The following is a 461373-nucleotide window of genomic DNA, read 5'->3' on the forward strand; positions in this document are numbered from 1 at the left end:
TCAATAGTATACAATTCGATACGTTAATTGATTTTTCCGGTTACTCATATAACGGTTCTAAGTTATTTGCAGTGATGGCTCGTAATCAATTGGTCGTTTACCAACACAATGATTTATATGCTGATTCACAGAAAGTGATTAACGGTAAACAAGTCCATGCCCAAAAACTTGGGGCATTATTCACGTTATATCCGGTCTTTGATAAAATCGTATCGGTTTCTGAAACGTTGAAGCAAATTAATCAAAAGAAATTAGCCAAATATGTTCGCCCAGAACAAATGGTAGCTGTTCCAAATTCATTACCATTACTTAATAAACATCAAAATGATGATGAAGAACAGGACGTGCTAATTGAAGACTATCAAGCCCCAGCAACAGCTAATAAAAGTGATGTTAAGATGTACCACACATTGGTTGCTATTGATGACCAAGGCTTTACAACTATTGCATTGAACGAGACTGATAACATTCGTGTTATTGGTCGGGCACAACTTACAGGGCATTATTTTTATAAATTGGCTATTAATGACTTACCACGTGGTTGGGTAAGTGCGCAAGATATTGACGTTCAAGAAACTAATGAGTTGTTAGATGAACAAAAGCAACCACAAATTGGTTGGGTTTATAACAATAAGCGTCGTTTGTTTAAAACGCCATATCTAAAGGGTAACAATACAACCGATGTAATTGGTCAGGCAAAATGGTTGAATCATACGTTTGTACATATTGTTGCCCAAGCCGATACGGCAGATGGCCGTTACTATCAAGTTAAGTTACCACAACGTGATCAATTAGCTTGGTTAAAAGCTTCAAGTATTTTGCCAATGCAAGCAAATGAGCACATGGCTTTGTATCAGTGGGGTTGGAATCAGTTATCACATAAGGTACCTGAACAAAATTACGATACGGGTATTCAAAAATTATTTACGATTGAAAAACCAGTCACATTAACGAATCAACCATTAGGCTTGAGTAAGCGTGGCCTTAAGCAACGTACATTAAGTGATACGCACAAGTTTTATGTGGCAACTGCATTAGCTCAAACAGATATGGGAACTTATTACCGTGTTAAGGTAGGCAAAAAGCAATGGTGGGTTAATGTCAAGTTGGTGACATTTCAGCAAGTTAGGGTGCCATTAACAAACGAACGGTCAGTATTATTAGAAGAGTATGTTTCACAGCCATTAATTTTAAGTGATGATGCCCAAGATGCCATTCGTCAAAAATTTGGCGTTGTGCCTGATGATTTGAAAATTATTAATGGTTATGCAGATGCAAAGTTTGTTAAACAAGAACAAGTTTATGAGTTAGCGACAGAGTCATTAGGTGAACAGATTACATTGGCAGTTGATTTAGTTTGGGTATTAGATACAAGTCATGCTAACTATTATTATGAAGTGACTGAACCATTTGATACACATTATGCAATTGCATTGGCGGAGAAACCAAATCAAGACATTACCATTATTAGTGACATTATTGAACTAGCAAGAGTTTGGCAGTGGCAGCGTAACAGTTATATGATTTTTGCTGTTACAGGTGATCAGTATGTTTGGTTACCTCAGCAAGTCTTTGAGCAACCACAGGTGAAACAAACGACATTTGATGAAACAGTACTAGTTGAAGAACAATCTGCAGTTGAATTACAAGCAGACACGTTACCAGTTGATGAGGTGCAACCGGTTGTTAACTTAGACCATCCATGGATTACACGTAAAATTGATGCGCAAGCGGATAATTTGCATTTTACAAGTCTACAAAGACAGAATGGTAAAGTATTTCTAATAACTGATATTAATGAAAAGTATGCGCTTGAGGATATTAATAATTTAGTATCAAATCAATTAATTTATGCTGATGGTCACAATTGGGCTACTTTTAATCATTTTGTGTTTGTGGCTGTTGGAAGATTGTCACCAGAAAAAAATCAAACAATGTTATTAGATGCATTTGCGGAAGTTTATCATAGTCATCCAGAATCAGAGTTAATTATTGTTGGAAATGGTGTTATTCGCAATGATTTGGAAAAACAAGCAGTTCAATTAGGTATTCGTGATGTTGTATTGTTTACTGGTCAAGTGGATAATCCAGCTGACTATCTAGCAGTAGCGGATGTCTTTGTCCATCCATCATTGTATGAAGGACAACCAATGGTGTTGTTGGAGGCCATGATGCAAAATCGACTAATTGTAGCTACTAATATTGCTGCCAATGTCGGTGTGTTAGGTAATCAAGAATATGGGTTGTTGACACAAGATGTCACCACAGCGAATTTTGTCAAAAAAATGCTATTTACGATGGAACAACAGGCAGGTGTTGCCAAATTTGATGTTAAAAAGTATCAAAAACAGGCACAACAAGCATTCTATGATTTAATTAAATAGAGAAGGGGAAAAAGGAGATAAGAATTATGAAACGAGTTATTACTTATGGGACATTTGACATGTTGCACTATGGACACATCAACTTATTGCGTCGGGCAAAGCAGATGGGTGATTATTTAATTGTTGTTCTATCATCAGATGAATTTAACTGGGATTCAAAGCAAAAGAAGACGTACTTTTCATATGAAAAGCGTAAGCAATTATTAGAGGCAATTCGCTATGTTGATTTGGTTATTCCTGAAAACAGCTGGGATCAAAAAGTTTCAGATATGAAAGAATACCATATTGATACGATGGTTATGGGGGATGACTGGGCTGGTAAGTTCGACTTTATTGAAGACGAAACAGATGCAAATGTTGTTTATTTACCACGTACACCTGAAATTTCAACTTCACAAATTAAGAACGATTTAAATAAGAAAAAGTTGGCAACTAGTGTTGATACGTCAAAAATTGATGTATCAGGAAAGTAATTGTTTTATTGGAAAGATGGAGCCATTAACAGTATGACAATTAAAGATAAAGTAAAAAATGCTTTAAATCATTTTCGACGTTATGGTGTGACGTATAATGATTGGACGGGGCAAGATATCATTGTTTTTGGTGATAGTATTGTGGCTGGCCAAGAGTTGGTTAAGGAAGAAACGCCTTATCGTGATGCAGTTTATGCCAAATTGGCTTCTTATTACTTGCATGCTCGTAAATTAGAAAACTTTGCTGAAACAGGCACCGGTCAATTTAAAGGACAACATAATTTGGATAAATTAACCGGTTGGACGCATAGCTTTGAAGGTAGTATTAAACATTATGCTAAAGAAATAAGGCGCGCTCATGTAGGATTAATTGCATTTGGTAATAATGATTGGAAGCAACCTAACCCTGATGGCTCATTGCATACGTTGGCTGAAGTAAAAGACAAATTACGTGACAACATTCGTAATATTCGCCAATATAATCATAAAATAAAATTAATTGGTGTTATTGAAACGTTAGCATTTCGCAAGCACCAACCAGCTTGGCAACTAGTCGGACCAAACGGTTTCACTTATGCTGATATGGTAAGTGCCTATATTGAAGTTTATCAAGAACAGCGAGTGGCTATCTTTGATATTCGCGATTACCATTTAGGTAATCATATTGATGAATATGTTGATGATCGTGACCATTTTACGTTACCCATTCATAAACAAGTTGCTAAAAGTTTGGCTGATTTTGTGCGCCATGACTATCAATCCCCAGCACAGCGCTTTGGAGAGACTGAGAAGTATGTTTTTCCTGGTGATTTATTTGAAGATTCTGAAATGCGTGATCAATTATTTAAAAAAATTAAAGAGCGTACACAACAAGGCAAACGTGCTGAAATTTTGTGGTTTAAATTACAAAATAACGAAATAAAGAATATTAACAAGTGGCTGGTTATTAACCAATTACCAATAGATACTAAAGTTACTAATATGTATCAATATTACGCAGCACCATTACGTTATGATAATAGTCAAGATAAATTAGTATTTAAAGATGGTCAATTATTTAATGAACATCATGTATCATTTATGAAATTCGAAAATGAAATGATTTCACATTCATTTGATGGCGAGACTTGGTCTAGTTTTATTTCAAAAGAAGTATTTGATGAATTGTGGCTAAAACATTATGTTTCATTAAAAGACAACTTGTTGATATTTAAAAATAATCAGTATGAATTAAAAAAATAATGTTGAACTTGCTTTAAAACTGGAGGAAAATATGAAATTTTTAAACGCCCAAAATGAAGAGGTGAATTTAGTGCAATCTGATGTGATGCCTGGATATGAAGTTACCTTAAATAAAGACGTTTTGTTAGAATCGCCAATTAATAATTCTTTTTTCAAGGGATTAAAAGGTGTAAATATTTTACAGTTACCTAAAAAAATGAAAGGATTTAGAGATAATCCTGATATTGAACATTTGTTAGAACCAACATTAGTTAATATAGATCTTAAAATTGAAGTAGAAAAGAATCAAGTAATTATTTTTCAGCCTAACATGGAAGTTTTACGATCAAACAAGCTTCATGCTGAAACACAACTATTTGGCAGTATGGCAAGTATTGTTCCTTCAATTTTTAATTATGGATTGCATAATGTTAAGTTAGAAAAAGATACGGTTATTGGTAACATAATCGTATTAAATAGTATTCTTTAATAAGAATAGGGGGTTGAATAGTTGAATAAAGCAATTGGGAAAACATTCTTTATAACGAGCACTTTACCCAAAATACATGGTGGACGAACAAAATCATTATTACAACGGGCACGTTTGTTAAATAGGGCAGGTGTTGATATTACGCTTGTTTCTACTAATTACAATCCTGAATATCAATCTGTGTATGATTTTTTTAGAGAAACAGATAAAGTTTTAGATAATACTAGCTTTCTAAATATATATGATTATTATAAAGATTTAAAGACAGTAGAAGGGAATGAACGTAGCTGGCAGCATACTTTAAATGAAATGGTGGGTGATATCAGTGATTACGTTGTAGTTAAAAGGTCTTCTAAAAATGGTCGGATTTATTATTATCAAAATGGCATACCACGATTTGTTATTAAAAAATTTGATGATGGAGAGTTGGAATTTTTTGCCATATATAGAGATTGGAACTTTGAGCCTTATAAATATTTTTATGTTAACAAATCGGGATTTGTGCATAGAATAGATACTTATAACGAACTTGGTAAGTTAATTAAGCAAGACTACTTAACTAATGATGGTAATAGATATTTAGCAAAAAATGTTGATAATAATAGAATTCATTTATATTTAGAAGGTGATGAACTAGAGTTCAATAACGAAAAAAAATTTATGGCTTACTTTTTTAACCAAATTTTTTCACAAGACGATATTGTAGTAAATGATGCTCGTTTATTGGATAAGCCATTACTTGAAAGTCATGTAGGCAAAAGAATTTTCCAATTACACAACTCGCACTTATCTAATCCTGTCGACACAAATTCTGGTATAAAAAATTCATTTAAAACTATCTTAAATAATAATTTTCCGAAGGATGATGTGATTATTACTTTGACAGATAAACAAAAAATGGATATTATTTCCGAATTACCTGCTTTACGGGATAATATTGTTGTGATTCCTCATTCTACTAAACCTGTCAAATTAACACCTTTAAAGAATAACAATCATTTTGGTGCCATTTGTCGTCTACATCCGCAAAAAAATTTGCAAGATACAATTCAAGCATTTTATTTATTTAATAAGGATAAACCTGGATACTATTTAGATATTTTTGGGGATGGTGAGAGCCGTCATGAATTAGAGTCAATGGTAAAAAAACTAAAGTTGGTTGATAAGGTAATTTTTCATGGTAATGTGCAGAACGTGAACCAAGCCTATCAATCTATTTTTGCTTTATTAATTACGTCTAAATATGAAGGATTTGCTCTTAATGCTATGGAAGCATTAGCTAATGGAACGCCAGTGATTACATATGAAGTTAATTATGGGCCAACGGATATTATAGACAATACAAGTGGTTGGGTAGTAGCTGATCGTACACCAGAAGCACTAAAAAATAAAATGTTAACGGCTGTTAATAATCCAAAAGATAGATTAATAGTTCAAAAAAGAGTTAATATTTTTTCAGAAGAAAATTTTACGTCAAAATGGCTAGGAGTTATAGCAAATGGTCAAGATTAGTGAATTAAAAGAATTAGAAAATCATTTTAAGCAAACTTTAACTGTACCAAATGAGGGTTACGATAGATTTTTAGATATGTTGTATCCTGAATGGCGTAATTACAAGGTTCAAACTATAAAAGATAATGAATGTTATTTTGATGATAATCAATTGAAATTTAGCTTACGTATTCGTGATAATTCAAATTATTATGCACATATAGATATATATTTGAATGCTAATATCAGACCTTATCGAAGAATTTTTTTAACTAAAAATCGGGTATTTAAGTATCGTTATTATGAATATAATTCTTGGCAACGAAATTATGATGTCATGGTTGGAAATGACTTTATTGTAAAATATACGATTGAATATTTTGATGGAAAGCAACGTTTTATTGATAATTATTACCAACCTGGCAAGCTTTTTTATAGCGAAAGTGATTTTTTGAATTATATGTCTGACGAAATAATAACGGAAAGGAACGTTATTAATTAATGATAGTAAATGAATTTGTTTATACAACCAACGGTGGACTGAGTTTTTTTGATAATTCAGGTTTAAATATTACTAATGATATTACATTTGTCTTTGAAAATGGCAATAACCTAGATTCTATGGGGAAGGGATACATAGATGTTCCTGAGAGACTTTGGGGAAAACATAACATTTATCTGTTAGATCTTGAAAATAAGGTTGTAGAATTTAGTGAGCGTTTACAAGGGACGTATTTTACTCATGAAACTTCTGGAAGTTTGTCCTATGTTTTATTGCATAATAATTATTTGTGGATGGGGATTTATCCTAATAATGGTTATGTTTACCAATCTGATATATTTAATGCTGACTTAGCTTTTCATGGTAATCAGTTAAGTATGACGTTTAATTTTAAAACAGAATTACCATACTTTTTCAAAATTGAAGTTGAGAATAAACAAAAGCTAATTAATTTTAAAAAAGTTGAAAATAATCAATATATGCTTGATTTAAATGGCGTTGATTTAGAACGTATTAATAAAATTTATTTAGTAGATTATAGGTTTCAACATCAACAAATGAACTGTTTGTATGATAATGATGGCTCGAATAAATTGATTTCAAATAAAACTTCTCAAATTCATTTTAAGAATACTGGCGAATTATTAAACCCAGAAAACCTAAATTTGATTGGTCAATTAGGTCAACAGCATTTTTCAATAGATAAAAATTTTGCAATTACAAATTCGTTATTGAAAGATTATAGAAAGCAAGAAGATCAATTATTAAATGTATTTACTGTTGAGAACGGGCATATTGTTAAGTTAGATTATACAGTTGATGAGAATTTATTATCTAATAAGCAAGTGTATTTGTTTAAAGAAGATATTATTAATTTAGGGTTTAGAAAAAATCTTGGAGATATTAAAAAAGATATTCGAACAGCTATACCAATGGATGTGAATGTTGAGAACGTATCAACAAATGGTTTTAATGTTATTTTTGATAAGAATGTTTTGACCCTTCAATTGATAGTTTCTACAAATAATAATTCTGGTCCATTTAAAGAAATCGAAGCAAGTTTTAATAATAATATTGTAACTATCTCCTATAGTAATTTGTTTAATCAATTTGAGGATTTAGGGACTCAAAATCACACTAAACAAATGAACATTTTTGCTAATGTCAGTTTTGTTGGTGAACAAAAGTCGCAACTTTATAGGGTAAAAGTCGGTGAAGCCTTTGGTTTGGATAATAAATATCTATTTAATCAACGTATTCCATTGGATGGCGGTATTGGGAAATATCAGCAATTTTTGCAGGTGTTTCAAAAAGAGAATCGTGACCTAATTATACTTAAAAGTGCGTTACATAATCTAGTTAAAAAATCATATCAATGGTCAGCAGATATAAAAAACATCGTACGTCAAAATCAAATGTATAAATTAGAGATTAAGATGAATGGTGTTCTTCCCGGTGAATATACAGTTAAGGCTATGAGATTAATTCATAGAAATGTGTTAAACCCACGAGAAAATGATTATTCTGTTGAAATTCAAGAAGTGACTGATGAAACAGTGTCGTTCACAACTTATATTGATTTAACACATGAATATGCGCCTTATTATTGGGATACTTTTATTGTTTTAGGCAATAATAACATAGCATTACCAATTCAAATAGATAAATTATCTGAGGGGATTAAAAAATTAGTTGATTTTGATGTGTTTGAAAAAGAAATAAGATCAGAGCAAAACACTATTCTATACCCTTATGTTACAGCTGGTGGTTCATTAGCATTTACATATCGTGCGGTTGAATCATACGAAAACGAAACTAATTTTAAACGTGAAATTAAAGCTAATGATTTATATAATCGCTTTAAAAAGCATTTGGATAATAAAAATATTTGGATAGTTTTTGAAAAAAATAGTTTCGGAGCTCATGATAATGCTTTTCACTTTTTTAAGTATATGTATGAGAATGAGAAGCACCCAAATACGTATTATGTTATTAGAAAAGATTCACCAGAATACCATAATTTAGATGGTATGCATGATCGCGTTTTAGATTATATGAGTTTTAAATATTTCGTGTACATGTTTGCCGCACGAGTATTTATCTCTTCTGATACGAAGTTTCACGCGTATAATTTACAGCGCCGTGATTCATTATTAGCAAAATCAATGATGACAAAGAAAAACGTCTTTTTGCAGCACGGTATGAATGGTATTAAAAAGGTACCAGTATTTCACAAAAAGAGGGGTTTGTTAGACTTAATTATAGCTCCTAGTAATTTTGAGAGAGAAAAAATTAATATACCTAAATGGGGATACAGCGAAGATGAAGTTGTAGCGACTGGATATGCAAGATGGGATTCATATTTTGATAAAACAGCCGAATTACCATATCATCAAATATTTATGATGCCAACTTGGCGTAAATCAATGGAAGGTATGACTAAGCAGCAATTTATTAATACTAGCTTTTATAAGGAGTATCAAGCATTCTTGAAGTCACCTAAATTGAAGGAAACTTTGATAAAAAATAATACACGTCTTGCATTCTTTTTACATCCTTATTTTAAAGATTATGTTGATTTATTCGATATTGATGAAAGTTTTACTGATAAATATGGATACTTAGATGTTGATATGGGTGAAGAAATTATGAAAAGTTCAATAATGATTTCTGATTATTCTAGTGTTGTTTGGGACATGTTTTATTTAGAAAAGCCAGTGATTTTTTATCAATTTGATCAGGCAGATTATTTGAAAAGCGAAGGTTCTTATCTAAATTATGATAAGGATTTATTTGGAGATGTTGTATTTAATTCTCAGCAAGCGGTTGATACATTAATTAAATATGTTGAAAATGGTTTTACAGAAGAACCACGTTATGCTAAATTACGTAATAAATATATGAATTTTCATGATCATAATAATTCTGAAAGAATTTATAGGGCAATTTTGAAAAAGAAAAATCTATTACATATTGAGAATCATTGGACATTAGGGCGAAGAATATCACGTAAATTGTGGAAAATAAAAAAGAAAATAAGACATTATAATTCCAATAGTAATTAGTTTTAGGAGGAGTACAGGGTAGCATGATTAGTATTGAAAGGTTTATTTTATTACGAGAAAGTTTATATTTGCAATTTACAGAAGACATTTTAATAAAGACCGTATATGCGGTTAATAAAGCAGGAAATAAATATTATATTCCTTTAATAAAAACTGCGTATGGTCAGGTAACAGTTTTTCCTTTTGACAAAGTTCCTGATTATGGAATGTATCGTATTTTACTAGTTGATGAAAATGATAAAGAACATCAAGTTCAACTGGAAGATGATGTTGAATGTGTGATTGATAGTTATCAGAAAAATAAATGGAAAATTTCTGGTGATGAAACCTTTTTTATTCAGAGCAAGCGACAATCAATTTCCAAAAAATTACGTGACATTGTTGTTTTAGATAAAAAGTTTGAGAATGGAATTCTAAATATTAGAATTCCTAAGAAGGTTACTATTGAGAATCCTGAATTATATATCAGAAAGCAAAATTTTGATCAAGAATCTGAAAGAAATTATTGTAATCTACCAGTTATTGCTCGGGATAATCATGTTTTAATAGATGTTCGTAATCTTACTTTAGATAAGGATGTTAAATATTACATATTTTTAAAGCAACATGGTGTCATGTATCGGTTATATGAACCTAAAATGAAGGTTGAATTGAATAAATCAAATCGCTATATTGAAATAAGTGAAAATTTTGGTTATGCAAATTATTTCTACTATACAGTACAAAATAGACTTGCCTTAATTTCAATGCCAATTAAGGCGGCTCATGCGCTTGACTTAAAGAAGATGAATTATCATAATAATTCAGATGCCTGGAACTATTTACCACAAATGAATGGTGATATTTCTACAACAGAAGTTAATGATTTGAATCAAATTGATGGTTATAATTATAAATTGCAGTTACAGAGTGATTCATTAACCATTAACAAATTATTTTTGGTAGATGTAGAAAAAAGTCAGTTTGTAAGAGTACCTTTTGAACAAAATGAGAAAAGCGTGTGGCTTCAATTGGAAACAGTTATAGATCACTTTGAAGATTATGATTCTAAATTAAAGTTATTAGGTATATATGCAAATTCAAAATCTCTATTTAATATGACGTATTTCTATTTACCTTCTTTGATGAGCAAGGCAAGATATTTAAGATATTATAATGCTGTTGACTTTAACCAAACAGAAAGCAATATGGCTAGTCGTTTCTTTGTTAACGACAATGGTATTGTGTCTGTCCACAACAAAGCAAAATTTGCTACAGATAATAAAGAAAGAAAATTACCATTATCATTTAAAATTAGTAGTGTTCAAAAGAAGCAGGATAAATTATTAGTTAAATTATCTTTTAATGTTCAAATAGCAAGTTGGATGAGTAAAATTCAAGTATTGGGTATTTATTTATATAAGACTGCTTTTATTAATGAACACCACGATTTTAATATTGAGGACATTGATTTTTCAAGTAAAAGCATTTACTTAAGTGCTCGTATTGCAAATTTAATTACACACGATGAGTATGGTTATTATCGAATTGCAATTAAGATTAAAATTAATGACAAAGTTTTTGATATTAGGATTAATAATCCTGAAGTTGAGTTAAAAGAACAATTAGCTCAGGGAAGAATAATGTATAGTTATTCAGGAAGAGTGATTTTTCCTTCTGTTGAAGGTAATACATTGAGTTTTATTGCTGATGATATGGTGGATATAGATAGTTGGCGTAATATTTATTGGGAAAAGAAATATACTCAGTTATTCAAACAGAAAAAAATACAACTAGAACCAAATATATTTATCATTTTTGAAAAAGAAACTAATTTTGCACAAGACAATGCTTTTGCATTATTTGAATGGGTTCAGAAAAGTGTGCCAAATAATAAAATGTATTATGTAATTCGCAAGAGTAGTCCACAAGCTGAGAAATTAGCTAAATATCCAGATAGGGTTCTATTTACTGGAACTAAAAAATACTATCAAATGGTAACAGCAGCTCATATGTTGATTTCAAGTGATAGTCCATTACACTTAGTTGGTAATGTAAATAGACGTAATGCATCATCTTTCTATAAAGAAGTTATCATGAAAAAGCCATTTGTTATGTTGCAGCATGGTGTAACAGCAATGAAGAGTCATGCTAGTAACAAGCCTTGGAATGCAGCTTCGGGTATGATAGATTATTTTGTTGTAACGAATACATTGGAACAAGAAGTTGTTCATCAAAGTATGGGTTATTCATATAGTCAGTTACCAATATTAGGATTTTCTCGTTGGAATTTGTTTGGGCAAAATAAACCTGTGGAACAACAATTTAATAATAAAATCATTTATGTTCCAACTTGGCGACAGTGGTTAAACAAAGCTACTGATGAAGAATTTATACAGAGCGATTATTATGCAAAGATTAATAAACTGTTGGATAATAAAAAGTTGAGTAAATTATTAGCACAATATGATACGGATTTTTATGTATATTTGCATCCGTTTATGCAACGATTAACACATAATTTGAATTCTGATAATGATCGGATGCATATACTTTCAAGTGATGATTATGATTTAGGTGACTTGTTAAGAGGCGGTTCATTATTGATTTCTGATTATTCGTCGGTAGTATGGGTCTTCGCTGTTCAACGAAAACCAGTAATTTTTTATCAATTTGACAAGACTCGTTATTTAAAGAAGGTTGGTTCATTGGTTGATTTGGATAATTTACCAATTGGTCGTTCATTTGAGAATGATGATCAAGTAGTGGATCAAATTGCTTACTATCTAGAACGCGATTTCAAAATTGACGACGATATTTCAGTAAATATTGATGGAATATTTGGTTCAGAAAAACAAAACTATTCGCAGAATATATATGATTTTATCAATCGTGTGTCTAAAGAATATATGCATACTATGTGGAGTAAGAAGTAATGAAAATAATGACGCTGGGTTCACCAGCTACTACTTATGTTTTTAATCAAAAATTTAATAATACGTATGATGATAATTATGAAATTACAAAAATCAAAGAATTTTATACAATTGGTCATTTAGTATCAAATTTTGATAATATAAAAAAATTTTTTAATACTCATGATCTTCCAGAAAAATATAAAAAATTTTTAGATTGGAATCATACAAATAATGGTTTTTGGGGGAGAGTTAAAGAAGTTCAACCAGATATATTGTTATTTGATTTGTTTTCTGATATTTATTTTGGAGACTTAGTGTTAGAAGATGGAACGTATGTGACTAGGAATATACGTTTTAATAAAAATCAACCTGAAGGAACAAAAAGAAGTACTTTTAATGATGATGGCTTCTTTGAGTCATTACTAAATAATGTACGTCTATTTATTGATAAAATACAAAAATTATCTCCTAATACAAAAGTTGTTTTTAACAGTATAAGATTCCCTAAAAAAATGTCTATAAATGGGGTACCTCAAGAGAGTTATGATACTAATGTGTATAAACTTTCGCCCGAAAAAATAAAAAATTATAATGATGCATTTAAAAAGCTTGACGATTTAATTACTAAAAAAATTGGACTTAATAAAATAAATTTTGATATGGCTAATGATTTTTCCGAATTGAATTTTGTCAATAAAAAAAATTGGTATTATTTTTATAATCAAAATTATTATACAGATGTACAATCACAACTTGAAAAGTTGGCTCAACAGTGGCAACTTGGCCCAACAATTGTAACTGTAAATCAAAAAGATGATTTACCTGAAAATTTGACTTCTAATGTTGTCTTGTTAGATATGACACCTAATAATGCAGACTTAAGCCATTTATCTCGTAATAATATTGCCTATAGTAAGGTTAAGCAACTACTTAAAGCTGATTATATTTTGCATGGCGCGGCTGGCCAAGCTTTTCGATTTGTTAAAAGGAAGCAATTAAAAGGTGTTTATCCAAAGTTCAAAGATTTACATTACCGTCTTATTCTTCCAAAAGATAAAAAAGAGTATGGCCCTCATAGATTACTAGTTCGGATGCTTAGTTATGCTAAACAAAATGCTTTATCAACATTTGATAGAAATTTTCAAGAGGATTTCCAAACTTTGAAAGGAAGTGTTGTAAAAAATACTTACATACTGGAGATTGGTGATATAAACTTAATCGCTGGTTCATTTTATACCAATACGGTAAATTTTCCGGATTATCAAGAGCAGATTGGTGAATTAATACACTATATCGCAGAACAATACAATATTAGTTCAAATAGAATTGTGACATATGGTGCTTCACGAGGTGCTGCTGGAGCTTTACTTACAGCTGCGAACAATGATTATAAAGTAGTTGCTACTGATCCAGTTATTGATGGTTCATTTTGGTTTAACTTGAACGATAGACACTTTACAGCAGGACTTCGTAAAGTTAACTTGATGGATGATTTTGTTAATGCCTTAGAAGACTATAATTTGACAAAAGAAGATGCATTAATAATTGGTGATTCTAAAATTGGCGTTACTTTTTTAGCTAATATGCATCTTCCGTCTGATAAGGTATCTAAAATCGATGTTAATATGGATGTTTTTGAGCATTCAATGTTAAATTCTAAAAGTGTACCAATTCAATTGGCCTTAATTAATTATTTATTAATTAAAGAAGACACTAGTGTTAGAGATACATTAGCTGATGTACCTCATGGTGCCGTGGTGGAAGTTAGGCATTTGATTGATAAATCTGTAACTTTAGAGGAAGTGCAGAATTTTAGACTCCGTCAAGATGATTTGGCTAAACATAAAAAATTCAATACTGAAAGCATTGAAGACTTTGTTTTAAGTAAGGAGGATGATTTTTATCAGTACTGGGTTAGAAAATAAGAGGTTGAACAAATTCGGATTTATTAGATGGAATAAATATACCTATTTTTGGTTAAATAACTTTGATAAGAAAAATAATAGTTTAGGCAAATAAATGTGTACTTTTGATTTAAAAAGTATAACGGCAATGTAAAAGCCTCGTAGGTTTTGGAATATTGGCTCAATTGCAAATAGCGTGAAAATCATGAAAATTGTCTAATTGAGTTTGTGAAATTGGATCGTAAATTTGATGTTAACTACATCGAGTTTATAGGCTTTTTGCTTATTAATAAGCAATTAAAAGTATTTTGTAATGCATGGTGATTAAATAGTTCAAAGCGAATTCTTAAAGCGTAAGCTTTAAAACTATGAAAGCCATAAGATGTACGATTAATTTACTTAATACGACGATTGATGCCTTCCATACGACCATTTGAGTAGTTGTTTGAGGCTTCAGACTTTTGGAACGCGTTTATGCTATAAAAATTATAGGCTTATAATTCAAATAATTTTAGCAAAAAGAGGTTGGAACATTTTCTTTTGTCCCAACCTCAAACTGAAGTACCACAAAAAAGTTAGACATTTAAATAAATTTTAATTACCTAAGACCTGTTTCCGATATGCAACCGGAGACAGGCCTTTTGTTTTCAATGAAATACGCTCATGGTTAAACCAGTGAACATATTTATCGACAATAACGCTCAATTCAGCAATGTTTTTAATATGTCGTTGGTTAAGACTTTCTCGTTTTAACAGGTTAAAAAAGCTTTCAATGGGCGCATGCATTGTCTAAACAATTTCCTTTATGTGACATGCTGGGAATACAATGCATAGTCTTTAGCTTTGCTTGATAATCTTTCTGTTGATAATGCCAGCCTTGATTAGGATGAATAATTGCCTCTGTACCAGTTGGTAAATTAACACACAATTGGTCAACCGTTCGCATAATTAATTGCTTATCTGGGTGCGCACTAATCTGTAACGCCAACACTTCCTTGGTTGCTTCATCTGTCATCGCTGAAATATAGGTCCAATGTTGGTTGGCTAACCGTACTTGGGTCACATCTGTATGAATGACGGTATAAGGCTGAGTGGCATTAAAAGTTTGTTTTAAAAAATTAGGTGCTTTTATACCAACGCTTCCCTTGTATGAACTATATGAACTAGCATGTCGACGGTATGTATATGTGATTTTTTATGCCTAGTTCATGCATCAATTTTAGTACAGTATTAGCGGAAATTTTAATTCCTTGATTTAAAAGTCGACAATAAATACGTCGACAACCGTAGGTTTCGTGACTAGATATAAAAATATTTTGAATCATATTTTTAATTCGTAAATACTTGTCAGCCTTTAATAATCGTTTTCTTTCATCATAATAAGTCGTACGTTTCAAATTAAAAAATGTTAGTAAATCATTAACTGTGCATCTATTCTTACGATTTCTCCGGACAGAATCAACTGCTAGTGTTTTGGCTTTGTCTGAGAGAGATTCGACCGGGGTGGCAATGTTTTTAATATATCTAGTTCCATTTCTGTTTGAAACAATTGTGCCTTTAGACGTAATATTTCTTCTTCATAAGCTTGTTTTTCACTTAGTGGCAGTGTAGACTTGACTGGTTTCTTTTTTATTAAGCTAGGCCTTCCTGGTTGACGAGGAATTAATGCAGCTAATCCACCTAGTTTAAAAGTGCTATCCCAACTATAGACTTGTGAAGCAAATATGTTAAAAACAGCGGCAACCTTGCTAATTCCCATATCATGAGTTTGATAGTATTCTACCACTTTTAACTTGAATTCTAAGTTATAACTATTTTTATGATGCTTGACTGCTAATGCGCTAATACCTTGTTTCTGAGCAGTAATTACCCATCTTCTAAGTACAGACTCATCTGACATGTGTAGTTCTGTTGCAAGTGCATTTAATGAAAGGTTTTCATCAAAATAGCGTTGCACGGCACTAATTTTAAAATCAGTTGAATATTTAGTCATAAAAAATACCTCATAATTGTTAGATTTGTATGTCTGACAATTATGGGGCACTTCAAACAACTATTCAAATGGGCGTATTAAGCAAATTAATCGTACATCGGATTTCATAGTTTTAAAGCTTACGCTTTAAGAATTCGCTTTGAACTATTTAATCATCATGTATTACAAAATACTTTTAATTGCTTATTAATAAGCAAAAGGCCCATAAATTCGATGTAGTTAACATCAAATTTACGAGCCAATTTCACAAATTCAATTAGACAATTTTCATGATTTTCACGCTATTTGCAATTGAGCCCGTAAGTTTTGGATTATATTCCAACTTACGGGGCTTCAATTTAACTCAACTTTTAAATCACTTATTCAGCTTTCTCTTCGCTATCCAAATTTTCATTTTCTTCTTTAATTAAAATCTGATCATACTTTTTGGCAAATGGCCAGTAAATGAAAACAGATAGTACAATAACAACTAATTGTAGGATAGCCATACGCCAACCACCCATTAGGAATCCTTGGATAATAGGTGGTACGGTAAATGGTACAGCCAATCCATTCATTGGTGGCACTAATCCGGAATAAATGCCGAAATAAGTGACAACAGCAGCCATCATTGGACTGATAATGAATGGGATAGCTAATACCGGGTTCATCACAATTGGAATACCAAAGATAATTGGTTCGTTAATGTTAAACAAACTTGGAATTAATCCTAATTTTCCGATTGTCTTCATTTGTTTTGACTTTGCGGCAAATAACATGAAGACTAATAATCCCATGGTAATACCTGAACCAGTTAATTGAATCCAGTTACCAAAGAATTCATTGGTAACAATGTGAGCACCATTGGCTAAACTTAGTTTTCCGGCTCCAGCCAAAGCAGCATTATCAAAGGTGTTTGGTAGTAAAATACCTTGCATAATACCACTAACGATAACACCACCATGGACACCGAATACCCAGAATAATGGGGTAAGTAATCCCATAAGTAGGGCACCACCAAGGGAATCAGATATACCTTGTAATGGTGTTTGAAGAGAATTGTAGATAATCTCTAAGAAACCAGAATCAAAGAAGGTGGTTGTTGCTGCATAAACTAGCATTGCCACAATAATGATGACACCAGCTGGAATCATAGCTGTAAATTGGCTAGCAACATTTGCTGGTACTTGTGCGGGTAGCGTAATTTTCCAACCTTTTTTGATCATCTTTGAGTATGCCCAACCGACTAACAGACTGATAATAATTGCAGCAATCATTCCTTGGCCACCTAACCATGCTAAGTCGATAACACCAGTGATTGGTGATGAAATATAATTTTGCAACATATCAGGTAATTTATCAATATTTGCTGAAACAGCATCCGCAGACATTTTAACTTTACCTGTGTCACCTACAATACCGTCACGTAGGGCAACAGAAACAGGATTATCTCGCTGTAGAATTTGCACCATAATAAACACTGAAAGTGCAGTTAATGCAGGTGGTAGTGGTTCAACTCCTTCGTTTTTGACATATACATATGTAATACCAACGACTGCCCAAATAGCCATTAAGCCGAAAGTAGAATTATATGCTTGATTAAAGAAGGTTGACCAGCCCGTTTTCTCAAAGAAATCAGCTAGTGCCGGAATTGGAATATTTGATAAAATCGAAAAAATAGATCCAATGATGACGAATGGTAATACATAAACCATTCCATCGCGTAAAGCGTTGATTGGCTTTGTGCCGACAAATTTCATAATAGGTGGAATGATTTTGTCGTTCATAAAGCTACTAAATTTATTCTCACTCATGACAAGTCCTCCCCATTAGACTTGATAACTTTTTGCAACCAATAGAAAGATTTTTTAGGTACACGTCGTAAATCTTTTAAATCATGATTAGTACGGTTGATGTAAACGACCCCATATCGTTTACGCATATCACCTTGTGAACTTGGAATATCAATTAGGCCCCAACCTAAATAACCAATAACGTCAGCACCATGAGCTACTGCCTTTTTAAGCGCTTGTATGTGATCACGGTGATATGAGATACGATAATCATCATTAATAGGTGATTCACCATCCCATTCTTCTTTTACTCCAATACCATTTTCAATTGGGAAAATTGGCAAGTGATATTGGTTGTTTAAATTCATAATGACGGTTTCAAAACCAGTTGCATCAATTTGCCAGCCCCATTCGTTACTTGAAAGGTAAGGATTCTTTTTTTCTCCCTTAGATAAATAATAGCTAGGGGTGGTTGTACTATCATTAAAAAGACTGCTATCAAGTGTTGAAGTTGCATAATAACTGAAAGCTAAGTAATCAGATTTTGTTTGTGCCAATACTGCTAAGTCATTTGCATTAAGAATGTCGCTCATATCATGATTTATCATATATGCTTTAACTTCGTCAGAATACTTACCCTCAGTGAACAAACGAAGAACATTGTTATTAACGAATTCATTAAATTCACGTGTTAATGCGATATCTTTTGGATTTGGTGAAGCAGGATATGCTTCAGAGTAAGCAACCATACCACCAATTTTTAGATGTTCGTCATTTTTACTATGGATGTAATTCGCCACACTAGTATGTGCTAATGCAATATTATGGAATATTTGGAACAATTCATGCTCAGTTTTATCACCAGATAAGTAACCGCTAAGTGTATAAGCTTCTGGTAGTATATACAGATTTTGCTCGTTAAAAGTCAACCAATATTCAACACGGTCTCCAAATTCGTCAACCATTCTTTTACCATATTTAACAAAAGCATTAACAACTTCTTTGCTAACAAAACCATTATATTTTTGAGCTAAATTTAAAGGCATATCAAAATGATAAAGGGCAACCATTGGTTTAATACCAGCTGCTAATAGTTGGTCGATTAAGTTTGAATAAAAATCAATTCCCGCTTGATTAAATTCACCTTCACCATCAGGTTGCACACGACTCCAAGAAATCTGGAAACGATAGCAATTCATGCCCATTTGCTTCATTAATTCAATGTCTTCAGCATATCGGTGATACTCATCGATAGCTACATGCCAATCAGAACTTGTTTCAGTTGCTTCACGGATATCATAAACGGATTTCCCTTTACCGTCTTCATTCCATGCGCCCTCAGTTTGCATACTTGAAACAGAGTTTCCCCAAAGAAAATCACTATTTAATTTCATAATATAACCCTCCATACGGCAAATATACAGCGCTTTCATAAATTTGTAAACACAAATGTTTTACATGTATATGATTATTTTTAAAGAAGTATAGGTGAGTTTTTAAGTGTATAATAGTAAGTAATCAAATATGTATATAAAATTCTAAACATGGTGAATAATTAAATGAAAAAATATATTGAAATTGCAACACGGTTAAGTGACATGATCAGGAATAACGAATATAAAGAAGGTGAAGAACTACCAAACCAAGAAGTATTAGCCAATGAATTTCATACGAGCCGGGTCACAATTAGAAAGGCACTTGATGTATTAGATGCGGAAAATTTAACTTACAGTGTTCAAGGATCAGGAACTTATGTCAAGAACAATGCGCAAGCTGTTGCACAATGGGATGTACGAAGTGATCTTTACGAAGGTGCTAGTTCCGCCGTTGGTGATAAGAAAACTTTGAAAAGTAAGATTATTAAATTTAATGTTGTTTTTCCTAATGAGGAACAGCAATTACAATTAAAAATCAGTAAATCAGAACCAATTTATGATATTATTCGAGTGCGATTGTTAGATGGTGATGCGATATCAATTGAATATACTATCATGCCAGTCAGCATCATTCCGGGTATTAGTGAAGAAGTATTGCATAAGAGTGTTTATTCATATATTCGCAATGATCTTAATAAAAAAATTGGTACTGCTTATCGTATGATTAGTGCTGAAAAGCCGGATGAATATGATATGGAATATATTGATTGCGATACCACAACACCAGTGATGCAAATTGAACAGACTGTTTATTTAGAAAACGGCACAATCTTTGAACATTCAAGGACAAGAAAACGTTATGATAAAGGAAAGTATGTGGCTTTAGAGACACCAAAATGATTAGTCAAAGCACTATTTGTTGGCTATATAAGCATGAAGGAAATTGTAGTTAACAATTTTGTGATAATTAAATTACTAGCTAAGAGAAAACATGATTTTTATAGCTTTAAAAATTGTACAGACGTATAATAAAGAAAAAATTGAGGTGTTTCTTATGAATAGTTTACTGGATCAGTTGTTTGATAAATTATAAAAGTTATCTAAATTAATTGTTAGTGATAAAATTAGCGATTTTAATAATGTTATACATTCGAATGTTAATATTTCTGAAAATTTAACATAGGGAGGAGGTTAACATGGATAACTCGACAGAGCTGTTTTTAAGTGATTATATAAATTGGCTAAAAAATAATTATAAAATTAAACATCTTGATACTTCAAATCAAATTATTACCCCTTTTATGAATGCTATCAATGATAATATTAATATTTATGTAGATAAAGTTAATGACACGGAATTTTTATTAAGTGATGATGGCGAAACTTTAAACGACTTATCTTTAAATGGTATTGATTTAACAGCAACTAGAATGGAAATGTTGAATCGGATATTGATTGGTTCCGGTGTAACATTGACTGAGGATGAACTGACTATTAAAGGTAATAATTCACAATTTGCTGCAAAGAAACATATTTTATTGCAAACAATTTTGCGAGTGAATGATTTGATGATAACTCGTAAGAACAACATTATTAATTTATTTTCAGAGGAAGTAAGTACATTTTTAAATGAAAATAATATTTTTGGAACAAGTGGTGCTAAATTCACGGGAATTTCAGGACTTGATTACAAAATTGATTACACCATTCCAGCACATGAGGACAAGCCGGAAATTTTTGTACAATTTTATAATCATTTGACATTTAATGAGATAACAAATTGTGCCTTTATTTTTAAAGATATTCAAGAACAAAGGCAATTAGAAATACTTGGTAGACCTTCACAAAGTAAAATTATTGCTGATGATTATGAGTATAAAATATCTAGCAAAGCATACAAAGTTGCAGAATCAAAAAATATTGAGATTTTGCCATACTCACATAAAGAAGAGATAATCACTTCTCTAACATAAATGATGACTTTAAAAAGAGTAAAACAGCGAATAAAGCCGTTTTGCTCTTTTTTATTTTTATACGTACGACAACGCAAAATTAATAAAAAAATATTGATTTGAATAAAAAATCATATCCACCAATTTTAGTCCGCTAAATAAATAGATAAATCATATCCACTATATTCAATGGTATTTTAAAGATACAAAGCAGCGTTTTTAGAGTGCTACATCTGGGACGATAAAGCGTTTACATTCCTGAACATAAGAACTAAAATATTAATTGAGCCATAATAGAACATTATGGAAATAATAAAATTTAATGGAGATATGAATCATGAAAATTAAGTCAGCGGTTATTAATGGTGTAGATGAAGATTTCAAGTTAACAGATATGATTTTGGATGATCCACAAGCTGGTGAAGTTTTGGTGAAGATGGTTGCTTCAGGTATTTGCCATACTGATGCAACAGTTAAAGATGGTACAATTCCAATGCCATTCCCAGCAATTCTAGGTCATGAAGGATCAGGAATTGTTGAGAGCGTTGGTGAAGGTGTTACAAACTTTAAGAAGGGTGACCACGTTGTTGTTGGTTTCGCTTCATGTGGTGAGTGTCAATTCTGTCGTGCTGGTATGCCAGGTGCTTGTGAGCGTTTCAATGAATTGAACATGGGTGGTGCCATGCGTGATGGTTCACACCGTATTCACACTGAAGATGGTCAAGATGCCAGTGTATTCTTTGGTCAATCATCATTCTCAACATATTCTGTTGTGCAAGAAAGTAACTTAGTTAAGGTTGATGACAACATGGACCTACGTCTACTTGGACCTTTGGGTTGTGGTTTCATGACTGGTAGTGGTACTGTTTTGAACGCCTTGAGCCCAGAACCAGGTTCATCATTGGTTGTCTTTGGTACTGGTGCTGTTGGATTAGCTGGTATGATGGCTGGTGTTATTTCTAACGCTACGCACATTATCGCAGTTGATATCAACCCTGAACGTTTGGAGATTGCTAAGAGTTTAGGTGCTACTGAAACAATCAACAGTGCTGAAGTAGATCCAGTTGAAGAAATTATGTCAATTACTGGTGGTCAGGGTGCCCAATATGCACTTGATACAACAGGTGTACCTGCTGTTATTAATAGTGCTATTAAGAGCTTGGCAATCAAGGGTGAGTTGGCAACGGTTGCTGTTGGTAAGAAGCCGGTTGAAGTTGACTTCACAAACGATGTTGTAACATTCTCACGTACGATCAAGGGTGTTATTGAAGGAGATGCTATTCCACAAGAATTGATTCCAAAGTTGGTTGAATTCTACAACAAGGGTCAATTTAAGATTGATGAAATTAGTAAGCTATACTCATTCAGTGATATTAACCAAGCCTTTGAGGATTCAAAGAAGGGTGTTACAGTTAAGCCAGTTGTTGTGATTGATGAATCATACGCTGTTTAATAAATAATAAAAATCTAGCTGATTAGAAATTATTTCTGGTCAGCTTTTTTTGTGCTCTGACGGAATTGACTATGTGAGACATGATATGATTAAGGTATGTGAAACATTAATATAGGGGGAAATATTATGACAAGTGAATGGTGGCAACAAGCAGTTGTTTATCAAGTGTATCCACGTAGTTTTCAAGATACCGATGGGGACGGTATGGGGGATATTCCTGGTATTATTAAGCGACTACCTTATTTAAAGAAGTTAGGGATTGATGTGATTTGGTTGAGCCCTGTTTATCAATCACCAAATGCGGATAATGGCTATGATATTAGTGATTACCAAGCTATTCAACCAGCGTTTGGTACGATGGACGATATGCAGGAATTGTTCAAAAAAGCGCATGAATTAGGGTTAAAGATTATGATGGATTTGGTGGTTAATCATACTTCTGATGAGCATGCTTGGTTTAAGCAAAGTCGACTATCAAAAGATAATCCATATCGTGATTTTTATATTTGGCGTGATCCAGTTGATGGTCATGAACCTAATAATTGGGCATCCGATTTTGGTGGCCCAGCTTGGGAGTTTGATAAACAAACCGGTCAATATTATTTGCACATTTTTTCTAAGAAGCAACCAGATTTAAACTGGGAGAATCCCAAGTTGCGGCAAGCCATTTATGACATGATGAACTGGTGGTTGTCTCAAGGCGTTGATGGTTTCCGGATGGATGTCATCAATTTAATTTCCAAAGATATGCGGTTCCCAGATGACCCGAATGTTGTTGCTGGACAGCATAGTTCATCGATGGAAATGGTCGCCAATGGTCCTCGCGTGCATGAATTTTTGCGTGAGATGAATGAGCAGGTATTATCAAAGTCAGATATTATTACAGTTGGTGAAACGCCAGGGGTCACACCGGCAGATGCCATTAAGTATACCGGTTTTGACGCCCATGAGTTACAAATGGTCTTCCAGTTTGAGCATACTGTTATTGATGATAGTAAAGAAGGCCTGGGTAAATGGAGTAACGAACGTTTCGCATTAGTTGATTTGAAACGCGTGTTATCAAAGTGGCAACGTGAGTTAGATGGCAAAGCTTGGAATAGCTTGTATTGGAATAACCATGATCGACCACGTGTCGTGTCACGCTTTGGTGATGACCGACCAGCATATCGTGAATTGTCTGCAAAAATGCTAGGAACAGTATTACATTTTATGCAGGGAACGCCGTATATTTATCAAGGTGAAGAAATTGGCATGACGAATATCAAATATGATGATATTAATGATTACCAAGATATTGATACATTGAATGCATACCAAGATTTAGTAGTTGATCAACATCGTGTTTCACCTGAGCAAATGATGAAGTATGTTTATCATTCATCTCGTGATAATGCACGGACACCTATGCAGTGGGATGATAGTGTAGCTGCTGGTTTTACGACTGGTACACCTTGGTTGAAAGTAAACGAGAATTACTCAGAAATTAATGTGGATCAAGCTTTAGCGGATAAAAATTCGATTTTCTATTATTATCAAGATTTGATTAAGTTACGCCATGAATTGTCAATTATTACCACCGGTCATTATGAATTATTGGCACCGGATGATGAAGAAGTGTATATGTACAAGCGCACTGCTGAAGATGAAGAGTTGTTAGTTGTGGCTAACTTCACGGATCATGAAGTGACTCGTGATTTGGTAGTGCCTGATAATGCTAATAAGATTGTTGGTAATTATGTAGATGATACTGGTAATTTGTTGCGTCCATATGAGGCGAAGGTTTATCGTTATTTGAAGTAAAAGGTGAGGTGGCGGTGGTATGAAGTCGCTATCGCTTTATATGTATGTCAGATTAATTGGTTCGAACATAATTTGGCACTCGGTACTTAAAGGGGGGGAGTGCTTTAGACGTATGTCAGATCAAGTAATTCGAAATAACTATGAATTTAACAAAAATTCTTTTGGATTCTATTATCACAAAAATACTGATAATAGAATTTTTTATATTGGTTGATAAATTCCTACTACTAAGAATCATTAAACCTTAATATGCTAAAATAACACAAAGGGAGGATTAGTTATGGCAATTAATCACATCGAATTTTTTTCTAAAAAACTAAAAATGAATACCCAAATCAATGTTATATTACCAGAATTTCCGGATGGCAATGAAAAAATATTGCTATTATTACATGGTTTAACTAATGATGAAAATTCATGGTTAACCCAGACTAGATTAGCAGGATATGCTATGAAGAAGCACATCGCCATTATTATGCCACGAGCTGATCTTAGTTATTACACAAACATAGCAGGTAGTAGTCAGTACTTTGATTACATTGCGGATGAAGTGTTAGAACGTTGTCGACAGTGGTTTAATTTGCCAACTGATCCAGATAAATGTTATGTTGCTGGTGTATCGATGGGTGGTTTTGGTGCTTTAAAAGTTGGTTTAACGCATCCAAATCAGTTTAAGCAAATTTTTGCCCTATCAGCGATGCCTGACATCGTGAAAAGTTGGCAAAATAAGCCAGAACGTGATGGTTGGTATCGTAGTTTATTTGGGTCACCTGAACAGGTAATTGAATCAGATAATGATATTGCCTATTTAATTTCGCAACAAACCACGGATGCACCGGCAATTTGGCAACTGTGCGGAGTAGATGATCCATTCTATGCCATGAATCAGACGCTAGACCAACAAATTAAGCAACAAGGACTTACCCACGAATTTTTGGAAGTACCTGGTGGCCATGAGTGGGGTGTCTGGGATCCAGCAATTCAACAAATTTTACAAATTATTGACCCAGCATAATGAAGGGGGGAATCGTTTTATATGGTTAAGAAAAACGTGATTATTACCGGCGCTTCAGATGGTATCGGTGCTGCAGCAGCTAAGCAATTAGCTAATAATAACAATTTTAATTTATATCTAGTCGGACGTAATCGTGATAAGACCGCAGCGGTTGCGAAGGAAGTACAGGCACCGTATTTTATTGCTGATTTTGCAAAGTTATCGCAGGTGCGTCATTTAGCTGACATGTTAAAAAATACTTTAGGTGATGAACCAATTGATATTTTAGTTAACAATGCGGGTGGTTTGTTTGATGACTTTGCATTAACTGAAGACGGTTTCGAACGTACGATTCAAATCAATTATTTAGCACAGTTTTTGCTAACGAATTTATTGTTGCCACAATTTAACAAACAGCAAGCGGTCGTCATTAATACGTCAAGTATTGCGCATAAGTTGTATGGACACATTGATTTGGATAACTTAAACAATAACGATGGTAAATACAATGCTAGTAAAGCATATGGTGACTCGAAATTAGCCGATTTATTATTCACGAAAGAATTAAATAGGCGTTATCATGATCAGGGCATTGCCTCAGTTGCTTTCCATCCAGGTATTATTCGGACAAACTTTTCAAATGGTCAGCGTAATTGGCGCCAAATTTATCAATCAGCCATAGGGAAAATGGTTTTACCAGATGCGAATGCTGGTGGTAAGACGTTGCGCTTCTTTATTGAAGGAACGCCAGATGTTACTTGGCAATCAGGTGAATATTATAGTAAGAAACATTTAACTCATAAAGTTAATCCACAGGTTAATGACTCACTCTTACAAAAAGAATTGTGGGACAAGACCGCAGCTTTGCTAGGATTAAATAAATAACTAAGCATAAAAATAACGACCATATCCCGTTACTGGGGTATGGTCGTTTTTAAGTTCATACTAGAACGAACGAACAATTTGGTTAATACCAAATAGAATTAGATAAAGGCCTAATAATGAAATGGCAACTGATACGGCATAGGCCGGCTTGAATAATAGGATGATTCCTAAGACAAGACCAATGACAGCGATTATAAGTGCTAGCCAATGGTATGACTTGCGGTTGTTGCGCAAGAAACGGGTTAACCAAAGCTCAAACAATGAATCAATGATGAACCAAGCGGCAATTGAAATCCAAATGATTGTGCTGCCAACACTTGGTATGAAGAAAATTAGGATTCCAAACAAAATGTCGATAACACCACTAACTGTCCACCAAGTACTATTGAAGTTTAAACTTCGGGCAACATTACGTAATTCAAATATTTTGAAAATCCCCTCAATGATGGCAGAAATTGCCATGAAGCTCACAATTGTTGCTAATGAAAAGATTGGATTACGAAGTGCTAGTACACCGACGATAATAGTTAAGATACCAATAATAAATGAAAACGGATCAAAACGATTCTGCTCATACATAAGATGTAATCCCTCCTAGGTTTGAATAAATATGTTCATAATAGTCTCATAACACACCTAATGTAACATATAAAAACAGTTTTGTAATATTTGCTGACGAGATTATATAAATCCTTAACATGCGGGTGGTTTGTGTTTCTTTGTGTAAACGTTTACAATTATTTTTGTGGGGAATTAATAGACAATATATCAGACAAAATAGGAGGCATTATTTTCATGGGTAGTAATATTATTCAAGGTGAAAATTATCGATTTACGTTGTTAACGGATCGGTTAATCCGTTTGGAATATGCACAAAACGGTGAATTTGAAGACCAAGCAACCCAACTAGTGCAGAATCGTGAATTTGGTCCAGTTGAATACACAACAAAAGAAAACAATGATGGCCATTTACTAGAAATCGAAACGAAGTATTATCATCTTTATTATGATGGTGGTGAATTTGCGGCAAGTAACTTATGGATTGATGCGAAATATCAATATACGTTGCATGATAGTCGTTGGTATTTTGGTGAAGCGGATAATGGTAATTTAGGCGGTACGTATGCAACGCTTGATCTTGCTGATGGTGAAATTCCAGTTGATAATGGGATTATGAGTCGTAATGGCTATGCTTATTTAGATGATACGGATTCATTTGCGATTGCTGATAATGAATTTACACCGCGCGTACCTGAAGAAGTGGATGGGTACTTTTTCGCGTATGGTCGTCAATATCAAGAAGCGTTGACTGATTTTTATAAGTTAAGTGGTCAGACACCCATTTTGCCAAGATTTGCATTAGGAAATTGGTGGAGTCGTTATTATAAGTACACGCAAGATGAATACTTACAGTTAATGGCCGATTTTGATCAAGAACGCGTGCCAATTAGTGTGTCGGTCATTGATATGGATTGGCACCGTACAACGGATGTACCTGCACGCTTCGGTAGTACATGGACTGGTTATTCATGGGATAGGAACTTGTTCCCTGACCCAGTTGCTTTTTTGACTGAGTTAAAAAGGCAACATCGTCATGTGACAGTTAATACCCATCCGGCTGGTGGTATTCGTGCCTTTGAGGACAGTTATCCAGCAGTTGCTAAGCGATTAGGGTTGGATGTAGAGCATGAAGAACCCGCACCATTTGATTTAGACAATCGAAAATTTAGGGAAGCATATTTTGAAGATGTCCATCATCCATTAGAAAAGCAAGGAATTGATTTCTGGTGGATGGATTGGCAACAAGGTACCAGTCGTAACAAGGAGAAGGTTGAACCATTATGGAATTTGAATCATTATCATTATCTAGATAATGCCAAGTCACATGATGGTGAAGGCTTGATTTTGTCACGTTATGCCGGTCCTGGTTCACATCGTTATCCAATTGGTTTTTCGGGTGATACGTTTATTACATGGGCATCGTTGAATTTCCAGCCTTACTTTACTAGTATGGCAACAAATATTGGTTATACATGGTGGAGTCATGATATTGGTGGTCATATGAAGGGTAGTTTTGATCCTGAATTGGCGTTGCGTTGGGTCCAATATGGTGTCTTTAGTCCGATTAATCGTCTACACAGTTCAGATAATCCATTTTCTGGTAAGGAACCTTGGAAGTTCCGAGCAGATGTCCGCCAATATATGGACAATTATTTGCGCTTGCGTAATCAATTAGTCCCTTATTTGGATAGTGCCAATATTTTAACTAATTTGCAGAGTAAAGCTTTGGTTGAACCAATGTATTATCAATACCCAGATAATGAAGAAAGCTATCTATATAAGAATCAATATTTCTTTGGTAGTCAGTTAATGGTTGCACCGATTACGACACCACAAGATCAAACAACCAACACTGGAACAGTTGAAGTTTGGTTGCCAGCAGGTCAATGGATGGACATCTTTAGTGATGTTGTTTATCAAGGTGATGCAGATGAAGACCAACCGATTGTTTCAAGTACGATTTTAGAGGGTCAGTATAAGACGGGCGCAACCACAGTTAAGCTTTCACGTACATTGGCCAACATTCCGGTATTGGCCAAATTAGGAGCCATCGTGCCAATGGTTGCTGATCCAATGCAAGATATTACCGTATTGCCTGAGGTGGTTGATGTCCAAGTCTACGGAAATGCTGCTAATACGTATACGATGTATGAACATGTCGGTCATGCAATCGCTAAGACAATAATTACCATTAGTGATGGTCATTTTAAGACAGTGATTGATGATCCAGATGGTATTGTACCAGTAGATAGGATGTATCGTTTCAAGTTGCATGCCTTCACACTTGATGGTCAACAAACATTTGATGTGAATGGTGATGGTGAAGTGACTGGTCAAGTGCAAGATGATCACCAACAAAAGCAACGTGCCCGTCAACAATTAATTAATCAATTGCAAGGGGCTGAGATTCCTTATGAAGAGAAACGTGAAATTTTAAAGAAAATTGATAATCAAGATATCACATCAATGAAATTAGCTACTTATGCGCAAACATTAAGTGATGCTAACTTACAAGCTATGATTGTTGAGTATGCAACAGTCATCCAATAATGCATTTGATGATGAAAGGGTAAGAAATATAAATTCTTATCCTTTTTGTTATGCATGATAGTGTTCATTTATGGTATATTAATTATATATAGTTTAATATTTTAGCTGTTCCGTGAATTTTATATATGGAACGTATTATAAATTAAACCATTTTGATAGAAATTTTTACTAGAGCTAAAAGGGGAAGGCTTTTAATGAAGAAAAGCAATCGACGTATCGTTATCAAAGAATCATCACAATTACAACAATCAGCGAATTTTGCCGTGACCGTCTGGCTAGTTAGTTTTATCAGTCGGCATTTTATTAATCATCAACAATCCAAAAGATTAATGTTGCTTGATATTTTTACGGTTAATGAAACAATTACTTTATCTAATGGTAAAGTATTGCCAACTTATATGAATTATTTGGTGTGTGGTGTGACACCGACTGTTGTAACGATTATGCCACTTGATAGTGTTGATAATGAACCTTTTAAAGTGGCACGTAAAGTACTTAAGCGTAAAATCAGTAAAGATATGTAGAAAGTTAAATAATACACGAAATTATGGATGCCATGCTAAAATGAAGTCCATAATTTTTTTATTAAATAAAGTGAGGAGGTTACCAATGACATTAATAAAAAGAAGTTGGTTAGTGTTGATTATAATTTTTATGAGCCAGTTTTTCTTGGTAACCGCCATTCATGCCCAAGATCGTGATAATCAAATGCATGTTGATTTAAAACAGGATGTGCAGTTAAAGCAAGGTGATGACACAATCTCTGGTAAGATAATTGCACCAAATTCAAATGATATGAGGCCCTATCAATTAGTAATCAAAAATAATCGTGAAACTTTATTAAAGAAGACTATTCAGTTAAATCGTTCATTTTCTGCAGAATTAAAACGACATATTCAATCACGTGATCAGTTAACCATGCAATTGCAAAGTCAAACTGGTCAGATTGTGGTGGGCGCGACAAGTATTAAGCTGTCCAATTGGCGTGTTTTAAATAAACCGAAAACAAAAATACAAACGACTAATTGGGGGAACGTCTTTCAAAATAGTCGGTCAGCTATCAAGAAATATCGGGTGACGTCAGCACCAGATACAGGTTTGTCTTATTTAAAAAAGCCAAACTATATTAAGAGTCACCGCAATGTGACAACCTTTAAAGAGAATGATCGTTCAGTAAACAATGAGGTGAAACAGTATCAAACGGCCTTATTATTACCAACAATATCGACAAAGCTCGTTAACTGGCAGTTGCCACAAGGAAGTGCGCTTAATGGCCGTTACTTGTATGTCATGTATGAATCGCAACAACATAAAAATCGTGGTCGGATTGTGCGTTATGATATTGAACAGCTTAAGGCATTGGACATTTGGCAAAATGGTGGTGATGATTTACGCCAATTAGAAAAGAAAGTGAATGATCATCATATTGCAACGACTGCTGATGAACGGTTATTGCAGACAATTACTGTTGGACCGGAATTCAAAATGGGTCATGGACAGGCGGTTTCATTTAATGCACAAGATAATAAATTGTGGTTTGTGTCATTAAAGAAGCATTCTCGTCAACAAAGGCTTATGCAGGTTGATTTGCAAACATTGTATCCAAGCAATCGGTATAAATTTGTTTTTAAAGATAAGCAAACACAGCAATCATTTCATGGTGAGCAAAATTTGAGTATCGATAAGGTTGGGAACATTGGGATTGTGGGGATGATTTCTGATAAAACAAAGCAGAATTTGAAAGCTAAAAATGTTCATGCTGGTGATTTAATGATGTATCACGGTCATATGGTGAATGGTAAGCTACAAATGAAAGTATCAAATACTGTTGTACGGCAAAAGCCAGGCTATTTTGGTCAATTTTTGTCGATTAATAATCAGAATCAACAACTAGCGTATCTAACCGATGGTGCCTATTATGGTATACCAGCAGCTAAATGGGCGAATGGTACTTTAAAAAATGAAGATATTAGTAGCGCTGTATATACTAAGAGTTACAATACACGTGAATTTGAATCACAGGTTTGGGATGAACAAGGGCATAGTTATCTAATTATTAATCGTGGTGCAGAAATAATGCAAGGTGTTAAGTAACAAGTTGTCAAATTACGACATAAAAACACATATTTTTGCTATAATAAAACCATTAAACTTCAAGGGTATATGGTAATAAAATGGGTCGAGCACAAAAAATAAAGAATCGAATTAAAAATTCGTCGTTCTTTGGAATGAGCTATCTCATGGGCACGTTGGTACTTGTTAAATTTTTACAATTATTTATTAGACCAAATGAAAAGCAGATATTATTCATTTCATATAGTGGACGACAATATTCAGATACACCAAAAGAGGCATATAATATGTTGCGCACGGATCCAGAATTTGCGGATTATGAATTAGTGTGGGCATTTAACAAGCCTAAAATATATAAGCAACCAGAACTTGGTCGAAAAGTGTCATCCAATTCACCGACATTTTTCTATCATTTATTAAAGTCAAAGTATTGGATTGCCAACTCGAGTATTGATCGGTTAATTCCTTTTGAACATAAGCGACATGTGTACATTCAGTTTTGGCACGGCATTCCGCTTAAATCGTTAGGACATTCTGAAGTTGGCTTGTCAAAATTAGTTCAATATTGGTATGACCACGTTCAGTTTGATTTTATGTTTACGTATAGCGATTATGACCTAGAGAAATTTAAAGAAGTTTTTCCACGAACGAAACGGTTTGTGCGGTCTGGGCAACTGCGCAAAAACATTGTGAAACGGTATGAGCGCAACATTACACCAGAACGGATTAAATATCAGTTAGGTATTGAGTCAGATAAACCCGTATTGCTGTACTTGCCAACGTTTAGAGGGTATGAACCGAAAGAACAAACAAGTTTGACGGCAGCTACATTAGCTAAGCTGTCTAAAAGATATACTGTAATTTATCGTGGTCACTACTTTACAGAAGATGCTGCGCCAGGACAAATTATTACAGCGCAAAATTATTCATTATATAAACTGTTTATGATTGCTGACACATTGATTACCGACTTTTCGAGTGTGTTCTTTGATTTTTCAGTTTATGGTAAAAAAGTTTATCTATTTCAACCAGATGTGAATGAATATCGTGTTCGTCGTGGCATGTATTTAGATGCTGAGCAAGATTTGCACTTGCCAGTTGCGTATTCGGAAGTTGAGTTAATGCAACTGTTGCAACGTGATGATTATGATTATCAAGTTTTGGTTGACATTAGCGAAAAGTATAATCCACATGATGGGGATGAAGCTGCAGCTTCGTTAAAGAATATTTTGACGCACTTAGATTAATAAAAGTCGGCTGAGTGAAATTCAGTCAGCAAAGCAAGTAAGGAATTAAAGATTTCCTTGCTTGCTTTTTATTTGAATTAATTTTTTCTATTATAACAATTTTTGAACCATATTTTGGACATGATTATGTTATATTTAAGGTATTAATAGAATTGGGGTAAGTAAATCATGAAGGGGAATCGTATTATAAATAGTGCATTGGTCTTAGGGCTTGGCTTGTTTGCCGGATCAGCACTAACAACACAAACAGTTAATGCTGATGATACACAAAGCACAGCTAACAGCGCTGTTATGACGCAAAGTGAATCTGCTGATGAAACAACGGCAAATATTCAAAGCAGTGACGTTACGCCAAGTACACCAGCAGCTAGTTCAAGTTCTGTAGTTAGTGCGGAAACTAGTAGTGTGGTTGCACCTTCAGAAAGTAGTGAAGACACACAGAATAGTTTAACGCGTAATGTGACACCACGTGCTAATGTTAGTAATAAGACTGGTTATATCAACGTACCCGGTGTTGGTTGGCGCTGGTTAGAAAAGGGGCAAAATTATACCGGTTTCCGTAAGTACATGGGAACGTATTATTGGTTCCAAAATGGTGTGCGCCAAGAAAACCAATGGGAGACAGCCTGGGGTAATAAATATTACGTTGGTGCAGATGGCCGTGCCGTACAAGGTATCGTGACAATTGATGGTGAACGTTATAACTTTGGTAATAATGGCACATTCTACTTACGTGGTAAAGTGGCTAAGCCATCATCAACAGCTAATAAAACGGGTTACATCAATGTGCCTGGTGTTGGTTGGCGTTGGCTAGAAAACGGTCAGAATTATACCGGTTTCCGTAAGTACATGGGTTCATATTACTGGTTCCAAAATGGTGTACGCCAAGAAAACCAATGGGAAACAGCTTGGGGTAATAAGTACTATGTCGGTGCTAACGGTCGTGCAGTGCAAGGAATTGTAACTATCGGTGGTGAGCGTTATAACTTTGGAAACAATGGCACATTCTACTTGCGTGGTAAAGTGGCTAAGCCTTCTCCAACTGCACATAAGACAGGTTATATCAATGTACCCGGTGTTGGTTGGCGCTGGTTAGAAAATGGCCAAAATTATACTGGCTTCCGTAAGTATATGGGCTCATATTACTGGTTCCAAAATGGTGTACGTCAAGACAATCAATGGGAGACAGCTTGGGGTAACAAATATTACGTTGGATCAGATGGTCGTGCAGTGCAAGGAATCGTAACCATTGCTGGTAAAAAGCACAATTTTGGTACGAACGGTACTTTCTATGAGCGTCCTATGCCAACTCGTGTAAATCGACCAACTTACTTTTCACAATGGGACAAGCGTTGGGCGAATACTTGGTTAAGTGGTGGTACTTTTGGTGCAACTGGTTGTGTGCCAACTAGTGCAGCAATGGTTCTTAAGGGATCATATGGTGTCAATGTCACACCACGTCAAGTTGGTAATCAAGTGTCACATTTCCACGAAGCGTATGGTGCTTCAGGTCTTGATTTGCAAACAATGCTTCATGCATATGGTCACTCAGCACAAAGTCTATCAACACCAAATGCTGTTAAGAATGCGCTAAAGCAAGGAAAGCCAGTTATTTTTTTTGTTAACGTAGGTATTGGTCACGCAGTTGTGGGTTATGGTTACAGCCAAGGTAAAACAGAAATTTTGGATCCATACAATCAACAATTCTATAAAGGTTGGAACAGTGTCGATGGCGTCCTAGGTCGTCTATCACAAGATCCACAAGATTGGGATGCTGGAACGCCTGCCTTTGCAATTAATTAAGGTGAGACAGAATGAAAAATAAACGAAATCTTTGGTGGTTACTACTAATTGTTGTAGTCATTGTTGCTGGTATTTATCTAGCACAGAGTTCATTTTCTAATTCAAAAAGTCAGCACAATCAAGATACACAACAGCAATCAAGTAAATCTAGTCAAAAAAAGCAAGCAACTTCTAAGCAAAGGAGTCAGTCTGAAATGACTAGTTCTTCAGATCAAGCAACATCATTATCAGGTGATCAAGAATTAACATTGGATTCATCACAGAGCAATTCAGCGGCAGGAACAAATGATACATCAAATTCAGATGTTGATATTCAAGCAGCACGCATTCAGTTGTATCAAGCCGGTATTGATTCATCATCAATTAATGATGCAACGATAGCAGAATACTGGCAGCAAGCTAAAACACAAAACATGGATTTTGCTGAGTATGTAAAATCACAAATGCAATAAAGTAATTGACTAAATTTTTGTTAATTAAAAAATAGTTATTCATTTATGCTTAGCTTAGTATAGTATTCTTAGAAAGCACTTGTGCACAGTGCCAAGATTTACTATATCTGAGAAAGCAGACAATTAATTACGTGATGTAATTAAGGTATTTAAAATGAATTACTTTAAAAAGTTAATGTTCATCTTTATGGTAGGTATTGGTAGTTTTGTTGCGTTTGTTGAACATGCATCAGCTGATGGCGTACCTAACGTTACAGCAGGAGAACCCAATAAACCGCGAATGGATTTGGTTGATGTTTCTTCTTGGAATAAAGTTATTTCAATAGCTGATTTTCAAAAGATGAAATCGTATGGTGTGCGAGGCGTGATTGTTAAGGTAACGGAAGGTACTTACTATATAAGTCCAGTTGCACAAGCACAAATTGACAATGCACGTGCTGCGGGGATGATCATTTCGGTATATCATTATGCGAAATATCAATCGGTACAAGAAGCTAATCAGGAAGCTGATTATTTTGCCGCACAAGTTAAAAAACTTGGGTTACCGGCTTCGACAGTTTTAGCAGATGATTTGGAAGATGCTCAGACGCAGGTTGGGGATGTGACCGCACATGCGCAAGCATTTCGCCATCGTTTACAAGCGTTAGGTTATCAGCGTCAAATGTTGTATACAGCGCCGTATTATATTTCACAAACTAAACTAGATATTAATTCATTTGGTAATCGTGATATTTGGATGGCATCGTATCCATATACGCCTTCAAGTGATCATCTTTGGCATCAACAATATGGTGCATGGCAGTGGAATTCTAATACTAATTTCCCAGGTGTTACCGGTGTCTTTGATGTGTCGATTGATTATGGCTCAAAATTTTTAGAAAATCCTTCATCATCGGTGGTGCCGGTTGATACAAATTTAAATCATGATCAATCAGTCCAAAAGCCTAAGCCTACGAAATATCAAGGATATGTAAACGATGGTACTGGTTGGTATTGGTATGAAAACGGCCAGCGGTTTACTGGCTTCAGGTACTATATGGGAACATATTACTGGTTTACTAACGGTGTTCGTCAAGAAAATCAATGGCAAACGGCCTGGGGTCATAAGTACTACGTTGGTGGTGATGGACGTGCTGTGCAAGGATTACAAATTATCAACAATAAACAATATTACTTTGGTAAGAATGGCACTTATTATTTACGGACAAATCAAACACTAAAAATTGCCGGGCAAATTTACCTGGCTGACACAAATGGTGTTTTGACGTTAGGAAAGCAACCACGACAAGGTTACTTAGCGACGTCTAACGGTTGGCGTTGGTTTGAAAAGGATAAGTTATTTACTGGTTTTAGGTTCCATATGGGAGCATATTACTGGTTTACTAACGGTGTTCGTCAAGAAAATCAATGGCAAACGGCCTGGGGTCATAAGTACTACGTTGGTGGTGATGGACGTGCTGTGCAAGGTAAACATAAAATTAACGGTCGCATATATAATTTTGGAAATGATGGTACTTATTATTTACGCTAACTATAAGGTATAGCTGATAAATTTACTTAAGGTTCACTTATGTATGCTTGAAAGATTGAGACATATTTGTTCTCAATCTTTTTTTAATTAAAATTAAAATTTACCAAGAATTACGTAATTAAGCGTATAATGTGAGTAGCTAAACTGAGTTAAGAAAAGTAGGTTGAAAATAAATGATTACAATAAAATCACAACGAGAAATTGAAGGCATGAAAAAGTCAGGTGCCATTATTGCAGGTATGCATAAAGGCCTTCGTGACTTAATTAAGCCAGGAATTTCAACGTGGGAGATTGAAAAATTTTGTCGTCAATATATTGAAAGTCATGGTGGCCGAGCTGCTCAAATCGGTTTTGAGGGGTATGAGTATGCAACAACTGTATCTGTGAATGATGAAGTTGCACATGCATTTCCACGTAAACATCTGTACTTAAAAGAAGGTGACATCGTCAAAGTTGACACAGTTGTTGACTTAGATGGTTACTTTTCTGATTCAGCATGGTCATATGCTGTTGGTCAAGTTTCTGATGAAGTACAGAAATTGATGGATGTTACTAAGAAGGCCTTATATATTGGGATTGACCAAGCCCAAGTAGGTAACCGAATTGGTGATATTGGTGCAGCAATTGACCAGTATGTAAGCAAAGAAAATGGCTATGGTAACGTACGTGAATATGTCGGCCATGGTATTCAACCAACAATGCATGAAGAACCGGCTATTCCACATTACGGTGTTGCTGGTCATGGGTTACGATTGAAGCCTGGTATGACAATAACGATTGAACCAATGGTTAATCTTGGTGGTTGGAAAGTGCATACTTCAACAGAAGATGGCTGGACAGTTACAACAGAAGATGGTTCTTGGTCAGCACAATATGAACATGTAGTTGCAATTACAAATGATGGTCCAAAAATTTTGACATCACAAGATTCAGAGTACGATGCAAAGTATTTATAATGCTTTGTTGATTGAAAAGGAGTTTTTGATTTGTCAGAGAAGAGTTATAAATTTGCAAAACGCTTTCTAGATATTTCGGTATCATTATTTGCTTTAATTATTTTATCGCCAGTATTTTTGATCGTATCGCTATTTTATTTATTTGGTGATAATAAGGGACCAGTTTTTTATCAACAAAGGCGTATTGGTATGAATCACAAAGAATTTGGTATTTATAAATTCCGTTCGATGGTGGTTGGTGCTGAAGAAAAGTTATATGCAAACAAAGAATTGTATGCGAAGTTTGTCGAGAATGGTTATAAATTACCAACTGAAGAAGATCCACGCATTACGAAGTTTGGTGCTTTTTTGCGTAAGACATCAATTGATGAATTGCCACAATTTATCAATATTTTAAATGGTGAGATGAGTATTGTTGGCCCACGACCAGTAGTGGAAAAAGAACTTGTTGAATATGGTGATAATGTTGATAAATTTTTATCAGTTAAGCCGGGTGCAATGGGTCTATGGCAAGCTAGTGGACGTAGTGAAATACAATATCCTGAGCGTGCCGAATTAGAAATTGGATATGTAGACCAAGCTGATTTATGGTTTGACTTTAAAATTTTGTTTATGACAGTCATTGCTGTTTTCAAAGGTGATGGCGCTATGTAGCATATAAAACTATAAAACTCGCTTTTTCTCATGTATAATTGTGATTAGCGAGTTTTATTTTTTGAACTGATTAAAAGTTAATCAGAAATTTTTAGTTTAAAAAGGAATTATTAAAATGGAAAATCAATTTACGGTTACTGATTTATTTAAGCATTTGTTACGCAATGCTTGGTGGATTATTATTTTGGGAATTATTGGCGCTGTAAGTATGTACTTTGTTAATAAACAACCTTCATCAATTAATGTAAGTGCTACACGAACGATGTATGTTGGAAAAATTAAGAGTGATGCAAAAGATCCAAATTCTCAAGTAACAGGAAATTCATGGATGTTGAAAACATATCGTGAAATTGGAAAAGATCGGACTATTATTGATCCAGCAGTTAAAACTTTGAAGCAACAACACGTGAAGGTGACAGGTAACGAATTACGTCAAATGTTGACGTTGTCATCACCTGATAGCACATTGTTAATTAAAGCTAAAGTTTCTGGTGTTGATAAGGGTAAAAAGGCCGTTAAAATGGTTAACGCTTATACAGATTCATATGCTAAGAATGCACCAAAGTTAGTATCTGATATGCCACAACCCCAACTAATGTCTACAGCTAAAACTGCGCAAACTGCAACAATTGTTTCAGGTGGTTCACCAAAGAAGGCAGCTCTATTTGGCTTAGTTGTTGGTGTAGCAGTAGGAATTGTTTTGGCATTCTTTACCGGCATTTATAAAAATATGAAATCATCAAAGAATTAAAAGGAGTAATATATGATGTCTTGGTTAATGCCATTTGCGATACTTCCAAAGACTTATACCTATTTCTTCTTTGACTCATTTGCCCAAATTGCGGTTGTTATTTTTGGAATGTATATATTAGGTAAACTATATGTACAACCACAATTGCTAAATACAGTGTTGCCTAAAACAAATACGCTACGTATTTGGGGAACATTTGTTGTTGTACAACTAGGTCTGATGGCATATCAGTCGGTGAAACTAGGTAACAGCCAGCAAACATATGGATTGTTGCATAGTTTGGTATCATTTATCCAAATGATTTTGGTTATTTGGATTGCTTATACAGTCCAAAAGATGGCTATTCAATCATATGATGATGCAAAAAAGTTTGCTAAAGGCACTATTTGGACAGTTGTTGGTTATTCAATTATCGTACTTTTGCCACAAATTTTGTTTATACTAGGGCAGACCTATTTTAAGCCAGTTGTAAACCTTATTGCTAAGTTATTTGAACGTCATTGGTTAGATCGTGATTTTTATAATAATGGTAGTTATGTAGCGACGCTGTTCCGCTTGAATGGTTTAGAACCAGAAGCTTCGTTTTTGGCACTATTACTAGGATTAGCATTCGCACCGTTGTTGTTGATGATTATTCAAGAACCAATCAAATCTTTTAAAACACATCGCAAATTATATGTGTTGTCATGGGTCATGATAATTTTTATGGCTGGTGTATTAATGTTGGCTAAGACGACAACTGGCTTTTTGATTATTTTTATTTTGGCACTATTATATTGGCTTATGGCGCCAAAAAAGCAAAAGGCCTGGTTGTTTGGTTTAGGTGTGCTAGCCATATTGGCCGTAGCGTTGGCTTATGTTGCAATACCATCTGTAAATGAGTTGCTTAATCGTTGGTTATTCGAAAAAGAAGGAACTGATAATCGATTAGGTGGAACGATTGGTCTAATCGGGGCATGGTTAAAGCACCCGTTGCTTGGTGTTGGTTACGGTTATGAAGGACCTTATATTGTCCAAAACTTGCCTGAATGGTCAAAGAATAATTATGAATATATGGCAGTCTATAAGCACCAATCTTATCCAATCCTAAATGATGTGTTTGGCTGGTTAGCACGCTATGGTTTGGTATTTATGGCAATGGGTGCATGGCTATTAATTGGTTTGATTAAGCGTGCCTTTAGGGTGTTGAAGTCATTAGGAAATCTTGATAACGACGAACATATTGTCTTTTATCGTGTTGTTATTAAAGCATTTCTGGTAACAGTTATCGCTACTTTGCTAGTTGCTGCAGTAACACCAGCTAATGCAACGTCGTGGCCAATTTTGCTAATGTTGTTCTTCTACTGGCGTGTTATTCATTTGGCTGAAGATGAAGTTAATGATAGGTGAGGGAATTTAATTATATGAAAATTTTGATTGCAACGCACAAACCATATCAAATGCCTGATGAACCTGGTTATCAACCAGTTATGGTGGGTGCTGATTTACGCGAAACAATTCCTGACGGTTATTTAAAAGATAATGTTGGTCAAAATATTTCAAAGATGAATCCATTTTTTAATGAATTAACAGCACTTTACTGGGCAAAATATAATTTAAAAGATGAAGATATTATTGGGTTAGTGCATTATCGACGTTATCTAGGTAATCAAGGTGGCCATGATTTAAGTAAGATTTTATCAGAAACACAGATTCGGCAAGCATTAACAAAAGTTGATGTTTTGTTGCCTAAGCAACGTAATTACTATATTGAAAATCAACAAGATCATTATTTAAATGCACATAAAAATGAACCTTATTTTGTGATGCGAGATGTGATTAAGGAAAAGTTTCCAGACTATTATGATGCATTTGAAAAAATGGGTCAGTCAAAAACGGCTCACTTATTTAATATGAGTATCATGAATCAGGAATCATTCCAGTCATATACATCTTTCATGTTTGATGTGTTACATGAAGTTGAACAACGTATTCCGTATCGTGATTACGAGGGTCAGGAACAACGCGTCTTCGGTTTTTTGTCAGAACGATTGATGGATACATGGTTATACACAGAACATAAAACATTTAAGGAGTATCCAGTTATTACAACTGAAAAAACGAATTGGGTTGATAAGGGTACACAATTCTTGAAGCGTAAGTTTTTAAAAAATGCTAGTAAAAAAGTTCATTTTTAAGGTTGTATAATCTTAATTTATGATAGAGTATATTTGATGTATTTTGTATAAGGATATAGGGGATAATAATAAAAATGACTTTAAACGATAAAAATTATGACTATCTAGTAGTAGGAGCTGGTCCATTTGGTGCAATTTTTGCCTATGAGGCTGCTAAGCGTGGTAAGCGTTCATTGATTGTTGAGAAACGTGCCCACATTGCTGGAAATACGTATACACACACTGACCATGGTATTACAGTGCATGATTTTGGTGCTCACATTTTCCATACAGATAACAAGGAAGTTTGGGATTACATTAATCAATTTGCTGAATTTAATGGTTACCAAAACCAAGTTGTTGCTAACTACAAGGGTGAGCTATACAACCTACCATTCAATATGAACACCTTCTATGAGATGTGGGGAACCAAGACACCTGCTGAAGCACAAGCTAAGATTGAAGAGCAAAAGAAGGCTGCATTAGCTGAATTAGGTGATCGTGAGCCACGTAACTTGGAAGAACAAGCGATCTCATTGATTGGTACTGACATTTATCAAAAGTTGGTTAAGGGTTATACGGAAAAGCAATGGGGACGTAAAGCAACTGAGCTACCAGCTTTCATTATTAAACGTCTACCAGTTCGTTTCATTTATGATAACAATTACTTTAACCACCGTTACCAAGGTATCCCAGTAGGTGGTTATACACAAATCTTCGAAAAGATGTTGGACAACGATTTGATTGATGTTCGTGTTAATGAAGATTTCTTTGATCACAAAGATGAATACATTGCTGAATTCCCACGTATTGTGTATACCGGAATGATTGATCAATTCTTCGATTACAAATTTGGTGAACTAGAATATCGTTCAGTTCGCTTTGAATCAGAATTGAAGCATGTGGATAATTACCAAGGTAACTCAGTTATTAACTATACTGATGCAGAAACACCTTACACACGTGTCATGGAATGGAAGCATTTCGATGGTTTGTCAGATGATGGCGTTACCATCGTGACGAAGGAATACCCACAAGAATGGGATCGTTCAAAGGAAGCTTACTATCCAGTTAATGACGAAAAGAACACAAACTTATACAAACAATACGCAAAGGAAGCTCGTAAGCATAAGGACCAATTTATTTTTGGTGGTCGCTTAGGTCAATACCGCTACTACGATATGGATCAAGTGTTCAATGCAGCATTTAATACTGTTAAAAAGGAATTTGATATACCTGCAGATTTCAACTTTGCGCACGACGAAAAGCACTAAAGTATTTAGACTCAGTCATTTAAAGTTGATTGAGTCTTTCTTTTTGGAGACTATGGAGTAATGAACAAGAATTTCAAGCAAGTTAGTATTGCCTATGTTATTTTTTTACTATTATCAGTTGGTTCGATAGTTATTTTTTGGCGTAAGGGGCTACTTTATGGATCAGGTGATTTGTTATTTCACTTAAATCGAATCGTTGGTCTTGCAGATGGCCTTAATCATCATATTTTGCCTTACCGCTTCTTTGATGTTTTAACAAATATTGGTAGTGCGGCAAACTTTTTTTACCCGTTTGTTTTTTTCATTGGATGGGCACAATTATTTAATGTTTTTAGTAACCCAGTGCATGCTTTTTATTTTGGTGAATTATTAATTCAATTAGCAACTTTGATTATCGCTTATCATTCAGTTCGCTTGATTAAAAAAGATGGTCATTATCAAGGCATTGTTTTTGCGATACTATATGGCTTTTCAACTTATCGCTTTTATCTTGGTTATGATCAATTTGTGTTAGGTGAATTGTTAGCCTATACTTTTCTACCATTGGCTTTTGCGGGTTTCTATAACGTTGTCTTTGGCGATTATAAAAAATGGTTAGCACTACCAATAGGCTTATCATTAGTTTTGTATAGTCATATGGTAAGTATCTTCTTGACGTTGATTTTATTTGCAGTTATTTTTATCGGTTCCTTAGTTTATAAAAATAAAAATTTTGAAATCGCAAGAATTGTTGCACTTGGTAAATCTGTCATACTGGCATTACTTTTAACAGCAATTGTTTATTTGCCATTCTTGTACCAATTTAGATTTAGAGCTATTCAAACAACACAAACGCCGAATATTATTAGAGAGGCTACTTTAAGTCAATCAATTAATAATGCTTTGGATATGAATTTCGTTAATATTGGTCTGTTAGGATTAGTAGCATGCATTTTAGTGCTGGTAGCGTTATTCAAGAAACACTATACTATGTCAACTTTTGTTGGTAGCATCGGTGTTGTTTTGTTTATTATTTCAACAGCAGCCTTTCCATGGGCTTTAGTGCCTAAGTCGTTTATAGCAATCATCCAGTTTCCGTATAGATTATTAGATATAACAACGCTTTTGTTGATGTTTTTCTTATCAGATGTCTTAGTAACAACGTTTAAAAGTAAGCGTGAAATAACTGTCATGATTTCGATTATCACAGTTATGGTATTTGGATTATTTATCACGAAGACAGTTAATGTTATCAATGCTCGCTCAAATCAACCGGATTTAGCATTAAATAATTTATTTTATGATAATGAGGTTCATTTTGAGACTAAATTTAAAGCAAACGGGAAGCAATTAAATGAGTTAAAGGATTCCCGGCATGATTATATTGGTGTGATGGATTATGCACCAACTGTTTCTTGGCCAATAAAAAATTATTATTCTATTATGACGCATGATGTTTTGATAAATAACCAAGTAAAGCATCCTCATTTTTCATATCATATTGATCATGTAAAAGGGGTGATGCACTTAAATAAGCGTGCAAAGGTAGACTTACCATTTTTGTTTTATGGTAATGAAACTGTTAAAGTTAATAATAAATTAGTGAAGGCCAATAGTACTGATCGTGGTACAGTTGGCATTAAATTACCGGCTGGGAAATCTACTATTTATGTTGGATACCAGACGCCGGATTGGATATATCTATTATGGATTTTTACAGTTGTATCATGGATAATTGTTGTCATTATAAATATAGGTATTAAACTTAAAAAGACTGGCAACACACTTAGAAGTTAAAATGGGAGATAACATGGGTAAATCGACATTGATGAATGGTCAAAAAAGCCATTATTATTATATGGACATTTTAAATATTATGGCGACGATGGCTGTTTTATGGTTGCATACTTCAGAGTACGCTTTTCAGTATGAACCAGGTCATATTAATTGGTATATCAGTTTAGTGATTCAAATTGCTTTCATTTGGGCAGTACCAATTTTCTTCATGATTTCAGGTGCTAATTTATTAAATTATCGTGATCGATACGATACCAAAACGTTTTTTAAGAAAAGATTTTTCCGCGTATTTGTACCATTTCTATTTTGGTCATTTGTCTGGTATATGTGGAATCACTTTGCGCTACAGCATGATGATTGGTCAATTAAGGGTTTTATTAATGGATTGGAATATGACTCGATTCAACCAATTTTTTGGTTCTTTTACTTTGTAATCCCGATTTATATTGCAATGCCATTTTTATCTATTTTAGCTACTAAACAAAATAAGAAAGTGGTGCAATACATTATTGCGCTATATGTTATTGGAACAGGAATCATTAATTACGGGTATATGTTGTTACAACGAACACCTGACCAAATGGTTAATAATATTCCATTAGCATTGTCAACAGGTGTTGGTATTTTCTTTGTTGGTTGGTATTTACATCATTATGAAGTAACGTCAAAGCAACGCCACTGGTTATATGTAGGGACAATCCTAAGTATTATTTTTATGTTTGTAACGACGATTGTTTTATCAGCATACCGTGGTGAAACGGTCCGTGATGTATATAGTGTCTTCTCAATCGGTGGATTTTTTATACCATTAGGTATTTGGGCTTGGGCACAACATCACTTTGATATATCATGGCAACCTTCAGCAAAGGTAGCTAAATGGTTACGAAAGTTATCAGGCGTTTCATTAGGGGTGTACGTAATTCATGAATTTATTATCATAATTGCTGAAAAAGTATTTAATTTATCAGCTTCATCATTAGTACATTTATTTATTTTGCCATTACTTGTTTGGTTGGTAAGTGTTGTGATTATCCTGATTTTACAAAAAATACCAGTAGTTAAAAAATTATTACCATAGTGATAATGATATGAAGTAGGTCATTTATTTACCTGAATAGAGGAAAATATGCAAGTTGTTAAAAATTATTTATATAATGTGTTTTACCAATTACTAACAGTCTTAGCTCCGTTGATAACAATGACCTATTTGTCACACGTGCTTGGTGCTGCCGGAATGGGTGTTCAGGCTTGGACAAATTCCATTGTTAGTTATTTCTTGTTATTCGCAACATTGGGAGTAACGCTTTATGGTCAACGAGAAATTGCTTATGTGCGTGATGATATTGATTTGCGTAATAGGCGGTTTTGGGAAATTCAATTACTACACACTGTGGTGAGTTTAATTGCTATAGCAATCTATATTTTATTTGTTTATAGTATGCGAAATGTACCAGGTGAATTTAGCCAGAATAACCATCAATTATATTTACAAACATGGGTAATTGTTTCTGGATTATTGGATATTTCTTGGTACTTTATGGGCTTAGAAGATTTTAAAAAGACGGTTATTCGTAATTCATTAGTTAAAATTGCGATGGTTATTTTAATCTTCTTGGTCGTTAAGTCTCCAGCTGACGTTGATCGTTATATTTTGTTACTCGCTTTGACACAAGTTGTTGGTAATATCACGATGTGGTTTTATATTCCTGGAACTGTTAAGTTACCAAAACTACGAACTTTGAATTTGTGGCAACATTTGATGCCAACAATTGGATTGTTTATTCCAACAATTGCAACACAAGTATATTTGCAATTGAATAAAACAATGTTACCTTTGTTCCAAAATAGTTCGATTGACGCATCGGCCTTTTATGAAAATGCGGATAAAATTGTTAAGGTGTCATTGGCATTAGTGACCGCTATGGGAACAGTTATGTTGCCACGTGTTGCTAATTACTTTGCTCGGGGCAATATGAAAGCCGTTAATAAAGCAATTTATTTATCAATGGACTTTGTCACAGCGTTAGCGATTCCATTGATGTTTGGTATGATGGCACTTGGACCAAAGACAGCTATTTGGTACATGGGTGCTAACTTCTTGCCATCAGGTTGGACAATTTCTTTGCTTTCACCAATTGTATTATTTATTGCTTGGAGTAATGTTATCGGTACCCAGTACTTGATGCCAATTAATCGAACAAAAGATTACACAATTTCAGTAACGGTTGGTGCCGTTGTCAATATTTTGCTAAACTTTATTACAATTCCATTATGGGGATTGTATGGTGCTGCTATCGCAACAGTACTATCAGAAGCAGCTGTAACGTTCTATCAGTTTTGGGTCGTTCGTTATGACTTATCATTTAAAAAATTATTTAATGGTGTTTGGAAATATGCGTTATCAGGAATTATTATGTTTGTCATCTTAGTGATGATGACAACGCATATGGCTGCAACGCCGGCTAGATCAGTTATTCAAATTGTTGTTGGCGTGGTCGTTTACTTTACTTTGATTATATTGTTACGTGCTAATTTCATCACTAATGTGAAGAATTTTGTCAGTGAACATTTTAAAAGATAAATGATAAAAAAGTGCCAATTAATCGGCACTTTTTTTGTTATACTTATATCTAGTAGAGTTAGTGAGGAAGAAAAAATTTTATGTCTAAATTATCATTAGTAGTTCCTGTTTTTAACGAACAAGATACTGTCGCATTGTTTTATAACGCATTAGAAGCAGAACATCAAAATTTTATAGACTATGATCTAGAGTATTGGTACATTGATGATGGCTCTACAGATAATACTTTAGCTGAAGTCGAAAAATTAGCCGATGCAGATGAAAATGTGCACTATGTTTCTTTTTCAAGAAACTTTGGAAAAGAATCTGCATTATATGCAGGGTTAGAACATGCAACTGGCGAATATGTTGCTGTGATGGATGTTGATTTACAAGATCCACCAGAAATGCTACCAGAAATGTTAGCTGGCGTTTCATCAGGTGAATGGGATGCTGTCGGAGCTCGTCGGACAAGCCGTGCAGGTGAACCTGTGATTCGCTCATGGTTTTCAAAATTATTTTATAAGTTAATTAATGCTATGTCTGATACGCATATTGTTGAGGGAGCTCGCGATTTTAGAGTAATGTCTCGGCAAATGGTAGATGCTATTTTAAGCATGCCCGAGTATAATCGTTTCTCAAAAGGAATTTTTTCGTGGGTTGGCTTTAAGCAAAAATATTTAGAGTATGAGAATAAAGATCGGGTTGCTGGTAACACTTCTTGGTCATTTTGGGGGTTGTTAAGCTATTCGATTGAAGGCTTTATCGATTTCTCACGAGCTCCTTTGGTATTAGTTTCTTTCTTAGGTGTAGTGTCATTTATTTTAGCCGTTATTGGTGCAATTATTGTCTTTATCCGAGCACTTATTTATCCAAATTCTTCCGTGCTTGGTTGGGCATCGATTGTGGTCATTGTCTTAGCAATTGGCAGTGTGCAATTGTTGAGTATTGGCATTTTGGGTCGCTATATTTCTAATATTTATTTAGAATCAAAGCGTCGTCCAATTTATGTCGTTCGCAAAGAAAAATAATACACGTTGATTAAATAGAAATTTTAAAAATTAGTTTGGAGAAGAATAACATGACAGTGAGTGCTGTGGTAGTGACGTATAATCGACTACCTATGTTGAAAGAAGTTATTGCGGCATTGCAAAATTCTGAAACAAAAGTGGATAACATTATTATTGTGGATAATAATAGTGAAAAGGATACAGAAGACTATTTAACGAGTTTGGGAGATCAAATTCGTTATGTACGTTTACCTGAAAATATTGGTGGTGCTGGTGGTTTTAACAAAGGTGTTCGATACTTTATGGAAGAAACCACTGATGACTATGTGTGGTTAATGGATGACGATACAGTGCCAACGCCTTCAGCTCTAACTGAGTTGTTAAAGGCGGCACAAAAGGTTAATGATCAATTTGGCTTTTTGGCTTCAGACGTACGTTGGACAGATAATACACGTGCTAAAATGAATTTGCCATTTCCAATTAATCGTTTTAAGAAGATTCCGTTGGATGCTACAGAGATGGAACAGTTACGTAATGCGACCTTTGTTTCAGTAATGTTTACACGTGATGTTGTTGATAAGATTGGTTTGCCTGTTAAAGAGTTCTTTATTTGGGGAGACGATATCGAATATACAGAACGCGCTGCGCGTCAGTTGCCAGGTTATATGGTACCAACGTCACGTATTATTCATAAGATGGCACAAAATGTTGAATCAAATGTTTCTTTAGATTCCATTGATCGTGTACCAAGATATTTTTATGCATTTAGGAATCGCATGTACTTTAGCCGTAATCGTGGCTTTATTCGTTTTTTGAGAGCACATATTCGAATTGCTTACGAAATGTTAATGATCTTCTTCAATGGTCAACCGAAGAAATGGTTACGTGTCAGAATGGTTATTAAGGGTGTTACACATGGGTGGTTCTTCCATCCATCAGTTGAATTTGCGAAAAACAAGGTAAAGGAGTAGTGACATGGGAAAAGTAAGTGCAGTTATTGTTACCTATAATCGTTTACCAATGTTAAAAGAAGCAATTGCAGCTTTAGAAGCCGTTGAACCTGCATTGTCTCATTTAATTGTAGTTGATAATAATTCTGACAATGATACAAAAGAATACTTAGAATCATTAGGCAATCGCATTGAATATGTCCGTTTGGCTGAAAATGTTGGCGGTGCAGGTGGATTTAATGCCGGTATTCGTTATTTTTATGAGCATACTGATGATGACTATGTTTGGGTTATGGATGATGATACAATCGTTCACCCAGATTCATTGCAGCCATTATTAGCATTTGCAGATGAGAATACTAACTTCAGTTTTTTGTCATCAAATGTGTTATTTACAGATGGCAAACCATCCGTAAGAAATGTTTTACGTCAATATGGTACGTTCAATACGACCTTGACAAAGAACTTTACAAAGCCAACGTTGATTGAAAACGGTACGTTTGTGTCAGTATTATTCCCACGTTATATCGTGCGTAAAATTGGTTTGCCAATCACCGATTTCTTTATTTGGATTGATGATTTGGAATATACGGAACGTGCCTTAAGAGTTGCACCTGGATACTTAATACCAGATTCTACAGTAACGCATAAGATGCGTTCTAATACTGAAGATGATATTACAAATGATATTCCAGAACGTGTACCACGTTACTTCAACATGTATCGTAATCGTGTTTATACAATGAAGAAACGTAATTTCTATCGACGCGTTCGTGGTGAAACTAAAATCAAACTAGATTATTTACGTTTGAAGACAGGTCATATGCCTGATAAAGAAAATCGAATAAAAATTATGCGTGAAGGTATTGAAGCGGGCAAGAAATTTGATCCAATCATTGAATTTCCAAATGAAAATAAGGATAAGTAGTCTTGATTGAGATAGACACTTTAAGGAAATGGGAGCATGAAAAAATTAAGGTTTGGGTTAGTAATTGAAACTATTTTAGCAGTTATGTTTGGTGCAGCATTGACAATCAATGCTGACGAGGTCCATCAGGCCAATGAGGATACAACAACAACTGCAAATATTAATGGTGTAATTCCTACAGACGATAATTCAGTACCGCAAAAAGTTCCTGAAAAATCTGAAGATAGTAATGATTTTTATAAAGATAAAAACATTTGGGTTATTGGTGATTCATTAGCTGTTGGTTGGGATGGCCAGCGGGTTGTTAAAAAGAATTATCCAACTTTAATTAATGAACAATTACATCCTAAATCTTTACATGCGGAGTTTGCTTCAAGTGGTTCACAAATTTCAGGTAACCAAAATAGTGCGCCTATGGATTTGTCGAACAATGTGCGCCGAGTTATTGCCAGTCCAGCCTATAAATCAGCTGATGTTTTATTGATTGAATTGGGAGTTAATGATTTAAATTATAGTTCTAATAATTTAGGTTACGTACAACAACGGTTACAAACTAATATTAAGCGTTTGCGTCAGGCAAATCCCAATGTCACGATTTACGGTGTACTACCATTAGCTTCATATCAAACAAATAAACCAAGTGATTATTCAATAGATGAATTGAGAAGTGCACTGAGTGATGTTTATCAAAGCTTTGGTATTCCGGTTTTGGATTGGAAAAATTCAGGTGTTGTAAATTCTCCTAATGATTTAGGTGATCATTTGATTCATCCAAATCAAGCCACTTACGATAAGATGGCAACTAAGATTTCTGACTGGTTATTAGCAAATGATTCAAGTTCAGTCAAGGAGTACGATAGCCATCAACAGTTTGTGTCAAATGGATGGCAAAATAGTGAAGAAGGTTATCGTCAATATGCTAAGCATAATGTATTGGCATCTGGTTTAACGCAAATTAATGGTAAACAGTTTTATTTTGATCCTAATACCAAGCAATTAGTTCGAAATCAAGTTGTAAGTGTAAATGGTCGACAAATATATGTTGGTAAAGATGGTGTTGTGCAAAAGGGTAATCCTAACGCGTTGTATTTGATGGATAAACAAGCATATACGATTGATAAAGCTGGTTCATTGAAACACAGTACCAAAACGGGGTATCTAAATACGAATCAGGGTTGGCGTTGGTTAGAACATGGTAAAGTGTATACAGGCTTTAGATTCTATATGGGTACATACTATTGGTTTGTAGATGGTGTTCGTCAGGATTCTGGTTGGCGCCACGCATGGAGCTACACGTACTATACAAACCAAGATGGTCGTGCAGTATCTGGTGTTCAAAATATAGGTGGTAAGTTGTATTTCTTCGGAAATAATGGCACATATTATTTGCGAACTAATCAAAATGTCGCTTATAAAGGACACAAATATTATGCCAATAGTGATGGTGTGCTAATGGCTGGATCAGGTTACCAAAATATTGGTGAAGGTTGGCGTTGGTATGAGAAGGGTAAGCCATATACTGGCTTCCGATTCTATATGGGGACGTATTATTGGTTCGAAAATGGTTATCGTATCAATAATCAATGGCGTTCAGCCTGGAACTATAAGTACTATGTGGATGGTGTTGGTCGTGCTGTACAAGGTAAAGCATATAATGTGAATGGTACATACTATGATTTTGGTAATAATGGTACTTTCTATTTACGTGGCTTAGCTAAAAATGGCTATGTTAACACTAATCAAGGCTGGTGTTGGCTTGAACACGGAAAAGCTTATACCGGCTTTAGAATGTATAAAGGTGCTTACTATTACTTCTTAAATGGTGTTCGCCAAGAAAATCAATGGGTAACTGAATGGGGTAACAAATACTATGTTGGCTCAGACGGTCGTTCTGTAGAAGGCAAAAATGTTAAAATTGGTGGCCAAACCTATGATTTTGGAACTAATCATACATTTTACTTAAGACAATAATATGTAATTAAGGGGCAGTAAATTCAATTTTAGAGTTTACTGTCTTTTTATGTGAACTATTATAATTGAGAATAATGGCTAATTTTTTCTCGTACGTTTAATTTTATTTTCTTTAGCAATTTTATTTCATAGTAGTATGAAACAATAAATAAAATTAATGAGGTATTTGGCATGTTATTTATCCGAATTATTTGGTCAATTTGGTTGGGAATAATTATTGTAAATTTAGAACAAAAAATCGTTACGGCACATGAATTGCACCACTCAATCGTGCAATCGTCACACAAACCAATATTAAATGAGACCATTAAGATAAAGTTAACGATACCAGAATTATTATATTTTCATGATCAAAATATTTGGGTTATTGGGGACTCATTAATGGTAGGTTGGGATGGCCATAAAGTTGTTCATGATTCGTGTCCGAAGATAGTAGAACAATTATTACAACCTAAAAACGTTAATGATAATTACTCATATTCAGGGGCACAAATTAGCGGTAATCGTAACGTGATGCCGATAGATTTAACGAACAATGTTACTAATATTATTAATGATTCAAGCTTTAAAAAAGCAGATTATCTATTAATAGCGTTAGGTGTAAATGATCTTAATTATAGTGATAATAATTTAGGTTATGTACAACAAAGATTACAGTCTAATATTATTCGGTTAAAAAATGTTCATCCTAGTTTAAAAATTATCGGTGCGGTGCCTTTTGCATCGTATTTAAAAAACAAAAAAAGCGATTATAGTTTACAAGAGTTGCAACAAGCTTTACAAAGTGTGTTTTATAGTTTTGGCATTCCGGTTTTAAATTGGCAACAAACTGATTTTTATTATAATCGCTTATCTTTAGGAGATAATGTTCATCCCAAAGCAAGTACGTATCGTCAGATGAGTTATACCATTGCTGATTTTATGATTGCGAATCGAAATATAAGTATAAGTGATTGGGAACAAAATAAAAAACTCTTTCTATCAAATGGCTGGCAAACTGATGAGTTAGGCAATAAGCAGTACGCAATTAATAATACATTGTTATCTGATTGGCACTTCATTGATGATAAATTATATTATTTTGATCCGCTTACTAAGTCACTCAAAAAGGAGTAGCTTGTTTGGATCTATTAATCCAAAGGACGACCTTGATTTTATCTATTATGAATCTCGTTAAAAGTATCTATAAAATAAACATCAATAAATTCGTCGTAAATTTATTTACAATTTTCGATGGTATTTATTGGTGTTTTTAACATGTAGAAAAAAGTAAAAGTCTACGCTAGTGATAAAAAATTTCAATTTAGAAAGTAGCTCGTAATGCTGGTTTCATAGCATTTTTTAGTAAATTTCAAAATTTAAATTAGCACTTATAAATAAAGAGTGCTAAAAGTGTTGACAATTAGCTATGAGGCGTGTACTATAATAATTGTTAGCACGAAGGAGTTGAGAGTGCTAAGGAGGTGGCGCGTATGTTAACGGAAAGACAGCGGCTAATATTAGCCACAATAATTCGCGATTACGCAAAAACCGGCAGAGCTGTTGGATCTAAGACGTTATTGAACGAATTGGATTTGACAGTAAGTTCAGCGACTGTTCGCAATGAGATGGCACTACTAGAAGATTTGGGCTTGCTACAAAAGGAGCACACTTCATCAGGTCGCGTGCCTTCACAACGGGGCTATCGTTATTATGTTGACGAATTAATGCATCAACAACATTTATCAAAAGTTGTTCAAAAATCTTTGGAACATGTTTTCAATCGAAATTTTCAAGAAATTGATGATTTGATGCAAACAATGGTAAATGAATTAGCGAGTCTAACAGGTTATACGGTTGTTGCTCTAAAACCGGAGTCAGCTGATATTCGGTTATCAGGATTTCGTTTAGTACCAATTAATGGTCAACAGATTATGGCCATAATTGTTACGAATGACGGTCAAGTTACAAGTCAAAGTTTTCGTTTACCAATTGGAATGTCAATTGATAACCTTGATGATATGGTGGCTTATATTAATAAAACATTAGTTAATCAACCTATTATTGAAGTATTAAAGACATTAAATGGTGACTTACCGCGACAAATGGAAAGAACAATTCGAACCCCAGTTGCATTCTTGCAATTGTTTGGCGACGTCTTAACACGTTCGATTCACGATAAAGTATTTATTGGCGGTTATTTAAATGTTCTTGACTTTACGACAGATTCTAGTTTGCAAGATATCAAACAGTTATATCAATTACTTGATTCAGCAATAGATATGCGTCAAGTTGTCGGAACAGCGAATGATGGAGTTATCGTACAGATTGGTGATGAAAATGGTAATAGTTTATTATCACCGTATAGCTTAGTATCAGCCACATATCGTGTTGCACAGTATGGTGTTGGTGCAATAGCCATATTAGGACCGACGTCCATGCGATATGCTGACATGGTAAGCTTGGTTGATGCGTTCCGTAGTGCTTTAACGCAACAGTTATTAGAATATTATCGTTAGAAAAGAGGTGTTGACATGTCAAAGGAAAAGCAAAAGCCTGAAGAAGAGGCTGAGGTTACTGACGAAGAAACTACTGAGGTTACCGGTGAAGAAACTACTGTTGACACCGAAGCTGAAAAAGTACCTTCTTCAGAAGAAAAAATTGCTGATTTAGAGGCACAAGTTTCTGAGGCTGAAGACAAGTATTTACGTGCACATGCTGAAATGCAAAACATGCAAGCTCGATATGCAAAAGAGCAAGCACAAGCAATTAAATTCGCTAATCAAAAATTGGCTAATTCAATTTTGCCAGCCGTAGATAACTTAGAGCGTGCTTTGCAAGTGGAAGCTGATAATGATTCAGCTGAACAAATAAAAAAGGGTGTTGAAATGGTCTACAAGACTTTAGTTTCAGCGCTTGAAGAGCATGATGTTAAAGCAGTCGGTGAGGCTGGTGAAACATTTGACCCTAACTTCCACCAAGCAATTCAATCAGTACCAGCGGATGATGATCATCCAGCCGATACAATTGCGACGGTTCTTCAAAAAGGGTATGTCTTAGCTGATCGGGTTATTCGACCAGCAATGGTATCTGTTTATAATTAAAACAGATTTCATGATTAATTAATAAATAACAAAAATCTGATCAATAAGAGGTAAATTATATTATGTCAAAGATTATTGGAATTGATTTAGGAACTACAAATTCAGCTGTTGCCGTTATGGAAGGTGGCTCACCAAAGATTATTACTAATCCTAATGGTGGACGTACAACTCCTTCAGTTGTTTCATTTAAGAATGGTGAAACACAAGTTGGTGATACAGCAAAGCGTCAAGCAATTACTAACCCTAACACTGTTTTGTCAATTAAGTCACACATGGGTGAGTCTGGTTACAAAGTAACGATTGAGGGTAAAGATTACACACCACAAGAAATTTCAGCTATGATTTTGCAATACATCAAGAAGTATGCTGAAGATTACTTAGGTGAAAAAGTTGAAAAGGCTGTTATTACTGTACCAGCATACTTTAATGACGCACAACGTCAAGCTACCAAGGATGCTGGTAAGATTGCCGGACTAGAAGTTGAGCGTATTGTTAACGAGCCAACGGCTTCATCATTAGCATATGGTTTGGATAAGCTAGAAGAAGACCAAAAGATTTTGGTTTACGATTTGGGTGGTGGAACATTTGATGTTTCTGTCCTTGAATTAGGTGATGGTGTGTTCGAAGTTTTGTCAACTAATGGTGATACTCACCTTGGTGGTGATGACTTTGACCAAAAGATCATCGACTGGTTAGCTGATGGCTTCAAGCAAGAGCACGGTGTTGACTTGAAGAATGACAAGCTTGCTCTACAACGTTTGAAGGATGCTGCTGAAACTGCAAAGAAGACTTTGTCATCAGCTACAGAAGCACAAATTGATTTGCCATTTATTACAGCAACTGATGAAGGTCCATTGCACTTGCAAACAACTTTGTCACGTGCACAATTCAATCAATTAACAGCTGAATTGGTAAAGCGTGCTGAAGGACCAGTTCGTAGCGCTTTGAAGGATGCTGATCTTTCAATGAACGATATTGATAAGGTTATCTTAAATGGTGGTTCAACTCGTATCCCAGCCGTTCAAGATTCTGTTAAGGAATTGACTGGTAAGGAACCTGATCACTCAATCAACCCTGATGAAGCTGTTGCCCTTGGAGCTGCTGTTCAAGGTGGTGTTATTACTGGTGATGTTAAGGATGTTGTTTTGCTTGATGTTACACCATTATCATTGGGTATCGAAACAATGGGTGGTGTCTTCACGAAGTTGATTGATCGTAACACGACTATTCCAACTTCAAAGTCACAAACATTCTCAACTGCTGCTGATAACCAACCAGCCGTTGATATCCATGTTTTGCAAGGTGAGCGTTCAATGGCCGCTGATAACAAGACATTGGGTAACTTCCAATTAGCAGATATTCCAGCTGCACCACGTGGTGTACCTCAAATTGAAGTTAAGTTTGACATTGACCGTAATGGTATTGTTTCTGTATCTGCTAAGGATTTGGGAACAAACAAGGAGCAAAAGATTACTATCAAGAGCTCAAGTTCATTGTCAGATGAGGAAATTGAGCGTATGATGAATGACGCTAAGGCTAATGAAGAAGCTGATAAGGCTCGTAAGGAAGAAGCTGATTTGCGTAACGAAGTTGACCAATTAATCTTCCAATCAGAGAAGACTTTGGAAGAAGTTGGCGACAAGTTGCCTGAAGATGAAAAGAAGCCAGTTGAAGATGGTGTTGCTGATTTGAAGGCTGCCAAGGAAGCTGACAACTTGGATGACATGAAGGCTAAGAAGGAAGCTTTGGAGAAGGTTTCACAGGAATTAGCTGTTAAGTTATACCAACAAACACAATCAGCTGAAGGTCAAGATGGCGCTGCACAAGACGGTAAATCAGATGATGGAACCGTTGACGGTGACTTCGAAGATGTATCAGATGATGATAAGAAGTAAACTAATTTAACGATCTGAACAACCCCTACGTTACAGACCGTACGCAGCTGTGAGAATAGCAGCTCTCAGCTGCGATACATATTTAATTTTTAGGAGGATTTGCCTCATGAATAATACTGAATTATATGAGCGTTTAGGTGTTGATAAGAATGCCTCACAAGATGAAATTAAGAAGGCTTATCGTAAGTTATCTAAGAAGTATCACCCCGATATTAATCATGAGGAAGGTGCTGAAGAGAAGTACAAGAAAGTACAGGAAGCTTATGAGACCTTAGGTGATGAGAAGAAGCGTGCCATGTACGATCAATATGGCTCAACTGATGGTCAGCCAGGCGGTCAAGGTGGCTTCGGCGGCTTTGGTGGTTTCGGTGGCGGTGCCCAATATGGTGACTTCTCTGACCTTGGTGATATCTTTAGCCAAATGTTCGGTGGTGGCTTTCAAGATCCAAATCGTCCACGTAAAGGACAAGATTTACAATACCGTATGAGCTTAACTTTCGAAGAAGCTGTTTTTGGTAAGGAAACAACTATTTCATATACTCGTTCAACTGATGACGGTAAACAAGAGAGTAAAGAACTAAAGGTTACAGTGCCTGCTGGTGTTGAAAATGGTCAACAAATGCGTTTGTCTGGTCAAGGTGAAGCCGGCTTTAACGGTGGACCTTATGGTGATTTGTTCGTTGTCTTCCGTGTTTCACCTTCAAAGGATGGTTTTGAACGCGATGGTGCAACGGTTTATTCACGAATGGGTATCGACTTTACGACAGCTGCTCTTGGTGGTGAAATCGAAGTTAAAACTGTTCATGGTGACGTTAAGTTGAAGGTACCAGCTGGTACAGCAACTGAAACGAATTTCCGTCTACGTGGTAAGGGTGCTCCTCATATGCGTAGTAATAATAATGGTGATCACATTGTGACATTGTATGTTGATGTTCCAAAGAAATTGAATAAGGAACAGAAAAAGGCACTTGAGGCTTTTAAAGAGACAATGACTGGTGAGCACAAAAAAGGATTTTTCGGTTAAAAATTGAAAGCAAGTGACTTTGTTTAAGGTTACTTGCTTTTTTGTGTGGCATAATTGATAGATGATTAGGGGGTTACTGGATGGTGCTAGGAGATTTAAAAATTTCATTAACTGGTATGCCATCAAATCGACCGCTAGCAACTGGATTATTTGTATCAGAATATGTCTTTATAAGAATTGTGGGCAAAGATAGTGATAAGTTAGTGCTAGAGTTAGATGAAAATCAAGTGACCACTATTAAAGACTTAGAAAAATATGATGAAGATAATTTAGAAATAATGATTCGTGATAGTGAGCAATTATTGCATAAAATATATGGTTATCGGGTTATTGATGATATTATCGTGTTAGCCTAATCAAAGGAAGGGTAATATGCAAAAACGAACGGGCTGGCTCTTAACAGCAATCATTGGTATTGTAGCTATCATTATAGTTTTAGTATTGTATCGTAATAGTGGCGAACCGACTCGTGTGCGAACAATGGCTGAAGAAACTTTAAACTATAATAAACATCCTTTTGCAAAAAAAGGAAAAGAAAGTTATCAAGAATATGAGCCAACTAAAAAAGATTTACAAAATAAAGACTTTGTTAAACGAGGTGAAATTAAAAAAATAGGTCAGTATCAAATAACTGAGACCGGCCTTGCACAAAAGTGGGTTGGTAGTAAAAAGGTTAATAGTACCATTACAAATGGTCATATGATTTACGATATTAAACAGGTTGATATTTTTAAAAATACGGCCCGAACACAAAATAGTTTGCTTTCAGCTCGTCGTGCACTGAATGATCGTAAAATTGGTGAAAACTTTTATAGTGTCGTTATTTCCTATGATGTGACAAATAATAATAATGTTACCGCAATAACACCAGGTGTGACTGCTGTTAAGTATCCTAAAGGAACGACGATGTCTGCACTAAGTGGTATTTATAACGACGGCCGGCTAAATACGGCTGGTATTGTGCCATATGATACCGTTGCCACAACAGCAACGATTTTAGTGCCAGAAAGTATGGGAAAACATTTAACATCACTTGATATGCAATTTGCAACGGTTAAAGATTCAGCAGGGAATGAAATTGTTAAACCGTCAGATACTAGGACAATTACCTTTTAGCGTAATGAAACTGCTGTATAAACCTTGTAAAAAATGCTAAAATTGAAGATAGTATGAACCGTCATTTCAGGCGGTTTTCTTTTTGAAAAAAATTTCAACAAGAAATGAGCACAAATAACTTAAATAGATAAGGAGTTCCTAATTATGCAAATCGAGTTTCTAGGAACTGGCGCTGGGTCTCCAGCACGTTTTCGTAATGTAACCGGGATTGCGTTACGATTACTTGAAGAAATTAATGAGGTCTGGTTGTTTGACGTTGGTGAGGGGACACAACGTCAAATGTTGCAATCAACGATTCGTCCACGTAAAGTGACTAAAATATTTATCACCCATTTACACGGTGATCACATTTATGGCTTGCCTGGATTACTATCATCACGTTCGTTTCAAGGCGGGGATGATACTTTAACGATATACGGACCTAAAGGCATTCGCCAATTTGTTGAGGTAAGTTTGCAAATCGCACAAACGCATTTGACGTATCCAATTCAATATGTTGAATTGCCAGAAACGGGTGGTGAGGTACTAAAAACTGATAAGTTTACAGTAACTGCTTTACCTTTGGATCATCGGATTACCTCATTTGGCTATCGCATTGTTGAGCATCCCCATCCCGGAGAATTGCTGGTTGATCGGTTGCGTGAGTTAAACGTACCGGCAGGACCATTATATGGACAATTAAAGAAGGGTAAGGACGTAACGCTACCAGACGGTCGTACAATTCATGGTAAAGATGTCATTGGTGAAGCCAAACCCGGCCGTTGTGTTGCCATTATTGGTGACACACGTAAAACAGATAATACTGTGGTGCTTGCCAAAGGCGCAGATGTCATGGTTCATGAAGCAACTTATGGTAAGGGTGAAGGTAAACAAGCACGTAATCATTACCATACGACCAGTATTCAAGCTGCTACAATGGCCCAAAAAGCCGATGTTGGGCGTCTATTGTTGACACATATTTCAGCGCGCTATGCTGGTAAGGCAGCTAATGAATTAGCCTATCAAGCACGGTCTACATTTGAAAACACACGTGTTGTGAATGATTTTGATGTCTATGATGTACCATTTGGACAGCAATCAAATTCAAAACCAATCACTTTACCAACACCAGATGATAACTAATTAACAGGGAGGCATTTTATGATTAATTCACGCTATCAATGGGAATATCCAACTGTTGAAAATGAAAAAGCGATTAATGAACTTAGTGACGCTTTTGGAATTTCTAAATTAATTGCTAAAATTTTGGTAAATCGCGGCTACGATACCCTTGAGACAGCAAATGCCTTTTTAAGACCTGAAATATCAGATCTATATGATCCTTTCTTACTACATGACATGGACAAAGCTGTTAATCGCTTAATGCAAGCAATTGATAATGAAGAGAAAATTGTTGTTTATGGTGATTACGATGTTGATGGTATGACCAGTACAGCCATCATGACTTGGGCATTGGAATTAATGGGTGCCAATGTGACCTATTTTGTGCCAAGTCGATTTAATGATGGTTACGGTCCTAATCTAGCTAATTATCAAAAATTGGCTGCTGAAGGTATGCAGTTATTGGTTACAGTAGATAACGGTGTTTCGGGTAAAGATGAAGTTGCTTGGTTAATGGCACAAGGCATTGATGTTGTGATTACTGATCATCACGAATTGCCAACTGAATTACCAGTTGCAACAGCGATTGTACATCCTCGTCATCCAGAAGGTGAATATCCATTTGGGGGACTTTCAGGAGCTGGTGTTGCTTTTAAGGTTGTATCAGCCTTACTCGAAGAACCCGCCGATGAGGTGATGGATTTAGCAGCTTTGGGAATCGTTGCAGATGTGATGTCCTTAACTGATGAAAATCGAATTATTGTTAAACAGGGACTCGAAAATTTAAAGACTGATCCGCGACCAGGGTTAGCAGCGTTATTGTCAATCGCTGGTACACAACCATCAGATATTGATTCTTCAACAATTGGGTTTACTATTGGTCCACGTTTGAATTCATTGGGACGCTTAGAAGATGCAACGGTTGGTGTCCAATTATTATTGATGGATGATTATGAGAGTGCCAAAACAGTTGCTGAACATGTTAATGATTTAAACCAACAGCGTCAGCAATTAGTGACAGATATTACTGAAGTCGCTCAAAACCAAGCGAAAGAGTTAGCTGAAGATCCAGTATTAGTGGTTGCTGGTGAGAATTGGCATGAAGGTGTTTTGGGTATTGTTGCTAGTAAGTTGGTTGAACAAACTGGTAAGCCAACCATTGTTTTAAATATCAATGGTGATGAAATGAAGGGTTCAGGACGTTCAATTCCGGCCTTTGACTTATTTGCATCTTTAGATGGTCACCGTGATTTAATGACGGCTTTTGGTGGACATGCAAGCGCTGCTGGTATGACAATTCCAACCAGTAATTTGCAAGCAATTAGGGATGTATTACGACAAGAAGCTCATAATCAAGAGCTAACATCTGCCCAAAAACCACAATTACAAATAGCAGCTGAAGTTACAGCAACAGATTTTACTCAGCAGAATTTTGACAATTTACAAGTGTTGGCCCCCTTTGGTGAGGGAAATCCGGAACCGTTATTTATGCTTAATATAAGTAATGTTGATAAAATAAAGACAATGACTGATGGTAAACATCTGCGCTTTATGGCACAAACAGGGAATGGTTCATTACCAGTTGTTGCCTTTGGCTGGGGACAACAAGCTGATGCCTTGGCTGGTCATTTTTCATCATTACAAATAATGGGAACGATGAGCGAAAATACGTATCGTGGTAATACAACTTATCAATTGATGTTAAAAGATATGCATGCAACTGGTGCAGCTATTCTAGACTGGCGTACAAGCCGTTTAACAAAACAAACATTTGTCAAGAATGCAACTTATGTATTTTTTGATGAAAATCATTATCGACAATTATCAACTTATATTAATGAACCAGCACGAGCTTTGATGTGGCAAGATGCGGTACAAGAATCTGATATTCAGACTATGGCATTGGTTGATTTGCCAGCATCATTATCACAGCTGAAACAATTATTGCAGGCAATTGTGCCTGGCCGTTTAGCACCGATGTTTTATGTTAAAAATCCTCTGTATTTACAAAAGGTACCTGACAAACGCGTTTTCGCAAATGTATTTAAGTTTGTTAACTCGTTTAAAGATATTAACTTAAAAACCCAACTTGATGCAGCGGCAAATCATTTAAAAATTAATAAGGTTGTCTTGCAATTGATAATAAAAGTGTTTTTAGAGGCAAAATTTGTTATAATCGAAAATGGTATTCTAAATGCTGTGCCAAATCCAACGCCAAAAAATCTAAGTGAAACACAGACTTTTCAAAGATTTTTGGCTCAGCGTGATCTTGAGCAGCAACTAATCTACAGCACAACAGCTGAATTAGAAATGTTATTAATGAATTTAAGTAAGCAGGAGAGCTAAATAATGTTGGATTTGAACAACTACATTAAAAATATTCCAGATTTTCCAGAAAAAGGCATTATGTTCCGTGACTTGACCCCATTATGGGGTGATGCTGAAGCATATGCCGAAGCTACATATCGCATTACACATTTCGCAAAGATGCGTGATGTTAATGTGGTGGTTGGTCCTGAATCACGTGGCTTTTTAGTTGGTGCGCCTGTTGCCAACGAATTGGGAACTGGAATCGTTTTGGCACGTAAGCCTGGTAAATTACCAAGAGAGACAGTTAGCGAAAAATATACTTTAGAATATGGTGAAGCAGCATTGGAAATGCACAAAGATGCCATCAAGCCTGGTGAAAAAGTATTAATTACTGATGATTTACTAGCTACTGGTGGCACAATTGCTGCAACAATTAAGTTAGTAGAATCATTAGGTGGTATTGTTGCTGGCTTAGCTTTTATGATCGAATTAAAAGATTTAAAGGGTCGTGAAAAGCTTGAGGGTTATGAAATCTTATCATTGATGAGTTACTAACGATATATTTAAAGAGGCTCAGACAATTGTTTGGGCCTCTTATTCTTTACAATGAATTAAGTGGAGGAACTATGGCTAATCAAAGAGAGCGTGTGCAGTCATTAACCGGGCTGGCATTGATTGTCTTAATTGTGCAGCAATTAATCAATCCTGAACAACATATACATGTTTATCAAATGTTCACCATTGTTAGTGTACCGACAATATTTTTTGCTATTGGTTATTTTTTAGAAAACGAAAAATCTTTTATGCAAGATTTGCTAACCTATGCTAAAAAGTATTTATTGCCGTATGCGTTAACAGCGGTATTGATGATTGTTGTCAATTTGTTGGCTGGTCATCTAAATTGGTTAAAACAACCATTTCCAGATATTAAAACGGCTATTAAAACGGCTATTAAAACATTAGGCTATGGTATTGGTTGGCCAACGGATACCATAGTTGGTCAAAGTAGTTTTGGGGTTGGTTTAATTTGGCTTTTATTGGCAGCATTTTTTGCACTTTTAATATTTAAATTAATCATGAAACTACCGAAGCGCTGGTTGATTGTGGTAACTATTATGATTATTACTGCACTAGGATTTTGGTTGCGAACGATTGTGCAATTACCATGGTCTCTGGAAGCAGCCATGATTGCACAACCGTTTATATACTTCGGTGATATCGTAAAACAACGAGGTAGCATGCCAATGAGTGTGGCTGGTTTCTTTGTTGGCCTTATTCTGTGGTTTATTAGTGGCATTAGTGGTGCATTTGATTTTACAGTTGCTTACAATCCACATGCTGTCTTTGGTACGATTGCTAGTTTATTTGCGGTTAATGTTTTGTACATCATTAATGATAAGGTTTTGTCACCATTGAAGCCGGTGCAAAGCTTACTTGCATTTTTCGGTAATCGTTTTATTTTGAATATCATAATGACTACTGTGATTTTAGCTTTTATACCGCTAAATGGTCTGTATAGTTTAATAATAATATTGATCTTAATTGGCGTAGTAAATTTTGGCTTGGATAAAATGGTTGTGTCTTCTAAAAATGGTATTAAGTAGGTATTAATATGAATGAAATCAAAAAAAGAGGTAAGCAATGGTTTAAACCACTAAATTATATGGGTATATTGCGCGTGACTTTGACAGGATTAATTTTGTCGATTGCAACGACTGTTATGTTGCAGTTTGCCATGTATTTCCAAGATTGGGGTCGCTATAATCAAACTACTGATTCCGTGAAAGCTTTTGGTGAATCATTGCAATTTATGTTGGCACCACGTGCTTGGTACTCAGTGTTTGTGTGCTTCGTATTCTTTATTTTAATTTACGCCATTGTGAATCGTTTCTTCATCACACTAGCAATTTATTTATTAACCGCAATTGTCATTTTTGTGGCGGAGTTCATGAAGGTTAAGGCTCGTAATGAACCAATTATGTTCAGTGATATGTTTGAAGCAACAGCGGTTGGTGGCTTAACAGGTATGGTTGATCGAAAGCTACTAATCGGCGCAGTTAGTTTGGCACTCATCATTATTGTTGTTGCTATCATATTAGAATATTTAACTCACAAGCAAAAATTAGGTCGTTTTAATGACTTCTTAAAGCAGATGCGATTTAGAAATATGTGGTTCCGGTTGAGCATGATTATTGTCACGATTGGATCGCTATCTGTGTCGTTTGTGGTTGATGCTGATCATAATCAAGCATGGTTACAGAGATTTGGCTATGAGCGAGTGGTTTATAGTTCAGGGGATGATTCATTGTGGAATGGACCAATCTCGACCTTTATGTCTAATATATCAACGGTTATTATGCGTGAACCAGATAATTACTCGAAAAAAGAGATGCAACATATTGCGGATAAATATACAAATGAAGCCAAGCAGATCAATAAGACGAGAACAGATAATATATCTGGACAAACAGTTGCCTATATATTAAGTGAGTCACTGGCTAATCCCAATGACATTAAAGGATTTGATTATAAGGGTGAGAATGTTTCGAAGAATCTAGAGCAGGTTAAGCAATCCGCTACTATTTCAGGTAAAATGCTATCTTCAGGTTATGGTGGTGGTACAGCTAATATCGAGTATATGACGTTAGCTGGCTTCCCGTTGGCAACTTATGCGCAAGAAATGACAGTACCATATGTGCAATTAGTACCATTTGCTAATACAGTACCGAATATCTCACAAGTATTTAATAAAAAAGAAGTCTTACATCCGTTTGTTGGTAGTTTATATAATCGTAAAGCTGCATATAAGAAGATGGGGATTAATCATTTCTATACGACGGATAATCAAGAAGATACGTATCCTAAAAAATATGAAGGTGGGGCATCCGAAAATGCTTATCCAACTGATGATAATGCATTTAAATTCTTAGAAAAGAAAATTGCTAAACCACAAGATAAGCAATCTCAGTTTGTGCAGTTAATGACGATGCAAAATCATATGCCATATTATAAGGGAGAGTATCCTAATAATCATTATCAAATGACTAAGCCGGTTGCTTCAGGTAATACCAAAACTCAGATTGAAAGTTATTTGGCAGGAGTTCATGAGTCTGATTTAGCTTTGGCTAAGTTGATTAAACATGTTGATAATTCTAAGCGGCCAATCACATTAGTATTTTATGGTGATCATTGGCCAGGAATTTTTACTTTCGTGGATCCACAAAATCAAGCGAAAGAAGCGCATGAAACTGACTACTTCATCTATCAAAATGATGCTGCTAAAAAGAAAAGCAATCATCAAACACAGACAAAACGGGCATATGCATCACCTAGTGACTTCCCAGCCTTAACGTTAGATGCGATGAATGCAAAGGTTTCACCATTTTATGCGTTGCAAACGGCAGTTAGTCAACAGCTCCCAGCATTCGCAAATTATACTCGTGGCCAATTTGTTGACGAACAGGGACATACGATTAAGGCACGTGATTTAACTGATAAACAGAAAAAATTATTATCAGACTTTAAATTAGTACAATATGATTTGAGTGCTGGTGATCATTATTTATCAAATAAGTTTACAAAAAATGTCAAATAGGATAATTTGTCAGTTGAATATTAAAAATGGTACTATATAAAGGTCATTAAAGGAATAAGTGTTATTGTATGTTTCATAACACAAGAACGATTTTTCAATGTCTTCTAAAATATAGTGAAGTAAATGAAAGAGCTAGTGTATTGTGACCTAGCTCTTTTTCTTTAATTAGTTATCGTAAAAAGGGGAAGTATTTTGCAATTATTTGATAAAAATAGAATTGTTAATATTTTGGCCAGTCTCGTGATGATGATGTTAGTGCTAATCCAAATGATTAAATCAGCTGATCATCCATTTGTGTATAGCTTTTTTACTTGGTTAACTTGGCCAACTTTATTTTTTGTAGTTGGTCATTATATGGCAAATCAGGAACTGAGGGCAACCATTGTTAACGGGGTTAAGTATTATCTATTACCATATGGGATAGTTGGCCTAATCATTATTATTTTAAATAAGCTGATACGGGGTCTGGACTTGACTAAGTGGCTTAATACACCTTTTCCATCAATGAAGTTAGGCGCTGTCACAATGCTTTATGGTAATGGTTGGCCGACTGATACTTTAATTGGTCATATTGATTTTGGAATCGGATTACTATGGTTATTGCTGGCTTTGTTTTTTGGTACCATTTTGCATGCCTTAATTATAAAGCTTAAGCCTACTGCTATTCGTGTCATAGTCAGTTTACTAGTTATGATTTTGGGCTATTACTTAGGGACATTTATTCAATTACCATGGTCATTAGATGCCGCAATGGTTATGCAACCTTATTTATTATTAGGACATTATTTTAAAGATATTAAACTTGAAAGCATCAACAAACCTGTTACGATTAGTGTCGGATTACTCAGCATCTGGGTGATGGCGATTACCAGTGGTCCTTTCGAATTAACATTGGCTTCAATTCGTTATTGGATTTTTGGTACCATAACGGCTCTGCTTGGTGTCATCATGATGTTTATTGGCGCATCTTATCTTGATCGTTGGTTACCAAAAAATTGGTATCAATGGTTTACTAAAATTGGGTCAGGTCAGTCCATTAATATAACTTTGCTAGCTTTTATTAGTTTGATGATACCAATTAGTAAATATGTTGATCACGTGCTTAGTGTACCGTATGTTAATTTTATAATTGTTTGGTTAATAGTGTTTACAATTGTGGTTCTTTTAAAATTAGTAATCCGACGGTTTTGGCATTATTTAATTGCTAGATTCCAAAAGGAAAGGACTTAGTTAAATGAAAAAAATGTTACATAAATTTAAATTAACTAGTCCATCGTTTAATGGTTGGATGAAGTTGATCTTAATTGGTTTAATTTTGAGTATTGTGACAACTATTATGTTGCAATTTGCCATGTATTTCCAAACATGGGGACGTTTTGATCAAACTGATAATGCATTACAAGCTTTACATGCAGCATTTCGCTTTATGGAAAAACCACAGGCTTATTTTTCTGTATTAGTTTGTTTATTGCTATTTATTTTTGTCATTGTTTTAACGAATCATTTATTTGTTGGTATTGCCACATATTTGGTTTTTGTGATTGTTTCGTTTGTCGCTGAATATATGAAAATGAAAGCTCGTAATGAGCCAATCTTATTCAGTGATTTATCTGAGGTTACTGCCGTAGGCGGGTTAACCCAAATGGTTGATAGAAATCTATTAATAGGGGCAATCGCGGCCGTGCTAATTTTAATTGTGCTCGTTGTTGGTTTGGAAACTTGGTTACGTAAAAAGCGCACTACTAAATTTGCTGAGTCTGTCTATGGGATGATGTTCCAAAAAATGGGTGAACGCTTATTAATTTTATGTTTGTCAGTTCTGATGTTGGGAACGCCGTTTGTTGCCAGTGCTGATAGTAACCGTGCATTATTAGAACATTTTGGCTACGAATGGCAGAGCGTTAATACTGGAGATGACACGATGGTTAATGGTCCCATCATGACGTTTGTGTCTAATATTGCAACGGTAATTATGCGTCAACCATCTGATTATTCAGCTAAAACAATGCATCAGTTGGAAAATAAGTATCAAGGGTATGCAGATAAGCTTAATAAAACACGTACTAATGATTTATCTGGTCAAACGGTCATTACGGTATTAAGTGAATCACTGACTGATCCAAATAAAGTTAAGAACTTAAAATATCAAGGTGATGATGTTTATAAGAATATTTCTCAACTGAAAGATGATGCAGTTATGTCTGGAACGATGTTGTCTTCAGGTTATGGTGGTGGAACTGCCAATATTGAATATATGACGTTGGCTGGTTTCCCACTCAATACTTACGCTGCTGAAATGGTTGTGCCATATACGCAATTGGTACCGTTCGCAAATAAGGTACCATCATTGCCTAGTTTGTTTAGTGATCGTGAAGTACTTCATCCATATGTTGGTACATTTTATAATCGTCGTGATGCTTACAAGAAGATGGGCATTCAAAAATTCTATACGACAGATGGTCAGAAGTATAAGTATCCATCATCATATGCAGGTAGTTTAGGCGATTCGGAATATGCTGCTGATAAAAATTCATATCGATATTTGTTAAAGAAAATTTCGGAGTCTGATAATAAGAATTCACAATTCTTACAGTTAATGACGATGCAAAACCATATGCCATACGATCCAGGTAAGTATGGTAAGAGTGACTATAAAGTTACTTCACCAACATCATTATCAGATACAGCTCGTAAACAAGTTGAAACGTATATCACTGGTGTGCATTATACGGATATTGCAACTAAGAAATTGGTTGATAAATTGGATCAATTAAAGCGACCAGTTACGATGATTTTTTATGGTGATCACTGGCCAGGTGTCTTTACTTTTGTTGATCCAAATAAACAAATGGAACGTTCTCACGAAACTGATTACTTTATTTATCAGAATAAAGCTGCTCGTGAGCAAGGTAAGCAAAACTTGAATCAACATGAACGTGCGTATGCATCACCAAGTGATTTTCCTGCGTTAACATTGCAAGCAACTAATAGTAAAGTGTCACCAATGTTTGCTTTGCAAACTAAGGTGGTTAAGGATTTGCCAGCATTTGCTAATTATCAAAGAGGACGTTTTGTTGATAATCAAGGCCATCAACTATCAACAAAAGATTTGACTAAGAAACAGAAGAAAATTATACATGAATTAAAGTTAGTTCAGTATGATTTGAGTTCTGGTAAGAATTATTTGTCAAACAAGTTCATTAAGTAGTTTAATGGCGGGACCAATTTATTTTGGTCCTTTTTTTGTGAGAAATAAGGATTATTTTTCGTGCTATAATAATAGAAGTGCTGTATTATAGGCACTTTTTTATTTTGGAAAAACGATTAATAAAATGTTTAAGGAGTTTCAATAGTGATCACGGCATTTAAAAAATGGTCCTATTATCTAATACCTGGTTTATTTTTTGCACTGGTGTTAGCATACGTAGGGCGATTTGGCTTTTTATATTCTGGAGCTGATTTACAATTTCATGCTAATCGAATATATGAGTATTATAATCATTTAAAAAATGGTAACTTAATCCCTGTTATTTCAACTTTTTCATCAAATCAAATTGGTAGCATTGTGCCAACAATGTATCCGTCTTTGCCGATTTATCTTGGGGCGTTACTCCAATTTATTTTTCCACCAGTAGCAGCAATTTATGTGCTGATGTGGCTACAATTGATGACACAATTTAGTGTGGCGAAATGGGTTGGAAAAGAATTATCATTATCAAGTTTAGAGAGTACTGTAGCTGCGTTTATTTATACTATTACGACGCCGATAATATCGCAAATTATTCAACAATGGTTGTTTGGTGAAGTTTGGGCAATGTCATTTATGCCGCTAATCGTACTAGCATTGGTGCGTTTAACTAAAACGACAACGGATACGGTTGTGAAACTGGATAGAAAAACAATTTTGCTACTGATTAGTGGATTTGCGTTAATTTTGCTTTCGCACGTGTTATCCTTTGCAATTGTTGTTGCGTACACGGCAATATTCACAATTTTTCTATTAATTTTCAGAAAAAATAGATTGAATATCTTAGCTAATTTAAGTGTTGCTGCAATTATTACGATACTGCTAACATTAGCATTCCTGTTACCATTTGTGATTGCAATGTTAGGTAATGATTTAGCAACCCCAGGAGCTACGGAATTAACCCCTTGGGCAGCCCCTGATTTGCGTGAATTATGGGATGCACTATTTTCTTTTAAGACTGACAGTATTGGGATTGTGGCATTTTTGGCAATCTTTGCAATTATATTTACTTGGTGGAAACAAGATAAATTTACAAAATATGCAACGATTGCATCGATTTTGATTATTTTTAGTGGTACGAGTTACATATGGCGTCATTTGTATGAAACACCATTGGGCACAATTCAATTTCCACATCGTGTGTTTATTATCGCGATTTTCTTAATGAGTATAGCGGCTATTTTGATGATTCGTAATACGTTTTCGTCAAATCTTATGAGAAACACACTCTATGGTCTATTAATAGTCTTGTCTGTGGGCGTCACAATGTATAACTTAAAGTTTGAGTTTGTTGATCGTGTGAATGCAGTGGCAGTACAAACAAACTACCAGCCAACTACTAAGCAACCTGTGAGCTATGAACCATTTGCAAACTTTAAATTAAAGAATGATGATTTCAAGAAAATTATGGGCTACTGGACGACCTATGGTGCATTTGATTATATGCCTGCTAATTTCCAGTTTAATAAAGCATTGCAAGATAAAAAAATTAGCCAAGATGGTCAATTGTTAAATACCAAGGCACGTTCAATACCTAATGGAATGGTATATACGAGCAATGTCGATAAAAATAAGATGACAACTCTACCCATGGTTGGGTATAAAAGTTTGAATTATCAGGTAACAGATAATCATCAACATCAATATGCTTACCAAATTAATAAAAGCAAACAGTTGGCTATAAAAACACAGAATAATAATATTAAGCAAATAAAGGTACAAGTAAAAACACCTAAATCAACTTATTTTGCTTGGCTAGTTAGTTTTATAACGTTAGTGTTCTTATTAGTTAATACATTTTATTATCGACGTACAAAATCGGCAGTAACAAAATAATAGTATTTAGTCGCTAAATTTATAGATTTAGTGGCTTTTTAATTTTTATTAGATCTAGATTACAAATTTGTGTTTTGTTTGAAAAAAATGGTAATATAATATGGGTTAATTTTTATAAAGGGGTTGGAATTTATAATTGCCAACTCCTTTATTTTGCGAGATTACGCAGGAGCAAAATAAAATGATAGATAGTAGATCAAGAACTGTCAAAGTATTGGCGGGACTTGCAATAATAATGTTGGTTGCCATGCAGATGGTTAATCAAGAATCAAATATGCCATGGTATCGTTTTCTAACATGGACTACCTGGCCAATGATATTTTTCTTGGTTGGGTACATGATTAAGCCTAATCAAAAATTGTTAGCAACCTTTAAACAGGGGATTGTAAAAGATTTAATTCCTTATTTTGTAATAGGTTTCATGTTAATTATTACTAGTAAAATTGTGCAAATGTTTGGTCTAGCACCTGCATTGAATCAACCTTTTTTGGCAATTCGTGTTGGTGTGAAAGCTGTGTTGTATGGTAATGGTTGGCCAGGTGCAACGATGATATGGCCATTTCAAACCGGTATTGGTTTAATTTGGGTGTTTTTAGCGCTATTTTGGGCAACATTGTTAACAACGTTAATTATTAAGATAAAGCCAATTTTCGTGCAAATTTTATTAGTTGCCTTACTGACTTATGTTGGTTTTTATATATCACGGATTGTGCAATTACCATGGTCAGTGCTTTCTGGTGTTGTGGTACAACCTTTAATGTTACTAGGACATCATTTTAATGATTCGAAAAAAGCATGGCAACCCGCATTAGCAACAGTTGTGGCAGGTGGTATTATTAGTTGGATTATGGCTCGAGTAGGTGCATATGAAATGACAGTTGCCCAAACGAATCATTGGATTATTGGCACGGGGGCGGCAATAATTATTCTTGAGGCAATGTTGATCATTGCGTGGTATATCAGTGAAAAATTTGCCAAGTTGTCAATGGTGTTAACTAACATAGGGACACATTTGAATATTAGCATTGCTATTTTGAGTTTCATTGTGATGATTATTCCAGTGAAATATTACCTTAATAGTTTATTACCATTCGAATGGTTGAGCTTTTTGTTAGCGTGGATCCTTGTTGGGGCCGTTGTATACGGTGTAAAACTGATCATTGTTAAAGGATTACATCATCAATTTAAAAGAGAGGGTTAATTAGATGAAGAGAATTTTTAATAAATCTAAGTTTATGGGCCCTTCCTTTAATAGTTGGATGAAATTATTGGTTATTGGATTAGTATTGAGCATTGTGACCGTTTTTTGTTTACAGTTTGCAATGCACTTTCAAGTATGGGGACGCTTGAATTATCAATCAACTGATGTACCGGTTGCCTTAGATTTTGTTTTTCAATATATGGGCCGGTCACAGGTACTTTATTCAATATTAGCTTGTTTGATTCTGTTCATTTTTATTGTGGTATTAATTAACCATCTGTTTATTGGTATCTCTGTTTATTCACTTATTGCGATTGTTGCAATTGTAGCTGAATATATGAAGATGAAAACAAGAAACGAACCAATTATTTTTAGTGATTTGTCTGAAGTGACGGCCGTAAGTGGCCTAACAAAAATGGTTGATAAAGATTTGCTGATTGCAGCCGTTATTGGCATTGTTTTCTTGTTGATTTTTGCAGTAGCTTTGGAATTATACATTCGACGTCGTAAAGCAGGTAAATTTGCTGAAACTGTCCGGGGTATGATGTTTAAGCAAGCTGGTAGTCGTTTAGTTATTCTAGTGGGAACTTTTTTGATGTTAGCAACACCATTTGTGGTTAATGCTGATCAAAATCGTGCGATCTTAAATCATTTTGGTTATCAGTGGCAAAATAAAATTGGTGTTGATGATGCCATGGTTAATGGGCCAATAATGACCTTTGTGTCTAATATTTCCAGTGTTATCATGCGTGAACCTGATGGTTATTCTGCTAAAGAAATGCATCGGATTCAACATAAATATACAAAATATGCAGATGATTTAAATAAGACTAGAAAAGATAATCTTAAAGGGCAGACAGTTATTTCAATTTTAAGTGAGTCGTTGACAAATCCAGACGATGTTCCAAACTTGGAGTACAAGGGTCCTGATGTCTATCAAAATATTAATGAAATTAAAGATAAGGCTTTGATTTCAGGTAAAATGCTATCATCTGGACACGGTGGTGGAACCGCAAATATTGAGTATATGACGATTGCTGGATTGCCATTGGCAACTTTTGCACCTGAAATGGCCGTACCTTATACGCAGGTTGTGCCATTTGCACATAAAAATCCAATTTTGCCAAGTTTGTTTGACCAGAAAGAAGTTTTACATCCATATGCTGGAATGTTTTATAACCGGCGTGATGCTTATAAAGACATGGGAATTCAGAAGTTCTATACAACTGATGGTTTGACGTATAAGTATCCTAAGAAGTACACAGGTAAGTTATCTTCACGTGCTGAATATCCGGCTGATAAAAATGCTTACAAGTTCTTACTTAAGAAAATTGATAGTACTAAGAGTGAAGATTCACAGTTCTTGCAATTAATGACGATGCAGAATCATTTGCCGTACTCAGCCAAGGAATATCCTAATAGTCCATATAAGATGAAAGAACCAGCTGTTTCTGATGCCACCAAGGATCAAATTGAGACGTATATTACTGGTGTACGTCAAACCGATTTAGCAACTAAGCAACTGATTGATAAGGTAGAAAACATTAAGCGACCAATTACGATGGTCTTTTATGGTGATCACTGGCCAGTTGTCTTTACATTTGTGGATCAAAATAAACAAATGCAAACTAGTCATGAAACGGATTACTTTATTTATCAAAATGCGGCTGCTCGTAAGATGAACAAGAGTACTTTGCAACATGATGAGCGTCCATATGCATCACCAAGTGATTTCCCTGCATTGGCTTTGAAGGCTACTAATAGTAAATTAACGCCATTCTTTGCTTTGCAAACTAAGTTTGTCGATGAATTACCAGCGCTTGCTAATTACACGCGTGATACATTTATTGATGCACAAGGTCATAAGTTGAATACGAAAGATTTGACACCAAAGCAGAAGAAGTTACTACATGAATTTATGTTAGTTCAGTATGATATTACTGCTGGTGACCATTACTTAGATAATAGTTTCACTGATAAAAAATAATTGCTATAGCATAGCAAAAGCCCACCTCAATTACCGAGGTGGGCTTTTTATATATTAACTATTTTGTAAGAAAGACAAATTTCGGGAACTTTGGAATTTTGACAAATAACCACACGACAATCAATGAAATGATTAATGTTGTCATAGTTACTAATAGAATGCTTGAAGATTCGCTATCGAATAGATTTGATTCCAAAAGCAAATGTAAAACAACGTAGTGAATGATATATACGCCGAATGTTAATTGACTAATTGTTGCTAAGAAATGGCGTACCTTTGTTGAAACAGTAAACCGCAGTTCAAATTTAGTTATTAAATATTGTAGTAGTAGTGTGAGGAGAGCACCAGGAATGAATACCCATGCTTGTGTATACCAAATGTTAGCTAGTATACCGGCTGGTGTTAATTGTTTGGTATTTATCACAAATAAAGCTAATGCGACGAAGGTGGTACAAATCAATAAGATAAAAGTTTTTTTATTATGAACTAATTCATTTAAAAAGCTTCCAAACACGAAGAATGCTAACATAATGAAAACTAATCCCCATGATCCGCTCATGTTCCATTGGAACGGTACAAAGCGATTACCAGTAAAACTAGCCCCTAAAGAGCCAAAGCCTAGCAATACTGCTCCGATAGAAAAAATTGCTGCGATGTAATTTTTAAAATAGTTCTTGCCTAAAGATAAAATCGGAATTAGCACATAAACGATTGGTAATAATTGAATGTACCACATTTGTGGCATTGGTGGATTTTGGAAAAATAAGTTTTTGAATAATGATTTCCAGGTCGCATTAGGTGCCATAAAATATGTATAAAACGATAAAATAACTGTCCAGAGAATTGCTGATGATATCATCGGCAACATGTTATGGTGGACAAATTTATGTAACTTTCCATCATCTGTATAATTACGATTAAGCATTAAATAACCGGAAATAATTAAGAATAATGGCACACCTAGTCGGCCAAGTAATTCAAATAAAATTGCAGAATTATGTGGATAGGGTTGGTTAAGGTTAAATTTTTCATTAACATGATTTAAAATAACAAAGAAAATTGCCATAAATTTTGCGATATCAACCCAAAGATAACGTTGTTTAGTCATTAAAAATAGTTTGCCTCGGTTCTTGAATATGTATCCGCGTTTACTTACAAAACACTATTAAATGTTATCATCTAATTGTAATCTTAACAATTATGCCCGTTAAATAATTATGATATACTTAACCATATTGCTTATAAGATGGGGGATAATCTAATGAAAACAGAACGAGAAATCATGTTATCAGGTAGCTTGTATAAATCTGATGACACGGATTTAATGGCTGCGCGTAAAGCGGGGAAACGTCGTATGGCTTTATATAATCAAGTTGCACATGAAGATGAGAATCAAGTGCAAGAATTGTTAGAGGATATGATGGGATCGATTGGTAAAAATAGCTACATTGAACCCGATCTTTATATTGATTATGGTAAACATATACATATTGGTGATACGTTTTATGGGAATACTGGTTTAACGATTTTAGATACTTGTGAAGTTCACATTGGTAATAATGTTATGATTGGACCGCGAGTTAGTTTAATTACGGCCGGTCATCCAATTGATGCAGGTGTCCGTGTACGTGGATTAGAGTTTGGTAAACCAATTACAATTGGCAATAACGTTTGGATTGGGGCTAATGTGTTTGTTGGTCCAGGTGTAACAATTGGAGATAACGCGGTTATCGGTGGTGGGGCTGTTGTGGTAAAAGATATTCCCGCCAATACAGTGGCTGTTGGTAATCCAGCTCGGGTCATGCGTGAAATTACTGAAGACGATAAAGTAAATTGGGAACAGCAAGAAAAAGATTATTATGATCATCGTGCTGACTAATATAAAAATGAGTGATGCTTTTTTAGTAGCATCACTCATTTTAGTTAACAGCGTTACGATACACACCTTTCACACGACCAAGAATGTGTACATTTGACGTAATAATTGGTTTTAAATTATCGTTTTCTGGTTGCAATCTAACTTGATTGCCTTCAGTAAAATATCGATAAACATTCGTTTGCATTTGACCAGTGTTGTCTTTATCTAAGCGCACAGCGACGATATCGCCATCCTTAATCGTTATTTGATTGTTAATAAACAAGTAATCAAGATTAAGAATGCCAATGTTAATCATTGTATCGGTATGATGCTGTAGGATAAACACATGGTCGTCCAGTGAACTTAAAATGTCTTTTGGCACAGTAATTGCTGGTACTGTTGTTTGGCTATTTGTTAGAACTGATGCTTCTTTTAATGCCATAATACCAGCATTGGTTACTGTAATGGCACGAGTCTTTTCTGCTTTACGTTCAATAAACCCTTTATTTTGTAGTCTTGTTAAATGACCATGGACAGTAGAAGAAGAAGCTAAACCAACGCCATCCCCAATTTCACGAACAGTAGGGGGATAGCCACTTAATTGTTGCTTGTCATAAATAAATTTTAAAATATCTAATTGTTTAGTTGATTTATTAGGCATGACCAGATTCTCCTTTATATGCTTAATCATTATTTTACGCTAAATAAGCATAAACTGGTGATATTTAAGTCATTATTCTATAGAGAAGATACTAAATTATGTTAGAATAGTAAGAATAAATTCAAAAAAGAGGTGAATAAATATGCCTGAAACAGATCACATGATGGCCGTTCGTACACGAATTAACGAACTGGCTGCTAAAGCTAAAACTGATGAAGGATTAACGAAAGACGAAATTGCCGAGCGAGCTGATTTACGTGCTGAATTTTTGGATAACTTTAGAAAGTCATTTCGCTCACAAGTCGAAATGCTTCAAGTTTATGATGAAGATGGTAATGAAGTAACACCTGAAAAGGTTAAAAAAATCCAACGTGATAAAGGACTTCGCGATAATTAATACTTTTTGTATCTAGTCAAACAGCATATAATTCGCTATAATAGTACTTGAATATATTTTTGGAGTAAATAAGATGAGTACAACAATCTGGATTTTAATCGTCGTTCTTGCAGCCGTACTTGGTGCTGTTGCGGGTTTCTTTATTGCACGTCGCTCAATGGAGACGTACATTAAGAATAACCCACCAATTTCAGAAGAAATGATGAAATCAATGATGACATCTATGGGACAAAAGCCTTCTCAAAAGCGCTTAAACCAAATGATGGCACAAATGAAAAATCAAGCACAAGCATCATCTTCAAAGAAGAAGAAGTAAGTTGCTTGAAAGAGGTTGAGTTGGTAACAGCTCAACTTTTTTTTATTGTTTTTTAATATGTAGATATATAAAAAAGGTAAAACCATTCAATAAACGATTTTACCTTAGTAGGTAGCAATAAATGCCACGATTATTTTTCGATTTGTTTTTGCTTAGGCTTAGGGTCAACGTAGACCCAATCTGGATTGATTTCTTTATCTAACTGGTCAAAAGCATTTTCAAGTGTATCACCAAATTCGGCAGTCGATTCTTCATTTAGTTTTGTACGTTTGTCGACGTAAATTGGATCACCGAAAGCCATTGTGATTTTTTGGTGTTTCAATAAGTTTGAAAATTTAACCGGTCCTTGATAAACAATCGGTACTAATGGGGCACCTGATAGTTTTGCAATCATCAATGCGCCACCCTTCATTTCCTCAGAATGACGGCTACCAGAAGGAAACATAATCAAACTTAAGTCAGATTTTTTAAGATTTCTAACTGGTATCTTAATGGCTGAAGGACCTGGATGTTCACGATCAACCGCAAAAGCATTGGAATGATTAAGAATCCAGCGTAAAATAGGATTCTTGAAGAGCTCTTTTTTAGCCATAAAGCTAAATTTATGAGGCCAACCTGCTAATGCAAAGAAGATTGGTTCCCACCACGTACGATGTGGCCCAACTAAAATATAATTACCTTCTGGTAGTTTTTCTTTGCCGAGTATTTTATAACGGCCGTTAATCAACCAGACAATCCCAGCAGCAACATACCGCATGAATGAATAGAACATGTTTTGTTCATCCTCCCTAATATTAACGCCTTATTATCCCACAAAAATGGCGTTTTTGGCAAACTATGATGAAATAAGGAGTTAAAATATTATGAATATTGAGTTATTACCTGATGAACGCATTGATATGTTATATAACGATGATGTACATATTATTCAAAGTAAAAGTGTCTTTTCATTTTCGTTAGATGCGGTCTTGTTGGCAAATTTTGCGAAACCACGTAAGGGTGGTCGTGGGTTAACGGTTGATTTAGGAACCGGAAATGGTGCTGTGGCGTTGTTTATGGCCCATAAGGTAAGTGGTAAAATTGTTGGCGTTGAAATTCAGGAGCGGCTTGCTGATATGGCTAAGCGATCAGTGATGATGAATGATTTAACTGATAAGATTAATATCATGAATGTTGATATGCGAGATATCTTTAATGATATTCGGCCTGGTTCAGCAGATATGGTCGTTTCTAATCCACCGTATTTTACAATTGATAATGACCAAACAAATATTCATGAAAATGAACATTACGCCATTGCTCGTCATGAAATTATGGCTGATTTAGATTTAGTCGTGTATACAGCAAAAAAATTATTGAAAAATAAAGCCCATTTTTTTATGGTTCACCGACCAGATCGCTTATTTGAAATTCTAGCAACCTTGCAGAAAAATCATATGGTGCCCAAAAGAATTCAATTTGTTTATCCTAAGGAAAATGAACCAGCTAATGTTTTGTTAATCGATGCAATTAAAGATGGTAAGTTAACAGGAGCGCAAATTATGCCGCCAATTATTACCCATAATGCGGATGATAGTTATACTGATGCTGTCTGGTCGATTTATGAAGGACGTCATCAACATGACTAAACCTTATTATATGTATGTGTTATTAACGGCTGATAATATGCTGTACTGTGGTTTTACAGACGATGTTGGTCGGCGCTTGGCAACTCATGAAGCAGGGAAAGGAGCAAAGTTCACACGACCTGCAAAACGGCATCCCCTAAAATTATTATACGCAGAAGCCTTTGCGACCAAGCATGATGCATTACATGCTGAAGCAATGTTTAAACAATTAACGCGTCCACAAAAAGAAAAATTTTTAAAAGCCCATCATGTCACAGAATTTATGGATTAATTTATTGACTTTTGTATGATTAATGCGTATAGTTAGTAATTGGTTTTACACCAAAAATACTCACTAGTACTCAATAGTTTGACGGGTGCCCCAGTTAAACGGGTCGCCAGGCTACATGCGAGACTAGGTGGAAAAAACATTTGGAGGCAGATACTCATGTCAGTAATCTCAATGAAGCAATTACTTGAAGCTGGTGTACACTTCGGACACCAAACTCGTCGCTGGAACCCAAAGATGGCAGATTACATCTTTACGGAACGTAACGGCATTTACATTATCGATTTGCAAAAGACAGTTAAGTTGGTTGATCAAGCATATAACTATGTTCGTGATGCAGCCGCTGATGGTGCAACGGTATTGTTCGTTGGTACTAAGAAGCAAGCACAAGACTCAATTGCTGAAGAAGCAACTCGTGCAAACATGTTCTACATCAACCACCGTTGGTTGGGTGGAACTTTGACTAACTGGAAGACTATCCAAGCTCGTATTGCTCGTCTAAAGGAATTGCGTGCAATGGAAGAAGATGGTACTTTCGAGCGTTTGCCAAAGAAGGAAGTTTCATTGCTAATCAAGCAACGTGAGAAGTTGGACAAGTTCTTGGGTGGTATCGCAGATATGCCTAAGATTCCTGATTTGATGTTCATCGTTGATCCTCACAAGGAACAATTAGCAGTGCAAGAAGCACACAAGTTGAACATTCCTATCGTAGCTATGGTCGACACAAATGCTGATCCTGATCAAATCGACATTAAGATTCCATCAAACGATGATGCTATCCGTGCCGTACGTTTGATTACTTCAAAGATTGCAGACGCTATCATTGAAGGTAACCAAGGTGAAGATTCTGTTGATGAAGCTGATTTTGCCGCTGACGGTGACAAGCCAGCATCAATCGAAGAATTGACTGATCTTGTTGAAGGTAAGAAGAACTAATTCTTACGCACAAGACTTTAAAAAGCTTACGTCAACATGACGTAAGCTTTTTTTGCGCTATGAGTAAAACTCATGTAAAATAGTATTAGATATCTAACTATATATATAGAAAATACCTTAATTTTCGTGTATACTGGTTGAGATAAGATTTAGTATATACAAGGAGACCATAAAAATGGCTATTAGTGCTTCACAAGTTAAAGAATTACGTGAAAAAACCGGTGTTGGTATGATGGATGCCAAGAAGGCATTGGTTCAAACTGAAGGTGATATGGACAAGGCTATCGATGCTTTGCGTGAAAAGGGGATGGCAAAGGCTGCTAAGAAGGCTGACGCTGTTGCTGCAGAAGGAATGACTTACGTTGTTTCAAAGGACAACAAAGCTGCAATCATCGAATTGAACTCACAAACTGATTTCGTTGCAGGTAACGCAGAATTTAACGAATTGCTACACGCTGTTGCAAACGCAATTGTAGAGTACGCACCAGCAAACGTTGAAGAAGCTTTGGCATTGAAGGTTTCTGAAGATGAAACTTTGAACGATAAGATTGTTCACACAACTCAAATCACTGGTGAGAAGATTACACTACGTCGTTTTGAAGTTGTTGAAAAGGCAGCTGGACAAGTATTTGGAACATACTCACACATGGGTGGCCGTATTTCATCACTTGTTTTGATGGATGGTTCTGATGAGACAGTTGCTAAGGATATTGCAATGCACGTTGCTGCTATTGCACCTAAGTACGTTTCAGCTGAAGAAGTACCAGCTGAAGTTTTGGATCACGAAAAGGCAGTTCAATTGAAGTCAGATGACTTGGCTGGTAAGCCTGATAACATCAAGGAAAAGATGGTTGAAGGACGTTTGCACAAGTTCTTGGCTGACATTGCATTGGTTGATCAACCATTTGTTAAGGGTGACGGTAAGGAAACTGTTGCTAAGTATGTTGCAAGCAAGGATAGCAAGGTTGTTTCATTTGTTCGTTACGAGGTTGGTGAAGGAATCGAAAAGGCTGAAAATGATTTTGCTGCTGAAGTTGCAGCACAAATGGGTGAATAAGAGACTGAGGCGATTAAATAATGGCAGATGTAAAGTACAAACGAGTATTGTTAAAGTTATCAGGTGAAGCATTATCCGGTGAACGTGGTTATGGTATTGATCCAGAAACTGTTAACAATATTGCAGCGGAAATCAAAGAAGTTTATGAACTAGGTGTTGAAATTGCAATCGTTGTTGGCGGTGGTAATTTATGGCGTGGTGAGGCTGGTGCGAAGTTAGGAATGGAACGTGCACAAGCTGATTATGTTGGTATGTTAGGTACCACCATGAATGCATTAGCATTGCAAGATGCACTTGAATCACACGATGTTCCAACACGCGTACAAACTGCTATTGAAATGCGTCAAGTTGCTGAACCATATGTACGTCGTAAGGCAGTACGTCACTTAGAAAAGGGTCGTGTTGTAATCTTCGGTGCAGGTACAGGTTCACCATACTTCTCAACAGATACAACTGCTGCTTTGCGTGCAGCAGAAATCAATGCTGAAGCTATTTTGATGGCTAAAAATGGTGTTGATGGTGTATACAGCGATGATCCTCGCAAGAATCCAGATGCAACAATGTTTGAAAAGTTAACGCATAAAGACATTATTGATAAAGGCTTGAAGGTTATGGATTCAACCGCTTCAACGCTATCAATGGATAATGATATCAATTTGGTAATCTTTAATATGAACACAAAGGGTAACATCAAGCGTGTTGCTTTGGGTGAGAATATTGGAACAACCGTGGAGGTAGATTAAGTTTATGGCCAATGAAATAGTTGAATCAGCAAAGACACGTATGAGCAAAGCTAGCGAAGCATTGCAACGTGAATTAGGTAATATTCGTGCCGGTGTTGCTAACCCATCAATTCTTCGTAATGTTACGGTAGAATACTATGGCGCAGACACACCATTAAATCAATTAGCATCAGTTACGGTGCCAGAAGCACGTGTATTGTTAATCACGCCATTTGATAAGTCAGCTCTAAAGAATATTGAGCAAGCTATTTTTGCTTCAGATTTGGGACTAACACCAGCGAATGACGGTTCAGTTATTCGTTTGGTAATTCCAGCTTTGACTGAGGAATCACGTAAGTCTCTTGCAAAAGAGGTTAAGGGTGAATCTGAAAAAGCTAAAGTTGCTGTTCGTAACGTTCGTCGTGATGCAATGGATGACGCTAAGAAAGCATTGAAAGACAATGATTTGTCTGAAGACGAAGCTCATCAAGTGGAAGATGACATTCAAAAGGCAACTGATGATGCTATCAAGAACGTTGATGCAATTGCTGCTGAAAAAGAAAAAGAATTGTTAACAATTTAAGTTGACTAATCCTATAAAAGGAGCTAGGTAATGTATTGCTTAGCTCCTTTTATTATGGTCAAAACTCAAAATGTCCGTATTAGACTTACTATGATTGAACGATTAAAATAAAGGTAAGTACTAAGATAAGGGAGCGTATTAACATCGCAGAAATAGACTTGAAGCAATTTATCAATGCTGGGGAAGTAAACTTTACAGATCAAGTTCAAAAGCAAGTTCATGAACATGTTGTGCAAACGACAGGAAAATTGTTGCAATTGAATCAAGCAGCAACAACGGCTGAGCAAGTAAAAGCGTTTGAAAATATTATTGGGTATACTTTACCAGAAGGGGTTAGACTAAATCCGCCATTTCAAGTAGATTATGGTGCACACACTTTTATCGGTAAAAATGTCTTTATTAATCGTGATTGTAGTTTTATGGATTTGGGAGGTATTTATCTAGAAGATGATGTCTTACTCGGTCCACGGGTAATGTTATTGTCAATGAATCATGGTGAAACACCTGAAAAACGGCAAAATTTGATTTTAAAATCAGTACGGATTAAAAAAGGTGCATGGATAGGTGCTGGCGCCACTGTTTTACCTGGTGTGACGGTTGGTGAAAATGCCATTGTTGGTGCTGGCGCTGTTGTGACAAAGGATGTTCCTGCCAACATGGTTGTTGCAGGTGTACCAGCAAAAGTTATTCGGCCAATTAATCTAGCATGATGATTAAAAATAAAATAAACAATTTAAATGAGTCCTTTTTCATTTCTTAATAAATTTAGCGACTAATTCTTAAATTATTTGTGTATAATATTATTTAGGTATTAATTATCATAGGGGCTATGTAACATTGTTTAGCTAAATATGATAATGTTATATTAGGGAGGAAAAGCTCATGGATGACGAGCAACAACTATCACGATCAAATCGTGGTGATAAGAAAAAAGGTAAAAAGAAATCGCATAAAGTGCGTAATACGATTTTGATCTTAGTGTTATTAATCATTTTGGCAGTTGTTGGTTTGTTTGGTTACGCTTATATGCAAACCAAAGGAGCCATTGATAAGTCATATGTGGCACCAACAATGAAAAAGTCTCGTGATGTTTCGGGCGTTATCAAGTCAGGCAAGCCAGTTTCAATTTTGTTATTGGGAACTGACACGGGTGAATTGAACCGTCATTATAAGGGACGAACTGATTCAATTATGCTAGTGACGATTAACCCTAAGAAGGATAAGACCACAATTATGTCAATTCCACGTGATACTTTGGTATCAATTGTTGGGCATGAGGATACGTTCCCACAAAAGATTAATGCAGCTTATTCATATGGTTCAGCAGAATCAACGATTAAGACGGTTCAAAAGTGGTTGAATGTGCCAATTGATTTCTATGCATTGGTTAATATGGGTGGTATGGAGAAGGTTGTTAACAAAGTAGGTGGTATTCAAGTTAAATCACCTTTGACTTTTGATTTCAATCCAGATACAGCTCATGCTACTGGCGGTAATTTGTATAGCTTTACCAAAGGTTCAAGCACCTATTCACATAATGGTAAAACACATTCAACTATGACAGGTAAGGCTGCCTTGGCTTTTTCTCGTATGCGTTATGATGATCCACAAGGTGATTATGGACGTCAAACCCGCCAACGTTTGGTATTGCAAGGAATTATTGATGCTGCAAAAGATAATCCAACTAAGCTAGTGGATTCAGGATTCTTAAATTCAATTTCTTCTTCAATGCAAACTGATTTGTCATACGGTGATATTCTTACCATGGTTCGTAAGTATGCGTCATCTGCAAGTAATGTTAAGAATGATCATATTCAAGGTGATAGCTATAGTTTGTCATCAGGATCAACTGAAGTTGTATCAAGCGATGAACAACAACGAGCAACGGATGTTTTGCGTAAGTCATTGGACTTGAAGAAAGCACAAGCTGGCCCATTGTATGGTGGTAATGTATCATCAGCAACAATTAATTCAGTTGGTGTACCAACAAATTAATTTATAAAATTAAAGCGTATTATAATTAGGCCGAAACCGTCTTTGTAGATGGTTTCGGCCTTTTATTAAAAGACGAACAAAGATGTGTCTATACCATTAGATGTTAGGATTTCTAACGTGATTTGTGTCAGATTAGCAAGAAGTGCTTATACTGATGTTAAGTTATTTGAGAAAGAGCAGGTACAAATCATGAATGGTGCAGATATAGCGTGGATTTTAATTAGTGCAGGATTGGTCTGGTTAATGGTGCCAGGGTTGGCATTATTTTACGGTGGATTGTCACAAACAAAAACAACGGTTAATACTTTAGCGATGGTTATGATTGCGATAGCAGTTGGTGGTGTTGTCTGGTTCACAGTAGGCTATTCATTAGCATTTAGTGGTTCTGGACCGATTTATGGTAATTTAGATGCGGCTTTTTTGCATGATGTATCAATGACTAAGAGTACACGAGGATTAACAATTCCAGATGGCTTGTTTGCATTGTTCCAGGGAATGTTCCCTATGATTACCATGGCAATTATTGCTGGATCAGTTGTTGGTCGTATGAACTTTAAAGCATTTATTTTGTTCTTAGTTGGTTGGATGCTATTAGTATACGTACCACTAGCTCACATGGTTTGGGGTGGTGGTATCATTGCTGACCACGGTGCATTGGACTTTGCTGGTGGGGATGTTGTTCACATTTCATCTGGTGTTTCAGGTCTGGTCTTAGCATTGCTAATTGGTAAACGTCGTAAGACAAACTTGCTCAATGAAACAAACTTAGTTGCCACAGTTGTTGGTGGTGGTTTGTTGTGGTTCGGTTGGTATGGCTTTAACGCTGGTTCAGCACTTGCTGCTGACGGTGTTGCAATTGTGGCCTTTAGTAATACAAGTATTGCAGCCGCATTTGCCATGTTGACTTGGGTCATTATCGATATGTTGCTATTCAAACGCGTTCGTGTTTCAGGTGCTATGTCAGGTGGTGTTGCTGGATTAGTTGTTATTACCCCAGGAGCTGGTTTTGTTCAACCAGCTGGTGCCATGGCAATGGGAATTTTGGTTGCTATCGGTGCTTACTTTGCCACAACTGTTATGAAGAATCGCCTCGGTTATGATGATACGTTAGATGCATTTGGTCTACACGGTGTTGGTGGTGTTATTGGTGGTCTTCTAACTGGATTGTTTGCTTCAAAGTCATTAGCTGGTGAATCAGTCAGCTGGAATTTGATGGGAACTCAGATTAGTGCCATAATCGTCACAATTATCTTAGCAGCCGTTATGACATACATTATTGCCAAGGTCATTAATCTCGTGACACCATTACGTGTTGATGAAGTGGTTGAAGATAAAGGCTTGGATTATGACTTACATGGTGAAGTTAACATATAATTTATTGACAATTTAAGGTAAGTGCGTTAGTATAATGCAACGGACAAATATTACAGTAATGTAAAGATAATCTTTACATTATGAATAAATTTTATAAAGGGGGCCATTTAATGTTCGGGATGAATGTATTGAATAAAAAAGTTGATCGCGCTGTTCGTGCATATAAGAACATGGACAAAGTGCGCCACCACAATGTTAGTGAGCATTCTAAGACTCACTAATTAAGCGATGATTACCAAATTGACTAAGGGTGTTTAACATCATTAGTTATTGGCTTTTAATAGTTTAGAGCTAGTACATGTAAAAGTGTGCTAGCTTTTTTGTTTTCTCATTATTTTTTAATGCCCAAATTTAATCTATACCAATTTATACCAAAATAACTTTTAATTGTTTAAAAGTTATTGACCCATAATCATTGGCGCGTGATAATGGTCTTTGTAATATTAAAAATCAAAAATTAAAAAATTGAAAGTAGTGCTATACCATTAAGCGTATAGTTTAATTTAAGTTGCTAAGGAGAAAGCCATGTTTTGCGGAATTGTTGGATTTACAGGTAGTAATAATTATCAATCAGCACCTATTTTGTTGAAGGGATTACAAAAATTAGAATATCGTGGTTATGACTCAGCTGGGTTGTACGTTTCTGATGAAGCTACCGGTACAGATCAACTAGTTAAAGAAAACGGTCGTGTTTCAGAACTAGCAAAATTAGTTTCATCAAAGGATGTTAAAGGAACCGCTGGAATTGCGCATACCCGTTGGGCTACTCATGGGGTACCATCAGTGGCTAATGCACACCCCCACAAGTCAAGTGATGGCCGTTTTTACTTGGTTCACAATGGGGTCATTGAAAATTATGCTGAATTAAAGCAAACTTATCTATCAGATGTACATTTTGAATCAGACACGGATACTGAAGTGGCTGTGCAAATGATTGATAAGTTTGTTAAAGAAGGTGCTTCAACCGTTGAGGCACTTAAAAAGTTAATTTCATTAATGGATAGTAATTCAGCCTATGGCTTTTTGCTAATGGATCGTGAAGAACCTGAGCGTATGTACGTTGCTAAGCAAAAGTCACCATTATTGATTGGTGTTGGGACTGACTTTAATGTGGTCACATCTGATGCCGTTGCTATGTTAGACCAAACGCATGACTTTATTGAATTACATGATGGTGAAATTGCAATCGTTGATCCTGATAACATTCAATTGTTTGATGCCAATGGTGACAAGATTACCCGTGATGTGTTCCATCTTGATATTGATGCGACTGAAACTGACAAAGGTACGTACCCATTCTATATGTTAAAAGAAATTGATGAGCAACCAATTGTCTTGCGTAATTTAATTTCACGTTACTTGCCACAAAATGATGCCCCCCAAATTGGTGAAGGAATTATCAAGGATATGAAGGCGGCTGATCGTTTGTACATTGTGGCTGCTGGAACATCATACCATGCTGGTTTAGTTGGTGCTCGTATGTTTGAACGTTGGGCTGGTATTCCAACTGAAGTGCATATTTCATCAGAATTTGCATATGATCAACCATTGTTGTCAGAAAAGCCATTCTTTATTTTCTTGTCACAATCAGGTGAAACAGCTGATTCTCGTGAGGTTTTGCAGAATATTAATGAATTAGGTTATAAGTCATTAACGTTAACAAATGTTGAAAAGTCAACACTATGGCGTGAAGCGACATATGCTTTGCCATTGATTGCCGGACCCGAAATTGCAGTTGCTTCAACTAAGGCTTATATTGCCCAAATTGCTTTGGAAGCCATTTTGGCTTATGCTTTGGCTGATCGTGAGCAATTAGACGTTGATTTGGAACAAGAACTTTCAAAGATTGCCGTAACCATTCAAGGTTTAATTGACGATAAAGAGAAGTTCCAACGTGTAGCTGATGACATGTTGGTACCTGCACACCATGCCTTTTATATTGGTCGTGGGGTTGACTCAGCCGTTGTGATTGAGGATGCTTTGAAGTTAAAGGAAGTATCATACTTGCAAACTGAAGGTTTTGCAGCCGGTGAATTAAAGCATGGTACGTTAGCTTTGATTGAAGAAAACACACCTGTTATTGCTGTGATGACGCAACCAAAGTTAGCTGGCTTGGTACGTGGTAACTTAGCTGAAACGCAAGCTCGTGGTGCTAAGACGTTTACGATTGTTACTAAGGCAGGAGCTAAGCCAGGTGATGACGTTATTTTGCCAGATATTAATGAGTTGTTGACACCACTAGTTAGTGTTGTACCAGCCCAATTGTTGGCATACTATACATCATTGGGTCGTGCCTTGGATGTGGATCACCCACGTAACTTAGCAAAGTCAGTGACTGTGCAATAAAAATTGATAGGTTAAATAAGAACGTTGATTTGATTTCAAGTCAACGTTTTTTTTAATCAGCATATACGTGTAGAATAGATAACAAGAAACCATAGATAACTGGAGGCATAATAAAATGTTTCAACAACTAGTGACACATAATGGAAAATTTCATGCAGATGACGTCTTTGCAACTGTTGTTTTGCAACAATTATACCCAGATTTAACGCTTGTCCGAACACGTGATGAAACCATTACAAGTGATCAGAAAAATTTTGTATATGATGTTGGGGGTGGTGCCTTTGACCATCATGGCATCGAAGATAGTCGCCAACATGAAAATGGGGTACCAATGGCTGCTTTTGGTTTGGTTTGGCAAAAATTTGGTGCTGAATATTTGAAAGTGGTTGAACCAAGTATTGCTGATAATTTGATAACCCAGACGCAAGAGCAAGTTGAGAAGAGCTTTATTATTGGCATTGATGCCTTAGACAATGGCGTGACGACTTATCAAAGCCCAGCTTTTACGATTCCGGATGCAATTAATGATTTTTATGATGAAGAGAATGAGACAACTAGTTTTTATCAAGCTGTTGCTTTTGCCAAAGGTGTCTTAGAGAATCGCGTGCATAAGACTGTTGCTAAATTAATTGCTGAAAAACAAGTGATTGAAAATGCTGTCTTTATTTCTGATGAAATCTTGTTATTACCTGTTTCAGGTCCATGGAAAGACTATGCTGAACAATTTGATAAATTACGATTTATTGTCATGCCTAGAAAAGATGGTAATTGGATGATTCAGGGTGTACCGGTGAGTCATGGTAGTTTTGCTGTCAAGCAATCAATTCCACAAATTGATAAGCCATGGATTACATTTATTCATCGAACTGGTTTTATGGGGGTTGTGGATACACAAGAACACGCTATTGCATTAGCCCAGGGCCTAATTAACGGTGAATTTGCTTAATGAATACTTATTAAATTACAAAGTAGCGTTTAGTTGCGGGTTAGGTCTGGTATACTAATACTAGTAAAAATCGAGGAGGCTAATATGAAAATTGATACAATGCCAACAGAATTTAAAGATGCATTACCAATTTTGGAAACCATCGAAGCTGCTGGTTACGAAGCCTATTTTGTTGGTGGATCTGTACGTGATACGTTATTGAATAAGCCAATTCATGATGTTGATATTGCAACGTCAGCTTATCCTGAAGAAATTAAACATATTTTCAAGCATACAGTTGATACCGGTATTGAACATGGCACCGTGATGATTTTGGATCATGGTACCGGTTATGAAACGACAACTTTTAGAACTGAATCAACATATACCGATTTTCGCCGACCTGATGAGGTGACTTTTGTGCGGTCGTTAGCAGAAGATTTAAAACGTCGTGACTTTACCGTGAATGCTTTAGCTTTGAATAAGTCTGGTGAAATCATTGATTTATTTGGTGGTATTGACGACATGGATAACAAAGTCTTGCGTGCCGTGGGTAAGCCTGAAGAACGTTTTCATGAAGATGCACTTCGTATGATGCGAGCAGTACGCTTTGCAGCACAATTGAATTTTACAATTGCCGATGAGACGATGACTGCCATTGCGGATAACGCTAGTTTATTAGCCAATATTGCAGTTGAACGAGTTAATGTGGAGTTCACGAAGTTGTTGCAAGGACCAGCTGCAAGTTATGGCTTAGTTGAACTCATCAAGAGTAAGTTAAATAATTACATGCCAATGTTAACCAACACAGAACGAGATTTAGCAGCGCTTGCACAATTATTACAACACGCACAACCAGCTGATGCTAATCAAGCATGGACGTTGTTAGCTTTTGAATTAGGATTAAATCCTGATATGACAACGAAGTTTTTGAAAGCTTGGAAACAACCGAATGAAATGATTCAAGTTGCACACGCTGGGATTGCTTTGATGAATCAGTTACGAGCTAAAGATGTTACTGATTGGGAACTTTATCAGACTAAAACAGCCATTGATAATACTTTGGCAACTATTAAATTGAGTGAATTACATGCTGATATAGATGTGCTAGCTGAACGCTATCAAAAATTACCAATTAAAGATAAAAAAGAATTGGCAATTAATGGTGGTGAATTGGTAAAGCAATTGCATTTAGCACCCGGACCCTTATTTGGTAAAATTTTGGCAGCGCTAGAACAACAAGTTGTGACGGGTGAATTGACGAATGACAAGGAAACGTTGCTGAATGCAGCTAATGCCTATGTAGAGGCAGAGAAAGAGAAGAAATAGATTACAATGAAACAATTAAGGGCAGTTGATCTGCATAGTGTTTATGGTGAAAAAACGCTACTTGATCAGGTATCGTTTCTAATTGAGACTGGTGATCGAGTAGGAATTGTGGGAGTTAATGGAACCGGTAAAACAACCTTGCTTAATGCGGTTTCACAAATTGTACCTGCAGATGGTGGAAAAATTGAAACCCCTAACGATTATACGATTGGATATTTGCAACAAGATCCACCATTAGATGAAAATAAAAAAGTTATGGATGCGATATTTAGTGGTGCTCAGCCAGTATTTCAGTTGATTCGTGACTATCAAGCTGCTTTAGCCGCATATTCAGAACATCCAACTGATGAAAAAGCATTATCACGTTATACGAAATTAGAACAACAAATGACACAACAAGATGCTTGGTTAGCCGAGTCCGAAGTTAAGAATATCTTGTCACAACTTCATTTGCCTAATTTAGACTTACCAGTTTCAGCATTATCTGGTGGGCAACGTAAACGTGTTGGGTTAGCACAAGTCTTAATTCAAGCACCTGATTTATTGTTGTTGGATGAGCCAACTAATCACTTGGACTTTGATTCAATTGCGTGGCTAGAAAAATACTTAGCTAGCTATAAGGGTGCTGTGATGACCGTAACTCATGATCGGTACTTCTTAGATAATGTAACCAATCGAATTTTTGAGTTATCATTTGGTAAATTATATGAATACCACGGTAATTATGAAAAGTATGTGACGGCCAAAGCGGAACGTGTAGCTGCTGAAGAAGTTGCTGAGCATAAATCAGCCCAATTATACAAAAAAGAATTAGCTTGGATGCATGCAGGTGCTAAAGCACGTTCAACTAAGCAAAAAGCACGTGAAAATGCCTTTGCTGATTTGGCAGCACAACAAGGAACGCGTCAGGTTGAAGGTGAAGTAACGGTTAACTTGCGGCAAAAACGTTTGGGTAAAAAAGTCATCAATATTAAAGATGCTTCGTTAGCTTTTGATGATTTAACCATTTTGGATAATTTCAATGCCTTAGTTCAAGGAAATGAACGAATCGGAATTACCGGTCCAAATGGCTCGGGAAAGTCAACCTTATTAAATGTTATTGCTGGTCAACAAGCGTTGGACAGTGGTGTCGTTGAAATTGGTGAAACCGTTAAGATGGCTTACTATACGCAAATAACGGAACCAATCCCTGAAGATAAACGAGTGCTTGCCTATTTGACTGATGTTGCTGAAGAGGTCGTTGATAATGACGGTAATCATATTTCAGCAGCTGAGTTGTTGGAGCAATTCTTATTCCCACCATTTATGCACGGCACATTGATTCGTCAATTATCAGGTGGTGAAAAGCGTCGTTTATATTTGTTGAAATTATTAATTCAACAACCGAATGTTCTACTTTTGGATGAGCCAACTAATGACTTAGATATTGGTACATTAACGGTGCTTGAAGATTACTTACAATCATTTGTCGGAACTGTTATTACTGTATCCCACGACCGGTATTTTTTGGATAAGGTGGCCGATAAACTTTGGATATTTAAGGGTCAAGGAACCGTTGATAATTACAATGGTCGCTTTAGTGATTATCTAGACAATTATGGTGCACCAACATTAAATAAAAATGATACTAACGAAGCGGTGGCACCGGCAAAGGCAGAAACACCAACTCCGAAAACTGCTAAACCTAAAAAGAAAAAGTTAACTTGGTCAGAACAAAAAGAATGGGAGACCATTGAAGATGACATGGCTGATTTAGAAGCTAAGTTTAATGAAATTGAAGAGGAAATGACGGTTCAAGGTGATGATTTTACTAAATTGGCCGATTTACAAAAGTCATTAGATGAAACTAATGAAGCACTTGAAAATAAAATGCTGCGTTGGGAAGAGTTAGCTGAACGAGTGGAAGGTGGTGCCTAAATGGCTGAGAAAAATTTAATTTGGGCCCAAACTCAAGATGGCACGATTGCTTTAAATGGACAAATTCCTTGGCATCAAAAAGCGGATTTACACTTTTTTAAGCAAGCAACGATTCATGAAATGGCCTTGATGGGTCGTAATACAATGAATAGTTTCAATGGCCGTCCATTACCTCATCGGTTTAATGTCGTGTTAACGCATGATCAATCTTTGGTGGTACCTGATGGTTTTCAAAAAGTGTACTCAGTTGCCGAAGCTGAGCAATTAGCTGATGAAGCTGGCGTTAAATTACAAGTCATTGGTGGTAAGACCATTTATGATAGTTTTCTACCAATTGCAGATACCTTGTATGTCACGTACTTAGATACGGATTTTACGGGGGATGTTAAAATGGCGCCAGTGGATACGACTATTTGGCAGGGTGAAATTCTGGATGCTGGTGGAGCTGATGAAAATAATGACTATGCTTGGCAGTTAGTTAAGTACAATCGTCGTTAATTTAAGATTGTGAATTAATTAACCTGTGACAAACACAACAGATGAGCGTAAAATAACCTTGTAAAAACATTTTGGCAAACGTGCTAAGAGGTGTATGAATATGAAGTATATTGTAACGTTTTTTTGGACATTTATTTTAGGTGAAGTTCTTGGTTACATTGGTAGTGCGCTAGAAAGTGCCACATATAACGCCACAGCAACTTCTTTGTTTGCAGCTGTTATTGGTATTATTGGAACGGTAGCCTTTGCTGCTATTTCTAAATCAGCTGCACCACATGCAGATAAGTAAAATATGTTCTAAAGTCAAAAATGAGATCACTGGTAAGCAGTGGTCTTTTTTATTTGGAGTAGCTATAATTAAATTAAGAGAACTATATGCATCAGTTGCATCGAAAAGGAGGCTATGATGGTACCACTACAAACCATGACAGCTTTTAGTTTGTTGCGGAGCCCAATGACCCCTCAACAATTAATAAAAACGGCACAAAAAAAGGGCTATCGTGCTGTTGCATTAACTGATCAAAACGTTTTATATGGCATGTATGATTTTTATCAAGCCGCCAAAAAAGCCAATATTAAACCGATATTAGGATTAACCGTTAATATTGTTGGGTTGCAAAGTACGCAAGAATATCCGCTTGTATTACTCGTTGCTAATCAGACGGGATATCACAACTTATTGGCAATCAGTAGTATGATTAATACGCAAAGCGAGCGGGTTACTTTAAGTGATTTACAAGCTAATTTAGCGGGGTTATATGTGATTTTACCTAGTGTTGGTGAGTTATCGGTTGTTTTAGGAACTGAACCTGATTGTGCCGTTGCATTAGTTGAAAAATTACTAACGGTGGTGGATACAGACAAGGTCTTTTTGGGTGTATCGACGATGATGACTAGTCAAATTCAACAGGATATCAGAAGCATTGCCCAACAAACCGGAACACGAATTATCGCTAATGATAGCGTTAATTATGCGAATAGTTCTGATCAATTTGCTGCGCAAGTTATTCAAAAAATTGGTCAAGGTGACATTATTTCAAATGTTGGTTTGGCAAAAAGGCAACCCGCTACGGCGTATTTGAAAGGATTAGATGATTGGACCTATGACTATGAAAGTGTTGGTTTAAGTGATGCCGTGGCCAATACTGATTGGATTGCTGATCATAGTGATTTTGAATTAGAACAATCAGCTGTAACGGTGCCTGAATTTGAAACGCCACAGCAACAATCGTCAGCCGATTATTTAGCCGATTTGGCCAATACAGGTTTAAACAATCGTCTGCATAATCTCGATATTGATCCGGCACCGTATGAAGCACGCTTAAAAGAAGAATTACGAATTATCAATGAATTAGGGTTTGCGGATTATTTCTTAATTGTTTGGGATGTCTTAAATTATGCGCACAAGCATGAAATCCGTACCGGACCTGGTCGTGGTTCAGCTGCAGGTTCTTTAGTTGCTTATACTTTATGGATTACGGATGTTGATCCGATTGCCTATGACTTGCTATTTGAGCGTTTTTTGAACCCAGAACGTCGCCAAATGCCTGATATCGATATTGATATTCCCGATAATCGACGTGAAGAAATTTTAACTTATTTGCATGAACGTTATGGGCATGAACGGGTTGCCCAAATTATTACATTTTCAACGATGGCGCAACGTGCAGTTATTCGTGATGTCGCGCGAGTCTTTGGTTTAAATCCTAGTCAAATTGACGGATTAGCAAAAGCCTTACCACGTGACAAGGAAAATTTAAAAGCAGCTTACGAGTCATCGTTACCGTTTAGAAATGCGTTGTTAGATTTACCAGTTGATGGTGAGCTACTTTATCAAACGGCGTTAAAGCTGGAAGGCTTACCACGTAATGCCTCTTTGCACGCAGCTGGGGTTGTGTTGTCTGCAGAGCCACTAGTTAAACATATGCCAGTTCAATTGGGAGATGATGGCCGGTTGGTTACGCAACTTCCCAAGGGACCTGTAGAAGCGCTTGGCTTGTTAAAAATGGATTTCTTGGCGCTATCTAATTTAAATATTTTAGATATTGCCATTAATGAAATTCAGAAAATACCCGAATACGCTAATTTTAAAATTTCGTCAGTTTCATTAGATGATCCACAAACGCTTAAATTATTCCAGAATGGTTTAACTAATGGAGTTTTCCAATTTGAATCCGGGGGGATGAAAAATATCCTACGGCAATTGCGGCCAGACAGTTTTGAAGATATTGTGGCCGCCAATGCATTGTTTAGACCAGGTCCCATGCAAAATATTTCGCACTTCGTGGCCCGTAAACATCATGAAGAAACACAAGACGTTCCTGATCAGAGTATGGCCGCTATTTTAGCACCAACTTACGGGATTATTGTGTACCAAGAGCAGGTTATGCGTGTTGCTGAAAAGTTTGCTGGTTTCACGTTGGGCGAAGCCGATTTGTTACGGCGCGCGATGTCTAAAAAAGACCATACTAAAATTGCAGCGATGAAATCGCAATTCATTGATGGCGCCGTAGCATTAAATCATGATGAAAAAGTGGCTCAAGAAGTCTTTAGTTATATTGAGACATTTGCTCAGTATGGATTTAATCGATCACACGCGGTGGCCTATTCTAAATTAGCTTTCCAATTGGCTTACATTAAAGCCCATTTTCCAGCTGCCTTTTATAAAGCGGTCTTAAATGATGCCATTGCTGATCGTAAAAAGATTGGTCGTTATATTTCTGAGGCAAAAATGCGCAAAGTCGTTATTTTACGTCCTAATATTAATCAGTCATGGCAAGGTTACAGTACGAATAAAAAGGGCGAGTTACAAATGGGGTTAGCCTCAATTCGTGGTTTACGTCGTGATTTCCGCGAAGCCATTTTGCAACAACGTCAAGAAAATGGCTATTTTAAAGATTTAAGTGATTTTATCGTACGGTTACCTAGTAAGTATCGTAAAGTGGCGCAAATTGAACCGTTAATTTATGCGGGTGCTTTGGATGATTTTGGTTATAACCGCAAAACATTATTAGCATCCATGCAAGGTTATATTGATGCCAGTGGGTTAGCAGGTGAATCAATTTCATTATTTGCAACGCTAACGCCTAAGATGCGTGAAGTTGAGGAATTCCCGTTGACGGAAAAGTTGGCCTATGAATATGATGTTTTAGGGGTGTACTTAAGTGGTCATCCAATTGAACCATATTTAGCAGCTGTTCCAGCTAATAAGCGGATTGATATTGCGAATTTAACAGTCGGTATGAATAATGTATCAATCGTTATTTACATTCAGAATGTTAAACAAATTCGTACCAAAAAAGGTGATCCAATGGCCTTTGTGGATGGTATTGATTTAACAGGAAATCTATCGATAACGATTTTCCCAAACTTATTCAAAAAGATTAATCGTTTATTAGTGAACGAAAAAGTTTTGTTAATTACAGGTAAGGTTGAACAGCAACGTGGCCGGGATAATCTACAAATGATTGCTAATAATATTGTTGATGGTGATAATTTATTAAATAGTCAGCAACAATTGCAAGACAAAAAAGTCGTTGCCACTGGTCAGTGGTATTTACGTATTATGACGGCAGCTGAAGATGCTGGTGTCTTAACGACATTACAAGATGTATTCAAAAAACATCATGGGGTGAATCCAGTATTGATGGTTTTTGAGCGTAATGACCGTAAAATGGTGTTAAATGAAAACTATTGGTTAGCTGATGATCAAGAGACTATTCAGGCTGTTCAAGCGGTTTTAGGCGAAAATAATGCCATTTTTAAACGCAATTCTTAATAAAAATTAAGGAATTATGAAATAAATGAACAAAATGCAATACAAACACCAATTAAATGCGTTAGAATAGATTAACTATTCAGATTGGTAGACAAAGATGCAGTGCTGCGGGTTGTAATCCCAATCGGCGTGAATCTAAAAATAGAGGATGATTATATGGTAGAAGCAAAAAAATTAACAGCGCAGGAAGTGCATGATTTAGTTAAAGGCTATATGAATGATGAGCATGTTAAAAAAGTTGATAAAGCTTATCAATTTGCTGCTCACTTGCATGAAGAACAACGACGTAAATCTGGTGAACCTTATATTATCCATCCAATCCAAGTTGCCGGTATTTTGGCACAATTGCATATGGATCCAGATACGGTTGTTGCCGGTTATTTGCATGATGTTGTTGAAGATACAACAGCGACGTTGCAAGATGTTGAAGACGCATTTGGACACGATGTTGCCGTCATCGTAGATGGTGTCTCAAAATTGTCGAAAATTAAATACAAGTCATCACGTGAGCAGTTAGCTGAGAATCACCGTAAGCTACTATTAGCAATGTCTCACGATATTCGTGTCATTATTGTTAAATTAGCGGATCGTTTGCATAATATGCGAACCTTATCAGCATTACGTGAAGAAAAGCAGAAACGCATTGCTTCAGAAACACTAGAAATTTATGCGCCATTAGCCGACCGTCTTGGAATTATGGCGATTAAATGGGAATTAGAAGATATGTCATTGCGTTATTTGAACTTTGAAGCATATCACGATATTGCCAAGTCAATGAATCTCCGCCGTCAAGAACGACTAGAAATTGTTGATCAAGCTGTTTCTGATATTGAACATGCGATTACTGATTTAAATTTGAAGCATACCGAAGTTTATGGTCGACCAAAGCATATTTATTCAATCTATCGTAAGATGGTCGATAAGAATAAGCGTTTTGAAGAAATCTATGATTTAATTGCGATTCGTGTATTAGTTGATACAATCCCAGAAACCTATGCTGTATTAGGTGCTATCCATGCTCGTTGGACACCGATGCCTGGTCGTTTTAAGGATTATATTGCATTACCAAAAGCAAATGGGTATCAGTCATTACACACGTCAGTGATTGGACCGGGGGGACGTCCACTAGAAGTCCAGATTCGTACATACCAAATGCATGAAATTGCTGAATTTGGTATTGCAGCGCACTGGGCTTATAAAGAGGGGAATTTTGCTGGTGCTGACGTTCAAAATGCGGATCAACAAAAATTGAATATGATTCAAGGTATTTTGGAACTTCAAGATGATGCTCAAGATGCTGATGATTTCATGGAATCAGTTAAAGGTGATTTGTTCACCGATCGTATCTTCGTATTTACGCCCAAAGGTGATGTTATTGAATTACCTAAGACAGCTGGTCCATTAGACTTGGCTTATACAATTCACACGAATGTTGGTAATCACACAATTGGGGCCAAAGTAAATGACCGCATGGTACCATTAGACTTTCCAATGAAAACGGGTGATATTGTTGAAATTATGACATCACAAAATGCACAACCTAATCGTGATTGGTTAAACATGGTTTCAACTCGTCGTGCCCGTAATAAAATTAAGCAATATTTCCGTAAGCAAGATCGAGCTGACAATGTTGAAGCAGGGCGACAGATGGTTGCTGATTTCTTGACCGAAGAGGGTTATGACGTTGATGAAATCATGACCGATGAGAATGAAGCCCATGCTGCAGAAAAGATGCATTATTCAGCTATTGATGATATGTATGCGTCACTCGGTTTCGGTGACATTAAGCCACAGGGAGTTGCCAACCGCTTTACTGAAGCTAAACGTGCTGAGATAGAAAGTGAACGTCAAGAGGCTGAGCAAAAAGCAATTCTTGAACAGCACCAGACTATCGAAAAGGATGATAAAAACAATAAGGCAACTTCTGGTCGTGAAGATCGTATTGTTATCCAAGGTGTTGATAATATGTTAGTTCGTCTAGGCCACTGCTGTACACCAGTGCCAGGGGATGAAGTTGTTGGTTATGTTACCAAGGGCCGTGGTGTTTCTGTCCATCGTCTAGGATGCCCTAATTTGAAAGCGGCGACGGTACATGGTAATCGACTGGTTGATGTGACTTGGGGAAGTCCAACTGGTAACAACAAAACGGAGTACGATGCTGATTTGCAGATTTCAGCAACTAATCGTAATAAATTATTAAATGACGTTATTCGCATGATTAATAATACAACTCGTTCTCTTAATTTTGTTAATGGTCGCACTGATCATAATAACGATGTGCGTATTTCAGTTAGCATTGGTGTCAAGAATTTGGCACAATTAGAAACCATTATGGTAAATATCCGAAATGTTAGAGATGTCTATGAAGTAAAGCGAGCATTTAAGTAATGAAAGTAGTCTTACAGAGAGTAAAATCAGCTAGCGTTGCGATTGAAGAAAAAGTTGTTGGTGAAATTGGTGTCGGCTATGTTTTGTTAGTTGGTATTAGCGATACTGACACTGAGGCCGAATTAGATTATTTGGTTCGAAAGATTACTAAGTTAAGAGTATTTGAAGATGCGGCTGGGAAAATGAATTTAGCAATTAATGATGTTGCGGGTGCCATTTTATCAATTTCGCAATTCACATTATATGCTGACACAAAAAAAGGTAATCGACCAAGTTTTACTAAGGCAGGACAACCTGAATTTGCTGATAAGATGTATCAATTATTTAATGAAAAATTGCGTGAAACAGGGCTAACAGTTGCCACTGGTGAGTTTGGCGCAAACATGCAAGTTCAATTAATCAATGATGGACCAGTTACAATTATCTTTGATACTGAAAATAAGTAATAAGCTTGATATTTGCCAGTAAAAAAGAAGTAAATCGTATAAAAATTAGTAATATTTGCTTTATTATTTAAGGTACATGTAATGTGCGCTGTGATATAATATTTGTATAGTAAATGAAAGAACAATTGTGAAGGGAGTAACAGTATGGCAGAAAAGTTAATTCAATTGCGTGTTGAGGATAACGTCAAAGACAAGGCAGATGAAATCTTTAAGTCACAGGGCTTGACCACGCAGACGGCAATCAAGATTTTCTTGACGCAGGTTGCGAATACTGGTGAATCACCATTTAGCAATTTGTTTTCACGTAATTTATCAAAATAAAGCAATAAATAAGATTCGGTTGGGCGTATGCTTCAAGTTCCTGGGTGGGTAACCAGTTAGGAAATTGGTGTGTGCGCCTTTTTTAGGAGGTTTTGGATGGCATTATTGGGACGACAGTTACTTATTTTAATTATCGTCACGATAATTTGCGGGCAAATAAGTAAAAAATTAGGATTGGCGCAGGTTGTTGGACAACTATTAGCTGGCATTATTATTGGACCAGCGCTATTGAATTGGGTAAATACCGGTTCGACGATTGAATCATTGTCAGAATTAGGCGTTTTGTTGTTGATGTTTACGGCTGGCTTATCGACTGACATGGGACAATTAAAACGCCATTTTACCGGGGCAACTTTGACAGCAACGATGGGCGTGATTGTGCCATTAATTTCATTCGCAGTGGTTGCTTTATTATTAGGATATGCTTTTCATATTGCAGTTTTTTGGGGAATCGTCTTTGCGGCAACATCGATTTCGATTACGATTAGTGTCTTAGGTGAGTCAAATCAACTTGGGTCACAAGTTGGTGTCGTCGTACTAGGTGCCGCCGTACTAGATGATATCATGGCGTTGTTACTCGTTGGTGTGTATGTTCTGATTTTCGGTGGTGAAGGCCTTGGCATTTCAACATTATTGCCAATTGTGGTATTTCTATTAGGTGCTGTATTAAATCGGTTCTTTAATATTGAAAAATTAGATTATATTGCTAGTTTTATTGGTGAGTGGACTTTGTACCCAATTTTCTTCGGATCGATTGGCCTACGTATTTCACTTACTGGTCTAAAAGACAGTTGGTTATTAATTATCATATTAACCATATTGGCAGTTTTGACTAAATATTACGGTGCGCAATGGGGTGCACGGATGGCCAAGTTAGACAAACCATCATCACGGGCTGTTGGTGCGGGGATGGTTTCACGAGGTGAAATGGCTTTAGTGGTGGCTCAAATCGGGTTACACGCTAACATTATTGCTGATAGTATTTTCGGTGATATGGTCATTGTCATTATTGTGTCAACGATTATTGCGCCATTGATACTGCGACCATTGTTAAAAAAGGTTGCATAAATACAAAAATAGAGACGGGCATGCCTCACAATTGTGATTGGTTGCCAGTCTCTATTTTTTATAATGGATCGATGTCGTAGCGTTTTGTGCGTAGTTCGCGTTTTTGTGCCTTGGTTGGCTTATATAAGAATTCAAAATACTCAGCTCGCCAATCGTCAAAAGAAGTTGCTAGATTAACAATTTCATCTGGTATTTCTGTGCGTGGGACACGGTCTAAATCAGGATGCTCAGCAAAATACTGGTCAAGCCAGTTGTCGATTTTCGCATGACCAGCGTTTTCAGCTTCAACGTTGAACCAATTTGTTGGTTCAGGATGAATTAATGCATCATCAACGTCGAATAATTCCATTGTACCGTGCACCTTGAAAGGGCGAATTAAGGTTATTGCTGGATTAAATTTCCAAACAAAATTACCTGGGGCCGTTTCTTCAACATCTTCTAGTTGTACGACTGCACCAGCCATATTAGATGGTAAGCCAGCTTGTTTTAACGCATAAGATGTGACCAACAAATCACCACGGTGATCAGTACCAAATGGGTAAACAACACCAATTTTAGCACCAACTAAAATATCGATTAGAACTTGTGGCTCCATACCAATTGCTTTCATAATAAGACTCACTTTCACTTTAATAATAACTATTCTAGCAGAAAAACGAACATTTTTAATACCTTATTGCATGGATTTTAGTTTACATATACCATATCTGAGCTATATCTGTTAAGATAGTTAGATGTAATGAACGAGATTACTGGCGCTATTAGGCTGGTTAAATGAACCTTTACCAGTGCTGTGGCATCGGACGACTAATAAATAAAGAGATGCAACTGACGTAAAAGGATGGAGAAAAAATGACACACAAACTTGGTGATGTGGTAACAGCAAAAGTGACTGACGAGAACGATCGTTATTACTATGCACAAATTGATGGTGAAACTTATGAAGTTGCTAAAGACGAATTGTTGAAGCCTTTAAAGGTTGGTGGTTTAGTAACTGGCTTTGCATATGAAAATGAGAAGCATCAATTACGAATTACAAAACAATTGCCCGACGTTCGTTTAGGACATTATGCTTGGGGAACGGTAACGGATATTCGACGTGACTTAGGAGTCTTTGTTGATATTGGTTTACCTGATAAGGATGTCGTCGTTTCATTAGATGAATTACCTACAATTAAAGAATTATGGCCACAACGAGGTGATAAATTGATGATTACCTTACGCGTGGATAAAAAGAATCGTTTGTGGGGTGAATTAGCTACCCCAGAAATTTTACAAGCAGTCCGCATTCCAGCTAAGCCTGATATGCATAACAAACAAGTACAAGCTACAGCTTATCGTTTAAAGATGGTGGGAACAATGGTGATTACTTCTGATTATTATTTCGGATTTATTCATCCAGATGAGCGACAACGCGAACCACGTTTAGGTGAGGTATTATCAGCTCGGGTGATTGGTGTACGTCCAGATGGTGTTTTGAATCTATCATTACGTCCACGTGCTTATGAGGCAATTCCTGAAGATGCGCAAATGTTATTGACGTTGTTAGAACGTTCAAGCACACATAGTTTGCCATTTACTGATAAGTCTGATCCAAAAGCAATTAAAAAGTACTTTGGTATGTCAAAATCTCAGTTTAAGCGGGCAGTGGGTCGTTTGTATAAAGAACGTCGCATTATGCAAAATGAAACGGAAATTTATTTGGTAGAAAGCGAAGATAAATAATATGAAACCACAGGTAGGACCATTTGAAGATGAACTAGTTGACTACCTTCATTATTTGACTGTTGAACGTGGCTTATCAGTTAATACAAAGCATTCATATCAACAAGACCTAGTACAATTTTTCCAATATTTAATTGAAAATAAATATACGCAGATTACTGATGTGGATCGTTTTACGATTATGACTTTTTTAGGCCAACTAGAACAACAAGGTAAATCACGAAATACAGTTATTCGAATGGTGTCGACCTTACGCAAGTTTTTTGAATTTTTGCAATTAAATAAAAACATTTCGACTAATCCTATGGAACAAGTTGATTCTCCCAAAAAGGCGCAGCATATTCCGGCTGTTTTAACGTTAGAAGAAGTCGAAGCATTACTAAATGTGCCAGATACGCAAACCCCGCTTGGATTACGTAATCGCACAATTTTAGAAGTGATGTATGCAACCGGTTTGCGTGTGAGCGAATTGGTGAATTTAAAGTTGGACAATTTACATTTAGATTTAGGATTAATTCAAACAATCGGAAAGGGTGATAAAGAACGCATTATTCCGATTGGTGATGTTGCTGCAAAGTGGTTAACAAAATACCTTAATGAGGCACGGCCATTGTTGGGAAAGCAACAAGATGCGCATGTTATTTTTCTTAATGATCATGGTCATCAATTGACACGACAAGGCATTTGGAAGTTAATTAAGCAATGGGTTAAGCAGGCAGGCATTACAAAGGATGTCTCACCGCATACATTGCGGCATTCGTTTGCAACGCACATTTTAGAAAATGGTGCTGATTTACGAATCGTGCAAGAATTATTGGGCCATGCTGATATTTCGACAACTCAAATTTATACGCATATTTCCAATAAGCGCTTAACTGAAGTTTATGAAAAAGCACATCCTCGTGCATAAAAAATTTAAATTGGAGGATTAAGATGTTAGTCATTGTACGAAAAGAACAATCTAAAATCGTGATGGGACTCCTATCTTATAGCCCAAATTTACCTGATATCGCAGCTGTTCAGCGCGAGTATGATTGGTATCAATCTGATGATAGCCGAGACATTTTGTTATGGCGTGATGAGCAAACGCAACATTTTACAGTGTTGCTTGGTGTCGCTAAAGTGTATAGTTCGTTGGTTGTGCGTCGTGTTGTTTTTAGTCCTGAAGTGGCTGAAAACCAACAACGAGAACTTGGCCAAAAAATTTATAAAGCCTTACAAGCACAATACCCAGATCGCGTTCTGATGGGCTCAATTGCGACACAAAAATATGTAATGGCATGGCAGAATAAAGATGAATGAAGAGATTACTTACCATATTGAAGATTTTGACGGACCGTTAGATTTGTTACTGCATTTAATTCGGGTCAATGAGATGGATATTATGGATATTCCAATTGTTGATATCACAGCACAATATCTTGATTTCTTACATCAAGCACAAGAACGTAATCTGGATGTCGCCGGTGAATTTTTAGTGATGGCAGCAACTTTGATGTCAATCAAAGCTAATTACCTATTACCTAAGAATGATGTTTTTGAATATGATGAAGAATTGGCAGAATTTGTAACTGATGTGCCTGATCCAAGAGAAGCTTTAATGACGCAATTAATCGAGTACCAGCGGTATCAAGAAGCTGCCAATGAGTTACGAAATCGAGAAGAAGAACGGCAATTGCAATTTTCACGCGCACCAATGCCAGTACCAGATGATGTTCAGGCAGCTCCTTTACCAGAAGGATTAGCAATTAGTGATTTGCAACAAGCTTTTAATCGTTTAGTTAAAAGGCGTTTTAATAAGCAAGTACAGCCTAGAACCGTCCAGGGTGATACCTGGTCAGTTAAAAAGCAAATGACTAAATTGATGAATCAATTTGACTCACAACAAGTAGTTGCTTTTGATGACTTGTTTCCCGAAACAGCTGATAAGGATGAAGTTGTAACAACATTTATGGCCATGTTAGAGTTGGTCAGTCATCAACATCTAAAAATTAAACAAAGCACATTATTCGATCGAATTGATATTATGTGCGGTGACGTACCATATAATGAAAATGATGGGAAGGAAGAATCAACGCATGCAAAATAGCTTACAACAAATTGAAGGATTATTATTTGTTGCAGGGGATGAAGGTGTGACCTTAGCTGAATTATCAGCAGCGACTGATTTTTTGAAGCCAGCTGTTTCAGGCTTGCTAGATGAGTTAGCGATTAAATATGCTGAAGATGAAAGTTGTGCTTTTGAAATTTTAGTAACTGATGACCGTTATCAATTGGTTACCAAAGCCGCATTGTCAGAAACTATTCATCGTTATCTAACGGCACCATTAACGACGGCATTGTCGCAAGCTTCTTTGGAAGTTTTAGCAATTATTGCTTATAAACAACCAGTGACACGTATAGAAGTTGATGAAATCCGTGGTGTCCAATCACAATCAACTATTCAAAAATTAATGTTACGTGATTTAGTTACTAGTAAAGGACGTTCCACCGAACCTGGGCGACCAATTCTATATGTTACAACAGCGTATTTCTTAAATTATTTTGGGTTGAGCAATATTGATGAACTGCCACCATTAGTAACAGCACAAGCGCTTGAAAATTTGAAGGAACAGCAAAACGTTGCAATGCCTTTGATACCATCAGAAAATGAACAATCTTTATTTGATGTAACAATTGATGATTTAACGAAACAATCAGAAAATGATGAGGAAAAATAATGGCAGAACGACTACAAAAAGTAATGGCCCAAGCAGGGGTTGCGTCACGACGCGCATCAGAAAAGTTGATTACTGATGGTCAAGTGACAGTTAACGGTAAATTAGTGACTGAATTAGGTACAAAGGTTGAAGCTAGTGATCATATCGAAGTGAATGGCACACCAATTGACGCCAAAGAGAAGTTAGTGTATTTCTTGTTGGATAAGCCACGTGGTGTTGTGACAACTAATTCTGATGATAAGGGGCGTCAAACCGTGATGGATATCGTTGATGAACCAGAACGTGTTTATCCAGTGGGTCGTTTAGATTATGACACAACCGGTGCATTATTGTTAACAAATGATGGTGAGTTAGCTAATAAACTAATGCATCCTAAGTACCGTATCGACAAAGTTTATGTGGCTAAAGTTAAGGGCATTCCAACGAATGAACAATTAGAGAAACTTCGTCATGGTGTGACGGTTAAAACTGTCCAAAATGGTCGTCATTACACATTTAAAGCGGCACCAGCTCGAGCTGAAATCCTATCAACTGATAAGAAGAAACATACAGCCATTGTTAAATTAATTATTCATGAAGGTAAGTATCACCAAGTTAAGGAAATGATGCATACAGTTGGTCATGAAGTGATTAAATTGACGCGTGAGCGCTATGGCATGTTAGATTTAACTGGTTTAACGCCCGGCGAATATCGACCATTAACTCATGAAGAAGTGCAAACATTGAAGTCAGGTCGTCAATTTCGTAAGTCTTCAGGACGCTTATAAAAGCGCTACCAAAAATAGCTTGACGTTATAAAAATAAAGATATACAATTATTTTATTAACTAAATATCTTCAGGGCAGGGTGTAATTCCCGACCGGCGGTGATTTTGTTGCAGCAAATAGTCCGCGACCCACATGCGTTTGTGGTTGATATGGTGTGAATCCATAACCGACAGTAAAGTCTGGTATGCAGAAGAATTAATGAATTGACTGATATAGTCGGTTTTATTTGTGTCGCCCTGACACGAGTGAAACCGATTTTTTTATTATCAGCATGGGGGATTTTAAGATTTATGAATAGGACACGTCGTTTAACAATTGTGGCACTGTTGTCAGCAATTTCATTTGTATTAATGATTTTTCCACAATTTCCAATTTTGCCAGGGGCTACTTTTTTGAAAATTGATTTTTCAATTGTACCAGTCTTACTTGGTGCTTTGTTATTAGGTTTAAAGCAAGGTTACTTGATTTTAATTTTGAGATCAGTGTTAAAACTACTACTTAATAACGAAGGTGCCGGAGACTTAATTGGTATACCGATGAATATTATCGGTATGGCCGTCTTAATTACTTTTATTGTTGTGATGGTAAATAAAAGTAATATTACAAAAGGTAATTTTGTCATTGGTGGTTTGCTTGGTACAGTTGGTTTAACTGTTGTGATGGTAATTATGAATTATATCTATGCGGTGCCGCTTTATGCCGTATTTGCTAATTTTGATATTAAAGCAACAATTGGCTTAGGACATTATCTACTTTGGATGGTCGTGCCATTCAACTTAATTGAAGGTGTTATCTTAAGTGCAGTTTCGGCGTTAGTCTTTTTCTCTGTCCAACATGCGCTTGGTCGGATGCATTCACAATTGAATTAAATTAAGAAGAGATTAGAACATGTTCGTTTGTTCTAATCTCTTTTAGTTTGTTATCGTTTAGTTTAGAATGTTATTTTGAATTGATAGATTAAGCAATAAGGAGACGTCATTAATATTCATGAGTAAAAAATTCTGGATATGGTTAATTATTTTTATTGTGGTCACCGGGGTGGATGTTGTTTTTATGCCACAATGGCATAGCTTGCTTTATTTTGTAGTGAATATATTAGAATTTGTTTCTTTAATTGGTTTATTGATTAATATTAAGAAGAAATAATTTTTAACAACGATAATTTAAGTTACTGACAAATTTCAAAGGGTTAGATAAAATAATTAAAGAGCAAACTAATGTAGATGATGAAAGGTGGTTTGGACGTGGCAAATAAATTTTTAATTACCTTTTTTTCATCTGAGCAAGCACGGCGCAGTCGCGTTATTTTTGGCTTGTTAAAACGACGCTTAACGGTCTCAACTGAGTATTGGGGTTTACGTTATGACTTATTGAACTATGTTGGGTTATTACCACATTTAGATCAAGCTGAATTTGATCAACAGATTGCTTATTTTGTTCAGCACGATTTAATCGTTGTCGCCGATACTGAAGCTAATAAATTTTTGTTGACCAAAAAAGGGTTAGCGGTAAAAGAAAATTATCAGCATAATCATTATCAACTACAATATATGACGCTTGCAGCTCATCCACTAACTAATGTACGCGAATTTCAGCAAGCTTTTTGGTTAGCTAATCAAGTAATTTCAGAAATTGCGTATCAGAATAAACGATATTATCCATTACAAGTTGATTTTAAAATAAAAACCCTCGTTAAACGATGGTATCATCAAGCAAATAAGCGCACCGTTGTGACTGATTGGGTCAATGCTTTGGCAGCATATTTGCAATTGTTACCTGAAGAAACAGCTAATCAACTTGCAGCAACATGGGTTGGTCATCAAACACCAGGGCTTAATTTGGAACAACTTGGTTTACCAACAACTTGGCATCAATTAGATTTTTATTTATGGGAATTAGATTTATTTGCTAATTGGCAACAATATTTAGTTAAAGGTCAGTTTAATAACCCGGCTTTTATGGCATTATGGCAACCAACACAACGACAAAGTTTGTTATCTACAGGGATTCAAACAACGTTGCAACAAATTCAGCAAGGCGTACCAGTGACGACAATTAGTCAGCAACGGAAACTTAAAATTGGGACTGTCCGTGAGCACTTATTAACGGCAGCGATTCGGTTGCCGTTACAAAATTTTCCGTACCAACTATTTTTAACTGATGAAATTGTTCAGTATTTACAATCTAAGTTAACTGGTAATATTGATGATTGGCATTTCACGGATGTGCGTACCTCAGATAATCCGTTAGAATTTTTCTTGTTTCGTTTGTATGAAATTTATTTGACAAAAAAAGAGGTGGTCAAGCATGACAATGATTGATTTACAACAAGCGTTGCAAAAGCAATTTGGCTTTGAAAATTTCAAAGCTGGTCAAAAAGAAATTTTAACGGCTTTGTTACAGGAAAAGTCAACGTTGGCAGTTTTACCAACTGGTGGTGGGAAAACCCTGATTTACCAAATGATGGGGATGTTACGACCAGGTTTAGTTGTTATCGTGACTCCATTATTGTCATTAATGCAAGATCAGGTAGCACGTCTAAATTATTTAGGTGAGAAAAATGTGGTTGCTTTAAATTCAAATTTATCGTTTCAAGCTAAGCAAGTTATCCTAAAAGAATTGTCGCGTTATCATTTTTTGTTTATTTCACCAGAAATGTTGAACCAAGATGTGGTAAAGGCGGCGTTGCAACGCACGAATATTAATTTAATGGTGATTGATGAAGCACACACGATTGTTACTTGGGGACAAGATTTTCGCCCAGATTATTTAGCTTTGCCCCAAATTTATGAACAATTAAAGCATCCGCAGTTATTATTATTAACAGCAACGGCAACTGCCAATATGATTAGAGAAATCATTGCCGGCTTTCGTATCAAAGCTGAAGATTGGTTTATTTATCAGCAACCAGTTGATCGCGCTAACATCTTTTTACATAATGAACAGTTATCGGATGAGGTAGCAAAAAAGGAACGCCTAAAGACACTTGTGCAGACAACCCAAGGCCCAGGTATTGTGTATTTTACGTCACGTAAATTGGCAACAAATATGGCAACTTGGTTGGCTGATGAAACTGGATTAAATGTAGTTGCATATCATGCGGGGATGGATACCATGTCGCGTTATCGTGTGCAACAACAGTTTATGCAAGGAGATATTGACATCATCACCGCAACTTCAGCATTTGGTATGGGGATTGATAAAGATAACGTGCGGTATGTAATTCATTATCATTTGACTAATGATCTTGCAAATTATCTGCAAGAAATTGGCCGTGCTGGTCGTGATGGCAAACAGTCAGCAGCGATTTTGTTATATGTTGCCGGGGATGAAAGCATCCAATTAAATTTGATTGAGCAGTCAGTTCCGAGTGAGATGGTTATTCGTGACTATCTAGAACAAGGCATAACGAGTTATATCATGCCTGATCAAATGAAATTGTTAGATGCATATCGCCAACAAAATTTGTCAGTAGCTGATATTATTCAAATATTTGTAGAACGTAAGCAATTACGCCAGCGAAAATTATGGCATATGGTTGATTATGCAACCGCCGCTGACCATTTAAGAAATACCATTAGTGAGTACTTTGGTAATGATGTTAAAAACTTGTCGCAAGATACAGAAAGTGTGGGTGTGACAAATTGGCAACCTGACCAATTAAATTTGGTACGACAAAATAATAGTAAACCAGCTTTAAGGGTGATAAACTGGTCTCAGCAGTTGAATAAATTATTTAATTTATCGTAAAAAAAATAGCTGTGACACTAACTATTTTGGGACAGTTAGTGTATTATGTATATTAGTGAAATTAAAACATATAGATAAAGATAGAGTAAGGAGAGTCACCAATCATGACCGAAAAGAAGAATGAAGAACAGCCATGGGAGGCATCTTTTAAAGATGAAACGACTAAGCAGTATTCAAGAACGCAAAATCGTCGTAAGTCGCAACGTGTAAGCATGGTTGTCGGAATTTTGGTATTGATTGTGATTGTTTTATCTATAGTGCCTGTTTACAAATACTTACAAGAATTAAATAGACCGGCTGATGCTACGACTAATACAGAATTGCCAGTAGCATCATCTAATAAAACAACATCGTCAACCAAAAAAGTTACTGACACAGCAAAGTCAGAATCAAAGGCTAAAGTAGCAGCATCAAAGTCATCTGTCGCCGCTTCAAAGTCAGAGAAGAAGGCTAATGCAGCTAAGAAATCAAGTGAAGAAGCTAAGAAGGCTTCTGAAAAGGCAGCAGCTGATGAGTCAGCTAAAGCTTCTGAAGCGGCAGCATCCTCAGAGGCAGAAGCATCTTCTCAGGCAGCAGCCTCATCGTCTGAAGCAGCAGCATCTTCATCAGAAGCTGCTAAGACAGTACCATTTGATTCAGGAACCTTATATAGCTTTGCAGTTGCTAATGGTACAACGCCAGAAGAGCTTTACTCATTGAATCCAGGATTAAATTCAAGTAATTATGCTAGTTTCTATGGTAAGGGATTGAAAGTTAAATAAATTATGGAACGTCCGATATAATTTGTATAATTATCGGACGTTTTTATTGTATCTATGCTAGTTTTTCTCTGAAAATAAGCGTAAAATAGTATAGATAATAAATGAATGAGGATGTGAATCATGGACCCAATTCAGATTGCGATTGATGGACCAGCATCAGCTGGAAAGTCAACGATTGCTAAGATTTTAGCAACCGACTTGAATTTTATATATGTCGATACAGGTGCAATGTATCGCACAGTAACATTGGCTGCTATTCGTGAAAATGTTACGTTACAGGATGAAGCAGCAGTAGCGGCGTTGTTGCCTGATATTGAGATTTCGTTTAAGCCGGGGACACCGGTACAACGTGTATTTTTAAATGGTGATGAAGTAACGGATGAGATTCGTTCAACAGAAGTTACCGTTAACGTTTCGGTCGTTTCAGCTTATAGTGAAGTCCGTCAGGCAATGACAGACTTGCAACGTGGCATCGCCGCTAAGGGTGGTGTTGTCATGGATGGTCGTGACATTGGTACGACCGTTTTACCCAATGCGGCAGTTAAAATCTTTTTGATTGCGTCAGTTCATGAACGAGCTGTACGTCGTTTCAAAGAAAACCAAGCTAAGGGGATGGCAACAACGTTAGATGATCTTGAAGCTGCAATTGAAAAAAGAGATTATCTAGATTCACATCGTGAAATTTCACCTTTGAAGAAAGCAACCGATGCAGTTGAATTAGACACAACTGGTTTGTCAATTGCAGAGGTTGTTGCACAGGTAAAACAAATTATTGCAGATAAATAATGAAAATAGTCATAATACTGAATAAAATGTTAAAAAAGACTAGTAAAACATAGTGTTTTTAGGTATAATACTATTAGAGTCGTGTGACCAGGAGGATATATTGTAATGAACGAAGAGAACAACGAGCTATTGGCAGCTCTTGACAGCGTAGCTGAAGTTAAAGTTGGCGATGTAGTTAAGGGTGAAGTCTTGGCAATTGATGATAATCGTCAAGTTATCGTAGGTATTGAAGGTGCCGGTGTTGAAGGAGTAATTCCTTTGCGCGAATTGACAACTGACCGCGATGCGGACGTGAATGACCTTGTCAAGGTCGGAGACGTGTTGGATTTGGTAGTAGTTTCTACTATCGGTTCTGACAAGGAAGGTGGATCATACCTATTGTCAAAGCGTCGTCTAGAAGCTCGTCGTGCTTGGGAAGAAATCGCAAGCAAGCACAGTGTCGGTGACATTGTGGAAGCACCAGTAACGCAAGCCGTTAAGGGTGGTTTGGTTGTCGACGTTGAAGGCGTACGTGGATTTATCCCAGCTTCAATGATTGAGAACCGTTTCGTACAAGATTTGAACCAATACAAGGGTCAAACTGTCCGTGCGAAGATTATTGAAATTAATGCAGCAGACAGCCGTTTGATTTTGTCACGTCGCGAAGTATTGAACGAAGAGCGTTCAGCAGCTTTGGCACGTATTTTTGACGAACTATCAGTTGGTGATGTTATCGAAGGTAAAGTTGCTCGTATGACTAACTTTGGTGCATTCGTTGACCTTGGTGGTGTTGACGGTTTGGTACACGTTTCTGAAATCTCACACGAACGCGTTTCACAACCTTCAGACGTTTTGTCAGTTGGTGAAGAAGTTAAGGTTAAGGTTTTGGGATTAGACCCAGAACGTGAGCGTATTTCATTGTCAATTAAGGCAACGCAACCAGGACCTTGGGATGAAGCCGCAGAAAAGGCTCCAGAAGGAACTATCCTAGAAGGAACTGTTAAGCGTGTTGTTGACTTTGGTGCTTTCGTTGAAGTCTTCCCAGGTGTTGAAGGTTTGGTTCACGTTTCACAAATCTCACACAAGCACATTGCTAACCCTAGTGATGTTTTGAAGGCCGGTGACAAGGTTCGTGTTAAGGTTTTGGATGTTAATCCAGAACGTCAACGTTTGTCATTGTCAATCAAGGCATTGGAAGAGGCACCTGCACGCGAGGACAACAATGATCGCCCTCGTCGTTCACGTCGTCCACGCCAATCAGCTCCAACTAACTACTCAACTTCAGAAGAAGAAGGATCAGCTACGTTGGGTGATGCCTTTGGTGATATCTTTAAAGATTTTAACTAAGCATTAGAATAGTTTAAACAGTTAGAGGAGGCTGGGACCTAAGTGTCTCAGCCTCCTTTTATTATTTGGTATAATAAATACAGAGAAAACAAATTATAATTTTATTTATAATTTAGAAAAGAGGCTAATATGGGATTTCCTATTGTGGCAGTCGTTGGGCGCCCAAATGTTGGTAAGTCAACGATATTTAACCGTATTGCAGGGGATCGAATTTCAATTGTGGAAGATACACCAGGTGTCACACGTGACCGTATCTATACACGAGCTGAATGGTTAACCCACGAATTTCGTTTAATTGATACTGGTGGAATTGACATGGTGGATGAACCATTTATGTCGCAAATCGTACAACAAGCTGAAATTGCAATTGATGAAGCAGACGTCATTATCTTTATGGTATCAGCACGTGAAGGATTAACTGAAGCTGATGAACGCGTCGCTAAGATTCTATATCGTTCAAAGAAGCCAGTTGTACTAGCCGTTAATAAAGTTGATAATATTGAATTACGTTCTGAAATTTATGAATTTTATGCATTAGGCTTTGGTGATCCATATCCAATTTCTGGTGCTCATGGTACTGGTTTAGGTGATTTATTGGATCAAGTAGTTGCTAATTTCCCAGAAGTTGATGATCAAGAAGAGGATGACGCAGTTCGTTTCTCATTTATCGGTCGGCCAAATGTTGGTAAGTCATCATTGGTTAACGCTATTTTGGGTGAAGAACGTGTTATTGTTTCTGATATTTCAGGAACAACACGTGATGCGATTGATACGCGCTTTACATCTTCAGATGGTGATGAATTTGTAATGGTTGATACGGCTGGAATTCGTAAACGTGGTAAGGTTTATGAATCAACTGAAAAATATTCAGTGATGCGTGCGATGCGGGCCATTGATGATTCAAATGTCGTCTTGATTGTACTAAATGCTGAAGAAGGTATTCGTGAACAAGATAAGCACGTTGCCGGTTACGCACACGAAGCTGGTCGGGCAGTCATTATCGTCGTCAATAAGTGGGATACTTTAGACAAAGACAACCATACGATGCGCGATTTTGAAAATCAGATTCGTCAAGAATTCCAATACTTGTCATATGCACCAATTGTCTTTGTGTCAGCGTTGACAAAGCAAAGACTTAATAAATTACCCGCATTGATTAAGCAAGTTAATGAGAACCATCAAAAGCGTATTCAGTCAGCTACTTTGAATGATGTTGTGATGGATGCATTGGCTTTGAACCCAACGTCAACGGTTAATGGTAAGCGATTGCGTGTTTATTACGCAACCCAAGTGGCTATCCAACCACCAACTTTTGTTGTGTTCGTTAATGACCCAGAGTTAATGCACTTTTCATATGAGCGTTTCTTAGAAAATCAGATTCGTAAAGCGTTTGATTTTACTGGAACACCAATTCATTTGATTAAAAGAGCACGAAAATAAAAATAACCTTAATATTTAACAGAATATGTCCATTTTTAGAGTAATGTTTAAAAATCGAATAAAAAGCCTGTTATATCAACGTTTTTAGACATTTTTTACTTGTAAGATTGAGCTAACTATGATATTCTAAATATCGAAATCTAATTACAGATTCAATCTGAAATTATTGGCAATATGCCAATATAACTATGCAGGAGGAAATTTTAATGGCTAACAAGCAAGAATTAGTAACTGATGTTGCAACAGCAACTGGTTTGACAAAGAAGGATGCAACTGCTGCAGTTGATGCTGTATTTGCTTCAATCCAAGATACTTTGGCAAAGGGTGAAAAAGTTCAATTAATTGGCTTTGGTAACTTTGAAGTACGTTCTCGTGCAGCTCGTAAGGGTCGCAACCCACAAACAGGTGAGGAAATCGAGATTGCTGCATCAAAGATTCCTGCATTCAAGCCTGGTAAGGCTTTGAAAGATGCTATCAAGTAAAGCATTGTAAAAGAGATTGAGACAATTGTCCAATCTCTTTTTTTGTGCTTTTGTCGCCAAAGTTGATATGTTTTCCACATTTAAATATGATAAACTAAAATTTAAATATTATTAAAAGGGGCAGCATGATGGTAGTTGGAAAAGTTATAACAATTGCAGGATCGGACATTTTAGCCGGTGGTGGTATTCAGGCAGATTTGGCAACCTTCAATGAATACGGTTTATTTGGATTAAGTGCGATAACTAGTATCGTAACTGTAAATCAAGCAGATTTCGAAATTCATCAGATACCAGTTGCAGTTTTACAAGAACAACTAGCATCATTAAGTGATTTAACGAATATTAAAGGTATTAAAGTGGGGTTATTGCCTTCAGTGGCGCATATTAATGTTGTTAGTGAGTTTTTACAACAATACAAGGATTTACCAATTATCATTGATCCGGTCATGGCTTTTAAAGAAACTGACGATGTCAATGCAGCGGCATTGGCCACGGCTATTAAAGAAAAATTGATACCATTAGCAACTATGACAACACCTAATTTAGTCGAAGCAGAATTGTTGACTGGTAAAGCAATTAAAACAACGGATGATTTAGCAAAAGCAGCTCAGATGCTTCAAGAAATGGGTGCACAATCAGTGGTAGTTAAAGGTGGTATCCGATTAGCTGGTGATATGGCAGTTGATGCAGTGGCAACGCCAGATGAACATGTGTTGATGTCGTTACCTAAAGTTGAACAACCTTATAATAATGGTGCTGGTTGTACCTTTTCAGCAGCAATTGCCAGTCAGTTTGCAAACGGTGTGACTGCAAAAGAGGCTGTTGATGATGCCAAAGCATTTGTTCATGAAGGTATTTTAAACGGCATTAAGTTAAATGATGATTTTCAAGTGGGTAATGTTTGGCAAGCAGCTCGGCGCTTTATGGGAGAGAACAGATGAAAACTCGGCAAGTCACGATTGGGGCAGTCTTGGTTGCCTTAAATATCGTATTAAGTTATGTTGCAAAATTACCAACGCCAACGGGATTTGTTTCGTTGGTTGAGACGGGAATTTTTATTGCCGCCTGGCATTTTGGTCCTAAAATGGGCTTAGTTGTCGGTGGTTTAACTGGATTCTTACTAGATTTATTTGCTGGGTATCCACAATGGATGATTTTTTCACTTATCATTCATGGTAGCGAAGGCTTTGTGATTGGTCGATACAATATTAAAAAAAGTGTTGGCCTACGAGTGTTAGGTAACGTTTTAGGTGCAATTGTTATGGTTGTTGGATATTGGATAGCTGGCAGCTTTTTGTTATGGATAACAGGTGGTGCTAAAATGTCTATACAGGCTGCCGTACTAGCCGGCTTAACTGATGTACCCGCAAATATCATGCAAGTGTTACTAGGCTTTATTTTGGCATTGATAGTTAGTGTGCCATTACGTAAATGGTTAAGATAAATTGTAATATGTGGGCAAGTAGAAAACTGGAACATCACGACACGTTCCAGCTTTTTTTATGAAAGCATTTTAATTGAGATAAGGGGAAATGGTAATGAAGTTTTTACACACAGCTGATTGGCATATTGGTAAAGAATTGGGCGGCTTTTCTTTATTGGCAGAACAGCAAACAGCGTATGAACAAATTAGTGATATTGCCTTAGCAGAGCACGTTGATGGTGTTGTGATTGCTGGTGATTTGTATGATCGTAGTATTGCGCCAACATCAGCTGTTAATTGCTTAGAAAATATGCTAAAAGATTTAAACATTCAACATCAAATACCTATTTATGCTGTTTCGGGTAACCATGATGGGGCAACACGCTTGGGAGCTGGACGCGAATGGCGGCAACAAAATCATTTATACCTCAATACAACCTTAGCGGATGCATTTAAACCGGTAGAGACAGCTGATACACAAATATTTATGTTGCCTTTTATTGAACCAGCAATGGCTCGAGTTTATTATCAAATTCCAGAAGATGAGGCACAACAGTATCAAACCATTAATCAGGTGATGCCACGCATTGTGGCTGATATGGTTGCACATTTTAATCCTGATAAAAATCATTTATTAGTGACACATTATTACGTGACTGGGCATCGTAATCAAGATTATGAATTTACCAGTGAAACTAATTCGCAAGTTGGTGGTTTAAAAGGCATTGACGATGCCGCCTTTAAAGATTTTGATTATGTTGCTTTGGGACATTTACATTTAAAGCAAGCAAGTCCTAGTGAGGTTGTGCAATATTCAGGTTCACCAATCAAATTTAATACTAAAGAGGCGCAAACTGAAAAGGGCGTTTTTATTGTTGAGATTGATCATCACCAAGTTACGACAACTTGGTACCCACTAATACCCAAAAAGGATTTGATTTTATTGTCAGAATCATTTGAAACATTAACTGATCCTAATTTTTATCGCCAATACAATCGTGGTCATCAAAATTATTTTAGTATTAAAATTCAAGGACAAGCTAATGCAACCAACGCACGAGCAACTTTAGCCGAAATTTATGGTGATGTTGTTGAAGTACAATATGATTTGCCAAAGTTGCTAGCAGAGAAACAAAATATTCCTGAAATCACTGATGACGTTAATGGTGCGGATGATCAACTAATTGCAGCATTTTATGAATATGTAACGAATCAAAAGTTAAATACAAATCAAGAGAAAATTGTGAATGATACGTTAAGTGATTTGTATCAACAAGAGGAGGGATAAGATGCGTCCTTTAAAATTACAATTGAACAACTTTGGCCCTTATGATCAAACAACGATTGATTTTAGTAAGTTTACTGAATCAAAGCTATTTTTAATTACTGGAGATACAGGTGCTGGTAAAACTACTATTTTTGATGGCATGACGTATGCCCTATTTGGTAAGGGCACTAGCGAACGTAGTCCAGAAGATATGCGCAGTGAATTTGCTGATGGAACGAAAGAAACAGTAGTGACATTTTGGTTTGAACATAATGGTCACTTTTATGAAATTGAACGTACGCCAACACAACAGCTAAAGAAAAAGCGCGGTGCTAAATCAAATAATGATACAACAACGCATTCAGCAACAGCATCGTTATTAGAAGTTGATGAACAGTTGCAAATGCCAGTTGAAGCGTTAGGTGATAAAGCCAAGATTGTTAATGATCAAATTGAAGAATTGTTACATCTTAACGCTGATCAGTTTCGTAAAATTATTTTATTACCACAAGATAAATTCCGTGAATTTTTGAGTGCCCAAAGTGATGAAAAGATGGTCATTTTACGGCAGTTATTTGGTACTGAAATTTTTGATGAATTTGTTAACGCATTAAAAGATAAGCAAAAACAATTTGGTACTGAAATTGAAATGCTTGCGACCCAACGGGATGAAAAGTTGCAACAAATTAAGTGGCCACAAATCGATATTGATGTGATTGCCCCGACAGCTGAAGAAAAGATTCGTTTGTTAAGTCAAATGAATGAGCAGAAAGCCAATGATGTTGAAACGCAAGCAAGTGCTTTAGCAAAAGCGCAACAACAATTGCAAGAAATGCAGGCTAAGCAACAGGCACAACAAAAAGTATTGGAGCAATTTGACCAGTTAACTGAAAAGCAGACACAGTTAAAGCGGCAATATGAGCAACGTGACGACATATCGGCACAGCAAGAATTATTGACAAACTTAAAATGGGGAACAAAACAACGACCATTAGTTGATAAAGTGCGACAGCTACAAAAACAATATCAAGAGCAGACCAAAGATGAACAAGTATTGGTTACCGAGCTACGTGAGTTAGCAGTTGATCAACAAAAATTTGCTGATGAGCAAAAACATCTTGATCAACAACGAGGCACGATAGCAAGTAATCAGCAATTGACTACTAAAATTCAAAATGAATTATTGCCTCAGGCACGTCAACTAGTAACGGTGCAAGAAAAAAAGCAGGACTTTGATGCTAAAATCGAAGCAGATGAAACACAGTGCGTTACTTTAAAGGGAAAAGTGCAGACTTTAACGGATGCATTAGCTGAACAAAATAAACGTTTAGATTTTCAAAAAGAATTTACAGCCTATGAACAAGATTTGCTTAAACAGGAATATCAACTTAATCAATTAATTGATCAAAAACATAAACTTGATGAATCAGAGCATTCTTTGCAAGTACAGCAAAATAATTTGGCCGATATCGCAAAAAAGGTAACCGCAGCAACCCAAAATCAAGCTGTGATGAAACAAAAATTAGCAGCTAAAGAATCTTTGCGACGTGATATTTTAATCCAACAATTACAACAGGAGCTAGTTATTGGTGAACCTTGTGTGATTTGTGGTCAGATATATCAAGGTGAGCATCATAATCAGCAACATGCTGAACGACAAAGTACGTATGCTGATTTAGCTGATATTATTCAATCTGTTACTGAGAATGAAGATGCTTTGCAAGAGGCAACCGCTCAGTTAGCAACCGTTCAATCAGAAGAAATGCGCATTAAACGAGATATTGCGGCTTTAGATCAAGCAGTACATGATAACCAGGAGACATTTGAGGCTGATTGCCAGTCATTTACAGAAGCTTGGGCGCAATTGTTTGCCACAATAAATGAAGCTTGGGCATCAATGCCTGTAACTTTTGATGAGGATATCTTTAATGATAAATTGCAACAAGCACAAACGTTTGTTGGGGATGCTAAGCAACAAGTAGTTGATTTGCAGCAACAAATATCTGACAATGAAGCGGGATTGCAAACGGCCAAAACGCATGTTATTGAAATTGAACAAAAGCTTAAGGCTGAGAAAGATACCCGTCAGTCTTATATTGATGAGGCCAAGCAAATTCATGATAGCTACCCTGAACTTCAATCAGTTACTGAGTATGAAACAATCATACAAAAATATCAGCAATTTCAGAAAGAATTTGAAAAGGCTGATAATGACTTGCACGATAAGCAGTTACAAAATCAAGAAAAACAAGCAGGGAAGCATGAACGCTTAAAATCAGTGCGACAAAAAATACACCAAGAGCAAGCTGATAATGAAGAGTTAACAAAACAACTTAATGACATCATTAGCGACGGTCCTGTAGCTGATCAACAAGCTTTTGATGAGCTGATTAATTCGTTGGTTACACAACCTAATCAGATTCAGACATTGACCCAGACAATTACGCAATACCAAACAACTGTTAATAGTTTGGCAACAGATATTGCAAAGTTGCAGGAAACGTTAGGAGATGCAACAAAACCTGACATAAGTAAAATACAAGCAGGTATTGTCCAACAGCAAGATGTCGTTAATCAGTTAATTGAAGATAATGCAACGCAAAAAGAAATTTTGAAACAACAACGGTCAATTGAAATGTCTGTCAAAGAGTTGCAACAACAGTGGCAGAATCAACAGACCGCAGTAAAAGATTTACTGGCTTTGACTCAAGTTGTTGATGGTAACAATGACAAACGATTGCGCTTAGAACCTTTTATTTTACGACGCTTTTTGTATGATGTATTGGATTATGCTAATCATCATTATATTGGTGTTTTATCGGGTGGTCGTTATCAATTTATTTTGTCAGATCGTCAAGGTGGTCGTGCTAATCAGAATGGTTTAGATATTGATATTTATGATCAAGATGGCGATAAAATTCGTGCCACTAGCACATTGTCGGGTGGTGAATCATTTATTTCAGCTTTGTCGATTGCGTTATCAATGGCTGAAGTTGTGCAACGACGAGCTGGTGGTGCCAAAATTGATGCTTTATTCATTGATGAAGGATTTGGCTCATTAGATGAGCGCACATTAGCGCAAGCGATGGAAGCATTAAATTTGGTTGAACAAAGTGGTCGTTTAGTGGGGATTATTTCTCATGTTGCTTCGATGAAGCAGCAAATTCCACAACAATTACAGGTCAAGAAATTAGGTAACGGACATAGTCAGTTGAAGTTGAATGTATTGTAAATGAAAACAAGCTAGGACACTTTTGAGTATCCTAGCTTGCTTTTTTGATTAGCCCATAAGCTGTTCAAACAGCGTTACATACCGGATTCAAAACAGCTTTTGTCGCACTTTGTTTTAAAAATACCAACCATAAGGGGCTTGTTTAATTATTTGGTCAACTGCTAATTGGTGTTGGATATTATACATTTTGGGGTGATCAGCTAAAGGCACATATGACAATGATAAGGTTTCATCACCATCAGCTTTTAGTTTGCCACCAATTTGTTCCACTTCAAAAAGCGTCATAGGTATTTGGGCTTTGTCACCAGAAGGGAACGAATGGTGGAAATTCGTATCGATACCAATTAATGCTTTGATGCGCACATCGATACCAGCTTCTTCTTTATATTCACGAATTAGTGATGTCATGGCTGATTCGCCAAGGTTTTGCATACCGCCAACGAGACTCCAGCCAATTTCACCATCACCGCGTTGTTCCATCAAAACTTTTTGACGGGTGTTATCAAACAAAATACCAGCGACACCTGGCATAATGATTTCATCATGGCCAATTTTTTGTCGTAAATCTTTAAAATATTGTTCCATTACCATACTTCACATCTCCCCAACTTGTGTTATTGATTCTATGATAGCATATTGCGTAAAATCTGAAATCAGGCTTGTTATGGTACAATTGAATTATCTATTTTTCGAGGAGAATTGCATGATTACTTCATTTTTGATTTTAGAAATTACCGCAATTGTGACATTTCTATGGGCTAGGAAACTAAAACTTAGTAAATTAGATTGGTTAGTATTTGTCATACTAACCATTTTAAATGGTATTTTTATTTACTGGTGGATGCCGGTGCCAACGTTGTCACAACTTGTGATGCCCGTGGCATTAGAGACAACGTTGATTAGTATCTGGACGCTTATTTCGGGTAGTGCAGTATCAATTGTTGAACAGGTTAAAAATGGCCGTACGACACGTGTTTTTAGTAACATTAGTTTTTGGCCATTCGTTATTCCAGTGATTGCTATCGGTATTTCGTTTACAGCTGGTATTTCAAAAGCAGTGACGGTACGTCCAATGTATCATTCTGTGCAAGCAACTAAGCAAAAGGAGGCACCTTTAACGAAAGATGATCAACCAATTGCTTTATCTGCACAAGCAGCTAAAAATATGATGAAAAAAGCTTTTTCACAAGTGCCAGATTCATCAATGTATGAACTAGGTGATTTATCAGCACAGTATATTAAAGGTAAGCCATACTATGTTGCACCAGTTGAATTTAATGGTTTTGTGTCATGGTTTATGAATCGCGAGTTACCCGGTTACTTCGTTGTATCGGCAACGGATATCAATGATACAGCGCATTTTGTGAAAGAAAAAATGGCTTATTCAGAAACAAGTTGGTTCTCACATAGCATTGCACGACGGATTTATATGGCTAATCCCCGTTATCAACAAGTCGGTGATCCAATTTTGGAAGTTGATAATAGTGGACAAACCTACTGGGTACAAACGCTTTTGAGCGTACGCTGGGCTGGTCAAGTTATGTTTAACGACATTCATGTGGCAGTTACGAACGCCAATACAGGTAAGACGAGTGTCTATCAGACCAAAGGTTTGCCAAAGTGGGTTGATGTGGGTGTTTCACCAGAAGCGGCCACGTTAATGAATCGCACTTATGGTAATCCATATGCCTTTAATTTCCGCCACAAGAATCAAATTAAACCAACTGAAAATGGATCAGAAAGTGGTGTCACGCCAATGTTTAATACAAATGGTTCACTCGCTTACTTTGATGATTTTACAACAGTTCGTTCAAATGCTGATTCAGATAAGGGTTATTCATTAATTGATACGCGGACTGGTAAATTACGCTTTTATACTGGTAAAAATGTTGGTATTATGGATTCCGAAGGTGCAATGAAAGTTGCTAAACAACTCCATCCCCAAAATAAGTGGCATGGTTCAAATCCGGTTATTATGAACATTGATGGTACACCAACTTGGGTTGCCTCAATGATGGATAATAATGAGCGTTTCCGTGAATATGCATATATTAAGGGAGGCGACCAGAATGTGATTGGTGAAGGAAATAATTCTTCAGATGCATTAGCTTCTTATCGTAATGCATTAGCTGGTAGTGCCCAAACGGCAGCATCTAATGATAAAAAACTCAAAGTTAAAAAAATTACTGGTAAAGTAAGTCGTGTTAATACAAATGCGACACTGAATGATAAGCAAGTCGTTATCTTTAAATTAGTTGATGATGATACCTTATATACATTAGATCCATCACAAGAACAAGACGCTTTATTACTACAAACCAATGATCAAGTTGAGCTAAAGGTTAAAGCAGTGCGTGGTGCTTCAGTAGCCAATGTTGTGGCATTTAAAAATGCATCATTAAAATAAAAGTAGGATAGAAAAATGGGACAAGGAACAATTAAATCAAATGATTTTGCACGTGGTGCAGATAAAAAAGGGAAAACAACGTTTGAACAAAAAAAGGCAGCCCGCCAAGCTTTACTAGAAAAAGCTAAGCAAAAAGCACAACAAGGTAAAAAATAAGTATTAAGTAAACTGGAAGGGATGTTTTTATGGCTAGTTTTGCAGAACGAATGCTTGATGAATTATCAAGTGGACAGTTAGAGGCAGCAAAAAAGTCATTCGCATCATCTTTACGATATGATGACGATGACACAATTTATTCATTAGCAGAGGAACTATATGGTTTAGGTTTTACAAACCAAGCTAAACGTGCTTATCAAAAGTTATTAGATAAGTATCCAGATGAAGATCAATTGCGGACATCTTTGGCAGATATTGCGATTGATGAAGATGATACTGACCAGGCATTGATGTATTTGTCAGAAATTGCGCCTGATTCAACTGCATACTTGGAATCACTATTAGTGGCAGCTGATTTGTATCAATCAGAAGGCTTGCTAGAGCCAGCTGAAGACAAATTATTGACAGCTTATCGCTTGGATGATGAAGAGCCCATTATTCAATTTGCTTTGGCAGAATTTTATTTTGCAAGTGCTAAGTATCAAACCGCAATTCCATACTATCGTCGACTAATCAAGGCTGGTGAACGTTACTTCTCGGGTGTTGATATTGTGTCACGAATTGGTGTTGCTTATGCATTAATTGGTAATTTTGATAATGCCTTGGGTTATTTGGAACAAATTAAAGAGGCTGATATGACACCAGATGTGCGTTTCCAATTAGGCTTGACTTATGCAACTGATCCAGAAAAACGGCAAAAGGCAATTAAAACATTTACAGAATTACGAGATTTAGATGCCTCTTATGCAGGTGTTTACGAGCCGTTGGCACAACTTTATTTGGATGGTCATGAACCAGAAAAGGCCTTGGTTACATACCAAGAAGGGATTGCCGTCGATCCATTTAATGTGAAGTTCTATCAAGAAGGGGCTAAGATTGCTACTGAATTGGGTGAGCTTGAACAAGCAAAGTCATTGTATGAGGAAGGCTTAAAGAACAATCCTGATGATGCTGTGTTGGTTACTAGTTATGCAGGTTTCTTAGTACAAAATGATGATCATGTTGGTAATATTAATTTGCTAAATGCTTATTTTGCCAACGATGATGTTGAAGCTAATCCGCAATTGTACTGGTATTTGGCACAAAGTTATACAGCATTAGAAGATTTTGAAATGGCTACTAAGTACTGGCATGCAGCTTTGCCATCGTTTATGGATTCACCTGACTTCTTGAAGCCAGCTTACTATTATTTCCGTGATGAGGGTGAGCATGAGTTAGCTTTGCAGGCATTGCAAGCCTATGTACAATTAGTCCCTGGTGACTTTGACATGGTAACAGCTTTGCAAGATGAGCTTGATCAAGATATGTAAAATAAATGTCCTGGGTAGGATAAACACTATTGGTTGTTGTCCTATTACAGGACTTTTTTAATGCGCTGAAGTGGTTTGTCACGGTGTGCTTAAAAATGTATAATGTGAATATTAGAAAATAATAAGATAAAGAAATGGGGATAAGAAATGGACGCTTGGCATTTGTCAAAACGCTTAGCTGCAGTAGCTAATTTTGTACCAGATGGCGCCCGCTTAGCAGATATTGGTTCAGATCATGCTTATTTACCAGCTAATTTATTGCTGAATAACCACATATCATTTGCTATTGCAGGTGAAGTCGCACCAGGTCCTCTTGCTAATGTAAAAGCAGAAATACAACGGCATCAACTAAGTGACCGTTTAATACCGCGTTTAGCCGATGGTATGGCAGCCATTCAAACAAGTGATTTAATCGATACAGTTGTGATTGCTGGTATGGGTGGTCGCTTAATTTGTCAAATTTTAACTGAAGGCGAAATAGATATTAAAAGATATCGTCGCATTATTTTACAGCCAAATATTGACATTGATTTGGTTCGTGAATGGGTTTCTGAAAATGGTTATCAGTTAGTTGATGAAGCAGTGGTAGTTGATGATACCCACTATTACGAAATTTTGGTGGCTGAACCTGGTAACGTGACTTATTCAGCTCGTGAATTACAGTTTGGCCCTTACCATCTTACAGAACCATCCCCAGTTTGGGTGGAAATGTGGCAACGTGAGGCTAATCGAATTAAGGATATTATGAATGAGCTTGAAAAAGTTGGTCGCACCGATACCGAAGCTTATCAAACTTATCAAAAAGATTTACAAACCATTATGGAGGCATTAGTTTATGCAAGCAAATGAATTGATTGCAAAGATTGAAACATATGCACCTAAATCATTAGCTTGGGAAAAAGACCCAATTGGTTTACAGCTAGGGGATGGCCATCAAGAGATCAAACGTGTCATGACGACGTTAGATGTTCGGCCGGAGGTCGTGCAGGAAGCGATTGATGAGCATGTTGATTTTATTTTTGCTCATCATCCCATGATTTTTAAGCCAGCTAAAAATTTGGACTTATCAGTACCACAAAACAAAATGTATGCGGATTTGATTAAGCATGATATTGTCGTTTATGCAGCGCATACTAATTTAGATGCTGCAAAAGGTGGTATGAATGATTGGCTGGCAGAGGCATTGCAGTTGCAAGATGTTAAGCCATTAATTTCTAATGAAGACGGTCAAACAGGCTTAGGTCGAATTGGTTCATTGGCTAAGGCGCAAACTGTTGCCGAGTATGCCACGTTTATTCGTGACTTATTTAAGGTTAAAGCAGTTCGTGTGATTGCTAATGATTTGCAACGGCCGATTCAAAAAATTGCTGTCCTTGGTGGTGATGGTGGGGATGAGTATCCTGATGCATTAGCTGCCGGGGCTGATGCTTATGTGACAGCCGATTTTTATTATCATACGGCCCATGATGTTTTAGCTGATGACTTTGTGGTGATTGATCCAGATCATCATATGGAAGCAATTGCTAAAACACATATGGTTGAGCTTATCAAACAATGGCAACAAACTAATGGATGGGCATTAAATGATGTATTTGCATCAACTATTAATACCGATCCTTACACTTATATTTAATTAAAAGAAAGTAGGTCAATATGACAGCAGAAAAATTTCCTAATTTAATTAATCGTTTTATTGGTTATGCTAAGGTAAATACGCAATCAAATGAAAACTCAACAACTATTCCTTCAGATCCAAAAGAAGTTGCATTTTTAAAAGACTTGTCTATTGAATTAAAAGAAATCGGCTTAGAAAATGTTCGGACAATGGCTGATGGTTATGTGTTTGCTGAATTACCAGCTAATACAGATAAAGACGTGCCAACAATTGGTTTTATTTCACACGTTGATACAGCCGATTTTACTGCTGAAAATGTGCAACCACAATTCGTCGAAAATTATGATGGTGAATCAGAGATTAAGTTAAATGAGGATTATTCATTAACAACGACTGATTTCCCTTCATTGAAGAAATATGCTGGCCATACTTTAATTACGACTGATGGGACAACTTTGTTAGGTGCTGATGATAAGGCTGGGGTTGCTGAAATTATTTCAGCGGCTGAGTACTTGATTGCTCACCCTGAAGAAAAGCATGGTAAGTTAGTCTTTGGTTTCGGACCAGATGAAGAAATTGGTATTGGTGCTGATAACTTTAATGTTGCTGAATTTGGTGCTGATTTTGCTTACACAGTTGATGGTGGTCCATTAGGTGAGCTTGAATGGGAAACATTTTCAGCCGCTTCAGCTGTGATTGAAATTCAAGGTCGTAACGTACACCCCGGAACAGCTAAGGATACAATGGTCAATGCTTTGCAAGTTGCTATTGATATTCATAATGCTTTGCCATCTGGTGACCGTCCTGAATTAACTGATGGTCGTCAAGGTTTCTTCCATTTGTTAAACTTGGCTGGAACTGCTGAAGATGCACGCATGGATTACATTATTCGTGATCATGATCGTCAACAATTTGAAGCACGTAAGACATTAATGAAAGAAATTGTTGATCGTCTAAACAAAGAATTGGGTGTTGATCGTATTAAGTTGACTTTGAAAGACGAATATTACAATATGGGAGAAATTTTGAAGGACGATATGGCTTCAGTTGATTTAGCAGCTGAAGCAATGCGTCAATTAAATATTGAACCAGTTATTGAACCTGTACGTGGTGGTACTGATGGCTCAAAGATTACCTTCTTAGGTTTGCCAACACCTAATTTGTTTGCAGGCGGTGAAAATATGCACGGACGTTATGAGTATGTTTCAACGACTGTTATGGCACAGGCAGCTGATACAGTTGTTAAGATTGCCACATTGAATGCTGAATAGGCAGGTTCTAAGTATATTTTAAGTTATCCTGTGTATGATTAGTGGTACTAAAACTAGGGGAGACTAAATGCTTTTTATACTAATTATTTTGTTACTGATTGGTCTTTGGTGGGTACGTTCACGTAATCTTAAACGTCGTGTTCAAGAAGTACTTAATCAAAACAGGCCAACAAATCAGACCTTCCATCAGGGAGCTGATGTGTTTGACGGTGAGTTTGAAGAAATAAAAAACAAACATTAATTTTTGTTTTTTAAAATAAATTAGCTAAAATACGTAATATTTACGCTATATACTACTTAGGTGATAGTATATAGCGTTTTTTTCTGGTAAAATAAATGAGATGTTTATCATTTAATGTGAAAATTGATACACATACAGAAAGATGGGGGATTCAATCAAATGAAAAAATTATTGATTGCTAATCGTGGCGAGATTGCCGTTCGGCTAATTCGAGCTGCAAAAGAATTAGGTATCAAAACAGTTGCTATCTTTGCAAAAGAAGATGAATTTGCTGTTCATCGTTTTAAAGCTGATGAAGCTTATCAAGTAGGTGCTGGTAAAGCCCCAATTGCTGCATATTTGGATATTGAAGATATTATCCGTATTGCAAAGCAAGCAGGTGTTGATGCTATCCATCCAGGATATGGTTTCCTATCAGAAAATGATGAGTTTGCCGCAGCAGTTGAGGCCGCTGGCATTAAATTTGTCGGTCCTAAAGTTGAACATTTGAAGATGTTTGGGGATAAGATTGTTGCTAAGCAAATTGCCACCAAGGCAGATGTGCCGACAGTACCAGGTACTGATCATCCAGTGGCTGACGTAAATGAAGCACTCGCTTTTGGGGAAGAACATGGATATCCATTGTTTGTAAAGTCAGCTGCCGGTGGTGGTGGTCGCGGTATGCGTGTCGTTGAACATGCTGACGAACTTAAAGAAGCCTTCGAACGTGCGGCCTCTGAAGCTAAGCAAAGCTTTGGTAAGCCTGATATATATCTAGAAAAGTATTTAAAAGATCCACAACACGTTGAGATTCAAATTTTGGCTGATGAACATGGTGAAGTTATGCATTTATTTGAGCGTGATTCATCAGTACAACGTCGTCATCAAAAGATTATTGAATTTGCGCCAGCAGTTTCAGTTTCTTTGAATATGCGTGAGCGCATTCAAAATGCAGCATTACGCTTAATGCGGAGTGTTAATTACCAAAGTGCTGGTACGGTTGAGTTCTTGGTTGACGGTGATAACTTTTATTTCATTGAAGTAAATCCACGAGTTCAGGTTGAACATACGGTTACTGAAGAAGTAACAGGGATTGATATTGTGAAATCACAGTTATTGATTGCACAAGGTTATGGGTTACATGAAGAACCGGTAAATATTCCACAACAGGATCAACTACGTGCAGTTGGTGTAGCAATTCAAGCACGTATTACAACTGAAGATCCAGCTAACAATTTTATGCCTGATACTGGTAAGATTGACTGGTATCGTTCACCGGGTGGTACTGGAGTTCGTTTGGATGCCGGTAATGTCTTTGCCGGAGCAGTCGTGACACCTTATTTTGATTCACTACTTGTTAAGTTAGTGACGCATGGTGCTGACTTTACGGCGGCAGTTGATAAGATGCAACGTGCTTTAGATGAGTTCGTCATTCGTGGTGTCAAGACGAATATTCCATTTTTGAAGAATGTCTTTGCTCACCCAACATTTAGAGCTGCATCGGCACCAACAACCTTCGTTGATAATCATATCGAGTTATTTGAAATTGTGCCCGATAAGGATCCGGAACGTAAACTATTACGCTATGTCTCTGAAACAACGGTTAATGGTTTCCCAGGATTGGATCATAATCGTTCGAAGATTTATACGGCTAGTAATTTTGAACCAGCTAAAAAGCTTATTTTGCCAAGTGATTTGGTTACGGCCAAAGATGTCTTGGATGATAAGGGACCCGATGGTGTTGTTGATTGGTTGAAGCAACAAGACAAAGTGTTATTGACGGATACGACGATGCGTGATGCGCACCAATCATTATTTGCAACACGTTTGCGTACTAAAGATATGGCAACGATTGCGGAAGATGTGCAACAAGCTCTTCCTAATCTATTCTCTAGTGAGATGTGGGGTGGTGCAACCTTTGATACTGCCTACCGTTTCTTAGGTGAAGATCCATGGGAACGTCTTCGTATCTTACGCAAAAAGATGCCACGGACATTGACACAAATGTTGTTTAGAGGTTCAAACGCCGTTGGTTATCAAAATTATCCTGATAACGTTTTGGCTGAATTTATTAAATTAGCTGCAACAAACGGAATGGATGTGTTCCGTATCTTTGATAGTTTGAATTGGTTGCCACAAATGGAAAAGTCAATCCAATATGTGCGTGATAATAATAAACTAGCTGAAGTCGCAATGGCTTATACAGGTGACATATTAGATCCAAGTCGCACAAAGTATAACCTAAAGTACTATACGGACTTTGCGCAAGAATTGGTTGCTGCTGGTGCCCATATTATTGCGATTAAAGATATGGCAGGTTTGTTAAAGCCCGAAGCAGCTTATCAGTTAGTTAGTGCCTTGAAGGACACTGTTGATGTGCCAATTCATTTGCACACGCACGATACAACTGGTAATGGTGTTTATACGTATGCACGAGCAGTTGCTGCTGGTGTTGATGTGATTGATGTGGCGATGTCAGCCTTTTCAGGGGCAACTTCACAACCTTCAATGGGAGCAGTTTATTATTCACTAGCTGGTAATAAACGACAACCTGATGTCGATGTAGCGGCAGCTAACCGCATTAATGATTATTGGACTGGTGTGCGCCCATACTACGATGATTTTATGAGTAAAACAACTAGTACCCAAACTGATATTTTTGAAATTGAAATGCCAGGTGGTCAGTACTCTAATTTGCAACAACAAGCCCAGGCTTTGCGTTTAGGTGATCGTTGGAATGAGATTAAGAAAATGTACGTAACGGTTAATAAGATGTTTGGCGATATCATCAAAGTTACGCCATCTTCTAAGGTTGTCGGGGATATGGCATTGTTCATGGTCCAGAATGATTTGACCCCAGAGAAGGTCTTAGCTGATGGTCAAACCATTGATTTCCCACAATCCGTTGTTGATTTCTTTGCCGGTGATATCGGTCAACCAGTTGGTGGTTTCCCTAAGGACTTGCAAGCTGTTGTTTTGAAGGGACGTAAGCCAATTACAGTGCGTCCAGGTGCTTTGAGCGAGCCGGTTGATTTTGCTGTACAAGAGGCTGATTTAAAGACTAAAATTCATCGTGATCCAACACCTGAAGAAGTAGTTTCTTATGTTTTGTATCCAAAGGTATTCTTAGATTATATAAACAAACAAGAAAACTTTGGTCCAATGACATTGTTGGATACGCCAACATTTTTCCAAGGTATGCGTTTGGGTGAACGTGTGGATGTCCAAATGGGCGCTGGTAAGACAGTCATTTTCCAATTAGAAGAAATTGGTGAGCCAGATGTTGCTGGAATGCGGACCCTTTACTTCAACGTTAACGGAACACCATTAGCAATCGATGTGCAGGATAGTAGTGTTCAAACATCGACGGTCGTAAGACGTAAGGCCGAGCCAACAAATGAAAATGAAATTGGTGCAACCATGGCTGGTAGTGTCTTATCAGTTGATGTAAGTAATGGTGAATCATTCAAGCAAGGTGATACTTTATTGGTCACTGAAGCAATGAAGATGGAAACGACAATTCAAGCACCATTTGATGGTGTTGTTAAGCAAATTTATGTTGCTGCCGAAGATGTGGTCGACGGTGGTGATTTGCTACTTGAAATCGAACCAAAGTAGTCATTATAAATGATAAATTGAGTAAAAAGTCATACGACTAATAAGCGTTATGCAATGAACTTGCTGTTCAAAACGTTTTTCGTTATATTGGTGTTAGAGCTTTTTGCTCTTTTTATTTATACATAATGAGGAGAAGATAATGCAGCAGTGGTGGCAGAAAAAGATTATTGTCGGAACGGGGATGGTTGGTAGTCTTTTATTGATTTTAGAAAGTGTTTTAGGAACACTTATCTGGCCAACTTATAAGGTTGGACCATTCCCAGTATCAATGCTGACAGCTAAAGGGACACCATACGAATGGGGCTTTAGGATGTTGGAATTAATCGCAGGTATCTTAGTCCTAGTTACTTTAATCGCTTTAATTAGATATGCGATGCAAACAAAAAAGGAAAAATTTGATCGAGATTTACGGATTGTGACTATTGTTTGGTTAGCTTGGGTCATTTTGCAATTTGTATGGCCAGTCACATTAAACGTTGCCATTACAGTGACACCTATTTCATTTAGAGATATTGTTTTTGGTTTGGTGATTATATTATTGGGTGGTAGTTTAATTAAACTTGGTAAGTCAGCACAAAGCAATCGTTTTGATTCATTGAGTAATGTCCTGACGCTGTTAGGTATTTTGTACATCTTATTTAATTTTCTATCATACATCGTGACTTTGTTAGGTTGGCCAGTCAATGGTTTTATGGATGTGGTTGCTAATGATATTGTTGCAGTTGCCATGGGATTTATTAGTTGGTATTTTATGCGTTTAGCAGAAGTCTAGAAAATTTAAATTTTTTAAAGCAAAAGACTTGCTATTTTACGGAAATGTGTGTAATATAAATATTTGTAATTTACTAGCTATATTGTAACGGCGCAAGCTTGGGGATTAGCCCAATGCAGCTAATCCTGTCGTTCAAATTAGTGGTGGGGGGCACCCCGCAAATAAATTCAAGGAGTTATGTTAATGCGCATTAACATTTTATTAGAAGCCGCTGAAACCGGTGAGCGTATCTACTTGACTTCTAAGAACCGTCGTAACACACCAGACCGTTTGGAGCTTAAGAAGTATTCTCCAAAGTTGCGTCGTGTTACAGTGTTCAAGGAGGTAAAGTAATCATGGCTAAAAAGTCAAAGATCGCTAAGGAAATGAAGATTGAAGCAACTGTAGAGAAGTACGCTGCAAAGCGTGCCGAACTAAAGGCTGCTGGTGATTACGCTGGGTTGGCAAAGTTGCCTCGCAACGCTTCACCTGTTCGTATCCACCGTCGTGACAAGATTGATGGTCGTCCACGTGCATACATGCGTGATTTCGGTATGTCACGTTTGAACTTCCGTGAATTGGCTCACAAGGGTCAAATTCCTGGTGTTAAGAAGGCTTCATGGTAAAATTTTTACCATGAAGCAGGAAAGAACATTCACAACTGTGAATGTTCTTTTTTATTTGATAAAATAGTGGGATAGCAGATAGACGTTGCTTGACATAGTGGCGTACAATGGAAATAATATATATTTTATTGTGAGGTTTAAAAGTATGTTACAAAAGAAGGTTTTAAATAAACTATTAGCAAATGCATTCAATGTGCCAATTATGGTGACATATTGGGATGGTAAGACTGAATCTTATGGCGAAGGCTTGCCTGATATTCATGTTACTTTCAATAAGAAGCTTGATTTGAAGCGGATGGCTAAGGTACCAACGCTAGAATTAGCTGAGGCATACATGCGCCGCGATATTGAAATCGATGGTAGCATTCAAAAGTTAGTGACTGCTGCCTATGGCCAAGCTGATAGCTTTTTGACTGATCAAAGTGGTTTTACAGGTTCTTTGCTAAGCAAGTTTACTTCATCTCATGATAAAGAAACATCAAAGGAAGATATTCAAAGCCATTACGATATTGGTAACGACTTTTACAAGAAGTGGTTGGATTCAACCATGACTTATTCATGTGCTTACTGGGCACGTGATGATATGACACTTGAAGAAGCCCAAATGGCAAAGGTTCGTCATATTTTGGATAAGTTAAATAGTGAGCCAGGCAAGACTTTGCTAGACATTGGTTCTGGTTGGGGAACTTTGATTATTACGGCTGCTCAAGAATATGGTCTTGAATCATATGGTGTAACACTTTCTGAAGAACAATATGCTTACACGATTCAACGTGTTAAGGAATTGGGCTTGGAAGACAAAGTTCATGTTATGTTGAAGGACTACCGTGATGTTGATCAACAATTTGATTACATTACTTCTGTTGGTATGTTTGAGCATGTTGGTAAGGATAACTTGGAAGAGTATTTTGCTGATGTTGCCAAGGACCTTGTTCCTAATGGCCGTGCTTTGATCCATGGAATTACCGGTCAACATTATGGTGCCGGTGTTGATCCATTTATCGAAAAGTATATTTTCCCAGGTGGTTATATTCCAAATGTTGTTGAAAACCTAACGCACATTATTGATGCTGGTTTGCAACTAGATGATTTGGAGCCATTACGTCGTCACTACCAAAAGACATTAGAGCACTGGGCAGAAAATTATCATAAAGTTTATGATGAAACTGTTAAAGAATATGGTGAGCAATTTGCTCGTATGTGGGACTTGTATTTGCAGGCATGTGCCGCTTCATTTGAGGCCGGTAACATCGATGTTATGCAATTCTTAATTACTAAGGGTCCTGCTGGCCATGATTTGCCAATGAATCGTGCATATATGACAGCACGTGATAGTAAGAAATAAAAATAGACAGAATACAAATAGCCGAACAACTCATCTTACAAGGTAGTTGTTCGGCTATTTTTGTATATTTTTTAATTAGAATTCTTTTCTACATGTTTAGTATGAATAAATTCATTTAGATTTATCCAATCGATAATGTCAGGATCCTCTTGCCATGTAAATTGATTAACAAAATCTGGATCATACGTATCAGAAATCAAAATATCTGTTTTATGTGATTTATTTTTCTCAATCTGAATGTCTAAAGGCGATAGTGCCATTAAGCGATTAATGACGTAGTTTTCACGTAACTGTTGTGAAAAATCAACAGCGATGTAAATTGGACCACTGTAATAATTAGGGAAGAGCTCATTCGCAATATTTAATGTATATTGTGAATAAATATAATTCAATACAACTTTGTCATTTAAAAAGCCAGGTGTGTTGATATAATTCTCAATTAAATTGTGGCGTAATGATTTAATGTTCTCATTTTTATCAATTTCATTAGGATACCATGTATGTCTAGTTAGTAAATCAATAATAAGAAATGGTGATATTGATTTTGCATTGATTTGCAATAATTGATTACGGAAATTTGTGTATTTTTCAACATCTATTTTTTTATCCATTTTATCAACTGTTAATCGAATCTGATTATCAGTTAAATTAATAATATCTTGTCCTTGAGCTAATATTGACAATTTATTGACTGGTAGTTGATGTACAGTGACAAAGAATGTGATATATAGTCGTGTGTATAAATCATGTTTATTTGAAAATATTGTCCAATTATTACGTAAATGATTATTGAACAAATTAATATTAGATGTGTTATTGATTTTAAATAACATTTGATCATCGTTTTCATCTGAAAGAAAATGATTGTTCTTTTCTCTTAAAAGATTAATTAAAGTAAAATAACAAGTCTGGTTTCGTTGATTGTTACTTGGTGAAACACCAAGGAGAATTGATGCATATGTAATTGTGTTATTAATTTTAACGTCAAAATCATCTGGTATATTAAGCTCCTTCATAGGAAAGTTAAAATATTCAAGTACACGAAGCGTAAAATATCTTAATTCAGATTCATTTTTAACTAAGTTTTGAATGTTTTTAATACCAATACTGTTTTTTAGTTGTTTCTTTAATCTAAAGTAAGTTGCAGAACTTATGCCAATTTTTTCTTGAAATTGTTCATCTGATAAGTTATGAGGATTTAAAAATATGTGTAAAAAGATTTTAAAATTGACAGAATGTTTAGCAGCAAATTCAATGATTTGCCGAAGAATTGATTGGTCAATGTCTTCACACGTTACAATGTTTTGATCGACATTTAACCTTAAATTAGGAATTACATGTGTAATCTCTAAACCAGTTGCTATGATTTCTTTAATTTTATATCGACTTAAATTAAGTCCTTTTTGAAGTTGTTCTATCGAATACGTATACTTTTTTGTTTCAAAAAAGTATTCGAAAAACTTGATTACTTGATATTGTCCCTCGTCTAAAAAAAGGTTTATATGCGTCAAGCATAAAATTATCTCCCTAAAATTATATTAAATGAATAATAGTACAAGTGAAAAGCTTTTTCAAATATTATCTATCAAAAACGGGTACATTATGTAATAAATTAACATTATAGATTTCAAATTTGTACATCGTAATGTCTAATTTATCACTAATAAAAAGTAATTAAGTTTCTCATTTTTTTCGTTTATTTGAAAAAGATGAGAATTTTTTGTGAAATTCATTTCTTTTGTAAAGGCTTTCTTAATAGATAATATTTGAGATGTTTCAACTCAGTTATTACTAATTGGGGAATTTTAAATGAAGTGAGAGATAAAATGGGACAATATAAAATACATTATAAAATGTATAAAGATGGGAAAAAATGGGTATTTGCTGGACTAACAGCAATGTCATTAGGTATTGGACTGATTAATACTGATTTTGACGTTCATGCCGATCAAAATACTGCCACAGAGGCAATTAGCGCAACCAGCGAAGCAACTTCAAGTGCAAGTACCACAGGAACAAGTAGTGCAGCGAGCGAAGCAACTTTAAACGCAAGTACGACGGGAACAAGTAGTGTAGTGAGTGAAGCAACTTCAAGTGCAAGTACCACAGGAACAAGTAGTGCAGCGGGCGAAGCAACTTCAAGTGCAAGTACCACAGGAACAAGTAGTGCAGCGAGCGAAGCAACTTCAAGTGCAAGTAGAGTGGAAACAAGTAGTGTAGCGAGTGAAGCAACTTCAAGCGCAAGGACCACAGAAACAAGTAGCGTAACCAGCGAAGCAACTTCAAGTGCAAGTACCACAGGAACAAGTAGTGCAGCGAGCGAAGCAACTTTAAACGCAAGTACGACGGGAACAAGTAGTGTAGTGAGTGAAGCAACTTCAAGTGCAAGTACCACAGGAACAAGTAGTGCAGCGAGCGAAGCAACTTCAAGTGCAAGTAGAGTGGAAACAATTAGTGTAGCGAGCGAAGCAACTTCAAGTGCAAGTAGAGTGGAAACAAGTAGTGTAGCGAGTGAAGCAACTTCAAGCGCAAGTGCCACAGAAACAAATAATAAGAAAGACGATGTTATAAAAAACACCAAGAATTCTTTAAATGTTAATGAAAAAAAGGATTTAGTGGATACTAATAAACAGACAGAAACTACTACCCTTGATGATCCGGACTATCCTAAGGATATGTGGCTAGATCCTAATGAAGATCATTATTCATTTTATTATTTATTAAGTTCAAATAAGCGAGAACAAATAATACTATCAACTGATAGACAAGGATCAGGTGTCGTCTATGCTTATTTAATTGATAATCGTACTAAAAGCGTTGTTAACGAAGGCACTATACAAAAAGGGAAATCCTTGGAGTTTAGAAATGGTGTAAGAATTTATAATGATGATTATACTGGCTTAGTTGAAGGCGGTAGATCATCTTGGTCACGTGAATATGCAGCTGGTAGTTATAGTCCAGGAAAATTATATAATAAAATTACTTTTTTTGTGCCAAAGTTGATTACACAAACTGTGTCTTATGTTGATGAAAATGGCAATAATATTGTTGATGCTGATGGACGTGAAGTTAAACCAGTTCAGCAAACTGGTTTAACAGGTCAAAAGTATACAACTAGTGGTCCTAAATTAGTAAATGGTTATTATAGTGGTCATTATTTAGAAATCCCTGAAAATGAATCAGGTACAATGTCAGAATTTGGAATTGTCGGGCATAAGTATGTAAGAGATTTTCATGATGGATATAAAATAGTCTTTACTGAGGTTGACGGTAAAGGAACAATGAATGCTGAAATACGTGACTATCGTGATAGGGTTTTATATACACATGATGGTCTTCAAAAAGGTCAAAGTATTGAAAGAGCGTTCAGCTATCCTGGTGGATGGATTACAATTGCCAATCCTTATGTTGATCAAACTCACGATGTTCAATATGTTTACCATAAGCTCGGGGCGTTAGTACCGGATGTGCCAGGAGTTGATCCCGTGCCATATCCAAATGATCCAAGTGATCCAACGAAGCCAGGTGAGCCAACGATTCCAGATGTGCCCGGTTATACGCCAGTCGATCCAGAAGGTAACCCACTCACCCCAGGTGATACGTACCCAGTCGATCCAACCAAGCCGGGTGATGATACCCCATTGCATTACGAAGCTAATGAGCAACACGCTTCAGTTAGCTATGTCGACGCAACCACGGGTAAGACCATTACGGTTGATCAGTTGACGGGTGCCAGTGATACGACGAGTGATTACCGGACGGCTGATCGCATTGCAGCCTTGAATAAGCAAGGATACGAGTTAGTATCTGATAATTATCCAGCTGATGGCGTGGTCTTCGATCACGATGATGAAGTGAGCCAAGATTACACCGTCACGTTGCAACATAAGACGACAACCATTACACCGGATGAACCCGGTCAACCAGGTGAGCCAATTGATCCGGATGAGCCAGATGGTCCAAAGTGGCCAGGTGGTACCGATTATGACGCCTTACACCAGGATGTGAACCAAACGGTTCATTATGTCGATGAAAATGGTGGGGCCGTTGCGACTGATGTGACGGACCAAGTTAGTTTCAACCGTACCGGAGTGGTTGATGAAGTCACCGGTGAAGTAACCTATACCGACTGGCAAGCGGTTAACGCCGATAATGTGTTCGACGCTAAGCCAACCCCAGTTAAAGAGGGTTATTACGCTGATCAAGCTGAGGTACCTGCCCAAACTGTAACCGCCGATAGTGCGGACCAAACGGTGACGGTGGTTTACCATAAGCTCGGGGCGTTAGTACCGGATGTGCCAGGAGTTGATCCCGTGCCATATCCAAATGATCCAAGTGATCCAACGAAGCCAGGTGAGCCAACGATTCCAGATGTGCCCGGTTATACGCCAGTCGATCCAGAAGGTAACCCACTCACCCCAGGTGATACGTACCCAGTCGATCCAACCAAGCCGGGTGATGATACCCCATTGCATTACGAAGCTAATGAGCAACACGCTTCAGTTAGCTATGTCGACGCAACCACGGGTAAGACCATTACGGTTGATCAGTTGACGGGTGCCAGTGATACGACGAGTGATTACCGGACGGCTGATCGCATTGCAGCCTTGAATAAGCAAGGATACGAGTTAGTATCTGATAATTATCCAGCTGATGGCGTGGTCTTCGATCACGATGATGAAGTGAGCCAAGATTACACCGTCACGTTGCAACATAAGACGACAACCATTACACCGGATGAACCCGGTCAACCAGGTGAGCCAATTGATCCGGATGAGCCAGATGGTCCAAAGTGGCCAGGTGGTACCGATTATGACGCCTTACACCAGGATGTGAACCAAACGGTTCATTATGTCGATGAAAATGGTGGGGCCGTTGCGACTGATGTGACGGACCAAGTTAGTTTCAACCGTACCGGAGTGGTTGATGAAGTCACCGGTGAAGTAACCTATACCGACTGGCAAGCGGTTAACGCCGATAATGTGTTCGACGCTAAGCCAACCCCAGTTAAAGAGGGTTATTACGCTGATCAAGCTGAGGTACCTGTCCAAACTGTAACCGCCGATAGTGCGGACCAAACGGTGACGGTGGTTTACCATAAGCTCGGGGCGTTAGTACCGGATGTGCCAGGAGTTGATCCCGTGCCATATCCAAATGATCCAAGTGATCCAACGAAGCCAGGTGAGCCAACGATTCCAGATGTGCCCGGTTATACGCCGGTCGATCCAGAAGGTAACCCACTCACCCCAGGTGATACGTACCCAGTCGATCCAACCAAGCCGGGTGATGATACCCCATTGCATTACGAAGCTAATGAGATTATAGTTCCTGCAAAACCTGATATACCAGATGTATCAAACGTTCCAGAAACACCGGTAACACCCGATGAATCAGAAACTCCAGAAACGTCAGTAACTACTGATGTACCTAGTGTATCAACAGATGTTGAAACACTAACTAATGATGAACCATTGGTATCAGAGGGTAAATCAGATGTTCAAGAAACAACCACTACAGATAAAGCTGTAGCAGGCAAGTATCAAGTGAGTGCTAAAGATAATACGAATAAGAATGTCTTGCCACAAACTGGTGTGGATGATGCTCAAGATAATAAGACAGTTAGTCTATCATTGTTAACAGTATTTAGTGCTTTGCTAGGATTACTTGGCTTAGGCGCAAAGAAAAAGTCTGATGACAAAAATAACTGATATGTTTTAAATTGATGAACATTGCTAAAAAATATAACTAAATAGTCTATGTTTTTAGACGACAAATTTTTGCAAATAGATGTGATAATTTGTCGTCTTTTTTATATGACGAAATTTAGTAATGCGATAATTGACATGCCAAGAACCATATTGTGATAAAATTTATATATTATATAGGTAGACAACATAATATATTCAATAATTTTGAGTACCTATAGATAAATTCATTCAAGTAATAAGGGATTTGACGCATGCCAGGATTTATTTCAAAAATTATAAATGACCGTACTTTGTGGGTCACAACAATTTTATTAATACTCATGATGTTTATTGGATCCATTAGTATCCAGGACATAGACTTTCAAACAATTGGGTCATTATTGTCATTGATGATTTTAATTGGGTTATACGAAAAAGAGGGACTGCTAAAATACATTGCAATAACAATTATTCAGAAGTGCCATACGACAAGGCAAGTACAATTGGTTGTATTTCTATTAGTGTTCTTTAGTGCTATGTTTTTAACCAATGACGTTGCAATCATCACGTTTATTCCAATATTTATCGTCATTGCCCAAAAGATTAACATTAAACCAATGCTATCAATCATTATATTTACAGTTTTTGCCAATTTGGGTAGTTCGGTAACACCGTTTGGAAATCCACAAAACATTTTTCTAACAAACTACTATCATTTAGGCTTTGGTAAATTTATGGCAATGTCATTATCATTGGGGCTTATTAGTCTTGTTTGTGTTGTGTTAAGTAGTTATATATTTAGATCAGAACCATTAGATCAATTAAAATTAGAGACGCCCCAAATTAGAAAGAAACAAACAATAATTTTATTAATGGGTAGTGTCATCGTATTAGCGGGGCTGTTGCACGTCATACCAATTTGGGTATCACTAATTGTTAGTGTCGGTCTAACATTGATTATTAATTATAAGAATTTTGCAACAGTTGATTATGGTATCATTATTTTATTCATCGAATTATTCTTAATTGTCGGGGCATTAAGTAGAATGCCTATGGTGGTATCATTATTTAGACAATTGACTGTAAGTAATTTAGGATCATTCTTTTCGGGAGTTGTATTAAGTCAATTTATTAGTAATGTACCGGCAGCCGTATTGTTGAGTAAGTTTACAAATCGGGCATACGCAATCTATTTAGGTGTGTCAATTGGTGGTTTAGGAACCATTATTGCATCATTAGCTAATTTACTAGCATGGCGTCAATATCAGCAACAAACTGGTTATTCTTCAGGAAAATTTCCAATTAGGTTAATGGTTATTAATTTAATGTTTTTGGCTGTTTTCGTCATATTTGGTTTGGGTTTGTTGGTCATAAATTAATAGTCATTCAATTAAATTACAAATAAAAAGTCAGGCCAAATTTTTTCTGCCTGACTTTTTTATTATATTAATTTAAATTAGCCGTTTGTCACAATGAAACGATCTTGCTTGTGAGTAGGTGTCTTAATTTCATCGACAATTGCTTTAGCCATGGTATCACTAGTTGTTTGTGAATTACCATCGGCATCAAACAACATGTCATCTTCACCATAAAGAATCTTATCAGCGAGTTCACCAGGAACGAATAATTGGCCAGGTGACATACCAACCCAGTTAACATTTTTAACATCAGTTAGGAAGTTAAATTCGTATAATTGATTTTCAGGGATAGCTTGCCAAGCAGCATTAGCTGGGTCGGCTTTGATATCCTCATAAGCGTAGTGACGGTCATCACCAGTGCCAACAAATGTGCTACCAGCACCTAGGATAAAGATAACACGTGGTGAATCAGTGCCACGTAACTCAGCAACTAAGTGAGCTGCCAAATCAGTGTGTAGATAAGCTTGTTCGGGTGCTGTTGCAAATGCATTGACAACAACGTCAAATTGTTCCAAATCTGCATTTGTCAATGAGAAAGCATCTTTTTCAATTAATGCGATGTCCGCACCAAGTGTTTCTTTTGCTTTATCAGCATTACGAACGATAGCAGTGACATCTAGTCCAGCTGCAGTAGCTGCCTTGAAAGTAGCTGCTCCGGCCATACCAGTTGCACCAATAATACCAACTTTAGTCATAAAAAGACCTCCTATAATTGACTTCATGTTTAATTACATTTTATAAGTAAATCTTTGAAAAAGCAATCTTATCCTATATTAATTAGGCAAATAATATTTAATAGTCTAAAATAGTGCATGTAGCTAATGTTTGTAATTTTAAAAACCACAATTAGAAATTAATATGCTAAAAATTAAAAGAGAAGTGAGAGAAATTATGCGAGCATATTTTAATCTAGATGGCCAAGAATTTCCGGTGACCGTTGAGCATATCGGAGCTGAGTGGCAACAAGATCAAATTATTAGATATCAAGGTTTCCCACATTTTCATTGGTTGCAGACACAAAAGGGCGTTGGTAACTTCTGGGTTGGTAATAAACATTTTGTTTTACCAGCCGGGGCCGGTGTTTTAGTGTCACCAGGTGTACCGCATCGCTATGAAACGGCCAATGATCATGAAAAATGGGAAGTTATTTTCGTGACTTTCCAGGGGAAGTTTGCTGAAGACTTTAATAATCAAATGATGAACCGTGAATATGTGTATATTCCGCCTGAAAGGGGCGCTAAATTTACTGAGCAGGTTGAAACAATTATAAAAAGTTTAGCTAACCAGCCAGTCAATAAAGAGTGGGTTTCTGCTTTGTCATATTATTTATTGCTCTCACTAGGTAATGAAGAATTGAATCATGTTAATGTTGATCATCCTGATTTTAAACGGTATGTTAAACCCGCAATGGACTATATGGCTGACCATTTAGTTGACCATGTGACAATTGCCGAAGTTGCGAAATATGTTAGTGTAACGCCACAGTATTTAGATCGTGTTTTTCAAAAAATTATTAATTTAAGTCCACAAGAATATTTATTACAAATTAGAATTAATCATGCGAAAAAATTATTAGTTTCGCAAAAGCATTTACGTGTTGTGGCTGTCGCTAATGAAAGTGGTTTTGGTGATGCAGCATACTTTAGTCGGGTATTTAAAAGGAAGACAGGTGTGACCCCGCTAAACTTTAGAAAGTGGCAAACTTAATAAAATTAATAGCAAATTTTTAGGGCAGTTTCGATATGTCCTTTTTTTTGGTTAAATTTGCCCAAATATAAACTTGAAAGCGCTTTATTATTATTAATGTAAGTTATGCACATATAAATGTGCTTTGGAGGAATTTTTATTATGAAACAGGCAAAGCAATATTTGTCATATGCAGCAGGGGCCTTTGGTCATGATGCATTTTACGCTACGTTAAGTACGTACTTTATGATGTTCGTTACGAGTCAGTTGTTTAATACCTCAGATGCAGGTTTTAATGATAAGATGATTGGCTGGGTAACAGGGTTAATTGTTACACTACGTGTGGTAGAAATCATTTTCGATCCCGTTATTGGTGGAATTGTTGATAACACACGTACGCATTGGGGTAAGTTCAAGCCTTGGTTGGTTGTTGCCGGCTTGATTAGTTCAGTGCTATTGATTGTTATCTTTACTGATTTCGGTGGCTTGAATGTTAGTCATCCCGTACTTTACATTATTCTATTTGGAATTGTGTTTATTACATTGGATGCCTTTTATTCATTTAAGGATGTGGCCTTTTGGTCAATGCTACCAGCGCTATCATTAGATAGTCGTAAGCGTGAAAACTTTGGAACAATTGCACGTTTTGGTTCAACGTTAGGACAACAAGGTGTACAAATCGTTGTTATTCCATTAGTAACGTTCTTCTCATTAGCTTTTGTTGGTTCACATTCTGAAACTAAGACCGGATGGTTCTGGTTTGCTGTTGTTATTGCTGTTGTTGCTTATCTTGGTGCTTTGTTAACCGTTTGGGGAACAAAAGAAGAAGATAACATTGTTCGTAAGAACACAGAAAAGGCTGGCATTAAAGCCATCTTTACTGCCGTTGTTAAAAATGATCAATTGATGTGGCAAGCTTTGTCATACTTCCTATTTGCATTAGCATACGTTTCAACTAATTCAATGTTGTTGTACTATTTCAAGTATGTCATGGGAGCTGGTGATAAGTTCTACTTAGTTGGTATTTTCACAGCCATTGAAGGAATTGTTGCTGTTGCAATTTTCCCAACTATTTCAAAGTTCATGTCACGTCGAACAATTTTCCTATCAGGGGCCATCATCATGTTGATTGGTTATGCATTGTTCTTGGTTGCATCAAATAGTTTGCCATTGGTATTAGTTGCTATTACATTGTTCTTTTCACCATATCCAATTTTGTTCTTGGTTGTTTTGATGACAATCACTGACTCAGTTGAGTATGGTCAATGGAAGTTGGGTATCCGTAATGAATCTGTTACGTTGTCATTACGTCCATTGATTGACAAGTTAGCTGGTGCCTTTGCAAATGGTATTGTTGGTATCGCTGCTGTTGCGGCTGGAATGACGGGTTCTGCTAAGCCAGAAGATATTACGGCTTCAGGTATGCAATCATTTAACCTATTTATGTTCTACATTCCAATCGTTTTGATTATCATTTCAGTTATTATTTACTGGTTCAAGGTTACTTTGACTGAAAAGAAGCACGCACAAATTGTTCGTGAACTTGAGCAACGTTTAAGTGAAGAAGAGGCACGAAAAGATTAATTAGAATTACAGGAGATTAAATTATGACACTTACAAAAGAATTAGGTGAATCATTCAAACGTCGTTTTGGCCATGAAGCAGAGCATTTCTTTTTCTCACCAGGTCGTGTGAACTTAATTGGTGAGCACACCGATTATAATGGTGGTCATGTTTTCCCAGCTGCAATTAGTGTTGGAACTTATGCTGCTGTATCATTACGTGATGATGATGAAATCCATGCTTTCTCAGCTAACTTTAAGGACGCAGGTTTAGTTACCTTTGCTAAAGATGACTTAGAATTACGTCCCTACGATAGTTGGGTAAAGTATGTTCGTGGTGTTATCAGTGAAATGGGTAAGTTAGGTCATGAAGTACCTCGTGGTTTTAATTTGGCAATCGTAGGTGATATGCCTACAGCTTCAGGTTTATCATCTTCAGCATCATTAGAGTTGTTGATTGGTGTTATGCTAAATGATTTATTTGACTATGGCATGGATACTTTGTCATTAGTAAAGCTTGGTCAGGCTGTTGAAAATGATTATTTAGGTCTTCAAACTGGTATCATGGATCAATTTGCAATCGCCTTTGGTCAAGAGAAACAAGCTATTTTCTTGGACACTAACTCAATGGCATATGAAATGGTGCCTGCTGACTTCGGTGACTATGACTTAGTTATTATGACGACCAATAAGAAACGTGAATTGGTTGATTCAAAATATAATGAACGTCGTGCCGAAACACAAAAAGCTCTGGAAGAATTGCAATCAGTTGCTGATATTAAAGCACTTGGTGAATTAACTTCTGAAGAATTTGAAAAGATTGCTGATCATATTACTAGTCCTGTTAATCAACGTCGTGCACGTCATGCCGTAACTGAAAATGAGCGTACTGTCTTGGCTAAGGCGGCCTTAGCAGATCATGATATGAAGCGTTTTGGTGAATTGCTAACAGCCTCACACAATTCATTACGTGACGACTATGAAGTTACTGGTGTTGAATTGGATACGCTGGTTGATGCTGCAATGGCACAACCTGGTGTCTTAGGTGCTCGTATGACAGGTGCAGGCTTTGGTGGTAGTGCATTAGCATTAGTTGCTAAGTCTGAATCAGAGAACTTTGTCGCAGCTGTTGATAAGATTTATAACGACAAGATTGGTTACCAAGCTTCATTCTTAGTTGCTGATATTGTAGATGGTACCCATGCCTTGTAGGAAGGCGGAACATTTCATAATGAAGTCATTAAATGAAGAACAAAGCCAAGCAGTAGCAAATTTTGTTGCATGGGGATTAGCCATGCATGCATATTCAGATAATGAAGTAGTGTACCGGGCAAACTTAGTATTGGCGCATATTGGAGCAACTAGTTTGGTGCAAGGGTTAGTTGGCGTTACTGACACTAATTTAAGTGATTTAGCAGATCAACTAATTGCTATTCAAGATACTGAATTTGAAATGGGCTGGCAAGCGTCTATTAATCGGACACAATTGTTAAACATTGTGACACCAACGCCAGATGTGTTAGCAGCTGAATTTGAACGACTATATGAAGCATCCCCTGAACAAGCTGTTCAGTATTATTACTTTGTTAGTCAATCAGTTGAAAACGTTAAGGTTAAAGATATTGCCCGTAATATTGCTTTCACTCATAATTCAAAGTATGGTGATATTGAAATTACGATTAATTTATCAAAGCCTGAAAAAACGACAGCTGAAATCAAGGCAGCTGCCAGTGCACCAAAATCAAGTTATCCACCTACAGCATTGGATTATACCAATGAAGGCTATCTTGGTACAGTGACGGCGGCGCCACGTTTGACGCATCGTTTTATTCGCGATAATTTTAGCGGTGAAACTTGGGGTTGGCATTATTCACCATATGCTTATTTCCAAGAGCATGCGATTTTCGTTAATTTTAAACGTCAAGCTATGCAAATGGGACAACGAACGTTTACTCGTCTAATGCAAATTGTGACGCGCTACCCAATGTATATGGTTGGTTCAAATGCAGATTTGCCAATTGTTGGTGGCTCAATTTTGTCACAAGAGCATTATCAAGGGGGACGTCATGAGTTCCCAATGATGAAGGCAGACGTTAAGCAAACTATCAAGCTATCTGAATATGAAGATGTGACCGTTGATATCTTGAACTGGCCAATGACAGCATTTAGAGTATCTGCAGATCATGCTGCTGATGTTGTGGCTGCTGGTGAGTTCTTACGTCGTGCATGGGAAAAGTATTCGGATGAATCTTTGATGATTCATGCAACCAGTGATAAGGGTGATCGTCAACATACAGTTACGCCTATTGCGCAATTTAAAGATGGCAAATATGAATTATATTTGGTTTTGCGTGATAACGGTACTTCAGAAGACTATCCAATGGGTATTTTCCATCCCCACGCTGATGTGCAACATATCAAGCAAGAAAACATTGGTTTAATTGAAGTAATGGGCTTGGCAATTTTGCCAGCACGTTTACTACAAGAATTAAAGCAAGTTGAAGACTTTTTGATTGATCGCGTCACACTTGATGAGGTTGCTGAAAGTCATCGTGCGTGGGCGCAAGAAATCAAGGATGCGCATCAAGCTAGTCCAAGTAATGTGACAGAAATTGTGCATGAAGAAGTTGGTAAAGTGTTTGTTCGTGTACTTGAAGATGCAGGTGTCTTTAAGTCAGATGAAGCTGGCCAAGCTGGTTTACAACGATTTATTGATTATTTAAGTAGTGTCGAATAATTATTTATTAATATATGACAATACAGAGAGGTTGGAACAAAAGGAAATGTTCCAACCTCTTTTTGTTAAAATTATTTGAATTATAAGCCTATAATTTTTATAGCATAAACGCGTTCCAAAAGTCTGAAGCCTCAATGTAACGCAATTTACACTATTCCTAGCCTTCGCTTTGCTACGGCCAAAAATAGCGCAAATCACGTTATACACCGGCTTCAAAACGACTTTTGTCTCGCTCTCTTTTTGCTTACGCTCTTTTTTGATTAAGAAAGTAACAAACAAATGCAAAAATAGGCCTTTGCTCTTATTTTTTTAGACAAAACAAGCTAAAATAAAGGTATGAGACAACGAGATGAAAATAAAATAGCGGCACTATCAAATGCTGCTTTAGACTTAGTAGCGGAACAAGGTATTATCAATTTAAGTATTAACAAGATGGCTAAACGCGCTGGCGTATCAGTTGCAACAGCGTATGTTTATTATGATAATAAAGCTGATTTATTAGGTAAATTATTTCAACAAGTGCAAGATTTATTAATTAACAATATGACGGTACCAGATGAACAATTACCCATTGAAAAACAGTTTGCGATGATGTTGCAACAATATGCTGATCGATTTAGAAATAATGTTAGGGAGGTTGAATTTTTAGCAGCAATGCTAGCTAATCCACAATTTTTACCAGCTGAATTACAAAATAGTGGCACATTATTGAATAATGAATTATTGGCCATTATTACACAAGCGTATCGCGAACAAAAATTGGTCACAGGTAGTGTTGACTTAATTGTGGCGCAAACTATTCAACCAATGCAATGGCTGTTGCAATCTCGTATTCAGAATCAATTAACGGTTACCGATGAAGAGATTGCACAGTTTATTACGATGGCAACGCGCGCTATTTTTAAGTAAATAATAATTATTTTAAGTTAAAATGTATGCAATGTTGGTAATTTCTTATATACTAGTTGTAGTAGTTGATATAAGAGATGTCGACTTATTGAGAACTTTTCGCAAAATTCCACGGGAGGAAACAACAAAATGACAGCATTTGATTATGATGTATTATATATCGGTAGTGGTCATGGTACTTTTGATGGTGCCGTTCCGCTAGCAGCTAAGGGAAAGAAAGTAGCTGTTGTTGAACAAGACTTAATTGGTGGTACTTGCCCTAATCGTGGCTGCAACGCCAAGATTGTTTTGGATTCTCCAGTTGCTTTGAAGCGTCATTTAGAAGAAGTACACGGAATCGTTAATGGTGATGTTGAAATCGACTGGGCAGCTAATCAAGCTCACAAGCATGAAGTGATTGCTGGTTTGCCTGATTTTATTCAAGGCTTGCTAGATTCATCAAATGTGGATATTTTGTTTGGTCGCGGTACATTAGTTGATGCCCACACTGTTAAGGTAAACGGTGAAGAAAAGACAGCTGAAAACATTGTTATTTCAACTGGTTTGCAATCAAATCGTTTAGATATCCCAGGTGCCGATTTAGCACATGATTCAGAAGAATTCTTGAATCTAAGTGAAATGCCAGCACGTGTGACTGTTATCGGTGCTGGTTACATTGCAATGGAATTTGCAACAATGGCTAACGCTGCTGGGGCTGAAGTTACTGTGATTACACACGGTGACCAAGCGCTACGTGCTTACCACCAACCATACGTTGAATTGGTTATTGACGATTTGACATCAAAGGGTGTTAAGTTCGTACGCGATGTTGAAGTTGAAGCAATCGTTGGTGGTGCTGATGGGCTTGTCGTTCGCGGTAGTGATTTGAATGTTGATACTGATTGGGTACTTGATGCAACTGGTCGTAATCCTAATGTTGCTAACTTAGGTTTGGAAGAAGTTGGTGTTAAGTACAACGAAAATGGTATCGAAGTTGATGATCACCTACGGACGTCAGTTAAGAACATTTATGCATCTGGTGATGTGATTGATAAGACACAACCAAAGTTAACGCCAACAGCTATCTTTGAGACAACTTACTTGATGCACACTTTTGCTGGTGAAACAACGGCACCTATTGAATACCCAGTTATCCCATCAGTTGTCTTTACGTCACCACGTATTGCAAAGGCTGGTGTAACCGTGGCTGAAGCCGAAGCTAACCCAGATAAGTATACTGTTGTTGAAAATGACTTGGCAGGTGATTGGTACCGTCAAATGGACAAGGAAACAATCGGTAAGAATACATTGATTTTTGATAAAGATTATAAATTAGTAGGAGCAACCGAAGTTTCAAACAAGGCCGATGATGTTATCAACGCTTTGTTGCCAGCTATTGAATTCAAGTTTGGTCCAGCTGAACTTGAACGTGTGGTTTACTTGTTCCCATCAATTGCTTCACAAGCTTGGGGTCAATTATAAAATAACGGTCGTTTGCTAATAATGACTTTAGAAGATTGTGCAAATCTGACATGTGCAGATTGCGCAGTCTTTTTTATTGCTTGTTGAATGACAATCATGCTTGCCATTTTGAAGTGATAGTGATAGCTTTAATATCAGTGGTTCGTAACCATCCCACTTAAAAAAACTAGGAGTAGAAAGTATGGATACTAAAAATTCTCAAATCAGTTCAGCAAGAAACATAGCAATTACAGCAGTTATTGCTGCATTATATGTCGTTGCGACCGTTGCATTACCGTTTGCTTCGTATGGGCCTGTTCAATTACGGTTTTCAGAAGCCTTTAATCACTTAGCAGTGTTTAATAAACGTTATATTGTGGCAATTACCTTAGGGGTCTTTATTGCTAACATATGGTCACCATATGGTATTGTGGATATGATTGTCGGAACCTTACAGACATTTTTGATGTTATCAATTTCTTATATACTAGCAAAACGTGTTAAAAGTATTGTGGCACGTTTAGCAATTAGTACAGTGGTTGATTCATTAATGATGTGGATTATTGCGGCAGAGCTATATTACTTAGCTAAAGTACCATTCTGGGCAACATATGCTTGGACAGCTTTGGGTGAGTTTGCAGCATTGATCATCGGGGCGATTATTGTTTATATCATTAGTCGAACGATTGATTTAGAAAAATAGTAACAAAAAAAGGAACTTTTCTGATTTTACATCAGTTAAGTTCCTTTTTTGCTAGTTATTAATTACTATTCATTTCTAGAATGGCATCGAACACCGATTGTGGTAATTCAATATTACTCTTTTTAAGACCTTGGCGTCGTAATTGTTGTTGCTTTTTAGATACCTTAGCACCGGAAGCTTGTGCTTTACGAAGCGGCGGTACATCGGCCCGGGCAACAGCGCGTCCTTCAATAATGGCTTGAACAGGCATTGCTTGCAATTTACGTGGAATCAAATCCTTTAGTTTATCAACTAATTCAATTCCCATGCGTGTTGCCTTTAAACGATGTGTAACAAAAGTAAGGGCATCAATTTTAGCGTAATCAATGGCAATATCAATACGTACTAAATCAGAGTATTGGTATTGATCAAAAGTTGTTGATAAGGTTGCGAAACCATGAGAGACTGACTTCAATTCATTGAAGAAGTCATAAGCAATCTCTGAAATTGGCATACGATATGTTACTAGTAACATGGCACCAATGGTTTCTAAATCAATTAATTCGCCACGACGACCTTCAGCTAAACGCATAACATCGTTGAGCATTTCATTGGGCATTGTCATTTTGGCCAACATATAAGGTTCTTCAACCTTAATAATTTGACCATAGTCAGGGAATTGTGTTGGATTCTCGACATAAATTGGTTCATCTTGATTTTTAACTGTCACACGGTAAGTAGAATTTGGCATAGTGGTTAAGACATCTAAACCAAATTCTTGCTGTAGACGTTCACGAATGATTTGCAAATGGAAAATACCTAAAAAGCCACCACGGAAGCCCATGCCAAGTGCTTCAGATTGTTCTGGTTCATATTGGAAGGCGGCATCATTTAAGGCTAGCTTTTCAATCCCAACTTTCAAATCTTTAAATTCACTACCACGTGGATACAAACCAGCATAAACCATTGGTTCAACTTCTTGATAACCAGGCAAAGCCTGTTCAACGGGATGCTTGGCAAGGGTAATAGTATCACCAACTTTGACAGCTTCAGGATCTTTAATACCAGTGACGATAAAACCAACATCTCCAGCTTTTAGTTGTTTAACTGGGGTCATTAAAGGGGCAAAAACACCCATTTCTTTGATACCAGATTTAATTTGGTTGGCCATGAATAAGATTTGATCATTATTTTGCAAAGTACCATCAAATAGACGAGCTTGCACAATTACACCTTTATAAGGATCAAACTTTGAATCAAATACTAGTGCTTTTAAAGCCGCGTCTTCATCACCAATTGGCGCCGGGATTTGGTCACGAATAGCAGTTAGGACTGTATCAACGTGCAAACCACTCTTAGCTGAAATCTTTAAAATGCGGTCAGGGGTGAAAGACTCATCTAAATCACCTAGTTGGGCAATCGTATCTTCAACTTCGGCGGCAGCAGTATCAATTTTATTAACAATTGGAATAATGACCAAATTAGCTTCTTTAGCTAAACGGTAATTAGCAACCGTTTGTGCTTGCACACCTTTTGTGGCATCAACTAGTAGCAAGACACCATCGGTAGCCGATAAACTACGCGAGACTTCATAATTAAAATCAACGTGACCTGGGGTATCAATTAAGTTGTATTGATATTCATCGCCATTTTCATCAATATAGTAATTACGGACGGTACGTGATTTAACTGTGACACCGTGAGCCTTTTCAACACTTAAGTCATCAAGTAATTGATCTTCAGCTTCACGTTCAGAAATGGTGTTAGTCATTTCCATAATACGATCAGCGAGGGTCGACTTGCCATGATCAATGTGAGCAACAATCGCAAAATTGCGAATATATTTTTGACGTGTAGACATTTTAACTCCTTAAGAATAATGTGCTCATATTATACCATTTTCCAGTCATATTATTCGTTATCAATTTTATTTTGAGGTAATATCCGAATGATTATAATCCAAAATTGATGTATAAAAGCTCTTTTTATTAAAATACGAATGAAAAAATAGTAAATATAGTTGAAAGTTTGCTTTATTTTGATTGGTAAACGTGGTACTATGTGCTTATAGGAGTTGTTGTTGATATTTTTTTAGCCTACTATATGGAGGAAAAGAACAATGGATTTCGCAACCGGGGCCATGGGACCAAGTAGTTTACATTACAGTTTTGAAAAGACTGATGTGATAAACAATGTTGTTAAAGGTACTCAAGTAACAAAGCAGCCACAAATCAATGATAAGTTAATTGAACACTTCCATGATTTGTGCGAACGCCACCCAACGTGGACATTCGGCCAAATTGCAAGTGGTTTGCATATTGATGCGGCAACGTTACGCCAGATTGAAGTCGTAACGAATAGTCGTTTGCGCTCAGCTAAGGCACGGTAACATTAACAACGATAATTAAATATGATAATTTTGAAGACTGTTCAGCAAAGTCAGAGTTAATTTTGACTAATGAACAGTCTTTTTTAGTTAATCATTAATTGCTTTTTACATTCGTTTAGAAAGCGGTTACAATTAATACGAATAGTTATTAAGCGACTAAGCGCAGTGTTAAATTTTATGGAGGAATTATGGCAAAAGCAGTGATTACATTTGATGATACAAACCGTACGTTCTATTTAAGAAATGATGAGATTTCATATATTATGGGGATTTCTGAAGGCGAACTATTATCACATTTATATTTTGGTCATCGTGTATCGGGATATCACGGTTCGAGAACCTATCCGCGCTATGAGCGAGGACTATCACCTAATCTGGCTGGTGTGCCTGGTGAAGTTGATCGTTGGTATTCCAAAGATGTTTTACCACAGGAATTTGCTGGCAATCAAACGGGAGATTTTCGTACGCCTGCCATTGTGATTAAAGCAAGCAACGGGGCGTTTGCGACCGATTTTCGTTATGAATCTTATGAAATTTTTGCTGGTAAGCCCGAATTAGATGGTTTGCCACAAACCTATGTTAAAGATGATGACGAAGCACAAACCTTAGCCATTACCTTAAGAGACAAGACGTTAGCTGCTCGTGTTATTTTGTACTATACGATTTATGCGGAGCGAGCAGTTATTACTCGCTCAACAAAGATTATTAATGATAGTGAAGCCGCTTTTAATATCGAGAAAGTGGCATCGCTACAATTAGATATGCCTAAGCAAGAACTAGAGGTTATCTCATTCCCTGGTTCACAATTCCATGAACGCCAAGTTGACCGGGCACCATTACGCCAAGGTCTTACTGAATTTGGTAGTCGTCGTGGTGCTAGTTCTCACCATATGAATCCATTTGTGATTGCGGTTGATTCTAGTACAACTGAACAACAAGGTGAAGCAATTGGGGTGCAATTAGTGTACTCTGGTAATCATCAATTTACTTTTGAAAAGGATTTTGTGGACCAAGTTCGTTTGGTAACTGGTATTAACGAAGATGGTTTTAGTTGGCATTTACAAACTGCGGAGAGTTTCCAAACACCAGAAGCAATTTTAGTTTATTCTGACGAAGGACTGAACGGTATGTCACAAACTTACCATCATTTGTTACGTGAGCGTGTTGCTCGTGGACAGCATCAATATAAGAATCGTCCGATTGTTATTAATAATTGGGAAGCCACTTACTTTGATTTTAATGCGGAAAAGATTACGTCAATCTTAGATGCGGCTGAGCCTTTAGGTATTGAAATGTTCGTCTTAGATGATGGTTGGTTTGGTGAACGTGATGACGATCGTCGTTCATTAGGTGATTGGTACGAGTATACAAGTAAATTAGCAGATGGTGGTGGCCTACGTGGTTTGGCCGAAAAGGTACACGCAAAAAATATGCAATTTGGATTGTGGTTCGAACCGGAAATGATTTCTGAAAATTCAGATTTGTATCGTGAACATCCAGATTATGCTTTACAAATTCCTAATCGACCAATGTCGTTATCAAGAGATCAATATGTCTTAGATTTTTCACGTCCAGAAGTGGTTGATAATATTTATCAACAAATGACAGCCATTTTGGATCGGGTGCCAATTGATTATATTAAATGGGATATGAATCGACATATGACAGAAGTTTATTCATCAGTACTGGCTGCTGAAAAACAGGGTGAGGTTGCCCATCGTTACATTTTGGGTGTTTATGATTTGGTTGATCGGCTAACAACCCATTATCCAGAGATTTTGATGGAAGGTTGCTCAAGTGGTGGTGGCCGTTTTGATGCTGGTATGATGTATTACTTCCCACAAACATGGACGTCAGATAGTACTGATGCAGCTGAACGAATTAAAATTCAATATGGTACAACCTTTGGCTATCCGGTATCAAGCATGACGGCCCATGTTGCAGCGGTACCTAATCCACAGACACAACGCGATATGTCATTAAAGACACGTGGGGATGTAGCCAGTTCAGGCGTCTTAGGTTATGAGCTAGACGTGCAACAATTAACTGATGAAGAAAAAGAATTGGTTAAGGAACAGGTGCGTTTCTACAAGGAACATCGTCATTTGATTCAATATGGTGATTTTTATCGTCTTAAGAGTCCATTCACTAGTAACGAAGCTGCATGGGAATTTGTCAGTCCTGATGGTCGTGATGTTTTGGTCTATCATTTTAGAATGCTAGCTTCGGGTCAACAACCATTAACGATTACAAAGTTAGCTAATTTAATCCCAGAGGGTATTTATGTTGATCAAGAGACGGGCGAAAAGTTTACTGGGGATGAATTGATGTATGTGGGCCGTTATGATGACCCAACCCAAGCCGGTGATTTTACGTCACAAGTACGTAGTTACTACATGGAATAAGCTTGATGCTAAAGATGCAAACATTTACAAATAGTTAATGATTTTTTCACAAGAATATAGTATTTTTAAAGTGTAGTAAAGAATATTTTTGGGAGGAAATACTAAATGGTTAATGCTAAATTAGCGCAAGATGTTTGGAAAGATCCAGGGATGAATGTTTCATTCATTGTATTGAAATTGAATCGTCAAGATTTAGCTGATGAGCAAGATCATGTTGCAACCTTTACTGATATGTCACAGTCAATTATTCGATCAATGCGGATACGTGATCCTAAAGCAGCTTTACAAGTTGCTATTGGATTTAGTAATCAAGCATGGAAGTATCTATTTCCAACGGCTGCTAAGCCACATGAATTAGAAACTTACACAACATTGGATGGGCCTGAGTACAGTATGCCAGCTAGTGATGGGGACATCTTTTTGCATATTCGTGCAAATGAAGAAGCTGTGGTTTACGAAATTGTTCGCCAATTTATGAAATTATTAGCACCGGTTACGACGGTGATTGATGAAACAAAAGGTTTTCGTTATCTAGAAGGTCGTGCAATCATTGGCTTTATTGATGGTACTGAAGCACCAGCGATTGAAGATGCCGATGAATATGCGATTGTTGGGGATGAAGACCCAGATTTTATAAATGGCTCTTATGCATTTGCTCAAAAATGGCAACATGATATGGCCTTTTGGGAAAAGTTATCTGTCGAACATCAAGAAAAGGCGGTGGGGCGCCATAAGTATGATGATATGGAATTAGATGACGATGACAAACTTGAAAATGCGCATAATGTTGCTTCGAAAATTGAAATCGATGGTGAAGAGCAAAAGATTGTGCGTATGAATGTGCCATTTTCTGATCCAGCAATGGACTACACTGGCACTTATTTCATTGGGTATGCCCGTCATTGGGAAGTAACGAAGCAAATGTTGGAGCAAATGCTAGAAAAAAGTGATTTTCTATTAACATTTTCAACCATTTTAAGTGGACAGTTATTCTTTATTCCGTCTCGTGATACACTTGCCGATATTGCTGACGGTAAGTTTTTCGAATAAATAATAGAAGTAAAAATAAAAATCGGTTTGAACGATCAGGGTGCGAAACCTGGCTTTGTTCAAACCGATTTTTTATAGAAAATGATTAACGTAATTTATCTTGTGATTTATTAGTAGCCGTGTTTTTATCTGAAAAGTCAATTGAGACGCTACCGTTAGCGCCAGCATTGGTATTATGCCAAATGGCATTTGTTTCTTTTTTGCCATCAATAATCGCAATTGTGAGGACGGCCGGCTTACCGTATTTGTCAGTCAGACTATTTAGTGAATCACCAGCATCTTTATCAGATTTTGCATCGGCAACATTTACAGCATTGTAGCCACTTGATGTCCATTTTTTTGATAGATTAATTGTTTTATCATCTAACAAAGTTTTTGAGGCTAAACGGGCTGTTGCGGTACTCTTTTTTTGGCTCATGAACGTAAGCGTAACACCAGTGTAGTCACCAGCAACATTTTTCCATGATACGACAGTTAAGGTGTTCTTACCCGACTTAGATTTATTTTTCTTATCGGGGCGACCATACTTTGCAATGACTTTTTCATAGCTTGTACCGCCTTGACCATTTTGGTTAAAGTCGCCAACCTTTAGACTGTCAAAAGATTTTTTGGTCCATTTGTCAGAACTAATATTACTTTCGGTGTTAGTCGATGAATTTTGAAACTTTGTTGAAACCACAACAATTAAAATAATTGCTATAACACCTAAGACGACCGTTATGATTTTCTTTTTCATAATATGATTAATCTCTCTACTTTATTAATAATATTAATTAAGTATATCATCAAACGAGTTTGAAATTAAATTTATTAATAACATGGTCATTTGGATAAGTTTTTTGTATAATTTTGACATGGCTTAAGTATCCCAATTTGGAGGTAACTGAACAATGTCTATGATGGACAATACAAATTATGTACCATTATTTATTTTATTTTTAGCAACGATTGCTTGTATTGTATTACTAATGATTAGTTTACGACAAAATAAGTTTCGTTTGCTGAATGGTGTTTTAGCCAATATATCAGTGTTACTGGGTGGTCTTACTTTGATGATCACGGTTGAATTACTAAATATTCATTGGTTATCAACCTTGTTTTATGTCATTTTGACTATCATTTTAGTACCCTTAGGAATAATTTATTCTTTGCTAGGGGTTTTGATGTTATGGAACGCTTTTACAGTATGGCGTCGTGAAAGTCATACATTAGGTAATATGTTAACGCTATTGCTAGGAGTATTAATTGTTTTTGTCCTACCAATTATGCGCGCAATTGATAGTCGTTTATTAAGTGACCAAGCAGTTGGTTTATATATTACGTTAGTTGACCCAATTATTTTGTACTTATCATTCTGGTTTTTGGCGTTTATTACGTCATTTATCATTACACGTTTATACCGACCAAAGTACAATAAAGATTACATTATTATCCTAGGGGCAGGTCTGTTGAATGGTAAAGATGTGTCACCATTATTGGGTTCACGAATTCAAATCGCGTTGGACTTTGCACAAAAGCAGGCTAATAAAACGAATTATTATCCTTGGTTAATTTTCTCTGGTGGTCAAGGCGGCGACGAATTGGTTCCAGAAGGTGAAGCAATGGCTGCGTATGCAAAAGCGCATGGTGCAGATGCTGATAAGATTTTAATCGAGAATAAATCAAAGACGACATATGAAAATATGTTATTCTCTAAGAAAATATTGGAAAATAAAAACATTAATTTAGGAAATGGTTTGTTTGCAACGAGTGATTATCACACCTTCCGCGCAGCTGGTTATGCGCGTTTGGTTGGCTTAATGATTGATGGTTTAGGTGCTAAAACAAGTCGTTTCTTTATTCCAAATGCTTTTATTAGAGAATACATTGCCTTATTAGCTAACCATAAAGTATTTCACGCAGTTTGCATAACGGCTATTTTGGTTGTATCAATTATTAGCTTTGTAGTTGGTAATGATATCTTTTTATAAAATAGTACTATTTAAAACAATTTCTGTTGGTTGACAGAGGTTGTTTTTTCAATTGAACACGTGCTAGATAAAGCGTTTACATGCTATAATTAGAATTGTAATAATAGATAAACATGGGGGGATTGTATGAAAATTGTTGTATTAGATGGTTTAGCTTTAAATCCTGGTGATATTGACTGGCATGTTTTGGATCACTTAGGCGAAGTAGTAGTCTATGATAAGACACCTTATGACGATCATGAAGAAATTATTAAGCGTTTGGCAGGCGCTCAGGTTGCCTTAGTTAACAAAGTACCAATTACTAAGGAAATTTTGGATGCTGTACCAGATTTGAAAATTATTGCTGAAACAGCGACAGGTTATGATAATATCGATGTTTCATATGCTAAAGAAAAGGGAATTGCAGTAACTAATGTACCAACTTATGGTACTGATGCAGTTGCTCAGTTTACATTTGCATTAATGTTAGCTGTGACAAGTCGTGTTAAACAACATGATGACTTGGTACACCAAGGCGCATGGCAAGAAGCTGGTCGTTTCTCATTTTGGGATGCACCACTAATTGAATTAAAAGGTAAGACACTAGGTCTAGTTGGTTTTGGGAAGATTGCACAAGCAGTTGCCAAGATTGCATTAGCTTTTAATATGAATGTTATTTTCTATAATCACCGTCCAAGAGAAGTCTTTGACGAAGCAATTAAGCAAGTTGATTTAGAAACTTTATATGATCGAGCAGACTTTATTAGCCTACACATTCCTTATACAGAGGAAATGGCCGAATTTATTAACGCTGATGTCTTGCATAAAATGAAAGATTCTGCTGTATTGATTAATACCGCACGTGGTAAATTGATAAATGAAGCTGATTTAACAGCTGCTCTTAATGAAGGTGAAATTGCTTATGCTGCATTAGATGTGGCTTCACAGGAACCAATTAATAATGATAATCCATTATTAACAGCTAAAAATTGCTACTTGACGCCACATATTGCTTGGGCACCAGAAGAAACTCGTTCACGTTTATTAAATATCGTTGTTGATAACATTCAAGGATACTTAGACGGTAATCCTATCAATGTTGTAAACGCTTAACCAACATAAAAAAAGTTTGAAAATTTCGTTATATTTTTTGCCATTTTTAATGAAAAAAGTGGTATATTGGAATCATGTTGTACTTTAGGAGGTAGGTTAATTTTATGTCAACAGTTAAAGATTTAACGGCTATTGTCGGAAGCCGCCATATCGTGACAAATGCCGCCAAGTCATTACGCTATCGTAAGGGATACCGTTCTGGTTATGGTGAGGCATTGGCAGTTGTTATGCCAGGAACACTTTTGGAAATGTGGCAAGTATTGAAGGTATTGCACCGTGATAACGTGATTATCCTTATGCAAGCTTCAAATACAAGTTTGACTGAAGGATCAACACCAACAGAAGGTTATGATCGTGATGTCGTTATTGTTAAGGGAAGCCGTATCAAAGATTTGCAATTGATTAATCAAGGTAAGCAAATACTTGCATTCCCAGGAACAACTTTAAACAAGTTAGAGCAAACTTTGAAGCCTTTGAATCGTGAGCCACACTCAGTTATTGGATCATCAAATCTTGGTGCTTCAGTTATTGGTGGAATTAATAACAATTCTGGTGGTGCTTTGATTCAACGTGGACCTGCATATACTGAGCTTGCTCTTTATGCACGTATTGATGAAAATGATGAACTACACTTGGTAAATCACTTGGGTATTGATCTTGGTGATACACCTGAAGAAATTTTGGATAACTTGTCTAACCGTCGTTTTGATGTTAACAACGTTCCTAATTCAGAAGAGCGTGTTGGTCACAACCGTAACTATGAAGAGCGTGTTCGTGACGTTAATTCAGATATGCCAACACGTTACAACGCTGATCCAAAGGGACTATACGAAGCATCAGGAGCCGCTGGAAAAGTTGCTACCTTTGCTGTTCGTCTAGACACTTATGCTTCAGAAGGTGAATCACAAGTATTCTACATCGGTACAAATTCACCATCTGTATTGGAAAAGATGCGTCGCCACATCTTGTCTGAATTTAAGAATTTGCCTGTTTCAGGTGAGTACATGCACAAGGAAGCTTATGAATTAGCTAAGATTTATGGTAAAGATTCTTTGATGGTTCTAGATAAGGTTGGAACTGAGTACTTACCAACAATGTTTGGTTGGAAGGCTACGGCAGAGCGTATTTTGAGCCACGTCCCAACGTTCAAGCCATATTTCCCAGATCGTTTCTTGCAACGTGCAGGTAACATTTTCCCTAACCAATTGCCAAAGCGTATGGAAGATTATGCAAACCGTTTCCAACACTACTTGCAATTGAAGATGGCTGGAGATGGAATTGCCGAAGCTCGTGCTTACTTGACTGAATTCTTCAAGGAAGAAGAAGGTGAGTTCTTTGAGGCTAATGCTGATGAGACTAACAAGGCTTCATTGCACCGTTATGTAACGGCATCTGTTCCTATTCGTTACCAAGAATTGCACCAAGACAAGATTGATATCTTGCCAATTGATGTGGCTCTACGTCGTAATGATGATGATTGGTTTGAAACATTACCAAAGGAAATCGATGATAAGATCGAGTATAAGTTGTACTACGGTCACTTCTTAGATCACGTTATGCACCAAGACTACATTTTGAAGCCAGGTGTTGACGCCCATGAGTTGAAGCAAGAAATGCTAAAGTTGTTCGATAAGCGTGGTGCAATTTACCCAGCTGAGCACAACGTTGGTCATTTGTATGAAGCAGCTCCAGCTTTGATTAAGCACTACAAGAAGAATGATCCTACTAACAGCTTCAATCCTGGACTAGGAAAGTCAAGCATGAGTAAGTGGTGGGAAGAATACTAAGATAACTATTGGAATTTAATAGTTAATTATTAGTATAATAAGACTAAGAGCAAGTAATTGTTCTTGGTCTTTTTATTTTGCTTTTATATAGCTGACAATAGGACTAATGAAAGATTACTTGAAGTGTTTCACTTGGAGAGGTGGGAGAAACAATGAAGAAAAGAATTGCAGTATTATCAGACATTCACGGAAATTTAACTGCTTTACACGCAGTGGCTGATGATATTAAAGAACAGGCGATTGATGATTGCTGGTTCTTAGGCGATTTGGTAATGCCAGGACCAGCAACGGATGCTTTGTTTACATGTCTTGAACAATTAGGAACGTCAGTTTATATTCGTGGTAACTGGGATGATTGTTTTTTGAATGTACAGGATGGTGTCGTTGGTAATCACTTTGATGATCCTTCAGATGTGTATATTGGTATGTTGGGGCAATATGTTGTAAATCATATTAAACTAGAAAATGAGCAGAAATTACGATCATTACCAATTCATATGATTAAGAACGTTAATGGTTTATCGATTAATTTATCGCATAATTTAAATGATTTAAATTCAGGACCAGCTCTACTAGCTGATGCTGATACGGATCATTTTGATGCACTTTTCTTAGACAAACAGGTTGATATTGCTATTTATGGGCACGTGCACCATCAAATGTTACGGTATAGTAGTCAGGATCAATTAATTATTAATCCTGGTTCGGTTGGGCAGCCTTTCTTTAAGCATGCGACTTTTAATAATGATCGCCGTGCACAATATGCGATTTTGGAAATTGATGACGCTGGCTTGGCAGATGTTACTTTCCGTAAAGTTAATTATGACTTGGCGAATGAATTAGTAGCAGCCAGGGAACATCAACTACCATATGTTAACTTATATCAAGAAATATTGTACGATGGTGTTGCACATACGCATGACGATGCTTTGTTGGCAAAAGTAAATCAGCAATTTGATTATATTAGTCAGCTAAAAGATTTAATTGCTAATAATAATTAATTTAATGTGACAAGTTTGCTTTAGGAGTAGACTTGTTTTTTAGTATCAAAAATTAAAGTCAACTTGCATGCTATGGTACAATGTAAATTATTGAAGTAGTAAAGAAGGTTTTAGAATGACGGAACAAAATGATGGTTTAGTGACGAACCATATGCAGATTCCTTGGCGTGAATTGGCACATAAAGAATCTGAATTATTGACAGTAAACGCTTCTTTACGTGAGAAGACGATCCTTGTTGGCCGAGCAGGCATAATTATGTTATCTTGTGGAACTGGAGCTTGGCGGGTGCGGGCAACCATGAACACGATGGCACGCGTATTAAAAATTTATTGTTCAGCTGATGTTGGTTTAACATCGATATCGTATACTTGTTTTGACGATGATAATAGTTATACAGAAACGTTATCATTGAAATCAAGCGGTGTGAATACTGATAAATTAACGAGCATGGAGCACTTTGTTAAAGATTTTGAACATAATGGTGCTTTAAAAGATGTGCAATCAGTTCATCGTCAATTAGATGAAATCAACGCTAAAAAAGGAAATTATACACCAATCTTACTTGGCTTAGCAGCGGCTTTAGCTTGCTGTTCCTTCGTTTTTCTTTTAGGTGGTGGACCAATTGAAATGTTGTGTAGCTTCTGTGGCGCTGGTCTTGGTAATTACATACGAGCAAAAATGAATGCTAGACATTTGACATTATTTGCCGGGTTGGCAACTGGTGTCGCAGTCGCTTGCTTAACTTATTTGCTGGTGTCACGAAGCTTAGAGCTTGTGTTTAATATCAATGTTGCCCACGAAGCTGGATATATTGGTGCAATGTTATTTGCCATTCCTGGTTTTCCATTTATCACCAGCGGACTAGATCTTGCCAAATCAGATATGCGTTCAGGTATTGAGCGTTTGGTACATGCCATATCAATTATTGTGATTGCAACATTAGTTGGTTGGTTAGTTGCTTTAGCGAGTGATTTAAAGCCAGACAGTTTTCTGCCAGTTGGTTTATCACCATTAGCGCTTTGTTTATTACGCATTCCAGCTAGTTTTTGTGGTGTGTTCGGCTTCTCAATTATGTTTAATAGTCCAGTTAAAATGGCAGCAACAGCTGGTTTAATTGGCTCAGTTGCTAATACACTACGGTTAGAACTAGTTGATTTGACACCTTTGCCAGCTGCGGCCGCCGCCTTTATTGGTGCGCTAACCGCCGGTATCTTAGCGTCATTGTTCCATAGGCGTATGGGATATCCGCGTATTTCATTAACGGTTCCCGCAATTGTTATTATGGTACCTGGATTATATATGTATCGGGCGATGTATTATATGGGAATTGGTAATATTTCGGTCGGTGCACAGTGGTTTATTTCAGCTATGATGATTGTCTTGTTTTTGCCGTTAGGATTAATTGTTGCTCGAATGGTAATGGATTCGGACTGGCGACATTCACGATAAAATTTAAAATGATTAATGAGTCAACTAGTTGGCTCATTTTTTTATGTGAACATAAAATACAGTCGATTCTTGTATTTTATAATGATATAGGAGCAAGATAATATTTAAAAAATATTGCAATCTAAATGTGGAATCAACTAAATATTATGGCATAAGGTAATTATATAGACTAAAAAAGTACCGCTAATCAAAATTGCAATTAGTGGTACTTTTGTGCCTGCATTATTCAACGTTAATAATGACATTACCTAAATTGTGACTAAATGATGCTCGCCACTGACCAGCTGTTAAATGTTCAGGTAGTAAGAAAGTACCACTTGAAACATGTTGACCAGCTTCTAATTGACGGCCTTCAGCGGCTAACTTTGTTACCAACCACTGTAGTGATAATAGTGGGTTGCCTAATACTTCAGTAGCATTTCCAGTCTTAATTTCTTTATCATCATGATATAAAACAGTTGCAACTGCAGCAATTTCATCAGAACTCTTGAAGTAATCAGTGGTTTCTACTTGTTCCCCATAAACGATGTAGCCACCAACAGCAGCATCTGCAATGACTAAATATTTTGATAGGCCAGGGAACCAGTCACTAAAACGTGAATCTGGTACCTCAATAGCAGGAGCAATCAACGTTTTGCTCATTAAATCTGTCAATGAATCATCAGGAGATAAAGTTTCCTTAACGGTAAACATTAATTCAACTTCAGCAAGTGGATCTAATAATTGATCAGAAGTTAAAGTTACTGGTGATTGCTTAAAATGACTGATGATTTGGGCACCGTAAAGTGGACTGGTTGAATTAAACATATGTTGCGTTTCTTCACTTGTTAAAGAAATCTTGTAGCCCCCAATTGGTTCTTCCTTTAAACGCATTAATTCATGTTGCACCTCATAGGCGTCGGTTTCATTATCTAATAGTTCCGTATAAGCTTCCTGTGATAGTGGCTGTTTTCCTGTATAAGCTTGGTATAAAGTTTGCGCAAAATCTTTGTTGGTCATAGCATGACTCCCCCAATTCCATGTTTAAAATACAATGAAACAATAACTCATTTATTTTTAATTATTACGTCTCTATCATAGCATTTTAGGGCATTTTGGTACACCATATTAAGTAAATAATTTATTCTAAAACACCTTCTTTAAGATAGTGAACAGTAATTCTTGCCATTTCTGCGGGTGTTTCGTGCGCACCTGATAATAACCATTCAGAAAGGATGCTAATCATGGCACCGATAATAATGTATAAACGATAGCGTTCGGTTGATTTGAAGGACATATCACCAGCAGAATCAATCATCAAATCTGTTAAGATACGATCGAAATAATCCGACTGGCCGTTTTGCAATAAAAGGGTTAATTTATCACGTTGCGCATAAAATAACTCGAAACTTTCAATAATTGCTGTCATATTTTCCTCAGTATCTTTTAACGGATTGCCCTGTGGATAGTAAGTACGATTTTTGGTAAGATTGCGAAAATAATATTCTAGAATATCTTCAATTGTATTGAAATTACGGTAATAACTGCCACGAGCAACGTGTGCTTCTTTGATTAAACTAGTGACGGTAATACTTGATAAAGGTTGTTGCGCAAGTAGTTTAAAGAGGGCTTCAACCAATTGATTTTTAACACGAATGTTCTCTTGTGTGCTGTATTTCATTTTTTCTCCTAGGATATTTTATTTTTTATTGGAACAAAATCACTTAAATTGTTCTAGTTAGACATATTGTATCATCAAATCGGTAATGTTAAACTTTAAAAGTTGTTTATTTTGGGGGAGACAAATTGTTTCACCTAAATAAACAAATATTGATCTGAGGAGAGAAGAGATATGAATATAGATCAACATGGAAAGCAATATAATCGTACGATTGTTTTCATTGTCATGCTGATTGCTGCTATGTCAGGAGGTTTGATGCAAACCTCATTGGGAACAGCATTACCAGCTTTGATGAGTGCTTTTGATATTAACTTATCAACGGCACAACAAGCAACAACCTGGTTCTTATTGATGAATGGTATTATGGTGCCGCTATCAGCGTACTTTGCCAATCGTTTTTCAACTAAGTACTTGCATGTTTTGGCATATATTTTGCTAACGCTTGGTATTTTAATCAGTATGCTAACACCAGAGGATGCTGACTACTGGTGGATGTTTGTTGCTGGTAGAATTATTGCTGCCGTTGCAGTAGGGGTTATGCTACCTTTGATGCAAGTTGTGATTGTTAACATGTATGCACCCAAAGAACGTGGTGTTGCCATGGGATTAATGGGGTTAGTTGTTGGAATGGCACCAGCATTTGGGCCAACTTTGACAGGACTTATTTTAAATAAAGATCACACTTTCTTAGGCATTACTATCACCAATGATTGGCAATCAATTTTTATTGTGCCATTGATTTTCATTGTTGTTGCAATGATTTTGGCACCATTCTTGATGAAGGATGTGTTGAAAAATCGTGCAGCTAAACTTGATTTAATATCAGTTGTGACATCAACGATTGGATTTGGTTTGTTCCTATGGGGCTTCACTAATGTTAGTTCAGAAGGCTGGGGTGACATGGGCAAGGTCATTATGCCAATTGTTGTTGGTGTGATTTTCTTAATTATCTTTGGTTGGCGTCAATTAAAGATGGATGTGCCATTCTTAGATATCCGTGTCTTTATGAATCGTAATTTCACTGTGCCAACTATTGCCTTGCTATTAGCAACTATGGCCATGTACGGTGTTGAAATGATGTTACCAACGTATCTACAAAACGTACGTGGTCTTTCACCATTAGATTCAGGATTGACACTATTTTGGGGAGCGTTGTTCATGGGCTTGATTAGTCCAGTTGGTGGTGCTTTGTATAACAAAGTTGGTGTTAAACGCCTTTCATTTGTTGGGTTTGTTATTTTACTATTCGGAACGTTACCATTTATTTTCTTAACCGAGCAAACACCAACAATTATTATTACGATACTATATGCATTGCGTATGACAGCAATTGCATTGCTAATGATGCCATTAACAACTGCAGCCATGGGTGCGTTATCTGATGAACGTGCTGCTGATGCAACTGCCGCTAACAATACTTTGCGTCAAGTTTCAAGTTCAGTTGTTGTGGCGTTGATGACATCAGTTGTTCAAAATGTGATTAATAATAATACACCTAGTGATAGTATGAAAAAGACAGAACCATTACAGTATGCTAAGAAAGCCTTGGATGCATCATTGGATGGTTTCCAATGGGCCTTCATTATTAGTCTGGCATTCGCAGTTATTGGCTTAATTTTCGTAGTCTTCATGAAGAAAGAAAAGGAGGCTTAATAATGATTCTTTGGATAATTTCAATTTTAGTTGTACTAACTGTTGTGACATTATTACTAATTAATAATCGTGTATTGCGTTATACATTAGGTACGATTTCCATTGTCTTGTTAGCTGGATCAGTTGGCATGCTTTCCGCTAATATGAAGAACCATTATGGCATGGAAAAAGTTACTACCGAACAGCACAAGCAGATTTATTCTGCTGCACCAGATAATGTGCCAGTAGGTATGTTGATGACGAAAAAGATTGAAGATAATCATGTGGTCATGATTTATAAAGATTCGCAATCACAAAAGCAGCCCAGTGCGCATTTTGCACCAGATAAAGATAATGTCATTGATAGCTTGAAGAAGACTTCAAACTATCAAAAGGCTGATGTTGATGAAGCACAATTAGTTACTAAGACGACTAAGTGGCAATACAAGTCAGACTTGATGTCAACCTTGTTTAAATTTAAAGATGAGAATCATCTTGTAAAGGTTGAAAACACTGTTCAAGTACCAAAAACTTGGCAAGTTGTTGAAAAATAAATTTTAAAAAGTAAAAGCACTAACGACAAATAAGAGTCATTAGTGCTTTTACTATAAATAATAAACAGTTAATTTTTCTTTGCGATGTGGTTAATTGCTGTTGCTAGTAACTTCTTTTGGACAAATGAGGGATGTTGCTCGGATGCAATATGCAAACCATTATTAAATTCAACAAGTAAATGCCACTTATGACCTTCTGCAATTTCCTTAGGGGCACCCTCAGGTAAAAGCACACCTAATTTGATTTTCATACCATCCTTGGTACGTGATAATTGGTGCATACCCAACATTTTTGTATTTATGCCGGTATTCATTAAGTAAGTATTACCAACCATTACGATATCAGCATTTTCTTTTGGTTGTACTGGGAAATCTGGATCAATTTTACCAGGCTTTAAATTAAGGTATGAGGGATCTTGATACATACCAAAAGTTTCAATGATTTCCTGGCGACCATCTTTAGTTGCATTAAAGTAATAATGTTCTGGATGCACTGTTGAAGGTAGATATAAATTGTTATGTTTAGCTAATGATTGATTAAACATCATGAACTGTAAAAGTGTAATCCCATGTGTTTCAACGTCCACATAAGCCTCTTGCATGTTGACACCTTCACGTGAATTGTTTGCGATTTCTGTCCACATGGCATCCCCACGTTCAATTTCTGGTTTAAAGACTTCAAGTGTCTTTTCTTTACCCATGTTTTCACGGGTCTGTGCTAAGGCTTCCTTAGCGTCAGTTAATGGCAGGCGTAATAAATCTTCGTAAGGAATAACTTTATCGTTTAATGTAATATCAATTTGTTTTTTATTGAAAATACTAAAGACATGATGATAACGGCTTAATTCCATATCACGGATTTCTTGCTGTGTAACTTCTTTACCGTCAATAGAAAATTTAATTGTATAATCACTCATTGTTTTTTCCTCTTTCAAATCTAATTTATTTATATTATGTGGTTAAGTATATTAAGAATCAGACTAAGTTAGAACATCAATTTTTTAATAGATGTATAATAAGACCACAGATGTAGAATAAAATTGGAGGCAGATTGATGGATTTACGTTTTTTGCGAACGGAAACACTTATTAGAGATAAATTTTTACAAGAATTAGAAACGAAAGATTTTCAAGATATTACAGTTACACAATTAGCGAAAGATAGCATGATTGATCGGACAACTTTTTATACGCATTATCCTAATACATATGAGTTGGCTGTGACGTTAATTGATGAACAAATTAATTATTTTAAGAATGTTTTGGCTGCTGGTCAACGACAACGAAGACAACAACCACAGGATTTTGATGGTTATTACTTTTTCTCAAAAGAATTAGTAGCTTATCTATTAGATAATGCCAAAATGCTTAAAATATTACGTAATATTCCTCTAGGAAAAATGAGCTTTGATGTACAATTACGGGAAGTGTTTAAAAATATTTATTTAAGTTTATTTCATTATAGTGAATCTGATTTTATTACATATTTAATAGTAAATTTAGCAATAGGTAATGTTGATTTTATAATCAATGAATCTAGAGTTCCTAGACGAGCAGAATTAATAGAAGGGTTGCAACTGATGAATCAGATTATTAATCATTAAATTGTTGTCTATTAATTTAATAGTGAGGTAATACAGTTTATAATGTATGATTGTAGTGTACTAATAGCAAGGATGGTTCATATTACTTAATGAACCATTTGTAAATTAGACAAGGAGAACGGCAATGGTTAAATTGATATTAATGCGTCATGGACAAAGTACGGCTAATATGCAGAATACGTTTACTGGTTGGACAGATGCCCCGTTAACTGATACAGGACGTGCACAAGCCAATGAGGCCGGCCTACAACTAAAAGCGACTGGTATCCAAATTAATGATGCCCATACGTCACTATTAAAACGAACGATTATGACGGCTATGATTGTTTGTGATGTGATTGGTATTAGTTGGATTCCTTTGTATAAAACTTGGCGGTTAAATGAACGTCACTATGGTGCACTTGCTGGTTTAGACAAGGATGAAGCGCGTCAACAATATGGTAAAGATCAAGTTGAACGGTGGCGTCGAGGTTTCAAAGATGTCCCACCAAAGTTAGCTGAACATGAACATCAGTCGTTGTATGATCGAATTGGTGTTGCCATTCCATTAGCTGAAAGTTTAGCCATGACCCAAGAGCGGTTATTGCCGTATTGGGAAAATGCAATTGTGCCACGCTTACGTGCTGGGCGCAATGAATTAATTGTGGCGCATGGTAGTAGTCTACGCGTATTGATTAAGCACCTAGAGGGTGTCCCTGATGACCAGTTAGATCAAATTAAAATTCTGAATGGTAAACCGATTATTTATACGTTAAATAATCAACTACAAGTTATTGATAAGCAGGTCATGGAATAGGGTATATTAGTTGCTAGTAACAAAAATTAATATTCTTCTAATAAACTCATTGACTTTTCATTTGTTCCGCAATACAATAACTACAACGAAGACGAGGTAAGTAACCAATTTGACGTCGTTCAGAGAGTTGCAGGCTGGTGAGATGCAATCGATGGGGATGGTGAAAATGGCCTTAGAGTGAATGAAATGGCGAGTGATTAAATAAGTTATTTCCGGGTGCGCCCGTTATTGCGCTAGAGTATTACCGTATTTTTACGCGTACTTAATTGAGTGTTCAGTTAACCATGAACAGAACTCGGGTGGTAACACGATTATTAGTCGTCCCGTTGTATTACAGCATTATGTGATACAACGGGACTTTTTTTATTCACTAATTGTTAATGCAATAGGTATAAGAGGAGAATAATATTATGAAAAATGGGATTAAATTTGGTGTTATAACGGCAACGGCATTGTTGGTTACTTCAACAGGGTTACCTTTAGTGACTGCAAGTGCGGATGCAAAGAAAACCGTTACGGTTGGTGTTGTAGGTGATACATCTCGTGAGTTATGGGAACGTATTGGTAAACGAACGCAAAAAGAGCACGGTATCAAAATTAAGTTAAAGGAATTTAATGATTATGTTAAGCCTAATCAAGCGTTAGCTGATGGTAGTTTAGATTTAAACGCTTTTCAAACTAAAGTCTTCTTCGATGATCAAAATAAAAAGTTGGGCAATAAATTAACTTCTATTGGTAAAACTGTAATTGTGCCAATGCGCTTGTATTCATTAAAGGCTGACAAAGTTAGTGATATTAAGAAGGGTGCTAGCATTATCGTACCAAACGATGCAACAAATGAAGCACGTGCTTTGGATGTTTTGGTACAAGCTAAGTTGATTAAATACGATAAAAAGGTAACTAATCCAACAGTGAAAGATATTACTTCAAATCCAAAGAAATTGAAGGTTAAAGAAGTTGATGCGGGGCAAGCCGTTTCATCACTAAAGTCAGCTGACGCGGGTGTCATTAATGGTAACTTTGCGCATGATGCCAACTTAAAAGATAAAGATATCTTGCTTGAACAAAATCTAAAGAAGAATGCAGATCCATACATTAATTTAATTGCGGCTCGTAAGGATGAAGCCAACAAAAAGGTGTATAAGCAAATTGTTAAAACTTATCAAACCAAAACAACTAAAAATGATATAAAGGACCTATTTGATAACTCACAGTATGCAGCATGGAATCTTAAATAAATACGCAAAGAACGTTATGATTTAAAAAATAATCATAGCGTTTTTTTACGTATTTTTTAAATAAGATTGCTTATATTTGAATGCAATTTAAATATATGATTTGACGAAAGTGACAACTTTATGTTTATAATGGGGTTGTCACTTTTTAAAAAAGATTGTTTAAAAATACAGTTATCAAATGTCATAAAATGAAGGAGGAGATATTAAGATGTTTGTTTTAGCAAATTTATTTCCTAAAATTCCCCTCGGACGATGGGTTAATAGCGCCGTTGACTGGATAACAAACACTTTTGATGGATTATTTGATGCCATTCAAAGTGGTGGTAATGCTGCCTTAAGTGGTATTACTGATTTGTTAACCGCAATTCCGGTTTGGCTATTTATTGTGGGAATTACATTAATTGTGGTCGTAACGTCAGGTAAAAAATGGGGGTTTCCCTTATTTACGTTAATTGGTCTACTCTTGGTTGCTAACCAAGGTTTGTGGTCTGATTTAATGAATACTTTCACATTAGTCATTATGGCGAGTCTGATTTCAGTTATTATTGGAATACCACTTGGTATATGGATGGCTAAAAATGAGACAGTTAATAAAATAGTACAGCCGCTACTAGACTTTATGCAGACGATGCCGGCATTCGTTTATTTGATTCCAGCAGTTGCATTCTTTGGTATTGGTGTTGTACCTGGAATTTTTGCTTCAGTTATCTTTGCTTTGCCACCAACAGTTCGTATGTCGTGCTTGGGGCTTAAGCAAGTACCAACTGATTTAGTGGAAGCAGCTGATTCATTTGGTTCAACAGGAAGCCAAAAATTATTTAAGATTGAATTGCCTTTAGCTAAAGGAACCATTTTTTCTGGAATTAACCAAACTTTGATGTTAGCACTATCAATGGTTGTTGTTGCGTCAATGATTGGTGCTCCTGGATTAGGTCGTGGTATTTTATCAGCGGTACAAGATGCCGATATTGGTAAAGGATTTACGAATGGAATTTCATTGGTTATCTTAGCGATTATTATGGATCGCATTATGCAAAAGGTTAATAAGGAACCAGTTCAACAAGATGAAACGCCTAAGCATCATTGGAAAGGTTGGACCGTTATTGCAACCATTATTGTGATGCTAGGAAGTGGTGGAATTAGTGTCTTCACATCAGCTAGTTCACAAAAAGAAACGGTTAAAATTGCTTATACGCAATGGGATTCAGAAGTTGCATCAAGTAACGTACTAGCGCAAGCATTGCGTCAACACGGTTATGAAGTTGAAATGACATCATTAGATAACGCCATTGTTTGGCAATCAGTTGCTAATGGTGAATCTGATGTGTCAGTTTCAGCTTGGCTACCAACAACACACAAAGCACAATATGAAAAGTACAAGGATGACTTAGATATGTTAGGTCCTAATCTAAAGGGGGCTACAAACGGTTTGACTGTACCAACTTATATGACGGATGTTAATAGCATCAGTGACTTGCAAGATCAAGCTGGTAAGCAAATTACTGGTATTGAACCTGGTGCCGGAATTTCTAAGCTAGCCAAGGATACAATCAAGGCATATGGTTTGGATGATAAGGGTTGGAAGCTATCAGAATCATCAACTGGTGCCATGACAGTTGCTTTGGGTAAGGCAATTAAGTCTAAGCAAGAAATTGTTGTTACTGGTTGGCAACCACATTGGATGTTCCAAAAGTATGATTTGAAGTATTTGAAGGATCCAAAGAAATCAATGGGTAGTGAAGAACAAATCCATACAATAGCTCGTCAAGGCTTAAAGGATGATAAACCAGATGCTTACAAGGCTTTGGATAAGTTCCATTGGACTAAGGAAGACATGTCGAGTGTTATGCTTGATATGGATAACGGTAAATCACCTAAGCAAGCAGCTAATAAGTGGATTAAGAATCACAAATCACAAGTTGATGCTTGGTTTAAGTAATTAATTAAAAAAGCGATATAATCTCATTTGTTGAGGTTATATCGCTTTTTATTTGTAAAAAAACATGTATAAGTTTAGTGAAAGTGAATGATAATTAATTTATATAATGTATCAGGAAGTACTAATTACAATATCATTCGAAAGAAGGAAAATTCTGCTGAGCTATTAATGTATTATAAGTCATGCGAAGTGAAACTTTTATAATAATTTTATATGAAAGACAAAATACTCTGTTAATGAATAATCTAATGCCAAAAAAATGATTCATCAACAAATACTAACAAACCTTATAACATGTTATAACCTAATGGTTTTTTTACTTTATAGATTATACCATGATATCGATTATTTTATATAGCTAAATGAAATAATTGTTGTTTTATAATGTAATTATAATTTTATTGAGTGAAACGTGTGTGTATAAGATGCTACTTATGTAGGAAAACTAAATTACTAGCTGTTGAATGTGCTTCATCAAAAATATAATCTGGCGATGAAAATGTTTTCAGTTCTTCAATGGTGTTTAAATGATTTTCAACAATAAAACGAACCATTTCGCCACGTGCCATTTTAGCGGCTGTGGCACGTACTTTTAATTTACCATCGATAAGATAAGCAAAAGTAACGTCGATAAATTGATCATCAGGTTGTAAGTAAGGCGTAATAGCACGTGAATATTCTTTTGAAGCAAGATTGATAATGGGACCTTGACCATGAACTGCTTGATATAAACGGTCGCCCCAAAAGTCATAAAGGTTTTTATAACCAGCAATTTGAAGATGGGTACCCAATTCTAGGCGATAAGGTACAATGCCATCAAATGGCCGTAATGCGCCATAAAAACCAGATAGAATCCATAAAGTATTTTGTAAATAGTCCAAGGCCTCCTGACTTAATACGTTAGGCGCCATGTATTGATATTGAATACCAGAATAACTAAAGATGGCTGGTGTTAAAGGCTGCCTTAGGTCAGTATGAATTAATATATCATAAGCTTCGGCTGTTAGCTTATCACTTGTATGCCACAAGGTTTGCAAGTGATCATATGAAAGGTTTAATAGTGTGGATAAAATGACTTTTGTTTGTGCTAAATAACGTGGTTGACTAGTCGGTAAAAAATCATCTTGATTAATAACCATTTTTTTAGCTGGTGAAATAATAATCTGCATATAAAATCGTCCTTTTGAAATAAAAATAACGACAACGGTCATGTTTAATATAAATGAAATCATATTATTTTTGCAAGGATTTTACAGTAACAAGCATAACTGAATGATTAATCAGTTAATAATGACACAATTAATTAGAAAAATTCATAGTTGATACTTCATGAAATTAAGTTTAAACTAACTTTATAAAGTAAAACCTTACAAACGTTTAAGGAGATGATTATGATTAATTTTTCAAAAGTTACCGCAGCTGAAGCGCGTCGGAAAATTATGGTCATTGACTCAAAAAGTTTCTATGCCAGCGTGGAAAGTGTTGATCATGGATTAAATCCATTAACCTCATTACTAGTTGTTATGAGCCAACAAGAGAATACTAATGGTGGCCTTGTATTGGCTTCATCGCCGCGTGCAAAGAAGGAATTAGGTATTAAAAATGTGATGCGACAGCGTGATGTTCCTAAAGATTCACGGTTGATTATTGTACAACCGCGGATGAATCGCTATATTGCCATGAATAAAAAAATAAATGATATTTTTAGACAATTTGTTGCCGAAGAGGATTTGCTATTATATTCCATTGATGAAAGCATTTTAGATTTAACAGATACATGGGAATATTTAAAATTTTTGTATGGTAAAAATTTAACCTTGAAAAAGTTGGCACGAATTATCCAATTAAAAGTAAAACAAACATTGGGCTTATATGTCACGGTAGGTATTGGTGATACACCGGTTATGGCTAAATTGGCGTTAGATATTGAAGCTAAGCATGATTTTAATTTGATAGGTGAATGGCACTTTGAAGACATTCCACAACGTTTGTGGCCGATTACAAAGTTGACTGATGTTTGGAGTATTGGCAATAGAACAGCTAAAACTTTGAATAGATTGGGCATATTTTCTATGTATGATTTAGCATTAACCAATCCATATTATCTTGAAGAAAAGTTAGGCATACGTGGTGAAGAATTATTTGCATTGGCTTGGGGCGTTGATCGTAGTATTTTGCGGCATAGACATAAAGTAAAAGCAACTAGTTTATCAAATAGCCAAGTTTTACCACGTGATTATAATCGGGTTGATGAAATTAAAGTGGTTATTCGGGAAATTGGTGAGCAGGTTGCTGCTCGGTTACGTGCTAAAAACCTTGTTGGTAGTACAGTTTCGTTGTTTGTTGGTTATTCTTATGCAACTAGCGAGCAAAAACATACACACGGTTTTAATGTTCAAACTAAAATGTCACCATCAAATTTATCGCATGATATTAGTGGCACTTTAATTAAACTATTTGATGAAAATTATGAAGATGGTTGTGTACGTAATCTAGGTGTATCAGTTGGTGACTTGCAGTTAAAGGTGGGTGAACAACTGGATTTATTAACACCAGTCCAACAACAAATTAATGCTTCTAAAATCGATCAAGTTATTGACCAAATTAGGCATAAATTTGGCGTAACAAGTTTAGTGAAATTATCATCTTTGGGTCAAGGTGGCACGATGATTCAAAGGGCTGGTTTAGTTGGTGGCCATAATGGTGGTAACGCGTATGGATAGACGAGATGAGCAACTTAGTCGAGCAGCACGTTTCTTTCAGCAAGATTACCATGATCGTGGCATGGTTAAATGGCAAGGTTATTTTCTTAGTGACCATACAGAAGATTTACATGCATATTCAAAAAAACGTGCTAAAAATCGAGCACGTCAAGATCAACAAGAGATGACGCAAGAAGCAATTAGTCAATATCTAATGGAAGCTTTTATACAACGTCATCCAGTGACACTGCAATTAAGAAATCATACAGCTAAAGGGGTTACAAGTCCTTTTTATCACGGTAAAGTACTAGGCTTTCAAGGTGATAATGTAATTCTTTCAGATAACCAACGTGTATTTCCCATGAGTGATATTTTATTTGTCGAATCATAGACAAAGCCGCGAAATTTGTATTAATTTGTCGGCTTTTAATATGTAAAGTGTTCATGAGAGGCTATACTTTTTTTCTTGTGCTAAGATTAGTTTTGAGGGAAATGCTATGAGTAAAAAAGAAATAAAATTGTCTATTGGTGTCTAGCTATTATTATTTTATATAGCATTATAGGGATAGTCTATTATCGTGTAGCTTATTTACCCAAAGACACAGTAAATAAGATATTAAAACAAGTGAAAGATCATGCTGGTTATTCAGTACCGGTACTAGTCCATTACAAGCCGGTGAAGTTACCACATGAAAAAATCACTTATGAGGTAATCGGTGAGAGCGTTGATGCAGGTAAAAATAAAGAAAAGAAAATACCAGCAGATATTGATTTTAATGATATTGAATCGGACGATGGTTATCGTTTAGGGTTTAATTATAATAATATAACGTTCTATTATAATGAAACTAACGAATATAATGAAACTAACGAAGAATATTTTGATAAGCAAACGGAAAGCATAGCAGAAGAAGTTTATCGCATTAATAAGCGTGGCCAGATAAAACAATTAATTAGGTAAAAAGTTAACCAAAGTAAAGATGACAAAAAACAACATCGATCAAAAAATATGATATTGAAGAAACTAGATGTGCCTAAACATTCAGCTAAGTATTTGTTAGCTCATCGTGTTGGCTATAATGTCTTATGGCAAAAAGTTGCACAAGATTTGACGAATAAAATAAATGCAGAACCTTAAGAATAAAATGTTAAATAGTGAAATTTTGAGCAAATTAGTGAGTATTATCGAATATAATCTGTTAAACTATACATAGTGAAATTAATCACAATATGACTTTTGATGGGAGATAATTATGATTAAAGCATTTTCAAGTCCAGCACACTATGTTCAAGGTAATGGGGTATTGGATCATCCAAAAGAGTATCTTGAAAGTCTTGGTAAGCAACCAATCTTATTGTGTGATGAAATAGTTTGGCAGATTGTTGGGGAAAAACTTAATCAAACTTTGGCAAAAGATTTTACGGTGACACATGTGAACTTTGGTGGTGAAGCTTCGACAGAGGAAATTACACGTGTCGTTGAAATTGGTCATAATGAAGAAAATGATTTTATTATTGGTTTAGGTGGTGGTAAAACACTTGACACCGCTAAAAACATTGCTGACGAATTGAGTATACCAGTTGCTATTTTGCCAACAGTTGCATCAACTGATGCACCATGTTCAGCATTATCAGTGTTGTATACACCCGAAGGACAATTTACGAAGTATGCTTTCTATGATAAGAATCCGGATATTGTGTTAGTGGATACAAGTGTTGTTGCCAATGCGCCAGTTAGAAATCTAATCGCGGGTATTGGTGATGCAATGGCCACGAATATTGAAGCACAGGATGTTGCTCGCGGTTACAATAAATCAATGCTTGGCCAAGGACCAACCTTAGCATCATTGGCAATTGCACAAACATGTGAAGATAATTTGTTTGCCCATGCACATGAAGCCGTTGCAGCAGCTGAAGCAAAAGTTGTGACACCATCATTAGAGACAATTGTTGAAGCTAATACATTGTTGAGTGGCATTGGCTTTGAAAGTTCTGGATTAGCAGCTGCCCATGCTATTTATAACGGCTTTACTGTCTTATCTGGTGAAAGCGAAAAGTTGATGCACGGTGAGAAAGTTGCATATGGTTATCTTTGTGAGTTGATGTTAGACAATGTTTCAACTGAAGTATTAGATAAATATATTAATTTTAATCAATCGCTTGGCTTGCCAACAACTTTGGCTGACTTACACTTGGAGGGTGCAACTTATGCAGACTTTTTGAAGGTTGGTAAGCAAGCCACAATTCCATCTGAAACAATTCATGAAATGCCATTTGAAGTTACGGCAGAAGACGTTGCAAATGCAATTGTAGCTGTTGATAGTTACATAAAGTCGCGTCAATAATAAAACAAAAGATAATTTAATAAAAAACAGGCAGGAAAATGATAAAATTTCCTGCCTGTTTGTTGTTTTATTATAAATTGTCTTTAAAGGTAGCCAACACTAGTTAAACCAATTAAAAATACGCTTGCTATGATTGGAATACCAATTCCTAAATATTGTTGACGATGAATACTTAGTGATTGTTGCCAACTAGCATAAAAGCTCGTTTGCTTAATCTTCTGTAGTATAACTGCCAACAAAATAGGAGCAGCTAGGCCGATAATAATTCTAAAGTACCAATTATCAGTAAAGGCACTAAGAGTTGTGATATCAAAAGCAGCGCGGTGATAGAACATAACTGTATCTGTATGCTGTCCAACGAAAGATAATGGCTTAAATTCACCAAAATGCTCAATAGCTTGGCAAATAACAAAGATAAATAAGCATAAAATTGGTGGGATGATCAAAGCTTGCAGACCACTTCGAATATTCGAAGATTTCAACCAAAGTACAAAATCCAGCTTATTGTGAGCATATAAGTAAATCAAAACACTAAAAAATGCTGTGGCAATAACAACATAGATTGTTTTATAAGACCAATTAATTTTGGAAAATATTTTGAAAACATAATGTCCTAATAACATCCAAAATACAGCCAGTAATGAAATCTGCGCATTCCAAGGAAAACTACTGTTACCAAAGAATGTAATGTTTTGTAAGCCAATACCTATTAAGAACAAACCAACCGCAATTAAGAATTGGTACCAAACTGAATGAATAGCTGATAACAAAATTGTTGTCAGAAAAATACCTAACATGTAGGTTGTCATATACCAAAAAACACTTAAGTAATCATTTAAAGTACTACCACCATAAATTAGACGTCCAAAATAGGCGAAGGTGTAATGCCATGATTGTTGACGGAAATAGTGGCTAAGAATAATTAAAATTGATCCATTTAATAGATAGGCGATTAATAATGGCTTAATTTTATGGCCTAATAAATAACGCCAACCATTAGCATTAAAATTAATTTTTTTGAGAAAAAACCCACCAACCATAAAAAATAGTGGCATGTGCCACCAATAAATCGCGTTATAAGTAATATCTAATCCCTTACCAGAGACATCGTTGATAGCATGACCAATTACAACGGCAATAATACCAAAACATTTTGCGTAGTCAGCCCAAAGTATTCTATTATTATTTTGCTGTTTAGCTTCCGATATCATAAAAAAGTTTTTCAGGCTCCTTTAATTACTGCTAATAATATAAATATATTAGTAATAACCTTAACGCATTTTTCAAAAACGAACTTTAAAATTTTTAAAAAAGTGGAACAAAAATAGCAAAAATGTTGTAGATTAAGTATGAAACTGGTTATCAATAACAATTATTGAAGCTTTTTGTTTTGAATAGCTTTTTAAAAATAGCATAATAAGTCATATTAAATACTGGCGATGTAAGGGGAGAAAATATATTGAGAATAAATAAAAATAAGAAACTGACCAAAATAAGGTATGCAGCTACTGTAATGTTAAGTTTAGGCATCATTTTATGCATAGGAGGTTTAATTTTTAATTGGTTGACAATAAAAAATGATTCTGGTGCAAATATAGGTGCAGGTATTTTATTTATAGTCGGTGTTACATTTATTGTGTGTGCATTGCTTATTTATTTAATTGCGTTTTCCATGAATAAATAGCCAGATTCCTTAGCTATTTGTGATTAAGTAGTATATGTAATGTAAATTGATGAGATGAAAGGATATAAAAATGAACGTTAAACATAAAGTGCATCACGCATTTGGGGTGTATGGCGTCATCATAATAAATGATAAATTAGTCGTGATAAAGAAAAATGGTGGACCGTATATTAATAGATTTGATCTTCCTGGTGGTAGTTTGGAAGAGGGTGAATTTTTAAATAATGCAATTAATCGTGAAATAAAAGAAGAAACGGGATTGAAAGTTTTACAACTAGACCAATTAGGTATTACTAGTTTTAAATATCCATGGCAATATCTGGACTATGACATAAATCAACACATTGCAGTTTTTTATAATGTACAAAAATTTAATGGTGAAGTTAAAGATTCAGTAGCACAATTTGATGGTCAAGATTCTCTTGGTGCCCAATTGATGGGTCTTGATCAACTTACAATTGATAATGCATCACCACTTGTGTTGAAAGCAAAAGAATATATTCAGAGTGGTTCATTTGATTCAAATGATACTGAATTTGAAAAATGGCACGTTTTGTCTGAAGACGAAAAGGTATTTAATAACTAATTAATCGTTGATTGAAGCAACTTGGGCTCCATGTTAGCAGCACGGAGCTTTTTGTTTATAAGTAAACTATATTGAGATTTACAGTAAAATTAGAATTTGTTATTAAATAGAAAAATAGGAATAAGTAATGTTTTTAGTTACAGATATTTGTTAAGAAGCTTGTTAACATGATATATTAAAATTACCTTAAAATAATTATTAGTAAGGTGTTTTATTAGTTTTTGATACATTTTTTACAGAAGAGTGGGGAGTATTATGAAAATATCAGATATTTTTAAAAACAAAAAAATAATTATTTCTATTATTGGTGTGATAGTTGCTGTAATTGCGATTGTGATAGGAATATCAATTTATTCCAATCGTCAAGTGGCTCTTACTAAAGATGTTGAAGTTAATTTTAGAGGATATAATAAATCAGGAACTATTGATTACAATTCAGGAAAAATTGATAAGAAGGTTAATTCACTCTATGCAAAACGCTCTGGGTTAAGCGAGTACCAAGTTCAGCAAGTTTTAGATGACCCTTCATATATACAGGAATTGCCATCCAATTTACAAGATAAGGCTACTGATGTAGTTAATTGGGAACAAGAGCTTTCGTTGAATTTTGACAATGAACGAGGATTGAAAAATGGTCAGTCTGTAAAAATGACTATTACAAATGATGGTGATAAAGAAAATCCAATTAAAGAAACGTCAAAAAAGTATAAAGTATCAGGATTAAAGAAAGTAAAATCAATATCTACCAAAAAACAATTAGATTCTGTTAAAACAAAATTTATTGGTTTTAATGGTAAAGGTGTTGCACAAATAAATAGTTCGAATAAGCTATTAGATAATCAAGAAATAAGTGTTAAAAATAATGGAAAATTATCTAATGGCGATAAAGTAACTTTAAACTTTAAAGATGCATTCCCCAAAAAAGAAGGTAAAGAATGGACAGGTAAAAAGAAATTAGAAGTTAAAGTATCTGGATTGAAAGATTTGTCAAAATTAGGTAACGTTAATGAAGTAAAAGCGATGACAGATCGTGTTGCAAAAGATGATGCAGATTCATCAACAGAAAATTCAGATAATAAATATATAGCAACTTTTGTATCACTTTACGCAAAACAAGATGAAAATTTGATGGAATTTTCATCTTTTGAAGATGCACCGAAATATGTTGAAGTTAATGAAAATGATGATGTATCTACAATGGATGATGACTTAAAAGTTATGGTAGTTGGACTCTATAAAAAGGAATCAAGTGATGCTTCAGAAGACGATGTTTATGAACAAGTACATTTAGATGATGTTCCGTTACAAGATAATAAGTTGTATCTAGATAGAATTAAAGCTGATACAACAGGAAATCTTACCGAAGATTATACAAATGATAGTCTTGAGACTATTGATCATAATCTAGCTGCAGATGGTATCAAGTTAAAATAATAATAAACAATACAGGTATCTAAAAATACAGGTATCTAAATAATATAAATAATAATAAATTAAGCACTTCATAATTAGTAAGATTTACTGTCTAGTAATCATGGAATGCTTAATTTTACGGGCTTAATAAGACTTTAAATAATGATAATGATTTTTGTATTTGTATGGATATAGACTAAAAAAACAGATAAAAACGTACTTATAAGTCAAAAAAAAGATGTTATAAACATGAAAATCCGCTAGAAAATGTAATAGCATTACATTTATATTAAAGGCAACAAGAGGTGCTGAGTCCTTGATTTAATAGGATTTATTCTCTTGCTGCCAGTAAAAAAAATAGGTTCAATTTTGAACCTGTAATAACTGACAGTGAAGGCCTTCTTGTTCAACAAGGAGGCTTTTTTAGTTTTTAAATACCGACAAGTTCGGTTAATTTTTTAACAGGAACTTCCATTATCGATATTAAAGAGTGAGGAGGTGAGAATTGATGAATTATAAAGACGAGGAAACCTTGGGACAAGCAGTTAAAGCTTGGCGGAAATTTCATCATTACCGGATGGGTGATGCAGCTAGAGCAGCAAATATTCCATATGCAAGTTTTCAACGTATTGAGTATGATCAGGGAAACCCGCGTATTAAAAATTTAGCATTAATTGCACGAGCCCTTGATATGTCGACGGATGAAGTCATTGCACGTTGGTTTAGTGATGACGAACAAAAAGATCAATAACTGAAGATAACATCTCATCTAGCAAATGACCGATGTTATCAACTGTTATTGATCTTCCAAAACTTAATAAATTACCCTCTGTTGCGATTAGTACGGCAATACTTTTTAAAACAGAAAGTACAAGTATCATTTTCAAAAAATGAAGAAAATGAGCTGGTTTTAGTGCGACATTTTTTAGCACCAAACCTAATGTATACATTAGTATAACATACTATGACATATCATGTGAAGTCATGAATAAAATGAGTGCATCACTAAAGGTCATAACCTGGTGTTAAAAGACGTTACTAAAAGTCGCAGAGGGGGTATAGTAGCGTTTTTTGACTATACCAAGATGGCTTTAAGCAGTTACAAAATGCGACGTCGTAACTTGTATGAGCAAATAAGGGGTTCGCATCGCCTACACGTCGTCAGAAAGATGCCAGAGAACGTCGTAGCGAACGTTTAAAGTAATGTGGTGTAATTGATAACCACTGGTGGTGACAACCAAACAAATGCGTTAAAAGGTCAGGGTGGACGTACTGAAAATGGCGTCACACGGCAGTCACAATTTGGTTCATGGTGCTTAGTTCATAATTCGACCTTTTAACTCGAAATGATGTTGTGATTGTAGCTGGGCAGTGCTGGCTTTAAACGTGTGCCAATTCTTGTAATTGGACGACAAAACAGTGATTTTGATCACTCTGATCGCAATTAGTGTTTTGTTGGAATAGCTCGCTCAAGGGCGAACTCTCCTAACTAACGCTATGCGTTGTTGTTGAGTTGTTAGGCACTGGTCTATTGATTAATAACTACATGAAATAATGTCGTTTTGTTATCCATTGTTTGGATAGAACGGGAGAAAAATGATGCTAGCAATTGATCAATTAAAAACAATAAATCGTGTGCCGCACGATACAACAAATTATATATATGTAGCGTTTGATGGGACTTTTTCCACCATTAAAGCATTTGCTGAAACACAGGCAGATTTACATAAGCAGATATTAGCAATGCAAGCACAAAAAGCAGAAATTTTTTGGTTAGGTCGATTATCTAAAAAGGCTTGGTCTGAAATTATAGTGGGGTTACGAGCAGGGAATAGATTACAGGATTTAATTGTAATTGAAACAGTTAGAGGGCGGAGGTAAAGAAGATGGATTTTCAGTACATTGCAGTGGATTGGCAGCGGCAACATATTTTATTAAGTGCTGATTCAATGGCCGGGTTAAATCGTTTGATTTTGTCCGAGAAAGGGCAATTAGTTATTCAACAACAAGCGATTTGGATTTATCGAATTGAAGAACAAGTTTTGGTACAAGTCCAACAAGAAATTAATCGGACTGGGGTGCCTTTTAATCAATTAGTGCAACCGGATAACTAAACAGTTGTGGGGGTAGATTATGTGGAAACAATTAGATTTATTTACGCAGCAGATAGTGGTTTCAAAGCAACAAAATATTTATTTGGCAAAGCAATTAACAGAACATGGTTTGAGTGATGTGGGACATTTTGTCAGCTTGCTTGATGAAAGTGAGATACTAATTGGACAGGTAGTGGTAGCAGAAAATACACAATTATTTGTCGTTGAAAAACAAGTTGCAAATGGTCATATTATCCAACAAAATGACTTGTTTCGTGTGCAAAAAACACAACAAAATTTGGAACAGTATTTAGCTGCAAAATTGAAAGATGACTACCCTATCATTCGGACACTTTTTGATGAATAACTGGTTAAGAGGAGGAATTAACAATGCAAACAAATATTCATGTGGGACGACTTTTAAAAGAATTTGAGCTACAAACAGTTGGTGAGCACAAAGATATAAAAATGGTACGTTTGGGGTTAGCGGTTAAACGTTATTTAAGTCAAAAATCGCAAACAGATTTTATTTATTATGTGGCCTTTGGCAAAACGGCAGAGATGCTATCTCAATATGCGAATCAGAAGGGTATGCCGATTGAATTGCACTTTAATATACAAAGTAGCCACTATCAAACGACCGACGATCAGTCTAAATATCAAACGACGAATGTGATTACTACATTCATGCCTTGGAAGACTGGTAATCATGATAAATCTGTCGCAACTGATGATGAAACGGTGATTGCAAATGATGAATCAGACGAAGATGTTTTACAAGGTTTAGCCGGTTTAGTTGCTGATGATTTAGAGATTAGATAGGAGGTTAAAATGCAGCATGTTAAGGTGAAATACAGTGAGAAACCGCATTTAAAAGAAGGGGCTGGTTGGTTTGGTCGTTGGTGGTATCACAGACAGATTAAACATGATAATCGACGCTATAATCATTATGATCAACAACGAAAAACCGTGACCTTACGATTGCTAGGTTTACTTGGTATTGCCGCTGCTATTTTGATTTATTCAATGGTAATGCCACGACCATCGAGTACCGTTTCAACTAAGTTAAATCAGACAATGGCGTTTGGTAATCAAGGCACTAATGTCCAGTTAACAAAGAAGGTCTTTAATGATGAAACGGGTTTGTTAGAGTTACATTTTAAGTTTACTGGTAACGCTGATGATACGCTGACAACTGGTATTAATATGAAACGATTTAAGTTGTCATTTGCAGGTGATCGGTATATTCAAAATGGACAATCTGAATATCATATTATTGCCACTTCGACGAATACAATGGTCGTGCAATTTGAAAAATTAAAAACTAATTTTCAAGATGTGCGAGTTGGATTTTCGGATAAAAGTATTGATACTGAGAATATTAAGACAGCTGTTGATGAGTCGTCAGATTCAACAAAAAAGTCAGCAAAAACAAGTGATCAGGTAGCAACCATTGTAATTAATAATGATGACAAGTTACCGGTTAATAAACAACGAAAAGTACTCACCAAAAAGCAATTGGTTGTGGCACAAACAAACACGAATATCCAAGAACAAAAGCAAGCGATTAAAGAAAATCGAACAGCCATTAAAGAGCGGCAAGCAGCCATCAAAGAACAAACCGAAAATGTCCGAGCAACACGGCAACAGATGCCAGATATGACCGATAAAGAACAAGCACAAGCTAACGAAACGATTGAATCTTATCAATCAAAGATGACGGATCTTAAGAAAAATATTTCAGATACCAAAGCAACAATTGATAGTAAAAAGGAGAAAATCAAGCAGTTAGAAAAGCAAAAAACAAAGCAACAAAATGGACAACTTAACGTACCTAAACTAGCACAATAACCGATGCGGAATTGCTGCCTAACAACAGTAATTCCGCAATATTTTTACCTTAATGAAGGGGTTACCAAAGGTGTAGCCAGAGGGTTACCACTAGGATAGCCAGGGAGTTACCAAAGGTGTAGCTAGAGGGTTACCACTAGGGTAGTTTTTATAAACTGATAGTATCACAAGGAATGCCCGCACAGCGGGACTATATCGCAGCGTGGTATCATTCCCCCTTAACCTGTTATTTATTATTGATTCGTTTTGGTTTTTATTTAGGCATAGCAAAAAATTTGAATTCTGACTTAGTAATGGAGGTTTAATTTAATGGCAAATCAATTTATTATTCGTAACTTATCAGATCATACTTTGAAAGTTCTTGATGATGAAGCAGCACGAAATCATATTTCACGGAACGCTTTACTGCAAATTGTCATTGAGAACTTTGCGAACAATTTGGAACAAGCAAACGCCACGGAAATTTTATTGGAGCCGTTGCAAGATGTGACGAAACAATTGAATACTTTAACGCATGTCACAACCGAATCACAACATGCTATTTCTCACGACTTAACTGCATTGAAAAATAGTATTGAACAGTTAATTAAATATATGTATGACGACACCATTGGTTAATAAGGAGTGAGGTAGGATGTACATTTACAATCGACGGTGGTTACGTCGCTTTATTATCATCTTTATGATTATTGTGGCAGTTCTGGTTTTTGTAAAGCGCGATGTTATTTTGAATCGTATATTTAATCAATTTTGCCAGTCGACAGCTGCACCAAAATTACCACAACATGAAGACCAGCAGAAAAAATTAGTGGCACAAGATTTCACAACACAACAAGCTATCGCGGTTACTAATAATCAACCTAATTTTACAACAAGTGAATTGAAAATTAATCAAGGTGCTTGGCAAAAACTAGCGCATCGAGATTGGTTAGGGCGCCCACAACAAGCGGATGCCTTATTGAATCAAGAACAGATGCCAACCTTGAAAAGAAAAAAATCGACCGTTAAACCACCTGGCTATCACGTGTATCGCTTTAACCAAAACGATCAACAAGATTATCTTTATAACCGGTCACATTTAATTGGTTATCAACTAACAGGATTAAATAATGATGCTCGTAATTTAGTGACAGGGACACGCGCAATGAATGCAATACATGAATACGACAATCAAGGTTCGATGGAAACATTTGAAAATCAAATAGCCAGTTATTTGAAGCAGTCACCAAAGCACTTTGTCCGTTACCGGGTGACGCCGTTATATCGCAATGTTGAACGAGTACCCCGTGGTATAGAAATGGCTGGGCAATCAGTTGGCGATGATCAAATTAAGTTTCATGTTTATATATTTAATAGCCAACCTGGCTGGCAAATTAATTACTACACCGGGACAGCTTTACAACAAGATAAGGGGAATTAACCATGCAAACATTAAGAGAATTTCGACAAAAACTAAAGCGTAAAAATCAAAATCGCCTGAAGTATTTACAAACTAAGTTTAAGAACTATTCTGACGAAAACTTAGATGATCATGTTGCTGATGAATTACGTGGGTTGATGAACGTGACGGAAGTTTTGGACTATGAACCAACTGATGAAAATTTATTTAAACGACAAATTGCTATTAAAACGAGTCGTCAAGAAGTATGGTATCGTGAGACACTGAAAACTTGGCTTGCGCAACATCCAGAAACAGGTGTTAGTGGTGATAATAATGCCGGTATGTATCGTTTTGCTTTAAACTTTTTTGTGAATCAAGTAATCTTAAATCCTAAAAATAATACGTTGTCTTATGGTGATTTATTGAAAGGTATGGATGAAATAAATGATGCCGATCCAATGTTAAACCAAATTAATAATCAGATGGCAGATTTAAAGGAAATGACGTCATTTATTGCTGCTATGGATTACTTAGAGAATATGCAAGATTTTGGACCGGCACGACAAATTGATGAAGTCATTCAAACGGATATTCGGTCGGAAATTGATGAAAGTAGTCAGTATGCAAAAGACTACAATGCTTATCAAAAACGTCGTAAAAACGATCTAGCTAATAAGCGTTACCGACGTCGTGGTGAAGGAATGGAGTTTAAACATGACTAATAATCAATTTGATTTAGAAGCTGCTTTGGCTAAATTACATGAAGAAGATTGGTTGCATGCTGACCAAACGGCATTGCAAAATATGCCGATGGAACAGGAAACGGAAATCGATAAAAAGTATCAACAAAAAAGCTATTGGATTGCACAATTTTCTCATTTATTAATGGACCAGTATCAACAAAGTAATCGTGCTTGTGCCAGAATATTGAAACAAGCTAATCATCAGTATATTACACGAGCAATTGCACGCTATCCGACAACAGATTTTGAAACTTTAACAGATATTCAAAAAGGTTTAGCATCCTATGCAAAAACACAAGGGGTAAAAGAATATGGCTAAAACAGGTGGCTTTGCCAATTTTGTAACAGGAGAAAAGAAAACCGGGGCCGTTTTATTGCCCACGCATTTTACTACGGCTGCCCAGGCAACGAAAGAAGGTAAACAGTTTGGTAATTTAGTCCGTACGTATGCAGCTAAAAGTTCTAAAGTAATGGATGAAAATAATCAAGCTTTAGTAGATATGACTGACGCTGAACAAGTGCAAAGCGCTAGTGATAGTTTTGGTTACGGTTCACGTTTTTCGGCTACGGGTGATGAATACCCGTTATTTGATAGTCATACGTTAAATATGACCGATGAGCAGATGGATCAGTTAGAAAATCGGTTAAATTTAGCACAAGCAAATGGGAATGTTTTACATGAGATGGCGTTCTCAATGCGGGGTGATTGGTTAGTTGAAAACGATTTGTATGATCCTGAAACAAAACAATTAGATCAAGATAAATTGAAGCGTGCTGAACAACATATAGTCAAAGACTTTTTTGCGAAAGGTGGATCACAACCATTAGGGGAAGGCCCTGATGATGTGGTCTGGTTCGGGGTGGTACATCAAGATACGGACCATCTTAATATGCACATCTGGTATGCTAAAGTGTCCCCCGAAACTCGTCCTAGCATGTTGCATAAAAACGGCGAACCTAAAGGGGTCATTGATTTCAAAGCCAAGCATCAAGCTGAAAGTAAATTCCGCTATGAATTAGAGTCCGAAGCAACTAAAATGCAACGAGCAAATGTGTACGAAGCTGTGGGTAATTACCGGGGTCAAATTAAGCAAGAATTACTCACCAAACTAGATCAAGTCCAAAAATATACGCCGGACCTGCAGAAAATTTACGACGTTTTGCCGCAAGATTTACGTGGCCGGTGGCAAGTTGGGAATACCAATTCATTAGTTACTGATGATACTAGTCGTATGGCGCCAGCTAATCGTCAGATGAATCTGTTAATTAATAAATTATTGATGCATGAATTAAAAGACGACTACCAAACGTTTAAAACGACGGCCCAAAAGATGGATGACATGATGACTGAAACTCATGGTCAACAACATAAAGGTCAAATAAAATGGTCAGAGACACAAGACCAACGCTTACGTAAAGAGTTGGTCAACGGCATTTATCGGCAATTTAACGAACAGTTTAAACCAGGAAGTAATCAAAATGATGATAAGTTCCATAAGCAAGCTAATGGTAATTTTGAAAAAGCCAAGCGAAAACAGCAGCAAGTGGACAAGTCACAACCAAAGCAACATAAAGCGGCCCCCTTAGGTAAATTGAATAAAATTGCCAAACGGATGACGAAACAAAGTCGGCAAGAAATGCAACAAGTGGAACATATATTGCAAGAAACTATATCAGATCAAGCTCAAAATGTAAGCGATGAATCACTTTCACGGCATATCTAAAAATAATTGATATGAAAGTTCCAATATTGTTTAGTTAAAAATAGAAAAGAAATAAGATAGATCGTACTCAATTTTTATATTTATAAAGTTAGACATTTTTTGGGCTTGGTTAAACTTGGTTAAAATTGAGGGTTCTGTTAATTAAATATAATCTTTAGTATATAATATAGATACACAATACAAAAAAGTATATTTTGTGGGCAAGGAATTAAAATATAATGACAATAAACTTATTAAATATTGAAACTGAAGAAGCAGAGAAAAGATTTAAAGATTTAATTGAAGGTAAGCTGAACAAAACAATTTTTTTAAATGGTGTTTGGGGATCCGGAAAAACAAATTTCCTATACAAAGTCGAGAAAAAATCTGCTTATAAATTTAAAATTCTTGATTTATGGAGTAAAACAGATAATCGATCTATACTTGAGCAATCGTTTGCTTTACTCAAACCAATAGTATATTGGTCAATAAAATTATTAATAGTAGCAGCTGTTGTCATTTCCATTCTTTTTTCTCAATTTTTAAATATTGAAATTATTACACCTTTAAAAAATTTAATGAATGATAATTTGTGGGGATTAGTTATTATTGTGACTTGTTTGATGGTTGCAGTTTATCAATTTTTTCGAGTAAAAGGTGATTCCATTTATTTATATTTATTCAAAAAAAATTTGGTTAGTTTGAAGCACAAAGTTTTGATAATTGATGATTTTGATCGATTAAATGAGCAAAATCAACTAGATTCATACAAATTATTTAATGTTCTCAAAGGTAAGTTACCTATTGTCTTTGTTGGCGATTTTAATAAAATTAGTAAAAGTGATGAAATAGAATATTTACAAAAGATAATTGACTTGAAGGTGGATTTACCTTATGTATTAGAATCAAATTATATTTGGACTTTGTTTGCAGAAGAATTTCAAAAAGAAACACGGCAACCATTTAACAATGACTTACTGTTTTTAATATGTAAGGAGAGAAGAACCCTCAGAGACCGTACACAATTCACTAAACTTTTAAATAGAGAAATTTTTGAATACAAAAAAATTGAACGAGTTCAGTTAAGTCAATTAGTAGTTATAGATTACTTGTATCTTTTTTATCCAAGCGTGTATTCTAGACTAAAAGATTCGTCATTTTTTGAAGATTTAGAGTCTGAAAGTAATGAATCCTTAAAAGATTTGAATTTATCGCAAGAATTACTAAAAGTATTAAAAATGCTTAAATCAGTAGACGGATTTCCGAAACCTTTTAAAAACGATAAAAGTCGATATTATGTTTACGAATCAATTAATAATTTATCCGTTAGTCAAGCACAATCTATTTTTGCCAATAAAAATAAATTAATTACATATCTGGACGGAACAAAACAAGATAATGATTTTTCCGAATTTTTAAAAAACAACTGGAATTCAAATACTCTTACAGATGAGAAAAAGAAAGTTGCCACTAATGAAGCAATTAATTTGGCAAGAAAAGATATCAGGACAGATCTAGTTAATTTTATTATTGTAATGAAAAATGAAAGCATAATGCCACGGGAAAAAATAATGTTTGATCAATCAGACAGTAATCAAATTTTGTATTCAGTGCCACTAGAATGGGAGAATAAAAGTGAAAATGAAATTAGAAAAATGAGATTTGATGCTTGGGATGGTGAATTAAAATCTCGAAATTTTGATTTGTCTGAAATAATTCTTTTTTTGGAAAGTTTTGAATTTTTTAATTTTAAAGAATTGGGTATATTAATGAAAGATATATCACTAGAAGATGAAGAGTTGTCTAAATCAAAGTACAATGATCAGTTAATATTCATATATCTTTCCCAACAAAATATTTTTTATAAGCCGGCACAATGGTCACAAAACCTTTGGGCTCTCATTATTGAATTGGACATAGACAGGTTTATAAAGTTTTGGAGAAGATTAGGCTATATTCGTAGTGGACTACATAGTAATGACTTTGAAATTTTAAATAAAATTCCAGACTATGAAAATTCCGGAATTAATAAGATTGAGGCTAATAACAAAGTTATTAATTGCATAGAAAAAAAGTTACAAGACAATAATTTAAAATATTCTTTAATATAGATTAATTGGAGGAAATTCTAATGGAAAGCACTTTAATTAACAATTCTCAATATTTGGTTACATGGATAAACAATAACGAAAAAAGTTATAAAGAATCTAATTCGGTAGGATTATGGGAAAGGGTCGTACAATCATATTACCCAAATATAGATATATCTCTGTATAAATATTTGGATAATAAAATTAGGCAGTTAGAAGTTGGAATTGGGAATAACTTTGAATTATCGCTCTTAAGTAGTATTGGAAATTTAGGTAAGATAATAATACAAACCAATGAATTAGAAGAAAAATTTAAAAGCTCTAACAAAATTAATAACAACTTAAATAAGATGAGCAGTTTGCTAGAAGTATATACTACCCTAGCACAGGGTCCCTTCTTTGATGAAATAGATATTATAAATTCTTTAATAAGTATTTATGATAGGATAAATCATTTCAATAAAAACTTGAGACCTCAGATTAATTTTTTGTCAGGTAAAAAAAGGCCTAATCGTAATTTTTCAGAATTTACTGATTTAGTAGATGTTGATATAAGGAATGCTACAGACCATAATCATGTTGTTCGTAATAATGATGATTTTGTTTTTGAATATTTTGATGAACATGGTAAAAAAAATTCAAAAAGAATTAATTACTCGCTTTTTAAAAATTATTTAAATAAATTATTTTTAGGAGTTAAGACGTTTATAGTCGTCATTGTAGATTTAATTAAAAATCGAAAAGTTACAAACTATGAAATACTTCAGTATATAGTTCCTACAAAACGATTTGATTGGTTAAAGATTTTTTTATCAACCTATGAAGTTACCTGTACTCAACTTGAAATTCAGGTAATTTCTGGAAAACGGAAACAAATATTAGTATCTTTTGATGGTATTGATGCGGGAAAACAAGATAGACTATCTTTCTTATTAAATAGTGCCATTAAGATAAAAAGTATTGTAGATATTCAATTTGATCGTATGTTTTTGAGTTTCCGTTCACCTAAAACTTTGGAAAGTTTTTTTACAATAGATGCTGAAAAAGTTATTAGGTATATAAACAACGAAATTTCTTATGAAGTGCTTAAAAATATTGCTTTAGAGAACGCTATAATATACCCTGTTAATGATGATACAAGTCCTTTACAAGAAATTAAATATAATGAGATACTGGGTGAAAATTATCTTATAAAAGACATTGAGGACGTTAGCGTTGAAGATAAGAAGGTCTTTAAAGCAAGGGTTTATATACCAAATTTGTTAACTATATATCAAATTAAATCAACGATAAGAAGCATCATTGAAATATTGAAGATGCAGTATAATTCTCCAATAGCGTCTTATAAAACAAGACATGGGTCTTTCCCTGCAGACAGAGTTTATTTAGAAGTATATAAATCTGAGAATGGTAAAAAGAATTTATCTTCAAATAATGATAACTTTATTACAATTGTTCAATATGACAAAGATGAGAGTTTTGAAATCCAAAGAAATAACCCATACCTAGAAGGACTAAAATCCGAACAAGATAATAAGATAGAGTTTAGATGGAATCCAAATTTTATTTCAAAAAATATTTAATAAAATAATGTTAACTGAAAAAATGTATATCTGGAGGTTTAGATTGTGGTAAAAAAGAGGGCATTATCATTTGGGAAAATTGTATATTTAGATGAACAAGCTGTTTTGGATTTTCTTCAATTAAATAATGATGGTGAAGAGGTTAAAATTGTAAAAAAGGTTTCAGAATCTGTTGCAGGAATTGATGGGCAAGCCTCAGCAGGTACGGGATTTTTCAATATTGCGAAATTAAAGTTATCTGGAAATGCTTCATATAATAAAAATAATATTGTCGAAACTCAACTAACCAATACTTTAATTAGCAGTTTTATGGAAGCTATTAAAAAACCGAGTTCCTTAATTATTTCATTATCAGATGTACGTTTATTCATTTATAAAGATTCTCCAGCTTATTATAGAAATCTTGTACCAATTATCAATATGATTGAAGATGTAAATAAGTTGCAAGATTTAAATGAAGAGGAAAGAAATAATTTTAGTGGATTTAATATTCATGCGATGGGAAAAACATTAGACCAATTATCTGGGTATTATGAATTTATTTGTCAGAATGTAAAAGATGACAAAATGATTGTTCGATTTAATATTACAGGTTTAAGAAACAATTATAATCTAAATGATTTAACTAAAATGAATTTAAAATTATTTGGAATTAAGGTGGGTGAAACGAATGATGCTAATCTCGAATTTGGCAATCAGATAGATAATATGACTCAAGAAATATCTTCTAATGATATAGAAGCCGATTTTGATGAATTAACTGATGATATTCAAAATAATAACTTACCAATTATAGATATTTTAATGGCAGGTGTTTAATAATGGAGATAGAGGTGTTTTTTGAGCCCAAAACACACTTTAATGAAAGATTAATTGATTTTACCGACATTATTTCATTTAGTGAAGTTATTAGAAATTTAACTAATGATACAACTTCTGAGGGAATAATAGATATTTTGAAAGACAAGGAATTATGTACTATTGTAACTGAGGATTGTTCAGGAGTTAACGCTCATGTTCTAGAAAATTTTGAATATTTAATAAAATTATTTGAAAGTGCAGGTACTGAAAAAATTTGGATTAATAATCCACCAAAATTCTTTTTTGATAAAATAATTTTGTTTTCAGAAGATATTCCTGTGTACAATTATAAATATCCTAAAATTTCGGAAGAGATGTTAAAAAAAGTAGACAGTCAATTCGACAACAATATTATTGGACAACAAAGAGCGAAAGAAATTATTTGTAGAAAGTTAGTTGCTCAAATGATTAGACCTTCTGACAAACCATTGGTACTTATGTTTTTTGGGAAACCTGGTATTGGTAAAACAGAAACGGCTAAATACCTCTCTAAAATATTATACGGAAATGATGATATTTTAAGGGAGCAAATGTCTATGGTTGGTGGCGAAATGAGTGTAAATTATTTTAAATCCACATCCCACGCAGAAAATTCTTTTTCTAAAAAATTACTAAATAGAAAATCTAACGTAATTCTTTTGGATGAGTTTGCTTTAGCACCTAATTTTTTTCATACTTCCTTCTTTCAAATGTTTGACGAGGGTATATATATGGATCAGAATTTTACTGTAGATGTCGGTAATTCCATTATTATTTGTACTTCAAATTTTCTTTCTTTAAAAGAAATGAAAGAAAATATTGATGAAGCTTTATTAAATAGATTTGATGGTTTTATACCGTTTACCGATTTTACTATGAAGGAAAAGGAGACTATAATTATTCAGCTATTTGATAAATTAGTCGATGTAAAAGTTATGAATCCAAAATACTTGACGCTTATTTCCAAAGAAGAAGTGTTAAGCCAGGTTAGAATGCAGTTACCTAATTTACATAGTATGAGGTCCATACGTAAATATATGGAAGATTGTATATCAAACTTATTATTAGATGTAATACTAAAAAGTTAAGTAAAAAACGTTATAGTGTCATGACATTTTGATGTTTGTCTCATACTTGAATGTAGTGATGAGTCTCTATCACGTCATCTGTAAGTTATTGCTAAAATAAATTGTGAATTAAAACAAACAGTGCCACAAACATTGATATATTAGTGTTTGTGGCACTTTTTATATGGTATAATATTTTTACAGGTTAAAGGCGGTGGCTGACTTTCCATTAGGAAGAAGGTGATGCCTATGAATGTCATTCATGGACACCAGAATCTAACGAAAGGAGGATCAGCCAGAAATGTCTGTTCACGACGCAATGTCCTTAGTGGTATTGTTCGCGACCTTCTTGTTGGCGTTGTTGACATATATCGACAACCACAACAAGAAGTAAGACAAACTAAAAACCGCCCCATACTTTGACGAGTTAGGCGGTTTTAATTATTTTAAAATCAGTCACCGTTAAAGTAACCTGGGCCTCGTGTTGGTAGCACGGGGCTTTTTGCTTACAAATAAATTATACCATAGCTATGAAAAATCCCCAAATTTTTGATTGGTAACTTAACCAAATAAAATCGTTGCTAAAATAGTAGGTAGAAGTTGGTAATTAATTACTAGATATTATTGGTGGTTTATAATAATCGTTAAAGGCGGTGGTGACATGGAGACAAATTTGTTGAAGTATTTTTTAAAGGTAACAGAAGTAGGTAATATTACTAGAGCAGCACAACAGTTACATTTAACTCAACCAACCTTATCACGTCAATTAATTGAATTGGAAAAAGAACTTGGTGTTAAATTATTAAATCGTGAAAAAAGACAGTTGAGTCTGACTCCGGCAGGTATTAAATTTTCTAGCCATGCGCAGATTATTTTACGCGAATTATCTGCAACAGAAAAAGATATGCAACAAAGCGAAGTTGCTCTATCTGGAAAATTAAAAGTCGGGTGCGTTGAATCTAGTATCTCAAAATATTTAGCAAGTTGGTTAGCTGAATTTCAAAAAAAAAATCCAGCAGTATCATTTTCTATATTTGATGGCAATGGCTCAACTATCAAAGAACAAATTGATCGCAATGAATTAGAACTTGGGTTTGTGATGGATCCAATTGAAGCAGCAAAATATAATGCCATTGCTATTCCGTTGTCTGAAACGTGGGGTGTTTTGATGTCTAAAACTTCTCACTTAGCTGATAAGAAAGAGATTACAGGTGCGGATTTGCTTGGATTACCATTATTGCAACCCAGACGTGACATTGTGAAAAGTGAGATTGTGGATTGGCTTAAACTTGAGCCCAGTGAGTTAGATTTTGTGGGTGATGTTGATCTGATAAATAATGCAATACCATTAATTGCTAATGAAGGTTATTATCAGATCGGTATTAGTAGTGCGTTAGACCTTGCTAATCATACAACTATCGTTTTTCGACCACTACATCCTAAAAATCAAACTAAGCATCAACTTATTTGGCGTAAAACAGGTGGTAGTCAATCGGCAGCTGCAATCGCTTTTTTAGCCTTTGTGCAGAAAAAAATACAAGAACTTTCATAAAATTAGTTAATCATTATTCATAAAATGAATGATAAATCATTAAAAGTAAGTATTTAACATATGTCAGGATTCTTTTTATAATATAAGGTAAGGCACGAGAGTGTTTTATTAATTGAAAAGGAGATTAATGAGATGGCAAAACAGTGGACAAAAGATCAATTAGTAAGGTTTTCAACAGCAGATGATATGCATGTATCACCTTTTTATAGTGATGGAAAAACTTATGGTACACCAACTTGGATATGGTCAGTTGTAGTGGAGGGCGATTTGTACAGTCGTGCTTATAATGGTCAAAATTCGCGTTGGTATCAATCAGCAATTTCTCAAAATGCAGGTAAAATTAAATTAGCTGGTGATGAATTTGAAACAGTTTTTGAAAGTGTTGCAGGAGATTCAGTATTAGATAAAAAGGTTAGCGAGACTTATCAAACAAAGTATGCAGACAGCCCATATTTAGCACCTATGTTAGCAGCAGGACCGGTTAGTGCAACTGTTAAAATTTCGCCTCGATAATTTTACTAAATGTAGTCACCAAAAAGGGGCTATGTAGATTTATATTATATTTATGTAGTGGAATCCTAAGTATCTATTGAAGAGATAGCTTAAATTATCTGATTAATTAAGTATTAGAATTAATTAAAGTGTATTAATAAATTTCATGGAGGACAGTATATGGAATATACAACTATTGGACAAACTGATATTAAAATTTCAAAATTATGTGTTGGTGCTATGAGTTTTGGTAAAGCAGGCACAATGCATGATTGGACCTTGGATATGCTCGATACGGAAAAAGTTGTTAAGCAGGCTTTGGATTTAGGAATTAATTTTTTTGATACAGCTAATGGTTATTCTGCTGGTACCAGTGAAGAATATTTAGGAAAGGCATTAAAACGTAATGTTCCCCGCGAAAAAGTTGTGATTGCATCTAAGGTTTACTTTAATGATGGGCGCCTATCTCGTGAGGCCATTAATCGAGAAATTGATGGGACTTTAAAAAGGTTAGGTACCAATTATTTAGATTTATATATTATTCATCGTTTTGATTATGAGACGCCAATTGAGGAGACAATGTCAGCTTTACATGATTTGGTAAAAACAGGTAAAGTACGTGCAATTGGTGCTTCAGCTATGTATGGCTATCAATTCTATAATATGCAATTAGTTGCGCAAAAGAATGGATGGACACCATTTTCGGCGATGGAAAATCATTATAATCTGCTATACCGTGAAGATGAACATGAACTAATGCCAATTTGCAAACAAATGGGGGTGTCTCTAATTCCTTATAGTGCCTTAGCATCTGGCAGATTAGCAAGACCAAATTGGGATGCAGACACCTTGAGAAGCCATACTGATCGAGTGGCTGTTGGTAAATACGACCACACAAAGCAGATGGATCAAAAATTAACGCAACGTGTTGAAAAGATAGCTCAAAAGTATGACGCTAAGATGTCACAAATCGCGATTGCTTGGCAGTGGGCTAAAGGTGTTGCTTCACCAATTATTGGCGCAACTAAATCTAGTTATCTAGTTGATGCTGCTGGAGCGTTTGATATACAACTTACAACTGAAGATATCAATTATTTGGAGGAGCTATATTTACCTCATAAAATAATTGGTGCTATCGATCAAAATCCAGCTGCAGGAGTTGTTCTCTTGGACGAAGAAAAATAATAAAACTTATGAAAAGAGTGCTTAAATGGAATATAGGACATTAAAAAACGGTGTCGAGATGCCCCAAGAAGGTTTTGGGGTCTTTCAAATAGACGATTTAGAACAATGTGAGACAGCTGTGCAAATGGCACTACAGACTGGCTATCGTTTAATTGATACAGCAAGCAGTTACAAAAATGAAGTTGCTGTTGGCAATGCGATTCGTCATAGTGGTGTTGCTCGTGAAGATGTGTTTTTAACCACGAAGGCATATATTCCGGATATGAGCTATGAAGGTGCGCTACGAGCTTTCGAAAAGTCTTGTGAAGAATTGGATACAGATTATTTAGACCTTTATCTTATTCATATGCCTTTGGGAGATTATTATGGGGCTTGGCGTGCTTTTGAAGAATTGTATAAAGCAGGTCGTATTAAAGCAATTGGTGTATGTAATTTTTCTGAAACTGATTTATTAGACTTTAGTTATAATGTTGATATTATGCCTATGATAAATCAAATAGAGATACATCCATATTATCAACGTGATGATGAATTGAAATTCATGAAACAATTTGGTATTCAAGCCGAGGCTTGGTCACCCTTTGCAGAGGGTATGCACAATCTTTTTGAAAGTACTGTGTTACAAGATATTGGGGGAAAATATGATAAAACGCCTGCGCAAGTTATGTTGAGATGGCATATACAGCGTGGGTTAGTAATTATTCCTAAATCGGTACATGTTGAGAGAATGAAGGAAAACATGGCAATTTGGGATTTTGCGTTAACGGATGAGGACATGCAAGCAATAGCAGCAATTGATCTTAACCATCCACAGATGTTAGATTTAACCAAAATTAGTGAAGTCAATCGTGTTTATGATTATCTAAATAATTCGGTATTAACAAGTTTATAAAAAAAGAGGAAATAAAAATGGCTAAAAAAGTGACAGCTGGACAAGAGCAATTAGGAGAATTCGCACCACAATTTGCACAACTTAATGATGATGTGTTATTTGGTGAAGTTTGGTCAAAAGAAAATGAATTATCAGCTCATGATCATTCTATGATTACTATTGCTAGTTTAATCGCAATGGGTAGTACGGAACAATTAGATGCTCATTTAAATATTGGTAAGAAAAATGGTATTACTAAAGAAGAAATTTCAGCAGAAATTACACACTTGGCATTTTATGCTGGTTGGCCAAAAGCTTGGTCAGCGTTTAATCGTGCCAAAGAAGTTTGGGGAGAAGAATAAAATAGTTAGCTCTTTTTTATAGAAGTATGTAGAAAAACATATAATATAACATTAACTAATGGATAGTACTGTTGAGTTACAGTTCAACTACAATAATTTTGAGAAATTAAAAACTGTCCATTTTTTGACGAATTGGGGTGTACCCAAAAAGTTAAAGTTGAATAGCTTGATTTTCTTAGGCGGTAAATTGTCGAAATTCTTTCGGTGTGATTTACCGCCTAATTTTGTTTGTATACGTTGATTATTGTTCAAATAACCTGGGCCTCGTGTTGGAGGCACGAGGCTTTTTTGTTTACAAATAAGATATACCATAGCGATGATAAATCCCCAAATTTTAAGTTGTCACCACCTAGACCAATGTGAGTTGACATAATACGGGATATCTTAACAATTATCGATAATTTCTCAATTTATTTTCAAGATAAGTGTTAAAAATTATAGCCCATTTTATTATAGTAGTAATCTAATTTTTGCTTGATAATTGTTTTGATTTTTATATCATTTGAAAAGAAAATTAACCAGTGATGTAGTATATGTATCCAGGCATATAATCGATAGCAAGTTTTTAGTTTAGTCGCATCATATTGCTGCCACAATTCTTTATCAACATATTGAATACCTTTAATAAAGCCCTCGACTGAAATGTTTTCTGCTTGGACACCTAACTTAAAAGCTGATGCTAAACGGGCTTCTTCATTATTAAAAAAAGGTGTTTCTAATCGATTGATGACTTTTTGAAGAGTGATAAATAAGTCATTAACATTGGTTAAATGGAATTTAGTATGACTTAGTGAGCTTCCTAAAAAATCACTGCCATGAGCAATGGCATGTGCCCAGCCTTTGTCAGTAACAAAACCCCGGTAATCATTTTCTAACTTTAGATACTGAATGCTCCACTTGAACAGTTCCTTTTGTTGGCTGTCAGTAAGAATACTGGTATTATCATCACATTCTAAAATAATTCCTCCTAATAGTGCACTAAAAGATCGAGTAAAGACATAATCATTTTGTGGTTCAAGTATGCCTTTGAATAGTAGGTTATTATTAAAAAAATAATTAATAATTTGTTCTTGTTGAACTAAAGTAAAGGCATTGTTCATAAAACCTTGGGCAAACAATGTGTAAATTAAATTATCTCTAATATATGGATTGATTTTTCCAATATTTTTAAGCATGAAACCAACTTGATTATTTGTAAAATTCAATTTTTGAGCAGGAGTTTTTAGTAATGCTTCTAATTCTTCAATCATAATAAATTCCTTTATACATTATATTAACTAATCTTACCATTTTTAAAAGAAAAGTTTATTTTTTAGTATCATTTGAATCTTCTAAATAAGAAATGATAATGTCCTCTTGTTAGCAAATATATTGTTTAACTACTTATACAAATGTCAATTGGCATAAGCACCAGTAAAATTATAAAACAATTAGAAAAATGTTGATAATAAAAGAAAATGGTGTATCTTTAAAGTTGCAACGTTTATACAGTGTTTAATTGTTAGCTAAGAGAGTGTAAGAAAAAAAGCAGTGCACCAGTATATAAACTACCACGATATTAAATTAACAGAGTTTAGTATCGATATTTATAAAACTATAGGAGCTCAGTTATGTTTCGACCTTTAAGTGATAAATATATAAAAACATCTTTAGGTACATTCAAAGTATCTATTAGAACAGGTGATATTTTACTTGTTTTTTTGAATGGTAATGGGCCATATGATACTGCACAAATTTTTGATCCAATAATTCGAAATTTACCCAATAAAGTTGGTATATTAGCAATTGATTATTTGGATTCTGGCTTAAGTTCCCATTCTTTGAGACCTTTTACTTTACCGGAAGAAGCTAAATTAATTGCTAAGATTATTCAGAGCCAGCAAGCGAAACAAGTAATACTTGTCGTACATAGTTTAGGTGGATTTTATGCATTAGTTATTGCTCGAAATATTCAAAATTTGGTAGGCTTTATTGGCATAGAACCGACTACAAAGGAAATTTTATTAAATCCTCCTGATAATGCTGCGTACAATAAAGATGTTAAAGAAGACGCTGAAATAACAGAAGATGAAATTAATCATCTGATGCATGAACGAATTTATGCATCATTTCCAAAAGATTTAGCAGATAAAATATGGACAGTGGGAACTGATTGTGAAAAAAAGAGTAAAAATTTTACGAAACCTCATGGGTTAGATTTGTCGTTAAATATTTTAAATACAGATATTTTTAGTGGACTGAAGTTAAAAGGGAATATCGTCTCAAGTTTAATTGTCAGAGATTATCGAGTTAAGGAATACGAACTATCTGAGTACTATACTGAAAAGACCACTATAATCACCTTAGGGAATAATCATTATATGCACCTGGAATTTCCAGACCAAATTAATGTCGCAATACAAAATTCATTAAAAAAAATATAGCCACGTTAATAATATACGAAAGCAACAACAAAATCAGCAAAATGATTGATAAAAATAGATAGTCATTGCGCTTTTTTAAATACCTATATTTTGGAGGATAACCAATGTTTACTTATAAAATTGATGAGGAAATTTCTTTAGTGGTACCAAGGCCTAAAATTGATGCTGAATCTATGTTTAAATTGATTGATGCCAGCCGTAATGAACTAGGCACTTGGTTGTCATGGGTAAATGAGGTACAAAATATTGCTGATGAAGAGAAGGCTTTAGTAAGAGATTTAGAAAAATTTGGTAAAGGGACTTCAGTTACGACGATTATCATGTTTCGAGAACAACCTGTAGGTGCAATTAGTCTTAACAGGTTTCATAATCTAAATAATAGTACGGAAATTGGTTATTGGTTAGGGACTAATTTTAATGGACATGGTATTATGCATCGTGCTGTTATTGGTATGTGTGAGTTAGGTTTTAATGATTATCAAGTCAATAAAATTGAAATTCATACGGCCATAGATAACCAACAAAGCAATAACGTTGCAAAAAAGGCTGGTTTTCATTTGGACGGCACTATTCGAGCAAATGAATTATTAGCAGATGGCTATCATGATGGTTATATTTGGACATTGTTAAGAGACGAGTGGCAACCTAAAGTACATTTACAACAATAATGAATTAACGTTTATGTCAATAATTTGAGAATAACAGTCTAATAAGGTAAGGGGGAGAATTTTGAAAATAGTATTTTTACACGGTTTAGGACAAGATAAAAATTCCTGGACTAAAGTTATAAAAAATTTGGATTCGCATATACAATCTATATCAGTGGATTTATTTGCAGATGTCCATGAAAAAACACGTTTATCTTTTTCGTTACTTAATGAATGTTTAACAAAGAGACTAGCATTGTTTAATGAACCATATATTTTATGTGGACTCTCATTGGGTGGTATTTTAGCTTTGTCACAAGCGACGATGAAAAATAAATTTTTACAAGGCATCATTGTTTCTGGCGCCCAATTTGAAAGTCCAAATAAACTATTAATTAATTTACAAAATTTAATGTTTCAATTCATGCCCAATAAAAACTTTAGCAATTTAGGAATCACCAAAAAACAAACCATTGCACTATGTCGATCGCTTAAGAAATTAAATTTAAGAACAGAGATGTCCTATATAAATCTGCCAACGTATGTTATTTGTGGCTCTGAAGATAAAGCTAATTTAAAAGCAGCAGAAGAATTAGCAACTTTGATTTCTGGTGCTGAATTACATATTATTCCAGGACAACATATTTTAAATGAAGAACAACCACTTGCGTTTGCTAAATTGATTAATATGTACCACAAAAAATATTTCAGTAGTCAAGAAAACAGAGGAGACATAGAAAGGGCAGTAATTGTTAACAAGTAGAAACGCCATAAAAGATACTGAATACTTTAAAAATTATTACCAACTAAATAGTTTTTAAATGGAAGTAGAAATAGCTGAGCGTTTAAATAATGGTAATAATTCGAACTTACTAAAAACAATATTAGATGATTAATCAATATGAAAACTGCCTAAAGCATTGATGTCACAATGCTTGAATAACTTTTTATATATTATAGTAGTTGTATAGATTAAAAAGCAGTAGTTGACTTTCTAAGAGAAAGAAAGTTGTGCCTATGAAAGTAAGCAGTGTACACAAGAGCGACACGTCGGTTTTTAAATTGTTTGAGAATACTGTTTACATGTATTACTGAATAATACAACGTATAATTATTTACATAAAATAATTTTTGAATGGAGTTATGTAATATGGATACCAAAAAAATAGCGTTTAAGCTTGCTAGTGTCAGTGATATTAATAAAATTATTAAAATGTATAAAATGGGATTCAAAACGCTTTTTGAAACCTATCAGGATACTAAAACAAATCCATATATGGAGTCAAAAGATGATATATATAGAAAAATAAATCAAAACAACAGTTATTATTTTTTAATCTTACAAGATTTACACGAAATAGGACTTATTAGAGTCATGCTGGATTCAGAAGATACCACACATGCTAAAATTTCACCAATTCTTATTTTACCTGAATTTGAAAATAAGGGATTCGCTCAGATGGCGTTGTTACAAATTGAAGAAAAGTTTTCTAGAGTAAAACAATGGTATATTGACACCATAAAACAAGAAGCCAAATTATTGCATCTATATACTAAGAGTGGGTATATCTTGATAAATCAATCAGAATTGCATATAAAAGAAGGTATGGACTTAGTGTTTTTAACGAAAAGTGTTGTATAAATTAACGGTTTTAGTTTACCTTATTTTTTCGTTGGTCAAAATGGGTAGTTTATTAAATTTAATACCATAAATTATTTCATTTCAAAATGATTCGTTCTATTTGTTTAAGTTAAAGTTGGAGATGAATTGATGAAATCTATTTTTATTTTGATAAGAGGTAATTCTGGTAGTGGTAAGACAGTTTTAGCCAATGAATTGCAGAAATTATTTGGCTATAAAGAATGCCTAGTACTTCATCAGGATAATATTCGTCGTGATATATTGCATGCAAATGATCATATCGGTACACCAGCTGTTGACCTAATACAGACATTAGTCTCTTTTGGTGAAAGTCATTATAAAATTATTATACTAGAAGGGATTTTACGAAAAGATGTCTATGGGGAAATGCTCTTAAAATTGATTAAAAAATTTGATAGTCAAGCTTATGTATATTATTTAGATGAATCTTTTAATAATACTGTTAAGTATAATCAAATGAAAAATGAGCCTTTTTCTACAATAGACTTAAAAAAATGGTGGCGTGGTAATGATTATTTGAATTATAAAGAGCAGCGATTATCAAGGGGCAATACACAAGTTTTTTCAGAGAAAATAATGCTAGATATAGTGCAAAATGACACTATATAAGAACTCATTAATCAATAAAAAGAATGTTCTAAACACTGGTACTATAATTTTTAGAACATTCTTTTATGTTATAATGGTCATACAGGTTAAAGGCGGTGGCTGACTTTCTAGTAGAAAGAGGGTGATGCCTATGAATGCAATTCATGGACACCAAAATCTAACGAAAGGAGGATCAGCCAGAAATGTCTGTTCACGATGCAATGTCCTTAGTGATATTGTTCGCGACTTTCTTGTTAGCGTTGTTGACGTATATCGACAACCACAACAAGAAGTAAGACAAACTAAAAACCGCCTATCACTTTGACGAGTCTGGCGGTTTTAACTTAAATTTAAAATCAGTCACCATTGAAGTAACCTGGGCTCCGTGTTGGTAGCACGGGGCTTTTTGTTTACAAATAAATTATAACATAGTCATGAAAAATCCCCAAATTTTAAGTTGATAACACCTATACCAATATTAGTTGACATAAGATACCATATCGTAAGTTGTTGATTTGACGGGCTTGCCAGTGGTTTGTGCAATCACGTCAATTCACAAACTCATTTTTTAGCTGGCAGCCAATTTCACAAGCAAAAATTTTGCGAAATTTCACAATCTAGACCATTCAGCAAATTTAGGATTGATTCAGATGATATTGTTGCCATTTATTGCGTATGTAACGCCATGACCAACCAAGACAAAAGGCGATGCCACAGAGTAACCACGTTAATAAAATCATGAATAACTTGCCTAATAGTCCTAATATTAACTTAGCAATGCCTAAAATAATCCCAAATATATAGGCGACGAGTTTGGCTGTCCAGCCAAGCAACACCCAAAAGATGGCAAAGAAGATAATTAAAATGAAGTAGGGCATCAGGGGCCTCCTTTCTGTCGGTTCTTAATGACATATGTATCCTAACTCAACGATGAGTCAGGGGTTCTGGCACACAGGTGTTAACAAGCTTATTGTGAGATAAGTTGTCATGCATTAAAGGAGCATTTTTTGCCAGAGCGATCTTTTTAGGCGGCCACATTCCTAGGATTAATATAACATGATTCAGTTTTTATAGTGGATGTTCAGTTTTAATAGCTACGTTGCCAATTAGGCAGTTCTTGATTAATGATTCGCTGCAGATTTGATAGAAAATGGGCATCAGACATGGTGGCTTGAAACGCCATCGCTAGGATACTACCTAAATAATTTACAAAATAGTGGGCGATAGTGGTATCACTGACCGTTAACCGAAAGGTTGCTGCTGCTAAATTGGGAGTGTTGGCGTCAATATCAACCGAAACTTGATTGCAGTGTTGCTGAACGCATAATTGGTAGGTGTTTGCTGGGGTTGTAACGGTTGTCTTTATCATGTAGTTGCCTCCCTAAAAATTTTTCTGTTGGTCAATTGGCTTTGATTAACTAACCAAACTTTCATTTTGACAGGAGAAGTGTGATATAGGCACTGGCCAATGACAAGGGCAGCGAAGCTGTGCTATTTACCCTTGTCATTGGTCATAGTGTTGCTTAGGGCATTAGCCCTTAGCAATCACTGCCTATATTAGGGTTTGGATGGCAAAAAGAAAGGTGTAGTAATCTAAGACGGTTGCGCCGAGCGAAACCGTTTGGCCCCGGTGGGGTTCGGGGGGGACAAGGGAGCCCCGCTTGCGGGGACTGGGGCACGCAGGGAAGGGCGCAGTGCGCCCCGGTAATTTAGATTTCAACCCAACCATTGTCAGTGGTTGGCGTACTGATGAGATATTGGGCATTCATTAAGTCATTCGCAGATAATACGACTTGTTCATTCTGATAGGCTTGTCTTACTTGTTGGTCAAGGTCATTTTCACTATCGACCGTTAGGGCAACGGTACGGGTTAGGGTTTCTTCAAACGTAACGTAAATTTCTTTTTTCATGGTTTCACTTACCTTTCAAAATCGTTTTTAACATGTAGATGAACCGATTGGGTATCATCTGGGGTTAGAATAATCTCGCCGTTGTCGTACATGTGCATAGCTTGTTGACTTAAATCATCAATGTTCATTTCAGGGGTTAATTCAAGGGTCACTTCTTTTTGACGATATTCTTCAAATAAAATACGGACTTTCATTAGTCGTCTCCTTCATTTTTAAAATGATACAATGTGCCGTTTTCTAATACTTCATTAAAGGTTGTATGTGTTTGTTCATTTAACATATGCGCCTTTTTTGCTTGCTCAAATTCATCAGTGGCAACGGATAACGCTTGATACTGACTAGCTGACATAGTACTGGGTTTAACGCCGGTATCAATTAAAACTAAGGCTTGAAAGAATAACCGGGGGCTCTCTTTTTGTAAGCCAATTAACATGTTGTAAATCGTTTCAACCAGTTTCACACTGACGTTTGCCGATACCATTTCTTCATAACCAGTTCCTAAAGCTTTTTTGTAGTGTTCTTTCGGGACTTTGGTTTCTTGATAACCGTAGGTTATATCTGCCATAGCTTGTGCCATTTTAGCAATGGGTAGTTTTGTAAAATCATCATAATAAGTTTTAGTCATGGTTATTCTCCTTGTTCAGCGTATTTAAGCAATGTTTTTAAACTTTCGACATCTTTTTCATAGTCGGCATTACTTAAACGAATGGTTACTTGTTCATGATGTGCTTTTGCTGATTGTAAAGCGGTTATTAAGTTATCAATTTCTGCAGTTGATAAATCAATATCAGCAAAATTATCATTTGCAAAAGGTAGCGGTGTGGGTCGAAAACCACGCCAGGCTAAAAACGTTAATGAAAAATCGGTTAAATTTTGAGACATAGTAAAACTCCTTTAATGTTGACTAGGCGTGCCGAAAATTTTTTCTGCCAGCAACCACCTGTTGTTGCTGGGTTTGTCGTTGTGACGGGAAATTTTTAGCAGATAGCGGGACCAAGCACAAGGGCGGCGTAGCCGTGCTATTTACCCTTGTGCTTGGTCCTAGTTGTCCTTAGTCGCTGGCGACTTAGGACTAACTGCTGTCATGCTATAAATGATGGGCACATAAGGCAGGCCCAGTGACATCAGGTGGTGGCAGGCGTAAGCCTGCTTTGACCCCCGCTTGCGGGGTCTGGGGTATTAATTCAAAAAATTTGAACTAACTTAAATATTTTGATACGCTGGAATTCAAAATCGATAATGAAATTTAATTGGAGGTATTTGGATGAGTAATCTTACAAAGAAAATTAGATATATTAGTGTTTTATCAATTATTGGATTAGGGTTAGGAATATTTTCGTCGCCAGTTATGACAATTAACGCAGATTCTGATTCAAAATCAACTCAAGTGAATACTGAATTTAAAGAGTATTCGACTACATTTTCTAAAAATGATGAAATTTATAATAATTTATCAACGCGTAGACAACAAGTCTATCTAGATGATTTGAATAAGGCAGGACAGCCAGTAGTGTCAACTTATGGCATTAAAAAGACAGCATTAGTTTATGCATTGCGTTATGGTGGTAAAGCTCTAAGTGTAGTTACAGAGTATTTGAATAAAGATACTGCAAAATATTTATCAAAGCATGCTGATTTAATTGCTGATACATTAGAAAGTGTAAGTAGTGGTTTTAGAGGAGCAGTAGTTCAAGCTTTAATTAGCGCAGGTGTTCCCCATAGTGCAGCTTCTACAATAGGATGGGCTATTGAAAAAGTACTATTGTAATATAAAATATTAGACAGTGGAGTAAAGTTATGTTATTTAAAGATGATGACATTTATGATAATTTATCACCAAAAGGCAAGCTTGTTTATTTGAAGGATGGTGACAATAAGAATGCCTGTAATGTTACATCAGCTAAACTCAGTGATGACAATCCTTCAATAACTGAATCAGAAGAGATATATGATTTAGGGCAGACAGCATTAACGCTGACTGGTAGTCGAGATAATAAAAAAAAGATTTTAGATTATATTAATAAACAGAACGGACCGAAATCAATTCCACAAATTATGTATGATTTTCAGCAACTACTGGGAATAAAAATAACTGATAGTGATACAAGGTGGATATTATCGTGTATAATCGCTTATTCTGACGATTATTATCACCAAGTAATAAAAATAATAGGTAGTTAAAAATAAAATTATGAATACGCTCCATGAGGATGAAAATACGCAAATCCTTGTGGAGTGTTTTTTATACTTTTAATAAAATATTTTTAAATCTTCTTTGTATGAAATGGTTCACTTTTCCCTAAGGCTTATAAAATTCGTTACGATAACCCTAGAATCAAGAAATTAAAATAATTTTTTAAGGGAGATCACACATGGTATCAAAGAAATTAGCAATGCGTTTAGACAAGAAACAAACCGAATTAGCCAATGCCGAGGCTAAAGTTAAGGCCTTAAAAGGCGAAGTGGGCGAATTAAAGCAACAAGTTCAACTAGAATTAGTTAAAAAGTTACAAGATAATTTACACACTGATGATTTAGGAACGATTGAGCAGTTTATTGCCCAAGCTACACCGACTGACACCACAACGTCGACAACAGCGGATGGAGGTGAATTAGATGACCATTAATCGTGCCGCCATGAAGGCGTTACCCATTCAAGGGTATTTAGATTATAAAGGGATTGATTACACCACCGAACACAATCGTGTGCGGCTGGTTGATCACGATAGTTGTGTGATTAATACTGATAAAAACGTCTTTTTTTGGAACTCAAAGCAATTATCAGGCGATTTAGGTGACTTTATTGCCGCTTATGAGGAGGTCACTCCGAAAGAAGCGTGGGTCCGTTGGTCAGAATATGGGCGCTATTACAATGGGCAAGATGCAGCCGATAAAACGAAGTACGAAACACCCGCAACAACAGACAATTATCAATTTAATTGGCAAAGATGGCGTACTGCGCAAACGACGAATAATTCAGAAAATTATTTGGTAAATGAACGAGGCTTTGATGCCACGTTTGTGCAACGTCTGGCAAACGCTGATTTTATCAAACAAGGCAAGCCAAGACAGGACCGCCAGACAAAAGAATGGCAAAAACCAGCTATTTTATTTCCATGGCATGATGAAAACGACCAAGTCGTTGGGCTAGATCAGCAAGGAACGGAAATTAACTTTGAAAAATATGGGAAACGGGGGACGCAAAAGAAAGTCGCCGCTGGATCCGATACCCGTTACGGGTATAATTTTCGCACCGGGAATGGAGCTGATCAGTTGATTGTTTTTGAATCACCGATTGATGCGCTCTCATATGCACAGCTGCATTTTACAGAACCCCAAAATAAAAATACGACTTTTTTATCACTATCGGGGACGGATCACCAAAAGGTGTTATCCCAATTAGATCGGATGAATCAATTAAATGGACATTTACCTAAGCAACTCGTTTTAGCAACAGATAATGATTTAGCCGGGTTTAAAGCGGCTGCACCGTTTAATGTATTGCAGTTTGAAGGTATGACTAACAGTCGGCAAATCCCGACGCAAGGTAAAGATTGGAACGATCAATTAAAAGCCCATGATGCTGGGATTAAAACACTCACAATGGCTGAAAATCAACAACAATTAGAGGCGTTAGAAACGTTTACGCAACAGGCTAAGCCAGCTGCTAAAGCAACGGCACCAGCGACTGATGACAAGCAAATTGCGCAACCACAACGCAAGACGCGTGCACAACGGCGTGATGACCGTAAGGGCAAAAGTCGTGAACGGAATGAACAAATTATTAAAGATGCTTTGACGCGTGTACAAAATTATCAAAATGATCCCAAAGAAGTGCAAAACTATTTGGATTTTGTGGCCCAGGGCCAAAACTATTCACCCCGGAATACATTGCTAATTTATGGGCAACGGCAAGATGCCACCATCGTCATGGGGTATAAACAATTTGCTGAACGGGGCATTCAAGTTAATAAGGGCGAAAAAGGACTGAAGATTTATGGCGCTCCTAAGAATTTGCAAAGTATTGTGACTCCCGAAGGTGATCGTGTGTACTGGCGTGATGCCACCGCTGAACAGCGCCAACAAGCCAAAGCTGGTGAGTTAGAAACGCGTACAGTCAAGCATTATCCAATTGAAACGGTGTTTGACGTCAAGCAAACGAATGCGAAGCTGGATGACTTACCGAAGTTGTTACCCAACCGGCCGGTTAATTTAGCCACTGATCAATCACCGGAACATTTGGAAACCGTTTATCAAACGCTTAAAAAATATGCCCAAGATGAACAACATGCCCGCGTGGTTGACCAAGACCAAGGGGCAATTAAATTCTTAGCGGATCATAAGCCGATGACCAGTAACGGGGTGGCCAAAGGGGCCACGGCCATTAATCGGCAAAAACCGGATGAACCAACGATTATTTTACGCCCAGATTTACCCGTGACGGATCGGATTGCCACATTAGCGCATGAAATGGGTCACACGGCGTTACATCAACAAAGTGATGACAATATCCCTAACGGGGTGCAAGAGTTGCAAGCTGAAATGACCAGTTATGTGGTCTTAAAAAATGTCGGCGTGGAACCTGGTGATATTAGTGAAAAATATATGAGTGATTGGACTAATCACTTAAAGGAATTTTCCGACCTAAAAGAGAAATCACCTAATCTAATGACCGATGTGACCAGAGCGAGTACGTCAATCACAAATTATTTATCAGATCGCCTCACAAATGGCCAACAAATAACGAATGCCCGGCGGGCGGTGCCTAACATCCAGCCAACCGCTGTGCAAATGGCCACAAACCAGGTTACCCAAGATCAAGCCAATGAAACGAAAACACGAGGACAAGCAAGATGACCACAATACAAGGTAAGTTAGTCCAAATTGCCCAAGGCAACGGACTATATATGTTAAGCGTGGATACTGAACAAGCAGCGGACGGATTATTAGAATTACCCGTCACGGCTGAACACTATCATGTGTTATTTCCAGCGGGTGATCCCGTTTTAAATGAAACATATGAATTTACGATGCAGCCTGCTGATCAACAAATGACATTAGTTAATGTTTTCCCTGTTGATGCAGAAGTCATTCCAGCGGATTTAGTCCCGACTTTAACAGCAACGCAGAACATGGAATTACAAGGAGAGCATTTTATGGATACACAGAAAGCTAGTGCAGCGCTGGAAAAACGCTTAGATGCGATTCGACAAGATGACTCATTGATGCAAGACATTCAAACCGAACTGGATCAAGAAGCGCAACAACGCTTAGCTAATATTAAAGCCCGTCAACAAGGACAAGGGATTGAACAACTTTTTACGGCTGAAGAATTAGCCCAGTTACAACAAAATCAACAACAACAACCAACTAAAACTGTTTCACTGTCAGAACAAACCCGCGTTGCGGGTCAAGATGATGATTTACCCTTGGGAGGAGATGATGACGCATGACAACCAGTTATTTAGATGTCTTTACCACGAATTTAAACCAATTAATTGCGGCAGACCCAACCGAGTATGGGGCCTTTGGTCGTGATGTTGAACTAGGGCGTTTGGTCCGAATTTTAAATCAACATAAGAAAAATAGTGCGGCTGTCTTAGGTGAAGCCGGGGTTGGTAAAACGGCGCTAGTTGAAGAACTGGTCAAACGGATTTTAACCAATGATGCGAGTTTACATGGCACATTAGTTAATCGCGAGGTGCACTCATTAGAGTTAGCCAGTTTAATGTCAAATACGACAGGCAATAATTTTGCGGCCAATTTGCATCATTTGGTGGCGGAAGTCAAAGCCAATCCGCAAATCTTGTTATTTATTGATGAGATGCATGAACTCATTGGAACGGGTGCTGAAGGAACGTCTGGTATGGATGCAGCGAATATTTTAAAGCCTGCCATCGGTCGTGGTGAGATCCAAGTCATTGGGGCAACCACTAATCATGAATTTAAACAATATATTGAAGCGGATAATGCCATGGAACGCCGATTTGATAAAGTTATGCTGGATGAATTTACACCAGCACAAACCCGGACCACTTTACAACGTATTATTGCGGCTAATCCAGAGCATCTAACCGTACCGGATGCGGTGATTGAGACGATCATTCAGTTTTCTGATCGCTACATTACCACGCATTTCTTTCCGGAAAAGGCCATTACCTTATTAGATAACGCTTTAGTTGAGGCAAAAATGAATGACCGTTCGGTCTTAATAACCCAAGATGTGGCCAATATCATCAATGAACGTTACCGGGTGCCGATGTCAGTTTTAACGGAACAAGATGATGACCGCTTATTTCAATTATACGAACGGATGCAGGGACAAGTGATTGGTCAAAATGCCGCGTTGAAAAAAATTGTTACGAGTATTCGTGTCCGTGCTGCTGGTTTAGGTGATATGAGTAAGCCCTTATCATTTCTGCTGGCCGGTACACCCGGTGTCGGTAAAACGGAAACGGCTAAAGCCTTAGCGGTGCATTACTTTGGGGACGAACGGCAATTAATTCGTTTTGATATGTCTGAATTTAAATTTGCCAAGCAATCAATGGCGCGGTTTGCGGAAAGGGCTGCCGAAGCCGTTAAATTTAATCCCTATTCAGTTTTGTTACTGGATGAGATTGAAAAAGCGGACCCGATGGTCTTAGATTTATTGCTCCAAATCCTTGATGATGGGCGCTTAACCAATGAACGCGGCCAAACGATTAACTTTAAAGATTTAATTGTTGTCATGACCACCAATATTGGTCATCAATTAATTATCGAACGAGCCGCTAAAAGTGAGAGTTATCGTCATGATCCACAACATCAAGTGACCTTCAGTAAAAACTTTGAAAATGCCTTGTTAGGGGCTGATTTACGGCAAGAATTTATCAGTCGTATTGGGGCGACCATTATTTTTGAGCCGTTAGAAGTGTCGGATGTGAAACGGATCATTGATTTGAAATTAACCAAACTTAATCGCCAAGCGCAACGACAAGGTTATCAGTTGGTTTATCGGCCACAAGACGTCAGTCAATTAATTCCAAGTTTTGCCAGTGGGCAAGAATTTGTGAATGATCAGGTGGTTGAAACGCATCCATTGATTGATTTCTTAGTAGATAAAGGATATCGCAAAAGTCTAGGTGTACGACCATTAGATGATGCCATCATGGAATTTGTCGAATCACAAATGGCAACGGCGATCTTACATGAACGACGGACCGGTCAAGTGAATGGGCATTCTTTTGTCTTTCGCGCCTGGGGGAATCCACCGGATGCGACGCATCCACGTGGTAGCTGGCAAGCCGTCGTTACACAAGCAGAATTACTCATTAAACAAGAGGAGGTTGGTGCATGAGTAGAGAATGGTTTGGGAATCGTTATGAGCAAGCCCGGTCATATGAAAAGCAGAGCCAAATTCGCTTGCGCGGGCAATTCTGGTTCCAATTAGTTATATTCGTCGGTTACTGTGTAGTCGGAATCGTGGTGGCATTACTCGTGGGTACACTAGCCGGAGCACTATGGTATATCATTCGATCAGGTCTCGGTAATATGGCCTTAAATCTATTCAATGTTTACTTTAAACCCACTTTCAGTTGGGATTATTTACAGCAATATGTGATGTTTTCCTTATCAGGCGGCGTTTTACATGAGCAGTCTTACATCATTTGGGCAATTATGTTGGTCATGTTTGCGATTTTCTGCCGGTTAGGGGTTAAAAATTGGTATGACTGGGTCCAAAAATTTGGTGATCGCACAACTAATCAAAACCGCTGGGCGACACTAAATGAAATTGAACGCACTTATGTGTTAATTCCCGATCGGAACAAGTTTTACAAGGGACCAGCGGGTCAACCAATTAGTCATATTTCGGGATATGCGTTTGCTTTTTTCAAATTGCATCCGTTCCTTTGGCTAAAACAAGTGGTCAAAGCCCCACTGGGCTTAAATCGCGAAAGCTTTCCCAAATGGTACCAGCAAGTGCGCCCACGATTAATGCAACTACCGCTGTTAAGCAAGCATTTTGATGCGCAACTGACCGTTGAAGGTGGTTTTCAAGGGTTCTACTGGATTGATCCTAAACCCACGCATGCCATTACTACCGGGGCCACCCGTTCTGGTAAGGATCAACGACGAGGCTATATCTTTATTGATATTATGCGACGGGCCGAAATCCAACCCAATATTATTGATACTGATGCGAAAAATGAAGATGCCAAGATGTCATTTGTACCACTTCAAAAAGCTGGTTACGAAGTGCAATTACTCAACATTGCTGATACAGATTGGTCCGAGTCATGGAACCCGTTCCAAGTTGCTTTAAATTACGCAATGGCCGGTGAATTAGATAAGGCACGTGATGAAGCCATGGTGATTGTCCAAATTATTGGGTCATCGAGTTCGTCTGAAGGTGGGAATGATATTTGGGATAAAACCGCTGAAGATACGCAACTAGCGATTATTTTGATTCTCTTATGGTTAGCGATGGAACAGGATGATCAAACGTTAGCCACGCCAGCCGGCGTGCCACAATTTATTAATTCAGTTAATCAATTTAATGATTCCAAGGATAAAAATTTGGACGGTTTAACGCAATACTTTAATATGCTACGCAAACTAGACCCAATGCCACCGATTATTAACGAAGCCATCCTAAAAGCTGGTTCTTACTTAGGTGCAACGGGTGATACGAAATCATCCGTCATGTTTACCTTACAAAGTCGATCAAGTTTGTTTGCGTCAGAAACCGTGGCACGTTTAACGTCACGTTCAACCATCCAAATATCTGATTATGGTTTCCCTCGTATGTTAAAAGTTAATGTACCAACAGATTACGCTGGGGCAACTGCCATGGTCGAACTTTATAAACGACAAGATGATCAAGCGCAAGGTCACTACCTAGAACAAGATGCTGTAAAAGTCAGTCGTGCCGGGGTTATCCAATATCCGTTCCAGAACGTCTTTCCGGATGATTGGTTAATCAAAATTCATTTTGCAGATAAAGGTAATCCCAAGCATCTACAAAAATCATGGCTGCAAATTAGTGGTGAAAAACGGATTAAACGTCAGTTGAATCACCAAATTAAAGTGGATCCACAGAGTCAACGCCCGGTTAAACAGGTGGTGAGTTATCCGTTGCAACAACAGTTGATCAATGATGAGGCGGCAACTTTTAGCTTGCGCTATTCAGAAAAGCCTAAAGCCTTGTTTATCGTCACACCCCAAAGTAATGATAACTATGCTGCAATTGCATCCTTGTTCTTAGGGCAAGTCTTTTCCGTGAATACACAAATTGCCTCGGAGATTACAAGAAGAAAAATGGACCGGCAGATTATCTATAAGTTAAATGAGTTTTCTATGTTCCCCCGCATTCCGGGATTTGATAATTTCTTAACCCGTGGCTTAACCTACGGTCATATTGTTGATATGTATGTGCAAGATGATGTGCAAGTCGCTAAACATTATTCAGAGTCAGAAGCTAAAGAAATCATGAACAATATGTTGACGCAATTCCACATTCAAACCAAAGACCGGGATACCAACCAAGCCGTTTCGGATCGTCTAGGTGAGATTGAGGTGCAAAAGGAAATTGTGAACTCACAGATGGGTGAACAACAACAGGACAAGGGTAATCGTCAGGTTTCTATTGATAAGATGCCGTTGTTATCAGCCAAAGAATTAGAGGAGTTGAACGATGGAGAAATGGTGATTATGCGTACGGCCAAACGTAACGATAAAAAATGGCGCCGTATTCGACCACTGCCAATCTTTGATACCGGGAAAACGTTGATGCCCAATGCGCGTGACCTCATTGGTCAAACTTATCGTTTGGATTACTACACCACTGACTTGCGGATTAAGAACAATACTAAGCATTTAAGTTATCAAGATATCTTCCAAGATTACAGTGGCTACTATCAACAATTAGCTGCGCAAGTTAATCCAGAAAAGATTACAACGGATGCTGATCAGGTAGCAGAGCAAAACCAAACATTAGCTAGTGTAAATGATGATGACGAGATTGGTAATATTAGTGAAAATAATAAGACAGATGGAAACCAGGACACGACTGACAGTCATGAAAATCAAACATCAGTTACTAGTGAATCCGATGACGAAGAAGTTGACGATTTTACGATCTGGCAACGTGAATTTGCACAACATGCTAATGAGCGTCTTATTTCCGTTGTAGACACGGTAAACAAACATTTGTTGCAACAAGTGGAAGATGCCATTGCTGACGCTTTAGATACACCAGCAATAATGGCGGATTCAGCAAAATCAGCTGTGCAAGCGGATGCCGTGAATCACCAATTTTTTAAACTACATCCAGACTTAAACAAGCAAGTAGCAATACGCGATTTTCTAGCTGATGATGACCGTTGTTTTAATTTGATGATGAACATTGCGGAATTACGTGATCCACAAGGAGTAGAAAATTAAGAAAGCGAGGAAATGCACATGATAGGATTGGTACCACTGCCAGTAAATGGGCCCACCAATGCGTTTTATGAGTCATGGGCCGACTATTTACAGCCAAAATCCCGGATGTTTTTGTCGGTCTTACAGATGATGTGCCAAGGAATTGCCGATTTATGTTATGACTTGGCCAATGCGGTTCTAACAGCATGGAATGCTGCTTGGAAATTAGCCCAGTTTAGTACGATTTTTACTAAATCCGATGGCACGGGTCAAGATATTTCAGGGTATAGCTTAACCCAGTATATTGGCACATTTTTCATGATTGGGATTATTATTTTAGCAGTCATGATGGCGATTCAATTAATCCAATTTAATTTAACGTCAGGTCGACGGGGTAAAGAATGGCCATCGGGTATTGTCACGGCTATTATTATCATTGCCCTGGTGCCCATGCTGATTTCAGGAGGAACTAAGGTTGCAAAAAGCATGAATCAGGCCATGTTAGGAACGAATACCTCGTTGGCACAAAAAGGCGGCCACAGTATTCTAACTGATATTTGGCAAAACAATTCGGTTGATCTTAAAAAGGTGGCGCAAGCGGACTTTAAAGTCAAAGAGGGTAATATTCACGATTATAGTCCGATTAAAAAAACATCCTCGAATGCCATCGTTAAGTCGTCAATTTTTACGGATACTATTGATGATAAAGCTAAAAATGCTATTAAAAATAAACAATCACAGGACGTTTTTACAAAGAAACAAGGGGAAAGTACTCCTGAAAAAGTTGATAAAGGCGGGTGGTTAAAAGGAACTGAAGAAGTTTACCCACGGGTAAAGGTGAATTGGATTGGCATTATCGCTGCCGAAATTGTCTTTGCGATTATTGGATTTTTGGCGATTATTGAATTAATTGTCCGATTCTTCAGACTGGCTTACTATTCATTAACTTTACTGGCTTTAGCCTTTCGTGATATGGAAGGTAAAAAAGCAATGCAGATATTACATGTGATGGAAGGTAGCATACTTGGTATGGCGTTGTTGCCGTTGAACCTTATTCTGTTCTTTGCATTTGTACAATGGGGTATGACGGCGATTAATAAGCAAGCACTTTCGTGGGGACCTTATACGATTATCAGTGTGGCCTTGCTGTTGGCTGCTGGTAAAGGGTTACTTTCTGGTTTTGCTTTGATTGATGACTGGACCGGTATGTCAACCGGTCATGGTAATACTGCTAGTGGTTTAATTGGGGCAGCAGCCACAGGGGCAACCGTGGGTCGAGCCACTAAGGGCGTCACGGGTGCAGCAGCACATATGGTTGGTGGTGTGACGCGTGGTGCCGCAAAAGGTGGTAAAAAAGCGGTGGGTAGTGCCCAGTCGATGAAAGCCAAGATTGCCCAAGCAGGTAAGAATAATCAAGCGACGCAACAAGCAGTACAAGCAGGTGCCAATGCAAAATCCGGTAGTGATGTCACAAGTTCAGGAAAGCAAAAAAATAGTGCGACGACGCGTTCAGAAAACAGCGCAACTGGCTTGCCCGTTAATGCAGCTGCCAATCAATCACAAGCAACTGGTGGTGGTGCTCATGAGACTATGAACAAAGGTGAGAATAACGGACAACAAGCGCCGGGGACAGATGCTCGAAAGGCTAGTCAAACGGCTAGTCCTAATGGTTTACGTACACCCGCCCAAGCGCATAATCCGGGTACGCAACCAAGTAACTCATTAAGTAATAGTAGTAGCGGTACCAGTCAATCAGCAACCACGAGTCAGTCAAGTCAAACGACCGGTCAAACAACTAGTACAACTAATGGTACGAGTGCAGGCACAGGCACTAATAACCAACCGGGACTTAAAGTACCTAATAATGCGATGAACAGTGGCAGTCAACCAGCATCACAAAGTAACACAAACCCTAGTGGTAGCCCGCAAAATGCAGCCAAGCCAGCCGTGACACCACCTAGACCAACGCCAGCAAGTAGTGTTAGTCAAAGTAGTGGTAGCCAACAACCACCAACAAGCGTAACGGGTGGCACATCAAGTGGAACAATACCAACAAACACATCTCAAGCGGCAATGCCAGGACAGTCAGTGAGTTCAGGATCGCGACCAACGACGGGACCAACACGACCAACTAATCAATCGATAACTAGTCAACCAGTACCTAATCAACGTGCCAATAATGCTGGTCAGACAACACAAAATAGCACGAGTCGCCAAACGAGTGGTCAACCAACTAGACAGACGTCAGCTACCCAGCAATCATCAAATACTGTGTATAGTAAACTTGAAAAAGAAGTCCAAAATGATTTGCGTCAAGCCTATCCGAAGAAAGCTAATCCACAACGTTCAGTCCCAAAAGATAATGGAGGTAGATGATGAGTAACAAAATCAAATGGCTTATTGGTATTCTTGCAACACTCGTAGTTGTGACAGGTGGTGTCTCATATGGCATCTATAAACATAATCAACCCTTATCAGACGAAGCTTTTAGCAAACTGGCAATTGATGAACAATTTGAAAAAGCGCCGGCAGGTCATTATATACATTTACGGAAAGATGATCCAACGCTATATAGGACGACTTGGTCGGCAAAACAAATAAAACATTATTTTATTTATAAAAATGGTAAGGCCAAAAATCATCTACCAGAAGGTAACTATAATGAAAAAACTAAATTAGGTACTAATCAATTATTTAACGATAAACGCTTGATCGATAAAGTGAAAGGTGACGGTATACTAGGTCAGATTCATACGGCACTTTTTGACAACAGTAAGTTCAACGAAAATATGACCTATGATCCTGACTTAGCTTTTAATTGGTACTTTAATAGTCCCGAACAAGCACAGAAAGATCCCGATGTTAAAGAAAATGTCAATGATTTGATTCGTTAATGATACAATATACTTAAACGTATACGCTAAGTATAATTACAAGTATACGCAATGTTATACGATTACGTATACTTGTCCATATGAAAAAAGGCGTCCAACATGAATTTCGTGTTGAACGCCTTTTATTATGCACTTAATTAATCTTTTGATTGTTGCTCTAAGATGGCTTGAAAAATTTCAACGGCAAAACTTGATAAGCCCGCATAACCGTTTTGCTTCGCAAGAGCTGTTAATTCCTGTTTCATCGTGGGGGTCATTGTAATGGATACTGATTGCTTGCGTTCACTCGTGGGTTTGGTATTGATATTAAGACCGGCTACTAAATCAGCAACGTTGTGTTGGCGAACGGGGTTTTGGGCAAAGGCCTCTTTCATCTGTTGGTCACTAGTGGTTTGTTTTGAATTAAATGACATAAATATACTCCTAATTATGTTGACTATCTTGCAAAGTTTGCGTCATATTCGTGAATTGGGTTATTAACTGCGCTTTAAAGCCGGGATACTGTCTTAATGTACTGGCAGACATCTCAACGACGGCTTGTTTTTGGGCCGTTGATTTACGCATGATTTCACGGGCGTCAATTTGGGCAATAACATTTGGCATCGTTGCTAATGCTTCACGAAACTGGCGACTTTCAATGGTATTGTGTTGAATTTTGTTACCGATAAAATAAACCTTCGCATCAATATCACTGACGCCCGTCCGAGGGTCGATACTGTCTTGTCGATATTCAGCCATACGGAGTTCAAATTGCGTTTTGAGTTGTTTAAATCCATACTCACTAGGTTCCAATGGCACGATGACGGCGTCACTGACTGCAATCATATTTTTTGTGAGTAAACCAAATTCTGGGTGGGTATCAATCAAGATAAAATCATAAGCTTTAATTTGCGTTGTATGTTGACGCATCCATTGCATCAATAAATATTCACGATACATTTTTGTTTGAATTAAGCCTTCAACGCGATCCAAATTGGGTGAAGCTGGTAATAAATCAATATTTTGGGTAACTGGTCGGATAACAGGGTCACCGCCAATAAACACATCTAATAGTGTATTTTCGTTGGTAATTAAATCATATGTGGCACTTAAATTCGCTTGAAAGTCACCATCGATTAATAGCACATGATAATTGTTTTGTGCTAACCAGGCAGTGTAATTAAAGACCAGCGTGGTTTTACCGACGCCACCCTTAGATCCAGTAAATGTCATAATTTGCATCATTATTTTCTCACTTGTTTAGTTGTCAAAATGAAAGTTTGGTTAGTTAATCAAAGAAATAATGTGTCGATATAAGCAGTATAACACCAGGCTTTTGTTAAGCGTATACGATACGTATATCTTTAAACATACTTAACATCATACGCATAAGTATATGTTTAAACATACTCATGAGTATACGTAAGCGTATGTGGTGAAGCATACGCAATATGATGCTTAATCGTATACGCACAAAAATGTTTAATAACTATAATCCAAAAAAGTTGTATGAAATGGTTCACTTTTCCCTAAGGCTTATAAAATTCGTTACGATAAGGTAGTTAATCAAAGAAATAGATTATTGAAAGGTGGCATTTTTATGCAAGGTTATAACTATCGTGAATTTTCACCAGGTAACAATATCTGGCAAAAACAACCACGACTTTTATTTTTAAATTTTGAACGACTAGCGGTATTAGGGGGCTTTTTCATGTTTACTTATATCATGCTATCCAAAGCGTTTTCATATCAATTGACATTTTCAAAAGGTTTCTTCCTGGTGGTCATGGTGGTCACAGCGATTTATGCCATCTTACCGGCACCCAGCAATCCGAATAGTTTAGTGATTGATGAAGTCTTTGTACGCGGTCCTAAAACGGTCAGTTCACAAGGTCTGCACGGCTCAATGAAATGCATGCCATTGGAAAAGGAGGATTAAATGGGGTTTAAAAAACAAAAAAAGCACAATCTGTCGTTGAAACAAGTGGCTGAATTACGACGACCAAAAGTTGACTTGTTGGATTCATTACCGTTTAAACGCTTTGAAGGTGAGGATCATTTATTGGTGTTAGCCGGTAATGATAAACAAGATGACGGTTATATGGATATGTTGACGATTTATGGCAAAGACTTAGATTTCGTATATGGTGTGGGTTCCGAAGGTGCCTCAAATATCATCCGTGATTACCATTTGTTACTCAATACGTTTACCAGTGATTTTGATATTATCATCACCCGGATGGCCGCTGAAACCACCATTCAACAACGGGCTTGGTTGGCTAATCGGCAAGCCATTGATCAAGAAATGGCGCAAACCACAGATGAACGCCGTTATCGGCAATTACAACTGCGACATCAATTAGTCACGGATCAAATGGCCAGCTTGCGCCACGTTGCCGAAAACGTAAAACATCAAAGTTATACGGCTTTTATTTATGGTGAATCGGCAGCAGAAACTCGGACCGCTAGAGAAATCTTTATCAGTTCTGGTGGCCGGGCGATTACAGCCCAACCGATGTCATTAAAGCAAAAACAAACGATGCTGCAGATTTTACAAGATCCGACGCAACAATTAAATCAATAAAACGCAATAAATTAAAGGAGGCGCAAATATGAAAAAAAGTGTGGCGGCAAAACTACGTAATCAAGGTTATGATTTAGATTTAATCTGGCAGGTCCAAAATCCTAGTCCCACCATTTATCATTCTGACTATATTCATTTCGGAAATGGCGTTGGCACGATTGTCACGATTTATGATTATCCCAAAGAAACGCAACAACAAATGTGGTTCCGCAATTTGTTAGATACGGAAAATACGATTACGATTTTGAAGGTTGGAACTGAATCACGGGCCAAAGTGGAAAAAGCCTTACAAGATGCGGCGAATGCCAATAATGCGATTTTAGGGGATAAGTGGCAAAACGATCAACGCAAGTTGTTGGCCGGCAATGAGTACCAACAAAATATGGCCGATTTGAATGATGCCTTGAATGGGCAAGAAATCTATAAACGCTTGTACGTGCGCGTATTATTTACGGAACGAACGATTGAAAAACTGCGTATGAAACTAGATGATTTTCGACAACGTTTGAGTAATTATAAATCAATGGTCTATGCTGGCGAAATGGCCAATCATATGCGCCAATTCTTTATGCCAGCGATGAAAGTACAAGATATTGCGCTTAAAGATAAGGGCTTCCCTATGAAATCTTATTCATTGGCCGGCACGTATGCCTTTAACCAAACCTTTTTGGCTGATCCACGGGGTGCCAATTTAGCCACAACTTTTCAAGGGGGTGAGGTCACTTTTGATCCGAGTCATTCGGATGGTAAACATCGTACCACGGCCTATAACTTAATTATTGGTGATTCTGGTTCAGGTAAATCAACCTGGATGCATCAACAATTGGATCCGTTATTTGCTCGTGGCGACACGATTTGGTTATTCGATCGTACTCGCCGGTACTTTCCTCACATTCAACAATTGGGGGGCTTAATTTTAACGATGGACGGTTCCCAAAACCGGGTTAATATCTTGCATGTCTTTGGTACAGTGTTAGATGAACATGGTCAAATTGATGTGATTAATTCCTTTTTACAACATCTGGAAAAAGTTAAAACGTATTATGCTACCTTAAATCCAGAAGCCGGTGTGGGTGAGTTAAATTTGTTTATGGATGAATTACGGCGCTTTTATATTGAAGATCAAGAGATGTGGTCATATTCACCTGAAGATCACCCCGAAGAATTACGAATTATTGGGTTAGATGCTAACGCTTATCCAACTTTGGAAACATTTATTAGCTATCTACAAGCTCGCCAACTAAATGCGCGAGATTTTACCGGCAATAACCGGGATCGTTTAGATAATATTGTCATGGTATTAAATAATCTTTTGAATCAATATGGCTCAAAAGTGAATGGTCATACGGATGTGCCTGATTTGTCAGACGAACAATTGATTATGTTTGATACGTCAGGTATGGCAGAATGGGAACCGAAAGTTTACGCTGCGCAATACTTTAGTATTATGTCATTGATGAATGCCTATGTGGTCATGAATGGGTACCAACAATTAGCAAGAGAACAACGTGGTGAATTTACGAAACAAACCGTTGCTGATGGGACCGCAGCGCCGAAATACTTCTGGTGGATCCAGGATGAGGCGGATGACGTGATTAACTATACGAACCCGTTAGGGATTTCATTTGCTGATAAGATGATGCAACAACAACGTAAGAATTACTTTGGGCTGTTTATGATTTTCCCCGGTTTAAAGAATGTATTACCGACTGGGCAACAACAAGATTCGGAAGAAGCCCGTGCCATGACCGACTTTTTCAATCGTTTCCAAAATCATCATATTGGCCGGCTGCCAGAAGATGACAAAAATCGATATGCCAGTGTGACGAGTCGTTCAGATGCCACGTCAGATCAATTAGATACGTTACCGATGCTACAAGTGGGGCAATTCTTATTAATTCTGCGAGGCTTCCAGTCGATTTTTATTACAGCCTATCGGCCAACCGATGACCAATTACGGATGTATGGTGGAGGTATATAAATGAGTCAAAAAGAGCACAATAAAAACCGTTTGAATCGTTATAAACCCAGTACCATTCGAGCGGATGCTGAACGAGATTATCAACGCTACAAGGCAACCGGTGAATGGCCAAAAAATGACCCAGCTGTGATGAAACGCACGTTACGTTTAGTCTTAATCACTGTCGTGATTTTCTTAGTGCTTGCCATCGTGTTGCTGTTACAAGCGATAGGGGGTTAGGCCATGAAAAAAGCCATTACAGTTTGGTTTTGGGTTAAAATATTAGTGCCAATACTGCTTGTGTTAATTGGTTTATTATTCTTTTTTTCTGGTAGTGATTAATTTGTTAGCCGGTGGCGGTAGTGATGATAGTCAAGTTTGTTACCCCAGTAATAACGATACTTCTGCTGGTGCCGGGATTGGTGGTGATTGGAAAGATAGTCATTCCAAAACCCACAAAGCCATGCAAGCAGCAGCTGATAAATTTAAAAATGAGTTACATATGAGCGGCGATAACATTGCCGCAGCATTAGCAATTGGTTTACGTGAAAGTCAATTTAATCCCAAAGCTGAAAATCCTAGTGGACAAGTGAAAGGGATTTGGCAATGGGGTGCTGGTGGTGTGAATGGTAATCGATATAAAAATACGCAAGACAATGTTGATAGCCAAGTTAATTTAGCAATTAAAGAATTAAAGTCAAGTCATGCAGCCACCTTAACGCATATGCATAATGCCGACTTAACGCATTCGTTAGAAGCATGGGATGTGCATTTTGAAGGCGTGTCCGCATCGGATCCGCAGCGTAAGTCAACACAAACCTTAGCGACAGCGCAAAAGGTTAAGCAGGTGTTTAAGTTAGACTTTTCTGGTAGTTTAACCGACCTCACCGGCGGTGATGCCAACACGGCCCAAGGTGGTGCCACATTGAACCCCAATAATTGTCCACCAGCAACTGGAACGAGTTCTGGGTTACCCATTAAAGGCCAGTACAATATTACCGGTGGTTATCCCAACTACCAAGGTGCCGGTGGTAGTCCGCATTACGGCGTGGACTTTCAAACGGTGGGCGCCAAGGAAAGTGGTGATGCCAGCAATGTTTATGCTGTTGCCGACGGCAAAGTCTATGCTAAAGCCTTTGATGCAACGGGTGGTAACAATGTCATTATCAAAAATAAAGATGGTAGTTATACCTATTACGGGCATGCCCCTTCACAAGAATCAATTGTTGTGAATAAAGGTGATACCGTTCATAAAGGGCAACATATCTCACACCAAGGCCAAACCGGTCTCGCAACGGGTGTGCATGTGCACTTTGGGGTTAATAAGAAAAAACCTGCTTTCGCACCCCAATCAGATGGGCTCGTAAGTGGTGGCGATTATCTATCAAAAATCCCCCGTAAAGCAGTTCCGGAAAAGGGGCAAACCGTACCCGCCGGACCATTTTCAACTGATCAAGATAAAGATAAAAAGTAGGGATTAAACATGAAAGTTAAACAATATGCAACTACCATCCTCGCTTTGTTAGTGAGTATTGCGATTGCCGTTGGTGGTTATTGGACCTGGCGTAATTATACGTACCATGATACCAAGCAGCCCCAACAAATCTTACAGCAACAACAGAAAACACAGGATGACGTCGTGTTAATTTTTCATAAAACGGGTTGCCCGGATTGTCAGCAAGTGGTCCGGCAGGTGAATCAAGCCGTGCAAGCAGGCCAAGCTGATCACTACGTGATGGTGGATACCAAAGATTCAAACTTATATCAAAAATATAATGTGATTGAAGTGCCCACTGCCATTCATTTAAAAGCCGGTCAGGAAGTAGCCCGGTATGCAGGTGCCAATAATCCGGATCGTTTAGTTAATGTCATTAAAGCCACGAAGGAGTAAGCCATGGACAAACAAAAAGTTACGAAAGGGCTACTGAAACTAGTGTTAGGGTTAAGCATAATTTTTGCGGGTCTGGCCTTTGTTTACGAACAAAAGCAGTCTCAACAACAACAGACAACCCAACAGCAAGTCCAACAAGTCAAACACCAACAAAAAAATATCCAACAGAAACGACAAACACAAGAAAAGTTAGTTAATGATGTCGTTTATCAAAAGCGGGCGGTGGCGTTTTTGAATCGCGCTTTAGCGCGTGCCACGAAATCAGGGGATATTAGCGCTAAGGATGAGACTTATGGGAACGCAGATGCTTATACGACGATTCAAGCAATGGCCGGTATGAATAGCGGCATGAAATTAACCCAGCATGACTTACAGTTTAATAAAATGGCCGATGGTGAAATTGTCGGTGAGGGTCAGATTGAGATTGAAGCCTTTGGTATTTCGGATGATAAAAAGGCCAAGACGCGCCATGTTAAATCAAAATTTACTGTCCTGTTGACTTTAGACCAATATCAAGGTCAGTTGCGTGTTGAAAGCATCAAGTTAGGGGAGGTGAAAGCAAGTGAAAATGCCAAAGATACCGTCTACTAAGTGGTTCTATTTGATTACTGGCGGGTTAAGTGTTGTGGCCATCGTGATGGGTTGTGTCTTCATGCTTAACGGTGCTAATCACCAAACTGAACGGCAAGAACAGCAAGCACACCTCAAGCAACAACAAACGCAACGTAAATTATCAAAATTTGAACGAGAACGGCCACTTTATAGTCGAACTGAAGAACGGTTAGATACGTTTATGAGTGCTTACTTTAATTATGATGATCAAAAAGCGTATAATCAGCGCCGTCAAGCCGCTAAAAAAGTGGTGAGTCCCGCAGTTTATGATAACCTGCGGTTATTTAAAGAAGATAAGTACAGTAAAACCCGGCAATTAGGTTTACAGTCAACCTTTGTCAAAAATCAAGTTGTGCCAACCAAAATTACCGATCAGCAACTAGAAGCAACCGTTTATACAACGCAAGAATTAAACTTTGAAGATGAAGAAGGGCAAGATACCATTAAAGTCTTTCACGTTACGTATGATGGTAAAACTGATAAACTAGTTAAAATTGACCAGCAAGGGGTGTTCAATATGTCAGTTGATAGTACTGAAACCATTGATTAAATAAAAGGAGTATCGTGATGGTTGATAAAAGAGGATTTTGGGAACTAGTTAAATACTACCTTAATGTGGACCTTCGTCATCGTGATCAACTTGTACGACTACAAAAGGCTTATAAATTATTAAGTCAGGATGAGTTGAAAATAGATTTAATCATTGCCAAGTATCGACACCGACAATATCAAGGCAATCATCGTTTTACTTGGTTAGGACTCATCTTATTATTGGTGATTGTGCTGGTAATATGGACAACATCATTAATTAAAATGGCATTAGTGTTAATGTTGCTCATTGTCTTGATAGTTTTGCTAATCGGTACTTTAATTGCCTGTCAATTATCACTTAACAGATTACGGGTTAAAATTGACTTGATGACTAGTATTTTAGAAACAAGGGGGTGAGTTATATGAATTGGATACCATACATTATGGCTGCTGGTCAGGGGGATTTAAGCAGTCCGGCAGCGCAAGAGTTGGGCCACAAATACTGGCAAACGTCGGCACAAGGACACTATATTGTTGATTATGCCAAATACTTTAGTAGTTTGCTTGAACTTAGTCGGTATTTACGCGTCACCTAAGTCCAATTACGATTAGCAATGATTAAGGCTGACGAACGTCACAGTCATCAATTCACGATGAATGATCATATTATTCGCTTTAATAACAACGAGGGTTATCAATCATTTTTGAAGCCCCAATCATAGACGTATACGCATTAACATACAAGTAAGTATACGGTATAACATACGCAATCGTATACGTAAAATTAGCGTTTGTGCCAATGAGTTAATGTGCTATACTAACTTTGGTAATTAGATTTCAAGAATAACCGCTCACATGGTGCCGTGCACTGCCAAGTTGAGCGGTTGTTCTTTTCTACAATTTAAATTTTTGAAAAGCTGTCATAAATTTATTAGTGTTGTAAACATAAGGTATATGAATTATATTTAAAAAGGAGATATTTTATGAGATTTAAATCAATGATATTACTGTCTACGACAGTATTAGTAGGATCTATTACATTACCATCGATGAGTGCTATCAAGACTGTTTCTGCTGATACAACTCAAACTATTAGTGGTAGTGCTACTACATTAAATGATAAGAATGATGAAATCATTTATTCGGGTAGAACAAGTCAACAGATTTATGATCGTTTAAGTGAACAAGATAAGGTTTCATTTAATGAAGCAACAAAACACTTGTCGGTTGCAGATAAGAATGAAACGTTACAGTTGATGGACAATCAAAATAAGCTGCAACGTGGAGTAAAAACATGGTTAATTAGAACTGCGTTAAACCAGGCTGCGAAAATGGCAGGTAAAGCAGCAACTTCAGTATATATTGAAAAAACAATGTTGAAACTGTCAGGTGCTATTAAAGATGGTGAAGCTGCTGGGGCAAAAGCTATTTCTGATGGGCTAGTTAATTATCTCGGGGTCAAAAGGTCAACTGCTAACACCGTTGCAGGCGTTGCAGTCAAAATTATACTTTAAAAAGCATTAAGGGGTGCCACTTAATATGAAACATCGAATGAATAGAAAGACATGGTTTTTACAGTTATTATTAATAGTAAGTCTGTATTATTTGTATTCAGGTATCATGTTTTCTGATTCAAATTTTTTAACTTTGTTTGCATTATTACCCGGCTCTTTGCTGTTGCTTATTTTATTAAAGGGCATCATTAAATTCAGCTATGCTTTTATATATGCTTATAAAAAAACAGCTGGCGGCATTCAATTTGAGAAGGTTTTGGAACAGAAAAATGAAGAATTAAAATCTAACTTAAAAATAGAATATTATGTCATGTTATTAGGTGTTATTTGTAGTTTGGCATTTTCTAATAATTGGGTAAATACTAGTATAATCATATTTTTTTTAATTTTAATGTTAATACTTAATCATTATTCTAAATAATTTGCTAAAAATTGATGGATGATAATCATTAGATTTCAAGAACAACCGTTCACTTGGTGCTGTGCACTGCCAAGTTGAGCGATTGTTCTTTTTTTGTATGAAATGGTTCACTTTTACATAGACCTTAAAAAATTCGTTACGATAGGGTTGCACTAGAGATAGTGACAATATTTTTTTGGAGGTCAGACAATGACAACATATACAAAACCGTGGTCACGCGGATTCGTGACGGCAACGCTTAGTGCTGGGACAGCTTTATTGGTCAGCAGTCAAGCCACTTTAGTTCACGCAGCTGCTTTGGAAGAAACGGCTAAAAACACTGGTAGTAAAGTGATTACCTTTTTGATTCTGCTAACCGTTGTTTTAGGCGCAATTGGGGCTGCTTTAGGGATTGCCATGATGGCATCAGGTAATCAAATGCTGCATGCATCTGGTACGAAAAAGATCATGATTGGTTTAGCAAGTATTGTGGGTATCTTATGCTTGAGTCTTGGGGTGACTTGGATCGTTAATACCGTTACCAGTGCCGGTGGTGGCTTTAACTGGACTTGGCCATTTTAAGCGGCTGCATTTAATTTGAAAGGAGGGACATGTGGATGCATTGGTTAAAAGCAAAGAAACGACAACCGCCGGTTGATTTAGGTGATTATTGCGCACAAGTGGTTAAAAGTACGTTAGATCGTGACAATCCGTTGATTAAACAATTGCTGGCTGAGACGGGTCAAGTAACGCAAACTTGGCCTAATCTGAAACTAGATGAGTTAAAAACGCTGACAGAAAAAATACAACAAAACGTGGCGACTGCTACCGGTGAAGTGGTGCCGTTAGGTGACATCAGCTTTTTAACGGTGGACCCGAAAAACCCGAAGAAAACGGTGGAAACGGGCTTAACCTGGGAAAACGCTGTGGTAAGAGGCGACATGGAAAATTTTGTCGTGGAAACAGTCAATCAAGTATTGAACGATGAACAAGTACGTCTGGCCGACGATTTGACGTATCAAGAATTAACAGACGCATTGACAGCCTTTTTAACTGCCAGTCATGAGCTAGGAGGCTTTACCGATCAGGAGTTACCGACCTTGCCCAGTGAAGACGAATATATTGAAGCCGTTGAGCATAATGAGCTCTTTAACCGGTTACCACAACGGTTAGTGGTTCGTGATGAACCCACGACTGATCAACCTGAACAGACGGTTAAATCAAGCCAACCACAATCTGAAACAACCTTATCAGAAGCTTCATCACAAGCAGCTAACGATGCTGAACCAGCTAGTGCGGTTAGTCAAGCTGCAACAGCTGTCGCAGATGCTGCTTCGGTTGCCACGCAACCGGTAATGCCAGCTGCAGCTACCGCCGATAGCACTTTAACCATTGCCAAACTTATTCAAGCCTTTCAAGTTAAAACTTCGTTTTTCAAAACGAAACCGTTGGATGAAAAACAAACGGTGGTACCGGAAAGCGATGATTATGTTGACGTGATGATGGTACGCGAAACTAAAGAAGCAAATGCCTTCATGCAACAAACCGCCGATAAGGTGGCCGATGCTTACCGTGAGACACTGACGCAAAACATTGCTGATGTGCATGAAGATACACAAGCCATTGATGACCTGCTAACAACAGATTGGCAAACACCAATTAAACAACAGGTAACGCAACGTCATACGAAAGATTATGGCGATCGTTTGGACAATTCGTTAGCAGCTTTAGATAATGATTATCAACAAGCTGTTGCCGAAGAAGAACAACGTCATGAACAAACGTTAACCAAGCTTGAACAACAATTAACCACTGATAAAGCCAAAACGACGGCTAAATTAACGGGTGATCGTGACCAAATTATTCAACATGAAATTGCCCAAATTATTACCACGCAAAAGCAATATATCGAGCAAGAAGTGCAACAATTGCGCTATAACCAAGCCGAATTTAAGCGCCACAAAGTGATTGACCAAATTGTGGCTGGGCAAAAGGAAGCTAATGACTTAATGACGAAAGCTTATCGGCAGTTATCGAGTGATTTAGAGGTGCGCCGCCAAGATTTTATTAAAGAACATGAACATGCCTTAGGAATCCGTGAGGATTCGGATAAAGCCCAAGCTGAAAAGGAACGTCTTCAATTTGCGAATGCAGAAGTGCTTAATCTTGAGAAACGCCATGACCAATTGAAATCAGTTAAAATGGACCTGGAAGGCCAAATTGGCCAACTGCAAGCTGAATCATCTAAGTGGCAATTCCGTGCGGAAACGGCTCAAGAAGATTTGGAACGGGTTAAACAACAATTGGTTGAAGTTAATCAACAATATGAGCATCATTTACAGAATGATCAAGTCGATTTAGCCCAACACCAAGAATTGGCACAACAAGCCCGCCAAGCTAAGTTAGCCAAGTGGTTACATCCATTTAAAAATCGGCAAAAAGAAACGAAGCACGTCTCACAGCCGTGAGACATAATCACGTCATGCCTGGTGGTCAGTCCTAGACTGAATGAGGTTCGATTCCTGATCATGATGATTGCTGAATTATCAGCAAATAATTCTAAATATTAATAGCAAAAATGGGGGACGTATATGATATTTCAATTAAAACAATTTAAGAGACGTTGTCGTTACTACTTTGGGTATATGTATTCGGTTATGTTCTATGTGGCACCTAGCCTATTTGCAGCTGATCTTTTCAAACAAGGTGAGGACTATATTGCCTTTTTGATGCTAGGTACGGGTTACCTGATGAGTATTTTCTTTTTTGTTGCCAGTCGTAAAGATCAAAAACAGTACCATGAAGTTCATCGTGAATTTGCGGGACTTGAAGCAAAATTAGCACAATTAGAAAAGCGAGGCAAGTAAATGAGCACGGTTATTCTAGCAGAGAAACCGAGCCAAGCACGGGCTTATGTGGATGCTTTGCAACAGCATACTAAACAATCGGGTTACTACGAGGTCAGTGACCCGATTTTGCCGACCGATACGACCATCACGTTTGGGTTTGGTCATTTAGTTGAATTGGCACCACCTGATGATTACGATGCCAAATTTAAGCACTGGTCGTTGGACAATTTGCCGATTTTACCGGAAAAATACCACTTTGTGGTTGGGACAGATAAGCAAAAACAATTCGAAATTGTCAAAAAGCTATTACAAGCCGCCGATACCATTATTATCGCCACAGATAGCGACCGTGAGGGCAGTAACATTGCCTGGAGTATTATTAAGCAAGCCGGAGCTTATACCAAGGACAAAACTTATCAGCGTTTGTGGATTAATAGTTTAGAAAAAGCAGCCATCCGTGAGGGCTTGCAACATTTAAAACCAGGGGCGAGTGATTTACCAGCTTATTACGAAGCGCAGACCCGACAAATTAGCGATTGGCTAGTGGGTATGAATGCTAGTCCGCTATACACGTTATTACTACGGCAAGCAGGTGTCCACGGCGTTTATTCGATTGGCCGTGTCCAAACCCCAACGCTCTATATGGTTTATGAACGTGATTTAGCGATTAAAAATTTTAAACCTGAACCTTATTTAGAGTTGCAAGCAGAAATCCAAGCTGAACAGCAAACATTTCAAGCGAAATTAGAGCCCTATCAGCGCTTTGATAACCAAAATCAGTTAAATGACTACATGACGACTAAAAGCACGCAAATGGGCTTACAGGACGGTTTCGTTGCCGGAGTGGATACAACGGCGAAGCAAACCGCTAGTCCGCGTTTGTTTTCGTTATCGAGTTTGCAAAGTGCCATGAATAAGCAAACGCACGTCAGTGCCAGTGAAACGTTAAAAGCGGTGCAAGCCTTGTATGAAGCGAAATTATTAACTTATCCACGAACGGATTGTCAGTATATTACGGATCAAGAATTTGATTATTTACTGGATAACCTGACGGCTTACCAAGCATTGATTCCAGAAGAAGTTGTTTTAGATCATCTGACCGCCAATAAACGTTATGTTAATGGGGTTAAGGTGCAAGAACACCACGCCATCATTATGACAAAGACGGTTCCTACACCAGCGCAGTTACAAAAGCTCACGCCTTTGGCACAACAAATTTATGATTTGGTCCTACGAACGACGTTGAGCATGTTTGCCCAGCCATATGAGTACCAAGAAACAGTCATTATAACGCAAGTCGGACAAGCTTTATTTAAAGCCACGGGTAAAGTTCTTACTAATCCAGGCTGGCAGGTATTATTAAAACAACCACTGAAAGAAAAAAGGAATCAGAAGAACCGGCTGTTTTGCCCAAAGTTACCCAGGGACAACGCGTACAAGTGACGTTAGCTGCCGCTAAGAAACTAACCAAAGCGCCCATACCTTTCACCGAAGGAACGTTAATTACAGCCATGAAAACGGCTGGTAAAACATTGGATGATGCCGACGAACAAGCTATTTTCAAAGAGGCTGAAGGGATTGGGACTGAAGCCACCCGGGCTAACATTCTGGAAGTGCTCAAAAAGCGGCAGTATTTAGTGACGGAGAAAAATCAATTACATGTATCGGCAAGTGGGCAAACCTTATGTCAAGCTGTTTCATTACAGCCACTATTAACAAGCCCAACTATGACGGCAAAATGGGAAACCGCTTTGAAACAAATTGGTCAACAACGGACGCCAAACAACTTTCTTGGCCAAATTCAAAAATTTGTGCAGAAATTAATTGACGAAGTACCAGACCAATTAGGCCAATCAATAACTATGCAGCAGCAAATTAACGTACAAAAAGACTATGAAGCTAAGCAACAAGCAGCCGCTAATCTAGGGCAATGCCCGGTCTGTCAGCAAGGACAAATCATGGACAAAGGCAAGTTTTACGGCTGTACGAATTATAAAGCTGAACAATCATGCTAATTTACGTTACCTAAAAAATGGAGTAGTAAAACACTGACACCAACCATTGTCACAACTTTACTAACGAAAGGGACGACCACTAAGTTGAAGGGGTTTAAATCAAAGAAAACGGGCAAGTCATTTCAAGCAAAATTGCAGTTAAAAAATGGCAAACTAGCTTTTGATTTTGGTAAGCAATAATATGCTGTATAATATTCAGTAACATGACGCTGATATACAGACATAAAGGGGAACTATATTATGGTTATGAGTGAAAAGTTAATTCAATTAAGAGTCGAAGAAGATGTTAAGGATAAAGCAGATGCCATTTTTAAGACACAGGGACTAACGACACAGTCAGCAATCAAAATGTTTTTAACACAAGTTGCGCATACAGGTGAATCACCTTTTGATCATTTGTTTAAAAATTAATTGTAGGGATTACGTAAAATTTGCACAATGTAAGTGATAGGTAACTAGTCATAGATAACTATTGCATGGTTTGTACAACGTTTTTAAAATTTTATGATTTATGAATAATAATTAAAGCCAGCAAATCTGCTGGCTTTAATTATATTTTGAGCTTTTTGCCTAATCTTAACAATTGTATACACAGGAAGGAAATTTATTTTGGCAAAAATTTTTATCACAGGGTCTTCTGCGGGTATTGGATTACTAGCAGCTCAACATTTAATCAATGAAGGACATGAGGTCGTATTACATGCCAGAAATTATAAACGAGCACTTGAAACTATAAAAGTAGCACCAAAAGCAGCTGGGATTGTAATCGGGGATTTTTCGATTAAAGAAGATATTATATCTGTTGCAAAACAAATAAATAATTTAGGGAAATTTGATGCTATTATTCATAATGCTGGTATCCTTAGTAAGGATAGTCATTTGACAACGATGGTCAATATTGTGGCTCCTTATATATTAACGAACCTCATTAATAAACCTGATCGGTTAATATACACAGCCTCAAGCATGCATCAAGGAGCTGATTTAGATATCCATAACTTGGAGAAAGTCGTAGATTATTCTGGTTCTAAATTGGCAGTGTTATTGCTTATGAAGTTTTTTTCTAACCATATACCCAGTGTCAAGATAAATGCAGTAGATCCAGGATGGGTGCCTACTAAAATGGGCGGTTCTATGGCAAATGATAATTTAGTTGAGGGGTATCTTTCGCAAATTTGGTTGGCTATAGGAAGAGATAACCAGGCACTTCAATCAGGTAACTATTACTACCACAAAAAGTTAATCAATTATGATAATCGTGTTGATAGCAGCATCTTACAAAGTCAGTTATTATTAAAATTAGAGAAGATGACAGGAATTCAATTAGACTAATATTGAAAATTTATTGTACGCAATATTTATCACAAAAAGCATCGCTACAAATTGTTTTATCCGTAATTTGTAGCGATGCTTTAAATATTTTATGACTAATCAATTCAATTTTAATTGATGACAATATGAAGTGGTAAATTGAGATTAAGCTTGAAAATTAAACGGTCTGCTTGATCGGCCGAATCATAATTTCATTGATATCCATGTTGGCAGGTGAATCAATTGCAAAAGCAATGGCATCTGCAATGTTTTGTGCACTAAGACCAATTTGTCTTTCATTTGCTAGTTCTGCTTTTTGCGTGTCAGGATCAGTAGAGGATGTATATAATTCAGTAGCTACTGATCCTGGTGAAATGAGCGAAGTTCGAATATTATCAGTGTGATGTTCTTGGCGTAAACCTTCCATAGTCGCTCTAACTGCAAATTTCGAACCATTGTAAACGGCTAAATTGGGTACGACAACATGCCCAGCTACTGAATCAGTAGCAATAATGTGACCACTTTGTTGTTTTACCATGATAGGTAAAACAGCTGCAATACCATTCAACACCCCCATAATATTGACATTTAAAATATTTTGCCATTCTTTGCGAGCACCTTTAATTAATGGATTGATAGGCATAATACCTGCGTTATTAAATAAAACATCAATTTTACCAAAGTGCTCAAGAGCGGTTTGAATTAAAGCATTGACTTCAGAAAAATTTGTGACGTCAACTTTTTGTGTAATAATTTGTTCATTAGGAAATTCATTTTTTAAAGCATTTAGTTTGTCTAGTCGTCGTGCACCAATAATCAATTTTGCATGTTTGGCAGCCAATAATCTGACGGTTGCAGCACCAATACCAGAAGAGGCACCAGTGATAATGATGACTTTATTTTTGATAGTCATAATAAAAATATCTCCTTTTCATTAGTTTAAATGGTTTAAAATAGCCTTGGCAAAATGGCAAGGTTAATTACTATTTTGAATAATGCTTATTCAGCTTTAATTATTGCTGAAAATGAGTTGTGTGTTTTTAAAAAGTTTTGTGCTTCTTGGCGATTATCGAAATGACCAATAATATGAATGCCTGAAAATTTTGGGACATCTTCATAGTAAAAAATAATGCGGTTATCAGGAGACCAGTAGCCAATATCACCACCACGTGCTGCAGCACCATTAGGCATACCTTTTGTATCTAATGTCTGGGCTAAATCGCCCATCTTTTCCGCCGAATTAAAATCAACGTACTTTAATTCTAAAGGAAGTTGTTTCTTTAAATCGGCAGTAACAGCATTTTGATAGAGGTGGGCATGTAAAGTCGTGTCATCAATATTAATCGAAATTTTATCTTGTACGGTTTTTTTAGGTTTCATTGTCTTATATCTTTCAACATTATAAGTAGTTATATTATCTTTTTTATCGTTTTGACTAAAGATAAAAACTGCCACCAAAAGTGCTAGTAATAACAGACTTATAAATAAGATATATTTTTTTAGATTCATTAAGCCGTCTCCTAATCTAGGTTAGAGCCATGTATATCTACTTGGGAACTATTTTAACCGTAGCGCTGACAGGCCCTGAATTTAACATATGGTTTAAATAAGGACTTCCTTGATATTTTGCACGATAAGCTAGGCTGATTTTTTCATCAAGCTCAACATTGTCATTGACTATCGAAAAATTAACTTTAAAGGTTTGACCAGCAAATTTAATTCTACCGGCAGTTTGTTTCATAGCCGATTGATACCATCTTGAATTTTGTCCATTGTAAGCTCGCACATATAAGTTATTATCAACTACTACAGACCATATCCAAGTGGGTGTACCATAGGTTACGCCGTCTGAGTAGAATGGTGAAATATGCAAATCATCTGCTTTACTAAATATGTTTAATTGTTCTTTTGTCCAATCTTTTGTCATATTTTATCTCCTCATTACCATGGCTGAATAGTAGGTCCAATTGTAAATTCACTAATGTTAGTATCTTCTGGTTGATCGATGGCAAAGGCAACAACGTTGGCAACGCGATCAGGTGAAATTTCATATTGGTCGTATAACGCATTAAATTCTTGTGCGGTTTGTTTATCAGAAATTTTGTCAATTAGTTCTGATTGAACGGCAGCTGGATAAATTGTGGCTGTACGAATATTTGTGCCTTCCTGCGCTGATTCCATTCGTAAAACTTCCATGAGATCACGAACCGCCCACTTGGTTGCGCCGTAAACGGCACCACCAGGGTATGCTTTTAGGCCAGCAACAGATGATGTTGTGATGATGTGTCCAAATTTCTGTTCAGTAAATTTAGGCAAGATAGCTTGTATACCATTTAAAACACCTGTGATATTAACATCAACCATTTGATGCCATTCATCAGACTTTAAAGCTGATAGTGGTGAGTTCGGCATTAAGCCAGCGTTTAAAAACATGACATCAACTCGTCCAAATTTATCAATTGCCCGATTAACAAGGTATTGATTATCAGTTTCTTTTGTAACATCAGTTATTTGGTAAATAGCTTCACCACCATTAGCTTGAATATCCTTAACTAGTTCTTGTAATTTATCTTCACGCCGTGCACCTAGGACTAATTTTGCCCCTTGATTTGCTAATTTTTTAGCAGTTGCAGCACCAATTCCTGAAGAAGCTCCTGTAATCATTACTACTTTATCTTTAATAGCCATAATATTGATTCTTCCTTTCATATAACATTATTATTATGCTATAATCACTTTAAATCCTAAACCTAACTTTAGGTCAAGGGAAAAGTTAGAGGTTATAAAATTATGGAAAAAACATATTCAATTGGAGAAGTTGCAGCAGAATTTAATGTCTCAATTTCCACATTACGCTATTATGATAAAGAAAACTTAATTCCAAATTTGCAAAAAAGTACTACAGGTATTCGCCAATTTACTTCGAAAAATTTAGAGACGATTAAAATTATCGAATGTCTTAAAAAATCAGGCATGCCGATTAAGGATATCAAAATATTTATACAGTGGTGTGAAGCAGGAGATAGTACATTAAAGTTGCGTTTGCAAATGTTTCAGAACTTACATAAAACTGTACAAGCAAGGATGGCAGAATTGAACGAAACTTTAGCAACGCTTGACTATAAATGTCATTATTATGCACAGGCCGTTAAGGATGGTACAGAGGATTACGTTAAACAAAGATGAAAAAACAAGCAAGTATGATAGTCAACTGCGCAAAAATAAATATGTTGTTAATTACGTGTGATTAATCAGCCTTAAATGAGGTCATGAAGCTGTCTTTGACGATCTGTAATTTCAAATTAATTAAATATATAGTGATAGCAATACCCCACAATTACTTTGATGCACAGAATAATTATGGGGTAGTTTAAACGTATATTTTATTGTGGTCAGAAACAGTGAGAAGGTGTGGTTAATCAACGGTAAATTTAGCTAGTAAAGATCGTATAGTGTGCAGCATCGGTTTATAGTGGTTATTTTTCTATTAACTTCATAAACTTTGCTGGATTACCAGCAACGACAACATTATCAGGTACATCTTTGGTAACAATTGAGCCAGCGGCAACAATGGCGTTTTCTCCAATAGTAACTCCTGGTAAGATGGTAACACTTGAACCAATCCAAGCATTCTTTTTTAACTCAACCATTTGTAAGTGTAGCGTACTTCGGTCATCCGGATTTAAATCATGGTTGATAGTTGCAATAACAACATTGTGTCCAATTAAACAATGATCACCAATAATAATTTTCCCCTGGTCTTGAAAGCGACAGCCCGAATTTATAAAGACATTATGGCCAACTTCAATATTTTTGCCGAAGTCAGTAGTGAATGGCAAAAACATTTGAAAAGTGGCGTCCTGTTTTTGACCAGTAATATTAGAAAATTGTTGTCTAATCTCGTCATCAGTATAAACACCAGTATTTAAAATCATGCACAAACGGCGTGTTTCATTCGAGACATCGTTCATAGCACGTTGCGTTTCGGAATTGCCAACAATAAGCTTGTCTGTATTCATTTTAATTAACAAATCATTTAGTTTCATATATAGACATCCTTTTTTATTTTTTATGTGATTAGTTTAAACCCTAAACTTAACTTTAGGACAAGTAATTTAAAATAATTGCAAAGTTGACGTAAAATTCTTACAATATGAGTGATAGGTATTAGTAATAGGTACCTATTGATTTGTTTCTACTACATCTTATTTTTTCGTTTGTTTCATCTTTTTCAAAAATTCTCTGATTTGCGAAAATATTTAAGGCCAGTAACTTGCTATAGTCCCCTAGAGGTTGACGGAAGAAATAATATAATTTCTTCCAGTCAATCTCTAGGGGATTTTTTATATGCCAAGAACAAAACTTTCAGCCTTACAAAAGCTCAACCTCATTTGGTTATATCAAGAGTCAACTTCATCTGAACGTGCGTTCTCGAAGTTGCACAATATTGGTCAAGGATCAATACAAAACTGGATGCACTTGTATGATGAAGTCGGATTGGAGGGGCTTAGTGAATCAAGATTTAACCAGTCATATTCAAGTGAGTTTAAGCAAGAGGTTGTGCAAGCATACTTGTCTGGCGAAGGAACTCTTAGGGGATTAACTAGACGATTTAAGCTACGCAGTAAAACACAATTACAAAGTTAGCTTTCAAAGTATAATGGGAATGAAGAACTACGCTCTTTGGGCGTAGCAACAAGGAGAATTCCCATGGCATCACGTAAGACAACATTCGAAGAACGTATTGAAATTGCGACATACGCAATTGAACACAATCGTAATTACATCGAAACATCTCAAAAATTCCAAGTGAGTTATCAACAGGTACGTTCATGGGTATTGAAAGTCGATTCTAGTGGCTTTGAATCACTTCGCGATGGACGTGGTCGCAAGAAGTCTGAGGATGAACTGTCAGATAATGAAAAGCTTAGGCTTGAGAATAAACAGTTGAAAGCCGAGTTAAAAGCACAACGTATCCAAATTGATTTAGCAAAAAAATTACAAGAAATCCTAAGCAAAGGCAGGTAATGGTAAATCGAGTTACGAATGTTCCGTTGTACGAAGCTATGCGTGAATTACATAACTCAGATTCAAGCACCTACACGATTGAACAGCTAGCAATAGCTGGCGAAGTTTCTAAGCAAGCGTATTATAAATGGCTAAATCGTTCAGAAACTGCAAATGAACAATTAAATGAAGTACTCATGTATAAAATTAAGAAACTTGACGACAATCATCATCATAATTTAGGTGTGAAGCGAATGACAATGTATCTTAATCACGATGAAAATATCCTTTATCGTATAAACATCAAGCGAGTGCGTCGCTTAATGCGCATCGCTGGTATCCGTGCGGATATTCGCAAGAAGAAACACAATCGCATTAAGACAAATGCAATGTACATTACAGACAATGTGTTGAATCAAAATTTTCGAACTACTGCTCCAAATAAAAAATGGGCAACTGACATGACGGAATTACGTTATGGACATAACTTGGAACACACATTGAAATTATCAGCCGTCATTGATTTATATGACACTTATGTACTTTCGTTTAACATCAGTGAAACAGAGACGTCCAAAGCAGCTATACAAACGTTTGAACGAGCATATCAAAATACAGAAAATCCACAACATGTCTTAGTACATTCGGATCGAGGATCCGCCTACACATCAGGTTCTTTCAAAAATTACTTAGGCCACCATAATGCGCGACGGAGCATGTCTCGTCCAGGCACGCCATATGATAACGCCATCATGGAGAAGTTTTGGAATGACTTTAAAGTGGAATGGTGGGATAAGCAGCACAGTTACACATTAAAGGAAGCGATTGAAGCAATCAAAGCAGGAATTGATTACTTTAATCTTATTCGACGCTCAGAAACAATAAATGGCCATACCCCAGAGAAATTCCGGAATATGGCCATTTACGGTGGCAAGAGCGCCTAATTCAATTTTATATTATTTCGACCGTCAACTTGACGGGGCCTAGTACAACTTTGCTGGCCTTTTTTTGTCTGTATTTGAGTGTTGAGAAACGCATTCTACGAACATTTTTATTGTTTAAGTGGTACCTTGTCCAGTAACGACAATTCAAATTCATCTAATAACAGTGTAATTGGAGTAATATTGCTTATTATAATTGAAATTAACCATGAAAATAGTTTAAAGAAATATGATTTAAAAGGTAGGTAAAATGTTATGAGTCAATCCATTTCGTATGAAGAACGAATAAAAATTGAACTATTGATTAAGGAAGGTTATTCATTAATTAGAATAGCTGAACGATTAAACAGAAACCGTTCATCAATCACGCGAGAAATTCGACGAGGTACTGCAGATAACAAGAAAGATAATTTACGTTACCCAACGAAATTACTGAAATCTATGTACCGTGCTCGCGATGCGCAATTTCGCGCTCAAAATCGGCGACATCATGCTGGCAGGCCTTCGTCATTGACTAATTATAAAAAACAAGTTTTACAAACAGAAATACAGCAGCATCATTTTACACCTGGTCAAGTGGTTGCAAAGCATCGGCGTTTATTTTCAAATACGACGGTGATTTATACCTGGATCAATCAGAATAAAATTCCAGGGCTATCAAACCAGGATTTGCCAATGCAAGGGAAACGGTATCGTCGTAATATAAACCGGGCATTGAATAAATACAGACGACCGTTAGCAAAAAAATATCAACGTCGTTACCGGTCTTTTCGACCGCTGGTCACACCGGAAGAAGTTGGTCAGTACATTGGACAACGACGCACTATCAATGAGCGGCCGACATCAATTAATCAGCGTCGTACTTTTGGTCATTGGGAAATGGATGGGGTTGAAAGTAAAAATCACCAAGGATCCTTATTAATTACTTTTGTTGAACGTAAAACACGTTATCAAGTAGCCATTAAAGCAAAATCAAAGAGTGCTTTGGAAATTGTGAGGGTGCTTAGTCAATTTAAACATCAGTATGGTCACTATGTGAAATCAATCACATGCGATAATGGGCATGAATTTGTGAATAGTCGTGTGGTGAAGTTTATTTTGTGTTATTTAGGAGATTTATACGTTGCCAATACTTATGCGCCATACGAGCGAGCAACGAATGAGCGGACTAATCGAAACTTACGCGCCCGATGGTATTTTCCCAAAGGCACTTTGTTTAGTGATGTCACGCAGCAACAAGTTAACCAAGTGATCAACGAGATTAATAGTAAACCGCTGACACATGCTGTTAAGAGTCAGAAATCCCCAAATTATCTGTTTAAACGGGCAACAAGGCGCTTGAAAGTAACTGCATGAAATAAGTTTTTAGTAGTTTAACAAATATTGTTGCAAAAGCCTGATAAAGCTATTTTTTAAAAACAGCATAATGAGGCTGGTTTTTGTGCGCTTAAAAAATATAAAGAGATGCAATAATTTTTAATTTTGCTAATTTAAGTACGATATATTGAAGCTGATTACTAAATTAATGTAAAAAACACAAATTTATCGTGAAAAATTGTAAAATGTCATTAAATTGTTAAAAAGCTGGCTGAATACTAGCAAATCAGACTTTATAAGCGTTAAAAAAGCGTCAAAATTACTTGAGTTGCATTAAATACTTGACAATACCCTTCAATGTTCAACTTTTGATAATATATATTATGTAAACTAGAATAACTGATTTTTTAAGGACACCAATTGATCACTAATTATGCCTTATAAGTCCCCTAATCCTTCGTTAATTTATAGCTAAATATCAAGTATTTAACGACTTGATATATTTGATAACAGTATTATTTTTTCAAACAAAAAACGATTATGTTTTGTTTTATCTCACAGACATAATCGTTTTATTTTACACTGTAAATTTATTTTTAAAGCTATTGTACGGTATCTTATGGCTTGTCATGATCATAATAACGACGAAAGCCATTATATATATTGGGAAATAATCTGTTGAGAACTGATTGCTGATAACACCAAATAATGGCGGCAAAAATGTTGTTCCCAAATAACTGCTAGCCATTTGTAATCCCATGATTGATTGTGAGCTATGTTCACCAAAGTTTGTTGGTGTAGCGTGAATCAATGACGGGAAAATTGGTGCACAACCAAGTCCAATGATTAATAGTCCCACCAAAGCTGTGGCCTGATAAGGTACAAAAATTAGAATGGCGCCAACTAGTAAAATAACTAAGCCAAGATTAATCAATTGTTTGTCATTTAGATGATCGGCAACAAAACCTGAAGCTAGGCGCCCAATTGTAATACCAATATAAAACAAAGATGCAAACATCGCAGCAACATCAACACCAATGTGTCTTGAAGATACGAAATATGTACTTGCCCATAAACCACTGGTTTGTTCAACTGCAGCATAGGCAATAAAAGTTAATAATGCTGGTATAACACCTTTAATCGTGAGTACATGTTTTTTAACGACATTAGCTGTATCTGTAGTTTGATCATCAATTACAGTATCTTCTTGAGCAGTCTTTTTTTCAGCAGCATGCCATTTTGGCAAGCTAATCACAATAATCACTGTGATTAGTAATTGAATAATACCAATAATCTTATAACCTAAATGCCAATTATTTTGATTAGTTAAGGCAAATCCCATGACATAAGGACTAAGAGAGGCACCAATTCCCCAAAAAGCATGTAACCAATTCATGTGTTTAGAGGCGTAATGGATGGCCACATAATTGTTTAAACCAGCATCTACCGCTCCTGCCCCTAGCCCATATGGTAAAGCTAGTAGACCAATTGCAAGAAATGAATTTGATAATGAAAAGCCTAATAAAGCTACAGCTGTCAGCAAAACACTAAAAGCCGTTACAACACTAGTTCCAAACTTTTTAATTAAATAATTTGTTGAAAGGCTTGAAATAATTGTACCAATAGAGATAGTCATGGTAATAATTCCAGCATAAGAAACAGGTACATTTAAATCTTGATGCATTACCGGCCAGGCGGATCCAATTAATGAATCTGGTAATCCTAAACTAATAAAAGTTAGGTATATCACAGCGAGTAACATTGAATACATAAAGTCTCCTAATCTTCCCCTTGTTTACTAATATCTAGTACACTATCTTGTTCAATTAATTTACTTGGTACGTAAATCACTTTACGTTTTTTGTCAGGATTTTCATCGTTGGCATGTTCAAGGAAGATTTTCATGGCAATACGACCAATTTCGGGGAAATTTTGGCGCATGGTTGTTATTTTTGGTCGACTAAATTCAGTAAGTTGTAAACCATCAAATGTCACAACTGAAAGATCTTGTGGCACACGTTTACCAGAATCTTGCATAGCATTGATAATACCAAGGCCAACTTGGTCAGCAGACGCAATGACGGCCGTAAATGGCAAGTTATTAATGTCATATCCTTCAGTAACACTCTTATAACCAGTCTCGTAACTGTGATCATTACCATAGAAAAAAGTGTTTTGACTATTTAAAGGCAATTGGTGTTGTTTCATGGATTCAGTGAAATTTTGGCGACGGATACTGGAAATGGTTGTCGTTAACTTTGTATCTCCAATTAAAGCAATTTTGGTATGACCTTTAGCAATTAAATAATCCACTAATGTGTTCATCATTTGATACTCATGTGATGTTACCGCTGAAATATGCTCATTTAGAATACTAGTTAGCGAAATAATCGTGATGTTTTCAGTTCTTAAACGCTCAATCATCCATGATGGAATATCAAGTGATAACAAAAATACGGCCCCTATTTGCCGAGATAGCAGTGTTTTAAATACTTGATATTGATGGTCTTCGTCATTATCTAGATAGGTAATTAATAGTTCATAACCTGATGCAACGGTTTCTTCATATAATCCTTTTATAATTTCATCCGCGAAGTTTGTGTGTACCAATGGCACAACAACTCCGACCGCCCGACTTTTTTTACTTGATAAGTCAGCGGCACTTTGATTTTTAAAATAGCCCATGTCTTGTGCTAAGGCGCGAACTTGTTTGGCTGTGGTTTCGCTAAAGCGCCCTCTGTTCGTAAGAATACGTGACACAGATGCAACTGATAAGTTGGCTGCTTCAGCGATGTCTTTTAAAGTAACTGACATATGCGACTCCTATATTAACTAATACTACTGTCATTATTATACACTGCCATCTTGTGAGCAGTAGTTAAAAAGTATTTTATTTCATAAAAAAATAAAAATTTGACATTCTTGATGCAACCGCTTACAATAAAATGCGTAAACGTTTCCATTAATTGTTTTGGAATTTTAATTTTTTATATGTATGAGGGGTTTTTCTAATGGATGATCTAAAAAACGATGTCCAGGCACAATCAGATGTGTCTGAGCCTAAAAAGAATAGGCTACCTGATTTAACCAAAGTACAAATGTTTATGATGACATTTGGTTACTTTGGAACTCAAATCGCCTTTTCAATGCAAACTGGAAGTATGGGTCGTATCTTCCAAACTATTGGTGCTGACCCAAACAACCTAGGTTTCTTCTTCGTCTTGCCTCCTTTGGCAGGAATGATTATGCAACCACTAGTTGGTTATTTCTCAGATAAGACTTGGATGCCTAAGCTAGGTCGTCGTATGCCTTATCTAATTGGTGGTACAGTAGTTTCATTTATTGTTATGTTGCTTTTGCCAAATGCTGGTTCGTTAGGATTTGGTTTTGGTTCAGCGGCAGCGCTTTGGTTTGGTGCTATTACCGTTCTATTTATGGATTTGGCTTCAAACGTTTCTCAACAACCATTTAAGATGATTATTCCTGATATGGCTAATGAGAAGCAATCAAATTCACTATGGACCATGCAAAACGTTTGGGGTAGTTTAGGTAGTTTGGTTGCCTTCGTCTTCCCATTCGTCTTGACCGCTTGTGGTGTTGCTAACACTGCCCCACGTGGTGAAGTGCCAATGTCAGTTAAGATTTCATTCTATGCTTCAGCTATTATTTTGGCTTTGTCAGCATTCTTTACGATTAAGAACGTTAAGGAATACACACCAGAAGAAATGGCTAAGTACCACAACATGACAGAAGCTGAACAAAAAGAGAAAGCTTCTATCTTAAATGTTTTGCGTAGTGCACCTAAGGTATTCTGGTTGCTAGGAATTGTTGAATTCTTCGTTTGGTTCGCTATTCCATATATGTGGACTTACTCTACTGGTGCTCTAGCCGAGAATATTTGGCATGTCACTGATCCATCAACTGCTGGTTACCAAGAAGCTGGTAACTGGTATGGTATCGTACAGGCCGTTTACTCAGTTGTTGCTATCTTTGTTGGTCTATTGTTTGCTCGTCTAACTAAGAAGACACGTCGTCCTGCATATACTGTAAGTTTGATTCTTGGAGCTATTGGTTTCTTGATGATTGCCTTTGGTCACACTAAGACGACATCAATTATTGCCTTCGCGTTGTTCGGAGTTGCTTGGATTGCTTTGACAACAATTCCATTTACAATTTTGACTAACAACTTAGATGGTAAGCATGATGGTATTGTGTTAGGTTTGTTCAACTGCTTTATTTGTATCCCACAAATCGTGGCATCATCAGTTAGTTTCTTGATTTTGCCAGCTGTTGGTGGTTCAATGGCTAACATGTTTATTGTTGCCGCAGGTGCTTTCTTCCTAGGTGGATGTGCAATCTGGTTGGTACGTGACGATATTTAAAGTAGTTTAGTTTAGTTTATAGTAGTTTATTGTTTATATAATAACGATTTTTAGGAGGTTAATGATGAAACAAGAAGATATTAAATGGTGGCAAAATTCGGTTGTTTATCAAATCTACCCTCGTTCATTCCAAGATACTAATAATGATGGTATCGGTGATTTAAAGGGTATTGAGCAACACTTGGATTATGTTAAGAAGTTGGGTGCTGATGTCATTTGGTTGAACCCTGTTTATGAATCACCTAATAAAGATAATGGTTATGATATTTCTGATTACCAAAGTATCAATCCTGAATTTGGTGACATGGAACAATTCGATCATTTGTTAGCTGCAGCCCATGAGCGCGGTCTAAAGATTGTGATGGATTTGGTTGTTAACCATTCTTCTGATCAACACAAGTGGTTTATTGAAAGCCGTTCAAGCAAGGATAACGATAAGCGTGACTTCTATATCTGGCGTGATCCAGTAGATGGTCATGAGCCAAATAACTGGGGTTCATTCTTCTCAGGTTCTGCTTGGAAGTTTGATGAAACAACTGGTCAATATTACCTACACCTATTCGCTGAGGGACAACCTGATTTGAATTGGGAGAATCCAAAGTTGCGTGATGCTGTCTTTAACATGATGAACTGGTGGGTTGACAAGGGCATCGATGGTTTCCGTATGGATGTTATCTCATTGATTTCAAAGCCAGATGGTTACCCAGATGGTAAGGTTCCTGAAGGTGATATTTATGGTAATTCAAACCGTGCCGTTGCCAACGGACCACGTGTTCACCAATACCTACAAGAAATGCGTCAAAAGGTATTAAACAATGCTGATATGATGACTGTTGGTGAAGCATCAGGTGTTGATATCGAAAATGCTAAGAAGTACGCTGTAAATGACGGTTCAGAGTTGAACATGGTTTTCCAGTTCGAACACATGGAATTGGATGATAACCCTAATGCTGCTTTGGGTAAGTGGGATGACAAGCGCGTTTCATTGCCTAAGCTAAAGGAAAACCTAAGTAAGTGGCAATATGAATTAGATGGTGTTGCTTGGAATTCACTATACTGGAATAACCACGATCAACCACGTGCCGTTAGTCGTTATGGAAGTGACAAGCCTGAATTCCGAGTTGTTTCAGCTAAGATGGCTGCTACCCTTCTACACTTTATGCAAGGAACGCCTTACATTTATCAAGGTGAAGAAATTGGTATGACAAACGCTTACAATATGGGTTGGGATGATTACAACGATATCGAAATCCTAAATGCTCGTGAGTACTTAGTTAATAAGGATCACTTAATCGATGACGATACCTTGTTGCGTTACGTTCACTATAAGGGTCGTGACAATGCTCGTACACCAATGCAATGGACATCTGGTAAGAACGCTGGCTTTACTGATGGTACCCCATGGTTAAAGATGAATGATAACTATGATACGATCAACGTTGAAGATGCTTTGGCTGATGAGAATTCAGTATTCTACTACTACCAAAAGTTGATTAAGCTTCGTCATGAATTACCTATTATCACTACTGGTCACTACCAATTGTTGGATCCAGAAGACGCTGAAGTATATACTTACAAGCGTGTTGGTGATGATGAAGAATTGCTTGTTATTAGTAACTTTACTGAAGAAGAACAAACACGTGAATATGACGTGCCTGAAAATGCTGAAGTATTGATTAGTAACTACGATGATGACAAGGGTGCTACCCTACGTCCATTTGAAGCAAAGGTTTACCGTTACGCAAAATAATAATTTGTACGTGACAAAAGGCGCACATCAATGCGATGTGCGCCTTTTTGTATTGTACGTATTTTTTTAATAAAGCCAAGCAGCTAATGCGTATAGGATAATAATATGTGCTGGGTAGAAAATATAGAAGAAAGATTTCATACCACGTCCCTTTTCACCGCTGTACAAAGCAATTGGGATAATCGCAAAGATCATTAACCATTGTGTTGATCCCATCAATCCGTAAATTAAAGCAACAACGGCAATACTTAGTAATTGTGCCCAACGGATATTACGGAAAATATATAAGACAGGAATCAAGAGTACCATAAGTGTGTTTTCAGCTAACAGAATTGCTGGATCAAATGCTAATACGGCTTGCAAGAGTAGTTGATTACCTGTATATGAAGGATCTAATGAAGATGTTAATGGCAAGACAATAATTGATAGTAAGAATGGTAGCAAGAATAGTAAAATACCTAAGCTAACATGCTTAGCAGCTTGCCCCTCTTTAACCTTTTCGAATTGATCAACACCAGCCATAAAAATGGTACCGATAAACAAATCACGGAAAATATTATTAATTAGTTGTACTTTATCAAAACCAATAATTTGTTGTGTTAGACTCATTAAAATGGCCATGACAACCATGCTAATGTATAAACGTAACATATAGCTCTTTTTACTATGCGTATATGTGAAACCAAGTACGGTTGTAAAGAAGAATAAGGTTGCGACAGGACGACCAAACCAGTCTAACCATGCCGGTGCCCCTAATGGAACAAAAGTTTGATGAAAGTGATCAACAACCATTAGCACGATACCAATTATTTTAATATCAAAGGTTGTTAACTTGCCAAAATGGCTTTTTACTGTTTGTGTTGACATAAGTAACTCCTATTTCGTATATAATATTGCCTTAGACAGTATTATATACGAAATAGTATAGAAAAAGCTACTAATTTTTTTAAATTAGTAGCTTTTAAATTTATATTTGATAATTAATTAACCACGGTACACTGGTTTCTTAATGAAAATCCAAATAATTAATGAAACGATTAACATAACGAGATAAACGTTAAAGACAACTGCTAAGTTACCACCTGCTAGTGATAGAATAACAGCGCCAGCTAGACTTCCAAAGCCAAATCCTTGATAAATCAATGAATAATTTTGACTATGATTCTTTAGTCCGAAGTAATCACCGGCCATCGTTGGATAAACAGTAATCGTACCACCAAAAAAGAAACCAACAGCCATCATAGCTGTATAGAATACAGGGACGCTAAGATGACTACTGAATGCTAATGTTGCAACGGCAATAAACGTTACCGTATATGAAAGAATGAACATTGGCTTACGGCCAAACTTATCTGATAATGAACCGATTAAGAAACGACCAACAGTGTTAGCAATTGCTACTAAGGCAACAATGTTAGTTGCTTGTGTCACATCTAGACCAGCTAAATTAGTTCCCAAGTTAGCGGCAATTCCAGTCAAGTATACTGACAAAGAAATTGTTAACAAGGCAATAAATAGCAAATATGCTTGTGGTGTCCGTAACATTTCACGAGTTGTAAATTCATGATGGGTTGGATCATCAACAGCTTCGTCCGATTGTGTATCAGGTGCATCATGGATAAGTAACGCACCACCAACGATTAATACCATTGAAAGTAGTCCCCAACCCATTAATGCGTATGGCAAATTATGAACTAGATCATTTCCTAAAATGGCTGAATCAATATATTTAAATACAAATGAACCAAGCCCATAAAAAGCAACAGAAATTCCAGAAATCAAACCAGTTTTTTCTGGGAACCATTTAATCGCATTTGAAAGTGTTGCCATATAAGCAATACCATCAGCAGCACCTAACATAACACCAACAGAAAGATAGTATAACCATAATTGATCTGATGATTTAACAAATGAAGCAATAATTGTAGCTAAACCAAATACAATTCCGGCAGTGATTGTAACTTTACGGACACTAAATTTTTTAACTAACGCACCAACGAAAATGGTTGATAATGATAGTGATAATGCACCGATAGAAAAAATCAATGAAATTGATCCTAAATGTGGTTGAACCGTAGCTGGGTTACCAGTTTTGGAATCAATAACTAATTGATTAAACATTTTTAAAATAGGTGTATTAAAAATACTCCACGCATAAAAAGTACCTACTCCTAATTGAACAAGAACTGTTCCTAAGATAACTAACCAGCGGTTAACAACTTTGGGACGTCCTTGTGACGACGATGTTGCAGCTTGCATAATAAGAATCTCCTAAAACCTAAAAAATAATGCATAACGTTACTTGCGAAAACGCTTACCCGTACTAATATAGTACTGTTTTTAGGAAATGTCTATATAAAATATGCTAATAATAAGAATTTTATGTATTTAACATAAAAAATAAGCTAAGACATATGCCTTAGCTCTCAATGTTAATAAATTACAAAAAATTAACCTTCTAACTTATGATTGATTTTTTCTAATTTGGTTTCAATTGTGTTTGTATGACCCGGACGAATATCAGCATTTAATGAAACATAGGCACGAATACCGTTATCAGTTAAAGTTTTAATTGCTTTTTGAACAGTATCCATTACTTCAGTCCACTCACCTTCAATTTCGGTACCCATAGATGAAGTTTTATAAGTTAAACCAGATGCTTCAATTACCCCAATAATATCATCAACATAACTACTTAGTTCATCGCCAACACCAAATGGTGCAATTGCAACTGAAATTAATGTATTCATTTTATATTTTCTCCTTATATATAAGATACTTCTATTATAACATTCATACCGGTTATTTAATGTTCAGCAGCATGTTCCCAGAATGATAATTCATAACGATAAGAAGTTAAATAAGTGTCTAAATATTCATTTTGCTTATCTAATGTTAACTTTGTCCAGTCAGGTACTTGTTCATCAACCACTTGCCAACTCCATTGCGTTAAGGTTGTGTAGTCATCACTTGTATAGAATTCTAACCATGGTAGGTATACATTATCTGGTGTCGCACCTAAGTAATGCTTACCAATTAAATGATATGATTCTGTACATGGTAATAATGCCAACATTGCATTGGTGGCATCACCATTAGTAATCGCTTTTTCCATGTGATCTAGATATGCCAAGTTATGATCATCTGGTGGAATATTTAGCATAGCTGGACTTGGTAGTAATGCATCATGAGGGTCCGATTCATCCACATGTCGTGGTTTACTAGCTTGTTGTTCATGCGTTAATTTAGCAGTTGTTAAATCAAATAAATGCGCAAATTTATCAGTATAATACGTATCTTGGGCAACGTAATAATCGCGTTGCGCTTGGGTTAAGTTGTTAAAGCCAATGCCCTTTACAAATGAAGACTGATAAATATTATCTAAAATTGATTGTGATTGATTTAATAAGTAATTATGATAATTCATTGTCTTTACTCCATATTCGTTTCGACCCAGTGGTTGAGCGGCCCATGACCATGGCCAACATTAATAGTTTGACGAATGGCCTCATACGTAAATTGTTTAGCTTTGGGCATAATATTCTTTAATTCATAACCCTTGGCTAAATTAGCTGTGATGAATGCTGATAAAGTATCACCAGTCCCATGAGTACGATTAGTTTTTATACCAGGCATGCTAAACCATTCAGATGTCCCATCCTCATATAAAATGTAATCAGCAAAATTATTGTTATCGTCGCTACGATGGCCACCCTTAATTAAGACATTTTTAACACCCATTTGTTGAATTTCACGAGCTGCTTGTACGATGGCGGTATCTGTATCAAGCGTTTTGTTAACCAAAACTTCAGCTTCTGGCAAATTCGGTGTAATTAAAAAGGCTTGTGGTATTAATTCAGTAATCATTGTTGAAATGGCTTGATCACTCAGTAGATGAGCACCACCTTTAGCAACCATTACCGGATCAATAACTAACTTGCCAAATTGATACTGTTGCCATGCATTTGCAACTGCATGAACCCGTTGAGCATCTAATAAGGCCCCCGTTTTGGCGGCTCGAATATTAAGATCATCAGCAATACTTTTAAATTCTTCACCAATGAAATCAGTTGGAATTGGATATTGATCTTGTACCCCGTATGTGTTTTGGGCTGTTAAACCGACAATAACAGTCGCTGCGTATACTTTTTGATTATGAAACGTTTTTAAATCAGCATTGACACCAGCTCCCCCACTGGAATCAATTGATGCAATTGTGACAACTTGTGGTACCTCTATCATAATGTCCTCCAAAATATATGGCATAAAAAAAACACAGAAACTAGGAAATTCCTGGTTTCTGTGTGTGAAATCGCATTTTACCATTACTTTCCTTCGTTAGTACTAACTAAACAGGTTCGAAGGGTCCGATAATTAATCGTCTCAGCGTAAAGCTCCCCTAGTAAATTATTTAACTGCCTTAATTATCTCATGATACATAGGCATGGTCAATGTACATTATAAATTATCTGATAAAGCTAATATTTCGGTCACTAAAGCATTGAAGCCATTTTCATAATTGTCTAAATTAAAGGCTTCATTGGCCTTGTGAGCTAATGAAGGTTCACTAGTTGGAATTACACCAAATCCAACACCATTCGGCATTAAACGGCCGAATGAAGCCCCACCACCGACACCTTGTTCAGGTAATGAACCAGTTACTGATTTATAAGCTTCTGCTAATAATGTGACAACTGGATTGTCTTTACCAACATAATGTGGCACCAAACTGGCTGGATCACGGTCAATATTTGAAAGCCATGGTTCATTAGTTAAGATTTGAGTAACAGTGTTGGCTTCATCAAAAGTTAATGAGTAACGGAAGTTCAAATTAATGTGCCCTTTTTCACCAGCGACAAAATCAGTAATCCCAATATTTTGACTGGTCTTACCTAATTTTGGCTCAGCTTTACCGTAACCTGATTTTTCACCAAATGGATCTTCGTGGAGTTTTTGACCGATAAATTGTAAGAAGTTAGCTGCATTATCACTGAAATCAAATTGGGCTAAGTAATTAGCTAAGTATGTGGCAGCGTTTTTACCAGTTTCTGGGCGGGCAGCGTGGGTTGCAACACCTTGTAAACTTAGAGTAATTTCGTCACCAATTTGTTTTACATCACCGGTTACGCCAGCTTTGTCACAGTATGTCGTATAGTCGCTTGGATCAATGCCAGTTACAGTGGCTGTCGCAAATCCCGGTAGCACATTTGTTGCAGTACCACTGTGGAAATTGTCCAATTGAATATCACTATCACTATCGTTAGTACTGTTAAAATACAAATCTAATTGGCTAATCCCCTTTTCACCATATGATAAATCGGCCGACCCATCTGGTGAAAAGCCATGATTAAGTGCACCTTCTTCAGCAAAGTACTGATGCATATCAGCCCATTCACTCTCTTCATCAGTTCCAATAATGAAACGGATTTGATGCTTAAGTGGTATGTTAGCATCTTGAATGGCTTTAATTGCATAATAAGTTAGCATAACCCCTGATTTCATATCATTTGCACCACGGGCATAGAGATAATTGTCATCTTTGATTACTGGAATAAATGGATCACTCTGCCACTGATCAAGGTCATTGACAGGGACAACGTCGACATGCACAAGCACACCAATTGGATCATCATCGTTTTCTGGTCCAATATAAATATAACCGGCACGGTTACCAACTGTACCAATGTTTTCAAAACCATCTCGTTCAGCGATTGACATCATAAAGTCTAGAGCCGCCTTCGGACCTGGTCCATAAGGTGCTTCGGTTGAAGCCAAAGAATCATCACGCACAGAAGCAATTGATAACAGTGATTTTAAGTCGTTTAGCCAGTTGGTGTAATAACTTTGTGGTTGTATTGTTGTCATATTTAAATCCCCCAAGTAATTTAATTAATGTACCATTATACTAACAATAAATGTAATAATATGCAATTAAATTCTAAAAAACAAGTCTAAAAGCTAAAAATATACATAAATTAATGTATATTAATTGTTGTTATACAAAAAACGACTGAAGTTAACATTAACCTTAGTCGTTTGATTGTCTATTATGTAATAATTAACATTAAAATCGGAATAACCAGTAGCATCAGCAAAGTTGTTTGTGTGATACTGATTGAAGCAAATTTGTAATCTGCATTATAATGGAGCGCCATAATCGCCGCATTAGTCATGGCAGGCATCGCTGCTTGAACAATGAAGACTTGTTTTAATAATGTTGGCAAATCGAACGGCAACATTATTAAGGCCATTGTTGCTGGTGCTAGAATAAAACGACTTAATGCTAAGGTCGTGGTTTCAAGATTAGGTAACAAATCTTTTCGTGGTGTCTTAGCAATTGCAAATCCAATAAAGATTAACGCTAATGGCACGTTAGTATCACCTAGTTCACTTAAATCAGTGACTAAAAATTCAGGTAATTTAATATGCAAAAAAACAAAGACTAATGAAACCATCAAAGCAATCATTGGCGGATTAAACATACCTGACAATGTTTCCCGTAAATTAAAATGTTTATTGTTATGCTTTCCATCAAGTGAAATCATATAAACACCCAACGTCCAAAAAATAGTTGTATTAGCCATGTAATAAATTAAGATGTATGGCAAACTTTTCGTACCAAACAACGCCATATTAACTGGTAGACCCACGGTGATTGTATTTGAATTAAACAATAATGATTGAAATAACCCTTTATGCTTTGGATCAACGTGAATTATTTTAGCGATAAAGAATGATAAGACTAATAACAATAACATACTAGCGACGGGGAAAAATAGATTGTGCCCCATTGCTAATAGTGTTTTGGGTGTAAAGTCTTGTGGAATATGAACAATTAAGTATGCTGGCATAGCAACTTTTGTAATAAAGCCAGATAAGAAACTGCTAATACGGCCATCATCGTCATTAAAAACGCCACCTTTGACTAAAAAGAAACCTAGGGCAACTAACACTAAAATCATTAAAACACCGGTGATACTACTAATTAAAGCGTCCATTAGGTTAAAAATGCCTTCTTTCTATAAAATTCTAAATAAAAAAGATGGTTTTTCGCCATCTTTGCAATGTTACTAATTGAAATTATGACTCTGTTCAGCTATTTTAAGAACTTTCAATACTTCAGCGAAATCTTCGTTATTGATAGTATCAGTAATTTCTTGATGATACAAGATGCCAGCTAAAGCACCAACCAATGGCATAACCCGATTTGGTTCGCCAGGTAATGATTGTGCTAGTGCTAATGCCTCACTAAAACTAGTGCTATTTAAAATAACCCAAATTGCAGCTTCTAGTGTTTCAACAACATAACCCGATGTATGTAATGACGTCACTGCAACACTTTTAAGATCAGGTTTATTTAGATTTTGAAATGCTGATAAATGTTCAGCAAAAATACGATGTTGTGAATAGTATTCATAGGAGCTACTAATGGCAGCGTCAACCGCTTCAACAGGTAACATATTTTGTAACAAGTTATTAACGAGTATGGCGTAAATACCACTAGCAATCAATGATTGGGGATGATTGTGTGTTAAGCCGGTAACTTGATGTAAGACCAACATTGCTGGATCATGTAAAATGAAGTTTTCGCCATATTTAGATCGCAAATAGAGAACAACTGGTGTAATGTGCATTAGCGCACCATTCCCATTATCAGAGATATCTCGCCCACCTGAATTAAATGGGTCCTTGGTATGTGAATATTTGTTTAAAGCGAAAACAGTTGTTTTGCCAACCTCTTCTGGTCGTTCATTTAGATTATTGTATTCACCATTTTGATACCAATCTAAATAACGATTCATTAAATCAGTTAAGTTGTATCCATATGATAAACTACTGATTGTTGCTAACGTTAAAGCGGAATCACCACTCCATGAGGTAGTTTGACCATGAATTTTTTGTGCCATTAAATCACCAGTAACTAAACCTAATGTACTATTATTTAGGGGATTATACGGTAAAACCATGTAACTTGCCATCCTTTCAAGATTTTAATTGTAACACTCATGTAAAGTATTGGCAAACAGTGTAAGAATACATTATAATTATTTGTGAACGTTAAAAGGAGTAAATAATGACAGAATCAATACAAAATCAAGATTTTGATAACTTTTCACTGATATTGTTACGCGATTACTTATTACCAGAATTGTTACAGGATGATGAACCTGAAATTAATTACTGGGCTGGTAAAATATTGGCAACGAAAATGACAACATCCGGTGTTAACGAAATTCAAAATTTCTTTATGTCAGCAGGTTTTGGTTATTTGACCAAGACAGACCAAAAGTCAAACGAACAAACATGGTTATTAAATGGTCCTGTCATTGAAGAAAGACTGCAAAATAATGAGGCAGCTAGTTTCTCATTAGAAGCTGGTTTCTTAGCTCAACAAATACAGCAACTTTCAGAATGTGGTACCGAAGCCCAATGGGAGAAAAACAAGACTTCAGTTACGTTTACAGTTATGACTGAGGTGCCAGTTACTTTGCCTGAATAAATATTACTCAATAATGTAAAAAAGGCTCTATACTTTTTAGCGTGAAAGTAAAAATTTCACGCTTTTATTTTGCTCTTTTTCACAATTAAAAAGACACCAATAAAAATACCGGCGTAAAATATAGTTGTCCACACAATAAGAAACGAGGTATTTATCGATGTCTATAAATGATTCTATCTTAAATTCAGTTGGTTTGACAGATAAAAATATCAATTTTTTAATTTCTAATGACGGTACTTTTAATGAGGTGGTTCCTAAAGGACATGATCATCACTTAGTATTGCGCTATCGTGCAAGTTTAAATACACTGCCTGAACGTTGCCCTAGCTGTGGTTGTCCCTTGTTAGATAACGTTTATTTAAATGGTAAAGATACAGCCGATTATCAATTACCCACAGCTAATGGTTTTGAACAAGTACTATCCGTTAAAAAACAGCGTTATCAATGTCGTAATTGCCTTAAAAGTTTAATCGCTCAATCATGTGATTTTATGCCACGTTCTAAGATTACACGTCCATTACTTTATCAAATTATCGATTTGGCTAAACGTGATATTTCTGAAAAGGAAATTGCACACATCTTACATTTATCTACTAGTAAAATTAATCGCTTAATGAATAATGCTGCTGAAGCCTATCAAACTAACTACGAGCGTGCTTTGCCTAGTGTCATTTGTGTTGATGAAATTCGTTACGCTAAAAACCAATTTAGTTTTGAAATGATTGATGGCCAGACCAGTGATTTAATTGAACTATTTTCCAAACGAACTGGTCCTAAAATTAAAAAGAACCTTTCCAATTACGCCCTAGCTAATCGAGAGAATGTTCAATTTGTTATCACCGACATGAATGCAAACTATCAAACACCTTTACGGACAATGTTTCCCAATGCTCAATTGATTATTGATCGTTTTCACATTATTCAACTGGCTTTAAAAGCTGTTCAAAGTACACGTATTAATTTACAACGTAGTTTAGATAACCATAAAAGTCGTATCTATAAACTGCTCAAAGCAAACTGGCGTTTCTTTATTACAGATGAAAATCGTTTAAACTTCCAACAGGCACGCTGGTTTAGAGGTATTAACGAATTTATGTACCCACAAGATGCATTACGATTAGTATTTGATATTTCTCCCAACTTCAAACAGACTTATGAAGTCTATCAAGCTGTTTTAAATTCCCAACGTCATCGTGCCTTTGAAGACTTTCAAACAATTTTAGAAAACTATCAATTTAACCATTCCGCAATGGATTCAGTTATTAGTAGTTACAAAAAGAATTTAAAAGGCATTAAAAATGCCTTCCTAAACAACTACTCAAATGGTCGTATGGAAGGCATCAATCGTCGTATTAAGCAAATTAATCGTACATCTTATGGCTTTCATAGTTTTAAAGCTTACGCTTTAAGAATTCGCTTTGAACTATTTAATCACCATGCATTACAAAATACTTTTAATTGCTTATTAATAAGCAAAAGGCCCATAAATCCGATGTAGTTAACATCAAATTTACGAGCCAATTTCACAAACTCAATTAGACAATTTCATGATTTTCACGCTATTTGCAATTGAGCCGTAAAAAAGCACTTCAACGCTGTTTGGTTGAAGTGCTTTTGGTATAGTTGGTAACTATTAATGTGCGCCAAAGGCCTGAATCCGAATTTTGGCGCACTCTGTTTTAATCAAAGGATCCGACAAATTTGTAAATTGGAAAACCTTTTGACGAGAATTTTTGCTCGTATTCAGTTTCGACATTATCAACCATTTTGTCTTCATCTTCATGAAGATTTAATGAAATACCACCTGGTTGGAAAGTAATACCAAAATTAGCAAATGAATATAATGAATATTCAAAAAGGCCACGATTATCGGTCTTAAATTCTAATTCTCCACCAGCTGGTAGTACGGCTTGATAACTTTTTAGGAAACTTTTATATGTTAAACGACGCGTTTCATGGCGATTCTTAGGCCATGGATCAGAAAAGTTAAGGAAAAGCTTACTAATTTCACCCTTAGTAAAATAAGTATCTACCCCAGCACCATCACCATAGATAAATTTTAGATTAGGTAAATCTGCCTCGTCTTCATCCGCTTTACGAGCAGCTACGGCAATGGCTGCTTCTTGAATTTCCATACCAATAAAATTGATTTCTGGATATTTTTTAGCCATACCAATAATAAACTGTCCTTTACCAGTACCAATTTCAATTTGTAAAGGTTGCTTTTGACTAAAAATACTTTGCCAGTTACCTTTTAATGCAACAGCACGGTCTTGGTCAATTACTAAGTCTGTATGTTGTTCTAACCAAGGCTGAGCCCATTTTTTATTTCGTAAACGCACGAGTATGTCTCCTTTGTGTGCTTTTAATAGTTTTTTGTTTCGTATACCAGAATACCAAAATGGTCCCTAATAGGACAAGACTTAATATATTTTGAGCTAACAAATTAAAATCAGGTGTAATGATAAATGACATAACAATCCATATAATTAGTGTGCCTATTAGCCATGGTAATATGGCTAATTGAAATGATCGTAAGCGTTGCATATTACTTATTGGATACAAAAAGTTGAAAACGATATGCTTATGTACGTCATACAATGGTATTAATTGTAGTACTAGTAAGTACAAAAGTAGTAATAATAAGATTGTTTGTAACCAGCCAGTTGTAAAACAAGCAGCACCAACACCAATTATGGTTAGACGTAGCCATAGTTTAATATACTGTGTTCGTCTAATAAACGCTGTTATAAAGAGTTTTGTTAGTGGTAAGTCCTTTTGGCCAGGCCATTTTTTAATTAGCGTATCAGCCCACTTTTGGCGTTTAATTCTTGGTGTAATGCCTGGTACATCAATAAATAAATTATAAAATGATAAAACGACAAATTGATGATTTTCTTCTGCTGCAATTAGGCGTCGCCAATTAATTAATTGTGAATTTTGTGTATTTTCAAATTGACTCTGCTTTTTGGCGATTGTGTAAGTTAGTACCATTTTTGTCAGAATTAAAATAATTGTGACGCAGGTTACTATCCAAATATTTTGGGTAAATAACCTAAAAACCATCGGCCAGAGAATTAAAATCAATAGCCCTTCTACAAGACCATTTACAGCCATACTATAATAAGTCGCTTGTTGCAGCATTCGTCGTAGAGCCGATTCATCACCTAATAAGGCGGTAGCATCAGCTGATTTAGTATAATTTGCGGGCCCTTTAAATACTAGAAAAGTTAATAGTATAACGATAATCAATGCTAGCTGTGTCCAGAAGTTAATGGCAATATTTTGCCATAATGACTGATAACCCAAACCAGCTGCTCCTAGTAGGAAAAAAAGTGCTAACACAGCATGATCATTAAATACATACCGTAAATACTTAAAGTACTTTTGCCAACGATTTGCCAGTCGCTGTTTAAATAAATGATTTAATACCATATTTTTATCCCTCATCTACCGCTAATTCTGGTACCAGTGTTGCAAAATCTTTGGCAGCCCCACTAGCAGCGACTTGACCGTCTTTTAGATAAACAAATTGATCAGCATGATCGGCGATTGTTCGCAAAACATGGGTTGTTAACAAGAAAGTTGTTCCTTGTTGTTTACGTTCATCAATTAAAGCTAATAAATCATTAACAGCAATGACATCTAGTCCTAAAAATGGTTCATCAATGATAAATAAATTGGCATCAGTAATAAAAGCCATAACAATCATAACTTTTTGGCGCATACCCTTTGAAAAATGGGTTGGAAACCAAGTTAATTTATCATCTAAACGAAATGTTTTCAGTAATTTATGTGCCCGTTCCCAAGCAGTTTGTTCATTAAGATGATAAGATGCAATGGTTAATTCAAGATGCTCTTTAAGGGTTAATTCTTCATAAACGACAGGTTGCTCAGGAATGTAAGCAATTTGTGCTTTGTAATCAACGGGTTGTTCCGTAAGTGATAAATCATTTAATGTAATTTGGCCTTTTTTAGGATTTAACAAGCCAATAATATGATTAATCGTGGTTGATTTTCCAGAACCGTTTAGACCAACCAAGGCAGTTAGTGTGCCAGTTGGAATCGTAAAATTAATATCTTTTAAGACGGTTAGTTGACCATAACCCCCTGATAAATTTTTAATATTTAAAGTCATAATAAGTACCTTTATTTCTTGTTGTTTATTCTATTCTACCAAATATTTTTTGAATATTTCTAAAAGACAGAAACTGTAATTAACGGTATAATAAAATTAGTTAGAGGAGGAATATAAAGATGTCAGATATATTTGATAAAATTATTGATGGTAGCGTTCCTTCATATAAAGTATATGAAGATGATAATGTCTTAGCATTTCTAGATTTAACACAAGCAACACCTGGTCATACTTTGGTTGTCCCTAAGAAGCATGTTGCCAATATTTTTGAGTATGATGATGAACTAGCAACACAAGTTTTAAGTGTCTTACCAAAAATTGCGCGCGCGATTAAAGCGAGTGATGACAGTATTATTGGTCTAAACATTATTAACAATAATGGTGAGTATGCTGGTCAATCAGTCTTCCATTCACATTTCCACCTACTACCTCGTTATGAGGGGGATGGTTATGAGATTCCTGTGTTAGATCATAGTGATGAAATGACTGAAGAAATTTATAAAGAACGTGCACAAAAGATTGCTGCCCAATTTGAAAAGGATTAGTTATGTTTGAAAAAACAAAAAATCGTTTTCGTAATGTGAAAAGTGCTGTTAATGATGAAAAAACTGCGGTTAATGATTTAAAAACTTCAATTAATGATCTTAAAGCTTCAGTAGATGATATTAATTCATTAGTTAGTGATTTACAAGTAAAAGTAAACCAGATGAATTTTAAAAATAAACCACACTTAGATAGAATCAGTGAAGCACAAGCACATATGTCGGAAACTTTGGAAAATTTTCCAAAAAAGAAAAAATAAAATACAATTTAATAAATGAATTATGAAAAGTATTTCAGTAATAAAAATCTCTACTACCGCTAGACGATATAATCTAGTAGCAATAGAGATTTTATTATATTGATAGTACTTTTTTTATTTACCAATTTGCAGTTTCAATTCCATAACGGTATCACGCAAATTAGCAGCATCCTCAAAGTCAAGGCGCTTAGCTGCAGCACGCATTTGATCTTCTAGATTAGCAATCATTGCTTCTTGGTCATCACTGGCCATGTCTTTAAATGCAACTTCAGTGAAGCTCCCCTCTTTGTCGTTATCGTCAACTTCACGACTGGCGCTAATCAAATCACGAATTTCTTTTTTAATCGTGTGGGGCACAATGTTATGCTCCTCGTTGTACTGCATTTGAATTTTTCGACGGCGAGCGGTCTCGTCCATCGCTTCCTTCATAGATGCTGTAATGCTATCAGCATACATAATAACATGCCCATTTTCATTTCGAGCAGCACGACCAATTGTTTGAATCAAGGAACGCGTATTACGTAAGAACCCTTCCTTATCAGCATCCAAAATTGCAATTAGTGATACTTCTGGCACGTCAATTCCTTCACGTAATAGATTAATTCCAACTAAGACATCAAATTTACCAATTCGTAAATCACGAATAATTTCAGTACGTTCTAGTGTTTTAATATCTGAATGCAAATATTTAACTTTAATACCAACATCCTCTAGATAGTCAGTTAAATCTTCCGCCATCTTCTTCGTTAAAGTCGTAATAAAGACACGTTCTTTTTTGGCAATACGTTCGTTAATTTCACCAATCAAATCATCAATTTGGCCCATTACCGGTCGTACCTCAATCTCTGGATCAAGTAAGCCGGTTGGTCGAATGATTTGCTGCGTGACTTCATCTTCTGGTACGCGTTCAGTCTCATAATCACCCGGTGTTGCTGACATATAGACAATTTGATTAACATGTTTTTCAAATTCTTCTAAACGTAATGGTCGATTATCTAAAGCTGATGGTAAACGGAAACCATAGTTAATTAGAGTTTCCTTACGTGCGCGATCACCCTTATACATACCACGTATTTGTGGCATGGTAACGTGTGACTCATCGACAATAATAACAAAATCATTTGGGAAAAAGTCTAATAACGTAAATGGTGGCTCGCCAGGTTTACGACCATCCATATGACGAGAATAATTTTCAATACCAGTGGTGAAACCCATTTCTCGAATCATTTCGATATCATATTCAGTACGTTGCTTGAGTCGTTGTGCTTCAAGTAATTTACCATCATCCTCAAGTTTCTTTAATTGATCATCTAGTTCAGCTTGAATTGTCTTTAAAGCACGCTCACGAATAGCATCATTAGTCATAAAGTGAGTTGCCGGAAAGATTGTTGCCAAATCTAACTCAGCCGTTACTTCACCAGTTAATGAATCAATTTCTCGAATACGATCAACTTCATCGCCGAAGAATTCAATTCTTAAAGCTTTCGCATCAGATGATGCTGGGAAAACTTCTAAGACATCACCACGTACTCTAAAGCGACCACGTTGAAAATCAATATCATTACGTTGGAATTGGATGTCTACAAGACGATGCATTAAATCATTACGTTCTAACACATCACCGACACGTACATTAATAACGTGATCATGATATTGTTCTGGACTACCTAATCCAAAAATAGATGATACTGAAGCAACGACAATCGTATCATTTCTAGCTAGTAATGAAGCCGTCGCCGAATTTCGTAACTTATCAATTTCATCATTAACTGAAGAGTCTTTTTCAATATAAGTGTCTGATGATGGCACATAGGCTTCAGGTTGATAATAATCATAATAAGAAACAAAATATTCAACAGCGTTGTTTGGGAAAAATTCCTTAAATTCGCCATATAATTGTCCAGCCAATGTTTTATTGTGTGACAATACTAAAACTGGTTTATTAATCTGGGCAATAACATTTGAAATTGTAAATGTCTTACCAGTACCTGTAGCTCCTAATAGAATTTGTTCTTTGACACCATTTTTAAGGCCATTAACTAGTTTTTTAATCGCTTCAGGTTGATCACCTGTGGGTTGATAGTTGGATACTAAATCGTATTTATTATCTTCTTGACGAGTAATCATATTTGTTAACTACGTCCCCCTTTTTAACAAAAAGAGCAGCTGAGTCAGTAATTAAAATTCAGCTACCTAATTTTATTATAAATCTTTTTTACATCTACATGATATAACTAATCAGCATTGAAAATGCCAATATAGATACGTTGTAACTTTTCAGATCCTGGGAATTGCTCATTTAATAATTCAGGTAAAACTTCTTTAATGAAATAAGCAACACTTGGCATATCACGGAAAGCAAAAATCGTTTCTAGACTTTCTTTATAAATTTCCGTAAATACCGGTTCAGGATTTCCTTTTTGTAATTCACCAAATGCTTCATATAGCAAGTCAACTTTATCAGCAACTGATAAAATACGACCTTCTAAAGTATCATCTTTTCCTTCATGGAGACGACGAGTATAGACTTCTTGGAGTTCTTCAGGAATTTCTGTACGGATAAAGTTATCAGATAATGTATCTTCAACATCAGCTAACATATGACGCAATGTTGCTGAAGCATATTTAACAGGTGTGCGAATGTCACCAATAAATCGCTCGGTAATGTCATGGTTTAATGCCTTTTCATAAAGCATCCGCCAATCAACCTCATTGCCACTAGCCTCTTCAATATCACCCAGAAATTGGGCTGCTTCGGTCACCTTCCAAGAATGGGCGGCTACTGAATGTGGTTGATATTTAAAATACCCAGGTGCACGAGAAATCATTTCTAACTCATTTAACCCTGACAAATATTGATGCATTCCCATTAATCTAAGCCTCCTAATAAAATAAACATTTTAATTATATTACGTGTATGTCTATCGAAATGCAAGAAAAAAAGTCACATTGCTGTGACTTTTTTATTTCTATTAATATGAACCTAAAATAGTAACTTTATATTTATCACTATCCGAACTCTTAGTTAAGTAAGCTTGCATACCAGTTGAAGCTTCAATCTTAATTTTGACCGGTACACCACTAGGTAAGTAGTTTGGCGCACTTTGCGCAATGTAGTTAGCAAAACTCTCGATTTCGGTTGCTGAATAGAATTGGGTTGAAACTGAAATCATCAAGCCCTTCAAATCATTACCTTCATATGAAGCTTGTCCGGTAACAGATGATAAGTTAGGGAAGAAACTTTCAATGTTGTTAGAGAAGTTAACGAAACTTGTGTTAAGTTTAGTACTTACTGATTTATCATTTTGCTCTTCACCTGCTTGCATTGGCAAGACCACTGTCTTGTTATCTAAGTTGGTCCATGAATTTAATTTATCGCCTGATTTTGATACGTTCCAGCTGTAGAAATTACCACCAGATAGTGAATCATCTTTTGCTTGAGCATATGTTGCAACATAAATTGGAATATCATTACCAACACCATTCATTTGACGATAACGCTTAACAATTTCATTTGCCATGCTTTGACCTTGTTTAACACGGTCGGCCTTACTAATATCTTGGGTAAAGTTTGCACCGTATTGCTCTTTCTGGTAAGTGTCTTGTGTATTCATTGCAAGACCAATAACAATACCGTTTAACTTAAGATTATTACCATCTTTAGTCATAAAATCTTGCTCTTCAATACTTTGTAAGTAAATTGGGTTACGGCTATTGTCAGTTTTACCATTGTCTTTTGGATTTAGACCATCTTTATTACTATCTGATTGTCGATCCAACCAATCATTTGCTTGATCAGTTGTCAAATATTGACCTTCTTGGAAGATGTACTTAGATGTACTAAAGTGTTCTTTTGAGAAATTTAGTAAACCGCTCTCAAAACCTACTTGATTAAAATTATTATTTTCTTGTGAAGCAGTAACACCACGAGCTTTACTAGTTAGATAACGGCCATCCTTAATTACAGTTTGATAAGATGAGTTATCATTTTTACTTGTAACTTGAATACCTTTTTTTGAACTTGATTTTGTCACTGAAGAGGCTGCTTTATTATTACTTGTGTTGGATACAGATGAAGAATTTTTTGAGAAAAAATTCCCAAAGAAAACTAATGCTGCAACTAGTATAATAATCGAACCAATTGAAGCAATCCATTTTACTGCACGCATACGTGTTCTCCTTTAGTAGTCTAAACTCACTATCAGTCTAGCACATTTTATTCCATTTCACTATTATCCATAGTATCACGCAATTGTTTTTCTGACCAAATTTCAATCCCTAAATCTTGGGCTTTTGTCAATTTAGAACCGGCATTTTCGCCAGCGATTAGTAAGTCAGTTTTTTTAGAAACTGAGCTAGCAACAATCGCTCCTTGAGATTCTAACCAACTAGTTGCATCGCGACGTGAAAACAACGATAATGCACCAGTTAAGACAATTTTCTTGCCTGAAAATTCTGGATTATCAACTATAGCAACTTCTGAAGTATAGGCTAAATTAACGTTTAAATTCGCCAAATCAACCAATAATTGTTGCGCTTGTTCGGTAGAAAAATATTGGGCAATGCTATCGCCAATTGTAAGTCCCAAGCCTGGTATTGCCGCAATTTCGTCAGGTGATGCTTGCGAAATCGCATTAAGGTTACCAAATTTTGCTGCAATTGTTTTAGCGGCCTTAGCACCAACATTTCGAATTCCTAGACCGAAGAGTAACCGTTCAACTGAATTATTTTTTGATCCTTCAATCGCATTTAATAAATTATTAGCAGCTGTATCGCCAAATTTATCAAGTACGATTAAATCATCATATGTTAAACGATATAAATCAGTTACCTTGGCTACGAGATTATGTGCTAATAATTGCGTAATGATTTTAGGGCCTAAACCATCAATGTTCATTGCATTGCGTGAAGCAAAATGAGTTAGTGACTCTTTTACTTGTGCTGGACATGCAGGATTAATGCAACGTAAGGCAACTTCCCCATCTACGTGTACTAATTCACTATGACAAGCTGGACAGACAGTTGGTAACTCATAAGCAACGCTATCTTTTGGTCGTTTGTCTAATATCACTTTACCAACTTCAGGAATAATATCGCCTGCTTTATGCAAAGTTACGGTGTCTCCTAAACGTACATCTTTGGCTACTAAATAATCAGCATTATGCAAAGAAGCTCTCGCAACAGTTGTACCAGCTAATTGTACCGGTGTCATCACAGCAGTTGGTGTAACAGCACCTGTTCGTCCGACTGTCCATTCAATATCTAACAAAGTTGTTTGTGCTTCTTCAGGTGGAAATTTATAAGCAATTGCCCACTTGGGTACTTTAACTGTATTCCCTAATTCTTCATGATAGTTTAAATAATTAACTTTAATTACAATACCATCAATACCGTAAGACAAATTATCACGATTATCCGTTTGTGAAATAATAAATGATTCCACATCCGCCATATTTGAGACAACCGCATTAGTGGGATTGGTTGGCAATCCTAAGTCGTGCAAGCGTGTTAATAATTCTGATTGCGTCGTGACATTTAAAGTCCTAACAGCATCAACTGCTTGATACAAGAATGTTGCCAATTTTCTTTTTTTGGTTACTTGTGGATCTAATTGACGTAATGAACCCGCAGCGGCATTCCGTGGGTTAGCAAAAGTTGGTAAGCCTTCACGTTCACGACTAGCATTTAATTCAACAAACGCTTTTTTAGGCATATAAATTTCGCCACGAACCTCAACTGAAATTGATTCGTTTAACTTATTAGGAATCTCTTTAATCTGTTTGATGTTTTTCGTGACATCTTCACCAATATTACCATCACCACGAGTTGAAGCTTGGATAAGTTGACCGTTTTCATAAATTAAACTAATTGCTAGTCCGTCAATCTTTAGTTCGGCATTATATTCTAATGGCTCAGTAAATGATTTTTGTGTCGCAGTCATCCAATCACCTAGTTCATTAAATGAAAAAACATCACCTAATGACAGCATGGGTACTTCATGAGCAACTTTAGGTAAATCAGACTTAGTTTGATGTCCACCTACTTGTTGCGTGATTGAATCAGCTTTCGCTAGTTCTGGAAAAGCTGTTTCTAATTCTTGTAATTGTTTATATGTTTGATCATATTCGGCATCCTCAACAGTCGGGGAATCATTTTCATAATACTCTTTTGCCCATTGTTGCAGTTTAGCCTGTAATTTAGACATTAATTCAGCTGCTTCATGTGGATCTGTAAGTGTCACCTCGCTCATGACCAATCTCCTTATCCTAATTATTTTTCAACTTTACTAATGGGAGCAAAGGCAGCTAATAGACGTTTGATTCCCTGGTTAGGAAATGCAATGTCTAGTTCTTTATCTTCACCTTCACCACTAATTTTAACGACATGGCCAATTCCCCACTTTTTGTGTTGTACCGCGTCACCAACAATCCAATCTTTTTTCTCAGCACCCGTACTTGTTGTACTAGGTGTGACTTGACTAGTCGTGCGACCCGTTGATTGGCGCTTACGTCCACTAAAAGTGACGCCTTGTGCTGTTGTAGAACGATGATTAAATGGGAAATCACGAGTAGTATCGCTCGTTTGGAAGCCAGTACCCGTGAATTTCTCATCAATAAGATTAGCATCGATTTCATCAATGAATCTTGAAGCAGGATTATTAGTTGTACGACCGTATAACATACGTGAATATGCATTGGTTAAGTAAAGTTTCTCTTTAGCACGCGTAATACCAACATAAGCTAGACGACGTTCTTCTTCTAACTGATCATCATCTTCAGCAGCTCTTGATAGTGGGAATATATTTTCTTCCATACCAATTAAAAAGACTACTGGGAATTCCAAACCTTTAGCAGCGTGTAAAGTCATTAAAGTGACTTGGTTATCACTATTTTCATCAACACCATCTAAATCTGAAACCAAAGCCAATTCACCTAAGAAATCAACATATTTTGAAATACTTTCGTCAGTTGGTTGATAGTTTTTATCAAATTCAGCTGTCACAGATAAGAATTCAGCCAAGTTCTCCAAACGACCTTCATTTTCAGGTGTTGGCGTTTTCTTTAACTGTGCTTCATAACCTGATTTATCTAAAATAGATTTCGTTAAATCGGTGATGCTTAGATCAAATTGCATTTGCTGTTGGAATGTTGCAATCATTTTAGCAAAATCAACCAATTTATTAGCTGCCCGGGCAGGCAGACTAGGTACCAGCACGGCATTAGCAGCACTATCTAGTAATGTCCAATCCTTTTCAAGAGCAAAACGACGTAATTTTTCTAATGATGTTTGACCGATACCACGTTTTGGTTCATTGACGATTCGTAAGAAATTCTCATTATCGGCTGGATTCGTAACCAGTGCCAAATATGCTAAAACATCACGAATTTCTTTACGCTCGTAGAACTTTGAACCACCGACAACAGTATAAGGCATATTTGCTTTAACCAAAGCTTCTTCGACACCACGTGATTGGGCATTTGTACGATATAGTACGGCAAAATCACGGTAGTCATAATCACCATTGTTCATGGTTTCTTTGATTTCTTTAATCACAAATAATGCTTCTGCACGATCGGATTGACCACGATAATAAGTAATTTTTTCACCGCTACCATTATCAGTCCATAGTTTCTTGGCAATACGTTCATTATTGTTGCGAATTACACTGTTAGCAGCATCTAAGATTGTTTGTGTTGAACGATAATTTTGTTCTAACATAACGGTTTTTGCATCTGGATACTCTTTGCTAAAGTTCAAAATAATTTGCATATTAGCACCACGCCAACCATAAATTGACTGATCCGAGTCACCTACGACAGCTAGATTACGATGCTTACCTGATAACAATGTTACTAATTCATATTGCGCATCATTGGTGTCTTGGTACTCGTCAACGTGGACGTATAAGAATTTTTCTTGATAGTAATTTAAGACTTCTCGATCCTTATGTAGTAATTCAATTGTTAACATAATTAAATCATCAAAGTCTAGAGATTGTGCTAAAGCCAGCCGGTGTTGGTATTCTTTGTAAGTCTGACCAACAATCGTTTCAAAGCCATCATTTGCCTTTTCAATATATTCGGCAGGTTTTTCCATAGCATTTTTAGCGTTAGAAATAGCACTTAACACTGAACGTGGTGTAAATTTCTCAATATCAACGTTTTGATCTTTTAGAATACGTTTAATAAGCGTTCTTTGTGCACTGGCATCAATGATTGAAAAATCTTTTTTGTATCCCAACTTATCAATATCACGACGTAAGATGCGAACAGCCAAAGCATGGAAAGTTGATACCCAAACCGCATTTGCATCATTTTCATCAACCAATTGACCAATACGTTCTTTCATTTCACGAGCTGCTTTGTTCGTAAAAGTAATTGCTAAAATGCGCCATGGCATAACATCTAAGTCTTTGATTAAATGAGCAACGCGATGTGTTAGTACTCGTGTTTTTCCTGAACCCGCTCCAGCCATTATTAACAATGGTCCTTCTGTTGTAACAACTGCTTCAGCTTGTTTATCATTCATACCCGAAAGTAACGGATTCATATAAATTCTCCTCTCAAATCGATAAAACTGTAATTAATGACGAATTTTCTTACCCCAGTATTGATATAAGTCGACCTTTAATGCACCGTTGTATAGTTTACGTTTCTTTGTTGCTTTTTTACCAAAAGCAGTTTCGAACTCTTCATCTGATGTCAAAATGTATTTCGACCAAGTTGGCATATTATTGTAAATGTGTCCCATTTGACTATATAACTGACGGGCAGCGTCTTCATCACCTAAACGCTCACCATAAGGGGGATTAGCAACAATAACACCATTTATCTTATCAGTCGACCAATCAGCAGCGGCTAATTGTTTAAAGGTAATATCATCACCAACACCAGCTGCTTCAGCATTTGCTTTAGCAATTTCAATCATGTTTTCATCAATATCATAACCACTAATATCTAATGGTTCATCAAAATCAATCATGCCACGTGCCTGAGCTTTCAATGTTTGACCAATGTTATTATCAAACCAATCCCAGTCGGTGATATCAAATTCACGATTTAAACCAGGGGCAATATTACGACCAATTAAGGCTGCTTCAATCGCAATTGTTCCTGATCCTGCGGTTGGATCAACAAATGGATTATCAGTAAACCAATGAGCTAATTTAACAAGTGCAGCGGCCATTGTTTCCTTTAATGGTGCACCACCTTTTTCAGTACGGTAACCACGTTTAAATAAAGAATCACCGGTTGTGTCCAATGTAACCATGACATGATTTTTATCAATGGCTGTTTCTAGGACATAACGTTGTCCGGTTTCAGGTAAGTAGCTGTGCGTATGGTATGCTTCAGATAAGCGTTTTACGATAGCTTTTTTTGAGATGGCTTGCACAGTTGGTACTGAATGCAAAATTGAATTTTTTGAGCGCCCGTTTACTGGGAAATTGGCATCGTAAGGTAGTAAATCTTCCCAAGGAAAAGCTTTGATTTGTTCAAACAATTGATCAAAAGTCTTGGCATCGAATTCTTGCACCACAATTTTAATACGGTCAGCTACACGTAACCATAAATTAGCACGATAAATATCTTCAACGTTACCATCAAAGAAAACACGACCATTATCCGTTTGTGTGGCGTAGCCCATATCCTTCAATTCGCGAGCAACTAGCGATTCCATACCAGAACCCATTGTCGCCATTAATTTAAAATTTTTCATGTTTATTCTCTTTCTAAGTTGATATGTTCAATTATAAATTAGTTTAAAAATTTGGCAAAACAAAAACCGACGCCACAAGGACGCCGGCTACCTAATGTATTGGCTATAAGCCATGTTTTGTTCCAAATAAAAATTGGCGAAATTTATTTGGTGGTAATCATCTATCTCAAACATCTCTGTTTCCCCGACCATCACTTAAATTCGCTAGGCCAAGCGCCCCTACCAAAGTTTGGGTTGCCCGCTCGTGGGGTTTACCGCGTTCCACCCATTACATTTCTGCAATAGTTCGTCACTGTGGCACCTTAACAATTACTAAAATCATAGGCAAAGCCCTTAGAAATTTTCGTTGGCCGTCAATTACAAGAATTGCCTAGCCTTATTTTTTCAGCTAGCACGAACACTACTAACATCTCAGTTAGTGCGAGCATGGACTTTCCTCATGCGGCATAAGCCACACGCAATTACCCACCAATACATCACGAATATCTATTATACACTTAATCAGCAGATTGTGTAGTATTTCCTTCAACAATTACATCTTCAATATCATTTGATTGTTCGTTGTCATTTTCCTGTGATCTTTTGAACTGTTCAGATGATGCTTTACCAAATACACGACGTTCTAGATTTGATAAACGTTTTAAGATGTCCATATTTGTATTAACAGCAGGTGCTGGAGCAGCTTTCGGCTCAGAAGGTGTTGGTGCTGCAGAAACTTGTTTCGTTAATTCAGCAACTTGATCTTTTAATTTTTGATTTTGATTAGTTAATTCCCCAATATTATTTTGAAAAGCTTGATAATCAGAAATAATCTCATCTAAATAAGCATCAACATCTGTAATATCATATCCAGTACCAATGCGTGTTTTCTTAAAGTCCTTATTTAGGATCTCTTCACGAGTATGTTGCACGTTTTCCATCACTTGCACTCCTTAGTTTTCTTCTTATAACAGTTTACCAGTTTTTCCCTGTGATGACAAAGCTAGTTGTGTAAATAATTATTTTTATCATGAAAAATAATCTGAGTTTTCTAGTTGGTATTCATCGGCATATTCTTGTAAACGTTCAAAATCAATTACTTTGACAGGATAATCATGATTAGAAGCATAATTTTGCATTGCTTTATAATCATATCTTGCGCGTGACTGAGATGCTTCAGTATCATAAAAAATAACCGCACTTTCAGTATGATTTAACATAAAATTTTGATAAGCCTTTAGTTGTTGCGGATTTTGATATGGCGTATTAAATACCGAACTACTAAAATCAACGTCTTCCTTTAAACTATTTAAGGCTAATTGTTTGGACTCTTTCCAATTTTTACCAAAATCAATAAATGGTGTCATTAGAGCAATTTGAAATTCTGGAAAAATTTCTTCCTTTAGCTGTAACGCTTGTTTAATTGCCCACTGTTCAATGCCAAGTTGGCCACCAGTAATTAACCATTCGCAACCATCATTAATTGCTGATGTCATTAATTTGTTTAGCGCATAATTAATCACGGTTAGTTTAGGATCCTTTTTATTAAAGACTCCTAATTCAAAATCACGAAAACCAGTTATCCAAATACGATTCATATTTTCCCTTTCTGTCGTCAAATTTGATTATAAAACTAGTGAACCTGTAACTATTGCATGACATTTGGTATAATAGCAAGGATAAAGTTTAATTACAGGAGTTCATAATGGCTTTTAATTATCCAAATGGACATTCTTTTAATCAAAAAGCATTTCAAAAACCAATTGTAAATGATGGTGTTTCACAGAGCAATCGTGGTATGTCGCTTGAAAATGATATTAACGCAGCTAATAAGTACTATTTAGCTACCAATAAAGCGGTGATTCATAAGAAACCAACGCCCATCCAAATCGTTAATGTTAGTTATCCAGCTCGTTCTGCGGCTAAAATTACCGAAGCCTATTTTCGGCAAGCATCAACAACTGATTATAATGGTATCTATAAAGGATATTATATTGATTTTGATGCTAAAGAAACAACCCATAAAAGGTCGTTTCCATTAAATAATATTCATGAGCACCAAGTGAACCATCTAAAATCAATTGTGCAACAAAATGGATTAGCCTTTATGATTATTAGATTTACATTTTTGCAAGAAACTTACGTTGTCTGGGCAAATTTAATTTTTCAGTATTGGGATAATAGAGAAAATGGTCGAAAATCTATTCCTTATAGTGAGATTGTGCAAAATGGTGAATTAGTCGAGCGTAGTTTTAATCCAACTACCCCCTATTTATCAGCAGTCGATAAATTACTTATACGGCGTAATGAAGAAGGAGATAATTTAATATGACAGAAGAAATGTCACGTGTTGAACGAGGACGTCGTAACACGAATAATAAACGGCCATCTAGACCTCAAAAGCAAAAGCCTAAAAAGTCTAATTCAAAATTCAAACGAATTGTTAAATATACAATTTTAGGATTAGTTATCTTATTTATACTTGGTGGTTTAGGTGGTGCAGGACTGTTCGCTTATTATGCGTCATCTGCACCCAAGGTTACTAATTCAGCCTTAGTTGGGACATCACAGACTAAATTCTTAGATCGTGACGGGAACACTTTTTATTCAACCGGTTCAAAACGTGAAACGGCACGACAAAGTGAGATTCCTAAGAAAATGCGGATGGCTATTGTGTCAATTGAGGACCGTCGTTTTTATAAACACCATGGTGTTGATCCTCGTCGTATTTTAGGAGCTGCATTTGCTAATGTCACAGGTTCATCATTGGGATTACAAGGTGGATCAACCCTAACCCAACAGTTGATTAAGTTGACTGTATTTTCAACGAAATCAAGTGATCAAACACTTAAGCGTAAAGCTCAAGAAGCTTGGCTAGCATTAAAGCTTGAAAAGCAATATTCTAAGAACCAAATCTTAACCTTATATATGAATAAGGTTTATATGGGTAACGGCGTGTATGGAATGAAGACCGCTGCTGAATATTACTTTAATAAAGATTTGTCAGAATTGACAGTACCACAGATGGCATTATTGGCAGGATTGCCACAATCACCATCAGGTTATGATCCATATGCTAATCCTAAGGGTGCAACATCACGTCGTAATGAAGTACTAGAAGCTATGGCAAATAATGATGTAATTTCTGATAATGAAGAAAAAGAATATACTAACACTCCTATTACCGACGGCTTAGCTAAAGAACATGAAAGCCTTGATACGGAAGATAAGGCTAACAAGGTTGATGATGCGTACATAACTTCTGTACGTAACAAGTTAACTAAGCTAGGTTATGACTTAAATAAAGATGGATTAGTTGTCCAAACTAATTTGGATCCAAAAGTTCAACAACGTGCTTACGATGTCACAAATACTAATGATTATGTGCAATGGACTGATGATTTGATGCAAGTTGGTTTGACAGTTACTGATCCTAATAATGGACAGGTTATAGCCCAAATTGGTGGTCGTAAGCAAAAGGATTTGCAAGGTTCTAACCGTGCTACCAACACTGGACGTTCATCTGGTTCAACGGCTAAGCCAATGGTTGATTATGGTCCGGCTGTTGAAAACTTGGACTGGTCAACAAATCACTTAGTAAATGACTCGCCATATACCTACCCTGGTACTAATACTTCGGTATATGATGCTGATCGTCGTTATATGGGTGACATGACCATGCGTAAAGCACTTGCACTATCACGAAATATTCCAGCAATTAAGACTTTGCAAGAAGTTGGTTATGATAAGTCATCGAAATTCTTAAATAAGTTAGGTATTCCAATTAAGAGTAAGGATATGGTGGCTTCAAGTGCTATTGGTGTTGATGTATCTAGTGAACAAGAAGCAGCCGCTTTCGCAGCGTTTGACAATGGTGGAACTTATTATGAGCCACAATACATTTCAAAGATTACCGACCAAAGTGGTGCTGTCAAAGAGTTTGATGATTCTGGTAAACGAGCTATGAAGGGATCTACTTCATTCATGTTAACTGACATGATGAAGTCAGTTATTACCGATTCATATGCTAAGATTATTAAAACATCTGATTACTCACAGGCAGGTAAGACTGGTGTTACAGCTTATGATGATTCATTAAACATGCCAGATGGTTCAGCTTCTGATGCATGGTTTACTGGTTATACAAAGCAAGCAGCTATCTCAGTTTGGACAGGTTATGATCAGCCAAACGAACCTGGACATTCCCTTGCAGAAGGTGAACAACAATTTACACCGTTACGTGTTTATAAAGCAATCATGGATTATATTATGTCTAATCCAAAGGCAGATGGTTCTGATTGGAAAGCACCTAATAGTGTAAAGAGTTCAACTATTCGTGGTGTCAAAGAATACTCAATTGTTGGTGCTGATACGTCATCTGAAAAGACGATTAGTCAGGTTATTAAGCGTTCATCATCTAAAGCGCCTGCAAGCAGCAGTAGCGCTAGAATACCATCGTCATCTTCTCGTGAACCAGCAAGCAGTTCATCTGCGCCAGCTAGTTCTTCTGAACAACCTTCAGAATCTGAAAGCTCTTCAGTCGAGTCTAGTGAATCTTCAGAAGCCCCTGCAAGTAGCAGCGCGCCTTCTTCAGAGAATCCATCAAGTGGTAATGAAAACCCACCTGCTAGCAACGAGTCAAGTAGTAATGAACAATCAAGTGCTTCCCCAACTCGCTGATTGGGAATAGGTACTTAAATAGCAAAAAGAGCTTGAGACAAAATGCGTCTCAAGCTCTTTTTTTAATGTCCAAATATATATTAATAACTATTTAAATTTATCCCAATCAGTATTCAAAATATCAACATCAGTTGGAATATCAAGCACTTCGTCTGATTGTAATTGTTTGAATTGGCTATGCTTATTTTTTTCGCTTTTAATATCATTTAAAGAATGATAGTTTTTCTTCTGCCATGAAACTAATATTGTTTCAATATATCGCAAATTTAATGCACCATTTAATACTGCTTCTTGGACAGCAGCTTTAATGAACATAGGTTTAAAATGATCTGTATCAAACCAATGTTTAATTGTTTCCATTTCAATCTGACTTAATGGACGGCCAAATTCTTGTTCAATTAAATTATATATATCAGCTCGTTCTAATTGCTTTTCATCAGTATTAGGCATGCCTTGGTTGTTAATCCGTTCGGCAGAATTTGTTTTACTTAGATTAAGCTTGAATAATGCCATATAAAGTGGCATAAAATCTAATTCAGTGGTTACCTTACCATCACCAGCGTGTTTACTTTTAAAGTCAACTAAGCTCTTTTTGCGCATTGCCTCTAAATGAGTAAAGACTTGTTTGGCTGACCATCCTAAAACTTTACCGATTCGTTCAGTACTGGGTTCTAAATCGCCACGGTCAGCTCCCATTTTGGTTTGAATATAAATTAGTAACTCATCATTATTCATACCAATTTCACGATAGTGTTGTAATAAAAAATTATTTAATGTTGTTTGACCAGCTTTTAAAAACAGGGATAAATTGTTTTTATCGATTTCCATTCTGTGACCAACCTTCTTACGATAATATATTTTGATTTAACATAAATAAAAGGTCATCCTTTTTTGGATAACCTCCTTTATCTATTATAACCATTAATTAATGTGAATTTCCAAATAAATTAACAATAACCACGCCCAACACGATGAAAAAAATTCCGAGTAGCGTTGGCAAATTAACGCTTTGTTTCCAAAATAGTATACCGACAATGGTTACTAAAATAATGCCGACACCACCCCAAATTGCATATGCAATATAAAGAGGAATATACTTTACTGTTAATGATAGCATGTATATGGCAAGACCAAAGCATAAAATACAGATAATTGTTGGCTTTATTTTTGTGAATCCTTCAGTGCTAATAACCATATTAGATCCGATTACTTCTGAAATAACGGCAATCGCCAAATATGTATATCCCAATAACATAAACAAAAACTCCTAAATAAATTGTACAAGCAAGCATAACATATATTTCTACATTTTGGGAATTACTTATTAATAGATAAGCGCCCGTAAACTTAATGCCAATAACATCAAATTTACAAGCGCTTTTCGCTTTATGTCATATTTTTATTTACTCCTTACGCTTTGCTTTTATCCTAACTAATCCACCTATAAGTATAGCTGTCATTGCAATTAATGTACCATAAATTCCTTTATGCTCATTGACATTATTTGCCACCTTGGCAGCTGTTTTAGGTAAACTAATAGACGTATCACTTTTTGTCGGGCCAACTTGTTTTTGCGTATCTGCAAGTGTTGGTTGATTAGTATAATTAGTTACCACAGGATTAGAAGCAGATGTAGTGGCATTCTGATGCGCAGAGGTAACATTATTATTTAAGTTACTTGTTGATATATTATTTTCTGAAGTACTATTGCTAGTTGGTGTAAATACACCTGATGCATTAGTATTACTTGACGAATTACTACTATTGTCTGCAACTGTAACTGGTGAAGTCGCACTATTTGATGACGTATCATTACCTGAAACACTACCACTATTAGATGACGATGTCGTTGCTGTGTTTGCATGACTTGATGATGTATCATTACTTGTTGTACTGCTACTAATAGATGATGAGCTTGATGTATTTACATTACTCGACGATGTGCTATTAGTTGTTGAACTACTGCTATTAGGTGACGATGAACTTACATCACTTGATGGCGTGTTATTACTTGCTGCACTACTACTATCTGATGGCGAAGTACTTGAACTTACGTTGCTTGACGATGTGTCATTACTTGTTGAACTACTGCTATTAGATGACGATGAACTTACATCACTTGATGGCGTGTTATTACTTGCTGCACTACTACTATCTGATGGCGAAGTACTTGAACTTACGTTGCTTGACGATGTGCTATTACTTGTTGAACTGCTGCTATTGGATGATGATGCAACTGGTGCATTGATATCATTTGATGACGTTGAACTACTTGATGATGAGCTATTATCTGCCCCATCTGACGGTGCATTGACATTTACGGTATAATTTCCACTGAAGAATGTAGAATTAGTAGGCGTATAATTTTGTGACCAATGAAATGTAAATTGATTACCAGGCAATGAATTTGGTACTGTAAATGTCTTTGTCTCTGGAGAATAAGTGACGCCATTACTTAAGTTTGTAATCTCTACCGGTCCTAATGAAGCGTTCTCTTTTACGCCTAAAAGATCACTCAAAGGTATCTTACGAGTTGTAACCTTTTTCTCAGCAGTTTGATCCGTGATTTTTACTTGACTAATATCAGAATTCACATTCAACCAGTCATACGAAGTCAAACAATTATTTACAAAATCACCTTTTAAACCACTATCTAAAGGTAAAGTGTCAGATGTTGCTAATGTTGGATCTGCCGGATACATCGTAATCTTTGAAATTTTATTACCGACAAAAGTATCACCATTAAACATATTGTCATACCAACCATGGGAGTTCCACATTCTTCGTAATGTATTCGGTAGGGCTACGGAAATTAACTTTGCGCCAGGAGAATCCTTAAAAGCAAAATTAGCTATTCCTGTTACATCGTGACCGTTAACACTACCTGGAATTACTAAATTACTTTTTGTACCTTTATAATCAACAACAGTATAACTATTCGTACCATCCTGTAAATGATAGCCGATACCATCATCATCATAATATACAGAATACCAATCATACCCAACACCAATTGAACTTGCGAAGGTATGTGTAACGTTTGATTCAACACCAAATGGTAATATCAAAGCTGTACTAAACAATACTAAACAAGCTGATACTTTTTTCAATCTACCCACTGAGAGTCCCATAGTTTAAATTTTCCTCTTTTCTTGAGTCTTTAAATAGTATTAGATTAAACTAATAATATTGATTAATTACCAAGCTAAGGATAGTTTAACTCAAAAAAGCCGTTCAATAATTAAAAGGTTACTTTATTACATTAAATAGTACTTTATTATGTAATAAATATTTGTAGAAAAACATTTTTGATTGCTATATTAATAAACGTAAGTATATTAACGAACAAATAAAAGCCGCTATAACCGTTGCCTTAGCAACGATTGTAGCGGTTCAATCATATTATTTATTTGTTTATGGCCATAGACGATTCATAGTACGTGGAAATAGCAAAATACCTATACATAGCTTTTTATAAGTAAGATTGTGGGAATATTGTGGAAATTTATTTATAGATAATATTTATGGTTTGATATTTTCTTACCTATATAATAACGCAAAAAAAGACCTTACCCAAATTAATGAGTAAGGTCTTAATTATTATTTAGCTAATAGTGAATCGGCATTATACCAGATGTAACCATATTGGCTCTCAATGATACCTGTACCGTTCGAGTAATTGTCGTATTGATCAATCTTTCCATGGTCAAAACCGTGCATAAATTTAACCGTGTCACCTACCCTTGTAGCACGGTAGTTACCACGAGTTAAGTTATCAAGCATGGCTAGTGGAATACCGTTAGTTGTCCAATTGGCATCTTTACCACCAGCTAAATCATAATTGATAGCTTGCCACATGCCATTGACATATGCAATCTTATCAACCTTGAATGACTTGTAAGCTGTAAAGCGATTACCAGCATTCTTGAATTGCTTAATGGCTGATGCGTCATGATTTACTACTGGCTTAGCCGGTGTCACGTTAGGCACAACAGCGTTCTTATCAGTGCCGGCCGTGAAGAAGTTATCGTACAAAACTGATGCATCAAAACGCCCTAATGAGCTAGCAAACGTTTGGTTACTCGTCCATTGCCATGAATGCTCTGTATTGTACTTGTGCATTGCTGATGTTGGTACATATGGATAGGCTGCAATCCATGCTTTCTCACCAGCTGGCGTTACATTAATTGCTGAACCCATAGCATAACTAGTTGAACGATAACCACCAGCACGCATGACTTCATTTTCAAAAGCTCGTGCGACTGCTTGCATTCGTGACCCCATGGCATTTTGGCTAGGGTTCTCAATATCAGCTACTAATACAGCACCGGTTGGCAATCCGTCAGCCTTGGCCATGCGTACTGCATAATCAGCTTCTTGTACCGCCTGTGCAATAGTTGTGGCATGCAAGAAATGATATCCATTGATGTACACACCAGCTTGTTTAGCAGCGGCAATATTGCCCCGCGCCGTGTAATCGTGAAAGCCAATACCCTCACTGATTTTAGTTGTGACTGCTTTAAGACCATAATTATTTCGCATGTATGTAAACTCTGGCGCAGTCATTTGTCCGTTATGGTTTGAGACATCAACCATGTCAACACGAGGCGTATCGGCGTGTACGGTTGTTTCACCAACACCACCTAATGCCAGTATAGCTCCAACTGCTAAAACAGCAGTCTTAATTTTATTCATTGGTTGCTCCTTTCAATCTTTTTACTGCCAATTCAATTGCTTGATTAATTTCATCTGATGTAAACAGGTGGGCTTTATCAAGCAGCGCCAAATAATCACTAATGTATTTCAACGCATTAGCTTTCTTTTCTTCGCTAACATTTGAGCTTTGCTCTGCCCATTTAACAGCAGAATCAGCTAACGTTAATAGATCAGTTACCTTTTTATTTTTAGAAAAGTATTTTTTCAATATATAAATTAGCCAAATTAAAAGTGCTGGAGCAATACCTGATTGCCACAGCACCTCAATTAGATGTAGAAATTCATTCATTTATTATTCTCTTTTCTTTTTTCATGGAGCACTTTGGCTTCGTCAACATAATTCGTCCCCTTGCTATATAATGGTAGATTTTGCACGCGTGTATAAATCACTTCGCCTGTGCCATTGCCACCTAAGTCATCATGATATGAGCGATACAGATACTCAAAATTATTTAGCTCATCAGGTGTCACATAGCCATGTTGAATTATTCGTTCACCTCCTTGATAAATGCGGTCATGCAAATCGGCCACTTGTGAACGTTTAACGACATTCAACTCATCAACAACAACTTTATGTTCCAATTCATAGCGGTCTATCATTTCTTTGTTGGCATCATCTACCATACGTTTAAACGCTACTGTTTTGCGCTCACTGGTCTTCACGATAAGCCCTTTAATAAACTTATACGTTCCGGCCAAAGCACCACTAACACCCGCTAACACTGTCACTATTAGCCCAACATCATCTAACCAATGTTCCCATATTGATAGTGCTAATAACCACATTACCTATCCTTTCATAGCTCTTCTAAAAACGATTTAACTTTTTGAGCATACATGGCGTGGCCATCTGCGTTCAAGTGACTGATACTTTTGCCGTCTTCGGTATATTTAGCCAGAAATTCGGGGCTATTCATGTAGACACCAACTGATCGTGAATCTAAAATTTTAATTCCCCAAATATCGTGAACAACATGAACAAAAGCATTTAAGTAATCTAATTGAGTTGCGCCAACAGAATTTTGCTTGGTATTGACTGACCAACATGGCACGCCGAATATCTTTTTACCGAGATACTTTTTAATTAGCTCTTCACACAAAACATTTAAAGCCCCTTTGAACGTATTGGTATTGGTATCGGCATCTTCTCCAATTGGAATGTCGTGTCCATAATCATTACGACCGCCTTCTATTCCGATAATATCTAAATCATCATCCATATCGTTATAACGAATGACCATTGGAACGTGACTATCATCATAGTCGTCAAAATTAGCAATTGTTCCACCGTTCTTACCGTAATTATAATAACTAAATCCCAAGTTAATAGCCGCAATATTATAGGCGGTTAGAGTACCATCAGTCTTATTACCACGAACGTAACTGTCCCCCAACATACCAAATTTCGTTGCATTATTATTAGAGTGAATCTCTACAATTGGTGTTAATTTATTTGATTCATTAGTAAATCGAATAAATTTAATATTTTCTTCACCTCTTACTAAATAATACTTACTTGTTTTTTCACCTATTTGTAATGATTTCATAGGCGTACCTGATTGGTTATATTCGGTAATAATAGATGTACCGTCAGACCCAAGCAATTTTAAAACAACTGCATCATCCGGCCTAACAACAATTAGTTGAGAAGTAACATATGCTGAAGATACGACGGGAGCTAAACTATCTTTCTTGATATAGTAACCGTATCCTTTTTCATTAGATAAGGTCATCACCTTGCTATAATCATTTGCGTAATTACGAATAACTTGAATTGTTGGAGAAGACACACGTACCCCGGCATTACTAATTACAAGAAATTCAAAATCATCTTTTACAATATAAGCTAAATCTGCCAAATCGCTATAATCTTCTTCTACATTTCGAACGAACTCTTTGCTCTTGTTAAATACAGATAGACCAGCCACACCATCATTAACTTGAAAACTTGCAATGATTAAATCACCTTTTCTAACTGGTATGTAATCAGAGTGGTGATACTCGCTTTTACCGGCAGTTCCAACAATCCGTCCGATTGGCTCGTTTTCATTAGTTGAACTTGCAACATACCCTACCAGCCAAGCGCCGTTATAAAAGTAATCTTGTTTTAGCGCATTTTCGCTTAACATGCTGTCGTCTATTGAGTCTACTGCTAATGAAACTGCTTGATACTTACCACCAGATACCCAATCGTTGCCATCGTAATAATACCAATCTCCCACGTTGTAATCAGTTTCGTCTCCACCATAAACATAAATCTTACGAATATCAGTCATTTCAGCAGAGTTGCTGACAGCTTCAGGTGAAACAGCATTTTCACCGGGGTCGCCCTTTTCGCCTTTATCACCTTTTTTAACAGTTGAAGCTATGTAATCAATTTTTTCTTCAACTGTTTCTAACATGCTATCTAGCGTCACATTTGGCACAAGTTCTTCTTCACCATTTTGTAAATTTCGAGAAATATTAATTGGTACACTGTCAACCGTTGGATAAATTTCAATATCAGTTGTTTCATTCATGACATTAAATTCAACATTGTATTGACCCGCTGATAACTGTCTTAAAAATTTATCTGAAAAATCTAAACATACTTCAGACGTGTCACTTATTACTGGTAGCTCAATTAAAAAACCACTATTATCGGCAATAGTGGCAAATACTTTTTTATTTGTTAAATCTTGTAAAACACCATCATTCCACAACTGAAAATAAAAGACCTCAGACGTGTCAGCTTTTTTATTTATGGAATCGTTGGTGATCTTAACTGTTTTCATTTGACGTCTCTCCTTTTACTTATTCTTTAAACTTTCAACATCTTGTTTAATTGCTGCAACATCATCAGAAAGTTTTTGTATTTGAACATTAACTGGAACATTATCACCTTCTGAATCTTTATTTAATTCATCAAGCTTATTATTCACCTCTTCACCATTCCAAGTTTTTAGCGTTGGATCCCATACCGGATTGGTAACATCCCCTGGAGCAACATCAGTTGAGTTTTCTGGTTTTGAGTCCGTTAAAAGCATTCCTATATAAGCATACGTATTCGCATCAAATAAATACCACCATGTATATTCGTTATCCATATCTTCCTCCCTTAATTAGGCATTGAATCATTAGTAACGTAACTGCCAGATATAGTTACCCAACTTTTGATATCATCTTTAACAAAAGCTGAACGAGCACCCATCCAACCAGCTGCGCCGAATTGCATAGCCCCATTTTTGCGATTGCCACCTTTTAGCCAAGTTGGTGTTTCCATAATAATGCCTGGATAATCAATGGCTGGCCGATAACCTGCAGGAATAGTACCGCTCGGATAAGTTGAATGGAAATCTTTTATCTTGAAATTAGTTTTTTCAATATCGGCTGATACACTGACGGTATTTCCGGAACGGACAAAAGTTAAATTACCACCAAAAGCCTTAATTGTTTTAATATGAACATCTCGTTCAGAAGTCCATGGAAAATATTTAGGGTTACTACCATTATTCCAATTAGTGATCACTCTGTGCCATACTTGATTGCCAACTGTCGAAACTTGCGTAAACCGTTGTAGGATCGTGACGTTATGCAAAATAAATGTCTCAACTAAGCCAGCTGTCAAATCACCAGGCGTATTTTTAACCGATTTTGGAGTTGAAAAATAAAAGGCTGAATATGTGCCGCTTTCGGCAGGATCAGGCAATTCATTTAAATCAATTGCAACATTGTGCTTATATGGCAATGTACTTCTGGCTATTTGACCTTCAATGTCACCAGTAACTTTCAAATTACCATCAATTGACATATCTTTAGTAAAGTCATTTTCTTTATTTAATTGCGCAACATAATTATCATTAATTAATTTTGTATATGTTTTTAACGCATCATCTAATGATTTATACGCTGAACGTGTTGCCGTAACGTTATTATTAAGAGACTTAATTTGCTTATTGAAGTCGTCTGTTATTTTTTTGACCGTATCAATGTAGTCTTTTGAAGCATTAGCCGAAATTACAACCCCATTTGCGAAAACCGTGAAAATAATGGGAATAGATGAAATAACCATGTTTTGATTATCAGTAACTGCTAGATATGCTTCTTCAACATCTCCCGCTGCTTGATAAAACTCTGCTGGAATCAGCATTGAAAATAGCCCAGCTGTTGCCGAAATCATGTCATAAATGCCAGTTAATACTTTAATTTTACCGGCTGCATCTTTTACTGACAGTTGCACATCTTGGCCGTCTAAGTTGTGTGGCAATTTACCGTCTTTCAAAGCAAAATAAACAATGCGCCCACTATCACCTTGCCTGCCATTTAATTCATTGATGACGGTAGAATCAGTTTTAGTTAATTTTGTGTCGATAATTGCATACTTATCTTTTAATTCCATCACTTATCCTCCATACATTTCTTTTTCTTCTCGTGGATCAATTGGAAAACCTAATTGTTTGAGCACACTTTCAATGTAATCAAGACGACTAGCAGTTGTTTCGTATTCGTAACCATTGATATTGATACGTGTTTTATCCAACTCTTTAAAATTGTTATCCAATTGTTCCTTTAATGTTTTATCCAAACTGTTTGATACATTATGAACCAGTGGCATTAGTTACCTCCTCAGTTTTTAAAATTCCTTTGTCATCAACTGTAACTTTAAACTTTTTGCCATTTGGTGATTCGAAAATAGGCACTGGAACGTATGGTTTATTGTCAATTAATAATTCACCGTTGTTGCCAATAGCAAGTTTGTAAGTTGTGGCATTAGGCGACATAAGTGAAATAGTAGGTAAAACCACATCATCAAAATCATAAGGTTCGAAATGGAAACCGTCTGGCTTAATTAATATTCGCAATGAGTTTGCTGTGCCATCAGGCATCACACCAACTCCAAAATTACCAATACCGGTTTTACCTTTTGAAATTTTTGGTCTATCCATCTACGTTCTTACCCCCATATTCGTACCAAACACCATCAGTTGAAATGATGTTTAGCTTATCGTTTGCAGTTTTTATTGCTTTAGCAATTGCTGCACTATTTTGTTTAGCATCATTCAATTGACGTTTACTACTTTTTTGATAATCTAATATTGTTTTAGCTGTGCTGTTTAGTGTTAATGATGGCTTTTGACTTTTATCAAATGGATAATAGCTATACGCCAACACCATCACATCAGTAACAAAACCAGTCGCTAATATTTCTAACCGTCTAGTCTCACCAGCAATTGGTACATCTGTATCTAAATAGTCTAATGTGATTGAGATAGATGGTTCAGTGACTAACTGGGCTTTTGCTGCATTATCAGCTGCCTTTACGTCAGTAAAACGATCATCACTAAAGTCGCCACCGTCCCATGTACCGTATTTGCTAATAGATGTGTCATCTTTAACGATGTGTGGTTGCCAATATGACCCACCATCATCTTTTTGAGTACTGACAACAGTTAATTGATTAACTAAACTTGTTGAATCATAAGTCAGTGTCATGTTGTCAGAATTGTAACGATAGCCTAAGCGATTGCCTAAGTTTTGACTAAAATGTGCTTTGTCATACACGACGATTTTTTTATTATCAGGAAAAATATAAGCCTCTGGCCAAGTCGATATAATTTGACTTAAACCATCAAACGCATTACTACCGCCTAGATCAGTGATTTGCTGTTTAGCAAACGTACCCTTAACGGCATATGAATAACCAAAATGATTATTGGCCAAATAAAAAGACAGCACATCATTAACTGAATAAGTTAATGTACCGTCTTTCTTGTCGTGTTGAAAAATTTTACGACAGTCCATATAAATGTGCGTAGCTGTAATAGCTACTGTGTTATACCCGCTAACATAACTAGGTACGTTTGATTTAATAACAAATTGTTGACCATTAAACGTCACGATGTTTTCAACAGTTAATAGCGCATATGCCACGCTTTTATCGTCATAAGCCGTAAACGTAATTTGATAATTACTATTGTTTTCCCAATTAACGTTAAATGTTGGCTTAACAATTGATTGAATCGGTTCTTGTAGGGTGCTTTCACGATTCATAACCGTTACAACTTGATTAATCAAGATAAATAAATGGAAAACTAAAAATTGTTGAATGAGTAGTAGCACCCGATACTGTTATGTCATTCCAACCTTTTTCTAGTTTAATGAAACCAAAATCACTATTTTGTGATGCTGGCTTGCCGTTTAATAATGTAGCTACCCCATTTAAAATGAGCTCATCACTACCATTAATCGATTTGTTGTATTTGTAACTTGTATCATTGGTTGTGTTCGTAATCTGATAAGAATTACCGTTAAATTTAATTCTCAAGATTAAATCATGGCGTTGATAATAAGGGTCAACTGCAACATCACTAGGGTTAAAAACTCTGAATGAATTAGCTGTAAATTGATAAACAGGTGTTTCAGTCAATTTAAAATTCATACCAAATGACGTGTGATCCATATCAATCACATCACTACGAACTATTGAATATTTATAACCAGACGGTACTTCAAATTGAATTGAAAACGTTGAATCGTTATTACCATCAGCAATAAATTTAATATCAAATGACGTTGGCCGACCGTACATGACTTTTTCTAAATCAATATCCGTTCTAAATCGCACTAATTCACGGTCACCAAACAATTGATAAATTTCATGGCGTACCAACTTTTGGTCATAATAATCAGATGAACGTAACAAAAAGTTAGCCGTAAAAATCAACTTACCAAACGTTGTACCAGTAAACTGGCTACCGTCTTTTGTAACGTCATCTTGATAATTATTCGTAAATGCTGGTGTTGAATCGCCACCTAGATAATACACATCAGGCAGTCGTTCCGTAATATCAAATTCATCGTGCCCTTTTAACTTCATTAAAAATGTTGGTTTGATATGCTCACCTCCCTTAAATCAGCGATTGATAGTTACGCAAATTAGTATCATTTGCCTGTTGACGATACAAGTCGTCCTTATTTAGAACAGCTTGTACAACCTGATTGCCTTGACCTTGAACCAATTGAGACAACAACGTAATCATGTTATCTAACTTGCTTTCTAACTTAGAATTATCCGTAGTAGCAATATTTGTCTGCTTATCTCGTGCTGCCATTGCAACGGCTGTACGTCCTAGCAACTCAAATCCACGACTAGATTTCATGGCATCTAATGGGATAATCATTTCAGGTTGGTTGTTCTCGCCAATTTCTGCTAGTTGGTGCTTAGTGATTAAGCCACCGTTTGCATAGCCATGTCCGTTCCCTAATGCGCCGAGTCCGTTACCATAACGCTTACGCGCATAATTCAAACCAGCTAAAATGTTATCGTAACCATTCCAAATGTTTTTGTGCCCCGCCAAAGCATTAGCATTGAACGTTGAACGCTTTGTTTGCATTAAGCCGAGTGCAGGACCAGAACCATCACCATCAGGATCAGCTCCAGGTTGTTTTGCTCGTGGATTACCACCAGATTCAGTACTAATTTGACGTAAAACACGTTGAACCATTGCGCCTGATGTACTTAATCCTAACTTGCGTAAGGCTTTCTTAACATCATCAGCCCATGAATGTACATCACCATCTTTACCAGTTGATGAATCATTTAATGGTGCAATAAACTTTTGAATCCACTTCATCATGCCACCGGTTTGGCGTTTGATGAGCTTTTGTAATGCACCACTAGCTTTAATTTCAGGTGTTTTTGAACTACCACCTAGACCAAAATCTAAGAACGTCGTTGCACCTGATGCATTACGTCCATGATATGTGTGATACTTATGATCGCCTGCCCAATTATATTCTTCACCAGAAATCTTGCTACCTTGCACACCAGTAACCATGGCAACGTGGTTACCAAATTCAGACCCTGGGCCATATACGGCAACAGAACCAACCTTAGGCTTGCTCATATGTGGTACACGAGCATTTACCCAATCACGTCCGTTACCTAAGTGACTAAACTTGCTTGCCGGTACACCTAGGTTAGCTAAACGATTGGCAACGAAACTAACACATTCTTTAATGTAATAGCCCCATTCATCGGGTGGCATTGAATCAGCAACACGGTTCTTATACTTGTAATCGTCGCCTTTAAAGCCGCCATCAGCACCCGAATCAGACGCTTCGCTTGCCATGCTCCAAAGTGTTTTCCACCACTTCTTAGCTTGTCCTGTAGCTTTTTTGAACAAAACACCGCCTAGACTGTTAAATACACCCGGCAAGCCCTTAGAACTAGGGTTAAACTTGCTTTGCAAGGTTTTGACTGGGTGAGCAACAGCATTAGTGATGAACTTAAGCATTGATGTAAATTTCTTAACACCATTTTTAAGACCTGTCCATGCATTACCTGCAACGTGTGTCACACCGTTAATCACACCAGACCAGAAACCAGTACCAGACTTAAACGGCATGGCTTGCATACCCATTAACATAGCTGTTTCTGATGCATTCAATACTTCTGTACCAGGCGCTAAAATACGCTTTGTATTGCGGCCTTGTACTAATTCTGATGCCCCATTGGGGTGAATTAACATCTCTTGGTTGCCGGTTTGTGGGGAATCATTACCGTCGTTTAACATAGCTAACGTAGGTTTAGTAATTGCCTTGCGCATGTTACTAAACATTCCAGTACCAGTGGCAAACTTAACGCGTGGTATCTTGGCAATGGCGTGCTTAGGACCACCGAAATCATGAATCAATGAATTAATACCAGAAATACCTTTGTTGGGTATCTTGATAACTGCGTTGATTCCCTTACCTGCTAGGGTCTTCATACCTTGCCACATATCACTAAACCCTGATTTCACACCAGTCCATGTATCGCTAAATCCTTTTTTAATCTTACCTAGCACACCGTCTAGCGTATTCTTAATTGACCAGATAGCGTCATGACCAATATTTTTCATGCCACCCCAAATACCAGAGAAGAAGCTTTTAACTTTACGCCAAGCCTTTTTAAATCCATTAATAAATGAATTATAACCATTTGTAATGCTATGCCACATTGAACTTGCAATTTTAGTAACGCTTTTCTTCATTGAGTTCCAAGACTTTTGGAAACCACGTTTAAATTTATTCCAACCCTTTGTAACGTTGTTCCAAATGTTTTTAAACCAACCAGTTATGTTTTTGTATAAATTCTTAACTGACTTAACTAGATCATTAACAAATTTTCTAAACTTTTTGCTGTGTTTATACAGACCGACTAACGCAGCGACTGCAGCAGCAACGCCAGTGATAATCATGATAAACGGATTAGCCTTTAAAAAGTTGAATGCTAATTTGATACCTGTACCAGTAACTTTAGCAGTTTTAACCAAACCAGCCATAGCTAACTTTGCACCTTTAGTTGCAATTGAAGCGGTAAATTTTAAGCTTTTTGAAATAGCTTTACCTGTTGCCGCTCCAGCAGTCTTTAGTGCAGTTAAACTTTTTGTAAACGCTTTTTTACTTAAATCAGCGGTAAATTTGAGCGCTTTTTTAATGCCACGTCCTGTTGTGGCAACTGCACTACCTAATTTGGTAATAGCTGTTTTAGCCTTGCCAGTCGCGACACTAGCAGCAAATTTTAATTTACCGCCTATTTTCTTACTAGTTGATGCAACATCAGAACCAAAATCTAAAAGCTTTTTGCTTGCACTGCCTAGTCCTAAGGTTTGGAGTGCTAGTTTTAATTTTGCAATTCCGCCTAAGACCTTAGTGACTGCAAATGCACTAATCATTACTTTACCAAAAGTTTTAATCGTGCCAGTATTCTTACCTATCCAGGCAATTAAATCTGCTGCTTTATCAGCAACTCTGCCAACACCCTTAGCAATTGATTTAAGCCCTTTTTGTACATCAGGGTTATCAAATGCTTTTGCCATAGCTTTAGCTGATTTAGATAAGGCAGGCATCATAGCAGTCCCCAATTCAATCATGACGGCATTTCCGGCTTGTTTGAATTGCTTAACCGAATTCTGGGTTGATTTCATGTTTTTGTCAGCCAACTTGCCGACATAATTATTTTTGTATGAATCAGATACTTGTTTATTAACTTTCTTTAATTCATCACTATTTTGGGCTAAAACAGCTGCCGAATTCTGACCAGTCGTACCAAACACGTTGTGGAAGAAGTTTGCTTGTTCACCCTTGGGAACTTTCTTACCAATATCTTCAAAGATTGTTCCAATAGGCTTTAACTTACCAGATTTATCTTTAAAGTCATCAATCGACATGCCGTATTTTTGAAGTTCAATTTTTGCCCCCTTAGTTGGTGACATCAAACTATTGATAGTTTTACGCAGTCCAGTACCAGCCTTATCTGCTTCGATACCCGAATTAGATAAAACACCCATGGCACTGGCTGTGTCACCAAGTGACAAACCGGCTTGTTTGGCTGACGTACCAACATACGACATGCCGACACCTAAGTCACTAAAATCAGTAGAAGTGGCATCTGCTGCCATTGCTAACTCATTAGCAACTTTCTTGGTGTTTTTCATCATGCCAGTAGTAGAATCAGTACGCATACCAAACGCTTCAAGCGTTGATGTGGTAACTTTCATGGTGTCACTAAAATCATCTCCAGAAGCTTTAGAAGCTTGTAGAATTGATTTCATAGCACCCAAAGATTGTTCCCCAGTGTAACCACGCTTAATTAATTCTTGGTAACCATCAGCAATATTTTTCTGACTTTCACCATATTCAACCGAATACCTCTTACCGTCTTTTTGCATATCGGCAATTTGTTTTGTAACGGCTTTAGTTTTTTCACCAGATGTTACTAACAAATTAGTATTTTCTGTATAAGCGTTTTGTAAGCTAGATGAATCTTTTGCACCTTTAAGTAGTGCGCCACCTAGAATACCCACGCCTATGCTTGCGCTCATAGCATGACTTTTAAGTGAAGCAAAACTAGTCTTAGCTCTTTCTGCCATAGTCGTCGTATGATCTTTAAGCTTAACAATTGAACTATCAATCTTTTTGATACCAGTCGGGTGTAGCTTGTTAAATGTATGACTCATAGACGAAATTTTTGCTTTCGTTTCAGCTACTGATTTACCAACTTTATCAAGCTGTATCGTTTGCGTACGATATGCATCAGATGTCTTCCCACTAGCAACGCCAACTTGTTTTAATTCACTTTCTTGCAAGTTATATTGTGAACGTAAGTTTTTAAGCGATTCTTTTAAGTGATTATAATCAGCAACAGTTGCGGATGCAGATTTTCCTTCTGCTTTTAATCGCTCAACGTGTGCAGTTGTTTGTTCATCACTTTGCTTTAACTCTTTGGTTAGGCGTTCAACACTTGCAGTATGTGATTCATAACTACCAGATGACTTTTTAATTTCACTTGATAACTTTTCAACATCATTAGTTGTTGATGCTAATTTAGCTCCCATCTGTTCAACTCGAATACGTTGACGTTTATATGAATCGGAACTCTTATCACCGCTTTGTGCTAGATCATTAAGCTCATTCTTTTGAATTTCAAGTTGCTTAGAATAGTTTTCTTGAGTGGCTTTTAATCCTTCAAGCTTAACTTTATTAGCTTCTTCTGTCCGCCCTTCAGCTTCAAGTTTTTTAACTCGTGCATCAATTAGGGCTGTACCTTCTTTTAGCTCTTTATTTAACGCAGCTAAGCCAGATTCTTGATATTTGTAAGCTTGACCGGCTTTTTCAACTTGTCCCGAATACGAAACATATTGACGTTCAGCTTTAGCCAATTCTTTGTTTAAATAGTTTTGTAAATCGCGACCTTTATCAGTGCTTGTATTAACATTTTCAAGTGCCAATTTTAACGCATCAATCTTATCTTTTTGTGCACCTAATGTATGTTGCAAACCTTCATATTTAGCCTTAGAAGCATTAACAGAATCGCCCGAAGATTTGTATTGGTTCTCCATGATACGTGCTTCTGCACTCGCGTCTTTAACAATACTTGTTAATTCTTTCAGTGAAGCCGTAGCACTCTTAACATCAAGAGAGATTTTATTGGACATCTCTGTCGCAATTTGTCTTGCCATATAGGTTTATCCTCCTTTCTAAATAGAATTTTCAGCCGTATCAGGGTCAATTCCCATCGCTTTCATGAATTGAGAACCAGTCATTGGTCGGTCTTCGGCACTTTGTGCACTTAGTACTTCATTTAGTCGATAAAAATCTTCTTCTTCGAATTGTGAGGGCAAAATGTGCAAATAATTCAAAGCATTTTGCTCATTAAAATCAAAGTCCTTGATAGCTGTATCAAGCGCATCATAACGCTCAACTAATTTGTTAAACCCTTATCTTCTTCAGTTGCGGGTTCTGATTCGGTTTTCATGATTGCATCAGAAACTTTAATGGCCAATTCTTGTGTTTCTTTTAACTCCAAATCGTCTAACTTATCAGCATTGCTATCAGATAAGTGCAACATTTCAGCAACATAATTAACAGCTAATCCCTGAAAATTAATGTACTCATCAAGTTGGCGTTCCATTTCTTCAAATTCTTCTAACTCATCAACTGGCGCAACGTCTTCGCCAGCTTCTATTTTTTCTTGCTTAGCCTTTTCCGCTTTTTCTTGCTTAGCTTGTTCAATTTGAAAATGAGTAATGTCTTTTTGAAATTTCAAAGTTTTAAGATAATTTTTGTTACTTTCTTTAACCACAATTGGCTTAGCAATTCCTAATTCGTCTTTAACATTAATTTTTACAGTCATGATTGTTCTCCTGTTTAATTATTTTGGTATGGCGCCTCGTTTTGAGACATAATAAAAAGCCATCTAAAAATAGATGACCTATAAAAAGTTATTCGAAATTTACTTGTGCCGAATTCGATGTGGTTGTGATGCCTTTAAGCTTCGGGGCTGTTACTCGCTCCCTTAAACACATCATTCAACATAGCTTGTTCATCAAACTTTGCTGCTGATGAGTAATAATACTTACCGAAGCTATCATCACCACGTTCAACCGCTGCAATTGTCAATGCATCTTGCGTACGGTTTTCATTAGCGTTGTTTGATGTCATGGTTTCACTGGCTTCAGTTGCCACACCCATGTACATGCCAACATAGACAGGCTTATTGATGTCAAATGCTTCAGCTGATTCAGCCAACATTGCCACCATGTTGTTAGGGTCAGCCTTACCTGTAATAGTAAAGCCACCCTTACCATCTGATGGCATACCTAATACAGCTGCCTTAATTTCATTTGGTAACGCATTAATCGTCAAAACAGATTGTGGTGAACCCTTACCTGCTGACTTATAAACGATAACATTGTTACCAAAAATATCAGTCGTTGAACCAGCCAAATTTGATAGTGCTACACTGGCAACACCATATGAGTTATCAGCTGTTACATCAAAAATACCTGTAGTATCAGTTGCTGCTTGATCAGTATACTTATAAATTCCTTGTTCACCAGTCAAAACGTTTCCTGTTTTGTGGTCAACTAGCGCCAATTTAACGCCTGCAATACCTAATGTTGCCATGGATTAATTCTCCTTTATTCCTGTATTCTTTTGAATTTGAATTGTTTGATAATCTTGACTAGTATCGGGGTCGGTTTGTCGCCCCTTGATGTCGGTAATCGTATAACCATTACGCATTAAAAATTTCATTAATTCAATTTCTACTTGGTCATAATCTAATTCACTATCAACCGCATAAAAAATTTGAATCACGATATTTTTCGCAATGGCGTTAAACGTATCGTTACCAAAACTTTCAAGATTATCGTATGCATCTCTTATTAAAAGAGACGTCTGATTAACAGGCGCCTCTTTGGGGATGAGCTTAGGATAAAAACCAGCCGCCCATTTAATATTTGCTTTTAACAAATTGAAGGTATCCATTACTAATGTCATGAGCTACCCCATTTTCTTTTCTTGTATTTGTTGCAATATTTTTTCTTCTGCTGCAAAAACAGCCGGCGCTGCCTTTTCATGAGCGTTATCGATAAAGCTATCGCCATGAATATAACGTGTTCCGTCATTCAAAAAACGTGCGATACGTGCATGATTGGCGTCAGAAGTCGCAAAACCAGTGGCAGAACTACCATCTGTCTTAGTTTTAGCCAACTTACCTGTTTTAACACTGTCGGCTAAATGTTTCATTTTGGTTGTATCTCGACCAGAATTAAAGTGCCCCGCTTCTTTAGTAGCACGTTTAACGTATTCAGCATCAACTTTAGCGCCTGCTTCAGTAATTTCTTGACGTTCTTCAATGGTTAAATTGACTAGCCCACCGATATTCTTAAGCATATTCTCTAAATTATCAGATAAATCAGCCATTCTTCACCACCTTTTTTAGCGTTACTAGATCATATGTGATATAGTTGTTGCTTTCATCAGCACTTACATCTTCAATATTGTAGTGTACGCCATCGTAGTAAACGCCAATGCCTTTTATAATACGTTCATCATGACGGACACCAATCACGATACTATCGCTCAATGATGTACCGGCAATTTGATACTGTTGGTTAAGCGTCCTAAGTTTGGGTGCGCCCCATTTCGTAAATAGTGTTTCATAGCCGGTCAACGGATTACCGTTCACTGGATTATAACCAGTTTTAGCTTTCTCGAATACCACTTTATGAGTTAGATCACTCGGTTTGAATAGTTGTTGAACCATCTTTCCCCCCTAATCTAGCTTGCAAATGAGTAATCATGATAGTGACAGCGTGTGGCATGCCATTTGATAACGTACGGTCATAATATAAAGCTGTTGTTAAAGCCGAAACAGCAGCATCAAACAAAGGATATTTATCATATTCTTCATCTGGTAAATCATAATTTACCGATGATTTAACTAAATCATTAGCTTGAATAATTAAATTATCAACTGCATTCGTTTCTTCAGTAGATTCGTCAATGTGTAAGTCATTCATGATGTCATGCGCATTTACTGTCATTTAATCACTCCTTACTCTCCAGGTTCTGTTGGCTCTGGTTCAGCTGGCTTTTCCGGCTCAACAACCTTAATTGTTGCCTTGTCAGTCTTAGCACCGTCATGTGTCGTAACAGTCACGTCAGTTGAACCAGCCTTAACAGCGGTAACCTTACCCGACTTCGCATCAACTTTTGCAATTGATGTATCATCTGAACTGAAAGAAATTGACTTGTCAGTTGCATTCTCTGGTGCAACTGTTGACTTAAGCGTGTCACTAGCCCCAACTTCAAGTTCTAATGCAGTCTTATCAAGCGATACCCCTATAACAGCTACCGTTGCAGCCTTCGGCTTTACCTTAGCCACTACTGATTTAGCAGATTCACCAGCACCATTTGTAACCGTTGCTTGAACTTGATATTCAGTACCATTGGTTAACCCTGAAATTGTACCGGCATCACCTGCCTTTAACGCCATTGTCTTAGCAGTTGTGCCGTCAGTGTAATAAATCTTGCCAGCAGTTAATGCAGAACCTTCATTCTTGCCAGCAATAATCTTAACGAACGCCTTACCGTCATCCGCCCTAACTTGCACAGTTGGTGCTTCTGGCTTGATGTCATCTGTCTTGAAAGATAGTGGCGTGTGTAAATCTTGACCTGCATATGTTGCAGAATAATCATCGAATTGTGAATTTGCTTTTAGATTCTCAATGTCAATTGGTGAAGCAACACCTGATTGTTCAATCTTGCCGCCATTATATAAATCAAATGTTTTGGCCATCGTTCCTCCTTAATCTAGTTCAATGTGTGCACTATTGGCATCAGTCGTTAGTTTACTCACCTTGGGCGCTGTTACTCGCTTGCTCTGGAATGTCCAACTTAACTAACTTACCAGCTTCTTCATCGGCAACCTTAGTATCATCACGTAATACTAGTTGTAGCTTCTCACCATAAATATCATTGTCGACCCACTTTGCACGCAAATCCTTGAACAATGGTACTAAGGTAAATGCCTTAGCATCTCCAATGAACATCACTTTGTCGCCTTCTTTAGTACCCAAACGTGTATCTTCAATGATGTAAACTGGCAAGCCCATTAGCAACTTACCAGAAGCTGTTGTAATTGAATCTTGTAGCAAATAACGACCATTGTCATCCTTCAATGTATCTAGCACATCATATCCGGACTTAGTAACAATGACTGACAAGTTACTGTACTTAAACAAAGCATTCTTTGCCTTTTTAACGTCGTCAAATGATGTAGCAGTAACAGCAGGCGCTTGCTTTAGCACATTAGCAATTTCCTCAACCAATGTATTATCACGAATTTGTGTGGCATAATCACCAATTAACGTGTCAACATTAACATCTGCATCAGCGTCATCAATGAACTCTTGTGATACTGGAATATAGCCACGCTTTGTGTTCAACTTGTAATCCACACCAGCTAGTTGAAGTGCGGCAATTTGTGGATTTTCTGCCAATTCTTCAGCAGTTGCCAACGTAATATCAGTTGCTGCCATGATTGGTACTGTTCCTGATGGCGCTGATACTGAAATAATGTTAGCCAGATTAATAATAGAATTTGTGTTAGCTGGGCGCTCGATTGGTTGTAAAATATCGTGCGGAATTGCTAATTCGTTTCCCTTAGTAGTTGTTCCATCTGTGATTGATAAATCACGCTTTAGGAACTTATTGAAAATTGAACACTCATTCATTTCTGGCTTCTTAATTGCTTTTGGCATATGTTTACTTCTCTCTTCCTTTTGAGTTGACTTGTTATCACGTTCTTCTGTGTCGTCAGGGTCTACATCCGGTTCGTCATCTGGATCATCATCACGATTATTTTTCTCTTTATCGTCATCCTTACTTGATTCAGGTTTCTTATCGGCATCACCTTCCTTTTCTTTATCATCATTGGTATTATTGTCCGTTGATGTATCAGGCTGCTTATCTTTGTCTTTATCTTTATCCTTATCCTTATCCTTTTCTTTATCGTCGGTTTTGTCATGCTCATCTAAAGCACGATTGATAAGACTCACAATTTTTTCTTCGTCCATCTTATTTGATTCCTTTCTTTTGGCTCGTTCTAACGAACGTTTGACTGATACTGATGTATCTTGGTAGGCAGGATTAGGCGTGACAGTTAATTCAAAAACATCATCAACTTGATTAATGATATGAACAGCCGTATCGCCTTCATCGAATATCCAGTCATCACCATCAGGCGTGATTGTAAATCCAAATGACATCCCTTTTAAATTGCCTGCCAAAATATCAGCATAAACATCATTAGCAAGACTGGTATCTGCTAACGTGGCAACAAAAAACAGACCCTTGTCATCAACCTTTAATTCAAGATTGCCAGAGTCTGCTCTTGCTAAAATACTGTTATTTTCGTGTCCGTAAATTAATTGTGTTTGCGAAAAATCAACATTATCAAAGGCTTGTGGCTTGATAATTTCAACAAAACCACCTAAATTTGCGCTTTCACTATTAAAAAGTGCTGCATATCCTTGAATTTGCTTATTTTTTGCATTTTCATCACGCTGGACAACTTGAATATCGCCCTGAATCGAGCGAATTTCTTTATCCATTTAGATAATTCCTTTCATTTTTAGTGTATTATTCGCATCAGCTGGCGAAATAATTTGTTTATCAACCAATTCTTCCATGCGTGTAACAACAATATCATCAGTTGGTGCAGCTGCAAGATTAATATCATCGTTAAATTTAAGTGCTAATTCATATTGAATAGCGTTCTTATATCGCATTAACGACTTTTGATACTGCGCTTGCACCATTTCAATTGACGATTGACTATCGCCATCCCCATTAAGCATGGCTTCATTAATCCCAAATGCTTTTGAAATTTGATTTTTAGTCCAATTAACATTCTCTAAAAATGAAGTAACTTCTGGTGTGATTCCTAACATTTGTAAGTCAGCACTGGAATCCAATACAATCGGTTTACCAATATTTTTACCAGTAGTTGCATCAACAAAGCCATCGCGGATATGGTCTTTAGCTTCTTTGTCTAACTGGGCTTCTGGTACTTTAATTGCTACTTGTGGATTGATACCATTTTTTAATGTTTCTTTAGTCAACGAATTGCTTAACGCTTGGATGCTTAATTCAGGCGCAAGACTGACAATTGGGCTTCTACCAAAGTATCGGTTGCTATCATCAGAACCAACAGTCACCAGTTTAAAATGTAACATTTCCGAACTGTCATAATACAACTCAGGGCGACCATCATCATATTTAACATCATACGTAATGTCATCTGAACGATCACCAACAATAATGCTAGTTACTTGTGAATCTTGCAGTAATTCTAGTCCTAGTATTTGATGCCCATCAGGTGTTTTATTAATTGTTACATAAGCATTGCCATACAACAGCATTTGCGCTACTACTGACTGCCAAAAATTAAATGAATTGATGAACTGATGAGGCTTTTGCAATGTATTTAAAATATCTTCATTCTTTGCTTTAAACTGCATACTTGCAATATCGCTACTAATTAAGCTAACGACGGAATAAATATCACTATTCGTCATGGCGTTACTGGCGCTTAACACACCAGTTGGAATTAATGTATTGCCAAATAAACGGCCAACTATAACCCCCTTGGTCGGGGCACGAGTTGAACTACGTGTGAAAAAATTTTTTAAACCCATCTTTTTATCCTTTCTTTTCAAAAAAACTGTCTTAGAAACTAAAACTGTCTTTGAACCAAGCTGAAACTTGTTCGTTACTTTGATTACCAAACACTGATTTAGTTGTTTTTTCAACGTGACCATTGAAGTTTTCCCAGTGAAACACGGCTTCGCTCATGCTATCAATAATCGCATCAACCGTATCAATTTTTAACGTTGCTTTTTTCTTATCAACGGCAACACTATTATTATCTTCACGTAATACAGCATGAAATAATGATGCCTGCATGATTGGATCATCAGCATATTTCACACGTTTTTGAGTGAAGACTTTACGAGTAGCTGCGGTTGGTTCAGAAATATGTAAGAAATCTTGTGCTTGTGGAATTAGTACCATATCAGTATTAGCTTCCAGTTGCTTAATTAATTTGTTGACTCGATATTTATCATAAATAAAAAAGATAACGTTTAATTGATGGTCGTCAATGAATTGTAGTAACCAATCATAAACATCATCTAAATCAACATCACCAGTCGCTAGTTGACTAATGCTGGCATAACCTAACTTCTCAGCTTTCCGATAAGGAATACCATCTTGTTTTTCTTTCAACGTAATATTGCCATTAACAGCAGCAGTGGGAATAAATGAATGCTGATACAAATAATGCATGTGTGTGCCGTCATCTAATTCATAGGGGAAATTAAATATTAATGACGTATTATCATTGGCAATGCTGTAATCAAAACCGATATAGACATCTCGACCATTCATATCGAATTCTTCATCACTCACTGCACCTTCAATATCTTCAATATCCAAAAATTTCTTAGCTTTATCAACTGTCCAAAAATTCATATTACGGGTATAAAAATCTTGAATCGTACCATCAGCCATTTTTTCATCACGTTCTGCTGTCATTGATAACAGCATTGAGTCGTGCTTATCAGGCAAACCTAAAATTGGATTACTTTTAATCCACGTTTCAGGCTCTTCGACTTCTTTTAAATTATCTTGTTCCCAAACCAAAAGTAAAAAACCATCACGTTCACGCAAATAATCTTTTTCAATGTTTTCAGTCATTGATAGTTGATCAGTGCGAAATTTAACATTAGCATCGTTGTATGCTGTCGAAATTTGAATCAATTGGTGGTTAGTAACTTGCATCATTCCTGATGTGATTTTTCCAGTGACATCTTCATCTTTTAAGCTGTCGCCTGACTCATCTTCAATACCTAGACGAATATGAAACGAATCAACGTTACCAGCTAAATTAGACATCTTAATAATTTTGGAACGGTTTTTACGTGAGCGAATTGACATTTCTTGTACGACAATATCGTTATTAATAAATTTATCTCGAAAATAATCGCTTTCTTTCAAACGATTGGCTGTCAGCATTAAATAATTCCAACCTTTGTTAGTTTGCTCGGTAGTAATACTTGAATAAAGGTAATCCTGATTGAACTGGCCATCTCCCTCAACTAAATAGGCAAATAACATCAAAATATTAACAATATAAGTTTTCCCATTGGTACGTGCGATTGATAATAACACACGATTAAATCGTTTCTGGCCATCAGCTCTGCGCCAACCATTTGTCATCGCTAATATCATTTCTTGCCATTCCATTAGTGGTAACGGCTTACCGGTATCAACATCAGGACAAATTTTGGCAAATGCTAATATCAATTTGACTTGGAATAAATCGTATTCGTATTGAAAATCGGGGTCGCCATCTTCGACACGTTGTAAGTCACGCACATGACGAAACATGGCCAAACGAATTTTATAACCAGCTACCTGTTCGCCGCTTAATACCTTGCGAGCATAAGTAGTTGCTGGATCACGATACTTTTTATAGATGTCAGCATAATCAGATTCATGATAAACTTTTTCGAGCGTGACACCTTTCTTAGTTAAATCTACTTTTTTTATTTACATCACCCCCCTAAAATTTAATTTCCTTTGCAAGTTCAGCAAACGACTTACCTTTATCTTGATTACCTGAATCAATGATTAATTTTTGCAGTTGCACTTGAGAAGATGGCGTTAATCCTAAATCACTAGCTAACCCGCGTAAATTCTTAACAGCATTTTCGTATGTCGTAACAGCTGGATTCTTTTTACCGGTTGATTCATCCGTCATACCATTTTCTTCGATATCTTCATAAGCTTGTCGAGAAATGCTATAGGTTTGGCAATAAGTTTCTATAATAGACTTACTGATATTGGTTGTCCCACGAGAAATCAATAGTGGTACTAGTCCTTCCCACATTGCTCTTGCATAACCCTTCATATATCTTGGCGCAGTAAGCTGTAACGGTGTTTTGTAATCTGCCACTATTAACCTCCTAACTGGTAATATACGGTCACTTTTTAGACCTTAAACCCCTTTATATCAGTACTTACAGCGTAAAAAGTGAAAACTTTTGAGAACGGCATAAATTAAAGCGTGGCTCCATTGTGCCTGCTCTTTTTTGAGACGAACACAGGCGGGGGTAATTTCAATTTTAAAAATAATTTTGGGTAATTACCTTTAAAAAAATAAAATCGCTTAGAATTGAAATTAGACACTAATTAGAACGTTTCAATCTTTTGATTTGTTTTGTGTACCATTCTCGATTCATGTGTTTCAACTTGTTCACGCCATTGGGCTTTTCTAGCGTTTGTTGCTCAATCATAGTCTTAATATTGTGGCAGTCATAACATAACGTCCATAGATTATTACCATTCAATCGTTCATCACTTGCAATCTTCAATGGATGAATGTGATCAACAATCTTTCTATCGGTCACAACTTCACCGCAACACTGACACACTCCCATATCTCTCGCATATACATAATCACGCATAACTAACCAGCGCTTATCATGATAGAATGCATTAGCTTCTGGGTCTCGTTTGAATTGATTATAATAACGATTGTTAATACGCTTGCTTGTATCATTCTGATATTGCTTGCCATCCGCAAGATGGTCATCACAGTAGCGTTGATTCATTGCTATCTTATGATGACAACCAAGATGACCACAGTTATGTACTCGCATATCTTTCTCCAATCTTCTCAGCATTCTTAACTCTTCCCAACCAGATACCAAGCCATACTCATTATCTTTAATCATCTACATGTATGTACCTCCAAATAAAAAGCCAGCTACATTTGATAGCTGACCTGTCATTTATTAATTATTCGATAGTACTATATTACGACTGATTATCTGAAATATGCTCGCATGATATTAGAAACTTACCCGCATCTTATCCGAAAAATATATGGGCCAAAAGAGTTAATCATTTTATGTGACCAAATAAAAAAGCACTGAACTTAATCAGCGCCATACTCGGAAATCATATGTATCAATAAAACCATATGCAAACATCACAAATGCTTCATTGATAATCTGTTCGCCACGTCTTGTTGAGTAGTCAGTTAATACTTCAATGTCCAACCATTCCATATCTTTAAAATAACGCAACTCTAAGAAGTGTCGGTGTGGTTGGGTCATACCTTGGCATGCTTGAATGACACCATCAACCCATTTAGTTGCTTGCGCATGTGCCGAGAACTTATCATCATTAGCATTACCCACCATACTAGCTCTTGGCATACCACTAATGACAGGAGACTCAGTACCAGCCCAACTAACACGAGCTTGGGCACGAATAGTTGGCCATTCTTTTTCAAAGAACTCACGTACATTAGCAATCGTTGCACGTTTATTTAATTCTCGCTTATCCGTATCTAATAGCACCAAGTTCCCGTCCTCCTAATGATATATCGTTATTTATATTATAGCATTTATAATAATAGAAATAGAAACAATTATATTAAAAAACGGCTACACATCAGCATTCCTGACATGTAGCCGTTCATTATATAAATTATGCCTTCGATAGAAGTTCCATTGCATGATAAACAGTCTTATCTGACAAGACGTTATGGACTGCTGTATCTATTTTACTTGCTGCACTCTCATTAGAGGCATCGTACTTTTTTTGCGCAATGATTGCTTTTTGAATTAATTCATCTTTGCTCATATTGAACACCTCCTAATCATCAAATATTTTAATCGAAACATTATTAAAAATCAAATCATAAATATCTTGCTCGTTAAGTTCATGATTAGCAATTTTCAAGGAGATATCATACAAGTCTTCACTAGTAAATTTCTCTGTATCTAGTTCATAACCATTACTGTCTAGATATGTTAATGCAGCCAAAAAAGCTGTACGTTTGTTTCCGTTATTAAAGGCTTGCTTTGTAGCAATTTCAACCCAATAAAACGCCGCTCGTTCGATAATAGTCATAGGGTAATCATATCCGATTATTGGATATAATGATCTATTTATTATTGAGTCGAGTTGTCCTCCAAATTTTACACCGTACACACCAGCTTCCTCAAAAATATGTCTTGCAATATCATTTAACTTTACAAGGACATCATAATCGAATTCCGTAACCGGTACTCTGACTTGAATGAATTCTTCCTCTATATCAAAAGTAATACTGGTAGCTTCAGCAGTCACGTCCATAGTAACGTAAGCAACAACATTACCATTATCGTCTTTCATTGTCCTTAAATCATCTTCATTAAATTTTTTGCTCAATTGCCTTTTAATTAACTTATTGAATTCTTCATCCTGTTTTTCCCCTAAAACAGGATACAAAATAGTCTTTGGTTGATTGGAATCTGTCATATTTTATGTTCATCCTTATTTTTTCTTTCTTGAATTAACTGTTCCAACTCGTTTAAATCGTCTTCAGTAGCCAACTTTCTAATAAATGATCGGGCGTAACTACGGTATTGCAAATATTTAGCATATTCTTTGTTGCCACTTTGCCAACGCTTATTAGCTTCTGTTTGTGAATTTTTGTTTGTCATTTTAAAAGCCTTTAACAATTAGAACAATAACAAAAACAATTAACACAATTGTTGAAACAACTTGTGCGATGGTATTCCACCACTTTAATTTATCTTCTCTTGTCATAATTTTAAACTTGATGGATAATGAATGTACACGAAAGCCAGCCAGCTTTTGACTGACTTCGTACTTGAACTCTTATCTATAAATTAGTGAGATGATGGTAGCAACTATTGTAATGATTGTGTTTATCAGAGTGACAATCGTATTGTACAATGTTGCTTTTTCACTTTTTGATAAGGGTTCTTTTTCTTTACCCTTTTTCAAGCTATTTCCTCCTTCCTTAACTCAATATATTAAGTATACTATATATAGTATCTATTGTCAACACTTACAGCTAATAAAAACCGCTATATATCAACATTTATTGATGTATAACGGTTATTTTTTATATCAAATTTTGATAGTGATCGCGTTCTTCAACTCGATAATCATATCCTGCTAATTCTTTGCTAACTAAATGCTTAATTAACCATTTACTGTGTGTGCGATACGCCTCTTTGAGATTATTGGTACGTGTCCAAATTAAGTTACCTTGTAAGTCGTAATTCTCTTTGAACCATAACTTGTTCTTTACATCTACAAAATAATAGTAAGTCATATCAACAAGTACCCCGCTAAAACCAGCGCCATGAGCATTAAGAACCCAACCACGATTACCCAATCACTCATGTTGCTCCCTTTCTAGTAATTCAATCGCATGCTTTAAATACCATTGTGCTTTCTTTAAATCTTCAACTTGCTTGCCTTTAAACGGTGCTCGTGTCATGTACTTGATTGAATTACCTATTGAGAAACCGACATCAGATTGATAAGCGCTAGCGACTTCATCTATTAAGTCAATCACCTCAAATGAGAACGAATTATAGTGATTTGGATGATTTACCATTTCTGTCATTACTTATTACCTCGCCAGATACTCCAGAAACGCCCATATACAGCCGTGGCTAAATAGAAAGCCATGGTTAGTAACATTGGTAGGGAACTAGCAGAATAGCCTGTAACGAGCGCTGAGAGCCATAGAGCGATATTCACGAAATCAGATAGCAACCATAGCGTATAACTGTCGCCATATCCCTTGAACACATATAGGCTTGCTGTTGCCCCAATAATCAATACAATGCTGTCCCATAAGGGGTTGCTGTCACCTAATGCTTGATATGCCAACATCATTGGATACCAAGCAATCAATATGAATGCAATTGTTAGTAGCCAACCTGTTTTGTTTAGGAATTTCACACCGTTCTCAACCTTGTGTCCCCACGTCTTCCAAGTGAAGATAAGCGGCAAGTCAATCAACGCAACGAATACTAATTGATCTAACACGCTTGCGTAATGTCCTGCCGTCCAGTTGATATAGATGAACCCAATTGCACTAATCAGTCCTAACAAACCGTTTATTGGCTTTCCTATCATCATGTAAACTGTACATGCTGAACCTACCAACGTTGCTACCAAAGTTATTGTTGATAGTCCTGTAATAGGTGCTGACAAGTAAAACGCCAATTGCACACCCACTATGAACGCCAACATCACTCCACCAGCAGTATTAATGCTTTTTAATTCTTGCCCTAGCCATTTTAAATAACTCATCACCATTCCTCACGATCAGTTAAAGTTCTCACTTGCATCACTTGATAATTCTTACCGTGATAAATGCTAAGTAATTTGTCTAAGTCATCACCCCAGCAAACAGGGTCTGCAACATTATTTCCACGGCTAGCGCTGCCGATGTTAAACACTACATATTTTGGTATCATTACTCGTCCTCCATTTGAATAACTTCCTGATGAGAATTTGCCCAACTTTCGGCTTCTTCTTTGGTGTCAAATTTAGTTGCATTGTTTATTTTAAGTTCAAAGTTGGTTAGTTTATTGTCAAATAGGTGAACATAATAATAGAGTCCACTTACCACATCTTTACTTCTAACAACCCACTTCTTTGGCTTCTCAACTTCAAACACATCTTCGCCGTTCACCCACCGGATAATTGCGATTAGGCGGTTGTTACTCTCTTTATCAGGTACGTCATCTCCCCACCATGCTTGAATTAAAATTGGCAAAGAAAAAACATCTTCATCACCAACAAAGCAATCTTCATTCATTCGTAATTGTTTCCAATATTCTAGCCTGTCCATAAACTCCTGTGACACAACATATTTATCACTCATCTTCTCTTCCTTTCGTCCGTCAAAGGCGATTTCGTAATCATCTTCTAATTCGCTCATGTAAACCCAACTGATATCGCGTTCATAAGGGTGCTCTACTAAGGCATAGGGAAATTTAATATCAATATCTTGACTGGGTAACCATGTTGTTGGCCTACCTTTAACCGTCCATGTATGTTCCTTTTGCTCAAGTTGTCTTAACACTGCCATCTCTTGTTGCTCATTGGCAACGATATATGCTTTATCTGTCATCTTAAATTCCCCATTTATCTACGAAATCTTCTAATTCGTCCGTATCTATATATCCGTCTTGATTTTCGTCTATTAATTTAAGAACTTTATTTCTCAACAGAATCAGCTTTTCAGGATAAGAATATTCATCTACCGTTTTTGTCATTTGACCGTCTCCACATTTTCCTTGTAAATATGCATCAATTGATCTGCCAAATATTTCGCTCCCTCATCTGCTTCCAATTCATTTGGCTCAATGTGAGCATTATCAAATCCTATTACACGAACAGCCCTATCTTTAAGTTGTTCGATTTGATGTAATTCTTCAGCCGTATGCTGTTCGTCATGAAAGTAAGCTCGTTCATCTAATTGCACTATTCCAAATTCACTATCAACTAACGTAAAATATCCACCAAAAGTAAGACCGCCAACAGGACCGCTATCAATTTGTTCATAAAAATCATCATAATAATCAACTGGAAAGTTATCAGGAATAACCACATAACCATTTAATGAAAATGGACCTTGATGTGTAAATGTATCAAACGGCTGTAAATCTGGTTTTGTTGCAACTTTTAATATTTCTTCATAAGTCATTAGTAACCTCTTTCAATCATCTTTTTTATTTTTAATTTCCGTTAATATTGCAACGACGTCTTCGACTTTGTCAGTAGTATATACAGAAGGTCCGTCGGTAAAAATATTTTGATCTCCAATCCATTTGATGGTATCTACATCATAGGTATTGGTTTTGCGATAATAAGTAACCAATGCGCCATAATCGTTTTCAAATCGATATTCCTGTTGCTCAATATCTTCAAGCACTAAATATTTATCAAATTCACTATATTCATCTGCACTAGTTTGCCCTGGCTTAGGAGCATCATTAGTTGTTTGTCTACCTGGTGCTTTAGTAGGATGAAATCCTGGTGCTGCTCTACGACTTCCAAACATTTTCATACGGGCTCGCAGTCTTTTCACCCTCGGCTGTTTGTGTTTGCTTACTTTTAATTAGCTAGTTACAAAAAAGTTTCAAAAGCTACGTTTTCCTATATATAATAATAAATATATATTTAGTAGTATTAATGTAACTTGTAACCAAATGTATCTCAGACCAGTAACCCCAATGGTTTAAGGTGGTTACATTTTTGGTTACAAAATTGAAAAGTTACAAAATTATTTTTTGCTTTTTCATCGGTTACATAAAAAATATGTAACTTTTAAAAAATGTAACCCACTATTTTACGTAAGCTCTTATCGATTTACTGTTAATTTTGACAACATGTTTTAAATATCCTTCACGTGTCATAACGTCATTGATCATCTTCTTAATTTTTCGTGAATCATAATCAATCATGTTGTTGTACAAATACTGTTCAACTTCTTTTTGAAAACCTGTTACCGGGATGCGTTTTGTATCGCTATAAACTGTATTCACTACATCAAGAATTGCATCGTCAATTTCTGCATAAATATTTAAATTGCTGTTCATTGATTCAAAATTTAATGTGCGCATGAGCTGATTAACCGTTTCAATATCAGCTGATTGTTGAATATAATGTTCTTTGGCCTCACCTAGTACATTCTCAAACCAACTATCAGGTAGTGAGAATGCGGGTGTTTTAATCTGTTGCTTATTCACAATTAAGGGAATAATACGACGATTACCGCCTACATCTGTCAAATACTCATAATCATTTGTTGTTCGTGCAATCACGAAATGACGTGATTTAACTAATGGATTACGACCATACGCTGGTCGATAAGTGAACTCACTGGTTGAAACGAATTTCTTAAACGCTTTTTCTCGACTAATTTCAGTTACTTGCATTTCATCATCATTGATCACTAAGTTTTTTAACATGATTTCAAAGCTATCTTTGTTTGTGAAATTCATGAATTGGTCCGTATAATATTGACCACCTAGGCGTTTTAGAAATGTCGTTTTACCAGTTCCTTGCTGACCGATAATATCCAATGAATATTGAAATTTTCCCGTGTCGCCACCGTACGCACCATTCACTAAATTCACAATCCAAACGCCCAACGCCTGATTTAATTCAGGACTTGTATTGCCAAACACGTCTGTTGCAATACTCCATAAACGTGGCATACCGTCCCATTCTTTTGACTCAATCCAGTTATAGGCGGATGAATAAACGTTTTGACTAGCTGCCATCATGATGGCCTCATTCGTTTTATTGCTTGTAAGTGGAAAGTCATATTTACGTTCCAACATGGTCTGCAACAAAATCGCTTTGTTATCAGTCATGCGACCGGCTTCAATCGTTACTTGTTGGTCAATAAACGTTTGGTCTTTCATGATGTTAATCTCGTTGGAAAATTCATCATAACGAATATCTAAATTGTCATTAATCAGTTCAGCAATGACTGATGTTTTTTTAGCTGCCATTCGTCCATTTCCTCCAAGCTGTCGAAATTGTTTTATCTATTTCATCATCATCAAGCCCACTCTTTTTATTGGCCAAATTGACAATGGCGGTTAGTTGCATTTTGTTAAACCCTAATGTGATTAACGTCCAGACTAACAAGCTCATGTTGTGATTGCGTGTACCTTCTGCACCAAAACCATTAATGATCATATCCAACTCAGGGATGTTATCATCTGATGTTTCAACCGTGAAAGATTTACGTGCATTACCTTTATTTGTTTCGTAAAACGCCCACAAATCATCCGGTAACTCATCTACATCTTCTAAATCTGTATCAGGATTAACCACCACGAAATTATTCTTACTAGCCTTAATGTCTAGTCCGTCAATAATGCTAATGGCTTGAATAACTGATTCAGTATTTTGAAAATAAACATGTAAACCACGCCCTGATACTGAATGCTCCAATATGCCATGTTTAATTGCTGGATGAGTTATTTCAAACCGCTCATAAACGTGCATGTTATCGAAATCGAAGACAACAAAATCTTCACCGTTAAGTACTAAGCCAATCTCATATGTGCGTTTCCAATTTGATAAAACCCAAAGCTTATCTATTTTGTCCGTTGCATATGATAAAAAGGGATTTTTCGAAGCGTGCCCCGATTGGTCGTAACTAATTCGAATTGGCGTGATGTCATACCCAGCTTTTAGCCACTGTAATGCTTCTACTTTTGTTGCCATAAGCTAATCCTTAGTAGGGTAAATCATCATCAGTGATGTTGATTTCATCAGTTGGCTTTTCCACCTTTAAGAACTTATATTCAGCGAATGAACCTTCTTTTTCAGGTGTTGTTTTATCAATACGAACAATTAATTTATCTACTAAAATTTGTAGCCTTTCAACAACTGCTGCATTACCATGATTAATCGTGTCTAAGTCCAAAACTGCCTTATAATTTTGATCGGATAAGATTAATGGTTGCATTAATTGGAACACATTACGTTGCCACATCTTTGTTGGAATCTTGCTACCATCTGTTTTTTTCTTTGAAACTGATACACGATAATTGTTATCAGTTGCGCCATCGTTATCAGTGAACTCGAATTGTATTGCGCTCCATGATGAATTTTTGCTTTCAAACAATGAAACATCTGTTAAAACAGCATCTGTAATACCATCATCAAAGCCAAAAGCTTGTGGCTCTTTACTATCTTCATCAAGCCCATTAAACCAATCTTCTAAATTTACGTTTGTCATTTTTATGATCTCCTAATCTTATAATCCTAATTTTTTAAGTTCTTCTTGTTTAGCCTTGTTCACATCAATCACGTCATTAAGTGGTGTGGGTAATTGGGCTTCATCCCAGTCATAACGCTTCTTTTTCCAACGTGCCTCATGCTTGTTGTTAATCTCAATTAGTGCATCAGAATAACCACCGATGATATTAAATAACTTTGGTTTTAACACGATAACTAATCCTTCTTCATCATCTTCATTAGCTCTCAACAAGTAATAAACAGTAAGAGGTGATTTCGTTAAAGCATTGATCACGTTAGAAAACATCTTATTAAATTCGCCAAAGCCTGCGCCGTAATCACCTGCTTCTTTCAAACTTGAAGCATTGTGTCTTTCTAACACTTCTAGCTCAAACAAGTTAGCCATATCCTCCGCTGTATCAATGACCAAAGTGGCATAACCGGCATCAGGTGCTTGTTCAATGATGTCTAAGACATCTTGGTGTGTTTCAGGAATGATGGCGTTATACCCTGCGTTCTTTGCGTTCTTGTCAAATGACAAGAACAATGGTTTATCAGCCTTACCGGCAAAAGTTGTTTTACCGGCCATTGGTTCGCCATAAATAGCGATGCTCTTAGGTTCTGGCGTTTTTAAATGCACCTCTTTAAAATGTGATAGTTTGATTGTCATTGATAATCCCTCCAAAATGTTTATAAGCCCATTGACTACCATCATTTACTGCCTTAGCTGGTTTCTCACCGGCAACAATTTCAACTGCTTCACTAATCAAATCATTTATACCTTGCAGTGCATTAGCTGTATCAGTTCGTGATAATTTGTAGTCATAAATGAATGGGTATTCTTTATCTTTTTTAATATATAGGATGTGTGTTTCTTCTTTATCAAAAATGGCTTGGTACAGTGTGACTTGCATCATATAGTTTTTTTCTCGGTGGTCACGAAACGAACCATACTTGATAAATCCATCAAAATCAGTTGCACCAACAGTTTTAAAGTCATAGATGGCGTTATTAGTCACCATGTCAGCACGGCCAGTCAGGTCATAACTGATTGAGTATTCACTTTTCCCAATTTCATCAGGTTCTTTAAATGAAACCTCGAACTTAGCTTGACCACCATTTGAAACATTAAGCACATAACTTCTTAGCCGTTCACCAACTAAAATAGCTTCTTTAAAATTGGCTTTTAGCTGTCCTTTGGTTTTACCAGTTGATGCAATCAATTGTTTTTTTTCATCTTTTGAAAAGCCTTGCATTGGATAACGACCCTCGGCTAGGTTGTGAACGATATTGCCATATAGCAAAGGCGTGTTATCACCTTCCCACCATTGTGTTTTGCCTTGGTAATCTTCCAAGGCACGCAAGGGGTTTTTATCAAAATTGAATGCCCTAGTTGGGCTCATATGAATTGTCATGGTATCATTCCTTTCTTTGGCTCGTGACCAAATAATTTGTACTGCACGCGATCAATTGTTTTATCATCCATTAAACAAAAATTATTGTCTTTAAGGTTAAACACTTCGTTAATCTTGAATCCCATTAATTCGGTATAATCTGTAGCTTCCTGCTTAGCAGAAAACCAAAACATTTTAATCTCGATATCAGCTACTGAACGATATGCTCGAATAATTTTCATTTCATTCTCTGTTAGTTCCATGGTTTTAATCCTCAAATAATTCTGCATTGAAGTTAATTTTTTCGGTTAATGACATCTGAATAGCATCATCAATTGTAGCGTGAACAATTAGATAATCTCGTGTGACCTTTTGTTTCTGGCCAATGCGATAATTACGATATTTTGATTGGTCAAAATCAATAAAACTATCAGGTAGCGACCACCAAATGGCATGTTTGTAGTCGTTTAGGGTTAGTCCCGAACCACTTGCCAATTGAATAAGAATAAAATCACCTTTTGGTGTAAATTCATCTCCATTAACATGGCCAACTTTAAAACCATTTAATGCTTGATCTAGCAAGTCGCGTTCATCATTGTAGGTGTAAAAAATGATGGCTTTATCTTGGCCATATTCTTCTTTGATGTTATCCAACCACTCCAATTTAGCTTTGTTATTTTGGTTTTTACGTTGCCAAATTCTGCGTTGTGTTGGATTATCAAAGATAATTTTGTCGTCCTTGCGGTATGACATGCGTGACTTTTTATATTCCCTATCTGGTTCCAAATGAATCGCATTTTCAGTCACATCAGGTAATTCAGTAATGTCATCTAGTGTCACCACATCACTTGTAATTGATTGAAACCAATTTGTTAATTGCTCAGTGTTTTTACCAACTTTCCAAATTGGGTATTTACTCCAATAAGGTGTTTCGGCAATTTTAAACAAATCTTTGAATTCGCCAAACGTACGGGTGTATCTAAAATACATGGCGTACATTTCTAAATCATCTAGCTTACCGTTGGTTGGCGTTCCTGATAAGAAAACATACCCAATAGCAACTTTGGTTAGTTGGTTCAATTTTTTAGAGCGTGCCGACTTATTTTTGAACTTGTGGGCTTCATCAACGATTAACACTTTGTTCATCACATCATCAGTATTTAATTTTTTAACACCGTCTGTTGTGATAACTTGCAACCTGTTTTTAAAGCCAACTAGTTCAGCATCTTGTTCCCAACTTTTCGCCTTAACGACTTGTCGTGGTGCAATGACAATCACATCATTATTAGGAAACCACTTCATCACGTGGCTTAAACCAACCACGGTCTTACCTGTTCCCATTTTCATGATGTAATAGTAATTTGGTTGCGACTTATCTAATTGTGCTTGTTGGGCTTGATATAACTTAAACTCGGCCATACCACACCTCTTTAAATTCTTGCCAATTATTAATCACGTACCAGCGACCATTATTATCAATAATCTTTTTGCCGTTGTATTTCTGTTCCGGACTGACTCGACCCAGACCATCAGGTCGTTTAATTTCTAAACCTAAGAAATTGCCTTGTTGATCAATGGTAATAACATCAGGTGTACCGATTGGTGTTCCCATAGCGCCACCTTGCGTTTTAATGACGAATCGACCTTGTTCTCTTAGAAACAACAAAATTTTTGTTTGTAACTTAGCTTCTGATTTCAATTTACAAAACCACCTTTTTCCATTGTTCTGCTATAGCCATATCTTTTTGACCCTTCGTCAATTTATCAATAAGGAAATATCCTTTTTCGGATTGATAAACAACATCACCTTCAACTAAATCGTTATTAAGCAAATCACGACCCATTGGTACAGGTTCATCTAATGGATTGAAAAAGTGATTGTGCATATATTGTTGGTGTGCATCCATTTCTACACCCCCTTTATTTTGGAAGTTTGCCATCTTTTGATGGTTGAACTTCAAGATTTTCAATAGCAAAATCAATCATAGTTTCGGTTAATTTACGCATTGAAATACCGGTTGATTCTGATATCTCTTTGATTTTCCCGTGATATTCACTACTTAGAAATACTGGGCAGTAACCCGTATTTTTATTTTGGCTTTCTGCTTTAATAATTAATTTTTCAGTCATTGTTTTATACCTCTATTTGTTCTTGAAATTTAAAATAAATTGTATTGGGGGCTTTGTACCACTCGGGATGATATTCATCATCCAGATAACGAACTTCTTTACCAGTATCAAGCAGTGCCCAAGTTTCATATTTCTTTGTCATTTATTACTCTCCGTGTTACTCTTAAAGAGTAATTTTGATTGATAAGTCAATTACCCGACGTCTGATCAGTGCGAATGGTTAGGCGCTTTTTGTTTACCCTTGCGTTCATCTTGCCAACGTCCCTCATACTGTTGTGAGTACATGTGGTCATGTGATAAGTGCAACTTATTCGCAATCACTTTCAAATAGTGCCTGCGATTGCTGTTCTTGATGTACGGGTACTTATCACGCATTTTGGCGAACTTCTGATAATCTTCTTCATACTTATCAGTTAAATCTTGACGTTTATTTATCATTTTTCACCCGTGATTTTCTCATCAGCCATTTCCTTGCCATCAATCATGCGAATGATTAGCCAAGCAAGCTTTAGGAACACCCAGCTAACCGTACGACTTGCAACACGCAACATGAACTTTGTTTCGTCCCAGAAGGCAAACATGCCAATGACCAAACAAACTGCCACTACTGGCAACACGAAGTTTTTAATTATCAGCCACTCGACTTGAAAGCCTATGCTAACTAAATCCCAATTCATTTAGATCACTCCTTTCTAACACCAATTATTGAGCTTCTTATATCGTTCAATATCATGTCTTAAATACGTTGGCCGATAATCGTTAGGCGTTTTATTGGGTACGTTGCGCACAAATTTTTCACAATACTGAATGTGATTATGAAAATAGTCATACGACTTACCCAATAAATGCGCTGCTAACATTGCACCAACAGCTGAACTAGACGGGTCAGAATCTATTATTTTTCTAGCCATCTGATTAACCTCTCTTATTTTGTATACCGTTTCGATATTTCAACTGCTAAATAACCTTGAATTTTATCAAGATTCTTTTGCACAGCTTTTCCAGACTGACGATTGCCAAACAATTGGTAGACATAGTTTTGAGTCCATCCAAAGTGGTGTGCAATCTCTTTTTTTGTTTTGTGAGCCTTCACACGCATTGATTCAATCTCATCAACTTTTAAATCGAATTCAGACATTTTTGCACCTCCTTTAAATTATTTAGTGTAGAAATGTTGACTATTACTATATTTAGTAATATTATAATAAGCAAATAGAGCACACTTAATAAGCCAATACAAACCACTGTTTTGACGGACTGGATTTGTAAAGGGTGTTTTTAGTGACGTTTTGTTTATCAACCTTTCAACACTGATAACTATATTACTAAATATAGTAATAGTCAACCACAAAATACTAAATTTAGTAAAAGTTATCTAAAATGGAGTTTATCTATGTTATTTGAACGAATTAAGAAACAAGCTGACAGTAAGGGGTTATCTCTTACTGAATTAGCTACTAAAGCCAGCATTGGGAAAAATGCAATTTATACTTGGAAGCCTTCCAAGCGTTATCCTAATGGCGTGAAGCCTCGTACTGAAGCATTGCAAAAAGTTGCAGATGTTCTTGGCGTATCAGTAGATTATCTATTGGGCAACACAGATAATGCACACGAAGATTTAACTAAACCGACTGATGATGATTTAGAAAACATGCTAGATGGCGCAGTGGCTTATGGTGGTAAACCAATGTCAGACAATGACCGCACAATATTAAAAGGTATGCTAAGAGCTTATTTCGATAATAAAGAGGATTAATATATGTCGGAAACAAGTGAATTGTTAAAAAAATATGAGATTACAATGCTAATTGCCCCTACTACCTTAGATACAAAAGCGTGGTATGTTCCAGAAGCAAAAGTTATTTTTGTCAAAGGTGGCTTAAATGATGTTGAAAGACGTGATGCCATCATTCATGAAGTTAATGGCCATGTTGGTAACGAACACAAAATTAGCTCACTTGAAGCCCCTACTGCTCGCATTCATAAAGAAGGCGAAGCCGATAGAACAATGATTCGTATTCTAGTTGACGATTACATTAAAAGCTTTATCACTGTCCCTTCCTTTATAGATGTGAATAATTTTTTGAAAGCTAATCATTTACGAAGTGATTTATATGATTTAGCATGGGCAGAATTTAATAGTGTATTGCAAAAATAAATAAACGTGCAATGGCTGATTCACGTTAAAAGCTGTTTAAGGAGTATGGGTAATGAAGTATGGGAAATATTATGCAACTGGGCTAGTTGTGTTATTACTAGCAGGTGGTGGCACTGGTGTAGCAATTAATCATAATAACAATACAAAAGAAACTGAAACACATAAGAGTGTAAAGTCATCAAGTTCTAGTTCACATAAAGCTAAAAAACATAGCGCTAAAAAATCTAGTTCGAAATCTTCAAGTAGCAAATCATCATCAGAACAGCAAGTAAGCTCATCAGTGGTAACTGACGATACAACTGATTCTGGCTTTGTTGATGGTCAACCAACTTCAAATACAACATTAACGGCTTTCTTAAATAAATACGGCGTCAGCCCTGCGCAATGGTTGGTACAAAATAAGGGGATGTCATTTGAAGATGCATTATATGCCACGCCTGATGAGCAAGAAACATCTGGTGAATTGCAAAGCGAATGGGCCTATCAACAAGGCACAAACGATCAGATGACAACTGACGATAATAGCGAGCAAGAAGATGATGGTTATTGGTCAAGCATAGCCAGAGAAGATAATGCTGATTTTTATGGTGAAGACGGTGCTCATTACCATAATGACGACCAAGGTCACACATACAGTGATGATGGTACAGTAATTGGAAAAGGTAGCGACACCGTTGGCATGGATTAAAGTTAAGACAATAAAAAAACACATATCCCCTTCCATCGCCAAACAGACAGGACATGTGTATCTCATATTAACAAGCGTTTTAGTGCGCTTTTACCTATCCAGTATAACATACTGGATTATTTGAAAGGATATTTCTATGAGTGTTTTTAAAACAAAAACAGGATGGCGTGCTGATGTTACAGTTTCTGTTAAAGATAAAAATGGTCGATACAAAAGAAAAACCAAAAGTGGATTTAAAACTAAAAAACAAGCTGAAACATGGGCAGCTTCTGTTACCATCGATAATGGTAAACCCACTTTACAAAAAGGAACTATCACACCATTTAAAAAATATTTTAATGAATATAGAGAATTACATTTTGCTAGTCGTGATTTAAAAGAATCAACCTATGTAGCTTGGGATGCAGCAGAAAAATATATTGTTGATGTTTATTTTGCTGATGTTATGCTAAGCGATATTACACGCCAGTCTTATCAGAGTTATTTAAATGATTACGCTAAAGGTAAGAAACGTAATTCTGTTGTCAAAAGAAATCAAATTATTAAACAAGTTCTAACACAAGCATTTCATGATGGCTTAATCGAATCTGACCCTACTTTTGGAACGGTTATTCCTGGTGAAAAATCTAAGCCAGATGAAGATAAATTTATTCAAGTAGATGAATTTAATTGGCTCATTGAATTTATAGAATCAGATGAAAAACTGATAACATGGCGGACGTCGTTTATGATTTATTTAATTGCATTGTCCGGCGTACGAGCCGGTGAAGCATTAGCATTAACAAAAAATGATGTTAATTTAATAGATCATACAATTACAATAAACAAAACGAAACAACGTGTTTCGGGCAAAAGTACAGTACCAAAAACTGAATCATCAATTAGGACGATTGCTATGCCTAATCGGTTCTTTGTCAATTATCAGAAATTCATTGATGCAAAAGAATCCTGGAATGATAAAGAAGAATTATTTGATGGTCGTCGCTATGCTACCATTTGTAATAATTGGTTTGAAAGAATCGAACGTGAATATAATTTTAGTAACATTGTCTCCGTGCATGGATTGCGACATTCACATGTATCATATCTTTTAGATAAGGGCGTTGATATAGCATATGCTTCTAAGAGATTAGGGCATCGAAATATTTTAGTTACACAGCAAATTTATGCTCATTTGTTAATGGAGAAACAAACAAATGAAGAAGAAAAGACAATTAAATTTTTAGATGAAATCTAGCATTTTTTGCTAGATTTTTTTGTGGGAATTTTGTGGGAATGTTTTTAAAATTGTGGGAAATTGTGGGAATTTTAGCGAATACTATAGAACACTAGCGTACATTAACGAACCAATAAAAACCGCTATAATCATTGCCTTAACAACGATTGTAGCGGTTTAATCATATTATTTATTTGTTTATGGCCACAGACGACTCATAGTACGTGGGAAAGGAATTGCCTCACGAATGTGCTCCTCACCAGTAATCCAAGTTACGGCACGCTCTAATCCAAGACCAAATCCTGAGTGCGGTACAGAACCGTACTTACGCAAATCTAGATACCATGAATATTCATTAACATCAAGGCCTTGTTCCTTGATACGCTTTTCAAGATAGTCATAATCTGTATCACGTTCAGAACCACCGATAATTTCACCATAACCTTCAGGTGCCAATAAATCAGCAGAAATAACGACATCATCACGATCGGGATGGCGCTTCATGTAAAAGGCTTTGATTTCCTTAGGGAAGTTCGTAATAAATACAGGCTTTGCATAGTGGTTTGCTAGGAATGTTTCCTCAGGTGAACCAAAATCAACACCCCATTGTACGTCAAAGTCATTTTCTTGAAGTAACTTAATTGCATCATCGTATGATACACGTGGGTATGGCAATTGGGTATATGACTTCAACAAGTCCTTGTCACGACCCAATAAACCAAGTTCGTAATCGTTACGATCCAAAACAGCTTGAATTAAGTATGCAATGTAACGTTCTTGAACTTTCAAAGAATCTTCTTGTGTCATCCAAGCCATTTCAGGCTCAATCATCCAGAATTCAGTTAGATGACGACGTGTTTTAGATTTTTCAGCACGGAATGTTGGCCCGAATGTAAAGACACGTCCAAACGCCATTGCACCAGCTTCAGCATATAATTGACCAGTTTGTGAAAGATATGCATCGTCATCAAAATATTCAGTATGGAATAATTCTGTTGTTCCTTCTGGCGCAGAACCTGTCAAAAGTGGTGAATCCAATTTAATAAATCCTTCTTTATTGAAGAATTCATATGTTGCAGCAATCAAGGTATTACGAATACGTAAAACAGCAAATGGCTGAATGTGGCGTAGATAAAGATGACGATGATCCATTAAGAAATCAGTTCCATGTTCTTTAGGTGTAATTGGGTAACCTTCTGAGTCTCCAACTACAGTCAAATCTTTAACTTGCATTTCATAACCGAATGGTGAACGCTCATCTGCAACAATTGTACCGATTAAGTACATACTTGTTTCTTGTGAAAGTCCCTTTGCTTTAGCAAAGATTTCATCACCTACTGATGCCTTTACGACAACTCCTTGAAAGAAAGCTGTTCCATCACGTAATTGCAAGAATTGCATCTTACCTGAACCACGCTTATTTCTTAGCCATGCACCGATTCGGACCTCTTGGCCAACATAATTCTTCGCGTCTTCAATGCGAATTGTCTCCATTACTTTGACTCCTTTATGGTTAATTATATTTTATAAATGACGAATGGTCTGTACTTGTTTACCATTTGAAAATTGGTAAGTGATAAAGTTTAAATTATCGTCTTTATCAAGAAAAGTAACTTGCCAAACAGGTACTTTTTCGTAAATAGCTAAGCCAATACTAGTAATCTTTTTAGGATTAAATTGGTTGTTTACCGATTTGCGAATGTCTTTTTCTGACATACCATCGTTCATTTTAACGGTTGTTAGTTTATTTGACTTACCACGGACGATTACACCAACTTTTTGATGCTTTTTATTTTCACCAACAGCACTATAATATGTATGTTGACGTGAAATACGATAAAATTTTGATACAGAGGACAACTTATTAGATTGCTTAGCAATTTTTGTTACACGCTCTTTAGCATTATCAACCGGAGCTTGCGCGTTCCCGATAATTGATACACCAATCAAAATAATAATTAAAAATATTAAAACACCAAGCAACCAATGTCGAAGCCGCTTACCGCGGTATCCATGAATTGTCGAACGCATACGCATCTCCATGTTACTAAGCTCCTTTTTAATAAATAGTCTTTCTCCACTGTAAAAATAAACCACTTATTACTTTACCAGACTTTTGTTTCTTATTAAAGCGGTTTGTTGTGTTCTTCGAAAAAATCAGTTAGTTCAGCAACAACTTGATGGTCGTCTAGTTCTTTTTGTGGTAAATCATTTGGTAGCATCTTACGTAATGTTTTCCCATAAGATTTTGTGATAATACGCGCATCATAAATAACAACAGCACCAAAATCATCAGGTGTTCGAATTAGTCGCCCAATTCCCTGGCGAAGTCGCAACACTGCTTTTGGTAATGTGCTTTGGTAGAACGGCTGCTTACCTTGTGCCGTTAATACAGCTTCTTCTGCTTTTTGTAAGACTGTATCTGGGCGATCGAACGGTAACCTAGCAATAATTAATAGCCGCAATTGATCATCAGGTAAATCAATACCCTCCCAAAAGCTGGCGGCACCTAAAACAACAATGTTTTTTTCAGATTGCATACGCTTACGAATTTTGCCACGAGTACCGTTAATCCCTTGTGCTAGGACGGTAACCTTGCTTTGTTGTAATTTAAGATTACCCTGCATATGGTTGTAAACTTGTTGAATCATGTCTAAAGAATTAAATAAGATCAACGTGTTTTTATTAACAGTAGTTGTAATGTCCACTAATTGACTTGCCAAATAAGATGGGAAGCCTCTATCGCTTGGTAAAGGTGCATTTTTAACCATAACTAGATCAGCTTGCTTTTTAAAATCAAAAATATCAGGATAGTGACGTACCGTGGCCGTCTCTTTGTCGATATTTAAACGATCATATAGATAACCTGATTTAGTTGATGTAAAGAGCGTTGCCCCAATAATTGTTGGTGGCATAAAATGCGGATAAACTTTATCTTCAAAGTAATTGAGTGTATGTAAAAGCCCACCACTTAATTTTAAATTACTACTATCATGATTTTGTGAGTCTGTTAGCCAAAAAATACTTGCTTTAGGAAAATCAACTAAATCTTGTTGGAAAATGGTTAGCTGTTTTTCAGAATGGCTAATGCTATCTAAAAGACGCCTAAAATCAGCTAATTGTTGTCGTTCGCCTAAAGAAAAAACGGTTTTAGCATCGCTAAACTGGGTTAACAAAATCTGTAATGCGTCTTCTAAATTAATGACTTCTTCATGAATGCGCTTAACATGATTGGCTTGGTCCACCCAAAATTGAGCAAAATCATTATTTGCTAAAGCAATTTCATATCTACCTTGTGTGGCAGGCATCTTTTTATTTAATAGAAAACGTCGATACAACGCTACTTGTAATTGTGGAATTTCACTAGAAATAGTTTCCAACGAACGTAATAATCGGTCCTTTAAATTTTCACCACCAATAATGTGACGTAAAATATCACCAATTGCTGGTTGACCATCCTGTAAAATTAAGTTAATAGCTGTTTGCACATGGGCAATCCAACTTTGGATAGAAAGTTGGTGACGACTTTGATTGAGGACTGCAGAAGGTAGATTTTGAGCTTCATCGATGACTAGATAAGGTTTGTTATCTTGGTCACCCAGTTCACTTGCATATTCAGCCAAATAATTATGATTAACAATTAAAAATTGGGCCTGTTTTGCTAAAACATGTTGGCGGTCAAAGAATTCGTAACCATAGAATGGTGATCCTGTTGGATTATTAGCATTTTGCGACAACTTTGCAATAAATTTCTGTTGAGCATTCATTAAATGCAATTCATCAAAATCACCACGAACTGTTTCAGTTAGCCACACTAAAATCTGTGCCTTAATAAATTGTAATGACGTTGTCCCTTCATCAATTTGTAATGATCGTTTGAAACTTTGTAAATTCAAGTATTGGCGACGTCCCTTTAAGCTGACGGCACGCACTTCGAACGGTAAAATATCATGTAAAGTTGTGTTGACGGTTTCCGTCACTTGTGATTGTAGCGTAATAGTTGGTTCTGTTACGATAACCTGTTTTTTATTATCATTAGCTAAGTATGCGTATGGTAACAAGAAGCCAAGTGTCTTTCCCATACCAGTTGGCGCTTCAGCAACAAATGCTGATTCACCTGGTACAGTTGACAAATCATCAGTTGAATAATGCTTTTTAATAGCATTGCTCAATTTAGCTTGTTGTTCACGATATGATAGAACATTACCATATAACTGTTGTTTAGCTGCGCGCTTAGTAGGATAAGCGATACCTGCTTTATTATTTAATGGTTCTGGATCACTAAACCGTCGTATCGCTAACCCGTCAATTATTTGTAAATGCTTTGGCAATGGATTACGTAATTCTTTTGCTTTTTGTAATACTTTTTCAAATAACGATTTAGACTCTCTTGGCAATACTAGTGGTAAATCGACCAATGCTTGTAACGTCACAATTGGCAATTTTTCTAGTCGCGATATAATTTCAATTAAAAGTGCCCCTGTTGCTAAAGCGTCACTATCAGCTTGATGAGGATGTCCGTGAGTTAAAGACAAATAAGACGTTAAATCTACTAAACGAAATCCTGGTGCTGTTGGCCAAACAATTTGGCTCAATGTAACCGTATCAATGGCGATTAAATCTAATGGTGCCATACCAATACGTTTAAATTCGGCATTTAAAAAAGGTAAATCAAAATTAACATTGTGGGCAACGAAAATAGTACCTGACAACATTGTATGAATTGATTCAGCAATATCTTCAAACGAGGGTGCCCCTTTCACCATGTCTTGGGTGATACCTGTTAATTGCACAATATTTTTCGGAATAGTTTCGTGTGGATTAACTAAAGTTGAAAATTGATTAATGATTTTTTTATTTTGTACGAACGCAATCGCAATTTGAATAATGCGACCTGATTCGCTCGTTGTACGAGTTGTTTCTAAATCAACAACTGCATAGATGTCTTTATTTAGCATCGAAACGCACCACGACTTTCTCTTTATAATCTTAGGTAAATTATAGCATAATTAACCACTGATATTTATATTGCTTAATATTCATGTGTGACGCTTTTATATGAAAGTTAAGTTAATAGACATTATTTAAAATGTGTTAAATTTTCAAAATATAATCACATTTAAGTTTAAAATAGTACTATATATGGGTGTAATTAGTCAGTTTATTTGATATGATTAAAAAAGCTACAATAAAAATAGAATGGATTGGTAATTTCAAAGTGAAAAAACCAGGAATTGGCGTAAGCCATGCCAAAGTTATTTTACTTGGCGAACATGCGGTCGTTTATGGCCAACCAGCTATTGCACTTCCTCTACCGGACTTAGCAATGACTGTTAGAATTGAACCACGTGAAGCAGGACAAGTGATTTTGTCACAAGCCTATCGAGGCTCAATGCAAGCAATGGCAGAAGTTTATGAGGGAATTCGACAATTAATCAATCGATTATTACAACATTTCGATTCTGAAGACATGCCGTTTACAATGACTATCACATCTAATATTCCACAAGAACGTGGAATGGGATCATCCGCTGCAACCGCCATTGCGATTGTTCGAGGATTTTTTAATTATTTCGATAAGTCATTATCAAAAAAAGAGTTACAACGTTGGGCAAGTATTGAAGAATCAATTACCCACGGTTCACCATCAGGATTGGATACAGCTACAGTTGCTGATGATCAAGCTGTTTGGTTTGTTAAGGGTTCTCAACCAGAAAAGATAGATATGGCTTTAGATGCAACGCTTGTAATTGCTGATACTGGTATTAAAGGACAAACTGGTCTTGCCGTTGCTGTTGTACGTGAGCACTTATTTAATGAGCCTAAGACAACCCAACATCATATTGATAAAATTGGTGACATTGTTAAGAATACACGTACTGCAATATCTGAAAATAATGTATCTAAATTGGGTAATCTAATGAATAAAGCGCAAAAGCATTTAGCTGCATTAGGTATTTCACATCCTAAATTAGATGAATTAATAGCTGCAGCGCGCAATGCAGGTGCCCTTGGTGCTAAACTAACAGGTGGTGGCGTTGGTGGTACAATGATTGCCCTAACTCAAGGTGCTGAACAAACCAAAGAAGTTCTAAAAGCTTTAGAAAATGCCGGCGCACATGAAGTTTGGACACAAACATACAGTTTTAATAATTAGCATTAGGAGTCTTAAAAATGCATTTTACAGCACGTGCGCATACAAATATCGCGTTACTAAAGTATTGGGGAAAAGAAAATACAGAAATTATCACACCTACAACAACTTCAGTATCCCTCACATTAGATGAGTTTTATACTGATACGACTGTTTGGTTTGATGAAAAATTAAATGCAGACCGTTTCGTTTTGGATAATGAAGTTGTAACAGGTCATCCCATGCAGAAAGTTACAAATTTTTTAGACATTGTTCGTCGACAAGCAGGCATTGATACATATGCTTCTGTTATTTCGGTTAACCATGTCCCCACTGCAGCTGGGTTGGCTTCATCAGCTTCAGCTTTCGCGGCCTTAGCAGGTGCTGCTAGTAAAGCTGCCGGACTTAATTTAACAAAAACAGAATTATCACGTTTAGCGCGTCATGGTTCTGGCTCAGCAACGCGTTCAATTTTTGGTGGTTTTGCAAAATGGGTTCCCGGTGATAACGAAACTTCTGTAGGTTCAACATTAATGGAACATGTCGACTGGCCCATTCAATTAATGACCGTCGTTGTGAATGATCAACCTAAAAAAATTGGTTCACGTTCAGGTATGCAACATGCTAGAGCAACTTCTCCTTTTTATGACTTATGGGTTAAAACCGCTAATATCCAAGTAAATCAATTAATTGAAGCCATTAATAATCATGATTTGGCGACAATTGGTCAAATTTCTGAAGCAAATGCTTTGCAAATGCATGCAACAAATACGACCTCAGTCCCTGCCTTTAATTACTTAACTGATAAAAGTTGGGATGTTATCGGTGTAGCACAAGATTTACGTCAACAAGGTGTTCCCGTTTATGCAACTATGGATGCAGGACCAAATGTAAAACTCATTTCGAGTCCTAATGATACTGAGGTTATCAAAGAAGCATTGTTGCGTATTGTTTCTGATAAGCAAATTATCACAGCACATCCAGGACCAGGCATTAAAATTAACGCAGGAGATTCAATATGTCAGTAACTGCTCAAGCGCCTGGTAAATTATTTTTAATTGGTGAGTACGCAATTACCCTTCCCTATCAAAGTGCGATTGCTTTTGCCGTAGATAAATTTGTTACTGTAACTGCAGAAAAAATCAATCCATCAGAAATTCAAATTCACAGTAATCAGCTTGGAAAGCAAATTGTCACGTTTGAGGATTTACAACAAGTGATTACTGCAGATAATTGGCAATTGGTCAAAAAGGCTATTCAGACTTTTTATCGATACCATTTTGAAAATTCTGATCAATACCAAGGTATTAAAATTACCATTTCAAGTAATTTAACAGCTTCTAATGGTAATAAATTAGGCTTGGGATCATCAGCAGCCGTTGTAATGGCAATAATCAAAGCATTAAATAAGCTATTTAATTTGCGAATGGCAAAATTAAAACAATTTAAATTAGGCGCAATTACGATGTTGTCACTACCAACTTTTGCTAAGGGATCAATGGCCGATCTTGCTGTGGCAACATATGGTGGTATGATTTTTTATCGTAAATTCGATGAAAGTATCATTAGAGATGAACTAGCTAATGAAGTTAGCTATAACGACATCTTGCAAAAAGATTGGCCAGGATTAGAAATTGGCCAATTAAATTGGCCAATTGATTGGCATATTGCAATTGGATGGACTGGTGAACCTGCTGATACACAAAAAATATTAGGTCAAGTTAAAACAACTGCTGAAATAGCTGCCTTGAAGCAGCAACTTGCACTTGCCACACAACCCCTAATCAAATCTTTTGTTTTGGGCGTTGCACAACAAGACTATAATTTAGTTAAAAAAAGTATTTTGGATAATGCAACTTATTTATCAAAATACACAGATCAAGTTGGCATAAACTATTTAACAAGTCGTTTACGTACTGCGATTACTATTGCAGATACTTTAAATATTCCTGCAAAAGCATCCGGTGCTGGTGCAGGTGATAACGTTGTGGCGGTGACAACCAATGTTGATGATGAGACAGCGTTACAACAAGCTTGGCAAGCAGCAGGCATTATCCCACTACTCTTTCATATTGCAATTTTAGGAGAATAAAATGATGGAATCAGCACACGCACATCGAAAAGATGAACATCTTGCTTTAGCCGAAGCTGAATATCGTAAAAATAAGCCAGTATCATCTTTAAAACAAATTCGGCTTATTCATAATAGTATACCTGAATTAAATATTGCTGATATCTCACTTGCAATTAAGGATCCAAATTTTAATTTAACGACCCCTTTTTACATTGAAGCGATGACGGGTGGTAGTAAACGAACTGGTAATATTAATCAACAGTTGGCTGAAGCTGCTCGCGAAACCGGTCTTGCAATGGCTGTCGGTTCGCAAAGCATTGCCTTAAAGGATGCAAGTGCCATTAAAAGCTTTTCGGTCGTTCGCGATGTTAATCCTGATGGCTTTATCATGGCTAACATTGGTGCTGGCCATGGTGCTAAGGCGGCGCAGCAAGTTGTTGATATGATTGGTGCTAATGCACTTGAAGTACATGTCAATGTTCCACAAGAAATTGTCATGCCTGAAGGTGATACAGAATTTATGTGGCTTGATAACCTGGCTAGTATTATCCAAACTAGTCAAGTGCCCGTCATCATCAAAGAAGTTGGTTTTGGTATGAGTAGACAAACTATTCAACAACTTCAAAAAATTGGTGCGCAATATATTAATCTTGGTGGTCGTTCAGGTACGAATTTTGCGGTTATTGAGGATCGTCGTAATCGTGAGCAACATCAAAGCTTTGAGTTTTTATATGACTGGGGGCAAACAACAGCCGAAAGTTTGTTAGAAGCAAGATCTCTAACTGATGCACCAAACATCTTTGCAACCGGTGGTATTCAGAATCCACTAGATGTTTTAAAAGCCCAGATTATGGGCGCCCAAGCAGTTGGCGTAGCTGGTCATTTCCTACATACTACCCTGCAAGGTGGTACTGAAGGATTGATTGACGAAATTTTAAATTGGCAACAACAACTAAAAAAGTTATATGCTCTGGTTGGTGCTAAGTCAATTGATGATTTGGCAAAGGTACCTTATATTTTGTCGCCAGAACTACAAAATTATAAACAACAACGTGGTTTGTAAAGGTAACGTTTTAGTATTGTTTACAAAGTTTTTCTAAAGCAAGTAAAGTGAGTCTTCATTTTGCTTGCTTTTTTACTTACATTCTCTAGAATGTCGTAAAATAAAAGTATGAAGAACATGTTAACAGAGACGATTCGTCAGCAAACTGATGATCAGATTATAGATGCAACGCTGACTTTATTACAAAGCCAGTCCTATGACCAACTTGCGGTTACAGAAATTGCTCGCAAGGCAGGCGTGTCACGGATGGCTTTTTATCGCCATTTTGGTACTAAGGAGGCAGTAATTCAAGCTATTGTTGAACAATTAACACATGATTTCGAAAAAGAGGCAGATGATCTATCTTTAGATTCTGAATCTATTTCACGAGCCTTTTTTGGTTTTGTTAGAGCAAATGGTATTGCTATCGCTGTACTACTTAATGCGGGTTTGCGTGAACAATTCTACCCACCCCTACGTGATATCTTGCATAGTTTATACGCTAAAAGGTTGCAAAATACAGCTGTTGTTAGTCGGTCAATTGACTACGTATCTGATTTTACTGCCTCGGGCATGTTGGCCTTAGCAATCAGGTGGATTGCTACCGGTGCTCATGAATCAATTGATGAAATGGTACAAATTGCGACTGATATGACAGTTGCACAACAAACAAATCTTTCTTAATGAAAAATAGGTATTGATAGCCCGTATAAGGTTATCAATACCTATTTTTGTTAAAACAAAAACCGCTCTATTGAGTGGTCTTATAAATTATATTTACTTACGGTGTTGTTTTCCAGCGTTACGACCACCTTTGGAACTATTATTTTGTCCAGATTTAGTAACGTCTTTTCGAGCGGCATTTTGTTGTTGCTGTTGTTGTTCTTGAGCAGCTTGCATAGCTTCAGCAAAACGACCTGATGGCTTTGACTTGATCTTACCAGCTAAAGCGTCATCAACAACATCCTTCACCTCAAAGGTTTCGTGAACCTGAGCTTTCAAACGTGGACGCCATACAATGATAATCAACGTTTGCAAAATCATAACTAAGGCACCAGCGAAGAAGTACAAAGCGATACCAGCATTGGTTACCCACGTCATGAACAACATCATAACAGGCATAACATACATCATCATTTGCATTTGTTTCTTTTGCTCTGCTGGAATACCAATTAATGATAAATATGCTTGAATACCATAAGCCACCGCAGTTGCAATTGCTAAAATTGGCGCGTGTGATGACAAATTAATACCAAAGAATGTTGCATGGGCGATTTCGTTAGAATTTCTAATAGCGGCATACAATCCCATAAACACAGGCCATTGAATAATCAATGTTGCAAAGTTCATACCACCAAGTAATGAAACATTATTTTCACGGTAAATGGTCATCATTGCTTGTGAAGCTAACATTTGTTCTTCTTGCGTTTGGGCATTCTTTTGAGCATCTTGCACTTTTTGCAATTGAGGTTGTAATAAGCGCATCTTTTCTTGTTGAATTGTACCATTACGTTGTTGGTGAATCATCATTGGTAACAAAATCAAACGGACAACTAAGGTCAAAATAATAATTGACCAGCCTACAGCATTGGTACCACCGATTGTTGCTTCGGACCAATGCATAAAGTCAGTTAGTGGACCCTTTAAAAAATCAGCGTGCCCAGTCACAAACAGAACGATTAGTACGATTAATAATATCGGGGTTAAACCTTTAATTTTCATGGAGTATTTCTTCCTACCTATTTTCGTTTTTCAAGTAACAATTATAGCACGAAACATATCATATGCTATAAATCTTTATTTTCTCTAAAATATTAGTTGTTTTATGAGCTAAATTTATTAATAATTGATGCAATATCTTTAATTACTAATGACATTGTACCGTCTGGTTTATTAATAAATTCTACTTTACTCTTATCCTGATAAATATCCATTGGAATGGCAATTTCAATACCAGAATCTAGTTTAAATCTTTGCAAACGATACTTCTTCTCGATACGTTCTGTATTCGGCACAGCAATTTTATGATCCAATTGTTTTGTATCAACAATTTGCTGGTATGCTTCTTGCGCAGAAACATTACCTTTGAAAACCGATTCAGCAATGGCAGATGTCTTTATCTCACCATCATCTTGAACCGTATCAAAAATTGTATTTTGTGTATCTGCCAAAACTTCATGTTCAGGCATGTCAAATTTATTGGCAACTGATTTAACAGCTTGCTTAATAACTTGAATGTTATCCTTTGTTGAATTTTCTGGCTGAATTTTTAAGAACTTTTCAGAAAAGTAATTTGTCCGATGACCATCAATCAAGTATTTCTTTTCAACCAACATATATAAACCACTCATTAAGTTAATGATAATACCTTCATCAACTTTTTGTGTTGCAGGTGGTAGCACAGCTTGATTTAAAATTAAATTATTAATTAATTTATCGTCTTGATATTCAACCGCATGGGTATAGCGAGGCGTAAAGTTTAATTTTAAAATACTAAAGAAATCATCGGACCCTTCAGAATATTCAATAACCAATAAATCTCCTGCTGGAATGGCTTCACTTGGTGCAATAATTTCAAATAAGCTTTCCGCTAATGTTGTTGCTTTTTCTGCAAATGATTGCCCATTTTCATCAGAAATTTGTGCACTGATTGGATCACTATCAGTTAATTGACCAGTTTTATAATCGCTATTCTTGAACTTTTCAATTAGCTTTTCAATATATTCATGCAAATTAGGTTGATTTAAATCTAATTCATCTTGTGAGGCAATTAAATTGCCACTATTTTTGTCTAAAACGTGTAGAATAACGTGTTTGATAATCATATTATTTCCTTACAACAGAAAAGCAGGTACGAGCCCCTGCTTTTCTTCTTAGTTTTCTTCATCTTCATGTTTAATTGGTAATGTAATTCGGAAAATCGAACCTTGTCCAATTGCAGATTCTAACTGAATTTTACCACCATAGCCTTCAACAAGCTTTTGGGCAATACTCAATCCTAACCCATTACCACCTTGCTTACGCGAACGTGCTTTATCTACACGATAAAAACGATCAAAGACACGACTAGCATCTTCTGGACTAATACCTTCACCAAAATCTTGAACAGCTAATTCAACCAAATTACCTGAACGAGAAGCAGCAAAGTGAATTTCTTTACGCTCCTGACTATACTTAACCGCATTATCAGATAGAATAATCAAAATCTGTTCTAAATGGTCGCGATTCATATTTACAATTGTTGGGCCTTTTAAGTCATCATCAATCCAGAATTTAAAATCAGGATGAATCATCTTGAAGTTCGTATAGATACCGTTAATTAACTCTTTAGCATCAGTGTCACCTTCGCGGAAGGTCAATTCAACTTGATCAGCTCTCGTTAAATCTAGCATTTCAGAGACTAAGCCTTCCATACGACTAATCTCTGCTAACGAAGCTTTAATGGACTCATCTAAAATTTTCGGATCGTCTTTTCCCCAGCGATTTAATAGCTCCATGTGCCCTTTTACGATTGCAACAGGTGTTCGTAACTCATGGGAAACGTCCTCCACAAATTGGTGCTGCTGCAAAATAAAACGTTGCATGCGATCCAACATATCATTCAATAGATTAGCTAAATCAGTTAATTCATCCGGTTTGCGACCTTCAACATCTACACGCACTTGTGACTGTGGATCATGATTAATTGTATCAACAGTCTTTTTAACCTTGTCCATTGGACGTAAGAAGAATCCAGCTAACCAATAACCCCAAAGCGCAATCAAGAATAGGCCAAGTACTATTAGAATTGTAATGATGGCATAGATATGATTAAAGGTTTTATGATAAGCCGTTAAATGGTTTTCAATCACAACGTGACCAATCATTTTATCATTAGCATTTTGTAATTTTTGATGGCCAACGACCATTTTAGTGCCATTAACTCGCTCTACTCGCACACCATTTTTCTTAGTTTCCTGTAAAGGACTTGCCTTCTTGCCCGTTGGATAAACCGGCTTGCCAGACTTATCGTAAACACGGATTGTGTAATCTTTACTAGCAATTTGTTGTAGAACAGGATCATTAACTACTTTATCAAAATCTGTATCATTTGGCCGCAAAATTGCATTAACTTTATTAGGTAATAATTGTGAAGAATCAATGTCATGCAAACGCTCAGTAACAGCATTTAACGAACTGTTAACTTCCTGTTTTTCAGTTGTTATCATTTGTGTTGCAAATGCTTGCATCACAAACCATGTAAATATAATAAATATTAAAAAAACACCAGCAACAGATCCAAGTGCCCATTTCCATTTTAAAGAAAGGCCTTTTCGTTGTGGTGTTTTTTCAATAATGGATGATGGACTACCCATTAAAATTCCTCCAAATTACTGACGCATAACATATCCAGTACCGCGGACTGTTTGAATGTATGATGCTCTTGAATCAGGTTGATCAATCTTGTTACGAAGATAACGAATATAAACGTCAACAACGTTTGTTTCGATTTCAGAATCGTATCCCCAAACCTTCTTAAGTAATTCTTCACGTGATTGTACGACGTTGATATTTTCCATCAAAATCAAAAGCAATTCGTATTCACGCTTCGTTAAGTTAATAATTTCATTACCGCGGCGTGCAATACGGTTTTCTTTTTCAACAGTTAAATCACGATAACGAACGACACTTTGATGAGTACTGTGTTCTTCAGTCTCAATGTCAATACGACGCAACAAAGCACGTACACGTGCCAATAATTCTTCAATTGCAAATGGCTTTACAACGTAATCATCAGCACCATAATCCAACCCTGATACACGGTCAATGACAGAATCACGTGCCGTCATCATAATAATTGGTGTATTCTTTTCTTCACGCAATCGACGGGCGACTTCTAATCCACTTAATTCAGGTAACATTAAATCAAGCAAGATTAAGTCATAATCATTTGCTAAAGCAGAATCTAGACCATCACGCCCATTATCAGCAACATGGGTCTCATAACCCTCATGTTGTAATTCTAGCTCCACAAAACGAGCCAAATTTTCTTCATCTTCAATCACAAGCACACTGCTCATACGCTATACCTCTGGTTACTTTCTTACAAGATACGATATCATTTTACAAATGACATATTTGTATTAATCATACCATGACTTTCTCATAAATCATAGCTTTTCCCCATTACTATCGAGTTTTTGATGTTTTTGATAAATCAAAAAGATACCAATTGTGACTGGTAATGTGATTAAAACGCCTAATAGCGCATACAATAATGACAACATTGAGGACGTAAATAATTTTGCATTAATAATTTCACCAAAGCTATATTTTAATTTTCCAAATAGTACTGAAAGGCTCAAAAAATCAGCTAAAAAGCCAAACAAAACTGTATTAACAGCAGTTCCAATAATTTGTTGGCCAAGCGTTTGACCAACATTAATTAATTGTTTATTTGTTAAATTAGGTTGATCACTTAATATTTCACCAACACCGGTTGTAATTGCAACCGATGCTTCGGCAATTGCACCTAATGTTGCGAGTAATGCGGCAACAATTCCCAAAGTACCAAAATTAATATTAATCGCTAATGACAAGCCTTCTAAATCTTCAGAATTTTCCTCCGCGAAACCTTGCGCTACCGCAATATGTTCTGTTGGTAAAATAACTGCTAATAAGGCAAGCATGACAATAAAACTTGCGATTAATGAAATCGTCGTTGTTCGTTCGTCAGCACCCGCACTTAAAACTGTTACGGTCAATAAACATGCACCACCAATTAGTAATACCCAATATGGATTAAATTGGAAACTGATCAGCAACATCATGACAACTAAAATTGCAAAGCTAATCCAAAGACCAATGAAAGCACCAATTCCCTTTATACCACCAACAATTAGCATTAGGAAAAATAAAATAATTGATAAAAGCATTAAGACACTCATTTATATCTTTGCCTCCACTTTCTTTTGTCGCCACTTATGAAGCAACCATACCCAGAAAATACCTGCAGGTACGGTTAACACAATTCCAATGGCACTAATTAGCGTTTGTACCATCCCCAAAGAAATGTTCATGGTATAAGTAAAGCCCCAATTATTACCGTTTCGTAGATATAGCACGGCCATCGGAATTTGTTCAGCAATGAAAATTAGGAACAATGTATTACTCAAGGCCCCAAAGATTTCTTGACCGACATGTCGACCTGTAATTAACAGATCTTTCATACCAATATCAGGATGTTCACGCTCCAAACTAAAGAGTGTCGCAATCATATCGGTTGCTTCATCCATAACAGCTCCCAGCACACCAACTAAGGTCATGGCAAGAAACATAGGTTGCGGTAATTGGGTAATAAAGGACATTAATTCAAAATGCAGCCCTTTACCGTTCGTGACATTAAATACTAATAAGCCAATTAGCATGGCCAGTGTCGTTGATGTGATAACGGTTAATAACACTGTCCACGTTAAGCGATTCTTGATTCCCATCACAAACATTAAAGTAACGGTGGATGCAACTAAACTAAACAAGATAAAGAGCCAAAAAATATTAGCATCCTTGGTAATCAAGTTTAAATAAATGGTACCAATAAACAAGGCCACATTGACGATCAAGGAGACGGTCATAAAACCACCCACTTTTCCCATTAATATCAATAAAAGACCAACTACCAAAATTAAGATTGGCACCCAAAAACTATCACGCTTAAAGTTTTTCAGTCCCCAGGCATGTTCAGATCGCGCTAAAAAGATTTGATCATGTGCTTTTAATGGTTGTGTAATGGCTTCTGCCTCATCATAACTATTCACAAATGAGACAGTTTTACCTTTATTTTTAGAATTAAGTATTTTAACATGTACTTTTTGATGATGTTGTTTTACTTTATTGCCGTATTGGTCTTGAATCGTTTTAGATGAAACGGTTTTAGAAGAAGTCACTTCACCAACTGTATCTTGATACCAACTGGCATTATGTCGCAAAATAACAAAACTAACGACCATTAATATAAATACTAAAAGTAGTTTCCAAATAAAGTGAGTGATTTTCTTTTGTTGCATTAATCAAGCTCCCGACGATTCTTACCAGCCATCTGGACTTCTTTTGCTAAAAACTTGATACGTTGCATTAAACGTTCAGCCTTAACTGGTTCAGCACCATCTTTTGTACTGGTAAAGTGTTCCTTTTCTAATTGCTGCATTGAAAAATTAGATGTAAAGAAAGTTGTTAATTCATTCTGCATACGATATTCCAAGATAACGCCTAGCACGTCATCGCGGACCCATGCTGTTAATGATTCAGCACCGATATCATCAATGACCAAAATTGGTACGCGTTTGATAGTATTGATTTTATCTTGTGGTTGCTCATCAGTTCCGATTGCACTACGCACCTCTACAATAAAACTAGGTAAGTGAACTAAAGTAACTGGAATACCTTCTTGTGCTAACTCATTAGCCATTGCGCCCATTAAATGAGTTTTCCCAATACCGTAAGCGCCGTGAATGTATAGACCGCGATGATAATCATCAGGTGTTTTAATGTAATCTTCGATAAACTTCAAAACTCCGGTAAAAGCAGCTAAACGATCAGTATCGTCTTCTGAGAAATCATCTAAGCGCGCCTTATTAATCAATTTAGGCATACCAATCGACTTGACTAAGTGAGCTTGCATGCTCATCTGTTGGGCCAATCTAGTAGCTTCGTCAGGTTCATAAATAATAACGATACGACTTTCACTAACTTGTAAAGCTGGTGTATAACCTTGATGCACGACTTTCTTACCTGATTTGGCTTTTTGACGTTGTGAATAATATTCATACAAAACAGCAAAATCACGGTTGACAATGTCTCGCGACAATTTATCTTTGTTCGCATTAAAAAATTGACGTATCTCAGGATCACGAAATACTTCTTTCTTCAAAGAATCAAACCGTTTATTCAACTGCTTTTTATCCATAAAATCACGCAACGCTTCACCAACATTTACCGGTGCATCTGATGCTTTTGATTTATTATTTTTAAAATTTGATTCCCCCATCGTTTATGTCTCCTTTGGGTTATTTTGCTGACGGCGAGCACGCATAGCATTTAATGCTTCACGGGCCGACTTAGCATCTGATTGTGAAACCGACGTACCATGTTGGTTTTCCCAATCTGGTCGCGTTTCTTGTTTTAGTGGTTTACGTTGATTAGACCACTTTTTGTTTGATGAGTGTGTTGTTTGCGTTTGTTGCTTTTGATTACGACGTTGTAGATATTGTAGCGCACTAACCGCATCAGTAACACCATTTTGTGACCAATCATTCACAATCGTTTGTAATAATGTTTTATTCAAAGTTGTTCTTTTTTCAATAACCGTGATTTCATAAAGGATGATATTTAATACTTCAGGACTCACAATGTTCATCTGAGCGATATCAGATAAAGCTTTTATTTCATTATCAGCAACAAACCCATTGTTTTTCTGACGTAAGCTCTTTAAGAAATTCAACGGTGATGCTGACTGGGCAATAGCAATCATTTTAGATGCTGGATTGTCTTCCTTAATCACATTTTGTTCAACATGGGCTTTATCGTTTGAATCAACTGTTTGGGCACGGATTTGTGATTGTTGAAAATTTTTTGTCAGTTGTTGCTTAATAGCTGATAAATTAATTTTATTTTGCGGTGTGGTTGTTGCTTGAATAACACGCACTAACTCTAAATCTGTTAAGCCATATAGAGTTTTATCAATCATCAAATCGACTTCATTTTTTTGCAACATGCCATGGTCAATACCATATGACTTTAACATATCAGCCATTAAATTAATGTCTAATTTTTTAACTGCTTGACGAATATTTTTAGACAATGTCGTTTTATTATCTTCTTCCGCAAAGGGTGCTTGATTATGCTTGATAAAACTCTCTTGGCCCATTAAATCAAAAAATGTTTGCGAAACGTTTTTTCCAGGAATATCAATGTCTTCGGATTTTTCCTCACTGACCAAATCATTAAATAACTCATTCCCAAGATAATGATCTAACAAACTAGACAATAAGACATCTGATAAGAATGCATGAACCGTCATTGGCTGAAAAATTTGATACACCCACTGAGTTCCAAAATTCGTGGTCTGCTTGAATGTTTTTACCAGCCCCATTGCTTCTAATTTACTACGTGCAGCCAGGAAAGAATGCTGATTCATCGCCAATTGATCCAAAATATCAACATGGCGATGCTTAGGTTCAGCTGTTTCTCCCATGGTTGCCCATGCTAAATACAAAGTATAAGCATCACGGCCAATAATTGGAAGATAGACTTTAGTTAATGATCGGACAGACGTCATATCAATTAGTTCATCATAGACTAATCGATAACGTTGTTGATTTGAAAAATCTGCCATGAATCTCTTTCCTTTCTTATCTTATTATTTACGCTAATACGTGTTTAATAACTTGATCAACTTGTGCCAAAGTATCGTCAATTGAACCAGTATTATCAATAATATAATCAGCAAGTTTCTCTTTTACAGCTAAGGGCATTTGTGCATTAATGCGACTTTCAGCTTCAGCTTGCGTCAAATTATTACGAGCCATTAAACGTGCCAATTGCATGTCATGTGGTAAGGTCACTAACATCACAGCATCAGCACCAGCCACGTTATGATTTTCCAGTAGCAATGGAATATCTAAAATAACCAGTGGTGTATTTTTATTGGCTAAGTCAGCCAGTTGGTCATCCATCATTTGCTGAATACGGGGATGCGTAATGTCATTCAACTTTTGCAAAGCTATTTCATTATTAAAAACGATTTGTCCTAATGCTTTACGATTAAGTGTTTTATCTGCTTGTAAAATATCTTCACCAAAATAATCCACAATTTCCGTTAAACCTGGTGTTCCGGGTTCCACTACTAAACGGGCAATTTTATCGGCATCTAATACTGGAATGTCCTTTGAGCTTAAATAATTAGAAATTGTTGATTTACCGGTGGCAATACCACCAGTGAGACCTAATTTAAACATTATTTTGTCCTTTCAATTTGGCATACTGGACAGTAAGTCGTGCCACGTTGCGCAACTTTCGTTTTAATTAAAGGCGTCCCACAACGTAAACAAGGTTCACCAACACGACCATATACTTGTAATTCATTTTGGAATTCACCGGCACTACCAAATACATTCGTAAAACTATGAACAGTTGTACCATGATGTTCGGTGGCTCGTGCTAATTCATGAATAATATTCTCACGTAATGCAGCCAGTTCCTCTTTCGTAATGAGATTGGCAGCTGTTAGAGGATGAATTTTGGTTTGCCAAAGGGTTTCATCTACATAAATGTTTCCCAAACCAGCAATATGATTTTGATTCAACAAAAATGGCTTAATATGCATCTTTGATTTACCAAATTCTTTAACCATATAATCCAATTTCAAATCTTCTTCTGTTGGTTCAGGACCAATTGTTGCCAAGCCTGCAACAGTCATCACCTTATCGTTTGGTACGATATGCATACGACCAAATTTACGTGTATCACGATAGAATAAATCCACACCGTCATCTAAATGAAAAGTCACCAAATCATGCTTACCCGGCTCTGTGCCAGCCGGTACAGTATAATATGAACCTTCCATTCGTAAATGTGAGACCATAGTAATATCATTCGTAAAACGAAATAATAAATATTTACCACGGCGATCAATTTTAATGATGGTTTGGTTACTGAGGGCATCATTAAATTCTTGTGGGGTTAATCCACCAACAGTCTTTTCCCATCTAACTTCTGTGCTTTGTACAGTCCGTCCAGCAACTAAATTTGTAAGGCCACGACGAACAGTTTCAACTTCTGGTAGCTCTGGCATATCTCTTGTAAACCTCTTTGTATCAATATTTTTAATTTTTATGTGTTACTTCATTTGTAGTTAGTTTATTAAAAACTACAAATAATATTTTTATTCACGTGTGTCATTCTTTATTTATTATACTATCTTATCTGAAACATGAAAAAAAGCCTACTAAGTTATGTAGTAAAACATAAACTAGTAGGCTTAATTTTATAAAAAATTATATGACACGCTCCTTAACCACTTAAACAACATATAATAGTGATATCCAATACCTGAATCACATTTAAATAAAAAGGAAGTATGTAATGAATCGGCAAACGTTAATTAATCTAGTTAAAGAAACAACAAATTCTTTTGAAGACTATCCTTTTAGCAGCAAAAATAGTCGCAATAAAACAATTACAACAGTTATGAGACAAACATCTAACAGAAAGATGATTGCCTTAATTCTTGAAAAGGATGGTGAATTAATCATTGTCCTTAAACTAGAACCACAACACGGGGAACTTATGCGCAATCGTGAAGGTGTTTACCCTGGTTATCATATGAATAAAAGTCACTGGAACACAATCGCTGTCAATAAAACGGATGTTTCAAAAAATGAGTTAATAAATATGATCAGAGAATCAGACAAATTAACACAATAATCTCGTTTTGACTTAATTCATCTGTACTCATATTAAACAATTAGTTGTATCGTTGATCCATAAAAACAACGCCTGCTTTATTACCACCGGTTTGATTTTTACTAAAAGCACTGGCTACGTATACATTTATATCCATTATATAATTTCCTTATTGAAAATTAATATTATAATAACACTTACAAAACAGTTGGCTTGATTTCTTGTGGAGTCAAGTCTCAGAAACTATGAGATCTCATTATGGTACATGTCTCAAACCATTGAGTAGCACTTCAATTACTTATTTTGACTGCTTCCACTTAGACTTAAGCAATACTAAACCACTGCTAAGTAAAACTACGGCAACTACTAATAAACTATAAATATCTTTATGATTTTTAATATTATTTGCCATCTTAACGGCTGTTTTGGGTAAACTTGTTGGTGCATCATTTTTGGTCGGTCCAACTGGCTTTTTCATTTCTGAAAGCGTTGATTGATTAGTATCATTAGTTTTTACTGAACTCAAAATAGGGCTAGTTATCGTATTGTGATGCGTAGTACTGCCATTATCGCTGTTTGGCTTACTGATTGATACATTAATATTTGATGAACTGCTATTATTTGATGAAGACGTAGTTGGCATGTTGATATCATTTGATGAGATATCACTGCTTGCAGAACTACTATTGTCAGATGATGTTGCACTCGATGAGCTAACGTCACTTGAGGATGTGTCATTGCTTGCAGAACTGCTACTATCAGATGACGATTCACTCGATGAGTTCACATCACTTGAGGATGTGTCATTGCTTGCAGAACTGCTACTATCAGATGACGATTCACTCGATGAGTTCACATCACTTGAGGATGTGTCATTGCTTGCAGAACTGCTACTATCAGATGACGATGTACTTGATGAGTTCACATCACTTGAGGATGTGTCATTGCTTGCAGAACTGCTACTATCAGATGACGATTCACTCGATGAGCTCACATCACTTGATGATGTATTGATACTTGCAGAACTACTACTCTCAGAAGACGTTGCACTTGACGATGTATCACTACCTGCTGCACCTGAATCAGTCTTAATCTTTTGCCAAACATAAGTCCCTGGTTTATTAAAATCACTTAATAAAGCACTTGATGTATAAGTCGGACCATCAACTACAGCATTTCCTGTTGCATCTTTTGTATATATCCATTTACCTGTATATTGATCATCACTCGGAACATCTGGTAGATTTACTGCCGGAGAAAATTTACTTTTATTCCCTAAAACTAGCTCTTGTAATCCTGTTCCGCCAAACATAAGTCCCATATCCTTAATATGAGAGGTATCCCAGTTGTTAAGATCTAATTTACGTAGGTGTGATGCACCGTTAAACATTCTAAAAGTATTGGTAACTTTTGAAGTATTCCAATTGCTTACATCCAGGGCAGTAAGGTTTGATGCGCCATAAAACATACTATGCATATCTATAATTTGTGAGGTGTCCCACTTACTTACATCTAATGTGGTCAAATTTGATGCATAACAAAACATTCTAAAAGAGTTAATAACTTTTGATGTATTCCAATTGCTTACATCCAATGTTTTTAAACTTGATGTTCCTTCAAACATCTTAGATGTATCCGTAAGTTTAGCTGTATCCCATCTACTTACATCTAATGTAGCTAGGCTCGATGCGTCTCTGAACATTTCATCCATATTTGTGACATTTGAAGTATCCCAATTACTGACATCTAACGCACTCAGACTCGATGCATTACGAAAAAGTTCACTCATATATTTGACATGTGACGTATCCCAGTTGCTAACATCTAATTTTTTTAAACTTGATGCATTACCAAACATGTTAAACATACTCGTAACTTGTGAAGTATCTAACTTGTCGCTACCATCAATACTAATGATTGAACTATTTGCAAATAAATTATCACTATTGGCTGGCAGTGTAACTTTATCTTTAATCACAATATGTTTTACATTATCACCTACCCCATCATGTAGATCACTAGCATTAGGCCAGGGTGTTTTTTTGGGCGCACCGCCTTGTCCACCTTCAAGAGTGATTGTGCTTGTTGTTGGATCAAAAATCCAATTACAAGTTCCCCACGTCCCAGATTGCACATCAGTATCATTTGATTGCGATTTTATTTGATTTTGTGGTGTTGCGTCTGCATACGTTGTACTTGATGTCAATGGATTATAAACCATTACTGACACACTCGTCAGTAAAAGTAGTGCTAAATCTCTCTTCATGTGCCATCCCTCGATTGTGTTCTATAATTTGAGACCTTATTATCTTATAATTGACCCTTATAAGTCATTCCAAAATAGGCTTATCTAAATCGAAAAAGTAACATAAACTAACAATTTTTTATTTTTAATACACTTAAAGAACATAAATTAAGTCGGTATACCCTATATAAAAATGCACCTACTACTGTCACATAACAGTGATAGGCACATCTTATAATAATTATTTTATTGCTTGCGCTTAGACTTGCTTAATACAAAGCCACTGGTAAGTACAACTATCACAACAACTAATAAACTATAAACCCCTTTATGGTTATTAATATTATTGGCTACCTTAACAGCTGTTTTAGGTAAACTTACCGGTACATCACTTTTTGTGGGGCCTATTTTGTTTTGGCTTCCTGAAAGTGTTGGTTGGTTAGCGTTTAACGCAGTGTGATTTGTATTATTAGTTATTGTTGAATTAGTAACAGAATTATTTGTTACGATATGTTGTTCTTTATTGCTACTAACATAATCAGGTACTGGTTTATCTGCTAATGAACCATTGTTGGGCACCACACCATTATGGACATGACTGATTGACGTATTATTGCCCGATGAACTGTCATTATTTGATGAAGCCACATCTGGCTTGTTGACCTCGCTTGAAGAATTGCTATTATCAGATGATGATGAGCTAACATTGCTTGACGATGTATCGTTACTTGAAGAATTATCACTGTCAGACGACGATGAATGTGATGAGCTGACGTCACTTGATGATGTATTATTGCTTGATGAACTGCTGCCATTAGATGACGACGAACTTCCAGAACTCACATTACTTGATGACGTATCATTACTCGATGAACTGCTACTATCAGAAGCCGACGCACTTGAAGAGCTGACACCACTCGACGACGTATCACTACTTGATGAACTACTATTCGCTGCATCTGCGTTATTATTAACCGTTTGCCAAACATAAGTTCCTGGTTGTTTGAAATCACTTAACAATTTGTTTGATGTAAAAGTTGGACCGTCGACCACCGCATTACCCTGTGCATCTTTTGCTAATACCCATTTACCTGTAAATTCGTCATTATCAGGCACTTCTGGCAAATCTAGACCATCTTGCCAAAATGTCGGATGACTGAAGTCATTTTTTTCACCCAAAACCAACGTATTGAGGTTCGGCATATTTGAAAAGATATGATCTACGGTCGGCTTATTAGTCATATCAAAATGACTAATATCGATTTTTTCTTGCTTTGCTTGTTGAAACATACCTTCCATATCATTTACGTTAGATGTGTTCCAATGGGTAAAATCCAAATTATCAGCACCAGTTCCCGCAAACATAGTTTCCATTTGGTTTACTTTTGAAGTCTGCCATTTACTAACATCTAGCGTTGCTAGATCTGGCGTATCCGTAAAAAGCCATGCCATATTTTCAACATTGGACGTGTCCCAATTACTAACATCTAACGTTGTTAAGCCGCTTGCCTCATCAAACATGGTTGACATGTTTCTAACGTTAGACACGTCCCAATTACCAACGTCTAATGTTGTTAAATGAGGATCAAATTCAAACATCCCCGACATATCTGTTACATTTGAGGTATCCCAGTTACCAATATCTAAACGTGATAAATTACGATTATGACTAAACATTTTAGACATATTGTTAACATTAGATGTGTTCCAATTACCAACATTTAGTGTGGTAAGACAACCTTGGTTTAAAAACATATTTTGCATACTTTTAACTCGTGACGTATCCCAGTTGCTAACATCCAAGTTTGTCAAACTGCCTCCTTGAATATCATCATCAAACATAGAAGTCATATCTGTCACATTTGAGGTATCCCAGTTACTGACGTCCAAAGACGTTAACTTATTTCTACCTTGAAACATGTGGCTCATATCTGTCACATGTGAAGTATCCCAATTACTAACATCTAATGAAGCTAAACTAGATTCACTAAATCCAGCACTGAACATGGCGGCCATATTTGTGACATGTGATGTATCTAGTTTGTCACTACCATCAACCGTCATGATGTGACTATTTGCAAATAAATTCGAACTATCAGCTGGTAAAACAATCTCACCTTTAATAATGATATTCTTTACAGAATCTCCTAACTTATCATTATTATTTGATGAGTCATTTTTTGTCCAGGGTGTATTCCTATCTGCTACCCCACCTTGAAGCGTAAGTGTGCCTGTTCCTGCGTCAAAAGTCCAACTACAAGTTCCCCAGGTACCTTGTTGATCTGATTGGCTACTTATTTCATTTTGCGTTGTCCCGTCCGCATACGTTGTATCTGATTCTAATGGATTATAAACCATTAATACTGATACACATGTTAATAAACTTAGTGCTAAACCTTTTCTCATTTCCTACTCCTTCATTGTGCTAAGTACAATGCATTCATTATCTTATAATTACTCACCCAACATCATTCCGAAATAGTCTTATATTCATCAAAAAAGTATCCTAAACATAAAATGTTCATTTTTAATTCACTTAATGAACATGCAATATTAATAATTCAAACATTTAATTATTATACAAAAAATGTACCTATAACTGCTATATAACAGTAATAGGTACACCTTGTAGTAAAAATATAGGCAGAGATTTCCACCTACACCCGTTATCTTAATGACTGAATATTAAAATAATCTATAATAGCGACATGTACAATTTATTTAATCATGACCTGATTTAAATAACTCACAATAGTAGTATTGAAAACCATGTATACTAGTGTTATTATAATTAGGTAATAGAGTCCCAAGTCTAATTACAAAAAGCGCCTAACCAAGCCAAGGGTTAGGCGCTTTTATTATCATAATCATTTAACTCTAGAATAACTATTTATTCTGCTTACCGCTCCAAATTGACCAGAAACGTCCATATAAAGCAGTTGCCAAATAGAATGACATCGTCAACAACATTGGTAATGAACTTGCTGAGTATCCTGATGATAGTGCTGATACCCATAATGCAATATTTACAAAATCTGATAGCAACCATAATGTGTAGCTATCACCATAACCTTTGAAAACATACCAAGAAGCTGTTGCACCAATAATTAAGACAATACTATCCCATAATGGATTAGAATCACCCAATTGGGTATAGATATACATAACTGGGTACCACAAAATTAACATCACTGCAATTGTGAGTACCCATCCCCGACGACTTAAAAAGTGAACACCATTTTCAACTTTGTGGCCCCACGTTTTCCAAGTAAAAATCAATGGTAAGTCAATAAGTAAGATGAATACCATCTGATCTAATACCGATGCAAAATGTCCAGCCTGCCAGTTAATATAAATATAACCCAGAGCACTAATTAAACCTAATAAACCATTAATAGGCTTACCAATCATCATATACACTGTACATGCTGAACCGATTAAGGTTGCGAACAGTGTAATGACTGATAATGTATTAATTGGATTACTCAAAAATAGTGCTAGTTGGACTCCAAAAATAAACGCCAGCATAACACCACCAGCCGTGTTAATTGATTTTAATTCTTGATAAAGCCACTTAAAATATGCCAAATTCCTCTACCTCTTTCTTTGATAACACAATTAAATATTGTAGCAGATAAATTAGTACACTTGTTGAACTTTTTTTGCCCAAGAAAAAAACGGCTCTATACTTTTTAGCGTGAAAGTAAAAATTTCACGCTTTTATTTTGCTCTTTTTCACAATTAAAAAGACACCAATAAAAATACCGGCGTAAAATATAGTTGTCCACACAATAAGAAACGAGGTATTTATCGATGTCTATAAATGATTCTATCTTAAATTCAGTTGGTTTGACAGATAAAAATATCAATTTTTTAATTTCTAATGACGGTACTTTTAATGAGGTGGTTCCTAAAGGACATGATCATCACTTAGTATTGCGCTATCGTGCAAGTTTAAATACACTGCCTGAACGTTGCCCTAGCTGTGGTTGTCCCTTGTTAGATAACGTTTATTTAAATGGTAAAGATACAGCCGATTATCAATTACCCACAGCTAATGGTTTTGAACAAGTACTATCCGTTAAAAAACAGCGTTATCAATGTCGTAATTGCCTTAAAAGTTTAATCGCTCAATCATGTGATTTTATGCCACGTTCTAAGATTACACGTCCATTACTTTATCAAATTATCGATTTGGCTAAACGTGATATTTCTGAAAAGGAAATTGCACACATCTTACATTTATCTACTAGTAAAATTAATCGCTTAATGAATAATGCTGCTGAAGCCTATCAAACTAACTACGAGCGTGCTTTGCCTAGTGTCATTTGTGTTGATGAAATTCGTTACGCTAAAAACCAATTTAGTTTTGAAATGATTGATGGCCAGACCAGTGATTTAATTGAACTATTTTCCAAACGAACTGGTCCTAAAATTAAAAAGAACCTTTCCAATTACGCCCTAGCTAATCGAGAGAATGTTCAATTTGTTATCACCGACATGAATGCAAACTATCAAACACCTTTACGGACAATGTTTCCCAATGCTCAATTGATTATTGATCGTTTTCACATTATTCAACTGGCTTTAAAAGCTGTTCAAAGTACACGTATTAATTTACAACGTAGTTTAGATAACCATAAAAGTCGTATCTATAAACTGCTCAAAGCAAACTGGCGTTTCTTTATTACAGATGAAAATCGTTTAAACTTCCAACAGGCACGCTGGTTTAGAGGTATTAACGAATTTATGTACCCACAAGATGCATTACGATTAGTATTTGATATTTCTCCCAACTTCAAACAGACTTATGAAGTCTATCAAGCTGTTTTAAATTCCCAACGTCATCGTGCCTTTGAAGACTTTCAAACAATTTTAGAAAACTATCAATTTAACCATTCCGCAATGGATTCAGTTATTAGTAGTTACAAAAAGAATTTAAAAGGCATTAAAAATGCCTTCCTAAACAACTACTCAAATGGTCGTATGGAAGGCATCAATCGTCGTATTAAGCAAATTAATCGTACATCTTATGGCTTTCATAGTTTTAAAGCTTACGCTTTAAGAATTCGCTTTGAACTATTTAATCACCATGCATTACAAAATACTTTTAATTGCTTATTAATAAGCAAAAGGCCCATAAATCCGATGTAGTTAACATCAAATTTACGAGCCAATTTCACAAACTCAATTAGACAATTTCATGATTTTCACGCTATTTGCAATTGAGCCAAAAAAACCGAGTTGACATTTAACCGTCAACTCGGCATTTATAGCAATTTAAATTTATTTAGGTTGAATTAAGAATTCAAATGCTTTGTCGATAGTTGCATCAATATGATAAGGTGCTTGTACATCAGTTCCCCAACTATCAATACCACCGACCCCGCGAACAGCGCCGTAGACTGTTACGACGGTACGTCTTGGTGCTGGTAATTCTTCAATATGGGTGGCGTTCTCTAATTCTGATGCTGTATAAGGCAAAGCCGAGAAAGCAAATGGTTGCTTGCTTTGTTCAAACGTTAAGTGCTTGACTTCATTAGAAAAGTCAGCATTATTCAAAGAACTTGAGCGACTAACCACTAACTTAGATGTCCGCATGTGCATCCCCATCTCTTGTGGAACCATGTATGGTGTCAATGGCAATCCTGATACTTCGTACGTACCTAAATGACCACCGACCATACGATCAGGGTATGTTTCACCTGATAGCCCAATATAAGAGTAGCCATCAGCAACTGTTGGAATCACGAAACGAAGACCTAACGTTGGTAATTCAGGCAATCCTTCATGTCCAGTATACAACACTTGAATCTTTAATTGCCCACCGTTTGTTACTGTGTAAATCACTTTCACCGTTGTCTGTGGTGTAGTTGCCGTCAAAAATGTATAGGTTAATGAAACATTATCTGCATATTCATCATTTGAAAAACGGTTATTATCTGGAGCAGTTGGCAACCCTAAATCTTGACCATCAACACTAACCGATACGCCAGTTGATGCTGTAAACATATCAGCTCCCAGCCACATTGCTGAATCAGTTGAAAAACCACTACCGCGATCATTATCGGTTGTTGCCCGCCAAAAAGTTAGCTTGGGTACGCGATAAAGCCATTCTTTACCAGCAACCTGCAATGACTCAAGACCACCTTTGTCGTAACTAAACAAATAACGATAGTTGTCACCAATAATTCCTAATGAACCGTCACCATAAATGACTTTCAATTTATTCGTTGTCGTAGCGTCCATAATAGTAGCTTACCTCCTGCATTGCTGGTTTAGGTTGACGAGTTGCAAAGACAATTCCATCACCGGAAAATTCATAGTCTGAATGACGTTCATCAAAGTCACCACCGTAACGGATAACTCGTTGTCCAGTTACTTCATCAGTGACATACAAAGCTTGATCGATATAATCCCAGATAAAGCCACCTAGGTATGTGTCAAATTCATCAAATAAATGTACATATTCATCAAAGCCACCAACTGAATTACCCATACTATGCATATATTCGCAACTTAAGAACGGTTTCTTAGGATTATTGGCTAGATACTCAGCAATATCTTTTGGATGCGCGTACATGCGACTCTCGACGTCTGAGATACGATCTTCATCAACACGATTTTGGAAGACACCTTCATAGTGTGTCAAGCGTGAGTCATCAACTGACTTAAAGTAGGCATCCATTGCTGCAATATTATCACCAGTATATGATTCATTACCTAATGACCAGAACAAAATTGAAGGGTGATTTTTAAATTGTTCAAAGTTTGATTGGGCTCGGTCTAACACCACATCTAACCATTGTGGAATTGATCCAGGTACATTGTATGAAGGCTCAACACCATCCATCTTTTGCCATGAACCATGTGATTCTAAATTAGTTTCGGCCATCATGAAAATGCCGGCCTCATCACACATGTCATACCAAACAACTTGATTTGGATAATGTGATGTTCGCACAGCATTAATATTGTTATCTTTGAAGATTTGAATATCAGTCTTCATTTCATCTAAAGTAACATGACGACCACCTTCAGCACTCCACTCATGACGATTTACCCCATTTAGATGCAGTGGCACATTATTAAGCGTCACTTGATTACGGTCATTTTTTACCAAACGGCGGAAACCAAAGGTATTTGGTACTACCGCAACGACTTGATTTTTAGCATCATATACGGTCACTGTAATTGTATACAAATTAGGATGTTTGTGTGACCACAAAGCGATATTATCAAACATAACATGTTCTAATGACACAGTCGCTTCAGCTGCTAACGTCTTATCTAAAATAACGGCACCGGCTGGATCATGCACAACAATTTGTGTACTTGCACCTGCTAATTCGCCATCAACTTTCAGAGCAACTGACAAATCACCTTGTTTTAAATCTTCACTTACAACTGGTTTCAAATGAATATCAGTTACTGTGGTAGCTGGTATGGCCAATAAACGTACACTCCGGAAGATACCAGAGAAACGGAACATATCCTGATCTTCAATAAAGGCAGCTGTACTGTATTTGAACACTTCAACTGCCAATTTGTTTTCACCAGCTTGTAAGTACGGTGTTAAATCAAATTCAGCACGAGTAAAACTATCTTCAGAATAACCTACGAAATCACCGTTTAACCATAGATACATGGCTTCTTCGACACCATCAAATTGAATGTGCACATCATGTCCATTGAACTCGTCGGGTAAGGTAAATGTTTTCACATATTGGCCAACCGTATTATCTTCAGCCTCACTAAAGATGCCCGGATACTTAGCATCTGGACCTAGTGCATATGGTGGTCGACGGTAAACTTTACCCTCCCAAGGATAAAGCGTGTTAATATATTGAATTTGACCATAATTTTGCAATTCAATGTGACCAGGAACTTGAATATCATCAAAATTGGTTGTATCAAAATCTAATTTTTCAAAATTAAGTAAACGTTGTGCAGGTGTTTTAGCAAAATTAAATTGCCAAGTACCATCCAAACTTTTAATCAAATTTGATTCTTTTTGTGCAACTTCAGCAGCTGAACGATAAACAACATGATCACTGTGTGCTGGTAATTTGCCAACCCGGAAGACAGTTGGATCATCTAACCATTCTAAATTTGCTTTCATCGTAGCCCCCTAAATATATTATTCTATATGCTTGTAAACGTTTTCACTTATTATTGTAACTTAATTACAAACATCTGTCGCCTAATATGACAAATTAAAGCAACAAAAAGCATTTTAGGCTAATCCTAAAGTGCTTGAAAAATATAATATAAATTATTTAGCGTCATACCAAGATGCACCAGTATGCGTTGATACTAACAAAGGTACTGCCAATTTCACGGCACTATCCATCGTTTTAGAAACTAATTTTTCTAAGGTAGCCATCTCTTCAGCTGGCGCTTCAAAAATCAATTCGTCATGAACTTGCAACAACATACGTGCTTTTAGCCCCGCCTTTTCAATGGCCGCTTGAACATTAATCATCGCTATTTTAATAATATCAGCTGCTGAACCTTGAATTGGTGAATTCATCGCTGTCCGTTCAGCAAATGACCGTGCATTAAAGCGTTTAGCATTAATGTCAGGTAAATAACGACGCCGATGAGCAATCGTTTCAACATAGCCCTTTTCTTTTGCAGAAGCAATAATTGCTTCTGACCACTTTTTAACGTCTGGATATTGTTCAAAATAGGTCTCAATAATATGTTTGGCTTCATAACGTGAAACACCGATATTCTTAGAAAGGCCAAAGTCTGAAATACCATACACAATTCCAAAATTAACGGCTTTTGCCTGGCGACGAATATTACCATCAATTGGTTGATCTGGCTTAACATCAAAGATACGACGAGCAGTTGCAGCGTGAATGTCCTCACCATTGATAAAAGCAGCTTGTAAATTAGCATCCCCGGTAATGTGCGCCAAGACACGCAATTCAATTTGCGAGTAATCAGCACTTAAAATTTGCCAATCTGCATAACTTGGCTTAAAGGCTTTACGAATTTGACGACCTTCTTCAATACGTGCCGGAATATTTTGCAAATTAGGATCAACAGATGATAAACGACCTGTTTGCGTTAATGTTTGCAAATAACGTGTGTGCACCTTTGAATCAGAGCCATGAATCACACGTAATAATCCTTCTACATAAGTTGAACTAATCTTAGCAATCTGACGGTAAGACAAGATTGAAGTCACAATTGGTACATCTCCCATTTTCTCAAGCACGTCAACACTGGTAGAGTAACCTGTTTTCGTTTTCTTGAGCGGCGTGTATCCCATTTCTTCAAACAAAACAACCCCTAACTGCTTAGGTGATTGAATATTAAATTCATGTCCAGCTTGTTGGTAAATGGTCTGCTCTAGCTCACTTAAGCGTTCAGTTAACTTGCTACGCATTTGTAATAGTTGCTCAGCATCAACCGTAATCCCAGTTGATTCCATTTGTGCCAAAATCTTAGTCAACGGTAACTCAATATCTTGATACAAATCTTGTTGTTCATGATCATTTAATTTTTTAAGTAAAGGCTCTTTTAGTAAACCAATCGCCATTGCCTTACGTCCAAGATGTTCAAAGAAATCCTCATCTACTTCAGGAATTGCAAATTTGGCCCCTTTACCATAAACTTCCTCATCAGTTTGGACCGCATAATAATCATTATCATGCGCTAAAGCACCTAAATCATCACTATTGTCATTGGTGTCTAACAAATATGATACTAACAACAAATCAAATTGGACATTAGCTAAATGCGCACCAAGACGCTTTAAACTAACATACAATTCTTTAGCGTTGAACACATTCTTGATGATGGCATCATCTTCTAAAATGCGTTTAACTGGTGAATCATGCATCAACAATTCGATATTGCGGCTAGCGAAGTAGCCATGTGCTTGATTTCCAATTACAAAACCAACTGGATTAGCTGTATGATAATTGTCATCATCTAATTCAAGATAAAAATCAACCACATCTGTTAATTGCTTAACATGGTCCAAATTAGCATCGGTCAATGCTGTCACGTTTAAAGTTGTGTTATTGAGATTAAAAGCACTATCATCTGTATTTTGGTCAGTTGGAATGGTGTAACCTTGATTGGCCAATTTTACAAGTTGAGCTTTAAAATCTAAATGTTGATAGAACGGAATAATATTTTCATAATCAGGACCTTTATAAGCCAAATCATCCAAACTAATCGTAACTGGCGCATCGGTACGAATACGTGCCAAATCTCGTGACATGAACGCATCTTCCTTACCATTAATTAGCTTTTCTTTTTGCTTTGATGCTTTCATATCATCAATTTGTTCATACATTTCAGGAATGGAATTATATTTCTTGATCAATTTCAAAGCAGTCTTAGGACCAATACCAGCAATACCTGGATAATTGTCACTAGTATCACCTTGCAAGCCCTTAATTTCAACAATATGTTTAGGTTCTAGACCGTCATACATGTCAGCAATCATTGCTGGTGTATAATGATCAATTTCAGAAATTCCTTTTTTTGTGACCCACACAGTTGTATCGTCTGATACTAGTTGTGTCATATCACGGTCACCGGTCACAATTGTCACTGCGTACCCGGCTTGTTCACCAATTTTAGCCATCGTACCGATAATATCATCAGCTTCATATCCTTGAAGCTCATATGATTTAATTCCGTGCAATTTCACCATTTCGCGTAAAGGTTCAAATTGTTCGACTAATTCTTGTGGTGTAGAATCACGGTTACCTTTGTAATTATCAAACTTGCCTGTCCTAAACGTTGTTTTACCTGCATCCCAAGCCACTAAAGCTAAATCAGGTTGGAAAGGATCGACAATACCATCAATTAAGTTGTTAAAGCCAACTAATGCATTAGTATGCAATCCCTCATGATTTACAAACCGGTCAACTTGGTTAATCAGTGCATAAAATGCCCGAAAAGCCAATGAATTACCATCTATTAAAAGTAAAGTTGGTTTTGTCATGTTCATCTCGTTTCTGGGGTCAGCCCCCGCGTTTTATCTATCTATTAGTTTATCAGAGTTCAAATATTGATAACAACATTTAACCATAAAAACATTAAGCCAAAAATGACTTTTAACTCGTTCATAAAAATTGACCTCTTCTCATTTTTTTATTAACATTGAAATGGAAACCGTTTTCATTATTGCTATTGTCAGTTTTAATACACACTAGAATACGGTAAAACAAATGTAATAATCATGAAAGGTAGGTCTTTATGCAAATACCTAGTATAACATTACGAGATGGATTAAAATTACCAGTAATTGGCTTTGGTACTGGTGACGTGAAAGGTGCTAGTGGTCTCACAATCCTTGATGCGGCAATTAACAATGGTTATCGTTTGATAGACACGGCCTACAATTATGAAAATGAAGGTACTGTTGGCGAAGCAATCAAAAGATCAAGTGTCCCACGTGAAGAGTTATTAGTATCTTCTAAGCTTCCTGGCCGTCATCACAAGTATAAGGATGCCATTACAGCCATTCAAGAATCCCTTTATCGTGCTGGACTTGACTATTATGATCTTTACTTGATTCACTGGCCAAATCCAATGCGTGGTGAATACGTTGAAGCATGGCAAGCATTGCTTGATGCTAAGCGCTTTGGTCTTGTACGTTCCGTTGGTGTATCAAACTTTTTGCCTGAACATTTGGACAAATTACAAGCTGAAACTGGTGAATTACCCGAAATAAATCAAATTGAATTACATCCTTTGTTTAGTCAACCTGAATTACGTCAATATAACCAAGAACATGGCATTATCACAGAAGCTTGGAGTCCTCTGGGTGGTCATGATCTTGAATTAAGTCACCCTATTCGTGAATTACCACTCATTAAAAGTTTGGCAGACAAATATCATAAAAATAGTGGTCAAGTCATTTTGCGTTGGGAACATCAGCTAGGTGTCTTACCTTTGCCACTATCACATAACGCTAATCGTCAAGCACAGAACTTAGATATCTTTGATTTTGCATTGACAGATGATGAAGTACAACAAGTATGTAATCTCGATCAGACGGATGCGCGAGTATCAGAACAAAATCCATTAACAAACGAAGAGCTATAAACATAGAAAAAGCAGCCAAATTCGTAATGAATTCAGCTGCTTTTTTAAGCTATTCAATTGAATAATTCAACTTTCATTATTTTTGACTATAGCTTACTCTTTTGTATTCTGCACCAGTTGCAAACATTTAGTCACGCGAACTAAATGATGTAAACAATTGCAAGATATAGATAAATAGATTAATGAAATCCATATACAAGTTTAAGGCACCTGATACAGCGATACCTTGGGTCAAACTAGGACTCTTTTCACCAAATTCAACATATAATGCTTTTAGTCGATTCATATCAAATGCCGTCATCACAGCAAACACGATAATTCCGACAACTGATAAGAAGAAGTAAACAGCACTACTAAAGAAGAATAAGTTGATAATACCACCAATAATCAAAGCGATTAATGAACCAAACAAGATTGATGATAATGATGCCATTGATTTCTTAGTAAAGAAACCATATGCAGCCATTCCAACAAACAAAAATGCTGTCGTAAAGAATGCTAATCCAATCAAACCAATGTTAATTGTCAAACCGATAACAGCAAATGTGAAACCGTTCAAAACGGCAAATCCCATTAGCATTCCAAAAGCTTGCGCTGGATTTTTGTATACCTTACTTGAAAATAGCCAAACAAATCCCATCATAATTCCAAACATAACTAACGATGAAATTGGACTACTAAAAATGCGGACAATTGGTCCTGCAAAAGCGGTGGCTCCTAGAAAAGCTGTCGCAGCAGTGACCAAAAGTGCTAATCCCATGTATGTGTATACTTTTCTAAAAAACCTATTTAGGCCACTCGTATCGGGATTGACAAGACGTGGCTCTTGTTGATTTTCAAAATTATTCATATATTTATCTACCTCCTATGTTGTGATATATGACAACAATTTGGTGCAACTTCCCAAAATAGTTTATACATACAAGTATATCAGAAATAAGGAAGTACTTAAATGCTTATTGTAAGTTAGTTTGTGTATTAGCTAGTAACTTTTCAAAAGCAAATTCAGTCATTTGTAAATCACCAGCACCCATAAAGATATAGACACCATCTTCATCTGCCAATAATGCTGATACATCAGTTGGTGAGACAATCCCCTCAAACTTTGAAATTTTATTACCTAAATCTGTTGAACTAATTTGCCCTGCTGTTTCACGAGCAGATGCAAAAATTTCTGTTAAGAAGACATCATCAGCTAAATCAAGTGCCTTAGCAAAATCATCTAAGTAAGCAATGGTCCTTGAAAATGTATGTGGCTGAAAAACAGCTGTTAGTTTACGATCAGGATACTTTTGACGGGCAGCATCAATCGTTGCTGTAATTTCAGATGGGTGATGTGCATAGTCGTCAATAATCGTTACTGGTCCGATGTGCTTTTCAGTGAAGCGGCGTTTAACGCCTTGAAACGTTAAAAGTTCTTCTTGTACCAAAGCCGTTTCAATTTCTTCAAAGTATGACACTGCGACAACGGCTAACGTGTTAAGCACACCATGTTGTCCAAACAAAGGCACTTTGAAATTACCTAGAAATTCATCATGATAATAGGCATCAAAACTTGAGCCTTGTGTTGAACGCTTAATGTTAGCAGCATAAAAATCATCTTTTTCAGGATTTGTACCGTAATAATAAACTGGTACTGAAACATTAATCTTCCGAAGTTGTTCGTCATCTCCCCAAGCAAAGATACCCTTCTTAACATTGTTACCAAAGTCTTCAAAGGCACTACGCACATCATCAATACCGGTGTAATAATCTGGATGATCAAAATCAATGTTTGTCATAATGGCATAATCAGGTGTGTAGTCTTTAAAATGACGACGATATTCATCAGCTTCAAAAATGAAGAAACGAGCATTTGGCACACCCTTACCAGTACCATCACCAATTAGGTATGACGTTGGTGCGATTCCTGATAATACGTGAGATAACAAACCAGTTGTTGATGTTTTACCATGTGCACCAGCAACGCCGATTGATGTGTACTGATTAATTAATTGCTCCACCATATCTGGATACGTCAAGATTGTCACTTGATCAGCAATTGCTAAAGCAGCGGCCACTTCAACCTGATCATCTTCAAAAGAATTACCACGAATAATCGTCATTCCCGGTTTGATGTTAGCAGCATCAAATGAATACATTGGGATTTCTGCAGTTTCTAAAGGCCTTTGAGTAAATGTATACTCGTCAATATCTGAACCAGCGACTTCATAACCTTGATCATGCAAAATCAATGCTAGCGCACTCATTCCTGAACCTTTAATACCAATAAAATAATAATTAGGTGTGTTGTTCATTTTTCTTGTCCATTCTACGTATATTGCGTTTATCAAATTTTTGTTATTTCTATAATACCAAAAAAAACATTTGTCTTCATTATAACGACAAATGTTTTAAGTAACTACTCATTAAAGTATTGATTGTGATCACGTGCAGCAGCACTGTCCTCTTCTAAGAGAATATCATCTAAACTAAGTCCCAACCCAGTTTTTACCGTTTTGGTTTGTCTAGCTTTGGGTTGTGTTTCTACTGTCTTTTTAGCACTTATCTTAGCTTTCTTTTTAGGGGATGCCTGCGTCTTTTGCGGTTGCAAAACTTCCGTAATCACTGGTTGCGCTGACACTAATTCATCATCTTGATTTTCAAAATCTTGCTCTGAAGTAAAAAGAATATACGATGTCTTAGCCTCCATCAATTCTGCTACCTGATTGTCATAGGTATGCATTAAATTTTCATAAAAAACAATTGGGCGTTGCATAGCCATTTTATCACCACCTTTATTCAAATAGTGATTGTGCTGCTGCAGATTGTGCATCAAACGGTGTGCCCACTGGTGCAAAGTTGTCAGGTAAGATTAAAGCACCTGGTACTTGTGGCGCATTTGGCAAATTAAGCTCACGTCCAGAACTAATCATACCATCTGATTTAACGCCACGTAATTCACCAGGCCAGATAATAAGTCCTGAAGGCATCATTGCACCAACTTTAGCGACAACAACTTTAATACCTTGTTGCATATTAGGTGATCCTGAAACGATTTGCACACGCTCATCATTATCAATAACTGTTGTTGTCACTTGCAAATGATCTGAATCTGGATGTGGTTCTGCTGATTCGACATAACCAACGACAAACTTAGGTGTATCATCCTTAGTTAAAGTTGATGTAAATCCTGCAGATTTAATTAAATCGTTTAATGTTGTAATTTGTGTTTCAGATAGAAATACTTGACCATTTTCATCTGTTAAATCTAATGATGTACTGATATTTAAAAAGTTATAACCAATTACTTCATCATTATCATCAATAAATTGCACAACATTTTCTTTTTTTTGGAATGTATATTTTGTAGCTTGTTGGGTTAAGACAATTAAATTGTCTCCCATCCCGGCTGGATTATAGCTGGCAATTAGCATGCTGTCAGTTCTCCTTTTAATTAATTTTAGTCATTAGTCACCATAAATAATGTCTTTTACAGTACTTGCATCTAATTTTTGAGCAAGAGTTTCGACCAATGTTTGAGCGGCTTCAAAATCAGCAATTGACCATACCGTTTGGTGAGTATGGATATAACGTGAAGCTACCCCTAACGCAACTGAAGGAATTCCTTCGTTTTGCGATTGGGCACCATGTGCATCAGTACCACCTTTAGCCACAAAGTATTGCAATGGGATATGGGCATCATTTGCAGTATCCAAAACAAATTCTTTTAAGCGTAATGGCATAATTACACCTGGATCAAATACACGTAGTAAAGCACCTTGATCCATTTGACCTTGTCCTGAAGCAGAAGTTGTATCATCAGCTGCTGAAGAATCTAAGGCAAAGAAAATATCTGGCTTTAATTGATTAACGGCTGGTCCAACACCTCGTAAACCAACTTCTTCTTGTGTATTCGCACCCATAATCAATGTGTTAGGTAGTGCTTTATCTTGCAAATTTTCTAGCGCGTTTAAAATCGTCACTAGGCCAAAACGATTGTCCCAACTCTTCGATGCAACGCGCTTTTTATTTGCTAACATGGTTGTTGATACTTCTGGGACAATAAAATCACCAGGGTGAATATCAAATGATTCAGCTTCTACTTTAGAAGCAAATCCACCATCAAACAAAATATCTGCTATTTGAGGCGTACCACTAACATTACCTTGACGTAGTAAATGTGGCGATACAGAAGAAGAAACAACCGGATAAGCATTATGACGTGTAAACAAAGTAAAACGCTCAGCTGAAACAGTATATGGATTCCAACCACCAACAGGATTAACAACCAACATACCACGGTCAGTAATTTGAGTTACCACAAAACCAACTTCGTCCATGTGAGCACCAAACATAATACGGGGTGCATTTTCACCCTCGTTATGTTTAATACCATAAAGACCACCTAAACCATTTTGTACTACTTCATCAACTAATGGTGAAATGTCGTCTCTAAATACTTGTCTAACCTTATGTTCCTGCCCAGATGTTCCTTGTAATTCCGTGTATTTAACAATCCGATTCCAAATTTTTTCTTCCAATATAACCACACTTTCTAATAACTACGCTTTATTTTTATTTAAAATATCACGAATTTGTGCCTCTAGCATACCAATACCAACAGCGTTAGCACCACCTTCAGGCAAAATAATATCAGCATATCGCTTCGTTGGTTCCACAAATTGATGATACATTGGTTTTACAGTTTCAAGATACTGACTCACCACTGAATCTACTGTACGACCACGTTCCACAATATCACGTTGCATACGACGAATGAATCGTAAATCATCATCTGTATCCACGTATATTTTAATGTCTAACAGATCACGTAATTTAGGTTCTGTAAACAATAATACACCTTCTAAAATAATCACATCAGCAGGTTTAATGGTTATTTTTTCAGTTGAACGTGTATGATTCGTATAATCATAGACAGGTTGTTCGATAATTTGACGATCTAATAATTGCTTCAATTGTGCAATTAATAAATCATTATCTAAAGAATCAGGATGATCATAATTTGTCATCCGTCGTTCTTCCATATTTTTATCACTTTGATCACGATAATAAGCATCTTGCGGAATCATGACAACTGATTCTCCCGCTAAACGTTTAATAATGTCTTGACTCACTGTGGTTTTACCAGATCCAGATCCACCTGTCACACCGATGACCACTGGGCGTGATATTGACATATATAGCCTCTTTCTTTTTATTGCAATGGCAAGGTAACAGTTATTGTTGACCCAACCCCAACTTGACTTTCTAATTCAATTTGTCCTTGCGCTTGTTCAACTAAATCATGAACAATTGCTAATCCTAATCCTGTTCCAGGAATCGACTTTGTTCGAGACTTGTCGATGCGATAAAAGCGTTCAAAAATACGACTTTGTTCATCACTAGGAATTCCAAGTCCCGTATCTTTAACAGCAAAAGCTAACTCATTAGCCGTTACCATTGCAGAAACCTTAACAGTACCATTTTGACGATTATACTTCATCGCATTACCAATCAAATTAGTTAAGATTTGTTCAAACACACCCTTATCTTGTTTAACCATCAAAGTTTCACTAACTTCATTCTTAAGCGTAAGGTTCAACTTATCCTTAGGTTCTTTGGTATTGAAAATTTTATCAACCATTTCAGCCATATTGAATTCTTGTAATGAATGTGTTTGCTCAGGGACTTTTGCCAAAGTCAAAATATCATCGGTTAAATCTAGTAATCGATTTGTTTCAGATTGAATAATTTCTAAAAATTCTTGTCGGTCAGCAGGATCATCTTGTGCGCCATTTAGTAAGGTTTCGGTGAACCCGGCAATCGCCGTTAGTGGTGTTCTCAACTCATGCGATGCGTTGGCCACAAAAGCAGTTTGCATATCTTTCATTTGAATAACTTCCGTCATATCATACAAAAGTACCAATAACTCATAGTGGCGTTTTCGCGTTTGATAATATACAACAGACACATCAACTGTCTTATCTTCAACTTTTACAAGCTCGCGCACATTCTTTTTTTGCTTTAATGATTGTTCAATTAATTCCATTAAACGATGATATTTAATAACATTATCGTAATGTTGATTAACTAATTCACCAGATACCCCCAACAATTGACGCGCCTGCTCATTACCCTGGATAATTTTTCTTTCCGTCGTAATTTGCAAAACACCTAGAGGCATGTTATCCATCAACGTCTCCATCGTACTACTTTGCTCTTGCATAATTTTAATACGTTTACTATTAAGATGTTGAACATCATTAATTGCTGCTGCTAATGGTGCTAATGAATCATCTGGACGCATCAATACATGAGCTGTATGTGTATGTGTCGTTTCCAAGTCTTGCAACTTTTCAATAAATAATGCCAAATGGGCATCACGACGTTGACGTTGCATTTCTAACGCTAATGTCGTCGCACCAGATAAAATCATTGATAACAACACCAATACATGCCATTTCAAGGTCACATTCTGATCACCTGTTAGCGAAGTTAACCATAGAATAAGCCAGATAATAACTGCATATAAAAACCAAAACAGCACGAAACGTTTTGCTGATGCAATTAATTCATCAATATTCATTTATTTTGTCCTCCTTATATTATTCATCATGAGAACGATCAAAACGATAGCCAAAACCTCGTACTGTTTTTAGATAAACCGGGTTCTTAGGATCGAGCTCAATCTTATCGCGCAAGTGTGATAAATGCATATCAACCATTCTGGTATCAGGGCCAGAAAATTCATAGCCCCAAACACCATCTAAAATAGATTCTCGACTCAACACACGACCTTCTCGTTCAGCCATATATGCTAATAATTCGTATTCTTTTGGTGTGAGTTTAACGACTTCACCATCAAACATTACAACCATTTTATCAAAATCAATTGAAAGATGACCATATGATTGTATCCGTTTAAGATTATTTTCTGTCGTAGAAGGACTCTTTTGATTAAAACGACGTAACACCGCATGAACACGCGCAATGACTTCACGTGGACTAAATGGTTTCGTCACATAATCATCGGCACCAATTTCCAAACCAACCACCTTGTCAATTTCATCATCTAATGCTGTTAACATGATAATTGGTATTTGATTCTTTTCAGCACGTAATTCACGCGTCACATCAACACCACTTATTTCAGGTAACATAACATCTAATAGCACAACATCAATCGAATCCTCACGAATTATATCTAGTGCTTGCTGACCATCTTCTGCCGAGACAACATCAAAACCAGCTTTTTTTAAATTGTAAGTTAGTAGGGTTTGTAATGATGGTTCATCATCAACAACTAAGACTTTTGTCATAATTAAACTCCCATATCATATATTAACTATAAGTTTACCACGAAAATCAACTCTTTTGCGGCTTCGCATTAATATAAAATATATACTTTCTTTTCAAAAGAATGAGCATTCATTTATAAAGAAGCTATTGTGTTAATTTTTGTGCATGTTGTTTACTCAAAAGTTTAATCACCATCATACCACCAACTAGTAGCATTCCTAATAGAAATAGCGTCCAAGGTCCCATTATTGAGACACCGTATCCTAATGAAATCGTAATTAATGGTGCAAATAAATCAGTGGCAAAAAATGAAATACCAAATACTCGTCCTAAATAAGCTGGCTCACTAGCCTGTTGTCTAACCGTATTAATTTTGATGACAAATGACGAACGTGCAAATCCATATAGAATAACTAATAAAATAAATACCCATAATTGCTGTAGGAATGTCGTCAAAATAAAGGCAATTCCAAGAACATAAAAATCACGATACATCGAACTCATCGTATTATATTGCGGAAATTTAGCAAGTAAGATACTTACTAGAACACCTGCAATAGCTGCCAAAGTTAAGGCTGTCGAATAACTAGTAGCCGTACCATGGTAATTATGTTGAATCAAATATGGCATTGCCAAAATAAATCCTTCAAAGAAGAAATTAGTCCAAATCGTCAATAACATTGACTCAAATAGTTTAGGAGATTTTTGTACATATTTAAACCCAGCAATTAAGCTTTGCCAAAATGGTTCTGATTCTTCATTATTGTCTTTGTGTTCAGGAATATATTTAATTGCCAAATTGAATAAGACCGTGATTAATAACATCAATCCTAAAATCTGCAAAAATGTACGCAAGTCAATCCACTTAAAGTGTAACAAAAGACCACCAACTAATGGGCCCAATGCTTGACCCGTTGAAAAGGCGGCACTTGCCCAAGCATTAAAACTAGCCAAAGACTTTTTGTTGATAACATTAGGTAAAATTGCTCTAGTGGCTGGATACGAATATGAAACATCAACATTTAGAATAAAAGTCAGAATAAATAAAATCCATATCTGTGGTTTTGCTGGATCAATCAAAAACGACAAAGTAAGTGCCCCGATTGCCCCAAGCGAATCGGCAAAAAGCAAAACTTTTTTACGATTAAACCGATCTAAAATTGAGCCAACGAAAATATCATTGACGACATAAACAACAAAACCAAAACCCGTTAATAGTCCTAAAATTTGTGCATTACCGTAGCTGGCAACTAAAAACCAATTAAGCCCAAATCGATAAACACCATCACCAAAAACAGACGCAAAATTAGATGCTAATAACGGAAAACTAAAATTTGCTAATTTAGACTGCTTTTCTACCATCTATTGTCCCCTTTCATTTACCTCATTTAACCCATGATAATTACTCTTTTATTTAAAAAGAGTGGTTTTAACCATGCTTACATAGTTAAACCACTCTATTATTGTTAGTTTATTGCTTAATCCATGAAATCACGTAATTGCTTTGAACGTGATGGATGGCGCAACTTACGTAACGCTTTTGCTTCAATTTGACGAATTCGTTCGCGCGTCACCCCGAATACTTTACCAACTTCTTCAAGGGTACGAGTACGGCCATCTTCTAGACCGAAACGTAGACGCAAAACGTTTTCTTCACGATCAGTCAGTGTATCTAGTACTGATTCTAATTGTTCCTTTAACATTTGGTATGCGGCTGAATCAGCTGGTGATACGGCTTCATTATCTTCAATAAAGTCACCCAAATGTGAATCATCCTCTTCACCAATTGGTGTTTCCAATGAAACAGGCTCTTGTGCAATTTTCAAGATATCACGAACTTTTTCAGTTGCAACATCCATCTCAGCACCAATTTCTTCGGGTGTTGGTTCACGACCCAAATCTTGTAACAAGTTACGTTGGATACGAATTAACTTATTAATTGTTTCCACCATGTGAACTGGGATACGAATCGTACGTGCTTGATCAGCAATCGCACGAGTAATTGCCTGACGAATCCACCACGTTGCATAGGTTGAGAATTTAAATCCTTTACGGTAGTCGAACTTTTCGACAGCCTTCATCAAGCCCATGTTTCCTTCTTGAATTAAATCAAGGAATTGCATACCACGACCAACGTAACGCTTAGCAATTGAAACAACCAAACGCAAATTGGCTTCAGCTAGTTCCTGCTTTGCTGTTTCGTCACCATTTTCAATTCTTTCGGCCAATGAAACCTCTTCATCACCAGTCAACAATGATACACGACCAATTTCCTTTAAGTACATGCGTACCGGATCATTAATCTTCATACCAGTTGGTGCATCTGCTGCTTGTTTAAGTTCCTTGGCTGATAACTTAGTCTTTTTGTTTTCCAAAGCTCGGGCAGTTGGTTCACCATGTTCATCAACGATAGAAATACCAGCTGATTCAACTTGATCGTACAAATCATCAATTTGATCTGCATTCAAAGCCATTGGTTTAACAACTGCTTTTTGTAAATCAACTTCCTTGATTTGCTTATCTTTTTTAAACTCTTTAATGATGCCTTTAACCGCTTTGTCAAAATCTGCTTTGTTAAATGCAGTATTTTTACTCTCTGTTTTCTTTGCAGCCATTATAAACTCCTTAGTTCTTGTTGTTCTTGTTTTGCTTTTGTTTTAATGCCGCCATATATGCCACACTTAACTGTGCCACCCGTGCATGATCTTTAACCTGGTTGGCTTCTTTAATATCTCGTGAAAGCTGTCGTATTTTTTCTTCCAATGGTGCTTCATTATTAATGAGATTAATATATTCAGAAACTTGATCACGATCACTAAATAATTGTGAATCAATATCTGACATCGAAGCTAAAATACGAGTTAATTCTGGTTTTTGCACATAATCCATAAATGCTGCCATATCATTGATTGGCTCCTGCTGATTTTCTTGGCGATATGCCATCGCAATCATATACAAAGTCTCATAAGAAACGTCGCGAAACGAAAAGCCAACATAATTAGTGACTTGTAACCACACATCATTATCACGCAACATCCATGCAAACAATATCTTCTCAGCTTTTTCAACACGTGATTCATGCCGTTTAACAGTCACATTACTCGTGTTGTTGAAACTTTGTTTGCTATTAGACTTGTATGTGGTTGTTTGCTGCGCTTGTCGTTGTAAAAGTAACGGCCTAATTTGATCCTGTAATGATTCATAACTTAAATCAAATTCATTAGACAACTGATTTAAACAACGTTCTCGAACCACAGGTTCTTGAACCGTTGCAATAACCGCAAGGGCATCACTAATATAAGCAAAAAATTCTGATTGATTATTTAAATTACGATCAGTTTGTAAATACCGTAAGTTAAATGCGACAGGATCTTCAATATTATGCAATAATACTTGATTAAATGTTTCAGCACCATTAGCGCGTAAATACTCATCCGGATCTTGATTATCTGGAATATGAATAACCTGTGCTGACAGTTTACCATGCTGGGCAATTAAATCTAAAGCACGCTTAGTAGCCTTTTGGCCAGCCATATCTGAATCATATGTGATACTAATTTTATCAGCCATACGTGATAACCGTCGTACTTGTTCAGTCGTCAATGATGTTCCCATCGAAGCAACCCCATTGCGGATACCAGCTTGGAATGCTGCGATAACATCCATAAACCCTTCAAACAAAATAACTGTTTTTTGTTTCTTAATTGTATCCTTAGCCAAATCTAAATTAAATAATTCGGCTGATTTATTAAACAAAGGGCTTTCTGGTGAATTAATATATTTTGGTTCATCATCATCACTGGTTAATTTACGTCCTGAAAAAGCAATCGGATTTCCAGCACTATCACGAATCGTAAACAATACACGATTTGCAAATCGATCATGTAAACTACCATCAGACCATTCAACAAAAAGTTCTGACTTACGTAACAATTGATAATCAATATTTTGTGTTTGGAAATAATCGTACAAAATATTTCCTTCAGGTGCATAACCTAACATGAAAGCATCAATTGTTGCTTCATCTAAACCACGTGAAGTCAAATAAGCAAGCGCTTGTTCACCAGAAGCTGTATTAACGAGCAAATGATGGTATAACTTAGCCGCTTCTACATATAAATCACGCAAAGCTTTTGTTTCTGAATCAACGGGGGCATCTTTTTGATTATCTAAATAAGATTCATCTAAATCAATTCCTGCTTGTGGTGCAATTTTTACAACGGCTTGTGGGAATGATATGTTTTCAATCTCCATTAAGAAGCTAAAAACATTACCACCACGTCCACACGAAAAACAATGAAAGATTTGTTTCTCTTCATTAACTGAGAACGATGGTGTTCGTTCCTCATGAAAAGGACATTTACCAAACAAATTGCGTCCTTGTTTTTTTAACTGCACATACGGTGAAACGACATCGACAATATTGACACGTTCACGCACTTCTTCAACGAGGTGCTGCGGAATTTTCGCCATAATATCTCACCTCCGCTTCAATCAAAATGAACTTTTCTAGCTCTTATAATTATACGCCTGAATATTTAATATGCAAGCATCTTGTCAACCCCTATGAAATGTTAGAAAACTTGTTATGATAAGGTTCTTAACTTTCTAGTAAGATATTATGTAAACTTGACAATGAAGGGCCACTTCGCCTTTTAAGACCTTAACTTTGGCCTCGGCAGCGGCTAATTCGATTTGTTTCTTGTCTAAATGCATTGCTAATTTCTTTGATACCATGTGTAATCTCCCTTAAAAAATTATTTTAATTTCTTAATTCTAGGGTTATCGTAACGATATTTTATAGTCCTTAGGGAAAAGTGAACCATTTCATACAAAAAATATTTATCCAAAAAATAAGTACGCTACAAGTTAGATATATGTCCAACTTGTAGCGTACTTAAAGTTTTATTTTTAATTTTTACTTAATCTAATAAATATTTTAAATAAATTTCATATAGGTGAATTAAAAAACGCTTACCTTCCAAAGAATGGTGCAACACTGAAAACACCTTCAATCCATTGACTTCGGTGCAACTTTTTTAACAGTATCCGACCGTCTTCCGATAATGAACCATTAATAGATAACACTCGTAGCGCCTTAATCAAATCTAATATTTCTTTATATTGATTTTTACCATTAATTCTATTAATTGTATCACCTATAACATTTTTTTCCTCTTCATTTACATTTCGGTGTTTCTCTAAAAAATTTAATAGAAATTGTTTTTTGTCATCTTTAAACATATTATCTACCTCAAAAATTGCCCAGATGCCCATCTACCAATAGTCTGTGACCAATTATTAAAAACCACATTAATTGTATGCTGCGTTGATGAGGTTATCTGAAGCACTTTCCATTCTTTTGTGTCTTTATTATAAAAAAATGCATATGGTTCAGCAGTATATTTATATTCCCATTTCCCAGCAGCTCCTGTAGTAGCACCATTTGCAACTTGTGAACGGTCTTGTAATACGTTTACATTATCATCAGCTAATATAGGATTATTAGTTGCCAAAAGCAACGTCATACCACAAGTAGCTACTAACATACCAGCATAGATGAACGTATCTTCATTTAACTAACTATGTAACAAAGGTAACATTTTGAAACTTTTTTGTAAAATAACCTGTCTATATTACGTTCCCCAGCCCCCGTAAGCGGGGATCAAAGCAGGTTTACGCCTGCCACCACCTGATGTCACTGGGCCTGCCTTATGTGCCTATCATTTATAGCATGACAGCAGTTAGTCCTAAGTCGCTAGCGACTAAGGACAACTAGGACCAAGCACAAGGGTAAATAGCACGGCTGCGCCGCCCTTGTGCTCGGTCCCGCTATCTGCTAAAGATTTCCCGTCACAACGACAAACCCAGCAACAACAGGCGGTTGCTGGCAGAAAAAATTTTCGTCACACCTAGTCAGTATTAAAGGAGTTTTAATATGTCTCAAAATTTAACCGATTTTTCATTAGCGTTTTTAGCAGAACGTGGTTTCCGACCCACACCGCTACCTTTTGCAAACGACAATTTTGATGATATTGATTTATCAACTGCAGAAATTGATAACTTAATAACCGCTTTACAATTAGCAAAAGCGCACCATGAACAAGTAACCATTCGTTTAAGTAATGCCGACTATCAAAATGATGTCAAAAATCTAAAAACATTTCTTAAATACACTGAACAAGGAGAACAAGCATGACCAAAACTTATTATGATGATTTTACAAAACTACCCATTGCTAAAAGGGCGCAAGCTATGGCAGATATAACCTACGGTTATCAAGAAACCAAAGTCCCTAAAGAACACTACAAAAAAGCTTTAGGCACTGGCTATGAAAAAATGGTGTCGGCAAACGTCAGTGTGAGACTGGTTGAAACGATTTACAACATGCTGATTGGCCTACAAAAGGAAAGCCCCCGGCTATTCTTTCAAGCCTTAGTTTTAATTGATACCGGCGTTAAGCCCAGTACTATGTCAGCTAGTCAGTATCAAGCGTTATCCGTTGCCACTGATGAATTTGAGCAAACAAAAAAGGCGCATATGTTAAATGAACAAACTGAACTGAACCCCAAAAATTGTTAGTTTAATTTTATAACTATTTCGATTACCAAAAGTGCAGAGTACTTATACAAATTTAATAATTTAACTCGAAAATAACCTAAAACATATTTATATGGAAATATAAATATATACTTCATTTTGATATATTTTTTATAAATTTATATTTTATTGCAATAATTTATGATAAAAATTAATTTAAATATATTTATGGATACCCAACAAGTATCACTTTACCTCATATTATCTAGCCATTCCATTTGTGAATGTGCATTATATGCGTCTCCTGCCATTTGACGTAGCGGAATTAAAATATCAACATACTGATTCAACCGCATAAATTGCTATGCGACTTCATGTGGGGTCTCCGTAATAACTTGCACTACATCCTGAGGTAACTCCTGTTCACGCAACACATCACGAATAACTGTCGCAATTTGCATATTATTATGTATTGCTTCTTTACCACCACGTAAAATAACGGCATTCCCGGATTTAAAACACAGTACCGCTGAATCAACCGTGACATTTGGGCGTGCTTCATAAATAATGCCCACAACGCCCAATGGCACTCACTTTTGACTAATTTCTAATCCTGCTTGTGTTGTCCAACCGCGTTCAATATTCCCCAACGGATCTGGTAAATTAGCAACCTGTCGAACACCTGCTGCAATCCCCGCAACTCTATCTGCATTTAACGTCAAACGATCAACAAACTTATCTGCTAGTCCTGTCGTATCTGCTAAATCAGCCTGATTAGCAATCAAAATCTTCGTCGTTTGGGTCTCCAATGCATCCGCAATTGCCAGCACGCTTGATTTTTAGCGGCTGTTGATAATTGTGCTAACTGTTGTGCAGCCTGCTGTGCTTTTTTCCCAATTTCAATCAATAATTCTGTCATTATTGATGTACCTCATTGGCGTCATCAGGAATAAATAAGGTTCCCAATTCTTCACCGTTCATAATATTAAAAATAATTGATGGATTAGCCCCATTTGCCAAAACCATCATTTGATTATGTGCTAAAATATTAGCAGCTGCTTTCAACTTTGTCGTCATACCACCTGTACCGAACACTGATCCTGCACCACCTGCTTTTTTAGCGAATCAACTTTCACTTGATGCAATTCCTTAATTAATTTCTCATCTGGGTCTTTATGAGGATTACTCGTATAGAAACCATCAATATCTGATAACATAATCAACAAATCTGCGTGAGAATGAATCGCAACGATTGCAGACAGTTGATCATTATCACCAAAAGTTGTTCGATGATCCAATTCATCAACAGCAACCGTATCATTCTCATTAACAACGGGAATGACTCCCCATTCTAGCAATTGTTTCATCGCTTTATGAACATATTCACAACTTTGTGGGTAATCTAACACATCATGCGTTAACAATACTTGACTAATTTTTTGACCATATGCAGCAAAACGTTGCTGATAAACCGTCATTAATTCACTTTGTCCAATGGAAGCTAAAGCTTATTGCTTTTGAATCTGCTCTGGTCGCTTTTGCAAACCCAATTGACCCATTCCAGTGCCAATCGCTCCGAACTAACTAAAATCACTTGTTTGCCTTCGTTGACTAAGCCAGCTAGGGTATAACTCAACTAATCAATTGCCTGCAAATTTACCGTTCGCATGCATCAAAGAACTCGTACCAATCTTCACAACAATCCGTGAAACATGTGTCATCTGGCGGGCTGACTCCATATAACTCGCCTCCATTTCTCATTAAGTTTTACCTTAAGTGTGCAATAGTCCACGAAAATAATATAGCAATAAATAAACATCGCTCATGTTATATTACTTAACACAATTGGTTTCGTGCTACTTTCTTCGCGTTATAATAACGCTATAATTTAAAGGCGAAAGGATTGATAACATGAACTTAGAAACGTTGATAACAAAACATCCCCAAATCAAAGATTTAATCAATGAACAGCCAATTTTTTGGCGCAACCCAGATTATGCTCAGCAGGCTGATCTCCCTTTTTCAAAATCAGATATTTTTGATGCCGTTGCTCGTCTAGACCGCTTTGCACCTTACTTAGCGACTGTCTTCCCGGAAACGGCTGAAACAAACGGCATGATTGAATCTCCCTTGATTTTATTAAATAACATGCAAAAAACTTGGAATCATCAAAACCATCAGCTTGCTGGTCATTTGTATCTAAAAGCTGATAGCCAATTACCAATCTCCGGCTCAATCAAATCTCGCGGGGGTATCTATGAAGTACTAAAATTTGCCGAAGAAATCGCAATGACTCATGGTAACTTAGCTTACATGGATGATTATCGTATTTTAGCTTCTGATGAATATCGCCAGTTATTTGCTGATTACGGTGTTATCGTGGCTTCAACAGGTAATCTTGCACTAAGCGTTGGCATTGTTGCTGCCACTTTCGGCTTTAAAACAACCGTCTACATGTCACATGATGCTCGTCAATGGAAAAAAGATAAATTACGTGAAAATGGTGTCACTGTCAAAGAATTCAACACGAATTTCTCAGAAGTCATCCCGAAAGCACGTGCTGATGCTGCGCTTGATCCAAATAGCCATTTTGTAGATGATGAGGGTTCAAGCGATTTATTCTTAGGCTATGCTGTTGCAGCTGTTCGCTTACAAAAACAGCTAAAGAATCAGCACACTGCAGTTGATTCAGACCATCCGGTCATCGTTTATCTGCCAGCAGGTGTTGGTGGTAGTCCAAGTGGCGTGACCTTTGGGTTAAAAACAATCTTAGGTCCTGATGTGCACGCCATCTTCTGTGAACCAACACATGTTCCTTCTGTCACCCTTGGTATGATGACAAAATTAAATGACCAGATTTCAGTCTATGACATCGGTCTAGATGGTTTAACCGCTGCCGATGGTCTGGCAGTTGGCCGTCCATCACGCGTTGCTGGTAAGGTCATGCGGACATTGCTATTTGGTAGCGTCACCTTCCCTGACAATGATATTTATCGATATGTCACACAATTAGAAGATACACAGCATATCACTGTTGAACCTTCAGCGGCTGCCGGTTTTACAGGTATTGCACCAACTATTAAAAATATACCCGCATTCAATACAGCCAATGCAACTCATATCGTTTGGGCAACCGGGGGAAGTATGATGCCACAAAGTGAGCGCGATGACAATTATGCTAAAGGGAAGCAACTTTTAAATCAGTCAAAAGGCGTTCTTATTTAACAATTTCTAAACACAAAAACGATCGAAATCCGTTACCAGATGTCGATCGTTTTTTATTAGCCAAATTATCCGTGCGATGATCACTCCGCGAATTCTCCCTCCTGAGCTGGTTTCTCTTTCTTCAATATAAACACCGTAATAAGTGTCACACAAGCGACTAATGCAGCTAAGCCGAAATATGTCGTATAGAAGCCTTACACTATCATACAAATCACCTGCAATTGTCGAGAAAATAAACACCGATATTTGTTTTGCAAAATTAAATGCCAAGGAGTAAATCGTGGCATACAATCTTAAATCAAATGCGCCAGCAATGTACTTCAAGTGGCATCTCAAATGATGCAAGCAGACGAACAAATGTTAAGAACCAGAAATTAGGTGCAATTGCACTCAATGTAATCCGTAAGAAAGTTAGAACATCATAAGCAATCAGTCCATTCTTAGCACCAATTTTATTAATGATCCATGGCATTGGAATCATTAATAAGGCTTCTAAAGCAATTTGTATTGTAAGCAAACGACTATATGCCACAGTTCCAGCAGCAGCACTAGTAAAGAATGTTTGATAAAATACTGGGAACTGCTGATCAAACACATCGTAAATAGCTGATGTTCCCATAAAGAAAATACTTAAAATCAAGAAATTTTTAATTTTAAAAATGGATAAAATTATTTTAACATTTAAAGGTGCTGAACTTGCGCCTTCTACTGCATCTTTATTAGCAAAGTTAATACGATCACCAAAAATTACCAGACAAGTTAAAATGATCCCAGCAAGTAAACATATCCAGAAAACCAAGAATGAATTTTTAACAAACACCAAGCCAGCAACGAATGATGCTAATGCACCTCCAATTGAACCTCCCATACGGGCATGACCATACTCAAAGCCATTAGCTAAACTTGCACGTTCAACATAAGATTCAATAACTGACACCAGTGCCCAAAAAACTCCAAAAATGCTTTTTTGATGTATTTTGCGTTTGATCCATAATCTATACCTTCTTTTTATTAAAGAGAAATTAATCAACATTAAATGGGGTTGGTTTGCCAAATACTGGAAATCCTTTGTCACCCCAAGTAAATGGTTGCACCAGTGTATGACGATTTGAATCATATAATGGATTCCCTTTTATATCTAAGTAATTACGTACGTGATATACTAACAAATCAGTTTTATCATCTTCTGCAACGGTAAAAGAATTATGTCCCAGACCATATAAACCATTATCAATATCGGATTGAAAGATTGCATGATCAAGTTTATGCCACTTATTTGCATCTAAAATAAGCTCCTATAGTGATGTTATCACACGAATAAAAATTGTGCGTAAATACAGTATAGGAGCCATCGTTATTTAAATGATTATTTAGCAACCAACGAATTGGCATTTGTCTTTGATTTTTCTAATATAGAAATTTAGCTAACAATATTTTAAAAGTTTTGCCATCTTAATAATAAAAAATCCTATGTGCTAATTAAGAGGCGCTTGTCACTTGGTATTCAAACACTAAGGCTAAAATTTGGGGATTTTTCATAGCTATGGTATAACTTATTTGTAAACGAAAAGCCCTGTGCTTCCAACACGAGGCCCAGGTTACTTCAACGGTGACTGACTTAAATAATTTATTTAAACCGCCAAACTCGTCAAAGTAAGGGGCGGTTTTTATTATGTCTTACTTCTTGTTATAGTTGTCGATATATGTCAACAACGCTAACAAAAAGCTCGCGAACAATATCACTAAATATACATTGCGTCGTGAACAGACATTTTTTGGCTGATCCTCCTTTCGTTAGATTCTGGTGTCCATGAATGACATTCATAGGCATCATCTTCTTCCTAATGGAAAGTCGGCCACCGCCTTTAACCTGTAACATTAATAATTTTTAAAACTAATTTCTACTAATTTAACATAGCCACTTAGTAATTAATGGATTAATCACTAGGATTAGTTGGTTCTAACCACACCCTTTGTGTAGCAACATTTTCCAAAAATGTTTCATTGTGTTCAACAATTAACATCGTCGGTTTAATCAATTGAATCACTTCTTCTAATTGTTCTTGATTAAAAATATCTAGATAATTTAACGGCTCATCCCAAATGAATAATGCTGCTGGGGTTGCTAACGATTTAGCTAATTCAACACGTTTCTTTTGACCCATACTCATATCTTCAATACGCGTACTAAAAACCTGTCTTGGTAATCCTAGTTTATGCAAATTATGTAATAACTCTTCATAAGTAATATGATTTTGCAATGCAAAATCCTGCAAAGTACCAGTATTATCATCATAATTTTGACGGACATAACTGATATTAATGCCGTTAGCTATCATTAATTGCCCACTAATTTGTCCTTCAAAATTACCAAAAAGATGATGAATAATTGATGACTTACCCGCCCCATTATCTCCTTCAATAGCTAGGCGGTCACCCCTATTTAATTCAAATGTTAATGGTTTGAACAAGGGTTGGTTATCATAACCCAATTGCAGATTTTTCGCTGTCAAAATTAATTTATGATGTGTTGTTTGATAATTCAGAGTTAGTGAGTCAACATATTCAATTTCTTTTAACAAATTTTCTTTTTCTGTAATTTTCTGATTCATGTGTTTAACTAAGGTTTTCGAACGTTTCATGGTTCGTGCAGCTCGTGCCCCAATAGCCCCAGTATCAAAAATTGCCCCACTACCTTTTACATGACGGTTACCGTATTTATCATGTTCACGGCCGTATGACCATTCCGCTTTTTCAGCAGCTGTCTGTCTTAAACGCCCAATTTCATGCTGTAATTTATTATTTTGGACTTGTTCATAATTATCACGCATACTTTTCTGCGTTTCATACACAGAAAAATTGCCTTTATATAGCACTAATTGTTTCTTTTCAATTGTGATAATATGATCAACAACCGCATCCACAAAAGCACGATCATGACTAACCAAGATAAAACCTTGTTTCTTTGCTTTTAAATATTCAGCAACTTGATGACGTGCTTTTTGATCCAGATGATTTGTTGGCTCATCAATTAACGGAATATTACCTTCACGACTAAATAGCAAAGCTAAAAGCACTTTAGTTTGTTCCCCGCCAGATAAACTGGCAAACGGTCGCTACAAAATATCTTCATTAACTTGCAGTAATTGTAATTCTTTTTCAACCCGCCATAATTCAACTTCACCAGTTTCAGTAATGGCATTATAAGTTAATTGCTGACTATCTTGAATAGTTATCGGAAAATAATCAAACTTTTCCTGTGATAAAATTGTTCCTTGATAGGTATATTTACCCATTATTAACTTTAATAAAGTAGTTTTCCCGCGACCATTACGCCCAATTAATCCTAGTTTCCACGTGGTATCCAATATTAAATTGACGTTATCAAATAAATAACTTGGCTGATTTTCAAAACCAAAAGTAACATTTTTTATTTTGATATTTCCCATATTAATGACCTCACTTAACGACTTTAAGTGATAAAAATGGGCGCAAAAAAACCGTCCCAAAAAATACATATCACCAAAAAAGTTCACAAACCACCCCTATACATAAATAAAGTGGCCTAATATTTTTCTTGTGATATTAATTCTTCAATGGACAGTTCCTCAATTCGTTAATTATTAGCTAATATAATAGCATGCTTAATCATTATTGTATCATAAAAGAATACCTAAAACACGATATTATCAGTGTTTGAGGCGCTTTTTATATTGATTAACTAGTTATTATATATAGCATTATTTTTTCTATGCTACTTACCAAACTCCGTAAATAACTGCTTATAAATTTCAATAAAATCCAAGTATTGTGACTTTGGCACAAATTCATTATCTTGATGTGGCGTATTATTTCCTGGCCCATACATTACAAAATCAAATCCTATTGGTTGGTCAATGATTAATTGACTGGCATCAGTTCCACCAGGAACCCCTTCAGCAATAATATCACCAGATTTGTATTCTTCAATTCCTACTGCCTTAGTCTCTGCAACCAATTCCTTTATTTCATCATCAGACATTTTGTCATTAGAAACAAACGGTGCTGCTATACGTTGAATATCCTTCATCAGCTTAGAATCACTGTTACCACTAATAGCTGTAACATCCATACCTACTGTAACGGAGATATCACCTGTCCCTGAATCATTATATGTTTTAACAATGTCTTGCAACTTTTCCCAGAGCTTAGCATTATCAAACTCTGGAATTGTCCGAATATTAATGTCAGCTTGAGCAAAAGACGGAATCGCGTTAACCTGATTACCACCCGTAATTGTATCAATATTAATAACCGTATCACCAAGCACATCATCCTTAACGTCTGCTGTTACAGTTTTGATACCTGACTTAATTTTTTGCAAAACATTAATCAAATGTTCTACAGCATTATTACCAAGATACGGCATTGAACTATGAGCAGCTTTTCCGGCTGATTTTACAACAACATTCAACTCACCTTTATTTGCATAAATAACACGGTAACTGCCTGATGGTTCTGCAATCAACAAAGCATCAACATTATTCATATATCCTTGATCTTTAAGCGATTTTGCGCCAGGCATACCAACCTCTTCACCAGCAGTAGCTAGCAACCGAATTGTGCCAGGAATTTTTGCATCACTTTCTTTTAATTCCAGCATAGCAATTACCATTGCTGCCAAACCAGCTTTCATATCCGTTGCACCACGTCCATAAAGATTGCCATCCTTTTCTGTTAACGTAAATGGATTTGTATCCCAATGATCAGCATCAACCGCAACAACATCCATATGACCAGAAATTGCCAGTACTGGCTTACCTGTTCCAAGTTCAGCGACGAAATTAGCACGTGTGTTCGAATCACCTAAAGGTAAAATTTTATTTTTAATACCTGCTTCATCAAACAATTTTTTCAAATAAACTGCAACATCTTTTTCATAATCATTCACAGATTGAATTGCAATAATGTCTTTTAAAATTGATAACTTTTGTTCTTCTCGCATCTCAAATTCCCCCAATAAATTTTTCTGTACTTTACTTAAGGTAAATTACGACAATTAGTTTATGGCAAACTTAACATCTTGCTATACGAATATAAAAGTCTTGAGCAGTTTCAAAGTATTATGCACTTTTTCTCATTTTGCTAACCAAACAATTTTATTATGTACTTGTCACTTTTAAGAAATTTCATATAAACTTGATAGTAATTAAATTGACTAGAAAGGATGGTCAGCAGTTAAATTTTTTAACCTGCAACCAATGAATAAACTATGACATCAATAAGTAAAGTCATCGATGTTGGTGCTTTGGCAGGACAAATGTTGATTGAATCAGGCGCAGAAATGTGGCGTGTTGAAGACACGATTAAACATATTATTAATCATAATTCAGTAGTCGAAACCGAAGCATTCACTAGTTTAACTGGTGTGCTAGTCAACCTACAAGATGATTCATCAGCAACTCGTTTTGTTCAAGTCGCTAAGCGTGGTATCAATATGAATAAAATTCATGTTATTAATCATCTATCCCGTCAATATTCTGAAAACGTGATTGACATTAATGAACTAAATCAACGTCTGCTTGAACTTAATAAATCAAAAAGCCTGTATCCCCTATGGCTACAAACATTAGGTGCTGGTTTAGAAAGTGCTTTTTTGATGATTACATTTACACAAAAATATGATTGGTTTGATTTACCAATCACATTTATCGCTGGTGCATTAGGTTACATTGTCGCTTGGTTTGTCAGTGAACACGTTAGAATTCGTTTTATGAGTGAATTTTTAGGTGCTTTAGCCGTTGGTATAACTGTTCTAACAGGTGTCCATCTACACCTTGGTATTAGCATATCCAATATTATTATTGGTGCGATTATGCCATTAGTACCTGGTGTGCCGATGACAACTGCACTACGCGACATATTTGAGGGAAACCTACTGTCGGGTATCGAACGCATGATTGAGTCACTAATTATAATTAGCGCCATTGCGTTTGGAATTGGTGTCGTCCTACGCTATGCATAGACTATATATTAACTTTTAGAGGTAACAAAGTATGACATTTTTTCATTTTATAATTCAATTTATCTTTAGTTATCTAGGCACTTTCACTTTTGGACTATTCATCAACGTACCTCCAAAAATGTTAAATGATGCTAGTTTACTTGGTGGTTTAGGCTGGATCACTTACTGGGTAATTTTTAAACTAGGTGATGGTTCAATTCTTGGTAATTTTATAGGTGCCCTTGTCGTTGGATTAGGTGGTATTGTTTTTTCTATTCGTAAAAAAGCACCTAGTACTATTTTCAGTATTCCTGGCTTAGTACCCTTAGTTCCTGGTGCTAGTGCCTATCAAGCCTTAACGTCATTTGTTAATCAACAGCCTGTAGAAGCATTAACACAAACCATCCATGTTACTATGGTTACAGGCGCCATTGCTTTAGGGTACGTGACTTCACAAATGATTTCTGAATTTGTTTATAAAAAGCGACCCAAAAAATCATAAACTTTTTCAGAGGAGATAAAAAACGGCAAGTTGACGATTGGAATAAGATAAGTTTAATTAAGCACTCACGCCACCTTAAATGGCCATATTCCTAAATTTTTTGGTGATATGGCCATTTTTTCTGATCGTCGAATAAAATTAACATAATCACTTCTTGCTTTGATTCTACTTATATTATTTTCTGGTGTTCATGAATAACAGTCGTAGGTAATTAACCTCTTTCAACTAGAAATTCGTCCACCACTTTAAGAAAAGCCGTCCTTTCATGAAAAACAAACCTAATCTTGTCATTGCATTCACAGATAATGCTAAAATAATTTTAGGTAGTCTGTCCATTATGATTATTCAAATTTTTTGATCAAGTATGTCAATCAATCTTCTTACTAAAATTGTCTACATATTATTAACAGATTTCCTTAGTAATCTTTCTTTTGAAGACAGGTAGGAAAACATGAAAAAGAAAATTATAATTACAATACTAGTCAGCAGCATTCTAATTATTTGCCTAGTCATTGGCAGCATAATAGGCATAAATCATTACCTAGATAAAGCAGAAAATCATCAACATAAAGTAATGATTAATTATGTCAAAAAATATCACACCCTTATCGAAGATGAGCTACGCGAATCTGATAAAAATAATTTCATAACAAAAATCACTATTAATTATAAAACCGTTGAACACAATCCCATGGGTGGCATCGATGTTGAGGGCTATGTCAACAATGATAAATCTTTGGAGTTTAGTGGTGGCATAGATAAATATACAGTTGAAAACAAAACACGAATGGAATCTACTGGGTTAGTTATTTCACGTAAATTAGATAAAAAATTAGGAAATGAATAGATTTATAAAAATACTCCGCAAGAATGTGCATGGTTCATATTCTTGCGGAGTGTTCATATTCTTTCACCTAGCTATTATAGTTTCTTATTATCTTTAATAAAATTACGACATCTTACCTAAAATCAAAAAAGCATTATCAACTTGTTTAAAGCCAACTTTCGGATAGTACTGCAAAGCACTTGGTTCAGTTCATGGCATAATTTTTGCATTTCATGCCTTTTTCTAGTTGGTTGGTTCGTCCTTATTGGTGTTGGTGACATTCTAATACAGACAGCAGTCGTCATGCTCATTTTTTCAAGCGTTAGTTTTCTAACACCGCCACCATTGACGTTTATAATATTAGGTATTTCATTGTTAATTGGTAATCCTCTATATTCAGCTTCAACCATATCAGCGCATTTGATACTAGCCTTGGGTGTTTTTATGATGATTGCTTTTACTGTCATTACCATAATGAAAGAATATAAATATATTTTAGTACCATTTGTTGGTTTTAAAAATCAATCATTAAGCAGCTTCCAACTAATTGAACCATCACGCCGTTTGATGAATGGCCATCATTGGGAAGTATTTGTCATACATTTAATTTTTTTCTGGTGGATTTTACTCACTTTGATTACCTTTGGACTTGCTGGATTTTATACAATTCCATATATGAAACTAACTTTGGCTGGGTATTTTGATAACTTAAGCCATGAACGGTTTACATAAGACAATAAACGCCATAAATCTATTTTGACTTATGGCGTTTATTTTTATAACATTATCAATTTTGCTTGCCTATTTGAAATTTTTGATTTAAAAATTTAAAGACCGCAATCATGCCGGTTTGAATCATTAAATTAATGACTAGCAGAATTTCAACTGTTACTTTCCAATAAACATTAATTGGTTTAGTTGACACACCAGCACCATCAGTGTAAATATAATTATCTGCTTTAATTAACATATATAGCCATATACCAGTGAAACATAAAGCTACCCAACGCATGATACCAAATCGGTAAGGTTTAGTTTGTTTGAAAACAAATGGTATTGTTAATGAATAAAACGGTATGATAAACAACAAGCCGTAAAGACCTAAAGTAACTAATAATACCAAAGCATAATTACCTGACTTTAAATATAAATAAACCATTTCCTTAAAACCGCAAATTAATGACAGCACTAACATGACTATGCTAAATATCAACATACTTCTTTTAAATGATTGATTCTCAATAATAAGGGATCGTTTATAAACTAATTTTTGTAGCAATTTAGCCAGGCTGTTACTGAGCAACCAAACAATTACACCTGTTAATAGACCTGCCAAAATATGTGGCCAAGCGTACATAATCATTTGCATAATTCCACTTACTTGTTGCATACTTATCTCCTTGAAATACGTTAAAAAACCACCAAATTCTGTTAGAATTCAGCAGCTCAATATATTTATTCAACTAAACTTTTTTCTAATTGAAGTTACCAGTAAAATCTTTTTGCAGTTGTTCAAATGCATAATTTGATTCAGATGTATCAACTGTCCACTTCTTACCATCTTTGACCAACTTAATATCTTGACTATCACTTTCACGAATCGGCATCTCATTTATAACCTCTGGAAACTTCTTAACGAGAGATTCTTTAACAGCGCGATCAACATCACTATAAGACATATCACCATTCGCATTTTCTGATTCATCAATTTGTCGATGAGCTTCAGTTATCACTGCTGATAAATCAGTTAACTTAACCACAGTTGGTGTAACCGTAATTTCTGCCGTAGTCGGTGTAGCTGTCTTAATATCATATGTGACTGAGCCCTTTTTATTATTTAAATCTTGAATTTGTTTAACCATATTAGTTGCTGCCTCATCGGCAATTGTATTATTAAAGGCGCGTGTTTCGAGAAAATCACGAGCAGCGTTTCGATAAGCAACTTGTTCGTCTTGTAATTTATTATTCAACAATTTATCAAAGTTACCATTATCATCTGTTTTATTTAAGAAAACACTATCAACATAACTAGTCATCGCTTTTTGTGAATCTTGTGTATGATCTTCGTACTTATTAGTGTTTACCTTAACTTTGGTCGTTGGCATCTTTTTAGAACCTGATGCAACTGGAGAGACTTGTAAGGTATACTTTTTGTCCTTAGCTACTGGGAAAACAACGTAACCAGTCGTCACATCTTTTTTCCCAAGTTTTTCCAAATTCATAGTCGAGAAATCATCCCCACTACCGTAAACATGAACTGATTTAATAGTCTCACCACTTTTATCTTTAAGCTTAATGTCATTACTCATCAAACTATGTTTGGGACCATTATTTTTAATACGCAAATTCAAAGCTAAATATGCTTTGCCCTTGGATAAAACTTTTTGATCATCGGGAATAATGTATTCACCACTTTTAATTGTTACAGCATCCCCATTTGCAAGTGCTGATTTTTTCTGAGCGGCAACACTACTTGTACCTGTTCCTATTACCATTCCTACTGTCATAAAGCTCAAAACAATCATACTTAATTTGCTATATTTTTTCATAATAAACACATCCTTTTTATTAAAGTTAAATCTGTCAATTTAAAAAATCCATTCATCATTTAATAAAAATATCGTTCTAATTGTAATGTAATAATATAATTAAATTATAACAAATTTATTATAAATACTCTTGTATGAACAACTTATTTGCCAATAAAAAAGTTCCCAAAAACTAGTATGAAAGATATACAACATTCAAATGTTGCTATTAGTCTTTTGGAAACTTCACTGATATTAAATTTTTAATATGCTAAATGTCGTTCTAACATATTTTGTGCAATGGTTAGCAACCAACAGAAGAACCAGTATAACACCGCTATCATGATATAAATTGACATATAATCTTGATCAGCACCTGCGACAATCTGAGCACGCATAAACATCTCACTTACCGTAATCATCGCTGCTAAAGACGTTCCTTTAAACAAATCTAGTAAAATATTCCCCAGTGCTGGAATCGAAATGCGAAACACTTGTGGAAAGATAACTTTACTAATGACTTTGCGATAAGGTAGTCCCAACGAATAGGCCGCATCCCACTGACCTTGACCGACTGCTAAAAATGAAGACCGAAAAACCTCTGATACAAAGGCGCTACTTCCTAATGTAAAAGCAATCACTGCAGCTGGGAAAGCCGCTGTTTCAAAGCCAAAGTAAATAACAAACAAGATTACCAACATTGGCACACCACGCATAAATGAAACGAACCCACGTGACAACCAACTGAATAATTTAATATTGCCTAGTCGTGCTAGCGTCAAAAGTAAACCCAGAAATAAGGCTAATGCAAAACTGATTACCGTTAGGCCTAATGAAATTGGAAACCCTGACAAAATAGAGGGAATTGCCGAAATAGCGACTGGTGCATCAAAGAAATTTGGTATTGAAAGATAATCTAAAAACGACATTGCCATCAACATTCCTTAATCCTTAATTGTAAAGTTCTTAGAAATGTGAACATTTGGCTTCTTAGTGACGTCAGCACCATAGAACTTTTCAGAAATCTCCTTCAAAGTACCATCTTTCTTAAGTGATGCCAAAGCCTTGTTGACTTTCTTCACTAATTTAGTATTGTCTTTCTTCATCAAGATACCAACACCTGATCCATCATCCTTGGTCTTAAAGTACATATCCTTCTTAATCTTAAGCTCATGATCCTTATCACTTGCCTTTAGGGCTAACTTTTGTAGATAATAATCATTCATAATCAAGTCGGTACGACCATTTTTAACGTCACGCATATATACATCGTTTGAAACGTTATTATAGTTAACAGTTTCAGCACCTAATTGCTTGGCCAAACGTTGGTAACTGGTACCTGACTCACCAGCTGCTTTTTTACCCTTAAGATCCTTCCAAGAATTGATACCTGAATTATCTTTCTTACGAACAACCATACTGTTAAATGAATGCTTATATGGTGTTGATAACGTATACTCTTGCTTACGCTTTGGGGAAATACCAAAATCATTGGCTGCCATATCTGCTTTACCAGTCTTAACAGCCGTCAATTGACCATCCACACTTAATTGCTTGAATTCTACTTTACGGTTCATCTTCTTAGCAACAGCACGAACAATTTCAACATCATAACCGGTTAATTTCTTTGACTTTGAATCATGATATGATGTTGGATAAAGTGTTCCAGAAGTTGCGACAACTAATGGCGACTTATCTTCTGAACTACCATTAACTGATTGCCCATAGCTCGTTAAACATACCCCACCAACTGCTGCGATACCTAAAATCCAACCAACCTTTTTATTAATCATGTCTATTACTCCTTAACAAATATACACCTTAACAAATAAAATATTTTCTAGTTTCAGTATAGTTTTATGTAAGCGCTTTATCAACCGATAATACAGGGTTTTAGCGTTATTAGTGTACCTGATTTGGGACAGATTTTTAGTCAGATTGTTTCCAAAAATAGAGGCCAAAACATATGTGTTCTAACCTCTCTAAATGCCTATTAAAATGTACACATCAACGTATTCCAAAGAGTTGCATTCTCAATATAATCGTTGTCTTTAAAGAGTCTTACATAGTCAATTTGCTACTATCTTAGCGTATCAATTAAATTCTTCTGTGCAGCTAGTCGAGCAGGTAAAATTCCAAAGACAATACCAACACTTGAAGAAATACCAACAGCTAATATAAATGAGCCAACAGAAACAACCGGATGAAATGGCAAAACAACTACCAATAACTTAACAATACTCCAACCTAATATAAAACCTATTAAACCACCTGCTAAAGTCAATGTGATAGCTTCTAATAGGAATTGCGTCATAATATTGGCTGGTTTCCCACCTATGGCCAGTCGGACACCAATTTCTTGTGTTCGCTCTGATACCGAAATATACATCATGTTCATAACGCCAATACCAGCTATGAATAACGAAATGGCCGCAATTGCACTAACAAAATAGGTTAGTGCATTAAACATTTTTTTAATTTTCCTAAGTTCTTTACCAATATCAACATAAGTATATGTTCCCTCATGACGATGTTGACCGTTCTTTTTTAGAAATGTCTTGATACTATTTGCAGTTTTCTTTACATTCACATCCTGTTTCAATATTATCTGTAACGAATCCCCACTTTGAGAACTATTAGATGTCATAAACACTACTTTCGGTAGAATCACATTTACGTTATTATCTAGTAGATTATCTTTTGGATGTTTAAATGTACCGATAATTTCATATGTTTGATTCGATAAATTTATACTCGTCCCTATTGCATTATGACTATTGCCATATTCCTTTTTGGCTAAATTAGCATCAAGTAATGCTTTTGTTTGGCCATTCATATTATCAGATATTGATATATTCTTACCGTCAACAATCTCGTATTTTTGAGAAGCACCTCTAACCAAACCAATACTAAATAAGTGCTCACGATTACCTAAATTACCATTCAAATTAATTGGTGCGCCTAAATTTGAATGATCAATTTTGATGTTTGCAATACTTTGCTTAAAATTATCCTTAATTAAATTAATGTCAACTTGATCAAAGCCTTGCGTATCAACGTTAACACCGTTGTTCGGATAATAATCCATTTCAATGGTCGTATTACCATCAGCCGTTAACTTAAATTGTGACAACATCTTATCTTTTAAACCATTTCCTAATGCCATGATTGTAATAACTGAACTAACACCAATAATAATGCCAATCATCGTTAAAACACTCCTTTTAGGATTTGTTTTTAATGATTGCCATGCCGTTTTCACTAATTCCCAGAAAATCATGAATTTATCACCTTTTCATCAGATATTATTTCGCCATCTAAAATTTTAATTAATCGATTCGCTTGTTGGCCAATCTTTTCATCATGCGTAACCATAACAACTGTTGTATTCTCTTCTTTATTTAACATCTTGAATATTGCCATAATTTCTGATGACGTTTTACTATCAAGTGCACCAGTTGGCTCATCTGCAATCAAAAATTTGGGTTTAGAAATAATTGCCCTTGCAATAGATACACGCTGTTGTTGACCACCGGAAAGATTTTTGGGCAACTTTTTTTCAATACCTTCAAGGCCAACTTGACGCAAAACTTCAACAACTCGTTTTTGGATGTTTTTTCTTTTAGCACCTGCATATAAAAGTGGTAAACCAACATTTTCTTGGACAGTTAAATTATTGATTAATTTAAAATTCTGAAAGATAAAACCGACAGTCTGATTACGCAATTCAGCAAACTTCTTTCGTTTGTAATTGTGAATCGGTAATTCATCATAAAAATAATGGCCATCAAACTCATCATCTAAAAAGCCAATCACATTAATTAATGTTGATTTACCAGAACCTGATTGCCCCATTATAGTAACAAATTCTCCGGCCATAATTTCTAAATTAATATCATGTAGAATTGATACTTGCTCATTCCCTTGTTGGTAGCATTTATTAATGCCAACTAACTTAATTATTGACATTAATCTTTTCTCCATCATACAATTTTTTATCGGGGTTAATAATTATTCGTTGGCCCAACCGTAGACCTGATTCAACTTTATAATGACCATTTTCTTTTTTGCCATTAATTCGGTTAAAACACACTTGATGTTGTTTATTAATTACAAACACACCCTGATTTTGAATGCTAGACATTGGAATAACAAGATTATTTTGTTTTACCATTGCCCTAGCTGTTTGTCCATTTATAAATTTACCTTTAATTAGGTGCTGTAAATTCATATTTTGCTTCATTTGCTTTACTTGCTGAAGCTGGTTGAGCTGAAATAAAATCAATATTAGTTTTGCACTTTTCATGAGATGCTAATGCAGTCACGTTTAGTTCGGTATTATGTTGTACTCGTGAATAGTCATATTCTGAAACTTGAGCCGTAAATTTTAAATTATTTGAATACACCCTCAATGCTGGTTTACCGTTGTTCCCATAAGTAACTTTCAAGGTACCAGCAAAAGGCGCAACGACACTCACATGTAATTTACTTTGTAATCGTTGTTGTTTTATTCGTGATGCTACTAAATTTGCATTTAAATCATCATAGTTTGTTTGAGCTACATTTAATTGTTGTTTCGTTTCCAAATTATCACTATCTAGCTGCTTTTTTAGATCATCTAACTCGTGTTTAGCAATGACCACTTTTTGTTGCTGTTTGCTAATATCTCGATTAATATCATCAATACGATGTTGCGTTTCTTCACTGTGCATCGTTATCAATTGTTGACCTTCGTTAACATGTGCCCCATTCTCGACAAACACTTGTTTAACTTTACCTGTTGGTAATGCTATTTTTTGTTGCTTCGTTGCTTGAATCTTCCCAGTAATAACAAACGGTGCCCCTGTCTTAACCGTGCCTATTTTATATGACCTTTGTGCATCTTTAGTATTATTTTTACTGAAAATAATACCTACCAGACCAATTAAAACTACTAACAAAATAGCTATAAGCATTATCTTATTTTTACGTGCCATATTTCTTTCCTTATTTAGTTTAGTGATTGTTCTAAACAAATGAACTCTAAATAGGATTATAGCAAAGAAATTTTTGAAAACTTAATCTTAATAAACTTAAATTTTAACGTGAATTAAAAACTCCGTGCTGATCACACGGAGTTAAAATGTAAAATATTTAATTATACTAACTAAGGATTAAACCATCGCATTTTCCCAGCCAGCTTGCGTATCAACATCTACCTTACGAGCTGCCTCTTCTAACTGCTCCATCTCTTCGACTGACAATTTATGTGTAGCCGCTCTTTCCTCAGATTCAATATACTTTGCTTTAGTAACACCAACAATTGGCAATGTTCCCTTTTGAATCGCCCAAATCGTTGCTACTTCAGCAATTGAAAGTTGTTGTTTATCACCAATTTCACGCATAACATTTGTTAATTGTTCGATTTGTGGTAAAAACTTGTTATAACTGGTAGCACGATCACTACCTTCTGGCAATGGATTTTCTGTATTGTACTTACCAGTTAAAGCACCTTGCTCCAACACCATGTATGAGAAAAAGGTAATATCATTATCCTGACAATACTTTAAAATACCTGCGTCTTCAGAAGAACGATACAACAAACTATAATGGTTTTGCACAGCATCTAATTTAATGCCTTCAGCACCTAGTATTTCTTGGGCACGTTTAATTTGTTCTAGGTTATAGTTAGAAACACCAACATGCTTGACCTTACCACTTTTCACTAATGGAATTAAAACGGGTGTCCACTTTTCAACATCAGCTGGATTATGAATCCAATACATATCGACGTAGTTTGTATGCAAACGTTCAAGACTACCTGCTAACATATCTTCTGCTGGATGCTCACCTCCATTTTCCAATTGTGGTGTAAATTTTGTTGATAGTAAGTACTGATCACGAGGATAATCTGCCAACAAATTTCCTAAAATCTGCTCAGAATTACCAACACCATAAGCATAAGCTGTATCCCATAGATTAAATCCTTTGGCCATGGCTTCTTTAACTACTGGCTTTAAAGCCGCTTCGTCTAAATTATTACCAAAGACCTGATCGCCACCGTTACCACCGATTCCCCAAGACCAAGTTCCTAACGCAATTTGAGGTTTATTTAATTCTGTCATTACAATTCCTCCTATCCTATTCTTTCAAACTCGTAGTTATTGCATTTTCGCAAACTTATATAACTTAACGAGGTGAAATTTTAACTGTTGCGCTAACCGGCCCTGACTCTAACATAGGTGCTAGATATGGACTATCCGCATACTTTGTTTGATAAGCTTCGCTAACTTTTTTATCTAATTCTGAATCACCAGCAGCGCTTTCAAAAACTGCTTCAAATTTCTCACCAGCTAATTTAATTTTACCAGCATTTTGAGTAATAGCTGATTGATACCAACGGGAATTCTTACCATTGTAGGCACGACTATACAAATTACCATCTACTACTACTGACCAAATCCAAGTTGGCGTACCGTAAGTTTTTCCATCACTGTAAAAAGGTGAAACATGCATATCATCTGCTGTTGAAAACTTTGCTAATTGATCTTTTGTCCATTGCTTTGCCATTTTCTTAAACTCCCTTTTTAGTTGATAAAATACTTCTGTACTTCACCTTCTATTATAAAAAGAATTGTGATACATGTTAAATGTTTCGTTTTAGTCATTTATAAATATTATTTTACAATAACCTTGACCTAAGCTATATTAAAATCAAAACAGAGCTATCAATATTATAGGAGGGTGATTAACCATGAAAGAACTCTATTTAATGCGACATGGTCAGACATTATTTAATCAATTACATCGCATTCAAGGTGCTAGCGATTCACCACTCACTCAGCAAGGTATTAACGATGCCAAAGAAGTTGGCCGTTATTTTAAAGAACATGATTTAAAATTTGATCATGCGTATGCGTCTACCCAAGAACGTGCCTCAGATACGCTTGAAAATATTGTTTCACAACCATATACCAGAGTCAAAGGTATAAAAGAATGGAATTTTGGTGTGTTTGAAGGTCAAAGTGAACAACTAAACCCACAAGATGATTCTGAACGCCATTCATATGGTGATTTTTTCCTACAATTTGGTGGTGAATCAGATTTACAAGTACAGAAAAGAATGAACCGCACACTAACTAAAATTATGGAAAAGCCTGATCATAATCGTGTCCTCGCGGTTAGTCATGGTGGAGCTTGTTTTATGTTTTTACAAAAATGGTTACCGTATGAAGAAATACAAGAACGAGTCACAAACTTCCATAATTGTTGTATTCTAAAATTCACCTATTCATCAAATACTGGTTTTACTTTCATCAAAACGATAAATGTTAAAGACCTATAAAGTACAAAATCGTCGAGACAAAGACCGTTATCTTTATCTCGACGATTTTTTATTTATGACAATTACAATTATAGAAAAGGATTAAAGAATTGCCCATATTCTTTCCTACTACGCCAATTATTTAACAACTAAGACATCAACTTCTGAATGCCCAACAATATAACTAGTATGTGATCCCTGTAGCATTTTTTCAACTGCATTAGCACCCGTACTACCAACCACAATCAAGTCACTCTCTAATTCTTCTGGTAAAGTCTTAGCTAAACTAGTTTTGACATTACCGATAATGGTATCTGCAAAGACATCAACTTCTTCGTCTTCATTAGCTGCTTTATCTAGATATACAACGACTTTTTCGTGCGCTTGCTTTGCTAAATCTTGATAAAAATCCTCGCTAACACCAAATGATGAATCCATACCACGATCACGGTTAATTACCCAAGCAACATGTAAATCTGCGCTCAAATTTTTTGCTAATAAAAAGGCAACTTCAAATGCACGATCAGCTTGTTCAGAACCATCTACACCAACTAAGATATGTTTATAGGTCATAACGATACTCCTTTTTTAGAATTTTAGATCAGCATGACGCTTACCATAACTAAAGTATATAACTAATCCGATTGCTAACCAAACTAAGAAACGTAACCATGTCTCCCAATTCAAACCGGCAATCAAAACAATACAGAAGGCAATAGCAATCAATGGTGTAAATGGTACCCAAGGCGCCTTGAAACCACGGTGCAAATCAGGCTTAGTACGACGCATAATCATGACACCAGCTGATACTAAAATAAAGGCAGTTAAGGTTCCAATATTAACCAATTCTGACAAAATATTTAAGTTAATAAAGCCACCTGCTAGAGCGGTAATAATGCCAAAGAACCAAGTTCCCTTAAATGGTGTTTGGTGCTTTTCATCAACATGACCAAAGAATTCTGGGAACAAACCATCACGAGACATTGAATAACTAATACGTGATTGTCCATAAAGTTGAACCAAAATAACTGTTGTCATACCAAAGATGGCTCCTAAACTAACAATCACTGATAGCCAAGTTTGACCAGTCTTTGCTAAAACAGCTAGGATTGGTGCGTTCAAATAATTCTCAAACACATTATACTTAACAACACCAGTCATAATCAAAGTCATGAGAATGTAAAGCACTGTAGAAATTACCAAAGAATACAAAATTCCTCTTGGCAATGTTTTACTAGGATTTATGGTTTCCTCAGCACTTGATGAAACGGAATCAAACCCAATAAACGAGAAGAAAACAATGGAAGCAGCTGGAATAATACCAGTTGCAACCCCATCCGTGTGAGAATACAAACCAAATGGACTAAATGGATGCCAATTTCCTGGCTTGATAAACCAAACCGTGCAAACAATGAACAAGATGATAACAGCTAATTTAATGATTACCATCGTATCGTTAACACGCTTGGTTTGTGTAATACCAATTGAGATAATCCAAGTAATAACTAATACAATGACAAAGGCTGGTAAGTTAAAGTACGTGGTAACACCAGGTGTCGTTCCAGCAGCAGCTGTCAGCGCTGTCGGTATATGAATCCCCATATTATCAAGCAAATTAACAAAATAACCAGACCAACCAACGGAAACTGTTGCCGCACCTAAGGCGTATTCAAGAATTAAATCCCACCCCATGATAAACGCAATAATTTCACCAAATGCGATATATGAATACGTATAAGCAGATCCAGCAACTGGAGCCATTGATGCGAATTCAGCGTAACACAAACCAGCAAACCCACAACAGATAGCAGCTATCAAAAATGAAACCGACAAAGCCGGCCCAGCTGTTAACGCTCCTTTACCAGTTAGAACAAAAATTCCAGTACCGATGATCGCCCCAATTCCTAAGAAGGTTAAATCCCAAGTACGTAACGTTCTCTTTAACGGGGAGGCATTTTTAGTCAGCTCGTTAACGTCTTTCTTTCGAAATAATGATGACATACCCTTTCTCCTTTTCTAATTGAATTTTAATGAGTTTACCACCATAAAAATATTTTGTAAAACTAAAAGTGAATTTTATTCAATTAAATTCAATTAAAGTTCGTGTTTTAGTTTGGATATGAAAACGTTTACTATATTATAGTACCCTATTAAATCATTTAAAATAAATTAAAAACAATATAATAATTATTCATATAGAATTGTCAAAAAATATTTAATTTTTTTCAGCCATATTTTAGTATCTATCAAAATTGTGCTATTTTGAATTTTTGTTTTACGATTCTTTGAGCATAAATTAGTTTTCGATTAGAATAAGATTGGATGTTTTATAATTAACATGTAAGGAAAGCTAACGAATTTTGTTAAAATGGACATAAGATTGGGGTAAAATGATAGTTTTTACGACATAATAAAAGTCTCAAAAGTAACCACCTTTGAGACATGCGATTTATTTTGAAAAAATTTGTTTATACAACGAAACAATTTTACCAACCAATAAAGCCGATAAAATAGTACCTTCACGAATACCAATCAGAGAATGAAATACTAGTAGAGAAATTATTAAAGCTATAATAACCATGCTCACATCAACCCAGATTTTAGTAACGGGAAATGACTTTTTAGTCCCAATAGCAATTGCCTTTGCTAACCCTTCTCCTGGTAAAATAATTGAATGAGATGAAACCTCACAAAAAACACCAAAAGCTAAAATAATAACACTGAGCAATGTTAATAATAATTTAAATAGATAATTATCTGGCTTAATAAAAGAAAAGACAAACATAAAAAAATTTATAAAGAAACCGAATAAGCAGCCAGGAATAACTTGTAAAATATTGATCCAAGAAAATTTTTCTTTCAAAAAAATAGGCTCAATCGCAACAATTAAAAACATAAATATAATTGTCCACGTGCCAATGGATATTGGGAAAATAAAGCTTAAAACGTTAGGGATACTTGCAATTGGGGATGTCCCCAATTCGGCTATTTTTGATAATGCTACACCCGCTGCCATAAAAATTAATCCAATAATAAGTATAACGATGTTTTTTAACGTAAACGCCTGTTTTAAAGGGTTTTGAGGTATTTCATTTTTCAACATCAGTCTATAATCTCCTTCGAAACAATATAAATAAACAATGCTATTGTACAATAATTTATCCTATAACAATTGCTAAATTATTATATATAACAGCACAATTAACACTTTTATAGCTTGTGTTAAAGTTAACTCAAAGGTATAAAATGACGATAATCATAAATGTTAGGAGAAAACATTTGAATATTAAAGAAGCAAGTCAAATTAGCGGCATTTCTGCCGATACAATTCGCTATTATGAAAGAATCGGCATTGTGCCACCGATTAAACGAAATGAAAATGGTATTCGTAATTTTGATGAAGAAGATTTAAAGTGGCTATCATTTAGTCGATCAATGCGTAATGCAGGTGTTTCGATTGAATCATTAATTGAATACATTAAATTATTTAGTTTAGGAGATAAATCCATTAACGCTCGTATCAGTCTATTGCAAGAGCAGAGCAACAAATTAGCCAATAAAATCGATGAATTATTCCAATCTAAAAAAAGACTTGATTATAAAATTAGTAGTTATCAAAACCATTTATTAAAAGCGGAACAAAGTTTACGCCCCTTTGATAAGCATGAAACTTAACCTGACAAATATAGGAGAAAAATTAACATGAAAAATATATTAATTATTGGTGCAACTGGTACTGTTGGCAAAGCAACCCGACAAAAACTATTACAAAATACTGATTTTCATCTGACTTTATTTGCTAGAAGTGCTGATCATATCAAAACAATACCCGAACGTGAAACAACCATTAGCTGCTGATGTTAACAATTAAGCGGATTTGATGCAAGCAATGACTAATCAAGATATTATTTTTGTCTCTTTGAGTGGTAATTTACCAAGTCTTATTAAAAATATCATCAATGCCATATCTAAGCTTAATTTACAACGAATTATTTTTATCGCTTCGATGGGCATCTATAATGAAATACCAGCCGAAATTGGTATACATGGTAATTTAAAGTTTAATCCCATGTTGTCTACCTATCGTGGAGCTGCAGATTTAATTGAAAATTCAACTTTAGACTACACTATCGTTAGGCCAGGTTGGTTTGATCATGGTGACGAGAATTATGAAACAACCACCAAAAGTCAACCATTTGGTGGCCATGATGTTGCCATTAATAGTATTGCTGATTTTGTTACCAAATTAATGATTAATGATGATTTTGGTCATAGAGAAAACTTTGGTATAAATCGACCCCTATCCTAAAATCATTGCCATATAAAGGCTATAAAAATAAAATAAGTTTCGGCAGTTAACATATCATTTAACTGTCGCTTTTTTATAGTTTAAAATTTTCCGAATAAATTAAAATTAAGTGATATTTATAAATGCTGATAAATCAATTGACAGAGAAGTTATATGTGACTATTATTAAAAACAAAATATTTGTACAAGAAAGAAGGTAGCCAGATATGCAAAACTTTAACGAACGGCAAATTACTGCTAACATTATCAAGGGTTCTCTAGGCAACATGATTGAATGGTTCGATTGGTATATCTATGCATCATTCACTGTTTACTTCGCCCCATCCTTTTTTCCAAGTACAAATCAGACAGCAGAACTCCTAAGTGCAGCTGGTGTTTTTGCGGTTGGCTTCTTAATGCGGCCATTAGGAAGTTTCATCATGGGAAAGTTCGCTGACATTCGTGGTCGTCGCGCCGCCTTATCTGTATCAGTTACGATTATGGCTACTTGCTCATTAATTATTGCTGTGATTCCAAATTATAACACAATTGGTATCTTTGCCCCCATCGGCTTGGTGCTAGTCCGAATGATTCAAGGACTCTCACTAGGTGGTGAATATGGTATTTCTGCTACTTATTTATCAGAAATGGCATCACCAGAACGAAGAGGTTACTATGCTTCTTTTCAATATGTGACTCTAATTAGTGGTCAACTCGCCGCTCTGGCAATTCAAGGAGTGTTACAATTCTTTCTTAGTGAATCACAACTTCAAACGTGGGGGTGGCGTATTCCTTTTGTGATTGGGGCATTAGGCGCAATTTTAGTTATGTATCTGCGACTATCAATGGATGAAACACAACAATTTGAAAATGCCAACCAAGAAGATAGCAAAGAATCACGTGGTTCATTCCAAAAATTAATGCAATATCCTGGTCCAGTATTTACTGTTATTGGTTTGACATTCGGGGGTACCATTGCTTTTTACACGTATACTACTTACATGCAAAAATATATGATCAATACGCTAGGATTACCAAATCAAATTGTTACGACAATTAATTTCGTTGCGCTATTCATCTTTATGGCTATTCAACCACTATTTGGCACTATCTCAGATAAAATCGGTCGTAAACCCCTCCTATATTGGTTTGGTATTATGGGAACACTGTTAACAGTCCCAATTTTTATTGGGTTAAAATACGTTTCAAGTCCAGTTATGGTCTTTTTGCTTATGCTAGCCGGTTTATTAATTGTTAGTGGCTACACATCAATTAACGCCATTGTTAAAGCAGAAATGTTTCCAACTGAAATCAGAGCATTAGGAGTTGGATTACCATATGGATTAACTGTTGCCATTTTCGGTGGTACTGTTGAATATATTGCACTATGGACCAAAAGTATTGGTCACGAGAATATCTTCTTCTTTTACGTTTCTTTTGCCATTCTAGTAAGCTTAATAGTTTATGTGCGTATGCTAGAAACTTCCAAAAACTCACAGCTATAAAATTAATTTATATTGACTAAATGCATAAACAAGGCACCACTTAACTTTTTAGTTTTCAGTGGTGCCTTGTTTATTGTATTTAAAAATGACGCTATTGTTTATTTGTTTTATCAAAAACTGGGAAGGCATTTGCATCCCCATAACTGTCAATTTGATTAGCTTGCTTTAATATCTGCATATCTTCAAAACTAATTTCAAAGTCCAATTTTGTATTATCAATGATATGGCTTGGTGTCACTGACTTAGGTAGTGGTAATAACCCTAATTGTAAACAATATTGTATACATAATTGAGCCACACCCACTTGGTATTTATCAGCCATTTTTGTTAATTCGGGCTTATTTAAAATAGCACCATGAGCTACTGGTGAATAAGCCTCTACCAAAATATCATTTTGCTGACAATATTTAATTAAATCAAATGGTGTATTTGAAACATGTGTTAATACTTGATTTACCATTGGCTTAATGCGGCCATTTTTCACAATATTATCTACATCCGCTTGTTCAAAGTTTGAAACACCAATTGCTCTAATTTTACCAGCATCATAGGCTTCTTCTAAAGCTTGCCATGCGGCCAAATTACCCGCAAAATAATGTTCACCATTACGAAAATCATCCCAAGGTTGTGGTGCACGAATAATCATCATATCCAAATAATCCAAACCTAAGTCCTGCAATGATTGATCAATGGTCCTTTTAGCTTCATTGTAGTTTTTGATTTCTGCAGCTAATTTCGTTGTCACGAAGATATCCTCACGAGGTACTGATGATTCACGAAGTCCCTCACCAACACCTTTCTCGTTACCATATGTTTCAGCTGTATCAATATGTCGATAACCCGCATCAAGAGCTGCCTTCACTGGTTCTTTAACTTGATCATTATCAACTAGCCATGTACCAAAACCTAACTTAGGTATTTTAACTCCATTTGCTAATGTATACGTCTCTGTTAAACTGTCATCGTTAACCTCACTTTAGTTTGTTAATTGATTATATTCGTCATCCGTTACCGATTCTAACCACTCAGAATCACCGGTTGTAATCGCTAAGTGACTAAACCATGGATTCTTAGTTGCCCCATGCCAATGCTTAATCCCATCATGGGCAATCACAACATCTCCTGGATTTAGTAATTGTGCTGATTTCCCTGCTTCTTGATACCATCCTTGACCACCCGTCACTAATAATATTTGACTTCCATCATGATGAATATGCCAATTATTACGACAACCTGGTTCAAAAGTAACATTACCAACTGGCACACTCACGTCATCACCTGGTGTTACCAATGAATTATTATAACTTTGACCGATAAAATATTGTGAAAAAGCATCATTCGTAGGTCCAGTATCAAATACCCCAGGTTGTTCAATTTCTTTAGTCATTTTATTATCCCCCTAACAGTTAATCTGTTACATGCCAAATGTCTTTAGCACGATTAAATGCAGACCATGCTTTTGGCCAACCGACATAAAAAGCAAGATGTGTAATTTCGGCAGCTATCTCTTCATGTGTAATACCATTATTTTTACCAATCTGTAGGTGCGTCGCTAATTGTTCAGTGTTTCCCATTGCAATTAATGCAGCAATCGTCACTAATGAACGATCATGGGCACTTAACTCATCTTCTTTACTCCATACTTCACCAAATAATACGTCATCATTAAGATGTGCAAATTGAGGTGCAAACTCACCTAATTGCTCTTGACCAGCTGTTTGTTTCTTTGCCATGAAAATAACCCCCAATCTAAATTTCATATGACACCATAAGTCTAATACCTAAAGTTCACTTTAAGTCAATAAACTTTATAATTATTTCAAAATCAAATAAATCTGTATAATAATTATTAAAGTCAACTATAAGGAGTTTTGCAAATGACTATTGACAAACATTATAATATTGGTGAATTTAGTCAACTAACTGGCTTACCAACATCTACTCTTCGCTACTATGAACATGAGCACTTAATCAAACCAAATCGTGCATCAAATGGTCATCGATACTATACAAAAGATGACATTGATTGGTTACGTTTTTTGAATCATTTAAAAGGAACTGGTATGAGTATTGCTGATTTGAAAAACTATATTTTTTTGCGTGAACAAGGGGATGAAACTATTCCCCAACGATTAGCGTTACTCAAAGAAACCAAAGCAAACTTTTTAGAACAATTTAAAGAAATTCAACAACATCTACAAATTTTAAACGACAAGATTAACTGGTATGAAGCTAAAGAAGCCGGTGTTATTTCAGATTCCGAAAAGTTTAAGACGTATCTTGAAAAATTAGGTCATGAAAATTATTAATATTTAATTTTGTAATTCTGTGTCTGACTTGATAACTTTTAACAAATAAGGCATACCAATAATCATAATTGACAACCATATAATACCTGCTAATAAGTAAATAATCGAACCATTAGTTGTTTGCTCAAAAATAAATGTAAATACTAATGTGCCAATTGGCATAATAATTGTACAAGCCGTTGTCATAATTGTCGTTACTCGTCCCAAAATATGTGTCGGTGTTGTTTTTCGAATGTTAACTTGTGTTGTTATATTTAACATGGCAACGCCAAATCCACCTATAAACATAATGATAGAACCGAGTATCCCAATTAGATTAACGTTTTTTGTTTCAATTAATAATATTCCCAACAACATAAAGTAGAAACTACAAATGAATAATGGGGTAACAATTTTAAATTTTTCTCCCTTATTATCTGGCCAAAAGTTCAGCAATAAGGCTGCAATGATACCTCCGATTGCGTTAAAGGTATCCAAAACACCAATCAAATTATTGCCTAATTTTAATTGTGTATTAATAATATATGGTAAACCAATATTGATTGCAGAAAAAATGAAATTTAAAAATACAGCGACAAGAATTAGTGTTTTAATTAATGGACGTTTGAATATATAAATTATTCCCGCTTGAAATGTTTTTAATGAAGACTTCTCTTCACTCACATTTTCAACTTGGATTCCTTCATCATAATAAAAATGCATCGTTGTCACAATTAATATCGATAATAACAATGCTCCCATTGATAGCCAGACAAAAATTTGAAATCCGAAAACAGCATATAATCCAACTCCTAATGTAGGCGCTAAAATATTTGATAGTGAGTTGGCACCACTTGTTAATGAACTTAGTTGATGTATTTTCCCATCATTAACTAATTCATGAACAGATGCAGCATACGCTGTACTAGAAAAGACAGTTGCAATGGTGTTCACTGTGACAAAAACGATCACTGGAATAAATTTGAACATACCCGTGAAATGGTTAATTGTAAAGACTAAAAATAACAATAGTATTATCCGAGTCAACATGCTTGTAATAATAATTTGTTTATGTGGTAATCGATCCGTTAAGTTACCTATGGGTACCATAAATAGCAAACTAATAACAGGTCCAATAGCCAATTCAACACCAAAACTTAATGCTGAATGCGTTTGATTCAATAGCATAAGTCCAAGACCATAGGTAAACATATTACTACTTAGCGAACTGATAAAATTAGTTAATACGTCTTTAAAAATTTGTTTGTTTGAAGCTTGTGTACTAATTGTCATTTTTATCTCCTTTTGTAACTTGTAATTTAACTTTATCAACAAATTGAGAGATAATATGATTAATCAGGTTGCAAATATGCAACATACTAATAGGAGAAAAATATGAATAAACTTGGCCCTACTATTAAAAAAATACGTATTATTAAAGGGTTATCCCAAAAACAGGTGTATGCAAATATTATTTCACGTTCATTTGCAAATAGATTCGAAAATGGTACTAATGATATCCAAGCTGAAAAATTTTTAATTATTCTCGATAATCTAGGGATTTCACCATCTGAGTTTCAGTATATAAATAATGATTATGCTTTGCCAACCACAGAGCAATTATTAGCTAAAATAGATTACTTATATGAAACACATGCATTCAAAACCCTATCAAATTGGCTGCAACAAAATAAAGAATCTCACAATGTTCGAATACAGATTGTCAGTGGTTATGCGGAAATACTATTAGCTTCTTATAGTTATCACCATTTTCCATTATCAAAAAACATTAAAATATTAATGTACCATTTGTTAAACGAAAAAAATTGGACCCTTCAAGAAATTAAGATGATTAAAATTTTAATTCCAATTATTGGAACTCACGAACAATTTAATATTGATGTTGAAACAATTACCAAACTTATTGAAGAAAACTGTCAAAATTATCTAACAAAATACGCAGATCCCTTTCAAATTTCTAATGAATTAATCAACTACTATGGTGTTGTTCTACAAAATTATTTAAATACTAAAAATTATCGAGACGCATATAATTTTCGGGACAAATTTAACTTGGATGAACTTTTTTTAGATTGGAACGGACATGTTTCTCAACTACTATGGTTAGCTATTTGGGACTTATATTTCGGTGATTTTAAAACAGGCAAAGAAACTATTACTAAAATAATTAACTTTAAATCAATGTTCAAAAAAAGTTTTTCATTGAATATTGACGCAATATTCAAAGTTCGTTTAGCTGATTCAAAAGCTTATCGTGCAGCAACACAAAATGGTTAAATTAAGGTATATAAAAATCATGGACTTCGGTACGGTGTTAATCGTATCAAAGTCCATGATTTATTTTATTAATTCACCTTAATTTGATTTAACATAACATTAACTTGCTTGATTCTATTAGCCTTTTGGTTAATATAACTTAACAATTGTTCATTATTGACGTATTGGTTCATTTCATCACCGTTTGAATGGATAATAAAACTGCGAAAATCAACACCATTTTGATTAATTTTAAAATAGTTAGGTGGTAAGTTTTTTTCTGCATCCGTAATATCTTTATTCGGCCAAACCAATTTACGACCATCGGCCAAATCATCAATTTGCCAACCAACTGATTTGTCAGAAAGCTCTTGCCAGCGCTCAATTGATGTCCTGTTTATCCCATAATAAATAATGGCAGCATAGTACAATTTCTTATTATTATGCAATTGTTCTATATTAAATTTATAGACAACATTAATTGGTTTTTTCGCTTTTTTGACGTTAAAGTGTTAGATTTTAATAACTGTTTCCCACTTTTATGTCTTAAGGTGTTTTTACTAATCAATATTAGCTGAGGATTATGACCACTTTCATTCATTAAATAATAACTTGTATATGAACGATACTTTATTTTTGTACTATCATATTCTGGCACAATAACTGTTCTATTTTGTAGCTGTCCTTTTGAATTTGCAAGTAATGGTGTTTTATCATCAATACCAACTTCACGAAGCTTGATATAATATTGATTTTTAGTATGTGGTTTAGCAGAAATAGCAATATCCGAATTACCTTGTGTTGCATTTTTAATGTATTTTTGGACCTCTTGTGGCGTTTTTTACACTTTTTGATTTATTTCAAAAAAGTCATTTATAACCTGTTCATACTTTTCCTTTTTGATTATGACGATAAAAAACGAAACTAATCACAGAAATGCAAGCCAAACATAATATTATGAATACGTAAATTTTATAATGTCGTCTCATTGTATTTCTCCGATTGTTATAAATTCTACCGTATGATAATTTATAAATACGAAGAAATACATTTTAAAATTATTTCATACACAAAAATTAGGTTGAGAAGATAGAAACTCTCTCAACCCAATTTGACTTTGTGCAACTAATTTAACACCTGTGCATCGCCCACAACTTTTACTTTAACCTTTGTCGTATCTCCTGGAGCATAAGATAATGGAACCTCTGAAACCTCCACGACCTCTAACGTATCCGACAATGCGCCAGCACTAACCGCACGTTCTGAGGCAAGTTTAGTAGCATCATCCAAAGCTTCTTTTCTTGGAATTTCAACATACTGATACATCTTTTCGAACTCGCCACCTATTTGAGCAATCGTAGCACCGATTGCGTTTGCGACACCACCGAATTCATTTGTGTGTGTATGAGCAACTCCCTCTAAATCTTTAGGCGAAATAATTGATCCACCACCCACAAGAATAAGATTAACATCTTCAGAACTTGTCTTCATTTGATCAATACCATCTTCGATAGTGAGTTTAATAAAATTCACTGCCTTTTCAGCATCTTCTTTCGTTATATCAGATACTAAACTAGCATCACCAACTTCTGCCATACCTAGGCGAACTGCAATATCTGTTGCAGTTGTTACGTTACCACCAAACACTTTAGCTTTTTCTGTAATTTGGTAACCAACACTATCTGGTCCAACCGTTATCGACCCATCTTCATGTTGATGAACAATACTACCACCACCAATACCAACTGAGAAAATATCGGGCATTCTAAAATTAGTTTCAACACCACCAACTACAACTGCCTTAGATGATTCTCGAGGGAAGCCATTAACTAACGCACCAATATCCGATGTTGTACCACCAATATCCAGTACTAACGCATTCTTTTGATTAGAAAGATAAGCAGCTCCTCTAATACTATTTGTTGGCCCACTACCAATTGTAAGAATAGGATACTGTTCAGCGTAGTCTAGAGCCATCAATGTCCCATCATTTTGACATAAATACTTATTGGCATCTGCAATATTCTCTGACAATAACGCCTTTGCAAAGCCAGTTGTCACCTTTTTAATCACTTTAAATAATGCTGTATTTAAAATAGTAGCATTTTCACGTCCAATCAAGCCAACTGATCCAATTTCCGCTGACTTTGAAACCGGAAAATCTTGACCATAAATTTCCTGAATGAAATCAATAACTTTTTGTTCTTGATCATCATTAATTGAAGAAAATACACCAACAACAGCAATGCCATCAACTTTGCCTTGCCAATCTTTTAACACTTCACGAACTTCATCCTCATTAAATGGTGATAGAATGTCACCGTTGAACTCATAACCACCATGTACCAAAGCATAAGTACCAGACAAAGTTTGAACAATATCCTCTGGCCATTCGGTATACGGTATTATTGAAGCAGTTGCAGGATACCCAATTCTTAAGACACCAACCTGACCCAGATTTTTTCTTTCGACAATCGCATTCGTAGCTTGTGTAGTCCCTAGCATTGCTTGACTGATTTTAGTAGGATCTACTTGACTATCTTCAATAACGGTATGGATAGCTGTACCAATACCTTCTTGAATATCATCAGTTGTATGCGTTTTTGTATAAGCAATAACATCCAATTTTTCATTTAAAATAGCAGCATCCGTATTGGTACCACCAACATCAATCCCTAATTTATACATTAATTATTGCACCGATCCTTTCTGTTCTTGGTAATTGGCATATCGCTCTTCAATTGGTACATAATCGACATCATATTTGAAATAACGTGGCCCTACCAAATCAATGCCATCTTTAGTTCGCCATTTTTCATTGGCAGGTAAACCAACGACATGAACACGCTTACCATAACGAGCTTCCTCATTAGTAACAGGTTGTAAAGTATCAGCATCAATCATCATTATTAAATCGGGTGCTGTTGCTAAAACATAATCATCAACTTTCATAATAATGTTTTCGTTCTGGAATGAAATTTTACCTGTCTCATCAGCATCTTCACCTAAACCTTGAATAGTTGTTGTTCCATAATTAAAACCACCTTCAGTGACATGGGAAATGTCAACGATTTTACCACTCATCAAACGATAACCCTTAGTCAAAGATAGCAACGTTTTTAACGCTTCATCAATAGAGCTAAAATCATTAGCATTTTGAATCAATTCGCCAATTTCTTGACAGAAAGTCATGATATTAACAACACCAGCTTCTCCTAATTCTTTAGCAGTCATGCCATCACTAGCACTTGTAGAAGATGCTCCCATCTGTACGGTAATATTTCGACCAATTTTTTCAGCCCATACAGAATCCACAGTATTCACTAATGATGTATTACCACGTTCATCAGTTAGTACCATTGGTGTTACTGGATGACCAGCTAAAACAAAAGTAGACATCTGTAACTCTGGAAATGCTCGTCCCATACCATCAACATCCAATACAGGTAATCCCATCTTAGCTGCAGCTACAATCGGCATCATTGAATTAATACCACCAGCTTCTACTGGAAAAGTGCCATAAATTTTTTTACCAGCATATTGTTCAAACATTGAAAATGAACGTTCAAATTCACTACCATTTGGAAACTTTTCCATCGCAACAGCAGGTGCACCAATCATTGATGCAGAAACAAAAAAAGCCTCGTCTGGTACTTCATCAGGTGATAGTAATGTCACCGGACCATGTTCTTTCACAGCAGAAATAGCCATCATCTTCCCAATATATGGATTGCCACCTCCACCTGATCCTAGTAAGGCTGCACCAATTGCAATTTGTTTGATTTCTTTGACACCAATTTGACGACTCATTTATATTTTCTCCCCTTCTTTTTTATGCATTAGTATTTTTTGAAGCCTTTTTATCAAATAATTTCATACCGACAAAATAAAATACTGCTGCCATTATTAAAACATTAATTGATTGGATTCCCCAATCAATGACGTAACCCAAAACAACACTTGCTATCCACGATATTATCGTGACAACCGGAAATTTATCAGTATCACTAGGCAACTCACCAGCTTTTCTACTCTGATCTAATTCTTTTCTGCTTCGCTTTAAAATCCAATAATCAACAAACATAATTGATGCTACTGGTGGGAAAACAGCTCCTAACACGGTTAGAAAAGATGAAAACTTATCGATCAAGCCGATAACTGATAAAAAGGTTCCAATACAACCAGCAACGATGGTGATCCAAGCACGATTAAAATTCACGTGAAAAACTTGTTTAAAGAAGTTCACGATATCCAAACTTGCAGAATAAAGATTAACGTCATTAACTTTAACTGTTGATAAAATGACTAATAAGATACCCAAAACACCTGACAATTGATAAATAATCGGCATAATATCTGATGTTCCAACAGCATGGACCATTAAAATTCCAATAACATTCACACCTAATTCACCAATAATTGTTCCAATGACTGAAACCCAAAAAACATCAATACCATTTTTAGTTCGCCGTGTCATATCAGGCATTATAATGGCACCAACAATAAAGTTACCTGTCACCATTGTAATACCAGCGCTCAATGACATGGTGGCACCTGGTGCAGCCATTGTAACCAACCCAGTTAAAGTGTGTCCTTGCAACATATTATATGTAGCAATCCCCATCACAATAACAAAGGCAGGTACAGAAATATTAGTAGTCCAACTTAATCCTTTAAATCCAAATATTACCGAGAAAGTAACAACCAAACCTGTGATTGTAGCAATTAATTTATAATTAGGATTACCCGGTAATAACGACACAATCCCTTGTGCAAACACTGAATTCTGAATACCAAACCAACCTATCAAACTTACTGCAAAGGCTAATCCAACAACTGCCGAGCCGATTGTACCAAATCCTGCCCATTTAGAAAGTAAACTTGTCGCTAATCCTTCACGTTGACCAGCTAAACCAAGGCCAAAACCAATAAATTGCAGAACAACACTACCAAGCACCGTGGATAAAACAGCATCTCGAAAAGTCATACCAAATCCCAATTCCGCTCCTAGCATAAATTGACTTAGAGCAACGAAACCACCAATTTGAACCATTAAAACTTTCCACATCGGATCACGTTTATTCATAGGTATTCTACTAGTAGAATAATCATCAAATACTTCGGATTTCTCATTATTTTCCATATGAATCATGATCTCCTTAAATTAGAATATATTCATCAAATTTTAATAAATATCAATTTTTCATCATTTTAGTTTAAACTTTTAAAATTGTAAACCGTAATTTTTTAAGTATTAAAATCATATAATTTCACTAAATATATCTTTTATTAATTATTTGTATTATTTTTTATTAAAATAATTTGACAATGTCCATAAATAAATACGGTTATATTAAATATAATTTTTCCTATATTTAGTACTAAATATGTTAGATGATCATGATTAATATGTTAAGCTAATAATATAAATATATGAGGAGGCAGTACAGATGGATACAGCTTATGATAGAAAATCTGTTCGTAAACAGATTAAAAAGCAAGCTAAATCAGCCCTACACCGAGACATATGGGGCAACATTGCCTTAGAAGCCCCTATACTAATCTTGGCTTATTTACAGTTTTTTATTTCCTACATGTCTGATGGTTCTCGTAGCACAGCTAGTTTCATTTTCTTGCTTATGGCAATTATTATTGGATTAATATTAACCATTTATGCAACTTATGTGCAATCGTTTCAATCATTGAAACAAATGCAATCAGATGAAGAAGTAGCACAGCCAACAAAATCTTGGTTTAAAACCTATTTAAAGCAACCTTGGCAAAGAACCATTTGGTTAAGCGTCTGGATGTTATTCATTTTCACAATTGGTTGGATTGTCCTTGTAATTATTGGAGACATACTAACACAAACATCGTTCCTATTCATGATTATTGCCAGTTTAAATTATATGGAGCCACCAGCATTTGCCTACGTACTATTAGTATTTGGTCTTATTTTGATGATTGGCTTCTTTGTGGTCGGTATTATGAAATGGTATAAATACATTATCGTACCTTTCGTTGGATACGATAATCCTTCATTAAAGGGATTCCAACTAATTGCTGAATCACGTAAGCTAATGCGCGGTCGTCGTTGGGAACTATTCGTCATGCAACTAAGTTTTTTCTGGTGGATATTACTTTCTATGGTTACACTTGGTTTGGCTAGTTTTTATACAGCACCTTATATGGCACTAACTTTGGCTGGTTATTTTGATGTTCTAAAAACTGAACAAGAAAAACAAGAACAGGCAGAGGTAGCAACAGAAGCTCCTGTTAATTCAAAAGAACCAATTGTATTAATACCTAATAAATTAGATTAAATGTTATAAAAAGCGGAAGTATCAAAATAACTGATACTTCCGCTTTTAATTTGTTGTGTTAAATTTATCTATTTAACAATTTCACAGAACTCCACAATGACGCCATCAGGCCCTTGCACATTGAAAAACTTAATTCCCTTTTCCCAGAATGGACGTGTTTGTACCTCAGTATCAATTAAATCAAAGCCTTCTTTTTTAGCTTCAGATAAAGATTTAGCTGCATCTGTGACATCCAAAGAGATATGATTTATCGCACCTGGTTTACCGACAATTTCATCCCCAGTCCATGACTCAATTACTAAATTTTCACGCTGCATAAAGATCACATTGCCAACTGGAAAATCACCGATTTTTTTAAATCCTAATTTTGTCCAAAATGCTTCTGATTCAGCTAACGAAGATGCTGGAATTCCCACGTGTTGTAATCCTGAAAGATAATCTGTTAATACCATTATATTTCCTCCATCAATGTATAAATATTGTGTTAATTTAATTGTAAACGTTTACACAATCGATGACAATCTTTTGAATATCTAAATAAAAAACACCCGATGATATATTAATCATCGGATGTTTCATAACCTTTACATTTAAATTTAATGAACGTATATTGTAAAAATAGTTATAATACCAAAAAATATACCTGGTACATTTGAAATAATTAGTGGCCAATCACGGTAACGTTTAAGCCATCCATACCCGGTCCATAACACAGCATCAAGCATCATTGTTAATGGTTGACTTAGTGGTACTGGGTTCCCGGATAAATTACTTTGAATTTCAGAAATATAAGATACATACATTAGCACACACATAATTGTTGCCAATTCACTTATTATTCTTACAATTCTAACTCGTCTATTTGAATCAATAAAGCGCCGTCTATCACTAGATTTATCGGTTTCGCTGTTCATTTTCCCGTTTATATCCTCCTAGAGATAAAATAATACTCGCCTTTTATAATAAACGCATTTAAATAATATGCAAGGGTTAATTTAATATAATCAGTATAATGATATTTTCACTATATTAATAAAAAAATAGTCAGAAATACCGGAATACCATCCTCATTTCTAACTATTTGATCTTTATATATTAATGCCAAGCCTCTTTAATTGCTGACAAAGTAACATCTGCCGTTGTTGCAAAGTTAATGTCTGCTTCTGCCAGAACATCCTTGCTACCAACACCAATACTGGTCTCACCAGAACCGTTAATACTCTTTATACCAGCTGCTGAATCTTCTATTCCAATAACCTGTTCAGGATTTAAATTCAAAACTTTAGCAGCTGCAGCAAAGATTGCAGGATTCGGCTTACCTGCTGTCACTGATGCCGGATCAACTACTGCTTCAAAATAATCGGTCAATCCAAGTCTTTCAATAATGAATGGTGCATTCTTTGATGCTGAAGCAACACTCATTTGATAACCATTTTGTTTTAGTTCGGCTAAAAATTCAGACATACCAGGCAAAATATCGTCCGGTGTTAACGTTGAAATTAGCTCACGATATTGGGTATTCTTTTTTGTTGCTAACGCTTCACGAGCGGCTTGATCGTATTCATCATCAAAGCCTCCTGCTGAAATAATTAGTGCCAAACTACCCATACGATCGATACCCTTTAGATTTTCGGCTAATTCAGGTGTCCATGTTGTCCCAACTTCATCCGCAATTTGATGCCAAGCAATCGTGTGAAACTTAGCTGTGTCAGCTAGCACACCATCCATGTCAAACGCAAAACCTTTAATTGTACTAAAATCACTCATCTGTAATTACGCCTCCTCAATGACTTGTTGTTGATTAGGTTGTAGATGCAATGTTTGATTATAAACGATAACATCCATTTCACAATCCGCTGAAATCGTTACTTTACCAGGTACTATATCTAGTGTAAGTAAGCCAGATTTGAATTGTTGTTTAAACGCTAAACGATGCCAACTCGTTGGTAAATCAGGCTTAATCACAACCGCACCATCACGTAATGACACACCACCAAATTCGTTTTGGATGACTTCAAGAGTTTCACCCATCACACCAATGTGAATACCTTCTGCCGTTGTACCACCTTGAATATCATAATAATCAGATCCAATAGCTGTCGTTAGGTATTCTAAAGCTTCTTCCTTGTTATTAAGGGTAATATCAATACCGGCAAAAACAGGTCGTGAAGTCGTCGAACCATGAACAGTTCTAGCAAGATAGTAATCTTTGTTAATCTGCAACCAATTTTGAGGTACTGTGTATCCTAATTGTTCAATTAATTTCAGAACATGCGTTGCTCCTAAATTGTAAATTAACATTAGGAAATCAGCTTGTTTTGCGACTTGATAATCATCTGGTGACAAACCTTCAGCCTTCATCAAGCGATCAATACGATGAATATCCTCATATTTAGCACGATAAGCTTCAAAATCAACAGGCTTCAAATTAAAGTAACCTGCATATTGAGCAATAACACCCTCATCATTAATTTCTAATGCCAATTTGTGTGAAACTTCCGCTGCTTTAGCTAACAATGTTTGATCAATGTTTGGTAATTTTTCATTTGCACCTAACGCTTGCAACCAATTTAGTGACCAAGTCAACATTAGGTTAGTATATGCATTATCTTTGATACCACCATTTTCGGCATCGGGATAAGCTTCGTGGAACTCATCTGGTCCCATAACTCCTGCAATATGATAGCGACCATCCTCTTCTAAAGTAGCTTTGTTAAGCCAAAACTTTGAAGTCTCTACCACAACGTCTAAGCCACCTTCTGCAAGAATACTTTCGTCACCAGTTAATTGTACGTAAATCCATAGATTATAAACAATAGCTAATGAAACGTGTCGTTGCAATCGCGAATTATCTGAATTCCACTCATTATTCACTGTGTTCAAATGAATAACTTGTGCTTGTTCATCCCCATACATACCTGATTGCCATGGATACATAGCGCCAGCTTCACCTTCTGATTGGGCATTTAACTGTGCACCATGTAAACGATTAAGACGATACTTTAAAATGTCACGTGCAGTTTCAGGTTCGTTAGCTGCCAAATATGGTATGACAAATATCTCATCCCAGAAAATATGACCACGATAACCTTCACCAGTTAGGCCACGTGAACCAACTGAAGCATCTAGATATTGATTAGCATTATGTTGTGCTGATTGATACATGTGGAAAACATTCATTCGAATCATTCGTTGCATATCTGGATCATCACTGTCCAAAACTATGTCAGCGTGTGACCATACATCTTGCCAATACTTTTGCGAATCCGCTTGAATATTACTAAATGTCGTTGTTAATTGTTGATCAACAACTTGCTCAGGACCATCTTCTTCATAACTCGTTGCAATTCCTATTACACGATCAATTTGAATAGTGTGTGTTGGTGTTAATGAAAATTCAGCACTCGCAATAACTTGTTGATTATCCGTTAATGTCACAAAGTCTGCATCATTACTACTTGTTTTAGCACCAACAACCAATTTAATATTAGATTGTCTTGTTTGGGCAACCAATTTATCTTTAATTAAAGCAATTACCTCAAACTCTTTTGAATCAAAATCACGGTAACGTTTAACATTCTTATTTTCAACCGATCCATCAATAATCGCTTGTACTTTCACATTAGCTGTGAAATCACCACTAATTGATATATTGACACCAATTTGATGCATTTTATATGGATTAACCACTTTTACGGTTTTAAGAGTTAAATTACCCTTAGCTGTTGGTAAAATAAACTCTTCAGTTAAACTTCCAGTATCAAAATGTAGGATTGATTCACGAGTAATGGGATTGAATACCACCAATTCATCATCTACAAATATTTTAATCAGCTGTGGATTTGGTAAGTTTACCAAATCCTCATTGACGACATCACGACCTGCTACTGGCGTTGTTGTTTGATTAAAAACACCAGCAACATACAATCCTGGATAATGATCATCACTATATGATGTCATCACTGGTGCGCCACGCCAACCTAGGTATCCATTACCTAACGTCAATAGTGATTCTTCACCGTATGACCGTGATTCTGTTGTTACGTTGTTATATTTTAATTGCCAATCGTTTGGATTCATTAAGTTGTCCTCTCGTTTGAATTAATCGTTAACGGCATCCTTGAAAACATTCTTCTTTTCAGCTTGCTTAGCATTTTCAACATCAGAGTCTTTAAAGCCCCAGAAGTAAACAGCCACAAATGATACAACCGTTGTAACAACCGCAGCAAGCAAGAAGTACCAGATATTATTAGGGTTTGTCTTTGAAAAGAATGAAGGGAAACCAATCCATGAACCAGTAAAGCCGAACATATCGACCTTGAAAATTCCTGCAATCAAACCACCAACGGCACCACCAATATTGGCCATCCAGAATACACGTCCGTACTTTAGATTAATACCATACATTGCGGGTTCAGTAACACCAGCAAATCCTGAAAGAGCTCCAGCCATAGCTAAACTCTTAACATTTGTAATCTTTGACTTAGCCCAAACACCTAATGCACCAGCACCTTGCGCGATCATTGTAAAGTTAATTAATCCATTCAATACTGAGTGTCCTGTTTGTGCAATATCATTAGAAATAAGTGGCACAATCATCCAGTGCAAACCGAAAATAACTAGTACTTGATATAGTCCACCGATAATAGCACCAGCAATTGCTTGATTTAGCGTTACAATCCAATTAATGAATGCTGCTAATCCTGATGAAATCAAAGTAATCACAGGACCAACAACGACTAAGACAACTGTTGAAACAATAAATAGTGTAAATAGTGGTTGGAAAATTGAACGTAAACTTAGCGGCAATACTTTCTTAAACCAATTTCCAACTGGTCGAGCCAACCATGCAGCAAAAATAATTGGGAAAATTGAATAGGTGTATGATGGAATGTGAATTGGCAAACCAAAGAAGTTTGCATTCATCGTCACACCAAGGAATTCAACGAAATTTTTAGACGTCTTAGCACCTATATCAACCATAGTTGGATGTACTAAAACACCAGCAATTGCTGCAACAATAATCGGATCAGATTTCAACTGCTTAGCTGCAGTATATCCGACTAGAATTGGTAGGAAGTAGAAGGTTGAATCACCCATTGTATTAACAATTTGATACGTAGTTGATGATTCATCAATCCAACCCAAATTAAACGTAAATAGCGTTAAGAACCCTTTTAGAATTCCAGAAGCAGCCAATAGACCAATGATTGGCATCATCGAACCAGTAATGGTACCAATTAACAATTGGAAACCATACTTAATTGTGCCGAAAAATCCTCTTGGTTCTTTATTACCACCTTGATTACCACCAGTTGCATCAACTGCGGCTTCAGTTGCTTCTTCATCGACAACATCATCCCCTAATTGCTCAACAACTTTGTCATAAACATCTTCTACAGCTTGACCAATAACGACTTGATATTGACCAAGTTGTGAATTATAAACTGCACCTGCAACGCCATCTAACTCTTGAATAGCAGCTGTATCGGCCTTATCAACATCATTTAAATAAAATCGTAACCGTGTAATACAGTGAATAACTTTATTAACATTTTCTTTACCACCAACTTCAGTGATAATGTCCTTTGCTAATGCATCATAATCTTGTTTTGCCATTATTTTTCCTCCATTATCTAATCGATGGCAATCGCTTGACCAACTTGGTCACCAGCGGCAACACTGCCTACATTTACTTTTAATTTTTCTAACTTATCTGCAGAATTGGTAATTAATACCATCGTTGTTGTTGATAATTGCGCATCTTTAATGCTTTGCCAATCAACAATAGATAAAACATCACCACCTGATACGATATCGCCAACTTTTACTTTTGGTGTAAAAGGGGTGCCATTTAAAGACACTGTATCAATACCGATATGAACTAAAATTTCTAAACCATCAGCACGTTTCATACCAACAGCATGTCCTTGTTGTAACGTTACTTCACCAGCAACTGGTGAAACAATATCGCCACCACTAGGTTCAACTGCAAAACCATCGCCCATCATCTTGCCGGCAAAAACCGGATCAGAAACGTCAGTTATTTCAATTAAATTACCTGACACAGGCGCATACAAATTAGCATCATTTGCAACTTCTTTCTTCTTACCAAATCCAAACATTAATTAAACCCTCCTATTTATGACGTCTAGCAAATTCAACACTAGTAAAACGATCAGCCCGATGCCGTGATTCCGTATATGATAATATTCGGTTATCAGCTAGTCGTGTTTCACTACGAATAACGACCATCGGCATATGCTCATCAATATGTAAAAGTTGTCTATCTTGCACCCCACTTTTCTCAACAGTCATACGTTTAACAGCATAATCAATTTGTAATCCCAATTGGTTCTCAAAATAATCAAATAATGATTTTTTAGCAGCTTCATATGGAATATCGGCCACAATATCTTGATTAACGTAGTCATAATCTAAAACAGTTGGTTCATTGATTACACGCCGCCGTTCGACCAAAGTTGCCAATATTGAGGAGTCCTTTGACGTTAATATTTCAGGTACTTCAATATTAGACTTTATAGAAATGACATCATTACGAACTTCTAAGTTAGCCTGTGCCATCATTTCACGATAACTTTCAAGCGTTGAAACAGGGAACACGAAATGCTTGTGATTTAAAACAATAGAACCTTTACCCGGTAAACGTTGCACATAACCATCATCAGCTAATGCTTTTACTGCTTTACGAACCGTTTCACGCGATACTTGATAACGCAGAACAAGTTGACCATCACTTGGTAGATAATCACCAGGTACATATACTTGATGATGTAAATCTTGTAGCAAATCTTGATAAATCTTTTTATACTTATCCATCTATGTTCCCCCTTTCGACAATTTAATTCTACCCGATTATGAAATCGCTTTCAATGTTGATGTACCGGCTTTCACGCCACTCGACTAGTCAGGTTATGAGTAACGCTTATTCTATTAGGGTTTCCAAACTAGTCAGGTTTTTTGATTTTCACAACCTACTGGGCACAATAATAAATTAACATGTACACAATACATAAGTTGACGGCTTTTTTAGCATAATTAAAAAGAAAAAATTGACTTATACGATCTAATTAAAAAACGCCCAGTTGATTTACCATCAACTGGACGAGATATCATATTTAATTTTATACTGTCACGCCTTGATATAAAGAAACAGGCAAGATAAATTCACTTTCATCAATTTGTTCATTCGAATTATTAAGGCGTCGCATAAGCATTTCGACTAACATAGTAACAATATCATCTAAAGGTTGCACAATTGTTGTTAAATGTGAAAAATAAGTCCTAATAAAATTAGTGCCATCATAACCAATTACTTTTAATGAGTCAGGTACCTTAATATTAAGCATTTGAGCAACTTGTAAAACAAGAATTGCCGTTAAATCATCACTACAGACAATGCCATCAGCCTCTCTTTTTTCCAGAAATCTTTTAATTGATGCTTGTTTAATCATTGGGGTTTCATCAAAAAATATCGGAAATACATGACTTTCTAATCCCAATTTTGCCATTTGTTGTCGATATCCCTGCAACCGTTTATCAGTTGGATTACCTTTTTGATTAGGATTTCCCATAAAGTAAATATTACGTGCACCAGCTTCATACAAGGTCTTGGTAGCCAAAATACCACCTTGTAAATTATCACTACTAATGGTTGGCATTTTATCAACATAGTGTCGATCAAAAGAAATGATTGGCAAATTAGTGTTCTGATACTCTGTAATACCTAAATTATGTGCACCCGTAATAATACCGTCCACTTGGTTAGCAGCCAGCATTCTTAAATAATCGCGTTCTTTTTCAACATCATCGGCTGAATTACAAAGAATAACTTTATATCCTTTTGCGAACAATCTTTTTTCTAAACTTTCAATTAATTCAGCAAAAAAAGGATTGGTTATGCTCGGAAAGATAAGACCGATTATTCTCGTTTTTTTCCCCTTTAACGAACGCGCTAATGAGTTAGGTTGATACTGTAACTTTTCCATCGCATCAAACACTTTTTGTTTTGTTTGTTCACTTAAGTAACCATGGTTATTAATAACTCGTGATACAGTCGTTGGTGATACACCTGCTTCTTCAGCAACATCTGATAGTTTTGGTTTCACAATGATACGTCCTTTACACAGAAATAACTTCTATCATTATTGTACCAAAAAAATATTCATTACATACTCTTAAGTGCTAGATAACGACCTGAATAATTAATTTGCTGTTCATCAGCAAAAGCAATTGTGGTTTGATTCTCAGGTGCAAAATAACGTAAAGTCATCACTTTTTGGCCACCATTAATGAAAATTTCACAAACTGAATGATCAACAAAAATGTCCAGATGCAGGTCTTCATTATCATTTAATGAAATCTGACGTTGTTCACCATATTCAGTCGCAAATCGTTCACCAACTTGAGAACGGTCGACTTCTAAATAACTGTTAGACTTTGTATTAAACCTAAGTTGTAGCGCGTGGTCAGGGGTCCCATCGCTTATTAGTAATAAATTACCCATTTGATTAGCAGCTATGTCTAACTGCACTTCGTATTGTTGCCCAGCTGATTGTACTAATTCAGATTGATGACCGGTTAATTCTTTTTCGTAATCGATCAAGCTAGTCATATTAGTAACTGGTACTTGATAAAGCTCACCATCTACAACTTTTAGTTGTTTTACAATACTTAAGCAGTGCGCCCAGTTCTCTTTATCAGTTGGATATTCAATTTCAGGTAAGCCTACCCAACTAATTAAATAAGCATGCCCATCTGGTGCATTAAATGCTTGACTTGCATAAACATCAAAACCATCATCCAGTTGATACATTTGGTTATTTTGCGCCTTAAAAACACCATTTTCAAAGTCAAAATCATCACTGATTGCATAAACATTCGGATAAATATTTTCCGTCTTTAATACTTCTTGTGGCAAGCCTTGCGGACAAAAAATGAGCACCTTATGGCCATCAACTGTCACTAAATTAGGACACTCAACCATGTATCCTAAAGCACTTAGATTGTGCTTAACTGGCCCCTTATTATGCCAATTTTCTAAGTCATTCGATTGATATAATAATACTTCACCTTGTAATGTTTGTTTATCTTGGGCGCCAATTAAGGCATAATATTGACCATTTGCCTTAATTAATTGCGGATCTCTAAAATGATCTGTTACATTGTCAGGCTCCGTAATTAAAGGCTTGGATAATTTAGTGATATGGTTTTCTTTATCCATCCAGGCACCATTTTGATAACTTGTTCGATGCCAATCTTTATCACGAACATTACCTGTGTACATTATAAATAATTGGTTATTAATCACTTGTGCTGAGCCAGAATAAGCCCCTTGTGCATCAAACTGATTGCCTGGTAACAATGCAACACCTAGATTCTCCCAATGTACCAAATCATCAGATACACAATGCACCCATGATTTAAGACCATGAACGGCACCAAATGGAAAAGCTTGATAAAAAATATGCCATTGACCGTTAAAAAAGGAAAAACCATTGGGATCATTTAATAACCCTGATTTTGGGCTAATATGAAAGCCAGGTTTAAATCTAGAAGTAGCTGCCTGCTCCTCTAATTCATTAATTGTTTTTGCCGAATAACTTGTATACTCACGGTATCGTTGTTCTCTAGTCCATGTCATTTTGAGATTCTCCTTTATAGTGACAGTAAACTATCTCTTTTAAACTATCACTTATAAAGTAATTTAATTAGCTTTAAATGTCAAACGTTTGACATAGCAACTACGTACTTTTAAAAAAGGATTATCAAAAACTGTAAGAAATTTCTGCTAAACGTTTGACATATTTTGAAAATACGATATTCTATATATGTAGCATATAAAGAAAACGTTTTCATAAATCTTTAAGGAGTAAGAAAAATGGATCATAAGAAAGTTGCAAAAGAAATTGTCGACGCCGTCGGTAAAGATAATTTTGCCGCTGCTGCCCATTGTGCAACACGTTTACGTTTAGTTATTAAAGATGAGGATAAAATTAACCAAGATGCATTAGATAACAATGATGATGTTAAAGGAACATTTAAAACAAATGGTCAATATCAAATCATCATTGGACCTGGTGACGTTAATAATGTTTATGATGAATTAATTCAAATTGCGAATGTTTCACCTGTATCAACTGATGAACTAAAAGACTTGGCACAAGACAATAAGAAATTTAATCCAATAATGGCATTTATTAAGCTATTATCAGATATTTTCGTACCAATCATCCCAGCCTTAGTTGCGGGTGGTCTATTAATGGCCTTAAATAACTTCCTAACTTCGGAAGGATTATTTGGACCGAAAGCCCTAGTTGAAACTGTTCCAGCAATTAAAGGCCTTTCTGCCATGATTCAAGTCATGTCAGCTGCCCCATTTATTTTTATGCCAATCTTAGTTGGTATTTCAGCCGCTAAACGATTTGGTGCTAATCAATACTTAGGTGCTGCGCTAGCCATGATCATGGTGTCTCCTGATTTGGTTGCTAACCATTCTTGGGACATTTTCGGACTTGCTGTTTCACAAAACAATTACTACTATCAAGTAATTCCTGTGCTAGCATCAGTTTATATTTTGTCTGTTATTGAGAAATACTTACACAAGAAGTTACCATCTGCCGTTGACTTTACGTTTACACCATTAATTTCTTTGATGGTAACAGGATTCTTAACCTTCGTCGTTGTTGGTCCTGTAATGCGGTTGCTTTCTGACGGTATCACTAATGGTATTGTTTACATCTATGGTGCACTAGGCTTTGTTGGTACGGGTATTTTTGGTTTGCTTTATTCACCAATTGTTCTAACCGGACTACATCAAAGTTTCCCAGCTATTGAAACACAGTTAATTACCGCCTTTACACAAAACCATACTGGTTATGGTGATTTCATTTTCGTTGTTGCTTCAATGGCCAACGTAGCACAAGGTGCTGCAACATTTGGTGTATTTGCTTTGACAAAGAACAAGAAGATGAAAGGTTTGAGCTCATCTGCAACGGTCTCAGCTTTGCTAGGAATTACTGAGCCTGCCCTATTCGGAGTTAATCTAAAATATAAGTTCCCATTCTTCTGTGCTTTAATTGGTTCTGGTGTCGCTGCCGCATTGGCAGGATTCTTACATGTTGTCGCTGTTTCTTTGGGATCAGCCGGATTCCTTGGCTTCTTGTCAATTGATGCTTCATCTATTCCATTCTATCTACTTTGTGAGGTTGTTTCATTTATCATTGCCTTTACACTAACTTACTTATACGGTAAGAAAAACAGTGCTAAAATGGACGCGCTTGACGGCGTGGGTGGTCAAGTAGTCAGTGCTAATGCATCTGAATCAACTAACACAATTCCAGCAACGAACGTTGAAGATACTGACAAAGTTGTGATGGCACCCGTTTCAGGTGTCGCAACTGACCTTAGTGATGTTAATGATGATGTCTTTTCATCTAAGTTAATGGGTGAAGGTGGTGCAATCGTTCCAACTGATGGTAACATCTATTCACCACTTGCTGGTACACTATCAGTTGTTTATGAAACAAAGCATGCTTATGGTATTAAAGGTGATAATGGTGTTGAAGTGCTTATTCACTTAGGTATTGATACAGTTAATCTAAAGGGTGAGTTCTTTACTACCAACGTTGAACAAGGTCAACATATTAATGTTGGTGATAAATTAGGTAGCTTTGATATTGAAAAGATTGCTGCTGCCGGCTATGACACAACCGTTATCATGGCAGTTACAAACACTAATGACTTCAAGAATGTTGCTCGTCTGGGTAATGGTGATATCGAAAATGGTGATCAATTCGTAATTGTTACGCCTTAATACATTATCTATTAAACCAACATAATAAAAGCAGGTACTACAAAACATCTATATTAGATGCTGTTAGCAGTACCTGCTTTTTTATCTTATGATTTTATTTATCTTCCCACAAGTATTTCGCATCCATAACTGGATCTTGTGAAGTCAAAATCTTAGGACCATCATTTGTTATCGCTAAGGTATGTTCATATTGCGCTGATAAACTATTGTCAGCTGAAACATAATACTCCCAACCGGTTTCAGGGACAATTTCTGTTTTAATACCCCAATCACCACCGGCATTAACCATTGGTTCAATCGTAATAACCATACCAGCCTTTAAACGTAATCCTTTATGAGGCACACCATAATGGAAAACATCTGGCTTTTCATGCATAGTTGGGCCGATACCGTGACCAATTAAATCACGAACATCCCCCATATGATTTTGGTTTTCGACATAGTCTTGGATAGCAAAGCCAATATCACCTAGACGATTACCAACCTGTGCTTGGTCAATACCAAGATACAAGGCAGTGCGCGTAACATCCATCAAGCGATCAATTTCAGGTGTGCTTTCACCAACAACGTATGTCCATGCTGAATCACTCTCATAACCATGCCAGTTAACACAAAAATCAACTGTCACAATATCATGATTTTTTAACTTCAATCCCTTACGTGGCGTTGCATGAGCTACTTCATCATTAATACTAATACATGTTGCATACTTATATCCCTCAAAGCCTTTTTCTGAAGGGGTTGCATCATGATCTAATATATATTGGTTAACAATTTCCTCAATTTCCCATGTATCCATACCAACATGTATTCTGTCACGTAATGCTAGATGCGCACCGGCTAAAATTTTACCAGAATGTGCCATTCCCGATATTTCTCGGTCTGATTTTAATGTAATCAATTTACTCTCCTTAAATATTTATTTAATAATTTTAGTTAATGGGCTTGATTGGCCATCAATGATTTTAACAATTTCTTGACTAAAAACACGTCTTTTAACGGGGCGATATTTTTTTAAGAAAGTCATTTTAAAACCATGAATAGCTATATTCAATAAGACGCCTGGCACCCAATTAACCAAACGATATCTATCATAAACCATTCCCGGATAAACCGCTATAAACTGATTATCCAACTTTTTACCGCCATAATCAATCACTTCATGCTTAGCTTCCATATAATCTCTTAAGATACGTGGTGCATTATTAGCTGCGATAAAAATGAAGGTTGTTGGCTTGGCCTGTTCTTTAATTTGATCAATCACACGTTTAGCAGGTTCAATACTATTTTTTAAGTATGTCGTTTGCTTCTTTTTATTGGGTAAGAAAATACCCACACAATCAACAACAACATCGGTATCAGCAATAATATTTTGCCATTCACCATCACGACTAAAATCAGCGGCTACATAAGATACCGATTTTACTAATCCCTGCTTACCTTTCGAACCTGAACGTGATAAACTAACCAATTCAAAATTATTATTATTACGTTTTAAAGCTGCTAAAATTGCTTGTCCAAGATAACCAGTACCACCCATTATCGTTATTTTCATGATACTTCTCCCTTTTAAAGCCTTATTTGTGTCAATCTAATTGATAAGCTTACATCTTATTGATACTATTATTTTCTCACATATAACCAATAAAAAACACTATCCGCAATATATGCTTTGGCGAATAGTGTCTTTATTCAGGAGCCCCTGAAATTATTTAATGTTTAACAGCGTACTTAAAGTTAAATGGTGCACCAGTTGGATTAGCAATAACACCCTTAACCTTTGGATTCATCATTGACGCAGTTGAACGGTAATAAAGTGGTGCAACACCAGCTTCTTTTTCAAGAATTTGTTCAGCATCCTTAAAGTCATCATACTGAGCCTTCTTGTTGTTGGCATTCTTCACTTCTGCACTATCCAAAGCAGCATCATAATCTGAATTCTTCCACTTACCATAGTTATATGAATTGTCACTCTTGTACAAATCTAAGAATGATGATGCATCTGGGTAATCAGCTAACCAACCAAAGTTTAGCATTTGGAAGTCACCATCAGTACTTAGCTTCAAACGTTGCTTCTTTGGTACTGTTTTGATTGAAACGTCCATACCCTTAAGATTTTGTTCTAATTGTTCTTGCAAGAATTGGGCTACACGCTTTGAAGTGTCATCATCATCTGTCAACAATTGGACAGACATATCTGACTTGCCTTCTTCTTTCAAACCTTCCTTAAATAGCTTAGCTGCCTTCTTCTTGTCGAACTTAACAGCACCCTTCACTTCAGCATCAGTTGCAAAGTCCTTGTTATTATTTGGATTCTTTACCAAGCCCTTAGGTGTATAAGTCGATGCTGGAATAGCTGATCCAGTCACAATCTTATCTGACAAGGTATCACGATTGATAGCATAAGAAATGGCCTGACGAATCTTTGTATTCTTAAATTCAGGAACCTTTTCTTGATTCATCTGCAATGCCTGCGTAGCACCAGTCTTAATCTCTTCATAACCCTTCTTGTTCTTTGAAGCCTTAACTTGATCAGGTGAAAGTGGCGTAAAGTCTAACTTCTTTCCTTGATACAAATTATAACCAGTATTTTGATCTTTAATTGTTTGAACAGCGATCTTCTTAGTCTTAACTTTCTTGGCATCAAAATACTTATTGTTCTTTACATATGAGTACTTGTTGTTTGATCCGTTCCAACCCTTAAACTTATATGGTCCAGCTGATAAGTACGTCTTAGCTGATGTACCAAATTTGCTACCCTTATCTTCAACGAACTTCTTATTCTGTGGAAAGAATACTGGCATTGTAATTTCCTGTAAAAAATATGAAGAAGGAGACTCTAATGTAACCTTCAAAGTATGATCATCAACTGCTTCAATTCCTAAATCAGACGGTTGTTTGTCACCATCCTGAATGGCCTTAGCGTTTTTCACACTGTCCATTAAATAGGCATATTCTGACGCAGTCTTAGGATCAACTGAACGTTGCCAACCATAAACGAAATCCTTAGCTGTCAACGGATCACCATTTTCCCACTTCAAACCTGAACGTAAGTGGAATGTATATGTAATACCATCTTCTGACTTTGTATAACTTTTGGCAGCTTCATTCTCTAACTTGTTTTTCTTACCAAACTGTACCAGTGGTAGACTAGTTGCACCCAATGCATCGGCTGAAACTGTATCTGTTGATTTTGAGGGGTCCATTGTTGGCAATGCCGCAACTTCAGACCAATTAATAGTTTTACCTGTTGACGCTGCTGAAGCCGTTACTGATGGTAACGCAATACTTCCAACCATTGTAACAGAGGCAGCTAATGCAGAAATTCTTCCAAACTTTTTCATAACCTTCACCTTTATATTTCCCGTTTATTAGTTGGTTATTATATTAGCATGGTTCTCTCATTTTGTCTAATCTTTTTTTAATGTTATTTTTAGATGAAAAATAGAGCCAAGCTACTAACTTGACTCTATAATTTCGATTACTGGGACTACATTGTCCACTTAATCTTTTTTGTTAAGAAAATTTTTGAATGAATTCAATAACAACTTCATTAAATTCATTATAGAATTCTAAGTGTGGAATATGACCCGCACCTTCAAAGACATGTACTGCTGATTCTGATACCTGTTGTAGATCACGTGCAGCTTGTGCATGTGCCATTGGATACAAAGGTGACTTCGAACCAGCTAAAAACAAATGCGGTATTTGCTCATTAGCTACAACATCACGCCAATCTTGTACAACACCATCGATCATCAATGGTCGATTTTTTGGGAAATTAAATGGTTCGTACCCACTTGAAACTTGCTTTTTTAAACTCGTTTCAATAGGTTGACGTATCAGTTTAGTTGCTGGAAAATCATCCGCAATTTTGCCAATCTTCGCAAAAGAAGAATCAGCAACACCATACTGCCAGCCATCTTCATTCAACATCTTTGGCGTCTGGTCTTCTGTAACAATTACATTGACTTGTTTATCACCAAATAGTGAAATATATTGACTAGCAACCATTGCACCCATTGAATGGCCAACCAAACTAAAACTATCAATGCCTAAGTAGCCCAATAAATCATGTAAATCTTTAGCTAACCGAGAGATTCGTAAGCCTTTGTCTGTTTTTTCACTTTGACCATGATTACGATATTCAAAACGTAGAACACGAAAACCAGCTTGTTTAAAGGCATCAACTTGTGCTGCCCAAGTTGTAATCATGCTGGTATAACCACCCAAAAATACAACTACTGGCTGATCATAACCACCCTCGAATTGATAATGCAATTTTACATTGTCATTTGTTTTAAAGAAAGACATTGCTTACCTACCTCTATCTAGTTATTTTTATCTATTATACATGAATACCTAAGCCATCGGCTACTTCAGCAGCATCCATAATTGCTTCACCCAAAGTTGGATGTGGATGAATTGTTAATGAAATGTCCTCTGAAGTCAAACCATTTTCAATCGCTAATGATAGCTCAGAAATCAAATCTGAAGCTGATGGACCAACAATTTGAGCACCTAGCATAGCGCCACTGTCCTTATCCGTAATCAAGCGGATGAAACCGACGCCAGCATCCATGGCCAAAGCACGTCCATTAGCAGCAAATGGGAACTTGCTGATTTTGGCATTCAAGCTCTTTTCCTTAACGGAATCAGGCGTCTCACCAGTTGAGGCCAACTCATATTGTGTATATGCTACTGCTGGCAATGAGTAGTGCAAGTCGTGTGAGTTATCAGCACCACTAATTGCTGCAGCGGCAACCTTACCTTCAAAGCTAGCCTTGTGAGCCAAAGCTGGGCCAGCCACAATGTCTCCAATAGCATAAATATGAGAAACACTTGTCTTCATTTGATTATCAACTTCTACTAGACCGTGATCGCCGACCTTAACATCAGTATTGTTCAATCCTAATGTATCAGTATTAGCACGGCGTCCAACAGAAACTAATAAGTAATCACCGGTAACGGTTTGTTCCTTACCATCAACTTCATAAGTCAAAGTAACATCGTCATCAGTTTGTGTTGCCCCTTTGGCTGTAGCTGAAGTAAAGATCTCGCCACCATGCTTCTTAAAGTCATTCAAAACTGGCTTCGTCATTTCCTTATCAAAGCCATTTAAGGTGTGGTCCAATCCTTCTACGATTGTAACCTTTGAACCTAAGTTTGAATAAGCACCACCAAGTTCAGAACCAATAACACCACCACCAACGATGATTAAGTGTTCTGGAACTTCTGGCAAACTCAAAACACCAGTTGAATCAACAATTCGACCACCAAACTTCAAGCTAGGAATCTCAACTGGACGTGATCCAGTTGCAATAATCGCATTTTCAAAACGCAATAATTGATGTCCATCTTCTTGTACAACATTTAATGTTTCATTGTCATTAAATGTTGCTTCACCTTTGATGATTTGTACATGATGCTTCTTCAACAACATGCCAACACCACCTGTTAATTGTTCAACAACTTTATGTTGCTTCCAATCTTGTGTCTTAGACCAGTCTAACTTACCAGTCATTGACAAACCAAATGGATTTTCTTCTTGGCTGTCCCGATAATGGTGACCAACATTAATTAACGCCTTTGATGGGATACATCCAATATTTAAACAAACTCCACCAATATTGTCACGTTCAATCAATGTTACATCTTGACCTAATTCAGCTGCACGAATAGCGGCAACATATCCACCAGGTCCTGAACCAATGATAACTGTACCAACATCAGTTGCTTCTGCACCAACAACCATTTTCTATACCTCCATCAACATAAAGCTTGGATCAGCCAACAATTGCTTGAAGTAATTCATTGATTGTTGACCTAGCATACCATCAATCAAACGGTGATCATAGCTTAGTGACAACTTCATGTTTTGACCAACAGCTAATTCACCATTCTCATCAACGATTGGTTCCTTAAGAATTGAGCCAAGACCAAGGATAGCTGATTCCTTACCATTGATAATTGGTGTGAACCATGTTCCACGAGCAGATCCTAAGTTAGAAATCGTAATCGTTGCACCTTGCATTTGAGCTGGCTTAATTGTTCCTTCACGAACAGCAGATGCCAAATCAGCAATTTCAGTTGCAATTGCCATAATTGACTTGCTCTCTGCGTGAGCAACTACTGGAACGTACAATCCTGATGGTGCATTAACAGCAACACCAACGTTAACTGTATCATGGTAAATGATTTCATTAGTGTCCATGTCAATTGAAGCATTAAGCTCAGGGAACTTCTTACCCATAGCAGCTAATGCCTTAACTGCATATGCCAAGTATGTCAACTTGATACCTTGCTCCTTAGCTGGTTCCTTAAATTGTGCACGGTGTGCCACTAACTTAGAAACTTCAACACTATCAAAGTTTGTAACAGTTGGAATAGTAGAGTTTTGTACTGACATTGCCTTAGCAATTGCCTTACGTACACCAGACATCGGTTGACGACCTGACTTGGTATCAGCAGGTTCTGCCTTTGGAGCTGGTCCAGCAGGTGCTTCTGGTGCTGGCTTTGGTGGTTCTGGAGCAGCTGGAGCAGCAGGTGCTTCTGGAGCAGGTGCGCCAGTAAATCCAGTAACATCACTCATAGTAATATGACCATGACGTCCAGTTGCAGGAACTTGATTTAGATCAATTTGGTTCTCGAATGCATAGTGACGTACTGATGGCATTGCCAAAATTTGACCATTTGTTGCAACAACATTGCCAGCAACACCTTCATCAGGTGCTGGAGCTGGAGCAGCAGATGCTTCTTCAGCTGGTTTTGGTGCCTCTTCTTCTGCTGGAGCAGCAGGTGCTGCATCTGCACCAGCTGCGCTACCTGATCCGTCTCCATCGAACTCAATCAATGGCTCACCAACTTCAACAGTTGTATCAGGTTCAACGAACAACTTTGTAACAGTTCCAGCATATGGTGACAAGATTTCTTGTACTAATTTATCATTTTGTACTTCAGCGACTGAATCATCAACAGCCACGGTATCACCAACTTTAACTAACCAATTAGTAATATCACCTTCGGCCATTCCTTCACCAATGTCAGGCATCTTAAAAATCTCAGTCATAGTTTACAACCTCCTTGGCCTTATCAACAATATCATCGGCCTTAATCATCCAATCATTTTCAGCTTGAGCAAATGGATAAACTGTATCAGGTGCTGCAACTCGACCAATTGGTGCCTTCAAGCTTAAGATGAAACGTTCTGAAATTTCAGACATAACATCTGAAGCAACACCAGCCATACGTTGTGCTTCTTGAACAACAACTACACGACCTGTCTTCTTAACTGATTCACCGATTGTTTCAATATCAATTGGTGATACAGTACGTAAGTCGACAACTTCAGCTTCAATACCATCTTTAGCTAATTCATCTGCAGCCTTCAATGAAAGTGGTACCGCACCACCATAAGAAATGATTGTAATATCAGATCCTTCACGAGCAACAGCAGCCTTGTCCAAAGGTGTTGTGTAGTACCCATCTGCAACTTCACCCTTCATTGAACGATAAAGGTGTAGGTTTTCCAAGAATACAACTGGATCATCTGATTCAATTGAACTTAGCAACAATCCCTTAGCATCAGCTGGGTTAGCAGGCATTACAACACGTAGTCCTGGTACTTGAGCAACAATTCCTTCCAAGTTATCGGCGTGCATTTCAGGTGTCTTAGTACCACCACCATATGGTGAGCGAACAACGATTGGCATTGTACGAGTACCATTGAAACGGTAACGAGCACGTGACATTTGACCAGCAATTGAATCCATTACCTCAAATAGGAAACCAAAGAATTGAATCTCCATAATAGGACGGTATCCAGTAGTTGCCAAACCAATTGCTAAACCACCAATTCCTGACTCTGCTAATGGTGTATTGAATACACGATCTTCACTGTACTTTGCTTGCAATCCATCAGTTGCACGGAACACACCACCATTTTCACCAACATCTTCACCAAAAATTAGGGTGTCTTCGTCTTTCTCCAAAGCTAAATCTAAAGCATCCTGAATTGCTGCAATATATGTTTTCTTAGCCATAATTACTTACCCTCGCTCTCGAAGTGCTCAATTTGTTCTTGCATAGCTTGTCCTGGAACTTCCAATGTGTTCTTTAGGAAGTCAGAAATCTTTTGCTTTTCAACGTTATCGGCAATCTTAATTTGCTCATCAATATAACTATCTACTTCAGCAATGTAATCTTCTTCTTGCTTCTCGTCCCATACACCCTTTTCGGTCATGAACTTACGCATACGAATCAATGGTTCCTTCTTCCACCACTCAGCAATGTCTTCCTTTGTACGATAACGTAATGGATCATCACCAGCAGTTGAATGTGGCTCCAAACGGTTAGTCAATGTTTCAATCAAAACTGGACCATTGCCTGCTGAAGCCCAAGCACGTGCTTCTTTAGCAGCTAAGTACATTGCCAATGGATCGTTTCCATCTACAACAAGACTTGGAATTCCTGAACCCCAACCCTTAGCAGCCAAATGTGGTGCAGCAGTTTGCAACTCACGAGGAGTTGAAATAGCATAACCATTGTTTTGAACAAAGAATACGGCATTTGCCTTGTATGCTGAAGCAAAGTTAACACCTTCGTAGAAATCACCTTGTGAAGTTCCACCATCTCCAGTGTAGGCATATGCCACAGCATCTGACTTACGCTTCTTTAATCCCAAAGCAACACCTGCTGCTTCAACATATTGAGCACCAATGATGATTTGTGGCATCCAAGAGTTAACTGGCTCACCATCTTCAGTAGTAAACTCGTTACCCTTAGCATGTCCACGTGACCAAAGAATAGCCTTCCAAACAGGCCAACCCTTGTCAACAATCTCAGGGATATCACGGTATCCTGGGAACAACCAATCTTCCTTACCAAAGGCATAAGCTGATGCCATTTGTGAAGCTTCTTGTCCAGCAGTTGGTGCGAAGAAACCGAAACGACCTTGCTTTGCTAACTTGGTTGAACGAATATCTAGCTGACGGCTAAACAACATCCGCTTCATAATTTCAACCAAATCTTCATCTGTTAATTCTGAACGCTTGTAAGCAGCCTTATCCAACAACTTTCCATCATTATCCAATAACTTCAATGTTGGAAAGAAGTCTTCTTGCGCTTGCAACTGTCCATCAAAATCTAAAACCTTCTTGTTTGCATCTGCGATACTTGCCATTGCATGTAGCCCCTTTCTACTTATCACTGTCGCCAGTAAACAATACCGCTAACTCTTCGTTGGTAATACCACCAAAGTATTGGCCGTCTGTATTTTCATTCAAAACTTTAAGAATTGCTTCTGGTGAGAATACTTGTCCAATGAACTTGTCCTTGATTTCACGCCAATCACGAACACCTAGGAAGTCCCCAGTAAAATCAATATCTTGGATTTTACCTTCCTTAACATCCGCCTTGACATCAATACTTCCGCCATCATATTTAGCATGATTTACGAAATCAAACGCTGGGCTCTTACCATAATTCCATTCCCATGTTGAGAAACGCTCATCACGCCAACGCTTAATGTCGGCAATTTGTTCATCAGTAAGTACTAATTCGCCATCCTTACCTTGATCAGATAAGTAATAACGAAGTGCATCCATGAAGCCTTCTAAAGTTTGACCTTCAGGCGCATAATTCTTAATATTACCAACGCGTGCGCGTACTGACTTAGCAGCCTTTGATATAAACTTTTCATCAGCAACGTTCAATGAACGCACCATAGCTTCCACATCAGTGTCCCACATCAATGTACCATGGTGCATCAAATAACCACCAACATACCGCTGAGCGTTACCAGAAACCTTTTTACCATCAACTTCTAAGTCGTTACGACCTGTAATTTTAGCATCTATACCAATTGAATGTAGTGCGTCATACATGGGCTCCACGAATTGCTTGAAGTTCACTTGACTACTACTCTCAACAGGTACAAAGAACGTGAAACAAATGTTTCCTAAGTCATGATATACGGCACCGCCACCAGACATACGACGGACAACTTGTACACCTTCTTTATCCACATATTCCTGGTTAACTTCACCAAATGTGTTTTGATTCTGCCCAACAATTACAGCCTTTTTGTTTTGCCATAATGTGAAGACTGGCTCATCTGGTTTTAAGTTATAAAGCAACCAGCTGTCCATCGCAATATTCTGATAGGCGTCAGTACCTAAATAATTAATGTATCTCATGACAACGTTCCCCCTTTTATTTAGAAAGCGCTTACAACTTTCTACACGATTATTATAGCACTTATGTTTAAACAAATAAAAATTCTCATTAAGTTTAAATATTTTTACAAATATCATACATTAAATTCAGTTATATTGACTATGTTAATTCAAATAAAATAAAAATGTCGTAGCAATACATATTTCTATGCTTTTACTACGACATTTTTAATATATTTTGTTATAAATTTAGTGTCCCGTATGTGCAACTACATACTTTTAATGATTACGTAAATACGTTATTGCGTCATTAAACGTTTTAACTGGCACTATTTTCATATGGGGTGCATACTTTTTACCAGTCTTAACTGCTTCTTGATAGTTTGTTTGACCATCAACCTCATATTTTAGATTTTGCTTGGTCGGTTTAATGTATGGTGCAAAGAAAATTTTAGCTCCTGATTCGTGAGCAACAATAACTTTTTTATCTATACCGCCTATTTCACCAACCCGACCTGCTTTATCAATCGTACCAGTTCCAGCTATTTTGCGACCATTAGCTAAATTTTCATCTGCTAATGCATCATACATCTCAAGGGCAAACATCAAACCACCTGACGGTCCACCAATTTCACCCATATTAGCTGTGATTTTACGTGGGGATTTAACATCAACTGAGTCTGTTAAACTAATACCCATCCCCGGCAGATTTTTAGTACCAGCGAGTGCTACAGACTTACCAGTTGCTTGCTTAACTTGCTTCTTATGCTTATACGTAATTTTTAATTTCGTACCAACTTTATGCGATCGGATATACTTTTGAAAACCTTTGGCCGACTTAAAGTTTTTATTATCCACAGCTGTAACGGTGTCGCCAACTTTCAAATGTTTCTTAAAATTAGAATTATTTTGAACTGACATCACATAAATCCCATTGAAAGTTCGTTCATAGGGTACTTTAGCAGCTTTATATGCCGTCGCTTTAGCTTCATTAACAGCAGAATCCATATAAATTTTGTTTATTTTTTTACTATCCGATGCACTAGAACCACCGTTTGCTTCACGACCAGTCATTAATGAAGCAGTTGGGTTTAAGGCTGCAATAATAGCCCCAAGTCCATTAACCTGAGACAAATAGACTGCTGTAATCATATATTGCCCGTCAACCTTAGGCTTCTTACCGTCAACTTTAATATATGATTTTAAATTATCAGCTTCTCCTGGTGTTTCTGAATATAAAGGTAGTGGAAAAAATAAACCAATTACTATGATAATCAGGCTAACTAACCCAATTATCTTTAATCGTTTTTTTGCTTTATTAACTTTCTTTTCTGCCATACTTATTTACCTAACTTTTTAATTAAAGCCTCCTGCACAACAGTTGGTACATACGCAGAAATATCAGTACCTGTACTGGCGATTTCTTTTAACAATGAACTTGATAAAAATTGATGTTCTGGTTTTGCTAATAAAAATACCGTTTCTGCTGAACCAAGTTGTGCATTCATCTGTGCAATATCTCGTTCATATAAATAATCTTTTTCATTACGTAAGCCACGAATTAATAGGTCAGCGTTGACATCACGCATAAATGAGACTGTTAAACCTGACATCTCAACAACGCGTACATTAGTCATATCATGCGTTGCTTGCTGTATTAATGTCATTTTCTCATTGGCATCAAACAAATAATTTTTACTCAAATTAGTGCCGACACCAATGATCACCTCATCAAATAAATTTGAAGCACGCAAAACGATATCTAAATGACCATTTGTAAATGGATCAAAACTTCCCGGAAATAATGCTTTAACCATTGCCTGACTCCTTTACATAACGATAGACAGTAATCACTGTGATACCATATTCCTTTTGTTTAATTAATTCAAACCCAGGTAAATCATCTTGTAAATTAGCAATCTGATCAGTTTCAGCAATAATCAAAGCATCATCAGCGATTAATTGGGCTGACTGTAATGCTTCCAAATCTTTAACAATTGTTTGTTTAGCATAAGGTGGATCAAAATATAAAACATTAAATGGTAAGCCACCTTTTAAACGTTGGATAGCATTTTCAGCTGTACTTTTGATTACCTTGAATTGTTCCGGATGTTTGGTAATTGCAATATTATCTTTGATTGTTTTAATAGCGGCATACTGTCGATCAACTAAAACGGCTTCTGCAACACCACGTGACACACCCTCAATGCTTAAACCACCTGAGCCAGCATATAAGTCTAATGAGCGGCCACCATCAAAATATGGGCCAACTATATTAAACAATGCTTCTTTTACTTTATCAGTTGTTGGCCGCGTTGCATCACCAGGGACTGCCTTTAATGGCCGGCCACCAAAATCACCACTCACAATTCGCATTATAGTTCCTCTTCATCTACTGGTTCATCACCTAATTCATTTGGATCAATTGTTAATTCAAATAAGTCGCCTTCACTACCAACCGTTGTATCAACTTCAGGCCAATGTGAAACGTCTACCGAAGAAACAAAACCTAATCGTTCGATTAACTTGATCTTTGATTCAATGTCATCTTCATCCATATAAATCACGGCATATTTCATTTTTTCTGAAATATAATTAACTATACCAAAACGTCGTAGCTGACGAGCTTGTCGCACATTTTTCAAATACACAATCACACTCCGCCTTGGCTTTACTGTAAATGCCATTTTAGTGCTTCCTTTCTATTCTGTTGCCGCTTGTCTCGGCTTTGATTTTACCAATAATACTTAATGCAATCCCAAAAGTTAACCCCCATGAAAGTAACGAAGAGCCTCCATAAGAAATCATCGGGAATGTCACTCCAGTAATTGGTAAGATACCAACAGCACCACCCAAATTAATTAAAATTTGAACTAATACATACGTTGCAATACCATACAAAACCAGGCGCTGTTCAATATACCGCGCACGAAGTCCCATAACAATTAAACGCCATATAATAACTGTAAAAACAAGCAAGACAAGCAAAATTGTGATTGCACCCAACTCTTCACCAACAACAGCCATAATAAAGTCTGTATTAGGTTCTGGTAGATAACCTGTTTTTTGAATACTATTTCCTAGGCCACGACCAAACATACCACCATTACTAATTGCATAATAAGAATTAATTAATTGGTGACCTGCATCTCCAGCCGACCAAGGATTAATGTATGCTTCAAAACGTGCCAATTGATACTGTAAAAATGGTAATTTTTCTAATACTGGTATTGAAAATGGAATGGCAACATAGACACCAATAACCAGACCAACAAGTATAAGCAGCGCTGCCGGTCTTATACCTGACATAGTCAACATAATCAAGAGTATCAACAATAAAATAACCAGACCACCAAAATCGGGCATCAGAAAAGCACATATCATTCCCAGCACAGGAATTATAAAATCCCACCATTTAATTTTAGGAAACCAGGCTTTGGGTTTCGGCTGTTTTCTTGTGAAGCGGTGTGCAAGATATAAGATCATACTAATCTTAAACCCTTCAATTGGCTGAATTCCAAAAGAACCAATATAAATCCATCCTTTAGCTCCTGAAACGACCGGACCAGCCACCAAGGCATAAAGCATTAGAAATAAGAAAAAAATGTTTAATCCTGCAATGGCTCGTGTCACATATTTAGACTGCCAATTAATTCTGAGCACGTATATAATCAGCATCACAACTACACTTAATACAGCAAAAAAAGCTTGCTTTTTTAAATAGCTGAATGCTGAACCCGTCGCCATATTAGTACTTGCTGTATATACCATGGCCACTCCAAAAATCATGATTGCAATAATTGGAATTAACAACCACAAATCCAAATGGCGGAACCTCTTTTTTATTCGGCTGAACCAGCCGTTCTCATTTACCTCATCTTCAGATGGATGGATTCTTGTTGCTTCCATGTTAATAAGCTCCTCTTTTATAAATAGCTTTTCCTATTTTATCACATCTAATAATGGACTAACCTTATTCATTAATAGATATTGCCATTTATTATTAATAAATTACAATAAAAAAGTTGCCACCCATATATAAAACCGGATAACAACTTTTCTATTTATTAACTTAAATTAGCCTTGTTGTGACATCTTACGACGCTTAGCAAACTTTTCACGTTCGCTCGTATTCAAAATTTGCTTACGAATACGCACGTTTTCAGGTGTTACTTCAGCATATTCATCATCATCCAAGAATTCTAGTGATTCTTCAAGCGTCATATCACGCGGCGTCTTGATAGAAGCAGTTTGGTCCTTATTTGACGAACGCACATTAGTTTGGTTCTTAGCCTTAGTAACATTGACAGAAATGTCATTGTCACGGCTATTCATACCAACAACCATACCTTCATAAATTTCATCACCAGGATGGATAAACATTGTTCCACGATCTTCAACACCCATAATAGCATATGCTGTTGCTTGACCTTGATTGATTGAAACAAGTGTTCCATTACGACGACCAGGATTCCAATTCTTAACAATTGGTCCATATGTCTCGTAAGTGTGGTTGTAAATACCATATCCACGTGTCAATGACATAAATTCAGTTGAGTAACCAATCAAACCACGCGATGGTACAAGGAAATCCATACGTGTTGTACCAGTACCAGTTGGCTCCATGTTACGCATCTCACCCTTACGTAGGTTCAATGACTCAATGACAGCTCCTGAGTATTCGTCAGGTGTGTCAACTTGCACAGCTTCAAATGGTTCAGATTGAACACCATCAACATCCTTGATAATAACTTGTGGACGTGAAACTTGTAACTCGAAGCCTTCACGACGCAAATTCTCAATCAAGATTGATAGGTGCAACTCACCACGTCCAGAAACTAACCAGGCACCAGCTTCTTCAGTTGGTTCAACACGCAATGAAACGTCAGTGTGCAACTCACGGTTCAAACGGTCTTCGATTTGACGAGCAGTAACAAACTTACCTTCACGTCCAGCAAATGGTGAATCATTTGTACGGAAAGTCATTTGCAATGTTGGCTCATCAATGTGTAGTAACGGAAGAGCTTCTCCATGAACAGGGTCAACAACTGTCTCACCAACAGAAATATCTTCCATACCTGAGACGGCAATCAAATCACCAGCTTCAGCTTCATCAATTTCGATACGATCCAAACCAATATAACCAAATAACTTTGTAACACGGAAGTTACGTGTTGAGCCATCAGCCTTCATAACAGCAACTGAGTCCCCAACCTTAATCTTTCCATTGAACACACGGCCAATACCAATACGTCCAACGAAGTCGTTGTAATCCAAAAGTGAAACTTGGAATTGCAATGGCTTATCTGAAGTATCTTCTGGGGCTGGAATTGTCTTAAAGACAGTCTCAAAAATTGGTGCCATAGTGTGTTCTTGTGACTCAATATCTGGGTCATATGATGATGTTCCATTCATAGCTGAAGCATAAACAACTGGGAAGTCCAATTGTTCCTCATCAGCACCAAGCTCAATGAACAAGTCCAAAACTTCATCAACAACTTCTGATGGACGAGCACCAGGACGATCAACCTTGTTAACAACAACGATTGGTGTCAAGTTTTGCTCAAAGGCCTTTTTTAGCACAAAACGTGTTTGTGGCATTGTTCCTTCAAAAGCATCAACAACAAGCAAAACACCATCAACCATACCCATGATACGTTCAACTTCACCACCGAAGTCCGCGTGTCCTGGTGTGTCCATGATATTAATTTGCTTATCACCAACTTTAACAGCTGTGTTCTTTGACAAGATAGTAATACCGCGCTCTTTTTCAATATCATTGGTATCCAATGCACGGTCGCCTAATTCGGTACGCAAGTCAAGCGTATCAGACTGCTTCAATAATTCGTTAACCAACGTTGTCTTTCCGTGATCGACGTGGGCAATAATTGCAATATTGCGGATGTTTTCGCGTTTTGCCAAAATTTTCTTCTCCTTGACGAATACGTCACTTTTTTCCTAATCGGTGTAACTAACAAAAATCATATACGTACATATTAAGCATTTTTGTTAAAAATTGTCATAATATCATGATATGTTTTTTCTGTTGCTACAAGTACTGAATTTGATACTAACATATTTATAGGTTGTCCGTCAATTGTTCCAACCTCTAATCCCAAAGATTTTGCTAGCGCAACACCTGCCGCAAAATCCCATGGTCGCATCCGACTCATATAAGCTACTGCCTTACCGGTCAAAACATGTAAATATGAGATACCGGCAGAGCCATAAACACGATAACCAATTGCTGATTTAGCTAATTCAGGGAAACCAGGCTCCTCATATAACAAACGAGCACCAGATAAAATAACCAAGCCATCAGCTAAACCAATATCTGAAGCCGGTGACAATTTTTTATCATTATGATAAACACCAAATTCTGGACCACCATGCACAACATCATGTTGCGCAATATCCATGATCCAAGCCATAACTGGTTTCCCATCTTCGTACACTGCAACCATGGTTGCAAATTCAGCTTGTTGTTTAACAAAATTCATTGTGCCATCAATTGGGTCAACAAACCAAATTCTTCCTGAAGTTGATTTGACAGCATCGCCAAATCCTTCTTCACCTAAAATTTTTGCATCCGGATCAAAACTGCGGATATGTTGCACATAGTATTGTTCAACTTCACGGTCAACGTTAGTTACCAAATCTCGATGGCCAGATTTAGTATCTACTTGCATACGTTGATGAACCCGTTGCATAACAAGATGTCTTATCTCTTCTAACCATTTTAAAACTGTCGTATCCAACTTTTGTAATTGTGTCTGATTCATGACGCTAGTCCTCCATCTTAATACGTTGACTAGTGGTTTGACGAGCGGCCCTGATTGTTCGATAAATACTGTAACCAGAACTTTGTTCAAATTCACGACCAATCTTTTTTTCTTCGCTTTTACTTGGCACTACTGTTTTAAAAGATGTATAAGCCGCTAATAAATCTTGTCGTGATGTACCAGTTTCATAAGCATTAGCGACTGCCGAATATAAATTACTAGCAGCAATGATATCCTCGGTATTCCAACCCGGTAAAATGGGATAAGTAAAGTTTTTATCAGATTGTTTCATATAGCTTACCCCAAATAACGTGTGTTTTCAGTTTGCTCCCATGGATTCTCATGATTAATATGATCATAATATAAAGAACCATGTAAATGATCAATTTCATGTTGAAATACAATTGCTGGATAACCTTCTAGACGTAGCTCTTGTTGCTCACCATCTTCATCTTGGAATTTAACTGTAATTCTGTATGAACGAGTAACATAACCAGGTAAATCATCATCAACTGATAAGCAACCCTCACCCATTGATAGCGCACCTTGTTTCACTGATTGACGTGTAATAACAGGATTATAAATTGTACCTTTGAAGTAATATTCATCATCATTTTCAACTTTTTCTTGTAAGTCTTCGACATCAGCCGCTGGAATCAAAATTGAAGCAAATTGTTTTGAAACACCTACTTGTGGTGCGGCTAAGCCGACACCTGGGCGTAACCCATATTTTTCGTTTTCTTTTTCATTTTGACTAATGACTAAATATTCCATCATGTTTTTTGAGACTTCTTTTACTTCTTCAGACAAAGGAAACTCAACTTTCGTTGCTCGCTCACGTAAAACTTTATCACCATCACGTACAATTTCGTTCATTAAATACATCTTTTGAATCTCCTGTTTTTATTTATTTTCATTATATCAAACTCTACACTGGTTGATTTAGCTTTCGTAAATCCCGAATATATGCTGCAGTTTCTTCATTAACAACATGTGCAATATCAACATGTAACTCTGGTACTCGTGCATCATACCAAGTATCGGTGACTAATAAAGCCATCTCCTTTGGATCAGCACTTTGCAAATTATTTTTTTCAGCATATTCTCTGAGTGCATTGTTAATTGCCTGTCTAACCACCACAACTTCTTGTAAATCAGATACGGGTAACACAAATTCAAATGCCATCACCTCGTGTCCCCAGATATTAGCGACCAAAGTTGAAGAAATTTGCCGATCTGATACTAGGTACAAAGCATCTTTCAAATCCCTTAATGCATAAGTCACAGCATGATTAACTACTTGTTGTGAGGCAATAATTTGCCGTTCTGTTAGACGTCGCCCATAACGTCGATAAATCGTCACAGCAATAATAATGAAGACAATTATCAATAAAAGCCACAGAAACCACATAATATCCTCCGCTAACCAAAATGTTCATTATTTAATCCTATTATTTAGTTTACCCGAATTTAATAAAAAAAACGATTAAATAAACCGTTATAAAATATAATTTAAGATTTCTAGATTTAGCATTATACCATTCAAGAAAGTTATGATACTTAAAATAGACTCATTTATAATTGAACATACAAGATTTTTGGCTTAATGTAAATACTAATTTCACAGTTAGTAGCAGATAACGTAAATTTCTGCTAAACTTACTCTATAAGAAAATTCGGAATAAAAATTAAGGAGATACTTTATAACTATGATTTTTAAAGTTTATTATCAACCTACTACATTTCAAAGCCCAGAACGTGAAAACACAAAATCACTATATCTAGATGCTGTTGATTTACCTGCAGCTCGTTTGGCTGTTGAATCAAACACACCTTATAATGTTGAGCATATTGAACAACTATCAGAAAAGGCCCTTGCTTATGAGCAACAAAGCCCTAATTTCAAACTAACGGAGTTTTAATTTATGACGAATGATTTTACTATTCGGCCTGATGAAACAGCAGTTTATGCTTTAGGTGGTTTGGGAGAAATCGGAAAAAATACGTATGGTATTGAATATGGCGATGAGATTATCGTTGTTGATGCCGGTGTTAAATTTCCAGAAGATGAATTATTAGGAATTGATTACGTAATTCCTGATTACACTTACCTCAAAAAGAATAAAGATAAGATTAAAGCTTTGGTTATCACCCATGGTCACGAAGACCATATTGGTGCCATCCATTTCTTCTTAAATGCTGTTAATGTACCAGTTTATGCAGGGCCACTTGCAGTTGCATTGATCAAAAATAAACTGGACGAACATGGGCTTTTGAACAGCACAGAGCTTCATGAAATTGATGAAGATACAGTTTTACAATTTGATAAAATGAGCGTGGAATTCTTCCGCACAACTCATTCAATTCCAGACACTTATGGTGTTGCTGTTCACACCCCTTCTGGAACTATCGTTGAAACTGGTGATTTTAAATTTGATTTAACACCAACCACGAAACAAGCACCTAATTTACAAAAAATGGCTCGTATTGGTTCAGAAGGTGTTCTATTGTTAATGTCAGATTCAACGAATGCTGAACGCCCAGAATTTTCAAAGTCAGAACGTTGGGTTGGTAAGACAATTGATAAACTATTCAATGAAATAGATGGTCGTATTATCTTTGCAACATTCGCTTCAAATATGTCACGTATCCAAATGGCAACCCATGCTGCTCTTGAACATGGCCGTAAAATTGCAATTTTTGGTCGTTCAATGGAGAGTGCTGTTAATAACGGTCTAGCACTAGGTTATTTAGACATTCCTGAAGATATGTTAGTTGATGCACATGAAATCAACCGCCTACCTCCTGAAGAAGTCTTAATTATGTCAACAGGTTCGCAAGGTGAGCCAATGGCTGCCCTGGCCCGTATCGCTAATGGTACGCACCGACAAATTTCAATCCAACCTAATGATACCGTCATCTTTTCAAGTTCACCAATTCCTGGTAACACGCAATCTGTTAATCGTGTTATCAACGAACTCGAAGAAGCTGGCGCCAATGTCATTCACGGTAAGATTAACAATATTCACGCTTCTGGTCACGGTGGTCAAGAAGAGCAAAAGTTAATGTTGTCACTAATGAAACCAAAGTTTTTCATGCCTATTCACGGTGAATATCGTATGTTAAAGGTTCATGAAGGTTTGGGCCACGATGTTGGTGTACCAGAAGATAATACTTTCGTACTAGACAATGGTGACGTATTAGCTGTCTCACCTGAGCAGGCGCATGTTGTTGGCCATATTCCAGCACAAGACACGTATGTAGATGGTAACGGAATTGGTGATATTGGAACGGCCGTGCTACGTGATCGTCAAATGTTATCTGAAGATGGTCTAGTAGTTGTTGTTGCAACGATAGACTTGAAGAACAAGGAAATCACTGCTGGTCCAGATATTCTCTCACGTGGATTTATTTATATGCGTGAATCTGAAGAACTAATCAATGAAGGCCGCAAAGTTATTTTCCATGCAATTCTGTCAGCAATGCATGAACCAAAAGCAAGTGAACATAGTATCCGCAATGCTGTTGTTTCGCAATTGCAGCGTTTCTTGTTTGAACAAACAAAACGGCGTCCTTTGATTCTACCTATGTTTATTATGATTTAAATAACAAGCAAAAAGCCACTTGGTAAAGATTATCAGTCAGATAATCAGCCAGGTGGCTTTTTCATATTGTATTAAAGATAAAACGTATACGTTTGCGAACTTAACAACAAATCATAAGTTTGCGCAACAGATACTTCTCCATCCAAATGATTATACTCAAGTACTTTGGTACATAAGCTTAACGTCTTAGTTTTTACATGGTGAACTTCCGGATAACGATAATGGTGTCCACGTAATAATGATCCCAACAACCAGATCAAACGTAATAAATTACGTGGTTTATCAACAAGAATTGCATCTAACAAGCCATCATCTGGTTGTGCATCAGGTAAAATTTTAATGCCACCACCAAAATATGGATGATTAGAAATTGTAACAAGATAACCAATTGGTGACGTCAATTTCGTACCATCATCACAGGTCATTGTAATGTTAAAGGCATCTTGTCTAGCTAGACTTTTAAAAACAGCCAGTAGATAACTAAAGCCACCCAAATGAAGTTTATTCAACCATTTTTTAGTTTGTGATTCATTAGCATAATTGACTGTGGTTGCATCAATACCAATGCCAACATTATTTATAAAATACTGTACCTTATTTGTCTGATTATCAACATATTGACCAATGTCAATTGTCGTCGCTTTATTTGCAACCACAGCCTGATGAATTTTTTTAAAAGCTAAAATTACATCATCTACCAAACCGTGGGCACGAGCAAAATCATTTCCTGAGCCGGCTGATATATACCCAATCGGCGTATTAATACCAGTACTCATCAAACCATTAAGCGCCTCATGCAATGTACCATCACCCCCAACAACAATAACTTGCCGTTCGTCATTGGGAACCTTATTAATAATCTGCTGCTGAATATCATGTGCTTTTTTGGAAAAATACACTTCATAAGAAAATGATTGTTCATTTAAAAACTCTTGCAATCTCGTCCATTTATCACGTGCTAACCCGCTGCCTGCGACTGGATTTACCAAAAAACTATACTTCATGTTAATAATTCCTCATTGCTTGTAACATGCGTTGTATTAATTTTTATTGGCCTGCCAATATTTGGCTTTATACGCATCGCGTTCTTTTTTCTCGTCAGCATAAACATCAGCATGTTTCCGATAAAATTGTTGATGTTCTTCTTCGGCATCCCAAAAAACACCAGCTTTTTCAATCTTTGTCACAATCGGATCCGTACCAAAGATTCCTGAATCAATCAAAGCTTGTTTAGATTTCTCAGCAACTGCTTGCTGATCATTTGAATTTACAAATATAACCGGACGATAATTATCACCACGATCTTGGAATTGTCCCATCGCATCAGTTGGATCAGCTGTTTGCCAATATAAAGTAACCAAGTCTTCATAACTTACAATATCGTTATCAAACCATACCTTCACTGCCTCGGTATGCCCAGTTTTATGTGCTTTTACCTCATAATAAGTTGGATTTTCTTTAAAACCACCTGTATATCCAGAACGAACCTTTTTAATACCTGGTAATGTTTCAAAAGGTTCCACCATACACCAAAAGCAACCACCTGCAAATATTGCTGTTTCTTCTGCCATCACAAATTCTCCTTACTTTAATTTAATATCCCATGCTGCTTTTTCAGCTGAACCATATAAATTATGCATATGTTTCTTAGTCTTATCTGTCTGATAAGCTTTAACAACTTGCTTGTATAATTTATTATTCTTCTGATCTTTACGAGCCACAATAATATTGATATAGCCTTTATTCGCCTTGTTAACCGGCTCAGTATATAAAGCTTTATCAATATCTAGCTTTGCATCTAAGGCATAATTCGTATTAACAACGCCGGCATCAACGCCCTTCAATGCTGAAGCTGTTTGTTCAGAATTAACTTCCTTTATCTTAAACTTTTTCTTATTAGTTGTAACGTCTGACACACCAGGTACTTTTTCAGAATGGTCGTACTTTATTAATTTAGCGTCCTCTAAAACATCTAAAGCACGTTTTTCGTTTGAACCATCATTTGGAACAATAATCGTACCACCCTTAGGCAAGTCCTTCAAATTATGATACTTTTCAGAATACATTCGAATTGGTGTCACATACGTTTTTCCAATTGATGTTAATTTATTATCGAGATGTTTATTTTGCTCATTAAAATAATCTATCGTTTGCATGGCATTCAAGTCAATTGACTTATCAACCAACGCTTGATTAGGCTTTACATAATCAGTAAATACTTTTAACTTAACATTAATATTGTACTTCTTAGCTGCATCTTTTTTAACATATTGCCAAAGTTGACGATCGGAATCACCTACCAAGCCAACTGTCACATTTTTATTAGCTGTATCAGCAGAAACAACTGGAATTCCGATTGTTGTCCCAACAGCTGCCACAGTAACTAAACTAAACGCACCAACCCAAAATTTATTCATATGTCCCCTCATCTACACAAAAAGCCGTTCCTAGCATTAAAGCTAGAAACGACTAATCGTGTTACCATTCTATTTTTTTCAATCAATTACTCAAAAGAAACTCCAAACGTGCAAGCAGCGGACGAAATGATGCCTTACTTATACGTGTGTTTGATAACGGAAACCAACCGTATATTACTTATAAACTTGTTACTCATAATATCCAATCACAGGCCATTTTCCACGATAATCTGCATACTATGTTTCACCATCCCATAGCTCTCTACGATGCAAGTTATCATATACTTTCCTGATCACTTTGTTTAACTTTATATTTTATATGATAATTTATTCTTTTTTAACAGTCAACACTTTATGATGATAATAAAAAAGCCATGAAGATAAATTAATATCTTCATGGTTTATAACCTTATTAATTGTTATGCCATTCTTTCACTATCATGACCGAACCAGTAATTGCTCCTAGTCCCATCATAATCTGAGCGAATAACGATTTGTCTGCCATCACCGTTGCACTTATTGCAATTACAATTAATAGTACAACGATGTAGATACAGGCATCTTCAATTTGTTCGGTTAACATATACTATATGACTTCCTTACTTGAACCAAGAATCAACCTTAGATTGATTATTCTTAATCCAGTCATTTGCGGCCTTCTTTGCTGACTTACCGTTTTGGATATCAAGCATAACCTTACCCATGTCATCCTTAGACCACTTAAACTTCTTAAGTACCTTGTATGCATTAGGCTTGTCTTCCTTCAATCCCTTACGAGTCATCGTATTAATTGTCTCAGAACCACCAAATGACTTCTTAGGATCATCCAAGTACTTCAAATCATACTTTTGGAACATCCAGTGTGGCTCCCAACCAGTAATAACAATATCTTGCTTAGCCTTAATAGCCTTACCTAGGGCAACAGCCATGGCACCAGATGATGAAGGTGTTACTTGCCAACCTTTACTATTCAAACCATAGTCTTTAATGGCCTTTTCAGCAGAACTAGTTACACCAGCTCCAGGCTCAATGGCAGTAACCTTCTTATCAGCTTGATCTTGCAAATCAGCAATTGAGTTAACATCCATATACTTAGGAACAACAAGACCGGTCTTGGCACCCTTTAGATTAGGACCAATCAAATCTATATCGCTCTTATACTTCTTGTATTGGGCCTTGTGAGTTAATGGCAACCAAGCAGATACAGATGCATCAGCTTGACCATTAGAAATTGACTTCCACATGATTGAATTATCCAATGGCGTCAAATCAACGTCATAACCATGTTGACGCATAGCTTGAGCTAACACATTACTTGAAGCAACCTCAGAATCCCATTGTACGTATACCAACTTGATTGATTCTTTTTGTGAATCTGATGAAGCAAATGAATTTACTGCACCACCACCAATCATAGCTAAGGCAACAACCAGAGCTGTCCAGCCCTTCCAGTGATGCTTTGGCTTAGGTGAATCAGCTTTGTCAGCTGGTGTACGGTTAAGTTGTTGCGTGAAACGATCAATAACAATAGCCAAAACTACCAATGATAGACCATTAACGAAACCTTTACCAATATCAGCGTTTTGTACGGCTGAAAGAACACCACGTCCTAGTCCAGGAGCACCAATCATTGAAGCAATAACAACCATTGACAATGCTAACATCAATGTTTGATTAATACCTGAGAAAATTGTTCCTTGAGCTAATGGTAACTCAACCTTAAATAGCTTTTGCTTTCCAGTTGAACCAAATGAATCAGCAGCTTCAACCAAATCCGTTGGTACCTGACGGATACCAAGGTTTGACATACGAACTGTTGGTGGCAATGAGAAAATAACTGAGGCAAACACACCTGGAACCACACCGATACCGAAGAAGGCAACGGCTGGAATCAAATAAACGAAAGCAGGCATTGTTTGCATAAAGTCCAAGATTGGTTGAATAATCTTGTTCACAGTTTCATTCTTAGCCATCCAAATTCCTAATGGAACACCAATAATAACAGAAATCAAACTGGAAATAATAACTAATGTGAACGTACTCATCAAATCAGACCATAAGTTCTGATTTTCAACAATGATTAAACCAACAAATGTAAATAGTGGAATACCCCACTTTTTACCAAACATTAAGATGGCAAAAATAGTCATACCAATGATAAATAGCCATACCGGAATTGCCGATAAGCCACTCGTCATCGAATTCATAATAAAGTTTCCACCACTCTGAATGGCATCAAACAAACCACCTAAATGATCTGTTAGCCAATCAACACCCTTATCAACCCAAGGTCCTAAAGGAATCTTAGGAAATAGGTCTGCTAAAACGAACATACTATACCTCCTCCTTTGACGTTAATTCAGCCGTATCGGATTCAGCTTGTTCTTTTACAACATCTTTTGCTGCACTACCATCATCACTTAGCTCACCATCTTCAGCTAGTGCTTGAAGAACACGTCCACGAATTAACGTTCCACGCAAACGATTGTTTTCATCAACCACGGCCAATGGGGTTGGAGAGTCATAAATTAATGGCATAATGTCCATTACTAACATATCAGGTGCTACTGTTGGAATTTGTGTAGCAACATCAGCCAATGACAAGCCTTCGGTACGAGCCCGAATAGCGTCCTCACTAGTAATAAAGCCACGGAATTGACGCTTACGATCAACAGCAATCAAACCAGAAACTTCTTCAGTACGCATCTTCTTCAATGCAACGTTAGGTCCATCAACCTCAATGTTTGTAAAGAATGGTGGAATCATAATGTTTTCAGCCGTCAAAACCTTTGAACGATCAACATCTTCAACGAAGGCACGTACATAATCATCAGCTGGTTGTGTAACGATTTCTTCACCAGTACCAACTTGAACAACTTCCCCATCCTTCATGATGGCAATACGATCGCCAATACGCAATGCCTCATTCAAATCGTGGGAAATAAAGATAATTGTTTTTTGATATTGTTCTTGCAAATCCAATAATTCATCTTGCATATCACGACGAATCAATGGGTCAAGTGCTGAGAACGCCTCATCCATTAGTAGGATTTCAGGGTCATTAGCCAATGCACGAGCAAGACCAACACGTTGTTGCATACCACCAGATAACTGATTTGGATATTGATCCTTAAATGCTAACAAGTTGGCATTTTCAAGTGCCTTTTCAGCTTTCTTACGACGTTCCGCCTTTGGTACACCTTGGACTTCCAAACCATACTCAGTATTTTGCAAAATCGTACGATGTGGGAAAAGTCCGAAACTTTGGAATACCATGCTCATCTTCTTACGACGAACTTCAAGTAACTTTTCTTTATTAAGTTTAGATATATCATCATCATCAACAAAGATTTTTCCTGATGTAGGTTCGATTAAACGATTTAACAATCGAATTAATGTTGACTTACCAGAACCAGAAAGTCCCATGATAACGAAAATCTCACCCTCTTCAACAGACAAGTTAGCATCATAGACACCAACTGTTGAACCTGTCTTCTTTAAGATATCAGTTTTTGATTCGTGTTGTTCAACCAATTCTAAGGCTGGCTTAACACGTTTTCCGAAAATCTTAGTCAGGTGTTCAATTTTTACCTTTGACATATATATTTTCTCCTCCTACTTGTTCGAAAGTTTTTAAAGCTCTCGCTAAGTGACAATTCTATTTTAAACATAAAGTTGTCACTTTGGTCAAATAAAGATTACTATACCAATTGACGTTTGAACTCTATAAGTACTATTGTATCAGCCATAAAAACAGATACCGATTTGTTTTAAAAATATCTTAAATCTCCAAATTATTTTAATGTATGGTATGCTAAGGGCATACGACTAACTTTAGGAGGACATTATGCCAGCAATTAAACAACCCCGGTATCGCATAATTGCTTTAAGGATTGCTGAACAAATCAGTAGCGGTAAGCTACAAGTTGGTGAAAAAATTCACGCTCGTTCAACTCTGGCTACTAATTTTGGCGTTTCATCTGAAACCGCTCGTCGCGCTATCAGTATCTTAGAAGACTTAGATATTGTAGAAACACATCATGGCAGTGGTGCAATTGTCATTTCACGTGACAAAGCACAGGACTTTATTAATTCTGAAAGTGATGCACAAAATCTGCAAAATCTGCAAAATGATTTAACAACTAAGATAGCTGAACAACAGAATGGTTTGATGCAACTCACACAATCTTTAAACGCTTTTATAGAGCAAACACAATATTACAAAAAATCTAATCCTTTTACCCCTTACGAGTTAAAACTTGTTAATGATTCACCAATATTTAACCAAACAATCAGTGAGCTAAATTTTTGGCATCGGACTGGTACAACACTTGTTGGTATTCTTCACGAAAACCATTTAACTTTGTCTCCCGGCCCATACGCAAAAATTTATCAAAACGACACGCTTTACTTCGTAGGTAACGAGAACAGCTTCCAAAATGTCTACAATTTATTTTATGAATAATTGTTTACTTATCAATTACTACTAGCATAGCATTATTTTAACATATTAAAGAAATCAACTGCATCTTCAGGTTTCAAAATAAAAATTGCTGAACAAGATTTAAATCTTGTTCAGCAATTTTTTATCCTTCAAATGCACTTGTCAATGGTGGTACAACTTGCTTCTTACGTGACACAACGCCAGGTAATGAAGCACGACCATCAGTTAGTGTAACACCAAAGGCTGCAGCAACTTTATCTTGATTCTCACCCAATACCAAAATATCAGAATCTGAATCTAGAATATTTGTAACAACGAAAATAAATGTATCATAGTTATCACTTGCTAATTCATCAGAAATTGCTGCAACAATTTCATCACGACGAGCAAAAACATCTTCAACATCGACTGTGTTTACTTGTCCAATACGAATGGTTTGACCAGCTAATTCAAATGACTTAGCATCTCCATCAATTAAGTCTTTAGCAGTCTTAGTTGATAGATCAGTACCAGCCTTTAGCATTTCTAAACCATAAGCTTCATAATCATCCAAACCAGCAATCTTTGCTAAACCTTCTAATGCTGGCTTATCCATTGATGTTGTGGTTGGGCTCTTTAGCAAAAGCGTATCAGAAATAATTGCTGATAGCATCATACCGGCAATTTCTACTGGAATTTCAATACCTGCAGTCTGGTATTCGTAATAAAGAACAGTTGCAACTGACCCTAATGGCTTATTAATGAACCATAGTGGTGCTGCTGAAGTAAAGTTAATTTTGTGATGATCATACACACCAGCAACAGTAACATCAGCCAAGTTAGCAACTGATTGACTGGCTTCGTTGTGGTCAACTAAAATTACTTCTTCAGTATCAGCAGTTTCAATCACACGTGGTGCTGCGACCTTAAAGTAATTTAATGCGTATTCTGTTTCAGCATTAGGTGTTCCCAATGCAACAGCTTCAGTATCTAAATTATATGCCTTATTCAAGAAATATGATGCAGAAATTGCAGATGCAATTGTATCTGTATCAGGGTTTTGGTGTCCAAAAACCAATGTCTTAGCCATCAGATAATTCTCCATTTCATTATTGTTTATCATATTCATGATACACCATTTTTAATATTGATACATCTTGAATATTTTAATTAACGACTTTACTTGTATTATACAACCGCATGTTAATTGGTTGTCCATCAGTTGCTGTATCTATAATAAAGCTTCCGTTACTATAACGTTGACTTAAACTATGATCCGTTGGCAAAACATCAAACTGTTTGCCGTGATCAGTATCAATTGATAACGCCTTAGGATTCTTTAAATCAACAACCATAGCTGCCACAATTTCATGTGAATCTTTCTTCAATTCCCGCATAATTGCAACACCCTTACGAGCACGACTTGTAACAGGAATCTCAGTGACTGCCATCCACTTAAAGGCACCACGTTGCGTAATAATCGCCAAACCTTGATTATCAGTAGTTGAAGCCATACTGATAACTTCATCATCTTCGGCAAGGTTCATAGATTTCACGCCAGCTGTTCGATTACCTGAGGTAGGTATTTCAGCAATATCGTAACGTAGTCCCATTGCTTTTCTCGAAGTCAAAATCACTGTGCGATTAGCACTATCTCCGATTTGTAAATGTTCTAAGCCAATGATATTTGCAGAGTCATCTTTTAGCTTCATGTAAATCATACTGCGCTTTTTATAAGTGCTACGTGGAGATAAATCAGCAAAGTTAAATTGCTTAATATAACCATCACTTGTTGCTGTTAACCAGCTGCCTGTTAATGCATCTAAGTCTGCCACAACCTCAACATAAATAACTTCCTCATCTGCCAAAAAGCCATTAATTGACTGTGACAAATGTTCACCAGCTTCTTTCCATTTAAACTCTGGTAGTTCATGAATAGGTCGATAAATAACATGACCTTTATTCGTAAAGATGAACATATGCTGCAATGTGTTTACATGGGCAATATATACAGCACTATCATCTTCACGTAATCCGTTATCATCCCCAGATGCCTTATGTGAACGCAAAGATGCACGTTTAACGTATCCCATCTTTGAAACTAAGACTGCCACATCTTCATCAGCAACCGTCACCGTTGCATCATAAGTTAATTCTTGCACTTCGGTTTCAATTTCAGTCAAACGTGGCGTACTGTAATTTTTCTTAATTGCTTTCAGTTCCTGACGCAATTCTTGACGTAGTACTCTAGGTTCCGAAAGAATTGCATTAAAATGCTCAATTTGTGTTGAAAGCTCTTCAAACTCAGCCTGTAATTGGGTAACGTCGGTATTTGTCAAACGGTACAACTGCAAAGTCACAATTGCTTCAGCTTGTTCAAAGGTGAAATCAAACTGGTCAACCAAGTTTTGTTTGGCATCTTTACGGTCCTTTGAACCACGAATTGTCTTGATGACTTCATCTAAAATCGAAAGAGCTTTTATTAGACCCGTTACAATATGTTGTCGCTCTTGCGCTTTACGCAAATCATAAGTTGTTCGCTTTGTGATAATGTCAACTTGATGATCCAAAAATGCTTGCAAAGCTGTTTTTAGACCAACACGTTCTGGTCGTAAATTATGGATAGCAACCATATTGAAATTATAAGTAACTTGTAAATCAGTTTTTTTCAATAAGTAAGCCAAAATACCATTAACATTGGCATCTTTGCTTAATTCAATTGCAATTGACAAACCATCTCGATCAGATTCATCACGTACTTCAACGATACCTGATACATCCTTATTAACGCGAATTTCATCAATTTTCTTAACTAAATTAGCTTTATTTACTTCGTAAGGAATTTCACTTACTTGTATTTGTGATTTACCACCTTTTAGTTGGACGATTTCTGTCTTTGAACGAACAACAATTCGACCACGGCCATTTTTATAAGCTGATTTAATACCATCAACACCTTGAATAATGCCACCAGTTGGGAAATCTGGACCTTTAACAAAGCCCATTAAATCTTCCAAAGATGCTTTTGGGTGTGACAATAAATAAATCAATGCATCAATCACTTCGCCTAAGTTATGAGGTGGAATATCCGTTGCGTAACCGGCTGATATACCAGTTGCACCATTTACTAATAAATTAGGAAAATGCGCTGGTAAGACAGTTGGTTCATACTCCGTATCATCGAAATTTAGTACCATATCAACCGTTTCTTTGTCCAAATCTCTTAGCATCTCACCCGCTAACTTTGACAAGCGTGCCTCGGTGTAACGCATTGCCGCAGCTGGATCATTATCAATTGAGCCATTATTACCGTGCATCTCAATTAGCGGAGCTCGTAACTTCCAATCTTGTGACATACGTACAAGCGCCTCATAAATTGATGAGTCACCGTGTGGATGGAAATTACCCATAACGTTTCCAACTGATTTGGCTGACTTACGAAACTGCTTATCATAAGTATTACCATCTTTATTCATCGCATACAAAATACGACGTTGGACTGGCTTTAAGCCGTCACGAATATCTGGCAAAGCACGTTCTTGAATAATATATTTTGAGTATCGTCCGAAACGATCACCCATTACCGCTTCAAGGCTTAATTCTTGAATATTTCCAGATTTTGCCATTAAACTTTACTCCTTTTTGTCTTGCCAACTTTCAATAATTGGCGCAACAAATTCTTGATTTTGAGTACTTGCTTCATCTGCCTGTTCGGCTTCGTCAAGCAATGTATCACCCTCTTCAACCAAATCAAAGGCAACATTACTCTCAATCCACTTACGTCTTGGCTCAACTTTATCACCCATCAAGGTTGTCACACGTTTTTCTGCCAACATGCCATCATCAATTTTGACACGAATAAGTGTTCGTTGCGTTGGATCCATGGTTGTTGCCCACAGTTGTTCAGCATTCATTTCACCTAAACCTTTAAACCGCTGTAAAGTGTACCCCCGACCTATCTTTTGCTCAGCTTCTTCTAGTTCTGCATCAGTCCAAGCATACTCAATCTGTTGCTTTTTCCCTTTACCACGACGCAACATGTACAACGGTGGTAATGCAATATAAACTTTACCAGCATCAATTAGTGGACGCATATATTTATAGAAGAATGTTAGCAACAATGTTTGAATGTGCGCCCCATCATCATCCGCATCAGTCATAATAATGATCTTATCGTAATGCGCATCATCAACATTAAACTCAGGGCCAACACCAGCCCCAATCGTGTAAATGATTGTTGCAATCTCTTCATTTTTCATGATATCGGCAAGCTTAGCTTTTTCAGTATTTAATACCTTACCGCGCAATGGCAAGATTGCTTGGAATTTACGATTACGTCCTTGCTTAGCAGAACCACCAGCAGAATCACCCTCTACTAAAAATAGTTCATTTTGATTAGCATTTTTAGATTGAGCAGGTGTTAGTTTACCCGATAATAGACGATCAGTTTTACCTTTTTTCTTACCAGTTCTCGCTTCATCACGAGCTTTACGTGCTGCCTCACGAGCTTCACGTGCTCGTAATGATTTACGAATTAAGCTTTGTGAGAACTCACCATTTTCCATTAAATAAAAGCCTAACTGTTCAGTAATAATATTATCAACAATTGTACGAGCTTCTGGCGTTCCCAATTTTTCTTTCGTTTGGCCTTCAAACTGTAAAATATCTTCTGGTATGCGTAGAGAAATGACTGCAGAAAGTCCTTCACGAACATCCGATCCCTCTAAGTTTTTATCCTTATCTTTCAAAAGATTAACTTTTCTTGCATACTCATTAAATGCCTTTGTCCATGCTGATCTTAACCCAGCTTCATGGGTACCACCATCTGGCGTACGCACATTATTAACAAATGACATGGTTGTTTCTGAAAAGCCGTCATTATATTGCGCGGCTACTTCAACTTCAACCCCTTGAGCGGTACCATCAAAGTACATAATATCGCCTAGTGTGTCTTTGTCTTCATTTAAATAAGTTACAAACGCTTTAATACCTTCTGGATAATGATAAACTTCAGTTTGTTCCTGACCAACGCGTTCATCAGTTAAAGTAATTTTTACATCTCGTAATAAAAACGCTGATTCGCGTAACCGCTCAGCTAACGTATTAAAATTATAAATTGTCGTTGAGAAGATACTTGGATCTGGTTTAAATGTAATGGTTGTACCAGATTTTTCTTTTGTTTTACCGATTTTTTTCAACGTGCCATCTGGATGGCCACCATCAATAAAGTGTTCTTGATATTTTGCACCATCACGAACAATCGTAACGGTTAAATCACTAGATAGTGCATTAACCACAGAAGAACCCACACCGTGCAAGCCACCAGACGTTTTATAACCACCCTGGCCAAATTTACCACCAGCATGCAAAACCGTTAAAATAACTTCGGGCGTCGGCTTACCAGATGAATGCATACCAACTGGCATACCACGACCATGATCTACAACCGTTACGGCATTATTCTCATGAATCGTCACGTTAATTTCATCCCCATAACCTGCCAATGCCTCATCAACAGCGTTATCAAAGATTTCATATACAAGATGGTGTAGTCCTTTACCATCTGTAGAACCAATATACATCCCCGGTCGTTTTCGAACAGCTTCAAGCCCTTCTAAAACTGTAATGGAATCATCCGAATAATCGTTTTTCTTTACCATGGATGTTTTCCTTTCATTTATGTTAAGTCGCGTTTAAATGCGTTTCAAAGTTCATAATATCCCAAAACTAGTCCCTGGCGCAACACTATTAAAAAAATTTAAAGTTCCAAAGTCGAGAAACATGCTAAAATAGATAACGTTTTGTTATAGGTTATAATCATAAAAATAATAGGAAATATATAAGGAGATATCGTTGTGACGATTTTTCATTTTATCATTAGTTTTGCGTTAGCATATTTATTTGGTTCCATTCCGACTGGCTATTGGATTGGTAAAATCTTTTATAAGAAAGATATTTTAAATTTAGGTTCAGGTAATATTGGTACGACCAACACTTTTCGTACTTTAGGTGTTGTCCCTGGTGTTATCACCCTGATTATTGATTTATGTAAAGGTATTTTAGGTGCCTCAATGGCGGTCATTTGGGGACCTGCGCCACATTGGTCATACATGGTAGTTGGTTTAGGTGCTATTTTGGGTCACACCTTCTCAATGTGGATTGGCTTTAAAGGTGGTAAAGCAGTTGCAACATCTGTTGGGGTTCTTTTGTTATATAGTCCCTCAATGTTTGCCGCTGCTGTGATTGCCTTTATTTCATCAATTATTCTTACAAGCATGGTTTCAGTTGGATCACTGCTAGGTTTCACAGTTGTAACTGTATTATCTATATTCTGGTTACATGATTGGTTACTTTCAACAATTGCCTTAGTTTTGACTATCTTTGTCTTCTACCGGCATCGTGGCAACATCCAGCGTATCTTTAATGGCACTGAATCCAAAGTTCCTTTTGGATTAATATACTGGTTTACAAAAAAATAACTATTAAAAAGCAAAAAGCTCTCAATTGAAAGGTATTTAATCATCTATGCCTTAAAATTGAGAGCTTTTATTATAATTTTTTAAAAGAATGATAATGAATATGAACCAGTGAATGTTTGCGCTGGAGCCAATTCATTAATCGCATATTTGTGATTAATAATACCATCAGCATCAACTGTATCAGCAACACCCCACCATGGCTCTAAGCAAATAAATGGGGCTTCTTTACCATACGGCGTCCAAATACCAACATACTTTGCATCTTGGATGTGCATTGTAACACCATGTGACTCATTCAGCTTCGCTAAAACAAGTGATACTGGATTACCATCTAATCGTAAGATAATCGCATCATTTTTATAATCATCACGTCGTAAACGTAGCGGAATATCTGTGTTAAAGGTCGTATCCAAATTATTATCTAAATATGGTCCGACTAACTTTGAACGATTGTAAATCCGATTTGGCTCAATATTAACGTAATAATCAGTAAATTTTTCATTTTCCTCTAGCGGTACTCTGAAACCTGGATGACCACCAACAGAAAAGTAAATTTCATGCGTATCCGTATTTGTAACAACGTACGTAACACCCAATGTATCCTGCTCAGTCAATCGATAAATAATATCTAATTGAAAATGGAATGGATAAATTGATTGGGTTTCTTCACTATCAACTAAACGTAAACGTGCATAGTCAGAAGTTTTTTCAACTAGATCAAACTCATTATCACGAGCAAAACCGTGTTGCGTCATGAAATACGTCTTATCGCGATATTTATACCGATCACCTTTAAGACGCCCCACGATAGGGAACAAATTTGGCGCATGTCGTCCCCAAAAATTAGGATCAGCCGTCCACATATATTCTAAGCCGGATTCACGATTCGTAACACTTGTGATTTCTGCCCCTAATTCAGAAATTACTACGCTTAGATTTTCATTTTCTAATTTTACTGACATAAGCCCTCCACAATCTTCGCATCTTTACAATAATCATACCAAATAAAATTGGTAAATACCAATTTTATTAATCGTCAGATTGTTCTGAAGCTCTAGGAAAAAAATTGCGGTAACTTTGTTGCAAAGCATCTGTTGTCACGTGGGTATAAATCTGCGTTGTACTTAAACTACTGTGACCCAGTAATTGTTGTACGGTACGTAAATCAGCTTGATTATTTAGTAAATCCGTTGCAAATGTATGTCGAAACATATGTGCTGTGACATCTTGTGTTAAACCAGCTTGTTTACCAATTTGTTTCAGAATATACTCAACGCCAGCCGTTGTTAAGCCATTTCCACGTTGATTTAAAAACAAATAATCATTGGCTGCCTTTTGTTTTTCAGCTAGAATAGGCCGACTATTTGCCAAATATTCATTTAGGGCGTCTAATGCATAGTGTCCAAATGGGACAACCCGCATTTTATTTCCCTTTCCAGTAATCGTCACCACACATGCTTGCCGGTCAACCGTCTGTAACGTCATACCGACAATTTCAGAAACACGCGCACCTGTCCCATATAACATTTCTAATAATAACCAATTACGAACACCTAATGTTGAATGATCCTGCATAACAACATCAAACATACTATTTAATTCCTGATGATAAAAATATCTTGGCAAATGCTGACCAAATTTTTGTAATGTTATGCCAATAAACGGATTTTCATCTACGATTTCATTATTAATCAAGAAACGATAAAAACTCCGTAATGAGCTAACTTTCCGGGCAATCGTCCGCGCATCATCACCTTTTTCATATAAATCAGATAAAAACACTCGTACATCAAAAGTAGTTATCTTACTTAAATCAATTTCTGAGTCAGGTTGTGTGCCAGCTAGAAAAGTAAGAAATTCTGTTAAATCGCTTTTATAAGCTTTTTGAGTTTCAACAGAATATTGTCTTTCAATACGTAAATAATCTAAAAAAAGTTGTTTAGCATTTTCTGTGTCTTTTGAAACCATGATGACTCCTTTAACTTAACAGATGCAATTGCTTAATTATTTTTGACTTCTTCTTTTTCGCCCTTTTCGTCTTTTTCATCTTCTTTAGGCGTTGTGCCATCAGGTAGAGTGTGTTCATTTGGCTTATCCCATGAAACAAAATCACATTCAGGATAGCGTGAACAACCATAGAATTTGCGACCACGTTTTGTCTTACGTTCAACAATTTGACCGGTCTTACACTTAGGGCACAATAGGCCAATTTCTTCTACAATCGTTTGCGTATTACGACAATCTGGGAAACGTGAACAAGCGTGGAACTTACCATATCTACCTAATTTAGTTAGCATAGGTGCACCACAAATATCACAGTCATAACCAGCTAATTCATCTTTTAGAACAACCTTTTCCATTTCCTTTTCAGCTACTTCTAATTCCTTAGAAAATGGTGTAAAGAAGTCGTCCACTACCTTAACCCAGTATTTCTTACCAGCTTCAACACTATCCAAATCTGCTTCAACTTGCGCAGTAAATTTAATATTAGTAATATCTGGGAAAAATTCTTGTACTGTATTTTGAACCAATTCACCTAACTCAGTTGGCACAAATTTCTTGTTGTCTAACCGCACATATGCACGCCGTTGAATAGTTTCAATTGTTGCCGCATACGTCGATGGTCGTCCAACCCCATTCTCTTCAAGTGCTCGAACCAGCGTTGCTTCGGTATAACGTGCTGGTGGCTGGGTAAAGTGTTGTTCTGGTGACATGGTTACCATATCAACTTCGTCGCCTTCAGTAAGCTTTGGTAATTTATTGTCTTTATTTTTAGCAGCTGGATAAGCTTTTGTAAATCCAGCAAATTTAGTCTGTGAACCATTTGCTTTAAACGTCACACCATTTTGCTCGATTGTTACTGCCATGGTAGCTAAAATTTCTGGTGCCATTTGACTAGCAACGAAACGTGACCAAATTAATTGATACAATTTAAATTGATCATTAGTTAATTTGTCCTTAACTGATGCTGGCGTTCTGAATACTGAAGTAGGTCGAATTGCCTCATGGGCATCTTGAGCACCTTCTTGTTGCTTACCCTTAACTGGTTTAGTAGCAAGGTAATCTTTACCATATTCTTCATCGATAAATGTTGTTGCTTCTGCTTTAGCCGTATTAGACAAACGAGTTGAATCAGTACGCATATAAGTTATCAAACCAACCGTACCATTTTTGCCACCCAAATTAATTCCTTCATACAATTGTTGGGCAGCCATCATTGTTTTACGAGTTTTGAAATTCAGTTGCGTATTAGCCGCTTGTTGCATGGTTGATGTCGTAAATGGTGGTTGTGGATTACGCTTACGATCTTTAGTTGAAACTTGAACCACGTTAAATGGTTGCTTCTTATCAATTTTAGTTAGCACATCTTGGACAGCATTATTATCTGGCAAAGTTGTTTTTTTACCATCAAGACCATAGAAAGTAGACTTAAATTTTGTCCGTCCCTTTTTAAACATTGTATCTAATGACCAATATTCATCAGGCTCAAAAGCTTGAATTTCTTGTTCACGTTTAATAACAAGACCTAGCGCAATTGATTGCACACGTCCAGCAGACAAACCTTTTTTAACTTTCTTCCATAGAATAGGTGATAATGAATAACCCACCAAACGATCTAAAATGCGGCGCGCTTGTTGTGCGTCAACTAAATCCATATCGATTTTACGTGGATGTTTAAAAGCTTCTTTAACAGCATCCTTGGTAATCTCATTAAAAACAACGCGATTATCACTAGCTTCAGAATCTAAATCCAGAATATATGATAAATGCCAAGCAATTGCTTCTCCTTCACGGTCCGGGTCGGAAGCCAAATAGACATGTTTAGCAGCCTTTGCTTCTTTCTTTAAGGATTTAATAACATCCCCTTTACCACGAATATTGATATACTTTGGTTGATAATTATTTTCAATATCGACCCCCATCGTTGATTTCGGTAAGTCACGAATATGACCCACACTAGCGACGACTTTATAAGTTTTACCTAGATATTTTTCAATTGTCTTCGCCTTAGATGGTGACTCCACAATAACTAAATTTTTCTTTTGTTTAGCTTTGCTTTTCGCTCGAGTCTTGGTTTTAGTTTTTGTAGCTTTCGCCGCACGCGTCTTTTTTTCTTTATCAGCAGTTGTTGAAACCATTTGCGTGCACCTCTTTTCTTGCAATTTATTTTTATTTTCTAATTAGTCTTTATACCTAACAGTATTGTACTATACACTATCAACCTAAATTTTGCCAAATACTCATTGATTAATCTTTTAACAAATCAGTAAAAATTTGCAAACTCTAATACAATTTGTTCCGGTGTCAATATTGGCGTAGCACCAGCCAAAATTAACTCATTGGTACCTTGCGAAGTACCTGTATCAATGCGTCCAGGTAATGCCATAACACTTCTATTTTGTTCAAGAGCCAGCATTGCTGTTATCAACGATCCCGAACGTTTTTGCGCTTCAATCACCAAACAAACTTGACATAGACCAGCAATAATTCGATTCCGTTCCGGAAAATGTTCTCGTTTTGGTCCTTCCCAAGGCAAGTATTCAGATAATAATAACCCATTTTCAGCTACTTGTTGTTGTAAAAAGTCTGAACGTTTAGGATAAACAAAATTTAAGCCAGTGCCAATTACCCCAATCGTATTGCCACCATTATGTAACGTATATCGATGCGTCCATTCATCAATACCTAAAGCCAAACCAGATACGGTTGTTAACCCAGCATCGACCAAATACGGCAACCAACTTTGTAAAATCTTTTTACCATATATTGTCGCTTGGCGTGCGCCTACAATAGCTACTAATGGTTGCTTTAATAATGCCAGATTTCCTTGATAAAACAAACAAACCGGCGCATCAACACATTCTAATAAATACTTCGGATATTCCTCATCACAGATTGTAATAAAAGAAAATTTTTGTACTATTTTAAATTGGTGAACCCAATTTTTCTGATAAAACCAGGTATAAATAACATTTTGCTTTTGCAAACTAAGTCGACTTAATTTAACTACTATATTAATAGAAACACTATCCATTTTATGCATACTTATATACTGCCAAATTCGATAACGGCCCTTTATTGTTAAACCAGGAACCAATAATAACCACAATAAAAAATCACGTTGTTTCATGTAACCACCTCAATAAAAGAGACGCTCACCAACGTGATTTGTCTATTATTATAAATGTTTTTTGACAGGTGCAAATGTTCGCCGATGAATGGGGGTTACACCTAAAGTTTTTAAGCCATTTAAATGCTCAGTAGTACCATAACCCGCATTACGTTCAAAACCATAACCCGGATACATTTCAGCATACTGGCGCATTAAATCATCACGATAATTTTTAGCTAAAATTGAAGCTGCACCAATTGAAATACTACGATCATCGCCCTTAATTAATTTTTCTTGTGGTAAATCCAAATCAACGGTCATCGCATCAATTAACAAACCATCAACTGGTGTTTTTAACCCTTCAATAGCTTTTTTCATCGCAACACGTGACGCTTCGTAAATATTTAGTTGATCAATTTGCTCTGCCGCAACCACGCCAAAAGCAAAATCGACTACTTGTTCACGCAATTCATGATCAATCGCCAGCCGTGTTTTTTCACTTAACTGTTTGGAATCATGAACAATGGGCATATTGAATGAACCATCAATCACAGCAGCAGCAGCTACTACAGGGCCAGCCAACGGTCCACGACCAACTTCATCAACGCCAGCTACACGTAATCCTTGTTGCCATGCTTCTTTTTCAAAAGATAACCGTTGTTCAAAGGCTGCTTGCTGTTTAATCATTTTCGCTTGCTGCTTTTGGTACTGTTCTAACAATTTTTTTACACCAACACGCTCGTCTTGTTGCCAACGTTCAAAATCAACAGTTGTTGGTTGATTTTTTAAAGCGTTTTTAATATCAGCAATTGTCTCCCTACTCGTCATCAGTAACTTCACCAATATTATCAGTAGGTAATTCTAGCGTATAACGTCCTAACTTACCTCGTCTTAATTCTAATAACAAGCGCTCAGATGCGCGGTCATAATCATCTTTAAAGCCTAATTTTTCCGTAATTGTCAACAAAATATCAACATCAGACATCTCATCCCAAATTGTTGGCTTCAAATGATATCGCGATGTAATTGCATCTGGGTTATAGTCTCTAAAAAACTTTAAGGCAGCTAATGCAATATCGTCTAAGTTTATTAGTTGATCCTTAATCGCACCCGTCATCGCCAAATGTTGGCCAACCCGTTGATCAGTAAATTTAGGCCAGAGAACACCTGGTGTATCAAGCAATTCCAAATTCGTTGGGGTTTTCAACCACTGTAATTTTTTAGTGACACCAGGTCGATCGCCAGTAATAGCAACATTTTTGGTCACAAGGTGGTTCAATAACGTTGATTTCCCAACATTAGGTATACCAGCTACTAAAGCTCGGATAGCTTTGTCTTGAACACCTTTTTCTGCTAGATTGGCCCATTTATCAGCTAACACTGAACGGGCTGCTTTGGTAATAAGCTGGGGTGTTTTATGACCACGTGTATCCAATGACACAACAGTTAAACCTTGATTTTCAAAATAACTACGCCAGATTTTAGTTCTTTCAGGGTCCGCCAAATCAGTTTTTGTCATAATCAATAAACGTGGCTTATCTCCTAAAATTTCATTCAATTCTGGATTACGTGATGACATCGGGATACGTGCATCTACCAACTCAAAAACAATATCAACATGTTTTAAATTTTCTCGCATTAAACGAAATGCTTTGGCCATATGACCTGGAAACCATTGTATGATTTGCGACATTTTAAACTCCTATCATAATAACTACTCTTCTGATGCCTGATATTGAGACCATGCTTGATCAAAAATAGACATACTGTGCAAATATGAGGCATTTTCTTCTAAATATCGTGATACTAAATCAAAATTATCCGTATGTTTCGGAAATTGTGTATCATAAAATGCTGCATTGGCGAAATTTTCAACTTCATCACTTGTTACTGGATTTCGTTGTGTCATTAACCATTGAAAAAATGACCGTCTCATTAATCTGAAAATCCTCCTTTGAATACGAATTTATCGTTTTTTGGATCAATTTGTACTGCTTTAGCACGTACACCTTGCACTTTCGGTGCCTTTCCTAAATCAATTAATATCGTTTGCTTTTGTGCATCTAATGTTAACCAATTGGGTAAATCTAACCTTTTACCAAGATAATTCATAACAAACTTTACAGGTAATGGTAACTGCCCAACTGCAACCGAATCAGCGTGTAATAATATACCACCATTTTTAGTAACTTCCGGTGTCATTTTCATACCAAAATCAACCGACTGACCAAATAATTTATAAGTACCATACACCATCATACCCTGCTTTTGCATTTCAAAACGAAATTGCTTACGCAATGATGGATCAGCATTAATATATTTTTCAACCAGTGCATTTAATTCTTTACGACTAATGCTAACCTGAAAAGAAGCTTGACCAATTTCCGGCTGCGTATCAGTTACATGCTTATGACTTTGTGGTATATACAACATAGCAATACTAACAATCACTATGACAAGTAAAGTTCCTAAAACACCTTTGAAAATACCTTGTTTACGCGCCTTTCGAACCAACGCATCAGTATTTGATCGTATATTTTTTTGTCTCATTTACTTTTCCAACCATTCTTGTTTACTGTTTGACATTTTCTTAACTAATAATTGACTCATTTTATCATACCCGACATCATTAGGATGATAATGATCTTTTGCTGTAATGTATTCATTACGTTCTTTATTAATTTTTGACTGCAACGTTTTCGTCACCACGCGATTATTCAAAGAACCTCGATTAGCTTGTTTTGCTGACTCTCGTAATTTTTCACGCTCTTTTTTAGTTGTGTACTGGCCATACGTTAATGTCTTAAATGTAGATACATAATACACTTGAGCATCAGCTGAAGCTAAATTAGCATTGATATCATTATATATTCGAACATCTGCATTCAAGTCATCACGGTTAGCTAAATATACATATAGCGGGTTGTAATTACCAAATAGATAAATTGGTGCTTGATCATTATGTTTTTTCACAAACTTAATCAGCGACGTCAAATTTTCAGTATAATTTGGCATTTCTTTAGCAACATGATCAGTAACATCTTGCTCAGATTTCGCAAAAAGTGCTTTAAATAATGTTTGCTGTAGATCGTTGCCACCAACTGTCATCGTAATAACGTCGGCTTTTTTTATTTTTTTAATTGCTTTGGGATCTTGCTTAACACGCGTTAATATTTGATCAGATCGGTCACCCGCTTTACCATAGTTAGCTGTTTTAACCTTAACATTATATTTATCATGTAATTTGTCAGCCGTACGTTTAGTATAGCCTTGTTGATCAGTTGTATCACCAATTCCTTCAGTTAAAGAATCGCCGATTGCAACAAAATTAATCGACTTTTTATCGGCTGCCTGAACCGTTGATGTATTTACTAGAAATAACGTTGCAACTGCCGCTAAGCATAAAGAAATTTTTTTGTACATCTCGACGACTCCTTTCTATAAAGAATAACTTAATTTCCTATTTTACCATATTTCTAAAAAACACGAAAAATAGCGAGGCTAACTAGCCTCGCTATTTATTCATATTCAAATCAATTAATTTAACTGATAACTAAATCCAATTGCCCCTTCACCTGTATGCGTTGCAACAATTGGTGTTGTTTGTTGTAATACGATATCAATATCAGGGAACATTGCTTTTAGTTGTTCACCCAATTCTTTTCTTTTTTCTGGAATACCAGCTGTTGAAATACCGATTGCATGCACACCATTAGGAACTGATTGTAAGTAATCAGTAATCTTTTTAATATATGCCTTAGTTGATTTAACACCGCGACCCTTAGTTTCAACATTGATATCACCTGCAACAACATGCGCACCAACACGAATATTTAGCATACCCGCAATTAAACCTGCTGTCTTTGACAATCGACCACCGGCAACCAGATTATCTAACTTAGAAACCATGACATATTGTTCAGTCTTAGCCTTAACTGCTTCAATCTCCGCAAGTACTTCATCACGCGTTGCACCACTAGCAGCCTTTTCAGCAGCAGCCAACACAACTAAACCAAGTGAACGATCAATCAAATCCGAATCAACAACAGTGACATCCCCATCAACCATTCTAGCTGCTTGTCTTGCTGCATCAACAGATCCAGATAATCCCTTCGTTAAATGAATTGAAATAACTGATGAACCATCTGCAACCAATGGTTCATAGACTTCAGTAAAGACACCTAAAGCAGGTTGTGATGTTTTAGGTAAATCCTTAGCTGCTGCCATTTTATCCATAAACTCTACTGGTGTAATCGTGATACCATCTTGATATGTCACACCATCAATAATAATCGTTAATGGAATTGTTGTAATTTGATATTTTTCAACCTCTTCAGGCAATAACATTGCCGTTGAGTCAGTTACTATTTTTACTTGGGCCATACCTATTAATTCCCCGTTTTCTCTAATTCAATATACTTAAAATTATCGCATTTTTAATCTATTTTTTCAATTAACTGATATACAAAAACTGATAATCTAGTTTCTATAACTAAATAAAAACCATGATTATCAAAAACACCATATTTTATATTGGTACAACATCATTTGTTCATCAAAGTGAATCTGGGTCGCGTAACCAAGCCAATGCAAGCGCACCCTTTCCAAGGTGTGCACCAATTACTGGTCCAATGTATGAATATTCGATTAACATATCTGGATATTCTTTTTGTAGCTTGTCATGCCATGCTTGTCCTGCTTCCTCATCATTACCTTGAATGACGATTGCTCGCAAAGGATAATCAGCTTTTTCTTTGGCCTCAGCAAATATCTTTTCAGCACGGATCATGGCTTTCTTCATTGAGCGCACTTTTTCAAATGGCACAATATGATTAGTCTCATTGTCAAAAGTCAACAATGGCTTAATTTTCAACATTGTACCAATAAAAGCTGAAGCATTTGACAAACGACCACCACGCACTAAGTTTTGTAAATCATCAACAATAAAGCACTCATCAACTGTTGCTGATAATTTATCTAACGTACTGATAATTTCATCAATATTTTGACCCGCATTGGCCATTTGGGCTGCCTTCATGACCATGTGACCCATTAATCGGACGGTAATTTTTGAATCATAACCGTAGATTTTAAAATCATCAACCATATCCTTTAAGCCCGCAACCGTGCTAACCGTTCCTGAAATGGTAGATGCTAAATTAATGACAATGGCGCCATCGTATCCTTCTGCTTTTAGTGATTCAAATAATGTTAACCAATCACCTACTGCTGGTTGAGAAGTTGTTGGAAATTCTGATGAATTCATTAATTTATCATAAAATTCTTCAGTAGTGATATCGACACCTTCATGGTAAGTCACACCGTCAATAATTACTGGAATTGAAACAACTTTTATATTATATTTATCAATTTCTTCCTGACTCAAATATGCCGTTGAATCAGTAACGACTGCAAGTTTCATTTAATTAAATCCTTTCAAAGCCATTTAACGTTATTTACGTTAATTAACGTATAGGCACATACATAAACTATAATAAATAAATGCTAAAATAATGCTGTTTTGTGTATGTAATGACTTAGTACTCGGTAAATCATACCATAATTAACAAACAATTTCAGATTAGTTCTAGTACTATTCAGCTAAAGCGGTTTCTTTATCGATTGGTTGAGACGATTTAATAAAATTTGTAGCATATTTTTTTCTTCATCTGACCACAACTGAAAAGCTCTTTGCTGAAATTTCTCATAATGTTCATTAATTGTTTTTAGAACATCAGTGCCATCTAGCGTTAATTCATAACGCAATTGTCGATTATTATGACTAATAGATTCACTCATAATCAATGACTTTTTATTTAGTGCATGTAACTGTCGTGATAAAGTTGAATGATCTAACCCTGTTTCACTAGATAATTTATCTTGTGTATCAATTTTATCCGCTAACAAATTAAGTAGCTTCCATTCTGCAATGGTCACGCCACCTTCTTTAGTTATTGTTTTTAAAACAATCTTATATTGTTCTTCTACTTCTTTAAGAGCTTCAAAAATGGTTTTCATCTTACTATCTCCAAATTAATTACGTCATGGTTTAATATTACGATAAGGCAATAATTTTCGAACCATGCAATTCATCTACACCTAATTTTTGTGCAACATCAATCACATTATTATAAGTAATACCACCACCAGGCATTATAACCAAATTTTTGGGTGCCATCTTAATAATTTCTTGTAAATGGGTCAGTGTCTCATCAATT

At 36.3% G+C, this 461373-nt stretch carries 448 protein-coding genes, 1 other RNA gene, 7 pseudogenes, 3 riboswitches and 2 other annotated features (2 of these 461 only partly in view); of the genes and pseudogenes, 233 read left to right on the plus strand and 223 right to left on the minus strand.

Features of this window, described 5'->3' with window-relative positions:
- The 9 genes in view from ACSYSF_RS02435 to ACSYSF_RS02475 are tightly spaced (at most 33 nt apart) and all read left to right on the plus strand, a layout consistent with a single transcriptional unit that may run on beyond the window.
- Positions 1-2384, plus strand: the 3' portion of a protein-coding gene (locus ACSYSF_RS02435; RefSeq protein WP_489868139.1) for a CDP-glycerol glycerophosphotransferase family protein. Its footprint begins 1597 nt before the window's first position; the window shows 2384 of its 3981 coding nt (coding positions 1598-3981); its start codon lies beyond the left edge, outside the window; it ends in the stop codon at positions 2382-2384.
- 26 nt (positions 2385-2410) lie between these two features.
- Positions 2411-2857, plus strand: coding sequence for a glycerol-3-phosphate cytidylyltransferase (tagD, locus tag ACSYSF_RS02440; protein WP_489868140.1), 447 nt, complete (start codon positions 2411-2413; stop codon positions 2855-2857).
- A 33-nt stretch (positions 2858-2890) separates the two neighbouring features.
- Positions 2891-4099: an SGNH/GDSL hydrolase family protein gene (locus tag ACSYSF_RS02445; RefSeq protein ID WP_489868141.1), complete on the plus strand. Its 1209-nt coding sequence runs from the start codon at positions 2891-2893 to the stop codon at positions 4097-4099.
- A 31-nt stretch (positions 4100-4130) separates the two neighbouring features.
- The gene (locus tag ACSYSF_RS02450) at positions 4131-4568 is read left to right on the plus strand and encodes a hypothetical protein (protein ID WP_489868142.1); all 438 of its coding nucleotides are present in this window, start codon (positions 4131-4133) and stop codon (positions 4566-4568) included.
- Between the two features lie 21 nt (positions 4569-4589).
- The gene (locus tag ACSYSF_RS02455; RefSeq protein ID WP_489868143.1) at positions 4590-6080 is read left to right on the plus strand and encodes a glycosyltransferase; all 1491 of its coding nucleotides are present in this window, start codon (positions 4590-4592) and stop codon (positions 6078-6080) included.
- Positions 6067-6561: a hypothetical protein gene (locus ACSYSF_RS02460; protein ID WP_489868144.1), complete on the plus strand. Its 495-nt coding sequence runs from the start codon at positions 6067-6069 to the stop codon at positions 6559-6561. The genes ACSYSF_RS02455 and ACSYSF_RS02460 overlap by 14 nt, the downstream gene beginning before the upstream one ends.
- On the plus strand, positions 6561-9626 hold the full coding sequence (locus ACSYSF_RS02465; RefSeq protein ID WP_489868145.1) for a CDP-glycerol glycerophosphotransferase family protein: 3066 nt from the start codon (positions 6561-6563) through the stop codon (positions 9624-9626). Before ACSYSF_RS02460 ends, ACSYSF_RS02465 begins: the two co-directional genes overlap by 1 nt.
- Before the next feature lie 23 nt (positions 9627-9649).
- Positions 9650-12541, plus strand: a complete 2892-nt coding sequence (locus tag ACSYSF_RS02470) for a CDP-glycerol glycerophosphotransferase family protein (protein ID WP_489868146.1) — start codon at positions 9650-9652, stop codon at positions 12539-12541.
- Positions 12541-14448, plus strand: a complete 1908-nt coding sequence (locus tag ACSYSF_RS02475; RefSeq protein WP_489868147.1) for an XcbB/CpsF family capsular polysaccharide biosynthesis protein — start codon at positions 12541-12543, stop codon at positions 14446-14448. The genes ACSYSF_RS02470 and ACSYSF_RS02475 overlap by 1 nt, the downstream gene beginning before the upstream one ends.
- 573 nt (positions 14449-15021) lie before the next feature.
- Here the strand turns inward: ACSYSF_RS02475 and ACSYSF_RS02480 are convergent.
- From ACSYSF_RS02480 to ACSYSF_RS02505, 6 genes are all read right to left on the minus strand, one after another.
- On the minus strand, positions 15022-15213 hold the full coding sequence (locus ACSYSF_RS02480; RefSeq protein WP_489868148.1) for an IS3 family transposase: 192 nt from the start codon (positions 15211-15213) through the stop codon (positions 15022-15024).
- Positions 15197-15619, minus strand: coding sequence for a transposase (locus ACSYSF_RS02485; protein ID WP_489868287.1), 423 nt, complete (start codon positions 15617-15619; stop codon positions 15197-15199). Before ACSYSF_RS02485 ends, ACSYSF_RS02480 begins: the two co-directional genes overlap by 17 nt.
- Positions 15591-15752 (minus strand): helix-turn-helix domain-containing protein, encoded by a 162-nt coding sequence (locus ACSYSF_RS02490; RefSeq protein ID WP_489868288.1) that lies wholly within the window; start codon positions 15750-15752, stop codon positions 15591-15593. Before ACSYSF_RS02490 ends, ACSYSF_RS02485 begins: the two co-directional genes overlap by 29 nt.
- 140 nt (positions 15753-15892) lie before the next feature.
- Complete coding sequence (locus ACSYSF_RS02495) at positions 15893-16420, minus strand: helix-turn-helix domain-containing protein (protein ID WP_489868149.1); 528 nt, start codon at positions 16418-16420, stop codon at positions 15893-15895.
- Positions 16421-16779: 359 nt separating this feature from the next.
- A complete protein-coding gene (locus tag ACSYSF_RS02500; protein WP_489868150.1) occupies positions 16780-18213 on the minus strand; it encodes a PTS sugar transporter subunit IIC in 1434 nt (477 codons plus the stop codon).
- Complete coding sequence (locus tag ACSYSF_RS02505; protein ID WP_489868151.1) at positions 18210-19586, minus strand: glycoside hydrolase family 1 protein; 1377 nt, start codon at positions 19584-19586, stop codon at positions 18210-18212. The genes ACSYSF_RS02500 and ACSYSF_RS02505 overlap by 4 nt, the downstream gene beginning before the upstream one ends.
- 165 nt (positions 19587-19751) lie before the next feature.
- Here ACSYSF_RS02505 and ACSYSF_RS02510 point away from each other — a divergent pair, with 165 nt between their 5' ends.
- The 6 genes from ACSYSF_RS02510 to ACSYSF_RS02535 all read left to right on the plus strand — a co-directional run bounded on the left by ACSYSF_RS02510 (position 19752) and on the right by ACSYSF_RS02535 (position 26652).
- The gene (locus tag ACSYSF_RS02510; RefSeq protein WP_489868152.1) at positions 19752-20468 is read left to right on the plus strand and encodes a GntR family transcriptional regulator; all 717 of its coding nucleotides are present in this window, start codon (positions 19752-19754) and stop codon (positions 20466-20468) included.
- A gap of 296 nt (positions 20469-20764) precedes the next feature.
- Positions 20765-21541: a DUF1828 domain-containing protein gene (locus tag ACSYSF_RS02515; RefSeq protein WP_489868153.1), complete on the plus strand. Its 777-nt coding sequence runs from the start codon at positions 20765-20767 to the stop codon at positions 21539-21541.
- 316 nt (positions 21542-21857) lie between these two features.
- On the plus strand, positions 21858-22973 hold the full coding sequence (locus ACSYSF_RS02520) for an NAD(P)-dependent alcohol dehydrogenase (RefSeq protein WP_489868154.1): 1116 nt from the start codon (positions 21858-21860) through the stop codon (positions 22971-22973).
- Between the two features lie 126 nt (positions 22974-23099).
- On the plus strand, positions 23100-24773 hold the full coding sequence (locus tag ACSYSF_RS02525) for a glycoside hydrolase family 13 protein (RefSeq protein ID WP_489868155.1): 1674 nt from the start codon (positions 23100-23102) through the stop codon (positions 24771-24773).
- A gap of 280 nt (positions 24774-25053) precedes the next feature.
- On the plus strand, positions 25054-25788 hold the full coding sequence (locus ACSYSF_RS02530) for an alpha/beta hydrolase (protein WP_489868156.1): 735 nt from the start codon (positions 25054-25056) through the stop codon (positions 25786-25788).
- Between the two features lie 21 nt (positions 25789-25809).
- Positions 25810-26652 carry an SDR family NAD(P)-dependent oxidoreductase gene (locus ACSYSF_RS02535; protein ID WP_489868157.1) on the plus strand — a complete coding sequence of 281 codons (843 nt, stop codon included), beginning with the start codon at positions 25810-25812 and terminating at the stop codon, positions 26650-26652.
- A gap of 60 nt (positions 26653-26712) precedes the next feature.
- On the opposite strand, the gene ACSYSF_RS02540 is transcribed toward ACSYSF_RS02535, so the two are convergent.
- A complete protein-coding gene (locus tag ACSYSF_RS02540; protein WP_489868158.1) occupies positions 26713-27231 on the minus strand; it encodes an HdeD family acid-resistance protein in 519 nt (172 codons plus the stop codon).
- A 216-nt stretch (positions 27232-27447) separates the two neighbouring features.
- On the opposite strand from ACSYSF_RS02540, the gene ACSYSF_RS02545 reads away from it, so the two are divergent.
- The 37 genes from ACSYSF_RS02545 (at position 27448) to ACSYSF_RS02725 (ending at position 74250) form a co-directional block, all read left to right on the plus strand.
- Positions 27448-29763: a glycoside hydrolase family 31 protein gene (locus ACSYSF_RS02545; protein WP_489868159.1), complete on the plus strand. Its 2316-nt coding sequence runs from the start codon at positions 27448-27450 to the stop codon at positions 29761-29763.
- A 194-nt stretch (positions 29764-29957) separates the two neighbouring features.
- On the plus strand, positions 29958-30287 hold the full coding sequence (locus tag ACSYSF_RS02550) for a hypothetical protein (protein WP_489868160.1): 330 nt from the start codon (positions 29958-29960) through the stop codon (positions 30285-30287).
- A gap of 85 nt (positions 30288-30372) precedes the next feature.
- On the plus strand, positions 30373-31857 hold the full coding sequence (locus tag ACSYSF_RS02555) for a hypothetical protein (RefSeq protein ID WP_489868161.1): 1485 nt from the start codon (positions 30373-30375) through the stop codon (positions 31855-31857).
- Positions 31858-32003: 146 nt separating this feature from the next.
- On the plus strand, positions 32004-33083 hold the full coding sequence (locus ACSYSF_RS02560) for a CDP-glycerol glycerophosphotransferase family protein (RefSeq protein ID WP_491737240.1): 1080 nt from the start codon (positions 32004-32006) through the stop codon (positions 33081-33083).
- A 168-nt stretch (positions 33084-33251) separates the two neighbouring features.
- A complete protein-coding gene (locus ACSYSF_RS02565) occupies positions 33252-34886 on the plus strand; it encodes a C39 family peptidase (protein ID WP_489868163.1) in 1635 nt (544 codons plus the stop codon).
- Positions 34887-34897: 11 nt separating this feature from the next.
- Complete coding sequence (locus ACSYSF_RS02570; protein ID WP_489868164.1) at positions 34898-35338, plus strand: hypothetical protein; 441 nt, start codon at positions 34898-34900, stop codon at positions 35336-35338.
- Positions 35339-35492: 154 nt separating this feature from the next.
- Positions 35493-36869 carry a GH25 family lysozyme gene (locus ACSYSF_RS02575; RefSeq protein ID WP_489868165.1) on the plus strand — a complete coding sequence of 459 codons (1377 nt, stop codon included), beginning with the start codon at positions 35493-35495 and terminating at the stop codon, positions 36867-36869.
- Between the two features lie 173 nt (positions 36870-37042).
- The gene (gene map / locus ACSYSF_RS02580) at positions 37043-37825 is read left to right on the plus strand and encodes a type I methionyl aminopeptidase (RefSeq protein WP_489868166.1); all 783 of its coding nucleotides are present in this window, start codon (positions 37043-37045) and stop codon (positions 37823-37825) included.
- A gap of 30 nt (positions 37826-37855) precedes the next feature.
- Positions 37856-38479, plus strand: coding sequence for a sugar transferase (locus ACSYSF_RS02585; RefSeq protein ID WP_489868167.1), 624 nt, complete (start codon positions 37856-37858; stop codon positions 38477-38479).
- 115 nt (positions 38480-38594) lie between these two features.
- A complete protein-coding gene (locus tag ACSYSF_RS02590) occupies positions 38595-39230 on the plus strand; it encodes a YveK family protein (protein ID WP_489868168.1) in 636 nt (211 codons plus the stop codon).
- A 12-nt stretch (positions 39231-39242) separates the two neighbouring features.
- A complete protein-coding gene (locus ACSYSF_RS02595; protein WP_489868169.1) occupies positions 39243-40619 on the plus strand; it encodes an O-antigen ligase family protein in 1377 nt (458 codons plus the stop codon).
- Between the two features lie 14 nt (positions 40620-40633).
- Positions 40634-41407, plus strand: a complete 774-nt coding sequence (locus ACSYSF_RS02600; RefSeq protein ID WP_489868170.1) for a DUF4422 domain-containing protein — start codon at positions 40634-40636, stop codon at positions 41405-41407.
- Positions 41408-41481: 74 nt separating this feature from the next.
- On the plus strand, positions 41482-42660 hold the full coding sequence (glf, locus tag ACSYSF_RS02605) for a UDP-galactopyranose mutase (protein ID WP_489868171.1): 1179 nt from the start codon (positions 41482-41484) through the stop codon (positions 42658-42660).
- Positions 42661-42720: 60 nt separating this feature from the next.
- Positions 42721-44436 (plus strand): hypothetical protein, encoded by a 1716-nt coding sequence (locus ACSYSF_RS02610; RefSeq protein ID WP_489868172.1) that lies wholly within the window; start codon positions 42721-42723, stop codon positions 44434-44436.
- A gap of 13 nt (positions 44437-44449) precedes the next feature.
- Positions 44450-45514, plus strand: coding sequence for an acyltransferase (locus ACSYSF_RS02615; protein ID WP_489868173.1), 1065 nt, complete (start codon positions 44450-44452; stop codon positions 45512-45514).
- Between the two features lie 48 nt (positions 45515-45562).
- Positions 45563-47017 (plus strand): flippase, encoded by a 1455-nt coding sequence (locus tag ACSYSF_RS02620; protein ID WP_489868174.1) that lies wholly within the window; start codon positions 45563-45565, stop codon positions 47015-47017.
- Between the two features lie 80 nt (positions 47018-47097).
- Entirely contained in the window at positions 47098-48027 is a 930-nt protein-coding gene (locus ACSYSF_RS02625; protein WP_489868175.1) for a glycosyltransferase family 2 protein, read from the plus strand.
- Between the two features lie 50 nt (positions 48028-48077).
- Entirely contained in the window at positions 48078-48977 is a 900-nt protein-coding gene (locus tag ACSYSF_RS02630; RefSeq protein WP_489868176.1) for a glycosyltransferase family 2 protein, read from the plus strand.
- Between the two features lie 4 nt (positions 48978-48981).
- Positions 48982-49884 carry a glycosyltransferase family 2 protein gene (locus ACSYSF_RS02635; protein WP_489868177.1) on the plus strand — a complete coding sequence of 301 codons (903 nt, stop codon included), beginning with the start codon at positions 48982-48984 and terminating at the stop codon, positions 49882-49884.
- 36 nt (positions 49885-49920) lie between these two features.
- On the plus strand, positions 49921-51855 hold the full coding sequence (locus ACSYSF_RS02640; RefSeq protein ID WP_489868178.1) for an SGNH/GDSL hydrolase family protein: 1935 nt from the start codon (positions 49921-49923) through the stop codon (positions 51853-51855).
- A 171-nt stretch (positions 51856-52026) separates the two neighbouring features.
- Positions 52027-52971 (plus strand): SGNH/GDSL hydrolase family protein, encoded by a 945-nt coding sequence (locus tag ACSYSF_RS02645; protein ID WP_489868179.1) that lies wholly within the window; start codon positions 52027-52029, stop codon positions 52969-52971.
- Positions 52972-53327: 356 nt separating this feature from the next.
- Positions 53328-54353 carry a heat-inducible transcriptional repressor HrcA gene (gene hrcA / locus ACSYSF_RS02650; protein ID WP_489868180.1) on the plus strand — a complete coding sequence of 342 codons (1026 nt, stop codon included), beginning with the start codon at positions 53328-53330 and terminating at the stop codon, positions 54351-54353.
- Positions 54354-54368: 15 nt separating this feature from the next.
- Complete coding sequence (gene grpE / locus ACSYSF_RS02655) at positions 54369-54938, plus strand: nucleotide exchange factor GrpE (RefSeq protein WP_489868181.1); 570 nt, start codon at positions 54369-54371, stop codon at positions 54936-54938.
- 62 nt (positions 54939-55000) lie between these two features.
- Positions 55001-56833, plus strand: coding sequence for a molecular chaperone DnaK (gene dnaK / locus ACSYSF_RS02660; RefSeq protein ID WP_489868182.1), 1833 nt, complete (start codon positions 55001-55003; stop codon positions 56831-56833).
- A gap of 106 nt (positions 56834-56939) precedes the next feature.
- Positions 56940-57857 carry a DnaJ C-terminal domain-containing protein gene (locus ACSYSF_RS02665; protein WP_489868183.1) on the plus strand — a complete coding sequence of 306 codons (918 nt, stop codon included), beginning with the start codon at positions 56940-56942 and terminating at the stop codon, positions 57855-57857.
- A gap of 80 nt (positions 57858-57937) precedes the next feature.
- A complete protein-coding gene (locus ACSYSF_RS02670) occupies positions 57938-58213 on the plus strand; it encodes a hypothetical protein (protein WP_489868184.1) in 276 nt (91 codons plus the stop codon).
- Positions 58214-58229: 16 nt separating this feature from the next.
- Positions 58230-58973: a hypothetical protein gene (locus ACSYSF_RS02675; RefSeq protein WP_489868185.1), complete on the plus strand. Its 744-nt coding sequence runs from the start codon at positions 58230-58232 to the stop codon at positions 58971-58973.
- Positions 58974-59117: 144 nt separating this feature from the next.
- The gene (gene rnz, locus ACSYSF_RS02680) at positions 59118-60095 is read left to right on the plus strand and encodes a ribonuclease Z (protein ID WP_489868186.1); all 978 of its coding nucleotides are present in this window, start codon (positions 59118-59120) and stop codon (positions 60093-60095) included.
- Positions 60096-60113: 18 nt separating this feature from the next.
- The gene (gene recJ, locus ACSYSF_RS02685; RefSeq protein WP_489868187.1) at positions 60114-62420 is read left to right on the plus strand and encodes a single-stranded-DNA-specific exonuclease RecJ; all 2307 of its coding nucleotides are present in this window, start codon (positions 60114-60116) and stop codon (positions 62418-62420) included.
- Positions 62421-62939: an adenine phosphoribosyltransferase gene (locus ACSYSF_RS02690; RefSeq protein ID WP_489868289.1), complete on the plus strand. Its 519-nt coding sequence runs from the start codon at positions 62421-62423 to the stop codon at positions 62937-62939. It begins immediately after the preceding gene.
- Between the two features lie 71 nt (positions 62940-63010).
- Entirely contained in the window at positions 63011-63988 is a 978-nt protein-coding gene (locus tag ACSYSF_RS02695; protein ID WP_489868188.1) for a hypothetical protein, read from the plus strand.
- Between the two features lie 8 nt (positions 63989-63996).
- On the plus strand, positions 63997-65979 hold the full coding sequence (locus ACSYSF_RS02700; RefSeq protein WP_489868189.1) for an LTA synthase family protein: 1983 nt from the start codon (positions 63997-63999) through the stop codon (positions 65977-65979).
- Between the two features lie 192 nt (positions 65980-66171).
- Positions 66172-67209, plus strand: coding sequence for a hypothetical protein (locus ACSYSF_RS02705; protein ID WP_489868190.1), 1038 nt, complete (start codon positions 66172-66174; stop codon positions 67207-67209).
- Positions 67210-67213: 4 nt separating this feature from the next.
- Entirely contained in the window at positions 67214-69187 is a 1974-nt protein-coding gene (locus ACSYSF_RS02710; protein ID WP_489868191.1) for an LTA synthase family protein, read from the plus strand.
- A 144-nt stretch (positions 69188-69331) separates the two neighbouring features.
- Entirely contained in the window at positions 69332-71062 is a 1731-nt protein-coding gene (locus ACSYSF_RS02715) for a hypothetical protein (protein ID WP_491737241.1), read from the plus strand.
- Between the two features lie 181 nt (positions 71063-71243).
- Positions 71244-72263 carry a hypothetical protein gene (locus tag ACSYSF_RS02720; RefSeq protein ID WP_489868193.1) on the plus strand — a complete coding sequence of 340 codons (1020 nt, stop codon included), beginning with the start codon at positions 71244-71246 and terminating at the stop codon, positions 72261-72263.
- 4 nt (positions 72264-72267) lie between these two features.
- Positions 72268-74250 (plus strand): sulfatase-like hydrolase/transferase, encoded by a 1983-nt coding sequence (locus tag ACSYSF_RS02725; protein ID WP_489868194.1) that lies wholly within the window; start codon positions 72268-72270, stop codon positions 74248-74250.
- A gap of 58 nt (positions 74251-74308) precedes the next feature.
- Here ACSYSF_RS02725 and ACSYSF_RS02730 read toward each other — a convergent pair whose 3' ends face one another.
- Positions 74309-75358: an acyltransferase gene (locus ACSYSF_RS02730; RefSeq protein ID WP_489868195.1), complete on the minus strand. Its 1050-nt coding sequence runs from the start codon at positions 75356-75358 to the stop codon at positions 74309-74311.
- A gap of 153 nt (positions 75359-75511) precedes the next feature.
- Here ACSYSF_RS02730 and ACSYSF_RS02735 point away from each other — a divergent pair, with 153 nt between their 5' ends.
- Complete coding sequence (locus ACSYSF_RS02735) at positions 75512-76129, plus strand: sugar O-acetyltransferase (protein ID WP_489868196.1); 618 nt, start codon at positions 75512-75514, stop codon at positions 76127-76129.
- 40 nt (positions 76130-76169) lie between these two features.
- Here ACSYSF_RS02735 and lexA read toward each other — a convergent pair whose 3' ends face one another.
- On the minus strand, positions 76170-76769 hold the full coding sequence (gene lexA / locus ACSYSF_RS02740; protein ID WP_489868197.1) for a transcriptional repressor LexA: 600 nt from the start codon (positions 76767-76769) through the stop codon (positions 76170-76172).
- A 142-nt stretch (positions 76770-76911) separates the two neighbouring features.
- Between lexA and ACSYSF_RS02745 the strand changes: the two genes are divergently transcribed.
- Both ACSYSF_RS02745 and ACSYSF_RS02750 read left to right on the plus strand, forming a co-directional pair.
- Positions 76912-77166, plus strand: a complete 255-nt coding sequence (locus tag ACSYSF_RS02745; protein ID WP_489868198.1) for a DUF896 domain-containing protein — start codon at positions 76912-76914, stop codon at positions 77164-77166.
- Positions 77167-77239: 73 nt separating this feature from the next.
- Positions 77240-77482 (plus strand): YneF family protein, encoded by a 243-nt coding sequence (locus ACSYSF_RS02750; RefSeq protein WP_489868199.1) that lies wholly within the window; start codon positions 77240-77242, stop codon positions 77480-77482.
- Positions 77483-77612: 130 nt separating this feature from the next.
- Here ACSYSF_RS02750 and ACSYSF_RS02755 read toward each other — a convergent pair whose 3' ends face one another.
- Positions 77613-78254, minus strand: coding sequence for a lysophospholipid acyltransferase family protein (locus tag ACSYSF_RS02755; protein WP_489868200.1), 642 nt, complete (start codon positions 78252-78254; stop codon positions 77613-77615).
- Positions 78255-78345: 91 nt separating this feature from the next.
- Between ACSYSF_RS02755 and ACSYSF_RS02760 the strand changes: the two genes are divergently transcribed.
- From ACSYSF_RS02760 to ACSYSF_RS02855, 20 genes are all read left to right on the plus strand, one after another.
- Positions 78346-79110, plus strand: a complete 765-nt coding sequence (locus tag ACSYSF_RS02760) for a tRNA1(Val) (adenine(37)-N6)-methyltransferase (RefSeq protein ID WP_489868201.1) — start codon at positions 78346-78348, stop codon at positions 79108-79110.
- On the plus strand, positions 79103-79381 hold the full coding sequence (locus ACSYSF_RS02765; protein ID WP_489868202.1) for a GIY-YIG nuclease family protein: 279 nt from the start codon (positions 79103-79105) through the stop codon (positions 79379-79381). Before ACSYSF_RS02760 ends, ACSYSF_RS02765 begins: the two co-directional genes overlap by 8 nt.
- 156 nt (positions 79382-79537) lie before the next feature.
- Positions 79538-80314 carry a 30S ribosomal protein S2 gene (gene rpsB, locus ACSYSF_RS02770; RefSeq protein ID WP_489868203.1) on the plus strand — a complete coding sequence of 259 codons (777 nt, stop codon included), beginning with the start codon at positions 79538-79540 and terminating at the stop codon, positions 80312-80314.
- A gap of 175 nt (positions 80315-80489) precedes the next feature.
- Positions 80490-81371: a translation elongation factor Ts gene (tsf, locus tag ACSYSF_RS02775; RefSeq protein ID WP_489868204.1), complete on the plus strand. Its 882-nt coding sequence runs from the start codon at positions 80490-80492 to the stop codon at positions 81369-81371.
- Between the two features lie 20 nt (positions 81372-81391).
- Entirely contained in the window at positions 81392-82114 is a 723-nt protein-coding gene (pyrH, locus tag ACSYSF_RS02780; RefSeq protein ID WP_489868205.1) for a UMP kinase, read from the plus strand.
- Between the two features lie 4 nt (positions 82115-82118).
- On the plus strand, positions 82119-82676 hold the full coding sequence (gene frr / locus ACSYSF_RS02785) for a ribosome recycling factor (protein WP_489868206.1): 558 nt from the start codon (positions 82119-82121) through the stop codon (positions 82674-82676).
- Between the two features lie 158 nt (positions 82677-82834).
- Positions 82835-83386: a DapH/DapD/GlmU-related protein gene (locus tag ACSYSF_RS02790; protein ID WP_489868207.1), complete on the plus strand. Its 552-nt coding sequence runs from the start codon at positions 82835-82837 to the stop codon at positions 83384-83386.
- Positions 83387-83558: 172 nt separating this feature from the next.
- Positions 83559-84671 (plus strand): LCP family protein, encoded by a 1113-nt coding sequence (locus tag ACSYSF_RS02795; RefSeq protein ID WP_489868208.1) that lies wholly within the window; start codon positions 83559-83561, stop codon positions 84669-84671.
- A 189-nt stretch (positions 84672-84860) separates the two neighbouring features.
- Positions 84861-86045 carry an ammonium transporter gene (locus tag ACSYSF_RS02800; RefSeq protein WP_489868209.1) on the plus strand — a complete coding sequence of 395 codons (1185 nt, stop codon included), beginning with the start codon at positions 84861-84863 and terminating at the stop codon, positions 86043-86045.
- Between the two features lie 525 nt (positions 86046-86570).
- On the plus strand, positions 86571-88391 hold the full coding sequence (gene glmS / locus ACSYSF_RS02805; RefSeq protein ID WP_489868210.1) for a glutamine--fructose-6-phosphate transaminase (isomerizing): 1821 nt from the start codon (positions 86571-86573) through the stop codon (positions 88389-88391).
- Between the two features lie 115 nt (positions 88392-88506).
- Entirely contained in the window at positions 88507-89337 is an 831-nt protein-coding gene (locus ACSYSF_RS02810; RefSeq protein ID WP_489868211.1) for an MYG1 family protein, read from the plus strand.
- 84 nt (positions 89338-89421) lie between these two features.
- Complete coding sequence (locus ACSYSF_RS02815; protein ID WP_489868212.1) at positions 89422-90645, plus strand: CCA tRNA nucleotidyltransferase; 1224 nt, start codon at positions 89422-89424, stop codon at positions 90643-90645.
- A gap of 6 nt (positions 90646-90651) precedes the next feature.
- Positions 90652-92562, plus strand: coding sequence for an ABC-F family ATP-binding cassette domain-containing protein (locus tag ACSYSF_RS02820; RefSeq protein ID WP_489868213.1), 1911 nt, complete (start codon positions 90652-90654; stop codon positions 92560-92562).
- On the plus strand, positions 92563-93060 hold the full coding sequence (locus tag ACSYSF_RS02825) for a dihydrofolate reductase (protein WP_489868214.1): 498 nt from the start codon (positions 92563-92565) through the stop codon (positions 93058-93060).
- Between the two features lie 100 nt (positions 93061-93160).
- Entirely contained in the window at positions 93161-93349 is a 189-nt protein-coding gene (locus tag ACSYSF_RS02830) for a YjzD family protein (RefSeq protein WP_489868215.1), read from the plus strand.
- A gap of 117 nt (positions 93350-93466) precedes the next feature.
- Positions 93467-96838, plus strand: coding sequence for a DNA polymerase III subunit alpha (locus tag ACSYSF_RS02835; protein WP_489868216.1), 3372 nt, complete (start codon positions 93467-93469; stop codon positions 96836-96838).
- 156 nt (positions 96839-96994) lie between these two features.
- Positions 96995-99226 (plus strand): RelA/SpoT family protein, encoded by a 2232-nt coding sequence (locus ACSYSF_RS02840; RefSeq protein ID WP_489868217.1) that lies wholly within the window; start codon positions 96995-96997, stop codon positions 99224-99226.
- The gene (gene dtd / locus ACSYSF_RS02845; protein ID WP_489868218.1) at positions 99226-99672 is read left to right on the plus strand and encodes a D-aminoacyl-tRNA deacylase; all 447 of its coding nucleotides are present in this window, start codon (positions 99226-99228) and stop codon (positions 99670-99672) included. The genes ACSYSF_RS02840 and dtd overlap by 1 nt, the downstream gene beginning before the upstream one ends.
- Positions 99673-99816: 144 nt before the next feature.
- Positions 99817-99993 carry a type II toxin-antitoxin system RelB/DinJ family antitoxin gene (locus tag ACSYSF_RS02850; protein ID WP_002827374.1) on the plus strand — a complete coding sequence of 59 codons (177 nt, stop codon included), beginning with the start codon at positions 99817-99819 and terminating at the stop codon, positions 99991-99993.
- 96 nt (positions 99994-100089) lie between these two features.
- Complete coding sequence (locus tag ACSYSF_RS02855) at positions 100090-101061, plus strand: cation:proton antiporter (protein ID WP_489868219.1); 972 nt, start codon at positions 100090-100092, stop codon at positions 101059-101061.
- Between the two features lie 58 nt (positions 101062-101119).
- Here the strand turns inward: ACSYSF_RS02855 and ACSYSF_RS02860 are convergent, their stop codons facing one another.
- Complete coding sequence (locus ACSYSF_RS02860) at positions 101120-101671, minus strand: hypothetical protein (RefSeq protein ID WP_489868220.1); 552 nt, start codon at positions 101669-101671, stop codon at positions 101120-101122.
- Positions 101672-101913: 242 nt separating this feature from the next.
- Between ACSYSF_RS02860 and ACSYSF_RS02865 the strand changes: the two genes are divergently transcribed.
- From ACSYSF_RS02865 to ACSYSF_RS02950, 18 genes are all read left to right on the plus strand, one after another.
- Positions 101914-102786, plus strand: a complete 873-nt coding sequence (locus tag ACSYSF_RS02865; protein ID WP_489868221.1) for a CvfB family protein — start codon at positions 101914-101916, stop codon at positions 102784-102786.
- A 1-nt stretch (position 102787) separates the two neighbouring features.
- The gene (gene xerD / locus ACSYSF_RS02870) at positions 102788-103696 is read left to right on the plus strand and encodes a site-specific tyrosine recombinase XerD (protein ID WP_489868222.1); all 909 of its coding nucleotides are present in this window, start codon (positions 102788-102790) and stop codon (positions 103694-103696) included.
- Positions 103697-103719: 23 nt separating this feature from the next.
- Entirely contained in the window at positions 103720-104088 is a 369-nt protein-coding gene (locus tag ACSYSF_RS02875) for a reductase (protein ID WP_489868223.1), read from the plus strand.
- A complete protein-coding gene (locus ACSYSF_RS02880; RefSeq protein WP_489868224.1) occupies positions 104081-104875 on the plus strand; it encodes a segregation and condensation protein A in 795 nt (264 codons plus the stop codon). Before ACSYSF_RS02875 ends, ACSYSF_RS02880 begins: the two co-directional genes overlap by 8 nt.
- Entirely contained in the window at positions 104865-105506 is a 642-nt protein-coding gene (gene scpB / locus ACSYSF_RS02885; RefSeq protein WP_489868225.1) for an SMC-Scp complex subunit ScpB, read from the plus strand. The genes ACSYSF_RS02880 and scpB overlap by 11 nt, the downstream gene beginning before the upstream one ends.
- Complete coding sequence (locus ACSYSF_RS02890; RefSeq protein ID WP_489868226.1) at positions 105506-106273, plus strand: pseudouridine synthase; 768 nt, start codon at positions 105506-105508, stop codon at positions 106271-106273. Before scpB ends, ACSYSF_RS02890 begins: the two co-directional genes overlap by 1 nt.
- Positions 106274-106334: 61 nt before the next feature.
- Positions 106335-106472, plus strand: a riboswitch (FMN riboswitch).
- Positions 106473-106563: 91 nt separating this feature from the next.
- The gene (locus tag ACSYSF_RS02895; RefSeq protein ID WP_489868227.1) at positions 106564-107142 is read left to right on the plus strand and encodes an ECF transporter S component; all 579 of its coding nucleotides are present in this window, start codon (positions 106564-106566) and stop codon (positions 107140-107142) included.
- A gap of 375 nt (positions 107143-107517) precedes the next feature.
- Positions 107518-108594: a helix-turn-helix domain-containing protein gene (locus ACSYSF_RS02900; RefSeq protein ID WP_491737242.1), complete on the plus strand. Its 1077-nt coding sequence runs from the start codon at positions 107518-107520 to the stop codon at positions 108592-108594.
- Positions 108581-110023: a RecQ family ATP-dependent DNA helicase gene (locus tag ACSYSF_RS02905; RefSeq protein ID WP_489868229.1), complete on the plus strand. Its 1443-nt coding sequence runs from the start codon at positions 108581-108583 to the stop codon at positions 110021-110023. Before ACSYSF_RS02900 ends, ACSYSF_RS02905 begins: the two co-directional genes overlap by 14 nt.
- A 104-nt stretch (positions 110024-110127) precedes the next feature.
- Positions 110128-110784 carry a LysM domain-containing protein gene (locus tag ACSYSF_RS02910; protein WP_489868230.1) on the plus strand — a complete coding sequence of 219 codons (657 nt, stop codon included), beginning with the start codon at positions 110128-110130 and terminating at the stop codon, positions 110782-110784.
- A gap of 120 nt (positions 110785-110904) precedes the next feature.
- Entirely contained in the window at positions 110905-111570 is a 666-nt protein-coding gene (cmk, locus tag ACSYSF_RS02915) for a (d)CMP kinase (protein WP_489868231.1), read from the plus strand.
- A 105-nt stretch (positions 111571-111675) separates the two neighbouring features.
- Positions 111676-112896, plus strand: coding sequence for a 30S ribosomal protein S1 (gene rpsA / locus ACSYSF_RS02920; protein WP_489868232.1), 1221 nt, complete (start codon positions 111676-111678; stop codon positions 112894-112896).
- Between the two features lie 129 nt (positions 112897-113025).
- Positions 113026-114336 (plus strand): ribosome biogenesis GTPase Der, encoded by a 1311-nt coding sequence (gene der, locus ACSYSF_RS02925; RefSeq protein WP_489868233.1) that lies wholly within the window; start codon positions 113026-113028, stop codon positions 114334-114336.
- A gap of 206 nt (positions 114337-114542) precedes the next feature.
- On the plus strand, positions 114543-114818 hold the full coding sequence (locus ACSYSF_RS02930; RefSeq protein WP_042493879.1) for an HU family DNA-binding protein: 276 nt from the start codon (positions 114543-114545) through the stop codon (positions 114816-114818).
- 128 nt (positions 114819-114946) lie between these two features.
- A complete protein-coding gene (locus ACSYSF_RS02935; protein WP_489868290.1) occupies positions 114947-115759 on the plus strand; it encodes a bifunctional hydroxymethylpyrimidine kinase/phosphomethylpyrimidine kinase in 813 nt (270 codons plus the stop codon).
- A complete protein-coding gene (locus tag ACSYSF_RS02940; protein WP_489868234.1) occupies positions 115756-116262 on the plus strand; it encodes an ECF transporter S component in 507 nt (168 codons plus the stop codon). Before ACSYSF_RS02935 ends, ACSYSF_RS02940 begins: the two co-directional genes overlap by 4 nt.
- A gap of 94 nt (positions 116263-116356) precedes the next feature.
- Positions 116357-117529 (plus strand): metallophosphoesterase family protein, encoded by a 1173-nt coding sequence (locus ACSYSF_RS02945; protein WP_489868235.1) that lies wholly within the window; start codon positions 116357-116359, stop codon positions 117527-117529.
- Between the two features lies 1 nt (position 117530).
- Positions 117531-120740, plus strand: coding sequence for an AAA family ATPase (locus ACSYSF_RS02950; protein WP_489868236.1), 3210 nt, complete (start codon positions 117531-117533; stop codon positions 120738-120740).
- 114 nt (positions 120741-120854) lie between these two features.
- On the opposite strand, the gene ACSYSF_RS02955 is transcribed toward ACSYSF_RS02950, so the two are convergent.
- Positions 120855-121331 carry an NUDIX domain-containing protein gene (locus ACSYSF_RS02955; protein WP_489868237.1) on the minus strand — a complete coding sequence of 159 codons (477 nt, stop codon included), beginning with the start codon at positions 121329-121331 and terminating at the stop codon, positions 120855-120857.
- A 112-nt stretch (positions 121332-121443) separates the two neighbouring features.
- On the opposite strand from ACSYSF_RS02955, the gene ACSYSF_RS02960 reads away from it, so the two are divergent.
- From ACSYSF_RS02960 to ACSYSF_RS03015, 12 genes are all read left to right on the plus strand, one after another.
- On the plus strand, positions 121444-123147 hold the full coding sequence (locus tag ACSYSF_RS02960; protein WP_489868238.1) for a hypothetical protein: 1704 nt from the start codon (positions 121444-121446) through the stop codon (positions 123145-123147).
- A 15-nt stretch (positions 123148-123162) separates the two neighbouring features.
- On the plus strand, positions 123163-123303 hold the full coding sequence (locus ACSYSF_RS02965; RefSeq protein ID WP_489868239.1) for a hypothetical protein: 141 nt from the start codon (positions 123163-123165) through the stop codon (positions 123301-123303).
- Positions 123304-123332: 29 nt separating this feature from the next.
- Positions 123333-124613, plus strand: coding sequence for a tetratricopeptide repeat protein (locus ACSYSF_RS02970; RefSeq protein WP_489868240.1), 1281 nt, complete (start codon positions 123333-123335; stop codon positions 124611-124613).
- A 147-nt stretch (positions 124614-124760) separates the two neighbouring features.
- A complete protein-coding gene (locus tag ACSYSF_RS02975) occupies positions 124761-125462 on the plus strand; it encodes a tRNA (adenine(22)-N(1))-methyltransferase (protein ID WP_489868241.1) in 702 nt (233 codons plus the stop codon).
- A complete protein-coding gene (locus tag ACSYSF_RS02980; RefSeq protein WP_489868242.1) occupies positions 125449-126246 on the plus strand; it encodes a Nif3-like dinuclear metal center hexameric protein in 798 nt (265 codons plus the stop codon). Before ACSYSF_RS02975 ends, ACSYSF_RS02980 begins: the two co-directional genes overlap by 14 nt.
- Positions 126247-126266: 20 nt before the next feature.
- Positions 126267-127499, plus strand: coding sequence for a peptidase T (gene pepT / locus ACSYSF_RS02985; RefSeq protein ID WP_489868243.1), 1233 nt, complete (start codon positions 126267-126269; stop codon positions 127497-127499).
- Positions 127500-127566: 67 nt separating this feature from the next.
- Complete coding sequence (locus tag ACSYSF_RS02990; protein WP_489868244.1) at positions 127567-127740, plus strand: hypothetical protein; 174 nt, start codon at positions 127567-127569, stop codon at positions 127738-127740.
- Between the two features lie 159 nt (positions 127741-127899).
- On the plus strand, positions 127900-131337 hold the full coding sequence (locus ACSYSF_RS02995; RefSeq protein WP_489868245.1) for a pyruvate carboxylase: 3438 nt from the start codon (positions 127900-127902) through the stop codon (positions 131335-131337).
- Between the two features lie 139 nt (positions 131338-131476).
- The gene (locus ACSYSF_RS03000; RefSeq protein WP_489868246.1) at positions 131477-132109 is read left to right on the plus strand and encodes a hypothetical protein; all 633 of its coding nucleotides are present in this window, start codon (positions 131477-131479) and stop codon (positions 132107-132109) included.
- 183 nt (positions 132110-132292) lie between these two features.
- Positions 132293-132442, plus strand: coding sequence for a 50S ribosomal protein L33 (rpmG, locus tag ACSYSF_RS03005; protein ID WP_002827335.1), 150 nt, complete (start codon positions 132293-132295; stop codon positions 132440-132442).
- Between the two features lie 2 nt (positions 132443-132444).
- Positions 132445-132714 (plus strand): 30S ribosomal protein S14, encoded by a 270-nt coding sequence (gene rpsN, locus ACSYSF_RS03010; protein WP_489868247.1) that lies wholly within the window; start codon positions 132445-132447, stop codon positions 132712-132714.
- A 145-nt stretch (positions 132715-132859) separates the two neighbouring features.
- Positions 132860-134059 carry a class I SAM-dependent methyltransferase gene (locus tag ACSYSF_RS03015; protein WP_489868248.1) on the plus strand — a complete coding sequence of 400 codons (1200 nt, stop codon included), beginning with the start codon at positions 132860-132862 and terminating at the stop codon, positions 134057-134059.
- A gap of 71 nt (positions 134060-134130) precedes the next feature.
- On the opposite strand, the gene ACSYSF_RS03020 is transcribed toward ACSYSF_RS03015, so the two are convergent.
- Positions 134131-135570 (minus strand): helix-turn-helix domain-containing protein, encoded by a 1440-nt coding sequence (locus ACSYSF_RS03020; RefSeq protein WP_491737243.1) that lies wholly within the window; start codon positions 135568-135570, stop codon positions 134131-134133.
- A 315-nt stretch (positions 135571-135885) separates the two neighbouring features.
- Between ACSYSF_RS03020 and ACSYSF_RS03025 the strand changes: the two genes are divergently transcribed.
- Complete coding sequence (locus tag ACSYSF_RS03025; RefSeq protein ID WP_489868249.1) at positions 135886-139767, plus strand: mucin-binding protein; 3882 nt, start codon at positions 135886-135888, stop codon at positions 139765-139767.
- Positions 139768-140018: 251 nt separating this feature from the next.
- Complete coding sequence (locus tag ACSYSF_RS03030) at positions 140019-141125, plus strand: SLC13 family permease (RefSeq protein WP_489868250.1); 1107 nt, start codon at positions 140019-140021, stop codon at positions 141123-141125.
- 77 nt (positions 141126-141202) lie between these two features.
- Here ACSYSF_RS03030 and ACSYSF_RS03035 read toward each other — a convergent pair whose 3' ends face one another.
- Positions 141203-141859: an NAD(P)H-binding protein gene (locus ACSYSF_RS03035; RefSeq protein ID WP_489868251.1), complete on the minus strand. Its 657-nt coding sequence runs from the start codon at positions 141857-141859 to the stop codon at positions 141203-141205.
- Positions 141860-142055: 196 nt separating this feature from the next.
- Here ACSYSF_RS03035 and ACSYSF_RS03040 point away from each other — a divergent pair, with 196 nt between their 5' ends.
- The 7 genes from ACSYSF_RS03040 to ACSYSF_RS03070 all read left to right on the plus strand — a co-directional run bounded on the left by ACSYSF_RS03040 (position 142056) and on the right by ACSYSF_RS03070 (position 150201).
- Complete coding sequence (locus ACSYSF_RS03040; protein WP_489868252.1) at positions 142056-142871, plus strand: AraC family transcriptional regulator; 816 nt, start codon at positions 142056-142058, stop codon at positions 142869-142871.
- A 141-nt stretch (positions 142872-143012) separates the two neighbouring features.
- Positions 143013-144434 (plus strand): glycoside-pentoside-hexuronide (GPH):cation symporter, encoded by a 1422-nt coding sequence (locus ACSYSF_RS03045; RefSeq protein WP_489868253.1) that lies wholly within the window; start codon positions 143013-143015, stop codon positions 144432-144434.
- 23 nt (positions 144435-144457) lie between these two features.
- Entirely contained in the window at positions 144458-145624 is a 1167-nt protein-coding gene (locus tag ACSYSF_RS03050; protein ID WP_489868254.1) for a galactokinase, read from the plus strand.
- Positions 145625-145643: 19 nt separating this feature from the next.
- Positions 145644-147149 carry a UDP-glucose--hexose-1-phosphate uridylyltransferase gene (locus tag ACSYSF_RS03055; RefSeq protein ID WP_489868255.1) on the plus strand — a complete coding sequence of 502 codons (1506 nt, stop codon included), beginning with the start codon at positions 145644-145646 and terminating at the stop codon, positions 147147-147149.
- A 336-nt stretch (positions 147150-147485) separates the two neighbouring features.
- Complete coding sequence (locus ACSYSF_RS03060; protein ID WP_489868256.1) at positions 147486-148058, plus strand: TetR/AcrR family transcriptional regulator; 573 nt, start codon at positions 147486-147488, stop codon at positions 148056-148058.
- 129 nt (positions 148059-148187) lie between these two features.
- Complete coding sequence (locus tag ACSYSF_RS03065; RefSeq protein WP_489868257.1) at positions 148188-149519, plus strand: dihydrolipoyl dehydrogenase family protein; 1332 nt, start codon at positions 148188-148190, stop codon at positions 149517-149519.
- Between the two features lie 131 nt (positions 149520-149650).
- Positions 149651-149695: riboswitch (PreQ1 riboswitch) on the plus strand.
- 5 nt (positions 149696-149700) lie between these two features.
- Positions 149701-150201 (plus strand): QueT transporter family protein, encoded by a 501-nt coding sequence (locus tag ACSYSF_RS03070; protein ID WP_489868258.1) that lies wholly within the window; start codon positions 149701-149703, stop codon positions 150199-150201.
- Positions 150202-150259: 58 nt separating this feature from the next.
- Here ACSYSF_RS03070 and lepA read toward each other — a convergent pair whose 3' ends face one another.
- Entirely contained in the window at positions 150260-152041 is a 1782-nt protein-coding gene (lepA, locus tag ACSYSF_RS03075) for a translation elongation factor 4 (RefSeq protein ID WP_489868259.1), read from the minus strand.
- Positions 152042-152299: 258 nt separating this feature from the next.
- Between lepA and ACSYSF_RS03080 the strand changes: the two genes are divergently transcribed.
- The 3 genes from ACSYSF_RS03080 (at position 152300) to ACSYSF_RS03090 (ending at position 156024) form a co-directional block, all read left to right on the plus strand.
- Complete coding sequence (locus tag ACSYSF_RS03080; protein WP_489868260.1) at positions 152300-152569, plus strand: helix-turn-helix domain-containing protein; 270 nt, start codon at positions 152300-152302, stop codon at positions 152567-152569.
- A gap of 188 nt (positions 152570-152757) precedes the next feature.
- Complete coding sequence (locus ACSYSF_RS03085; protein WP_491737244.1) at positions 152758-154974, plus strand: alpha-galactosidase; 2217 nt, start codon at positions 152758-152760, stop codon at positions 154972-154974.
- A 105-nt stretch (positions 154975-155079) separates the two neighbouring features.
- On the plus strand, positions 155080-156024 hold the full coding sequence (locus tag ACSYSF_RS03090) for a Dyp-type peroxidase (protein ID WP_491737245.1): 945 nt from the start codon (positions 155080-155082) through the stop codon (positions 156022-156024).
- A gap of 85 nt (positions 156025-156109) precedes the next feature.
- Here the strand turns inward: ACSYSF_RS03090 and ACSYSF_RS03095 are convergent, their stop codons facing one another.
- A complete protein-coding gene (locus ACSYSF_RS03095) occupies positions 156110-156760 on the minus strand; it encodes a DUF3862 domain-containing protein (protein WP_489868665.1) in 651 nt (216 codons plus the stop codon).
- A 154-nt stretch (positions 156761-156914) separates the two neighbouring features.
- Here ACSYSF_RS03095 and ACSYSF_RS03100 point away from each other — a divergent pair, with 154 nt between their 5' ends.
- The 5 genes from ACSYSF_RS03100 to ACSYSF_RS03120 all read left to right on the plus strand — a co-directional run bounded on the left by ACSYSF_RS03100 (position 156915) and on the right by ACSYSF_RS03120 (position 163324).
- The gene (locus ACSYSF_RS03100) at positions 156915-157994 is read left to right on the plus strand and encodes a YdcF family protein (protein ID WP_489868666.1); all 1080 of its coding nucleotides are present in this window, start codon (positions 156915-156917) and stop codon (positions 157992-157994) included.
- A gap of 126 nt (positions 157995-158120) precedes the next feature.
- The gene (locus ACSYSF_RS03105; RefSeq protein ID WP_489868667.1) at positions 158121-159086 is read left to right on the plus strand and encodes a D-2-hydroxyacid dehydrogenase; all 966 of its coding nucleotides are present in this window, start codon (positions 158121-158123) and stop codon (positions 159084-159086) included.
- 104 nt (positions 159087-159190) lie between these two features.
- Entirely contained in the window at positions 159191-160873 is a 1683-nt protein-coding gene (dld, locus tag ACSYSF_RS03110) for a D-lactate dehydrogenase (protein WP_489868668.1), read from the plus strand.
- A 152-nt stretch (positions 160874-161025) separates the two neighbouring features.
- Entirely contained in the window at positions 161026-161874 is an 849-nt protein-coding gene (locus tag ACSYSF_RS03115) for a metallophosphoesterase family protein (RefSeq protein WP_489868669.1), read from the plus strand.
- Between the two features lie 115 nt (positions 161875-161989).
- Positions 161990-163324, plus strand: coding sequence for a threonine/serine exporter family protein (locus ACSYSF_RS03120; RefSeq protein WP_489868670.1), 1335 nt, complete (start codon positions 161990-161992; stop codon positions 163322-163324).
- 222 nt (positions 163325-163546) lie between these two features.
- Here the strand turns inward: ACSYSF_RS03120 and ACSYSF_RS03125 are convergent, their stop codons facing one another.
- The gene (locus tag ACSYSF_RS03125) at positions 163547-164323 is read right to left on the minus strand and encodes a 2-keto-4-pentenoate hydratase (RefSeq protein WP_489868671.1); all 777 of its coding nucleotides are present in this window, start codon (positions 164321-164323) and stop codon (positions 163547-163549) included.
- 121 nt (positions 164324-164444) lie between these two features.
- Complete coding sequence (locus tag ACSYSF_RS03130; protein WP_489868672.1) at positions 164445-164984, minus strand: TetR/AcrR family transcriptional regulator; 540 nt, start codon at positions 164982-164984, stop codon at positions 164445-164447.
- 171 nt (positions 164985-165155) lie between these two features.
- Between ACSYSF_RS03130 and ACSYSF_RS03135 the strand changes: the two genes are divergently transcribed.
- Both ACSYSF_RS03135 and ACSYSF_RS03140 read left to right on the plus strand, forming a co-directional pair.
- On the plus strand, positions 165156-166637 hold the full coding sequence (locus ACSYSF_RS03135; protein WP_489868673.1) for a DHA2 family efflux MFS transporter permease subunit: 1482 nt from the start codon (positions 165156-165158) through the stop codon (positions 166635-166637).
- A gap of 2 nt (positions 166638-166639) precedes the next feature.
- Positions 166640-167170, plus strand: coding sequence for a DUF4811 domain-containing protein (locus tag ACSYSF_RS03140; RefSeq protein ID WP_489868674.1), 531 nt, complete (start codon positions 166640-166642; stop codon positions 167168-167170).
- Positions 167171-167238: 68 nt separating this feature from the next.
- Here ACSYSF_RS03140 and ACSYSF_RS03145 read toward each other — a convergent pair whose 3' ends face one another.
- Positions 167239-168087, minus strand: coding sequence for a hypothetical protein (locus tag ACSYSF_RS03145; RefSeq protein ID WP_491737246.1), 849 nt, complete (start codon positions 168085-168087; stop codon positions 167239-167241).
- Between the two features lie 137 nt (positions 168088-168224).
- On the opposite strand from ACSYSF_RS03145, the gene ACSYSF_RS03150 reads away from it, so the two are divergent.
- The 4 genes from ACSYSF_RS03150 (at position 168225) to ACSYSF_RS03165 (ending at position 172746) form a co-directional block, all read left to right on the plus strand.
- Positions 168225-168773 (plus strand): TetR/AcrR family transcriptional regulator, encoded by a 549-nt coding sequence (locus tag ACSYSF_RS03150; RefSeq protein WP_489868313.1) that lies wholly within the window; start codon positions 168225-168227, stop codon positions 168771-168773.
- A gap of 124 nt (positions 168774-168897) precedes the next feature.
- Positions 168898-169569 carry a 2,3-bisphosphoglycerate-dependent phosphoglycerate mutase gene (locus tag ACSYSF_RS03155; protein WP_489868312.1) on the plus strand — a complete coding sequence of 224 codons (672 nt, stop codon included), beginning with the start codon at positions 168898-168900 and terminating at the stop codon, positions 169567-169569.
- 79 nt (positions 169570-169648) lie between these two features.
- Positions 169649-169898: a binding site (T-box leader), on the plus strand.
- A gap of 81 nt (positions 169899-169979) precedes the next feature.
- Entirely contained in the window at positions 169980-170807 is an 828-nt protein-coding gene (locus ACSYSF_RS03160; protein ID WP_489868311.1) for a MetQ/NlpA family ABC transporter substrate-binding protein, read from the plus strand.
- 208 nt (positions 170808-171015) lie between these two features.
- A complete protein-coding gene (locus ACSYSF_RS03165; RefSeq protein WP_489868310.1) occupies positions 171016-172746 on the plus strand; it encodes an ABC transporter permease/substrate binding protein in 1731 nt (576 codons plus the stop codon).
- A gap of 428 nt (positions 172747-173174) precedes the next feature.
- On the opposite strand, the gene yaaA is transcribed toward ACSYSF_RS03165, so the two are convergent.
- Positions 173175-173915 (minus strand): peroxide stress protein YaaA, encoded by a 741-nt coding sequence (yaaA, locus tag ACSYSF_RS03170; protein ID WP_489868309.1) that lies wholly within the window; start codon positions 173913-173915, stop codon positions 173175-173177.
- Positions 173916-174137: 222 nt separating this feature from the next.
- Here yaaA and ACSYSF_RS03175 point away from each other — a divergent pair, with 222 nt between their 5' ends.
- From ACSYSF_RS03175 to ACSYSF_RS03190, 4 genes are all read left to right on the plus strand, one after another.
- Positions 174138-175469 carry a Y-family DNA polymerase gene (locus ACSYSF_RS03175; protein ID WP_489868308.1) on the plus strand — a complete coding sequence of 444 codons (1332 nt, stop codon included), beginning with the start codon at positions 174138-174140 and terminating at the stop codon, positions 175467-175469.
- Entirely contained in the window at positions 175462-175839 is a 378-nt protein-coding gene (locus tag ACSYSF_RS03180; RefSeq protein ID WP_489868307.1) for a YolD-like family protein, read from the plus strand. Before ACSYSF_RS03175 ends, ACSYSF_RS03180 begins: the two co-directional genes overlap by 8 nt.
- Positions 175840-176073: 234 nt before the next feature.
- Entirely contained in the window at positions 176074-176409 is a 336-nt protein-coding gene (locus ACSYSF_RS03185; RefSeq protein ID WP_489868306.1) for a hypothetical protein, read from the plus strand.
- A 295-nt stretch (positions 176410-176704) separates the two neighbouring features.
- Positions 176705-177793, plus strand: coding sequence for a glycerol dehydrogenase (locus ACSYSF_RS03190; RefSeq protein WP_489868315.1), 1089 nt, complete (start codon positions 176705-176707; stop codon positions 177791-177793).
- Between the two features lie 83 nt (positions 177794-177876).
- Here ACSYSF_RS03190 and ACSYSF_RS03195 read toward each other — a convergent pair whose 3' ends face one another.
- Positions 177877-179004 (minus strand): acyltransferase family protein, encoded by a 1128-nt coding sequence (locus tag ACSYSF_RS03195; RefSeq protein ID WP_489868304.1) that lies wholly within the window; start codon positions 179002-179004, stop codon positions 177877-177879.
- 248 nt (positions 179005-179252) lie between these two features.
- On the opposite strand from ACSYSF_RS03195, the gene ACSYSF_RS03200 reads away from it, so the two are divergent.
- From ACSYSF_RS03200 to ACSYSF_RS03315, 24 genes are all read left to right on the plus strand, one after another.
- Positions 179253-179477 (plus strand): hypothetical protein, encoded by a 225-nt coding sequence (locus tag ACSYSF_RS03200; RefSeq protein WP_489868303.1) that lies wholly within the window; start codon positions 179253-179255, stop codon positions 179475-179477.
- Positions 179478-179547: 70 nt separating this feature from the next.
- The gene (locus ACSYSF_RS03205; protein WP_489868302.1) at positions 179548-180063 is read left to right on the plus strand and encodes an NUDIX hydrolase; all 516 of its coding nucleotides are present in this window, start codon (positions 179548-179550) and stop codon (positions 180061-180063) included.
- Between the two features lie 255 nt (positions 180064-180318).
- Entirely contained in the window at positions 180319-181497 is a 1179-nt protein-coding gene (locus ACSYSF_RS03210; protein WP_489868301.1) for a hypothetical protein, read from the plus strand.
- Positions 181498-181984: 487 nt separating this feature from the next.
- Positions 181985-182227: a helix-turn-helix domain-containing protein gene (locus ACSYSF_RS03215; protein WP_063067369.1), complete on the plus strand. Its 243-nt coding sequence runs from the start codon at positions 181985-181987 to the stop codon at positions 182225-182227.
- 845 nt (positions 182228-183072) lie between these two features.
- On the plus strand, positions 183073-183357 hold the full coding sequence (locus ACSYSF_RS03220) for a hypothetical protein (protein WP_491737247.1): 285 nt from the start codon (positions 183073-183075) through the stop codon (positions 183355-183357).
- Positions 183358-183362: 5 nt separating this feature from the next.
- The gene (locus tag ACSYSF_RS03225; protein ID WP_074427598.1) at positions 183363-183590 is read left to right on the plus strand and encodes a hypothetical protein; all 228 of its coding nucleotides are present in this window, start codon (positions 183363-183365) and stop codon (positions 183588-183590) included.
- 19 nt (positions 183591-183609) lie between these two features.
- Positions 183610-183936: a hypothetical protein gene (locus ACSYSF_RS03230; RefSeq protein ID WP_489868299.1), complete on the plus strand. Its 327-nt coding sequence runs from the start codon at positions 183610-183612 to the stop codon at positions 183934-183936.
- Between the two features lie 23 nt (positions 183937-183959).
- Complete coding sequence (locus ACSYSF_RS03235) at positions 183960-184391, plus strand: single-stranded DNA-binding protein (RefSeq protein ID WP_489868298.1); 432 nt, start codon at positions 183960-183962, stop codon at positions 184389-184391.
- A gap of 9 nt (positions 184392-184400) precedes the next feature.
- Positions 184401-185420 carry a hypothetical protein gene (locus ACSYSF_RS03240; protein ID WP_489868297.1) on the plus strand — a complete coding sequence of 340 codons (1020 nt, stop codon included), beginning with the start codon at positions 184401-184403 and terminating at the stop codon, positions 185418-185420.
- A 309-nt stretch (positions 185421-185729) separates the two neighbouring features.
- On the plus strand, positions 185730-186038 hold the full coding sequence (locus ACSYSF_RS03245; RefSeq protein ID WP_258089280.1) for a hypothetical protein: 309 nt from the start codon (positions 185730-185732) through the stop codon (positions 186036-186038).
- Positions 186039-186054: 16 nt separating this feature from the next.
- Positions 186055-186840, plus strand: coding sequence for a DNA/RNA non-specific endonuclease (locus tag ACSYSF_RS03250; protein WP_489868296.1), 786 nt, complete (start codon positions 186055-186057; stop codon positions 186838-186840).
- Positions 186841-186842: 2 nt separating this feature from the next.
- Positions 186843-187523 (plus strand): hypothetical protein, encoded by a 681-nt coding sequence (locus tag ACSYSF_RS03255; RefSeq protein WP_489868295.1) that lies wholly within the window; start codon positions 186843-186845, stop codon positions 187521-187523.
- On the plus strand, positions 187516-187863 hold the full coding sequence (locus ACSYSF_RS03260; RefSeq protein ID WP_489868294.1) for a hypothetical protein: 348 nt from the start codon (positions 187516-187518) through the stop codon (positions 187861-187863). The genes ACSYSF_RS03255 and ACSYSF_RS03260 overlap by 8 nt, the downstream gene beginning before the upstream one ends.
- The gene (gene mobP2, locus ACSYSF_RS03265; protein WP_489868293.1) at positions 187856-189268 is read left to right on the plus strand and encodes a MobP2 family relaxase; all 1413 of its coding nucleotides are present in this window, start codon (positions 187856-187858) and stop codon (positions 189266-189268) included. The genes ACSYSF_RS03260 and mobP2 overlap by 8 nt, the downstream gene beginning before the upstream one ends.
- A 218-nt stretch (positions 189269-189486) precedes the next feature.
- Complete coding sequence (locus ACSYSF_RS03270) at positions 189487-191358, plus strand: P-loop NTPase fold protein (RefSeq protein WP_491737248.1); 1872 nt, start codon at positions 189487-189489, stop codon at positions 191356-191358.
- A 20-nt stretch (positions 191359-191378) separates the two neighbouring features.
- On the plus strand, positions 191379-192920 hold the full coding sequence (locus tag ACSYSF_RS03275) for a hypothetical protein (protein ID WP_491737249.1): 1542 nt from the start codon (positions 191379-191381) through the stop codon (positions 192918-192920).
- A gap of 45 nt (positions 192921-192965) precedes the next feature.
- Positions 192966-193739, plus strand: coding sequence for a DUF6414 family protein (locus ACSYSF_RS03280; protein WP_491737250.1), 774 nt, complete (start codon positions 192966-192968; stop codon positions 193737-193739).
- Between the two features lie 2 nt (positions 193740-193741).
- Positions 193742-194848 (plus strand): AAA family ATPase, encoded by a 1107-nt coding sequence (locus ACSYSF_RS03285; protein ID WP_489868463.1) that lies wholly within the window; start codon positions 193742-193744, stop codon positions 194846-194848.
- Between the two features lie 280 nt (positions 194849-195128).
- Positions 195129-195221 carry a putative holin-like toxin gene (locus tag ACSYSF_RS03290; RefSeq protein ID WP_489868464.1) on the plus strand — a complete coding sequence of 31 codons (93 nt, stop codon included), beginning with the start codon at positions 195129-195131 and terminating at the stop codon, positions 195219-195221.
- A gap of 267 nt (positions 195222-195488) precedes the next feature.
- Complete coding sequence (locus ACSYSF_RS03295; protein ID WP_489868465.1) at positions 195489-196379, plus strand: LysR family transcriptional regulator; 891 nt, start codon at positions 195489-195491, stop codon at positions 196377-196379.
- 132 nt (positions 196380-196511) lie between these two features.
- Positions 196512-196892 (plus strand): DUF2255 family protein, encoded by a 381-nt coding sequence (locus ACSYSF_RS03300; protein ID WP_489868466.1) that lies wholly within the window; start codon positions 196512-196514, stop codon positions 196890-196892.
- Positions 196893-197051: 159 nt separating this feature from the next.
- Positions 197052-198056 carry an aldo/keto reductase gene (locus ACSYSF_RS03305; protein ID WP_489868467.1) on the plus strand — a complete coding sequence of 335 codons (1005 nt, stop codon included), beginning with the start codon at positions 197052-197054 and terminating at the stop codon, positions 198054-198056.
- Positions 198057-198081: 25 nt separating this feature from the next.
- A complete protein-coding gene (locus ACSYSF_RS03310; protein WP_491737251.1) occupies positions 198082-198948 on the plus strand; it encodes an aldo/keto reductase in 867 nt (288 codons plus the stop codon).
- 17 nt (positions 198949-198965) lie between these two features.
- A complete protein-coding gene (locus ACSYSF_RS03315; RefSeq protein ID WP_489868469.1) occupies positions 198966-199289 on the plus strand; it encodes a carboxymuconolactone decarboxylase family protein in 324 nt (107 codons plus the stop codon).
- Between the two features lie 428 nt (positions 199290-199717).
- On the opposite strand, the gene ACSYSF_RS03320 is transcribed toward ACSYSF_RS03315, so the two are convergent.
- Positions 199718-200539, minus strand: coding sequence for a DUF2785 domain-containing protein (locus tag ACSYSF_RS03320; RefSeq protein ID WP_489868470.1), 822 nt, complete (start codon positions 200537-200539; stop codon positions 199718-199720).
- Positions 200540-200899: 360 nt separating this feature from the next.
- Here ACSYSF_RS03320 and ACSYSF_RS03325 point away from each other — a divergent pair, with 360 nt between their 5' ends.
- From ACSYSF_RS03325 to ACSYSF_RS03350, 6 genes are all read left to right on the plus strand, one after another.
- Positions 200900-201712, plus strand: a complete 813-nt coding sequence (locus tag ACSYSF_RS03325; protein WP_489868471.1) for an alpha/beta hydrolase — start codon at positions 200900-200902, stop codon at positions 201710-201712.
- Positions 201713-201816: 104 nt separating this feature from the next.
- Positions 201817-202380 carry a GNAT family N-acetyltransferase gene (locus ACSYSF_RS03330; protein WP_489868472.1) on the plus strand — a complete coding sequence of 188 codons (564 nt, stop codon included), beginning with the start codon at positions 201817-201819 and terminating at the stop codon, positions 202378-202380.
- 61 nt (positions 202381-202441) lie between these two features.
- The gene (locus ACSYSF_RS03335) at positions 202442-203122 is read left to right on the plus strand and encodes an alpha/beta fold hydrolase (protein ID WP_489868473.1); all 681 of its coding nucleotides are present in this window, start codon (positions 202442-202444) and stop codon (positions 203120-203122) included.
- Positions 203123-203509: 387 nt separating this feature from the next.
- Positions 203510-204001 carry a GNAT family N-acetyltransferase gene (locus ACSYSF_RS03340; protein ID WP_489868474.1) on the plus strand — a complete coding sequence of 164 codons (492 nt, stop codon included), beginning with the start codon at positions 203510-203512 and terminating at the stop codon, positions 203999-204001.
- 129 nt (positions 204002-204130) lie between these two features.
- Positions 204131-204631: a P-loop NTPase family protein gene (locus ACSYSF_RS03345; protein ID WP_489868475.1), complete on the plus strand. Its 501-nt coding sequence runs from the start codon at positions 204131-204133 to the stop codon at positions 204629-204631.
- A gap of 182 nt (positions 204632-204813) precedes the next feature.
- The gene (locus ACSYSF_RS03350) at positions 204814-204906 is read left to right on the plus strand and encodes a putative holin-like toxin (RefSeq protein ID WP_219843355.1); all 93 of its coding nucleotides are present in this window, start codon (positions 204814-204816) and stop codon (positions 204904-204906) included.
- A 339-nt stretch (positions 204907-205245) separates the two neighbouring features.
- On the opposite strand, the gene ACSYSF_RS03355 is transcribed toward ACSYSF_RS03350, so the two are convergent.
- The 6 genes from ACSYSF_RS03355 to ACSYSF_RS03380 form a co-directional block, all read right to left on the minus strand.
- Positions 205246-205488, minus strand: a complete 243-nt coding sequence (locus ACSYSF_RS03355; RefSeq protein ID WP_489868476.1) for a hypothetical protein — start codon at positions 205486-205488, stop codon at positions 205246-205248.
- 209 nt (positions 205489-205697) lie between these two features.
- On the minus strand, positions 205698-205979 hold the full coding sequence (locus ACSYSF_RS03360; RefSeq protein WP_489868477.1) for a hypothetical protein: 282 nt from the start codon (positions 205977-205979) through the stop codon (positions 205698-205700).
- 340 nt (positions 205980-206319) lie between these two features.
- Positions 206320-206520, minus strand: a complete 201-nt coding sequence (locus tag ACSYSF_RS03365; RefSeq protein WP_489868478.1) for a hypothetical protein — start codon at positions 206518-206520, stop codon at positions 206320-206322.
- 8 nt (positions 206521-206528) lie between these two features.
- A complete protein-coding gene (locus tag ACSYSF_RS03370; protein ID WP_216814446.1) occupies positions 206529-206714 on the minus strand; it encodes a hypothetical protein in 186 nt (61 codons plus the stop codon).
- Positions 206714-207145 carry a hypothetical protein gene (locus tag ACSYSF_RS03375; protein ID WP_489868479.1) on the minus strand — a complete coding sequence of 144 codons (432 nt, stop codon included), beginning with the start codon at positions 207143-207145 and terminating at the stop codon, positions 206714-206716. Before ACSYSF_RS03375 ends, ACSYSF_RS03370 begins: the two co-directional genes overlap by 1 nt.
- A 2-nt stretch (positions 207146-207147) precedes the next feature.
- Entirely contained in the window at positions 207148-207402 is a 255-nt protein-coding gene (locus tag ACSYSF_RS03380; protein ID WP_489868480.1) for a hypothetical protein, read from the minus strand.
- Between the two features lie 382 nt (positions 207403-207784).
- Between ACSYSF_RS03380 and ACSYSF_RS03385 the strand changes: the two genes are divergently transcribed.
- The 9 genes from ACSYSF_RS03385 to ACSYSF_RS03425 all read left to right on the plus strand — a co-directional run bounded on the left by ACSYSF_RS03385 (position 207785) and on the right by ACSYSF_RS03425 (position 219815).
- Entirely contained in the window at positions 207785-208288 is a 504-nt protein-coding gene (locus ACSYSF_RS03385; protein WP_489868481.1) for a YqxI family protein, read from the plus strand.
- A gap of 29 nt (positions 208289-208317) precedes the next feature.
- The gene (locus ACSYSF_RS03390) at positions 208318-208701 is read left to right on the plus strand and encodes a hypothetical protein (RefSeq protein WP_489868482.1); all 384 of its coding nucleotides are present in this window, start codon (positions 208318-208320) and stop codon (positions 208699-208701) included.
- A 191-nt stretch (positions 208702-208892) separates the two neighbouring features.
- The gene (locus ACSYSF_RS03395) at positions 208893-209147 is read left to right on the plus strand and encodes a hypothetical protein (protein ID WP_489868483.1); all 255 of its coding nucleotides are present in this window, start codon (positions 208893-208895) and stop codon (positions 209145-209147) included.
- Entirely contained in the window at positions 209137-211377 is a 2241-nt protein-coding gene (locus tag ACSYSF_RS03400; RefSeq protein ID WP_489868484.1) for a toprim domain-containing protein, read from the plus strand. The genes ACSYSF_RS03395 and ACSYSF_RS03400 overlap by 11 nt, the downstream gene beginning before the upstream one ends.
- Positions 211374-211973: a hypothetical protein gene (locus ACSYSF_RS03405; protein ID WP_489868485.1), complete on the plus strand. Its 600-nt coding sequence runs from the start codon at positions 211374-211376 to the stop codon at positions 211971-211973. The genes ACSYSF_RS03400 and ACSYSF_RS03405 overlap by 4 nt, the downstream gene beginning before the upstream one ends.
- On the plus strand, positions 211970-213856 hold the full coding sequence (locus ACSYSF_RS03410) for an AAA family ATPase (protein WP_489868486.1): 1887 nt from the start codon (positions 211970-211972) through the stop codon (positions 213854-213856). The genes ACSYSF_RS03405 and ACSYSF_RS03410 overlap by 4 nt, the downstream gene beginning before the upstream one ends.
- Positions 213853-216942 (plus strand): type IV secretory system conjugative DNA transfer family protein, encoded by a 3090-nt coding sequence (locus ACSYSF_RS03415; protein ID WP_489868487.1) that lies wholly within the window; start codon positions 213853-213855, stop codon positions 216940-216942. Before ACSYSF_RS03410 ends, ACSYSF_RS03415 begins: the two co-directional genes overlap by 4 nt.
- A gap of 18 nt (positions 216943-216960) precedes the next feature.
- Positions 216961-219297 (plus strand): pLS20_p028 family conjugation system transmembrane protein, encoded by a 2337-nt coding sequence (locus tag ACSYSF_RS03420; RefSeq protein WP_491737252.1) that lies wholly within the window; start codon positions 216961-216963, stop codon positions 219295-219297.
- Positions 219297-219815: a hypothetical protein gene (locus tag ACSYSF_RS03425; protein WP_489868489.1), complete on the plus strand. Its 519-nt coding sequence runs from the start codon at positions 219297-219299 to the stop codon at positions 219813-219815. Before ACSYSF_RS03420 ends, ACSYSF_RS03425 begins: the two co-directional genes overlap by 1 nt.
- A gap of 137 nt (positions 219816-219952) precedes the next feature.
- Here the strand turns inward: ACSYSF_RS03425 and ACSYSF_RS03430 are convergent, their stop codons facing one another.
- Both ACSYSF_RS03430 and ACSYSF_RS03435 read right to left on the minus strand, forming a co-directional pair.
- Positions 219953-220228 carry a hypothetical protein gene (locus tag ACSYSF_RS03430; RefSeq protein ID WP_489868490.1) on the minus strand — a complete coding sequence of 92 codons (276 nt, stop codon included), beginning with the start codon at positions 220226-220228 and terminating at the stop codon, positions 219953-219955.
- 10 nt (positions 220229-220238) lie between these two features.
- On the minus strand, positions 220239-221039 hold the full coding sequence (locus tag ACSYSF_RS03435) for a ParA family protein (protein WP_489868491.1): 801 nt from the start codon (positions 221037-221039) through the stop codon (positions 220239-220241).
- A gap of 355 nt (positions 221040-221394) precedes the next feature.
- Between ACSYSF_RS03435 and ACSYSF_RS03440 the strand changes: the two genes are divergently transcribed.
- The 18 genes and pseudogenes from ACSYSF_RS03440 to ACSYSF_RS03525 all read left to right on the plus strand — a co-directional run bounded on the left by ACSYSF_RS03440 (position 221395) and on the right by ACSYSF_RS03525 (position 235482).
- Entirely contained in the window at positions 221395-221733 is a 339-nt protein-coding gene (locus tag ACSYSF_RS03440) for a hypothetical protein (RefSeq protein ID WP_489868492.1), read from the plus strand.
- A complete protein-coding gene (locus tag ACSYSF_RS03445; RefSeq protein ID WP_489868493.1) occupies positions 221734-222378 on the plus strand; it encodes a hypothetical protein in 645 nt (214 codons plus the stop codon). It begins immediately after the preceding gene.
- Positions 222379-222406: 28 nt separating this feature from the next.
- A complete protein-coding gene (locus ACSYSF_RS03450; RefSeq protein WP_489868494.1) occupies positions 222407-224359 on the plus strand; it encodes a type IV secretion system protein VirB4 in 1953 nt (650 codons plus the stop codon).
- Positions 224360-224578, plus strand: a complete 219-nt coding sequence (locus ACSYSF_RS03455) for a hypothetical protein (RefSeq protein WP_489868495.1) — start codon at positions 224360-224362, stop codon at positions 224576-224578.
- 103 nt (positions 224579-224681) lie between these two features.
- A complete protein-coding gene (locus ACSYSF_RS03460) occupies positions 224682-225812 on the plus strand; it encodes a phage tail tip lysozyme (RefSeq protein ID WP_491737253.1) in 1131 nt (376 codons plus the stop codon).
- A 9-nt stretch (positions 225813-225821) separates the two neighbouring features.
- Positions 225822-226229, plus strand: a complete 408-nt coding sequence (locus ACSYSF_RS03465; RefSeq protein ID WP_147161875.1) for a thioredoxin family protein — start codon at positions 225822-225824, stop codon at positions 226227-226229.
- A gap of 3 nt (positions 226230-226232) precedes the next feature.
- Complete coding sequence (locus tag ACSYSF_RS03470; protein WP_489868497.1) at positions 226233-226820, plus strand: hypothetical protein; 588 nt, start codon at positions 226233-226235, stop codon at positions 226818-226820.
- Positions 226792-227391 carry a hypothetical protein gene (locus ACSYSF_RS03475; protein WP_489868498.1) on the plus strand — a complete coding sequence of 200 codons (600 nt, stop codon included), beginning with the start codon at positions 226792-226794 and terminating at the stop codon, positions 227389-227391. The genes ACSYSF_RS03470 and ACSYSF_RS03475 overlap by 29 nt, the downstream gene beginning before the upstream one ends.
- Positions 227392-227408: 17 nt before the next feature.
- Entirely contained in the window at positions 227409-227789 is a 381-nt protein-coding gene (locus ACSYSF_RS03480; protein ID WP_489868499.1) for a hypothetical protein, read from the plus strand.
- 5 nt (positions 227790-227794) lie between these two features.
- Positions 227795-227968 (plus strand): hypothetical protein, encoded by a 174-nt coding sequence (locus ACSYSF_RS03485; protein WP_489868500.1) that lies wholly within the window; start codon positions 227795-227797, stop codon positions 227966-227968.
- Between the two features lie 387 nt (positions 227969-228355).
- The gene (locus ACSYSF_RS03490; protein ID WP_489868501.1) at positions 228356-228886 is read left to right on the plus strand and encodes a hypothetical protein; all 531 of its coding nucleotides are present in this window, start codon (positions 228356-228358) and stop codon (positions 228884-228886) included.
- Between the two features lie 25 nt (positions 228887-228911).
- A complete protein-coding gene (locus ACSYSF_RS03495; protein WP_489868502.1) occupies positions 228912-229307 on the plus strand; it encodes a hypothetical protein in 396 nt (131 codons plus the stop codon).
- 189 nt (positions 229308-229496) lie between these two features.
- Entirely contained in the window at positions 229497-229868 is a 372-nt protein-coding gene (locus tag ACSYSF_RS03500) for a hypothetical protein (RefSeq protein WP_489868503.1), read from the plus strand.
- A 35-nt stretch (positions 229869-229903) separates the two neighbouring features.
- Positions 229904-231754: a hypothetical protein gene (locus ACSYSF_RS03505; RefSeq protein WP_489868504.1), complete on the plus strand. Its 1851-nt coding sequence runs from the start codon at positions 229904-229906 to the stop codon at positions 231752-231754.
- Between the two features lie 123 nt (positions 231755-231877).
- Positions 231878-232153, plus strand: a complete 276-nt coding sequence (locus ACSYSF_RS03510) for a hypothetical protein (RefSeq protein ID WP_489868505.1) — start codon at positions 231878-231880, stop codon at positions 232151-232153.
- Positions 232154-234330, plus strand: a pseudogene (locus ACSYSF_RS03515) (type IA DNA topoisomerase).
- A 66-nt stretch (positions 234331-234396) separates the two neighbouring features.
- On the plus strand, positions 234397-234561 hold the full coding sequence (locus ACSYSF_RS03520; RefSeq protein WP_489868655.1) for a type II toxin-antitoxin system RelB/DinJ family antitoxin: 165 nt from the start codon (positions 234397-234399) through the stop codon (positions 234559-234561).
- Positions 234562-234759: 198 nt separating this feature from the next.
- Complete coding sequence (locus ACSYSF_RS03525) at positions 234760-235482, plus strand: SDR family NAD(P)-dependent oxidoreductase (RefSeq protein WP_489868506.1); 723 nt, start codon at positions 234760-234762, stop codon at positions 235480-235482.
- A gap of 157 nt (positions 235483-235639) precedes the next feature.
- On the opposite strand, the gene ACSYSF_RS03530 is transcribed toward ACSYSF_RS03525, so the two are convergent.
- From ACSYSF_RS03530 to ACSYSF_RS03545, 4 genes are all read right to left on the minus strand, one after another.
- Positions 235640-236377 carry an SDR family oxidoreductase gene (locus ACSYSF_RS03530; RefSeq protein WP_489868656.1) on the minus strand — a complete coding sequence of 246 codons (738 nt, stop codon included), beginning with the start codon at positions 236375-236377 and terminating at the stop codon, positions 235640-235642.
- A gap of 83 nt (positions 236378-236460) precedes the next feature.
- Positions 236461-236970, minus strand: a complete 510-nt coding sequence (locus ACSYSF_RS03535) for a cyclophilin-like fold protein (RefSeq protein ID WP_489868507.1) — start codon at positions 236968-236970, stop codon at positions 236461-236463.
- A 37-nt stretch (positions 236971-237007) separates the two neighbouring features.
- A complete protein-coding gene (locus tag ACSYSF_RS03540; protein WP_489868508.1) occupies positions 237008-237388 on the minus strand; it encodes a DUF2255 family protein in 381 nt (126 codons plus the stop codon).
- Between the two features lie 14 nt (positions 237389-237402).
- The gene (locus ACSYSF_RS03545) at positions 237403-238149 is read right to left on the minus strand and encodes an SDR family oxidoreductase (protein WP_489868509.1); all 747 of its coding nucleotides are present in this window, start codon (positions 238147-238149) and stop codon (positions 237403-237405) included.
- Between the two features lie 102 nt (positions 238150-238251).
- Between ACSYSF_RS03545 and ACSYSF_RS03550 the strand changes: the two genes are divergently transcribed.
- Positions 238252-238647 (plus strand): MerR family transcriptional regulator, encoded by a 396-nt coding sequence (locus ACSYSF_RS03550; RefSeq protein WP_489868510.1) that lies wholly within the window; start codon positions 238252-238254, stop codon positions 238645-238647.
- Between the two features lie 290 nt (positions 238648-238937).
- Here the strand turns inward: ACSYSF_RS03550 and ACSYSF_RS03555 are convergent, their stop codons facing one another.
- Complete coding sequence (locus tag ACSYSF_RS03555) at positions 238938-239507, minus strand: DapH/DapD/GlmU-related protein (RefSeq protein ID WP_489868511.1); 570 nt, start codon at positions 239505-239507, stop codon at positions 238938-238940.
- Positions 239508-239808: 301 nt separating this feature from the next.
- Between ACSYSF_RS03555 and ACSYSF_RS03560 the strand changes: the two genes are divergently transcribed.
- The 4 genes from ACSYSF_RS03560 to ACSYSF_RS03575 all read left to right on the plus strand — a co-directional run bounded on the left by ACSYSF_RS03560 (position 239809) and on the right by ACSYSF_RS03575 (position 242765).
- Positions 239809-240108 (plus strand): hypothetical protein, encoded by a 300-nt coding sequence (locus tag ACSYSF_RS03560; RefSeq protein WP_489868512.1) that lies wholly within the window; start codon positions 239809-239811, stop codon positions 240106-240108.
- A 63-nt stretch (positions 240109-240171) separates the two neighbouring features.
- Positions 240172-240489: a helix-turn-helix domain-containing protein gene (locus ACSYSF_RS03565; protein ID WP_489868513.1), complete on the plus strand. Its 318-nt coding sequence runs from the start codon at positions 240172-240174 to the stop codon at positions 240487-240489.
- Positions 240489-241412 carry an IS3 family transposase gene (locus ACSYSF_RS03570; protein ID WP_489868514.1) on the plus strand — a complete coding sequence of 308 codons (924 nt, stop codon included), beginning with the start codon at positions 240489-240491 and terminating at the stop codon, positions 241410-241412. Before ACSYSF_RS03565 ends, ACSYSF_RS03570 begins: the two co-directional genes overlap by 1 nt.
- 252 nt (positions 241413-241664) lie before the next feature.
- Positions 241665-242765, plus strand: coding sequence for an IS30 family transposase (locus tag ACSYSF_RS03575; protein ID WP_277362124.1), 1101 nt, complete (start codon positions 241665-241667; stop codon positions 242763-242765).
- A 538-nt stretch (positions 242766-243303) separates the two neighbouring features.
- Here the strand turns inward: ACSYSF_RS03575 and ACSYSF_RS03580 are convergent.
- Positions 243304-244497, minus strand: coding sequence for an MFS transporter (locus ACSYSF_RS03580; RefSeq protein WP_489868515.1), 1194 nt, complete (start codon positions 244495-244497; stop codon positions 243304-243306).
- Positions 244498-244505: 8 nt separating this feature from the next.
- A complete protein-coding gene (locus ACSYSF_RS03585; protein WP_489868516.1) occupies positions 244506-245540 on the minus strand; it encodes a LacI family DNA-binding transcriptional regulator in 1035 nt (344 codons plus the stop codon).
- A 197-nt stretch (positions 245541-245737) separates the two neighbouring features.
- On the opposite strand from ACSYSF_RS03585, the gene ACSYSF_RS03590 reads away from it, so the two are divergent.
- On the plus strand, positions 245738-247108 hold the full coding sequence (locus tag ACSYSF_RS03590) for an SLC45 family MFS transporter (protein WP_489868517.1): 1371 nt from the start codon (positions 245738-245740) through the stop codon (positions 247106-247108).
- Positions 247109-247172: 64 nt separating this feature from the next.
- Positions 247173-248858 carry a glycoside hydrolase family 13 protein gene (locus tag ACSYSF_RS03595; RefSeq protein WP_489868518.1) on the plus strand — a complete coding sequence of 562 codons (1686 nt, stop codon included), beginning with the start codon at positions 247173-247175 and terminating at the stop codon, positions 248856-248858.
- Between the two features lie 66 nt (positions 248859-248924).
- On the opposite strand, the gene ACSYSF_RS03600 is transcribed toward ACSYSF_RS03595, so the two are convergent.
- The 8 genes from ACSYSF_RS03600 to ACSYSF_RS03635 form a co-directional block, all read right to left on the minus strand.
- Complete coding sequence (locus ACSYSF_RS03600; RefSeq protein WP_489868519.1) at positions 248925-249725, minus strand: TraX family protein; 801 nt, start codon at positions 249723-249725, stop codon at positions 248925-248927.
- A 117-nt stretch (positions 249726-249842) separates the two neighbouring features.
- Positions 249843-251117 (minus strand): OFA family MFS transporter, encoded by a 1275-nt coding sequence (locus ACSYSF_RS03605; RefSeq protein WP_489868520.1) that lies wholly within the window; start codon positions 251115-251117, stop codon positions 249843-249845.
- Positions 251118-251308: 191 nt separating this feature from the next.
- Positions 251309-251608 carry an MTH1187 family thiamine-binding protein gene (locus tag ACSYSF_RS03610; protein WP_489868521.1) on the minus strand — a complete coding sequence of 100 codons (300 nt, stop codon included), beginning with the start codon at positions 251606-251608 and terminating at the stop codon, positions 251309-251311.
- Positions 251609-251664: 56 nt separating this feature from the next.
- Positions 251665-252285 carry a TenA family protein gene (locus tag ACSYSF_RS03615; RefSeq protein WP_489868522.1) on the minus strand — a complete coding sequence of 207 codons (621 nt, stop codon included), beginning with the start codon at positions 252283-252285 and terminating at the stop codon, positions 251665-251667.
- 5 nt (positions 252286-252290) lie between these two features.
- Entirely contained in the window at positions 252291-253100 is an 810-nt protein-coding gene (thiD, locus tag ACSYSF_RS03620; RefSeq protein ID WP_489868523.1) for a bifunctional hydroxymethylpyrimidine kinase/phosphomethylpyrimidine kinase, read from the minus strand.
- Between the two features lie 71 nt (positions 253101-253171).
- A riboswitch (TPP riboswitch) is annotated at positions 253172-253269 on the minus strand.
- Between the two features lie 47 nt (positions 253270-253316).
- Positions 253317-254723: a Sapep family Mn(2+)-dependent dipeptidase gene (locus ACSYSF_RS03625; protein WP_489868524.1), complete on the minus strand. Its 1407-nt coding sequence runs from the start codon at positions 254721-254723 to the stop codon at positions 253317-253319.
- Between the two features lie 182 nt (positions 254724-254905).
- Positions 254906-255856, minus strand: coding sequence for an AEC family transporter (locus ACSYSF_RS03630; protein ID WP_489868525.1), 951 nt, complete (start codon positions 255854-255856; stop codon positions 254906-254908).
- Between the two features lie 72 nt (positions 255857-255928).
- Positions 255929-256825 (minus strand): ADP-ribosylglycohydrolase family protein, encoded by an 897-nt coding sequence (locus ACSYSF_RS03635; RefSeq protein ID WP_489868526.1) that lies wholly within the window; start codon positions 256823-256825, stop codon positions 255929-255931.
- 107 nt (positions 256826-256932) lie between these two features.
- Between ACSYSF_RS03635 and ACSYSF_RS03640 the strand changes: the two genes are divergently transcribed.
- Both ACSYSF_RS03640 and ACSYSF_RS03645 read left to right on the plus strand, forming a co-directional pair.
- Positions 256933-257358, plus strand: a complete 426-nt coding sequence (locus ACSYSF_RS03640) for a DUF2507 domain-containing protein (RefSeq protein WP_489868527.1) — start codon at positions 256933-256935, stop codon at positions 257356-257358.
- A gap of 157 nt (positions 257359-257515) precedes the next feature.
- Positions 257516-258856, plus strand: coding sequence for an ISL3 family transposase (locus ACSYSF_RS03645; RefSeq protein WP_489867045.1), 1341 nt, complete (start codon positions 257516-257518; stop codon positions 258854-258856).
- A gap of 181 nt (positions 258857-259037) precedes the next feature.
- Here the strand turns inward: ACSYSF_RS03645 and trmB are convergent, their stop codons facing one another.
- From trmB to ACSYSF_RS03660, 3 genes are read right to left on the minus strand one after another with little or no spacing between them, the layout of a single operon-like run.
- Positions 259038-259700, minus strand: coding sequence for a tRNA (guanosine(46)-N7)-methyltransferase TrmB (trmB, locus tag ACSYSF_RS03650; RefSeq protein WP_489868528.1), 663 nt, complete (start codon positions 259698-259700; stop codon positions 259038-259040).
- On the minus strand, positions 259684-260793 hold the full coding sequence (locus ACSYSF_RS03655) for an ABC transporter permease (RefSeq protein ID WP_489868529.1): 1110 nt from the start codon (positions 260791-260793) through the stop codon (positions 259684-259686). Before ACSYSF_RS03655 ends, trmB begins: the two co-directional genes overlap by 17 nt.
- A gap of 4 nt (positions 260794-260797) precedes the next feature.
- Positions 260798-261496: an ABC transporter ATP-binding protein gene (locus ACSYSF_RS03660; RefSeq protein ID WP_489868530.1), complete on the minus strand. Its 699-nt coding sequence runs from the start codon at positions 261494-261496 to the stop codon at positions 260798-260800.
- Between the two features lie 119 nt (positions 261497-261615).
- Here ACSYSF_RS03660 and ACSYSF_RS03665 point away from each other — a divergent pair, with 119 nt between their 5' ends.
- Positions 261616-262041 (plus strand): HIT family protein, encoded by a 426-nt coding sequence (locus ACSYSF_RS03665; protein WP_489868531.1) that lies wholly within the window; start codon positions 261616-261618, stop codon positions 262039-262041.
- 2 nt (positions 262042-262043) lie between these two features.
- On the plus strand, positions 262044-262298 hold the full coding sequence (locus tag ACSYSF_RS03670; protein ID WP_489868532.1) for a hypothetical protein: 255 nt from the start codon (positions 262044-262046) through the stop codon (positions 262296-262298).
- A 114-nt stretch (positions 262299-262412) separates the two neighbouring features.
- Here ACSYSF_RS03670 and uvrB read toward each other — a convergent pair whose 3' ends face one another.
- From uvrB to ACSYSF_RS03715, 9 genes are all read right to left on the minus strand, one after another.
- Positions 262413-264425, minus strand: a complete 2013-nt coding sequence (gene uvrB / locus ACSYSF_RS03675) for an excinuclease ABC subunit UvrB (RefSeq protein WP_489868533.1) — start codon at positions 264423-264425, stop codon at positions 262413-262415.
- Positions 264426-264532: 107 nt separating this feature from the next.
- Positions 264533-265168, minus strand: coding sequence for a YfbR-like 5'-deoxynucleotidase (locus tag ACSYSF_RS03680; protein ID WP_489868534.1), 636 nt, complete (start codon positions 265166-265168; stop codon positions 264533-264535).
- Between the two features lie 102 nt (positions 265169-265270).
- On the minus strand, positions 265271-266467 hold the full coding sequence (locus ACSYSF_RS03685; protein WP_489868535.1) for a CamS family sex pheromone protein: 1197 nt from the start codon (positions 266465-266467) through the stop codon (positions 265271-265273).
- Positions 266468-266514: 47 nt separating this feature from the next.
- Entirely contained in the window at positions 266515-268548 is a 2034-nt protein-coding gene (gene ligA, locus ACSYSF_RS03690; RefSeq protein ID WP_489868536.1) for an NAD-dependent DNA ligase LigA, read from the minus strand.
- A 20-nt stretch (positions 268549-268568) separates the two neighbouring features.
- A complete protein-coding gene (gene pcrA / locus ACSYSF_RS03695) occupies positions 268569-270848 on the minus strand; it encodes a DNA helicase PcrA (RefSeq protein ID WP_489868537.1) in 2280 nt (759 codons plus the stop codon).
- A gap of 33 nt (positions 270849-270881) precedes the next feature.
- Positions 270882-272015 (minus strand): THUMP domain-containing class I SAM-dependent RNA methyltransferase, encoded by a 1134-nt coding sequence (locus tag ACSYSF_RS03700; RefSeq protein WP_489868538.1) that lies wholly within the window; start codon positions 272013-272015, stop codon positions 270882-270884.
- A gap of 101 nt (positions 272016-272116) precedes the next feature.
- Positions 272117-272488, minus strand: an RNA gene (rnpB, locus tag ACSYSF_RS03705) — RNase P RNA component class B.
- Positions 272489-272512: 24 nt separating this feature from the next.
- A complete protein-coding gene (gene gpsB / locus ACSYSF_RS03710; RefSeq protein ID WP_489868539.1) occupies positions 272513-272935 on the minus strand; it encodes a cell division regulator GpsB in 423 nt (140 codons plus the stop codon).
- A gap of 87 nt (positions 272936-273022) precedes the next feature.
- Complete coding sequence (locus ACSYSF_RS03715) at positions 273023-273592, minus strand: SLOG family protein (RefSeq protein WP_489868657.1); 570 nt, start codon at positions 273590-273592, stop codon at positions 273023-273025.
- Between the two features lie 107 nt (positions 273593-273699).
- On the opposite strand from ACSYSF_RS03715, the gene recU reads away from it, so the two are divergent.
- Positions 273700-274326: a Holliday junction resolvase RecU gene (recU, locus tag ACSYSF_RS03720; protein ID WP_489868540.1), complete on the plus strand. Its 627-nt coding sequence runs from the start codon at positions 273700-273702 to the stop codon at positions 274324-274326.
- A complete protein-coding gene (locus tag ACSYSF_RS03725; protein ID WP_489868541.1) occupies positions 274323-276674 on the plus strand; it encodes a PBP1A family penicillin-binding protein in 2352 nt (783 codons plus the stop codon). The genes recU and ACSYSF_RS03725 overlap by 4 nt, the downstream gene beginning before the upstream one ends.
- An 87-nt stretch (positions 276675-276761) precedes the next feature.
- On the opposite strand, the gene ACSYSF_RS03730 is transcribed toward ACSYSF_RS03725, so the two are convergent.
- The 54 genes from ACSYSF_RS03730 to ACSYSF_RS03995 all read right to left on the minus strand — a co-directional run bounded on the left by ACSYSF_RS03730 (position 276762) and on the right by ACSYSF_RS03995 (position 315518).
- Positions 276762-277502, minus strand: a complete 741-nt coding sequence (locus ACSYSF_RS03730) for a DnaD domain-containing protein (protein ID WP_489868542.1) — start codon at positions 277500-277502, stop codon at positions 276762-276764.
- A 97-nt stretch (positions 277503-277599) separates the two neighbouring features.
- Positions 277600-277929, minus strand: a complete 330-nt coding sequence (locus tag ACSYSF_RS03735) for a DMT family transporter (protein WP_489868543.1) — start codon at positions 277927-277929, stop codon at positions 277600-277602.
- A 148-nt stretch (positions 277930-278077) separates the two neighbouring features.
- On the minus strand, positions 278078-279805 hold the full coding sequence (locus ACSYSF_RS03740; protein WP_489868544.1) for a hypothetical protein: 1728 nt from the start codon (positions 279803-279805) through the stop codon (positions 278078-278080).
- Between the two features lie 469 nt (positions 279806-280274).
- Positions 280275-281369, minus strand: a complete 1095-nt coding sequence (locus tag ACSYSF_RS03745; protein ID WP_489868545.1) for a GH25 family lysozyme — start codon at positions 281367-281369, stop codon at positions 280275-280277.
- On the minus strand, positions 281362-281679 hold the full coding sequence (locus ACSYSF_RS03750; RefSeq protein WP_489868546.1) for a phage holin: 318 nt from the start codon (positions 281677-281679) through the stop codon (positions 281362-281364). The genes ACSYSF_RS03745 and ACSYSF_RS03750 overlap by 8 nt, the downstream gene beginning before the upstream one ends.
- Positions 281676-282176, minus strand: coding sequence for a hypothetical protein (locus ACSYSF_RS03755; RefSeq protein ID WP_489868547.1), 501 nt, complete (start codon positions 282174-282176; stop codon positions 281676-281678). Before ACSYSF_RS03755 ends, ACSYSF_RS03750 begins: the two co-directional genes overlap by 4 nt.
- Positions 282177-282187: 11 nt before the next feature.
- Complete coding sequence (locus ACSYSF_RS03760) at positions 282188-284164, minus strand: SGNH/GDSL hydrolase family protein (RefSeq protein ID WP_489868548.1); 1977 nt, start codon at positions 284162-284164, stop codon at positions 282188-282190.
- Positions 284165-284179: 15 nt separating this feature from the next.
- Complete coding sequence (locus tag ACSYSF_RS03765) at positions 284180-284476, minus strand: hypothetical protein (RefSeq protein ID WP_489868549.1); 297 nt, start codon at positions 284474-284476, stop codon at positions 284180-284182.
- Between the two features lie 11 nt (positions 284477-284487).
- Positions 284488-285768, minus strand: a complete 1281-nt coding sequence (locus ACSYSF_RS03770; protein ID WP_489868550.1) for a BppU family phage baseplate upper protein — start codon at positions 285766-285768, stop codon at positions 284488-284490.
- Between the two features lie 3 nt (positions 285769-285771).
- Positions 285772-285984: a hypothetical protein gene (locus ACSYSF_RS03775; protein ID WP_489868551.1), complete on the minus strand. Its 213-nt coding sequence runs from the start codon at positions 285982-285984 to the stop codon at positions 285772-285774.
- Positions 285968-286315 (minus strand): hypothetical protein, encoded by a 348-nt coding sequence (locus tag ACSYSF_RS03780; protein ID WP_489868552.1) that lies wholly within the window; start codon positions 286313-286315, stop codon positions 285968-285970. Before ACSYSF_RS03780 ends, ACSYSF_RS03775 begins: the two co-directional genes overlap by 17 nt.
- Positions 286308-287420, minus strand: coding sequence for a phage tail protein (locus ACSYSF_RS03785; RefSeq protein WP_491737254.1), 1113 nt, complete (start codon positions 287418-287420; stop codon positions 286308-286310). Before ACSYSF_RS03785 ends, ACSYSF_RS03780 begins: the two co-directional genes overlap by 8 nt.
- A gap of 16 nt (positions 287421-287436) precedes the next feature.
- Positions 287437-288246 (minus strand): phage tail domain-containing protein, encoded by an 810-nt coding sequence (locus ACSYSF_RS03790; RefSeq protein WP_489868554.1) that lies wholly within the window; start codon positions 288244-288246, stop codon positions 287437-287439.
- Between the two features lie 31 nt (positions 288247-288277).
- Complete coding sequence (locus ACSYSF_RS03795) at positions 288278-293374, minus strand: phage tail tape measure protein (RefSeq protein WP_489868555.1); 5097 nt, start codon at positions 293372-293374, stop codon at positions 288278-288280.
- An 18-nt stretch (positions 293375-293392) separates the two neighbouring features.
- Positions 293393-293554 carry a hypothetical protein gene (locus ACSYSF_RS03800; protein ID WP_491737255.1) on the minus strand — a complete coding sequence of 54 codons (162 nt, stop codon included), beginning with the start codon at positions 293552-293554 and terminating at the stop codon, positions 293393-293395.
- Positions 293555-293616: 62 nt separating this feature from the next.
- Positions 293617-294048 carry a hypothetical protein gene (locus tag ACSYSF_RS03805; protein ID WP_489868557.1) on the minus strand — a complete coding sequence of 144 codons (432 nt, stop codon included), beginning with the start codon at positions 294046-294048 and terminating at the stop codon, positions 293617-293619.
- 134 nt (positions 294049-294182) lie between these two features.
- Positions 294183-294821 (minus strand): major tail protein, encoded by a 639-nt coding sequence (locus tag ACSYSF_RS03810; RefSeq protein ID WP_489868558.1) that lies wholly within the window; start codon positions 294819-294821, stop codon positions 294183-294185.
- Between the two features lie 3 nt (positions 294822-294824).
- On the minus strand, positions 294825-295196 hold the full coding sequence (locus tag ACSYSF_RS03815; RefSeq protein WP_489868559.1) for a DUF806 family protein: 372 nt from the start codon (positions 295194-295196) through the stop codon (positions 294825-294827).
- 3 nt (positions 295197-295199) lie between these two features.
- Positions 295200-295622 (minus strand): HK97 gp10 family phage protein, encoded by a 423-nt coding sequence (locus ACSYSF_RS03820; RefSeq protein ID WP_489868560.1) that lies wholly within the window; start codon positions 295620-295622, stop codon positions 295200-295202.
- Entirely contained in the window at positions 295615-295965 is a 351-nt protein-coding gene (locus tag ACSYSF_RS03825) for a phage head closure protein (RefSeq protein ID WP_489868561.1), read from the minus strand. Before ACSYSF_RS03825 ends, ACSYSF_RS03820 begins: the two co-directional genes overlap by 8 nt.
- Positions 295937-296245, minus strand: coding sequence for a head-tail connector protein (locus ACSYSF_RS03830; protein WP_489868562.1), 309 nt, complete (start codon positions 296243-296245; stop codon positions 295937-295939). The genes ACSYSF_RS03825 and ACSYSF_RS03830 overlap by 29 nt, the downstream gene beginning before the upstream one ends.
- An 11-nt stretch (positions 296246-296256) precedes the next feature.
- Positions 296257-297000, minus strand: a complete 744-nt coding sequence (locus ACSYSF_RS03835; RefSeq protein ID WP_489868563.1) for an Ig-like domain-containing protein — start codon at positions 296998-297000, stop codon at positions 296257-296259.
- Positions 297001-297052: 52 nt separating this feature from the next.
- Positions 297053-298816 (minus strand): phage major capsid protein, encoded by a 1764-nt coding sequence (locus ACSYSF_RS03840; RefSeq protein WP_491737256.1) that lies wholly within the window; start codon positions 298814-298816, stop codon positions 297053-297055.
- Positions 298817-299902, minus strand: a complete 1086-nt coding sequence (locus ACSYSF_RS03845) for a phage portal protein (protein ID WP_489868565.1) — start codon at positions 299900-299902, stop codon at positions 298817-298819.
- A gap of 31 nt (positions 299903-299933) precedes the next feature.
- Positions 299934-301655, minus strand: a complete 1722-nt coding sequence (locus ACSYSF_RS03850) for a terminase TerL endonuclease subunit (protein WP_489868658.1) — start codon at positions 301653-301655, stop codon at positions 299934-299936.
- Positions 301656-301830: 175 nt separating this feature from the next.
- Entirely contained in the window at positions 301831-302223 is a 393-nt protein-coding gene (locus ACSYSF_RS03855) for a phage terminase small subunit P27 family (protein WP_489868566.1), read from the minus strand.
- A gap of 232 nt (positions 302224-302455) precedes the next feature.
- The gene (locus ACSYSF_RS03860; protein WP_489868567.1) at positions 302456-302929 is read right to left on the minus strand and encodes an HNH endonuclease; all 474 of its coding nucleotides are present in this window, start codon (positions 302927-302929) and stop codon (positions 302456-302458) included.
- Positions 302930-303211: 282 nt separating this feature from the next.
- Entirely contained in the window at positions 303212-303634 is a 423-nt protein-coding gene (locus ACSYSF_RS03865) for an ArpU family phage packaging/lysis transcriptional regulator (protein WP_489868659.1), read from the minus strand.
- 130 nt (positions 303635-303764) lie between these two features.
- Complete coding sequence (locus ACSYSF_RS03870) at positions 303765-303920, minus strand: hypothetical protein (RefSeq protein ID WP_489868568.1); 156 nt, start codon at positions 303918-303920, stop codon at positions 303765-303767.
- Between the two features lie 12 nt (positions 303921-303932).
- Positions 303933-304580 (minus strand): type II toxin-antitoxin system death-on-curing family toxin, encoded by a 648-nt coding sequence (locus ACSYSF_RS03875; RefSeq protein WP_489868569.1) that lies wholly within the window; start codon positions 304578-304580, stop codon positions 303933-303935.
- Positions 304577-304765 carry a hypothetical protein gene (locus tag ACSYSF_RS03880; protein ID WP_489868570.1) on the minus strand — a complete coding sequence of 63 codons (189 nt, stop codon included), beginning with the start codon at positions 304763-304765 and terminating at the stop codon, positions 304577-304579. The genes ACSYSF_RS03875 and ACSYSF_RS03880 overlap by 4 nt, the downstream gene beginning before the upstream one ends.
- A gap of 428 nt (positions 304766-305193) precedes the next feature.
- Positions 305194-305469 carry a hypothetical protein gene (locus ACSYSF_RS03885; RefSeq protein WP_489868571.1) on the minus strand — a complete coding sequence of 92 codons (276 nt, stop codon included), beginning with the start codon at positions 305467-305469 and terminating at the stop codon, positions 305194-305196.
- Positions 305470-305703 (minus strand): DUF3310 domain-containing protein, encoded by a 234-nt coding sequence (locus ACSYSF_RS03890; RefSeq protein ID WP_489868572.1) that lies wholly within the window; start codon positions 305701-305703, stop codon positions 305470-305472.
- Positions 305703-306398 (minus strand): nicotinamide riboside transporter PnuC, encoded by a 696-nt coding sequence (pnuC, locus tag ACSYSF_RS03895; protein WP_489868573.1) that lies wholly within the window; start codon positions 306396-306398, stop codon positions 305703-305705. Before pnuC (ACSYSF_RS03895) ends, ACSYSF_RS03890 begins: the two co-directional genes overlap by 1 nt.
- Complete coding sequence (locus ACSYSF_RS03900) at positions 306398-306565, minus strand: hypothetical protein (protein ID WP_489868574.1); 168 nt, start codon at positions 306563-306565, stop codon at positions 306398-306400. Before ACSYSF_RS03900 ends, pnuC (ACSYSF_RS03895) begins: the two co-directional genes overlap by 1 nt.
- Positions 306565-307224, minus strand: a complete 660-nt coding sequence (locus ACSYSF_RS03905; RefSeq protein ID WP_489868575.1) for a hypothetical protein — start codon at positions 307222-307224, stop codon at positions 306565-306567. The genes ACSYSF_RS03900 and ACSYSF_RS03905 overlap by 1 nt, the downstream gene beginning before the upstream one ends.
- 1 nt (position 307225) lies before the next feature.
- Positions 307226-307369: a hypothetical protein gene (locus ACSYSF_RS03910; RefSeq protein WP_489868576.1), complete on the minus strand. Its 144-nt coding sequence runs from the start codon at positions 307367-307369 to the stop codon at positions 307226-307228.
- On the minus strand, positions 307366-307800 hold the full coding sequence (locus ACSYSF_RS03915) for a hypothetical protein (RefSeq protein ID WP_489868577.1): 435 nt from the start codon (positions 307798-307800) through the stop codon (positions 307366-307368). Before ACSYSF_RS03915 ends, ACSYSF_RS03910 begins: the two co-directional genes overlap by 4 nt.
- Positions 307801-307812: 12 nt before the next feature.
- Entirely contained in the window at positions 307813-308163 is a 351-nt protein-coding gene (locus tag ACSYSF_RS03920) for a hypothetical protein (protein ID WP_489868578.1), read from the minus strand.
- A 277-nt stretch (positions 308164-308440) separates the two neighbouring features.
- Positions 308441-309616, minus strand: a complete 1176-nt coding sequence (locus ACSYSF_RS03925; RefSeq protein WP_489868579.1) for a VapE domain-containing protein — start codon at positions 309614-309616, stop codon at positions 308441-308443.
- On the minus strand, positions 309606-310340 hold the full coding sequence (locus ACSYSF_RS03930; protein WP_489868580.1) for a bifunctional DNA primase/polymerase: 735 nt from the start codon (positions 310338-310340) through the stop codon (positions 309606-309608). Before ACSYSF_RS03930 ends, ACSYSF_RS03925 begins: the two co-directional genes overlap by 11 nt.
- Positions 310341-310350: 10 nt before the next feature.
- Complete coding sequence (locus ACSYSF_RS03935) at positions 310351-310857, minus strand: hypothetical protein (protein WP_489868581.1); 507 nt, start codon at positions 310855-310857, stop codon at positions 310351-310353.
- An 18-nt stretch (positions 310858-310875) separates the two neighbouring features.
- Positions 310876-311526, minus strand: coding sequence for an AAA family ATPase (locus ACSYSF_RS03940; RefSeq protein ID WP_489868582.1), 651 nt, complete (start codon positions 311524-311526; stop codon positions 310876-310878).
- Positions 311501-312271 carry a PD-(D/E)XK nuclease-like domain-containing protein gene (locus ACSYSF_RS03945; protein WP_489868583.1) on the minus strand — a complete coding sequence of 257 codons (771 nt, stop codon included), beginning with the start codon at positions 312269-312271 and terminating at the stop codon, positions 311501-311503. Before ACSYSF_RS03945 ends, ACSYSF_RS03940 begins: the two co-directional genes overlap by 26 nt.
- Positions 312268-312513, minus strand: a complete 246-nt coding sequence (locus tag ACSYSF_RS03950; RefSeq protein ID WP_489868584.1) for a hypothetical protein — start codon at positions 312511-312513, stop codon at positions 312268-312270. Before ACSYSF_RS03950 ends, ACSYSF_RS03945 begins: the two co-directional genes overlap by 4 nt.
- Positions 312514-312517: 4 nt before the next feature.
- The gene (locus ACSYSF_RS03955) at positions 312518-313669 is read right to left on the minus strand and encodes a DEAD/DEAH box helicase (RefSeq protein WP_489868585.1); all 1152 of its coding nucleotides are present in this window, start codon (positions 313667-313669) and stop codon (positions 312518-312520) included.
- Complete coding sequence (locus tag ACSYSF_RS03960; RefSeq protein WP_489868586.1) at positions 313656-313949, minus strand: VRR-NUC domain-containing protein; 294 nt, start codon at positions 313947-313949, stop codon at positions 313656-313658. The genes ACSYSF_RS03955 and ACSYSF_RS03960 overlap by 14 nt, the downstream gene beginning before the upstream one ends.
- A gap of 1 nt (position 313950) precedes the next feature.
- The gene (locus tag ACSYSF_RS03965; RefSeq protein WP_489868587.1) at positions 313951-314157 is read right to left on the minus strand and encodes a hypothetical protein; all 207 of its coding nucleotides are present in this window, start codon (positions 314155-314157) and stop codon (positions 313951-313953) included.
- A gap of 13 nt (positions 314158-314170) precedes the next feature.
- A complete protein-coding gene (locus tag ACSYSF_RS03970; RefSeq protein WP_489868588.1) occupies positions 314171-314380 on the minus strand; it encodes a hypothetical protein in 210 nt (69 codons plus the stop codon).
- Positions 314381-314384: 4 nt separating this feature from the next.
- Positions 314385-314522, minus strand: a complete 138-nt coding sequence (locus ACSYSF_RS03975; protein WP_489868589.1) for a hypothetical protein — start codon at positions 314520-314522, stop codon at positions 314385-314387.
- 65 nt (positions 314523-314587) lie between these two features.
- On the minus strand, positions 314588-314818 hold the full coding sequence (locus tag ACSYSF_RS03980; protein WP_489868590.1) for a hypothetical protein: 231 nt from the start codon (positions 314816-314818) through the stop codon (positions 314588-314590).
- Entirely contained in the window at positions 314815-315057 is a 243-nt protein-coding gene (locus ACSYSF_RS03985; RefSeq protein ID WP_489868591.1) for a hypothetical protein, read from the minus strand. The genes ACSYSF_RS03980 and ACSYSF_RS03985 overlap by 4 nt, the downstream gene beginning before the upstream one ends.
- 15 nt (positions 315058-315072) lie before the next feature.
- The gene (locus ACSYSF_RS03990) at positions 315073-315291 is read right to left on the minus strand and encodes a hypothetical protein (protein ID WP_489868592.1); all 219 of its coding nucleotides are present in this window, start codon (positions 315289-315291) and stop codon (positions 315073-315075) included.
- Between the two features lie 14 nt (positions 315292-315305).
- The gene (locus ACSYSF_RS03995) at positions 315306-315518 is read right to left on the minus strand and encodes a hypothetical protein (RefSeq protein WP_489868593.1); all 213 of its coding nucleotides are present in this window, start codon (positions 315516-315518) and stop codon (positions 315306-315308) included.
- Between the two features lie 255 nt (positions 315519-315773).
- On the opposite strand from ACSYSF_RS03995, the gene ACSYSF_RS04000 reads away from it, so the two are divergent.
- The 4 genes from ACSYSF_RS04000 (at position 315774) to ACSYSF_RS04015 (ending at position 318463) form a co-directional block, all read left to right on the plus strand.
- Complete coding sequence (locus ACSYSF_RS04000; protein WP_489868594.1) at positions 315774-316136, plus strand: helix-turn-helix domain-containing protein; 363 nt, start codon at positions 315774-315776, stop codon at positions 316134-316136.
- 3 nt (positions 316137-316139) lie between these two features.
- A complete protein-coding gene (locus ACSYSF_RS04005) occupies positions 316140-316538 on the plus strand; it encodes a hypothetical protein (protein WP_489868595.1) in 399 nt (132 codons plus the stop codon).
- Between the two features lie 52 nt (positions 316539-316590).
- Positions 316591-317226, plus strand: coding sequence for a hypothetical protein (locus tag ACSYSF_RS04010; protein WP_489868596.1), 636 nt, complete (start codon positions 316591-316593; stop codon positions 317224-317226).
- A gap of 136 nt (positions 317227-317362) precedes the next feature.
- Positions 317363-318463 carry a site-specific integrase gene (locus ACSYSF_RS04015; RefSeq protein ID WP_489868597.1) on the plus strand — a complete coding sequence of 367 codons (1101 nt, stop codon included), beginning with the start codon at positions 317363-317365 and terminating at the stop codon, positions 318461-318463.
- Positions 318464-318640: 177 nt separating this feature from the next.
- Here the strand turns inward: ACSYSF_RS04015 and asnS are convergent, their stop codons facing one another.
- The 3 genes from asnS to ACSYSF_RS04030 all read right to left on the minus strand — a co-directional run bounded on the left by asnS (position 318641) and on the right by ACSYSF_RS04030 (position 323400).
- Positions 318641-319936, minus strand: coding sequence for an asparagine--tRNA ligase (gene asnS / locus ACSYSF_RS04020; protein WP_489868598.1), 1296 nt, complete (start codon positions 319934-319936; stop codon positions 318641-318643).
- Between the two features lie 30 nt (positions 319937-319966).
- Positions 319967-320485, minus strand: coding sequence for a cell wall elongation regulator TseB-like domain-containing protein (locus tag ACSYSF_RS04025; protein WP_489868599.1), 519 nt, complete (start codon positions 320483-320485; stop codon positions 319967-319969).
- 83 nt (positions 320486-320568) lie between these two features.
- On the minus strand, positions 320569-323400 hold the full coding sequence (locus tag ACSYSF_RS04030; RefSeq protein ID WP_489868600.1) for a helicase C-terminal domain-containing protein: 2832 nt from the start codon (positions 323398-323400) through the stop codon (positions 320569-320571).
- Positions 323401-323612: 212 nt separating this feature from the next.
- Between ACSYSF_RS04030 and mvk the strand changes: the two genes are divergently transcribed.
- From mvk to ACSYSF_RS04055, 5 genes are all read left to right on the plus strand, one after another.
- Positions 323613-324599 (plus strand): mevalonate kinase, encoded by a 987-nt coding sequence (gene mvk / locus ACSYSF_RS04035; protein ID WP_489868601.1) that lies wholly within the window; start codon positions 323613-323615, stop codon positions 324597-324599.
- A 17-nt stretch (positions 324600-324616) separates the two neighbouring features.
- Entirely contained in the window at positions 324617-325603 is a 987-nt protein-coding gene (gene mvaD / locus ACSYSF_RS04040) for a diphosphomevalonate decarboxylase (protein WP_489868602.1), read from the plus strand.
- Entirely contained in the window at positions 325594-326667 is a 1074-nt protein-coding gene (locus ACSYSF_RS04045; RefSeq protein ID WP_489868603.1) for a phosphomevalonate kinase, read from the plus strand. Before mvaD ends, ACSYSF_RS04045 begins: the two co-directional genes overlap by 10 nt.
- A 1-nt stretch (position 326668) precedes the next feature.
- On the plus strand, positions 326669-327712 hold the full coding sequence (fni, locus tag ACSYSF_RS04050) for a type 2 isopentenyl-diphosphate Delta-isomerase (protein ID WP_489868604.1): 1044 nt from the start codon (positions 326669-326671) through the stop codon (positions 327710-327712).
- Positions 327713-327829: 117 nt separating this feature from the next.
- Positions 327830-328375: a TetR/AcrR family transcriptional regulator gene (locus tag ACSYSF_RS04055; RefSeq protein ID WP_491737257.1), complete on the plus strand. Its 546-nt coding sequence runs from the start codon at positions 327830-327832 to the stop codon at positions 328373-328375.
- Positions 328376-328468: 93 nt separating this feature from the next.
- Here ACSYSF_RS04055 and yidC read toward each other — a convergent pair whose 3' ends face one another.
- From yidC to mutM, 10 genes are all read right to left on the minus strand, one after another.
- Positions 328469-329413, minus strand: coding sequence for a membrane protein insertase YidC (yidC, locus tag ACSYSF_RS04060; RefSeq protein ID WP_489868606.1), 945 nt, complete (start codon positions 329411-329413; stop codon positions 328469-328471).
- A gap of 101 nt (positions 329414-329514) precedes the next feature.
- Positions 329515-330516 (minus strand): nucleoid-associated protein, encoded by a 1002-nt coding sequence (locus ACSYSF_RS04065; protein ID WP_489868607.1) that lies wholly within the window; start codon positions 330514-330516, stop codon positions 329515-329517.
- Between the two features lie 48 nt (positions 330517-330564).
- A complete protein-coding gene (locus ACSYSF_RS04070) occupies positions 330565-332046 on the minus strand; it encodes a HAMP domain-containing sensor histidine kinase (protein WP_489868608.1) in 1482 nt (493 codons plus the stop codon).
- Between the two features lie 15 nt (positions 332047-332061).
- On the minus strand, positions 332062-332751 hold the full coding sequence (locus ACSYSF_RS04075) for a response regulator transcription factor (protein WP_489868609.1): 690 nt from the start codon (positions 332749-332751) through the stop codon (positions 332062-332064).
- A gap of 90 nt (positions 332752-332841) precedes the next feature.
- On the minus strand, positions 332842-333618 hold the full coding sequence (locus tag ACSYSF_RS04080; RefSeq protein WP_489868610.1) for a YibE/F family protein: 777 nt from the start codon (positions 333616-333618) through the stop codon (positions 332842-332844).
- Positions 333619-334734, minus strand: a complete 1116-nt coding sequence (locus ACSYSF_RS04085) for a YibE/F family protein (RefSeq protein WP_489868611.1) — start codon at positions 334732-334734, stop codon at positions 333619-333621.
- Positions 334734-335714 (minus strand): primosomal protein DnaI, encoded by a 981-nt coding sequence (gene dnaI, locus ACSYSF_RS04090; protein WP_489868612.1) that lies wholly within the window; start codon positions 335712-335714, stop codon positions 334734-334736. The genes ACSYSF_RS04085 and dnaI overlap by 1 nt, the downstream gene beginning before the upstream one ends.
- 3 nt (positions 335715-335717) lie before the next feature.
- Positions 335718-337061 (minus strand): DnaD domain protein, encoded by a 1344-nt coding sequence (locus tag ACSYSF_RS04095; RefSeq protein ID WP_489868613.1) that lies wholly within the window; start codon positions 337059-337061, stop codon positions 335718-335720.
- 28 nt (positions 337062-337089) lie between these two features.
- Positions 337090-337683, minus strand: coding sequence for a dephospho-CoA kinase (gene coaE / locus ACSYSF_RS04100; RefSeq protein WP_489868614.1), 594 nt, complete (start codon positions 337681-337683; stop codon positions 337090-337092).
- Positions 337683-338519, minus strand: coding sequence for a DNA-formamidopyrimidine glycosylase (gene mutM / locus ACSYSF_RS04105; RefSeq protein WP_489868615.1), 837 nt, complete (start codon positions 338517-338519; stop codon positions 337683-337685). Before mutM ends, coaE begins: the two co-directional genes overlap by 1 nt.
- A 290-nt stretch (positions 338520-338809) precedes the next feature.
- Between mutM and ACSYSF_RS04110 the strand changes: the two genes are divergently transcribed.
- Positions 338810-339151, plus strand: coding sequence for an MmcQ/YjbR family DNA-binding protein (locus ACSYSF_RS04110; RefSeq protein ID WP_489868616.1), 342 nt, complete (start codon positions 338810-338812; stop codon positions 339149-339151).
- Positions 339152-339203: 52 nt separating this feature from the next.
- On the opposite strand, the pseudogene ACSYSF_RS04115 reads toward ACSYSF_RS04110, so the two are convergent.
- The 4 genes and pseudogenes from ACSYSF_RS04115 to pnuC (ACSYSF_RS04130) form a co-directional block, all read right to left on the minus strand.
- Positions 339204-339287, minus strand: a pseudogene (locus ACSYSF_RS04115) (PhzF family phenazine biosynthesis protein); the annotation flags it as partial.
- A 141-nt stretch (positions 339288-339428) separates the two neighbouring features.
- Positions 339429-341396 carry a BspA family leucine-rich repeat surface protein gene (locus ACSYSF_RS04120; protein ID WP_489868617.1) on the minus strand — a complete coding sequence of 656 codons (1968 nt, stop codon included), beginning with the start codon at positions 341394-341396 and terminating at the stop codon, positions 339429-339431.
- A gap of 225 nt (positions 341397-341621) precedes the next feature.
- Positions 341622-343781, minus strand: coding sequence for a BspA family leucine-rich repeat surface protein (locus ACSYSF_RS04125; protein ID WP_489868618.1), 2160 nt, complete (start codon positions 343779-343781; stop codon positions 341622-341624).
- Positions 343782-344261: 480 nt separating this feature from the next.
- Positions 344262-344903, minus strand: coding sequence for a nicotinamide riboside transporter PnuC (pnuC, locus tag ACSYSF_RS04130; RefSeq protein WP_489868660.1), 642 nt, complete (start codon positions 344901-344903; stop codon positions 344262-344264).
- 285 nt (positions 344904-345188) lie between these two features.
- Between pnuC (ACSYSF_RS04130) and ACSYSF_RS04135 the strand changes: the two genes are divergently transcribed.
- A complete protein-coding gene (locus tag ACSYSF_RS04135; protein WP_489867045.1) occupies positions 345189-346529 on the plus strand; it encodes an ISL3 family transposase in 1341 nt (446 codons plus the stop codon).
- 132 nt (positions 346530-346661) lie between these two features.
- Here the strand turns inward: ACSYSF_RS04135 and ACSYSF_RS04140 are convergent, their stop codons facing one another.
- The 3 genes from ACSYSF_RS04140 to polA all read right to left on the minus strand — a co-directional run bounded on the left by ACSYSF_RS04140 (position 346662) and on the right by polA (position 352350).
- Complete coding sequence (locus ACSYSF_RS04140) at positions 346662-347624, minus strand: beta-galactosidase small subunit (protein WP_489868619.1); 963 nt, start codon at positions 347622-347624, stop codon at positions 346662-346664.
- Positions 347602-349497 (minus strand): glycoside hydrolase family 2 TIM barrel-domain containing protein, encoded by a 1896-nt coding sequence (locus ACSYSF_RS04145; RefSeq protein ID WP_489868620.1) that lies wholly within the window; start codon positions 349495-349497, stop codon positions 347602-347604. The genes ACSYSF_RS04140 and ACSYSF_RS04145 overlap by 23 nt, the downstream gene beginning before the upstream one ends.
- 153 nt (positions 349498-349650) lie before the next feature.
- Positions 349651-352350, minus strand: coding sequence for a DNA polymerase I (gene polA, locus ACSYSF_RS04150; RefSeq protein WP_489868621.1), 2700 nt, complete (start codon positions 352348-352350; stop codon positions 349651-349653).
- 254 nt (positions 352351-352604) lie between these two features.
- Between polA and ACSYSF_RS04155 the strand changes: the two genes are divergently transcribed.
- Complete coding sequence (locus ACSYSF_RS04155; protein WP_489868622.1) at positions 352605-353456, plus strand: aldo/keto reductase; 852 nt, start codon at positions 352605-352607, stop codon at positions 353454-353456.
- A 127-nt stretch (positions 353457-353583) separates the two neighbouring features.
- On the opposite strand, the gene ACSYSF_RS04160 is transcribed toward ACSYSF_RS04155, so the two are convergent.
- From ACSYSF_RS04160 to ACSYSF_RS04225, 14 genes are all read right to left on the minus strand, one after another.
- Positions 353584-354306, minus strand: coding sequence for a Bax inhibitor-1/YccA family protein (locus ACSYSF_RS04160; RefSeq protein WP_489868623.1), 723 nt, complete (start codon positions 354304-354306; stop codon positions 353584-353586).
- A 106-nt stretch (positions 354307-354412) separates the two neighbouring features.
- Complete coding sequence (gene murC, locus ACSYSF_RS04165) at positions 354413-355753, minus strand: UDP-N-acetylmuramate--L-alanine ligase (RefSeq protein ID WP_489868624.1); 1341 nt, start codon at positions 355751-355753, stop codon at positions 354413-354415.
- 104 nt (positions 355754-355857) lie between these two features.
- Positions 355858-356220 carry a hypothetical protein gene (locus ACSYSF_RS04170; protein WP_489868625.1) on the minus strand — a complete coding sequence of 121 codons (363 nt, stop codon included), beginning with the start codon at positions 356218-356220 and terminating at the stop codon, positions 355858-355860.
- Positions 356221-356233: 13 nt separating this feature from the next.
- On the minus strand, positions 356234-356872 hold the full coding sequence (gene ytpR, locus ACSYSF_RS04175; protein WP_489868626.1) for a YtpR family tRNA-binding protein: 639 nt from the start codon (positions 356870-356872) through the stop codon (positions 356234-356236).
- A gap of 33 nt (positions 356873-356905) precedes the next feature.
- Positions 356906-357979, minus strand: a complete 1074-nt coding sequence (pepA, locus tag ACSYSF_RS04180) for a glutamyl aminopeptidase (protein ID WP_489868627.1) — start codon at positions 357977-357979, stop codon at positions 356906-356908.
- Between the two features lie 21 nt (positions 357980-358000).
- Positions 358001-358657, minus strand: coding sequence for a uridine kinase (gene udk, locus ACSYSF_RS04185; RefSeq protein ID WP_489868661.1), 657 nt, complete (start codon positions 358655-358657; stop codon positions 358001-358003).
- The gene (locus tag ACSYSF_RS04190; protein ID WP_489868628.1) at positions 358654-360024 is read right to left on the minus strand and encodes a sensor histidine kinase; all 1371 of its coding nucleotides are present in this window, start codon (positions 360022-360024) and stop codon (positions 358654-358656) included. Before ACSYSF_RS04190 ends, udk begins: the two co-directional genes overlap by 4 nt.
- A gap of 19 nt (positions 360025-360043) precedes the next feature.
- Complete coding sequence (locus ACSYSF_RS04195; RefSeq protein ID WP_489868629.1) at positions 360044-360757, minus strand: response regulator transcription factor; 714 nt, start codon at positions 360755-360757, stop codon at positions 360044-360046.
- Positions 360758-360881: 124 nt separating this feature from the next.
- Positions 360882-362099 carry an MFS transporter gene (locus ACSYSF_RS04200; RefSeq protein WP_489868630.1) on the minus strand — a complete coding sequence of 406 codons (1218 nt, stop codon included), beginning with the start codon at positions 362097-362099 and terminating at the stop codon, positions 360882-360884.
- Between the two features lie 116 nt (positions 362100-362215).
- A complete protein-coding gene (rpoD, locus tag ACSYSF_RS04205) occupies positions 362216-363352 on the minus strand; it encodes an RNA polymerase sigma factor RpoD (protein ID WP_489868631.1) in 1137 nt (378 codons plus the stop codon).
- 10 nt (positions 363353-363362) lie between these two features.
- Positions 363363-365210: a DNA primase gene (gene dnaG / locus ACSYSF_RS04210; RefSeq protein ID WP_489868632.1), complete on the minus strand. Its 1848-nt coding sequence runs from the start codon at positions 365208-365210 to the stop codon at positions 363363-363365.
- A gap of 135 nt (positions 365211-365345) precedes the next feature.
- On the minus strand, positions 365346-365474 hold the full coding sequence (locus tag ACSYSF_RS04215; RefSeq protein ID WP_489868633.1) for a hypothetical protein: 129 nt from the start codon (positions 365472-365474) through the stop codon (positions 365346-365348).
- Positions 365475-365711: 237 nt separating this feature from the next.
- Positions 365712-365981 carry a hypothetical protein gene (locus ACSYSF_RS04220; RefSeq protein ID WP_489868634.1) on the minus strand — a complete coding sequence of 90 codons (270 nt, stop codon included), beginning with the start codon at positions 365979-365981 and terminating at the stop codon, positions 365712-365714.
- A 5-nt stretch (positions 365982-365986) separates the two neighbouring features.
- Complete coding sequence (locus tag ACSYSF_RS04225; RefSeq protein ID WP_491737258.1) at positions 365987-366253, minus strand: hypothetical protein; 267 nt, start codon at positions 366251-366253, stop codon at positions 365987-365989.
- A gap of 422 nt (positions 366254-366675) precedes the next feature.
- Between ACSYSF_RS04225 and ACSYSF_RS04230 the strand changes: the two genes are divergently transcribed.
- Both ACSYSF_RS04230 and ACSYSF_RS04235 read left to right on the plus strand, forming a co-directional pair.
- Positions 366676-366936, plus strand: coding sequence for a hypothetical protein (locus ACSYSF_RS04230; protein WP_489868636.1), 261 nt, complete (start codon positions 366676-366678; stop codon positions 366934-366936).
- Complete coding sequence (locus ACSYSF_RS04235) at positions 366933-367319, plus strand: hypothetical protein (RefSeq protein ID WP_489868637.1); 387 nt, start codon at positions 366933-366935, stop codon at positions 367317-367319. Before ACSYSF_RS04230 ends, ACSYSF_RS04235 begins: the two co-directional genes overlap by 4 nt.
- A 320-nt stretch (positions 367320-367639) precedes the next feature.
- Here the strand turns inward: ACSYSF_RS04235 and ACSYSF_RS04240 are convergent, their stop codons facing one another.
- From ACSYSF_RS04240 to proB, 3 genes and pseudogenes are all read right to left on the minus strand, one after another.
- Complete coding sequence (locus ACSYSF_RS04240) at positions 367640-367852, minus strand: hypothetical protein (protein ID WP_489868638.1); 213 nt, start codon at positions 367850-367852, stop codon at positions 367640-367642.
- Positions 367853-367867: 15 nt separating this feature from the next.
- Positions 367868-368107 (minus strand): hypothetical protein, encoded by a 240-nt coding sequence (locus tag ACSYSF_RS04245; protein WP_489868639.1) that lies wholly within the window; start codon positions 368105-368107, stop codon positions 367868-367870.
- Between the two features lie 88 nt (positions 368108-368195).
- Positions 368196-369016 (minus strand): annotated as a pseudogene (gene proB / locus ACSYSF_RS04250) (glutamate 5-kinase).
- Between the two features lie 172 nt (positions 369017-369188).
- Between proB and dsdA the strand changes: the two are divergent.
- Positions 369189-370502, plus strand: coding sequence for a D-serine ammonia-lyase (gene dsdA / locus ACSYSF_RS04255; RefSeq protein WP_489868640.1), 1314 nt, complete (start codon positions 369189-369191; stop codon positions 370500-370502).
- A gap of 6 nt (positions 370503-370508) precedes the next feature.
- Here dsdA and ACSYSF_RS04260 read toward each other — a convergent pair.
- From ACSYSF_RS04260 to ACSYSF_RS04275, 4 genes and pseudogenes are all read right to left on the minus strand, one after another.
- Positions 370509-371619: pseudogene (locus ACSYSF_RS04260) on the minus strand (MFS transporter).
- Positions 371525-371791, minus strand: a pseudogene (locus ACSYSF_RS04265) (family 43 glycosylhydrolase); the annotation flags it as partial. The pseudogenes ACSYSF_RS04260 and ACSYSF_RS04265, both read right to left, overlap by 95 nt.
- A 648-nt stretch (positions 371792-372439) precedes the next feature.
- Positions 372440-373951: pseudogene (gene abc-f / locus ACSYSF_RS04270) on the minus strand (ribosomal protection-like ABC-F family protein).
- 305 nt (positions 373952-374256) lie between these two features.
- Entirely contained in the window at positions 374257-375486 is a 1230-nt protein-coding gene (locus ACSYSF_RS04275; RefSeq protein WP_489868641.1) for an ArgE/DapE family deacylase, read from the minus strand.
- Positions 375487-375753: 267 nt separating this feature from the next.
- Between ACSYSF_RS04275 and ACSYSF_RS04280 the strand changes: the two genes are divergently transcribed.
- The 4 genes from ACSYSF_RS04280 (at position 375754) to ACSYSF_RS04295 (ending at position 378545) form a co-directional block, all read left to right on the plus strand.
- Positions 375754-376506, plus strand: coding sequence for a threonine/serine exporter family protein (locus tag ACSYSF_RS04280; protein ID WP_489868642.1), 753 nt, complete (start codon positions 375754-375756; stop codon positions 376504-376506).
- Between the two features lie 31 nt (positions 376507-376537).
- On the plus strand, positions 376538-376987 hold the full coding sequence (locus ACSYSF_RS04285; RefSeq protein ID WP_489868643.1) for a threonine/serine exporter family protein: 450 nt from the start codon (positions 376538-376540) through the stop codon (positions 376985-376987).
- A 451-nt stretch (positions 376988-377438) separates the two neighbouring features.
- On the plus strand, positions 377439-377834 hold the full coding sequence (locus ACSYSF_RS04290) for a DUF1310 family protein (protein WP_489868644.1): 396 nt from the start codon (positions 377439-377441) through the stop codon (positions 377832-377834).
- 141 nt (positions 377835-377975) lie between these two features.
- Positions 377976-378545, plus strand: coding sequence for a DUF975 family protein (locus ACSYSF_RS04295; protein WP_489868645.1), 570 nt, complete (start codon positions 377976-377978; stop codon positions 378543-378545).
- Positions 378546-378600: 55 nt separating this feature from the next.
- Here ACSYSF_RS04295 and ACSYSF_RS04300 read toward each other — a convergent pair whose 3' ends face one another.
- The 10 genes from ACSYSF_RS04300 to ACSYSF_RS04345 form a co-directional block, all read right to left on the minus strand.
- On the minus strand, positions 378601-379203 hold the full coding sequence (locus ACSYSF_RS04300) for a hypothetical protein (protein ID WP_489868646.1): 603 nt from the start codon (positions 379201-379203) through the stop codon (positions 378601-378603).
- Positions 379204-379288: 85 nt separating this feature from the next.
- On the minus strand, positions 379289-380362 hold the full coding sequence (locus ACSYSF_RS04305) for a DUF5105 domain-containing protein (RefSeq protein WP_489868647.1): 1074 nt from the start codon (positions 380360-380362) through the stop codon (positions 379289-379291).
- A gap of 242 nt (positions 380363-380604) precedes the next feature.
- Positions 380605-381270 carry an amino acid ABC transporter permease gene (locus tag ACSYSF_RS04310; RefSeq protein ID WP_489868662.1) on the minus strand — a complete coding sequence of 222 codons (666 nt, stop codon included), beginning with the start codon at positions 381268-381270 and terminating at the stop codon, positions 380605-380607.
- Between the two features lie 15 nt (positions 381271-381285).
- Positions 381286-382134, minus strand: coding sequence for a transporter substrate-binding domain-containing protein (locus ACSYSF_RS04315; RefSeq protein ID WP_489868648.1), 849 nt, complete (start codon positions 382132-382134; stop codon positions 381286-381288).
- 287 nt (positions 382135-382421) lie between these two features.
- Positions 382422-383621, minus strand: coding sequence for an ABC transporter permease (locus tag ACSYSF_RS04320; RefSeq protein WP_489868649.1), 1200 nt, complete (start codon positions 383619-383621; stop codon positions 382422-382424).
- Entirely contained in the window at positions 383618-384304 is a 687-nt protein-coding gene (locus ACSYSF_RS04325) for an ABC transporter ATP-binding protein (protein WP_489868663.1), read from the minus strand. The genes ACSYSF_RS04320 and ACSYSF_RS04325 overlap by 4 nt, the downstream gene beginning before the upstream one ends.
- A complete protein-coding gene (locus ACSYSF_RS04330; RefSeq protein WP_489868650.1) occupies positions 384297-384584 on the minus strand; it encodes a hypothetical protein in 288 nt (95 codons plus the stop codon). Before ACSYSF_RS04330 ends, ACSYSF_RS04325 begins: the two co-directional genes overlap by 8 nt.
- The gene (locus ACSYSF_RS04335; protein WP_489868651.1) at positions 384550-385317 is read right to left on the minus strand and encodes an efflux RND transporter periplasmic adaptor subunit; all 768 of its coding nucleotides are present in this window, start codon (positions 385315-385317) and stop codon (positions 384550-384552) included. Before ACSYSF_RS04335 ends, ACSYSF_RS04330 begins: the two co-directional genes overlap by 35 nt.
- Positions 385318-385494: 177 nt before the next feature.
- Positions 385495-386445, minus strand: a complete 951-nt coding sequence (locus ACSYSF_RS04340) for an aldo/keto reductase (RefSeq protein ID WP_489868652.1) — start codon at positions 386443-386445, stop codon at positions 385495-385497.
- A 64-nt stretch (positions 386446-386509) separates the two neighbouring features.
- The gene (locus tag ACSYSF_RS04345) at positions 386510-386890 is read right to left on the minus strand and encodes a DUF2255 family protein (protein WP_489868653.1); all 381 of its coding nucleotides are present in this window, start codon (positions 386888-386890) and stop codon (positions 386510-386512) included.
- A 184-nt stretch (positions 386891-387074) separates the two neighbouring features.
- On the opposite strand from ACSYSF_RS04345, the gene ACSYSF_RS04350 reads away from it, so the two are divergent.
- Positions 387075-387665, plus strand: a complete 591-nt coding sequence (locus tag ACSYSF_RS04350) for a histidine phosphatase family protein (protein WP_489868654.1) — start codon at positions 387075-387077, stop codon at positions 387663-387665.
- Positions 387666-387782: 117 nt separating this feature from the next.
- Here the strand turns inward: ACSYSF_RS04350 and ACSYSF_RS04355 are convergent, their stop codons facing one another.
- The 3 genes from ACSYSF_RS04355 to ACSYSF_RS04365 form a co-directional block, all read right to left on the minus strand.
- A complete protein-coding gene (locus tag ACSYSF_RS04355) occupies positions 387783-388217 on the minus strand; it encodes a universal stress protein (protein ID WP_489868317.1) in 435 nt (144 codons plus the stop codon).
- A 15-nt stretch (positions 388218-388232) separates the two neighbouring features.
- Entirely contained in the window at positions 388233-389645 is a 1413-nt protein-coding gene (locus ACSYSF_RS04360) for an amino acid permease (protein WP_489868318.1), read from the minus strand.
- Between the two features lie 448 nt (positions 389646-390093).
- Positions 390094-390747: a YczE/YyaS/YitT family protein gene (locus ACSYSF_RS04365; protein WP_489868319.1), complete on the minus strand. Its 654-nt coding sequence runs from the start codon at positions 390745-390747 to the stop codon at positions 390094-390096.
- A gap of 176 nt (positions 390748-390923) precedes the next feature.
- On the opposite strand from ACSYSF_RS04365, the gene ACSYSF_RS04370 reads away from it, so the two are divergent.
- The 3 genes and pseudogenes from ACSYSF_RS04370 (at position 390924) to ACSYSF_RS04380 (ending at position 393437) form a co-directional block, all read left to right on the plus strand.
- Positions 390924-391319 (plus strand): MerR family transcriptional regulator, encoded by a 396-nt coding sequence (locus tag ACSYSF_RS04370; RefSeq protein ID WP_489868320.1) that lies wholly within the window; start codon positions 390924-390926, stop codon positions 391317-391319.
- Between the two features lie 27 nt (positions 391320-391346).
- Positions 391347-391953: pseudogene (locus ACSYSF_RS04375) on the plus strand (NAD(P)H-binding protein).
- Positions 391954-392159: 206 nt separating this feature from the next.
- Entirely contained in the window at positions 392160-393437 is a 1278-nt protein-coding gene (locus ACSYSF_RS04380) for an MFS transporter (protein ID WP_489868321.1), read from the plus strand.
- Positions 393438-393528: 91 nt separating this feature from the next.
- Here ACSYSF_RS04380 and ACSYSF_RS04385 read toward each other — a convergent pair whose 3' ends face one another.
- From ACSYSF_RS04385 to ACSYSF_RS04395, 3 genes are read right to left on the minus strand one after another with little or no spacing between them, the layout of a single operon-like run.
- Positions 393529-394356, minus strand: a complete 828-nt coding sequence (locus ACSYSF_RS04385; RefSeq protein WP_489868459.1) for an aldo/keto reductase — start codon at positions 394354-394356, stop codon at positions 393529-393531.
- 57 nt (positions 394357-394413) lie between these two features.
- On the minus strand, positions 394414-394824 hold the full coding sequence (locus ACSYSF_RS04390) for a cupin domain-containing protein (protein ID WP_489868322.1): 411 nt from the start codon (positions 394822-394824) through the stop codon (positions 394414-394416).
- A 19-nt stretch (positions 394825-394843) separates the two neighbouring features.
- A complete protein-coding gene (locus ACSYSF_RS04395) occupies positions 394844-395170 on the minus strand; it encodes a carboxymuconolactone decarboxylase family protein (protein ID WP_489868323.1) in 327 nt (108 codons plus the stop codon).
- Positions 395171-395314: 144 nt separating this feature from the next.
- Between ACSYSF_RS04395 and ACSYSF_RS04400 the strand changes: the two genes are divergently transcribed.
- Positions 395315-395746, plus strand: a complete 432-nt coding sequence (locus ACSYSF_RS04400; RefSeq protein ID WP_489868324.1) for a MerR family transcriptional regulator — start codon at positions 395315-395317, stop codon at positions 395744-395746.
- Between the two features lie 3 nt (positions 395747-395749).
- Here the strand turns inward: ACSYSF_RS04400 and ACSYSF_RS04405 are convergent, their stop codons facing one another.
- Positions 395750-397018, minus strand: coding sequence for an MFS transporter (locus ACSYSF_RS04405; RefSeq protein ID WP_489868325.1), 1269 nt, complete (start codon positions 397016-397018; stop codon positions 395750-395752).
- Between the two features lie 102 nt (positions 397019-397120).
- Between ACSYSF_RS04405 and ACSYSF_RS04410 the strand changes: the two genes are divergently transcribed.
- On the plus strand, positions 397121-398023 hold the full coding sequence (locus ACSYSF_RS04410) for a helix-turn-helix domain-containing protein (protein WP_489868326.1): 903 nt from the start codon (positions 397121-397123) through the stop codon (positions 398021-398023).
- Positions 398024-398091: 68 nt separating this feature from the next.
- Here ACSYSF_RS04410 and ACSYSF_RS04415 read toward each other — a convergent pair whose 3' ends face one another.
- The 4 genes from ACSYSF_RS04415 to ACSYSF_RS04430 form a co-directional block, all read right to left on the minus strand.
- On the minus strand, positions 398092-398451 hold the full coding sequence (locus ACSYSF_RS04415) for a hypothetical protein (protein WP_489868327.1): 360 nt from the start codon (positions 398449-398451) through the stop codon (positions 398092-398094).
- Between the two features lie 676 nt (positions 398452-399127).
- Positions 399128-400690 (minus strand): hydantoinase/oxoprolinase N-terminal domain-containing protein, encoded by a 1563-nt coding sequence (locus ACSYSF_RS04420; protein ID WP_489868328.1) that lies wholly within the window; start codon positions 400688-400690, stop codon positions 399128-399130.
- Between the two features lie 3 nt (positions 400691-400693).
- Positions 400694-401812: an S-methyl thiohydantoin desulfurase family protein gene (locus tag ACSYSF_RS04425; RefSeq protein ID WP_489868329.1), complete on the minus strand. Its 1119-nt coding sequence runs from the start codon at positions 401810-401812 to the stop codon at positions 400694-400696.
- A 22-nt stretch (positions 401813-401834) separates the two neighbouring features.
- Positions 401835-403145 carry a purine-cytosine permease family protein gene (locus ACSYSF_RS04430; protein WP_489868330.1) on the minus strand — a complete coding sequence of 437 codons (1311 nt, stop codon included), beginning with the start codon at positions 403143-403145 and terminating at the stop codon, positions 401835-401837.
- 307 nt (positions 403146-403452) lie between these two features.
- On the opposite strand from ACSYSF_RS04430, the gene ACSYSF_RS04435 reads away from it, so the two are divergent.
- On the plus strand, positions 403453-404325 hold the full coding sequence (locus tag ACSYSF_RS04435; protein WP_489868331.1) for a DUF975 family protein: 873 nt from the start codon (positions 403453-403455) through the stop codon (positions 404323-404325).
- A 68-nt stretch (positions 404326-404393) separates the two neighbouring features.
- Here the strand turns inward: ACSYSF_RS04435 and ACSYSF_RS04440 are convergent, their stop codons facing one another.
- The 9 genes from ACSYSF_RS04440 to ACSYSF_RS04480 form a co-directional block, all read right to left on the minus strand.
- Complete coding sequence (locus tag ACSYSF_RS04440; RefSeq protein ID WP_489868332.1) at positions 404394-404777, minus strand: VOC family protein; 384 nt, start codon at positions 404775-404777, stop codon at positions 404394-404396.
- 144 nt (positions 404778-404921) lie between these two features.
- Positions 404922-405239 carry a SemiSWEET family transporter gene (locus tag ACSYSF_RS04445; protein WP_489868333.1) on the minus strand — a complete coding sequence of 106 codons (318 nt, stop codon included), beginning with the start codon at positions 405237-405239 and terminating at the stop codon, positions 404922-404924.
- Between the two features lie 181 nt (positions 405240-405420).
- Entirely contained in the window at positions 405421-406092 is a 672-nt protein-coding gene (pgmB, locus tag ACSYSF_RS04450) for a beta-phosphoglucomutase (protein WP_489868334.1), read from the minus strand.
- Between the two features lie 6 nt (positions 406093-406098).
- Entirely contained in the window at positions 406099-408405 is a 2307-nt protein-coding gene (locus tag ACSYSF_RS04455) for a glycoside hydrolase family 65 protein (protein ID WP_489868335.1), read from the minus strand.
- Between the two features lie 21 nt (positions 408406-408426).
- Complete coding sequence (locus tag ACSYSF_RS04460) at positions 408427-409944, minus strand: PTS transporter subunit EIIC (RefSeq protein ID WP_489868336.1); 1518 nt, start codon at positions 409942-409944, stop codon at positions 408427-408429.
- A gap of 17 nt (positions 409945-409961) precedes the next feature.
- Complete coding sequence (locus tag ACSYSF_RS04465) at positions 409962-410450, minus strand: PTS sugar transporter subunit IIA (protein ID WP_489868337.1); 489 nt, start codon at positions 410448-410450, stop codon at positions 409962-409964.
- Positions 410451-410463: 13 nt separating this feature from the next.
- Entirely contained in the window at positions 410464-411165 is a 702-nt protein-coding gene (gene treR, locus ACSYSF_RS04470) for a trehalose operon repressor (RefSeq protein WP_489868338.1), read from the minus strand.
- A gap of 305 nt (positions 411166-411470) precedes the next feature.
- Positions 411471-412454 carry a LacI family DNA-binding transcriptional regulator gene (locus tag ACSYSF_RS04475; protein WP_489868339.1) on the minus strand — a complete coding sequence of 328 codons (984 nt, stop codon included), beginning with the start codon at positions 412452-412454 and terminating at the stop codon, positions 411471-411473.
- A gap of 59 nt (positions 412455-412513) precedes the next feature.
- The gene (locus tag ACSYSF_RS04480) at positions 412514-413989 is read right to left on the minus strand and encodes a sucrose-6-phosphate hydrolase (protein ID WP_489868340.1); all 1476 of its coding nucleotides are present in this window, start codon (positions 413987-413989) and stop codon (positions 412514-412516) included.
- A 237-nt stretch (positions 413990-414226) separates the two neighbouring features.
- Here ACSYSF_RS04480 and ACSYSF_RS04485 point away from each other — a divergent pair, with 237 nt between their 5' ends.
- Positions 414227-416161: a sucrose-specific PTS transporter subunit IIBC gene (locus tag ACSYSF_RS04485; RefSeq protein WP_489868341.1), complete on the plus strand. Its 1935-nt coding sequence runs from the start codon at positions 414227-414229 to the stop codon at positions 416159-416161.
- Between the two features lie 94 nt (positions 416162-416255).
- Here ACSYSF_RS04485 and map (ACSYSF_RS04490) read toward each other — a convergent pair whose 3' ends face one another.
- From map (ACSYSF_RS04490) to ACSYSF_RS04580, 19 genes are all read right to left on the minus strand, one after another.
- Positions 416256-417062: a type I methionyl aminopeptidase gene (gene map, locus ACSYSF_RS04490; RefSeq protein ID WP_489868342.1), complete on the minus strand. Its 807-nt coding sequence runs from the start codon at positions 417060-417062 to the stop codon at positions 416256-416258.
- Between the two features lie 18 nt (positions 417063-417080).
- On the minus strand, positions 417081-417716 hold the full coding sequence (locus ACSYSF_RS04495; RefSeq protein WP_489868343.1) for an NAD-dependent epimerase/dehydratase family protein: 636 nt from the start codon (positions 417714-417716) through the stop codon (positions 417081-417083).
- A 157-nt stretch (positions 417717-417873) separates the two neighbouring features.
- The gene (locus ACSYSF_RS04500; protein WP_489868344.1) at positions 417874-419505 is read right to left on the minus strand and encodes a peptide ABC transporter substrate-binding protein; all 1632 of its coding nucleotides are present in this window, start codon (positions 419503-419505) and stop codon (positions 417874-417876) included.
- Between the two features lie 172 nt (positions 419506-419677).
- Positions 419678-420475, minus strand: a complete 798-nt coding sequence (locus ACSYSF_RS04505; RefSeq protein ID WP_489868345.1) for an alpha/beta fold hydrolase — start codon at positions 420473-420475, stop codon at positions 419678-419680.
- Between the two features lie 34 nt (positions 420476-420509).
- A complete protein-coding gene (lpdA, locus tag ACSYSF_RS04510) occupies positions 420510-421916 on the minus strand; it encodes a dihydrolipoyl dehydrogenase (RefSeq protein WP_489868346.1) in 1407 nt (468 codons plus the stop codon).
- A gap of 3 nt (positions 421917-421919) precedes the next feature.
- On the minus strand, positions 421920-423230 hold the full coding sequence (locus ACSYSF_RS04515) for a 2-oxo acid dehydrogenase subunit E2 (RefSeq protein WP_489868347.1): 1311 nt from the start codon (positions 423228-423230) through the stop codon (positions 421920-421922).
- A complete protein-coding gene (locus ACSYSF_RS04520; protein ID WP_489868348.1) occupies positions 423223-424203 on the minus strand; it encodes an alpha-ketoacid dehydrogenase subunit beta in 981 nt (326 codons plus the stop codon). Before ACSYSF_RS04520 ends, ACSYSF_RS04515 begins: the two co-directional genes overlap by 8 nt.
- Positions 424204-424205: 2 nt before the next feature.
- On the minus strand, positions 424206-425342 hold the full coding sequence (locus ACSYSF_RS04525) for a thiamine pyrophosphate-dependent dehydrogenase E1 component subunit alpha (RefSeq protein WP_489868349.1): 1137 nt from the start codon (positions 425340-425342) through the stop codon (positions 424206-424208).
- Between the two features lie 16 nt (positions 425343-425358).
- Positions 425359-426357, minus strand: coding sequence for a lipoate--protein ligase (gene lplA / locus ACSYSF_RS04530; RefSeq protein WP_489868350.1), 999 nt, complete (start codon positions 426355-426357; stop codon positions 425359-425361).
- Positions 426358-426615: 258 nt separating this feature from the next.
- The gene (locus ACSYSF_RS04535; RefSeq protein ID WP_489868351.1) at positions 426616-427674 is read right to left on the minus strand and encodes a SepM family pheromone-processing serine protease; all 1059 of its coding nucleotides are present in this window, start codon (positions 427672-427674) and stop codon (positions 426616-426618) included.
- Positions 427675-427676: 2 nt separating this feature from the next.
- Entirely contained in the window at positions 427677-428153 is a 477-nt protein-coding gene (coaD, locus tag ACSYSF_RS04540) for a pantetheine-phosphate adenylyltransferase (RefSeq protein ID WP_489868352.1), read from the minus strand.
- The gene (rsmD, locus tag ACSYSF_RS04545; protein WP_489868353.1) at positions 428146-428712 is read right to left on the minus strand and encodes a 16S rRNA (guanine(966)-N(2))-methyltransferase RsmD; all 567 of its coding nucleotides are present in this window, start codon (positions 428710-428712) and stop codon (positions 428146-428148) included. The genes coaD and rsmD overlap by 8 nt, the downstream gene beginning before the upstream one ends.
- Positions 428712-429023, minus strand: a complete 312-nt coding sequence (locus ACSYSF_RS04550) for a YlbG family protein (protein ID WP_489868354.1) — start codon at positions 429021-429023, stop codon at positions 428712-428714. Before ACSYSF_RS04550 ends, rsmD begins: the two co-directional genes overlap by 1 nt.
- Position 429024: 1 nt before the next feature.
- Complete coding sequence (locus tag ACSYSF_RS04555) at positions 429025-430245, minus strand: FtsW/RodA/SpoVE family cell cycle protein (protein WP_489868355.1); 1221 nt, start codon at positions 430243-430245, stop codon at positions 429025-429027.
- A gap of 168 nt (positions 430246-430413) precedes the next feature.
- Positions 430414-432258, minus strand: coding sequence for a translational GTPase TypA (gene typA / locus ACSYSF_RS04560; RefSeq protein ID WP_489868356.1), 1845 nt, complete (start codon positions 432256-432258; stop codon positions 430414-430416).
- A gap of 74 nt (positions 432259-432332) precedes the next feature.
- Positions 432333-433118: an inositol monophosphatase family protein gene (locus ACSYSF_RS04565; protein WP_489868357.1), complete on the minus strand. Its 786-nt coding sequence runs from the start codon at positions 433116-433118 to the stop codon at positions 432333-432335.
- Between the two features lie 4 nt (positions 433119-433122).
- The gene (locus ACSYSF_RS04570) at positions 433123-433410 is read right to left on the minus strand and encodes a UPF0223 family protein (protein ID WP_489868358.1); all 288 of its coding nucleotides are present in this window, start codon (positions 433408-433410) and stop codon (positions 433123-433125) included.
- Between the two features lie 5 nt (positions 433411-433415).
- The gene (def, locus tag ACSYSF_RS04575) at positions 433416-434003 is read right to left on the minus strand and encodes a peptide deformylase (RefSeq protein ID WP_489868359.1); all 588 of its coding nucleotides are present in this window, start codon (positions 434001-434003) and stop codon (positions 433416-433418) included.
- A 43-nt stretch (positions 434004-434046) separates the two neighbouring features.
- Positions 434047-434529, minus strand: a complete 483-nt coding sequence (locus ACSYSF_RS04580) for a hypothetical protein (protein ID WP_489868360.1) — start codon at positions 434527-434529, stop codon at positions 434047-434049.
- A 298-nt stretch (positions 434530-434827) separates the two neighbouring features.
- On the opposite strand from ACSYSF_RS04580, the gene ACSYSF_RS04585 reads away from it, so the two are divergent.
- A complete protein-coding gene (locus ACSYSF_RS04585) occupies positions 434828-435040 on the plus strand; it encodes a DNA-directed RNA polymerase subunit epsilon (RefSeq protein ID WP_489868361.1) in 213 nt (70 codons plus the stop codon).
- 3 nt (positions 435041-435043) lie between these two features.
- A complete protein-coding gene (rnjA, locus tag ACSYSF_RS04590; RefSeq protein ID WP_489868362.1) occupies positions 435044-436723 on the plus strand; it encodes a ribonuclease J1 in 1680 nt (559 codons plus the stop codon).
- A gap of 71 nt (positions 436724-436794) precedes the next feature.
- Here the strand turns inward: rnjA and ACSYSF_RS04595 are convergent, their stop codons facing one another.
- From ACSYSF_RS04595 to ACSYSF_RS04620, 6 genes are all read right to left on the minus strand, one after another.
- Positions 436795-437727 carry a diacylglycerol/lipid kinase family protein gene (locus ACSYSF_RS04595; protein ID WP_489868363.1) on the minus strand — a complete coding sequence of 311 codons (933 nt, stop codon included), beginning with the start codon at positions 437725-437727 and terminating at the stop codon, positions 436795-436797.
- A 36-nt stretch (positions 437728-437763) separates the two neighbouring features.
- Positions 437764-438294 (minus strand): peptide-methionine (S)-S-oxide reductase MsrA, encoded by a 531-nt coding sequence (gene msrA, locus ACSYSF_RS04600; protein WP_489868364.1) that lies wholly within the window; start codon positions 438292-438294, stop codon positions 437764-437766.
- 12 nt (positions 438295-438306) lie between these two features.
- Complete coding sequence (locus ACSYSF_RS04605; RefSeq protein ID WP_489868365.1) at positions 438307-439140, minus strand: MetQ/NlpA family ABC transporter substrate-binding protein; 834 nt, start codon at positions 439138-439140, stop codon at positions 438307-438309.
- A gap of 41 nt (positions 439141-439181) precedes the next feature.
- Positions 439182-439446, minus strand: a binding site (T-box leader).
- Positions 439447-439552: 106 nt separating this feature from the next.
- A complete protein-coding gene (locus ACSYSF_RS04610) occupies positions 439553-439723 on the minus strand; it encodes a hypothetical protein (RefSeq protein ID WP_489868366.1) in 171 nt (56 codons plus the stop codon).
- A 16-nt stretch (positions 439724-439739) separates the two neighbouring features.
- On the minus strand, positions 439740-441473 hold the full coding sequence (locus tag ACSYSF_RS04615; RefSeq protein ID WP_489868367.1) for an ABC transporter permease/substrate binding protein: 1734 nt from the start codon (positions 441471-441473) through the stop codon (positions 439740-439742).
- Between the two features lies 1 nt (position 441474).
- Entirely contained in the window at positions 441475-442740 is a 1266-nt protein-coding gene (locus ACSYSF_RS04620) for a quaternary amine ABC transporter ATP-binding protein (RefSeq protein WP_489868368.1), read from the minus strand.
- Positions 442741-442987: 247 nt separating this feature from the next.
- Between ACSYSF_RS04620 and ACSYSF_RS04625 the strand changes: the two genes are divergently transcribed.
- A complete protein-coding gene (locus tag ACSYSF_RS04625) occupies positions 442988-443605 on the plus strand; it encodes a GntR family transcriptional regulator (RefSeq protein WP_489868369.1) in 618 nt (205 codons plus the stop codon).
- 121 nt (positions 443606-443726) lie between these two features.
- Here the strand turns inward: ACSYSF_RS04625 and ACSYSF_RS04630 are convergent, their stop codons facing one another.
- The 3 genes from ACSYSF_RS04630 to parE all read right to left on the minus strand — a co-directional run bounded on the left by ACSYSF_RS04630 (position 443727) and on the right by parE (position 449223).
- The gene (locus ACSYSF_RS04630; RefSeq protein ID WP_489868370.1) at positions 443727-444653 is read right to left on the minus strand and encodes a manganese-dependent inorganic pyrophosphatase; all 927 of its coding nucleotides are present in this window, start codon (positions 444651-444653) and stop codon (positions 443727-443729) included.
- Between the two features lie 76 nt (positions 444654-444729).
- Positions 444730-447189, minus strand: coding sequence for a DNA topoisomerase IV subunit A (gene parC / locus ACSYSF_RS04635; RefSeq protein ID WP_489868371.1), 2460 nt, complete (start codon positions 447187-447189; stop codon positions 444730-444732).
- A 6-nt stretch (positions 447190-447195) separates the two neighbouring features.
- Positions 447196-449223 carry a DNA topoisomerase IV subunit B gene (parE, locus tag ACSYSF_RS04640; RefSeq protein WP_489868372.1) on the minus strand — a complete coding sequence of 676 codons (2028 nt, stop codon included), beginning with the start codon at positions 449221-449223 and terminating at the stop codon, positions 447196-447198.
- Positions 449224-449418: 195 nt separating this feature from the next.
- Between parE and plsY the strand changes: the two genes are divergently transcribed.
- The gene (gene plsY, locus ACSYSF_RS04645; protein ID WP_489868373.1) at positions 449419-450042 is read left to right on the plus strand and encodes a glycerol-3-phosphate 1-O-acyltransferase PlsY; all 624 of its coding nucleotides are present in this window, start codon (positions 449419-449421) and stop codon (positions 450040-450042) included.
- A gap of 80 nt (positions 450043-450122) precedes the next feature.
- Here the strand turns inward: plsY and ACSYSF_RS04650 are convergent, their stop codons facing one another.
- The 13 genes from ACSYSF_RS04650 to ACSYSF_RS04710 form a co-directional block, all read right to left on the minus strand.
- Entirely contained in the window at positions 450123-451004 is an 882-nt protein-coding gene (locus ACSYSF_RS04650; protein WP_489868374.1) for an aldose 1-epimerase family protein, read from the minus strand.
- Between the two features lie 67 nt (positions 451005-451071).
- Positions 451072-452010, minus strand: coding sequence for a tyrosine recombinase XerC (xerC, locus tag ACSYSF_RS04655; protein WP_489868375.1), 939 nt, complete (start codon positions 452008-452010; stop codon positions 451072-451074).
- A 32-nt stretch (positions 452011-452042) separates the two neighbouring features.
- A complete protein-coding gene (gene topA / locus ACSYSF_RS04660; protein ID WP_489868376.1) occupies positions 452043-454181 on the minus strand; it encodes a type I DNA topoisomerase in 2139 nt (712 codons plus the stop codon).
- Positions 454182-454306: 125 nt separating this feature from the next.
- On the minus strand, positions 454307-455173 hold the full coding sequence (gene dprA / locus ACSYSF_RS04665; protein ID WP_489868377.1) for a DNA-processing protein DprA: 867 nt from the start codon (positions 455171-455173) through the stop codon (positions 454307-454309).
- 48 nt (positions 455174-455221) lie between these two features.
- The gene (rnhB, locus tag ACSYSF_RS04670; RefSeq protein ID WP_489868378.1) at positions 455222-455983 is read right to left on the minus strand and encodes a ribonuclease HII; all 762 of its coding nucleotides are present in this window, start codon (positions 455981-455983) and stop codon (positions 455222-455224) included.
- The gene (gene ylqF, locus ACSYSF_RS04675) at positions 455973-456848 is read right to left on the minus strand and encodes a ribosome biogenesis GTPase YlqF (protein ID WP_489868379.1); all 876 of its coding nucleotides are present in this window, start codon (positions 456846-456848) and stop codon (positions 455973-455975) included. The genes rnhB and ylqF overlap by 11 nt, the downstream gene beginning before the upstream one ends.
- Before the next feature lie 21 nt (positions 456849-456869).
- Complete coding sequence (locus ACSYSF_RS04680) at positions 456870-457091, minus strand: YozE family protein (RefSeq protein WP_489868380.1); 222 nt, start codon at positions 457089-457091, stop codon at positions 456870-456872.
- The gene (locus ACSYSF_RS04685; RefSeq protein ID WP_489868381.1) at positions 457091-457705 is read right to left on the minus strand and encodes a YpmS family protein; all 615 of its coding nucleotides are present in this window, start codon (positions 457703-457705) and stop codon (positions 457091-457093) included. The genes ACSYSF_RS04680 and ACSYSF_RS04685 overlap by 1 nt, the downstream gene beginning before the upstream one ends.
- Complete coding sequence (locus ACSYSF_RS04690) at positions 457706-458578, minus strand: GDSL-type esterase/lipase family protein (protein ID WP_489868382.1); 873 nt, start codon at positions 458576-458578, stop codon at positions 457706-457708.
- Between the two features lie 114 nt (positions 458579-458692).
- Positions 458693-459538 carry a DegV family protein gene (locus ACSYSF_RS04695; RefSeq protein ID WP_489868383.1) on the minus strand — a complete coding sequence of 282 codons (846 nt, stop codon included), beginning with the start codon at positions 459536-459538 and terminating at the stop codon, positions 458693-458695.
- Positions 459539-459710: 172 nt separating this feature from the next.
- A complete protein-coding gene (locus ACSYSF_RS04700) occupies positions 459711-460577 on the minus strand; it encodes a DegV family protein (protein ID WP_489868384.1) in 867 nt (288 codons plus the stop codon).
- A 179-nt stretch (positions 460578-460756) separates the two neighbouring features.
- On the minus strand, positions 460757-461173 hold the full coding sequence (locus tag ACSYSF_RS04705; RefSeq protein ID WP_489868385.1) for a MarR family winged helix-turn-helix transcriptional regulator: 417 nt from the start codon (positions 461171-461173) through the stop codon (positions 460757-460759).
- Positions 461174-461210: 37 nt separating this feature from the next.
- On the minus strand, positions 461211-461373 hold the 3' end of the coding sequence (locus ACSYSF_RS04710) for a copper homeostasis protein CutC (protein ID WP_489868386.1). The gene runs 479 nt beyond the window's last position; 163 of the gene's 642 nt are visible here — the last part of the coding sequence; its start codon lies beyond the right edge, outside the window; the stop codon is at positions 461211-461213.

This window comes from Weissella sp. ESL1139 (assembly GCF_058506735.1).

Bases quoted from the DNA above. Each gene is read 5' to 3' on its own strand.
- gpsB (WP_489868539.1), bottom strand. From the start codon at position 272,935: ATGGAAAACGTGCAACATACTCGTGAAGAGATCCTAAATAAGGACTTT.
- ACSYSF_RS02525 (WP_489868155.1), top strand. From the start codon at position 23,100: ATGACAAGTGAATGGTGGCAACAAGCAGTTGTTTATCAAGTGTATCCA.
- ACSYSF_RS04220 (WP_489868634.1), bottom strand. From the start codon at position 365,981: ATGTTTAAAGATGACAAAAAACAATTTCTATTAAATTTTTTAGAGAAA.
- ACSYSF_RS03940 (WP_489868582.1), bottom strand. From the start codon at position 311,526: ATGACAATCAAACTATCACATTTTAAAGAGGTGCATTTAAAAACGCCA.
- ACSYSF_RS02935 (WP_489868290.1), top strand. From the start codon at position 114,947: ATGGTAGTTGGAAAAGTTATAACAATTGCAGGATCGGACATTTTAGCC.
- rpoD (WP_489868631.1), bottom strand. From the start codon at position 363,352: ATGGCTGCAAAGAAAACAGAGAGTAAAAATACTGCATTTAACAAAGCA.
- ACSYSF_RS02990 (WP_489868244.1), top strand. From the start codon at position 127,567: ATGCTTTTTATACTAATTATTTTGTTACTGATTGGTCTTTGGTGGGTA.
- ACSYSF_RS04140 (WP_489868619.1), bottom strand. From the start codon at position 347,624: ATGGACGCTACGACAACGAATAAATTGAAAGTCATTTATGGTGACGGT.
- ACSYSF_RS03480 (WP_489868499.1), top strand. From the start codon at position 227,409: ATGGTTGATAAAAGAGGATTTTGGGAACTAGTTAAATACTACCTTAAT.
- ACSYSF_RS03665 (WP_489868531.1), top strand. From the start codon at position 261,616: ATGTCAGATATATTTGATAAAATTATTGATGGTAGCGTTCCTTCATAT.
- ACSYSF_RS02550 (WP_489868160.1), top strand. From the start codon at position 29,958: ATGAAGAAAAGCAATCGACGTATCGTTATCAAAGAATCATCACAATTA.
- ACSYSF_RS03050 (WP_489868254.1), top strand. From the start codon at position 144,458: ATGACACTTACAAAAGAATTAGGTGAATCATTCAAACGTCGTTTTGGC.
- ACSYSF_RS03645 (WP_489867045.1), top strand. From the start codon at position 257,516: ATGTCTATAAATGATTCTATCTTAAATTCAGTTGGTTTGACAGATAAA.
- ACSYSF_RS03370 (WP_216814446.1), bottom strand. From the start codon at position 206,714: ATGAAAGTCCGTATTTTATTTGAAGAATATCGTCAAAAAGAAGTGACC.
- ACSYSF_RS02590 (WP_489868168.1), top strand. From the start codon at position 38,595: ATGGAAAATCAATTTACGGTTACTGATTTATTTAAGCATTTGTTACGC.
- ACSYSF_RS04465 (WP_489868337.1), bottom strand. From the start codon at position 410,450: ATGTTTGGATTTGGTAAGAAGAAAGAAGTTGCAAATGATGCTAATTTG.
- ACSYSF_RS04390 (WP_489868322.1), bottom strand. From the start codon at position 394,824: ATGACTAAAGAAATTGAACAACCTGGGGTATTTGATACTGGACCTACG.
- ACSYSF_RS03835 (WP_489868563.1), bottom strand. From the start codon at position 297,000: ATGGCCAAAACATTTGATTTATATAATGGCGGCAAGATTGAACAATCA.
- ACSYSF_RS04235 (WP_489868637.1), top strand. From the start codon at position 366,933: ATGACCAAAACTTATTATGATGATTTTACAAAACTACCCATTGCTAAA.
- ACSYSF_RS03795 (WP_489868555.1), bottom strand. From the start codon at position 293,374: ATGGCAAGACAAATTGCGACAGAGATGTCCAATAAAATCTCTCTTGAT.
- ACSYSF_RS04015 (WP_489868597.1), top strand. From the start codon at position 317,363: ATGAGTGTTTTTAAAACAAAAACAGGATGGCGTGCTGATGTTACAGTT.
- xerC (WP_489868375.1), bottom strand. From the start codon at position 452,010: ATGGTTTCAAAAGACACAGAAAATGCTAAACAACTTTTTTTAGATTAT.
- ACSYSF_RS03465 (WP_147161875.1), top strand. From the start codon at position 225,822: ATGAAAGTTAAACAATATGCAACTACCATCCTCGCTTTGTTAGTGAGT.
- ACSYSF_RS02555 (WP_489868161.1), top strand. From the start codon at position 30,373: ATGACATTAATAAAAAGAAGTTGGTTAGTGTTGATTATAATTTTTATG.
- ACSYSF_RS02750 (WP_489868199.1), top strand. From the start codon at position 77,240: ATGAGTACAACAATCTGGATTTTAATCGTCGTTCTTGCAGCCGTACTT.
- ACSYSF_RS04550 (WP_489868354.1), bottom strand. From the start codon at position 429,023: ATGGCATTTACAGTAAAGCCAAGGCGGAGTGTGATTGTGTATTTGAAA.
- dnaI (WP_489868612.1), bottom strand. From the start codon at position 335,714: ATGGGGGAATCAAATTTTAAAAATAATAAATCAAAAGCATCAGATGCA.
- ACSYSF_RS04335 (WP_489868651.1), bottom strand. From the start codon at position 385,317: ATGGCACGTAAAAATAAGATAATGCTTATAGCTATTTTGTTAGTAGTT.
- ACSYSF_RS03950 (WP_489868584.1), bottom strand. From the start codon at position 312,513: ATGGAACTAACAGAGAATGAAATGAAAATTATTCGAGCATATCGTTCA.
- ACSYSF_RS02820 (WP_489868213.1), top strand. From the start codon at position 90,652: ATGAAACAATTAAGGGCAGTTGATCTGCATAGTGTTTATGGTGAAAAA.
- ACSYSF_RS03880 (WP_489868570.1), bottom strand. From the start codon at position 304,765: ATGACAAACAAAAATTCACAAACAGAAGCTAATAAGCGTTGGCAAAGT.
- ACSYSF_RS04155 (WP_489868622.1), top strand. From the start codon at position 352,605: ATGCAAATACCTAGTATAACATTACGAGATGGATTAAAATTACCAGTA.
- ACSYSF_RS04535 (WP_489868351.1), bottom strand. From the start codon at position 427,674: ATGGCAGAAAAGAAAGTTAATAAAGCAAAAAAACGATTAAAGATAATT.
- ACSYSF_RS03495 (WP_489868502.1), top strand. From the start codon at position 228,912: ATGAAACATCGAATGAATAGAAAGACATGGTTTTTACAGTTATTATTA.
- ACSYSF_RS02945 (WP_489868235.1), top strand. From the start codon at position 116,357: ATGAAGTTTTTACACACAGCTGATTGGCATATTGGTAAAGAATTGGGC.
- ACSYSF_RS03540 (WP_489868508.1), bottom strand. From the start codon at position 237,388: ATGACAAAAGATTGGACAAAAGAACAATTAAACATATTTAGTAAAGCA.
- ACSYSF_RS03055 (WP_489868255.1), top strand. From the start codon at position 145,644: ATGAAGTCATTAAATGAAGAACAAAGCCAAGCAGTAGCAAATTTTGTT.
- ACSYSF_RS02865 (WP_489868221.1), top strand. From the start codon at position 101,914: ATGACACACAAACTTGGTGATGTGGTAACAGCAAAAGTGACTGACGAG.
- ACSYSF_RS03235 (WP_489868298.1), top strand. From the start codon at position 183,960: ATGCAAACAAATATTCATGTGGGACGACTTTTAAAAGAATTTGAGCTA.
- ACSYSF_RS02615 (WP_489868173.1), top strand. From the start codon at position 44,450: ATGGGTAAATCGACATTGATGAATGGTCAAAAAAGCCATTATTATTAT.
- ACSYSF_RS03165 (WP_489868310.1), top strand. From the start codon at position 171,016: ATGTTTGTTTTAGCAAATTTATTTCCTAAAATTCCCCTCGGACGATGG.
- ACSYSF_RS04500 (WP_489868344.1), bottom strand. From the start codon at position 419,505: ATGAAAAAGTTTGGAAGAATTTCTGCATTAGCTGCCTCTGTTACAATG.
- ACSYSF_RS03120 (WP_489868670.1), top strand. From the start codon at position 161,990: ATGACGGAACAAAATGATGGTTTAGTGACGAACCATATGCAGATTCCT.
- ACSYSF_RS04630 (WP_489868370.1), bottom strand. From the start codon at position 444,653: ATGGCTAAGACATTGGTTTTTGGACACCAAAACCCTGATACAGATACA.
- ACSYSF_RS04080 (WP_489868610.1), bottom strand. From the start codon at position 333,618: ATGAGTGTCTTAATGCTTTTATCAATTATTTTATTTTTCCTAATGCTA.
- ACSYSF_RS02610 (WP_489868172.1), top strand. From the start codon at position 42,721: ATGAACAAGAATTTCAAGCAAGTTAGTATTGCCTATGTTATTTTTTTA.
- asnS (WP_489868598.1), bottom strand. From the start codon at position 319,936: ATGGAGACAATTCGCATTGAAGACGCGAAGAATTATGTTGGCCAAGAG.
- ACSYSF_RS03305 (WP_489868467.1), top strand. From the start codon at position 197,052: ATGGAATATACAACTATTGGACAAACTGATATTAAAATTTCAAAATTA.
- hrcA (WP_489868180.1), top strand. From the start codon at position 53,328: ATGTTAACGGAAAGACAGCGGCTAATATTAGCCACAATAATTCGCGAT.
- ACSYSF_RS04430 (WP_489868330.1), bottom strand. From the start codon at position 403,145: ATGGAAAATAATGAGAAATCCGAAGTATTTGATGATTATTCTACTAGT.
- fni (WP_489868604.1), top strand. From the start codon at position 326,669: ATGATGGAATCAGCACACGCACATCGAAAAGATGAACATCTTGCTTTA.
- ACSYSF_RS04320 (WP_489868649.1), bottom strand. From the start codon at position 383,621: ATGATTTTCTGGGAATTAGTGAAAACGGCATGGCAATCATTAAAAACA.
- ACSYSF_RS02855 (WP_489868219.1), top strand. From the start codon at position 100,090: ATGGCATTATTGGGACGACAGTTACTTATTTTAATTATCGTCACGATA.
- ACSYSF_RS03225 (WP_074427598.1), top strand. From the start codon at position 183,363: ATGGATTTTCAGTACATTGCAGTGGATTGGCAGCGGCAACATATTTTA.
- ACSYSF_RS03000 (WP_489868246.1), top strand. From the start codon at position 131,477: ATGCAGCAGTGGTGGCAGAAAAAGATTATTGTCGGAACGGGGATGGTT.
- ACSYSF_RS04365 (WP_489868319.1), bottom strand. From the start codon at position 390,747: ATGTTGAAAAATGAAATACCTCAAAACCCTTTAAAACAGGCGTTTACG.
- ACSYSF_RS03755 (WP_489868547.1), bottom strand. From the start codon at position 282,176: ATGTGGTTATTAGCACTATCAATATGGGAACATTGGTTAGATGATGTT.
- ACSYSF_RS03455 (WP_489868495.1), top strand. From the start codon at position 224,360: ATGAGTCAAAAAGAGCACAATAAAAACCGTTTGAATCGTTATAAACCC.
- topA (WP_489868376.1), bottom strand. From the start codon at position 454,181: ATGGTTTCAACAACTGCTGATAAAGAAAAAAAGACGCGTGCGGCGAAA.
- ACSYSF_RS03510 (WP_489868505.1), top strand. From the start codon at position 231,878: ATGATATTTCAATTAAAACAATTTAAGAGACGTTGTCGTTACTACTTT.
- ACSYSF_RS03575 (WP_277362124.1), top strand. From the start codon at position 241,665: ATGAGTCAATCCATTTCGTATGAAGAACGAATAAAAATTGAACTATTG.
- ACSYSF_RS02760 (WP_489868201.1), top strand. From the start codon at position 78,346: ATGAATATTGAGTTATTACCTGATGAACGCATTGATATGTTATATAAC.
- ACSYSF_RS02800 (WP_489868209.1), top strand. From the start codon at position 84,861: ATGAATGGTGCAGATATAGCGTGGATTTTAATTAGTGCAGGATTGGTC.
- ACSYSF_RS02955 (WP_489868237.1), bottom strand. From the start codon at position 121,331: ATGGTAATGGAACAATATTTTAAAGATTTACGACAAAAAATTGGCCAT.
- ACSYSF_RS04300 (WP_489868646.1), bottom strand. From the start codon at position 379,203: ATGCAACAAGTAAGTGGAATTATGCAAATGATTATGTACGCTTGGCCA.
- ACSYSF_RS02735 (WP_489868196.1), top strand. From the start codon at position 75,512: ATGAAAACAGAACGAGAAATCATGTTATCAGGTAGCTTGTATAAATCT.
- ACSYSF_RS03765 (WP_489868549.1), bottom strand. From the start codon at position 284,476: ATGGATAACGAATATACATGGTGGTATTTATTTGATGCGAATACGTAT.
- ACSYSF_RS04120 (WP_489868617.1), bottom strand. From the start codon at position 341,396: ATGAAGAGAGATTTAGCACTACTTTTACTGACGAGTGTGTCAGTAATG.
- lexA (WP_489868197.1), bottom strand. From the start codon at position 76,769: ATGCCTAATAAATCAACTAAACAATTAGATATTTTAAAATTTATTTAT.
- ACSYSF_RS03550 (WP_489868510.1), top strand. From the start codon at position 238,252: ATGGAAAAAACATATTCAATTGGAGAAGTTGCAGCAGAATTTAATGTC.
- ACSYSF_RS04340 (WP_489868652.1), bottom strand. From the start codon at position 386,445: ATGACAGAATTAAATAAACCTCAAATTGCGTTAGGAACTTGGTCTTGG.
- recJ (WP_489868187.1), top strand. From the start codon at position 60,114: ATGATTAATTCACGCTATCAATGGGAATATCCAACTGTTGAAAATGAA.
- ACSYSF_RS04195 (WP_489868629.1), bottom strand. From the start codon at position 360,757: ATGACAAAAGTCTTAGTTGTTGATGATGAACCATCATTACAAACCCTA.
- ACSYSF_RS04000 (WP_489868594.1), top strand. From the start codon at position 315,774: ATGTTATTTGAACGAATTAAGAAACAAGCTGACAGTAAGGGGTTATCT.
- ACSYSF_RS03625 (WP_489868524.1), bottom strand. From the start codon at position 254,723: ATGACAACAATACAACCACAAAGTTATTACACCAACTGGCTAAACGAC.
- ACSYSF_RS03090 (WP_491737245.1), top strand. From the start codon at position 155,080: ATGGTTAATGCTAAATTAGCGCAAGATGTTTGGAAAGATCCAGGGATG.
- mvk (WP_489868601.1), top strand. From the start codon at position 323,613: ATGATTAAAAAAGCTACAATAAAAATAGAATGGATTGGTAATTTCAAA.
- ACSYSF_RS04085 (WP_489868611.1), bottom strand. From the start codon at position 334,734: ATGCAACAAAAGAAAATCACTCACTTTATTTGGAAACTACTTTTAGTA.
- ACSYSF_RS02880 (WP_489868224.1), top strand. From the start codon at position 104,081: ATGAATGAAGAGATTACTTACCATATTGAAGATTTTGACGGACCGTTA.
- mutM (WP_489868615.1), bottom strand. From the start codon at position 338,519: ATGCCAGAGCTACCAGAAGTTGAAACTGTTCGTCGTGGCCTTACAAAT.
- ACSYSF_RS03860 (WP_489868567.1), bottom strand. From the start codon at position 302,929: ATGCGAGTACATAACTGTGGTCATCTTGGTTGTCATCATAAGATAGCA.
- rpsN (WP_489868247.1), top strand. From the start codon at position 132,445: ATGGCTAAAAAGTCAAAGATCGCTAAGGAAATGAAGATTGAAGCAACT.
- parE (WP_489868372.1), bottom strand. From the start codon at position 449,223: ATGGTAAAGAAAAACGATTATTCGGATGATTCCATTACAGTTTTAGAA.
- pgmB (WP_489868334.1), bottom strand. From the start codon at position 406,092: ATGAGTGATTTTAGTACAATTAAAGGTTTTGCGTTTGACATGGATGGT.
- ACSYSF_RS03080 (WP_489868260.1), top strand. From the start codon at position 152,300: ATGGATTTCGCAACCGGGGCCATGGGACCAAGTAGTTTACATTACAGT.
- ACSYSF_RS02490 (WP_489868288.1), bottom strand. From the start codon at position 15,752: ATGATTCAAAATATTTTTATATCTAGTCACGAAACCTACGGTTGTCGA.
- ACSYSF_RS02675 (WP_489868185.1), top strand. From the start codon at position 58,230: ATGCAAAAACGAACGGGCTGGCTCTTAACAGCAATCATTGGTATTGTA.
- ACSYSF_RS04125 (WP_489868618.1), bottom strand. From the start codon at position 343,781: ATGAGAAAAGGTTTAGCACTAAGTTTATTAACATGTGTATCAGTATTA.
- ACSYSF_RS03945 (WP_489868583.1), bottom strand. From the start codon at position 312,271: ATGACAATTCATATGAGCCCAACTAGGGCATTCAATTTTGATAAAAAC.
- ACSYSF_RS03260 (WP_489868294.1), top strand. From the start codon at position 187,516: ATGACTAATAATCAATTTGATTTAGAAGCTGCTTTGGCTAAATTACAT.
- ACSYSF_RS02730 (WP_489868195.1), bottom strand. From the start codon at position 75,358: ATGACTAAACAACGTTATCTTTGGGTTGATATCGCAAAATTTATGGCA.
- murC (WP_489868624.1), bottom strand. From the start codon at position 355,753: ATGAACAACACACCTAATTATTATTTTATTGGTATTAAAGGTTCAGGA.
- ACSYSF_RS02595 (WP_489868169.1), top strand. From the start codon at position 39,243: ATGATGTCTTGGTTAATGCCATTTGCGATACTTCCAAAGACTTATACC.
- pepT (WP_489868243.1), top strand. From the start codon at position 126,267: ATGACAGCAGAAAAATTTCCTAATTTAATTAATCGTTTTATTGGTTAT.
- ACSYSF_RS03975 (WP_489868589.1), bottom strand. From the start codon at position 314,522: ATGACAAAGAAATATGAAACTTGGGCACTGCTTGATACTGGTAAAGAA.
- ACSYSF_RS02475 (WP_489868147.1), top strand. From the start codon at position 12,541: ATGAAAATAATGACGCTGGGTTCACCAGCTACTACTTATGTTTTTAAT.
- ACSYSF_RS04480 (WP_489868340.1), bottom strand. From the start codon at position 413,989: ATGACATGGACTAGAGAACAACGATACCGTGAGTATACAAGTTATTCG.
- ACSYSF_RS04700 (WP_489868384.1), bottom strand. From the start codon at position 460,577: ATGAAACTTGCAGTCGTTACTGATTCAACGGCATATTTGAGTCAGGAA.
- ACSYSF_RS03730 (WP_489868542.1), bottom strand. From the start codon at position 277,502: ATGGAAATCGATAAAAACAATTTATCCCTGTTTTTAAAAGCTGGTCAA.
- ACSYSF_RS03980 (WP_489868590.1), bottom strand. From the start codon at position 314,818: ATGATAAATAAACGTCAAGATTTAACTGATAAGTATGAAGAAGATTAT.
- ACSYSF_RS03215 (WP_063067369.1), top strand. From the start codon at position 181,985: ATGAATTATAAAGACGAGGAAACCTTGGGACAAGCAGTTAAAGCTTGG.
- ACSYSF_RS03195 (WP_489868304.1), bottom strand. From the start codon at position 179,004: ATGATATCGGAAGCTAAACAGCAAAATAATAATAGAATACTTTGGGCT.
- ACSYSF_RS03870 (WP_489868568.1), bottom strand. From the start codon at position 303,920: ATGAGCAAAGATGAATTAATTCAAAAAGCAATCATTGCGCAAAAAAAG.
- ACSYSF_RS04070 (WP_489868608.1), bottom strand. From the start codon at position 332,046: ATGGGTAGTCCATCATCCATTATTGAAAAAACACCACAACGAAAAGGC.
- rpsB (WP_489868203.1), top strand. From the start codon at position 79,538: ATGTCAGTAATCTCAATGAAGCAATTACTTGAAGCTGGTGTACACTTC.
- ACSYSF_RS03115 (WP_489868669.1), top strand. From the start codon at position 161,026: ATGAAGAAAAGAATTGCAGTATTATCAGACATTCACGGAAATTTAACT.
- ACSYSF_RS04505 (WP_489868345.1), bottom strand. From the start codon at position 420,475: ATGTCTTTCTTTAAAACAAATGACAATGTAAAATTGCATTATCAATTC.
- ACSYSF_RS03670 (WP_489868532.1), top strand. From the start codon at position 262,044: ATGTTTGAAAAAACAAAAAATCGTTTTCGTAATGTGAAAAGTGCTGTT.
- ACSYSF_RS04495 (WP_489868343.1), bottom strand. From the start codon at position 417,716: ATGAAAATAACGATAATGGGTGGTACTGGTTATCTTGGACAAGCAATT.
- tagD (WP_489868140.1), top strand. From the start codon at position 2,411: ATGAAACGAGTTATTACTTATGGGACATTTGACATGTTGCACTATGGA.
- ACSYSF_RS03130 (WP_489868672.1), bottom strand. From the start codon at position 164,984: ATGAAATACAGCACACAAGAGAACATTCGTGTTAAAAATCAATTGGTT.
- ACSYSF_RS04525 (WP_489868349.1), bottom strand. From the start codon at position 425,342: ATGGCAAGTATCGCAGATGCAAACAAGAAGGTTTTAGATTTTGATGGA.
- pyrH (WP_489868205.1), top strand. From the start codon at position 81,392: ATGGCAGATGTAAAGTACAAACGAGTATTGTTAAAGTTATCAGGTGAA.
- ACSYSF_RS03600 (WP_489868519.1), bottom strand. From the start codon at position 249,725: ATGTCAACACAAACAGTAAAAAGCCATTTTGGCAAGTTAACAACCTTT.
- ACSYSF_RS03595 (WP_489868518.1), top strand. From the start codon at position 247,173: ATGAAACAAGAAGATATTAAATGGTGGCAAAATTCGGTTGTTTATCAA.
- ACSYSF_RS04485 (WP_489868341.1), top strand. From the start codon at position 414,227: ATGGATCATAAGAAAGTTGCAAAAGAAATTGTCGACGCCGTCGGTAAA.
- ACSYSF_RS03815 (WP_489868559.1), bottom strand. From the start codon at position 295,196: ATGACATTAGTAATGGATACCTTCAATTTGTTAAAAGCAAATATTAAA.
- ACSYSF_RS02445 (WP_489868141.1), top strand. From the start codon at position 2,891: ATGACAATTAAAGATAAAGTAAAAAATGCTTTAAATCATTTTCGACGT.
- treR (WP_489868338.1), bottom strand. From the start codon at position 411,165: ATGGATAAGTATAAAAAGATTTATCAAGATTTGCTACAAGATTTACAT.
- ACSYSF_RS04440 (WP_489868332.1), bottom strand. From the start codon at position 404,777: ATGGTATTAACAGATTATCTTTCAGGATTACAACACGTGGGAATTCCA.
- ACSYSF_RS03435 (WP_489868491.1), bottom strand. From the start codon at position 221,039: ATGATGCAAATTATGACATTTACTGGATCTAAGGGTGGCGTCGGTAAA.
- ACSYSF_RS04290 (WP_489868644.1), top strand. From the start codon at position 377,439: ATGAAAAAGAAAATTATAATTACAATACTAGTCAGCAGCATTCTAATT.
- ACSYSF_RS04275 (WP_489868641.1), bottom strand. From the start codon at position 375,486: ATGCGAGAAGAACAAAAGTTATCAATTTTAAAAGACATTATTGCAATT.
- ACSYSF_RS02645 (WP_489868179.1), top strand. From the start codon at position 52,027: ATGTTATTTATCCGAATTATTTGGTCAATTTGGTTGGGAATAATTATT.
- ACSYSF_RS03040 (WP_489868252.1), top strand. From the start codon at position 142,056: ATGCGAGCATATTTTAATCTAGATGGCCAAGAATTTCCGGTGACCGTT.
- ACSYSF_RS03390 (WP_489868482.1), top strand. From the start codon at position 208,318: ATGTTATTTAAAGATGATGACATTTATGATAATTTATCACCAAAAGGC.
- ACSYSF_RS03750 (WP_489868546.1), bottom strand. From the start codon at position 281,679: ATGAATGAATTTCTACATCTAATTGAGGTGCTGTGGCAATCAGGTATT.
- ACSYSF_RS04350 (WP_489868654.1), top strand. From the start codon at position 387,075: ATGAAAGAACTCTATTTAATGCGACATGGTCAGACATTATTTAATCAA.
- ACSYSF_RS02500 (WP_489868150.1), bottom strand. From the start codon at position 18,213: ATGAGTGAGAATAAATTTAGTAGCTTTATGAACGACAAAATCATTCCA.
- ACSYSF_RS02535 (WP_489868157.1), top strand. From the start codon at position 25,810: ATGGTTAAGAAAAACGTGATTATTACCGGCGCTTCAGATGGTATCGGT.
- ACSYSF_RS02755 (WP_489868200.1), bottom strand. From the start codon at position 78,254: ATGTTCTATTCATTCATGCGGTATGTTGCTGCTGGGATTGTCTGGTTG.
- ACSYSF_RS03740 (WP_489868544.1), bottom strand. From the start codon at position 279,805: ATGGGACTCTCAGTGGGTAGATTGAAAAAAGTATCAGCTTGTTTAGTA.
- ACSYSF_RS03205 (WP_489868302.1), top strand. From the start codon at position 179,548: ATGAACGTTAAACATAAAGTGCATCACGCATTTGGGGTGTATGGCGTC.
- thiD (WP_489868523.1), bottom strand. From the start codon at position 253,100: ATGATAGAGGTACCACAAGTTGTCACAATTGCATCAATTGATTCCAGT.
- ACSYSF_RS02695 (WP_489868188.1), top strand. From the start codon at position 63,011: ATGGCTAATCAAAGAGAGCGTGTGCAGTCATTAACCGGGCTGGCATTG.
- ACSYSF_RS03685 (WP_489868535.1), bottom strand. From the start codon at position 266,467: ATGCGTGCAGTAAAATGGATTGCTTCAATTGGTTCGATTATTATACTA.
- ACSYSF_RS03100 (WP_489868666.1), top strand. From the start codon at position 156,915: ATGTCTATGATGGACAATACAAATTATGTACCATTATTTATTTTATTT.
- ACSYSF_RS03450 (WP_489868494.1), top strand. From the start codon at position 222,407: ATGAAAAAAAGTGTGGCGGCAAAACTACGTAATCAAGGTTATGATTTA.
- ACSYSF_RS03250 (WP_489868296.1), top strand. From the start codon at position 186,055: ATGTACATTTACAATCGACGGTGGTTACGTCGCTTTATTATCATCTTT.
- ACSYSF_RS04515 (WP_489868347.1), bottom strand. From the start codon at position 423,230: ATGACTGAGATTTTTAAGATGCCTGACATTGGTGAAGGAATGGCCGAA.
- ACSYSF_RS03845 (WP_489868565.1), bottom strand. From the start codon at position 299,902: ATGGGTTTAAAAAATTTTTTCACACGTAGTTCAACTCGTGCCCCGACC.
- dnaG (WP_489868632.1), bottom strand. From the start codon at position 365,210: ATGGCGAAAATTCCGCAGCACCTCGTTGAAGAAGTGCGTGAACGTGTC.
- ACSYSF_RS02810 (WP_489868211.1), top strand. From the start codon at position 88,507: ATGTTTCAACAACTAGTGACACATAATGGAAAATTTCATGCAGATGAC.
- ACSYSF_RS04695 (WP_489868383.1), bottom strand. From the start codon at position 459,538: ATGGCCCAAGTAAAAATAGTAACTGACTCAACGGCAATGTTATTGCCT.
- ACSYSF_RS03320 (WP_489868470.1), bottom strand. From the start codon at position 200,539: ATGATTGAAGAATTAGAAGCATTACTAAAAACTCCTGCTCAAAAATTG.
- ACSYSF_RS02825 (WP_489868214.1), top strand. From the start codon at position 92,563: ATGGCTGAGAAAAATTTAATTTGGGCCCAAACTCAAGATGGCACGATT.
- dsdA (WP_489868640.1), top strand. From the start codon at position 369,189: ATGAACTTAGAAACGTTGATAACAAAACATCCCCAAATCAAAGATTTA.
- ACSYSF_RS03840 (WP_491737256.1), bottom strand. From the start codon at position 298,816: ATGGATAAAGAAATTCGCTCGATTCAGGGCGATATTCAAGTTGTCCAG.
- ACSYSF_RS02565 (WP_489868163.1), top strand. From the start codon at position 33,252: ATGAAGGGGAATCGTATTATAAATAGTGCATTGGTCTTAGGGCTTGGC.
- ACSYSF_RS03290 (WP_489868464.1), top strand. From the start codon at position 195,129: ATGTCTGTTCACGACGCAATGTCCTTAGTGGTATTGTTCGCGACCTTC.
- ACSYSF_RS03240 (WP_489868297.1), top strand. From the start codon at position 184,401: ATGCAGCATGTTAAGGTGAAATACAGTGAGAAACCGCATTTAAAAGAA.
- ACSYSF_RS03065 (WP_489868257.1), top strand. From the start codon at position 148,188: ATGACAGCATTTGATTATGATGTATTATATATCGGTAGTGGTCATGGT.
- ACSYSF_RS04395 (WP_489868323.1), bottom strand. From the start codon at position 395,170: ATGGCAAAGAAACAAACAGCTGGTCAAGAGCAATTAGGTGAGTTTGCA.
- ACSYSF_RS03985 (WP_489868591.1), bottom strand. From the start codon at position 315,057: ATGAATTGGGATTTAGTTAGCATAGGCTTTCAAGTCGAGTGGCTGATA.
- ACSYSF_RS04425 (WP_489868329.1), bottom strand. From the start codon at position 401,812: ATGAGTCGTCAAATTGGTGTCAAAGAAATCAAACAAATTGCAATTGGT.
- ACSYSF_RS02895 (WP_489868227.1), top strand. From the start codon at position 106,564: ATGAATAGGACACGTCGTTTAACAATTGTGGCACTGTTGTCAGCAATT.
- ACSYSF_RS03560 (WP_489868512.1), top strand. From the start codon at position 239,809: ATGCCAAGAACAAAACTTTCAGCCTTACAAAAGCTCAACCTCATTTGG.
- ACSYSF_RS02560 (WP_491737240.1), top strand. From the start codon at position 32,004: ATGGGCACGTTGGTACTTGTTAAATTTTTACAATTATTTATTAGACCA.
- ACSYSF_RS03520 (WP_489868655.1), top strand. From the start codon at position 234,397: ATGAGTGAAAAGTTAATTCAATTAAGAGTCGAAGAAGATGTTAAGGAT.
- ACSYSF_RS03255 (WP_489868295.1), top strand. From the start codon at position 186,843: ATGCAAACATTAAGAGAATTTCGACAAAAACTAAAGCGTAAAAATCAA.
- dld (WP_489868668.1), top strand. From the start codon at position 159,191: ATGTCAACAGTTAAAGATTTAACGGCTATTGTCGGAAGCCGCCATATC.
- ACSYSF_RS04555 (WP_489868355.1), bottom strand. From the start codon at position 430,245: ATGGAAGCAACAAGAATCCATCCATCTGAAGATGAGGTAAATGAGAAC.
- ACSYSF_RS03780 (WP_489868552.1), bottom strand. From the start codon at position 286,315: ATGGATAGACCAAAAATTTCAAAAGGTAAAACCGGTATTGGTAATTTT.
- ACSYSF_RS03805 (WP_489868557.1), bottom strand. From the start codon at position 294,048: ATGACTGTAAAAATTAATGTTAAAGACGAATTAGGAATTGCTAAGCCA.
- ACSYSF_RS03925 (WP_489868579.1), bottom strand. From the start codon at position 309,616: ATGGCAGCTAAAAAAACATCAGTCATTGCTGAACTGATTAATGACAAT.
- ACSYSF_RS03395 (WP_489868483.1), top strand. From the start codon at position 208,893: ATGGTATCAAAGAAATTAGCAATGCGTTTAGACAAGAAACAAACCGAA.
- ACSYSF_RS03035 (WP_489868251.1), bottom strand. From the start codon at position 141,859: ATGACTAAAGTTGGTATTATTGGTGCAACTGGTATGGCCGGAGCAGCT.
- ACSYSF_RS04005 (WP_489868595.1), top strand. From the start codon at position 316,140: ATGTCGGAAACAAGTGAATTGTTAAAAAAATATGAGATTACAATGCTA.
- ACSYSF_RS03605 (WP_489868520.1), bottom strand. From the start codon at position 251,117: ATGCAAGCTGCAACATCGTCGTCACAAGGACGTCCCAAAGTTGTTAAC.
- ACSYSF_RS02620 (WP_489868174.1), top strand. From the start codon at position 45,563: ATGCAAGTTGTTAAAAATTATTTATATAATGTGTTTTACCAATTACTA.
- ACSYSF_RS03095 (WP_489868665.1), bottom strand. From the start codon at position 156,760: ATGAAAAAGAAAATCATAACGGTCGTCTTAGGTGTTATAGCAATTATT.
- der (WP_489868233.1), top strand. From the start codon at position 113,026: ATGGGATTTCCTATTGTGGCAGTCGTTGGGCGCCCAAATGTTGGTAAG.
- ACSYSF_RS03790 (WP_489868554.1), bottom strand. From the start codon at position 288,246: ATGAAGTTAAAAGGGCACGATGAATTTGATATTACGGAACGACTGCCT.
- ACSYSF_RS03275 (WP_491737249.1), top strand. From the start codon at position 191,379: ATGGAAAGCACTTTAATTAACAATTCTCAATATTTGGTTACATGGATA.
- ACSYSF_RS03315 (WP_489868469.1), top strand. From the start codon at position 198,966: ATGGCTAAAAAAGTGACAGCTGGACAAGAGCAATTAGGAGAATTCGCA.
- ACSYSF_RS04520 (WP_489868348.1), bottom strand. From the start codon at position 424,203: ATGGCTAAGAAAACATATATTGCAGCAATTCAGGATGCTTTAGATTTA.
- ACSYSF_RS03340 (WP_489868474.1), top strand. From the start codon at position 203,510: ATGGATACCAAAAAAATAGCGTTTAAGCTTGCTAGTGTCAGTGATATT.
- ACSYSF_RS03490 (WP_489868501.1), top strand. From the start codon at position 228,356: ATGAGATTTAAATCAATGATATTACTGTCTACGACAGTATTAGTAGGA.
- ACSYSF_RS02495 (WP_489868149.1), bottom strand. From the start codon at position 16,420: ATGACTAAATATTCAACTGATTTTAAAATTAGTGCCGTGCAACGCTAT.
- ACSYSF_RS03630 (WP_489868525.1), bottom strand. From the start codon at position 255,856: ATGGACGCTTTAATTAGTAGTATCACCGGTGTTTTAATGATTTTAGTG.
- rnhB (WP_489868378.1), bottom strand. From the start codon at position 455,983: ATGACGAGTAGGGAGACAATTGCTGATATTAAAAACGCTTTAAAAAAT.
- ACSYSF_RS03500 (WP_489868503.1), top strand. From the start codon at position 229,497: ATGACAACATATACAAAACCGTGGTCACGCGGATTCGTGACGGCAACG.
- ACSYSF_RS04580 (WP_489868360.1), bottom strand. From the start codon at position 434,529: ATGTGGTTTCTGTGGCTTTTATTGATAATTGTCTTCATTATTATTGCT.
- lpdA (WP_489868346.1), bottom strand. From the start codon at position 421,916: ATGGTTGTTGGTGCAGAAGCAACTGATGTTGGTACAGTTATCATTGGT.
- ACSYSF_RS04345 (WP_489868653.1), bottom strand. From the start codon at position 386,890: ATGGCAAAGCAATGGACAAAAGATCAATTAGCAAAGTTTTCAACAGCA.
- ACSYSF_RS04650 (WP_489868374.1), bottom strand. From the start codon at position 451,004: ATGTCAGTAAAATTAGAAAATGAAAATCTAAGCGTAGTAATTTCTGAA.
- ACSYSF_RS03345 (WP_489868475.1), top strand. From the start codon at position 204,131: ATGAAATCTATTTTTATTTTGATAAGAGGTAATTCTGGTAGTGGTAAG.
- ACSYSF_RS02450 (WP_489868142.1), top strand. From the start codon at position 4,131: ATGAAATTTTTAAACGCCCAAAATGAAGAGGTGAATTTAGTGCAATCT.
- ACSYSF_RS03785 (WP_491737254.1), bottom strand. From the start codon at position 287,420: ATGAATCGTGAAAGCACCCTACAAGAACCGATTCAATCAATTGTTAAG.
- ACSYSF_RS03825 (WP_489868561.1), bottom strand. From the start codon at position 295,965: ATGGTTCAACAACTATTCAAACCGAGTGATCTAACTCATAAAGTGGTA.
- ACSYSF_RS02480 (WP_489868148.1), bottom strand. From the start codon at position 15,213: ATGCATGCGCCCATTGAAAGCTTTTTTAACCTGTTAAAACGAGAAAGT.
- dnaK (WP_489868182.1), top strand. From the start codon at position 55,001: ATGTCAAAGATTATTGGAATTGATTTAGGAACTACAAATTCAGCTGTT.
- ACSYSF_RS03060 (WP_489868256.1), top strand. From the start codon at position 147,486: ATGAGACAACGAGATGAAAATAAAATAGCGGCACTATCAAATGCTGCT.
- rpmG (WP_002827335.1), top strand. From the start codon at position 132,293: ATGCGCATTAACATTTTATTAGAAGCCGCTGAAACCGGTGAGCGTATC.
- ACSYSF_RS03405 (WP_489868485.1), top strand. From the start codon at position 211,374: ATGACCACAATACAAGGTAAGTTAGTCCAAATTGCCCAAGGCAACGGA.
- ACSYSF_RS04615 (WP_489868367.1), bottom strand. From the start codon at position 441,473: ATGTTCGTTTTAGCAGACCTATTTCCTAAGATTCCTTTAGGACCTTGG.
- ACSYSF_RS03045 (WP_489868253.1), top strand. From the start codon at position 143,013: ATGAAACAGGCAAAGCAATATTTGTCATATGCAGCAGGGGCCTTTGGT.
- ACSYSF_RS03365 (WP_489868478.1), bottom strand. From the start codon at position 206,520: ATGAAAAAAGAAATTTACGTTACGTTTGAAGAAACCCTAACCCGTACC.
- ACSYSF_RS03760 (WP_489868548.1), bottom strand. From the start codon at position 284,164: ATGAAAACAGTTAAGATCACCAACGATTCCATAAATAAAAAAGCTGAC.
- ACSYSF_RS03380 (WP_489868480.1), bottom strand. From the start codon at position 207,402: ATGTCTCAAAATTTAACCGATTTTTCATTAACGTTTTTAGCCTGGCGT.
- ACSYSF_RS03535 (WP_489868507.1), bottom strand. From the start codon at position 236,970: ATGAATCTAAAAAAATATATCTTATTTATAAGTCTGTTATTACTAGCA.
- rpsA (WP_489868232.1), top strand. From the start codon at position 111,676: ATGAACGAAGAGAACAACGAGCTATTGGCAGCTCTTGACAGCGTAGCT.
- ACSYSF_RS04095 (WP_489868613.1), bottom strand. From the start codon at position 337,061: ATGGCAGATTTTTCAAATCAACAACGTTATCGATTAGTCTATGATGAA.
- ACSYSF_RS02860 (WP_489868220.1), bottom strand. From the start codon at position 101,671: ATGAAAGCAATTGGTATGGAGCCACAAGTTCTAATCGATATTTTAGTT.
- uvrB (WP_489868533.1), bottom strand. From the start codon at position 264,425: ATGATTACTCGTCAAGAAGATAATAAATACGATTTAGTATCCAACTAT.
- ACSYSF_RS03615 (WP_489868522.1), bottom strand. From the start codon at position 252,285: ATGAATTATCATAATTACTTATTAAATCAATCACAATCAATTTTAGAT.
- ACSYSF_RS03745 (WP_489868545.1), bottom strand. From the start codon at position 281,369: ATGAATAAAATTAAGACTGCTGTTTTAGCAGTTGGAGCTATACTGGCA.
- ACSYSF_RS04190 (WP_489868628.1), bottom strand. From the start codon at position 360,024: ATGAATATTGATGAATTAATTGCATCAGCAAAACGTTTCGTGCTGTTT.
- ACSYSF_RS03970 (WP_489868588.1), bottom strand. From the start codon at position 314,380: ATGACTGAAAAATTAATTATTAAAGCAGAAAGCCAAAATAAAAATACG.
- ACSYSF_RS04315 (WP_489868648.1), bottom strand. From the start codon at position 382,134: ATGATTAATAAAAAGGTTGGTTGGATTTTAGGTATCGCAGCAGTTGGT.
- ACSYSF_RS03070 (WP_489868258.1), top strand. From the start codon at position 149,701: ATGGATACTAAAAATTCTCAAATCAGTTCAGCAAGAAACATAGCAATT.
- pnuC (WP_489868660.1), bottom strand. From the start codon at position 344,903: ATGCTGGCGTTTATTTTTGGAGTCCAACTAGCACTATTTTTGAGTAAT.
- ACSYSF_RS02460 (WP_489868144.1), top strand. From the start codon at position 6,067: ATGGTCAAGATTAGTGAATTAAAAGAATTAGAAAATCATTTTAAGCAA.
- ACSYSF_RS03485 (WP_489868500.1), top strand. From the start codon at position 227,795: ATGAATTGGATACCATACATTATGGCTGCTGGTCAGGGGGATTTAAGC.
- ACSYSF_RS03210 (WP_489868301.1), top strand. From the start codon at position 180,319: ATGAAAATATCAGATATTTTTAAAAACAAAAAAATAATTATTTCTATT.
- ACSYSF_RS03555 (WP_489868511.1), bottom strand. From the start codon at position 239,507: ATGAAACTAAATGATTTGTTAATTAAAATGAATACAGACAAGCTTATT.
- ACSYSF_RS02545 (WP_489868159.1), top strand. From the start codon at position 27,448: ATGGGTAGTAATATTATTCAAGGTGAAAATTATCGATTTACGTTGTTA.
- ACSYSF_RS02640 (WP_489868178.1), top strand. From the start codon at position 49,921: ATGAAAAAATTAAGGTTTGGGTTAGTAATTGAAACTATTTTAGCAGTT.
- ACSYSF_RS04705 (WP_489868385.1), bottom strand. From the start codon at position 461,173: ATGAAAACCATTTTTGAAGCTCTTAAAGAAGTAGAAGAACAATATAAG.
- def (WP_489868359.1), bottom strand. From the start codon at position 434,003: ATGTATTTAATGAACGAAATTGTACGTGATGGTGATAAAGTTTTACGT.
- ACSYSF_RS02930 (WP_042493879.1), top strand. From the start codon at position 114,543: ATGGCTAACAAGCAAGAATTAGTAACTGATGTTGCAACAGCAACTGGT.
- dprA (WP_489868377.1), bottom strand. From the start codon at position 455,173: ATGAAACAACGTGATTTTTTATTGTGGTTATTATTGGTTCCTGGTTTA.
- ACSYSF_RS04680 (WP_489868380.1), bottom strand. From the start codon at position 457,091: ATGAGACGGTCATTTTTTCAATGGTTAATGACACAACGAAATCCAGTA.
- coaE (WP_489868614.1), bottom strand. From the start codon at position 337,683: ATGTTTAAATTAGGTCTCACTGGTGGTATTGCCACCGGTAAATCAACA.
- ACSYSF_RS02745 (WP_489868198.1), top strand. From the start codon at position 76,912: ATGCCTGAAACAGATCACATGATGGCCGTTCGTACACGAATTAACGAA.
- ACSYSF_RS04610 (WP_489868366.1), bottom strand. From the start codon at position 439,723: ATGTTAACCGAACAAATTGAAGATGCCTGTATCTACATCGTTGTACTA.
- ACSYSF_RS03775 (WP_489868551.1), bottom strand. From the start codon at position 285,984: ATGCCACTGGTTCATAATGTATCAAACAGTTTGGATAAAACATTAAAG.
- ACSYSF_RS02505 (WP_489868151.1), bottom strand. From the start codon at position 19,586: ATGAAATTAAATAGTGATTTTCTTTGGGGAAACTCTGTTTCAAGTATG.
- ACSYSF_RS02470 (WP_489868146.1), top strand. From the start codon at position 9,650: ATGATTAGTATTGAAAGGTTTATTTTATTACGAGAAAGTTTATATTTG.
- ACSYSF_RS02890 (WP_489868226.1), top strand. From the start codon at position 105,506: ATGGCAGAACGACTACAAAAAGTAATGGCCCAAGCAGGGGTTGCGTCA.
- ACSYSF_RS04305 (WP_489868647.1), bottom strand. From the start codon at position 380,362: ATGAAAAAATATAGCAAATTAAGTATGATTGTTTTGAGCTTTATGACA.
- ACSYSF_RS03300 (WP_489868466.1), top strand. From the start codon at position 196,512: ATGGCAAAACAGTGGACAAAAGATCAATTAGTAAGGTTTTCAACAGCA.
- ACSYSF_RS02970 (WP_489868240.1), top strand. From the start codon at position 123,333: ATGGCTAGTTTTGCAGAACGAATGCTTGATGAATTATCAAGTGGACAG.
- ACSYSF_RS04045 (WP_489868603.1), top strand. From the start codon at position 325,594: ATGTCAGTAACTGCTCAAGCGCCTGGTAAATTATTTTTAATTGGTGAG.
- ACSYSF_RS03105 (WP_489868667.1), top strand. From the start codon at position 158,121: ATGAAAATTGTTGTATTAGATGGTTTAGCTTTAAATCCTGGTGATATT.
- ACSYSF_RS03245 (WP_258089280.1), top strand. From the start codon at position 185,730: ATGGCAAATCAATTTATTATTCGTAACTTATCAGATCATACTTTGAAA.
- ACSYSF_RS03400 (WP_489868484.1), top strand. From the start codon at position 209,137: ATGACCATTAATCGTGCCGCCATGAAGGCGTTACCCATTCAAGGGTAT.
- ACSYSF_RS03085 (WP_491737244.1), top strand. From the start codon at position 152,758: ATGGCAAAAGCAGTGATTACATTTGATGATACAAACCGTACGTTCTAT.
- yidC (WP_489868606.1), bottom strand. From the start codon at position 329,413: ATGAAAATTAAAGGTTTAACCCCGATATTATTAATCGTACTAATCGTT.
- ACSYSF_RS04075 (WP_489868609.1), bottom strand. From the start codon at position 332,751: ATGAGCAGTGTGCTTGTGATTGAAGATGAAGAAAATTTGGCTCGTTTT.
- ACSYSF_RS03285 (WP_489868463.1), top strand. From the start codon at position 193,742: ATGGAGATAGAGGTGTTTTTTGAGCCCAAAACACACTTTAATGAAAGA.
- ACSYSF_RS04445 (WP_489868333.1), bottom strand. From the start codon at position 405,239: ATGAACAGCGAAACCGATAAATCTAGTGATAGACGGCGCTTTATTGAT.
- yaaA (WP_489868309.1), bottom strand. From the start codon at position 173,915: ATGCAGATTATTATTTCACCAGCTAAAAAAATGGTTATTAATCAAGAT.
- ACSYSF_RS03830 (WP_489868562.1), bottom strand. From the start codon at position 296,245: ATGACAGTAAATGCGCATGACATCATGAATGACTTACACATTGACGAA.
- ACSYSF_RS03125 (WP_489868671.1), bottom strand. From the start codon at position 164,323: ATGACCAACAAAGATTTTGCGCAAACTTTATACCAAGCTTATACAGGA.
- ACSYSF_RS03425 (WP_489868489.1), top strand. From the start codon at position 219,297: ATGAGTAACAAAATCAAATGGCTTATTGGTATTCTTGCAACACTCGTA.
- ACSYSF_RS02700 (WP_489868189.1), top strand. From the start codon at position 63,997: ATGAATGAAATCAAAAAAAGAGGTAAGCAATGGTTTAAACCACTAAAT.
- ACSYSF_RS03030 (WP_489868250.1), top strand. From the start codon at position 140,019: ATGCCAGGATTTATTTCAAAAATTATAAATGACCGTACTTTGTGGGTC.
- ACSYSF_RS04170 (WP_489868625.1), bottom strand. From the start codon at position 356,220: ATGGCTATGCAACGCCCAATTGTTTTTTATGAAAATTTAATGCATACC.
- ACSYSF_RS02520 (WP_489868154.1), top strand. From the start codon at position 21,858: ATGAAAATTAAGTCAGCGGTTATTAATGGTGTAGATGAAGATTTCAAG.
- ACSYSF_RS03410 (WP_489868486.1), top strand. From the start codon at position 211,970: ATGACAACCAGTTATTTAGATGTCTTTACCACGAATTTAAACCAATTA.
- ACSYSF_RS03590 (WP_489868517.1), top strand. From the start codon at position 245,738: ATGGATGATCTAAAAAACGATGTCCAGGCACAATCAGATGTGTCTGAG.
- ACSYSF_RS02600 (WP_489868170.1), top strand. From the start codon at position 40,634: ATGAAAATTTTGATTGCAACGCACAAACCATATCAAATGCCTGATGAA.
- ACSYSF_RS03180 (WP_489868307.1), top strand. From the start codon at position 175,462: ATGGATAGACGAGATGAGCAACTTAGTCGAGCAGCACGTTTCTTTCAG.
- ACSYSF_RS03230 (WP_489868299.1), top strand. From the start codon at position 183,610: ATGTGGAAACAATTAGATTTATTTACGCAGCAGATAGTGGTTTCAAAG.
- ACSYSF_RS03145 (WP_491737246.1), bottom strand. From the start codon at position 168,087: ATGAGTGATTATACAATTAAATTTTCTATTGACGGTAAAGAAGTTACA.
- lepA (WP_489868259.1), bottom strand. From the start codon at position 152,041: ATGTCTACACGTCAAAAATATATTCGCAATTTTGCGATTGTTGCTCAC.
- ACSYSF_RS03360 (WP_489868477.1), bottom strand. From the start codon at position 205,979: ATGATAAAGACAACCGTTACAACCCCAGCAAACACCTACCAATTATGC.
- ACSYSF_RS03175 (WP_489868308.1), top strand. From the start codon at position 174,138: ATGATTAATTTTTCAAAAGTTACCGCAGCTGAAGCGCGTCGGAAAATT.
- ACSYSF_RS04595 (WP_489868363.1), bottom strand. From the start codon at position 437,727: ATGAAGTATAGTTTTTTGGTAAATCCAGTCGCAGGCAGCGGGTTAGCA.
- xerD (WP_489868222.1), top strand. From the start codon at position 102,788: ATGAAACCACAGGTAGGACCATTTGAAGATGAACTAGTTGACTACCTT.
- pnuC (WP_489868573.1), bottom strand. From the start codon at position 306,398: ATGAGTTATTTAAAATGGCTAGGGCAAGAATTAAAAAGCATTAATACT.
- ACSYSF_RS02635 (WP_489868177.1), top strand. From the start codon at position 48,982: ATGGGAAAAGTAAGTGCAGTTATTGTTACCTATAATCGTTTACCAATG.
- ACSYSF_RS04280 (WP_489868642.1), top strand. From the start codon at position 375,754: ATGACATCAATAAGTAAAGTCATCGATGTTGGTGCTTTGGCAGGACAA.
- ACSYSF_RS03820 (WP_489868560.1), bottom strand. From the start codon at position 295,622: ATGGCTGATTTATCTGATAATTTAGAGAATATGCTTAAGAATATCGGT.
- ACSYSF_RS02765 (WP_489868202.1), top strand. From the start codon at position 79,103: ATGACTAAACCTTATTATATGTATGTGTTATTAACGGCTGATAATATG.
- tsf (WP_489868204.1), top strand. From the start codon at position 80,490: ATGGCTATTAGTGCTTCACAAGTTAAAGAATTACGTGAAAAAACCGGT.
- ACSYSF_RS02795 (WP_489868208.1), top strand. From the start codon at position 83,559: ATGGATGACGAGCAACAACTATCACGATCAAATCGTGGTGATAAGAAA.
- ACSYSF_RS04110 (WP_489868616.1), top strand. From the start codon at position 338,810: ATGAATCGGCAAACGTTAATTAATCTAGTTAAAGAAACAACAAATTCT.
- ACSYSF_RS04570 (WP_489868358.1), bottom strand. From the start codon at position 433,410: ATGAAACAATCTGATAAAAACTTTACTTATCCCATTTTACCGGGTTGG.
- ACSYSF_RS03570 (WP_489868514.1), top strand. From the start codon at position 240,489: ATGGTAAATCGAGTTACGAATGTTCCGTTGTACGAAGCTATGCGTGAA.
- ACSYSF_RS03415 (WP_489868487.1), top strand. From the start codon at position 213,853: ATGAGTAGAGAATGGTTTGGGAATCGTTATGAGCAAGCCCGGTCATAT.
- ACSYSF_RS02670 (WP_489868184.1), top strand. From the start codon at position 57,938: ATGGTGCTAGGAGATTTAAAAATTTCATTAACTGGTATGCCATCAAAT.
- mobP2 (WP_489868293.1), top strand. From the start codon at position 187,856: ATGGCTAAAACAGGTGGCTTTGCCAATTTTGTAACAGGAGAAAAGAAA.
- lplA (WP_489868350.1), bottom strand. From the start codon at position 426,357: ATGAGATACATTAATTATTTAGGTACTGACGCCTATCAGAATATTGCG.
- polA (WP_489868621.1), bottom strand. From the start codon at position 352,350: ATGACAAAACCAACTTTACTTTTAATAGATGGTAATTCATTGGCTTTT.
- ACSYSF_RS03375 (WP_489868479.1), bottom strand. From the start codon at position 207,145: ATGACTAAAACTTATTATGATGATTTTACAAAACTACCCATTGCTAAA.
- ACSYSF_RS02570 (WP_489868164.1), top strand. From the start codon at position 34,898: ATGAAAAATAAACGAAATCTTTGGTGGTTACTACTAATTGTTGTAGTC.
- ACSYSF_RS04310 (WP_489868662.1), bottom strand. From the start codon at position 381,270: ATGTCGTTTTTAGATTATCTTTCAATACCAAATTTCTTTGATGCACCA.
- ACSYSF_RS03015 (WP_489868248.1), top strand. From the start codon at position 132,860: ATGTTACAAAAGAAGGTTTTAAATAAACTATTAGCAAATGCATTCAAT.
- ACSYSF_RS03505 (WP_489868504.1), top strand. From the start codon at position 229,904: ATGCATTGGTTAAAAGCAAAGAAACGACAACCGCCGGTTGATTTAGGT.
- ACSYSF_RS04685 (WP_489868381.1), bottom strand. From the start codon at position 457,705: ATGAGACAAAAAAATATACGATCAAATACTGATGCGTTGGTTCGAAAG.
- ACSYSF_RS02905 (WP_489868229.1), top strand. From the start codon at position 108,581: ATGACAATGATTGATTTACAACAAGCGTTGCAAAAGCAATTTGGCTTT.
- ytpR (WP_489868626.1), bottom strand. From the start codon at position 356,872: ATGCTAATTGCCAGCTATAATCCAGCCGGGATGGGAGACAATTTAATT.
- ACSYSF_RS03610 (WP_489868521.1), bottom strand. From the start codon at position 251,608: ATGAATACATTAATTTCAGTTGCAATTGCACCATTTGGTGTTGGCGAT.
- ACSYSF_RS02665 (WP_489868183.1), top strand. From the start codon at position 56,940: ATGAATAATACTGAATTATATGAGCGTTTAGGTGTTGATAAGAATGCC.
- ACSYSF_RS04135 (WP_489867045.1), top strand. From the start codon at position 345,189: ATGTCTATAAATGATTCTATCTTAAATTCAGTTGGTTTGACAGATAAA.
- ACSYSF_RS03580 (WP_489868515.1), bottom strand. From the start codon at position 244,497: ATGTATTCAATGTTACTCGCTGTGATATACCTAACTTTTATTAGTTTA.
- ACSYSF_RS02720 (WP_489868193.1), top strand. From the start codon at position 71,244: ATGATAGATAGTAGATCAAGAACTGTCAAAGTATTGGCGGGACTTGCA.
- recU (WP_489868540.1), top strand. From the start codon at position 273,700: ATGGCTTTTAATTATCCAAATGGACATTCTTTTAATCAAAAAGCATTT.
- ACSYSF_RS04400 (WP_489868324.1), top strand. From the start codon at position 395,315: ATGACTATTGACAAACATTATAATATTGGTGAATTTAGTCAACTAACT.
- ACSYSF_RS04030 (WP_489868600.1), bottom strand. From the start codon at position 323,400: ATGCTAAATAAAGACATCTATGCAGTTGTTGATTTAGAAACAACTCGT.
- ACSYSF_RS02995 (WP_489868245.1), top strand. From the start codon at position 127,900: ATGAAAAAATTATTGATTGCTAATCGTGGCGAGATTGCCGTTCGGCTA.
- map (WP_489868166.1), top strand. From the start codon at position 37,043: ATGATTACAATAAAATCACAACGAGAAATTGAAGGCATGAAAAAGTCA.
- ACSYSF_RS03150 (WP_489868313.1), top strand. From the start codon at position 168,225: ATGGATTTACGTTTTTTGCGAACGGAAACACTTATTAGAGATAAATTT.
- ACSYSF_RS02910 (WP_489868230.1), top strand. From the start codon at position 110,128: ATGACCGAAAAGAAGAATGAAGAACAGCCATGGGAGGCATCTTTTAAA.
- ACSYSF_RS02975 (WP_489868241.1), top strand. From the start codon at position 124,761: ATGGACGCTTGGCATTTGTCAAAACGCTTAGCTGCAGTAGCTAATTTT.
- ACSYSF_RS02575 (WP_489868165.1), top strand. From the start codon at position 35,493: ATGAATTACTTTAAAAAGTTAATGTTCATCTTTATGGTAGGTATTGGT.
- ACSYSF_RS04585 (WP_489868361.1), top strand. From the start codon at position 434,828: ATGATTTTTAAAGTTTATTATCAACCTACTACATTTCAAAGCCCAGAA.
- ACSYSF_RS04360 (WP_489868318.1), bottom strand. From the start codon at position 389,645: ATGTCATCATTATTTCGAAAGAAAGACGTTAACGAGCTGACTAAAAAT.
- ACSYSF_RS02960 (WP_489868238.1), top strand. From the start codon at position 121,444: ATGATTACTTCATTTTTGATTTTAGAAATTACCGCAATTGTGACATTT.
- ACSYSF_RS03420 (WP_491737252.1), top strand. From the start codon at position 216,961: ATGATAGGATTGGTACCACTGCCAGTAAATGGGCCCACCAATGCGTTT.
- ACSYSF_RS02875 (WP_489868223.1), top strand. From the start codon at position 103,720: ATGTTAGTCATTGTACGAAAAGAACAATCTAAAATCGTGATGGGACTC.
- ACSYSF_RS04025 (WP_489868599.1), bottom strand. From the start codon at position 320,485: ATGGAGATGCGTATGCGTTCGACAATTCATGGATACCGCGGTAAGCGG.
- ACSYSF_RS03445 (WP_489868493.1), top strand. From the start codon at position 221,734: ATGGGGTTTAAAAAACAAAAAAAGCACAATCTGTCGTTGAAACAAGTG.
- ACSYSF_RS02965 (WP_489868239.1), top strand. From the start codon at position 123,163: ATGGGACAAGGAACAATTAAATCAAATGATTTTGCACGTGGTGCAGAT.
- ACSYSF_RS04565 (WP_489868357.1), bottom strand. From the start codon at position 433,118: ATGAATCAGACACAATTACAAAAGTTGGATACGACAGTTTTAAAATGG.
- ACSYSF_RS04200 (WP_489868630.1), bottom strand. From the start codon at position 362,099: ATGGTAGAAAAGCAGTCTAAATTAGCAAATTTTAGTTTTCCGTTATTA.
- glf (WP_489868171.1), top strand. From the start codon at position 41,482: ATGACTTTAAACGATAAAAATTATGACTATCTAGTAGTAGGAGCTGGT.
- ACSYSF_RS04460 (WP_489868336.1), bottom strand. From the start codon at position 409,944: ATGGCAAAACAAGATTATGATGCATTAGCAAAGGACATTATCACTGAA.
- ACSYSF_RS02840 (WP_489868217.1), top strand. From the start codon at position 96,995: ATGGTAGAAGCAAAAAAATTAACAGCGCAGGAAGTGCATGATTTAGTT.
- ACSYSF_RS04625 (WP_489868369.1), top strand. From the start codon at position 442,988: ATGCCAGCAATTAAACAACCCCGGTATCGCATAATTGCTTTAAGGATT.
- ACSYSF_RS03850 (WP_489868658.1), bottom strand. From the start codon at position 301,655: ATGTTTCGTCATGTGCGTGACTTACAACGTGTCGAAGATGGCGACCCC.
- ACSYSF_RS04285 (WP_489868643.1), top strand. From the start codon at position 376,538: ATGACATTTTTTCATTTTATAATTCAATTTATCTTTAGTTATCTAGGC.
- ACSYSF_RS04355 (WP_489868317.1), bottom strand. From the start codon at position 388,217: ATGACCTATAAACATATCTTAGTTGGTGTAGATGGTTCTGAACAAGCT.
- rnz (WP_489868186.1), top strand. From the start codon at position 59,118: ATGCAAATCGAGTTTCTAGGAACTGGCGCTGGGTCTCCAGCACGTTTT.
- ACSYSF_RS04420 (WP_489868328.1), bottom strand. From the start codon at position 400,690: ATGTATAAATTAGGGATTGATGTTGGTGGTACCAATACGGATGCTGCT.
- ACSYSF_RS04690 (WP_489868382.1), bottom strand. From the start codon at position 458,578: ATGTACAAAAAAATTTCTTTATGCTTAGCGGCAGTTGCAACGTTATTT.
- ACSYSF_RS04410 (WP_489868326.1), top strand. From the start codon at position 397,121: ATGAATAAACTTGGCCCTACTATTAAAAAAATACGTATTATTAAAGGG.
- ACSYSF_RS03900 (WP_489868574.1), bottom strand. From the start codon at position 306,565: ATGATACCAAAATATGTAGTGTTTAACATCGGCAGCGCTAGCCGTGGA.
- ACSYSF_RS03965 (WP_489868587.1), bottom strand. From the start codon at position 314,157: ATGGATGCACACCAACAATATATGCACAATCACTTTTTCAATCCATTA.
- ACSYSF_RS03160 (WP_489868311.1), top strand. From the start codon at position 169,980: ATGAAAAATGGGATTAAATTTGGTGTTATAACGGCAACGGCATTGTTG.
- ACSYSF_RS03270 (WP_491737248.1), top strand. From the start codon at position 189,487: ATGACAATAAACTTATTAAATATTGAAACTGAAGAAGCAGAGAAAAGA.
- ACSYSF_RS03470 (WP_489868497.1), top strand. From the start codon at position 226,233: ATGGACAAACAAAAAGTTACGAAAGGGCTACTGAAACTAGTGTTAGGG.
- cmk (WP_489868231.1), top strand. From the start codon at position 110,905: ATGGACCCAATTCAGATTGCGATTGATGGACCAGCATCAGCTGGAAAG.
- ACSYSF_RS02530 (WP_489868156.1), top strand. From the start codon at position 25,054: ATGGCAATTAATCACATCGAATTTTTTTCTAAAAAACTAAAAATGAAT.
- ACSYSF_RS03915 (WP_489868577.1), bottom strand. From the start codon at position 307,800: ATGACTTATGAAGAAATATTAAAAGTTGCAACAAAACCAGATTTACAG.
- dtd (WP_489868218.1), top strand. From the start codon at position 99,226: ATGAAAGTAGTCTTACAGAGAGTAAAATCAGCTAGCGTTGCGATTGAA.
- ACSYSF_RS03585 (WP_489868516.1), bottom strand. From the start codon at position 245,540: ATGTCAGTTACTTTAAAAGACATCGCTGAAGCAGCCAACTTATCAGTT.
- ACSYSF_RS03295 (WP_489868465.1), top strand. From the start codon at position 195,489: ATGGAGACAAATTTGTTGAAGTATTTTTTAAAGGTAACAGAAGTAGGT.
- ACSYSF_RS03735 (WP_489868543.1), bottom strand. From the start codon at position 277,929: ATGTTATTGGGATATACATATTTGGCGATTGCCGTTATTTCAGAAGTA.
- ACSYSF_RS03955 (WP_489868585.1), bottom strand. From the start codon at position 313,669: ATGGCCGAGTTTAAGTTATATCAAGCCCAACAAGCACAATTAGATAAG.
- ACSYSF_RS03995 (WP_489868593.1), bottom strand. From the start codon at position 315,518: ATGTCTGAATTCGATTTAAAAGTTGATGAGATTGAATCAATGCGTGTG.
- coaD (WP_489868352.1), bottom strand. From the start codon at position 428,153: ATGGTTAAAGCATTATTTCCGGGAAGTTTTGATCCATTTACAAATGGT.
- ACSYSF_RS02940 (WP_489868234.1), top strand. From the start codon at position 115,756: ATGAAAACTCGGCAAGTCACGATTGGGGCAGTCTTGGTTGCCTTAAAT.
- ACSYSF_RS02510 (WP_489868152.1), top strand. From the start codon at position 19,752: ATGAAAAAATATATTGAAATTGCAACACGGTTAAGTGACATGATCAGG.
- ACSYSF_RS03155 (WP_489868312.1), top strand. From the start codon at position 168,898: ATGGTTAAATTGATATTAATGCGTCATGGACAAAGTACGGCTAATATG.
- mvaD (WP_489868602.1), top strand. From the start codon at position 324,617: ATGCATTTTACAGCACGTGCGCATACAAATATCGCGTTACTAAAGTAT.
- pcrA (WP_489868537.1), bottom strand. From the start codon at position 270,848: ATGAATCCGTTACTTTCGGGTATGAATGATAAACAAGCTGAAGCAGTT.
- ACSYSF_RS03990 (WP_489868592.1), bottom strand. From the start codon at position 315,291: ATGGCTAGAAAAATAATAGATTCTGACCCGTCTAGTTCAGCTGTTGGT.
- ACSYSF_RS02980 (WP_489868242.1), top strand. From the start codon at position 125,449: ATGCAAGCAAATGAATTGATTGCAAAGATTGAAACATATGCACCTAAA.
- ylqF (WP_489868379.1), bottom strand. From the start codon at position 456,848: ATGTCGCAAATCATACAATGGTTTCCAGGTCATATGGCCAAAGCATTT.
- ACSYSF_RS02515 (WP_489868153.1), top strand. From the start codon at position 20,765: ATGGATAACTCGACAGAGCTGTTTTTAAGTGATTATATAAATTGGCTA.
- ACSYSF_RS03635 (WP_489868526.1), bottom strand. From the start codon at position 256,825: ATGGTTTTACCGTATAATCCCCTAAATAATAGTACATTAGGTTTAGTT.
- ACSYSF_RS04405 (WP_489868325.1), bottom strand. From the start codon at position 397,018: ATGACAATTAGTACACAAGCTTCAAACAAACAAATTTTTAAAGACGTA.
- ACSYSF_RS02950 (WP_489868236.1), top strand. From the start codon at position 117,531: ATGCGTCCTTTAAAATTACAATTGAACAACTTTGGCCCTTATGATCAA.
- ACSYSF_RS03640 (WP_489868527.1), top strand. From the start codon at position 256,933: ATGACAGAATCAATACAAAATCAAGATTTTGATAACTTTTCACTGATA.
- ACSYSF_RS03680 (WP_489868534.1), bottom strand. From the start codon at position 265,168: ATGGGAATGCATCAATATTTGTCAGGGTTAAATGAGTTAGAAATGATT.
- ACSYSF_RS04160 (WP_489868623.1), bottom strand. From the start codon at position 354,306: ATGAATAATTTTGAAAATCAACAAGAGCCACGTCTTGTCAATCCCGAT.
- ACSYSF_RS03135 (WP_489868673.1), top strand. From the start codon at position 165,156: ATGAATATAGATCAACATGGAAAGCAATATAATCGTACGATTGTTTTC.
- ACSYSF_RS03430 (WP_489868490.1), bottom strand. From the start codon at position 220,228: ATGTCATTTAATTCAAAACAAACCACTAGTGACCAACAGATGAAAGAG.
- ACSYSF_RS03655 (WP_489868529.1), bottom strand. From the start codon at position 260,793: ATGGTATTAAATCATTTATTTAAACAGCGACTGGCAAATCGTTGGCAA.
- ACSYSF_RS02540 (WP_489868158.1), bottom strand. From the start codon at position 27,231: ATGTATGAGCAGAATCGTTTTGATCCGTTTTCATTTATTATTGGTATC.
- ACSYSF_RS04145 (WP_489868620.1), bottom strand. From the start codon at position 349,497: ATGAAAGCAAATTTAGAATGGTTAGATGATCCAACTGTCTTCCGGGTT.
- ACSYSF_RS03725 (WP_489868541.1), top strand. From the start codon at position 274,323: ATGACAGAAGAAATGTCACGTGTTGAACGAGGACGTCGTAACACGAAT.
- ACSYSF_RS02465 (WP_489868145.1), top strand. From the start codon at position 6,561: ATGATAGTAAATGAATTTGTTTATACAACCAACGGTGGACTGAGTTTT.
- scpB (WP_489868225.1), top strand. From the start codon at position 104,865: ATGCAAAATAGCTTACAACAAATTGAAGGATTATTATTTGTTGCAGGG.
- ACSYSF_RS03220 (WP_491737247.1), top strand. From the start codon at position 183,073: ATGATGCTAGCAATTGATCAATTAAAAACAATAAATCGTGTGCCGCAC.
- ACSYSF_RS03770 (WP_489868550.1), bottom strand. From the start codon at position 285,768: ATGGAATTAAAAGATAAGTATGCAATTATCGACACAAAATTAACTAAA.
- ACSYSF_RS04455 (WP_489868335.1), bottom strand. From the start codon at position 408,405: ATGAATCCAAACGATTGGCAATTAAAATATAACAACGTAACAACAGAA.
- ACSYSF_RS04330 (WP_489868650.1), bottom strand. From the start codon at position 384,584: ATGAAGCAAAATATGAATTTACAGCACCTAATTAAAGGTAAATTTATA.
- ACSYSF_RS04620 (WP_489868368.1), bottom strand. From the start codon at position 442,740: ATGTCAAAGGTAAAAATTGAACACCTGACTAAGATTTTCGGAAAACGT.
- ACSYSF_RS04605 (WP_489868365.1), bottom strand. From the start codon at position 439,140: ATGAATAAATTTTGGGTTGGTGCGTTTAGTTTAGTTACTGTGGCAGCT.
- ACSYSF_RS03330 (WP_489868472.1), top strand. From the start codon at position 201,817: ATGTTTACTTATAAAATTGATGAGGAAATTTCTTTAGTGGTACCAAGG.
- ACSYSF_RS02835 (WP_489868216.1), top strand. From the start codon at position 93,467: ATGGTACCACTACAAACCATGACAGCTTTTAGTTTGTTGCGGAGCCCA.
- ACSYSF_RS03920 (WP_489868578.1), bottom strand. From the start codon at position 308,163: ATGAAAATGTTTGGAAGTCGTAGAGCAGCACCAGGATTTCATCCTACT.
- rsmD (WP_489868353.1), bottom strand. From the start codon at position 428,712: ATGCGAATTGTGAGTGGTGATTTTGGTGGCCGGCCATTAAAGGCAGTC.
- ACSYSF_RS03660 (WP_489868530.1), bottom strand. From the start codon at position 261,496: ATGACTTTAAATATTAAAAATTTATCAGGGGGTTATGGTCAACTAACC.
- ACSYSF_RS03310 (WP_491737251.1), top strand. From the start codon at position 198,082: ATGGAATATAGGACATTAAAAAACGGTGTCGAGATGCCCCAAGAAGGT.
- ACSYSF_RS04380 (WP_489868321.1), top strand. From the start codon at position 392,160: ATGCAAAACTTTAACGAACGGCAAATTACTGCTAACATTATCAAGGGT.
- ACSYSF_RS04065 (WP_489868607.1), bottom strand. From the start codon at position 330,516: ATGATTATCAAACACGTTATTCTACACGTTTTAGACAAAAATAGTGGC.
- ACSYSF_RS04230 (WP_489868636.1), top strand. From the start codon at position 366,676: ATGTCTCAAAATTTAACCGATTTTTCATTAGCGTTTTTAGCAGAACGT.
- ACSYSF_RS03935 (WP_489868581.1), bottom strand. From the start codon at position 310,857: ATGACAAACGTAAATTTAGAAGATTGGTTTAATGGGCTTGATGAAGAT.
- ACSYSF_RS03350 (WP_219843355.1), top strand. From the start codon at position 204,814: ATGTCTGTTCACGATGCAATGTCCTTAGTGATATTGTTCGCGACTTTC.
- ACSYSF_RS03905 (WP_489868575.1), bottom strand. From the start codon at position 307,224: ATGACAGATAAAGCATATATCGTTGCCAATGAGCAACAAGAGATGGCA.
- ACSYSF_RS04055 (WP_491737257.1), top strand. From the start codon at position 327,830: ATGTTAACAGAGACGATTCGTCAGCAAACTGATGATCAGATTATAGAT.
- ligA (WP_489868536.1), bottom strand. From the start codon at position 268,548: ATGAGCGAGGTGACACTTACAGATCCACATGAAGCAGCTGAATTAATG.
- ACSYSF_RS03385 (WP_489868481.1), top strand. From the start codon at position 207,785: ATGAGTAATCTTACAAAGAAAATTAGATATATTAGTGTTTTATCAATT.
- ACSYSF_RS03565 (WP_489868513.1), top strand. From the start codon at position 240,172: ATGGCATCACGTAAGACAACATTCGAAGAACGTATTGAAATTGCGACA.
- glmS (WP_489868210.1), top strand. From the start codon at position 86,571: ATGTTTTGCGGAATTGTTGGATTTACAGGTAGTAATAATTATCAATCA.
- ACSYSF_RS03810 (WP_489868558.1), bottom strand. From the start codon at position 294,821: ATGGCAACATTAGGTATTGCAGGCGTTAAATTGGCGCTAGTTGACCAC.
- ACSYSF_RS03325 (WP_489868471.1), top strand. From the start codon at position 200,900: ATGTTTCGACCTTTAAGTGATAAATATATAAAAACATCTTTAGGTACA.
- ACSYSF_RS03715 (WP_489868657.1), bottom strand. From the start codon at position 273,592: ATGAATCGTATTTGGATAACTGGTTTTCGTGATTTTGAATTAGGAGTC.
- ACSYSF_RS03875 (WP_489868569.1), bottom strand. From the start codon at position 304,580: ATGACAGATTCCAATCAACCAAAGACTATTTTGTATCCTGTTTTAGGG.
- ACSYSF_RS02710 (WP_489868191.1), top strand. From the start codon at position 67,214: ATGAAAAAAATGTTACATAAATTTAAATTAACTAGTCCATCGTTTAAT.
- ACSYSF_RS02850 (WP_002827374.1), top strand. From the start codon at position 99,817: ATGGCAGAAAAGTTAATTCAATTGCGTGTTGAGGATAACGTCAAAGAC.
- ACSYSF_RS04215 (WP_489868633.1), bottom strand. From the start codon at position 365,474: ATGGTATCAAAGAAATTAGCAATGCATTTAGACAAGAAACAAATCGAA.
- rnjA (WP_489868362.1), top strand. From the start codon at position 435,044: ATGACGAATGATTTTACTATTCGGCCTGATGAAACAGCAGTTTATGCT.
- ACSYSF_RS03140 (WP_489868674.1), top strand. From the start codon at position 166,640: ATGATTCTTTGGATAATTTCAATTTTAGTTGTACTAACTGTTGTGACA.
- ACSYSF_RS03545 (WP_489868509.1), bottom strand. From the start codon at position 238,149: ATGGCTATTAAAGATAAAGTAGTAATGATTACAGGAGCTTCTTCAGGA.
- grpE (WP_489868181.1), top strand. From the start codon at position 54,369: ATGTCAAAGGAAAAGCAAAAGCCTGAAGAAGAGGCTGAGGTTACTGAC.
- frr (WP_489868206.1), top strand. From the start codon at position 82,119: ATGGCCAATGAAATAGTTGAATCAGCAAAGACACGTATGAGCAAAGCT.
- ACSYSF_RS04010 (WP_489868596.1), top strand. From the start codon at position 316,591: ATGAAGTATGGGAAATATTATGCAACTGGGCTAGTTGTGTTATTACTA.
- ACSYSF_RS03025 (WP_489868249.1), top strand. From the start codon at position 135,886: ATGGGACAATATAAAATACATTATAAAATGTATAAAGATGGGAAAAAA.
- ACSYSF_RS02630 (WP_489868176.1), top strand. From the start codon at position 48,078: ATGACAGTGAGTGCTGTGGTAGTGACGTATAATCGACTACCTATGTTG.
- ACSYSF_RS03440 (WP_489868492.1), top strand. From the start codon at position 221,395: ATGCAAGGTTATAACTATCGTGAATTTTCACCAGGTAACAATATCTGG.
- ACSYSF_RS03700 (WP_489868538.1), bottom strand. From the start codon at position 272,015: ATGAAAAATTTTAAATTAATGGCGACAATGGGTTCTGGTATGGAATCG.
- ACSYSF_RS02625 (WP_489868175.1), top strand. From the start codon at position 47,098: ATGTCTAAATTATCATTAGTAGTTCCTGTTTTTAACGAACAAGATACT.
- parC (WP_489868371.1), bottom strand. From the start codon at position 447,189: ATGGCAAAATCTGGAAATATTCAAGAATTAAGCCTTGAAGCGGTAATG.
- ACSYSF_RS04435 (WP_489868331.1), top strand. From the start codon at position 403,453: ATGGATACAGCTTATGATAGAAAATCTGTTCGTAAACAGATTAAAAAG.
- ACSYSF_RS03890 (WP_489868572.1), bottom strand. From the start codon at position 305,703: ATGACAGAAATGGTAAATCATCCAAATCACTATAATTCGTTCTCATTT.
- msrA (WP_489868364.1), bottom strand. From the start codon at position 438,294: ATGGCAGAAGAAACAGCAATATTTGCAGGTGGTTGCTTTTGGTGTATG.
- ACSYSF_RS03355 (WP_489868476.1), bottom strand. From the start codon at position 205,488: ATGCCCTACTTCATTTTAATTATCTTCTTTGCCATCTTTTGGGTGTTG.
- ACSYSF_RS03910 (WP_489868576.1), bottom strand. From the start codon at position 307,369: ATGACAAAAACGGTAGATGAATATTCTTATCCTGAAAAGCTGATTCTG.
- ACSYSF_RS02830 (WP_489868215.1), top strand. From the start codon at position 93,161: ATGAAGTATATTGTAACGTTTTTTTGGACATTTATTTTAGGTGAAGTT.
- ACSYSF_RS02815 (WP_489868212.1), top strand. From the start codon at position 89,422: ATGAAAATTGATACAATGCCAACAGAATTTAAAGATGCATTACCAATT.
- ACSYSF_RS03930 (WP_489868580.1), bottom strand. From the start codon at position 310,340: ATGGCAACAAAAGTAGAAGCATTACAGTGGCTAAAAGCTGGGTATGAC.
- ACSYSF_RS02725 (WP_489868194.1), top strand. From the start codon at position 72,268: ATGAAGAGAATTTTTAATAAATCTAAGTTTATGGGCCCTTCCTTTAAT.